The organism is Burkholderia sp. WP9, assembly GCF_900104795.1.
GTDB lineage: Bacteria > Pseudomonadota > Gammaproteobacteria > Burkholderiales > Burkholderiaceae > Paraburkholderia.
Genome location: NZ_FNTG01000001.1, coordinates 3,445,335 through 3,906,707, shown reverse-complemented (window position 1 = coordinate 3,906,707; position 461,373 = coordinate 3,445,335). Strand labels below are relative to the sequence as shown.

Sequence of the window (461,373 nt, the reverse complement as noted above, 5' to 3'; positions counted from 1 at the left end):
TGGTTCGGGTAGTCCGAACGACCGGTCGCGATGATGCAGTCCGGACGAACCTTCTTCGCATCTTCCGGGCGGATTTCCGGCTCCGGATTCGCCAGCGCGAGAATCAGCGGCTGCGTGCCCATCTCGGCGACCATCTCCGGCTTCAGCACGCCCGCGCTCGAGCAGCCGAGGAACACGTCGGCGCCGCGAATCGCGTCGGCGAGCGTGCGTGCTTCGGTGTTCGCCGCGTAACGTTCCTTCGACGGATCCAGGTTGCCGCGACCCTCGTAGATCACGCCCTTGGAGTCGGTCACGAGAACGTTCTTCTTCGACAGACCCAGGTTCACCAGCAGATCCAGACACGCGATCGCTGCCGCGCCCGCGCCGGAACACACCAGCTTCACTTCGTCGAGCTTCTTGCCGACCACTTTCAATCCGTTCAGGATCGCCGCCGACGCGATGATCGCCGTGCCGTGCTGATCGTCGTGGAAGACCGGAATCTTCATGCGCTCACGCAGCTTCTTCTCGATGTAGAAGCACTCGGGCGCCTTGATGTCTTCGAGGTTGATGCCGCCGAGCGTGGGCTCGAGCATGGCGATCGCTTCAACGAGCTTGTCCGGATCCGACTCCGAGAGTTCGATGTCGAACACGTCGATGCCGGCGAACTTCTTGAAAAGGCAACCCTTGCCTTCCATGACCGGCTTCGCGGCGAGCGGACCGATGTTGCCGAGGCCGAGCACGGCCGTGCCATTCGTGATCACGCCGACCAGGTTGCCGCGCGAGGTGTACTTCTGCGCGTCGAGCGGCTCCTCGAAGATCGCCATACAGGCGGCGGCAACGCCCGGCGAGTAGGCGAGCGACAGGTCGAGCTGGTTCGACAGCGGCTTGGTGGGCGTGACCGAAATCTTGCCGGGTTTCGGGTTCTGGTGATATGCGAGAGCGCTTTGCTTGAGTTGTTCGTCCATTTTTTGACCTGCGAGACGTAAATAATCGGGCCCGGCACACCGCACAGTTGGCGTCGCTTACATCTATCGAATCGATAATCGACCGACGCGGCTTTCGCATGCGCCGGTTGGGCGCGGCGTCGAACCTCACCGGAGGACGGGACGGTGCGGAGTGCTTAGCGGGTCGGTTAGTGTACACCCCGAAAGCGTCGATGGACTGAGTGGTTAACGCTGCTCGCCATCCGCGAAACAACGGCCTGCCATGCTGCAGCGCCGCATTCGGCGGACTTCTGGCCGCTTGTCATTCGCAGGTCATACGCGAGCTGTTCGCGCTCATTCGAGCTCGGCGCCGCGTCGCTCGGGAATCAGGAAAAGCGTCGCGAAGATGTCGAGCAAATAGATCGACGCGAGCAGAGCGAGCGCCGCAGCAAACGAGTAGCGCGCGGCCAAAGCGCCCACGGCCACCGGCCCGAAACCGCCTACCGCACGGCCGAGATTGAACAGCACATTCTGGGCAGTGGCTCGCGCATCGGTCGGGTAGAGTTCGGAAATCAACGCGCCGTAACCGCCGATCATGCCGTTGACGAACACGCCCATCGCCGCGCCGCCGATCAGAAGCGCCACCGGCGTGCTCAGGTGCGCGTAGACGAAGACCATTACCACCGCACCCGCCTGGTAGAACAGAAAGGTCGGCTTGCGGCCAAAGCGGTCGGCGGCGATGCCGAACAGCCAGATGCCGCACGCCATGCCCAGAACCGTCACGGCGGTCCACAGCCCGGATTTGGTCAGCGAGTAGCCGAAGGTTTTCGACAGATAGCTCGGCAGCCAGATCATCAGACCGTAATAGCCGAAGTTCTGCACCGAACAGAGAATCGCCACGCCGAGGCTGGCGCGCGTGGTGCGGCCATCGGTCACCAGCAGTTTCAGCGGCAGCTTGCGCCTGCCGCGCGCCGCGCGCTCCGTGAAAAGCGCCGGCTCTTCGACGCGGCGCCGCACAAAGAACGACACCACGGCCGGCAGCAGCCCGAGCGCGAACATGCCGCGCCAGCCGATCAGCGGCAACAGCAGCGGCGTCAGCAAGGCTGCCGCCAGCACACCGAGTTGCCATCCCAGCCCGACATAGGACGACACGCGTGCTCGCTGCGACGCCGGCCAGGCTTCGGCCACCAGCGTCATGCCGATGCCGAACTCGCCGCCGAGCCCGATCCCGGCGATAGTCCGATAGATCAGCAGGTCGGTGTAGCCCTGCGCCAACGCGCACAAGCCGGTGAAGACGGCGAAGATCAGGATGGTCCATGTCAGCATGCGCACGCGGCCGAAATAGTCGCTCAACACGCCGAAGATCACACCACCCGCCACCGCGCCGATCAGCGTCCACGTGACGAGCGAGCCGCCTTGCGCGGTGTTCAGATGCAGATCGGCGGCGATCACCGGCAGCATAAAGCCGAGGATCAGCAGATCGAAGCCGTCCATCGCGTAACCGAGCACCGAGGCGATCAGCGCACGGCCGGCATAGCCCTCTTTCGCGGATGCGCGGGTCTCGGTGGAGGAAGGGGCGGCATTCATTGAAAGCATTCCGTAGGTCAAATGGGCAACGGTGGCGGCGACGGCGGCACGCGCCCGATAAATTCGCGTGAGTGTAAAGGCGCCCCTGGCGGCTCACAAGCGAACCAAAAAGCGCGAGCGGATCGGGCCTGCCGGCGCGTCCCTTCAGTGCCCGCCAAGCCGGCGCAGCGCGGCCGTTATCGCCGTCATCCGCAGCAGGCAGGCGAGACGGCCTCCTCGGAAGGACTCATTTCGGGTAAAATGTCGGCCTGCGCGCGTAGCAAAATCCGGCCCGCACTCCGCTGACCGGCTGCGTATTTGCCTATCAAGGCGCCGCCCAACATGGTGCGGCATACCCCGCTTGCTGCGCCACCGGGCTCCGCGCCCGCTTCTCCCCGCTCACACCCAAGGATCCGCCCATGACAGGCTTCGATCGCCAGACGATCTCCGACACGACCGCCAAGATGCTGCTGGAAGTACAGGCAGTGCACTTCAACGCGGAGAAACCGTACATTTTCACGTCCGGCTGGGCGAGCCCGGTTTATATCGACTGCCGCAAGCTGATCTCGTATCCGCGCGTGCGCCGCGGCCTGATGGAAATGGCCGAGACCACGATTCTGCGCGACGTCGGCTATGAGCAGATCGACGCCGTCGCTGGTGGCGAAACCGCTGGCATCCCGTTCGCGGCATGGCTCTCCGATCGCCTGATGGTGCCGATGCAATACGTGCGCAAGAAGCCGAAGGGTTTCGGCCGTAACGCGCAGATCGAAGGCCTGCTGACCGAAGGTCAACGCGTGCTGCTGGTCGAAGACCTGACCACGGACAGCCGCAGCAAGATCAACTTCATCAACGCGCTGCGCACCGCCGGCGCGACGGTGAACCACTGCTTCGTGCTGTTCCACTACAACATCTTCAAGGAAAGCGTGTCGGTGCTGAAAGACATCGACGTCGATCTGCACGCGCTCGCCACGTGGTGGGACGTGTTGCGCGTCGCGAAGGAAAACAAGTACTTCGACACCAAGACGCTCGACGAAGTGGAGAAATTCCTGCACGCACCGGCTGAATGGTCTGCTGCACACGGTGGCGCGACCTCGACGCCGCAATAAGCCTCGCCGCCTGACGCGGATTGAATAAAAAAGGGCGCCTGTCTTATCGACAGGCGCCCTTTTTCTATTTTTGCCTTAGCAAAAGCAAACGAACTTAAGACGTTCCACCAGGCTCTTCCGCCGAATGCGACGACAGATTCAGCAAGCCATTGCTCTGCGCGTACTGGAACAATTCGGAATCCCGCTCAATGCCGAGTTTGCGCATGGCGGTGTTCTTCTGTGTACTGATCGTCTTGATGCTGCGGTTGAGTTGCTCGGAGATTTCCTTGATCGTCATGCCGGACACGAACAGACGCACCACCTCCAGCTCACGTTTGGACAGCATGACTTCGTCGTTCTTGCCGCCGGCATTCATGCGCAACGCATCTAACGAAGCCTTGACCGACGGGCTCATGTACTCGAGGTTGCGGCTCACGTGCTGCACCGCGAGCCCAATGTGGCTTAGATCGTCCGACTTGTTGACGACTGAGGTGACGCCGAGTTCGCTCAGCCGCTTTAGCAACGCGGCATTCTCCAGCATCGTCAGGACGACGATAGGAAGGTTAGGGAAATTGCGGCGCAGATAGCCAATCAGCGGCAAGCCGTCGCCATACTGGCCACCAGGCATGGCCAGATCCGTGACGAGCACGTCGCAAGCCATGGTTTGCAGCACCTTGATCAATTCGGTTGACTGCCGCGCACGCGCGACCACTTGCAGACCAGGAAACTTGAGCAAAGCCTGCTCGGCCCCGAACAGAATAACCGGGTGGTCGTCAGCGACCACGACCCTGACAGGATCTTGCATTGCCCTCCCCTCGACAGATAAAACACTCTCCAGAACTTCTGACATGCCTTTGTTTTCTATTTCGTAAACGGATGAGGACGCGGCCTGCGTTCGCGCGGACAATTCCTCCGACTATAGCCGATTCTGGCCCGTATATTCCACCGGACTGCGCAACAATGGTGCGTAGCAGAGCTAATGTTAGACTTGGACCGACCTTGGGGAACAAAATAGGGACAATAACTTTCGCGAGCGCTACCGCCTCGCGCCCTCACTGGAGAACCGGCACATGCGCTCGCGTTGCCTGGTCGTTTCGAATGCTTCACCGTTGCGCCGTTTGCCGCTTCTTTCCTGCGCTATGCTCGGGCTCGCGTTATGGGTGGCGCACGGGCCATACGCCTTCGCAGAGGGTGCGTTTGCGTTGACCAGCGCCAACTTCCGGGCGGGCGGCACCGTGGAAGCCGCTCAGGTTTTCAATCAGGACGACTGCAAAGGCGGCAACCGCTCGCCACAACTTTCCTGGCACGACGCTCCGCCCGGCACGCGCAGCTTCGCGGTCACCATGTTCGATCAGGATGCGCCAGGCCGCGGATGGTGGCATTGGTCCGTTGCGGGCATTCCGGCTACGGTCGGCAGCTTGCCGGAGAATGCGAGTTCTTCCGGGTTCCTCAGCAAACTGGGCGCGGTCGAAGCGCGCAACGATTTCGATACCGACGGCTACGGCGGTCCATGTCCGCCGCCCGGCAAACCGCATCGCTACATCATCACCGTTTATGCGCTCAGCAGCGCCGACCTGCGCCTCGCGCAAGGCCGCCCCGCGCTGATGTTCGACCACGAGATCAGCACCGCCACACTTGGCAGTGCTCGGCTCGTGGTCAATTACGGTCGCTAGACTCGCGCCTTGCAGCGCGCGCAAGCCAGGCGCACGAGCGCCGGCCGGAGCCTCGCTTGGCGCACGGCTTGCGTCGTATTGCCGCCCGCGCCGAAATTCTGTCATTCGCGCACGCTAATGTGCAGCACGACGGTACGCGTCATGCTTGCCGGGGCAGCGCCGACACCACTGCGCACCATTGCCGTGCCTCACCCATCCTCGTTCATTTTGCTGGAGAGTGTTACATGTCGAAGATCGTCATCGTTTATCACAGCGGCTACGGCCACACGAAGAAAGTCGCCGAGGCCGTGCTGGCGGGCGCCCTCGAAGCCGGCGCGGACGGGAAATTGCTGCCGGTCGGCGAGATCGACGAGGCGGCCTGGGCCGAACTCGCCGCGGCCGACGCCATCATCTTCGGCGCGCCGACCTACATGGGCGGCCCTTCCGCCGACTTCAAGAAGTTCGCCGACGCGAGCTCGAAGCCATGGTTCGGACAGACGTGGAAGGACAAGATCGCGGCCGGCTTCACCAACTCCGCGACCATGAACGGCGACAAGTTCTCGACGATCCAGTACTTCGTCACGTTGGCCATGCAGCACGGCATGATCTGGGCGGGCACCGGCATGATGCCGTCCAACACCAAGGCGGCGACCCGCAACGACCTGAACTATGTGGGCGGCTCGACCGGCCTGCTCACGCAGTCACCGGCCGATGCATCGCCGGAAGAAGCACCGCCCGCCGGCGACCTGGAAACCGCGCGGATGTTCGGCGCACGGGTGGCCGGCGTCACGGCACGCTGGATCGCCGCCGCCCGCTGACGCACGGATTGCCGCGATCCGGCCGACATCGGCTGGCATCTGCCGCACAACGGGTCACGCCGATGTCATGTTCGGCGTGCATCGTCGTTTTTTCACCCCTTTTGCACGTCGGCCGCCATCAGGTCTTAAAATAACGTTCCGGCGCGGTGTCGCGCCCTGTTTCCAGCAAGCCAGTGAGATCGAGATGAGCACGAAAGTTTTTGTCGACGGACAGGAAGGTACGACCGGCCTGAAGATTTTCGAATACCTGTCGCAACGCGCCGACGTTGAGATCCTGCGTATCGAAGAAGCGAAGCGCAAAGACCTCGACGAGCGCCGTCGTCTAATCAATGCGTCCGACGTCACGTTTCTGTGCCTGCCCGACGTCGCATCGCGCGAATCCGCTTCGCTGGTCGAGAACGATCGCACCGTGCTGATCGATGCCAGCACCGCGTTCCGTACTTCCGCCGACTGGGCTTACGGCCTGCCCGAGCTGGCACGCTCGCAGCGCGAGCGTCTGCGCACGGCGAAACGCATTGCGGTGCCGGGATGCCATGCGTCGGCGTTCGTGCTCGCCATGCGTCCGCTGGTCGAAGCAGGCGTGGTGGCTCCCGAGTTCGCCGCGCACGCTTACTCGATCACCGGCTACAGCGGCGGCGGCAAGAAAATGATTGCCGACTACGAAGCCGGCGGCAACGACAAGCTCAAGAGCCCGCGTCCATACGCGCTTGGTCTGACTCACAAGCATCTGCCGGAAATGGCCGCGCATACGGGCCTGAAGTCGGCGCCGGTCTTTACGCCGATCGTCGGCGACTTCTACAAGGGTCTCGCGGTCACCACCTTCTTCTCGCCGAACCAGCTGGCGAAGAAGGCCACACCGCAAGACGTGCAGGCGCTGTTCGCCGAGTACTACGCGGGCGAGGCCTTCGTGCACGTTGCGCCGTTCGACGCGGAAGCAAACCTCGACAGCGGCTTCTTCGACGTGCAGGCGAACAACGACACCAACCGCGTCGACCTGTTCGTGTTCGGCAACGAAGAACGCTTCGTGACCGTCGCGCGTCTGGACAACCTGGGCAAGGGCGCGTCGGGCGCGGCGATCCAGTGCATGAACCTCGCGATCGGCGCCAGCGAAGACAGCGGCTTGAAACGCTGATCAACCCTGCGCTACCGGCGGCAATGCGCCGTCGAGTCACAAAAAAGGCCGGTCCACCAGGATCGGCCTTTCTGTTTTAAATCCCGCCAATTTCAATTCCATTTCCCGCAGTTAATCGGTAGTAGCCCGCATTACTTAAAAAATAAAAATCCGACTGCTTGAGAAACTGCCGGTAATTCATTCCTGAGAACCACGCCCACAGCATAGTTTTCCGCATAGGGAAACTCCGGATTTTTTCGCGAACGGTCGTTCGAAGATCATAGAGCCATTTTGCTGTAACGCTTGCCTGGCAAGGCAGTGCGGCGAAGCAACGATGTCCTCTCCAGGTCGAAAAATCATTTTTTGTTTAAAAGGGCCGCCAGTGTCCACGCGGTGCGCGTCCGGGAAAAGGAACGCTGTTTGAATCAGTCTTTTTAGACGGCTCATTCAATTGACAGCCATTATCCGCACAGCGAAATTAGCTCGCACAATTACATGAAGGGAGACAGCAGCATGTCGCACGCCATTACTCGAGGCCTGGCGATGGCCATTGCCACGGCCCCATTCCTGATTGCCTGCGGTGGCGGCAAGGCCGACAATCCAGGCCCGGTCAACCCCGCGCAATGCTCAGGCGCGAGCTGCGGCGTGCAAGGTCCGCCGACCTCGAGCGCCGGTGCGACTGCGTTGTGTCCCGCCACGGCCGACATCGTCAAGAGCACGTTCCTCGGCGGAGCGGGTAGCGGCGAAGTCGTGCAACTCAACATCGACGCGACAGCGATGACCTACTCGCTGAAGTGGCTCAAGTCGCCGATCCCGCTGACCAGCGCCGACGTCACGATCACGCGCGAAGGCACACAGATTACCGGTGCAGTGATCCATCCTCCGACCGGCATGCTGCCGACCGCGGAGCAAACCCGCTGCGCTTTCATTCTCGGCAAAGGCACCGGCACCGCGCCCGCGAACGGCACGACCTACACGACGCCCGACTTCGTCAACAACCCGAACCCGCCGATGATTCTGGTCGGCCAGGGCGTGGCCGGCGGCGGCATTCCGGGCGCAACTGTCGAGTACGACGGCCTGACCATCATTCCCGGCATCATCGATCACGTCGGCGCGGTACCGAACCGGCACTTCGACTTCTACCCGTTCCTCGGATTTGCCAGCACGACCGCCGATATCACCAAGCTGGCCGGCACTTACAACGGTCTCCTGTATCACCTCGTGCCGTCCGGCTCGTACGCGGCGACCGCCACCAACACGGTCGAAACCTTCGACGCGGCCGGCAACTGCACGGGCTCGAATCCGGCCAACGCGGCATTTACGCCGAGCGCGAGCGGCTGCCTGACGACGGGCACGGCGTGGACCGCCAATGCCAGCGGCTACTTCGACAGCCAGAATGCGCCGCAGATCGGCACTCAGCTCAAGCTGCCGCCACTGAACCAGCCGAGCGGCGTGTCGGCTCAGGCGCACATGATCCTCGGCCAGATCAACGGCGCAACGGTGCCGCTCGTCATTCGCACGGGCTCTGTAAACCTCGGCACCGCGGTATTGCTGCACTCCGACGCCAAGGTCGACGACGAATCCGGCATCGCGATGCTGGCCGCGGCTACACCGCTTGCGTCCGGCGGGTTCGACGGCGGCTACGTAGGTGCCGACTCCAACTTCAAGTACACCGCCGCATTGATCCAGGGCGGCGTCGGCACCTTCATCAACCCGTCGACTTCGGCGGCGGAAGACGGCTTCGGTCTGGGCTACGGCCTGCCGAGTCCCGGACTGGTCGGTGTCCAGCAGGCCAACGGTCAAAAAGGCCTCGCGATCGCTTCGGGCGGCCTCTATGCGATCGAGATTCAAGGGACCGTCAATGGCGGCGTAGCGCCGACGTCGCAACTCAACAGCACGGCTTCGAGCGCACCTTACTTCGGTATCGGCGCGCAAATCAGCAAGTAAGTCACAACGGACCGGCAGTTCGCAGTACGAGACATAAATAAATCAGGTGGCTGGACTGGGAGCCGGCCACACACAACGAGAAAATTCTGGAGGCGGTATGAAATGGAGAATCCTTTCGGTGCTCGCTCTTGCTGCACCGTTGCTGGGGGCGTGTGGTGGCGGCGGCGGCGGTGACGGGCCCGTGACGGAAGTCCGGCTGTGCCCTGCGTCGCTGGACTACGGCACGGTATTCACGGGCGGCGGCGGTGACGGCGAACTGGTCAAGCTGCAACTCGACACGACCAAGATGACCTGGCAGATCAATTACATCGAGTCGCCGATCCCGGCAACCACCGGCACTGTCGTCCCGACGCGCGCCGGGCAGTCAGCCAGCGGCACGCTCACCCAGGAAACCCTGCTGCCGACCAACAAGCTCAACCAGTGCGCATTCCGCCTGAACGGCGCGAGTCTCGACCCGAATCGTCCGGCGCGGATTTTCGTCGGCGAAGGCGTGGCGGGTGGCACGATCCCGGGCGCGGAAATTTCGTTCGGCGGGATTCTCGGCGTAGGCGCCGTGCCGGATACCAAGTTCCCGTACTACCCGTTCATCGGCTTCTCGTCCATTGAAACGAATCTGGCAAACGTGGCCGGCACGTACAACCAGCTCGGCTATCACCAGGTACCATCGCAAAACTTCGCGCCGGTCGCGGTCGATTCGAAGATCACGATCAACGCAGACGGCACGTGGACCGAGTGTGACAATTCCGGCATCAACGCCGGCAAGTGTCAGCAACCCGGCGGCAACTTCGCGCAGTCGGCGGACGGCAGCGGCGCGTTCCAGACCAACAACTTCCTCGGCCAGGCGAAGCCCACCCTCGCGACGACCCCGGAAGCGCGCGGCTACATGATCGTCGGCAAGCTGCGTAACCAGTTGGTGCCGATTCTGGTGCGAACGGGCGCGGCGAACTCGTCGGTGACCGTGCCGCAAAACGGCGCGCTCGGGCCTTACGCCGACGACGAGTCGGGCATCTCGATTCTGGCGCCGCGAAGCGCGATCACGGTGAACTCGCAAAACGGCGAGTACATCGGCGTGGATAGCCAGTTCGACTACCGCACCACCGCGCTCGAAGGCACCGAGGCTACGCTGCTCGATCCGTTCAACGCGTCGCAGGCATCGCTCGCGACGGCGCTGAATCTGGACTTCACGCAAGCCGTGCCGGGCGTAGTGACGACGACGCGAGTGGGCGCCTCGACCGGCAGCACGCCGACCGGAAAGATGATCTTCACGGGCGGGGTGTTCGGCTACCTCGATCTGACCAACGCGGCTTCGCCGTATTTCACGATCGGCGCCTTCGTCCAGTAATGGGCGCCGCACGCGCCGCCACGTTGCAACGTGGCGTTCGCGTCCCGGCTGCCGCATGGCGTCACAGCGGCGTCACAGCGGCGTCACAGCGCGGCAGCCGGCGCCCACCGAATAAGCAGCGCACCGGCGCGGTCGCGGACCTGCCGTCGCTTGCCGCGCGCGATCAGCTTCACGCGCGCCTCAGGAGGAACAACATGAAAAGAATCTGTTTCGCGTTAATGGTCGCCTGCCTGTCAGCCGGCGCGCACGCCCAACATGCGGGCGACAACGTCGCGGTACTCGGCTGGTTTCACGTGATGCCGCAGGATTCGAGCACGCCGCTCACCACCAACGTCGCGCCGACGCCGATCAACACGCCGCTGCGCCTGCCAAGCTCGTTCACTTCGGCCGGTACGAGTTTGTCGACCGGTAACGCCGATACCGTCGGCCTGGTGTTCAGCCATTACCTCACCGATCACATTGCCGTGACGACCGTGGCCGGTGTGCCGCCGGTGTTCAAGATCTATGGGCACGGCGTCATCAAACCGCCGGGACCGGCAGGCGCGCTCGGTCAACAGGATCTGGGCGATCCGCAGGCCAATCCGATCGTGAAGAGCGTGCGCCAGTGGAGCCCGGCGCTGCTGTTCCAGTACTACTTCAACGAGCCGACGGCGAAGTTCCGCCCGTTTGTCGGCGTGGGTGTGTCGTACAACTGGTTCTCGGACATTCAGTTGAGCCAGAACTTCGTCCAGTCGACGCAGAACAACCTCGGCGCGGTACTGGCGGCCGGTGCGGGCAAGCCGGGGCAGACGCAGGTGTCGGCGAAGGCGTCGTCGTCGTGGGCGCCGGTGTTCAACGCGGGGCTCGCGTACAACATCACGGATCACTGGGGGCTCGTGGCGTCGGTCACCTACATCCCGCTGAAGACGACCTCGTCGGTCATCATCAAGGCGGCGGATGGCACGGAGCTGGGGGTCTCGAAGGCGGACCTGAGCGCCGATCCGATCATTTCTTTCCTCGCCGTCTCGTACAAGTTCTGAGTTCCGTGCCGACGCAACAAAGCCGGCGGCCCTGCGCAAGGGCCAGCCGGCTTGTGTTTTTCGGGGATGCCTCGAACCGAGGGCAAAAAATTCAGGGCAAAAAAAAGCCCGCCTAATTGGGCGGGCTGAATCCATATCAGAGGAGACATGGAGGAGACAAGACAGAATATAGCAAATGCTTTGGTGCGGCGCAACATGCAAATTAGGGTAGACCCTCAACGTTGCAAAAATGCAACAGCCTGCCAGGTGTCTTGTGCTCCCCCGTTGTCGAAGGCGCTGTCCTTGCCGCTCAGTGGCGAACCAGCGCCATCATCGCGCCGAATCCCACGAACACGCCGCCGGTCAGCCGATTGAACATTCTGGCGACGCTGCGGCTCTTCAATCTCGCGCCAATGCGCGTGCCAAACCCCGCGTACACCAGATACCAGCTCACCTCGATCACGGCAAAAGTCGCCACGAGCACACCAAATTGCGGCAGCTTGGGCTGAGCGGCGTCGATGAATTGCGGCAACAGCGCCGCGGCAAACAGAATCGCCTTCGGATTGCTGCCCGCGACGAGGAACCCGTTGCGGAACAGCGCGAGGCGCGAACGCGCGGGCCTGGCGGCCAGTTCGTCGGCGTTGCCGGCGGCGGCTTCGTCGGCCGGCGCGCGCCATGCCTTGATGCCGAGATACACGAGGTAGGCCGCGCCGATCATCCGCAGCGCGTTGAACATGGCCGGCCAGGCTTCGAGAAACACGCCAAGCCCCGCCGCCGATACCGCCAGCATCAGCACCAGCGCCGACAGGCAGCCCGCCATGGTGGCGCTGGAGCGGCGCAAGCCGTGCTGGGCGCCGTGCGTCATCACGAGCAGCATGTTCGGACCGGGAATCGCGGAAACGACAAAGACAGTGGCGACGAACAACCACCAGGTATGCAGGCTCATGGGAATCACGGCGAAATAGGATCGGGCGGCTATTATGCCCGCCCGGGTCCGTCACCACTGCATGTCAGTGCCTCTTAGCGCCCTGCTCGCCGTGCGGCGACCTGGCCCAGCACGGCGAAATCCTTCTCGCCGTCGCCGTGAGCCACCGCTTCGATCAGACTGTCACGCACTACGCTGGCGATCGGCAGCGGCGTCGTCACGGCCTCAGCCGCGGCCAGCGCCAGACGCATGTCCTTCAGGCCAAGACGCGCCTTGAACAGCGCCGGCTCGTAGCGCTGCTCCGCGATCAGCTTGCCGTAGCCCGAATAGACCGGGCCCGGAAACAGGCCGCTCGTAATCACGTCGAGGAAATCCTGCATCGCCAGACCGTGCCCGGTTACCAGAGTGGCCGCTTCGCCGAGCGTCTCGACTGCCGCGCCCAACATGAAGTTAGCCGCGAGCTTCATGACATTCGCCTGCTGCGGCAGCGAACCGATGCGCCAGGTTTTCTGGCCGATTACGTCGAAAATCGGCTGAACACGGTCGATCGACTCGGCCGGTCCGCCCGCCACGATGGTCAGCTTGCCCGCCGCAGCGACATCGGGCCGGCCCAACACCGGCGCGGCCACGTAGTGAACGCCGCGCGATGCGTGCGCCGTCGCCAGTTCCTCGGCCAGCGCGACCGAGATCGTCGCCATGTTCACGTGAATCAGTCCACGCGGAGCATGTTCCAGCAGGGCGGCGGTGATGACCTCGCGCAACGCGCTATCGTCGGCGAGCATCGAGAACACGGCGTCGCCCGCAAACGCTTCGGCCGGCGTCGCGACGATCCGCGCGCCTGCTTCGACGAGCGGCTGCGCACGTTCCGGCGAGCGATTCCACACGCGCACCTGATGCCCGGCTTTCAAAATGTTTGCAACCATCGCGGCGCCCATCTCGCCGAGACCGATAAAACCGATGTCCATCTGTCGCTCCGTCTTCTAAAGAACTGGAAGTAAAGCACACCCATGCGACACGTGCAGGACAGCACGCAATGAAACACGGTGCGATACTGCGGTGATGGTGACCGCGACATTCCGCTTCTACGAGGAGCTGAACGATTTTCTCGCGCGCCCGCTACGCCGGCGCGCGTTCAGTTATGCCTGCGCGCCGGGCGCCACCGCCAAGCACATGATCGAGGTGCTCGGCGTGCCGCACACCGAGGTCGAGCTGATTCTGGTCAACGGCGAGTCGGTCGGTTTCAATCATCCGCTCTCGGACGGCGATCGCATAGCCGTGTATCCGAAGTTTGAAGCGCTCGACATCCAGCCGCTTCTGCGCGTGCGCGAACGGCCGCTGCGCGTGGTGCGCTTCATCGCCGACGCGCATCTCGGCGGCCTCGCGCCGCTCCTGCGGCTTGCCGGCTTCGATACGCTGTACGACAACCACTTTCCCGACGCCGACATCGAAGCGCTGGCCGCCGCGCAACAGCGCATCGTCCTGACACGTGACCGCGAGTTATTGAAACGCCGCAGCATCACGCATGGCTGCTATGTCCGCACGCTCAGACCACGCGAACAATTGCGCGAAGTGTTTGAACGGCTCGATCTGGCCGGCAGCGCGCAACCGTTTCGCTTGTGTCTGATGTGCAATGTGCCGCTACGGCGCATCCCCAAGGAGGAAGTCGGCACGCGCGCTCCCGACGGCGTGCTGGAAAGGCATGCACAGTTCGTTACCTGCGACGTGTGCCGTCGCGTGTTTTGGGAAGGCACCCATTGGCAGAGAATGCGCGCGCTGATGGACAGCGTGGCGGCCGCGCCTGGCCGGTCTGCCTGAGCTCCGATTGAGGTGCTTACTCTGGATCCCACTTTGCGCGGCGATCGATGCAGGTGAAGCCCCTGGCGCCGCGCGCTCGCCCGACGTCCGGCGCGGTGCGTACAATGCGGGATTACTTATCTGGCAGAGGCCTTCCGTATGGCGATGAAAAAGACCGACCTTGAAAAGAACAAGGCACTCAAGCTGAACAATGCAATGAAGCTGTCGACGGCCGACCGTTTCGGCAAAGCCGCGGCCGCCGAGCCGAAGCTCGATCGCCGCGAACAGCGCAAGCTCGATCAGGCGCAGGGCCTGGTCGCATTCGCGTGCAAGCTGAACGGCGATTTGGTGACCGAGCTGAAAGAGCGGGCCGCGACCCATCCCGAAGGAATGAGCGGATTGCTGAACGAAGTCATCAAGCGTGGACTCGCAGGCTAATCGCCGCGACAACCGCGCCCGGAATGCAAAAGGCCAGAGCACGAGCTCTGGCCTTTTTGCTTGCGACGCCTTTATCCGGTTCACATTGCACCTGCCGACAAGCAGCACGGAACGGTCAACCGGCGAGGCTGGCCCGAAAAATCGGGCCGCAGCTTAGTTTTGCGTGCCCTTGTCGTTCGTGCCAGCTGCCGAAGCGGCTGCCGAAACCGGAGCGCGCTTGCCGTGCGTCTTCAGCTTCTTGACGTGATGCTTCTTCGGCGCGCTTGCTGCAGCAGCCGGTGCTGCTGCGTCCGACGCTTGTGCGAAAGCTTGAACGGAAACCAGCGCGATCGAAGCGGCTGCGAGCGAGACGATAACTTTTTTCATGTGTTGTTCCCCAAACCTGGACGACTGAGTCAATGTGAATGAATAAGCTGCACGGTGAAGCAGACAGGGCTTGAGGCGCCTTCCCGCTCCCCGCGGGAGAGTATTACGCAGTGTAGGCGGTTTGTCATGCCCAAAACTCGATATGTATTTTCCGGGAGACAGCTTGCTTTCGACACGCTTTCACTCGTCAAGCGCCGCCTACCAGGGGATTCACCTAGACCGCATCAAACCAGGTTGCGCAACAGGCTGGCGTTCTCCAGAAGGGTCGGCAACACGCGATGCAACGCGGCGTTCGCCGACTCCTGTCCGATCGGCATGCTGACGCTGATCGCCGCCACGACCGAACCATGCCGATCGCGCAACGGCACCGCGACGCCGCGTACGCCCAACTCCAGTTGCTGGTCGGTGACCACGTAGCCATTGCGGCGAATTTCGCCGAGCACATCACGCAACTGTTCGATCGTCGAGTAGGTGTGAGGCGTGAACACCTTGATCGGGTAAGACGCGAGCCACTGCTCGATGCTCTCCGGCGCCTGAAACGCCAGCAAAACCAGTCCCGCCGACGACAACGGCGCGGGCGCGCGCGAGCCGAGCACGAAGCCGACCGCCATCGCCCGGTTCACGCCGTTGCGCGCCACATACACCACGTCGTGTTCATCGAGAATCGCCACCAGCGCGGTTTCCTGCACCGTTGCGGTAATACGTTGGAGAAACGGCTGCACGGTGCGCGGCAAGCGCGCTGAATCCAGATACGACTGGCCGAGCCGCAAGACACGCGGCGCGAGCCAGAATAGTTTGCCGTCGGTGTCCACGTAGCCGAGTTCGCGCAACGTCAGCAGATAGCGACGCGCCGCCGTGCGCGACAGGCCCGCGCGCCCAGCCACCATGGTCGGTGTCATGCGGGCGTGCTCTTCATCGAATGCTTCGATGATCGCCAGCGCTTTGGCCGCGCCGGCGATCCAGTCTTTCTCATCCATTGCGTTTGCCTGAAAATCAGCCGGCTCGCTGGGTCAGTCGTGTACTGAACTGTTGGCCGTCGCGCGATTATCGCCCGAGTCGGGCGCGCTGCGAACGACTATGGATCGATCGGATCATTCAAGGTCGCGTGCGTCTGCTCGAAGATGCCGATACTGCGGGATGTCCGGACATCAGCCCTCGCGGTGCACACGTATCATGTCTGCGGCCGAACGGCGACGCGCTCATCGAGTCGACGCCGCCAGTCAGCCGCGAACGCGTTGTCATCCCATCGAACCTGAAAGACCACCTTTGAAAGCCGAAACCCGCCAACACCTGCACGCCAATATGCTGATGCTGATCGCCGCGATGATCTGGGGCTCAGCGTTCGTCGCGCAACGCCTGAGTCTCGACGCGATCGGACCGTTTCTCTTCACGGGACTGCGCTTCCTGCTCGGCGCACTCGTCGTGCTGACGCTGATTGTTTGTGTCCGGCGCTCCGCGCTGGCCGAACTGTCGAAGCGCGAACCCGGTGTCGCTCGCGAGCTCTTAGGTGCCGGCGTGCTGCTCGGCGTGGTGTTGGCCGCCTCGATTTCGTTGCAACAGATCGGCCTGCAATACACGAAGGTCGCCAATGCGGGCTTCATCAGTTCGTTGTACGTGGTAATCGTGCCGCTGCTGGGCGTGCTGTTCAAACATCGCACGGGAATCGGGACGTGGCTCGGTGCGGCGCTCGCGGCGGTAGGCATGTATTTTCTGAGCGTGAACGAGCGGTTTTCGATGCTGTACGGCGACTGGTATCAACTGGCCGGCGCGCTCGTCATCTCCATTCAGATGATGCTGGTCGGGCGCTTCGCGCTACGTCATGACACGCTCATGCTCGCGCTCGTGCAGTTCGTGACGTGTGGGCTAGCGTGCCTTGTTGTCGGTCTCGCCGTCGAGCCGGTCAGTCTGGCGGTAATTACACGTGCCGCGCCGACCATTTTGTACGGCGGAGCGCTGTCAGTCGGCATCGCCTACACGATTCAGGTGGTCGCGCAAAAGCATGCGGCGCCGTCGCATGCGGCGGTGATCTTCAGCATGGAGGGCGTGTTCGCAGCGCTAGCGGCCTGGCTCGTGCTTGGCGAGACACTGTCGGCGCGCGCGCTGTTCGGGTGCGCGCTGATGCTGGCGGGATTGATCGTGTGTCAGGTGATGCCGGCATGGCGACGCGGGCGTGAACGCTTGCCTCGTACATCGTCCTGAATTCATCGGCTTGAGGATGTAGCCGGTCGACCTATCGCGTGTCGAAGAGTGCGAGCTATTTGCGTAGGCGGTCGGCGTTGCTGTATTGCTGGCCGTCTTTACGCAGCTCGCGACTGCGCATACAAAGCCGGCGTGTCCGCGGTGGGCGGAAATACACACCAGCAGCCGTCGTCGTGACGAAAGAAGAACAACCCGCGTGAGCCCGCCTCGAGCGACGTCTCGACGCGTACATAGCGGCGGCCACCCAGGCGGGTACGGCTGAATTCGGTGACATGAACCGGCACGGAAGGCTCCGGCGCAAGCCATTTTTCCACTAGAAACCGCAGCGACTGTTCGCTTGCCATTCTCATGATCCGCTCCGGGCTGGCTTGTCTCGATGCGCGTCGCGCGTGGGATCGGTATTGTCGTCGCTATCTGCAACGTCCGCGTCGTGTTCAGCGGATGCGAGCGTAATGGCCCGGTTGGTGGCTGCCGCCCGTAGCGTGCTGCAATGGGTGGCATGTCGAATATCCGAGAGAAGACGGACAAGCTGTCGTGCTGTTCTACGTTTCATTCCACACCCCCGCACCGCACCATTAACTTCAGAAAACACTTTAACTCTATGCCTGGATCGGCCGTTACCGAAATGGTTTTGACTAAATAGCAACAGTCGCGCTTGCAAAAAGAGAGACGCAATCTTTGTACCGTCCGTCTTCAATGTGCGCGTCTGGGCGGCTGCGGTCTGTACGGTGGCGAGCGCATGGCGAAGTTGAAAAACCTGCCCGGCAGCAGTTGAAGAAAGGGGCTCGAAGGCGAGTTATCCACAGTTCCCTATGAATAACTTCGGGATAGCGCGTGGAACAGCCTGTGTGCGGAATCTTGATAAGACGGCCCATCAGCCAGGCGCCATCGAACTTATCCCAGGTTTGTAGTTTTTCTACAGACGTGTTCCGCAGGGTTATGGAGTTTGCATGACATTGATGTGACGGAACATTTGGGAGTTATCCACAGAAGGGGTTAACCCTTGTTAACTATTACTACATATATATACGTATGAAGTAAAAAACATAGGATAAGTGATGCTTCGCGGTGAGATTGAAGGCTGATCAGCGCTTGTTCAACCTCCACCCGGCGAACTCCCGTAGATCACTCAAGGCGCCACGCCGACTCCGCTCGCCGGTGGCACGGACGCCGCCGTGCCGATCGCGTCGGGCATCTCGGGAACAGGCGCTGGAGCCGCGGCTTGAACAGGCACCGGCAGGAGGCGCGTCTCGATGCGGCTGCTCGCGACCGGCTGCGTGCGCACCACCGTTTGCAGATAGTGATCGACAAGGCCGAAGAACCGGTCGTAGAACTTGCCCGAGGGAATCGTTTCGCTCGAGATTTTGACCATCGCATCGCTGTTCGAGCGGATCGGCAGCGACAGCGAACCCAGCACACTCAGCCCGACACTCGCCGAGGTGTCGCTTTTCTTCAGCGCAAAGCCGTTCTGAACGGCATTGACGTAGACGATGCTGGTGTCGCTCGCCTCTTCCCCGGGCGTGCAGACCACGTGAAATTCGACGACCACGTGGCTATCGCCGGTCGGCTGGAAATTCTTGGTGCCATCGACGGTGTCGTTACGCGTCATCGTCGTCAGATAGCCTTGGCTCAATAGCGCACGACGCGCGGCCTCGCAGGTATCCGTCGCACTCGAATTGAAATTGCGTGCATACGGGCTCGCGCCAGTTTCGAACAGTTCCTGTTGGAATTTCTGCTGTGGCGCGCTGCTACAGGCGGCAAGGGTCAGCAGGCCGGCAAGCGCGGCGGCAGGGGCTTTAAAAAACGAGGTCGGCATGGTCGATCGGAAGAGACGCCGCGTGAGCGCGAATGGGAATGCATTGTAGAGCGGTTGCCAAATATGCGTAAAAAGCACGCACTCCGGCATATCGCGGGACGTGACAACGCATTACCACGGCCGCGACGCCGTGAGAGAAGAAACAGCAAAAACGGGATGTCGCTCAGTGCGACGTAGCGGGAAGTCCCATTGACGACGCGGTCGCGCCATTTTTCCCGGCGGCGCTGACGGCCGGAATCGTGAACGCATCGGCCCAGCTATCCAGCGCAGCGCAATGGTCGGGCGCGGGTTGCGCCGCGCACGCGACGGCCTGCGCATCCGCCTGTCGATCAGAGTCTTGAGGCGTGGCGACCGCCGCGAAATCTTCAACCTTCAAGCTCACTTTCTGCGCGTAGGCCTGCGAGCCGCCGTAGCTCTTGAGCGCGGCGTTCATGTCGCCGTTGGCCGAGCGCATGTAGCCGTACAGGATCGCCGAACCCACTTCGATGTTCGCGGTCGGCTCGGTGAGATCCTTGACGTTCCTCAGCAGCCCGCGATGCGCGCCAGGCACCACCTGCATCAGCCCGGTCGCGCCGTTGGCGCCCTTGGCCTTTTCCTTGAAGCGGGATTCGATCGAGATGATCGCCAGCAGGAGCGCCGGCGGGAGGGAATATTTCGAGGCGGCGGATTGCACCGCGTCGGAAATCTTTTCAGCCTTTTCCTTTGCCAAGCCGAATTTATGCGTGAGATACGCGGACATTCGCTCGGTGTTTTCGTCCGCCGCCGCGGTCTGCATCAGGCCGAGCGACAGCACGATCAGGCAAAGTAACCGGCTCATAACGGAGGACGGGAAAGAAAAAGGGATCCGGCCATTATAGCTCTGCCCCCAAATTAGACCCAGAACGAGCAGAAATTCGTCTTAGGAATTACGGCCGCTCGTGCTTCTTTCGCGTTCAATGCGTTGGTTTCGGCTTTGGAACGTAATCGTCGTTCAGCGTGGCGAGGAAAGCGGCGACGTCGTCGATATCGCGCTCCGACCAGACCGGACGCTCGCCGGCTTTGCGTGTGAGCGGCTCGTCTGTCGTGTCGACGTTGACGCGTAGCGCGACGGGCAAGTCGTTGAATTTGTCGATCTTGCCGTGCGCATCTTCTGGATACCACTTCGCCGGATTGGTGTCGCGTTGCACGTAGAAGCGCAGCGCGTCCTTCAGCGTATGGAACCGGCCGTTGTGGAAAAACACCTGACGCGTCGCCGTATTGCGCAGCGAGACCGATTTGAAGAGCCCGCAATTACTTTTGTCGCTCGACTGATCGGTGCGCAGCGGTCCGCACAGCCCCATATCGAAGTACTTCGGATCGGAGTTGGCCCGCAATTCCGGATTGCGCGGCACGCCGAGCGCCTGGAAGTTGAAGTCGGTGAAAAGCGGATGGGAGCCGTCGGCGCCGACCTGGTCGATATGGCAGGAGGCGCAATTGCCACCCTCGGGATTGTCGAACAGCTTTTTGCCTCTCAATTCTTGTGCCGTTAGTTGCAATTTACCGTCCAGATAGTAATCGAACTTGCTCGTGTACGGACGGAAACTCGGGTCTTCCAGCTCGAAACGCTCGATCGCGTACATGGCCTGCGTGAACGCCTTGGCGCGATCAACGAAGATGTTCTGACCGAACACTTCCTTGAAACGCGCCGCATAGGGCGCGTGCTCCAGTTTTGCGAGCACGGCCGCCGGATCCGTGTTGGCCATCTCGTTGGGATTGAACAGCGGGAAACTCGCCTGATCGCGCAAACGGTTGAAGCGCCCGTCCCAGCCGAAACCGCCCACCGGCGCGTTGTCCGTTTCGCTCAGACGCTCGGACAGACTGGCAGCCTGCGCGTGGCTCCACATCGGCGTGCGGTTCAGCACGTAGCGCAGGCTCGGCACGGCGCGCGTGCCCTGCGAGTGCATGTCCGCCCCACCCAGCTGTGCCGCGAGGCCGTTGGGCGGCCCATACGCATGCGACGGGCTATGACAGCTCGCGCACGACATCCTGCCCGAGGCCGACAGCGAGGCGTCGAAGAACATCAGCTTGCCGAGCGCGGCGGCGTCGCTATAGGCGGGGTTCGTAGCGGCCGGCGCTGCCGCGGCCGCACCGGACATCAGCGCGGCGCCGAGCAGCGCGGCACGCGCCGCCCAATTCACGCCGGCGCGCGCGGTCAATCGCATTGCAGAAGACAGCATCGAATCGCTTACAGGTTCGTGAAGATGTCGCTGCCGAACCCGACGAGGCCGGCCTGGCCCGCGTAGCCGAGGTGGTCCAGCTGGAAGATGTCTTCAATGCTCTTGAGCATCGAATAGTGGTTGTACTGCACCGTCGATACCGTACCCGGCTTGATGAATTTCGAGATCATGACCGCGCCGGTCTGGTCGCCGCCGAAGCTCTGCTTGGTCAGGTTGATCGTCAAACCCTTGTACGTCAGCGAAGACGTCTGCGGGAACGACGGCAGATTCGGCCCCGGCTGCTGGCTGCAGCAGGTCGCGCCGGTGAAAATCAGATCCTCGCTCGTGCCCGACTGCGTCACCGTCGCGTAACTGCTTTCGTCGAAGTTGATGATCAGCAAACCGTCCTGCTGAAACGCCGGCGACGCCGTGATAATCGGCACCCACTTCTGGAGGAACGTGTTCGCGCTCGTCAGGCCACCCGGCTGGCCGTTCACGCACGGCGCGTCGTGGCCGTCGTCGCACAGGTTCGGCGTGATGAGGTTGAAGTTGGCGGTGGTCGAGACCGACTGCAGGTCGGTCGTGAGCTTGTTCAGATTGACGACGTTCTGCCCGCAGTCCGCCGAGTCGATGATCGAGTGGAAGTACATGAACGGGTTGTGACGCGTCGCGTACTGGTCGCCCAGCGGCACGGCGGCGCTCGGCGCTTCGGCAGACTGCGTCAGGTCGGTCGTGTTGAGCGTCGGGTGGCCGCAAGTGGCGGCTTCACGCGTCGGGTCGTTGCCCATGTCGCCTTCATAGCCCTTCCACGTGTAGCCCGCAGCCTTCAACTGGTCCGGCAACGTCTTGACGCTCGCCGGGTAGACGCAGCCCGAGCCGATCGCCTGGCCGTCCGATGTCATGCCCGTGAGCTTGTAGTCCTGATAGGTGATGCAGTCGTTATCCGTTTCCGGCGTCGCCGCCTGGCCGCTGATCATCGAGATGTAATTGTCGAGGCTCACATGCCCCGTGCCGTAGTACTGCTGCACCATCGCGCCCTGCGAAGCGAGCGTCTGCGAAAGATACGGCGCCTTGCTGTTCGCACCGAAGGTGGTCGCATAGTTTTCGTTCTCGAGCGTGATGACGAAAACGTGGCGGATCTGCTGCTGGCCGCTCAATTTGAGCGACGAGGACGACGATCCGCACGCGGCGACGATCAGGCCGATCAGGACCGCGCAAGCGACCATGAAGAATGCACGCAAGCCGCTGCGTTGTGACATGGAGTGCCCCTTTGTATTGGCGTTTTTAGTGGGGACAAACTTTATGCAGCGCGTATGACGCAGCCGTGAATCACGCTACATTCTTGCCATATAACGGTCATCTCGCGCGGCACATAAACGCGCCTGACGATGCCGGCGACCGGCTTGATCGACGGCCGCTCGCCGGTTCGCTTGTGGACGCACCGGCCGAATCCGCCGGGATTTGAGACAATGAAACCCGCCGGCGAATGTTTTCCCGGTACAACCGGGTGTAGGCTTGGCGTTCTTGCCGCTGTCGGCCCATTGAACAAGCGATGTTTTCAGGTATGGCCAAGACCGCATTTATTCCCAGCGTCCCCGCGACGTCCGAGGACGATTTTGAAATTTCAGCAACGTCGAAGCTCGCCGGATACAAGCGTTTTTTCGGCGTGTTGAAAGTGGTTCGAACCACCGACGCACGCGTGCTCTTTCCGTTCGACGGCGCGCCAGAGCTCGGGCCGTATGCGACCAAGCTGGAAGCGATCGCGGCGGCGCAGGTGTATGGCGAACACATTGTCGCCAGCGACCTGGCGCGCCCGGAGTTGTAGGCGCGAGAGGTCGCCGTTTTTGCGTTGATCGCTGGGGTTTATCGATTGCGTTGCGCGCTTGCGTTAATCGATCGTGATGATCACTTCGGGAGCAGCGAATGACCTGTCCGCGCAGATTCGCTTCATCGGCCGCTGTCATGTGGCGGGCGGCCGCGCTGGTGAGCATTCTCACCGTTGCGCCCTGTCAATCCAGCTTCGCTCAGGACGCCGATGCCCACGCCGGGCAGCAGGCGCTCGCACGCGCCGAGCTCATTCACGCTCAAGTCCGTGTGGTCGCCATCGACACCACCACGAATAGCGTCACGCTGCGCGGCCCGCGCGGCAACCTGGCGGACGTGGACGTCAATCCCGCTCTCGCGGATGTCAGTCGGCTCAGAGTCGGCGACAAGCTCAACGTTGCGTACCAGCAGGCGCTGCTGCTTAGCATCGACAGATTGTCCACCAGGGGTGTGCGCGAACGCGTGGAGACGACGGCTGCGATACCGGCTTCGGCAGGCTATGCGTCGTCGGCGCATAGCGTGAAGGTGGTCGCGACCGTGATGAAGATCGATCGGAAGAACCGCATGGTGACGCTGCGTGGCCCGAAACATCAACAGGAACTCAGGGCCGCAAAGGGGATTCCGCTTGGACAGTTGAGAGTCGGCGATAGCGTGCGCGCCGAGTTTGTTTCGGCGGCAGCGGTGGAATTGGTACGGGAGTAAGGTTGTTTGCAGGCAACCATAGGCACGAAGAAAGACCTGGCGGGTGTTTTTTCCAGCATGCGATCCCAAACAGGATAGGGCATTGTGCGTTCAGCGGTCGTTTCTCCGGGATTTAAACGATGAGAAGATCCAATCTACGCAGCCAGTCTCTTTGCGCGATATTGTTCGGCATGCTCGCAAGCAGTGCCATCGCACAAAGCTCAGCGGACGACGCGAACAAGAGCAATAACCCGCTCAATGCGGCGCCCTCGTTCAACATACAGAATTACTTCACGCCAAGCCTGTTCGGGATCAGCGGTCACACCAACGATTTACTTTTGCGGCCGACAGTTCCGGTCGGCCCGATTGGGCCCATTGGCGTCCCACAGATTTTCCGGGCGACGGTGCCGGTCAGCACTCGCCCGGACGCCTCGGGCGGCTACAACACGGGCCTTGGCGACATCAATCTGTTCGACATTTTTTTATTATCGCAGTCGGATATCCAGATAGGTGTCGGGCCGCTGATTACGGCGCCGACCGCCACGGACCCAAGCTTGGGAACAGGGAAATGGCAGGCGGGACTTGCCGCGGTCGCCGTCAGTGCCACGAAGGCGCGTCTGCTCGGCGCGCTTGTACAGTGGCAGCATTCCTTCGCTGGCCAGAGCGGGCGACCCACAACACAATCGCTCACGGCCCAGCCATTCGGTATCTTTAATCTGCCTGACGGATGGTATATCCGGTCAACCGGCATATGGACCTTCGACCTCCAGCGTGGTACGTATTACATTCCAGTCGGCCTCGGTGCGGGCAAAGCATGGAAGAGCGGCTCGACCATCTATAACGCATTTATCGAACCTCAGTATTCGGTGGCCCACTCTGGCGCCGGGGTACCTCAGTTCACCCTATTCGCCGGGCTGAACCTGACATTCGGAAAATAACGAAGCGACTCTGAGAGGTTAAATAGTGAAACTTTCCAAGCTCTTTATTTCCACCTCGACATGCTTATTGATTTCCATGGGAATGTGCTGTCTCACCTCCGCTCCAGCCAGTGCAACAACGGCAGCGACCTCGGTAACGGCAACTCCTGAGGAAGCCAGGACGATTGCAAAGGATGCGTTCATCTATGCATATCCGATGCTTTACAACTACAAGACGATGTACGAGCAGGCGATTGACCCTACTGCCAAGGCCTACGTGGGAGGATTTGGAAAATTCAGAAACTATTCGCAGCCCTATGGCCCTGAGAACAAGGAAATCGTCACTCCAAATAACGACACGCCTTATTCATGGGCATGGCTCGACCTCAGGCGAGAGCCTTGGGTGCTGACTGTTCCTCCGGTACCCGAGAATCGATACTTTGTCTTTCAATGGATTGACCTGTTCACCTATAACTTCGCCTACGTCGGCTCGCGAACGACGGGCAACCAAGGCGGCCACTACCTGTTTGCGGGACCGAACTGGCACGGCGAGACGCCCAAAGGTATCGACAAGGTCTTCCGTTCGGAGACCGACTTCATTCTGACGCTGGGACGCACAGCATTAAATGGCCCCGGCGACGTGAGCGCCATGCAGGCTATCCAGAAGCAGTACCGGCTCACGCCGCTTTCTTCGTTTGAGCATGCCAAGGCACCGCCCTCTGTTCCAAAGGTGGCCTTTCCGAAGTGGGACGAGCCGAAGGCGACATCCATCGACTTCATCTCATACGTGAATTTCCTGCTGCAATACACGCAGCCACCTGCGCCGTCGGAAGTCGAACTGATGGAGCGGTTTTCAAAGATTGGTATCGCGCCCGGCAGACCCTTTGATGCTTCCGCGCTGCCAGTTGATATACGGCAAGCTATCGAAGCAGGTGTGGCGGATGGCAAAGCTGCGCTAGCCGATGCGGAAAAGCATACGACGAGTTCCTACGACATCTTTGGCTCCCGGCAGGAGATGAACGGCGACTATATGAAGAGGGCTGTCGCCGCGGCCATGGGCATCTACGGCAACACCAAGGAAGAAGCCGTCTACGTAGGCACGCGCGTCAATGCAGACCGCGAACAGTTGCTAGGTTCCCAGCCGTATGTCATTCACTTTGACAAGAAGGACTTGCCGCCCGCGAAGTTCTTTTGGTCGATGACAATGTACGACCTGCCCGGACGTCATCTCGTGGCGAATTCCATTAATCGTTATTCGATTGGTGACCGCACGAAGGGCCTGAAATACGGTGCCGACGGTTCTCTCGATATCTACGTTCAGCACGACTCGCCCGGCAAGGAGAAGGAATCGAACTGGCTGCCCGCACCCACGGGCGCATACAACGTCATCGCCCGGATTTACGGTCCGGGGCAGTCAGTATTTGACGGCACTTGGAAATTCCCCGTCCCACAGAAGCAGTAAGCCTGCGTGGAGGGATCGGAGTGGGGCATGAATAGAAAGGCGGCGACGTGGGTCACAGCGGCTTTGCTTGCGTCGCTCGCAAGTCGTCGTGGCAACACGGATTAGAAGTCGTTACACAACGCACCCGCAGACGACCCGACCGGAAATTTTCTGAATAATCAAAGTTCTACTCCGACGCGTAATCGCTTCTTGTGTCGAGACAGCAGCCGAAAGTAGACAGTGAATGAATTTTCCGAGCCTTTGGATTAGAATCGGTTACGCCCGCCTGGTAAGCCTTTCCGGGCATAACTCCGATTTCGCGCCGTGCCCTCTTCACATTGGCGACCACAGACAAAGAACGACTATCTCGCTCGCCCAAGGTCCGACCTTGCCATCGCGGTCGCCGCACAGCTTGATGCCTTTACCACTCCTCTGGCTCCCGCTACTGGTTTTCTCGAGCGGCCTTTCTAGCTTGCAACCATGCCGCATACTCGGCGTTCGGGGGCTTGGTCCCGATAGACCGCTCCGGAGGAGAAGGAGATACGTTACGCTGTCCTAGCCCGAACGCGGCCGCCTCCCGCTCTTCCCAACGGCGATTGTTCTGGATGATTGCGGTCGCTTTAGCGTTGACCGCGGAGGTGCCTGCGAGGTCGTGTATGTCCCCGTTTGCAGTGCGATGACGCACCGCGTCGGCAACACCGCTGTGCTGCTCGACGGTTAGCAGATTTTTGGCTTTGCGCCTTGTCTGGTCGCCTTCGAGCTCCAGCATAGCGTCCGCCTGTTTGGTCAGCGATAGCTCCTGCCAAGTGAGTTTTTGCACCCGGTCCAAGTCCTCACGAATAACCGTTAACGATTCCACCACATCGCCGCCCTCGCGCTTCCAAAGAAGGTAAAGAGGGTCTGCGGCGAAGCGCTTCACGAAGACTTCCAATGACCGGCCGTACTTAGTCTGCTCTTCAGCAAAGGCCTTCAGGTTGTCCGATGAGTAGCGGACGCCTTCAAAATGTACTTTACCGTTGCGAATCGTGTACGGCTCCCAAGCGATAAATCTGGCGAGAAGTTCTCTTTCTGACCACTGCTTTCGCGCATCTCCTCTGCGCTCACGCTGTTGGGATTCAAAAAGCCTCTTCGGCGTGCTCGTCTCGCCGTCAATGAAGTCTTCGTGGCTCCGCAGTTGCGGTCGGTAAGCGGTGAGGTTGTGTACCGCCACCGCTTCGTAGACAGAATAAATGAAGCGCCCCAGAGACGTTCCCCGAGTCAACAGCCTTTTCCGACGCTCCTCTCTGCTAAGCGGGTCATGTTTACGCGTATGTGCGGCCTCCAAGTCCAACAACGCGTTCTGCATGCACCCGTTGAGGCTCTCGACGCACGCTTTCGTTTGTCCGCTTGCAGGAGGAGAAATTGCAAGCCGGAGTCTCATCTGCTTACACACGACAACTGCGTTTTGCCCGGACGGGCCAGCGCCGTTGTCGAAGAAGACCCCATCGATATTCCCATGCAGCAACCCTTCGGGTGACCTAAGTCCGAGACGCTGAGCAAGCTTAGACTTGTCCGTAAAACAGGACGCGATGCACCTGCGATATGCAATCGAATCTTCACCCGTGAGGATTACCTCGATTCCCAAAACCGCGCGCGAGTTACGCGCGACGGCGAACAGGACTCGTACGTAGACTTTCTTCCACTTGCCCTTGACCTTCGCTCGTATGCCGACTTTTGGTGTCCAGCCGTCGACGTCGACCGTTTCAATCTTTCCTTGCGTGTAGTCGGTCGCTGTACCAGACAGAACGGCGAAATTGGCGTTATGAACGGCAGGGCCGTTCCGCTCCGCGAACAAATCGTATTTGGGAATTAGTTCCTGATTTGAGATTCTGCAGAATGTGTCGTAGGTCGGACGGAGCTCATCTCTGACATCCGCGTAGTGCTCTTCGCACAACCGCAGATATGTCTTAGTTAGCGGCCACTTCTCCTTGACCCAATAACGTCGAAGCGCTTTAAGAAATTTTGTTTCTTTTTCATCTTCGCTCACGGGAAGGCGCTTAATTCGTCTTGGAGTGCCGGTTGCCTCGCTCCTTAGCCTGTCCTGCTTTTCGGCATGAGTCAGTGCTCCAGGTTTATTGACAAGACGTGTCCTCTTACCTGTCACGCCCTTCCCGGCGTGTTGGGCGAGCATAGAATTCTCATGACCGTTGAAATGGCAATGTTGATGGAACAACTTTCTTATCTGAGTGGCATAGCCCCGATGCTGCCCGATGGCGGAAATGACAAACCGCATTGCTTCCTTGAGTGCGCTACCATCAGTAACAATCTGGTCGTTAAAAACATAGTCCTCTCGATTGCCATGACCACCAGCATCAATCATGCAGAACGCTTCAAGAATCTGACGGCGTCGCGCAAATCCATTACGCGCCTTCTGTAAATCTGGGGGAAGCAGGTTCAGCGGCAGCTTCATGTACTCTGGAACGCCATCCACGGCCAAACGCTTAATGTCTTTGAGTGGAGAATCGGGCGCGTCTGCTGTCCACACTTTCCAATCTCCAGGGCCCTGAGGCGAGCCTTTGGAAACGAGCTTCAGGACGTAGAGTTGTCTGTCGACTGGATTCCAGCACATGGCTCGGTATCGCGCATCGCCGTCGCGCAAGCGTGCGAACATATCAAAGCGGCAAAGGCCTTTGGGCCACTCTTCCTGTGGCATCAGTAGCCGCTGGAGCGCCGCCGCATCTGCTATCCGAGGTTTCAGCTGGGATAGCGGTAAGACCTCATCGCTTTGGTCAGTTCGTGTAGACATGATTGATTACGAGTTCACTGTCGCGTGGCGACCGGTTCGAATAAGTTCGAGACGGTTGGCAGGTCGGAAGTCGTAACGATGGTCGAGCGTGAGAAAACCGTATGCGACCGCGGCGCTGAATCTGACGTATGCATCATCGAGACTAATGCCGATGGTGCGTGCGACGCGTAGTAACACGGCATCGAGGCTACCACGATTGCTGCACCGGATAACGACCTTCGCGAAGCTCTCGGCAACGCTATAAAGTGAGGGGAGGTGGTGATGGACGGCAAAACCCATGAGGAGCTGGAGGTTGCCGAACTCGACCATAGAAACCTCATCACCAATAATCAGCTCCCACGTCCAGCCTCGCTCCTCCATAGCCTTACGCTCACGTTCCTCGCGTCTCAGTTCCTTCTCATCAGGGATGTACCCCCGAGCCTTGATAGAGATTGCGTGATATTTCAGCTTCAGGTCGCGCGGGCAAAAGTACGTCACGATTACGTCGATAGTCATCAGATTCAAGCGCCGCATCCGCTTGCCATTCAGCTCAGCTCGCCAGAACGCCTTCTCGTCTACGATGCCGTACTGCTCACGGAAGTCGAGTACACCCGGATGGAATGCGAGCTTCGTCAAAACGCGCAGCTCGGCCGTCGACAGCGCCTGATGCAGCCGCTCCAACTTGAACCCAGGCATCACCGCCCGTGTACTCATCGAGGGGGTCCGAGCCTTGAGCAGCGGCGTGTACTCGTCGCCATGAGGCCAGCCGAATACGTCGCGCTTCGGAAGCTTAATTAAAGACGGCGCGGGATACGGAGGCTTCAAATCGAAGATGCGAAACCCAGTCTTCTTTTCTGGGACGACGACGGGCTCAACATCCTCGTCGTACTCGAAGTTTGGGTCGTGCCATTCCGATGCAGCCGTGCCGAGTGATGATTTCAGCCTGGAGTTTCTGTTCCCATAGCTGGTGTAGACGGTTCGAAGATTCATGTCAGGCCCCTTGCTCATTTGCGCTTTCGGTAGTGTTGACCTTCGTGCGTGACTCTTGGCCTTTTCGGCGCTGCGCCTTCGTGATGGATTTTTCCCTCTTCATGCGTTCGCGCCACGCAGCGTCGGTTTCACGTAACTCTGTCAATGTTTCATAGGCTCGTGGGAGCCTCGCCTTCATCCCTTTCTGCTCGAATACTTTGGGTCGTCGAAAGGTTTCCATCAGCACGCGCCCGGTGATGCGTTCCGGATACCTGGTTGCCAAAAGATGCAACGAGCGGTTCTTGATATGGGCAATCAGTTCGTCAACCAAGTCCGAATCACTTTTCTTTTGCTTCGGACGGGGTAGAACCTCGACACCCGCGTTTCGCACCCGTTCGACGGTAAGGTATCGTCTCGACTTAGTGGAGAAGCGTCCTCTCAGTTGGGTATGGTTCAGTCCGGGGTGAATAGCATGCAGCTCTTTGTACCGCTGAAAATCTCTAGCGATACGGTCCGGTGACAGCTCTGGAAGTCCTTCCTCTAGCCTTACTTTACGCGCGAGATTGACGCGCGTGGAGGCTTCCTCGTCAATGTTCGAGGCGGTCACTCTCAGCTCTACCGTTTGCCACCTGCCGACGAGCGAGGTAAGCAACGTAAGTGCAGAAAGTGGATGTCGCATGCAAGAATCGCCGTTGAAGATTCGAGTGAGTTTGGTCCTGGACGCAGCAAAGATTCCGGTTCGTCGCAGCAAGGCGTTGAACGGCGAGTCCGACAAGAATTCGCGTATCCTCGCATAACGACTTTCTCCGTCGCGGACTAGGCCGAGCTCGACGGCTGCTCGACTCGTTTCCTTTGCAACGCGTCGAAAGTCAAGCGTTGGCAAATAGTCTGAGTCGAGGAGTTGCGAGGCAATTCGCGCAAGTCCGATTTCACTTTCTGACTGCGCGTCCGTCATTTGAGTGGCTTCAAGCAACGGCGTGAGCCCGCAGCCGCAATGGTGTCCTGCATGCAACGTCCGTTCAGAAAAGCTGGCATAGTTAGCGCATACTTCGCATGGAACTTGAAGCGGCACCCTGTGCTTCCCACAAAAAAGCAGGCCGGGTAACAGATGGTCCCGCCGCCAGAAAGGCTTGCCACAACTGCCAATGTCTTCTTTCAGGCATTCGACGCAACGGAGAAGGCGATGTTTTGACCAACCTGAGGCTTCGCCCGCCATTCCAACCTTTGATGCGAGTCCACCCCTAGGCCCTTCGATGAAATGAGACACGATGCTCTCCGTGTCCTCTGGACGAATGAATCGAGATGCGAGGGGAATCAACGTGTTGTGCTTGATTACCTCTTCAATTGTTCCGACGCTTTGTCCAAGCAGGTTTATCACTCGTCGCATCCGGCTCGGTAGCATCCACACTTTGCTGCGATTCAGATTGTGATTGGACACGACCCTGAGTCGTCGAAGATACAGTGGAAACAACTCGCTCCTTGCGATGGACAGGCCGAAAGCCGGCCGATGTAGTTCTCGGTTTTGCATGAAATCTGGAATCGGTATTGCAAATGACGGCTTGTACCGTCGTGATGCGCAATCGCGCCGTACGTGCCACGGAGGCGATGTCGAGCGGCTTGGCGAGTCGCGCGAGCTCTTCCATTGCCCGCGTCACCCGACGGTGCACGAACACCTCTTTGCGACCAGGTAGTTGGGCAGTGTTCCCGACGGCTGTCGAGTCCGCAGTGGCGCGCTCAAAGAGAAAGTCACCCATGCCGTATGCAAGCCGGAATTGGTACGCTGACGGAAGCGGTTCCCGACCGCCGGTATGAGCGCGCCGGTCGACAGCGCTCTCTGAGATGGCGCGAACTACGAAGGCTGGCAGTTCCTGACGCACTCGCCTCCCCAAGGGTCGACGGGCTGGAACCTGGTTGGCGCGGAGCCAGTGTCCGTCGTGACGACGTAGCCAAGCCCATACCGCGACCATGGACTGACGCAGTTGGGTTCGCGTCATTGTTGATGTCCATGTAGAACTGACCCACTGAGGGCCGTAATTTTCATCGAATTTTGACCCACGTGATTGAATATCCTGCTCAATTTTTGAGCAGGGGATACAGAGGTGATCACGGTGGGCATATTGGCCAAGATCAGGCGGATGTATTTCCGCGAGAAGGTCCCGCTGCGCGAGATTGCGAGGCGAACGGGCCTGTCCCGAAACACGGTGCGCAGCTGGCTGCGGCAGACCGATGCTGTCGAGCCAAAGTATCCAAAGCGCGTCAGCCCGAGCGTCGTCGACGAATGGGCCGCACAACTGACGGGCTGGCTGCGGGCGGACAGTCATCGCCCGAAGCGCGACCGGCGCACCGCGCGGTTCATGTTCGAGGCGATCCGCGGCGAGGGTTACGCGGGCAGCTACGGCCGCGTCAGCGCGTTCGTAAGGCGCTGGCACGAGGAGCAGGCCGAAGCCCCGCGCAGGAAGGCCTACGTGCCACTCGCCTTCGAACCCGGCGAAGCCTTCCAGTTCGACTGGAGCTGCGAATATGCCTTCATTGGCGGGCTGCGGCGGCGCCTGGAGGTCGCCCACGTCAAACTCAATGCCAGCCGTGCGTTCTGGCTCGTCGCCTATCCAACCCAGAGTCACGAGATGCTGTTCGACGCGCACGCGCGTGCATTCGCCGCATTCGGCGGTGTGCCCCGGCGCGGCATCTATGACAACATGAAGACTGCCGTGGACAAGGTCGGCCGCGGCAAGGAGCGTGCAGTCAACGCGCGCTTCGAAGCGATGTGCAGTCACTACCTGTTCGAGCCGGATTTCTGTAACCGGGCGGCAGGCTGGGAAAGGGCATCGTCGAGAAGAACGTTCAGGACCGCCGACGGCAGATCTGGCACGAAGCGGCGCTACGGCGCTGGGAGACGCTGGAGATCCTGAACGAATGGGTTGCCGGCCAGTGTCGCGAAGCCTGGCACATGCGGCACCCGCAATGGCCCGAGCTGACAGTCGAGGACGTGTTGCAGGACGAGCGCACCCGGCTGATGCCCAATCCACGGCCATTCGACGGCTATGTCGAGCAGACCCTGCGGGTCTCGTCGACCAGCCTGATCCACTTCCAGCGCAACCGCTACAGCGTGCCCACCGAGTACACGAACCAGCTGGTGAGCGTGCGCTGCTATCCAGCGTATCTCAGCGTCGTTGCCGGCGCCCAGGAGATCGCTCGCCACGAACGCAGCTTCGAACGGCACATGACCTTCTACGACTGGCGACACTACATCACGCTGGTCGAGCGCAAACCCGGCGCGCTACGCAACGGGGCGCCGTTCATCACGATGCCGCAGCCGCTGCAGCTGTTGCAGCGGCACTTGCTGAAACACCCGGGCGGCGATCGCGTCATGACGCAGGTGCTCGCAGCGGTGCGCGAACACGGACTCGATGCCGTGCTGCTCGCTGTGCAAGCTGCGCTGGATTCAGGGCGTCCAAGTGGCGAGCACGTCCTGAACGTGCTGAGCCGGCTGAAGGCGCCCGTCACGAGTGCCAGCCTCGCCGATACGAAACTCCAGCTCAAGGAAGAGCCGGCGGCTGACGTGAGCCGCTACGAGACACTACGCGCCAACCCACCGGAGGATCGTCATGTCTAACGACATCATTGCCCAGCTCAAGGGCCTCAAACTGCACGGCATGGCGAGCACCTGGCCGGAGCTGCTGGCACAGGCGCGTCACACTGACTTCGAGCCGGAGCGCTTCATGAAGCAGCTGTTGATGGCGGAGACCGCCGAACGGCAGGTGCGCTCGATCGCCTACCAGATGACCGCCGCACGCTTCCCGGCTCATCGCGACCTGAAAGGCTTCGACTTCGCACAGGCGCAAGTTGATGAAGCGCTGGTTCGTGAACTCAGCGAACTGTCGTTCCTTGCGAGCGCACACAACGTTGTGTTCATCGGCGGCCCCGGCACCGGCAAGACGCACCTCGCTTCGGCAATCGGAATCGAGGCCGTACAGCGCCACGGCAAGCGTGTGCGTTACTTCTCGACCGTCGAGCTGACCAACGCTCTGGAGCAGGAGAAATCCACCGGCAAACAAGGCCAGATCGCTCACAAGCTGATGTACGTCGACCTGGTGATTCTCGATGAACTGGGCTATTTGCCATTCAGCCAGACCGGTGGCGCCTTGCTGTTCCACCTGCTCTCAAAGCTGTACGAACATACGAGCGTCGCGATCACCACCAATCTCAGCTTCGGCGAGTGGGCGACCGTGTTCGGGGATGCAAAGCTGACGACAGCGCTGCTGGACCGGGTTACGCATCACTGCCACATCGTCGAGACCGGCAATGAATCGTGGCGCTTCAGGACCAGTTCTGCCAAGGCAAAGGCAACGAGAAAAAGAGCAGCAAAACCGGCTGGAAACGAAGAGTTATCCACACCGGAATAGATGTACTACGCTGTCCCTGGGTGGGTCAGATTTAGATGAAAACGGTGGGTTAAGACTGCGTGAAAATCAACAGACTTGTTGCAGGTGTCGTCCGTGCTCCAGTTTCCCGTGTTTAAAAACGGCGAAAACTTCAGGGCCGGGTGGCATCCCGAAACAGACCCGATGCTGCGCCTGCAAATGCGAAACTACTTCGGGAAAATGGCCAAAGCCATGCCAGAAGCAATCTTCATCACGGTGGGAGCCGCCGCGTCGAGAGGCGTCGAATGGCTAACCAAGGAAGGCTTCATGAACAAAGAACGCGTGCTTCATGGCATCCCGCATCCACGCAAAGAGGAATCGAACCGCGTGGCGTATTTCCTGGGCGAGAAGGACCGTGCTGACCTGAACGAGAAAACGCACCCCGACAAGATTGACGCGGCGCGTGACCACCTACGGAAGGCGGTGGCGGCGCTGAAATGATTGCGCGCCGTGGCGCCGCGGAGTAGGTGCAGTCGGCGCGGTGATGCTAAGTGCGAATGCGCTGCGGGTGAAGTGGGAGGAACCGAGGCCGGAGCCGCGGGAGCCAGCTCATTACGTACCTACACCGTCGGCCCGAGAATCGCGCCTGTCGACAAAAAGCGACAGGCGCAACGCGTAGGCGCTTTGAGCGCTATGTAGTCTGAAGAAGCCATGGACGGATTGCCGCTTCCACGACGTGCTGTAAGTCGGAAAACGCCGTCTGGAAAAACTCACGAGTGGCCGAATGCCGCACCGCGCTCAGTGCTGCATGCGCTGCGCGTTCGGCTGCCAGACCCTCTGTCACCGGCCAAGCCCGAACCACTTCGAACGGAGACGGCGTCGCAGTTGTAGACGAAAGTTCGCGCGCACGAATTTCCGGGTCACGGTCCGTGAAACCTACCTTGTACAGGTGCTCGAGATGCGCCTGACAGCGCATGATGTACACGTAGGCGCCATGCTTTCCAGACCGTGACTCGCCGGAAACCGAAGCCGCTGTTGGAATCGGATACACGATGTCGAGCGGCTCGGGAACGACTGCACCCGGCTGCTTCGCCATGCGCCGGCGGTACTCTTCAATGCGACGGCGTGCATCGGAGAGGGATGCCTTTACGTAGATAGTCTTGATTTCGGACGGGGCTGGCCGGTCCCTGTGCCGAACGTGTGCACGCACCCAAGTGCGACCTGTGACCGGCAGGCCTTCAGCATCCTTGCCAGCTTGGTCAGGGTCCTTAAATGCACGCCAAAACCCATCGACAGCAATCTGAAACTGTGGCGGGCTGAACGTGCGACCCGATAACGTTTCCGATTCAGGACGAATCACCCGAATAGCCGAGATGTTGCGAAACTGCTTGCGGTGCGACATCGGCGCGCGCTCGATTTCCCGCCGCCTAGATAACGGCAATTTCGCGATTCGGGTCTCGCGTTTCTCCGTTTTTATAAGCGTAACTTTCGCGTCGAGATAAGCGGGCAGCAGTGTAAGCGCCTTGGCCATCTCCCAAACGGTGCTGTATCGGTCCAAATCACTGACCATGTTTTGGAAGCCAGGATGGTCTTCTTCTAGTTCACCGGCAAAGGCATCCAGCACGTCGGTCTTCGTGCTCCAGCGGTCGCCCATGTCGCGAAGGAAACACCGTCCTGCAAAAACTCGATTTTTTAGGTCGAAGCGCACCGCCGCGAGGGACGGTAGCAAGTCGGTACCCTCAATGGCGACTATCCGATTGTCCCCGTACTTCTCTTTGCGCAACTCGTCATGCTCGAGAAGTGCTTGCCTCTCGGGCCGTACGTTCAGCTCCTCACCGAGTCCGTTCTCAAGGTCGGCCATGACATCAAGCTCGGGCTGTTCTGCCAGCGAGAGCAGCATCGTTAGTTCATTGCCGCGTCTTATCATGCTCGCAGCACGGAAACCGAACGACGGTGCATCCCGAGTCGATAGCAGCAACGCTCCAGGAAAATCGCTCGAATTGATGTTGTAAATAAAGCCTTCGGTGAGTGTGTATGCGAGCGCCAAGCTCGAAGCCGGTGAGCTCGCATCCGTGATGAAATCGAGGAAGTCCTCAAAGCTGACGATGAAGTCCTTTTCGGGGAACAGCCGATAAGGCTGCCCGGGGCGCGCACGAACGAAGAAATCGCGACACAACTGGAAGTTGGTCGGCAATCCCTGCGGGCCCATTTGCATTTCGCGATTCTGGTAGTCGCGCTGAAACTCACGCAGAGCCTCGTCGGCGACCAGCCCAGCGCCGGCTTCCAGTTGTGCCTTGAAGATGGCAAGCTCGCCTTCGTACATCTTGCGGATTTCGGGCGGCATGACGAACTGCCTCGACGCCTTGGAGCCGCTTCGCGACTGCCGGCCTGCCAGGGGCGGCATTTGAACCGAAAATGGAAACCCGGTTTTCTTCCGTTCTACCATGCTCTGTCTCGTCGTGAATTCAAGCGCAGTAACTAAGCCAAGCAAAGACCTGGAACAGAAAGTACACCGTCAACTAAGGCGTGCCCGTCGAGGTGGAAAGATGCTGAAACGGGGTGAAGCGAGAGACTCGGCGCCGAAGCGCCGGTCCGCCCGCTCGAAGAATTCATTCCTCAACACTTTTTCGGAATTTTTCCATCGAAAGCGGGCGATTTGGTGTCGCCGGATTAGAAGTGTTTACGTTGCAAAATCAAGCGCTTGCAGCCGTGTAACGACTTCTCCGGCGGAAATTTTGGCATTGTGTAACGACTTCTAATCCGGATTGCCACGTCGCGACGCAAGCACCTGCTCCCTCACTCCACCGTGACCGACTTCGCGAGATTCCGTGGCTTATCCACGTCCGTACCCCGCGCACATGCCGTGTGATACGCCAGCAACTGCAGCGGCACCACATGCAGGATCGGCGACAGCAGACCATAGTGTTCCGGCATCCGGATCACATGCAGGCCTTCGTCGTTGACGATCTTCGTATCCGCGTCGGCGAACACATACAACTGACCGCCGCGCGCTCGCACTTCCTGAATATTCGACTTCAGCTTTTCCAGCAGCGCGTCGTTCGGCGCCACCGTGACCACCGGCATGGCTTCGGTCACGAGTGCAAGCGGCCCATGCTTCAGTTCGCCGGCCGGATAAGCCTCGGCGTGAATATACGAGATCTCCTTGAGCTTCAGCGCGCCTTCCAGTGCGATCGGGTAGTGCAGACCGCGCCCAAGGAACAGCGCATGTTCCTTGCGCGAAAACTCTTCCGACCACGCGATGATCTGCGGCTCCAGCGCCAGCACACTATTCAACGCAGCCGGCAAGTGGCGCAGTTGCTTCAGATATTCAGCTTCCTGCTCTTCGCTCACACGACCGCGCAGTTTGCCCAGCGTCGCCGCCAGCACGAACAGCGCGACCAGTTGCGTTGTAAACGCCTTGGTCGATGCAACGCCGATCTCGCGACCCGCATGCGTGAGGAATGACAACTCGGTCTGTCGCACCATGGCGCTCGTACCGACGTTGCAGATCGCCAGTGTGTGTTGATGACCGAGTTCCTGCGCATGCTTGAGCGCCGCCAGCGTGTCCGCCGTCTCGCCCGATTGGGAGATCACCACGACCAGCGACTTCGGATTCGGCACCGACTCGCGGTAGCGATATTCGCTGGCAATTTCCACCTGAGTGGGAATCTTTGCGATCGATTCGAGCCAGTACTTCGCCGTCAGCCCCGAGTAGTAGCTCGTGCCGCACGCCAGAATCAGCAGGCTGTCGATTTCCGCGAATACCTTGCCCGCGCCCTCGCCGAATAGCGACGGATCGAACGAATCCGATTGCGGGATCGTGTCGGTGATCGCGCGCGGCTGCTCGAAAATTTCCTTCTGCATGAAGTGGCGATACGGGCCGAGTTCGACCGCGCCGCCATATGCCGCAACTTGACGCACTTCGCGCTGCGCTTCATAGCCGTCGCGATCGGCGATACGCACGCCCTCGAGCGACAGTTCGCAAACGTCGCCTTCTTCGAGGAAGATGAACCGTTCGGTGCTGCCCGCGAGCGCCAGCGCGTCCGAAGCGAGGAAGTTCTCGCCCTGGCCGAGCCCGACCACCAGCGGCGAGCCCTGCCGCGCGCCGACCACCGTATGCGGCTGGTCTTTATGCAACACAGCGATCGCATACGCGCCGTGCAATTGCCCGACGGTTTCACGCACAGCCGCGAACAGATCGCCGCGATACAGGCTGTGAATCAGATGCGCGATAACCTCTGTGTCGGTCTGCGAGACAAACGTGTAACCCTTGCCGCGCAGCATTTCGCGCAGCGTTTCGTAATTCTCGATGATGCCGTTGTGTACCAACGCGAGTGCATCTTTCGAGAAGATCGGGTGCGCGTTGTCCGTGACCGGCGCGCCGTGCGTCGCCCAGCGCGTATGCGCGATACCCGTGATGCCTTCGAGATGGCTCTCGCGCACCTGCTCGTCGAGATCGGCTACGCGCGCCACGCTGCGCGCACGGCGCGGACCGTCGGCGCCGAGCACGGCCACGCCGCACGAATCGTAGCCGCGATATTCGAGACGACGCAGTCCTTCGATCAGGACCGGAACGATATTACGTTGCGCTACCGCGCCGACAATGCCACACATGGCTCATTCCTTTTCAGTGCTAGTGCCGGGTTTCAAGGAGCGCGCCTTGTGCGCGCGTCACGCCCATCAACTCTTTTTCTTGGTCGGGCGCACGTAGCCCGTTTTGCTCGTTTGCGTCTTGTCGTTCAGGACCAGCGCGTCAGCTTCGACGTCCTTCCAGACCGTGGTGCCCGCCGCGATCGTCACGCCGCGCTTCACACGCACCGGGGCGACCAGTTGTGTATCCGACCCGACGAAAACGTCGTCTTCGATAATCGTGCGGAATTTGTTCGCGCCGTCGTAATTGCAGGTGATGGTGCCCGCGCCGATGTTCACACGCGCACCGATATCCGCGTCGCCGATATACGTGAGGTGGTTCGCTTTCGAGCCGTGACCGAGCACCGCGTTCTTCACTTCGACGAAGTTGCCGACATGCGACTCGTCGTGCAGCGACGCGCCGGGGCGCAGGCGCGCGTACGGTCCGAGCACGACATTCGCGCCGACTTCGGCGCCTTCGATATGCGTGAATGCGTCGACGCGCGTGCCGGCGCCAATGTTCGCATTGCGGATCACGCAGTTCGGCCCGACGGTGACGTTGTCGGCCAGCGTGACGCGGCCTTCGAACACGCAGTTCACGTCGATCGAGACATCGCGGCCACATTCGAGCGTGCCGCGCACGTCCAGACGCGCCGGATCGGCAAGGGTCACACCCGCGACCAGCAACGCATCCGCCACGTTGTGCTGATGAATCCGCTCGAGTTCGGCAAGCTGCTGCTTGCTGTTCACGCCGAGCGTTTCCCATTCGTCGTCCGGTTGCGTGGTGACGACTTCAAGGCCGGCTTCGATCGCCATCTCGACCGCGTCGGTCAGGTAGAACTCGCCTTGCGCATTGTCGTTCTTCAACGCGGCAAGCCAGCCGCCCAGACGCTCGGTCGGCGCGACGATGATGCCAGTGTTGATCTCGGCGATCTTAAGCTGCTCGGGCGTAGCGTCTTTCTGTTCGACGATGCGCGCCACCTTGCCTTCTGCATCACGCACGATGCGGCCGTAGCCGCTCGGGTCCGCGAGCGTGACAGTGAGCACGCCGTAGCCGCCCTGCCCCGCGCGCTCGGTCAATGCCTGCAGCGTGCTGGCGCGCGTGAGCGGCACGTCGCCATACAGCACCAGCGTGGGCGCGGACGGATCGAGCAGCGGCAACGCCTGCTGCACCGCGTGGCCCGTGCCGAGCTGCTGTTCCTGCACGGCGAACTGCACGTCCGGCGCGGCGACGGCTTTGCGCACCGCTTCGGCACCGTGGCCGATCACCACCACGAGATGCGTGGGCTTGAGCGTGCGAGCCGTTTCGATGACGTGAGCGAGGAGCGGCCGACCGGCCAGGGGATGCAGCACCTTGGGAAGCGCGGACCGCATGCGCTTGCCGGTGCCTGCCGCCAAAATCACAATGTTCATGGCACGGCAAATAGACGAGTTTGGAGCCGACGATTCTAACACGCACCCTCTAACGAAAAAGGCCGCTGTCGCGGCCTCGTTGCAAGCTGAAATGGGCGGAGACGCCCATTCCACGGGCGTTTTGGTCAAAGATCGTCAAACTGGACGATCGCAATCGATTGCGCTCCACCGAGCGTCGCGCTATTACCGGCATCGGTCGAACACGGCTCTTCGTCGAACGCGATATCGCCTTGCGGATCGGCCTCGCCGGTTGCCCGCAGGCCAGCGAACGGGAACAGCTTGTGGTCCATCAAATGCGAAGGCACCACGTTCGACAACGCATTGAACATATTTTCAATGCGGCCCGGGAAGCGCTTCTCCCAGTCGCGGACCAGCGCCTTCATTTCCGCGCGCTTGAGATTCGGCTGGCTGCCGCAGAGATTGCACGGAATGATCGGGAATTCGCGCAACTCGGCGTACTTCTCCAGATCGGTTTCTTTCACGTAGGCGAGCGGGCGGATCACGATATTCTTGCCGTCGTCCGATTGCAGCTTGGGCGGCATGCCCTTCAGCTTGCCGCCGTAGAACATGTTCAGCAGCAGCGTTTGCAGAATGTCGTCGCGATGATGGCCGAGCGCGATCTTGGTCGCGCCGAGTTCGCCCGCCACGCGGTACAGAATGCCGCGCCGCAGCCGCGAGCACAGCGAGCAGGTGGTCTTACCTTCGGGCACCAGCCGCTTGACGATGCTGTACGTGTCCTGGTTCTCGATGTGAAACGGAATGTCGAGTTGCTTCAGGTACTCGGGCAGCACGTGCTCGGGGAAGCCCGGCTGCTTCTGGTCGAGATTCACCGCGACGATGCCGAAGTTGATCGGCGCGCGCTCGCGCAGCCGCATCAGGATTTCGAGCATCGCGTAACTGTCCTTGCCGCCGGACAGACACACCATGACCTTGTCGCCGTCCTCGATCATGTTGAAATCAACGATCGCCTCGCCAACCTGGCGCGCAAGCCGCTTGAACAGCTTGTTGTTCTCGTACGCCTCTTTCTGTTCGCGGCGCGTGAGCGGCGACTTCGCACGCGCGGCGGCCGGCGTGGCGCCGGTTGCGTCAGCGGCTGCGGCGGCCGTGGCGCCGTTCAGGATTTGCGGAGCATTCATGGCTCAATCCTCTTTGATACGGAAGACTTCGACGCCTACCGCGTCGCAGTCGGGATACACATCCGGCTTTTCCGTCGACACGCGCGCGGCCCGCACTTGCGGATGTTCGAGCATGGTCTTCACGAGATCGTCGCAAAGCGTTTCCTGCAAGTGGATATGGCCTTGCTCGACGCGGCGCGAGATGGTGGAGCGCATGAAGTCGTAATCGACCACTTCGTCCAGCTTGTCCTGAACCGGTGTGGACAGCGCGAGCGGCACGTACAGTTCGACGTTGATCACGACGCGCTGTTCGCCGCGCTTTTCGAAGTCGTGCACGCCGATGTTGATGTGCACTTCGTAATTGCGCAGAAAGAGCCGGCGGCAATCGGCGAGCCGGGGATGCGAAAGAGCGGCAAACATGTTCGTTCCAGTCGAAAAAAGCGTGCGGAGCACGCAAAGGGGCGCTTCACAGCGCGGCGGCCGCCCATCTGGCGAATGGCCGCGCGCGCTTCAGGCGCCCGTCAAAAACATTACGTCGCGCGGCAGCGGCACGAGGTGCTGCCCGCCGTCGACCACCAGCGTCGTTCCGGTCACGCCCGCTGCATCCGCGAGATACAGTGCGGCGGCGACAATATCCTCGGCCCGCGACGCGCGGCCCAAAGGCGTAGTACGGTGAGCGGCTTCAAAACCGTCCGGCGTCTGATCGCCGGATTGCATCGTCAGGCCGGGCGCGAGCCCGACCACGCGCACTTTCGGCGCCAACGCCTGAGCCAGCGCGACCGTGGCTGTCTGCAACGCCGCCTTGGTCAGCGTGTAGGACAGGTAGTCCGGATTCATGTTGTACAGCTTCTGATCCAGCACGTTGATGACGACGCTGCGCAGGCTTTCGTCCGTGCGCGCCGCCTCCGGCGTCAATTCGTACAACCCGCGCGCCAGCACCAGCGGCGCGCCGACGTTCATTGCGGTCAGCTTCAGCAGCAGCTCGTAACCGACGGTTTGCGCCGTGTCTTCCTCGAAGCGCGACGCATTGTTGACGATACACGAGGGCCGGCCCAAGGCGTCGATACAAGCCGGCAAAAGCCGTTCGACTTGCGCCTCGTCGCCCAATTCGGCGTGCAACGCGACCGCCCGGCGGCCCAACGCGGCGATTTCAGCGACCAGTTCTTCGGCTTGCGCCCGCGAGGCGCCGTAATGGACGGCCACGTCCCAGCCGCGCGCGGCGAAGCCGAGCGCGAGCGAGCGCCCGATACGGCGGGCGGCGCCGGTAATCAGCACGACGCGCGGCGTGTCAGGCGCGCGGGCGGAGACGGTGTCCAGAGAGGCGGTCATTTACAATGCGGGGATGAATCCGAAAGCTCACCAACCCGATAGTTTACCTGCTCCCGGCCCTAGCGCGCTTGCGCAGTCCGAAGCGCTGGTCGCGCAGATCCGTGCGGAGCTCGAAGCCGCCGGCGGCTGGCTGCCGTTCGACCGCTACATGGAACGCGCGCTGTACGCGCCGGGACTGGGCTATTACAGCGGCGGCGCCCGCAAATTCGGTCTGCGCGGCGACGACGGCAGCGACTTCGTCACCGCACCGGAACTGTCGCCGCTGTTCGCCGCGACGCTGGCGCGCCCGGTCGCGGAAGCCTTGCAGGCGAGCGGCACGCGTGACGTGATGGAATTCGGCGCCGGCACGGGCAAGCTCGCCGCCGGCCTGCTCGAAGCGCTCGACGCTTTGGGTGCGCAATTCGACAGCTACTCGATCGTGGATCTTTCGGGTGAGCTTCGCGAGCGCCAACGCGAGACGATCGAAGCCGCCGCGCCCGCGCTCGCCGCCAAAGTGCGTTGGCTGGACGCTTTACCAGAGCGGTTCGACGGTGTGGTGATCGGCAACGAGGTGCTGGACGCGATGCCTGTGCGGCTATTCGCCTTTACCGGCGGCGCCTGGCACGAGCGCGGCGTGGCATGGCGCGGCGAAGCGTTCACCTTCGACGACCGGCCTGTGTCCGCCGCGGCGGACCTCGCGCTGCTGTCTGAGATCGACGCAGCCGGCGAAGACTACGTGACGGAAACGCACGAAGCCGCCAGCGCATTCACGCGCACCATCTGCACGATGCTCACGCGCGGCGCGGCCTTCTTCATCGACTACGGTTTTCCGCGTCACGAGTACTACCATGCGCAGCGCGCGCAAGGCACGTTGATGTGCCACTACCGGCACCGGGCGCACGGCGATCCTTTCCTCTATCCGGGGCTGCAGGACATCACGGCGCACGTGGAATTCACCGGTATCGCCGAAGCCGGCGTCGAAACCGGCGCGGACTTGCTGGGGTTTACGTCGCAAGCGCGGTTTCTGCTCAATGCGGGGATTACCGAGGCGTTATCGGAGATCGATCCCACGGACACCAAACAATATTTGCCCGCGGCGAACGCAGTGCAGAAGCTGTTGTCCGAGGCGGAGATGGGCGAACTGTTCAAGGTGATCGCATTCTCGCGTGGGCTGGACGACACGCTGCAAGCGTTCTCCAGCGGCGACCGGTCGCACACGCTGTGAACTCCGCCTTCAGGAGCTGACCATGATCCGCTGGCTATTGACTACGTTTATCGCCGTGGCGGTGTTGTCGTCCTGCTGGCCGTGGCTCAGGAAAATTGGCATTGGACGCATGCCAGGCGACGTGACCTTGCGGCTCTTTGGGCGGGAGTACCCGTTTCCGTTTATGTCGACGTTGGTGCTTTCTATGGTCTTGTCGATTGTTGCCAGGCTTTTGTAGGTTAGGTTTTTTGCGTTTTGGCCAGGGTGTGGGTTCTTTGGCTGGTCGCCTAGGGTGTTGGCCTTTCCTTGCTAGCTTCGTGGTCTATTGGCGTTGCCCCTGTGCGGGGCGGCACCTACTTTCTTTGCCGCGGCAAAGAAAGTAGGCAAAGAAAGCCGCTTTGAACCGCTAATTTTTAAGCGGGTCCCTCGCACAGTCCCGGTAGTGGTTCATCTGGAATCTGTGTTCTCGCACATTCCGCGTCGGTGACAAGGCGCTCATTCTTCCGGCGGCGCTGCGCGCGCCGTGGCGGTCTGGCTTCAACCGATCGCTTCGTTCTTTCCTGACGTTTCTGCTTCCTCGTAGTATTTCGTGCGTGGGCGTGCTTGGGAAATTTCGGAAATCGTGCTGGTGCGCAGCTTTTAGCTCGCATGGGTGATCACTCGCGAAGCAAGACGTTTAAACTCAATTCGCCGTCAAGACAGCGACGGCCAGGCTTGGCGGCCTGCTACCAAACACGCGCCCGCTTTGGCGGGGGCGTGTGTCTATCTCAGCGCGTCTTATGGGCGGGCCTTGATGGGGAGGCCTTCGGGCCTGCCGGTTTGGTAACGGCCGCCAACCTTGTCACTGTGCCCGCTCACCACCTTGCAAGCGCGTGTCGGGCGATCCAAGTAAGTTTCAGGGAGATCGCGCCATGATTAAATCCGTCAAGAATTCACGCACTACGCCGCGCCCACCCGTTGATGCGCTTCAATACGAAAAACTGGCCTTATCTGCTTTCGGAATGATTGACCGGCAGCTAAGTCAACTGGACAAGCTGGCCACGTTTGCGGCTTCGATAGTTAGGAGTCCGGCGGTGACGCGAGAAGAAAGACATCGGCAGCGGAGGTTACTGGAACTGCTGCTGGACACCGTGGAGGACTACCGACGCGAAGTCGAGAATGATTGTGAGTTGTATCAGGTCATCGCACTTGACGCGAAGGGAATTCCGCGGAGCCGCATCACGGCGCGCCACGCAGCGGACCTCCTGGCAAAGGCTACGCGGACGGCGGCGAATAGCCGTGCACGAATCGGAGCAACGAGGGGGACGCATAACAGGCCAATGCAATTCAAAACGGTTTCACGTCGCACAACGACTGCACACTGACGAAAAGCCGCGGCACCGCACCGCGGCCATGAAGAAAGGCGCATGTGTCGTTCGCATTCCGAGGGTACTGCGGCGCGACGCGAAGCGCGCGCCGCGGCGACCGCGAATGTACTGGTCACCGCTAACGTTTCCCTGACGCAACCACGCTAAAAAACCGGAATTCTTCAACAGTACATCGCCGAGGCGGAGCCGACGGCTCCCCGTGCGCACAGAGAAACCAACGCATTTCAAGCAGCCCCTTCCGGCGAGCGCATTGCGCGAGGCGGGAAGAATGAGTGCTTTGTCACTGAGGCGTAATGTGCGAGAACACTGATTCCAGATGCACCACAACCGCGACTGCGCGAGGGACCCGCTTAAGAGTTAGCGGTGTGAGCCGCTTTCTTTTGCCTACTTTTCTTTGCGGCCGGCAAAGAAAAGTAGGTGCCGCCCCGCACAGGGGCAACGCTAATAAACCACAAGCAAAACAAGGAAAGGCCAAAGCCCGAAGAACACCCAAAAACCCGCCCGGCAGGCCAAAAACCCCTCACCCAACAACTCCTTCCACAGCCCGAACTCGTTCCAGATGCACGGCGTCCTTGATTCCGGCCGGCGCATCGGCGAGCCGCTTAGCCACAGCACCGGCGTCCACGGCACGCGCGGCGACGAGCGCCACTCTCAACCTCTCGGCCTGCGGATAATCCCGCATCTCAAACCCAAGCCGCCCACGCGCATCGGCTTCACAAGCCTGCAAGGCTTCGGCAAATCGCGCGGGCTTGCGAATCGCATCGCACCGCTCGATCAACCTCACCAGCGCAGCCGCGCCCATCTCCATCACGCGATGAATATTGCCATGCTCGCGCGCAACCAGAATCGCCAGGTCGCGGCAATCATTGGGCACGCGCAGCCGCTCGCATAAAGGCTTCAGCAGATCCACGCTGCGCCCCTCATGGCCGATATGCCGCGGCAGCACGTCTTCGGGCGTGGTCGCCTTGCCAAGGTCGTGCGCGAGAGCGGCGAATCGCACCGGCAGCGTATAGCCTTGCTGCGCCGCATGGTCAACCACCATCATCACATGCACGCCCGTATCCACTTCGGGGTGATAGTCGGCGCGCTGCGGCACGCCGAACAGCGCGTCGATTTCCGGCAGAATCCGCGCCAACGCCCCGCATTCGCGCAGCACCTGGAACATGCGCGACGGCTTCTTTTCCATCAAACCGCGCGACACTTCCTGCCACACGCGTTCGGCCACCAACGCGTCCACTTCGCCGTCGGCCACCATCTTGCGCATGAGCGCCAGTGTCTCCGGTGCGACCGTGAAATCGACAAAGCGCGCCGCAAACCGCGCGATCCGCAAAATTCGCACGGGGTCTTCGAGAAACGCGTCGCTGACGTGGCGAAACAGGCGCGCCTGCAAGTCACCCTGGCCGTTGAACGGGTCGATCACCGCGCCGGTCAACTCGCCGTCCGGGCGCACCTCGCGCGCCATCGCGTTGATGGTCAGGTCGCGGCGCGCCAGGTCCTCCTCGAGCGTGACGTCCGGCGCATAGAAGAACTGGAAGCCGTGATAGCCGGCCGCCGTCTTGCGCTCGGTGCGGGCGAGCGCGTACTCCTCATGTGTCTCGGGATGCAGGAACACAGGAAAATCCTTGCCCACCGGACGGTAGCCTTGCGCCACCATCTGCTCCGGCGTCGCGCCGACCACCACATAATCACGGTCCTGCACCGGTACGCCCAGCAACTCGTCGCGGATCGCGCCGCCTACTGCATAGATGTTCATGGGCATACGTCTTGATAAGCGATCGCATGCGTTTCGCTCAGCGCGGCGTCGATCCACACTTTCACCGCCGGCAATTCGCTCACGCGCTGCACGTAAGCTTTGGACACTTCCGACAACGCCGGCTGCCAGGTCCTGAAGCGCATCACGACCGGCGCATACATCGCATCGGCAATGCCGAACTCGCCAAATAGAAACGGGCCGCCATAGGTGTCGAGGCAGTCGCGCCAGATCGCCTCGATCCGCGCAATATCGGCCAGCGCGCCCGGCGTGGCGTTCTTGCCGGGGAAGGACGCGCGAATGTTCATCCACATGTTCGAGCGCAATTCGCCGAAACCCGAGTGCATCTCCGCGCTCACGCTGCGCGCATGGCTGCGCGCGACCGCGTCGCGCGGCCATAGCGCATGCTGAGGAAAGCGTTCGGCCAGCGTTTCGGCGATCGCCAGCGAATCCCACGTGGCGGACCCGTCGTCGTTTAGCAGGCACGGGATCTTGCCCGGCCCCGACGGCGCAAGCGCAAGCACTTTCGCATTAGTGTCGGGCTGATTCAGATGAATCAGCACTTCCTCGAACGGAATGCCGAAGTGTTTGAACAGCAGCCACGGACGCATCGACCATGACGAATAATTCTTGTCACCAATAATCAGCTTCATGCTTTGTATCTGGAATGAGTGAAGGTAATTCAGCGTCCCGCGCTGGCGCGAAACGTGTCGAAGCGCGAGCGCGTCGACGCGCCGGTCAGATAGATCGGCGCGATCGTTTCGATACTGGCCGGCTCGATGCCGAGTTCAGGCGCGAGCGGTCCGCTCAACACGTTGTCGACCTTCATCGAATCGAGATTGTCGCGCGAGATCACCGGCTCGCCGGGCGCCATTTCGAAAGTCAGCGCCTGCAGGCGCGCGAACGCTTCCGGCAAACGGATGATGCGTGCATGCTTGCCGAGCACGTCGCCGCAATATCTGACGAGATCTTCGAGCGTATAGACGGTCGGGCCGCCGAGTTCGTAGGTGCGGCCGCTGGCGGCATCCAGATCGAGCACGTTGACGATTGCCTTTGCCACATCGCCGACATACACCGGCTGGAATTTGGCGTCCGGCATCGCGAGTGGAATCACTGGAAACATGCGCTGCAGGAACGCGAATTTGTTGAGGAATTGATCTTCGGGGCCGAATACCACCGACGGCCGGAAAATCGTCCACGCCAGATTGGCCGCATGCACGGCCTTCTCACCGTCGCCCTTCGAGCGCGCGTACATGCTCGGGCCATTCGAGTCGGCGCCGAGCGCGCTGATATGAATCAGGCGGTGCACGCCCTTGCCTTCGCATGCCGCCACGATTTTGGTCGGCAAGTCCACGTGCATGCGTGCGAATTCCGGGCCGTACGGCGTGCCGCGTTTGCCGTGCAGCGTGGCTACGAGGTTGATCACGCAATCGGCGCCCTCGACAAAGCGCGCGAGTTGAACCGGATCGAACACGTCCGCTTCGATCACGTCGATAGGCAACAGGGTGAGATGGCGGGCGTTGTAGCGCCGCCGGGTGGCGATCCGCACGTCTTTGCCCGCTTCGACGAGGGCGTTGACGAGATGGCTGCCGATAAAACCGGAACCGCCGATGATCGCAATGGCTTTGTGTCGCATTTTCGACTCCCTGGTGGAAGCCGCGGCAACGGCTGGCGTGGCGCGCCGCCGCTCGAAACGAGGCGGCGGCGGCACGGCGCTTACGGTGCGATATAACCCAGACGCGCCTTCAGCGATTGCGGACGGCCTTCGAACAATGCCGCGTAATAGACCGTGTTGGACAACACATTCTTAACGTAGTCGCGCGTTTCCTGGAACGGAATCGCCTCGGCGAAGATCGCGCCTTCCACCGGATGCTGCAAGGATTGCCGCCAGCTGCGCGGACGGCCCGGGCCTGCGTTATAGCCCGCGGTGGCCAGCACGGCGGACCCGTCGAACTGATTGTAGATCATCGACAGATAGTTCGTGCCGAGCAGGATGTTGGTGTTGATGTCGTTCATCTGCTCACGCGAGATCGGACCCAGGCCGATCTTCTTCGCGACCAGTTGCGCGGTGCCCGGCATCAACTGCATCAACCCGCTCGCGCCGACTTCCGAGCGCGCGTTCATGATGAAGCGCGACTCCTGGCGAATCAGCCCGTAGGCCCATTCCACGTCCAGCCCATTCGACTGCGAATCACGCTCGACGATATCCTTGAACGGCGACAGATAGCGCAGCGAGAAATCGTGCTCGCTCTTCGTGCGGTCCGCCGTGTTGACGGTGCGGTCATACAGCTGGATACGGCGTGCGTATTCGGCGGTGGCGAGCAGTTGCCGGTCGCTCATGTTGCGCAGCGGCCAGTTCCATTCGCGATTGCCTTCGAGCCGCAGATTCAGCGCATAGAACCGTTGCGCCAGGTCGAAGCCGGGCGTGTTGCCGGCTTGCTGGACCTCGGCGTCGCTCACCGCGGTTTTTGGCGGGACCGTGATCTTCTGGCCCAGTTCTTCCGCCGCCAGTTGGCCGTAGAAGTTGTAGCCCTGCGAAATCGACTCGAACTCCTGATTGGCCGTGGTCGTGTCGCCCGCCTGCTTGAGCGCTCGCGCATGCCAATACACCCACGACGGCTGGTTGCGCAGCGCCGCCGGCATTTGTTCGATCGACCAGCGCACCATCGTCCAGTCGCCTGCGAGCAAGGCGGTGCGGGTGCGCCATTCATACGCGGGGTTCGAGAGCGGCGCATTCACCGACAGGCGATACCAGTCCACCGCGCCCGGCATCTGCTTGGCGGCAGCCTGATAAGCAATCGTGCCCCAGCCGATCGCGCGTTCGGGCGAACTCAGCGACGGCGCCACCGAGGCGAACGTGGCCGCGGCCATGGCCGGATCATTGCGCGCCATGCGTGTGATAGCCAGCAACGCCAGTTGATGCGACTGCGTATCCGGCCCGACGCCGCGCGCCAGCAGCAACGGCGGCGTGTTGGCGGCCTGATTGAACAGCACCGGGTCGGGCGGCTGGTTGCTGAGCGCGTCGACGAGCTTCGCGCCGGTGTTGGTGTAGTTCTGTTCGTAGGCGAGGCGGATCTGTTGCCACACGTCGGCGGAACTGAACTGCTGGTTGATGGCCAGCGCGTTGATCAGATCCACGCAGCCGTCGCCGTACCATTTCGGATCGACCAGCAGCGCGCGGGCCGCGTCGGCGACATTTTCGCCGCGCGAGGCGCGCGATTCGAGCGCGTAGCACTTCACCTGCGTGTCGTCGTTCAGGACGAAGCGGGCGTATTGCTGATCGAAGTTGCGCCAGTCGTGACGCGCGCCGAGCACCGTGAGGTAGTCGTTGCGCAGGCGGTCTGCGATCGCCTGGCCGTCGTACTTCTGCAGGAAGCTCAGCACCGGCGCGTCAGGCGCGTCGATGCGCGCGTGCCCACTCGAATCGAACAACTGCGGCTTGATCTGGAAGTACTCCAGATACGCAGGCGCCGGATAGTCCGGAATCATGCTGGCAAGCTGCGCTGCACGCGCCGCGTCGTTACTACGGGCGGCCTCGCGTAGCTGAACGAAGATCTGGTCGTCGTTCGTGAGTTGCGAAAGGGGAAGGGGCTTGACGGCGGAGGCCGTGCTGCACGCGACGAGTGCCGCAGCGGCAAGCGCCAGACCGGCCGCGCGATATACTCGGTAAAGGCGTTTTGACATCGTTGTTTCTGGAGCGCGAATTGAACTCAAGCATAGCATGCAACCCTGCCGCCGAATCGAAAAAGGCGCTGCGTAAAATGCTATTGGAAGCAAGGCTGCAAGCGGCTTCCGAGCCGGCGCGCAATACCGCGCTCGCACGGCGCCTGCTCGATGCGTTGAAGCAGTACGGCGTGAATAGCGTGGGATTCTACTGGCCGCTCGCCGGCGAGTTCGACGCGCGCGCGGCGATCTCGATCTGGCTTGCGGCAGGCGCGCAACGCGAGGCCAGTTTGCCGGTGATCAAGGCCCGCGGCGAGCCGCTGGAATTTCACGCATGGACGCCCGACATGCCGATGAAGATCGGCCATCACAAGATCGCCGAGCCGTCTTCGGGGCGTATCGTGACACCCGAACTGCTGTTCGTGCCGTGCGTGGGTTTCGACGCCCACGGCTACCGGCTCGGTTATGGCGGCGGCTATTACGATCGCACGCTGGCGGCGTGGCCGGGCGCGAAGAAGCCGATCACCGTGGGCATCGCCTACGAAGCATGCCGCACGCCCGCATTGCAGCGCGAAACCCACGACATTCCGCTCGATCTGATCGTCACCGAGGCAGCGCTCTACCCGCACCCGGCGGGTTAGGCGCTCGGCGGGTGCCGCGCCGGGCGGCTGCGCCACCCGGACGCACACGGGGCCGCGTTATAAAGACGCGGCCGCCCGCGCCGCCGTGTCGTAGAGACCGGACGCGTTGCGCATCAGTTGCGCCGCCTCGCCGATCTGCTCGTTGGTCAGGCCACTTTCCTTCAGCGTGGAGATCAGGCAACTCTCACGCACCTCGCGATATTTCAGACAGAGCTCACGGCCGGCTTCGGTTGCCGAGAAGAACACTTCCTTGCCGGTCTTTTCGCTTTTTACATACCCTCTAGCTACGAGCTTCTTCAATGCGTAAGTGGCGACGTGCGTGTCTTCGATGTTCAGCACGAAGCAGATGTCCGCCAGCTTCTTGCGGCGCTCGCGATGGCTGACGTGATGCAGCAGCGAGACCTCGATAGCGGTCATGTCCTTGTCTCCCGCCGCCGACATGCAGCGCACCATCCATCGATTGAAGGCGTTGCCTGCCATGATGAGCGCGTACTCGAGTTCCGACAGCTCCGCGCTGGTCTCAGACACGAGATGTTCCGAGGAAACGATCTTGGTGGGATGGCGCGACATGGCAAAGATTCTCGAGAGGCAGATTGGGAAGGTGTCGGGAGTGTACGACGAGCGCTCGATCCCAGGGAGCCTGGCAAAAACGCTTATTGAGAAATTGTTGATATTTTATTGATAATGTACGCTTCAATCGTCGCCTGCCCGATGCCGATAACCGGTCAAAGGGTGTGCTGTGCCCGAATCCTCCGACTCGACCTGGGCCGTTAACTCATGAGCCAACCAAGAATCTTTCCGCTCGGCGATACCGCGCTAGTCTGCGAGGCGCCGCCGCCTGCCACGCTGGAATGCCAGCGTCGCGTGTGGGCGGCGGCCGCTGCCGCACGCGAATGGCCGCATGTGCTGGAGGTGGTGCCCGGCATGAATAACCTCACGCTGGTTTTCGATCCACTCGAGGCCGACCGCGACGCGCTGGTAAGCCACCTGCAGACGGCCTGGAATGCGGTGAGCGACGCGCCCGCGGCGGGCCGTGAAGTCGAGATTCCGGTGCAGTACGGCGGCGAGTTCGGTCCTGATCTGAAAACGGTCGCCGATCACACGGGTTTGAGCGTGCGCGAGGTCGTCGAACGTCATTCGAATGGCGACTACGTGGTGTTCTTCCTCGGCTTCCAGCCGGGCTTCGCCTATATGGGTGGGCTCGAAGCCGCGCTGCACACGCCGCGCCGCGCGTCGCCGCGGCTCGAAGTACCGGCTGGGTCGGTTGGTATCGGCGGCGAACAGACCGGCATCTATCCGGCCACGTCGCCCGGCGGCTGGCAGTTGATCGGCCGCACCGAGCTGCCGCTGTTCGACCCGGCGCGCCGGCCGCCCACGCTGCTGCAACCGGGCGACCGGGTGCGCTTCACCATCGCGGGGATACAGGCATGATCGATGTGATTCGCGCGGGTCTGTTGACCACGATTCAGGATCTCGGCCGTCATGGCTACCGGCATCTGGGCGTCGCGATGGGCGGAGCGCTCGACCGTCTGTCGCTCGAAGTCGGCAACCGGCTGGTCGGCAACCGGCCCGATGCGGCCGGTCTGGAAATCACCTTCGGGCCGACCGTGCTGCGCTTTCTGCGCGCCACGCGGGTGGCGATCACCGGCACCGAGTTCGGCGCGACGCTCGACGGCAAACCGGTCTACTCGTGGTGGAGCCTGCCGGTGCAGGCCGGCCAGGAACTGGTGTTGAACGCGGCGAAGCGCGGCATGCGCGGCTATGTGTGCGTGGCGGGCGGCGTCGACGTGTTGCCCATGCTCGGCTCGCGCAGCACCGATCTCGCGGGCCATTTCGGCGGACTCGGCGGCCGGGCGTTACGCGACGGCGATCGCCTGCCGGTGGGTGCGCCGCCTCAGCGCGGCCATCTCGGCTTTACGCCCGAGGCGCCGGAGTTCGGCGTGAAGGCGCCCGCGTGGTGCAAGTTCGTGCTGGTTCACGAACCCCTGCGGCGTGGGCGTCACCCGTCCGGCGTGCCGTGGGCCGTGCCGATCCGCGTGCTGCGCGGACCGGAGTACGAGCACTTCACCGAGGAAGCCCACGAATCCTTCTGGTCCGATGAATGGCTCGTCACGCCGAACAGCAACCGCATGGGCTACCGCCTTGCCGGCGCCGAGCTCAAACGCACGCAGAAAACCGATCTGCTTTCGCACGCCGTGCTGCCGGGCACGATTCAGGTGCCACCGAACGGCCAGCCGATCGTGCTGTTGAGCGATGCACAAACCACGGGCGGCTATCCGAAGATCGGCGCGGTGATTCAGGCCGACCTCTGGAAGCTCGCGCAGGTTCGCCTGAACGCATCCGTACGCTTCATTCCGACGACGCCTTACGAGGCGCGTCAGGCTTTGCTGGAAGAGCGCACGTACTTGCGGCAGATCGACGCGGCGATCGCCATGCATGAAGAACGCTGCGCGCGCCGGTCGGCCGTCGCGGCGCTGTAATACTGAGTAGGGGAACTCCATGGAAATCGATTTGAACGCCGACCTCGGCGAAGGCAGCGGGTCCGACGAGGCGCTGCTGGACCTCGTCAGCTCGGCGAATATCGCGTGCGGCTGGCACGCGGGCGGCGCCAATGCGATGCACGACTGCGTGCGCTGGGCGGTGCAGAAAGGCGTGTCGATCGGCGCGCATCCAAGCTTCAACGATCCGGAAAATTTCGGCCGCAAGGAAATGGATTTGCCGGCCAACGAGATTTACGCGGGCGTGTTGTACCAGCTCGGCGCACTCTCGGCGATCGCCCAGGCGGAGGGCGGGCGCATTGCGCACGTCAAGCCGCACGGCGCGCTGTACAACCAGGCCGCGCGCGATGACAGGATCGCCGACGCGATCGTCTCGGCGGTGCACGATTTCGATCCGTCGGTGGCGGTGTTCGCGCTGGCCAACAGCGGACTCGTAACGGCCGCGCGCAACGCGGGCCTCACCGCGATCGAGGAAGTCTTCGCCGATCGCGGCTATCGCGCTGACGGTTCGCTGGTGCCGCGCAAAGAACCCGGCGCGCTGCTCGACGACGAAGACGAAGTGCTGGCGCGCACGCTCACCATGATTCGCGAGCAACGCGTGCAGGCCGTGGACGGCCAATGGGTGCCGCTGAACGCGCAGACCATTTGCCTGCACGGGGACGGTCCGCATGCGCTGGCGTTCGCGCGGCGCATTCGTGGCGCGCTGCGGGACGCCGGCATCGAAGTCCATGCGGCAGTCGCCGCCCGCGCCTGAGCGTCGGCCGAAACGCGAGCCGGATTAGCGCGATTCAAACCTTCTGCACCTTTCCCACGCCCCGCTTCATGCGGGGCGTTTGCCAGGTACAGGGCGCATAGCAGTACCCGCAGTCGATCAGCAGGTGCAGGTGTAGTTCGAAGCAGAGGCGGCCATCAAGAGCCGTCGCAACAAGACGGCGCCCGGACCACCGGACGCCGGCCCACGTTAGCCGTCACAAGCGGCAAGGTTGAAACCCTGTTTGGAGATCCAGATGCAGACAACAGTCAGTCTATGGCCGCTCATTGGCGTGGCCGTCATCATCGTCGGCTTTTTATTGCGGTTCAATCCGATGCTGATCGTGGCGGTCGCCGCGATTATCACGGGCCTCGCCGCGCACTTCCCGCCTGAAAAGATTCTTGCCGAGATCGGCACCGGTTTTATCAAGACCCGCAATATCCCGTTGATCATTCTGCTGCCGCTGGCCGTGATCGGTCTGCTCGAACGGCACGGACTGCGTGAACGCGCGCAAGCGTGGATCGGCGGCATCAAGGCCGCGACCGCCGGGCGTCTTCTGATCGTCTATCTGCTGGTGCGCGAACTGACCGCGGCGGTCGGCCTGACCGGACTCGGCGGCCATCCGCAAATGGTGCGTCCGCTGATCGCGCCGATGGCCGAAGGCGCGACCGAAACCCGCTTCGGCAAGATCAGCGACGCCGTGCGCTTCAAATTGCGCGCGTTCTCCGCCGCGACCGACAACGTGGGGCTCTTCTTCGGCGAGGACATTTTCGTGGCGTTCGGCGCGATCGTGCTGATGACCACCTTCCTGAAGGAAGCGGGAATCATCGTCGAGCCGATTCACGTCGCCGTGTGGGGCATTCCGACCGCCATCTGCGCGTTCATCATTCACGGCTTCCGCCTGTATCTGCTCGACCGCAAACTCGAACGCGAACTGCGCGGCAACGCCGCGGCGAGCCAGGCTGCCGTTTCGCCGAAACAATCCGCCGCAGGAGACCAGGCATGACGCTCTCGATCACCTATCTGTTCTGGCTGTTGGGCGTGGTGCTGCTCGTTGTCGGCGGCATGATCGTCACGGACAAGGATCACCCACGCCGTTTCACGGCCGGCGGTTTCTGGATTCTCTACGCGCTGATCTTCCTGATCGGCGACAAGCTGCCGCCGGCCGTGGTCGGTGTGCTCGTCATCGTGATGGCGCTGATTGCCGGCTTCGGCGGCGTGACCGCGGCCAAGCCGAAAGTGCTGTCGCTCGAAGCGCGCATGGCCAGCGCCGCGCGTCTTCGCAACAAGCTGTTCGTGCCCGCGCTGACGATTCCGGTCGTCACCGTGATCATCACGCTCTCGGCGAGCCATCTGGTGTTCGGCGGCGTACCGCTGATCGAGAAGGCCAACGTCACGCTGATCGGTTTCGGGATCGGCTGCGTGATCGCGCTCGCGATTGCCTGCGTAATGACGCGCGACACCGTCGGCCAGTCGATGAAGGAAACGCGCCGGCTGGTCGATGCGTTGTCGTGGGCAGCAGTGCTGCCGCAGATGCTCGGCATGCTCGGCCTCGTGTTCTCGGACGCCGGGGTCGGCAAGGCCGTCGCACACGTGACCACGGCCTACATCAGCCTCGACTATCGTTTCATTGCGGTGGCCGTGTACTGCATCGGCATGGCGCTCTTCACCATGGTGATGGGCAACGGCTTCGCCGCGTTCCCGGTGATGACGGGCGGCGTCGGCGTGCCGATTCTGGTGGGCGTGTTCCACGGCAATCCGGCGGTGATGGTCGCGATCGGCATGTTCTCGGGCTACTGCGGCACGCTGATGACGCCGATGGCCGCGAACTTCAACATGGTGCCGGCCGCGCTGCTGGAATTGCCCGATAAGAACGCCGTGATCAAAGTGCAGATCCCGACCGCGCTGACCTTGCTGGTCGTGAATATCTTCCTGCTGAATTTCCTGATGTTCTTGTAGGACTTTTTCTTCAGCAATCAATAAACACTGACGCATCGCAGGATTTTTCTGCGATGCGTCAGTGAAATGGTCACACTGCACGACATGGATGCAACCGAATTAGGAAGCGTCCGATCGTCGGGAAACGAGCGGCAACTCTACGATGCTGGATGGTCTCCCATCCACATGCGCCGGCTCACGCAGCACGCACTGCCGTCGCTCTCCCGCAGGTCTCCATGGAACATCAATCGCAGCCTGAGCGCACGCACGCCGCTCCGCCACCCACCGCCTATCTCACCGCATTGATCGACGCCGCGCTCGAAGCGCACCAGGCCGGTCGGCTCGACACGGCCGAATCGTTTTATCGCGAGGCGCTCACGCTCGATGGCGCCCATACGGGAGCCTTGCACTACTTCGGCGTGCTGCACTATCAACGCGGCAACCACGACACCGCCGCCGGCCTGATGAGCCGCGCGCTCAAACTCGACCGGCACGATGCCGCCTGCTGGAGCAACCGCGGACTCGTGGCCGCCGCGCTCGGCCATCTCGACGAAGCGATGATCTGCTACGACCAGGCACTGCAACTCCAGCCAGATTTCGCCGACGCGCACAACAACTTCGGCGTCGCGCTGCAAGCGCAAGGCGCCTTCCTCGAAGCGATCGAGCACTACCGGTTGGCGCTGGCATCGAACCCCGCGCTGATCGACGCGCATCTGAACCTCGGCACGGCGCTGAACAAGCTCGCCCGTTTCGACGAAGCGCTCGCGTGCTATCGCCACGTCCTGTCGCTCGATCCGACCTCCGCGGAAGCACACTTCAGCGCGGGAAACACGTACCAGGCGCAAGGCGACCACGGCGCGGCGATCGCCAGCTTCAAGCAAGCCTTGGCGCTGCGTGCGAATTACGCGGAGGCGCACGTGAATCTGGGCAGCCTGATCGGCAAGCTCGGCGACTATGCCGGCGCCGAATCGCATTACCGGCGCGCGGTCGCACTCAAACCGATTCCGACTCACCTGGTGTGTCTGGGCGGCTCGATCGGCGCTCAAGGGCGCCTCGACGAAGAGGAAGGTTTCTATCGGCGGGCGCTCGCGCACGATCCGCATTACGCCGACGCGCATCAGAATCTCGCGTGGCTGTTGCTCAAGCGTGGCGACTACAAGGAAGGCTGGGCTGAATTCGCGCTGCGCTGGCGCAAGAACGACTACGACGCGATCGCGGTGCCGGGCGTGACCGAATGGCGGGGCGAGCCGCTCGAAGGGCGTCGCCTGCTGCTGGTCGGCGAGCAGGGTTTCGGCGACCACTTCCAGTTCCTGCGCTTTGCAAGCGTGCTCGCGCAGCGCGGCGCAATCGTCGACCTCTGCGTGCGCGAGGCTCTGCTGCCTTTGGTCGGGCGTATGGCGGGCATACACCGCGCGTACAGCGGCAAGCCCGACGGTGAGTACGATTTCTGGGTGCCGATGATGAGCGTGCCGTCCTGTCTTGACCTGGATCTCTCAACCCTTCCCGCGGACGTGCCCTACCTGTTCGCCGACAAGGCGAAGACGAAAGCGTGGCGCAAACGGCTCGGTACGGCTAATGAATCGAAGCGAAAGGTGGGCCTTGTCTGGGCCGGCAGTCCCACATTCGGCAACGACCGCTATCGGTCGACGACGCTCGCCGACCTGAGCCCGCTCAGCGAGGCGGAGAACGTCGCCTGGTACGCGCTGCAAAAGGGCCCGGCGCATGCGCAGTTGGCCGACGCGTCGCCGGCTTTCCGTGCCAACGATTTCACCGCCGCGCTGAACAGCTTCGAAGACACGGCCGCGCTGATCATGAATCTCGATCTGGTGATTGCCGTGGACACCGGCGTCGCGCATCTGGCCGGCGCGTTGGGCAAACCGGTGTGGTTACTGCTGCCCGCCAATCCCGATTGGCGCTGGTTGGAAGCGCGCAGCGACTCGCCCTGGTATCCGGGGATGAGGTTGTTCCGGCAAGCGGTATTGGGGGATTGGATGCCGGTGGTTGAAGAAGTGACGCAAGCTCTAAAGAAGGAGGCTCAATGAGCAAATTTCAAAGTTGGACAGATTTTGGCGCGGTGACACACGGTCCGGTAAGCCACGAAAATATGCCACATTTGTTGCACATCGACAGCTCATCGCCGACAGGAAACGAGATCATGGCTGTCATATCGAAAATTCGCCGCCAGGGGGCGCCCTGGTGATGACGATTCCACCAGCGCTTCTCAAGCTTCTTCACGTCGATGCGGGCGACCAGATGACTCTCGACGTCGCAGACGGACAATTAATTGCGCGGCCGCTTGCTTCAGCGCGTAGGCGCTACTCGCTAGCCGAAATACTCGAGGGCTCTGAAAGCATTGCCGAATTGAATGCAGACACAGCGTGGGCGCGCGATGGCGGGTCGGTCGGACGCGAGCTTGGCTAATGGCAAAACGCAATGCACCACGACGCGGCGACGTATACTGGATCGATCCCAATCCGGTAGCAGGCCGCGAAAGGAAAGACAGGCACCGTTTCGTCGTCATCACACCTGGCGAGATCAATGTGTTGGGCGTTTGCATGACCGTGCCCATCACCAGCGCGGGGAGTTTCACCCGCAACGTCGGACTTGCGGTTCCGATCTCTGGGCACGACACGAGCGGCGTCGCAGTCTGCAATCAGGTTCGCACTTTCGACATCGACGCACGTGTGAGCGCAGGCTCAGCCCGCTACATCGAGACGCTCGACAAGGTCACCGCTGACGAAATCGTCGCGCGGGTCATTAGCGCCATCGACCCCGCGCCATAACAACGTCCGGCGACGCCTCACCCCGCCTCCACCACGAACCCGCGCTGCCGCAAAAGCTCCAGCACGCCTTTGCGGCCACCCAGATGCAGCGCGCCGATCGCCACGAACACCGGCTTGTTCGGCGCGGCGATCAGCAGCATTCGCGACACGAAGCGCCGGTTGCGGTCATAGACGATCTTGTTGTCGATCGAATCGGAGATGCGCTTGTCGCGCGCCAGCTTTTCGGACTTCGCTGCCTGCCAGGCGGCGATTGCATCCGCATCGCCCACACGCCATAGGCGATGCAAGGTCCGCACGTCCTCGACGTTTTCCGCCGGTGTCTGCACCAGATCCTGCGCCAGCATCTCGCGCTGCTGCGCGAGCGTCAGCCCCGTGAATGCGCGCATCTGCTGCGGCAATGTCTCGAGACCGACGATCTTGCCGCGCGTGCGGATATACACGTTCTGTAACTGCGCTTCCGAACCGTACTCGGTCTGCAGACCGGCGCTCAAAGAATCGTAGGTTTCGACCAGCAACGAAGCGAGCCAGGGCCGCATTTTCTTGATGGCATCCAGTGCCGCCGGGTTAGCGCGCAGCCGAAGCGCCAGCTTGTGCCACAAAGGCTCGGGCAGCAGACCGGGCAGACAGTCGCGCCGGCAGACGCCGTACTTCGCAACGTCATCTTGCGAAACAAGCAGTTCGTCGGGTGAGAGTTCGAGCGCCAGCGTCGGCGAGGCAGCCAGTGCGCCGAGGATCGGTGCGCGGAAGGGCTGATTGGCGGGGTAGTCAGCCGGGTCGCCGACGTGCAGCGTGCCCAGCACGTAGAGGGTGATCGTGCCGCGAGTCGCGACATAGAACGGCATGCGCGCCGGCTGCGCGCGCACCGGGCCGCTCGCCGTAGTGCCCGGCGAGGCGGGCGGCGGATTGAAACCCGGCAAGCTGGCGCGTGGCGGCGCCGGCATATTGGGCACCGGCAGTGCCGGGCGCCCCGCCTGCGCGGGCGTATTGGCGGCGGCGCCGGCGGCATGCGCGACGCCGATTGCTGTCGTGCCTGGATGAAAGACAGAACAAACGCCGATGAGCGCGGCACTGGTCAGTGCACGCGCCCTCCAGCGCCGCGCGAAAGCAGCACCAAGGTCGCCATCACGCAAGCGGCGCGCAAGACGACGCGCCGCCAACCCATCAGGCATCCATGTCCCCCACCTCCTCGGCGCGGTGACACGACACCTGGCGGCCATCCACTTCACGCAGCTTCGGTTCTTCACTGCGGCAGCGGTCGATCGCGTACGGGCAGCGTTGATGGAACGTGCAGCCCGACGGCGGATTCAGCGGCGACGGCATTTCACCTTGCAGCTTGATCTTGATCGAGCGATCCGCTTCGAAGATCGAAGGCGTGGCCGACATCAACGCGCGCGTGTACGGATGACGCGGCTTCGAGAAAATGCGCTTCTTGTCGCCGAGCTCCGCCACGCCGCCGAAGTACATCACCATCACATCGTCGGCGATATGCTCCACCACCGAGAGGTTGTGCGAGATGAACACGTAGCTGGTCTTGAACTGCTGCTGCAGGTCCATGAACAGATTCAGAATCTGCGCCTGGATCGAGACGTCGAGCGCCGACACGGGTTCGTCGGCAACGACGATCTGCGGGTCGAGAATCATCGCGCGCGCAATCGCCACACGCTGCCGCTGGCCGCCGGAGAACATATGCGGATAGCGCTTCGCATGTTCCGGACGCAGGCCGACGGTGCGCATCATCTGCGCGATGCGCTCGGCGCGCTCGGTCGGGCTCAGTTGCGTATTGATCGCGAGCGGCTCGCCCAACGTCTGCTCGACGGTCTTGCGCGGATTCAACGAGGCAAACGGGTTCTGGAACACCATCTGCACGCGCCGCCGCAGCGCGGCGATCTTCGCGTGATCGGCGCCGGCCACGTCTTCACCGTCGATCAGCAAGCGGCCCGCGCTGGGCGCTTCGATCATGGTGAGTTGACGCGCGAGCGTCGATTTGCCGCAGCCGGATTCACCGACCACGGCCAGGGTCTTGCCGCGCTCCAGCGCAAACGAGACGCCGTTGAGCGCCTTCACCGTGCCGGTGGCGAACAGACCGCGCTTAACCGTGTAGTAACGCGCCAATTGCTCCGCGACCAGTACGTGGTCGCCCGCATGGTCCGACTGGCGCCGCGTTTCGAGTACTGCGTTCATCGTGCGCCTCCATGGGTGTGAACGTTGGCGTCGCCGCTCAGGTTCAGGGGTTTGATGCAGCGCACGCGCGCCACCTCAGCGTGACCTTCCATCGGCGCGAGCGCGGGCCGCGCCTTGGTGCAGTCGTCGACCACGTACTTGCAGCGTGGTGCGAACAGACAGCCCTTCGGACGGTCGTCGCGACCCGGCACCATGCCCGGCAGGGCCGCCAGCCGCACGGCGCCGACATTGTGCTCGGGAATCGCCGCCAGCAACGCTTCCGTATAGGGATGATGCGGCGCGGCGAAGATGTCCGGCACCCGGTTGGTCTCGATCACTTCGCCAGCGTACATGACCGCGACGCGTTGCGCGACCTCGGACACCACCGCCAGATCGTGCGAAATCAGCACGAGCGCCATGCCGCGTTCCTTCTGCAGCTTGATCAGCAGTTCCATGATCTGCGCCTGGATCGTCACGTCGAGCGCGGTGGTCGGCTCGTCGGCGATCAGCAGCTTCGGGTTGCAGGCAATCGCCATCGCGATCATCACGCGCTGGTTCATGCCGCCCGACATCTGATGCGGGAACGAACTGATACGGCTTTTCGCATCCGGAATGCCGACCTGGTCGAGCAGTTCCAAAGCGCGCTTGTCCAGCGCGCTGCCGCGCAAGCCTTCGTGCAGCTTCAGCACTTCCTTGATCTGATAGCCGACCGTGTAGCTCGGATTCAGGCTGGTCAGCGCGTCCTGGAACACCATCGCGATATCTTTGCCGATGATCTTGCGGCGTTCCTTCGCCGAGGCCTTCAGCAGGTTCTTGCCGTTGAAGGTGATTTCGTCGGCCGTCACTTTGCCGGGCGCGTCGATCAGGCCCATCAGCGCCATCATCGTCACGCTCTTGCCCGAGCCCGATTCGCCGACCACGCCGACCACTTCGCCCGGCGCGACATCGAGGTTGATCCGGTCGACGGCGGGCAGTCCGTTGAAGTCCACCGCGAGATTGCGGATGGTCAATAGGCTAGACATGTCAGCGCGCGCACGGCCGCCCGAAGCGTGCTGACTTGCCCCCTCGGGGGGCAGCGAATGAAGTGAGTGTGGGGGCTGTTTCATTACGCCATCCTTTTCAGTTTGGGATCGAGTGCGTCGCGCAGCCCGTCGCCGAGCAGATTGATCGCGAGCACCGAGATCAGGATGGACAGACCCGGCATCGTGACGATCCACCATGCGCTGTCGATGTAGTCACGCGCCGAGGCCAGCATCGCGCCCCACTCCGCCGAAGGCGGTTGCACACCGAGGCCGAGAAAGCCGAGCGCCGCGGCGTCGAGAATCGCCGACGAAAAGCCCAACGTAGCCTGCACGATCAGCGGTGCGGTGCAGTTGGGCAGCACTTGCGAGAACATCAGACGCAAGGTGCTGGCGCCCGCCACGCGCGAAGCCGTCACGTATTCCTTCTGCAACTCGCCTTGCGCCGACGCGCGCGTCAAACGCACGTAGCCTGGCAACGCGACGATCGCGATGGCGAGCATCGTATTGACGAGGCCCGGGCCGATGATTGCGACCACCGCAACAGCGAGCAGCAGTGACGGCAGCGCGAGCAGCACGTCCATGATGCGCATGATCGGCGTGTCGGCCCACTTTTCGAAGAATGCCGCGATCAAACCGAGCACGACGCCCGGAATCAGCGCGAGCACGACCGAAACGAAGCCGATCCAGAACGAGAGCCGCGCGCCGTACATCAGACGCGAAAGGATGTCGCGGCCCGCTTCGTCGGTGCCGAGAATGAACTTCCAGTTGCCGCCGTCGAGCCATGCGGGCGGAATCTTCACGAAGTCGCGGTATTGCTCGATCGGGCTGTGCGGCGCGATCAACGGCGCGAAGATCGCGATAAAGATCAGCACGAGCACGATGACACCGGCGCCGACCGCGCCACGGTTACGCGAGAAATTCGCCCAGAATTCACGGGCGGCGATAGCGCGGCCACTCCGGGGAGTGACCGCTTGGGGGACTGTGTTTTGAATGTCTGCCATGATCAGTATGCCTCCCGCCGAGCCGCCTCAAGGGAGGCATGCGCCCCCTCGGGGGGCAGCGAACAAATGTGAGCGTGGGGGTTCATATTTACCTCGTATGGCGGATGCGCGGATTCAACACGCCGTACAACAGATCGACGACGAGGTTCACGACAATGACCAGCGTGGCGATCATCAGAATACCGCCCTGCACCACCGGATAGTCGCGCCGGCCGATCGCGTCGATCAGCCACTTGCCGATACCCGGCCACGAAAACAGCGTCTCGGTGAGCACGGCGCCCGCGAGCAGCGTGCCGACCTGCAGACCGATCACGGTCACGACCGGAATCAGCGCGTTGCGCAACGCATGCACGACGATCACGCGCCCCGGCGACAAGCCCTTCGCGCGCGCGGTGCGGATGTAGTCCTCGCGCAGCACTTCGAGCATCGACGAACGCGTCATACGCGCGACCACTGCCAGCGGAATCGTACCGAGCACGATGGCCGGCAGGATCAGATGGCTCAGTGCGGATTTGAACGCGCCTTCGTCGGTGGACATCATCGCGTCGATCAGCATGAAGCCGGTCACGTGCGGAATGTCGTATTCGACCGCGATGCGGCCGGACACCGGCGTCCAGCCGAGCTTCACGGAGAACACCATGATGAGGATCAAGCCCCACCAGAAGATCGGCATCGAGTAGCCGGTGAGCGCCGTGCCCATCACGCCGTGATCGACCACGGTGCCGCGCCGCAAGGCCGCGAACACACCCGCCGGCAAGCCGACGATCAAGGCGAACAGCATCGCGCAGATCGACAGTTCGACGGTAGCGGGAAAGCGTGCGAGGAATTCGCCCATCACGCTGGTGTTGGTGATGATCGAGGTGCCGAGGTCGCCGTGCAGCGCGCGTCCGATGTAGTGGACGTACTGCATGGGCAAGGATTCGTCGAGCCCGAGCCGGTGCATCGCCGCGGCGTGCATGGCGGGATCGACGCCGCGCTCGCCCATCATCACTTCGATGGGGTCGCCCGGTATCAGGTGAATCAGCGCGAACGCGAGGATCGTGATGCCGATGAAAGTCGGAATCACCATGCCGATGCGGCGCAAAACAAAGCGGAACATGGTTTTGTCCCTATGGTCTTGATGAAGAAAAAACGCAACCGGCGACGAGGGCTTGTGACCCCGGTCGCCGGACCATTTCGACCAGTTTTCTAACCGTGCGAAAAGCGTACTGCGTGAGCTTTACGAATGACTTGCCGACTTACTTGACGCTGACGCCATCGAAACGCGCGTAACCGAGCGGTTCGATGCGCATGTCCACGACCTTCTTGCTGACAGGCTGGTACACCGTGGAGTGAGCGATCGGCGAGAACGGCAGTTGCTGCGCGAAGATCTGCTGCGCCTGCATATAAGCCGTGGTGCGCGCGCCCTGATCGGACGTGACGCGGCCCTTCTGGATCAGGTCGTCAAACGGCTTGTAGCACCACTTCGAGAAGTTGTTGCCGTTCACCGCTTCGCAGCCGAGCAGCGTGCCGAGCCAGTTGTCCGGATCGCCGTTGTCGCCGGTCCAGCCGATCAGCATCGTGTCGTCCTCACCTGCGTGAGCGCGCTTGATGTACTCGCCCCACTCATACGTGACGATCTTCGCCTTCACGCCGATCTTGGCCCAGTCCGCCTGGATCATTTCCGCCATCAGACGGGCGTTCGGGTTGTACGCGCGCTGCACCGGCATCGCCCACAGGGTGATGTCGAAGCCGTTCGGGTAGCCGGCCTTCGCCAGCAACGCCTTGGCCTTGTCCGCATCGTAGGCTGCGCCCTTCAGGTTCTTGTCGTACGACCATTGGGTCGGCGGCATCGGGTTCGTGGCCGCCTGGCCCGCGCCCTGGTACACCGACTCGATGATCGCCTTCTTGTTGATCGCCATGTCGAGCGCCTGACGCACTTCGACCTTGTCGACCGGCTTGTGCGACACGTTGTACGCGAGGTAGCCGAGGTTGAAGCCCGGTTGCGACGGCATCGCGATGTTCGCTTCAGCCTTTAGCGGCGCGATGTCGGCCGGACGCGGATAGCTCATCACCTGGCATTCGTCGCGCTTGATCTTCTGCACGCGCACGCCGGCGTCCGGCGTGATCGAGAAGATCAGCTTCGAGATTTTCACCGTGTTCGGCTTCCAGTAATCCGGATTGCCGTCGAAGCGGATCGTCGCGTCTTTCGTGTAGCTGCGGAAAATGAACGGGCCCGTGCCGACCGGGAACTGGTTGATGTCGGCAGCCTTGCCGGCCTTCAACAACTGGTCGCCGTATTCGCTAGACAGGATCGACGCGTATTCCATCGCCAGATTCTGGATGAACGGTGCGTTGACTTCCTTCAGCGTGAACTTGACCGTGTACGGATCGACCTTTTCGACGCCGGTGATCAGCTTGTCGAGGCCCATGTCCGTGAAGTACGGGAACTGAACCGGGTAAGCCTTATGAAAGGCCGAGTTCGGGTCCAGCATGCGCTGGAACGTGAACACGACGTCGTCCGCATTGAATTCGCGCGTCGGCTTGAAGAACGACGTGGTCTGGAACTTCACGCCATGACGCAGGTGGAACGTGTACGTCTTGCCGTCCGCCGACACGTCCCACTTTTCGGCGAGGCCCGGTTCGACCTTGGTGCCGCCGCGTTCGAATTCGACGAGACGGTTGTAAACGGTGAACGTGTTAGCCGTGAAATCGGTGCCCGTGGTGTATTGGGCCGGATCGAAACCCGCAGGACTGCCTTCTGAGCAGTAAACCAGGGTTTTATTCGGAATCTCGGCGCGCGCGACACTTGCGCCCACCATCGATGCCGCTGCAGCTGCGACGAGCGTCGTAACACGCGCGGCGCGCAACAGATTGTTTTGCTTCATGTTTCCTCCAGGTTCGTGGCCGGCTCCCGCCGGCGTAGCGCGATATTACTTGAGCTTGGCTCACAGCAACAAGCGGAGGAAATTCCCTCTGTTGACGATCGGAAACCAATCGGGCATAAGCATGGCCGCACGCCGGCATTACCGGGAACGTGCGGCCGCAGAGGGGTGCCGAAGCAAAAAAACGGCCCGCCGGCGTTATTTCAGGCCGACATTCATGAATTGCGTCGGGCCGAACGGGTCGATCTTGAAGCCGGTGACGTTCTTGCTGATCGGCTGATAGACCGTGGAGTGGGCGATCGGCGTAAATGGGACCTGATCTTTGAATATCTCCTGCGCTTCCGTATAAGCCTTGGTGCGCTCGGGCAGGTCGGTGGTGCCGCGGCCTTTCTTGATCAGATCGTCGTAAGGCTTGTAGCACCATTTGGAAAAGTTACTGCCGTTCACCGCGTCGCAACCCAGCAATACGCCGAGCCAGTTATCCGGGTCGCCATAATCGCCGGTCCAGCCGATCAGCATCGCTTCATGTTCGCCGGCATGGCCGCGGCGAATATATTCGCCCCATTCATAAGTGGCGATCTTCACCTTGACGCCGATCTTCGCCCAATCGGATTGCAGCATTTCCGCCATGAGCCGCGCGTTCGGGTTATACGGCCGTTGAACCGGCATGGCCCATAACGTCAGGTCGAAGCCGTCTGGATAACCCGCCTGTTTCAACAGCGCTTTGGCTTTTTCCGTGTCGAACGGGGCGTCCTTCAGATTCTTGTCGTAGCCCCACTGGGTCGGCGGCATGGGGTTCGTCGCCGCCTGGCCCGCGCCCTGATAGACCGATTCGATAATCGCTTTCTTATTGATCGACATATCGAGCGCACGGCGCACCAGCACATTGTCGAGCGGTTTCTTGGTGGTGTTGTAGGCGATATAACCGAGGTTGAAACCCACCTGGTTCGGCATGGCCAGCGACGCATCGGCTTTTACCGCCGGAATATCAGCGGGACGCGGATACGCCATCACCTGACATTCCCCGCGCTTGAGTTTTTGCAGACGCACGGCCGGATCGACGGTAATCGCGAATATCAGTTTGCTGACTTTGACGATACCCGGCTTCCAGTAATCGGGATTACCGTCGAAGCGAATCGTATCGTCTTTCGTATAGCTGCGGAAAATGAATGGGCCGGTGCCGACCGGATATTGATTGATATCCGACGCTTTACCCGCTTTCAATAACTGATCGCCGTATTCCGCCGAGAGGATCGAAGCGAACGGCATCGCAATCTGTTGTAAAAACGGCGCATCGACTTCTTTCAGCGTGAACTTGACCGTGTACGGATCGACCTTTTCGATCTTCGCAATGTTCTTGGCGAGGCCGAGATCGGTGAAATACGGGAACGGCACCGAATACGCCTTGCGGAACGGCTGCTCCGGATCGAGCATCCGTTGATAAGTGAAGACGACGTCGTCCGCGTTGAATTCGCGCGTCGGCTTGAAAAACGAGGTGGTCTGGAATTTCACACCGTGGCGCAAATGAAACGTATACGTCAGTCCGTCGGGCGACACATCCCACTTTTCGGCCAGACTCGGTTCGATATCCGTGCTGCCGTGCGCGAACTCGATCAGCCGGTTGTAGACCGTGTACGAGCCCGCGCTGAATTCGACGCTGGTGGTGTACTGCGCACTGTCGAAGCCCGCCGGACTGCCTTCGGAGCAGAACACGAGGGTCTTGTCGGGCAGCGTGGCCGCATTGGCAGCGGCGGGCGACAGGCCCGCAGTCAGCACCGCGCAGGCGCTCAGCGCTGGAAGACAGGTTTGGCGAACTGCAAACAGCAACTTGGATACCGTCATTACGTTCTCCGCACAGCAGCCACGTCAGCTGCGCTTTGATCATAGACAGCACAAAATTCGGGTTCAATGCGGGCTTACGCGTCGCAAGGTTGGCGCGGGTGCCTACGTTTGTTGCACGGCAGCAACCGTCGCAACCGGTGTACGAGCATCGGTTTCGTCATGACGACTGCGGTCGCACGGCGGAGCCCCGCATTCGCATGAACGCCCGGGCCGCCATTCGCAGCGCGAAAAAAAACCGCGCGGCAAAAAACAGCCGCACGGTTTCGTCTCAACGACGTGATGCGAATCTTACGTGTTCAACCGTTCGCAGATCGCTTTGGTCGCAGCGGCGCCATTCAACGTGTAGAAGTGCAGGCCCGGCACCTTGCCATCGATCAGACGCCCGCACAGGTCCGTCACCACATCCAGCCCGAATGCGCGAATCGACTCGCGGTCGTCGCCGAAGCTTTCCAGCCGCCGCGCGATCCAGCGCGGCACTTCTGCGCCGCACATCTCCGAGAAACGCATCAGCTGCGAGAAGTTCGTGATCGGCATGATGCCCGGCACGATCGGCACGTCCACGCCGAGCTTGCGCGCGTCGTCGACGAAACGGAAGTAGGCGTCCGCGTTGAAGAAATACTGCGTGATCGCCGAATTGGCGCCGGCCTTCACCTTGCGGGCGAAATTGTCCAGATCCTGACGCGGCGAGCGCGACTGCGGGTGGTATTCCGGGTAGCCGGCCACTTCGATCCAGAACCAGTCGCCAAACTCGGCGCGGATAAAGCTCACCAGTTCCGACGCGTAACGCAACTCGCCGACTTCGCCCATGCCGGACGGCAGATCGCCGCGCAGCGCGACGATATGGCGGATGCCATGCGCGCGGTACTCGTTGAGAATAGCGCGCAGGCTCTCTTTCGACGAGCCGATGCACGACACGTGCGGCGCCGCTTCGAGCCCTTCCTTCGCCATATCGACGACGGTATCGAGCGTGCCCTGTTGGGTCGAGCCGCCGGCGCCGAACGTGACGGACACGAACTTGGGCTTGAGCGTGGCGAGCTGGGCGCGCGTGGCGCGCAGCTTGTCGACGCCTTCCTGCGTTTTCGGCGGGAAGAATTCGAATGAAAGTTCGATCGGGTTCATGATTCAGTGGGTCAACCGAGACTGCGGTTGCCGAAAATGAGCGCGGACAGCAGCCACGAAACGATGCTGTACAGAATCGAGCCGAAGAACGCCGACCAGAATCCCGACACTTCAAAGCCCTTCAGCAGCGAAGCGCACAGCCAGAAGCACAGCGCGTTGACCACCAGAATGAAGAGTCCGAGCGTGAGAATCGTCACGGGCAGCGTCAGCAGGATCAGCACCGGCCGCAGGATCGTATTGATCAACCCGAGCACCACCGCGACGATCAGCGCGGTGCCGAAACTGCGGATATGAATCGACGGAACGAGGTAGGTGATGATCAGGAGCGCAAGCGCGTTGATCAGCCAGGTCAGCAGCAAGGTCATGTAGAGCTCCTTTGGCAGGATGTCCGATAACGGGGAAAACGCGCGAAAAAAGGCGGCGTGGCGAACAAAGCGGCGCATGATGCGCCGCCCTGTCTTCCAACTGTCATGCTGTCAAACCGCCTGCGGCGTGCTTAATAGCGATAGTGGTTCGGCTTGAACGGACCGTTCTTGTCGACGCCGATGTAGCCGGCCTGCTCGTCCGACAGCACGGTCAGGTTCGCGCCGATGCGCGCCAGATGCAGGCGTGCGACCTTCTCGTCCAGATGCTTCGGCAACACGTACACCTTGTTTTCGTACTTCTTGCCTTGCGTGAACAGTTCGATCTGCGCGAGCGTCTGGTTCGTGAACGAGTTCGACATCACGAACGACGGGTGGCCCGTCGCGCAACCCAGGTTCACGAGGCGCCCTTCAGCCAGCAGAATGACGCGCTTGCCGTCCGGGAAAATGATGTGGTCGACTTGCGGCTTGATGTTGTCCCACTGGTACTGACGGGTCGACGCAACGTCGATTTCCGAGTCGAAGTGACCAATGTTGCAGACGATCGCGTTGTGGCGCATCGCCTTCATGTGGTCGTGGCCGATCACGTGGTAGTTGCCGGTCGCCGTCACGAAGATGTCGGCCTTGTCCGCCGCGTATTCCATCGTCACGACGCGGTAGCCTTCCATCGCGGCCTGCAGCGCGCAGATCGGATCGATTTCAGTGACCCACACGGTCGCGCCCAGACCACGCAGCGATTGCGCGCAGCCCTTGCCCACGTCGCCGTAACCGGCCACCACGGCGATCTTGCCCGCGATCATCACGTCGGTCGCGCGCTTGATGCCGTCGACCAGCGACTCACGGCAACCGTACAGGTTGTCGAACTTCGACTTGGTGACCGAGTCGTTGACGTTGATCGCCGGGAACGGCAGGCGGCCTTCTTTTTCCATCTGATACAGACGGTGCACGCCGGTCGTGGTTTCTTCGGTCACGCCCTGAATGTGCGCGAGGCGCGTGGAGTACCACGTCGGGTCGGCGTCCAGATGACGTTCGATCGACTTGTACAGCGCGACTTCTTCCTCGTTGGTCGGCTTCGAGATCACCGAGCGGTCTTTCTCGGCCTTCGAGCCGAGGATCAGCAGCAACGTGGCGTCGCCGCCGTCGTCGAGGATCATGTTGGCGAATTCGCCGTTCGGCCATTCGAAAATACGGTGCGAGAATTCCCAGTATTCGTCGAGCGATTCGCCCTTGAATGCGAACACCGGCGTGCCGGCCTTGGCGATTGCCGCGGCGGCGTGGTCCTGCGTCGAGAAGATGTTGCACGAGGCCCAGCGCACGTCCGCGCCGAGCGCCGTCAGCGTCTCGATCAGCACGCCGGTCTGGATCGTCATGTGCAGCGAACCTGCGACGCGCGCGCCCTTCAGCGGCTGCTGCGCCTTGTACTCTTCACGCGTCTGCACGAGGCCGGGCATTTCCGTCTCGGCAATGTTCAGTTCCTTGCGGCCCCAGTCGGCAAGCGACATGTCGGCAACAACGAAATCCTGGGAAGTTTGGGAATCGATAACTGCGGCGTTCATCACGCCCTCCTTTCTAAGAAATTGACTAGAAATTTGACGTGAGCGCGGTTCGATGCGGTGGACGGGAAAGCGCTCTGCGCAACCGACCTCCGATTGAAGCCTTCGAGCCTGGCGGGCGGCCGGCGAATATGCTGATTCGCGGTACCCGTCGCAACGCTCCTCGAAGACGCTTGGCGATTGTAGCAAATCGAGATGGCTTCGGGGCGCGGATCGGGTTTCGACTTTGCCGCTGCGCGCGCGGGGAGAACGGGCGCGGCGCGCTCGGGTCCGGCCGCCACCACGGCTTATGAAGCGCTCCCCGGCGCGATCGGTTCCGCCTGTGCGGGAGCGTGAAGCATCACTTTTGCTGCGCGCAATTGCGCGATGCCGGCACGCGCCGTCTCGAGAAACTGCCGGGAGAGATGAAAGGCATCGGCGGTATCGTCGGGATTGGCGGTTTGCAGACCCAGCGCAATGCTAAAGTAGCGCTCCGCGTGAATGCCGGCGTGGTAATGCATGCGCACGCGCTTGGCATCATCCAGACGGGGGTTGCCGAAAATATCGCGCAGCGCCCAGGAAAACGCGCCATCTTCGCCACCAATGCGGCGAAACCCTTCGTCCATTGGAAAGCCGCCGAGCGCGAGGTACGCCGAGCGGCGAATGAACAGGCTACTCGGCACCGTATTGCTGAGCGTCGCCGCATGAGCGGCGAAGTCGGGATGAGCGGTAAGCACACGCGGAAAATCCGTGTACTCCACGTCAAGACGCACGGACATTTCGTTGGGGTGTTGCGCGAGGAACGTGCTCGCGGCGCCGACAGCGCCGGGCAGGTATTCGTCGTCGGCGTCGAGGAAAGCGAGCAGATCGTGCGACGCATGCATCGCGCCCCAGTTGCGCGCTCGCGCCGCGCCGCCGTTGTAGGGCATCTGCAGCAGGCACACCCGCGCGTCGAGGCTGCCGCATTGGGCGACGAGGTCGGCGGAGGCATCGGTCGAGCCGTCGTCCACCACGATGATCTGTGCGGCCTCGGGCTGAATCCGGCAACTGTGCAAAGCGCGAACGAGCGTCGCCGCGCCGTTGTAGCAGGGAATGATGATCGAAACGGGAGTCATGAATGAACGGGCGCGATGAGCGTGTCTACGGTGAAGAACCGTCGATGTTATTCCGCTTGCCGCCGAGCGCATCTTGAAATGGCTGAGGGGCCTTTCGCCCAGTCAGAAGCGCAACTCCAGCACCGGGTATGTCATGAGCGCGCGGCCAGGAAAGTCGGTGAAGACTGCGCTAAGGCTTGCCGCGACATAAATACGATGACTTACAATCACTCCGATCATTCCAATTTGGAATTCTGGAGTTTGAGATCGTGGAACTACGAGCGCTGCGGTATTTCGTCGAAGTGGTTCGCCAGCAGAGTTTCACCGTCGCCGCCGAGCAGATGTTCGTCACGCAGCCGACCATCAGCAAAATGGTCAAGTCGCTGGAGGACGAAATCGGCTCCCCGCTGTTGTTGCGCGACGGGCGGCAGATGGTGCTGACCGATGCCGGCCGGATCGTCTACCAGCGCGGTCAGGACGTGCTGGCGGCGCACGCGCAGTTGCAGGCTGAACTGAACGACCTCGACACGCTCGGCCGCGGCCAACTCACCATCGGCATTCCGCCGATGGGCGGCTCCCTCTTCACGCCGGCCATCGCCGCATTCCGCCAGCGTTATCCGAAAATCGAGCTCAAGCTGTTCGAGCAAGGTTCGCGCGCCATCGAAGCGGCGCTGATCAACGGCGAACTGGAGTTGGGCGGCGTGCTGCAACCCGTCGACCCGGAAAATATCGACGTGCTGCCGGTGACGCGCCAGCTCCTGTGGCTCGTCACGCGCGCGGGTTCACGCTGGGACGACCTGCACGAGGTGCCGCTCGCCCAACTCGCCGACGAGCCGTTCGTGTTCTACGGCGAAAGTCTCGCGCTCAATGACGTGGTGTTGAACGCGTGCCGTTCGGCTGGCTTTGCGCCGACCATTGTCGGGCGCAGCGGACATTGGGATTTCATGGCGGCGCTCGTGCTGGCCGGTGTCGGCATCGCCCTGTTGCCGGCGCCGTATTGCCGGCGGCTCGACCCTGCGAAGTTCACCTGCCGGCCGGTGGTCGAGCCGGAGATTCCGTGGGAAATGGCGATCGGCTGGCGACGCAATGGCTACCTGTCGCATGCCGCGCGCGCATGGCTCGAAGTCGCCCGCGAGGCGTTGCCTGGCCAGGCAGGCGACGATTTCATGCTGGCACCGGGCATTGGCGTGGCCGGCATCACGACACCGTTTCCCGTACCGCCCGCCGAATGAGGACATGCCGCCGCGGCACGGAGCCGGCGGCATGTCTTGCATCACTCGCCGCAATCGCGACTACTGCTGCGCGACAAACTCGATGCGGCGGTTGGCAAAGCGACCGCTCGCCGTGTCGTTGCTCGCGACCGGATGCGCCTCGCCGTAGCCTTGCGCGATCAGCGAATCAACCGGCCATGACCGTTGGTTTGCCGCCAGCGTCGACGGTGAAGCTGAGCTGGCTCTCTTTGGTCGGCGCGGGCGACTAAACTCACGCGGCATTCGTCGCCATGCGAATTCCGTCCGCGGACGCCACCTTCAGCTCCGCCTGGAACTCGCGCCGAGCCGCCGCGATCAGCTCGGCCGCGCGCTCGCCGATCATCACCGTCGGCGAATTGGTGTTGCCGCCGATCAGCGTCGGCATCACCGAAGCATCGACGATCCGCAGCCCCGTCACGCCCCGCACCCGCAATTGCGGATCGACCACCGACCGGGCGTCGCCGCCCATCCGGCACGTCGCCACCGGATGATAGATCGTGTCGGCATGCTCGGCGATGACGCGGCGCAATTCCGCTTCCGACTGGCCAGGACGCGTATACAACTCAGTGCCGCCGTGCAGCGCGAGCGAGGGCGCATCGAGGATGCGCCGCGCCATCTGCGCGCCTTCCACCAGCAGGTCCAGGTCGCGCGAATCGCTGAAAAAGCGCGGATCGATCACGGGCGCAGTGCGCGCATCGGCACTCGCCAGCGTCACGGTGCCGCGGCTATGCGGCCGCAAGACGCAAACGTGCAGCGAATAACCATGGCCCCAGTGCATATGGCGGTTGTGGTCATCGACAATCGCCGCGCAGAAATGCAACTGCAGATCAGGCCGGTCGAGCGTCGGGCTGCTCTTCAGAAAACCACCCGCCTCGGCGACATTGCTCGACAGCATGCCGCGCCCGTGGCGCATGAAGGTCACGAACTGCGGCAGCATCCGCGCAATGCCGCGAATCGAAAAACCGGTCGGCTCGATCGACGCAACCCGTTTGTTGATCGTGAAATCGACGTGGTCGATCAGGTTCTGCCCAACCTCCGGCGCGTCGTGCAGCACGGCAATGCCGAGCGACTGCAAGTGCGCCGCCGGCCCGATGCCCGAGCACATCAGCAGTTGCGGCGAATTGAACGCGCCCGCCGCGAGCACCACCTCCGCGCGCGCCGCAAGCGTTTCGGTGCGGCCACCGCGCACGATCTCGACACCGCTCGCGCGCTTGCCGTCGAAGACCACGCGCAGCACCGTCGCGTCGGCGATCGTGTGCAGATTGGGGCGCGCGCGATCGTAGATATAGGCTCGCGCCACGCTGCAGCGGCGCCCGTCGCGCTGCGTCACCTGGTAGAAGCCAATGCCTTCCTGCTCGGCGCCGTTGAAGTCGCTATTCGGCTTGTAACCGGCTTCCATCGCCGCCTGCACGAAGCGCCGCGAAAACGGATTCTGGTAGCGCAGATCGGAGACGGTGAGCGGGCCGCCATCGCCGTGCCACGCATCGGCGCCGCGCTCATTGCCTTCGGCGCGGCGGAAATACGGCAGCACCTCTGCCCACGACCAGCCCTCGCAACCCAGCTTCGCCCATTCGTCGTAATCGAGCGGATGGCCGCGCGTGTAGATCATCGCGTTGATCGCACTCGATCCGCCGAAGCCGCGCCCACGCGGCTGATACCCTTGCCGTCCGCCGAGCCCCGGCTGCGGCGTGGTCAGATAGCCGTAGTTGGTTTTGAGCTTGTGCGGCACCACGGCCGCAACGCCGACCGGCATATTGACGAACAGATTGCGGTCCGTGTGCGGGCCGGCTTCGATCAGGGCGATCGTCGCGTCCGGGCAGCTATCCGCGAGACGGCTCGCCAGCGAGCAACCGCCCGAGCCTGCACCGACGATGATGTAGTCGTATTGCATCCGCTCCTCCATGTGGGCCGCGTTGCTCGCGAACCCTGTCTCCGTCGATCGGAGTGAGCGCTGAACTGTCGACCCGATTTCACGCTTTTAGCGCGCTACACTGGTCCCAATCAAAGCGCTTTCTCCGATCCCCTGCAGGCAACTGCAGAACACTTGTCTACCTGTGTTTTACCGGCATTGTAGGGAGCGTTAGGATGCCGCGGCGGGTTCACGCCAGAGCGATTCCTCTAAACGGAAGGGCCGCCGCGACCCTATGATGAAAGACGCGTAGGCGCCCGCCAGGCGGCCGCGCAGGGCATTCAAACACGGCGCTGCACGCGCCGTCCTCGCAGTGCGCGGCACGACACGCAACGATTAAACAGCGCACCGTCGATCGACGCCGGCGAGCATGCGTTGAACGGAGACAGCAGATGCAACCGCACAGCTTCGGCCAGACCCACGAGGTGACCAATCAGGCTCCGCCGCTGGCGGACTACAACCTCTTTTCCAGCGACGCCGCGTTATCCGCCGCCCTCGAACGCGACGGCGCCGCGTGGCATCGCGGCGCGTTGCTGCGGCACGGCGCGGCGCTCACCACGCCCGAGACGCTGGCGCTCGCCGACCTCGCCAACCGCCATACGCCCGAATTGCTCACGCATAGCCCGCGCGGCGAGCGCATCGACGCGCTGGAGTTTCATCCGTCGTGGCATGCGCTTCTTGGGCTTCTGCGCCGCGAGGGTTTGCATGCCCTGCCCTTTTCCGATCCGCAACGCGGCGCGATGGTGGCGCGCTGCGCCGGCTACTTCCTGCACGCGCAAATCGAATCCGGCTCGCTCTGCCCGCTGACCATGACCTTCGCGAGCATCCCCGTGTTGCAACGCGAACCCGCGCTATTCGCCACGCTGCGCGACAAGCTCTATGCGCGCGAGCACGATCCGCGCGACGTGCCGCTCAAACACAAGAGTTCCGCGATGATCGGCATGGGCATGACCGAGAAGCAAGGCGGCTCGGACGTGCGCAGCAATCAGACGCGCGCCTATGCCACGGCCGGCAGCGGCCGCGGCGCCGCCTACCGGCTGGTCGGCCACAAGTGGTTTTTTTCCGCGCCGCAGTGCGACGCTCATCTCGTGCTCGCCCGCACCGACGATCACGAAGGCATCTCGTGCTTCTTCGTGCCGCGCTTCGCGCCGGACGGCAGAAAAAACGGCGTGCAGATCCAGCGTCTGAAAGACAAGCTCGGCAATCGCTCGAACGCGAGCAGCGAAGTCGAATTTCTCGACGCGTTCGGCGTCATGATCGGCGACGAAGGGCGCGGCGTGCCGACCATCATCGAAATGGCAAATTACACGCGGCTCGACTGCGTGATCGGCAGCGCGGCCCTGATGCGCGCGGCGCTCGTGCAGGCCATCCACCATGCGCGTCATCGCAGCGCGTTCGGCCGGCATCTCGCGGACCAGCCGTTGATGCGCAACGTGCTGGCCGATCTGGCCTTGGAATCGGAAGCGGCGACGGTGTTGTTCATGCGTCTCGCGCGCGCTTTCGAAGACTCCACCGACGCCGCCTCCACCTCGCTCGCCGAGCGCGCGTGGCGGCGCATCGTCACGCCCGCCGCGAAGTACTGGGTCTGCAAGCGCGCGCTGGAATTCACCGGCGAAGCGATGGAAGTCTGGGGCGGCAACGGCTACGTCGAAACCGGTCCGATGGCGCGTTTCTATCGTGAAGCGCCGGTGAACTCGATCTGGGAAGGCTCCGGCAACGTGATGTGCCTCGACGTGCTGCGCGCCATGGAGCGCGAACCGGAAGCGGCGCAGGCCTTGTTCGCCGCCTGGCAGGCACAAGCTCAGGCGCACCCGGCCTTGAGCGCCGCGCTCGGCAAGCTCGCCGCCGCGCTCAACGGACCGGCCGAACATCGCGAGGCGTCGGCGCGGCGGATCGCACAACAGGTCGTGCTGATCGCGCAGGCTACGTTGCTGCTCGAGCATGCGCCCGGCGAAGTCGCCGAGGCGTTCATTGCCACACGTCTTGCCGACGGCTGCGGCGAGAGCGGCCGCGTGTACGGCACGCTGCCGGCCACGTTCGATCACGCGGCGATCGTCGAACGCGCTTTTCCTGTCTGACATTCAGCACGCTTGAGTGACACCGCGCAGCAGCGCAAACGCATCCAATAAAAGCGCGATTCCACGCGCAACGCAATCCATCAGGGAGTGGACACACATGAAGAACGATCTGCCGGAAGTCGCCGCGCTCGAAGCGCTGCTTCGCGATCAGCGCCATGCTTATTTGCGCGCGCCGTACCCGTCGTGGGAAACCCGTGCGGCGCATCTGAAAGCGCTGCGCAAAGTCATGCTCGACCATCGCGATGCGCTCGCCGACGCCATGAACCTCGACTTCGGCAATCGCGCGAAGCAGGAAGTGCTGCTCGCCGAATTCCTGCTGGTCAAAGAGGAAATCGACGCCGCCCTTCGGCATGGCAAGCGCTGGATGAAATCGCAGCGCCGCAGCACCAACAAATGGCTGCTGCCGGCGCGCGCGAAAGTGGTGCCGCAGCCGCTCGGCGTGGTCGGCATCATCGTGCCGTGGAATTATCCCGTGCTGCTCGCCGTCGGGCCGCTGATCAGCGCGTTGACCGCGGGCAATCGCGCGATCATCAAAATGTCCGAACTGACGCCGCGCACCTCGGCGCTGTTCGAGCAGTTGATCGGCCAGACCTTCGCGCGCGATCACGTCGCGGTTGTGAACGGCGACGCCGCGCTCGCCGCCGCGTTCAGCGCGCAGCCTTTCGACCATCTGTTGTTCACCGGCTCGACCAAGGTCGGCCACGAGGTGATGCGCGCCGCCGCCGAGCATCTGACGCCGGTCACGCTCGAACTGGGCGGCAAGTCGCCGGCCATCATCGGTGCGCATGCGCGCTTCGACAACGCGGTGGACAACCTGATCGCCGGCAAGACGCTCAACGCGGGGCAAACCTGCGTCGCGCCGGACTACGTGCTGGTGCCGCGCGGCAAGGAGCAGGCCTTCGTCGAACGGGCGCGCGCGCGGATGGCTCGCATGTACCCGAACTTCGCCAACAACCCGGATTACACGACGATCATTTCGGCGCGTCACTTCGCGCGCCTCGAGCGTCTCGCCGACGAAGCCCAAGCTGCCGGCGCGCAACTGCATGCGCTCACCGACAGCTCGCCCGATGCGGCGAGCCGCCGCTATCCGCTGATCGCCGTCACGAATGCGCCGGACGCGTGCGCGCTGATGCAGGAGGAAATCTTCGGGCCGCTGTTGCCGATCGTCCCTTATGACACGCTCGACGACGCGATCGCATGGATCAACGCGCGTCCCCGTCCGCTCGCGCTGTATCTCTACGCCGACGACGCCGCCACCATCGACCGCGTGACGCACGAAACGATCGCCGGGGGCATGGCGATCAACGAGACGCTGATGCATCTGGCGTGCGAAAGCCTGCCGTTCGGCGGCGTCGGAGCGAGCGGGATGGGTGCGTATCACGGCTACGAGGGCTTCGTGACGTTCTCGAAGATGAAGCCGGTGCTGACGCAGGCGCGCCTGAACGCGCGCGGGTGGATTTCGCCGCCGTACGGCAAACGGGTGAACGCGCTGCTGAAACTGATGATGCGCTTCTGACGCTCGACGGCTCAACGCGCCGCGGTGCCGCCGTCCACTTCGGTGGCCACCACGTCGATGACATCGCGTGCATCGGCATTCGCGGCGTGCGCCGGTTCGTTCTCCGCACCGCTTTCCAGCCGATGCAGCCACGCGAGCAACTCCGCCACGGCCTGATAGAGCTGCGGCGGAATCCGCGCGTCGAGGTCCACCTGCATCAGGAGGGACACCATTTCAGGCGCCTCGTGCACATACAGGCCGGCTTCCTTGGCCCGCTGCACGATCATCTCGGCCAGCATCCCGTAGCCTTTGGCGATCACCCGCGGCGCGGGATCGCCCCCTTGCGAGTCGTAGACGAGTGCGGCCGCACTGCGGCGGTGCTTGCGGCTCATGACATGTCCCAATCGAAATCGTCGGGCGACGCGGCTTCGGTACGGGCGGAGCGTGCCGCGCGGCGTACAGTCGTGGCCCGGTCGGCGCTCGCCGCAGCCGGACTCGCCGCCGAAGCCGACTTCACGTAGGCCGACGCCGCCGCCTGAGCGGCCGCTGCCGCACCGGCCGCGTTGGCGCCGGTGACCGGCGCACCGCCGCCGATCTCGCGAATCGTCAAGCCATTCAATTCGATGCCCGCCGCCGCGAGCCGCTGGCGGAAGCTCTCGCCCTGCGTGGCGAGACGCGCCGCCCCGCCGGGGCTGGCCTGCACCCGCGCGATGAGCCGCGTGCCGGTCAGCGTCAGTTCCGCATCGACGGTGCCGAGTGTCGGCAGCGACAGCGTGAGGCGCGTGCGCCACGGCTGGTCGTCCTCGCTCGCCGCGCCACCGCCGCTACGATCCCATTCGTCGCCGTCCTGTTCGATGGTCCAGTCGAGCCGCGCGCCCGGCCATGCTTCGCCGGTCCAGCGAAACTGGCCCGTCGCGAGCAGATCGAGCTGCTGACGCACCAGCGGCACGGTCGCGGGATGAACCGCGGCCGCCATCGACTGCGAATTCTGCGACGAGCTGCCGTCGGCCGGTTGCGCCGCCGCGCTATGCAGGCCGGCGTGCGCGGGCTGGCCGTTCAGGTCGGCCAGGGAACTGGCCAGCACCTCGCCGGCCATGAATCGTGCGGCCTGCGCAGTCTGGATCGACGGCATCGCGCGGCCGGCGGCGCCGGCGTCCGGTGCGCCGTTCGGTGCGCCGTTCGGTGGGCCGTTCGGTGAGGCATTCGGCGCCGCGCCCATGCCCTGCCGCGCGGAAGGATTGGCGGCGGACGCCTCGCCGGCGTCGTTCGCCCAGTCGAGCGGCAATTGCGCGGCGGCGGCCACCAGCTTGTTTTGTGCCTCGCCGGCCAGCGAAGCCGGCGGACGCTGGCCAGCCAGCCATTGCGCGAGATGAGCTTCGTAGAAGAGACCGCTATCGCCGACCGTCTGTTCGAGCGCGGCTGCGAGCGCCGTGACCGGCACCTGGGTTGCCGCCACACTCGCGGTGGCCGCGTTTGCAGCGCTTGCAGCGCCATTCGGATTGGCGGTGGTCCCGGCGGAAGCCGTTGCCGCAGCGGGCGAGTTGAACAGCGGTAACGCGCCGACTTCGACATCGAGCGCCGGCGCAGCCGGCCAGATCGGCGCTTGCCCGAGCACGGCGGGCGTGGCCTCGCCGCCCGAGCGCAGGATCGCGTTGAGCGTCAGCGCGACGGCGGACAGCGCAGTTTGCGCGGAAGCCTGCGGGGCCGGCGTGGCAATAGGCGTCGAGGTGGTGGGCGCGGTATCGACGCCCGCCGCGCCGGTCTGCGACGCGGCCGCGCTGCCCGGAGCAATGTTGAGCAGGCTGTCGACGCGGTTCGCGAGCAGCGAAGCGACGGCCGTGTCGATTCCGTTCATGCCGATTCCTTGGTCACATTGGCGGCGGCGCGCTCAAATAGAGTCAGTCAGCCAGATGAATAGAGACGGAGGCGGTGCGCGCGGCGAAACTCAGCGCGCCCCGTACAACTCCTTGAGCACGTGAGTCGGCCGTCCGGCGAACAGCGCCGACAGACTGGCCATGCGCGGATTCGCCAGATCGCGGATTGCAGCGTCGTCGGCGAGAATCTGGCGGATCAGCGCGTATTTACGCAGGCGCTCCCCCTCGTCGAGCTTCACGCCGGTTTCGGCGTCCCGCAACGACTCCACCAGATGGCGGTATTCCTCCTGCAAGTGGACCAGATCGTTCCACAGTGCGCGCCGGGCAGCCATCAACATGCGGCAGGAAATCGCTGCAATCGCCTCGTATCGGGCGAAGTATTCTGCGTTCGATGTCATCTCATGCTTTCCGCGGCCGGCTGAGCTGCCATCCGCGCGATCTCCGGGGCAATCCCGATCCATGCCTCTTCGAGTGTCGCCAGAAGGCCATCCACCTCGACCAGCATCGCCTCGCTTTGTTTTATGTTGGCTTCGAGCAGCCGGCGCGACATATAGCTATATAGCGCATTCAACCGCTCCGCAATCTCGCCGCCCGCCTCAAGGTTGAGCGACTGCTGCAGCCCGCTTTCGACGATCTGGATCGCCTTGCCGATCGCCTCTCCACGACCCGGCACATTGCCTTGCTGCAGATGCATGCGCGCCTGCGCGATGGCCTGCCGCGCGCCCTGATACAACATCACGATCAGACGATGCGGACTCGCGCCCATCACCCCTGTCTCGACGCCGACGCGTGCGTACGCATTGGCTCCAGAGTGTCCTGGGGAAAACATCGGCGCTCCTCCTGTCTTGCACTGCGGTTGGGTCGTGGCTCCCTATCCGGGCACGTTGCCGCACCCCGATCGCTGCCTGTATCTGGTTATCGGATAGGCAGCCGGAAAGCTTTAGGCCGGTGTAAGGAGGATTAAGGGGCCGAATGGCGCGGCCCGCGAGGGCCACACGGCGTGCACGCGTTCGGGCGGGCGGACGAACCTTGCCGCCCGAGGCGCGCTCATACCGACATCTGCATGATGTCGTTATAGGCGGACACCAGCTTGTTGCGCACCTGCAGGCCGAACTGGAAGCCCACGTTGGCCTTTTGCATATCGACCATCACGTCGTTGAGCGACACGTTGGACGCGCCGAGTTCGAACGCCTTCGATTCGCCGATCGCCTTGGTCTGATCGCCGCTGATCTTGTCCAGCGAAGCTTTCAGCGCCGAGGCAAAACCGGTGGGCGTTGCCGCGCCGGAGGTGTCGGCGACGGCATTGCTGCCGCCGGCCGCTTGCGCCGCCATCGACTGCATCTGTTGCAGCGCCGACGAGAGCGCGTTCACGGGGAAAGTCATGTTTTCTCCAGGGAATGACGACCGGCATGCCAGAACCGTACCGATCTGGACGAAAGCATAGCGCCGCAGCCATACGGGAAAGCCCCGAAACTAGGGGGGAAACCCGGCTCTATTCAAGCAATCGGGTTGAGCCGCGCCACGGATAATTTCAATGGTGAAAGTCTCTGTCCGCACGCCCGCCGACCCTCGGCGCGGTAAGCGGCAGAACGCAAAAGGCATCCCGGAGAAACCCGACGCATGGATTCGTCAGCCAACTCTTTGATCAACCCCGACGCCCGCATGGGCCTCGCCGGCGCGCAGCCTGGCGCCGGTGCGGCCGGCGCCGGCCAGGCCGGCGGCGGCGCGGACCTGGGCGGCCTTTCGGGCAACCTCGGCGGCAACTTTGGTCAACGTCTGTCAGGCCTCGCGCAAATGCGCGGCAACCCGCGCGCGCCGTTGATTTTCGCCGTCGCGCTGCTGGTCGCCGTGGTGGCGGGCCTGTTCCTGTGGTCGCGGGCGCCGGACTACAAGGTGCTCTACAGCAATCTGTCGGACCGCGACGGCGGCGCGATCATCACGGCGCTGCAAGCGGCCAACATTCCCTATAAGTTCTCCGATGCGGGCGGGGCGATCCTCGTGCCGGCCGAACAGGTGCATGAGATGCGTCTGCGGCTCGCGTCGCAAGGTCTGCCCAAGAGCGGTTCGGTCGGCTTCGAGCTGATGGACAACCAGAAATTCGGCATCAGCCAGTTTGCCGAGCAGATCAACTATCAGCGCGCCCTGGAAGGCGAGCTGGAGCGCACGATCGAATCGATTTCGTCGGTGAAGTCGGCCCGCGTGCATCTGGCGATCCCGAAACCCTCCGTCTTCGTGCGCGACAAGGAAGCGCCGTCCGCCTCCGTGCTGGTCAACCTCTACCCGGGCCGCGCGCTCGACGACGGCCAGGTGCTGGCGATCACCCATATGGTGTCCTCGGCGGTGCCGGATATGCCGGTCAAGGGCGTGACGATTCTCGACCAGGACGGCAACCTGCTGACGCAGCCTTCCACCGGCAGCGGACTCGACGCCTCGCAACTAAAGTACCGCCAGCAGATCGAGCGCAGCACCCAGCAACGTATCGACGCGATCCTCTCGCCGTTGTTCGGCTCGGGCAACGCGCATTCGCAGGTCAGCGCCGACATCGACTTCTCGCATAGCGAGCAGACCTCGGAAAACTACGGCCCGAACGGCAACCCGCAGCAGGCGGCGATCCGCAGCCAGCAGTCGAGCAGCGCCACCGAAATGTCGCAAGGCGCCGCCTCGGGCGTACCGGGCGCGCTGTCGAACCAGCCGCCGCAGCCGGCGTCCGCGCCGATCAACGCACCGAACGGCGCGAGCGGCGTGACGACCACGCCGGTCAGCGACCGCAAGGACTCGACCACCAACTACGAACTCGACAAGACAGTGCGGCACCTCGAGCGGCCGATGGGCGGCATCAAGCGTCTCTCGGTGGCGGTCGTGGTGAACTACATGCGAGTGGTCGACGCCAAGGGTCACGCCACGATGCAGCCGGTCACCGCCGACAAGCTCGCGCAGGTCAACCAGCTGGTCAAGGACGCAATGGGCTTCGACTCGGCGCGCGGTGACTCGGTGAACGTGGTCAACAGCCCGTTCAGCACCGACCTCGACCCGAACGCCGACCTGCCGTGGTGGCGCACGCCGGACATGATCGCGCTCGCCAAGCAGATCGCCACCTACCTCGGCATCGGCGCGGTCGCCCTGTTCCTTTACTTCGTGATGGTCAAGCCGGCGCTGCGCCGCGCTTTCCCGCCGCCGGAGCCGGTCGTCGCCGGGGCGCTGCCGTCGCCGGACGAGCCGGTCCTGCTGGATGGCATCCCCGCCGCCGAGCGCGCGGGCGCAAACGGAAGCTCGGTCGCCGAACTGGAAACCGACAGCGAACTGCTCGCGCTCGAAAGCTCCAAGCACAAATATGAGCGGAACCTGGAATTCGCGCGCAGCATCGCCCGCCAGGATCCGAAGATCGTTGCAACCGTCGTGAAAAATTGGGTGTCCGATGAGCGCTGAAGGCGTAATGAAGAGCGCGCTCCTGCTGATGTCGATCGGCGAGGAAGAAGCCGCGCAGGTGTTCAAGTTCCTCGGGCCGCGCGAAGTCCAGAAGATCGGCGTCGCGATGGCCGCACTGAAGAGCGTGACCCGCGAGCAGGTCGACGAAGTGCTGCAGGAGTTCGTACGCGAGGCCGAGCAGCACACCGGCATGTCGCTGGATTCGAACGAGTACATCCGTTCGGTGCTGACCAAGGCGCTCGGCGACGACAAGGCCGGCGCGATCATCGACCGGATTTTGCAGGGCAGCGATACCAGCGGTATCGAAGGCCTGAAGTGGATGGATTCCGCGGCGGTCGCCGAACTCATCAAGAACGAGCATCCGCAGATCATCGCGACCATCCTCGTTCACCTGGATCGCGATCAGGCGTCGGAAATCGTCGCCTGCTTCACGGAGCGGCTGCGCAACGACGTGCTGCTGCGGATCGCGACGCTCGACGGCATCCAGCCGGCCGCGCTGCGCGAACTCGACGACGTGCTGACGGGCCTCCTGTCCGGCAGCGACAACCTCAAGCGCAGCCCGATGGGCGGGATCCGCACGGCGGCCGAGATTCTCAACTTCATGTCGAGCAATCATGAAGAAGGCGTCATCGAGAACGTTCGCCAGTACGACGCGGAACTTGCGCAGAAGATCATTGATCAGATGTTTGTGTTCGAGAACCTGCTCGATCTGGAAGACCGCGCAATTCAGCTGCTGCTGAAGGAAGTCGAGTCCGAGGCGTTGATCATCTCGCTGAAGGGCGCGCCGCCCGCGCTGCGCCAGAAGTTCCTGTCGAACATGTCGCAGCGTGCTGCCGAACTGCTCGCCGAAGACCTCGACGCGCGCGGTCCGGTGCGCGTCTCCGAAGTCGAGACGCAGCAGCGCCGCATCCTGCAGATCGTGCGCAACCTGGCTGAAGGCGGCCAGATCGTTCTAGGCGGCAAGGCCGAAGATGCATATGTCTGATCAGAACTCCTCGGCGAAGGAAAGCCTCTCGGCCTACCAGCGCTGGGAGATGGCTTCGTTCGATCCAGTACCGCCGGCACCGCCCGAACCCGAAGTCGACGACGGCGCGTTCGAGGCCGAACTCGAACGTCTGCGCGACGCCGCGCATGCACAGGGCATCGCCTCCGGCCACGTGGCCGGTCAGGCGCTCGGCTACCAGGCCGGCTACGAGCAAGGTCATGCGCAGGGCTTCGAGCAAGGCCAGAGTGAAGCGCGCGAAGAAGCGGCGCGGCTCGCCGCCCTCGCTGAAACTTTCAAGTCGGCGCTCGACGGCGCCCAGGGCGCGATCTCCGAAACGCTGGTCGCACTGGCGCTCGACATCGCGCAGCAGGTGGTGCGTCAGCACGTGCAGCACGACCCGACCGCGCTGATCGCCGCCGCGCGTGAGGTGCTGGCGAGCGAGCCCACGCTGGTCGGTGCGCCGGCCCTGATCGTGAGTCCCGCCGATCTGCCGGTGGTCGAAGCCTATCTGATGGAAGAACTGCAAACGCGCGGCTGGACCGTGCGCACCGATCCGGCCGTGGAGCGCGGCGGCTGCCGCGCGCAGGCCGGAACCGGCGAAGTGGACGCCGGCATCGATACGCGCTGGGAGCGCGTGGCCGCCGCACTCGGCAAGGTGAGCACATGGTAAAGCCGACGCTCGAAGAGATTCGCGCCAGCGATCTGACGCCGCTCGAACGCGAACTGGCGCTGGCGTCGTTCGGCGCCGAGGCGCTGGCAGACGTCCCGGCCGCGGTCACACCCGCCGCGGCGGCGGTCGCCGCCATTGAAGCCGCCCTGCGCGATCCGGCGCATGCCCATCCGGCGGCGGGCGCCGCCGCGAGCCACGACGCCGCCCCATCGAGCCCCGCTCCCGCCGCTGTTCCCTTCCCCCCGTACGACCCCGCGCTCGACAGCAATCCGCACATGCAGGCCTGGCGCGGCCGCCTCGACGCGCTGCGCGCACGCAATGCGATCGCCAAGCCGATGCGCGCCTGCGGTCGTCTCACGCGCGCCGCCGGCCTCGTGCTGGAAGCCGTCGGCCTGCGCCTCTCGGTGGGCGCGGAAGTGATGATCGAACTGCCGCAAGGCAGTTCACTGCCGATGGCCGAAGCCGAAGTGGTCGGCTTCTCCGGCGACAAACTGTTTCTGATGCCGACCACCGAAGTGATCGGCCTGCTGCCCGGCGCGCGCGTCTATCCGCTCGAAAGCGCGCCGATCGCCGATCCGATGGCCGGCGCGAAACGTCTGCCGGTCGGCTGGGAATTGCTCGGCCGCGTGCTGGATGCGTCCGGCCGTCCGCTCGACGGACTCGGCCCGCTTGGCGCGCATGCCGACGCGCCGTTGTCCGCACCGGTCATCAATCCGCTCAATCGCGAACCGATCCACAAGGTGCTCGACGTCGGCGTGCGCGCGATCAACGCGCTGCTGACGGTCGGACGTGGTCAGCGCATGGGCCTGTTCGCCGGTTCGGGCGTCGGTAAATCGGTGCTGCTCGGCACGATGGCGCGCTACACCAGCGCCGAGGTGATCGTGATCGGCCTGATCGGCGAACGCGGCCGCGAAGTGAAGGAATTCATCGAGCAGATTCTCGGCGAGGAAGGTTTGGCGCGCTCCGTGGTGATCGCTGCGCCCGCCGACGTCTCGCCGCTTCTGCGGATGCAGGCCGCGTCGTATTCGACCTCGCTCGCCGAATATTTCCGTGACCAGGGCAAGCATGTGCTGCTGCTGATGGATTCGCTGACCCGCTACGCAATGGCGCAGCGCGAGATCGCGCTGGCCGTGGGCGAGCCGCCCGCCACCAAGGGCTATCCGCCTTCGGTGTTCGCCAAGCTGCCGGCGCTCGTCGAACGCACTGGCAACGGCCCGGCGGGCGGCGGTTCGATCACCGCGTTCTACACCGTGCTGACCGAGGGCGACGACCAGCAGGACCCGATCGCCGACTCCGCGCGAGCGATTCTGGACGGCCACATCGTGCTGTCGCGCTCGCTGGCTGAAGCCGGCCACTATCCGGCCATCGACATCGAAGCGTCGATTAGCCGGGCAATGACCGCGCTGATCGACGATAACCATCTGGACAAGACGCGTATGTTCAAGCAGATGCTGTCGCGCTATCAGCGCAACCGCGATCTGATCAACGTCGGCGCGTATTCGAGCGGGCGCGACGCGCTGCTCGACCGCGCCATCGCGCTGTATCCGCGGATGGAAGCATTTTTGCAGCAAGGTTTTCGCGAGTGCGCGAACTTTGAACCGAGTCTCGAGATGCTGGACGCGCTGTTTGCCCAAGGAGGCTGACGATGGCGAAACACTTTCCGATCAAGACCCTCATCGGCCTGGCCCAGGACGATGTCGACGCCGCCGCGCAACGTCTGGGCCGCGCGCAGCGCGAGCGCAACGATGTGCAGGCGCAACTCGACGCCCTCGTGCAGTATCGCGACGAATATCACGCACGCTTCACGGCGACCGCCCAGACAGGCATGCCCGCGGGCAACATGCGCAACTTCCAGGCGTTCATCGACACGCTCGACGCCGCCATCGAACAGCAGCGCAATCTGCTGGCGACGGCCACCGCGCGCGTCGAGGCCGCGAAGCCCGACTGGCAGCGCCAGAAGCAGAAGCTCGGCTCATATGAAGTGCTGCAGGCGCGCGGCGAAGCAGCCGAAGCCAGGACCACGGCGCGGCGCGACCAGCGCGACGCCGACGAACACGCCGCCCGGATTCTGCGGATGCGCGCCGAAGGTGCATGAGCGCCGCCTTGACTGACCGAACACCCCGTTTGACGGATTGACAGGATTCCCTATGTCGCTTCTTTCACAGATCGGCTCGCTGCTCGGCTCCGCCAGCAGCACGTCCACCAGCGCGGCCATTGCCGCTGCGGCAAACGCCAAACCGTTCTCGCAAACCCTGCAGCAGAGCATCGACCAGCAAAACAGTGCTGCCGCGCAGAGCGCGAGCCAGCAGCAACAGCAGCAGGCTGCGGCTGCGGCGTCTTCTGGATCGTCGTCTTCGTCGAGCGTGCACGATGCTCCGCCGCCGGCTGATTCAAGCGCGCAGAGCACGGACGACACGAGCAGCAGCAAGGACGCCGGCAAGCCGGTGAACTCCGCGTCGTCGTCGGCATCGGCGGGCAACACGCAACAGGCTTCGACCGACAAGCCCGCCGCCACGCCGCCGAAGGCCGGCAACACGGCGACCCAGACCGACGCGGGCACCGCCGCGGCAGCCGCCGCAGCACAGGCCCAGGCGCAAGCACAAGCGCAAGCTAACGCGGACAACGCGGCTACGCCGGCCACCGCCGACCCCGCCACGGCCTTGGCCGACGCCGCGACCGCGTTGCCCGGCACGACCACGGACGCCACGACGGGCGGCACCTCAGGCAAGAAAACTACCGCTACGGATCCAAAGTCGTTGCAAGACGCATTGCAAGCGGCGCTGGCGGCTTTGGCGAATGGCCAGGGCGTCCCCCCCCAAGCAATGGCGAGCGGCGCCGCCGCCAATGCCGCGACGTCGGCGAACGGCCTCGCGGCTGGCACGAACGCGGGACTTAACGGAACCTCGAACGGAACCTCGGACGGCAAGACCTTGGCCAGTGGCCTGTTCGGCGACGGCAAGGGATCGAGCGCGTCGAAGGCCGCTTTGACGACGGCGGCGACGACCGTGGCGGACCCGTCCGCAGCGGCAAAGGCGGCGAACGACGCATTGACGGCAACGGCCGGCGGCACGCAGGGTGACGATCTCGCATCCTTCAAGAGCGCGGCGGACGCAGCGACAGCGGCGCTGGCCGCCACGCAGGCGGCGGCCAGCGCGGCGAGCGCGACCGCTGCCGTCCAGACCACCGGCAATGCCGGCGCGGCGCAAGCGGCAAACGCACTATCACCTCAGGTCGGCACGACCGACTGGGAGGACGCATTGAGTCAGAAGGTGGTGTTCCTGTCGAACGCGCATTCACAGAGCGCCGAACTGACGCTGAACCCGAAGGACCTTGGTCCCTTGCAGGTTGTCTTGCAAGTTGCCGACAACCACGCCCATGCATTGTTTGTTTCGCAGCATCAATCCGTGCGCGAAGCGGTCGAAGCGGCGTTGCCGAAACTACGCGAGGCGATGGAATCAAACGGGATCGGCTTGGGCAGCGCGAGCGTCAGCGACGGCTTTGCGCGCCAGGGCGGCCAACAACAGAGCGCCGACTCTGGCCGCTCTGGCGGCCGCTCGGGCAGTGCGAGCGGATCATATGGCGGCGGCAGCGGCTCAGACACGGTCGACATGGCGGTCAACGTACCGGCGCGACGCACAGTGGGCTTGGTGGACACATTCGCGTGATGCTGACGCCTTGAGCCCCGGCGCCGCTGTGGGCCGAAGGCATGGGAGTCTCAAGGCAACGGGTTATCGGCGCCCTTCAAAGGGCGCCGATTCGCGTCAGGCACTGGATGAAAAACCGCCACGGCGCGCGCAGCGCCGCCGGAAGAATGACTGCCTTGTCACGAACGTTGAATGTGCGAGGAGACTGATTCCAGATGCACCACTACCGCGACTGCGTGAGGGCCCCGCTTAGGGATTAGCGGTGTGAAGCCGCTTTCTTTGCTTACTTTCTTTGCGGCGGCAAAGAAAGTAAGTGCCGCCCCGCACAGGGGCAACGCCAATAGACCAAAGCGAATTCAAGGAAAGGCCAACCCCACCGGCCGCGACAGCAAAAACCCCAAAAACCAGAGATAGCCCGCAATAACCCTTCTTTTCGACCCATCGCGCCGCAGGCAAATAAACAACAATCACCATCACCAGCACTAAAGGCAAGCAAAGCAAACCTCATGGCAACCACGACCGCACCCCAGCAAGCCGCGCCCGCCTCCCCGGGCCCCTTGAAGCGCATCATCCTGATCGTGCTCATCGCGATCATCGCCGCGGGCGCAGCCGGCGCGGGCGTATGGTTCTTCATGTCCAAGCGCGCACCCGCCACAGCCTCGGCGGAAGCCGCGCCGGCCCCGGCACCCGCGCCGCTGTTTTTCCCGCTCGAATCGATGACCGTCAATCTGCAATCGGACGACGGCCAGCAGCACTTCCTGCGCATCGGCCTGACGCTGAAACTCACCGACGCGAAGACCCAGCAGGAACTGACCGAGCACATGCCCGAAGTGCGCAGCCGTATCCTGCTCGCGCTGTCGAACAAACACCCTGACGAACTGGCGCCGCTCGAAGGCAAGCGCGCGCTCGCCACGGAACTCCGGACACTGATCGAACAGCCGACCGACAAGGGCGCCGTGCCGATCCATGTCCAGGACGTGCTGTTCACCGAATTCGTCGTGCAGTGACGTCGGTCGTGACGTTAATCAGCGCTGCCATCATCAACCGCCACGGGACGCACGAGGAATAAGGAATGGGCCACGAAGAGTTCATGTCCCAGGAGGAGGTCGATGCTCTCCTCAAGGGCGTAACCGGCGAGTCCGATTCGGAAGCCGAGCAAAGCGAGCGTGTGGGCGTACGGCCCTACAACATCGCGACGCAGGAACGCATCGTCCGCGGCCGGATGCCTGGCCTCGAAATCATCAACGACCGGTTTGCGCGTCTGTTGCGCGTCGGTATCTTCAACTTCATGCGGCGCTCGGCGGAAATCTCCGTCGGTCCGGTGAAGGTGCAGAAGTACAGCGAGTTCACCCGCAATCTGCCGATCCCGACCAACCTGAATCTGGTCCACGTGAAGCCGTTGCGCGGCACGTCGCTATTCGTGTTCGACCCGAACCTGGTGTTCTTCGTGGTCGACAACCTGTTCGGCGGCGACGGGCGTTTCCATACCCGCGTAGAAGGCCGCGATTTCACGCAGACCGAGCAGCGCATCATCATGAAGCTGCTCAACCTCACGTTCGAGCACTACACGGCGTCGTGGAAAAGCGTGCGCCCGCTGCAATTCGAATACGTGCGCTCGGAAATGCACACGCAGTTCGCCAACGTGGCGACGCCGAACGAAATCGTCATCGTCACGCAGTTCTCGATTGAGTTCGGCACGACGGGCGGCACGCTGCACATCTGCATGCCGTACTCGATGATCGAACCGATCCGCGACATTCTTTCGTCGCCGATTCAGGGCGAGGCGCTCGAAGTCGACCGCCGCTGGGTCCGCGTGCTGTCGCAGCAGGTGCAGGCCGCGGAAGTGGAACTGACCGCCGACCTCGCGCAGGTGCCGGTCACGTTCGAACAGATCCTGAACATGCGCAAAGGCGATGTTCTGCCGATCAACATCCCCGAACACATCACGGCGAAAGTCGATGGCGTGCCGGTGATGGAATGCGGCTACGGAATTTTCAATGGTCAGTACGCGTTGCGGGTCCAGAAAATGATCAGCGCAGCCGACACGATGAAGGAAGGTGGATATGAGTGACCTGAACGCAAAAACCGAGGCCGAGCTGGCCGCTGGCGAGCCGCAACTGGCCGCCGACGCAGCCGCGGCCGAAGACGAAGCGGCCATGGCGGACTGGGCCAGCGCGCTGGCCGAGCAGAACGACAATTCGGAAGTCAGTGCGACGACGGCCGGCGTGTTCCAGCCGTTGTCGAAAGTCGAGCCGACCTCGACGCGCAACGACATCGACATGATCCTGGACATTCCTGTTCAGATGACCGTCGAACTCGGCCGCACCAAGATCGCGATCCGCAACCTACTGCAACTCGCACAGGGGTCGGTGGTGGAACTGGACGGCATGGCGGGCGAGCCGATGGACGTGCTGGTCAACGGCTGTCTGATCGCACAGGGTGAAGTGGTGGTGGTGAACGACAAGTTCGGTATCCGTCTGACCGACATCATCACGCCGTCCGAACGCATCCGGAAGTTGAATCGATGAAACGCGTAGCCGGTCGCGCCGCGTCGCGCACTGTTCCGATTCGCGCCGCACTGGCTGCCAACGTCGCGGTGGCGCTATCCGCCCCGGCGTCGATCTTCATGTTGCTCACACCGTCGGCCGCTGGCGCGGCGGACATGAATGCGGTCAACAATGCCGCGAAAATCGCCTCGGGTGTCGGTGCGGGTAGCGCGGTTCCGGCGCTCGGCGTCGGCGCGGTGTTGCAAACCATCGTCGGCCTGCTGGTCGTGATCGGTCTGGTGTTCGCTTGCGCATGGCTCGCACGCCGCTTCGGCTTGCAGCCGGCGAACCGCGGCGGCCTCGTGAAAACGATCGGCGGCGCCTCGCTCGGCGGCAAGGAGCGCGTCGCGGTGGTCGAGATCGGCGATACGTGGCTCGTGCTCGGCACTGCGCCCGGCAACGTGCGCCTGCTTCACACGATGCCGGCCGGTTCGGCCGCCGTCGATGCGCTCGGCGCGTCGCAAGCCGGTCCGGCAGGCACGCAGGCTACCGGTACGGCACTGCCGGGCACTTTCGGCCAACGCTTTCGCGATGCATTGAAAGGCGAAGTGGGCAAACGTTTCAACGGGCAAGGCGGCGAGGTTCGGTAATGCAGTTCAGTCTTTCTTCGGCGCGTCACGCGCAATCCGCTCGCATGTCCAGCACCGCTTCGAAAGTGATTCCCGTGGTTGTGCACGCTCTACGCCGCGTCACCCCCGTTGCGCCCGTCGTACTGGCGGCGCTGATGCTCGCGCTGCCGACCCTGTCGTTCGCGCAAACGGCCGGCTTGCCGGCCTTCAATACGAGCCCCGGCCCGAACGGCGGCACGACGTACTCGCTGAGTGTGCAGACCATGCTGCTGCTCACGATGCTGTCGTTCCTGCCGGCCATGGTGCTGATGATGACGAGCTTCACGCGCATCATCATCGTGCTCTCGCTGCTGCGCCAGGCGCTCGGCACGACCACGACGCCGCCTAACCAGGTTCTCGTCGGGCTCGCGCTGTTCCTTACGTTGTTCGTCATGTCGCCGGTGCTCGACAAGGCTTACACCGACGGCTACAAGCCGTTCTCCGACGGCACGATGCCGATGGAGACAGCGGTGAACCGTGGCCTCGCGCCGTTCAAGACGTTCATGCTGCGCCAGACCCGCGAAAGCGACCTCGCGCTGTTCGCCCGCATTTCACACGCCGCGCCGATGCAGGGTCCGGAAGATGTACCGTTGTCGCTGCTGGTGCCTTCGTTCGTGACGAGCGAATTGAAAACCGGCTTCCAGATCGGCTTCACGATTTTCATCCCGTTCCTGATCATCGACATGGTGGTGGCGAGCGTGCTGATGTCGATGGGCATGATGATGGTGTCGCCCGCGACCATTTCGCTGCCGTTCAAGCTGATGCTGTTCGTGCTGGTCGACGGCTGGCAGTTGCTGCTCGGCTCGCTGGCACAGAGCTTCGTTTAACCGCGTTTTTTTACCGCGTTTTTTCACCGCCCCTCGCGCCCTTCACGCTTCCGGTCCTATCGCCATGAATCAAGAATCCGTCATGACGCTCGCGCACCAGGCCATGTATGTCGGCCTGCTGCTTGCCGCGCCGTTGCTGCTGGTCGCGCTGGTGGTCGGTCTGGTGGTGAGCCTGTTTCAGGCCGCCACGCAGATCAACGAAAGCACGCTGTCGTTCATTCCCAAGCTGCTCGCGATTGCCGTCACGATGGTGATCGCCGGGCCATGGATGCTGACGACCATGCTCGACTATCTGCGCCAGACGCTCACCAACATTCCGACGCTCGTCAACTGAGCGCGGCGCCGGTCTCGACCTTCCCTTCCCCACCGCGATGTTTTCCGTCACCTACGCGCAACTGAACGCCTGGCTCACCGCGTTCCTGTGGCCGTTCGTGCGCATTCTCGCGCTGGTCGCCACCGCACCGGTGCTCGGCAACCGTTCGCTGCCAATGCGTGTGAAGATCGGCCTTGCGGCGTTCGTCACGATCATCGTCGCGCCGACACTCGGCGCGCTGCCGCAGGTCACGGTGTTTTCCGCCGAAGGCGTGTGGATCATCGTCAACCAGTTCCTGATCGGCATCGCACTCGGCGTCACCATGCAGATCGTGTTTCAGGCGATCAGCGCGACCGGCGACTTCGTCGGTCTCGGCATGGGCCTCGGCTTCGCGACGTTCTTCGACGCGCAAGCCGCCAGTTCGAGCCAGGTGCTGTCGAGCTACATGAACACCATCGCGATGCTGGTGTTTCTGGTGATCGACGGCCATTTGCAGATGATCAGCGCGCTGCTCACCACCTTCCAGTCGGTGCCGGTATCGGCGAACATTCTCGGCGCGCCCGGCTGGCGCACACTGGCGAACTTCGGCAGCACGGTGTTTTCAGCAGGGCTGTTGCTGTCGCTGCCGGTGGTCGTCGCGCTCCTCATCACCAACCTCTCGCTCGGTATTCTGAATCGCGCCGCGCCGCAGATCGGCGTCTTTCAGATCGGCTTCCCGCTCACCATGCTGATCGGCATGCTGCTTCTGCAACTGATGACCCCGAACATGATCCCGTTCTTCATACGGCTCTTCGACGTCGGCCTCGATCAGATGGGGCGCGTGGCGGCGGGGTTCAGGTAGTGAAGTTTTGACTAAGGGTGCTACGTGGCCTTTGCGTCGACACGTTGTAGCGAGTCGCTAATCTTCATGCCCGCCCAGAGCGGGCGTTTTTTCGCGTGCAATCCGAACTGAAGCGATTCGCTTCGCGTGCGGTATTGCAACGGCGTCCGCGGTAGCAGGACAGGTTGCCGTCTTAGGTCGCGACTTCAACGCTTCCGAGAAGATCACGCTGTCTGCGTTGCCCGGTTGGCCCACATCAGGCATGCCCAAATCGTTGCATAAATATCCATTTTTTCAGACTTGTCGGATACCTAATCCGTCTGTGATTCGCCGAAATGGATTGCGGGATAGGTGCGCTCAACGACCGCACGCGAATCCCATCCACGTTGGCTCATTTCATACGGGAGACATTGAGAATGCCGGGAAGCGAAAGGAACGAAACGACGTGTCGGATTACGACACTCGGTGGGACGGGGTACAGGCTCGCGTGCTTCGAGGGAGACGAGATCCATGCGTAAGGCGCTCGTGGTGCAAGGCAGCCCGACAACGACAGGCGGCGTCGTCATTGGCGGTTCGGCCACTCACATGATGGACCAAGGCAAGCCGTTCGCACTGGATGGCGACGAAGCAACATGCGGCAATTGCAAGGGCGTGTTCAGGATAGTCGGCACGGCTACGCGCCGGTGCTACAGGGGACAGCCCGGCGTTGTCGAAGGCGATCTGGTGTTGTGTCCATGCGGACTCAACTATGTGATGGCCAGCCTCAATCCTGGCTGTTTCTACTGGACTGACGACATCGCTGTGGCCGCGAGCCGTGTCGTATCCACTATCGACAATTCGGCGCTGGCAAAGGGCATCTATGACGAACAGGTGCGCGTCGCGACGACGGTGGCGAGCCTCGAAGGCTATCCGTACTTCATCGAATCGGCCAACGGCAGCACTATATCCGGGCGGCTTGACGAATACGGTTATCTGCCACGTGTCCACGCCGAAGCAGTCACCCATTACAAAGTGTATTGGGGCGATGCAGCGCTTGCGAGACAGGAAGGGTCCTGACCAATGCCGAATAAAACGACCGAGGTAGAAACCAATTCGACGCCGAATTCGATCAAGGAAGTGCAACTGAAGGCACTGACTTTTCAGGAGTTGTGGGATCACTATCCATCGGGCGATCCCTACGATAATCCAGCTTATCGCGACCAATGCGCTATTCGGATGAGTGTGACATTCCACCGGGTCGGCGTCGAAATGAAGTCATTTTCACAGAGATGGGTTAAACCGCTCTCGGGTCAATCGTCCATTGGGCGGATCATGCTTGATGGCAAAGCTACCGCGACGCGAGCCGACGAATTGGGCAAGTGGTTGCAGCTGCGTCCGTTTGCAGGGCTCCCGAAGGCGGAAGATATGACGGGCGCAGATTGGGAATCAAAGGTCAAGGGCCGCACCGGCATCATTCAGTTTTCGCGCTATTGGACGCGCGAAGGCGAAAGCGTAGGCACTGCAAGCGGTGGGCACATTGATCTTTGGAACGGTTCACGACTGACGATCAGCGGCTTCTTTGACGGCGTAGCGACTATTGGGCGTTACGTGGGTATCCAGTCATTTCGGCAGGGTGCAACCGTAGCTTCCGAGGTGAGTTACTCCGACCTGCGTGGCTCAAAATCGATCCTGTTCTGGGAGATCAAGTGAAGCGCATTGGTGTCTCGTTGGCCGGCTGTTTTTGCGGTCTATTCCTGACATGGGCATGTTTATATGCCTTCAGTCACAACCAATGGCCACATCATGCCGATAAATCCATGGCCAGGTGCCATGAGCTCGGCAAATGCGCTGTCTCGTCGTGGGATACGGCGCTTCTTCTCGCATACCTGTTGGGGCCGGCCGTGCTCCTGGGCCTCGTCAATTCGGTTGCATGGAAGCGCTGGTCCGCCTCGAAATGGGCTGGTTGGTTGTTTGGCCTATCAATCTTGACGGTCGCGTTCTACTCGACTGACTACATCTCAGCAGGTTTTTAGGTTTTCCATCGCTTGGGCCGGTGCAAGCACCGACTGCGCAATGCAGCGCACTCCAAAAAGACGAAGGGCGGAACCGATTCACACTGGTTTGCGCCCTTCTCCGTCTCAGACCGCTCGTGTTATCAGCTCAGGTACTGGAACAGCGAGATGTTCTGAATCTTCGCGAACGCCTGTTGCGCCGCTTGCAGCGCAGCCTGCGTCATCGTGTATTTGCCGATCGTCTTGACCATGTCGGTCTGCGTCAGATCCGCCAGGTTGCTGGAGGTCTGCAGCGTGTTGGTCTGCGTGACCGTCTGCAACGCCTGCACTTCCTGCTCGCGACCACCCACCGCCGCTTGCGCCGTCACGACGTTGTTCATCGTGTTCTCGAGCTGGGCCATGCTGGTAGTCAACGCGCTCTGGAAGCTGGCCGTCGAGGCGCCGCCCGACACCGGCGTTTGCAACGTGGTGATCAACTGGCTCAGATTGGCGAACACGTCCATGCTGCCTTGCGTGGCCGGCGTCACCGTGAAACTGTCGCCCGCGTTCGGCGCACCGGTAATCGACACCGACTGGCCGCCGAGCGTGATGGCCGAACCGGCGGTAAACGCCTGCGGCGCACTCGTGGTCACCGCGCCGGTAGCCGGATCGGTCTGGCTCACGGTGTAGGTGGTCGCCGACGAAAAATTGATCGAGTACTTGTCCGCATTGGTCGGATCGGTCGGGTTGTTCAGGCTCACGGAGCTGATCACGCCCGTACCGGTGTTACCCGTCGTCGCGGCCGGCACGGAATTGGTGCCGATCGGCGCCACGCTGCCGAAGATCGAAATGCCGTTGTCGCCGGTCTGCACGACGTGCGAGTCGGTAATCTGCACGCCGGGCGTGCCCGTGTCGCCGGAATAGGTCACGACGCCGGCCGAGTTCGTGGTGTACGGCTGCGCGCTGCTTTGATAACCGGCGAACAGGTAGTTGCCTTGCGGATCGGTCGAATTGGCGAGCGTCATCAGCTGGCTGCGCAAGCTTTGCAGCTGCGTCGCGATCGAGCCGCGGTCGCCGTCGTTCAGCGAACCGTCGCCGGCGCGCAGCACCAGCGTATGAATGGTTTGCAGCACGGTGTTGACGCTGCCGAGCGTGGTGTCTTCCTGCTGGAGCGACGCCAGCGCGGTGCCCTGGTTGGTCGTGTATTGCGACAGGGTCGTCGCCGTCGAGCTCAACTGCACCGCCTGTGCCGCGCCGAGCGGATTGTCCGACGGAGTGGAGAGGCTCACACCGCTCGAGATCTCGGCGTACAACTGCGACAGTTGAGCTTGCTGATCGCTCATCGTCGCGACGTTCATGTTGAAGTACTGCGTGCTGGAGATGCGCATTGTCAACGCCTCACTGGAAGATGCCGAGTATCGTCTGGAACAGGGTCTGCGCGGTCTGAATGACCTTGCTGTTCGCCTGATACAGCTGCTGATACTGAAGCAGGTTGGCTGCTTCTTCGTTGATGTTCACGCCTGAAACCGACTGCTGCGCGGTGGTGATCTGAGTCACCAGCGAGCTCTGCGCCGTGCTCGAGGTCTGGATCTGGTTGGTCTGATTGCCGATCTGGTTGACGTAGTTCGCATACGCGCCCGTCAGCGTGACCGTGCCGCCCGACATCGCTTTCGCGGTGGACAGGTTCGACAACGCCAGCGCATTGCGGCCGTCGTTGGTGGCGCCGGTGTTCGGGCCGATGGTGAACTTGTCGCCGGCAGCGGGTGCGCCGCTGATCGTCACCGACACGTTGTTCATCTGGCCGAGGGTCGCGTTGTTGATCGTGAGCGTGGCGCCGGTGGCCGACGAATACGGCACCACGGTCGCCGCGCTGGCGATCGTATACGTGGTGGCGGGCGAACCGGCCACCGTCACCGTCGAGCCGGCCGGGAAGCCGGACAGTCCCGTGCCGTCGTACGACAGCGTGGTGGTCGAATTCGGCATGGTGTAGCCGGCCGTCACCGTGCCCTGCGTAATCGTGCCGGTGCCGGTGTTGCTCGACGCGGCGTTGGCGAGCACCGGCGCCGCGGCGGCGATCGCCGATGCGTCGGTAGTGGCGGTCGCGAAACTGTTCAGCGCACCGCGGGTCGGCTCGACCGTGAACGAATCGCCGGCGTTCATCGTGCCGGTGGTCGAGAAATTCAGGCCGTTGATCGGTTGGCTCAGGTTGGTCGCCGAACCCACCACGCTGCCCGTCGAATTGTCGGTCAGCGTGTAAGTGGTGCCGTTGTAGGCCAGCGTGTAATCGCCGGTGGTCGGCTGAGCGGGGTTCGCGAACGACACGTTCAGCGACGCGTTGCCGGTGTTCTGCGTGTTCGCATAGACCGTCGGGCCGCTCACCGAGAACAACGCGCTACCCTTCGCGCCCGCGAGCGTAATACCCAGGCCGTTCTGCGCGTTGACCTGCGCGGAGAAGCTCACGGCAATCGCGCCGAGTTGCGCCTCGCCCGGGTCGAGCGTCTGGCTGCGGAACGCGAGCAGGCCGCCGAGCGTACCGCCGTCGATTTTGCTGTCGGGCAGGTTCTGCGGCGTCGCCGCCGGGTTTGCGCCGGCCTGGCCGAGATACTGCACGGACAGTTCACTGGTGTCGCCGGTCGAAGGCGCGGTGCCCAGGTTGTAGCTGTTGTTGGACGACACGAGCGGCTGGCCGTTGCTCATGAATACGCTGTAGCTACCGTTGCTGTTGACGACGTTCACGCCGATCAGTTGCGACAGGTTGGACACGGCGAGATCGCGCTGGTCCAGCAACTGGTTGGGCGGCTGCCCCTGCGTGCTGGCCTGGGATATCTGCCCGTTCAACTGCGCGATCTGCTGCGTATAGCTGTTGATCTGCGACACGGTATTGGTGAGCTGCGTGTTGACGCTCTGGCGCAGCGCGTCGTATTGCTGACCCGCGGCGTTGATCTGGTTCACCAGCGTCTGCGCGCCGCTCATCGCGGTCTGACGGGTAGCCAGACTCGACGCATTGTTCGAGACGTTCTGCAAGCCGGTGAAATAGCTGGTGATCGCACTCGCAATCCCCGCAGTCGGACTGCCGATCAGATTATTCAGCTGCGAAATCAGCGTGTTGTACGTCGACAGCGAGCTGCCCGAGCTCTGCGCGTTGTTCAGCTCGGTAGTCAGATACTGGCTGTACTGGCGCGTAACGGTCGTGGTCGAAACGCCTTGCGGCAAATAGCCCGAGCCCGTGTACTGGCCACCGCTTTCCGCGTACACCGGCGTTTCGATGGTATAGCCTGGCGTCGACGCGTTGCTGATGTTCTGGCCGGTCGTCGTGAGTCCCCACTGGGCTGCGTTCAGTCCACTGAGGCCGAGATTGATGAGATTGGACATGCGTCATCCTGAAGGGCGACACCGTACACATGCCGCCGCGTTACTTGAACATTCTGTTTAACGGCCTCAACAGGGAAAAATTGAGGTCATTCCGATGTGTGTTCGACGTTTGTTTCAACGTTTGCGAGGCTAGCCTGCCGGGTTCGTCACTCGTCGCGCATGAGCATGCGGACGGCGCGAAAAACAGGGTGATGAAGCAAGGGTGATGAACGGCAAGCGAATGGTGCGCGAGCAGTCCCGCTCACGCACCGGTGATCCAGCATTTCAGTTAGCGCACCAGCGAACGGCGCTTCATTTCGAGTTGCGTAATCAGGCGTTGCAGCGTGTTTTCCGCACTGCCCGGCAGCGCCAGAAAACGGAAGCCGAGTTGATAACGCTGCGTGCCGTTCGGCAGCGCGGTGGAGCGATGCGACACGAGTTGCAGATCGAGCGAGAGCCGGCCGAGCGCGCCGAGCAACAATTCGCAATCCATGAGGCGCGTGCCCATCGGCAATTCGGCCACGCGTTCGTCGGCGGTGCGCATGCCGACGCCGCCGAGCGAGAGGTCGTGCACTTCGAAGCGGAACGTATCGCCTTCGGGCAAACGGCCGGTGCACATGTACGGATCGAGAATCGGCGCATCGACACGGAAATACTCGCGGCGCTGCACGTAGAACAGCACCTCGGGGAAGTCGGCCTCGAATGCGGGCAGTCCTTCGAAACGGGTTTCGCGCGGTGTGGTGGTGGCGAACTCTACGCGCACGCCATCCGGCTGCGCATGGAACTGGCAGCCGGGTGCGCCGAGCAGGCCGCGGTTCTGATCGGATAGTGCGCCCCAATCGAACGTGAAAGTGCGTCCGCGCACGTCGACTTCGAGCAGACGCGTGACGAGCTGTCCGCCTGCGTATTGAACGGTGAGGAAATCGCCGCGATTGACGAGATTGCGCAACTGAACGCCAATCTCCAGCGGATTGCGCCGGCCAAAATCGTTGACGCCTTCGTCGGTCGCTGCGTGCAGCTGGCCGGGTGTGTCGGTCTGGCCGTTCAACTGGGTAGTATCCATGGGCTTGCCGGTATGCTTGTTCTTGCGGGCGCGTGCCAAGGCTCCTGGCAGGGCTTTCACGCGGTCTTCCTCGAAGCCGCAGCACGCGCATCAAACCGGACATTACAACGTTTTCCGGTATTGGGTCTAACTCATTAGCGGCAGCGTCCGGCCAAAATTTAGGGGCGTGCCATGAATTATTTGCGCAAACGTTAAACACACCTCACGCCTTTCGCGGGTGGACCGGCCGCCCATGGGCAGCCGGCCGTCTCCGTCTTGTTATGCACCTGGCCCCGTCGCGTGCATGGCGTTTATTTCGATTCAATGCCCGGCTGATTCAAACCGCATGGGCGTGGATCAGCCCATTTTCTGCATGATGGACATCAGTTTTTTCGCGTAATGCGGATCGGTGGCGTAACCGGCGCGTTGCATGCCATTGGCAAAACCGTTCACGTCGTGCGCCGAATTGATCACCTGCGCATAACGTGGATTGCCTTTGAGCAGGCTCGCGTAGTCGGTCATGGCTTCCTGATACGAGTCGTATGCACGGAATTTTTCGACAACACGCTGCGGCTTGCCGTTCACATATTCGGTCGTGACCGTCGACACGGTTTTGCCAGTCCAGTCCTTGGTCGCCTTGATGCCGAACACGTTATGGCTGGTCGAACCGTCCGACTTTTTGATCTCGCTCTTGCCCCAGCCCGATTCGAGCGCGGCCTGACCGATGATGAAGCGCGCCGGAATGCCGGTCGCCGCGCTGGCCGCCTGCGCCGGCTCGGCGAGCTTGTCGACGAATGCGTCGACCTTCGGCGAAGTGCCGTCGCCCTTGAGCGGCGGTGTGAGCGCGCTGTTGGCCGAGTAGCCTTTGCCCATCGCCAACTGGCCATTGGCCTGAGCGTTGCCGTAGGCCTTGGCGAGCGCATTGAGCGCCGCGGTCTGGCCTTCGTCGCCGCCGCTGCCGCCGCCCAATGCGTTGGCCATGCCGGCGAGGCCGCCCGCGCCATTTGCGCCGCCGCCCACCTGCATGCCCTGATTGCGCATCATCTGCTTGAGCATGGCGTCGGCCACGCCGATGCCCTTTTGCGAAAGCTGCTGCGACAACTGTTGATCCATCATCGACGTGAAGGTGGCGCTGTCGTGCGAATCGAACGGACCGTCTTGCGGGGTCGCGTCGCGCATGCTCTTCAACATCATTTGCGTGAACACCGCGTCGAACTGCTGCGCGGCCATCTTCATGCCGGCTTGCGGCGAAGCCTTGGCCTGAGCGCTCAACTTCGCAAAGCCCTGCACGTCCAGCGCGAAGCGCTGGGTCAGGTCGTTCGCCGAAGCGGCGGAATTGGTCGTATCCGAATTCATCCTGTGTCTTCCTTAGATGATTTCCAGGTCGGCGCGCAGAGCGCCCGCCGCTTTCATCGCCTGCAGGATCGACATCAGATCCGCGGGCGTCGCACCCAATGCGTTGAGCGCCTTCACCACTTCGGCGAGATTGGCGCCGGCGGTCACGAGCTTCAGTGCGCCGTTGTCCTGCTTCATCTGGATCTGCGACTGCTTGGCGACCACCGTCTGGCCGTTCGAAAACGCGCCCGGCTGGCTCACCACCGGCTGCGTATTGATCACGACCGAGAGATTGCCGTGCGCCACCGCGCAGTTCTGCAGCGTGACCATCTGGTTCATCACGATCGAGCCGGTGCGCGCGTTCAGGATCACCTTCGCGGCCGCTTGCGCCGGCTTGACGTCGAGGTTCTGCAATTGCGCCATGAAGGCGACCTGCTGCTCCGGATCGCTCGGCGCGTGCAGTTGAATCGTGCGGCCGTCGAGCGCGGTCGCCGTGCCGCCGCCGAACGCGTTGTTCACCGCTGCCACCACGCGCTGCGTGGTGTCGTAGTCCATTTCGTTCAGGTCGAGCTGCATGGTGCCCGCTTGCGACACCGAAGTCGGCACCGCGCGTTCGACGATCGCGCCGCCGGCAATGCGGCCCGCGGCCAGCGTATTCACCTGCACCTTGCTGCCGTTCGCGCTGGCGCCCGCGCCGCCGACCGCGAGATTGCCCTGGCCGAGCGCATACACCTGGCCGTCGGCGCCCTTCAGCGGCGTGAGCAGCAACGTGCCGCCGCGCAGGCTCTTCGCATTGCCGAGCGAAGACACGGTGACGTCGATCGCTTCGCCCGGACGCGCGAACGGCGGCAGCACCGCCGTCACCATCACCGCGGCGACGTTCTTCAACTGGATGTTCGACAGCGACGACTGCGAATTGCTGGAGCCGGCCGCCTGATTGTTGATCGAGATGCCGAGGTTCGCCAGCATGTTGGCGAGTGTCTGCGTGGTGAACGGCGTCTGGGTGGTCTGGTCGCCCGTCCCGTCGAGGCCGACGACGAGGCCATAGCCGATCAACGGATTGTCGCGCACGCCCTGGATCTGCACGAGGTCCTTCAGACGTTCGGCGTGGGCAGGCGTCACCGCCGGCAGCGCCGCGCAGGCGAGCGCGACGAAGGCGAGCACGCGGCCGAAGCCGGCGAATCGCGCGAGGCGGGTGCGGGAAAAGACGGTACGCATGATCACCACGGCGACACGTTGAGGAAGAAGCGCTGCAGGAAGCCCATGTTCTGGGATTCGTCGATATAGCCCTTCGCGGAATATTCGATCTTCGCGTCGGCGACCTGGGTCGAGTACACGGCGTTCAGGTTGGAGATCGTGTTCGGGTTCACCACACCGGAAAAGCGCACGAATTCGTTACCCTGGTTGATCAGCATCTGCTTCTCGCCGCTCACCATCAGGTTGCCGTTCGGCAGCACGCCCGTCACGGTGACGGTGATCACGCCGCTGAACGTGTTCGACGCATTCGCACCGCCTGTCGCGGCGAACTTGTTGGCGCCGTTCGCACTCAGGTTGACCTTGCCGAACAGGCCGCTGAGGAAGCCGGCAGTCGGTACGTCGAAGTTGGTGTTGCCGCTGCGGTTGACGCCCGCACCCGACGACTTCGTTGCGTTGACGTTTTCCTGGATCACGATCGTCAGGATGTCGCCGACATTGCGCGGCCGCTGGTCTTCGAACAGCGGCCGGCCCGCATAACCCGGGTTGTAGATCGAGCCCGGCGACTGCGCCGAAGGCGGCATCGGCGGCAGCGCTGTCATCGGTTGCTGCGTGATCGGCTGCTTCGGCACGAGGCCGCAGCCACCCAGGGCGGCGAGCAGCGTGAGCTGCACGAGCGCCTGAGCGGTGCGCGAATGAACCGGATTGCGAGTGAAGTGCGACATCATGATTACCGCCTGTTAATTCCAGTCCCTCGAGCCTTAAACCTGCATCTGGCTCAGGGTCTGCAGCATCTGGTCGGAGGTCGTCACGGCCTTGCTGTTGATTTCGTAAGCGCGTTGCGTCTGGATCATGTTCACCAGTTCCTGCACCACGTTCACGTTCGATGCTTCCACGTAGCCCTGATTCAGCGTGCCGGCGCCGTTCAGGCCCGGCTGCGCGACATTCGGCGCGCCCGACGAAGCAGTTTCCGCGAACAGGTTTTCACCCTTCGCATCGAGGCCGGCCGGGTTGATGAAAGTCGCGATCTGCATCGAGCCGAGCTGCTGGCTGTTGGTCGAGCCGGCAACCGTGATCGACACCACACCGTCGCTGCCGATGGTGAGCGACGTCGCGTTGTTCGGGATCGTGATCGCCGGAATGACCTGGTAGCCGCTCGAAGTCACGAGCTGGCCTTGCGCGTTGGTCTGGAACGAGCCGTCGCGGGTATAGGCGGTCGTGCCGTCGGGCATCTGCACCTGGAAAAAGCCTTGTCCGTTAATGGCGACGTCTTTCGAGTTGCCGGTCTGCTGCAGGTTGCCCTGCGTGTACAGACGCTCGGTGGCGACCTGCTGCACGCCCGTGCCGAGCTGGATGCCGGACGGCAGTTCGGTGTTCTGCGTCGAATTCGCGCCCGGCTGGCGGATGGTCTGATACAGCAGATCCTCGAACACCGCGCGCGAGCCCTTGAAGCCGTTGGTGCTGACGTTCGCAAGGTTGTTCGAGATCACGTCCATCTGCGCCTGTTGCGCATTCATGCCGGTGGCGGCGATGTAGAGTGAGCGATTCATGGTTCTTCTCCAAGGCGCCTAAGCGCCCATTAGCTAAAGCTGAGCAGCTGGTTGGCGGACTGGTCGTTCTTGTCGGCGCTTTCCAGCAGCTTGGTCTGCATCTGGAACTGACGCGCATTGGTGATCATCGAGACCATCGCGCTGACCGGATTCACGTTGCTGCCTTCGAGCGAAGCCGGCGCCAGCGTGACGGTCGGGTCGGCGTCGGCGGCGTTGCCGTCGCCGGTGCGAAAGAGACCATCGTCGCCGCGCGTCATGGTTTGCGGATCCGGATTCACCAGCTTCAGCTGATCGACCGTCACCACCGCGGTGGGCGGATCACCCGGGGTCAGCGCGGACACCGTGCCGTCCTTGCCGATAGTGATTTGCGCGCCCGGCGGCACCGACACCGGGCCGCCGTTGCCGAGCACCACCTGATTGGTGGCGTTCACCAGTTGACCGTTTTCGTCGATATGCAGATTGCCGGCGCGCGTGTAAGCCTCGCCGCCGTCGGTGGTTTGCACCGCCAGCCAGCCCGGCCCTTGAATCGCCACGTCGAGCGGGTTGCCCGTCTGCTGGATCGGCCCCGGCGTGTAGTCCGCGCCCGGCGTCGACGACAGCACGAAGGTGCGGGTGGTGTTGTCGTTGATCGAACTGCCGTCGCCGAACGACATCGGCACGGCACGGAAAGTCGCCAGTTGCGCGCGAAAACCGGTGGTCGATGCATTGGCCAGGTTGTTCGCGACGATAGCCTGCTGTTCGAGCGCTTGCGTGCTGCCCGACATCGCGGTGTAGATCAGCCGATCCATGATGGGTGGGTCCCGGTCGCTTACAGGTTGATCAGGGTCTGGTCGACGGTCTGCTGGGTCTTGATCGTCTGCGCGTTCGCTTGATAGTTGCGCTGCGCGGTGATCAGGTTCACCAGTTCGCTCGTCAGATCGACGTTCGAGTTTTCCACCGCGCCGCCTTGCAGCACGCCGTGGTTGGTCGAGCCCGGCGCCGAAATCTGCGCGACGCCCGATTGCGAGGTCTGCTGGAACTCGTTATTGCCGAGGTTCACGAGACCGTTCTGGTTCGAGAAGTTCGCCAGCACGATCTGGCCGAGGGCCGCAGTTTGCTGGTTCGAATAGTTGCCGGTCAGCGTGCCGTCGGCGCCGATCGTGAAGCTCGTCAGCGTGCCCGCTGCGTAGCCGTCGGGCTGCAGCGAGTTCACGCCGTCCTTGCCGCCGTACTGCGTCGTGCCGGCGATGTTCAGCGTCAGGTTCTGCGGCGTCGACGAACCGTCGGTGGTCGGGATCGAGAAGTTGTAGGCGAACGGCGTGGTGGTCGCGACGCCGGCCGCGGTCGTCGTGCCGAGCAACGTGCCCGACGAGTTGAAGTTCGCGTGGCCGATCAGGCTCGCCGTGCCGGTCGAGGTGCCCGCGTACACGTTCCACGTACCGGCCGAGGTCTTGGCGAAGTACATGTTGACCGTTTGCGAGCCGCCGAGCGAGTCATAGACCGTCGTGCTGGTCGAGTAGTTGTACGTCGACGAGCTGTTCTGGTTGAACGCCACGGGTGTCGGCGCAATCGCGACGCTGTCGCCGGTCGCCGGCGTGCCGTTGAACGTGATGGTCTGGCCGTTGCCCAGCGAGATCGCGGAGCCCGCCGTGTACGTCGCGGCGGCGGACGTCGTGCCGAGCGTCGTGTCGGTCACTGTGTAGGTCGTCGGGCTCGTGAAGTTGACGGTGTAGTTGTCGTTGTTCGTACCCGACGCAGTGTTCGTGATGGTCGCGCCGGGCGTGGTGAGCGTGCTGCCGCCGGCGAGCGTCGGCGTGACGGTCGGCGTGCCGAGCATCAGCGGATCCTGCGCGTTCAGGTTCAGGCCGGCGACGATCTTGGTGGTCGCCTGCGGTGCGATGTTCGCGGTCGGCACGGTGAGCGGCACGGTCTGCGCGGTGTTGATGATGCCCGAGCTGTTCGCCGCGTAGCCCATCAGTTGCAGGCCCTGTGCGTTGGTGATGTAGCCGTTCTTGTCGAGCTGGAACACGCCGTTGCGCGAGTACACCAGCGAGCCGTTGTTCGACAGCTGGAAGAAGCCGTTGCCGTTGATCGCGACGTCGAGCGCCTGGTTGGTGCTCGTGATCGTCCCTTGCGAGAACTGCTGCTGAACTTCGGCGAGCTTCGTGCCGATGCCGACCTGGTTGCCCACCGCCGTCGCCACGGAATTGGCGTACATATCGGCGAATTGCGCGGCGCCGCTCTTGAAGCCAACCGTATTCGCGTTGGCAATGTTGTTGCCGATCACATCGAGATCGCTCGACGATGCCGACAAACCACTCAAACCTTGTTGGTAACCCATGACGGTCTCCGTATCTGGAAAGTCGTGACTGACTGAATCTGAATCAGAGGATGGCGGCGACGCTGGTCAGGCCGACCGTCGAGCCGTTCGAGAGCACGAGGCCCGGCGCACCGTTCTGCATGACGACGCTTTGCACCGTCGCACCCGTGAGCGTGGTGGCCGTGGCCTGCTGACCGTTGATCGTGCCGACCGCGCTGATCGTGTAAGTGCCGTCCGGCAGCGTATTGCCGGCCGTATCGGTCGGCGTCCAGCCCACCGGAATCGTGCCGGCCGACTGCTTGCCCAGGTCGATCGTGTTGACGATCGTGCCCGCCGAGTTCTTCACGACGACCTGCAGATCGCCCACCGAGTTGGCGAGCTGCACGCCGAACGCGCCGGCCTTGCCGCTCGCGACCGACACGGAGCTGCCCGGAGCGAGCACGGTCGAGCCGATCAGCAGCGCCGCTTGCGACTGCTGGCCTGCCGACATCTGCGTGGCGAGCGAGCTGAGCGTCGTGTTCAACTGGCTGATGCCTGAGACCGTGTTGATCTGCGCCAGCTGCGAGGTCATTTGCGAGCTGTCCATCGGATTGGTCGGGTCCTGGTTCTTCAACTGCGCGACGAGCAATTGCAGGAAGGTGTTCTGCAGATCCGTCGCCGACGTGCCCGAGGTGCTGCCCGTCGAGCTCGTGGAACTCGAGGCACTGTTCGTGCCGTTCATCGTATCGAGCAGCGTTTGCGACACGTTCGTGCCGCTGCTGCCGATGGTGGTGTTGGTGGTCAAGGAGCTCTCCTCAGGTTCCGATCGTGAGCGTTTTCAGCATCAGTGTCTTGGCGGTGTTCAGGGTCTCGACGTTGGCCTGGTACGAGCGCGAGGCCGAAATCATGTTGACCATTTCCTGCACCGGATCGACGTTCGGCAACGTGACGTAGCCGTCCGAATTCGCGGCCGGATTGCCGGGGTCGTAGGCGGTCTTCATCGGCGTCGGGTCGTCGACCACGCCGGTCACCTGCACGCCGCCGACCTGCTGGCCGGAAGCCGTGCGCGCGCCGCCGAGCGGGCTGACCGCGAACACGACCTGCTTGGCCTTATAGGGCTGGCCGTCCGGGCCGGTCGTGCTGTCCGCGTTGGCGAGATTCGACGCCGTCACGTTGAGCCGCTGCGACTGCGCGGACATCGCGGAGCCTGCAACACCAAAAATGTTCATCAGGGATGGCATGGTTTCCTGACCTCTCTCCCACCGGGTTGAGCCGGTTTCAAGTTAATTCCCGTAGCGATTGTTCTTGCGTACCGCTGAGTCTGTCGCCGTGGCTTCTTACGAGCCCGACTGGATCGCCGACAGCATCGTTTTGATCTGGCTGGACAACACCGTCATGCCCGATTCGAAGTGCAGCGTGTTATCCGCGAACTGCACCCGCTCCGTGTCGATGTCGACCGTGTTGCCGTCGAGCGCGGGTTGTGTCGGCACGCGGTATTGCAGATTGCCGTAGTCGTCGGACGTGCCGCCGGTTGGCGTCAGCGTCGACTTGCCGGCCATATGGCCCGGCGCGGTCGACGCCATCGACATACCGCTCGTCACGCCCGCGGGCTGCGTCATGGCCAGCGTCGAGTTGTTCGACGCGGCGGTGCCGGCGCTGCCGCCGGCCTTCTTCAGCGCGCCGGCGAGCGACGAGGCGAAGTCGACGTCGCGCGCCTTGTACCCGGGGGTATCGGCGTTGGCGATATTCGACGACAACAGCTCCTGCCGGTAGGCGCGCACATCGAGCGCTTCACGGCCAAAGGCGAATTCGGCATCGAGTTTGTCCAGCATAAGAATCTCCGGAGAACGTTCCCGAGGCTTCCCATGCGTGCCTCGCGAGAGGACTGCGCCAGGCGGGAAGACCTTTTTGCATGAGGTGCATCTTATGGGCCGAACGCAAGCGGCAATCGGACGAATAACCGGGAAAGGGGGCTTCTATTCAACGTTTGCGCAAAGGGGGCGCTCACTAGAATGCAAGGCGTACCGATGCATTCGATGGAGAAACACGATGGACCAGCCCACCTTCGATCCGACGCACCGCGCAAACCGCACGGCGGCGCATCGCGTCGGTGCGGGCGCTCACGCCGCACGGCGTGCCGCGCGGGCCGTCTCGCGTCTCCTGACTCGCCTCGCGGTGAGTCTGACGGTGTGGGTCGCCGGCGGCATCGTGCTGCTGCCGGCCAGCGGCCAGGCTCAGGAAGCGGGCGGCCCGATCGTGATTCCCGGCCCCGGAGAAAAGAATCCGGCCGCGCTCGCCGATCTGGCTGAGCACATGCAGGCCACGCCTGCGAAGCGCGCCGGCTCCGCTGCCACGCTGGCCGCCGCCACCGCGCAGTCGCTCACGCCGGGTCCGACGGCTCGCGACGCCGATTCATTCACGCGTGCCGCCAATGCGAGCGGCTCGATCGTCATTCCAGGCGCGGGCGAACCGCCGGCCGCGCCGCAAATGGTCCGCACCAACTTCAAACCCGACGCCAACGGTGTCGTGACGATTCCCGCGCCGGGCAGCGCCAATAGGGCGGACGCTGTCGCAAGAGTCAACGTGGTGTCGGGGTCGCGTCAGGTGGTGCCCGTCGTGGTGACGCCCGCACCGCAGTTAAACAGCGCGCGGCAAACCGCGGGCGTCCAGCCGGTGGCCGCCAACGCTCCGCTCGCCGCGGCCGCCGGCGCGTCGGCGTCGGCGTCGGCGTCAGCGGGCTTCGACAGCCTGGCTTCACGCGGTGAGCCGCCGCAGTTAGGCGCGAACGGCAAGCCGGTCGTGACCAGGGCGGTCGCCGCTCCGGCAGCGGTTCCGGCTGCTGTCCCGGCTGCGCCGGCGATTGCTCGTGCGTCGGCGACGCGGCCTGTCGCACCTGCCGTCGCCCAACAGAATCTGCGTCCCGCGACGATTGCACAGGCTCTGCCGCTGCCCGGCCAGCAGGATCCGGAAGCGATCCGCAGCGCCGCACTCGGTTTCCTGCAACAGCAATCCGCCGGCTTGCCCGGCAAGGTCGACATCACCGTGGCGCCGGCGTTTCCGCGCGGTCTCGCGCAATGTTCGACGCTCGAGCCGTTCATGCCGAGCGGCGCGCGTCTGTGGGGCCGCATGACCGTTGGCGTGCGCTGCGCGGGCGAGCGCCCGTGGACCATTTATCTGCAGGCGCGCATCTCGCTGCACGCCACCTACTATCTGGCCGCCCGTGCCATGGCGCCAGGCGAAGTGCTCACTGCCGCCGATCTCGTCGCGCGCGACGGCGACCTGACGGGCTTGCCGCAAGCCATCGTCACGGACCCTTCGCAGGCGGTCGGCTCGGTCACGCTCACGCGGGTCGCCGGCGGCATGCCGCTGCGCCGTGACATGCTGAAAAGCGCGTCGGCGGTGTCGATCGGACAGACGGTGCGGGTTGTCGCGGCGGGCGAAGGTTTCGCGATTTCGGCGGAAGGTAGCGCGATGAACAACGCGTCTCCGGGCCAGCAGGTGCGGGTCAAGACGGCCAACGGCCAGATCATTTCCGGCATCGTGAAAGACGGCTCGACCGTGGAGATTCAGCTGTGAAACACCGGGACGCGCACGCCGTGCCGGTTCATCGCGCAATGCCCGTTGCGGCTCGCGCGGGCGGCACGACGGACGGGACAGAAATCGGACCCACGAGAGGGTTGTTTCGAGATGTAAGGAAAGGTAACGCCTGGATCGACTGCGCTAAAGTTTTGATCAGCGGTAGCCGTTATAAGGATCAAATCGTTCAGGAAGCCAATCGTGAAAGTCGATTCCACAACCAATTCGAATCTGCCGACGTTGAAAGACGCCCTGTCCCGCTCGCAACAAAGCGATGCGACGACCGCGAACAGCAACGCGCAGAGTGCGGGCACGAGCTCGCCGGCCACCACCAGCGGTTCGGGCGACGCCAGCGTCAGCCTGTCGGGTCTGTCGCAGCATCTGCGCAGTCTCGCGGCGTCCGGCTCGGCCGACATCGACACGGCGCACGTCGAGTCGATCAAGCAGGCCATCAAGGACGGCTCGCTGAAGATCGATTCCGGCAAGATCGCCGACGGCGTGCTGAACACCGCGCGCGAATTGTTGCAAAGCAAAACCTCGTCGACCGGCAACTGATCGACGCATCGAAGTACGGTGAAGTGCCGGGCGGCGTTCGACAAACCCGGCTCGCGAAGCATGCGCGAGCCGCCGTGTTCAGCGAGTTGTTGAGATGAAAGACGCCCTGCTTGCCACCCTCGTCGAAGAATATTCGGCCGTCGAGGCGTTCGCCTCGATTCTGACGCTCGAGACCAAGGCGCTCACCGCCTTGTCGCCGCTGGAACTGCTGCCGCCGATCGTCGAGCAGAAAACCGAACTGATCGGCGTACTCGCGAGGCTCGAAACCACGCGTGACGGATTGCTCGCCGAGATGGGCTTTCCCGCCGGCTGGCCCGGCATGGAACTCGCGGCCAGCGCCGACGCGCGCGTCGCCGAACAATGGTCGCTGCTGCAAAAGGCCGCCGAACGCGCGCGACGGAACAACACCAGCAACGGTGAACTGATCCGCGTGCGGATGGACTACAACCAGCGGGCGCTGACGGCGCTGCAAGTGGCCGTGCCGCAGAAAGTCGGTTTTTATGGCCCGGATGGCCGCATTCCGGCGCGTCCCGCCGTGTAAAGATTGTCGCTCGACCCGCATGGCCTGACCCGCGGGTCCGGTCGAAACAGGTGGTTTGCAATCAGCAGTTCGAGGGCTCGTCTTTGACGAGCCCTTTTTGCTTTTCAGGCCTCTCCTCTGCGCGTGCCCGACTTCTTCAGCCACGCGTTAGCCATCCGGCCAGGTGGCGCGAATCTCCTGGCCGCGTTGAAATCACTACTTCCCCTTACTGATTCTCCCCGCCGTCCCAAGCTTTTTTAAGGCTGCCCGGACGCGTATCGGCGGAGAGCTACCCCCTAGCGAGGTTGTGTAATCGTGTGTATGATTCAAGGAGCGCAGTATGAAAAGTGCCGAGGTCGTCAAATTGATTCAAGCGGCTGGTCGGCGGCTGATCCGCATATCGGGCGGCCACTATCATTTCCGTCACGCGGCAAGATCCGGTCTCGTGACCATCCCGCACCCAAAGCAAGATCTTCCGCCCGGCACATTGAACAGCATCCTGAAACAGGCGGGCACGAAATGAAAAACCTGATTTTCCCGATCGCGATTGAATCGGGCGACGAGGATCACGCGTTCGGCGTTGTCGTGCCCGACATTCCCGGCTGCTACGCCGCGGGCGATACGCTGGAAGAAGCCTACGCGAATGCGAAAGAAGCTATCGAGGCACATCTGGACGTACTGCTCGACGAGGGCTTGCCGATTCCCGCGCGACTCACGCTCCCTGAGCATCAGCGCAATCCCGAGTACACGGGTTTCGCGTGGGGATTCGTCGCCACCCGGAATATTCCCGCCTTGAAGAAGGCGGTGCGTATCAATATCTCACTGCCTGAGGTGCTCGTTCAGGAGATCGACACTTACGCCCAGACACGTGGCATGTCGCGCTCGGCCTTTCTGGCGCTCGCCGCGGAACATGAAATGGCTTAGGTGTGAAGCGGCCGGGGTTCAGTCCCGCCGCTCACCTGGCGAATTGCTCGCGCGTTGAAACACTGAACCCGCGCTTCAGGTTGCCTCGGCGTTCGCCCAAGCCATCTCGCGCAAGCGCGTGCGCAAACGGGCCACGGCCTGGCTGTGCAACTGGCACACTCGCGATTCGCTCACTTCCATCACCGCGCCAATTTCACGCAGGTTCATGCCGCGTTCGTAGTACAGCGACATCAGCAGCTTCTCGCGCTCCGGCAGGCGATCGATCGCCTCCACCAGCGCCGAGCGCAGGCTGTCGTCGAGCAGCGCCGACAGCGGGTCCGAATGATCGACGCAGTAGCGGTCGAGGAACGGCTCGTCGTCCGCCGAACGGTCGAAGTCTTCGTAATAGATCAGCTGGCTGCCATGCAGATCCTGCAGCATCGACTGATACTCATCGAGCGGCATTTGCAGGTGTTCGGCAATCTCCGTTTCGCTCGCTGAGCGGCCCAGGTTCTGCTCCACCTTGTGCACCGCCGTTTCCACTTCGCGCGAGGTGCGCCGCAAGCTGCGCGGCAACCAGTCGTTGCTGCGCAATTCGTCGAGCATCGCGCCGCGAATCCGCTGGCTGGCATACGTCTCGAACTGCGCGCCCTGGTCTTCCTTGTAGCGGCTCGCCGCGTCCAGAAGTCCAATCATGCCGGCCTGGATCAGGTCGTCGAGATCGACGCTCGCCGGCATCTTCGCGACGAGCTGCAAGCCGAGGCGACGCACGAGCGGTGCGTACTTGGTCAGAACTTCGGCTTGGGAAATCTTTCCCTGAGCGTTATACATCGTGCTCCCCTTGTCCTTGTGCCGCCTCTCAGGCGTGCTGCGCAGACGGTTGGTCGGCGTGTTGCGCCGCTGTAACTGTCGCAGGCGCCATCCAGGGCGTTTGCGACGACATCGCTGACCGCATCGGCCAGTACTGCAATTCGGCGGCGAGATGCCGGTAGTCGCGCGCAGCCGGTGTCGACGGGAACGCATCGACGACACAACGCGACAACTCCAGGGCTCGCGCCATCCGCGCATCGGCGGCAATACAACCGGCGTCTTCCAGCGCGACCGTCAGGTAGCGCCCGGCCACGCCGGCCAGGTTTGCAAAGGCGGTATGCGCGTCGTTCACGCTCTGCACGTAGTTCACCAGCACCCGGAACTGCGCGATCGCATGGCCGTAGTGCAGGCGCTTCATGCATGCGTACGCGTCGGTGATGGCCTGCGCGGCCATGCGCGTGACGATCATCACGTCGTGCGCCTGTTTCGCGAGCGCCGACAGGTGGCCTTGCGGATCGAGTTGCGCATCGATCAGCACGACGTCGGCGGAGCCGCGCAGCACCACACCTAATTCCGCGGCGGTGTGACCCTCACGATTCAGCCGCGAGGCGGCCAGTACCGAGAAGCCGAGCGCGTTGCGCGCGGCAGCGTCGTCGAGCGTCATCTCGCCGCGCATCACGGCGGCGAAATTGCCTGCGCCGCGTACGCCGCCGAGCATCGCGCTCACCGACTTCTCGCCGAGGCATTCGTCGATCACCAGCACGTCCTTGCCCTGCTGCGCCAGCGCGGCGGCAAGGTTCACCACCGTCGTCGTAGAGCCGGCGCCGGCCGAACCGGCCGTCACCGCAATCACGCGCGAGCCGCTGCGCGCCAGCATCCGCCGCAGTCCTTCAGCCTGATCGGAGATGAGCTTATCCAAAGCGGACCTCGTGCAATTCGGCCGTCGAGCGCGCGGACAACGCGGACAGCAATCCCGGAATGTCGTCGTCGTGCGGCACGAACGGCGAGTTGTCGCGCGGTATGCAGAAGGTGCTCTTGATCAGGAATTTGCGGGTCGCGACGTACAGGTTCTCCGGCACCTTCTGACCGGTCGACACGTAGTGCACCGGCAGCTTGTAGCGGATCACCGTATCGAGCACGCCGCCCAGGTTGGTGGCTTCGTCGAGCTTGGTCAGAATGCAGCCGGCGAGCGGCTGTTGGTCGGGCGCGCGCTGATAGGCCTGCACGACCTCGTTGAGCGTGTCGCCGTGGCTCGTCGCGTTGAGCAGCAACAGGCGCTGCACCGGCTGACCGGCGTGGCACAGCATGGCGATCTGATCGGAGACGAGGCGGTCGCGCTGGCTCATGCCGATCGTGTCGATCAGCACGATGTGCTTGTTGCGCAATTCGGAGAGCGCGAGTTGCAGGTCGGCGCCGTCTTTCACCGCGTGCACCGACACGCCGAGAATCTTGCCGAAGATGCGCAGTTGTTCGTGGCCGCCGATCCGGTAGCTGTCGGTGGTGAGCAATGCGACCTTGCTGGCGCCGAAGCGCATCACGCAGCGCGCGGCGAGCTTGGCGGTCGTCGTCGTCTTGCCGACGCCCGTCGGGCCCATCAGCGCGAATACGCCGCCGCGCTCCATCAGCGCGTCCTCGTCTTCCATCACCGGCAGGTTCGATTCGAGTACCGAGCGCACCCAATCCATGCCGCCTTCCATGCTCTCGATGTCGTCCGGCAGGTTGTCGACCATCATCTGCACGAGCTGCGCGGAAAAACCCGCGGCGAACAGATGCTTGGTGAGCGCGGCGCGCGCCGGGTTGCGGCGCTGGCGCTCGCCCCACAGCAGGCCGGCAAAGTGTTCTTCCATCATTCCGCGCATCGACGACAGTTCGCTCATCACGGTGTCGTTGACGACCTGCTCCATGCGCGCCTTGATCGCTTCGGCAACCGAAGCGGGCGTGCGGGCGTCGTCGTGCGAGGACGGCGGCGGTGCGTTTTTCTGCGCGGCGCGGCGCGCGGCGGCTTGCGCGCCTTCGCGGGCCCAGTCGGGCGTATCGACGGCTTGCGGCGCGGCGGCGTTGCCCGGTTCGACGGCGGCGCCGAGGCCCTTGGCCATCGCGGCGGCCGGCGTCATCGCGGCGGGACGCGCGCTGTATTCGCCCTGCTGCTGTTGTTCGGCGGCAATGCGGCGAGCGTGGTCGATCAGCCAGGGATTCGATTCGGCCATCGTGCGCGGCGTCTGTGCGTCGGCAGTCGGCGCCACGGGTGCGGCCGGCACGCCGGCAGCTTTGAGCAGATCGGCGCGGATGTCTTCGGTGAGACGCGAAGCCGCGGCACGAGCGCTCGGCCGCTCGGGGCTGACCGGTTGCGACGGCGAGCTCGCCGCTGCCTTGACCGGGGCGGCAGGCGACGCTTTGGGCGTGCCCGGCAGCGCGGCCTTCGGCGCGCTCACAGCCGGCTTCATGGTGGTGGGCGGAGCGTCGTTCGCGTCATCGTCGGCGAAGCTGGAATGGGCGGTGGAAGCGCTGTTGCCCTGATTCTCCGCACCGGCTTCCGGGCTCGCGCCGAACACCGAGGAGAACACGTCAGGCATGCCGCTCGCATACGGATTCGTCTGCATCGTCGATGCGGCCGGCATGGCGCGCGGTGCGGCCAGCGCGGGTTGTCCAGCCATGGCATTCATCGGCCCAGCCTGCGGTGCGCCGGCGCTCACGCGCGGGACTTTCGGCGTGATGGCGGCGAGGTCGCTGTCGGCCAGCGCGACGATCTCGACGCTGCCGTCGTCCATCGTGCGATTGGACAGCACGACGGCATCCGCGCCCAACGCTTCGCGCACGAGACGCAGCGCATCACGACTGGTAGCACCGACAAATTTACGAATGTTCAAGCTGGACCCCCGATGAGGTAAACGGACTAACGGACCGGCAACATACCGCTTCCCATTGAGATCATTATTGCGAAACCCGTCGAGTCACGATCGATGGATAAAGACCGTTAAACGTGGGCAATTCGGGCGATGGAAACGTGCAGCAACTCACGCGCACGACGGTCGCAAGCGTGCCTTTGCCGCGCGCCCGGCGGTGCGTTCGCGGGCAGAGCATGGGCGCGGCCGTCCGCTTGCCGGATAGAGAATCGGGCGCCGAAATGAAAACCGGCGCTCATCGAGCGCCGGCAAAGAACATCGGCCAGAAGCGGCCTTCGGTGAACGATCCGTCTTACCCGTGCGCGCCGATCAGATTCACCACCTTGATATTGCGCGTGTCAGGCACTTCCGCATACGACAGCACCTTCAGCTGCGGCAGGCTGCGGCGCAGGAAGCGCGCGAGCATCGGCCGCAATGCGTGCTGCACCAGCAGCACCGGCGCGAGCCCAAGGTTCTGCTGACGCGTCATCGCCTTCTGGGTTTCGTTCAGCAGCGTGTGTGCGAGCCCCGGTTCGAGACCGGGATTGGAACCGGTCGAGAGCGCCTGCGACAACACCCGTTCGAGATTCGAATCGAGGCCCATCACTTGCATGTCGCCGGTGCCCGGGAACCACTGCTGCGTGATCGCGCGGCCCAACGCGAGACGCACGGCGGCGGTGAGATCGTGCGCGTCGGTAATCTTCGGCGTGTGCTCGGAGAGCGCTTCGAGGATCGTGCGCATGTCGCGGATCGGCACACCCTCTTCCAGCAGGTTTTGCAGCACCTTTTGCAGCGTGGTGAGCGGCAGCGACTTCGGCACCAGATCGTCGACCAGCGACGGCGTGTCCTTCTGCATACGCTCGAGCAGTGCCTGCACTTCCCGACGGCCGAGCAGTTCGGACGCATGCGTGACCACGAGGTGATTCAGGTGCGTCGCCACCACCGTGCTCGAATCGACCACCGTGTAGCCGTACACCTGCGCCTGTTCGCGCAGGTTCGTGTCGATCCAGATGGCCGGCAAGCCGAACGCGGGGTCTTGCGTCGGTGTGCCCGGCAGCGCGGCGGACACTTGCCCCGGATTGATCGCCAACCACTGGCCCGGATACGCTTCGCCAACGCCCACTTCGACGCCCTTCAGCGCGATGCGATAGCCGTTCGGCCGCAATTCCAGGTTGTCGCGAATATGAATGACCGGCGGCAGAAAGCCGATTTCCTGCGCGAACTTCTTGCGGATGCTCTTGATCCGCTTGAGCAGTTCGCCGTCCGAGTTCTTGTCGACGAGCGGAATCAGCCGGTAGCCGACTTCGAGGCCGAGCGTGTCGATCATCGTCACGTCGTCCCAGCTCGCTTCGGTGTTTTCGACCGGCGCCATCGCGGCCGGTGCGACATCCACGAGCGCCGTGGTGTTCTTGCGTTCCTCCGCGCGCTTTTTCATGGTGCGGCCAAGCTGGATCAGACCGCCGCCGAGAATCAGAAACGCGAAGTGCGGCATGCCCGGAATCAGGCCCATCAGCACGAGAATGCAGCCGGTAATCACCAGCACGCGCGGATTCGTGAACAACTGGCCAGTGAGCTGCGTGCCGATGTCCTCGTTGGTCGCGACGCGCGACACGATCACACCGGCCGCCGTCGAAATCACCAGCGAAGGGATCTGCGCGACAAGGCCGTCACCAATGGTCAGCAGCGTGTAGTTCTTGCCCGCGGACGCGAAGTCCATGCCGTGCTGAACCATCCCGACGATCAGGCCGCCGACGATGTTGATCACCATGATCAGCAAACCGGCGATCGCATCGCCGCGCACGAACTTGCTCGCGCCGTCCATCGAGCCGTAGAACTCGGCTTCCTGCGAGACCTCGGAGCGGCGCTTGCGGGCCTGTTCTTCGTTGATGAGGCCGGCGTTCAGGTCGGCGTCGATCGCCATCTGCTTGCCGGGCATCGCGTCGAGCGTGAAGCGCGCGGACACTTCCGCGATCCGCCCCGCGCCCTTGGTGATCACCATGAAGTTGATCACCATCAGGATGATGAAGACGACGATACCGACCGCGAAGTTGCCGCCCACGAGGAAGTGGCCGAACGATTCGATCACCTGACCCGCCGCATCGGGGCCGGTATGGCCTTCGAGCAGCACGACCCGCGTGGACGCCACGTTCAGCGACAGGCGCAGCAAGGTCGAGAACAGCAGCACGCTCGGGAACGCGGCGAAGTCGAGCGGCTTCATCGTGTACATGCTGACGAGCAGCACCATCACGGAAAGCGCGATGTTGAAGGTGAACAGCAGATCCAGCAGGAACGGCGGCAACGGCAGAATCATCATGCCGAGGATCATGCAGATCAGCACCGGCCCGGCGAGGGCGCGCAAATTGGTGCCGCTCAAGGCATCGGGCCGTCGAGCGAGGAAACCGGCGCGAGCGTTCATGCGGAGGCTCCTGAAGCGTCGTCGTTATCTGGGTTGGCAGGGTTGAGCGTGTCGGCGGCTTCCTGATCGGCTTCGTCGTCCGATACGCCGCCTTTGTCGAGTTCCGCGGGCACGTCGAGTTCGGTCGGCGCCATCGGCACGGCGCCGCCTTCGGTTTTGAAGCGGCGCAACTGATACACCCACGCGAGTACCTCGGCGACCGCGCCATACAGCGGGCCCGGAATCTCGCGGTTCAGTTCCACGTTGTGATAGAGCGCCCGCGCGAGCGGCGGCGCTTCCAGCAACGGCACGTTGTTTTCGGCGGCGATCTCGCGAATCCGCGCGGCCACCAGGTTCACGCCCTTGGCGACCACCTTCGGCGCACGCATCTCGCCATCGGTGTATTGCAGCGCCACGGCAAAGTGCGTCGGGTTGGTCACCACCACGTCGGCCTTCGGCACGTTGGTCATCATGCGGCGGCGAGCAATCGCGCGCTGCTGCTGGCGAATCCGGCCTTTGACGTGCGGATCGCCTTCGCTTTCGCGGTGTTCGCGCTTCACTTCTTCCTTCGTCATGCGCAGCTTTTTGTGGAACTGCCACAGTTGATACGGCACATCGAGCGCGGCGACGACGAACATGCCCGCTACCGTCATGCCACAGCACACGGCGATCAGATGCGTGCCGTTGGCCAGTGCGAGCTGCAATGGCTGGGTCGCGAGCGCGAGAATCTCTTCACGGCGATTCCAGATCGCGGTCCCGCCAATCACCCCGACTACCAGCGTTTTGACGAGAGACAAGCCGAGCTGGATCGGCCCGTTGATCGAAAACATCTTGCCGAGGCCGGCGATCGGATTGAGGCGGTCGAACTTCGGCTCGAGGCCTTTGGCCGACAACTGCCAGCCGCCGAGCGCCATCGGCGCAAGCAACGCGGCCGCGCCGGTGAAGCCGAGAATCGGCAGCAGCGCGTAGAGCCCTTCGCGACTCGCCACGCCCGCGCCGATCATCATGCGGCGGGTTTCGAAAGCGCCGGCATGATCGAACGTGAAGGCCGCGCGCAGCATGCTCTGCAAATGGTCGCCAATGCTGCCCGACATCCCCCACACGCCGAAGAACCCCGCCGCGAGCAGCGCAAACGTGGACAGTTCCCGCGAGCGCACGATCTGCCCTTCCTCGCGCGCCTTCTGCAGGCGCCGGGGAGTGGCTGATTCGGTTTTCTCGAGGTCGCTATCCTCTGCCACAAAAGCTCTCCAGTCGGCTGAGGCACGGCGCCTCTTTCCAGTGAGAGCGATTATTCCCGCTCGACGCAAGCACCGATCGGCGGATAAGGGCGGAGAAAGGGGGGTATTTCGAGGGATGAAAGCGCAGGCGCGCCAGTCGGTCCGCCTTGCTGGCAGCGCCTGGGCGGCGCAACGGTACGGCTTCGGGAGGCTCTGGGCGAGCAATCAGGATGGGGCCGCCCGCAGCGCCCGCTCGCGTTCGGCCCCGACGCCCACGCGAACTCGCGCGGGCGTCGGATGAACCTTCAACCGTGCAGTGCGGAGCCTTGATCAGAAGGCCACGTAAGGCGTCTGGCCGCCATTCGCGGTCTGATCGAGGCCGTAATAGACGTGGCGGCCATAGAAGAACGGCAGACCGAGATCGAAGCTGCTGTTGCCGCCGATCTGTCCGGCGAGGTCGTTGAACGCATAGTTGTTGCCTTTGCCGAACAGCGTGGCCGCACTCAGAATGCCGATGCTGGCGCTGGCCCGGCTATTGTTCAGTCCGACCAGCGTCACCGAGCGGGTTTGCGCGGACGACGGGCAATAGAAGCCCGCATAGTTGCTGCCGCACAGCGTGAGGGAGCTATCGGCAAAGAAGTAGCCGTTCGAGCCCGAATCGAGGAACGCCTGCACCGTCGTGCCATTGAACACGCTGTTGTTCAGATTGCCGTAGGTGTCGGTGGTGAAGACCTGGGCGCCGGTGAGCGCATTGTTCGACTGCGTACCGATGCCGAACACTAATGTGCCGGTAGCCGAGGGCGCGCCGGTGTCCGGCACCGGCGGCATCTGCACGATCACACCGTTGTTGTCGGTCGGGAAATAGGCGACCGGATTAGCCACCTGTTGGGCGAGCGCCACCGGCGTGCGGGTACAGGAGGCGCCGCCCGGACACGCGAAGTAGTTGCTGTAATTCGCCGCCGTCGACGCGTTCGCGCAGGTCGCGCCGCAATCCGTGGTCGAGTTGCCGATGCCGAGAATGCCGTTGGCGCCGAGATCGCCGACGGTGTTTTGCGGCGAGCCACTGCCACAGCCGGCAGTAGGCACGGTGCTGGAGTCCTTGTCCCCGATGATCTGCAGCGGGATCGCCGCCGTGGTTCTCTCACTGCCGATCGCAATGGTCGCGGTGCGCACGGTGCCCCACGTGAAGCCGTCCGCGAAAGTCGCGCATTCGGCGAGCTGCGCGCCGCTGACGGTGCCGACGGGCAACGCATTGAGCACGGAAGCGTTCAGGGCCGAGCTGACCACGCGCAACCCGAACGAGCCGGTATCGACCTGGATATTGTTGATCGTCTGGCAATTCGAGCTCGAGCCGGGCGCGCAGATGGTCACGCTGACCGTCGGAATATTGACGACCCCACTTACGCCCGGGCCAACTGTGATCGGCACGGTGTTCGCCGCAGTCGCGGCGATCGGTTGCTGGATCGGACTGGCCGGCAGCGAGCCGCCGTTCAGTGTGGTCGACGAATCGCCGGAACTGCCGCCACCGCCGCCGCACGCGACGAGCGCCGATACCAGCGCCAGGGCCGCGACAGCCTGCATCCAACCCTTGAACTTCACAGCAATATGCTTGGTTCGCATGTCTCGTCCTCGCTATTACTGGATGTCGGAACCGCTGACGCCGGCGGGCAACGCCGGAGGCAACCACGCTTGACCGCTGAACGCGCCCATATGGCCGCCGGAGCGCACCACGAGGCTGCTCTGGTCGACCGCGACAGGGCCACGGCCGCCGCCGCGCGACGCGCGTGCGGCCTTCACGCCGGCCACGTATTGCGGGAAATAGTTGCCTAACAGGTCGTTCAGATCCGGCATTTGCGGGCCGTGCCATGCAATGCCGAAGACGGAGCCGTCCGCGGCAAGATACTCGCGAATCACGGTGCCGCTGCCGAGCGTGGTTTCACGCACGGTATAGGACGCGGAGGACGTGGAAGCCGAAGCGGAGGATGCCGCGCTGGACGCGGAGCGCATCACGCTTTGCGCCGCATTGGCGGCGCCGCTACCAGGCTGAATGGTGCGGGACGAGACCGACGCGTCCGAAGGAGGCGTCATGGGGGTGCCGCCCAGTCCCGCATGAGCGGACTGCACGGCGATAAGCGAACAAGGCAAGGCAAGCGCCGTAACGATCCCGGCGCGGCGTACACGACTCCACATGACGAAGCTCCTCCCGATCTGCTGCTCGGCTCGCATCCGCGCGAACCGGCTGCATTTATGCAAATCATACGACACGGCTGCGGTCGCACCGCGAGGAGGTTCCCCACCGTGCCACCGGCCGGAGGCAGCCCCCTCCGGCACGCCGTGGCGCTGCTTGAGGTCGTAGTATGCCTGTGGTTTGTGTCCGCGGGCAGCAAGCACGCGCGAAGGCGTGGCTTGCTATGCGTCATCGTCCTGTCGCGCGACCCGGTGCGGCGGTCCGCGAAGTGCCGTTGCGGTGCGGCGGCTTCGGCAGGTCAGAAGCCGAGGCTGGCCAGCAGATCGTCGACTTGCGACTGGTCCTGCACCACATCCGTTTTGCCTTCCGGATTGATCTGCGGACCGTTCAGCAGATGTTCGGGGCTGCCGGTCGGCGAGACTTCGGCCGCCAGCGCCGCCGCGTTCGCCGCGAACTGCTCGCGCCGTTCGAGCGCGATGTTCTCGACCAGCACGCCGAGCAGTTGCTGCTCGATCAGGTACACGACATCCGTGATCTTCTTGATGACCTGGCCGGTCAGATCCTGGAAGTCCTGCGCCAGCATGATCTCCATCAACTGCGCGTTGGTCGCGCTCGCCGCCTCGGGCACGCCGCGCAGGAAGGTTCGCGTGTCGTCCATCAGCGCGCGCACTTCCTCGCGCTCGATCGGCGCCGCGTACCACTGCTCCCAACGCGCGTCGAGTTTGCCCGCGTCTTCCTTCAACTGCTCCTGGAGCGGCTTGGCGATGTCGATTGCGGACAGCACGCGCTCGGCGGCCTGCTCCGTCATATCCGCGATGTACTTCAGACGGTCGCGAGCATCGGGCACGGCTTCCGCCGCACGTTCGACATGCTTGTCGAGCCCAAGCTCACGCATCGAGTCGCGCAGCGTGCGCGTCAGTTGTCCGATACGGGCGAGGATACGGTCGGACGCGAAGTCGCCGCTCTCGTTGACCGCTTCGGCGCCTTGCGCGTTGGTCGGCAGATTCACATCAGCTCCCGGCTTTGGCCATCTTCTCGAGAATCTTGTTGAGCTTCTCGTCGAGCGTCGCAGCCGTGAACGGCTTGACGACATAACCGCTCGCGCCGGCCTGAGCCGCCGCGATGATGTTTTCCTTCTTCGACTCGGCCGTCACCATCAGCACAGGCAGGTGCGTCAGGTTGGCGTCGGCGCGGATTTCCTTGAGCATGGCCAGACCGTCCAGGTTCGGCATGTTCCAGTCGGAGATCACGAAGTCGTACGTACCTCCGCGCAGACGCGCGAGGCCGGCCTGGCCATCTTCGGCTTCGTCGACGTTCGAGTAGCCGAGCTCTTTGAGCAGGTTGCGGACGATCCGGCGCATCGTCGGAAAGTCGTCAACCACCAGAATCTTCATTCCCTTATCCATTTCATTCCCTTTGCTTTTTCCATGGTGCGGCGCCTGACTGCCTCAAACCGCGTCTCAAATCCTACTGGCGCGCATCATACCCGCTGAACGCGATCGCCCATCGACGACAGACGCGCCATCACACGCCGGCTCATTTCCGGCAACGACGCGATCTCGTCGGCCGCGCCGAGCGCAATTGCTTCACGCGGCATGCCGAACACGATACAGCTCGCTTCGTCCTGCGCAAGGGTATACGCCCCTGCTTTTTTCATGTCCAGCAGTCCGGCGGCGCCGTCGCGCCCCATCCCGGTCAGAATCACCCCGACCGCGTTCTTGCCCGCGTGCTGCGCGGCCGAACGGAACAGCACATCCACTGACGGACGATGCCGGTTCACCGGCGGTTCGTCCGAAAGGTGAGCAATATAGTTCGCGCCACTGCGAGCAAGCAACAGGTGAGCGTGGCCTGGCGCGATATACGCATGTCCCGGCAGTACGCGTTCGCCGTGCTCTGCCTCTTTAACGGTAATCCGGCACAAACCATTGAGGCGTTGCGCAAAAGATTTTGTGAAGCCCGGCGGCATATGCTGCGCGATCAGCACGGCGGGCGCGTCCGGCGGTAGCGGCACCAGCACTTCGCGGATCGCTTCGGTGCCGCCCGTCGATGCGCCGACGATAATCAGCTTCTCGGTACTGAGCAGCGGATTGTTGAAGAGCGGCGCGGCGCCGACCGGCGCATGCGCGGCATGCGCCGCCGCGTGCTGCACCGGCGCGGCCTGTCGCACGCGCGCGCGGGCCGCCGCGCGAATCTTGTCGGCGAGCTTTTCCGAGTAGTCGAGCATGCCGTCGCGAATGCCGACCTTCGGCTTGGTTACGAAGTCGACCGCGCCGAGTTCCAGCGCGCGCAGTGTGATTTCGTTGCCGCGCTCGGTCAGCGACGACACCATCACGACCGGCATCGGCCGCAGGCGCATCAGCTTCTCGAGGAAATCGAGGCCATCCATGCGCGGCATTTCGACGTCGAGCGTCAGTACGTCCGGGTTGTGCTGCTTGATGAGCTCGCGCGCGACCAGCGGGTCGGGTGCGGTCGCCACCACCGTCATGTCCGGCTGGCCGTTGATGATTTCCGTCATCAGGCTGCGGATCAGTGCCGAATCGTCGACGCACAGTACTTTGATCTTTTGCACAGCGCTCACGCCTCCTCTGTAGTTCTGGCGTTGTTTGAGTTAATCGGGCGCGGCGTGGTCCCGAACAGCTCGACCTTCGGGCGGCCTGCTGCGGGCGTCGAAAACAGCTCGACCTTGGGTTTCGACGCGGCCGGCGTCGAGAACAATTCCACCCGCTTGCGCGCCGCGGCGAGCCGCTCGGCGCGCGCTTGCGCGCTTTGCCGCATCAGCGCCTGTTCGCGCTCGGCCACGCCCGCTTCCTGCTGCAGGCGCAACTTCTTCACCATCACCTGGCCGGTGCGCGGCATGAACGCCACCTTGCGCGGGTGCGAGCCCTGCAAGTCCTCGGCGACGATGCGGATCTTTTCGAGCGCCAGATAGCGGCGCACGAACTCCGAATTGCGATCGCCGATGTTCATCGTCGTCATGCCCGCGAGCACCGCGCCGCCGCCGAACACCTTGGCTTCGAAGCGCTCGCGCCGGCCGCCGGCCTTGATGAGTTCGTTGATCAGCACTTCCATCGCGTACGCACCGTAGCGCATCGAATCCGATGCGGGCTGGCCGACGTCCGCGCCGTCGTCGGGCAGCATGAAATGATTCATGCCGCCGATGCCCGCCGTGCGATCCTGAATGCAGGCCGCCACGCATGAGCCCAGCACGGTGACCAGCACCATGTCTTCGTGGGTGGTGTAGAACTCGTTGGGCAACAGCTTCACGCCGGGGCGCTGGAAGTGGTTGTCGTAATACAGATTGGTCGCGATCGGCAGGGCGCTGCTCATACCGTCACCCCGCTCGTCGTGTGGCGCGCCGCGGTTGCGCTCGTGCGTGCCGCCGTCCGCTCGCCGGCGGCGTCGCGCGTCAGTTCGTAGACGGTCTGGCCGCGCAGCTTGAACGCTTGCGTGACGTACGTGAAGTTCTCCGAATGGCCGGCGAACAACAGCCCGCCCGGCTTCACCAGCGGCTCGAAGCGTGCGAGCACTTGCGCTTGAGTCGGCTTGTCGAAATAGATCATCACGTTGCGGCAGAAGATCGCGTCGAATTGCGAGCGCAACTGGTAATCGCGGTCGGTCAGGTTCAGTTGCTGGAAGCGCACCAGCGCGCGCACTTCCGGGCGCACCTTGACCATGCCGGCATGCGCGCCGGTGCCCTTCAGGAAGAAGCGTTTGAGCCGCTCGGGCGACAGGTGCTTCACCTGGTCGAACTGATACATGCCGGCTTCGGCCTTGGCCAACACCTGCGTGTCGATGTCGGTGGCGAGCACGGAGGCCTGGCGCGCGCCGCTCTCGCCGAGCGCTTCGATTAGCGTCATCGCGATCGAGTACGGCTCCTCGCCGGTCGAAGCCGCCGAGCACCATACCGAAACCGGCTGCGCGCGGCGCGGCACGAACTCGGCGAGGATCGGAAAGTGGTGCGCTTCGCGAAAGAAGGCCGTCAGATTGGTGGTCAACGCATTGGTGAACGCTTCCCACTCGGCCGGATCATTCTCCGCTTCCAGCAGATCGAGATACTGCTTGAACGTGTCGAGGCCGCGGGTGCGCAGACGGCGCGCCAGCCGGCTATACGCCATATCGCGCTTGTGATCCGACAGCGAGATGCCCGCGCTGCTGTGAATCAGTTCGCGAATACGGGCGAAATCCGCCGACGTGAACTCGAAGTCCCTTCCCTGTTCGCCGGACCTAACCGGCTCCGCCCGTTCGGGACGGTGCTGTGCGCGCGTTGCCATCATGAAGATTCCTGCCTGCGATACGAGCCATCCCGCTTTCCGCCCAGGCCGTTTGCCTGAGAAGAAGGGATTGTGTTCGCGGGGTCGCGCCCGCCCGCGAGTTCTGGCAACACGCAGTCGGCCCGCGACACGCTGCTAAAGCGTGCTTCGATGATTCGCCCCTCATGGAGCGAGATGTCGAATGACTGCATGTCTTTGTGCCACTTCCTAGAATGTTTCCCAGTCCGCGTCCGAGCTTGCCGTGGCCGCGCTGACGGCGGCCGGACGTGCTGCGGATTCGGATGGCGCACGAGCCGGCTTCGGCTTGAGCGCCGGTTCGACGCGTGCCGAGCCTGCATCGTGATTGACCGACGCCTGCGCGGTGTTCGTTGCCGCCGTAGCCGCAACCGGATGCGCTGCGCCATGCGCGGACGTCTGCGGCGCGGCTTTGGCGGCCGGCTTGCTCTTGCTGCCGGTGACGCGAGGCTGCGCCGTGTGCGGACGTACCGCTGCGCTGCTGCGCACCGCCGGGCCACCGGCCACTTTCCAGCCGTTCACCACCGCCTGCAATTGGCGCGTCTGATCTTCGAGCGAAGCAGCCGCGGCCGCCGCCTGTTCGACCAGCGCCGCGTTCTGCTGCGTGACTTCGTCCATCTGCACGACGGCGCGATTCACCTGTTCGATGCCGCCCGATTGCTCCTCGGACGCCGCGCTGATTTCGCCCATGATGTCGGTCACACGGCGCACGGCCTGCACGATCTCATCCATCGTGGTGCCCGCGCGGCCGACCAGCGCCGAGCCGCTTTGCACCTTGTCGACCGAGTCGCCGATCAGTTCCTTGATTTCCTTCGCGGCACTGGCGCTGCGCTGCGCGAGGCTGCGCACTTCGCCGGCCACCACGGCAAAGCCGCGGCCCTGTTCGCCGGCGCGCGCCGCTTCGACTGCCGCGTTCAACGCGAGAATATTGGTCTGGAAGGCAATGCCTTCGATCACGCCGATGATGTCGACGACCTTGTTCGAACTGCTCGCGATATCCTGCATGGTCGTGACGACCTGGCTCACCACGTCGCCGCCGCGCGTGGCGATATCGGACGCGTTGACCGCCAGCTGGCTCGCCTGACGCGCGTTCTCGGCGTTCTGCCGCACGGTGCCGGTCAGTTGCTCCATGCTCGACGCGGTTTCCTGCAACGAGGCAGCCTGCTGTTCGGTGCGCTGTGAGAGATCGGTGTTGCCCATCGCGATTTCGCGGGCGCCGGTGTCGATCGATTCCGTGCTGCTGTGAACCGCTTTCACCATCGTCGACATGCTGTCCTGCATGCGCTTGATACCCGCGAACAACCGCCCGATTTCATTGCTGCTGAATACGTTGATGGTCTCCGACAGATCGCCCGAAGCAATGCGCTCGAAGCATGCCGTCGCGTCGGCGAGCGGCTGCACGATCAGGCCGCGCAGCGCGAAACGGATACCCACCACCATCAGCAGCGCGAGCGCGGTGATGGCGATGATCAGCGTGGTCATCAGCGAAATGTTCGATTGCGCGCTCGCCTGCTGATCCACGGCGCTTTGCTGCAAGCCCTTGATGACCGCCGCCGCCGCCGCGTCATAAGCGATGAACATCGGGCTGATTTTCGTATCGGCAATCGCGTGGTAGGCGGCCATGTCGTTCGCATTCAACGCCGCGAACTCCGGGTCGACGCCTTCGCGCATCACGCTCATGCGCTTGGCGATAACGTCGTCGAGCAGCGCCTGATCGACGCCGGGCTTCGGTGCGTCGAGATAGCTCTGCCAGCTTTGGTTGCCCTTGGTCAGCAACTCCTGCGCGCGTTCGATCGCTTTCTTCGCTTCGTCCGCGTTGCCCGCGGCGGACAACGTGTTGAAGCGGTCCACCGCGAGGCGCGAGCGCAGCAGGTACGCCGAGGCATCGTCGAGCGCGTGAATGGCGACCAGATCGCCGCGCGCAATGCGGTCGAGCGATTGACTCGCGCGATTCAACGCGCTCAGCCCAAGTACGCCGACCGTTACGGTCAGCGCGACCAGAATGATCCCCACCATCGTCAACGACGTGCGAATCGACCACCTGCTCAACATTTCGATGCTCCCTATCCCAATCGTTCGTGAAGGCTGCCGCCGTTAGACGCCGAGCGTTTCGATCAGCGCCATTTCGCGGCTGGTCATGAGCTTCTCGATGTCCATCAGGATCAGCATGCGGCCGTCGACGGTGCCCAGCCCCGTGAGGTACTCGGTCGTCAGCGTGGCGCCGAATTCCGGCGCGGGCATGATCTGGTCGGTGGCGAGCGTCAGCACGTCCGACACGCCGTCCACCACCATCCCGACCACGCGGTGCGCGACGTTCAGGATGATCACCACCGTCTGGTGGTCGTACTCGACACGGCCCAGATGGAACTTGATGCGCATGTCGACGATCGGCACGATGATGCCGCGCAGATTGATCACGCCCTTGATGAACTCGGGCGCATTGGCGATACGCGTCACGTTGTCGTAGCCGCGGATTTCCTGCACCTTGAGAATGTCGATGCCGTACTCTTCGGCGCCGAGCGTGAAGACGAGGAACTCCTGACCGCCGGCGTCTGCCTGCTGCACGTCGCGCCGGCCAGTCGTACCGTTCGCGTTAGCGACGCTCGAATTGATGGATTGGACTTCTGCCACGTTAGCCCCCAAACGGTTGGGATGAAATGAGTTGATTAAGAGTCGAGACGAGTTTGACCGGCATCATGCGAGGCTCATTGCGCCATGCGCGTTGCGCGTTTCGCGGTTCAACGCGGCCACGTCGACGATCAGCGCGACGCTGCCGTCGCCGAGAATGGTCGCGGCGGAAATGCCGTGCACCTTGCGGTAGTTCGTTTCCAGATTCTTCACGACCACCTGCTGCTGGCCCACCAGTTCGTCGATCAGCATCGCAAAGCGGCGCCCCTCGGTTTGCATGATGGTGACGATGCCTTGCGTGGGCTCCTGCTTCGCGTCTTCGACGTTGAACACTTCGTGCAACGCCACGAGTGGCAGATATTCACCGCGCACCCGCACCACACGCTCGCCGTTGGCCACCGTGTAAATATCTTCGGCTTGGGGTTGCAGCGACTCCATCACGAAGTTCAGCGGCAGAATGAAGATCTCGTTGCCGACCTTGACCGACATGCCGTCGAGAATCGCCAGCGTGAGCGGCAACACGATGCGCGTGGTGCTGCCCTTGCCGGCGTGCGAGGTGATTTCCACGTGACCACCCATCGACTGGATGTTCCGCTTCACCACGTCCATGCCGACGCCGCGGCCCGACACATCCGTGACCTGTTCCGCCGTCGAGAAGCCCGGCAGGAAGATCAGGTTCCAGACTTCTTCGTCGGACATGGTCTCGCTGACCTGCATGCCCTGCTTGGCCGCCTTCGCGAGAATCTTATCGCGGCGCAGGCCCGCGCCGTCGTCGCTCACTTCGATGACGATGTTGCCGCCGTGATGCGCCGCCGACAGCACCAGCTGGCCGGTCGAATCCTTGCCCGCCGCGCGCCGCGCTTCCACGGTTTCGATGCCGTGGTCGAGACTGTTGCGCACGAGGTGAGTCAACGGATCGATGATCCGTTCAATGAGGCTCTTGTCGAGTTCGGTCGCCTGACCGAAGGTGACGAGCTCCACTTCCTTGCCGAGTTTCGCCGCCAGATCGCGCACCAGACGCGGGAAGCGGCTGAACACGTAATCCATCGGCATCATGCGGATCGACATCACTGCTTCCTGCAGATCGCGCGCATTGCGTTCGAGCTGCGCCATGCCGTTGAAGAGCCGGTCGTGCAACGCCGGGTCGAACGTGCTGGTGGTTTCCGCGAGCATGGCTTGCGTGATCACCAGTTCGCCGACCAGGTTGATCAGCTGATCGACCTTTTCCACGCCGACGCGAATCGAGCTGCCTTCCGCGCCGCCTGCCGCCGCAGCCGGACGTGCCGCCTTGCGATCGTGCTCCGCGGGTGCGGCCGCGCTTGCTGCTTGTGTCGTTGCGGCTTGAGTTGCTGCTGCCTGAGCCGGCGCCGCTGCGCCAGTCGCCGCTGCGGATTGAGCCGCGGCAGACGCCGGCGCGGCCGGTGCGTCGAACAGGCCGTGCGTGGCCGCCGAAGCGGGTGCAGCGGTGCCGGCAGCCGGTGCCGGCGATGCTGCGTGTCCCGCCTGATGGGCCGGTACTGCTTGCGCCGGGGACGAATCGGCAGCGTCGGGCGTTCCAGGTTCGCCTTGCTGCGTCTCATCCGCCGGTGCGGTGCCGCGGCCGATCACGATCTGACTTTCGTCGATCACGAAACAGCACACGGCGATGATGTCGTCGGAGGTCACATCGGTCGCGAGCCACAGCGTCAAATCGCCGCCGCTCTTGACCTGCCCGACAATGTTGCCCAGGTTGCCGAGCTCTTCGGCCAGCAGTTCCTGGTCCTTCTCACCAACGCCCCGTAGCGTAATTTTCAGATGGGGACCGGCGCTGTCATCCGCACCGCCGGCACCCGCGGCTTGCCCGGTCTGTGCCGGTTCGCCGTCAGTCCATCCACCCGCTGCCTGCACCGCCTGTTCGACGACGTGCTCCGGCGCGGACCCTCCCTGATTTGCCTCTACTGCAACTGGTGCCACGGCTGCGGCTGCGGCGGGCGCGCCGCCTTCGGCGCTTTCCTTGTGCAGCCGTTCGAGCTTCGCGCAGATCGCACGAGCGGTCGCCGCATCCGGCTCGGCGCTCGCGCGGTAATCGGCCAACTGGCCCGACAGCACGTCCTTGGTTTCGAGGAACGTGTCGATCATGTCCTTGCGCAGCACGAGTTCGTTATTGCGCGCGCGATCGAGCAGCGATTCGAGAATGTGGGTCGTTTCCGTCAGCGCGGTAAAGCCGAACGTCGCCGCGCCGCCCTTGATCGAATGCGCCGCGCGGAAAATGGCCGCGAGGTCTTCGGGGTCCGGATGCGCGATATCCAGATTGAGCAGCAACTGCTCCATCTGCGCGAGCAGTTCGTCCGCTTCGTCGAAAAACGTCTGATAGAACTGAGTGATGTCGAGTGTCATGCCTGGGTCACCGCGAGAGTTCCTGTCTAGGCGTGGGCTACCGTGCCGCCGCGTCGAGAGCTTCTATAACTGGGTCTATGAGTGGTGCTTATGCGTGATCTGGCTCGGCTAACGCCGCCACCAGTTCGGTCAGCATGTCCGGGTCGAGCGGCTTTTCGATCCAGCCGGTCGCGCCCGCGGCCCGCGCCGCTTCCTTGAACGGCTCGCCCGATTCCGTCGTGAGGACGAGGATGGGCGTGGCCTGGTAAGCCGGGTTGTTGCGTAGCGCGGCGATCAGATCGAGACCGGTCCTGCCCGGCATGTGCTGATCGGTGAGCACGAGATCGAACGACATGGCGAGCGCGTTTTCGAGCCCTTCGTTGCCGTCCGCCGCGAGCGTCACCTCATAGCCGGCCGTCGTCAACGTGGCGGCAAGAATCTGCCGCATCGATGCCGAATCGTCGATTGCCAGGATGTGCCTGATCATGAAAACCTCGCTGCACCTACGCTATGGATCGCCCCGCGCTCCGCGCCGGCAGGGCGCGTGAGCCAGCGGAACGATCGCTGTCTGTTACTGGGCCGCCGGCGCTACCGCCGGCAACTTCGGGGCAACCGTTACCGGTTGCGCAAGCTTTTGCAGCAGCGGCTTGGAGCCGGCTGCGTCGTCCGACAAGGTCGTCGTGGTGGAATCGTCGTGATTCAGCGCATCCTCCGACTTCCTGTTCAACACGATGATGCTGATGCGGCGATTCTCCGGATCCATCGGGTCCGCCTTGTTCAGGTTTTGCGTCGACGCGAGGCCGAGCACGCGCATCACCTTCGCTTCATCCATGCCGCCGGCGATCAGTTCGCGGCGCGACGCATTGGCGCGGTCCGCGGACAATTCCCAGTTGCTGTAGCCCTTCTCGCCGCCCGCGTATTGCGCGGCGTCGGTGTGTCCCTGCACGATGATGCGGTTCGGCACGTCGTTCAGCGTGTGGCCGATTTCGCGCAGGATGTCGCGCATATACGGCTCGACCTGGTCTTTCGCGGTCGCGAACATGGGCCGCTTCTGCGAGTCGACGATTTCGATACGCAAGCCGGTCAGCGTCGAATCAATGCGGATCTGCTGCTTGAACTGGCGCAGCACCGGATTCGCTTCGATCGCGGCCATCAGCTTGACCTGCAGATCGTGCAGGCGAACCTGCTCGCGACGCTCCAACTCGCCCTGCAACTGCTTCATCGACTCTTCGCTGCCGTGCACTGCGGTGTGTTCGGAACGGTTGTTCGCTCCGTCGCTGGAGCGCGTCACGCCTTGCGCGTCGGTCGAAATGTCGCGGCCGCCGCCCTTCAGAATGCTCGAATCCTCCGCGCTGCGGTCACCGCCCCACAGCGTGATCTTCAGCGGCTGATTGAAGTAATCGGCAATGCCCTTCAACTGCACGGTGGACGCCGAACTCAGCAGCCACATCAGCAGGAAGAACGCCATCATCGCGGTCATGAAGTCCGCATACGCGAGCTTCCAGGCGCCGCCATGGTGGCCGGCTTTCTTCGGCGCGGCGCGCTTGACGACAATGGCGCGGTCTTTGTCCTTGCTCATGGGTTCGGTTTCCGGTGGCCTTTACTTGGCCTTGACGCGGCGCACGTGCTCTTCCAGCTCGGCGAACGACGGGCGTTCGGTCGAGAAGAGCACCTTGCGGCCGAACTCGACGGCGATCGCCGGCGCGTAACCGTTCAGGCTGGCCAGAATCGTCACCTTGATGCACTGGAACATCTTGGTCGACTCGGTCACGCGCTGTTCGGCGACGCTCGCGAGCGGCCCGATCAGCCCGTACGAAAGCAGAATCCCGAGGAAAGTGCCGACCAGCGCCTGGGCGATCATCTCGCCGAGCACCGCTGGCGGCTTGTCGGCGGAGGCCATGGTGTGCACCACGCCCATCACCGCGGCCACGATACCGAACGCCGGCATCGCGTCGCCGACCTTGTTCAGCGCATGCGCGGGCGCCTCGCCTTCCTGGTGGTGCGTCTCGATCTCCTCGTCCATCAGGCTTTCGATCTCGAACGCATTCATGTTGCCGCCCACCATCAGACGCAGGTAGTCGGTCAGGAATTCGATGATGTGGTGGTCGGCAAGAATCTTCGGGTATTGGGTGAAGATCGGACTCTTCGACGGATCGTCGATGTCCGCTTCCAGCGTCAGCGTGCCTTCCTTGCGCGCCTTGGCCAGCAGGACGTAGAGGAGCGCCATCAGCTCCATATAGACGTCCTTGTTGTACTTCGCGCCCTTGAACAGGGTCGGAATGACGCGCAGCGTCGCCTTGATCGTCTTCATTCCGTTACCGAGAATGAACGCGCCGACGCCAGCGCCCACGATCATCAGCACTTCAACGGGCTGCAGCAGCGCGCCGAGATGGCCGCCTTCCAGCGCGTAACCGCCGAAAACGGACAAAAGCGTCACGAGTGTTCCCACGAAAATCAGCACTGCCGAGCCCTCACAAAGAAGCGACGGTGACCGTCGTTATTCAGGTTTACGGCAAAGGAACAGAAAACTTTGGTGGAAATGTGGCTCGGCGATCCGGTGTAAACCAGAGGTCGAGGTCGGCGGCCCGGTTCAATCGGGCCTTGGGCGAGCGGGCTGGAAGGCCCGCCCGATGGGACGCGGGCGGCGGACCGCACTTGCGTGGCCGCCTTGCGGGTCAAGCTTCGAGGGCGGCGAGGCTCTCGCGGGCCCGGGCGTCGGCAGATTTCTTTGTCTTACCGGCGCGCGAGGGCGGCTGGCACAGTCCGCAGACGAACGCGTGCTGCGGATCGTGCGCGTGCGCGACAAAACGTCCCCCGCAGCGGCAGCAGGCGGTCATTTGCAGCATCCCGGAGTCGAAAAAGCGCACCAGCGTCCACGCGCGCGTGAGACTGAGCACGGGCTCGTCGTCGTGCAACCGGACGTGCTCCAGGTAGAGCCGGTAGCTCTTCACGATCGACTGGATCGTCAGGCAACCGCCGTGTCCGGCCATGAAACGGTAGATGTTGTAGAACAGCGATGAGTGAAAGTTCGGCTGCCAGGTCATGAACCAGTCGGTCGAAAACGGCAGCATGCCTTTGGGCGGCGAGACCCCTTTCAATTCCTTGTACAGCTTGATCAGGCGGTCGCGCGACAGACTGGTTTCGGCTTCCAGCAATTGCAAACGCGCGCCAAGCTCGATCAGTTCAATGGCCAGGGTGATCTCCCTGACTTCGAGCACAACACTTTTATAGGCCATCCGTTGGCGTTTCCCCGGTCCTGATTATTCGGCTTTGAATACAACGTGCCATCAGCCGAGCTGCTCGACCGGCTGGCTTGCCATCAGGATCGCGGAATGCGCCTGTGCCACGGCGCTGGATTTGCCTTTGTCCGCCAGAGCGGACAGCACGGCATGGTCGTCGAAACGGAAACGGCACAACACCTGATTGGACGCCGCCAGCTTGACGGTCTGCGCCAACGACAGATTGGCGAGCACATCGGCTAACTGGTCCGAAATCCCCATGCGAAACATGCCCATCGGCTTGTCTTCGCGCAGCAGTCGCTGTGCGAGCAGGAGATAAGACAGGTTGACTTCTCTGATCTCATTGAGCATTTCGCTTGTCGCGCTCATGATTCCCCCGGGGTGTATCTGGCTGGTCAGGCCGTTACGAAAACGTTTGCTCGGACGCGCGCGCTTAAACCGCACGAATCGGCTCGTTTCTGGTCTTGCGAGCATTGTGTCGAAAGGGGGAGCGGACGAAAATCGGATAGACACCCAGCCTTGTTGACGGATAAATCCGTCATTCATGTAGGAATTTTTCCTACAAAGTCGTGTAAGGAAGGGGCTAAGGAGGACTTATTGACGCGCAGTCTGGACGGCTATGCGCGTTGAATGACTGCCTGAGGTGATGCGGAATGAGGCCGAAGGGTGAGTCTGGCTAACTCACGCTCCGCACCGTTGCTGCGGTGAGGCCGAATTATAAGACGTTTTCACTTCCGCGTAATCCGCCCAGTGTAGGCGCCGCGCTCGGACGGGCGGGCCCGCGGATTGCTCATAGAAAGCGCTGCGTTCGAATAAAACGGCCGGGTTTCGCTCTCAATTATCGGGACTGCCTTCCAGACGACCTGTAACGCCGCATGTTTCGCGCTGTAACAACGTTAAGCGTTTGAAAAATAACTCGAATTCGCGCGGTCGATCCCGATAATGAAGCTAAGGGATTACCCGATGCAGGTTCGGAACACCGCCGGGCGGCGGCTTACCGCGCCCAACCGTCCGTCAGGCATTCACTCCTCGCTCTACTCGAGCGCCGCTGTGCGATGCCGATCTGATTAGGAGAAAAACGCATGCGAATCGCACAAATTGCGCCGTTGTATGAAGCCGTCCCGCCGAAACTCTACGGTGGTACCGAACGCGTCGTATCGTATCTGACCGAAGCACTGGTCGGCCTCGGCCACGACGTCACGCTGTTTGCGAGCGGCGACTCGGTCACCTCCGCGAACCTCGACGCCTGCTGGCCTCGTGCACTGCGCCTCGATCCGACGATCCGCGACGCGCTGGCTCCGCACATCCTCATGATGGAAAAGGTGCGAAAGGTCGCGCACGAGTTCGACGTGCTGCACTTCCACCTCGACTACATGCCCTTCCCGCTTTTTACCACGATGGACACGCCGTTCGTGACGACGCTGCACGGCCGCCTGGACTTGCCGGAACTGCAACCGGTATTCGACGCGTTCTCGGACGTGCCGGTGGTGTCCATTTCCGATTCGCAGCGTGCGCCGCTGCCGCAAGCGAACTGGCTCAATACGATTTATCACGGCTTGCCGGAACAGCTGTTGACGCCGCAAACGCACAAGAAGCCGGAATACCTGGCGTTCCTCGGCCGTATTTGCCCTGAGAAGCGCGTCGATACAGCCATCAAGATCGCTGCACAAAGCGGTTTGCCGCTGAAGATCGCCGCCAAGGTGGACAAAGCCGACCAGGAATATTTCAAACGGGAGATCGAGCCGCTGCTGTCGCAGGCGCACGTGGAATTCGTCGGCGAGATCAATGAGGCGCAGAAGCCCGAGTTTCTCTCCGGCGCGAAGGCGCTGCTGTTCCCGATCGACTGGTCGGAGCCGTTTGGCCTCGTGATGATCGAATCGATGGCGTGCGGCACGCCGGTGATCGCCTTCAACCGCGGCTCCGTGCCGGAAGTGATCGACCACGGCGTGACGGGTTACATCGTTGAGGACGTACAAGGAGCGGTCGCAGCGCTGCAACGCCTGGACGAACTGTCGCGCACCGAAATTCGCGCCCAGTTCGAACGACGCTTCAGCTCGAAGACCATGGCTCAGAACTATGTGGATGGCTATTCGGCGCTGATCGAAGCCACGCGCCGCCCGGTACTGCGTCAAGTCGCGGTGGGCTAACGTGGCATTCGAGCGGCCGTGGCAATTTATGCGCTCGGCCGCTCGAGGGTCCGAATCCGCCTCATGTGCCGATTTCGATTTGCAGATGAATAGCGGGGCATTTCGTCGTGTGAATCGTTTGCGCGAACGGTAAATCCCACTTATCCCGCTTCTTGTCCAAAAAAGCCGCCCCTCAAGGGCGGCTTTTTTAATACGGGTATGGATGCGCTTCCATCGCGGATTAGCGCTCAACCAATAAAGCCGGAGTGCCAATAACCTTCAGTTGGCTTTCGTCTCTAGCGGCAATCGACTCAAGCCGCGCCAATCAGAAAGCGCTCGCGATTCTTGCCGACGATCCACTTGGGCGGTTTGCCACGCCCGCTCCACGTATTTCCAGATTTCGGGTCCTGGTATTTCGCCGGCAGCGGCGCCTTCTTGGGCGGGCGGCCGCGCTTGGCAGCGACGGCAAAGCCTAAATCTTGAGCCGTGAGACCGTATTCAGCGATCTTTTGGCGGATGTCGGCGACCACGTTGTCGATTTCGGTACGCCGCGCTTCTTCTGCCTGTGCCTGCAATTTGGCGATCTGCGCCTTGAGGTCTGCATATTGAGACATTCCGGTTCTCCCCTTTTTAGAACTCATTGGCTCGCAGACTAACTGCAATTATAAAAATTCGCAATGGACAAGAATACCGATTTAGCGAGATATCCTCTGATAATTATTAACACGGATGAATTGTTAAACCCCCTCTTTATCTCGCAATAATAGGTAAGCACGATGCCACATTGACAATTCTTGACACCCGAATTGGCAACCTTTCCCTAGAATTGCGCGCTCAAGGCATGGCATCCGGACTTAGCCGTGCGTGCTAGCGGAAACGTCATTTTTTTAGGATTACCAATCATGCAGTTGTCAAAACGCCTCGCTGCCGAATTGTTCGGCACCTTCTGGCTCGTGCTGGGGGGCTGTGGCAGCGCTGTCCTCGCCGCCAATTTCGCCGGCCCGGTTCACGGGCTGGGCATCGGGTTCGTGGGCGTGTCGCTCGCCTTCGGCCTGACCGTACTGACAATGGCTTACGCAATCGGCCACATTTCCGGCTGTCACCTGAATCCCGCGGTGAGCGTCGGCCTGACCGTCGCCGGCCGCTTTCCGGCTCGCGATCTGCTGCCGTACATCGTCGCGCAGGTGATCGGCGCGGTGTTGGGTGCGCTGGTGCTGTCGTTGATTGCATCGGGCAAGCCTGGTTTCGACCTCGTTGCCAGCGGTTTTGCCAGCAATGGCTACGGCGAGCGCTCCCCGGGTCACTACTCGCTCGCCGCGGCATTCATTTGCGAAGTGGTGATGACCGGCTTCTTTCTCTTCGTCATTCTCGGCGCGACCGACAAGCGTGCGCCTGCCGGCTTCGCGCCGATCGCCATCGGTCTGTGCCTCACGCTGATTCACCTGATCTCGATCCCGGTGACCAATACGTCGGTCAACCCGGCGCGCTCCACCGGCCCGGCGCTGTTCGTCGGCGGTGCGGCGGTGGATCAGTTGTGGCTGTTCTGGCTTGCGCCGGTTCTCGGCGCGGTGGTCGCCGGCGTGTTGTATCCGGCCCTCGCCGAAAGCCGCGGCGGCAATTCTCAAAAGCTCGCGCTCGACTGACAACGCGCGGTAATTCAGGCATTCAAAGCGGGCGCTGCGGCGCCCGTTCTGTTTGGCTATCGCAGGCACCGTGACAGCGCGCCAATGGCGCACGCGAGCGCCGCTGCTAGAATCGTGCGACCTTCCAAGCTCGCACAGGTGTTACCTATGAAGCGTTTCCGCGGATTTCTGCATGGCGTCGCACTCTCCGTCGGCGGCCTGTGCGCGGGTCTGTCGGCGCTACCCGTCGCGCATGCGGCCGACAGCGACGTTGAAACGCTCGTGTTCGTACGGCACGGTGAGAAACCGGCTCAAGGCTACGGCCAGCTCAACTGCCAGGGACTCAACCGGGCGCTGGCCCTGCCGGCGGTGATCGCTGCCAAGTTCGGCAAGCCGGACGCAATCTACGCCCCCGATCCCGGGCAGCAAAAAGACGACAGCGGCAAGCCCTACTACTACATCCGGCCACTGGCGACGATCGAGCCAACCGCCATCCAGTTCCAGATGCCGGTGCAAACGCCATATGGTTTCGCGCAGATCGACCAGCTTGGCACCGCACTGGTCAATCCTGCCAATCGAAACAAGCTGATCGTCGTGGCGTGGGAACACAAACTGATCGTGAAGCTATTGCGCCAGATGCTAAGCGCGCACGGCGGTAACGCCGCTGATGTCCCGAACTGGAAGAGCGACGACTTCGACAGCATTTACATTGTTCGCCTCAGCTGGCAAAACGGCAGCGCGCGGGCAAGCTTCAAACATGATCGGCAAGGATTGGACGGACGCACGACCGACTGCCCTTGCGCGTCGCTGCCGGGGGCGTCGTCGGCGGCTGCATCGGCGCCTTCCGCTAGTGCGGCAGATTAATCGGGTAATACAGATGTAAGCCGCAATTACCACTGCGGCCGCTTGATTTGGGCCGAACGTGGCGCCGACCGTCCGCTGAATCGGCTCAATGGAGCGCACGCCCTTATAAGGCGGGGCTTTGACCAGGCAACGCGTGACACGTCCCGCACCCGAATCCCGCCGTGCGCACGTTTCAATCCCCGCGACGATGCTTGCAGTCCGTAACATCTCGTCGCAGTTCCTACCGGCCGGAATGCGTAGATTGGTCCTGTGCGACAAACATACGTCGCCTCACAGGAGAACAAACATGAAACGCATCGTCACTCACTTGCTGGTTGCCGCAGGACTCGCAGCGGGCGCATGCGGTGTCGCGCAAGCGCATACGGATCTGAACATCGGCCTGTCGCTCGGCGCACCGGTTTATGGCAGCCCGGCTCCCGTCTATGCCGCACCGCAACCGGTGTATTACGGCAACGGCGGCTGGGACCACCGTTACGACCGCGGCGACTACTATCGGGGCGACCATCGATATGATCGCAACTGGAATCACAATGGTCGCGGCTGGGGCCACGACGACCGGGGCGACCATGGTGACCGTCGCGGCGGATGGCACGGCTGATCGCCTTGGGTCGGCGAGCGGCAGCTAACAAAGTAGTTGACCGGCGCTGATCAACGGGAAGCACGCAGCGCTTCCCCGTTGCCCGCCGCGCCGCTAATCGCGGCCGCAAGCGCACAAAGGCTCGCGTGAAGAAACGGCCCGCATCCATCAAGACGGATGTGGGCCGTTTCCATTTCGGATCAGGACGTCAATTCGTCGTCGAGCGAGAAGAGCTTGCGCAGATGATGCGCGACGCCGGCTTCGAAGTTGTTGCCGATGCGCGGCACGTTCGGCAGGCGCGTCATGAGATCGGGATTGGCGTTGTTCATCATGAACGGATGGCCGGCCGTTTCCAGCAGATCGATATCGTTCATGTTGTCGCCAAACGCCACGCAGTGCGAGGCATCCACGCCCACGCGTTCGAGCACGATCTGCAACGCGCGTCCCTTCGACACGTTCGCCGTCATCACTTCCAGGCAGTCCGGCAGCGAATAGGTCACGTAAAGGGCGTCGCCGAATTCACGAGCGAGGTTCGCCGCGACCTGTGCAAGATCGGCGGGCTCGCCAATGTAGAGGGCCTTCGCGATGTCGGCGCCGTCGTGTTTCGGCAGATCGGTCACCTCATAGGTGAAGCCCGAGTCCTGATGAAACTTCAGCAGATGCGGTGCGTCGCGGTCGATCAGCCAGGCCTGATCGGCGAACAGATTGACGATCACGCGGCCATGAGCGCCGGCGATTTCCGGCTGCACCAACCGTTGTACGATAGCGGAAGGCAGGTCGTCGGCATGGATCACCGTGTTGTCCGGCGAGTGGACGCGCGCGCCATTCGACGTGATCAGATACGGATTGATGCCGAGCACGTCGCGGATGCCGGCGACGTCGCAATAATGGCGGCCCGTTGCAATCACGAACCGCAGGCCGTCGCTCTCGAGCTTACGCACGGTGGCGACCGTGAACGGGTCCACCTGGTGATCAGCGTTGAGCAGCGTGCCGTCGAGATCCGTGGCGATAACTTTGTACATGGTGTGAGCAGTCGGGCAGCGTCGAAGTGCGTATTTTACCGTTGCCAGCCGCGCTCACCGGAAACGCGCCAGCCATGCCCGACGGGTCTCGCCCGCGAGCGCGCCGCGTGCCGCTGTTTCTAGCTGCCGTTTTTTAGCCGCCGACGCGACCCGCTTCGCGCTGCGCCAGTTGCATTCCGCCGTGCGCCGAATCGGCCAGCGGCTCGCGCAAACGCGCCTGATGGATCTGCGGCACGTACTCACGCAACGGCGCGCCGAGGCCGCCGCACAACGCGACCGGCAGGCTCGCCGAGGGATCCAGCGCGGCGATCATCTTGCCCACTTCCGCGCCGGCCTCGCCGAGCAACCGCGCCGCGAACGGATGCGCGCGATTGGCGACGACGATCCGCGCGAGCCTCGCATAAGCTGTCTGATTGGCTTCGCAAAGCCACACGACGAGACTGTCGCGGTCATGCGCGCCGGTATGGCTGATCAGCGCCTGCGCGAAATCGTCGTTGGGGCCGCGACCGTCGAGCGCATGTTGTGCATGCACGATGCCCCGCAGTCCGAGCCATGCACCGCTTGCTTCGTCGCCCGAGGGAAAACCGTAGCCGCTGACCGAACGGCATTCGCCATTGCTATCCAGCACGGCCGCCACGCTGCCGGTGCCAAGCGCGACGATCACACCAGGCGCGCCGGCGTGCGCGCCCAGCAGGGTGGTATAGGCGTCGCTTTCCACGGCGAGTCCGGCGACCGCGGGAGCCTGAGCGCGAAACGCGCTCAGCCAGTCGCGATTATTGACGCCCGCCAGTCCGCAGCCGAGCACGCAGCGCGACCAGTCCAGCGCCATGCCGACGCTTGCAAATGCTTCGCCGCAGCCGGCCGCAATGGCCTGCCAAGCACGTTCGACGCCGAGCCCCAAGCCAGACGGCCCGCTTGCCGCCTGCGCCAGCTCGCGGCCTTGTGCGTCGCCGAGCACGACGCGCGTGCCGCTGCCGCCGCCGTCGATGCCGATCAGAAAGAAGTCTTTGCTCATGAAGTCGAGTGAGTTCAGTGGGTGAATAACGCGTAGCGTGGCAGGTCAGTTTCAATCCCGCAATCGGCCGAACGGCCGACTTGCAGTGCGCACGGCTTCGGCTATGCTGGCGAGCGACATCACAATACAGGAGCGCGACAGTGACACAGCGATGCAACTGGGTATCGAGCGAGGCGCTCGCGCACTATCACGACACCGAATGGGGCGTGCCCTCGCGCGATGACCGGCATCTGTTCGAGATGCTGGTGCTGGAGGGCGCTCAGGCAGGGTTGTCGTGGTCGACGATTCTCAACAAGCGGGCCGGCTACCGCCGCGCTTTTGCCGACTTCGACATCGACAAGGTTGCGCGCTTTACGCCGAAGCACGTCGATGCCCTGGTGAAAGACGAAAGCATCGTGCGTCATCGCGGCAAGATCGAAGCTGCCATTAACAACGCTCGGGCGGTCCAACAGATACAGGCCGAGCACGGCTCGCTCGCCAATTTCGTTTGGTCCTTCGTCGATCAGACGCCGATCCAGAACGATTGGGCTTCGTACAAGCAGGCTCCCGCGTCGACCGACATTTCCGACGCGCTGAGCAAGGGGCTGAAGCGCTATGGCTGCAAGTTCGTCGGCTCGACGATCTGTTACGCGTTCATGCAGGCGGTCGGCATGGTCAACGACCACGAGGCGAGTTGCATGTGCCGGGCGCGATGCGCGGCACTCGGCAAGAAAGGACGGAATCGCAAAGCGGGGTAAGGCAGGGCAGGCGCTTCTGCGCTTCTGCGTTTGCGCGCCTGGCGCACACCGTCCGCCATTCACGACCGTGCCCCGTAACGGCGTTGCCCCGCCCGTGACTGAGTGCCCCAGCAACGAACGGGCATCAAAGGCCCAAGAAGAGACCACAAAAATGCTAGAAAAAGGCCCCAAAAAGCAAAACGGCGATGTGGCTTCTTTCGAAGCTCACACCGCCGTTCGGCCGTGCGGAAAAAGCGTGCTTAGTGCAGCTTTTTCGGCAGCATCTGGCTGCGCAGGCGCTTGTGCAGGCGCTTCACAGCAGCAGCCTTCTTGCGCTTACGTGCCGTGGTCGGCTTTTCGTACGATTGGCGCTCACGCAGTTCAGCGATCAGGCCATTCTTTTCGATTGCGCGACGAAAGCGGCGAATCGCCACTTCGAACGGCTCGTTTTCTTTCAGAAGAATCGTCGTCATGTAATTCCTAACTCAATCACTTGATAGGGGTAAATTGCGTGGCGGCATACCGCTCACGCGCCGGCCCTCCGGTCGTTCCAATTCATGGCCAGTAACAGGCAAACGCGGGCAGAACCCGGCCAAACCACGATTGAAACGAGAGGCAAAGCGGCCACGGAGGCCGGAAAAGAGAGGTGGGGAGTTCACCGCGGAACGCGGACAGACAACATGCAAAAGCCGCGTCTGCTGCCGTTTCGCCAACCTTTCATCAACAGAAAAGCATTGACGAAACAGGCAAAGATCTCAATTCACTCCCGATGATATCAGGAAACTCTCCATCCTACCAGGGGTTTAGCGATTGCGCCAGGTCACTTGTGCCTCAGGCGCTCGCTTCGTCCAGTTCGCGGATATCTGCGCCTGTCAGCATCAGGTGGACGGCTGCCGCGAGACTTTTGAGCTGGTCGACCGACGTTGCGCTGGCAATAGGGGCCGTAACACTGGGCCGCGCGATCAGCCATGCCAACGCGACAGTGGCCGGCGTGCTGCCGTGCGCCTCGGCGATCCGGTCCAGTGCGGCGAGAATGCGCAAACCGCGCTCGTTCAAGTATTTTTCGACCCGGCTGCCGCGCGCCTTGTTGGCCAGATCCGCCCGCGACCGGTATTTGCCCGACAGAAATCCGCTCGCAAGACTGTAGTACACCACCACGCCAAGCTGATTGGCGAGCGCCACCGGCTCGATGTCGCGCTCATAGTCCGCGCGGTCATAAAGGTTGTATTCCGGCTGCAGCAGCTGATATTCGGGCAACCCGTGCTGGCGGGACACCGCGAGCGCCTCCTCGATACGCGCGCCAGTGTAGTTCGACGCGCCGATCACCCTCACCTTCCCCGCCTCGATCAGCTTCTGATACGCGCCCAGTGTTTCGGCGAGCGGCGTTTCGGTGTCGTCGTCGTGAGAAAAGTAGACGTCGATGTAATCGGTTTGCAAGCGCCGCAGCGAATCCTCGACCGCCGCCTGGATGTTGGCCGCCGACAACCCCTTGCGCTGCGGATGCTTCGAGACCTTGGTGGCGAGCACAATTTTGTCGCGCTTGCCGCTCTGACGGAACCACTTGCCGATGATGGTTTCCGACTCCCCGCCCTGATTGCCAGGCACCCATGCTGAATAGACATCGGCGGTATCGATAAAGTCGAGACCGGCATCGACAAATGCATCAAGAATCGAAAACGAGGTGGCTTCATCGGCGGTCCAGCCGAAAACATTGCCGCCGAACATCAGCGGCGCGACCTGTAATTCCGAACGTCCGATTCTGCGCTTTTGCATGATTTTTCCAGGGTTTGTCACAAGAGAGAAAAGAGAATACGCCGACTTTTCAATACCTGCAGTCGGTCCGCAGAGCAAGGCTGCAAGCGGCTTTCAGCGACATTGCAATAAACCGGCATGGAAAACGTTTGGCGCGCCATTGCACAAAGTTCCTCAAGTTTTTTTTAGGGGCGCCGTCAACCTTCATTGAGGCGGCCAGCAATGAACGAGTGCTTCCGCCGATGCCAACGTGGCGTATTGGGCTCAAGGCTTATTTAGGAGATTTTCCATGCTCGGAATCAATAGCAACATCAACTCGCTGGTTGCACAGCAAAACCTTAATGGCTCGCAAAGCGCCCTTTCGCAAGCCATCACCCGCCTGTCGTCGGGCAAGCGCATCAACAGCGCGGCTGACGACGCAGCAGGTCTGGCAATCTCGACGCGTATGCAAACGCAGATCAACGGCCTGAACCAGGGCGTGTCGAATGCGAACGACGGCGTGTCGATGATTCAAACCGCATCGAGCGCACTGTCGTCGCTGACCTCGAGCCTGCAACGTATCCGCCAACTGGCCGTGCAAGCATCGACCGGTTCGCTGTCGTCGAGCGACCAGGCAGCTCTGCAGAAGGAAGTCTCGGCGCAGATCGCTGAAGTGAACCGTATCGCTTCGCAAACGACGTACAACGGCACGAACATTCTGGACGGCTCGGCAGGCAGCGTGACGTTCCAGGTCGGCGCGAACGTCGGTCAGACGATCAGCCTGGACCTGAGCCAATCGATGTCGGCAGCGAAGATCGGTGGCGGTCTGGTGCAAACGGGTCAAACGGTTGGCACGATCGCCGTCAACACGGACGCGACCGGCACGTACACCAGCACGGGCGCGACGATCACGTCGGTCAACGTGCTGTCGGACGGCAAGGGTGGCTACACCTTCACCGACCAGAACAACCAGGCAATCTCGTCGGGCGCAGTGTCCAACATCTTCTCGGCCGGTACGGCATCGGGTACGGGCACGGCAATCACGAACCTGACGCTGAACGCCACGCTCGCCACGGCGATGGGCGCAACGGCTTCCGGCGTCGCGACCGCATCGATCGCACAGATCAATGCGATCAACAACCCGCCGACGGTTTCGGGCCTCGACATCAGCACGGTCACCGGCGCGAACGAAGCAATGGTCTCGATCGACAACGCACTGCAGACCGTGAACACGCTGCAAGCTGCACTGGGCGCCGCGCAAAACCGCTTCACGGCAATCTCGACGTCGCAGCAAGCTGAATCGACCGACCTGTCGTCGGCACAGTCGCAAATCACGGACGCCAACTTCGCACAAGAAACGGCGAACCTGAGCAAGGCGCAAGTGCTGCAGCAAGCTGGTATCTCGGTGTTGGCGCAAGCTAACTCGAACCCGCAGCAAGTTCTGAAGCTCCTGCAGTAAGAGCTGACGCAGTAACGGCGATGCGTCGCGCGCAAGCGGGGCGCATCGCCGGTTTCAAACGACGGGAGGCATGCCTCCCGCTGTGCATTTCCATCACGCAGTGATGTAGCATCGCGCACCACCCAATACAGATTTCCAGACGCCCGGAGCCTCTGCATGTCCTCGATCTCAACCTCGTCTTCTACAGCAAGCGCCAACGCCGCGCTGCAGTCGGCTGCTCAATCGATCATCAGCGGCTCGACGGGCAATTCGTCGATGGACGTGTCGACGCTCGTCACGGCGCTTGTGAACGCGAAGACCGCAGGACAAACCGCGGCTCTGGCGGCACGACAAACCACCGACAACACCACGCTGTCCGCCTACGGCGCACTAAGCTCGGCGCTGAGCGCACTGCAGTCGGGCATCACGAATCTCGCCAACGGCACCACGCTGTCGACGTTCGCGGCCACCGCGAGCGGCACCGGCTTGACCGCGACCGCCGGCGTCGGCGCCGTGGCCGGTAGCTACTCGGTCGCCGTGACGCAGATTGCCAGCTCGCAAGCCTTGTCGTCGGCGGCCTTCGGCTCCACGACACAACTGGGCACCGGCACGCTCTCCATCTCGCTGGGCGGCAAGTCGATGGATATCAACGTCGACAGCACCAACAACACGCTCTCGGGCATCGCTTCGGCAATCAACGCGAGCAGCAGCAACCCCGGCGTCACGGCGACCATCGTGACCGGCACGGACGGCGCCCACCTCGTGCTGCGCGCGGCGAACACCGGGGCAGCGAACGTCATCAACGTCACGACCAGCAACATCACGACCGACAACGGCCTGTCGAGCCTCGGCGTGACCTCGACCGCCAGCACCACCGGCGGCCAGTCGACGATCACCTCGGCCAACGCGGGGAGCGCCTGGACGCAGAGCGGTTTTGCCCAGGACGCGGAATTCACCGTGGGCGGAATCGCGGCCAGCAGTTCGACCAATGCGGTGACGAGCGCCATTGCGGGCGTCACGATGAACCTGACGTCCGCATCCGCCGGCACCACGCAGACGCTGACCATTGCGGCCGACACCACCTCGCAGAACACCGCGATCAATAATTTCGTGAGCCTCTACAACACCGTCGTCACGACGATGTCCACGCTCACCTCGTTCAGCTCCGGCTCGTCCTCGCAAGGTCCGCTGCTCGGCGACTCCACGCTGCAGACGATCAAGAACACGCTGGCCACCATCATCGGCGGCTCGGTCGGCTCGGGTAGCACCGGCACCACGCTGGCGGCGATCGGCATCTCGCTGAAGGACAATCCGGCGGACGGCACGCTGGTGGTCGACAATACCGCGCTGAATACCGCGCTGACGAGCAGTCCGGCCACGGTCGCATCGCTCTTCAACTCGACCAACGGCATTGCCGAGCAGTTGAACTCCAGCATCACCACGTTCACGCAGACCGGCGGCATCATCGACACGCGTAATACCGCGCTCAATGCCGATCTGAAGAGCATCACCACGCAGCAAACCGCCCTCGCCGACTACACGACACAGTTGACGAACCAGTATCAGGCGCAGTTCACCGCCCTGAATACGTTGATGGCGACCATGAACAACAATTCGCAGTACCTGACCGCGCTGTTCGGCGGCACCAACAGCGCGGGCGCGCTGGCCACGAACAAGGGCTAAGCAATGAACGCGCACACCATGAATCAGACGGAACTGGTCGAACGCGTGCTGTCGATCACGCGCGAAATCGAGCAGGCGGCCTCGCTTGCCGACTGGCCGGAAGCCGCCCGCCTGACCGAAGCACGCTCGCCGCTGCTGATGTCGCTCACCGCGGAGCAGGAGCCGGCCGCGCTGGAAATGATCCGCCAGATCCAGGCGATCGACGCGGCCCTGGTCGCCGACGCGGCAGTCACCCAGAACGAACTGCATACCGAGTTTGAAGCGGCGATCGGGCGCACCAAGGCCGCCGGCGAATATCAGCGCATGGCCCGCCTTTAAAAATCACCCGAAGCGGCATGCCCCGAAGCGGCATCCGCTCCGTAAGAGCCGGTTCGACCGGCCGACCGAATAATAAGAACTACGCGCCAAAGTGAGGCGCGCTCGTTCCCTCAGCCCGCCTCGTGCGGGCTTTTTTCTTTTTCCCCGCTGGTCTTCCGGCTTTCCGCCCCCCTCTCCATACGCTAAACAGGCGGCCTTTTTACCGTCATCTCCGAGCATCGGAAACGCCCTCTCCGTCGCACAATTTCCGTCATAGACCATTCTGCGCTGAGACCATGACTCTCCTGTACGAGCAGCCGACAGCTGACCCCTTGACGCCCGAACAACAGCTCGAGCACGACATCGCACTCGTTTTGCAAACGGCGCTGGAGCACCACCACAAGGGCGAATTCGACGACGCCGAAGCGCTCTATCTGGCGATCCTCGACGCCAAACCGCAGCACTCGGACGCGCTTTACGACCTTGGCGTGCTGCTCGTTCAAACGGACCGTCCCAAAGACGCATTGCCCCGCTTCGAACTGGCGCTAGGTCAGCAACCGCAAAACGGCCAGTATTGGACGGCTTATATCAGCGCGTTGATCGACGCCGGTGAAACCGCCGCCGCGTGGCTCGCGCTGGAAATGGCGCAGAAGCAAGGACTGAAGGGCCCGGCGGTGGACGGCCTGATCGTGCGGATGGCGAATCCCGGCAAGATCGTCCTGACGCAGCCCGTGGCAGCCCAGAACCCGCAGTCAGCCGGCAGCGCGGCCGCTCCAACAAATAGCGAAGGCGCAGAAGCAACCGCAGATGCCGGCAAGTCCACGATCGCAGCCGGACGGCGCGTAAGCCAGCAGGAAACCTCGCGATTCACGTCGCTCTACAACAAAGGCCAGATCGCCGACGCCGTCAAACTGGCTCGCACGCTAACCCAGCGCTTCCCCGCCGACGGCAACGCGTGGCGCTGGTTCGGGATTGCGTTGCATCGTCTGGGCCGTTACGACGACGCGCTCATCCCGCTGCGCAAGGCTGCCGAACTCCTGCCCGAAGAGCTGGAGAGTCGCGCCGTCCTCGCGGATACGCTGCGACTGAAAGGCTTGCACAAGGACGCCGAAGAAGTCTGCCGCGCGATCATCGCGATCAACCCGGCCTACGCCGAAGCGCAACGGATCTACGGCATGTCGCTGGTTCACCAGGGACGAGTGGCCGAAGGTCTGGCTGCGGCCCGGCGCGCGATCGAACTGGCGCCGGACACGTCCGGCATGTACAACACACTGGGCGTGTTGCAGCTCGATCTGGGCATGGTGAGCGAAGCGGAGAAAAGCTTTCACGTCGCGCTGGAGAAAGACCCGAAAGACCCGATCGCGGCGGACAACTATCTGTTTTCGCTCGCCCACAATCCTGAAGTCAAGCAGGACACGCTGTTCGCCGAACACATTAAATTCGCGCAACAGCACGAAGCGCCGGTGCGTTCGCAGTGGCCGCGTCATGTGAACAAGCGCACGCCGAATCGCAAGCTGAAGATCGGCCTCGTTTCCGGTGACCTGTTCCGTCACGCCGTCGCCTCGTATCTGTTGCCGATCATGGAGCGTCTCGCGACCGACGCCAGCGTCTCGCTTCATGTGTACAACAACCACATCCTGGAAGACGACTACACCCATTTGCTGCGCAAGTGCGCCCATGAATGGCACCAGGTCACCGGCATGCCGGACGCGCACCTGGCCAACCGGATCCGCGACGACAGAATCGACATTCTGTTCGACCTGTCCGGCCACACGGGCCGCAATCGTCTTCTCACGTTCGCGCGCAAGCCCGCGCCGATCCAGGTCAGCTGGCTCGGCTACCCGGCCACGACCGGCCTGAGCGCGATGGACTATTACCTCGTGGACCGGTTCGGTGTGCCGTTCGGCGAACCGGAGCGCATGTTCTCCGAGAAGATCGTCCATTTGCCCGCGAACGCGCCCTTCCTGCCGGAAAAAAGCGCGCCGCCGGTCAACATCCTGCCGGCCATGCACAACGGCTACGTGACGTTCGGCAGCTTCAACCGCCTCAACAAACTGCGCCCCGACGTGATCGCCCTCTGGGCGGAATTGCTGAACGCGCAACCGTCGTCGCGAATGTTGCTGGGCGCGATTGCAACCGACGAGGACGAACAATTGCTCCTCGACTGGTTCGACAAAGCAGGCATCTCGCGCGAGCGTCTGATGTTCCGCCGCCGCTCGAGCATTCCGGTCTATCTGCAGCAGCATTTTCACGTCGATATCTGCCTCGACACGTTCCCGTACACGGGTTCGACCACCGTGCTGAATTCCCTGTGGATGGGCGTGCCGACCTTGACGATTGCAGGCGAGACGTTGCCGAGCCGCGCCGGCGCCACCTGGATGTCGCACGTCGGCCTGCAACAGTATCTCGCCGCCGATAAGGCGGACTTCGTCGCCAAGGGCGTCGCGCTGTCGTCGGATATCGAGGCGCTCGCCGCACTGCGCACCGGTTTGCGCGAGCGCTGCATGGCCTCGGCGGCATTCCGGCCTGAAGTCGTCGCCGCGGGCTTGTCGCGCGCATTGCGAATCATGTGGCAACGCTGGTGCGACGACCAACCGCCCGTCGCGTTCGAAGTAACGGCAGAAGAAGCCACCGCCGCCACCGACGACGCCGCCGCGCCGTCCAAGACAGGGGACAACAAGTGAACGCAGCCTTACCGCTTGGGGCCATCGACCCGCAGATCGACGAGCGCATTTACGTTACCCAGCCGCACCTTGCGCCGCTTGAAGAATTCATCCCCTATCTTCAACAGATCTGGGACAGCAAGATCCTCACCAATGCCGGCCCATTTCACCAGCAGTTCGAAGAGGCGCTGTGCAAGTACCTCGGCGTGCGTCATCTTGCGCTGTTCACCAACGGCACGCTGGCGCTGCTCACCGCGCTGCAGGCGCTGCGCGTGACCGGCGAGGTGATCACGACGCCCTATTCGTTCGTGGCAACCGCCCACTCGCTGGTCTGGAACGGCATCAAACCGGTATTCGCCGACGTCGATCCGCATACGCTCAATCTCGATCCCGCCAAAATCGAGGCCGCGATCACGCCGCAGACCACCGCGATCATGCCGGTGCATTGCTACGGCAAGCCGTGCGACGTCGAGGCGATCCAGAAGATCGCCGACAACTACAATCTGAAGGTGATTTACGACGCGGCCCATGCTTTCGGCGTGCAGACCGAAACCGGCAGTGTGCTCGAACACGGCGACCTTGCCGTGCTGAGCTTCCACGCGACGAAGGTCTTCAATACCTTCGAAGGTGGCGCGATCATTTGCCAGGACGCCAAGACCAAACAGCGCATCGACCATCTGAAGAACTTTGGATTCGTCGATGAGGTGACTGTAGTTGCGTCCGGCATCAACGGCAAGATGAGCGAAATCAACGCCGCGTTTGGGTTGCTGCAATTGCAGCACATCGACGAAGCGCTGGCGCGGCGCGCGCGGATCGACGCAATCTATCGCGAACGGCTGCGCGACGTGCGCGGTATCCGCTGCCTGCCCAAAGAAGGCCAGAAAGTCGCGAACCATTCGTACTTTCCGATTCTCGTCGGCCCGGAGTATCCGATCAGCCGGGATGCGCTGTATCAGAAGTTCCGCGACCAGAATATCTACGCGCGCCGCTATTTCTATCCGCTGATCTCGGACTTTCCGATTTATCGCGGCCTGCCTTCGGCGCGTCAGGACAATCTGCCGGTCGCGCATACCGCTGCACAACAGGTACTGTGTCTGCCGATTTTCCCGGCGCTGACCGACGACATGCTCGATCGCATCATCGGGATCATCGCGGATACCTGAACGCCATGAAGCTCGCGATCATGCAGCCCTACCTGCTGCCGTATATCGGCTATTTTCAGCTGGCAGCGGCTGTCGACAAGTTCGTCTTTTACGACGACGTGAACTTCATCAAGAACGGCTGGATCAACCGCAACCGCATGCTGCAGGGCGACCAGGTGCGTTATCTCACCGTGCCGCTCAGTGGCGCGAGCCCTATGCTGAAGATCAACGAGGTGCTGGTCGAGCCGCGCGAGCGCTGGCTACGCAAGCTGCTCGAATCGATTCGGCATGCTTATGCCAAAGCGCCTCACTACCCGCAGGTGAGCGCGTTGGTCGGACGGATTCTGGCGGAGCCGCTCGCGCCGGTTTCGCTGCTCGCCTCGCACACCGTGATGGAAATCTGCAAATACCTCGAGATCGATACCGAGTTCGTCCCGTCGTCGACGAAATACGGCAATGCGCAACTCAAAGGTACTGAGCGGGTCCTGGACATCTGCGCGCGAGAGCAGGCGGCTACCTATGTGAACCTGCCGGGCGGTCGAGCGCTTTACGATAGCAACGCATTCTCGGCACGCGGCGTGGAGCTTGCCTTTATCGAGCCGAACCTGAGCCCGTACGCACAGTTCGATGACGCGTTTCACCCGGCCTTATCCATTCTCGACGTCCTGATGTTCAATAGCAAAAACAGCGTGAGAGATATGCTGTGCGTCGAGGTGAACGCATGACGGCTCGCGAATCGCGCGCAATCGGCGGCTATTTCGAACTCGAACTGCCGCGAGTCGACGCGTCGCTTCACGGCAACGCACTGCGCTTTCAGTCGTCGCGCGCCGCGTTTCTTGCACTGCTTCGCGCGGGGCGACCGACTGCCGTCTGGATGCCCTGGTACGTCTGCGATGCGATGATCGAACCGCTGCGCATGACCGGCACGCCGGTCAAACGCTATCGGCTCGATGCCGACTTGCGCGTGCAGTCTGCCGACCTCGCGCACGGCGAGTGGCTCGTCTACGTCAACTACTTCGGACTGTGCGCTCGCCAGGTCGACGACGTGCTCAGCCGGTTTCCGCGCGAACGCGTGCTGATCGACAATGCGCAGGCGTTGTTCGCGCGGCCCGCCGATTGTCTCGCCACACTGTATTCGCCGCGAAAATTTCTCGGCGTGCCGGACGGCGGCTATCTCGTCACGCAGCAGCCAGTCGACATGCCGGCAGCGTTTGACGAAGGCTCATTGCTGCGCTGCGGGCATCTGCTGACCCGGCTCGCGAAAGATGCGGAAGCAGGCTACGCCGACTACGCGGCGGCCGAAGAAAGTCTGAAGCAACAAGAGCCGTTGCGGATGTCGACATTGACCGAGCGGTTACTCGCCAGCATCGACTACGATAGTGTGAAGGCACGGCGAGTCGAAAATTTCGCCTTCCTGCACGAGAAGCTGCAGCGCTACAACCGCTTCACGTTTCGCTACGACGAACAGACGGTGCCGCTCTGCTATCCGTTGTTCAACGCGCCCACCGGCGCGCGCGAAGCGCTTCGTGCGCAGCGCATCTATACACCCACCTACTGGCCGGACGTGGCGGACGCTGAAGGCGCGCCGGACTTCGAACGCGATCTCCCGGGTTCGACGCTTTGCGTGCCGTGCGATCAGCGCCTCACACGCGACGATCTCGAGCCGATCGTGCAACACTTACTGGACCGGCTCGCATGAGCGACAACACGATATTCCTGCGCGAAATCGAGCGCGGCGATCTGCCGACAATCAATGCATGGCGCGCCGACAAGGCATTGGTCAGCCTGCTGGGCGGCGCCTTCCGCTATGTGGGCGCCGAGATCGACAACAAATGGTTCGATAGTTACCTCGGTTCCCGCGCGGGCAACGTGCGTCTCGCCGTGTGTCTCGCCTCGACCCAGGCCGTGGTGGGCGTGACATACCTGCTGGGCATCGACTGGGTGAACCGCAGCGCGGAGTTCTCGATTCAGATCGGCGCGGAAACGGCACGCGGCCGGGGCATCGGCGAGGCCGCGACGCGTCAGACGCTCGACCACGCGTTCGGCGACCTCAATCTCAACCGCATTTCGTTGACCGTGCTCGCATCCAATGCGCGCGCCATCGCGCTTTACGAGAAAGTGGGCTTTCGTGCCGAAGGTCTGCTGCGCCAGGCCGCCTTCAAAGGCGGCCGCTATCTCGACATCATTCCGATGGCCATCCTGGCTGACGATCGGCGCTGAGCCCTTCCCTTTTGCCGTTGTCTTGCTCCACCCATGAACACGATTGACGCTCACCACCACACCGCACTTGCAACGGCAGGCTGGACCGTGCTTCCCCGCCTGATACGCAGCGAATTGCTCGATTCGCTGGTCCAGGCGCTGGGCCCTTCGCTCGCGCTGCGCGACGCAATCCGACGACGCAACGGCGTGCTGGAAAACAGCGCCGGCACCTTGCATCATCTGCTGATGGATGACCCGTGCTACGTCGAATTGCTCGCGGAACTCTCGGCGCTGGAGCCGGTTTTCAAAGGATACTTTGAAGGCAACTTCATCCTGAATTCGTACGGCGGCGTGATCAACGAACGCGCCTCGCGCTCGTATGTGCAGAACGTGCATCGCGACATTCGCTTCGGCTCGGACACGCGGCGCTTCATGGTGAACGCGTTGGTGATGCTCGACGATTTCACGCTCGAGAACGGCGCGACGCATGTTCTCTCGCACTCGCAAAACATCCAGCAGCAGCCTACCGACGAGCATTTCTACGCTCAGGCCGCACGTGCGACCGGCGAGCGCGGCTCGGTTCTGCTGTTCGATTCGCGCATGTGGCATGCCACCGGACGCAATACCACCGACGCGCCGCGACGTGCGCTGACACTGACTTTCACCAGCCCATTCTTCAAGCCACAGCTCGATTACGCGCGGCTGTTCGGCTACCGCAATCTCGACCGCTGCAATGCATGGATGCGCCAGGTGCTCGGCTTCAATGCCCGGGTGCCGGAGTCGCTCGATGAATTTTACGTGCCGGTGGAGCAGCGGTTCTATCAACGCGGACAGGATTGACGACATGAGCAGAGACTACAACGCGGAAGCGAAAGATCATCCGGAACATCGCTACGCTTACGACTTCGACTACCTGATGCATGAGTACATGCTTCGGACCTTCGAGCCGTTCCTCGCCGGCGATAACGCGCTTGAACTGGGATGCTTCGAAGGCAACTTCACGCGCCTTCTGACGAAGCGCTTCGATTCAGTGGAAGTGGTCGAAGCATCCGCGGACTGTATCGCCGTTGCGTCGGATAAGACCCAAGGCGCCGCCAGCTTCCATCACTCGACGTTCGAGACTTTCGAACCGTCGCGACGCTATGACAATATTTTCCTCATCCATACGCTCGAACACCTCGATGATCCGGTTGAAGTGCTGAGGCGGATTGGTGGCTGGTTATCCGAGGGTGGCCGGCTGTTCGTGGCCGCGCCGAATGCGCGCGCCGGCTCCCGGCAGATCGCGGTCAACATGGGACTGATCGACCATCACGCCGCCGTGACGCCGGCGGAAGCCGCACATGGACACCGGGTAACCTATTCGATCGATACGCTGCGGGCCGATCTGCGTGCGGCGAACCTGCGCCCGGTGACTGAAGGCGGCGTGTTTTTCAAGGGTCTCGCCAACTTCCAGATCGATGCGGCATTGCAGGCCGGCATTATCTCCCGAGCGTATCTGGACGGCTGTTTCGAGTTAGGCCGCGTCTATCCTGATTTGTGCTCGAGCGTGTACGCGATATGCCAGCGCGAGATGGAGCGCTGATCGGGACGCTCGAGTCCAGTTTGCGTCTGCCTGAGCGGGCTGCCCGATCTTCGGCGGTGCGCTGCCGCGCGGCCGCCGGCCGCCACAGCCGCGCTCTTGCCGATAGATGTTACGGCGGAGGCGGACGCATCGCGGCCCCCAAGCGACCACACAGTCTTTCCTTGCCATTCAAGCAAGCGACGGGCGCAACGCTTCCGGCAACTCACGTCTCACGCTCGACTCACCGCGCGCGCTACTGAAAAGTCGCATTGACCGACAGTTGCACCGCATTGCCCTTCGGCCGGTTGCTCGTGTTGAACTCATTGACCCACCGCAGGGCCGCCGACACGGGGGTTTTCTGGATCTTGCCCGACCACGTGACCATCGGCCCGAGGCCGACGGAATGCCCCTGACTGCCGCCGACGAGGTCTGCGATACCGCCGCTGTCATTGCCGATCTGCTGAATGTAGCCGCCCACCACGCCGACGCCCCAGCCATTGCTGAAGCGCTTGAGCGCAAGTAGATCGAGCACGCTGACCGGCGCGTTGTGATAGTGGGTGTCGTTATTGGGTGTGTAGAACTCGAGACCATAGTTCAACGACAATTCGATGTTCTCTTTCGGAAGCAGCTTCGTATAGGCGATCGTCGGCGTGAAGGTCCACGTGTTCTGCCCGGCATTGGCCAGCCGGTTAGGGTTGTATGCGCCAGTCGGCGCATAGATCTGCACGCTCAGCGCGACATGGTCTGTCTTGGTCAGGTGATAACCGGCGATGACCGGCGTGAAGAAGAAATCGGCGAATTGCGTGCCGTGGTCGTTCGGCAAGCGGCCATGGAACGACGAGATGTCGGTGTACTGGACCGGCACGCCGAACGAGGACGCGAAGTTCCAGCCACCCGCGGTGATACCCCACGTCTTGACCGCAGCGAGGATGGTGTACTCGGCCGTCGCGTTGACGCCGGCCGTGACCTGCCCGGCGATCGGAATCGATTTGCTCGCGCCTAGCGACCCTTCGTAATAGATCGTGGCGGCGGACACGATCCAGTCGTTGGTGGGCGGCACGACACCGCCGTACGGCGTCACCTGCATGCCGGTAATGGGCCGGCCTATACCGCCTTCAGTCGCCCACGCCGTTTGGCAGAGACTCACACCGGCAGTGGTCAGAAGCGCGCCTTTGCACAGCTGGGTGACGAGCTGCCTCGTCGCGAAGAAACGGTTAGGTTGACTCATGATCGTCCTCATCAAATAGAAGTTCGGCATTCTCACTCCAGCCGAACCGCATCCGCACCGTCTGCGTCGCCAAGCCGCACGCGCGCGGGTGCGCCCGTGTGTCGGCCTTGTGTCGACCTTCGCACGCGATTGACGGCGGCGTCCAGTTTTCATCGAGCATGGCTTGCCGCGACCCGTAGGCGCGCAAGTACAGGGAGAACTTTGCAACAGCCGGCACCGGCGACGCATTGGCGAAACTGTCTTCGCGGGCCTCTCGTCTCGCACGTGGAGCGAGAGCAAGCCGTTTGCGTTGAAATTCGAGTTTTTGATCGGCTTGCCGGGGCGCGTAGCGGTTATGTGCGTTGAGTGAAGAAAAGTAATGCCAGTTGTATAACGTCAGCGACCGGGCGCCTTTCTCAGACGGCTGCCGATCTCCATGGAAGCTCGCAGTGTAGCGCCCGCCGCCGTCGCGAAATGGGCCCGATGCGTCGGTGTCCGAATAAAAACAGTTTGTCTTGCTCACGCTGTTGACAAAGCTGTTCGACTTCTCTATCAGCGTTTGGGTACGCTGGTCGGTGTCAAAGACAGCGCCGCTCCTGATCGTACGGCGGTTCCCCGGCAAGACATCGCTTGTGGCGTCAAGGTTCGTATTGTCGCGTTGGCTCAAATCGGCCCGCATACCGACCGGCGAGAACACAGACACGAACGCGACCGCGCATACCGTTTCCTCCCCAAACACGCAGCTATAACCCATTATTGGGCCTCGTCTATGGGCGCTCTCATTGCCGAGCGCCCGCCTTTGCCTACGCGAAATCGTTTCAAAGGAGCGGTGGCTTTCGCGTGTCCGATTTAAATCGAATTCATTATTTCGCGCGTGTTCATGCGGCCGAGAAATCGGCAAGCAGATATCAATCCACGCGGATAAAGCATGCTATGTCACTCGAACAATTGGGAATGGCAGTGCGACGGAATACAGGGCTTGCATGAGCGCTCCTTGAAAACGAGAAACGCCGCATCAAACGAAGCATGCGGAAAGTGGACGAATCACCACGCTGGCATCGTTGGCAATACTAGCAACGTTTCCGGCAATTTCAGAGATAAATTTGTAACGCTGCCGAAGGGCTAGGCGAAGCGGGGAGTCGTCCGGCTTGCTGATTTATTCAATGGATATTCGTGCCGAAGGAGCGGGCTCCGCTGTCACCGAAAAAATCTCGCAAGGGCTGCAATAAGCGCCTTAGCCCATTAGACTGGCGCTCGCTCCAGATTCGACCCACCGTTTTCGATGAGGCTTTCATGATTCGCTCGCTGCACCGGTACTGCATCGCCTTCACCGTCGTACTTCTCTCCGCTTGCTCCGTCACGCCGCGCCAGGATGGCGGCGAATCGCAGGCCGGCGCAGCGACGGCCGCGACGTTGGCATCATGGAACGGCACCAGGGCCAAGCGCTCGATCGTCGATTTCGTCACGCTCGTGACGACACCGGAGTCCAAGGACTTCATCCCGCGCGCCGACCGTATTGCCGTGTTCGATAACGACGGCACACTGTGGCCCGAGCAGCCGGCCTCCGTGCAGCTGGTGTTCGCGCTGCAACGTGTGAAGACGGTGGCCGGACGGCATCCGGAGTGGAAGCGTCAGGAACCGTTCCGCTCGATCCTCAAAGGCAACCTCAGGAATGTGGCGGCAAGCGGCGACGCCGGCTCGATGCGGCTACTGGCCACGGCGCACGCAGGCATGACGAGCGAGCAGTTCGCCGCGCTCGTGCACGAATGGTTCGATTCATCGAGCGACCCGCGCTTCAACCGTCCTTATGCCGATCTCGCGTATCAGCCCATGCTCGAATTGCTTGCCTATCTGCGCGCGAACGGCTTCAAAACTTATCTGGTGACGGGCGGCGATGTCGAGTTCGTCCGCGAGGTGGCTCAGCGCATGTATGGCATTCCGCCGGAGCAGGTGATCGGCAGCACCGTCAAATACCGGTACAGCCAGACCAACGGCGCAATTTCGCTGACGCGCCTCGCGCAAGTCGACACGCTGGTCGACGGCGCGGCCAAACCGCTTGCCATCGATCGCGTGATCGGCCGACGTCCGGTGATCGCGTTCGGTAACGCGGATGGCGACGCGCCGATGCTCGAATGGACTTCGGCAGGTGACGGCCCGCGCCTTGCCGCGCTCGTGCATCACACGGATGCGGAACGCGAATACCAGTATGACCGCACGTCGAAGAGTGGCAAGCTCGACAAGGGTCTCGACGAAGCCGGCGCAAAGGGCTGGCTCGTCGTCGACATGAAAGACGACTGGAACACCGTGTTCAGGCCAGCCAGCGCAACGACATCAGCAGCAGCGGGCGCGCCGGCCCATTGAGCCTGAAGCGAGAAAAGCCGCCGGTGCGCGGCCTTTCCCGATTGCTTCACCTGCCGCTCGTTGACGCATTGAGCCGCGCGGCTAGCGCGTCAGCGTAATGGCCAGATACGTGACGTACAGCACGCCGCAAACCAGCAACGCCCACACCGGCACGCCGCGCTCGCGCACATTGATGCGCAGCCAGGCCGCCGCGGCGAGCGTGATCACGATGCCGGTCACCACTTCGATGCGCGGCGTCCACGGGGTCAGCAGAATGCCTATCGCGGGCAGCAAGGTGCCCTGGAACACCATTGCACCGGTGATATTGCCGAACGCCAGCGTGTCTTTGCCGCGGCGAATCCACAAAATGCTGTTGACCTTCTCAGGCAGTTCGGTAGCGATCGGAATGATCAGCAGCGAGAGCAGCAGCGGCGACACGCCGAGCGCCTGCGAGACGCCGCGCACCCCGTGGATGAAGCCCTCCGCGCCCCACACCAGCAACGCGACGGCCAGCGCCAGCTGCACCACGATCGTGGCCATGTTGGTCGGCACGCCGAGGCGCGAGATCAGCATCTTGCCCGGCGCTTCGGTGCCGTGACCGGCATCGACCAGATCATTCGACGCGCGGAAAGTCATCACCACATAGGTGACATACACCCCGACCAGCGCCACGCTGAAGAGCGCACGCACGAGCATCCGCTCGTGCGGCACGTACATCGCCGCGGCGGCCAGCACGAACGCGCACAGGAAATAGTTGAGGTCGCGCGTGAAGCCCGAGCGCTCCGGCGCGACCCAGCCGCTAGCGCCGCGCGAGCCGAGGATCGCGAGCGTCATCAGAAAGGTGGAGAGGGTGGAAAGCATTAGCGGCGCGCCGAGAATTGCGCCGACGCCGATCTCCTGATTGACCGCACTATCGGTCGTGCCGCCGGCGATCGCCAGCAACGGCACGAGAGTCTCGGGCAGAGCCGTGCCGACGGCGGCGAACAGCGAACCTGTCACGCCTTCGGAAATCTTGAGACGTTCGCCCAGGTGCTCGAGCGCGTTGGTGAAGAGTTCGGCCGCCAGCAGAATGACGACCAGCATGACTGCGAGTTCGAGCAGGAGACTGGTCATGCGCGTTTCCCTTCAAGCATGGAGAGGCAGCGGCGCGGCGGACGGCCAAGCGGGAAGACTGGCAGGGCAAAACGAGGTATCACGGGACAACTCCGCGGTCGGACGTAGATGACAAACCAATGACGCACCGCCACCCGTCCGACCAGAACGAGGCAGTACGTCAATGGTCTCGCCAAACCGACCCGGTCGAACGCGCCATGACCGAAAGGCCAAGTATGTTGACGCGCTCTCCTTCAATGGATGAAGGAAGGCTACTCCCCAGTGACCGGGGGATTCTAACGGCAGGGGACGCTTTCAACAACCTTGTTGCAGCGAGAGGCAGCCGGGGTGGCGCGGCACCTCGGAGCTTTGCCCGGTTCGGTGCGGCTTTGCGGCAAGAGCGCAGGAAATGCGATGTTCGATGAATTTGCCGCCCGGCCGCGAGCCGAACGGGTCAATTGAAGTGATACTGCAGTCCGATTGTGAAACTGTTATTCGTTCTTTTGGTGCCGTCGCAATTGCCGGTGTCGGTTGTCCATTCACCTACCGCGCTTACGTGCTTGGCAAATTTATATTCGACGCCCAAACCCCAATGGAAGCGTGTGTCCGGATCGTCGCCAGTAAACCCAATGCGGACATAAGGCAGAATCTGGTTGAACGGCATGCCGAATTTCGCATCGATTCCGGCGTCTTTATAGGTTGTCGAGCCGTGATGTAAATCAGCAAAAGCCTCGGCGCCCACTATGAACCGTTCGACGTCGAAGTTATATCCAGCCGTGAAACCCGGAAAAACCGTAGTGTGCGATGGCTTGTTGATGACGCCGGAAGCATCGGAATTATTCACACCCACCTTGAAGCCCAGATAGGGACCGGCAAATTGGCTTGCCACCGTGACAGGCGGAACCGATTGCGCGTGCACGAGATTGGATAGCATCGTGATCGATGCGATTAAAATCAACCGGGCTATTTTGTACATGACCTGCAAAATAAAACAATGGGCGCGCGGATGGCTTCGCAATGCCTTTATTAATTAGGGAAGCGATTGTTGAATTACCGCTTATGGAACATCCACGCGTTATACGATTTGGATGGTCAACGCATGCTAATTAAACGGATAGGCTGGGGCAATTGGAAATTTCAGAAGACGGACGTTTATATGTCTGAATCTGAATTGACGAACAGTAAGCTACAGAGATCTTGGGATAATTCTGTCGACGCGGATGAGATCGTGGACGGCCGGCAGTGAGCGTATCTGTGGCTTATGTGCGGCTTATCGGCGGGATTGCGGCGCCCGGAAGACATCGCAAGACGGTGGAAAAACAAAAAGGGCTTGGCGCACACAGCGCAAGCCCTTGATCGAGATCGACTCTTTATGGTGCGCCCGGCTGGGATCGAACCAGCAACCCCTGCCTTCGGAGGGCAGTACTCTATCCATTGAGCTACGGGCGCTTCAACACGAAAGCGCGGCAACCAGAATGGATGCGACGCCAAAGCGAGACCGAAAGGATACCCGGTTTCAGCCATACCGTCCACCGGACGGCCTGAATGGCGGCACACGGCGCCTTCCGGCCGACCCTCGCGATGCGGGTAAACGCCTGCTGAACAGCTCGCCGCGCCCCTCGCCGCCGTCGAAATCTTGCGTCTATAATCGTCCGTGGCTGATTTGAGAACAAGAAGTTGCCGTCACGCTGTACCGCTCACATACCCACGGAGACGAGACAAGCATGAGCGAAGCACCACACGGAGCCCCGATCAAAACCCCCGGGCAGCTCGTCGCTGCGATCATTGCCAGTTTTGCGGTACCGATCGTCATCATCGTTCTGCTGGCCGTCTACGTCGATAACTCGACGCGCACCGGCGCCGGCACCGACTCTCTCTCCGAAGCCGAGGTCACCGCCCGCATCAAGCCATTCGCCCAGGTCGACATTCGCGACGCCAATGCGCCGCGCGTCTACAAGACCGGCGAAGAAGTCTACAAAGCCGTTTGCTCCGCTTGTCACGCATCGGGTGCGGCGGGCGCGCCGAAATTCACCAATACCGCCGACTGGGCGCCGCGCATCGCGCAGGGCTTCGACACGCTGCTGCACACGGCGCTCGCCGGCAAAGGCGCAATGCCGCCGCGCGGCGGCACCAGCCCGGACGACTACAGCGACTTCGAAATCGCCCGCGCAGTCACCTATATGGCGAACAATTCCGGCGCGAGCTTCCCTGAACCGGCCCAACCGGCGGCGGGCGCCGCGGCGGCATCCGGTGCAGCAGCAGCCGCGGCTCCGGCCGGCGCTTCTGACGCAGGCGCGGCCCAAGCCGCCGCGGCCATGGCCGCGATGGCCAGCGTGCCGCAAGCGGCCGCACCGGCGGCCGGCGGCACGCAAAGCGCGGATGCCTCGCAAGCCGGCAAGGCGCTGTATCAGCAAGTCTGTCAGGCCTGTCACGCGGCAGGCGTACTGAACGCACCGAAGTACGGCGACAAGGACGCCTGGGCGCCACGTCTGAAAGAACCCATGGACACGGTCTATAACTACGCGCTGCACGGCAAGGGCGCGATGCCCGCGAAAGGCGGCTCGAATGCCTCGGACGCGGACGTGAAGGCCGCCGTCGACTACATGGTCAGCGCGGTGAAGTAAGACGAACGACGGCGTCTGCCAGGTCGTAAAAAATCCCTGCCCGCGGTGACGCGGTGCAGGGATTTTTTTATCGGCCATCGCTGAAGCGCGCTACCCAGGTGCCCGATTTCGACACTCACTCACGCGCGCTGAACGCGCGTCTCTTGCCTCGGTATTCGCGACACTCGCTCAAGGCTTCTGCAACAGCGCCTTCAAACTGGCAAGCCGGTCTTTCGGCGACATCGGCGCTTCTTCGGGCGTCGGCGGGGGAGCGTCGTCGAGCAGCATTTCGGGAATGAAGCGCGACGGCTCGCACACCACCGTTTCTCGCGCGCGCTTGCGCTTCTTGCACCAGTTCAGATGCAAACTGCGCTGCGCACGCGTGATCGCGACGTACATCAGCCGGCGCTCTTCTTCGATGCGCGCGTCGTCGATCGGCTCGTCGTCGGGACCGCCGCGATGCGGCATGATGCCTTCTTCGACACCAACCAGAAACACGTGCGGATACTCCAGGCCCTTCGACGCATGCACCGTTGAGAGCCGCACCGCGTCGGGATCTTCCTCGCGGCCTTCGAGCATCGACATGAGCGCGACGGTCTGGATCAGACCGAGCAGATTCTTGCCAGTGTCGCCGAGACCGTCGGCGGTGTCGTAGCCGGTGGCTTCGTCGGCCGCGGCGCCCGTCGGCTCAGCCTTGGTGCCTTTGCGCTTCAGCCACTCCATGAACTCAAGCACGTTCTGCCACTTGGACTGCGCCTGACGTTCGTCGAACGCGTCGTACAGATAGGCTTCGTAGTGGATGGCGTCCATCAGTTCGTCGAGCAGCGTGCCGGCGGCGTCTTTCTCGGCGCGGTCGGTGAGGCGCTGCATGAAGTCGCAGAACACGCGCATCGGTTCGATCTGCCGCGGCGACAGACGCGCCTCGATGCCGCCCATGTACACCGCTTCGAACAGCGACACCTTGGCCTGTCCTGCGAACGAGCCGAGCGCCTCGAGCGTGGTATTGCCGACGCCGCGGCGCGGCGTGGTGATCGCGCGGATGAACGCGGGGTCGTCGTTCGCGTTGGCGATCAGACGCAGATAGGCGCAGATGTCCTTGATCTCGGCCTTGTCGAAGAACGATTGGCCGCCGGACAGCACATACGGAATCCGCTCACGCCGCAACACCTGTTCGAAGATGCGCGCCTGGAAATTGCCGCGATACAGGATCGCGTAGTCGCGGAAATTCGCGCGGCGCTCGAACTTGTGCGCCGACAGGCGAAACACCACGGACTCGGCCTCGTGTTCTTCGTCGTTGCACGGCGTGACGGTGATCGTGTCGCCCATGCCGTGTTCGGACCACAGCTTCTTTTCGAACAGCTTTGGATTGTTCGCGATCACGTTGTTCGCGGCCGTCAGAATGCGCACCGTCGAGCGGTAGTTCTGCTCCAGCTTGATCAGATGCAGCTTCGGAAAATCTTTGCTGAGCTGCCCGAGATTTTCGAGCGTCGCGCCGCGCCAGCCGTAAATGGCCTGATCGTCGTCGCCGACCGCCGTGAACGCCGCGCGCTTGCCGGCCAGCAGTTTCACCAGTTCGTACTGACAGGCGTTGGTGTCCTGATATTCGTCGATCAGCAGATAGCGCAGCTTGTTCTGCCAGCGGTCGCGCACCTGTTCGTTCTTCTCGAACAGTTCGGCGGGCAGGCGGATCAGATCGTCGAAATCCACTGCCTGATAGGCATGCAGCGTCGCCACGTAATTGCGGTAGACAATCGCGGCCTGATGCTCGTCCTCGTTCGCGGCAATGGCAATCGCCTGCTCGGGCATGATCATGCCGTTCTTCCACAGCGAGATGATCGACTGGATCTTGCGGATGAAACCCTTGTCCGTCGAGCCGACCTGTTCCTGGATCATGCCGAAGCAGTCGTCCGAATCCATGATCGAGAACTGCGGCTTCAGGCCGACGTGTTCCGCTTCCTGCCGCAGAATCTGCACGCCGAGCGAGTGGAAGGTGCAGACCGTCAACTGATTGACGGGCACTTTGCGGCCTTCCTTGCCGGGCGTGGTGAGCGTCTTGCCTTCGAGCAGCTTGCCCACGCGCTCGCGCATTTCCAGCGCGGCCTTGTTCGTGAATGTGACGGCGGCGATGTGGCGCGGCTCGAAGCCTTTGGCCTCGATCAGATGCGCGATTTTCTGCGTGATCACGCGCGTCTTGCCGCTGCCTGCGCCGGCGAGCACGAGACACGGACCGTCGAGATAACGGACCGCTTCATTTTGAGCGGGGTTCAGGCCTGCGGACATCGTCTGTGGATGGGTGATGCGGTTAAAGCGGCGGTTGAGGGCGCGGTGGCGAAACGCCGGCCGAAGGCCCGGGGGCATGCTGCGCGGCGCCGTGCCGGAACAGGCGCCCCGCACGGTGCGGAGGGTGTTCTGGCCCGCTTCGCAAACGCGCGAGAGGAGCGATGTTAACACGGATGCACGCAACCAATGCCCGCGCCCCATGACAGCCGTCGGCATCACGACGACGCTGCCGATCCACCTTCAGGACATGCCACAATTGCGGTGTTGCGCGCCGCCGCCACGGTGGCAAAGCGGCGCGCCGTTTTTGCAGGAAGACACGCATGTCCGCATCGCTGAAGATTGGATTGATGGGTTACGGTTTCGCCGGCGCGACCTTTCACGCGCCGGTAATCGCGCACTGCGGCCGCGCGAGCGTCGCGGCCATCGCCACGAGCCAGCCGGAGCGCGCGCTCGCCGATTATCCGCACACGAAGGTGGTGGCCGACCTCGACGCGCTGCTCGCGCTCGACGACATCGACTGCGTCGTGATCGCCACGCCGAACGACACGCACTTCGAGCTGGCGCGCCGCACGCTGGAAGCGGGCAAGCACGTGGTGGTCGACAAGCCGGTCACGCTGAACGCCGCCGACGCCCGCACGCTGGCCAACATCGCACTCGCCCGCTGCAAGCTCTTCATGCCGTTTCACAACCGTCGCTGGGACGGTGATTTTCTGACCGTGCGCGATCTGCTCGCGAGCGGCGAATTGGGACGGATCACGCAATATGAATCACATTTCGACCGTTTCCGGCCGGAGGTGCGGCAGCGTTGGCGTGAAGAAGCGTCGCGAGGCGGCGGTCTGCTGCTGGACCTGGGGCCGCATCTGGTCGACCAGGCGTTGGCCCTGTTCGGCACGCCGCAGAGCGTGTCGGCCACCGTGCGCACGCATCGCGACAATGCCAGCGCGCCTGACTACGTGCATATCCAGCTCGGCTACGGTGAGTTCGAAGTGGTGTTGCACGCCAGCGCGTTGACCGCGCTGGTCGCGCCGCGCTTCTCGATTCACGGCACGCGCGGCAGCTATGTGAAAACCGGGCTCGACACGCAGGAAGATCAATTGAAAGCCGGCCTGCGGCCCGGCGACGAAGGCTTCGGCGCGGGCAATGCGGCCGGGTTGCTGCGCGTGCTGGAAGGCGATCAGGAAGTCGAGCGCGAGCTGCCGACGCGTAATGGAGATTACGTTGGCTTCTATATCGCCGTGGCCGACGCCATCCAGAACGGCGTGAAGTTCCCGGTCAGCGCTCAGGACGCTGTGGACGTAATGACAATTATCGAACTCGCCGCCCGGAGTTCTGAAGAAGGCGTCCGGCTGCCGTTCGAGCGCGTTCGCTGACCCGTTTGCCCGCGCGTCGAAACGCCTTGTGTACCTAAAACGGCACTTGTCGCCTCCGCGCGGGCCACGCTCCTGACAGGCCCGAAAGGAACATAACGTTACAAATAAGGCCGTGCCGCCAGTCAGCGCGCTCCGGCAGTCAGCCGTTGCTACCCAAGTAGCAAGACAAAACGACTATGACTTCCGGAGAGTTCATGCCCCGTACTATCCGCGCGCTCGCCGCGTGCGCCCTGCTCAGTTCGCTCGCCGCCTGTGTGGTGACGCCTCAACCCGCGCCAGCACCGCGCCCCAACCCGCAGCAGATCGCGGATCAGCGCCTGCGCCAGGTCGACGGCCGCATCGAGAATCTCAGCCGCCGTATCGACAATCGCGTGAATCAGGGCTATTACCCGCCCCCGCAAGGCGGCGCGCTGCACCATCGTCTCGATGTGATCCGTCAGGAAGCGCATGACATGGCCGCGCAACACGGCGGTGGCCTGTCCAGCGACGAACAGCGCGTGCTGAATCAGGAACTGGACAACGCGGCACACGCCATCGGCGAATAATCGCGCGCTCAGGCGCCGAAGCAGTGCAAGCGCGGGCATCGCGTCCCGCGCTTTTTTGGCGAGGGCAAGACGCCGCGTCAACCGCCGTGCCGCTCGCGGGCCCAGATTTGACAAGCCCCCGGCCCTCGCGTACATTCGCCGCACGCGTCGGGAGAGCGCGCTGGCCGCGGGAAACCGCAGGCCGCGCCGCCGAAGGGGCACACCCGCAAACTCTCAGGCAAAAGGACCGACCGCGTCGAAGAACCCGCGTTGAACCAAGCTCAGCGCACAGGTTTTTCGCACTCTGGAGAGCGGCAGTAGCCGTCTGCGTCGTTATAAATCGAGCGGATCTGGCAGGCTGCCCACCGAAGGGGCGCGCGTTTCACCGTGACGAATTCACATTCTCACGGCAACGCAATCTCTCAGGTATCGAGGACAGAGGGGCCATGCAACGCATCGCTCGCAGCTAAAAGGCCGCGAGGCGTAGCGCCGCATGGCCTTTTTTGTTTCGCGAGATGCCCGAGGCCCCATGACCGAACTCAAACACACCCCGCTCAACGCCACCCATCGTGCGCTCAATGCCCGCATGGTCGATTTTGGCGGCTGGGACATGCCCGTCAACTACGGCTCGCAGATCGACGAACACCGCGCCGTGCGCACCGACGCCGGCATGTTCGACGTCTCGCACATGTGCGTCGTCGATTTCACCGGCGAGCGCGTGCGCGCCTTCTTCGAATATGCGCTGGCCAATAACGTCGCCAAGCTGCAAACGCCCGGCCGCGCGCTGTACTCCTGTCTGCTGAACCCGAACGGCGGCGTGATCGACGACCTGATCGTCTATTACTTCGGCGAAGATCACTTCCGCGTGGTCGTTAACGCCGGCACCGCCGACAAAGACATCGCCTGGTTCGGCCAGCTCAACGCCGAAGGCAGCTTCGGCCTGACCATCACGCCGCGCCGCGACTACGCGATCGTCGCCGTGCAAGGCCCGAATGCTCGCGAAAAAGTCTGGCAAACCGTGCCGGCCGCGCGCGCCGCCACCGAAGCGCTGAAGCCGTTCAACGCCGCCCGCATCGAAGACACGCCGTTCGGCGAATTGACCGTAGCCCGCACGGGCTACACCGGCGAAGACGGCTTCGAAATCATCGTCCCCGCAGATCACGTCGAAGCGCTGTGGAACGCGCTGCAAGCGCAAGGCGTGCGCCCGGCCGGACTCGGCGCGCGCGACACGCTGCGCCTCGAAGCCGGCATGAATCTGTACGGCCAGGACATGGACGACAACGTCTCGCCGCTCGACGCCGGCCTCGCCTGGACGGTCGACCTCACCTCGCCGCGCGACTTCGTCGGCAAGGGCAAGCTGGAAGCGGACGGATCGCAGGCCGCGTTCGTCGGCCTGATCCTGCTGAAGGACAACGGCAAGGCAGCAGGCGTGCTGCGTGCTCATCAGAAAGTCGTCACGCCGCAAGGCGAAGGCGAAATCACCAGCGGCACGTTTTCCCCGACCATGCAGGAATCGATCGCCTTTGCGCGCGTGCCGAAAGGCGTGCAGCCGGGCGACACCGTTCACGTTCAAATTCGTGACAAGAACGTTCCCGCAAGCGTGGTAAAACTGCCGTTCGTGCGCAACGGCAAAGTGCTCGCGGTTTAAGCAAGCCGGCGCGTGCGCAAACCTTCACAAGAAAACGCCGGGCCGCCCCAAGTTTTCTTGTTCCCCTCGGGGGAACCTGGCGCGAAGCGACAGGTTTGGGGGCCCTTTAAGTCATTACCGAATCACACCGCATAGGAGCATCCGATGAGCATCCCGGCCGATCTGAAATACACCGAATCGCACGAGTGGGTCCGCACCGAAGCGGACGGCACGCTGACGGTCGGCATCACCGACCACGCGCAGGAAGCGCTCGGCGATATCGTCTTCTTCGAAGTCCAGGAACTGGGCAAAACCGTGACCGCTGGCGACACCGTCGCCGTGATCGAATCGGTGAAAGCCGCTTCCGATATCTACGCGCCGGTCTCGGGCGAAATCATCGAAGCGAACACGGCCGTGGCCGACACCCCGGATTCGGTCAACACGACGCCGTACGAAAGCTGGCTCTTCAAGATCAAGCCGGCCGCGGACGCCACGCAAGACCGTCTGATCGACGCCGACGCGTACACCAAGTCGATCGGCGCCTGATTCACCTTTACGTTTAACCCGATTGGTGCGGCGCGTCCCTCGCGCAGAGATAGCCGCACCGCCAGGAACACCCATGAAGCTCGAACACCCGGATCGTCTGATGAACCGCACTCCTCTCTCGCTCGCCGCGCTCGAAGTGCATGACGCCTTCGCCGAACGGCACATCGGCCCGGATGCGGCCGACCAGCACGCGATGCTCGAAGCCCTCGGCTTCGCGTCGCGCGCCGCGCTGATCGACGCCGTCATTCCGAAGACGATCCGCCGCACCGAAACGCTGCCGCTCGGCCCCTTCGCGCAACCGAAAAGCGAAGCCGAAGCGCTCGCCGCGCTGCGTGAACTCGCGGACAAGAACCAGGTGTTCCGCTCGTATATCGGGCAGGGCTATTACAACGCGCACACGCCGACGGTGATCCTGCGTAACGTGCTGGAAAATCCGGCGTGGTACACCGCGTACACGCCGTATCAGCCGGAAATCTCGCAAGGCCGTCTGGAAGCGCTGCTGAACTTCCAGCAGATGATCGTCGACTTGACGGGTCTGGCGATCTCGAATGCGTCGTTGCTCGACGAAGCAACCGCCGCCGCTGAAGCGATGACGCTGCTGCAGCGCATCGGCAAGCCGAAGTCGAACGTGTTCTTCGTGGCCGACGACGTGCTGCCGCAAACCATCGAAGTGGTGAAGACGCGCGCCACGCCGGTCGGTATCGAAGTCAAAGTGGGCCCGGCTGAGGAAGCGGCGAACGCGAATGCGTTCGGCGTGCTGCTGCAATACCCGGGCGTGAACGGCGACGTGCGCGACTATCGCGCGCTCGCCGAAGCGATCCATGCAGCGGGCGGCCACGTGGTGGTCGCCGCCGACCTGCTCGCGCTGACCGTGCTCACGCCGCCGGGCGAATGGGGCGCGGACGTGGCCGTGGGCAATACGCAGCGCTTTGGCGTGCCGGTCGGCTTCGGCGGCCCGCATGCGGCTTACCTCGCTGTGCGCGACGAATTCAAGCGTCAGATGCCGGGCCGCCTCGTCGGCGTGACCGTCGACGCACAAGGCAACCCCGCGCTGCGTCTCGCGCTGCAAACGCGCGAACAACATATCCGCCGCGAGAAGGCCACCTCGAACGTGTGTACCGCGCAAGCGCTGCTCGCGATCATGGCCAGCATGTACGCCGTCTATCACGGCCCGCACGGCCTGAAGACGATCGCGCTGCGCGTGAACCGGATCGCCGCGTTGCTGGCCGAAGGTGCTAAGCAACTCGGCTATACGCTCGTCAACGAAACGTTCTTCGACACGCTCACCTTCGAAACCGGCGCACGCACGCAAGCGCTGCACGACGCAGCGATTGCGAAGCGCATCAACCTGCGCCGCGTGAGCGACACGCAAGTCGGCCTGTCGATCGACGAAACCACGTCGCGCCGCGATCTGGCCGATCTGCTCGAAGTGTTCGCGCAAGCCGCGGGCGCGAAAGACATTCCGCAAGTCGACACGCTCGACGCAAAACTGGCCGCATCGAACACCGCATCCGTGCCGGCCGCGCTCGAACGCACCAGCGCGTACCTCACGCACCACGTGTTCAACCGTCATCATTCGGAAACGGAAATGCTGCGCTATCTGCGCAGTCTGTCGGACAAGGATCTCGCGCTCGATCGCTCGATGATCCCGCTCGGTTCGTGCACGATGAAGCTGAACGCGACCTCGGAAATGCTGCCGGTCACGTGGCCGGAATTCGGCCAGATCCATCCGTTCGCACCGGCTGAGCAAACCGTCGGCTACCGCGAAATGATCGATCAGCTCGAAGAAATGCTGGTCGCGGCCACCGGCTACGCGGCCGTATCGCTGCAACCGAACGCCGGCTCGCAAGGTGAGTACGCGGGCCTCCTGATCATCCACGCCTACCACGCGTCGCGCGGCGAAGCCCATCGCAATGTCTGCCTGATTCCCGCTTCGGCGCACGGCACCAACCCGGCGTCGGCACAGATGGCCGGCATGCAGGTAGTCGTGGTTGCCTGCGACGCGCAAGGCAACGTCGATATCGAAGACCTGAAGAAGAAGGCCGATCAGCACGCCGACAAACTCGCGGCGATCATGATCACGTACCCGTCCACGCACGGCGTGTTCGAGCAGAACGTGCGTGAAATCTGCGAGATCGTGCACGCGCACGGCGGCCAGGTCTATGTGGACGGCGCGAACATGAACGCCATGGTCGGTCTGACCGCGCCGGGCCAGTTCGGCGGCGACGTCTCGCACCTGAACCTGCACAAGACGTTCTGCATTCCGCACGGCGGCGGCGGACCGGGCGTCGGTCCGGTTGCGGTCGGCGCGCATCTCGCACAATTCCTGCCGAACCAGATCTCGTCGGGCTATGAACGCGCGCCGAACGGCATTGGCGCAGTGTCCGGCGCACCGTACGGCTCGGCGTCGATCCTGCCGATCTCGTGGATGTATATCGCGATGATGGGCGCGAAGAACCTCACCGCCGCGACCGAAACCGCGATCCTCAACGCGAACTACGTCGCGAAGAAACTCGCGCCGCACTATCCGGTGCTGTATTCGGGCCCGGGCGGACTGGTCGCGCACGAGTGCATTCTCGATCTGCGTCCGATCAAGGAAACCAGCGGCATCACCGTCGACGACGTCGCCAAGCGTCTCGCCGACTACGGCTTCCACGCGCCGACCATGAGCTTCCCGGTGCCGGGCACGCTGATGGTCGAGCCGACCGAATCGGAATCGAAGGAAGAACTCGACCGTTTCATCGAAGCGATGATCGCGATCCGCGAGGAAATCCGCGCAGTCGAAGAGGGCCGCTCGGACCGCGAGGACAATCCGCTGAAGCACGCGCCGCACACGGCGGCGGTGGTCATCGCGAACGATTGGAAGCACGCGTATGCGCGCGAAACCGCAGCGTATCCGCTGCCCACGCTGATCGCGAAGAAGTATTGGCCGCCGGTCGGGCGCGCGGACAACGTGTACGGCGACCGCAATCTGTTCTGCTCCTGCGTGCCGATCGCCGACTACGAGTAAGCGGACCGCTGCCGCGCAGCGCCCGCTGTCTCGAAAAGAGGCGGCAGGGCGCTGCGCGGTTCTCCCCTGAGTTCTCTGTCGCTCCTGGCCGCAAACGGCTAACATCACACACCGAATCAGCCTAACGAGGAGTTTCGCATGGCGCGAAAGGTGCGATCGATGCAAAGCCGGACCGAACCAGGGCGAGCCCCCACGTGGCGGCAAACCTGCACACTGTTGCTGGCAGGCGCGGCCGTGCTGCTGCCGCTGGCGCAAGCGCAGGCCGCGATGAATTTCTGTGCGGCGCCCGCGTTGCAAACCAGTGAACGCACGAACGCCGATCCGGGCGTGAAAGCGCTGGTGAGCAACGTGCAGGCTCATCTGAACGACCAGCCGCATGCGCTGGCGAAACTGCATACCGAAGGCACGCTGCCGCACGAAGGCATTTACGACCAGAGCGTCGAAGCGGAGCAGGATCTCGATCTGATGCGCGACGCCGCGCTCGCCTGGCGCGCCACCAGCGACGACCGGTATCTGAAGCTCGTCGACCGCTTGCTGTTCGCGTGGGTCACGACGTATCAACCGAGCTTCAATCCCATCGACGAAACCCGCTTCGAAGGGCTGATTCTCGCGTACGACATGACAGCGAGCGCGTTGCCGGTTAAGACGCGCAATGCGTCGATGGCGTTTCTCACGAAACTCGCGACCGGCTATATCGGGCAAATCGACGCGCAGCCGCGGCCGCTCAAAGGCACGTTCAAAAACAACTGGCAGAGCCATCGGGTCAAACTGATCGCCATGGCCGCGTTCACGCTCGATAACCGCAAGATGATCAACGCGGCCCAGCGTTTGTTCGTCGAGCATATCGGCGACAACATCGAACCGGATGGTTCGACGGTCGATTTCAGCGAGCGCGACGCGCTGCATTACGTCACCTACGATCTGCAGCCGCTCGTGACCGCCGCACTCGCCGCGCGCCGCCATAACCGCAACTGGCTGCCGGAGAAGGGCACGGACGGCGCTTCGCTGGAAGCCGCGCTGAACTGGCTCGCGCCATACGCGGCCGGCAACAAGACCCACGAAGAATTCGTGCATTCGAGCGTTCCGTTCGATGCAAAACGTCGCGAAGCCGGCTTGCCCGGCTATTCGGGTCAGTGGGACCCGAAGAACGCGACCGAACTGTTTCACCTGGCGGCACGCCTCGACGGGCGCTATACGCCGATCGCGCTACAGCTCGCACCCACGCCGCCTGCCTGGCTCGCCGTGTGTTTGCCGCTGCCGGCGCGATGAACCAACCATCTATCAGCAGGGAGCAGTAAATGGCAGTCAGCGTGTTCGATCTCTTCAAAATCGGCATTGGTCCGTCCAGTTCGCATACGGTCGGGCCGATGCGCGCGGCGCTGATGTTCGCTCAAGGGCTTGAACGCGATGGGCTGCTTGCTGCGACCGCATCGGTGAAGGCGGAGTTGTATGGCTCGCTCGGCGCGACAGGCAAGGGGCACGGCACCGATCGCGGCGTAATGCTCGGCCTGATGGGCGATGCGCCCGACACCGTGAACCCGGACACGATCGCCGAGCGGCTCGACAACGTGCGCGTGTCCCGCAAACTGGCGCTGCTCGGCACGCACGAGGTGCCGTTCGTGCAGAAAGATCAGATTGCGTTTTATCGCCAGGCGCTGCCCGAGCATCCGAACGGTCTCAAGCTGCGCGCTTACGATGCACTGGGTGAGACGTTGCGCGAGTCGACCTATCTGTCGGTGGGCGGCGGTTTCGTGGTGACGGCGGGTGCGCCGAACACGAAAGTGCTGAGCGCCGTCGATCAATTGCCGCACTCGTTTCGCAGCGGCAACGAGTTGCTTGCGCTGTGCGAATCGACTGGCAAAAGCATCGCTCAGTTAATGTGGGAAAACGAGCGCGTCTGGCATACGGAAGAAGAAACGCGCACCGGCCTGCTGAAGATCTGGGACGTGATGCAAGCGTGTGTCGCACGCGGTTGTGGCATCAACAACCCGGACGCCGACGGTAACTTGCCCGGCCCGTTCCAGGTGAAGCGCCGTGCGCCGCAGTTGTATCGCGCGCTGTCGGGCAATCCTGAACTGGCGCTGCGCGATCCGCTTTCCATGGTCGACTGGATCAATCTCTATGCGATCGCCGTCAACGAAGAAAACGCCGCCGGCGGACGTGTGGTCACAGCGCCGACCAACGGCGCGGCCGGCATCATCCCGGCAGTGCTGCATTACTACACGCGCTTCATGCCCGGCTCGAATCAGCAAGGCGTGATCGACTTCCTGATGACCGCGGCGGCGATCGGCATTCTGTACAAGCTGAACGCGTCGATTTCCGGCGCCGAAGTGGGTTGCCAGGGTGAAGTGGGCGTGGCCTGTTCGATGGCGGCGGGCGCACTCGCCGCGGTCATGGGCGGCACGCCCCGGCAGGTCGAGAACGCCGCGGAAATCGGCATGGAACACAACCTCGGCCTGACGTGCGATCCGGTCGGCGGCATGGTGCAGATTCCATGTATCGAGCGCAACGCGATGGCATCGGTGAAAGCGGTCAATGCGGCGCGCATGGCGTTGCGCGGCGACGGCAGCCACTATGTGTCGCTCGATTCGGTGATCAAAACCATGCGTGAAACCGGCGCGGATATGAAGACCAAGTACAAGGAAACGTCGCGCGGCGGCCTGGCGGTGAATATCGTCGAGTGCTAAAGGGCGGTTTCGTCGCCTCAATGCAGATGACGACGCGGGCTACGGCCCGCGTTTTCATTGGGGCGTCGCTTCTTCGCATCCATGCATCACGTGCGGATGGTTGTGCTGCGGATCGGAGCCAAAGAGGGCGTAGGCACGTGCGCTTCTTGCCCACGCACGGCGGCCGGCAGGGAGTGATCCAGTCGCGCCGCACCGTGACAGCGGCGCCGCGCTCGGCGTAAGCTGTCGGAGCGCCGATCGACTTAGGCTCAGGTCGATCGGGCATTCTCACATCGCACTCATGCACTGCCTGGAGGCTTCATCGCAATGTCGCAGCCGAATGCTCCCGTTTCAGTTTCCGGTTCCTCCGCCGCTCAAACCACCGGCGCGCGTCTTGTCGTCGATGCTTTGCTGACGCACGGTGTCGAACGTGTTTTCTGCGTGCCCGGCGAAAGTTTTCTCGCCGTGCTGGATTCGCTGCACGACGAAACCGAACAGATCCAGACCATCGTGTGCCGTCACGAAGCGGCCGCGGCGAATATGGCCGAAGCCGTCGGCAAATTGACCGGCCGGCCCGGCGTCGCGCTGGTCACGCGCGGGCCGGGCGCCACGCACGCATCGATCGGCGTGCACACGGCGTTTCAGGATTCCACGCCGATGATCCTGTTGATCGGCCAATGCGCACGCGAGCATCTCGACCGCGAGGCGTTTCAGGAGATCGACTATCGGCGCATGTTCGGTCAGATGGCGAAATGGGTTGCGCAAATCGACGATCCCAAACGCATTCCCGAGTATCTGAGCCATGCGTTTCACACAGCGACGTCCGGACGGCCTGGTCCCGTCGTATTGTCGCTGCCGGAAGACGTGTTGAGCGACGCATGCGACGCCGTAGCAGGGGCGCCGGCGTATCAACGCGTCGCGGCGTCACCTTCGGCGGCGCAGATCGAGAAATTGCGCGCGTTGCTCGAAGGCGCACAACGGCCGATGGTGATCGCGGGCGGCAGCGGCTGGACGCCTGCTGCGTGCGCGGACTTTCAACGCTTCGTCGAGAATTGGCAACTGCCGGTCGGCCTCGCGTTCCGCTATCAGGACACGCTCGACAACGAGCATCCCAACTATGCCGGCGATGTCGGCCTCGGCATCAATCCTGCGCTCGCGCAACGTATCCGCGACGCCGACGTATTGCTCGCGATCGGACCTCGTTTAGGCGAAGCGACGACGAACGGCTACACGCTGCTCGACATTCCAAAAACGAAGCAGACGCTCGTGCATGTGCATCAAGGCGCGGAGGAGTTGGGACGCGTGTATGCGGCGGATCTGCCGATCGTCTCCGGCATGCCGGAGCTGGCGGCAATGCTTGCGGAGTTGGAGCCTTCGTCCGAGCAACTTGCCTGGTCCGGCGCCGCGAGCGAGGCGCATCAGGCGTATCTCGACTGGCGCAAACCGCGCCAGATTCCCGGCGACGTGCAGATGGGCGAAGTGATCCAGCAGTTGCGCGCGCATCTACCGGACGACGCGATTCTCACCAACGGCGCGGGCAATTACGCGACGTGGCTGCATCGGCACTTCTCGTATCGCCATTTCCGTTCGCAACTCGCGCCGACGAGCGGCGCGATGGGTTATGGCGTGCCGGCGGCGATCGCGGCGAAGTCGATGTATCCGCAACGCGCTGTCGTCGCGCTGGCTGGCGACGGCTGCTTCATGATGTCCGCGCAAGAACTCGCAACGGCGATGCAGTACGACCTGCACGTGCTTTTCATCGTGGTGAATAACAGCCAGTTCGGCACGATCCGGATGCATCAGGAGCGGCATTATCCGAATCGCGTGCACGGCACCGGACTCACCAATCCGGATTTCGCGGCGTTCGCTCGCTCGTTCGGCGCGCATGGCGAGACGGTGGAGCGGACTGAAGATTTTCTGCCTGCGCTGAAGCGTGCGATGGAGGCGAAGCGCGCGGCGGTGATCGAAATTCGTATGCCGCAGGAAGCGAGCACGCCGGGGGCGACGCTGGAGCAGATTCGCGAGCAGGGGAGGAAGTTGCGGGGGGAATAACTGCGTTATCGTGCGATCCGTATGCGTAACGAAGCGGCAAACAAAAAGCCCTGCGGTTAAGAAACCACAGGGCTTTTTTTTGCGCTGGCTGCGGCGTCATAGCATGACGCAGCAGCCAGATGCTCAAGCAAAAAAACGGCTTACTTCCCACCCACGCTTTGCAGCGTCGTCCACTTGCCGTCGACAACCTTGTACAGCGTGATGCCGCCGTTCTTCAGGTCGCCCTTGCTGTCGTAAGCGAGGTTCGACGACGTCACTGCCGGCATCGAGGTCTTCGCGAGCATCGGCAGATACTTGGCCGGATCGGTCGAGTTCGCCTTCTTCATTGCGTCGAACATGGCCATTGCGCCGTCGTAAGCGTACGGCGAGTACGTTTGCACGTCTTCGTTGAAACGCTTCTTGTACTTTGCGACATAGTCCTTGCCGCCCGGCATTTCTTCCAGCGGCAGGCCGGCGAGCGAAGCCACCGTGCCGTTCGCCGCGTCACCCGCGATCTGGATGAACGTCGGCGTGTGGACCATTTCGCCGCCCATCAGCGGCGCCTTGATGCCCAGCGCCTTCATCTGCTTGACCATCGGTGCCGCTTGCGAATCCGCGCCGCCGTAATAGATCAGGTCCGGTTGAACAGCCTTCAGCTTGGTCAGGATCGACTTGAAGTCGACTGCCTTGTCGTTCGTGTACTCACGATCGACGATCTGGCCGCCCGCTGCCTTCGCTGCCTTTTCGAACTGATCGGCCAGACCCTGGCCGTAAGCCGTGCGGTCGTCGACGATCACGATCTTCTTCATGCCCAAGGTCTTCACCGCGAACGTGCCGGCGACCGAACCTTGCTGCGTGTCGGACGTCATCATACGGAACGTGGTCTTGAAACCTTGTTGCGTATATTCAGGCGCCGTCGCCATTGCGATTTCGGGGATGCCCGCGTTCGCGTAAATGCGCGAAGCCGGGATCGTGGTACCCGAGTTGAAGTGGCCGAGCATGCCCTTGATGCCGTCATCCACCAGCTTTTGCGCAACGGTCGTACCCGTACGCGGGTCGGCCTGGTCGTCGGCCGAGTCCAGCACGAAGCGAACTTGCTTGCCGCCGATCACCGGCTTGGTCGCGTTCATGTCTTCCACTGCCAGCGTGATGCCGTTCTGGAAGTCCTTGCCGTAGTGCGCCTGCGCGCCAGTCATCGGGCCGGCAAAGCCGACCTTCACGTCTTCCGTCGATTGAGCGTTGGCCGTCCCCGCCAGCGACATCGCCGCAACCAGTGCAGCGCCTGCCAGCTGTTTCATCTTGTGTTGCATAGCTTCTCCTTGGTACCAGGTGTGGATGGAGCGGTTTCGGGGTCGCCGTACCGCTTCCGTTTTATTGAGTGATCAGAGAGGTTCGCTCAACCGATCGTCATCAAATTCGCATTACCGCCGGCGGCTGCCGTATTCACGCTGACCGAGCGTTCCGTCAACAGACGTTCGAGCGCGTAGTCCTCATCGCCGCTTTCCAGCGCGCGAGACGCGACGCCCTGCACCGACACGATCGGGCCCGCGCGCTTCGCGACTTCCTTCACCAGCGCCAGCAGTTCGTCGCTATCGCCTTCGAACAGCACGGCGTCGAACGGCGTATCCGCGCTCTTCTTCACGCTTGCATGCGACTTCAGCGAGGCGGGCAACTGCGACACCAATTGTTCCCCGGCCGCGCCTTCGAACAACGCGCGATTTCCCGTAGCCAGCGCCGCGGCGAACTGCACGCGCGCACCGCTTGCCGTCGACGCGACACAAAGCACCGTGCCGCGCGCGCCCAGCGTGTACGTATTGCGCTCGCCGGTCGGTCCCGACAATACCGCCGTGGCGCCCGCCGGCACATGCGACAGATAGCCGTCGCAGCGCGCGGCCAGTTGCGGCTCGCGTTCGGTAATTAGCCAGTCACGGTAAGCCGTCAACGCAGCGGACGGATTGTCGCCGTTTTCGGCAGCGCGCGGTACATCCACGACCAACGCCTGCGCGAGCGACTTCGGCAACCCGGCCGGACGCGTGGCGAGGAGACGCTGCAGATACAGCGCGCCGCCCGCTTTCGGCCCCGTGCCCGACAGACCTTCGCCGCCGAACGGCTGCACGCCGACCACAGCGCCGATCACGTTACGGTTCACGTAGATGTTGCCCACGTGCGCGCGGCTGATCACATGCGCGATCGTTTCGTCGATCCGCGTATGAATGCCGAGCGTCAGGCCGTAACCGGTCGCGCGGATCTGCTCAAGCAGTTTGTCCAGCTGGCTGCGGCGGTAACGCACCACGTGCAGCACCGGACCGAACACCTCACGCTTCAATTCGTCGATGCTGTCGAGCTCGATCAGCGTCGGCGGCACGAAGGTGCCTTGCGCGCAACCGTCCGGCATCGGCAGTTGCTCGACCTTGCGGCCTTTCTCGCGCATCGCCGCGACGTGCGCGTCGATACCGCGCTTCGCGTCGAGGTCGATCACCGGGCCGACGTCGATCGACAGGCGGTCCGGATTGCCCACGGCCAGTTCGCGCATCGCGCCCGTCAGCATCTCCAGCGTGCGGTCCGCAACATCGTCCTGCAGACAAAGAACGCGCAACGCGGAACACCGTTGACCTGCGGAGTCGAACGACGATTGCAGCACGTCCGCCACCACCTGTTCGGCGAGCGCCGACGAGTCGACGATCATCGCGTTCTGGCCGCCCGTTTCGGCGATCAGCGGAATCGGCTTGCCGTCCGGATCGAGGCGGCTCGACAGCGTCTTGTTGATCAGACGCGCGACTTCGGTCGAGCCGGTGAACATCACGGCGCGGGTTCGCGGATCGGCCACCAACGCGGCACCGACCGTTTCGCCGTTACCCGGCAGCAGTTGCACCGCGCCGGCCGGCACGCCGGCTTCGCGCAGAATGCGCACGGCTTGCGCGGCGATCAGCGGCGTCTGTTCAGCGGGCTTGGCGAGCACGGTGTTGCCGGCTGCAAGCGCAGCGGCCACCTGACCCATGAAAATCGCCAGCGGGAAATTCCACGGGCTGATACACACCACCGGGCCGAGCGGACGATGCGTGTCGTTGGAGAACTCGTCGCGAATCTGCGTGGAGTAGTAACGCAGGAAGTCGATCGCTTCGCGGATTTCCGCGACGGCGTTCGCCAGCGACTTGCCGGCTTCACGCACCACGAGGCCCATCAGCGTATGCATCTGCGCTTCGAGCAGATCGGCGGCACGTGCGAGGCAATCGGCGCGCGCATCGACCGGCGTGGCTTGCCAGATCGGCGCGGCGGCGACTGCGTGAGCCAAAGCAGCGCTCACGTGCTCCGCCGTTGCTTCGACGACCGTGCCGACGAGGTCGCGATGATCGGCCGGATTGCGCACGTCGCGCGCGAGACCCACGGCGATCTCGTTGTCTTCGAGCATCGGCGCGGCGCGCCACGGATGATGCGCGCTCGCCAGCAACGCCGACGACAGCGACGCCAGACGATGCTCGTTCGACAGGTCGAGGCCCATCGAGTTGAGGCGCTCCGAACCGTACAGATGGCGCGGCAGCGGAATCTTCGCGTGCGGCGCGCCGAGCGGGACGATCTTCGAGGCTTCGTCGACCGGGTCGGCGATCAGGTCCTTGATCGCGACGGTTTCGTCGGCAATACGATTCACAAACGACGTGTTCGCGCCGTTTTCCAGCAGACGGCGCACGAGATAAGCGAGCAGCGTTTCGTGCGTGCCGACCGGCGCGTACACACGGCACGGACGGTTCAGCTTGTCACGGCCGGTGACTTCTTCGTACAGCGGTTCGCCCATGCCGTGCAGGCACTGGAACTCGTACTGGCCGGGATAGTAGTTGTTGCCCGCGAGGTGATAGATCGCCGACAGCGTGTGCGCGTTGTGCGTGGCGAACTGCGGATAGACCGCGTCGGGCGCGCTGAGCAGCTTCTTCGCGCAGGCGAGGTACGACACGTCCGTGTAGATCTTGCGCGTGTAGACCGGATAGCCTTCGAGGCCGTCCACTTGCGCGCGCTTGATTTCGGTGTCCCAGTACGCGCCCTTCACGAGGCGCACCATGATGCGGTGACGGCTGCGGCGCGCCAGATCGATCAGGTATTCGATCACGAACGGGCAGCGCTTCTGATACGCCTGCACCACGAAGCCGATGCCGTTCCAGCCGGCCAGCTCCGGATCGAAGCACAGCGCTTCGAGCAGATCGAGCGAGATTTCGAGGCGATCGGCTTCTTCCGCGTCGATGTTCAGGCCGATGTCGTAGCGGCGCGCGAGGATCGCGAGCGAGCGCACGCGCGGCAGCAGTTCGCTCATCGTGCGTTCCTGCTGCGAACGCGAGTAGCGTGCGTGCAGCGCGGAGAGCTTGATCGAGATACCCGGGCCTTCGTAGATGCCACGGCCGCCGGCGGCCTTGCCGATCGCGTGGATCGCCTGTTCGTACGACGCGTAGTAGCGCTGCGCGTCGGCTTCGGTGGTGGCCGCTTCGCCGAGCATGTCGTACGAGTAGCGGAAGCCGCGTGCTTCGTATTTGCGGCTGTTGGCGAGCGCCTCGGAGATGTTCTCGCCCGTGACGAACTGCTCGCCCATCAGGCGCATCGCCATGTCCACGCCCTTGCGGATCAGCGGTTCGCCGCCCTTGCCGATCAGACGCGTGAGCGCCGACGAGAGGCTCGTTTCGCTATTGGTCGTCACCAGCTTGCCGGTGATCATCAAGCCCCAGGTCGCGGCGTTGACGAACATCGACGGCGCCTGGCCCATGTGCGATTTCCAGTCGCCCTTGCTGATCTTGTCGCGGATCAGCGCGTCGCGCGTGGCGCGATCGGGAATGCGCAGCAGCGCTTCGGCGAGACACATCAGCGCCACGCCTTCCTGGCTCGACAGCGAGAACTCGTGGATCAGACCTTCGACGCCACCGCCCTTGCTCTTGCTGCGCAGCGTTTCCACGAGCTTGCCGGCCATGGCCTGCACGTCGCCCGCGAGGTTGGCCGGCAAACGCGCCTGACCGAGCAGGAACGGCAGGCATTCCGGTTCCGGACGACGGTACGCCGCCGTGATCGCGGCGCGCAGCACCGACTGCGGTTGCACGTTCTGCGCGAAATCGAGGAACGGGTGCGATGCACCGTCTTCCTCGTGCTCGACCGCAGAGCCGTCGGTCAGATCGGCCGAGCCCGCCACGCCCGACAGTTCGGGCGGCAGTTGACCGTGCTCGATCTTTTCGAGGTACGCGAAGATGGCCTGCTTGATGAGCCAGTGCGGAGTGCGTTCGAGACGGGTGGCGGCATCTTTCAGCCGGGAACGCAGGAGGTCGTCGACCTTAACGCCAAGGGTGGTGCTAGCCATGTTTCCTTCTTCGGAGACCAGACGAATGCGCTGGCAAAAAGACTAAAAGTTGGGCGAATCGTACGCCTCCCAATAAAAAGGTGCAACCACCTCAGGCGCGCGGTTGCACCCTGCCGTGAGCCTTATGTGACGGGGGTTTGCGCGCAATGGCGCTGCGCGGGGCGAAGGCGGTTGCGATCAGTACTTTCCCTGGCGTGATTCTTTTTGCATTTACCCTTATCAGAACGGGTCGGCGCGCCGTTATACGGAACATAGCGGCGCGCGGCCTCCCTGGGGGCACGCACAAAAAAAACGGTACGGGGTTTTAGAGGACAGGCGAAATGGAAAAATGGCTGGTGGTACTGGGCATCTGGGCAATGTGCGCGACTTGCGCGGTGTTGTTCATCCGCGGTGCGACAAGTGGCCCGGGCAGGCGGGAACCCGCGCAGGAACGAACACCCGCGGCTTCGCGCGCATCGGCGGGCGATCCGCGGGCCGCGCTGAACGATTGAATAGGGATGTCTGGCGTGGCATGCCGGAGTGAGCGACGCTGGCTTCCGGCCTGCACGGCGGGAAGCCGCGGGTAACGTCCGGCTTGGTGCCGCGGCGAAGCGCAGGCGGTGTCAGTACCGCAAAATCGGCTCGAACCGCGGACAGGCGTCGGCGGGCGAAACGAGTTGGTCGTGCAGCCGGCAAAGCCGGCTGTCCGCCACGCTCGCGCCAAATGCCGAACCCAACACCGCGAGACCCGGCATGCTCTGCTCCAGCGAGTCCCGACTCTCAGCACGATACCGACAGCTGGCGCAGCACGGCGCGCACGCATCGTCGCGCGAGTCCGCTGTGCTGGAGATGCGAAGCGCGCCGCTCGTCACGAGCCCTGCCCCAAGCTATTCCAGTACGGTGCGAACACGTGCGCGGACAGCGCGTAGCCGATGGCGATATTGACCACCACGCCTACCGTAAAGGCCAGGAACGGCTTCAGGCCAGTGGCGCTCAGCGAACGCAGGCGCGTGGTCAACCCAATGCTCAGGAAACAGAAGGTGAACGCCCATGTGCGCAACGCGGTGATCGGGGCGACGAATTCGGGCGTCACGACCTTGCGGTAATCGGCCAGCGAATAGTGGCTGGCGACCCACGTCACCAGTGCCGACGCAATCACGAAGCCGATCACGAACTTCGGAAAGCGCGCCCAGATCTCGCCGGCGTTGGGTTTGGCTTTGACGCCGCTATCTTGCGACTCCCAGCGCGTGCTCGCGACGATTGCGAGCACGAACGCCCAGATACCGATCCAGATATCGCGGCCGACCACTTTCATCAGCGTGAACGCCTGTAGCGACGCCTCCGGCGCACCCGCGATCGCTCCACCCGCGTGTTTGGCGAGGTCGCCATAAGCTTGCGCGGCCGCGATCCCGGCGGCATCGGCGAATTCGGACGTGCCGATCCATGCGCCGGCGACCGCGGTTGACAATCCGAGCGAGCGGGACGCAAACGGCAACACGAAGATCATCACGATCGCCCACAGCACCACCAGCGTGATCGCCACCGAAGCCTGTTCGCGCTTGGCCCGCACCGCGCCGGCAATCGCGATCGCCGCGGAGACGCCGCACACCGCGCCGCCGACACCGAGCACGGCCGCAAAACGCCGGTCGAGGCCAAACGCCTTCGCAGCAAAAAAGATCACGAAGAACGTGACGAGCGAGACGATGCTCGCCTGCCCGACCGCCACCGGCCCCGCCCACACCAGCAGCGTGAACGGCAATGTCGCGCCGAGCAGCACGATACCGACCTTGATGTAAAACTCGACGCGCAAGCCCGCCGAAAACCACTCGGGCAGCGTGAACACGTTCGAGATCAAAAGGCCAAGCGCCAGCGCGACGAGCGGTGGTTCGAGGTTGTACTTCGACGCGTTGACCCACGCGCCCAGCGTAAAAATCAGCGCCGATGCGATGAACAGAATCAGGAATGAGCCGAGGAAAGCGCCGACCCGCTGCTTGAGCGCTGCGAGGCTCACGCCGAACAGGAGCGCGAACACGACGAAGAGCGCGGCATAGTTCGGCACATGCTTGCCGGCGTCCTGCACGGCCTGCGCGACGCTCGACCATTTAGCCGGCGCGACCGCGAGCCACTTGATGCTGCTGCCGGACGCGAACAGCGCCCACGCAATCACGACCACCAGCAGCCCGACCCAGACCGCCCACCAGTCTTCGGTCGAAAAAAGTCCACCGCCGTGCGTGCTTTGCCGGTTCGCCGGAGCGGCGCCGGATGGTAGCGTTTGATTGGTATCGCTCATCGCCATGCCCCGAGAGAGTTGAGGTGCGTCGGCGCCGGAATGTTGGAGTTTTGCCTGAATGTGCGCCGATTCGGCGAAATATAGGCGAGCGGCGTCGCAAAACGAAACGACCATTCGCTCTATGAATATGACCGAAAGGAGTAACGGCGCCGCCGTGCTGGCGAAGCGCCTCAAATGTCGAGCGGATCGACTTCGAGATTCCAGCGCAGCACGCCCTTCATGCCGCGCAGCAGCGGCTGCCAGGCGCGCAACGTGGCGTGCAACGCGCCACGCGACGCACTCTCGATCAGCAACTGTGCGCGATGCACGTGCATCACCTTGACGATAGTGAGCGGCACCGCGTCATAGACGGTCACGCGTTCTGCAGCGGGAATGTCGCCCAGTGCGGCCGCCGCCTGCTGCAGAAAGGCCAGCGCGGCCTCGAGCGTGCGGCCTTCGGCCCGCAGCAACGCCTGATAGACGAACGGCGGCAAGTGCGCGTCGCGCCGCTCGGCCAGCGTGGAGTTGGCAAAGCCGACATAGTCGTGGCGGCCCAGCGCGTGGTAGAGCGCGTGGCGCGGATAGCGCGTTTGCACGAGCACTTCGCCGGGCAAACCCGCGCGGCCCGCCCGGCCGCTTACTTGCATCAGTTGTGCGAAAAGCCGCTCGCTCGCGCGGAAGTCGTGGGAAAAGAGCGCGGTGTCGGCGTTCAGCACGCCGACCAGCGACACGCGCTGGAAGTCATGCCCTTTGGCGATCATCTGCGTGCCGACGAGGATGTCGACTTCGCCCGCGTGCACGTCGGAGAACAGCGCCTGTGCGCTGCCTTTGCGGCGCGTGCTGTCGGCATCGATCCGCAACACCCGGGCGCCGGGCACCGCGCTCGCCAGTGTTTCTTCGACGCGCTGCGTGCCGCGGCCCATCGGTGCGATGTCGACGTTGCCGCACTCGGGGCACGAACGCGGAATGCGCGCTTCCCAGCCGCAGTGGTGGCAGCGTAGCGCGCGCTCGGGCTTATGCAACACGACATACGCGCTGCAACGTGGGCAGCCGGCGACCCAGCCGCAGGCATCGCAGGCCAGTTGCGGCGCATAACCGCGGCGGTTCAGGAACACGAGGCTTTGCTCACCGCGTTCGAGCCGCGCTTTCAGCGCGGCAATCAATGGCCCCGACAACCCTTCCACAAAAGCCCGCCCGCGCCGCCGCTCTTCTTCCAGATCGATCAGCTTCACGGTAGGCAGCACGGCCTCGGCGACCGCGCGGCGCGATAACGTGAGCCGCTTGTAGCGCCCCTGATCGGCCTGCCACCAGCTTTCCAGCGACGGCGTGGCCGAGCCGAGCACGACCGGCAAGCCGAGTTGCTTGGCGCGATAGACCGCCAGATCACGGGCCGAATAGCGCAAGCCTTCCTGCTGCTTGTATGCCGGGTCGTGCTCTTCATCGACGACGATGATCGCGAGCTTCGGCAGCGAGGCGAGCACCGCCAACCGGGTGCCGAGTACGATGCGGGCGCGGCCCGTGTGAGCGGCGAACCAGTTGCGAGCACGCTCGCCTTCCGCGAGACCGCTGTGCAGCGTGACGATCGACGTGCCCTCGAGCGCGGCGAAGCGGGCGCGGAAGGCCGCCTCGAATTGTGGGGTCAGATTGATTTCGGGCACGAGAACCAGCGCCTGAGCGTCGGGCTTTGCCGCGAGGATCTCGGCCAACGCGCGCAAATAGACCTCGGTCTTGCCGCTCCCCGTCACGCCGTGCAGCAGGAACGGCGCGAAGCCGTTGGCGTCGCGAATCGCTTCGACCGCGGCGGCCTGCTCGTCGGTGAGCGTCGGCAGCGTGGGCGCGGGCGCGTCGGACGACGCTGGAATAGCAAGCGCTGCGGCGGCTTCGATGATGTCGAGCGCCACCCAGCCTTGCGCCTGCCAGGCATCGAGCGCGGCGATCGCTTTGGGATGCAGCGCGCGAGCGTCGGCAGCCAGCAGGAAGTCGGTCCCGGCCAATGTCTGCGCGAGCTTGCGCAACGCGCTCGCCCGCGCAGGCAGCGCGTCAGGTAGCGACGCGTGGCCAGCGGGCGTGAGGCTGTAGCGCTCCTGCGGCGCAAACAGGCGCGACCACCGGGAGGCATCGCGCAACGCCTGCGGCAAAGCCGGCAACGCCACTTCGCCAAGACCGCGCTGGTAGTAGTCCGCGGCAAACGCGGCCAACCTCAACCATTCCGACGAGACGGGCGGGCACGCCGTGCACACGCCATTGACTGCGCGCAGGCGGTCGGGCGGGACCTCACTGTGAGTGGTCACTTCGCAGACGAGTCCCACGACATCGCGCTTGCCAAACGGCACGCTCACCAGCATGCCCGGCGCGACCGGCTCGGGCGTGTCGCACCGGTAGTCGAACAGGGTCGGCAGCGGATGATCCAGCGCGACGCGAACGAACACGTCACTCACGCGTAGGCGGAAATCAGAAGCACGGGCGCGACACGACGCCGCATCGTGGTGCCCGTCGAGCATACGGCGCTCCCCCCGAAGTTAAAGTAAAACTTCAATTTCGGCGCTAAGTTTTGGATTCCGCTGAACAATTGCAATCGGCCCGCGTGCCTGTGGATAACTTTGTTGAGAACTTTGCCCGGAACGCCCCGAAAGCACGGCGCAGCGGCCTTCTGTGGGCTTCCGCACATTCTGTATCGCCCCCGTCAAACCCTTGCCAGACAAGGCTTAGATCAAATGCGCCTGCAATGTGCAAGGGTTGCGATGCGACTAAAGCTTCTACCGCGCCGCAGCGTGATGAATGTGCATAAGTCAAGTCTTGACTTTCGCAGGACCGCCATCTGACGGCCCGCCAACCGCAAATTTTCCCTTAGACCGAGAGCCCAGTTCGCTGCGCCGCAGCAAAATTGGTAACGATTACGGCCTCATACCGGTGCATGAGCGCCGCTGCGAATAGCCCGGCTATGGCGATGCACCTCGTCCACCAGTTCAGCGACATTCTCCGGCGGCGTGAACTGCGAAATGCCGTGGCCGAGATTGAACACGTGGCCCGGATGGTTGCCGAAGCTGTCGAGCACGGCGCGCGCTTCCATGCGGATCGTAGCCGGCGGGGCAAACAACACCGAGGGATCGATATTGCCTTGCAGCGCCACCTTCCCGCCCACGCGTTCGCGGGCCTTGCTCAGATTCACGGTCCAGTCCAGGCCGACCGCATCCACGCCGATCTCAGCGATCTCGTCGAGCCATAGGCCGCCGCCCTTCGTGAAGGTGATTACCGGCACCTTTTCGCCGTCGTGGTCGCGCTTCAACTGGCTGACCACCTGCTGGATGTAGTGCAATGAAAAGCGCTGATACACGCCGTCCGCCAGCGCCCCACCCCACGTGTCGAAAATCATCACGGCTTGCGCGCCAGCTTCGATCTGCGCGTTCAGGTAAGCCGCGACCGAGCGCGCGTTGACGTCGAGAATGCGATGCATCAGGTCCGGACGCGCATACAGCATCGACTTGACCGTGCGGAAATCGGCCGAACCGCCGCCTTCGACCATGTAGCACGCGAGCGTCCACGGACTGCCCGAAAAACCGATTAGCGGCACGCGCTGACGTCCCTGCGCGTCTGTGAGCGCGGTGCGGATTTCGCGCACCGCGTCGGTCACGTAGCGCAGCGTGGCGTCGATGTCCGGCACCGCGAGGCGCGCGACATCGTCTTCTGTTCGCACCGGGCGCGCAAACTGAGGGCCCTCGCCCGTCACGAACTCAAGGCCGAGCCCCATGGCGTCGGGCACGGTCAGGATGTCGGAGAACAGGATCGCGGCGTCGAGCGGATAGCGCTCGAGCGGTTGCAGTGTGACTTCCGTCGCGAATGCCGGGTTCTTCGCCAGACCGAGGAAACTGCCCGCGCGACCTCGCGTGGCGTTGTATTCCGGCAGATAGCGGCCGGCTTGCCGCATCAGCCAGATCGGCGTGTAGTCGGTCGGCTGGCGCAGCAGCGCGCGCAGGAAAGTGTCGTTCAGGAGTTTATGGGCCACGTTGCGTACGACTCAGGGCAAAAAGGCATTTTACCGGAGCGGGCTCGCCGCATCTCGTTTGATGCGGGCAATAACTGTTGCGCGCCCCGCCCGCGACGGGTTTTGCAGGGGGCGGCGGCAGCGCCGCACCTGGCTGAACGGCCAATGTTCAAGCCCGAATTGCCGCGCTATGATCGAACGGACTTACCACGCAATTACATACAAGCAAGGAGACTCGATGAACAAGGCGACACTCGCGCTGCTCGGCGCGCTAACCGGGGTTTTGATGCACGCGGGCGCGGCTCAGGCTCAGAGCACCGCCGCTGCCGCGGCCCCTTCGCGGCTCGACGAAATCATCGCCCGTGGCACACTGCGCGCCTGTACGACTGGCGACTACAAACCCTACTCGTTCTACAAGGCAGACAGCCAGTTCGAAGGCATCGATATCGACATGACGGAGTCGCTCGCCAAATCACTCGGCGTCAAGGCGGAATACATCAAGACGTCGTGGTCGAACCTGATGAACGACTTCGTCGCCAAATGCGACGTAGGCGTAGGCGGGGTATCGCCAACACTTGAGCGCCAGAAGCGCGCGTTTTTTACGCAGGCGTACATGATCGACGGCAAAACGCCGATCGTTCGGTGCGATGACGTCGCCAAATATCAGACGGTCGCGCAGATCGACCAGCCTGCCACTCGCGTGATCGTCAACCCGGGCGGCACCAACGAGCGCTTCGCGAAGCAGTATTTCCCGCACGCCAACCTGACCGTCTATCCGGACAACGTGACGATCTTCAAGCAGATCCTCGCAGGCAAAGCCGATGTCATGGTGACCGACGCGTCTGAAACGCTGCTGCAGCAAAAGCTGAATCCGGGCCTTTGCTCAGTGCATCCGGATAAGCCCTTCCAATACGGAGAAAAGGCCTGGTTGCTGCCGCGTGGTGATGTGGCATTCCAGGAGTATGTCGACCAATGGCTACACCTCGCGCGGGCAACCGGCGAATATCAGGCCATTTCGGACAAGTGGCTGAAGTAGCAAGGCGCTTTGCCTCGGCCGCCCGCGTTTCGCTCCCACAGTGAACCGGGGGCGGTCGGAAAATGCTGACCGATTTCGCTCACGCGTCGAATCATGTAACGGTGAAGGGCTGACGTTAAGTAAAAGCGGAACAATTACCCCGGTTCGCCAGCAGACGAACCAGCCCTTTACGCGCCAATCGCATATCCGACGATATGCTGCGACACAACAAAGCGACGTCGTTCGCGCTGCTGAGATTTTTCCGGTGGTGGCAGACCCTGTAACACAGGCGATTTTTCGCCCCAAAAGATGACCATGCAACCATTTCATGCGGAATCGACTGAACGGAATACGCCGCAATATGCCTCGCGAATAGCATTAATCATGCGTATGAAATTGCGAGCGAGTCATCGGTAAATATTACGTTTCAAACAATTCTCTTTGGCAATATGTCCCGCAGCGCCTTATCTGGCGGGCGTTACAACCTGAAACACTTTGTTACCGCGCTCATAGGGTAATTCGCCCACAATGGCCTCAACGGTTTCAACACGGATGTGGCTGGGTGCGTGGTGTGAGCGGATACGATGCACTTGCCGGTCGGCGCATGCCGAAGCCCTGTGAAGGGGCATCCCTGCTGGGGCCGTAGTCGACGCAGGGTCGTCGTCTCAGTCGGTTCCTTCTTTGGTCTCCTCGCGCTAACCCCGTAGCGTGTGGTTTTTAGCGGGCTCCAGGCCCGCTTTTTTTTCGCCTAGCCAAACGTTTGCGCAGTGCAGTAAGGCGCTTTTTAGAGTGCGTTAGCGGTTGTTTTGCAACTCTTGCGCCGGGCAAACGGTTGGTTTTCTGTTCTTCAATGACTGGTCCGTCGCGCCATTACGTCGCGCGCGGACCGGCCATTGACCGTCACGCCGTCTTGTCTTCCCGCAGCTTCAATTCGCTAATCATCCGTTCGCGCATGATGAACTTCTGCACCTTGCCGGTCACCGTCATGGGCAGTTCGTCGACGAAACGGATGTACTTCGGCACCTTGTAGTGCGCAATCTGACCTTGGCAGAACTGCTGGATCTCTTCCGCGGTAGCCTGCTCACCGGAGCGCAAGACAACCCACGCGCAAACCTCTTCGCCATACTTCGAGTCGGGCACACCGAACACCTGCACGCTCTGGACCTTCGGGTGACGGAACAGAAACTCCTCGATCTCGCGGTGATAGATGTTCTCGCCACCGCGAATCAGCATGTCCTTCAGGCGCCCGACGATATTGCAGTAGCCTTCAGCATCGAGCGTCGCCAGATCGCCGGTGTGCATCCAGCCGTCGACAATGCTTTCGCGTGTCTTGGGCTCGTCGTCCCAGTAGCCTTGCATCACCGAATAGCCGCGAGTGCACAGCTCGCCGGTTTCGCCCACCGGCACGATGTTCCCAAGGGGATCGACGATTTTCACCTCCAGATGCGGCTGGATGCGGCCCACCGTGGTCGTGCGCTTGTCCAGCGGGTCGGTGGTCGAACTCTGGAACGAGACCGGGCTGGTTTCCGTCATGCCGTAGGCGATGGTAATCTCCGCCAGATGCATCCTGGAGACCACCTTCTTCATGGTCTCGATCGGGCACGGCGAGCCCGCCATGATGCCGGTGCGCAGGCGCGACAGGTCGTAGGTGGCGAAGTCAGGGTGATCGAGTTCTGCGATGAACATGGTCGGCACGCCGTGCAGCGCGGTGCACTGCTCTTCCGCGACCGCGGCCAGCGTTGCCGCCGGGTCGAATCCCTCGCCGGGAAACACCATATTGGCGCCGACCGATACGCACGCCAGCACCGACAGCACCATGCCAAAGCAGTGATACAACGGCACCGGGATGCACAAGCCATCTTGTTCGGTCAGCCGCATCGCCATCGCGATGTAGCGCGCGTTGTTGACCACGTTGCGATGGGTCAGCGTCGCGCCCTTCGGATTGCCTGTCGTGCCGCTGGTGAACTGAATGTTGATCGGCTCGTGGCACGTAAGCGTGTCGCCGATGGCGTCCAGTTTTGGAACATCCAGCGCCGCTCGACCTTGTTCGATCACGTCGGAAAAGCTCAACATACCCGGCGTTTCGGTATCGCACATGCGAATCACGTAGCGCAGTTCGGGCAATCTCGACGCATGCAATTCTCCCGGCGCCTGCGTGGCCAGTTCGGGCGCGAGTTCCTGCAACATCTCCAGATACATGGAGGTCTTGAAACGCTCGGCCGCAATGATCGCCTTGCAACCGACCTTGTTCAGCGCGTATTCGAGCTCCGCGAGCCGGTATGCCGGATTGATATTGACCAGCACGGCGCCGATGCGCGCGGTCGCAAACTGGGTAAGCAACCATTCCACCCGATTCGGCGACCAGATGCCCACCCGGTCGCCTTTCACGATGCCGAGCGCGAGCAAACCGGCCGCCAACACGTCGACTTCTTCTGCGAACTCCTTCCATGTCCAGCGAATACGCTGCTCGCGAAACACCACGGCTGGACGATCCGGAAAGCGCTCCGCCGTATCGCGCAGAAACTGTCCAACTGTCGCGTCGCTCAACGGGATGTCGGTCGGACCGCGGACGTAAGACAACCCGTCTTTGGGTTCGATGAGTGCACCTTCGCCTGACACGTGCGTTGCCATGGTGTTGTCTCCGTGAACTGAGCGGAAGCTCGCTTATTGAAATGAATTTGAAATCGATTGTGCCATCGGCATGTGTCCGTCAGGCATCAAGTCTTACCCGCAGCGCATCACCATCTATTAAAGCGTGGCATCCATCAATGCTCGACCACAATTTTGCTGACCTTTCCGTAAACGTCAATTAAAGGTCAAAAAAAAGCAGCCAAGAAGGCTGCTTTCTCTCTGATACGTGTTGCTTAGTGCTGACCGCGCAGCTTGCGCAGACGCTGAATCGCAGCGAGCTGAGCCGTCGCATACGCCAGTTCCGCTTGCGCGGTCGCGTATTCGAGGTTCGAACCCGTGTTCTGCAGCGCTTCTTCCGCACGCTTGCGTGCATCTTCAGCCTTGGCTTCGTCGAGATCCTTGCCGCGGATCGCCGTGTCGGCGAGAACCGTCACAGCGCCCGGCTGGATTTCGAGAATGCCGCCGGCGACGAAAACAAACTCTTCCTCGCCATTTTCAGCTTCGATTCGCACCGCACCCGGACGAATCCGCGTGATGAGCGGCGTGTGTCCCGGCAGAATGCCGAGTTCACCCGCTTCGCCCGGCAGCGCGACGAACTTCGCCTGACCCGAGAAGATCTGCTCTTCCGCGCTGACGACGTCTACCTTGATTGTTGCCATAAGTGTCGACTCCTGTGACGACCAGAGTTGGCGCTTTAGCGCTTACTCGGGTCCCCTGCAAAGCTCGACGAGAGCGAGCGCTTTAACGCTTACTGTCGTCCCATGCAAGGCTGGGTTGAGCGTATTAAGAGGCGCCGGCTTTGCGATCCCGATACCTTTAATAGTATCCGTTCCGCGCGAGAACCGACGCCCGCTTCGTTACACCCGACCTTTACTGGATCTTCTTGGCCTTTTCGAAGGCTTCATCGATCGTGCCGACCATGTAGAACGCCTGTTCCGGCAGGTGGTCGCATTCGCCTTCAACGATCATCTTGAAGCCACGGATCGTTTCCTTCAGCGGCACGTACTTGCCCGGCGAGCCCGTGAACACTTCAGCGACGTGGAACGGCTGCGACAGGAAACGCTGGATCTTACGAGCGCGCGCCACGGCGAGCTTGTCTTCCGGCGCCAGTTCGTCCATGCCCAGAATCGCGATAATGTCGCGCAGTTCCTTGTAGCGCTGCAGCGTTTGCTGCACGCCGCGCGTGATCGAGTAGTGCTCTTCACCGATCACGTTCGGGTCGATCTGACGCGAGGTCGAATCGAGCGGGTCGACTGCCGGGTAGATACCCAGCGAAGCGATGTCACGCGACAACACGACCGTTGCGTCCAAGTGGCCGAAAGTCGTAGCCGGCGACGGGTCGGTCAAGTCATCCGCAGGGACGTACACGGCCTGAACCGACGTGATCGAGCCGGTCTTGGTCGACGTAATGCGCTCTTGCAGCTTACCCATTTCTTCAGCCAGCGTCGGCTGATAGCCCACTGCCGACGGCATACGGCCGAGCAGTGCCGACACTTCCGTGCCTGCCAGCGTGAAACGGTAGATGTTGTCCACGAAGAACAGCACGTCGAGACCTTCGTCACGGAAGTGCTCAGCCATCGTCAGACCGGTCAGCGCGACACGCAGACGGTTGCCCGGCGGCTCGTTCATCTGGCCGTACACGAGCGCGACCTTGTCGAGAACGTTCGAGTCCTTCATTTCGTGATAGAAGTCGTTCCCTTCGCGGGTACGTTCGCCAACACCCGCGAACACGGAGTAACCACCGTGTTCCTTCGCGATGTTGTTGATCAGTTCCATCATGTTCACGGTCTTGCCCACGCCGGCGCCACCGAACAGACCAACCTTACCGCCCTTAGCGAACGGGCAGATCAGGTCGATAACCTTGATGCCGGTTTCGAGCAGTTCCGTCGACGGCGACAGTTCGTCGAACGCCGGAGCCTTCTGGTGAATGCCGCGAACCACGTCCGAGTTGATCGGGCCGGCTTCGTCGATCGGGCGACCCAGCACGTCCATGATCCGGCCGAGGGTCGGCTTGCCGACCGGCACGCTGATCGGCTTGCCGGTATTCTTCACGACCGTGCCGCGGCGCAGACCGTCCGATGCACCCAGACAGATGGTACGGACGACGCCGTCGCCCAGCTGTTGCTGGACTTCGAGGGTCAGTTCCGAACCTTCGAGAATGAGCGCGTCGTAAATCTTCGGCATGTGGTCACGCGGGAATTCCACGTCGATCACCGCGCCGATGCACTGTACGATCTTGCCTTCTACCAAAGCAGTAGTACTCATCGCTTTTCCTTTAGATACTCAATTCTTCACTCGCGCAAAGGCGCAATTTCGATGGGGCCGCCCAGGTGGGTGCGCCACGAAGGCGCACACGAAGCGGCGTGTTTGACCGTTAAGGTCAGACTGCCGCCGCGCCACCGACGATTTCCGACAGTTCTTTCGTGATCGCGGCCTGACGGCTCTTGTTGTACACGAGCTGCAGTTCGTTGATGACCGTCTTCGCGTTGTCCGAAGCGGCCTTCATCGCAACCATCCGTGCCGACTGTTCCGATGCCATGTTTTCCGCGACGGCCTGATAGACCAGCGCTTCGACATAACGCACCAGCAGTTCGTCCACCACTGCCTGCGCGTCCGGCTCGTAGATGTAGTCCCACTGCGTGCTCGGCGTCGTGCCGTCTTCTTCCTTGCGCTCGAACTGATCTGCCGACAGCGGCAGCAGTTGCTCGATCACCGGCTCCTGCTTCATCGTATTGACGAAGCGCGTGTACGCCAGGTACACCGCCGAAACCTTGCCTTCCGAGTACAGGTCGAGTTGCACCTTCACCGCGCCGATCAGCTTTTCCAGATGCGGCGTGTCGCCCAGATGCACGACATTCGACACCACCTTGGCGCGCAGACGGTTCAGGAAACCCAGACCCTTGGTGCCGATCGCAGTTGCTTCGATCGTCTTGCCCTGGCCTTCCAGTTCCTTGAACTTCTGCAGCGACGCGCGCAGCACGTTGGTGTTCATGCCGCCGCACAAACCTTTATCGGTCGTGACGAGGATGATGCCGGCCGTCTTCGCGCCTTCGTTCGACACCATGAACGGGTGACGATACTCCGGGTTCGCACGGCTCATGTGTGCAGCGATATCGCGGACCTTGTCAGCATACGGGCGAGCAGCGCGCATACGCTCTTGAGCGCGGCGCATCTTCGATGCGGCCACCATCTCCATCGCTTTCGTGATCTTGCGCGTGTTTTGCACGCTCTTGATCTTGCCGCGAATTTCCTTCATTCCAGCCATTGCTTGCTCCTTGTCGGCCCGAGTTGCCGCTTTAGCGGTTACTCGGGTCCCATGCAAAGCGATCGAAGCAGCACGGGTTCAGTTTCCTGCGGCCCGCGCCGCTTCAAGGTCCGTTTATGCCTTGCGGGTCACTCGCGGATCAATAAGCGCCGGACTTCTTGAAGTCTTTGAGGGCCGTGTGCAGCAGGCCTTCGTCGTCCTTCGAGAGTTCCTTGGTGTCTTCGACGCGCTTGATCAGGTCAGCGTGCTTCGACTTCAGGTAGTCGCGCAGGCCCTTTTCGAACGGCAGCACTTGCGAAACTTCCAGATCGTCGAGGTAACCGTTGTTCGCTGCGAACAGCGCGACAGCCAGCTCCCACACTTGCAGCGGCTGATATTGCGGCTGCTTCAGCAGCTCCGTCACGCGGCGGCCGCGTTCCAGTTGCTTGCGGGTTGCTTCGTCGAGATCCGACGCGAACTGCGCGAACGCGGCCAGTTCACGGTACTGCGCGAGGTCGGTACGGATACCGCCCGACAGCTTCTTCACGACCTTCGTTTGAGCCGCGCCACCGACGCGCGACACCGACACGCCGGCGTTAATTGCCGGGCGGATACCTGCGTTGAAGAGGTCGGTTTCCAGGAAGATCTGGCCGTCGGTAATCGAGATCACGTTCGTCGGAACGAATGCGGTCACGTCGCCTGCTTGCGTTTCAATGACCGGCAGTGCCGTCAGCGAACCGCTCTTGCCCTTCACTTCACCGTTCGTGAACTTCTCGACGTAGTCTTCCGACACGCGAGCCGCACGTTCCAGGAGACGCGAGTGCAGATAGAACACGTCACCCGGGTAAGCTTCACGGCCCGGCGGACGGCGCAGCAGCAGCGAGATCTGACGGTATGCCCAAGCTTGCTTGGTCAAGTCGTCATAAACGATCAGTGCGTCTTGACCGCGGTCGCGGAAGTATTCGCCCATCGTGCAGCCGGCGTACGGTGCCAGGTACTGCATGGCAGCCGATTCCGAAGCCGAAGCGGCCACGACGATCGTGTATTCGAGCGCGCCGGTTTCTTCCAGCTTGCGCACCACGTTCATGATCGACGAAGCCTTCTGGCCGATCGCGACGTAGATACAGAAGAGGTTCTTGCCCTTCTGGTTGATGATCGTGTCGACTGCGACTGCGGTCTTGCCGCACTGGCGGTCGCCGATGATCAGCTCACGCTGGCCACGGCCAACCGGCACCATCGCGTCGATCGACTTCAGACCGGTTTGGACCGGTTCCGAAACCGACTTACGCCAGATCACGCCCGGAGCAATCTTTTCGATTGCGTCGGTCTTCTTCGCGTTGATCGGGCCCTTGCCGTCGATCGGGTTGCCGAGCGCGTCGACCACGCGGCCGAGCAGTTCCGGACCCACCGGCACTTCCAGAATACGGCCCGTCGTCTTGACGACGTCGCCTTCCGAAATGTGTTCGTACTCACCCAGAATCACGGCGCCGACCGAGTCGCGCTCGAGGTTCAGTGCGAGACCGAAGGTGTTGCCCGGGAATTCGAGCATTTCGCCCTGCATCACTTCCGACAGGCCGTGGATGCGCACGATACCGTCGGTCACGGAGATCACAGTGCCCTGGTTGCGAACGTCTGCGCTCGCTTCAAGGCCCTGGATCCGGCTCTTGATCAGCTCGCTGATCTCAGAGGGATTGAGTTGCATTATTCGCTCCTGATAGTCAATTCTGTTGCGTGCCAGCCGCTTCAGCGCCTTGGGCGCTTCAGGCCGTCAGAGCCGTCTGCATGCTGGCAAGCCGCGCGCGGACCGAGGTATCGAGCACTTCGTCGCCGACCGTCACGCGCACGCCGCCGATCAACGACGAGTCGACTTCGATCGTCGGCTTCAGCTTGCGTTTGAACTTGCGTTCGAGACTTGCGACGAGGTCATTCAACTGCGCGCCTTCGAGCGGGAATGCGCTGACGATCAGCACATCGGCCGCCCCTTCGCGGGCGTTCTTCAACTCTTCGAACTGCACGGCGATTTCCGGCAGCAATTGCAGGCGATGGTTGTCCACCAGCATTTGCACCAGATTCTTCGCTTGTGCGTTGTCCTTGAGCGGCGACTTGACCGCGGTGAGCAGCAGTTCGCTGACCTGGGCGCGGCTTACTTTCGGGCTCGAGGCGATCGACAGCACTTCGGGCAGACGCGCAACCTGTGCCAGCTCCTGCACGAGCGTGGACCAGGCGGCGATGTCACCAGCTTCGGCCACGCCAAACAGCGCTTCTGCGTACGGACGGGCGATGGTTGCAAGTTCGGCCATGATCAGAGCTCGGCTTTCAGTTGATTCAGCAGGTCAGCGTGAGCTGCCTGGTCGACTTCGCGCTTCAGGATCTGTTCAGCGCCCTTCACGGCGAGTGCAGCAACTTCGCCGCGCAGCGTTTCGCGCGCTTTCACGACTTGCTGTTCCGCGTCGGCCTTCGCTTGCGCGATGATGCGAGCGGCTTCAGCTTGTGCTTGAGCCTTGATTTCGTCAGCGACTGCCACAGCGCGCTTTTCCGCGTCAGCAATACGTTGCTGACCGTCGTTGCGTGCCTGAGCGAGTTCCTGGTCGACGCGCTTGTGAGCGGCTTCGAGTTCTGCCTTGCCCTTTTCAGCAGCCGACAAACCGTCAGCAATCTTCTTCGAGCGCTCGTCGAGGGCGTTGATCAGCGGCGGCCACACGAACTTCATCGTGAACCACGCGAGGATCAGGAACACGACCATTTGCGCAAACAGGGTTGCGTTGAGATTCACGGTGTTTCCTTAAACGTTGCTAGTTCGGAAAGTGAAACGGCAAGGCGCTCATCGATTCTGTGTTCGATCAGCGCCCGAGTGCCCGTTCCGCCCTGCGCCCTCACTAGTTATAGCTCAGGCGCAAACTTCCGAGGAACCTCAGCCTGCCAGCTTCGACAGCAGCGGGTTCGCGAACGCAAACAGCATTGCCACACCAACGCCAATCAGGAACGCCGCATCGATCAGACCAGCCAGCAGGAACATCTTGGTTTGCAGCGGGTTCATCAGTTCAGGCTGACGTGCACATGCTTCGATGTACTTGCCGCCCATCAGGCCGATACCGATACAGGCGCCGATTGCACCCAGGCCGATGATGATGCCGATACCGATGGCGGTCAGACCCTGGATGTTGGCGATGAAAGCTTGCATGATCACTCCTTTGTGAAAAGTCTTTTAGAACTGGTTGGAACTGGGATTTAAAAAACGATGAATCTTTTGTCGACGGCGCAGGTTAGTGCGTGTCGTGTGCCTGGCCGATGTACACCAGCGTCAGCATCATGAAAATGAACGCCTGCAGCAGAACGATCAGGATGTGGAAAATTGCCCACACGCTGCCGGCGATCACGTGGCCGATGAAGCCAAGCACCGTCGTGTCCGCGCCGAAGCTCCAGATGCTGCCGAGCAGGGCAATCAGCAGGAACAACAGTTCGCCCGCGTACATGTTGCCGAACAGCCGCATGCCGAGCGAGACCGTCTTCGCGACGAACTCGATGATGTTCAGTGCAAGGTTCGGGATCCACAGCAACGGATGTGCGCCGAACGGAGCGGACAGCAGTTCATGCACGAAACCGCCGGCGCCCTTGATCTTGAAGTTGTAGTAAATCATCAGCGCGAACACACCGAGTGCGATGCCGAGCGTGCCGTTCAGGTCGGCGGTCGGCACGATGCGGTGGTGCGGGATGACTTCGGAAAGACCCAGCCAGCCAATCACGTGGCCCGGCAGGTCGACAGGGATAAAGTCGAGCGAGTTCATCAGCGCGACCCAGACGAACACGGTCAGGGCCAACGGTGCGATGAAGGTGCGCGTGCCGTGGATCATCGACTTCGATTGATCCTCGACCATCTCCACCAGCATTTCGATCGCGCACTGGAAACGGCCCGGCACGCCGGACGTTGCCTTGCGGGCAGCGAGATGCAGGATGAAGATCGTGGCCAGACCGCAAACGATCGACCAGAAAAGGGTGTCCAGATTCCACACGTGAATGTCGAAAATCGACGTCTGGTGCGCGGTGGAAAAGTTCTGCAAGTGGTGCGCGATGTACTCGGACGGATCCATTGCGCGCGTGCCTTCGCTAGCTGCCATATCGTTAAAGCCACCCAAATTGTCGAAAATCGTCTTAGGCCGTTCCCGCTGCAATTCTGTATTGCGGGAACACGCCGGGTGCGGACCGTGTCATATCCGCACACCTGTTGCCGGCGCTGCGCGCCGGCCTGAATTTTTTGCTGCTACTTTTTTGCTGCCACTTTTGTTGCTGCTACCTTAGCGCCAGGCCAAGGCAATCCAGTACGTCTTGAGCGCGATGAGGTAGGTCACGAGCAGCGGAACCCAGCGTACGTCGTGATACCAGAAGGCGATGGCTACGAACATCGCGATCGTTGTCCCCATTTTGAGCGCTTCGCCGATCATCCAGCTCATGACTGTTTCGGCGCCGCTCAGCGTTCTAAGCCGTGCCGCGAACAACGCGCCCGGCACCCAGCAGATCGCTCCTCCCAGGAACGCGGACAGCGCAGCAGCGCCCGGCGGCTTGTAGAACAGCCACCACACCAGCGTAGCACCCAGGGACAAAGCCATTTGCGCTGCCACGACCTTGAAAGGCGTAACGCGCGATGGACGGCTCACGTTGGGACCAAACAGCTTTTCAGCTTCAGCCCGCGTGAGCGGAACGATATTGTTATCTTGCTGCTCGACATCCCACGCTTCATCAGGTGTCGCTTGCTGACCGGTGGACGCAACGGAATCTTTGCGTTCAGCGCGGTGTTCGTCGTGCCCATTCTTCGGCGCTTGATTCGACGTTTTGACCGCCATCGCAGTGTTCCGAAAGTCTTGTTCCAGCCCGCGAGCTTACGCTGCCATTACGGGGTTGCCGTGCAATTAAATCCGGGCGATTGTAAGCGATAGTTGCAGGCAATTCAAGACTTTAGGCCGTTCAATAACCGGCGTGAAAAGCCTCCTCACGATGCGGGAACAGCTGCCTGGCGGTACGAAACACGTCAAATGTAAGGCTGTCGGGGGGCGTCAAATCATGCGGTTTGGATCAAGCGACTTTGCACTCGCCGACAGGTCGTTTAAACGCAGTAGCAGACGTCTCGAAAATGCAACAAACGCCGATTTTTGCCTCCGCAGGTGGACATACGGGTTGGCACCAGTTAGGCGGCGACTCGGCGCGAGCGTATTCGGAAACTCGTGTGTGTCGATGACAAGAGGGATCGCCGTAATCACACCGCCGCGCCGAATGAATGGGCGACCGAGAACGGCATGCGCTTTCGCCTTTCGTTTCGGGCACGCCCTACTTCGTGAATTCATCAGCGCGGAGTTGGTGACGCGACCGCTCTCGGGATGCTTGACGCGAATCAGGCGGCATTGCAAACGCATCGGCGCTCGGCATCGCCCCAACGGCGCGATCAGACCAATATATCAGCGATCCTGATTATTTATCGCCGCATTTATTTAGGAATCCATTAAATATAGGCCGTTTGACATGCATCAAGTCGGGCCCAATCTCTATGTGTTTGCGACTCGCCAGGAAAGCTGCGGCGCCAAAGGCGCGCAGCGCACCAAATAGCTTGCGATCTGTATTGAGCCTGATCGCAAGCCTTCGTTGCCACTCACGTTCAACGCGCCGATCAGGCGGTGGCGTTGCCGCGCAACCTCACCAAGATGCCTTCCAGCGCGTCCAGATCGCCGAAGTCCACGAGTACCTGCCCTCGCCCGCGTCGGCCGAGTTTGATCTTGACCGTCGCCGCCAGCAAATCCGACAACTCTTCTTCGAGTCGTCGCGTATCGCGACCACCGTCCGGATTCGCACGCGCCTTCACTGCTGGCGCGGCTTTGGTCGTCGTCGTTACCAGCTTTTCGGTTTCGCGCACCGACATGCGCTTGTTGATAACCTGGTTGGCCAGCGTAATCTGCGTTGCAGCGTCGACGGCCAACAGCGCGCGGGCATGCCCCATGTCGAGATCGCCGGCCAGCAGCATCGTCTGTACGGGCGACGCCAGATTGAGCAAGCGCAGCAGATTCGACACGGCACTACGCGATCGGCCGACCGACTCCGCCGCCTGTTCGTGCGTGAAATTGAACTCGTCGAGCAAGCGCTGGATGCCCTGCGCTTCTTCCAACGGATTCAGATCTTCGCGCTGAATATTCTCGATCAGCGCCATCGCGGCGGCGGCCTGGTCCGGCACGTTCTTCACCAGCACCGGTACTTCGTCGAGACCTGCGAGACGCGCCGCGCGGAAACGCCGCTCGCCGGCAATGATCTCGTACTTGTCCGCGGAGACGGGCCGCACGAGAATCGGCTGCATCAAGCCCTGCGCCCGGATGCTGGCCGCCAGCTCCTGCAATGCGCCTTCATCCATACGCGTACGCGGCTGGTATTTGCCCGCCTGCAACTTGCTGAGTGGCAGCACGTTCGGAGCACCCTCTATCGTCACCGCCTCCGTGATGTCCGCAGTGCCGCCAAGCAATGCTTCCAGGCCTCGTCCCAACCCCTTCTTTCTCGCTACTGCGTTCATCGTGCTTTCCCGATCCACTTAGGATGCCTGGGGCGCGTCATTCAATGCGCGCACCCGCTCAATCATTTCCGCGCCGAACTGCACGTACGCTTGCGCGCCGCGCGATGCCCTGTCGAACACCACGCCCGGCAAACCATAGCTGGGCGCCTCGGCAAGACGCACGTTGCGCGGGATCACGGCGTCGAACACCTTGTCACCAAAATGCTCTTTCAACTGATCTGAGACTTGCTGTTGCAACGTGATACGCGGATCGAACATGACGCGCAGCAGGCCGATCACCTTCAGGTCACGGTTGAGGTTCGCGTGCACCTGCTTGATCGTGTTGACCAGGTCTGACAAGCCTTCGAGAGCGAAGTACTCGCACTGCATCGGAATCACCACGCCGTGTGCGGCGCACAGGCCGTTGAGCGTGAGCAGCGACAAAGCCGGCGGACAGTCGATCAGCACAAAATCGTATTCGTTTTCGACTGCCGCGAGCGCGACCTTCAATTGACGTTCGCGATTCTGCACGCTGACCAACTCGACCTCGGCACCGGCGAGTTCACGGTTCGCCGGGAGCACGTCGTAACCAACGGCTTCGGGCCGCACTCGCGCATCGGCCACCGCGACGCCATCCACCAGCACTTCGTAGACCGTGTTCGCGCACGCGGCTTTGTCGATGCCGCTACCCATCGTGGCGTTGCCTTGCGGGTCCAGGTCGATGAGAAGGACTCGCTGTCCCTGCGCTGCCAAGCTCGCGGCCAGATTGACTGTGGTCGTCGTTTTACCGACGCCGCCCTTCTGGTTCGCAACGCAGAAGATTTTTGCCATCGTTGGTGTGTCCCTTTTGCTGCTTGGATAAAGTGAAAATCGTCGGTGATACAGGGTGCGGATGCATGACAAGCCTGAGCGCGCCGCTAGCTGCCGGCATCCACCAAAACCTTGATCAGGTGTCGCTCGGCGACGAGCGACGGCACGTTCAGCCGAATAACCTGTTCCACGTGGGCGCCAGCCGGCAAACGTTCGATCTCGCCGTCCGGGCGTACGCCCTTCATAGCCCAGATCGCACCCTGCTCCGCAACGAGATGACGGGCCAGTGTAACGAAATCCGCGAGTTCTGCGAATGCGCGCGAGACAATTACGTCGAACTTTGCCGGTACTTCGGCGCCCGGCTGCAAAGTCTCGACTCGGCCGGTCACCACCGAGAAATTCGCAAGGCCGAGCTCCGCCTTGGCCTGAGCCTGGAACGCCGTTTTCTTATGAACGATGTCGTTCACCGTCACCGTCCAGTCTGGCAAAACAATCGCCAGCACAATGCCCGGCAAACCGCCGCCGGAGCCGACATCGAGTACCGAGGACGGCCCGAGCGGAACCAGATGCGGCACGATCGAAAGCGAGTCCAGAATGTGCTGAATCAGCATCTGCCGCGGATCGCGGATCGCCGTGAGGTTATAGACGGCGTTCCACTTCGACAGCAACGCGACGTAGTCGAGCAGCTTGCCGAGTTGCGTGTCGCTCAGATCGAGGCCGAGCTCGCGCACGCCCTCTGTGAGCAGCGGCGCCAACGCCTCCCTACCGCTTCCCTTCTGGCCTACCGTCATTGCGTCACCGGCGTGCTGTCGGTGCCCGGCTCAGTGGGTTTCGCCGGACGACGACCCAAACCACGCTTCAAATGGACCATAAGCAGCGAGATGGCCGCCGGCGTAATGCCGGAGATGCGCGAGGCCTGACCAATGGTTTCAGGGCGGAACTGCGTAAGCTTCTGGCGCGCCTCGAAGGAAAGGCCCCGGACTTCCGCGTAATCCAATCCTTCAGGTAGACGCGTGCTTTCGTGCGCCTCGTTCCGCTCAATCTCTCCCGCCTGACGGTCAATGTAGCCCTGATATTTGATCCCGATCTCGATCTGCTCCTTGATCTGGGCAAGCAGAACGTCGTCTTCCGCCAACGTTTCAGGCGCAGCGCAAGCACCGGCACGCAACCCGCAAACACCGTCGTAAGACACACCCGGGCGGCGCAGCAGATCCGCCAGGCTGTACTCGTGATCGATTGGCTTGCCGAGCAAGGCCGTCGCCTCGTCAGCCGATAACGTCTTAGGATTGACCCACGTGGTGCGAAGGCGCTCTGTTTCACGTGAAACAGCGTCGCGTTTGCGGCTGAAGGCATCCCACCGAACGTCATCCACCACGCCCAGCTCGCGGCCGATCTCAGTCAGACGCATATCCGCATTGTCTTCACGGAGGCTCAGGCGATATTCGGCACGGCTCGTAAACATGCGATACGGCTCCGACACGCCACGCGTAACCAGATCGTCGACCAACACGCCAAGGTAAGCCTGATCGCGCCGAGGGCGCCATGCTTCCTTACCTTGCACGTACAGACCCGCGTTGATCCCAGCCAGCAAACCCTGCGCGGCGGCTTCTTCATAGCCAGTCGTGCCGTTGATCTGACCGGCGAAGAACAACCCGTTAATGACTTTCGTTTCCAGCGAAGCCTTCAGTCCACGCGGATCGAAGTAGTCGTACTCGATCGCATAGCCCGGCCGGAGGATATGCGCATGCTCCAAGCCGCGCATCGAACGCACCAACTCCAGCTGCACGTCGAACGGCAGGCTCGTGGAGATCCCATTCGGGTAAAACTCGTTGGTGGTCAGCCCTTCCGGCTCAAGAAAGATCTGATGCGATTCCTTCGATGCGAATCGGTGAATCTTGTCTTCGATCGATGGGCAATACCGCGGCCCCACCCCTTCGATCACGCCGGTGTACATGGGCGAACGATCGAGGCCGCCGCGAATGATGTCGTGCGTCCGCTCGTTGGTGTGCGTAACCCAACACGGCACCTGCCGCGGATGCTGCTCAACACGCCCCAGAAACGAGAACACTGGCACCGGATCCAGATCGCCCGGCTGCTCTTCGAGCTGGGAAAAGTCGATGGTGCGGCCGTCGATACGCGGCGGCGTCCCGGTCTTCAACCGACCTTGCGGCAGCTTCAATTCCTTGAGACGCGCCGACAACGACACAGACGCCGGATCACCGGCACGGCCGCCGGTATAGTTGTTCAAACCGACGTGAATCTTGCCGTCGAGGAAGGTCCCAGCCGTCAGCACCACCGCGCGCGAACGGAAACGGATCCCCACCTGCGTGACGGCGCCGACCACGCGGTCACCTTCCACCATCAGATCGTCGACCGCCTGCTGGAACAACCAAAGGTTCGGCTGATTTTCCAGCCGATGGCGGATAGCCTGCTTGTACAGCAAACGGTCTGCCTGAGCGCGCGTCGCACGAACGGCCGGGCCCTTCGATGAATTCAGGATGCGGAATTGAATGCCGCCCTCGTCCGTCGCGGCCGCCATTGCACCGCCGAGCGCGTCGACTTCCTTGACCAGATGGCCCTTGCCAATACCGCCAATCGACGGGTTGCAGCTCATCTGGCCGAGCGTTTCGATGTTGTGGGTCAGCAGGAGCGTCGTATTGCCCATGCGTGCCGAAGCCAACGCGGCTTCCGTGCCGGCATGACCGCCGCCGACGACGATTACGTCAAATTCTGTGGGAAAGAGCATCGCGGATCTCACGCCAGATCATCGCGTGAGCCTTTCAAAGGAAATGTATGGGCGAATTATAACGGGTTCGGTTTAGGCCCGAATTTCGTCCGAACGGCCAACCCATAAAAAAGCGGTGTGTTTCACGTGAAACACACCGCTTTAATCGTCGGCGATCAGCGTAGAGCGGGAGCGCTACGCCACTTTTTTGGCCAGCCCAAGGTACGTTTCGATCACGCGCGGATTCTGCGCCAGGTCTGCCGCCGGCCCTTCCAGCGCCAGTTCGCCCGTCTCCAACACATAACCGTAGTCGGAGATTTGCAACGCGGCTCGGGCGTTCTGCTCGATCAGCAGCGTGGCTACGCCGGTCTGCCGCAGCGCGCTGATGATGTGGAAGATTTCTTTTACGATCAGCGGCGCAAGGCCAAGACTCGGCTCGTCCAGCATGAGCAGATCGGGCTTGCCCATCAATGCTCGGCCCACCGCAAGCATTTGCCGTTCACCACCCGATAAGGTGCCGGCCGCCTGCTTGCGGCGCTCCTTCAGTCGTGGAAACAGCGTGAAGACCGGCTCAAGTTGGTCGAGAAAGTTGCGCTCCCCTGCCCGCTTGCGACGGTAAGCGCCGAGCACGAGGTTGTCCTCGACCGTCATCGAAGCAAACAGCTCGCGCTTTTCCGGCACAAGGCACATGCCGCGCGCAACACGTTTCTCGACCGGCACGGCGCTGACATCTTCGCCTCGATACACCACGGCGCCCTTCGCATGACCCGTGGTCGGCAGCGCACCCATGATCGCGTTCAGCAGCGTGGACTTGCCCGCGCCATTCGGGCCGATCACCGAGACGATCTGCCCAGCCCGCACCTTGATCGCCGCGCCGTGCAGCGCCTCGACCTTGCCATAGCGGACCGACAATCCGTCTACGTCGAGAATGGGATCAGCAGCATTCATCGTGTTCTCCATCACTCCACCCCACCGAGATACGCTTCCAGCACAGCCGGATCCTGTTGTACGTCTTGCGGCAAACCTTCCGCGATCCGGGTCCCGAACTCCATGACCACCAGCCGGTCGGTGAGATTCATCACGAAATCCATGTCGTGCTCAACCAGCAGCACGCTCATGCCTTCCGCCTTGAGGCGACGCAGCAGATCGGCCAGCTGGAGTTTTTCCTGATAACGAAGACCGGCGGCCGGCTCATCCAGCAACAACAGCGTCGGGTCGCAGCACAATGCGCGTGCGATTTCGAGAATCCGCTGCTGTCCCAAGGCAAGACTGCCCGCCTCATCGTACATGTGCTGCTCCAGACCGACCCGGCGAATCTGACGCGCGGCTTCGGCCATCAAGCGCGCTTCTTCCGCACTGTTCAGGCGCACGACGCTACGCCATACGCCCGCCTGCCCCCGCAGATGTGCGCCGATCGCGACGTTCTCGAGCACCGTCATTCCCGGTAGCAGCTTGACGTGCTGGAAGGTGCGGCCAATCCCGCGCCTGACGATTTCACGTGAACTCAACGAATCGATTCGCTCGCCACGGAACTTGATCTCGCCGCTGGTCGTTTGCAGCACGCCGGTGACAAGATTAAAGGTCGTCGACTTGCCGGCGCCGTTCGGCCCGATCAAGCCGATGATCTGCCCTGCTTTCACCTCAAAGCTGACATCGTTCACCGCGACCAGACCGCCGAATTGCTTGCGCGCCTTGTTCACGGTCAGCAGATCTTCACCAGCCGCCGGCTTGCTGCGCTGCGGCAATGGTTCGGCATGGTCGGCCAAATGGGCACGCGGACCCTTCGGGAAAAACCGCGCGACAAACGGCCATACGCCTTGGCGCGCGTACTGCAGCAGCAGCACCATCAAGATGCCGAATACGATCACTTCGAAGTTGCCGTTCTCACCCAGCAGCTTGGGCAGCAGCGTCTGCAGATAATCCTGCAACACCGTCAGGATCGCCGCACCGAGCACCGCGCCCCAGACGTGCGACACCCCGCCCACCACCGCCATGAACAGGAACTCGATACCGTGATTCAGTCCAAACGGCGTCGGGTTCACCGCGCGTTGCAGGTGGGCGTAGAGAAAGCCCGACACCGAAGCCAGCACCGCCGCGTAGACAAAGATCACCACGCGCATCCACCCGGTGTTCACGCCCATTGCTTCGGCCATCATGCCGCCGCCGCGCAGCGCGCGGATTGCTCGTCCCGGCCGGCTATTAAGCAGATTCTGAACGGAAATCACCGCACCCAGCACGACCACCCAGATCAGGTAATAGATATGGCGCCCGGACTCCAGGTTGATGCCGAAAACATTCAGCACAGGAATTCCGTTGATGCCGTCGTACTTGCCCAGCATTTCGAGATTGCCGAACAGGTAGAACAGCGCGAGCCCCCACGCGATCGTGCCGAGCGGCAAAAAGTGCCCGGACAGACGCATCGTCACCAACCCGAGCATCAACGCGATCAGGGCCGTCACCACCACGCCCGCGATCAGCGCGAGCCACGGCGAGACGCCGTATCGCGTCGTCAGATACGCGGTCGCGTAGGCGCCGATGCCGACAAACGCGGCCTGGCCAAAGCTCGTCATTCCGCCGATACCGGTCAGCAGCACCAGGCCGATCGCCACGATCGAATACAGGCCGATGTAGTTGAGCAGCGTCACCCAATATTCCGGCACGTGAATCGGTTTCGGCAATACGGGTAGCGCGAACAGCACCACGAGGAACAACCAGAAGAACTTGTTTTGCATGATCCGTTTCATCGCGTCACTCCTCGTCCTCTTCGGTGTGCGGGCTGGCAAGACTTCGCCAGAGCAGCACCGGAATGATCAGCGTGAACACGATCACTTCTTTATAAGCACTCGCCCAGAACGACGAATACGACTCCAGCAGACCGACCAGGATCGAGCCCGCAGCCGCCAGCGGATAACTGACGAGGCCGCCGATAATCGCCCCCACGAAGCCCTTCAAGCCGATCAGGAAGCCCGAGTCGTAGTAGATGGTGGTGAGGGGTGCGACGAGGATGCCGCACAGCGCACCGAGGCCCGCCGCCAGCGTGAAGGCGAGACGCCCCGCTTGCGTCGTGCCGATGCCGACGAGCCGTGCGCCGAGCCGGTTCACCGACGTTGCGCGCAACGCCTTGCCGGAGATCGAGCGGTCGAAGTACAGATACAGCGCACCGATCAACACGACCGCCGTGCCGACGACCCACAAGCTCTGCCCGGAGATCGACAGGCTGCCCACGTTGAAGGTCGCGTCGGAAAACGCCGTGGTGCGCGAACCCTCCGCACCGAACATCACGAGACCCAGGCCGACCATCGCGAAGTGCACCGCCACCGCCACGATCAGCAGCAGCAGCGTGGACGCCTCCGCGATCGGCTCATACGCAAGCCGGTAAACATACGGTCCCATCGGAATCACGATCAGCAGCGTCAACGCGATCTGCGCGATCATCGGCAGCGTATGCATGAAAACGCCCTGCGTGAGCGCGTAGACCGCGATCGGAAACAGCAGGTATTTGCCGACCAGCATGACCAGCGTGCGCGCCGCATGCCGGCGCCGCTCGGGATGGCGTACCAGCCCCGCTACCTCGACGACGAAGCAGGCCGCGCCCATCGCCATCAGCAGCCAGCAGGTGGCCGGAAATTTCTGTGTCTGTAGCGCGGCGAGCGTCAGCGCGCCGTACGAAACAAACTCCCCCTGCGGGATGAAGATCACCCGCGTCACGGAGAACACCAACACCAGCGCGAGCGCGAGCAGCGCGTAGATCGCGCCGGTGGTGATACCGTCCTGCGCGAGGATCGCCGCAATTGATAGATCCATACTTCCTCGTCCTGAAGCGTCGTAATCGAAACTGGGAAACCGTCGTGGCGGCAGAACTCGCGGCCGTCCGCGGACCCGCAATGCCTGAAAAGGCGACCGCCGCGCCGGAACACGGCGCGGCGGTCGATGCCATTGTCATCGAACAGAATGGCAATGCGGCGTCACATGCCGCACGTTGCGCGAGAGGCGCGTACCGCTTTTATGCTTAGTCGTTCTGCAGCTTCCACTTGCCGTCGACGATCTGCACGATCACGCGTGCGCGCTTGTCGAGGCCGTTGTGGTCGGTCGTGGTGGTGTTCATGATGCCGTGCGAAACCGGCAGCTCCTTGATGTTCTCAAGTGCACCGCGCAGTGCCACGCGGAACGCTTCCGTGCCCGGCTGCGCCGTCTTCAGCGCGACGGGAATCGCTGCTTGCAACATCTGGCCGGCGTCCCATGCGTGACCGCCAAACGTCGCCACCGAGCCCGCGCCATACGCTTTCTCGTACGCCGCTTTGTAGGCCAGCGACGACTTCTTCACCGGGTTCGAGTCAGGCAGTTGATCCGCCACGAGAATCGGGCCAGCCGGCAGGAATTCGCCTTCGCAATCCTTGCCGCACACGCGCAGGAAGTCGTTATTGGCAACGCCGTGCGTCTGGTAGACCTTGCCCTTGTAGCCGCGCTCCTTGAGCGTCTTGGCCGGCAATGCCGACGGCGTGCCCGCACCCGCGATCAGGACCGCGTCGGGGTTCGCGCCAATCGTCTTCAGCACCTGGCCCGTGACCGATGCGTCGGTTCGGTTGAAGCGCTCGTTGGAAACGATCTTCAGATTGTGCGCGGCGGCCGCAGCGGTAAAGACGTTATTCCAGCCGTCGCCGTACGCATCCGCGAAGCCGATGAAGCCCACGGTTTTCACGCCGTGATGCTCCATATAGTCGGCGATGGCGTCAGCCATCAGGCTGTCGTTTTGCGGCGGTTTGAAGGCCCATGCGCGCTTCGCGTCCATCGGCGAAATGATTGCCGCCGATGCCGCCAGCGAGATCACCGGCGTCTTGCCTTCGGAAGCGGCGTCGAGCATGGCCAGCGAATTCGGCGTAACGGTCGAGCCGATGATCGCGTCGACGTGGTCTTCGTCGATCAGCTTACGCGTGTTCTGCACGGCCTTGCCGGTGTCCGATGCGTCGTCGAGAACGATGTACTGCACGGTCTTGCCGCCGATCTCTTTCGGCAGCAGCGCAATCGTGTTCTTTTCAGGAATCCCGAGCGATGCGGCCGGCCCCGTCGTGGAAAGTGTCACGCCGATCTTCACTTGGGCAAACGCCGCGCCCGCGCCACACATCAACGCCATGGCGATGCCGGTGCGTACCCATTGCTTTGTCTTTTTCATTGCAAGTCTCCAAACGCTTTGAAGCGCGTATCTGTAATCCGACTCACGGGCCGGGTGTCTGAATCTAGTTATCGGGTGGAGGCGTGCCAAGCATGGTTTTCCCTGCTCAGCGCGGATGCCTTCGCCGCTTTGGTGCCACTCCTTTGCTACGTACGACGGCTGCAAACTGCTGCGAAATCCTGCGAACAAAACACTAACATGTTAGTAGTATTGCGTTCTGCATGAACGACGGTCAATAGACCGCAACCCAAATACGGGTTTGTCCTGAAGCCGCGCAACCACACTTTTTCACGTGAAGCGGACAATAAAAAAGACGCGTCAACTGCACGCGTCTTTTTCGATGAGGTTCCGTATCGCTTCGCCCTCGCTCAGTCGCCGGACAACTTCCACTTGCCGCCGACAATCTCCACCATCACGCGCGCCCGCTGGTCGAGGCCAGAGTGGTCATTCGCGCTCATGTTGAAGATGCCGTGCGACGCGGGCATGTCTTTGGTGCTTTCCAGCGCTGCGCGCAACGCCTCGCGGAACGCAGGCGTGCCCGGCTGCCCCTTCTTCAGCGCCAGCGGAATCGCGCGTTGCAGCAGCAAGCCGGCGTCCCATGCGTGGCCGCCGAAAGTCGACACCGAGCCGGCGCCGTAAGCGGTTTCGTACGCGCGCTTATAGGCGAGCGCGCTCTTCTTCACCGGATTTGAATCGGGCAATTGATCCGCGACCAGCAACGGGCCGGCGGGCAGATACGTACCTTCGCAATCCTTGCCGCACACGCGCAGGAAGTCGTTGTTGGCGACGCCGTGCGTCTGATAGTACTTGCCCTTGTAGCCACGCTCCTTGAGCGTTTTCTGCGGCAGCGCAGCCGGTGTGCCCGCGCCTGCGATCAGCACCGCATCGGGATTCTGCGACATGACCTTCAGCACCTGGCCGGTCACCGAAGCATCATTGCGCGCGAAGCGTTCGTTCGCGACGATCTTGATCTTCGCGAGATCCGCTGCCTTGCCGAATTCCTTGAACCAGCTCTCGCCGTAAGCGTCCGAGAAGCCGATAAACGCGACCGTCTTCACGCCGTGATTCGACATGTGCTGCGCGATCGCGGTTGCCATCAGAATGTCGTTTTGCGGCGTTTTGAAGACCCACGCGCGCTTCGCATCCATCGGCTCGACAATGCTTGCCGCGGCGGCCATGGAGATCATGGGCGTAGTGGTTTCGGCAGCGACGTCGATCATGGCCAGCGAGTTCGGCACGACGGTCGAGCCGATCAGCGCATCCACGTGATCTTCGCTGGTGAGCTTGCGGGTGTTCTTGACGGCCTGAGTCGAATCAGTGGCGTCGTCGAGCACGATGTATTCGATCTTCTGGCCCGCCACTTCTTTAGGCAGGAGCGCAATCGTGTTCTTTTCCGGGATACCGAGCGACGCGGCAGGACCCGTTGCCGACACGGTCACGCCGATTTTCACGTCTGCGAACGCATGGCCGCTCCATGCCGCAGTGATTCCAGTGGCGACTAATGCCGCGCTGATCCAACGCAATGCCGACTTCATCCCGCTCCTCTGTCTACCCCGTTATTCATTCGAATCTAAATCCGTGGATTTAAATCCCGACCCAGCGGTCGGTGAATAGCGAGTTTAGCGGACGGAAGCCATGCGCGGCAAGCGTTTTGCAGGGTTGTGCGCTGCGAAACAGAGACAGGTTCGGTGAATAAAAAGGGTCACCGAATTAGCGGGAAATTCGAATAGCGAATAGCCGAAAACACAAATAAAAAGCGCTGTTGGATATCAATCCAACAGCGCTTTCGTCTGGGCACTGAGTGCCTCATTGTCTCCTCGTTCTCCACCTGCAAATTTCGTGGTGCATCAGAACTGCATGAAGATTAAAGGAGCACCCGCCCTACTACAACTAGCAATTACCCTAGTGGTGCACTGCGGCACTGAATTGGGGCACGCTTGCCGGAACCTGTTCAACCCCGCCGGGAGCCTTGGCAACCCGCGCTCCCGCTTCATTACATCAAGAGCGGCAAACTATATCGGATACCGAAACAATGGCGAATTTCGCTGCGTTCAGGCCCGCAGCGGCCGCACCCGCGCGATGATCTCACCGACAATGCCACGCCGGAACGCCAGCACGCACGCGATGAAAATCACGCCGGTCACAATGGTTACCGATTCGCCCAGCGAACGGAACCACTCAACGCCGGTGGATGACGCCAGCGCCCCGCCGAAATCGCCGAGCCGGTCTTCGAGCGCGACAATCAATGCGGCGCCGAGCAACGGTCCAAACAAGGTGCCCATGCCGCCGACCAGCGTCATCAGGATCACGAGGCCCGACATGGTCCAATACGCGTCGCTCAATGTCTCGAAGCCTTGCACGAGCACTTTGAGCGAACCCGCGAGACCGGCAATTCCCGCCGACAGAATAAACGCCAGCAGTTTGAAGCGATCCGTATCGTAACCGAGCGACACCGCGCGCGGCTCGTTTTCCTTGATCGCCACCAGCACCTGTCCAAACGGCGAATGCACGATCCGCACAATCAGCAGGAAAGCGAGCACCATCACGGCGAGCACGACGAAATACAACGCCGTATCGGACGAGAGATCCAGCACGCCGAACAGCTTGCCGCGCGGCACGCCTTGCAGACCGTCCTCACCATGCGTGAACGGCGCCTGCAGGAACACGAAGTAGACCATCTGCGCGAGCGCCAGCGTGACCATCGCGAAGTAGATGCCCTGGCGGCGAATCGCGAAGATGCCCACGATCAACCCGAGCAAGGTCGCCGCCGCGGTGCCGGCGAGCACGCCCAGCTCCGGCGAGAAGCCGAGCGTCTGCATCGCATAGCCGGTAATGTAGCCGGCCGACGCGAGAAACATGGCGTGGCCGAACGACAGCAATCCGGTGTAGCCGATCAGCAGATTGAACGCCGCCGCGAACAGCGCGAAGCACAGCACTTTCATCACGAAGAGCGGATAGATGCCAAGCACGGGCACCGCGAGAAGCACGATCAGCAGCAGACCGTAGAGTACTTTTCTCTGCATCATTTTTCCTTGCCGAAGAGACCCGCCGGGCGCACCAGCAACACGAGCGCCATGATCACGAAGACGACGGTCGCCGACGCTTCCGGGTAGAACACGCGTGTGAGCCCTTCGATCACGCCCAGCAGCAAGCCGGTGAGAATCGAGCCCATGATCGAACCCATGCCGCCGATCACCACCACCGCGAACACGGTGATGATCATCGGCTGGCCCATCAGCGGCGAGACCTGAATCACCGGTGCGGCGAGCACGCCGGCAAATGCGGCCAGCGCGACGCCGAAGCCATAGGTCAACGTGATCATCAACGGCACGTTGATGCCGAACGCTTCGACCAGTTTCGGATTTTCAGTGCCCGCGCGCAGATAGGCGCCGAGGCGCGTCTTCTCGATCACGAACCACGTCGCGAAGCAAACCACCAGCGAGGCCACCACGACCCACGCGCGATAGTTCGGCAGGAACATGAAGCCGAGATTGGTCGCACCGGAAAGCGCCGACGGCACGTCGTACGGCTGACCGGACGAACCGTAGATGGAACGGAACACGCCTTCCACAACCAGCGTGAGTCCGAAGGTCAGCAAGAGGCCGTACAGATGGTCGAGCTTGTAGAGCCAGCGCAGCATCGAGCGTTCGATCGCCATGCCAAACAGCCCGACGAGCAGCGGCGCCAGTACGAGCATCACCCAGTAAGGCAAGCCGAAATACGACAGGCCCATCCACGCGAGCATCGCGCCGAGCATGAATAACGCGCCGTGCGCAAAGTTGATCACATTGAGCAGGCCGAAGATCACCGCCAGCCCAAGACTCAGAATTGCGTAGAACGAGCCGTTCACGAGCCCCAGCAGCAGCTGGCTCAGCATCGCCGGTAGCGGAACGCCAAAGATTTCCATTGAAGCCTTAACCCCTTAAGCCATCGCCAAGGTGAGATCGGTCACGCACGATCCAGCCGGCGCACGGTGAGCGTCAGCGACGCCGATCGTGCGCGGCATGTGAAACGGTTCGCCGTCAGCCTGTGTACCAACGCAGCACTGTGCATTGCCCGCCAGTACAAGCAGACAGACGGCTATCTGGTTACCAATCGACGCTTATTTCCACAACGCGCAGCGCGTTTCCGTCTTGGTCGTGAACGCCTGCTCGCCGGGGATCGTCGCCGTGATCTTGTAGTAGTCCCACGGCTCCTTGGACTCGGCCGGCGTCTTCACCTGCATCAGGTACATGTCGTGGATCATGCTGCCGTCCTGACGGATGTAACCCTTCGCGTAGAAGTCGTTGATCTTGGTCTTCTTCAGTTGCGCCATCACCTTGTCGGAGTCGGTCGAGCCCACCGCCTTCACCGCGTTCAGATAGGTCATGGTCGCCGAGTAGTCGGCGGCCTGCAGGCTCGACGGCATCTTCTTCATTTTGTCGAAGTAGCGCTCCGCCCACTTGCGAGTGGTGGCGTCCTTGTTCCAGTACCAGCTGTCCGTCAGAACGAGACCTTGGGTGGTTTCGAGGCCCAGGCTGTGGATATCGTCGATGAACACCAGCAGCGCGGCGAGCTTCATCGTTTTGGTGATGCCGAACTCCTTGGCCGCCTTGATCGAGTTGATCGTGTCGCCGCCCGCGTTGGCGAGGCCCAGAATCTGTGCCTTCGACGCCTGCGCCTGCAACAGGAACGACGAGAAGTCCGATGCCGACAGCGGATGACGCACCGCGCCCAGCACCTGGCCGCCATTAGCCTTCACCACGTCGGAGGTGTTTTTCTCGAGCGCCTTGCCGAACGCGTAGTCAGCCGTGAGGAAGTACCAGGTCTTGCCGCCCTGCTTCGTCACCGCCGAGCCCGTGCCCTTGGCCAGCGCCGTGGTGTCGTACGCATAGTGGATCGTGTACGGCGTGCATTGCTCGTTGGTCAGCGTGTCGGCGCCCGCTCCGATGCTGATATACACCTTCTTCTTTTCACCGGCCACGGTGTTCATCGACAAACCCGTTGCCGAGTTCGTGCCGCCGATCAGGAGGTCGACGCCGTCGCGGTCGAACCATTCGCGTGCGCGTGAGGCCGCAATGTCCGCCTTGTTCTGGTGGTCCGCATACACCACCGTGATCGGCTTGCCGTTGACCTTGCCGCCGAAGTCCGCCACCGCCATGCGGATCGCTTCGAGGCCGCCCTGACCGTCGATATCCGCATACAGACCCGACATGTCGGTGATGAAGCCGATCTTCACCGCGTCGTCAGCCGCTTGCGCGCTGCCCATCGTCAGAGCGGCGCCGGCGGCGACCGCGAAACAAAGGGAGGCTAGCCGCGCGAGTGGGTTCTTTTTCATTCCTGTCTCCTGGTTTCTTCGCTTGTGGTTATCAGAGGCAAATCGGGCGGTTTTTTAAACGCCCAAAAGATCGTGCAGGATCGGCATCTTGGTTTCGAGTTCACTTGCCCCGAAGTGCTCGACAATCGCGCCGTGCTCCATCACGTAGAAGCGATCGGCAAGCGGCGCGGCAAAGCGGAAATTCTGCTCGACCATCACCACGGTGTAGCCGCGCGCCTTGAGCGTCATGATCATGCGTGCCAGCGCCTGAACGATGACAGGCGCAAGCCCTTCCGAGATTTCGTCGAGCAGCAGCAAGCTCGCGCCGGTGCGCAGAATGCGCGCTACCGCGAGCATCTGCTGTTCGCCGCCTGAGAGCCGCGTGCCCTGGCTCATGCGGCGTTCGTGCAGATTCGGAAACATCGAATAGATTTCTTCGAGCGACATCATGTGCGCCTTGTCCCCGACAGGCGGCGGCAGCAGCAGATTCTCCTCGCAGGAGAGGCTCGAAAAAATACCGCGCTCTTCCGGGCAATAACCAATGCCGCAATGCGCGATGCGATGCGTGGGCAGATTGATCGTCTCACGTCCGGCAATGCGGATCGAACCGGTGCGCCGACCGGTCAGGCCCATGATGGCGCGCAGCGTCGTGGTCCGTCCCGCGCCATTGCGGCCCAGAAGCGTGACGACTTCGCCGCGGTTCACCGTCAGATCGACGCCATGCAGAATGTGGGATTCCCCGTACCACGCCTGCAAACCCTTGATGTCCAGCGCGGGCACGGCGTTATCCGTCCCGCTAACGTCGAGACTTTCGCGCTCGGCAATCGTATTCATGCGTGGGCTCCGGCAAGCGCCGCGTCGGCGCTGCCCATATAGGCTTGCATCACGAGCGGATTCTTCGACACTTCGGCGTAGCTGCCTTCGGCGAGCACTTCGCCACGTTGCAGCACAGTAATCGTGTCGGAAATGCCGGCGATCACATTCATGTTGTGCTCGACCATCAGGATGGTGCGGCCGCTCGATACCTTCTTGATTAGCGCCGTCACGCGATCGACGTCTTCGTGGCCCATGCCTTGCGTGGGCTCGTCGAGCAGCATGAGCTCCGGCTCCATGGCGAGCGTGGTGGCAATTTCCAGCGCGCGTTTGCGGCCGTAGGAAAGTTCGACCGTCAACACGTCGGCGAAATCGGTCAATCCGACCTGCGTGAGTAAATCCATTGCGCGATCATCGAGTTGGCGAAGCGTGCGTTCGCTCTTCCAGAAATGAAATGCCGTGCCGAGCTGACGCTGCAAGCCAATGCGCACATTCTGCAATGCTGTCAGATGCGGAAATACAGCAGAAATCTGGAATGACCGGATAATGCCGCGCCGTGCGATTTGCGCCGGGCGTTCGCTCGTAATGTCGATACCGTTGAAAACGATTTGACCCGCAGTCGGTTCGAGAAATTTGGTGAGCAGATTGAAGCAGGTGGTCTTGCCTGCCCCATTCGGGCCGATCAGCGCATGGATCGAGCCACGGCGCACGCGCAGGTTCACACCGTTCACGGCGATAAAGCCTTTGAACTCACGGGTGAGGCCGCGCGTTTCGAGAATCGTATCGCCGAGAATCATGTTCCCTTCCATACGGAGTAAGGCGAAGCATTACGATCTTCCGCGCGAACCGCTGCGCGACTTTTTATGACGGCGGCACCCCGTGCCGCTCGTTGGCGTGCTGCACCAATCCGGACGGTAATCCATGGTGCCACACGCAGCATGGCTGCCATTGTCGCGCCAATGATGCAGCGCATTCATTGGGATTTGCACTTAGTGGATGATGCCGGTCTGCAACATGACCCTAAGCATGACACGCCCGCCGTGCACGTCGGACGGGCATCTCATGCGAGCCATATGACACTTGTCACACGGTGAACACGGAAGGCGTCGAGCTTGTATGCACCACGGAACTGCCGGCAACGCGCGCACGGCGATCCTCGCGGATCATCTCGCTGGCGCGCTCCGCGATCATCAGCGTGGGCGAATTGGTGTTGCCCGAGGTGATGGTCGGCATGACAGATGCATCGACCACCCGCAATCCGTCAACACCGATAACTCGTAACCGGTTGTCGACCACCGCGCCGGGGTCGTCGGTCGTGCCCATGCGGCAGGTGCCGACCGGATGGAAGATGGTCGTGCCGACGGCGCCGGCAGCCTGCTGCAACTCTTCCTCGGTCTGGTACTGGACGCCCGGCAAAATCTCTTGCGGCCGGTAGCGCGAGAGCGCGGGCGCCGCGGCAATGCGTCGCGTGAGACGCAGCGCATTGGCGGCAACGTGCCGGTCGTAATCGGTAGAGAGATAGTTGGGGGCGATCAACGGCGGCGCTGACGCATCGGCTGATTCAATGTGAATGCTGCCGCGCGAAGTGGGCCGCAACTGGCACACGGACGCAGTGAACGCGTTGAATCGGTGCAGCGGTTCGCCGAAGCGATCGAGCGAAAGCGGCTGGACGTGATACTCGAGGTCGGGCCGCGTCAGCGAGCGATCATTCGGGTCTGATTTGGCAAACGCGCCGAGTTGCGACGGCGACATCGACATCGGCCCGCTTTGAAACAGCGCGTACTGCATGCCGATCATCAGCTTGCCCCACCAATGCGCGGACGCTGTGTTGAGTGTGCGCACGCCATCGACTTTATAGGCCATTCGCAATTGCAGATGGTCCTGCAAATTTTCTCCCACGCCGCGCAGATCGTTGACGACTTCAATACCCAGGTTCTGCAGACGTGCACCGTTGCCGATACCGGAGAGTTCGAGCAATTGCGGCGAATTGACAGCACCAGAGCTGAGGATCACTTCGCAGCGTGCTTTGGCCAGATAGTCCGTGTTGTCGCCGCGATATTCGACGCCTGTGCAACGGCGACCTTCGAATACGACGCGTTGCGTGTGCGCGCCGGTAATGACCATGAGATTCGGCCGCTTGAGTGCGGGACGCAGAAATGCCTTCGACGCATTCCAGCGAATGCCGCGCTTCTGATTGACGTCGAAGTAGCCGACACCGGTGTTATCGCCGCGATTGAAGTCGTCCGTGGCGGGGATGCCGGTCTCCTGCGCAGCGCGTGAAAACTCTTCGAGTATTTTCCATTTCAACCGCTGTTTCTCCACGCGCCAAGGACCGCCCGCGCCATGCGACTCGGTCGCGCCGGCATAGTGATCTTCGCTGCGCCTGAAGACGGGCAACACCGAGTTCCACGACCAGGACGAGTCGTTCGTGACGCGAGCCCATTCGTCGTAGTCTTCGCGCTGCCCACGCATGTAGATCATGCCGTTGATTGAGGAGCTTCCGCCCAGGACGCGTCCGCGCGGGTACGAAAGCGCGCGGCCATTCAGCCGCGGCTCAGATTGTGTTTTGTAGAGCCAGTCCGTGCGCGGGTTGCCGATGCAATAGAGGTAGCCGACCGGCACATGAATCCAGTGGTAGTCGTCTTTGCCGCCGGCTTCGAGCAGCAGTACCCGCACGTCTGGATCTTCGCTCAGGCGATTGGCCAGCACACAGCCCGCCGTCCCCGCGCCCACGATGATGTAATCGAACTCGCCTTCGAGCCGCCGCGGGGTCTCGGGCCTGGTGTCGGAATCGCTCATTGTTCAGTCTCCTAAGCTTTTTTGCAGACCGGTCGTATGATTGGCATGCGACCGCGGCGTTGGGCTCTAATTGTGTTTCCAGCTTTTCTTCTGCATGTGCGGCGGCCGTTTCGCTACTGCCTTCGGCCGCCACGAGCAGCGCTGCCGAAGGCCAATGCCTCAATCTACTTGGCCACCGGCATCGTAAACTCAGCGCCTTTGGCGATGCTGTCGGGCCAGCGCTGCATGATGCTCTTGTAGCGGGTGTAAAACCGCACGCCTTCTTCACCATACGCGTGATGGTCGCCGAAGAGCGACTTCTTCCAGCCACCAAACGAGTGCCACGCCATCGGCACCGGAATCGGCACGTTGATGCCAACCATGCCGATCTGGATCTGGCGCGAGAACGCGCGAGCGACACCGCCATCGGACGTAAACAGCGACACGCCGTTGGCAAACTCATTGGCGTTGATGAGTTCCACCGCGGACGCAAAATCCGGCACGCGCACCACACAAAGCACGGGTCCGAAAATCTCTTCCCGGTAAATCTTCATGTCGGTCGAAACATCGTCGAACAAGGTGCCGCCAAGAAAGAATCCCTTCTCGTGTCCACTGACCTGATGGCCTCGCCCATCGACAACCAGTTTCGCGCCCGCCGCGACGCCAGAGTCGATATAGCCCACCACTTTCTCGCGATGCACCGCCGTGACCAACGGTCCCATCTCGGCATCCGACTCCATGCCGTTGAGAATCTTCAGGCTCTTCACGCGCGGCGTGAGCCGTTCGACCAGTTCATCGGCGATATGCCCGACGGCGACGGCCACCGAAATGGCCATGCATCGCTCGCCCGCCGAGCCGTACGCCGCGCCGATCAAGGCGTCGACTGCCTGGTCGAGATCCGCGTCCGGCATCACTACCAGATGATTCTTCGCTCCGCCCAAAGCCTGCACACGCTTGCCGTGCTTCGTGCCCTCCGTGTAGATGTATTCGGCGATCGGCGTCGAACCGACGAACGACAACGCGCTGACTTCCGGATGCACGAGCAATGCGTCGACCGCCACCTTGTCGCCGTGCACGACGTTGAAAACGCCATCCGGCAAGCCGGCCTCCCTCAACAATTCGGCAAGCCGGTTCGAACAGGAAGGATCCCGCTCGGACGGCTTCAACACGAACGTGTTGCCGCACGCAATCGCGACGGGAAACATCCAGCACGGCACCATCATTGGGAAATTGAACGGCGTAATGCCGGCGACCACGCCGAGCGGTTGACGCAGGTTCCAGTTGTCGATGCCGCCGCCGATCTGATCGGTAAAGTCGGACTTCAGCAGATTCGGAATGCCGCAGGCGAACTCGACGATTTCAATGCCGCGCATCACTTCACCCTTCGCGTCCGAAAACACCTTGCCGTGCTCACGCGTGATCAGTTCCGCCAGTTCGTCGTGATGACGGTCGAGCAGCTCCTTGAACTTGAACAGAACACGCGCCCGCTTGATCGGCGCGGTTTCGCTCCATGCCGGGAACGCGTCTTTGGCGGCGGCGACGGCCGCGTCCACTTCGGCGACGCTCGCGAGCGGCACGCGTGCGCTGACGCTGCCTTGAGCAGGATTGAAGACGTCGCCGAAGCGGCCGCTCGTGCCTTCGACGGTTTTGCCATTGATGAAATGCGTCAGCGCGTTCGCGCTCTTCGCGCTGCGCACGGCTTCGTCCTGATATGTCTCGCTCATGGTGTCCTCTTTCCTGTGAAGTCTTCCGCCCCGGCGCCTGCGGCTCGATCAAGGCGTGCTGAAGCTGAAGCGTACGGCGCTTCGGGCCGGCAAATCCAATGAGTAATGCTCAACTGCGTTATAAGGCGGGTTAATATCAGGATATGGATCTGACTCTGCTCCGGGCCTTCGTCACCGTGGCACGCGAGGGCAACCTTACGCGCGCCGCGGTACAGCTTCACCTGACCCAACCCGCCGTCAGCCTGCAAATCAAGCATTTGCAGGAGACGCTCGGCGTGACGCTGTTCACGCGGACTTCGCACGGGCTTTCGCTGACGCGCGACGGCCAGGCGCTGCTGCCGCACGCCGAACGCGCGCTTGGCGCGGCGAACGACGTGCAGCGGGCGGCGCAATCGCTGCGCCACGAAGTACGCGGACGCTTGCGGATCGGCACGATCCTCGACCCGGCGTTTCTGCGCCTCGGCGGCTTCCTGAAGCAACTCGTGGAAACCTGGCCGCGCATCGAGACAGCCTTGCGCCACGGCATGTCGGGATGGGTGCTGGAGCAGGTTCGCGCAGGTGAGCTCGATGTCGGCTACTACATCGGCCTGCCGTCCGAAGAGGAACCGCGCGACGGCCCCGCTTTTCACGCCGTCACGCTGACTCACTTCCAGTACCGTGTGCTGGCGCCGGCCGGCTGGAAAGACCGCGTCAAAGGCGCGCGCGACTGGCGCTCGCTTGCGGCGCTGCCGTGGATCTGGACGCCGCCCGCGTCGGCGCATAACCGCTTGTTGTCGCGCTGCTTCGACGAGGCAGGCGTGAAGCCCATCAAGGTGGCGGAAGTGGATCAGGAGCCGTCCATGCTCGACCTGGTCAAATCAGGCGTGGGCCTCACGCTCGCACGCGACGCCACCGCGATCGCCGAAGCGCATGCGCACGCGCTGACCATTGTCGAAGGTGCGACCGTGCCGACTCAGCTCAGCTTCATCACGCTCGCGCAGCGCAAGGAGGAGCCGGCCATTGCGGCAGCGCTGAAGTTGATCGAGCAGCAATGGGCGACGTGATGAGCACGCGAACGACGATTGCGTGAAGCATGATCGGCCGTCAGCCAGAGTGCGAGAGGCAAGCGATATGAGCCGCTCTCATGATGTCCGTGTACCGCGCAGTCGTCACGGCGATCCTCACGGCGACCCTCTCGCGCGGCGCTTCCCGCGGACCACCGCGATGATCGCCCGGTGAGTTCCATCACCCGCCGCGTCCATCCGCCCCACATCTGAAACCACACCGTCACGCAGTTTTTGTTAGATTGAGGCTTCGCGCTCACGCGCTGTCCCCGCATTGTTTCCCGTTCCGCCTGACTTTGTCCTTCCCGGCAGCTTCGCCCCGGCAACACCGGAAGTCGCCGACCACTCCATCCTTCGACAGGAGCCTGACATGGCACGCAACATTGAAATCAAAGCCCGCGCCCAGCATTTCGAGCAACTCCGCGAACGCGCGGCGCAGCTCGCGCCGGACGCGCCGCTGATCTTCCGCCAGCAGGACTTTTTCTACGACGTGCCGCGCGGCCGCCTGAAGCTGCGCCAGTTCGACGACGGCACGCCGGCCGAACTGATCTTCTACCAGCGCGACGACCGCGACGGCCCGAAAGCGTCTTATTACACGCGCAGCCCGGTGACCAACCCGGAAGCCATGCACGCGCTGCTCGCCACCGCGCTGACCACACGCGGCATCGTCACCAAGGAACGGCATGTGTATCTGACCGGGCGCACACGTATCCATCTGGACCGGGTGGACGGTCTGGGCGACTTCGTCGAACTCGAAGTCCTGCTTGCCCAGGACGACGACGAAGAAGGCGGCCATGCAGAAGCGCACGCGATGTTCGCCACGCTCGGCGTGCCGGAATCGGATCTGGTGGCGGTGGCCTACGTCGATTTGCTGAGCCCGGACAGCGCCCCAAAGCAAGCCGCGTAAGACCAGGGCGCTACAGGCCGCGGCCTGAATCCGCGCGACCGGCGCCGCATGCGTAACGCCGCCGCTTCAAGCGGCGGCTGCGCCCGGCGACAGGTGGCCGAGCGGCAACGGCCCGTTGCGTTTGAAGGTGGTGAGCACGATATTCGAACGTACGCTATCGACGCCCGGCACACGCATCAGCTTTTTCATCACGAACGTCGACAGGTAGTTCAGATCATCTCGTTATACAGAAGTGTCATAGCCGTCGCGCAAGATCTGTATGGTGATCACAGCATCCATAACTCGCTGCATGCCAATCCATAGCGTCTTCGCGCCTGGTTCGCCGTCGTTCTTGCGCCCGAGAAATCCGCCCAGTGAGCCGACCATCCGTATCATCTGGTTGAGCGTCGGCGGTTTTTTGGGACGCGCTTTCTTACAGAGCACATGGGCGCCGTGTATCTCGTCAGCCGCAAAGAACAGCGACGCGTCCAACTCCGGACAGGTCCTGCCCACACGCATGAGCCGCGCGATACGCCACGATACGACCATGTACAGCACGAGCGCCTTTTCTACCCGCTCCATCTGTGAGAGTTGCAGTGCCTCGACCCCGCAGGCGTTCTTCAGGACGTTGAAGAACATTTCTATTTCCCACCTCGCGCGGTACCAGTCAACGAGTTCGATGAGGGCATGCGCATCACCTGCTTCGCGGTTGGTCACAAGACGCCAGATAACGGGCTTCACACCCGCTGGCGCATCCACTTCATACGCCTCGACGCAGGTGAGCTTGACACCGGCACGCCCGGGCAGCGTGACGCGCTGGCTACGCAGTTCCTGCCTCACTTCACGCGCCTTCTGGCCGCTGCGCCCGGGCAGCACGAAGCTGATGTGGCCGAGTACCCTGCTGGCGTGCACCGTCTCCCACAAACTTGCTTCGCCCTTGAGCGCGCGATTGTGTTGCGAGCGCATCAGCCAGTCCGCCGGTTCACCCAGTTCCTGCGCACGCTGCATGAGCGCGGCGATGTCGCCTTCACGATCGGCCACATACACCAGCCGCGTGTCAGGCAGGGCCCGTGCCTGTTCGGCCACGATCTCATAGCTTTCGATCCACCGCGCACTTTCCTTAACGCCCCCACGCTTGCCGTTTGCATCGCGTGGTTCGCGCGCCCACATCCATGCGTTCATCACACCCAGCGGCTCCCGATCCGGTGTCACCGCATAGGTCGCGTGAAGATACATGCCCACCTGTGCTTCATAACAGAGCGGGCCAGCCCCTTCGATATCCTGACCGTTAAAGTTCAGCTCTGTCGTATCGGCAATGCACAGCACCACCGGCAACTGCCCCATGCGTGCCGTGGTACGGTCCCAATGCGGCTGCATCATGTCGCGCCAGTCGATGTGCTCATTGCCCAAAAAGCGATATGCAGCGATCGTCTCTGACCAGCCTTCGCACGCGCCCGGAATGCTAGCCGTGGGTCGGCTGGCGAACCGTTTGACCAGCTCCTTCGCGCGCCGGTCTCGCCGTGGATCACCCAGATCCAGCGTCTCAAATTCCTCGTCCACCCATGCTCCTGCGTCGTCTCGGATCTTCATGCTGAAAATCCGAGAGTAAACGCGAAATCCGCACAGTTAACAACCCCCTTGCGGCTAATTTTTTACTCCACCATCCTTGCCGCAAGTGTCGAGTTGTGTATAAAGAGATGAGTTCAGATCGGGCGCGACAATGCGCAACAGATAGTCGGCGTCGCCCACCACGGCATGGCACTCCAGCACTTCAGGCAGCACGTCGATCTGTTGCTGGAATTGCTCGATGATCGAATCGCCGTGGTGCTTCAATTTCAAGCTCGTAAAAGCGGTGACGCCGAGCCCGAGTTTTTCCGGCCGCAGCACGACGCGATAGCCGTCCACTACACCCGCCTGCTCCAGACGCTGCAAGCGCCGGCCAATCTGTGACGGTGACAGCGGCACCTGCTCAGCCAGTTGCTGATGCGTTGCCCGGCCGAAGCGCTGAAGCACCTCCAGCAGCGCGAGATCGAAGTGATCCAGTTCTAACATGGCGACTTCCTGCATTAAATGGTGATTTCATGCATGATTATTGCATATCATATCTATAAAACGCCAACATTGCGCCCTTTCCGCATACTTGCCGCTCTACACTTGCATCACCGATTTTTACTGCCGTTACCGCAGAGCGTTGCACCATGTCCACCGCCAATACCGCCAAACTGAAAGAGCAATTCGACGCCGGGCTCGAAACCCGTGCCGATTTCACCATCGATCAACCAACCGAAAGCTACGGCGCGGTCGACCACGCAGTATGGCAACAACTTTACGCCCGCCAGACAGCGCTGCTCAAAGGGCGCGTATGTGACGAGTTTCTGGCGGGCGTCGAACGCATCGGCATGCCGGCCGACCGCGTGCCCTCCTTCGACGAGATCAACGCGAAGCTCATGCCCGCCACCGGTTGGCAGATTGTCGCCGTGCCGGGCCTCGTGCCGGACCAGGTGTTCTTCGAGCATCTGGCGAACCGCCGTTTTCCCGTGACCTGGTGGATGCGCCGGCCCGACCAGCTCGATTACCTGCAGGAACCGGATTGTTTTCATGATCTTTTCGGCCACGTGCCGCTGTTGATCAACCCGGTATTCGCCGACTACATGCACGCATACGGCCGCGCCGCGCTTGCCGCCCATGACGCCGGCGCCCTGCCGCTGCTCGCGCGCCTCTACTGGTACACCGTGGAGTTCGGCCTGATCCGCGACGCGGTAAGTCCGAACGGCGTGAAGATTTATGGCGCGGGAATTGTGTCGAGCAAGGGCGAGACGCTCTACAGCCAGCAAAGTGCCGCGCCGAACCGGCTCAGCTTCGACCTCGAACGCGTGATGCGCACCCGCTACCGCATCGACACGTTCCAGAAGACCTACTTCGTAATCGATGATTTCGCGCAGTTGTTCAACGTGACGCAAACCGACTTCGCGCCGCTGCTGGCAAAGCTTGCCGCCCAACCGGCGTTCGCGGCCGGCGACGTGCTCGAACACGATCGCGTCATCACGCGCGGCTCACGGGAGGGCTGGCTGGCAGACGGCGATATCTGACAGGTAACGCCGGGCAGGCCGGCAGCGGGCAGGCTTTATCCATGAAAAAATAGCGGATGCGCACGCCCACCGGCGTGTCTGTCCAGACTCAATGAGGTAGCACCATGGTTCACAAACTCACTTCAGAAGAACGCGCCACCCAGATCGCCGCGCTGAATGGCTGGCAAGCCGCGACGGGCCGCGACGCAATCCAGCGCCAGTTCACATTCGCCGACTTCAACGAAGCATTCGGTTTCATGACCCGCGTCGCAATCAAGGCGCAGGAAATGGATCACCATCCGGAATGGTTCAACGTGTACAACAAGGTGGAAATTACGCTTTCGACGCACGAGGCCAACGGCTTGACCGAACGCGACATCGAATTGGCCGCGTTTATCGACAGTATTACGGCGTAATACAAACAAACAGGTCGGCTTCAGGCGTGATTACGCGCCGCATACGGAACTATTCGGCGGCAATGAAAGGGCATTGCAGGTAATCCCTTGTCCAAACCTTCAGTTCTACAGGCTATTCTTAAGGTGCACGTAAGAATCCCACGCAAGCCTCGCAGTCGCGTCCAAACGATCCGGCGATAGCGTGTTCTGACGCTGTACAATCATCAACGCATACGGCTTGGAGAGCGCGCTTGCCTCCTTGCACAGAACGAGTTCGTCGCCGCTCGAAGGTGAGCGGGCGCGCCAGAAGTTGATCGCGGCTTCCAGTTCGTGAATGCTTATCTCGGACATGACTTCGTGATCGCTCTCAAGAAAACGCCGGCCCGTCCCAAGTTTTCTTGCCCCTCGGGGGACTCGCGCGAAGCGACAGGTCCGGGGCGCCGAACAGGTGCTTCGAGGCTGCTCGATGCCTGCTTCGTGGCCGCTTCTTCGTGTCAGTCCGGTATAGCCACGCCGCACGCTGCCTGTGCAGCAGGCGCCCCCGGCGAACCGCTTGCCCAAACGCCTAACCCATTGTACTTGAGCGAAATCCATGCGACTCCTTCTGATCGAAGATGACCGCCCCATCGCACGCGGCATCCAAAGCAGTCTCGAACAAGCCGGCTTCACCGTCGACATGGTTCACGACGGCATTTTCGCCGAACAGGCCCTAACGCAAAATCGCCACGAACTGGTGATCCTCGATCTGGGCTTGCCCGGCATCGACGGCATGTCGCTGCTCTCGCGCTTCCGTCAGAGCAATCGTCACACGCCCGTGATCATCCTCACCGCGCGCGACGAATTGAACGACCGCGTGCAAGGTCTGAATTCCGGCGCCGACGACTACATGCTGAAGCCGTTCGAACCCACCGAACTCGAAGCGCGCATTCGCGCGGTGATGCGCCGCAGCGGTCCGCACGGCGACATGCCGCGTCCGGAAGTGTCGCTGGGTGGTGTACGCCTGTCGGGCGTCGACCGCCGCATTTTCAACGACGACAAGCCGCTAGAGCTCTCGCCGCGTGAATTCGCCGTGCTCGAAATGCTGCTGTTGCGTCATGGCCGCGTGGTCAGCAAGGCGCAACTGCAAGACCATCTGACGCATTTCGGCGGCGATCTCGGCGACACCGCGATCGAAGTCTACGTGCACCGGGTCCGTAAAAAGCTCGAAAGCTGCCGTGTCGAGATCGTCACGGTGCGTGGCTTCGGTTACCTGTTGCAGGAAATCCGCCAGGCCGCATAATCGTCATGAAGGCCGCAATGCCCATTGCGGCCTGACGGCGCCGGGCCGGCGCCGCGCACTGGTTGCGCAACACGCCGGCCGTCGGCGAAATTTCGCGGTGCTTGCGCCGTTGCCTCTTTCCCGCGCGTTCGATCATGCCCCAGCCGGCCGCCAATAGTCTGCGCCGCACGCTGCTTCGGCGCCTCGCTGCTCCCCTTTCGCTGCTCGCGCTCATGAGCGGCCTGATCGCATACTGGCTGGCGTGGCAGTACACGCAGCACGTGGTCGACCGTTCGCTCGCCGATCTCGCCACCGCGATCTCCAAACAGATCCAGATTGCCGGCCCGGACGCCAAAGTCACCGTGCCGCCTCTTGCCCAAGCCATGTTCTCGGACCCGGTGGAACACCTCGTCTACCGGATCAGCACTGGCGAAACCGAAATCGCCGGCGACCATAATCTTCCGCTGCAAGGCACGAGCGTGCGGCGCATGCATTACGCGTACGTATTCGAAACGCAGCATCAGGGCGTGACGGTGCGCGTGGCACAGGTGCGGGTCGATCAACCAACGGGCAATCCGATCGTCGTCGAGGTCGGCCAACCGGTGCACCACCGGTTTCGAATCGCCGCCGAGTTTCTCGTCGCGATCATGATGCCGCTGCTATTGCTGCTGCTGGCCGGCTGGGTGATCGTATGGCGCGTGGTCAATCAACAGCTCAATCCGCTGACCGATCTTGCGGATTCACTGAACCGGCAAACCCACACGTCGCTCGAACCGGTCGACGAGACCTATGTGCCGGTCGAAATCCGGCCGCTGACCGGTGCGCTGAACGCGTTGCTCGGTCGCCTGAAAACCGCGCTCGACGGCCAGCGCAAGTTTATCGCCGACGCCGCGCATCAACTGCGCACGCCTCTGACCGCGGTCAAGCTGCATGCGGAGCAGGCGGCCGTTGCGCGCGACCCGCAGCAAACGCTAGCCGCGGTGCGTGAGCTGCGCGCCGCAGCCGACCGAGCGGTGCGGCTGTCGAATCAGCTGCTTTCGCTCGCGCGCGCCGAGCCGGGCGAACAGGCGGCTCGCTTCGTCAACGTCGACATGGCCGCGCTCGCGTTCGATACCGGCGCGGAATGGGTGCCGCGTGCGTTGACGTTCCACGTCGACCTCGGTTTCCAGCGTCTGGACGACCCGAGCAACGGCCATCCGTTGATGGCGCGCGGCAATCCCGTACTGCTGCACGAAGTGATCGCCAATCTGCTGGATAACGCGCTGAAGTACATGCCACCGTCGCGCTTCGATGGCGGCCGCATTACGGTAACGGTGTCGCAAACGGTGATCGACGACCTGCGCATGGCGGAGATTGCCGTTGAAGACAACGGGCCGGGCGTGCCGCGCAATCAGCAGGCCGATCTCTTCAAACGGTTTTTCCGCGGCGACGGCCAGAGCGATGCCGGCGTGGACAGCGGCGCCGGTCTCGGCCTCGCCATCGTTCACGACATCATGGTGCTGCATCACGGCAGCGTGCATTACGAAGACGCGCCGGAAGGCGGCGCACGTTTCATTGTGCGCATACCGCTCGTGCCGATCAGCGTACACATTGAAGCCGCGCCCGATACAAGGCGGCCGGCAAAAAAATCGGCGCACTCGGCGCCGGTGGATAGCTAACGGATCAGCTGTGCGACGGACTGCCTGGCGCGTTCACCAATGTGAACGACTCAGGCAGCGCGCATGTCATTTCTTCTTCGCTTTCTTTGCAGTCGTCTTGGCCTTTTTGGCCGACTTCTCGGCCTTGCCCGCGCCCTTCTCCTTCTCCGGCGGCGCCAGCATCGTGCCGCGGCACTTGCGCGCGCCGCAACGGCATTCGTATTCCTTCTTGAGCTTCTTGGTCTGCCGCGCGTCGATCACGAGGCCATAGTCGTAAAAGACTTCCTCGCCTTCGGCGATATCGCGCAACGCGTGCACATACACGTGACCGTCGATTTCTTCGGCTTCGCAGTTCGGCGCGCAGGAATGGTTGATCCAGCGCGCGCTATTGCCATTCACTTTGCCGTCGATCACCTTGCCGCTGTCGAGTGCGAAATAGAACGTGTGATTCGGCTCCGCCGGATTGTGCGGATGACGGCGCAGCGCTTCTTTCCAGGAGATCCGTTCGCCCTTGTATTCGATCAGCCGCTCGCCGGCCGCAATCGGTTCGACGGCAAACACGCCTTTGCCGTGCACACCCGAACGGCGCACGGCGATCCTGCGTGAACTCATTGAATGAATCCTTGTGAAGAACTTGGGGTGAAGATCGGCAGCCGTCAGGATTGCCCGCGTCTAATGCGCTGCTTTTTTCCGACGCGCATAGCAAACGCGGCGCCTTGCGAGCGCCGCGTCGATCTGCGACGCTCATGCGCCACAACCGGCATCGTACACGCTCACGATGGCTTCGTTCAACCGTCAAAAAGACGCGCGCGCAAGACGTGCCGCCAATTTCACCGTTGTCCGAACGAAATGTCGCCGAACAGCGCCTTTTGCTCGCGCGGTTGCGAGCGCCAGTACTGCGGCGGCGCTTCGACCGTGGCGCCGAGTTGCGCCGCGGCGTGCCATGGCCAACGCGGGTTGTACAGCAATGCGCGAGCCAGCGCGATCAGATCGGCGTCGCCGGCTTCGATCAGTTGCTCGGCGTGCAATGGGTCGGTGATCAAACCCACCCCGATGGTGGTGAGGCCCGTGGCCTCCTTGACGGCCTTGGCAAAGGGAATCTGATAACCCGGTTCAAGCGGAATCTTCTGTAGCGGCGAGACGCCGCCGGACGACACGTCGATCCAGTCGCAGCCGCGCTTTTTCAGCTCCTGCGCGAACGCAATCGTATCCTCGAGCGTCCAGCCGCCTTCGACCCAGTCGGTTGCCGAGACGCGTACGCCAACGGGTTTGTCGGCGGGAAATGCAGCGCGCACGATATCGAAGATTTCAAGCGGAAAGCGCATACGGTTCTCAAGCGAGCCACCGTATTCGTCGTCGCGTTGATTGGCGATCGGCGAGAGGAATTGATGCAGCAGATAGCCGTGTGCCGCATGCACTTCCAGTCCGTCGATGCCGAGCCGCGCGGCGCGCCGCGCCGAGGCCGCGAATGCCTCGCGGATCCGGTTCAACGCAGGTATGTCGAGCGCCAGTGGCGGCTCTTCACCTGCCTTGTGTGGCAACGCGGACGGCGCGTGCGGCAACCATCCGCCTTGCGACACCGGAATCAGCTGGCCACCTTCCCAAGGCGCGTGGCTCGACGCCTTGCGCCCGGCGTGCGACAACTGCATCGTGACCTTGATGTGCGAATGCTTGCGGATCGCGGCGAGCACAGGAACGAGCGCGGCTTCGGTGACGTCGTCCCACAAGCCGAGATCGCCCGGTGTGATGCGTCCGTCCGGCTCGACTGAAGTCGCCTCGATGCACAGCATGCCGGCACCCGACAATGCCATGCTGCCGAGATGGATCATGTGCCACGCCGTTGCCTCGCCACGCTCGGCGGAATACTGGCACATCGGGGACACGACGATACGATTGGGAAGCGTCACGCTGCGCAGCGTGAGCGGAGAAAAAAGCGCGCTCATGGATTACGCCCAGTAAAAACCCAATAGCGAACGAGCATAGCACCGCGATGGATTTACTGCTGGCACGGACCTATCAGGGTTTCGCCTCGACCTGATCGAGCCATTCGCTGAACATCCGGCGCGCGGCGACTTCGAGCGCGGGACCGAACTGCGCGGTCTCGGCCCGCAACTGGCGCGCGTCGATACCGTGGCCCGCAAGCTCACCGGCGTTACCAATCAGCCAGGGCTCGAAGCGATCGGTCCGAATCTCCGGATGACACTGCAGACCCAGCACATGGCTGCCCCAGGCGAACGCCTGGTTCTCGCACGCAGGAGTCGACGCGAGACGTGTCGCGTTGTCAGGCAAATCGAAGGTGTCGCCGTGCCAATGCAGCATGGAAGTCTGCACGCCATCCAGATGACGCACCGGCGAAGCGCGGCCGGCATCGGTCAACGTAAGCGGTGTCCAACCGAGTTCGGTGCGGCCCGCGGGATAGACGCGAGCACCGAGCGCGCGGGCAATCAGTTGCGCGCCAAGGCAGATGCCGAGTGTCGGCAAACCCGCCGCTATGCGTTTCTCGATCTTGGACAGCAGCGGCACGAGCGTCGGGTAATGCGCGTCGTCGGTTGCGCTGATCGGGCCGCCAAGCACCACCATCAATGACGCGGAGACGGGATTCGGCGCCTCGATGCGAGCCACCCCGACATCGAGATAGCGAACCGGACGCCCGCGCTCGCCGAGCACCAGCTCAAGACTGCCCAGATCCTCGAAGTGCACGTGGCGAATGGCCAGAACTTCGTGATTCATCGGCCTGCCCCACCTTCAGGTTGACTAAAGACTTGCCGCCACGCGGCACCGGACGGCTGACAGGCGGCATGCGCCGCCCGCCAAAGCCGGCTGGCAGTGTAGCGGATTGTCCCGGAAGAAGCCGCCTTATTGGGCGAAGATCTTCCAGGTCTTCTTCTGGGTGGCGACGTCGGCAATCTCATACACCGAGCAATCGAGGCGCAGATCCGTATCCGACATGTTCAGATCGAGCAACGCGCAATGATGCGGCGTCTTCTTCGGATTCTTGCTCGGCTCGAAGTGCGTGCAGGTCAGGCACATGCGGTGCGGCGGAATCGTGCCTTGCGCTTCCAGCTGATGCACGGTCTTGAGCAGCGTGCGATAGAACACAGCCTGCTCGTCGTCGCGCAGCGTGCCGACCGCCTTGGCCAGAAAGTCCGGCCATTGCGCGGCGCGCTTCGCAGCCGTGCGGCCACGCGCCGTCAGGCGAACTGCGAGGGCGCGGCCGTCGTCGAGGGCACGGCGCTTTTCGACCAGGCCTTTGGTCTCGAGCGTGCTGACTGCATCGCTGGTTGTCGCGGCGGTGAGGGCCGTTTCACGGGCAATTTCGCCGAGACGCATCGGGCCTTTGCGCTGCATCAGCAAAACCAGAATTTCGCCTTGAGTCGGCGTCAGGCCAGCACCTTCCGCCCATTCCCAAGCCTGGCTCCGCATTGCCGTGCTCAATCGCAATAGGCTGTGGGTCACCCGCCCGGTCGCCTGTTCTCCGTATACGCCTTCGCTCATAATCTTCGATTGGTTTATTTACAGCTTTCGCGCGCCGCTGGCGAACCATTCGCCGACCGCACCCGTAGCCTGTGTGGGGTAGCCTCGCCCAACTGCGGACAAGACGGTTTTCTACTATCTCAAAAATTTACCGCCCTGCAAGGCAAGGCAGCGAAAACGACATTCTATGCGAGAGCGGCGAATCGTACAGCTAACTTATCCAACGCAAGCTGTGGATAACCACGGGAAAACGCAAGGACAGCTTGTGCGCCAATTCTTGATAAGCCGCGAGGCCTGCCTGGCCGCACCGAAGTTGTCCTCGTATACCGGCCTCCATGCAGCCTCGATCAGCTCACTTATGGTTTACGCAGCGCATTGACTTTGCAGGGAATTATTCAGTTGTCCACAGGCCGGCGCAATGCTTGTTAACTACTACTACGTCTGTATACGTTAACTCTATAAAACCTAAGATACGCCGAGCTGGAAATTTAATTTATTGAAAAAAACCCGCTCGAGGCGGGTTTCCTTACGATTTACCGCGAGCCGTTCAGTCTCCGGCTACGCGCGCCACTGCAAACACTGTTGCCTGACGGCTTCGTGCAGGGACTTCTCCCGTTCGACGACGCCACGCAGCCAGGTCGCATCATTGACCTGACTGCGAGCGATCGAGCCGATTTCAGCCAGCGCATTACCCGAACCCAACGCTTCGGCGTGCGGAGCGATCCGATCCAGCGTTTCGAGAATGTCTTCGGAAATCGTCTTGCGTTCGCCCGTTTGCGGATTGATACAGGTGCCGGCCAGACCAAACCGGCATGCTTCGAAACGATTGAAGGTGTAGACGAGGTAGTCGTCTTCCTTCGGCGTGATCGGTTTGTCGAGCAGCAGATGCCGCGCGAGCGTCTGGATGTAGCAGGCAATCGCCGCCGCGCGATCCACCGACAACGGCGTGTCCATCACGCGCACTTCGATCGTGCCGAAACCGGGCTTCGGCCGGATGTCCCAGTAAAAATCTTTCATGCTGTTGACGACGCCCGTGTGGACCATCTTCGAGAAATATTCCTCGAAGCTGTCCCACGTCAACACGAACGGCGCCCGGCCCGAGAGCGGGAACGCGAACACGGAATTCAGTCGTGCCGAATGAAAGCCGGTATCGACACCCTGCACGAACGGCGACGATGCGGACAAGGCAATGAAGTGCGGAATGAAGCGCGACATGGAATGCAGCAGGTAGAGCGCGCTGTTCGGATCCGGGCAGCCGATATGCACATGCTGGCCGAACACCGTGAACTGCTTGGCGAGATAGCCGTACAACTCGGACAGGTACTGGAAGCGCGGCGTATCGACGATCTGCCGTTCACTCCATTGCTGGAACGCGTGCGTGCCGCCGCCGCACAAGCCGACGTTCAGATGATCGGCCGCCGAAACGAGCGTGTCGCGAATCTTGCGCAAGTCGGCGACGGCTTGCTCATGCGACGTGCAAATGCCGGTGGACAGCTCGATCATGCTTTCGGTGATTTCCGGCGTGATGTTGCCGGGGATCTTTTCGTCCTTGATTAGGCGCAGCAGATCCGAGCCGGCTTTGGTCAGATCATAGTCATGCGTGTTGACGATCTGCATCTCGAGTTCGACACCGAAGGTGAACGGTTTCGAGTCGATGAAGGGTTCGAGTGACATGGCGTCCCCTGAGTCAGGTCGGCCGGGTGTGGGTCACGTGCCCGGCCGTTTTTGAATCGAATATAAGCTGGATGGAGCGTAGCAGGCACCGAGCTTCGAGCAACGAAGTGCGCCCACTGGCGCACTTACTCTTCGCGCCGTTCGCTCACCAGCGCGAGGCTGCGATAGACGAGCCACGGCCCGAGAATCTGCAGCACGAAAATGGAACACATGACGATCGCCCGCAGTTGCGGATCGAAATTCGGATACAGGTTGTACGTATCGTCGACCAGCAGATAGGCGAGCGCCGACATTGGCGATAACGACAGACCAAGCGCCATGCCCTGCTTCCAGTTCAAACCGCTCGGCTTGGCAAACGCCAGCACGCCGACCAGTTTCGCCACGAGGCGCGCAACAATCAGACCCAGCGCCGCGACGCCGCCGAGCGCAATGTCTTTCCATTCGAACGAAGTCAGCGTCAGCACGAACAGAATCACGGTCAACAACCAGCCGGCCGTGCCGAAGTGCTCCGGCCACAACTGCGGACGCGCTTCATGATTCTTTACGATGATGCCGGCGGCCAGCAACGCAAGAATGGTCGACAGCTTGAACAGATGCGCGACCGCAATGGCCAGCAGCACGAGGCCGAACAGCGCGACGAACGAATGTTCGTCCTGCATGTTCAAACGTCGATAAAAGAATGTGCAGGTGCGCGCGAGCAGATACGCGAGCACGAGCGAGCCGACCAGCAGATAAAGCGGTTGCAGGATGGTCGCGAATACGTTGCCGTACATTTCCTGATGCAGCCAGCTGGACACGAGCTTCTCGATCACCACCGCATACATGCTGTTCAGCGCGGTCAAGGTCAGCAGACGCTGGGTGACCTGGCCTTCCGCGCGCAATTCCGTTTTCAGCTGGATCACCATGGCCGGCGAAGTTGCCATGGCAATCGCAGCGAGCACGGTGGCCACCATGAGCGGCACGTTCAGAAACAGCAAGACCGGGAGCACGAGCGCGAAAGTCAGCGTGGCTTCGGCGACGCTCGACAGAATCAGCCACGGATTGCGACGGATCCAGCGCAAATCGAGGCGGCTGCCGAGTTCGAACAACAACAAGCCTAGCGCGACATCGAGCAACGGCCGCGCGGCGCTCGCTGAATCCGCGTCGATCACGCCCGAACCGGCGGCGCCGGCAATCAGACCAATCACCGCATACCCGGAAATGCGCGGCAAACGCCACGCGCGATAGCACAGCTCACCGCACAGACCGGCGGCAAGCAATGCGAGACCAGCCCAAAAAATGGCGTCGGGTGAAAGCGGCCAGGCTGGAAAAAATGAAAACGCCGAATTCATCGTGATGGGTTCTCCTTTGCAGCAACGGCAGACGACACGAACCGGCGCAGACGCCGGCGAGCGGGTGGGCGCATGGAGCGCTCACTGTCGCGATCGCTTCGCATGGCCAGCGTTGCGAGTGTTCAACGATCGGATGATCTGAATGCGCCGCAGCCGCGGGGAGCCTGACGCATTCGGGGTGCGGCCGTAGCAACCGGCACGGTGAAAGAACGCCGTCGACTTTGAATCAGATTCTGATTGAGCGGCACCGTTCCGTTTGCTGCGTGTGCCGCTGTAGAAGCAAGGCACGACGCGGAAAAGAACGGCGATTGTGCCATAGCTTTTTCAGCCTCGACCGAAAAGACACGAACATGCTGGCAAAACGGTAAAAACGTACGTTATCTCGCCGACATGAGGAAAAAGCGACCGTTTTTACGTCCAAACTCAGCCGCGGATGCGGCCAGTTTGAATTCGGCAGATGTGTTTTTCGGGACACTGCCGAGGCAGTTTGTCTTGGGTCATGGGACGGAGCTACGTCGATAGGCTTCATTCCAGCCACGGCCTTGCTGTTTACTGGTTTACCGTATGTATACGTAGTAACAGTTAACAAGGTGCCTCGTTTTCTGTGGATAACTTCTGTTTACCGAAATGAATCATTGGTTTGCCGACCGCATAACCGGATGCACAGCATGTGCGGCAGCGGCGGGTATACAAGAGCAACTTTTTGCGATTTTCGGCGGCGGCAAAGTTACCCCGTTTACGTCCACAACGGCTCCACATGAGTTGCGCGGGTAAACGGCGCAGTTATCCACAAGTTTCAGTGGATAACTCATCGGGTAAGCATGCGGGGACGCCAGCGGTTAACTCACCGTTAACGGACCGTTCCCTGACGCAATGCGCGCAACAGAAAGCGCGCGGGATCGAGGTCTTCGGCCAGGTCCCGTTCAAGTGGCCACGGTTCGCCTTCCAGTTGCGAGGCGATCAGCTCTGCGCCGAGCGCTGCCCACACGAGCCCACGCGAACCATAGGCGAATGCGCCGTACAGTCCGTCCGTACGTGGCAGATCGAGTGGCCATGCGCCGCGCAGACGCTGGGCGTCGCGCGCTGCGAGCGCTTCGTCGGCGAGCTGGCCGATCATCGGCATGCGATCGCTGGTGACGCAACGGAACGCGACACGCCCCGCCAACGCCGCTGACTTAGCGCGATCGGCGATGCCCGCGAAGGCCGGCAGCATCTGCGCGACGCGCTGCAGGTTTTCCAGATGGCCAGCCGCGCGCAGCGTGGTGTCGGGGTCGTCGAGTTCGTAGGTGGCGCCGGTTAGCGTCATGCCGTCGGCGAGCGGTACAGCGTAGCCTTCGCCGATCACCGGCATGCCGAGCGGCGGCAGCACCGTGCCGGCCGGCAGCAATGTGAGCTGGCCGCGAATGCTGCGAGTCGGCGCGTGCTGCAAACCGGCGATGCGCGCGGCGTCGTGAGCGCTCGCGACGATTACCACCGGCGCTTGCGCGAGCGCCTCGCCCGCGGAGTTGAACACGATCCACTCATCGCCCGACCGCTCGATTCGCGCGACATCCACACCGAAGCGTCGTTCGAGCAACTGACCCGCCGCGGCGCACTGTGCTGCGCAGAGCGACGCCGGGTCGATCCAGCCGCCGTGCGCAAAGAACCAGCCGCCGCGGGCGAGCGGCATGCCGGCGAGCCGCTGAGCTTCATCCGGCGAGACGGGCCTCACGTAGTCGGATGGATAGCCTGACGCGGCAATCGCGTTGCTGATCGAGCGGGCTTCTTCGTCGTCCGCTGCGATCTGCAACAGGCCTTGGCCGCCGCGCGTTGGTCCGTAACCAAGCCGTTCGAGGGCGGCCCAGCGCTTGAGCGAATACAGAAAGCCCGCGCGCGTGACGCGTGAGGCGACGCTGTCGTCACGCGAAATCATGGGATGAAAGACGCCGGCCGGATTGCCCGACGCGTCCTGCGCCACCGAAGCATGCCGTTCGAGCGATGTGACGCGCCAGCCGCGCGCCGCGAGCCGTTCGATCACCGCGCAGCCGGCCAGCCCGGCGCCGATCACCACGGCATGGCGCTCGCCGAGCGCGAGCGGCGCGGGCGGCTCGTAACGCCGCACGCGCCAGCGGGGGGCGAAGTGGCCGACCAGCATCGCGCGTTTCCAGCCGAAGCCGTCCACCTTGCGGTATTCGAAGCCGCATTGCGTCAACGCACGTTTGATCTCGCCGGCGCTGCTGTAAGTGGCGAAGGTGGCGCCCTCGCCCGCCAGGCGCGCGAGCGCCTTGAAGATCGCGGGATTCCAGAGTTCGGGGTTTTTGGCCGGCGCGAATCCGTCGAGGTAAAAAGCATCGGCACGCAGTCTCAAGGCCGGCAGGCTGTCCTGCGCGTCGGCGAAAACGAGCGTGAGCACGACGCGCCCTTCTTCGAACTCGAGCCGATGCGTGCCAGGAACGAGCATCGGCCAGGCGTTCGCGAGGGCTTGTGCGAGGCCCGCAATCTCCGGATCGGAAATGGTCGCGGCTACTACTTTGCGTAAATCGTCGACGGTAAACGGATGTTTCTCAGTCGACACGAAATGCAGCCGCTCACAGCGCGACGAGTCGGCACGCCAGGCGGCCCAGGTCACCAGAAAGTTGATGCCCATGCCGAAGCCGGTTTCGACCACGGTGAAGACGCGGCGGCCCTGCCACCGCTCGGGTAGCGCGTTCCCGCGCAGGAAAACATATTGGGCCTGTTCGAGACCGCCCACGGCGCTGTGATAGATATCGTCGTAAAGCGGCGAGAAAGGCGTGCCGTTGTCGCGAAAAGCGAGGACGGCGGGGATCAGCGGATCAGTCATGCGCGACGGAAAATGACGCTCGGAAAAAGGCCCCCAGAACCTGTCGCTTCGCGCCAAGGCCCCCGTGGGGGATAAGAAAACTTGAGCCGGCGAGCGTTTTTTCACACGCGGGTTGAACGTTACCGCCCGAGCACAGCTCGCCGAACGGCGAAAAAGACGCGCTGAACGTTGGCAAATACCAACGCCAAGCCCCGTCCGGATTGGGTTTCAGCCCTCGGTTGAAGGTCGCCGGGAGCAAAAATGGCAGTTTCGTTGCTTTATCCGCTCCGCAACCGTGCAATTCTTCGAAACCCTTATCCTGATTGGGTTTGCGCTGCGCTATCATAGCAAGCGCCGCGAAGGGAGCGGCAGCACGGCCGACGGACAGTCATCTGTCCGGCGCTATTGGTCCGGAGGGGATCCGGAGCCGGAGCTGCTCGACGGCGCGGCCCGCGCACGTATAATCGGCGCGTTCGCGCTGTTCGTGTCAACCTAAACTCAGAAAGGAACCTTAATGAACAAACAGGAACTGATCGACGCCGTCGCAGGACAGACGGGCGCCAGCAAGGCTCAAACCGGTGAAACGCTGGACACGTTGCTTGAAGTGATCAAGAAGTCTGTGTCGAAGGGCGATGCGGTCCAGTTGATCGGCTTCGGCAGCTTCGGTTCGGGCAAGCGCGCAGCACGTACGGGTCGTAACCCCAAGACCGGCGAAACTATCAAGATCCCGGCCGCCAAGACCGTCAAGTTCACGGCTGGTAAGGCGTTCAAGGACGCAGTCAACAAGCGCTAAGCAGATTACTGCCAGGCAGTTGACACCCGCCAATGGCGGGTTTTTTTTCGCCTGCGCGTTTTCGTCCGCACACTGCGCAAGGGATAGCGGCGACGAGCGTCGCGGCTATCCCGCCGGGACGCGAAGGGCGCTCAGTCGTGGCGATGCACGATTTCGCCGTGACCATGATCGTGGTCATGGTCATGATGGTCGTGACCATGTTCGTGATCGTGATCGTCTTCGTCGAAGTCCCAGGCCGGGAACGGATCGGCGAGCTTCTCCCATGCTTGCGGTCCCTGCGCGTATTCCTCGTCGGTCAGCAAACACGCGTCGAACTTCGCTTTCCAGACAGCCGGATCGATGCCGACGCCGATCATGACCAGCTCCTGGCGACGGTCACCAATGCTCAGATCGTCCGGTTCGCCATACCAGTCCGCGGCGATTTCGGCAGCCAGCTCGTCGTCGCCGTCAGGCCATTCGCTGCGATCCTGAGCGGCCCACCACATGCCCGCCGGACCGTGCCGGCAAGCGCCGCCCGCCTGCGAAAGCGAGCCGGCGATATCGTTACGCGTAGCCAGCCAGAAGAAGCCTTTACTGCGCAAAACGCCCTTCCACTCCTGATGCAGCAGCGCCCACAGTCGTTCCGGGTGAAACGGCCGACGCGCGCGGTAAATGAAATTGCCGATGCCGAATTCGTCTGCCTCACCGTGATGCGCATGGCCGTGCTCATGCTCATGATTCAGCGACGTCAGCCAGCCCGGCGCGCTCGACGCCTCGTCGAAATCGAAGCGGCCGGTGTTCAGCACTTGCGCGAGGGGCACGTCGCCGAAACGGGCAACGACCTGTACCGCGCGCGGGTTGATCCGGCCGAGAATGCGCTGCAGGCGCGTGAGTTCGTCCGCGCTGACCAGATCCGCCTTGTTTACCACCAACACGTCGCAGAATTCGATCTGCTCGATCAACAGCTCGACGAGTGTGCGGTCGTCCTCTTCGCTCGCAGCGATGCCACGCTCGGCGAGCGCGTCGGCCGAACCGTAGTCGCGCAGGAAGTTGAATGCATCGACCACGGTTACCATCGTGTCGAGCCGCGCGACGTCGGAGAGCGACGCGCCTTCGTCATCGACGAAGGTGAACGTTTCGGCGATCGGCATGGGTTCGGCCACGCCGGTCGATTCGATCAGGATCGCGTCGAAACGCTGTTCGGCCGCGAGGCGCTTGATCTCGACCCGCAGATCGTCGCGCAGCGTGCAGCAGATGCAGCCGTTCGACAACTCGACCAGTTGTTCCTCGACGTGAGACAGCGCGGCGGCATCGCGCACGAGCGTCGCATCGATATTGACGGCGGCCAGATCGTTGACGATCACGGCCACGCGCAAACCGGCGCGATTCGCGAGAATGTGATTCAGGAGCGTGGTCTTGCCGGCGCCCAGAAAACCGGAGAGCACGGTGACGGGCAATAGCGGCTGGTTCATCGCAGTACGGAAAAGCTAGAGGATTGGAAGGCGTGCCGGGCTCGGGGTCGCATGACGGCTCGACCTGAACGATGTTCGAGCCTCGACGGCAGCACGAAGCCGCATTGTGCATCAAAACGGGCGACGGCCGGGTAATAGGCCGGATTAGGCCGGATGGAGTCAGATCAGCGGGCCGGCTCAGGAGACCGACTCAGCGCGTAGCCGGCATCAGATTCCACTTGCGCAGGATCGCGACGATCTGCTGCGAGTACTTGTCCCGCAATGCCGGCGTTTCCGAGTGGTATGCGCCGACAGCCTGCCATGTGTTGCCGTACTTGTTCATCTGGCGGCGCAGATGCCATGCCGCGATATAGACGTTCTTGCAAGGCTCCATCAACGTGCCTTGCGAGATACCGTACTGGGCGAGTGTGGGCAGATGAATCGAATTGATCTGCATGACGCCGTAATCGGTCGAGCCATTGGCGTTTTTATGCTGTGCGTCGGGCCTATTATGTGACTCTTGCCACGCGATTGCGCGCAGAATCAGAGGATTGACCTTTTGATACCTGGCCGCTTCGTCAAAGCAATCGGCGCGCGCCGACCCTGCTGCTATCAGCACGGCAAGTCCTGCAGCGACAGTGACGAGGGAGCGTTTCATCGGTCAAGACCACTAAATAAAGTGCAAGCGTAAGGGTGGGTTAGGGATCGCGTCGGCCATACTTCAGCCGCTGACAGCAGCCGAGCCGCGCCAGCCGGGCATTCACGGGACATCGGGGAAAACCCGCGCCAGCAACACGCAACAAGGGACTCGAACGGCTCGTATCATACCGGCAGGCGGACCTCCGTCAAGTTGGCTAACCGACATAAGCACGCAGAAAACGAAGCATTTTCGCGCTCATCACAGACCATCCTGTTAGCTTTCAATTGTTTGACAAAATAGGGCAATCTTTAGAGGAATCGCACAGCGCGGTCTGTTTTGTGACAAATCCGACATGAAAAACTGGTACTGTTCATTTTTTTCGGACATCGGGCGGCGGGTTGAGAGGGCGATGAACGCCCGCGAGGCCGGCCGGCAGATCGATAGGGCGGCGGCCTGCTCCCATGTCCGCACTGCATGACCGTCAACGGCTACGGCCGTCGGCATCAATACCCTATTCCATGAGAAGAAATCGTATGGCTTTGCGTCGCGTCGCAACGGCGCTGCTGGTGGCTGGTTTGATCACCGCGCAGACAGCACAGGCACAGGTGACACTCAACTTCGTCAACGCCGACATCGACCAGGTGGCCAAGGCGATCGGCGCGGCAACCGGCAAAACGATCATCGTCGACCCGCGTGTGAAGGGTCAGTTGAATCTTGTGTCGGAAAATGCGGTGCCTGAGGATCAGGCACTGAAGACCTTGCAGTCCGCGTTGCGGATGCAGGGCTTCGCGCTGGTGCAAGACCACGGCGTGCTGAAAGTGGTGCCCGAGGCGGACGCCAAGCTGCAAGGCGTGCCGACCTATGTGGGCAACGCGCCTGTTGCCCGCGGCGATCAAGTGGTCACGCAGGTGTTCGTGCTGAAGAACGAATCGGCCAACAATCTGCTGCCGGTGCTGCGCCCGCTGATCTCGCCGAACAATACCGTGGCGGCCTACCCCGCCAACAACACGATTGTAGTGACCGACTACGCCGACAACGTGCGGCGCATCGCCCAGATCATTGCGGGCGTGGATACGGCGGCGGGCCAGTCGGTTTCGGTGGTGCAACTGAAGAACGCCAATGCGATCGACATTGCCACGCAGCTCTCCAAGATGCTCGACCCGGGCGCGATCGGCAGCACTGACGCGACGCTGAAGGTCTCGATCACCGCCGACCCGCGCACCAACTCGCTGCTGATCCGCGCGTCGAACGGTGCGCGCCTCGCGGCAGCGAAGCAACTGGCGAAGGAACTCGACACGCCGACCACGATGCCCGGCAACATTCACGTCGTGCCGCTGCGCAACGCGGACGCGACGAGGCTCGCCAAGACCTTGCGCGGCATGTTCGGCAAAGGCGGCGACACGGGCTCGTCGGCGAACTCGAACGATGCGAACTCGTTCAACCAGAACGGCGGCGGTGGGCTTGGCGGCAACAATTCGACGGGCACGTCGGGTACGCCGCCACTGCCCTCGGGCGGTCTCGGCAGCAGCTCGATGGCCTCGCCGATGGGCGGCAGCGGAGGCGGCGGCTATGGCGCGGGCGGTGGTTCCAATTCCGGCGGCCTGCTGGGTAACGAGAAGGAAAAGGGCGACGACAATCAGCCCGGCGGCATGATCCAGGCGGACGCCGCGACCAACTCGCTGATCATCACAGCAGCCGAGCCGGTGTACCGCAACTTGCGGGCGGTGATCGACCAGCTCGACGCACGGCGCGCTCAGGTTTATCTTGAAGCGTTGATCGTCGAGTTGAACTCGAACACGAGCGGCAATCTCGGCATTCAGTGGCAGGTCGCGAACAATTCGATCTTTGCCGGCACCAATCTGCAGACCGGCAGCAGCAATAGCATCATCAATCTGACGGCGGCGGCCGCGGCGACCGGCGCCACAGGTGGTCTAGCCGGGGCGCTCGCCGGCCAAAGTCTCCAGCAAGGCCTGAACGTCGGCTGGATACACAACATTTTCGGTGTGCAGGGACTCGGTGCGTTGCTGCAGGCGCTCTCGCAGACCGCCGATGCGAACGTGCTGTCCACGCCTAACCTCATCACGCTCGACAACGAGGAAGCCAAGATCGTGGTCGGCACCAACGTGCCGATCCAGACGGGTTCGTATTCGAACCTCACGAGTTCGACGGCGACTTCGGCGTTCAATACCTACGATCGCGTGGACGTTGGTCTTACGCTGCACGTCAAGCCGCAGATCACCGACGGCGGCATTCTCAGGCTGCAGCTCTACACGGAAGACTCGGCGATCGTGACCGGCACGAACAACGCCGCGACCAACCCGGCCGGCCCGGAATTCACCAAGCGCTCGATCCAGTCGACGGTGCTCGCGGATAACGGCGAGATCATCGTGCTGGGCGGCTTGATGCAGGACAACTACCAGGTCAGCAACAGCAAGGTGCCGCTGCTCGGCGATATTCCGTGGATCGGCCAGCTGTTCCGTTCGGAGCAGAAAACCCGCAACAAGACCAACCTGATGGTGTTCCTGCGTCCCGTGATCATCAACGATCGCGGGACGGCTCAGGCCGTGACGTCGAATCGCTACGACTACATTCAGGGCGTTCAGGGCGCGTACAAGCAGGACAACAACCTGATGAAGGACAATGACGATCCTGTGGTGCCGCCCATGCCGATCGGTCCGAGTCAGGGCGGTTCGCCCGAGATGAACCTGTTCGATATCGACAAGATGCGCCGGCAGAAGCTCACGCCGCCGCCGGCCAACGGAGGCGCTGTTACGAATGGCGCCGCTGTCACCAACGGCGCGGCGGCCACGAATGGCGCCGCCGCGCAGAACAGTCCGGCCACCGTTGGGCCCGCCGTGCAGAGCAGTCCCGTCACCGTGACGCCCTCTACCGAGTCGCCGGGAGTGCGGCCGTGAGCACGCCGTCCACGCCGCCGTCAGCGGCCGCTACGCCGGCAGCAACGCGGGCCGGCGCAGCGGCGCTTCCGCCTGCGGGCGCGACGGAGCATGCCGGGCGCGAGGCGCCGTCCGCGATCGCCGCTCGGCTCGTGCCCTACGGGTTTGCGCGTGCCGGTCAGATTCTGGTTGCGCATCAGCATGCGGACAGTCTCGAAGTCTGGATCAGCGAACGCACGAGCGACGCCGCGCTTTCCGAAGTCGCGCGTAACTTCGGCGCAGTGTCGATCGTGCGCGTTCCCGCCGACGAACTCGCGCAGGCGATCAACCAGGCGTATGCGCGTCAGGACGGCAGCGCTGCGCAGGTGGTCGGCGAAGTGGAAGGCGAAGTCGATCTCTCGCGCCTCATGCAGGACATTCCCGAGGTGGAAGATCTGCTGGAGTCGGAAGACGACGCGCCGATCATCCGCATGATCAACGCGCTGCTCACGCAAGCGGCGCGCGAGCAGGCTTCGGATATTCATATCGAGCCGTTCGAGACTTCTTCCGTGGTGCGCTTTCGTGTCGACGGCACGTTGCGCGATGTGGTGCGCCCGAAGAAAGCGCTGCACGGCGCGCTGATCTCGCGGATCAAGATCATGGCGCAGCTCGACATTGCCGAAAAGCGCTTGCCGCAGGATGGCCGGATCACGCTGCGCGTAGGCGGCCGCCCGGTCGACGTGCGCGTCTCGACGCTGCCGACCGGCCACGGCGAACGCGCGGTGCTGCGTCTGTTGGAAAAAGACGCGTCGCGTCTGAATCTCGAAGCACTCGGCATGGCGCCCGACACGCTCGTCAAGTTCGACAAGCTGATCGGCAGACCGCACGGCATCGTGCTGGTTACGGGTCCGACGGGCTCGGGTAAAACGACCACGCTCTATGCGGCGATGTCGCGGCTCGAAACGGCGACCACCAACATCATGACGGTCGAAGACCCGATCGAATACGACCTCTCCGGCATCGGCCAGACGCAGGTCAACGAGCGGATCGGAATGACTTTCGCGCGGGCGCTGCGCTCGATTCTGCGGCAGGATCCGGACGTCATCATGATCGGTGAAATCCGTGACCTGGAGACCGCGCAGATCGCGGTGCAGGCGTCGCTGACGGGCCACCTCGTGCTCGCCACGCTGCACACCAACGACGCGGCCTCCGCCGTGACACGTTTGACCGACATGGGCGTCGAGCCGTATCTGCTGGCGTCGTCGCTGCTCGGCGTGCTGGCGCAGCGGCTCGTGCGGCGCTTGTGCCCGGTGTGCCGCGAAGAGCGCGTGGAAGAAGACGGCAGCGTGCGCTGGCATCCGGTGGGTTGCGACCGGTGCGGCCACTCCGGTTATGCGGGACGTCGCGGCGTCTACGAACTGCTGCTGATCGACGACAACATTCGTACGCTGGTTCACCGCAACGCGGCGGATGCCGAGATTCTCGCGGCCGGCCGCGAGCAAGGCATGCGTACGCTGCGCGAGGATGCGGACCGCTGGCTCGCCTCCGGGCTGACATCGCTCGAAGAAGTGATCCGCGTCACGGGCGGAGCATAAGCGCATGCCGGCATTTCGTTTCGAAGCGATCGATGCGGCGGGCAAGGCGCAAAAAGGCGTGCTCGACGCGGACAGCGCGCGCGGCGCGCGGACCAATCTGCGCTCGCAGGGACTGACGCCGCTCGTCGTCGAACCGGCCGCCACACGCACGCGTGGCGAGCGCAGTCAGCGGCTGTCGCTGGGGCGGCGTTTGTCGCAACGCGAGCAGGCAATCTTGACGCGCCAGCTCGCCAGTCTGCTGATTGCCGGCCTGCCGCTCGACGAAGCGCTCGCCGTGCTCACCGAGCAATCGGAACGCGACTACATTCGCGAACTGATGGCGTCGATCCGCGCGGAAGTGCTCGGCGGCCATTCGCTCGCCAATGCGCTGACGCAGCATCCGAAAGACTTTCCCGAGATTTACCGCGCGCTGGTCGCGGCCGGCGAACATACCGGCAAACTGGGTCTCGTGCTGTCGCGCCTCGCGGACTACATCGAGCAGCGCAACGCGCTGAAGCAGAAGATCGTGCTCGCGTTCACGTACCCGACCATCGTCACGATCATCGCTTTCGGCATCGTCACGTTTCTGTTGAGTTACGTGGTGCCGCAGGTGGTGAATGTGTTCGCCAGCACCAAGCAGCAACTGCCCTTCCTCACCATCATGATGATGGCGCTGTCCGGGTTCGTGCGGAACTGGTGGTGGGCGATGCTGATCGGCGTGGCCGTGCTGTCGTATCTGGTGCGCTCCATTCTCAAGCAGCCCGGCCCGCGCCTCGCTTTCGACCGCTGGCTGCTGACCGCCCCGCTGCTCGGCAAACTCGTGCGCGGCTACAACACTGTGCGCTTTGCCAGCACGCTCGGCATTCTCACGGCGGCCGGCGTGCCGATTCTGCGGGCGCTGCAAGCAGCAGCCGAAACGCTCAGCAACAACGCCATGCGCGAGAACATCGACGATGCGATCGTGCGCGTTCGCGAGGGCACGTCGTTATCGCGCGCGCTCGGCAATACGAAGACCTTTCCGCCCGTGCTGGTTCACCTGATCCGCTCGGGCGAAGCGACCGGCGACGTGACCACGATGCTCGACCGCGCGGCTGATGGCGAAGCGCGCGAACTCGAGCGCCGCACGATGTTCCTGACGAGTCTGCTGGAGCCGTTGCTGATTCTGGCGATGGGTGGCGTGGTGCTGGTGATCGTGCTGGCGGTGATGCTGCCGATCATCGAGTTGAACAACCTGGTGCAGTAAGGCCGGGAGAGCGGCTGGATTGCGCGATGAGCGTGCCGGTTATCGGCGCGGTGACCGCGCAATCGGTGCAGCGACGGTTTGTTCGGTGCGTGACTTTAGCGCACGTAGATCGTCGGACCTGCGGGGTTGGCCGGCAGGAACACTTCGGAGTGCGCGCCATTGCGGTCGATGATGATCGAGCGGGCACGGACTTCGGAGAGTTTGGCGCCTTGCATCAGCGCGCTGCCGAGCGACACCGCATGGGGCGGTTCGCCGCCGACGCTGACGATAGCCGCGGCGCCTTCCCGCAACGCGAGGATGCCGAACAGTCGCACGTCCTGGTTGGCGCTGCGCGTGAGCTGGCCGCCGAACAGCGTGGCGGCCTGGTCGGTCGAGACCTGCGCATGCGCAGCCGCTGCGGGCAACGGCGCACCGGACATCGTGCTGAGCGTGATGACCCAATAGGTCAGCGTCGCGCAGAACACGGCGAACAGCGCGAGCGACAGAAGGCGGATTTGGATGGCGTTCATGCGCATCATTGTACGGACTATTGTGAAAATTGCGTTGGGTTGAAAGCGCCCTCTAACCAGGCGCTTTGCACGAGGCTCCGCGAGCGCGTGAGCAAACTTGTGGCGGCCCGGCGGTTTCTTACGACCCTTCAACTCCATGACATTAAAATGACCGGCCGGACGTGTTCAATGGCACCCTGTTCGCTGAACGATAAATTCCGCCCAGTCGAAAATTTCACCTGAAAAGAGGTAGCAAGCTATGCAACTGTCGACCACTCGCCGTCATGAAATCGCGGGTCCGCGCAGCCGACGTCAGCGCGGTTTTACGCTGATCGAAATCATGGTCGTGATCGCGATTCTGGGCATTCTGGCCGCGTTGATCGTGCCAAAAATCATGAGCCGTCCCGACGAGGCGCGGCGTGTGGCCGCCAAGCAGGACATCGGAACGGTCATGCAGGCGCTCAAGCTCTATCGTCTCGACAACGGCCGTTATCCGACGCAGGAGCAAGGTCTGCGCGCGCTGATCGAAAAGCCGAGCACGGACCCCGTGCCGAACAACTGGAAGGACGGCGGCTATCTCGAACGTCTGCCGAACGATCCGTGGGGCAATGCCTATCAATATCTGAATCCGGGTGTGCACGGCGAGATCGACGTGTTCAGCTATGGCGCGGACGGCAAGGCGGGCGGCGAAGGCAACGATGCCGACGTCGGCTCGTGGCAGTAGGCAGTTAAGGAGATGATTCTTACGCGCTCTTCGATGTGTTGTCGTTTGATTGTGAGCTGATCGTTCGTGGCCGGCACTATACGATTGTCCGCTTGCAAGTCCTGCGTGGACACTCCGTGTACGGCTTCGTTGCCGCGCGCGGCGTGTGCCCGCGCGCGCCTTCATCGCGTGTCGTGCTCACGTGACGCGAGCGCGCGCGCCGGCCGGCAACGCGCGGCGGGTTTCACGCTGCTGGAAATGCTGGTGGTGCTGGTGATTGCGGGCCTGCTGGTGTCCTTGACCGCGTTGACGGTCACGCGCAATCCACGCACCGATCTGAACGAGGAAGCGCAGCGTCTCGCGCTGCTGTTCGAATCGGCCGGCGACGAAGCGCAGGTGCGCGCGCGGCCGATTGCCTGGCAACCGGTTGAAGGCGGCTTCCGTTTCGACCTGCGCACCGAAGACGGCTGGCGTCCGTTGCGTGACGATCTGCTTGGGCCGCGTCGCTGGGAAGGCGGCGTAACGGGCGTGAGCATCGACTATCCGGGTTCGGATACGCAGCCGAGCCGAATTGTGTTCGGTACCGAGGCGATCGACGTGCCCGTGCGGATCACGCTGTTTTCGGCGGCCGGGAGCGCGACGATCGTCGGCACCGGCAATGGCCGCTACGAGGTGCACTGAGATGCGTCGTTGCAGGAGCAGGGTGGCGCGCGAAAAGATCCATGTCGCGCAGCGCGGTTTTACGATGATCGAAGTGCTGGTCGCGCTGGCGATCATCGCGGTGGCGTTGGCGGCGTCGTTGCGCGCGGTGGGGAGTCTCGCGAGCGGCGAGGCCGATCTGCACCGCCGCTTGCTGGCGGGCTGGAGTGCTGACAATACGCTGGCGCAATTGCATCTGGCGCATGCGTGGCCGAACGTAGGCTCGACGAGCTTCGATTGTTCGCAAGGCAACTTGCAGTTGATCTGTACCGAGCATGTGACGGCAACGCCGAATCCGGTGTTTCGTCGTGTGGAAGTGATGGTGACGATGCCGGGCGGCTCCGGCAATCTGGCTCAGATGGTGACGGTGGTCGCGAATGAAAACAACCGTTCGCTCTGAGCGCCGCCGCCTGTCACGCGCGAGGGGCGCGCGCGGCTTCACGCTGATCGAATTGCTGGTGGCGATTGCGATCCTGGCGGTGATTGCCGTGCTGTCGTGGCGCGGGCTCGACCAGATCATTCGCGGCCGGCAGACCATTACGAACGCGATGGAAGACGAGCGCGTCTTCGCGCAGCTGTTCGACCAGATGCGGATCGACGCGCGCCAAGCCGCATCGGATGACGAGGCTGGGCAGCCGGCCGTGTCGGTGTCGGGCAGCGTGTTGCAGATCGTACGGCAGATGAATTTGCCCGGGGCGGCGCCGCGCTTGCAGGTGGTGCGGTATCGGGTGTCTGGTGGGCGTGTGATTCGGTATGCCTCGCCGCCCTTGGGCAATATGGGCGAGTTGCGGCGGGCGCTGCGCGGTAGCGAAGGTGACGGATGGAGTGGTGTGCCCTTGATGGGCGGTGTCGGTTCGATTTCCGCGCAGGTTTATGTGCCGAAAGTGGGTTGGACTACGCAGATGGGCGATGTGCAGAGTGCCATTACGGAGGCGGACAATAATCTGAAAGTGCCCCAGCTGGGGAGTGCGCCGCTGCCGCGGTCGGTGACGGGGTTGCAGGTTAGTGTCGGAGCGACGTCTTTGGCTCGGCCGGTGACTCGGGTTTTTCTCGTCGGAGAGTGAGATGAAGGGTTTTGTTTTTTCTCCGCGGGAAGTGTGGGTCTCGGTGTGGTCTTCGGGTGTTGGCCTTTCCTTGATTTCACGGTGGTCTATTGGCGTTGCCCCTGTGCGGGGCGGCACTCACTTTCTTTGCCGCCGCAAAGAAAGTAAGCAAAGAAAGCGGCTTCACACCGCTAACGTACAAGCGGAGCCCTCGCGCAGCCACGGTAGTGGCGCGATTGACGAACGATCCCTCGCACAGCAAACGACAGTGACCAAGCCGTCATCCGTTCCGGCGGCGCTGCGCGCGCCGAGCGGTTCATCACAAAACCAACGGCCCTTTGCAACTCGTCGCCGTATCTCAAACCATCTTCGGTCCGCTTCCGCTCCCAGCCGAGGCGAAGCCGACGGCACCCGCGAGGGCGAGCTTAACCGATGGTGTTCCCTGCCTGCCGTTCCGGCGAGCACGCAGTGTGAGGCGGGAGGTATGACTGCCTTGTCACGGGCGGGGAGTGTGCGGGATGACGGATTCCAGATGGGCCACTACCGTGACTGTGCGGGGGACCCGCTTAGCATTGGCGGTGTGAAGCGGCTTTCTTTGCCTACTTTCTTTGCCGCGGCAAAGAAAGTAGGTGCCGCCCCGCACAGGGGCAACGCCAATAGACCACTAAGAAAGCAAGGAAAGGCCAACAACAAAAACCAAACCCAACCAACCCAGAAAGGCGTAGCAATCATCAGCGCCCTACTGGTAGTAGCCCTATCCGCCATATTGGTCTCCGGCATGCTCTGGCGCCAACAAGTCCAAATCCGCCGAATAGAAAACCAGCGCCTCCTATCCCAGGCCCAATGGGTAGCCCGCGGCGCGCTAGACTGGACGCGCCTGATCCTCCGCTCGGAGGGCGACACCTCAGCCGGCATCACGTACCTGGGCGGCCTATGGGGCGTCCCCATCGCCAAAACCCGGCTATCCGATTTCCTCGGCCAGATCGGCGAAGTGCGCGCGCAACAAGGCGCAGATACCTATTTATCGGGCTCAATCGAAGACGCCCAGGCGAAATTCAACCTCCGGAATCTGGTCGAGAGCCCCGCCCCCGGCGTCATGCAACTGGACATGAACCAGATCGGCGCCTATCAGCGCCTGCTCGTGTCGCTCGGCCTGAACAGCCAGTTGGCCAAAACCACGGCAATCCAGGTCCGCGCAAGCCTTGCGCAATCGGCCACCCGCTTTCAAACGGTCACGTCCGTGAACGGCACGACAGCGACCCCGCAGGTTCAAGGCGGCGCCACCGGCGGCAGCTTCACCGACAAACCCGGTATCGAAGAAAGCAACGACAGCTCGGCCAACGCGCCGCTGCAAATGACCAGCGTCGACTCGCTACTCGACATTCCAGGCTATACGCCCGAGATGGTCGCGCGCTTGCGCCCGTTCGTCACCGTGTTGCCGACCGTTTCGGCCGTCAACGTGAACACGGCCTCCGCCGAAGTGATCGCGGCGGTCATCCCCGGAATGAGCGTGTCGACGGCGCAAGCCTTCGTCGCGCGCCGGCAGACGGTGTTTTTCCGTAACGCCGGCGACGTACAGCTCGCGTTGCGCGGCGCCGGCGTGCAATCGGTTTCGATCGATCCGAACGAACTCGACGTCAACTCGAATTACTTCCTGATCCACGGCCGCGTGCAGCACGAACGCGCCGAGGTGGACCGCACGACACTCGTCTATCGCGACGCATTGACTCACACTACGCGTATCGTGCGAGTAGAAGACCAACTATGAATAACGCCTTTCCCAGAGAGAGTGGCCTTTGAGCACGCTGATCGTTCTATTGCCGCCGCGTGATCCGGCGGTGCCGTCGCAGGAATGGCAACTGCCGGAGTTGCCGTTCGTGCTGCTCGACAAGTCGGGGCGCACCCAGCGTGCCGGCCGTTCGGCGCTCGCGCTGCTGCCGCGCGCCACCACGACAGTGCTGATGGTCGCCGCGCGCGACCTGCTGATGATGCCCGCCACGCTGCCGCCGCTGCGCGGCCCGCGGCTGCGTCAGGCGTTGCCGAATATCGTCGAGGATCAACTGATCCAGGACCCGCAGACCTGTCACATCGCCGTCGATCCGAAACCGCTCGCGGGCGGCCGGCAGTTGCTGGCGATCATCGACCGCGGCTGGTTCCGGTTTGTCTGCGAATCGTTCGCCAACGCCGGTCACCGCAGCTTGCGCGCGGTGCCGGTCACACGCTGCCTGCCGCAGGCCGCCGCGCTCGATCTCAACGCGCCCGCCGAAGTCGCGGAAATGGTGAATGCCGGTGAGCCCGCCATGGCGGGTTCCGCCAGCGTGGCGACTTCGCTGCCGGGCGTCGCGCCGGTGGTGGCGCCCGGCGTGGCGTCCGTGGTGCCGATGGTGGCTGCCGTGCTCGGCGCCGTGGTGCAGACCGCGCCCGCCCTGCTGCTCGAAGGCGCGGTGGAAAGCGCCGCGAGCAACAGTGTGCCGCGTGTCGAACTGGCGATCGCGCGGGGCGTGCAAGGTGAAGGGCTGGCCGTGCCGGCCAACGCCGTGAACGCGACACTCGGCGCGCTCGCCGGCGCGGCACCGGTCTCGTTGTACATGCTCACCGAATTGCCGGGCAATGAGCCGAGCCTCGCCACGAACAGCCCGGCGCGGCTGGCTGCGTATATCCACGGGGCGAGCCCGTTGCCGTTCGAGCAACTCGCACGGCGAGCGCTGGAGTGCCGCTTCGACCTGTGCCAGTTCGAGTTCGCTTCGCAGCCGTGGCGGCTCGACCGCGCAACGCTGCGGCGTTTGCGCCTGCCGGTGTTGCTCGCGGTCGGCGCGCTGGTGATCGCGATTGTCGGCGCGAACGTGCAGTGGCTGATGCTGGCGCGTCAACGCGACGCGATCAACACGCAAATGACCGAACTGCTGCTCACTACCTTCCCCAAAACGACTGTCGTGCTCGATGCGCCCGACCAGATGGCGCGTCAGTTGCAGCAGTTGCGTATCGCCGCGGGTGAGCTGTCGCCGGACGACTTCCTGGTGCTGGCCGACGGCCTCGCGCGTTCGCTGGCGCCGGTGCCGGTCAACGGCATTGCCGCGCTCGACTATCACGACCGCCGGCTCGACGTGACCTTCAAGCCGGAGGTCAAGCTCGATCCCGACTTTGCGAAGCGCCTCGGCCGTAACGGCCTGAGCGGCGCGATCGACAGCAATACCGGCAAGTGGACCATCAGGAACGGACAATGAAAGCTGAACTCGCACAAACCTGGGCCGGATTCTGGGAGCAGCGCACCGAGCGCGAAAAAAACCTGCTGGTGTGGGGCGGTGGCTTGCTCGCCGTTGTGATCGCGTGGTCGGTGCTGTGGGCGCCCGCGCAGGAAGGGCGCACGCATCTGCGTGAATCGTTGCCGACCTTGCAGCGGCAATTGGCGCAGATGACCGCGCAAGCGAACGAAGCACGGCAGTTGTCGGCGGCGGCTCAGGGCGTCGCGCCCACCGGCGCCGCGCTGAAGGACGCCCTCACCGCTTCGCTCAACGATCATGGCCTCGCGGCGACACAGATTCAGGTGATCGGCAACGCGGTCCAGATCCAGTTGAAGAACGCATCGTTCCCGGCGTGGACGAACTGGGTCGACGACGTGCGCAAGCAGTTCAAGGTGCAGGTTTCGGAGGCGCACGCCACGGCGCTCAAGGAAGACGGTCAGGTGGATCTGACGGCGTCGCTGCAGCCGTCCACCGCGAAATGAATATGCCCGTACCCGTGCCGTCACAGGATCTCGCATGACCTACTGGATGCGGCGCCTGCGCGTCGCGCTTCCCTGGCTGGTGATCGCGGTGCTGTCCGCCGCCGTCGTGATGCTGGCGATGCTGCCGGCCGCCTGGATCACGCCGCAGTTCGCCAAACAGACGCGCGGCCACGTGAATCTCGTCAATCCGGCCGGTTCGCTGTGGCACGGCTCGGCCACGCTGATGCTGGCCGCGGGCTCCGACATGAGCGCGGCGACCCTGTTGTCTGGGCGGATCGAATGGCACACGGCGTTCTGGCCGCTCTTTACCGGCCGGGTGCGCATGACCATGCGGCATAGCGAAGCGATGCCGGAACCGATCACGGTCGACGCCACACCGCGCACCGCGACCGTCACGCCGGGCACGATCGCCGTGCCGGCTTCACTGCTGAGCGGCCTCGGCGCGCCCTTCAATACACTCGATCTGCAGGGCAATGTGCAACTGTCGTGGTCCGATTGGCGCAGCTTCAACCGCGAAGCGTTCGGGCAGCTGACCGTCACGCTGACCGACGTCAGTTCGCGTGTTTCGCTGGTCAAGCCGCTTGGCTCGTACCGGGTGCTGTTTCAGGCACAAGGCGAATCGTCCACGCTCGATCTGACGACCACCAAGGGCCCGTTGATGCTGACCGGCAACGGCACGGTCTCGGCTGCGGCCACGTCGTTTCATGGGACGGCCAGCGCCGCGCCGGAGGCACGCGACACGCTCGCCGGATTGCTGAATCTGCTGGGGCGGCCGAGCGGCCCAGACACGGTGACGTTGACGTTCATGCACTGAGGCGCGCTGCGCGGCGCTGCTACTCGTTGTGCATCTGCGCCGGCGCTGCCGACCCGCTTTGCGCTACCGGCGTGGCCGATGATGCGGGCGCCGGCGCTGCCACATCGCCCGTTTCGCGATTCATTTGCGACACGTCCCAGCCGCCGCCCAGCGCCTTCACCAGACCCACGGACGACACCATCCGCTGCCCGGCGATGCTCTCCAGTTTCTGCTCGGCCGTGAAGGCGGTGGTTTGCGCCGTCAGCACATTGACGTAGCCGACCGTACCCGCCTTGTACTCGTTCGTGACGATGGCGAGCGCCTGACGCGCCGAGTCCACCGCTTGCTGCTGCACGACGATTTCCTGTTCGAGGATGCGCTGCGACGCGAGATTGTCCTCGACGTCCTGAAACGCGGCCAGCACCGTTTGACGGTAGCTCGCGACATCGCCGTCGTACGCGGCGCGAGCGGCTTCGGTCTTGGCCTGGCGCAGACCGGCGTCGAACAGCGTTGCGGCGAGTTGCGGGCCAAGCGTCCAGAAGCGCGACGGCGCGGTCAGCAATTGCGAGAACACCGAGTTTTCAAAGCCGCCGGAGGCCGACAACGTCAGCGAGGGGAAGAACGCGGCGATGGCGACGCCGATCTGTTCGTTTGCCGCCGCAGCCTTGCGTTCCGCTGAGGCGATGTCCGGCCGCCGTTCGAGCAGCGCGGACGGCATCTGCGCCGGCACGGCAGGGGGCGTGGCGGTGAGCGGCATCGGCGGAATCGAGAAGGTGGACGCCGGTTCGCCGACCAGCACGGCGATCGCGTGTTCGTCCTGGGCGCGCTGGACGCCGTTGTCGATCGCGGCCGCCTGCGCCGACTGCAGTTGCGTTTGCGCCTGAATCACGTCGGAGCGTGCGGCGACCCCGGCCGCGTACTGGTTTTGCGTGAGTTGCAGCGAGCGCTGGTAGGCCGCGACGGTGTCGTCGAGCAATTTTTGAGTCGAGTCGAGCGAGCGCAGCGAGAAATAGGTTTGCGCGAGCGTGGCCTGGGCAGACAGCCGCGCGTTGGCCAGGTCCGCCGCAGCGCCTTGCTGGCCGGCTTTCTGCGAGTTGACCGAGCGCGTGACCGAACCCCACAGATCCGGCTCCCAGCTTGCGTCGAGCTGCACGTTGAAACTATTGCCGATGCCGGAGCGGCTTGTCGCGGTTGTCGAGTTGCCGCCGGACGACGACCCATTGCCCGAACGCGTAGCGCCCGCCGACGCGCTGATGGTCGGGAAATACGCTGCACGCGCCTCGCCAACCAGCGCGCGCGCCTGCCGGTAGGCGGCGGCGTATTGAGCCACGGTCTGGTTCGCGGTGTTCAGCCGGTCTTCGAGTGCGTTGAGTTGCGGGTCCTGGTAAATGGTCCACCAGTCGCCGCGATCGTGCTGATCGGCCGGTTCGGCGACTTTCCAGCCTGGAGCCGCTTCCTTGTACGACGCTGGAATGTCGGCGGCGGGCCGGCGGTAATCGGGGCCGACCACACAAGCGGACAGCAGGCCGGCGAGCGCCGCAGCCACGGCAATAGTCAGGGCGCGAGGCGCAAGCGTCCGCGCGCGCGAGATTCGATCAGACTGCATGCAATGAATTCCTTCTGGACGCCGCGGTGCGGCCTATCGCGGCACCGCCCGCCGGGCGAGATCTTGGTCTGCCGGAATGTTAGCGTATGAGCCCGCTGGGTCGCGGGAAACTGAAAGGGTAATGCGAGGAGGGAGGCAGGTGTGTTACTGAGGGTGTCGCGATGGTTACGCGCCGTTACCGGCCTGGCCGTTAAACCCGCGAGTCCGTCGATTTGGCTTGCCGGAGCAGCTTGCCGGCCGCGGCCCGGCACGGCGCGTCGCCGCGCGCCTGGCAGGCGCCGCCCGGACCGGCGTGCTTTTCCGCAGCGGTGACCGCCGCGGCGTTGTTCGACGTGAGACGCGACGCCGCCGCCGGTTCGACCTTCGCCCCTGTGACGCCCTTCTGTCCCCGCCGATGTTCGACCCATGCGAGCACCGCCACGCCTACCGATCCCCCGGGCAGCACGAACAGCAGAGCGAACAACGCGAGTTTCCACCAGCGGTGCGGCCCTTGAAAGGTGTTCAGTGCGGAATCGGTCAGGGAGCGGCTCAGGCCGCCAAGCGTGTTTTTGAGGTACAGCATTGGGAAAATCCTTTTCGCACGTCGCTCGCGGCGTGCCGTCAATCGGTCAGAACATGGTCTCGGGTGGCGCGGGTCGCGCGTAACTCGTTGCCTGTAATAATATTGACTATGCAATTAAATTTCAAGATACTTTGATGCGCAAGCATCGGTCGTGTTGTTTTTCCGCCGTTCGCGCTACGCGAAATCCAGTTTGACTTGTCTGCTTAGGCAGCTAAAATCCGTTTTGCTCGATGATGTTCCCGGATACACGATGACTGACGGTCCCTACAAGGCAGACGAGATTCACCTCGAATCGAGTCTTGGTTACTACCTGACGAAAGCTCGAAACGTGCTGGTCGAGCGGACCGACCGTGCGGTCAAACCGTTGGGGCTGACCACCCAGCAGATCGGCGTCATCCTGATGCTGTCGTCGCGGCGAGCGAGCACGCCGTTCGAGCTGTCGCGCGCCATGTCTTACGACAGCGGATCGATGACGCGTCTACTCGATCGCCTTGAAAAGAAAGGTTTTATTGTGCGCACGCGCAGTGAAACCGACCGCCGGATGGTGGAGCTGGAGTTGACGCCGCAAGGCCATGAAGCCGCGCGGCAACTGCCAGGCTTGGGCGCGGCGGTGCTGAACGAGCAATTGCGAGGATTTTCCGCCGCCGACCATGCCACCCTGATCGACCTGCTCGGCCGTTTCATTGCGAACGGCATCGACGCGGGGAGCAGTGTGGGATGCGGCTTGGGGCCCCACCAGGAATCGCAGGACGAATTACCCGAAGAGTCGCCGCCGGAACACGGCGAACGCTAACCAAGACACGCTTTTCACGAGCGTCACCGTATGAAGATGTCTGTCTGGGCAGAGAATGATCCGGCATGTAAGCGCACTGTATGCATCGCGCAATAAAGATGCCGTGACAAGCTTTCCCAGTTGAGGAGAAGATTTTATGGACGCCACGGCTTCCGCCGCTGCCCTACCCGCCGCCGAACCCGCCCCGCTCAAAGGCGGCGCTTTGGCCCTGCTTACAGTCGGCCTCGCGCTCGGCACGTTCATGGAGGTGCTCGACACGTCGATTGCGAACGTGGCGGTGCCGACTATTTCCGGCAGCCTCGGCGTGGCGACCAGTCAGGGCACCTGGGTGATCTCGTCGTATTCCGTCGCCTCGGCGATCGCAGTGCCGCTCACAGGCTGGCTGGCGCGCCGGGTCGGCGAAGTGAAGCTTTTCACGCTGTCCGTGCTGCTTTTCACGATTGCCTCGGCGCTGTGCGGCTTCGCGCAAAATTTCGAATCGCTGATCGCATTCCGGCTGGTGCAGGGGCTCGTCTCCGGACCGATGGTTCCGCTTTCGCAGACCATTCTGATGCGCTCGTATCCGCCGGAAAAGCGCGGACTCGCGCTGGGTCTCTGGGCGATGACGGTGATTTGCGCGCCGATCTTCGGGCCCGTGATGGGCGGCTATATCACCGACAACTACACGTGGCCGTGGATCTTCTACATCAACGTGCCGATCGGGTTGTTCTCGGCGGTGTGCGCGTTTCTGTTGTTGCGCGGCCGTGAGACTAAGACCACGAAACAGCGCATCGACGCGGTCGGCCTCGCGCTGCTCGTGATCGGCGTGTCGTGCCTGCAGATGATGCTCGACCTCGGCAAAGATCGCGACTGGTTCAATTCGACATTTATCGTCGCTCTGGCGGTGGTCGCAGTGGTATCGCTTGCCTTCATGCTGGTCTGGGAGATGACGGAGAAAGAACCCGTCGTGGATCTTTCGCTGTTCAGGGATCGCAACTTCGCGCTCGGCGTGCTGATCATCTCGTTCGGGTTCATGGCCTTCTTCGGCTCGGTGGTGATCTTCCCGCTCTGGCTGCAGACCGTGATGGGTTATACCGCCGGGCTAGCGGGGCTGGCGACCGCGCCGGTGGGTCTGCTCGCGCTGTTTTTGTCGCCGATGATCGGCAAGAACATGCACCGGTTGAACCTGCGCGTGGTGGCGAGTTTTGCGTTCATCGTGTTCGCGTTCGTCTCGTTCTGGAATTCCACGTTCACGCTCGACGTGCCGTTCAATCACGTGATCTGGCCACGGCTCGTGCAAGGGATCGGCGTTGCCTGCTTCTTTGTGCCGATGACCACCATCACGCTTTCCAGCGTGCCGGATGAGCGGCTCGCGAGTGCGTCCGGCCTGTCCAATTTTTTCCGGACCTTGTCGGGCGCGATTGGCACGGCGATCAGTACGACGTACTGGGAGAACGACACGATCTACCATCACGCCATGTTGACCGATTCCGTCAACGTGTATGCCGCGAACACCAATGCTTATACCAATGCATTGGCCGGCATTGGCCTGTCTGGTGACAGCATCACCGCGCAGTTGAATCAGGTGGTGACCGCCCAGGCTTATATGATGGCCACCAATGATTTTTTCCGTATTTCGTGCGCGGCTTTTCTCGTGCTCGCGGTGCTGGTCTGGATCACCAAGCCGCGCAAGGGCGTTGGGCCTTCAATGGGACATTGAGGCTTGGGACATTGAGGCTCGACGATGATCCGTTGAGCGGACGCGCGCCGAAGCGACACTTTTCTTGGGCCACTCTGCGCGCGCTTTTAGCACTTTCTATTGCGTGACGGCTTCGCCGTTCGTTGCCGGGTTCGATTGACCCTGCAAAGCATCCGGATGCAGCGTTGAAGGCTCCTGGGGTTTGGCGCCATCTGCGACGCCTCGCACGTATTGCTTGAAGTCGGCGCCGGCTTCCCACGGGTTCGGCTTGCAACCCATCGAGCCATCGCAGTGCGCGGCAAAGCCGATCGTCGCAGTGCCGTCTGGGTTCGCCGCGCGCGTGATCTGATACGCCAACGCGCGCTTGCCGCCATCGGGTCCGGCGGTCTGAATCAACGTGTCGGTGGAGGACTCGATCTTGTACTTCGAATGGCTCGCCACCCACGCTTGCGCGCGCTGCCACCAGACATCGCATTGCGCTTTGTTCGAACACGTCAACGGCGTTGTCGCGATCTGCATGACGTCCGGATCGACCTGCCCCTGCGTCGAACATCCCGCCGCCGCTACGCACAGCATGGCCAACAGACTTTTTTTCATCGCGTTGCATCCTCCCTCTGTGGTGCGCGTCATGTCAGTTTGGACCACCGGGTCGGTACGGTGTTTCATCTGGATCAGAGAATCGTCACAACGCGCGGAGAAATTGCCGATGGCTTTCTACGCGGCATGGCGCATCGCGTAGACGTTACCTGCGCAGAAAAAAAGCGGTCATTGCTGACCGCTTTTTTGTCACCTCACCAGCACGCGTTGTTCAGACGCTGAACCGGTTCAACGTGTACGCCCGATAAGCCGCGACGAACGCGTCGAACGAGCCGACTTCTTCCTGTTCGAGTTTGGCCTGTTCAGCCAGCGACTTCGCAGCGAGATCGGTGAATGCCCTGGTTTGCTCCGCATCCAGCGGACGCGCGCGGAAATACGCGGCGTGTGCTTCGCTTTGCGCGAGGCCGAAGGCGAGGAAGCTCTGCTGCTTCTCGCGCATGGTTTGCAGCACGCGCGCCGACGGCGTTAGCGAGACATCCGCCAGCTTCGCGCGTTGAACCGCGACGGCGCGCGCATGCGCGTCGCCGCCATGCAACGCGTCGAGCGTGGCGGCCGCGGCGTCGATCTTGATGAGGAGTTCGTTCGCCCAATCCGTCATCGCGATCGGGCGGCCGTCGCGAGTCAACTCGAGGCCGGGCTTGCGACCTTCCATCGTCACGCGGCCGAAATTCTGGTTGGCTTCGGCATAGGCGTCAGGCGGCAACAGCGCGCTGTCGTCGAGTGCGCAGACCAGCAGGTACGCATCGAGAAAGCGCGACGTCTCCAGCGAAATGCCGGTCGGCTCGAACGGATCGATGTCCATGCAACGAACTTCCACGTACTGCACGCCGCGTGCGGCCAGCGCGTGCAGCGGACGTTCGCCCGGATACGTGATGCGCTTTGGACGGATTGTCGAGTAAAACTCGTTTTCGATCTGCAGCACGTTCGTGTTGATCTGCACCCACTCGCCATCGCGCTGTGTACCGATCGCTTCGTACGCCGGATACGGCTGGCTCACAGCCTTCGCAAGCGCGTCGAGGTAGCCCGGCAGCGTGTCGTAATCCGCGTGCAGCGCGGCTTGCGCCGTGGTGTTCGAATAGCCGAGGTCGCTCATGCGCAGGCTGGTCGCGTACGGACGATAGAGCGTGTCGGCGTCGAGCGTGTCGAGCGTATGTTGGCGATCGCGCAGGAAACGGCGATCCAGTGCCGGCGAAGCGCCGAACAGATACATCAGCAGCCAGTTGGTGCGGCGGAAATTGCGGATCAGCGCGAGATAGCGGTCGGACTGGAAGTCCACGGCGTTCGCGGTGGATTGCTGATCGGCATGCAGCAGCCGCCACACTTCTTCGTTCAGCGAATAGTTGTAGTGGATGCCCGCAATGCACTGCATCGTGCGGCCGTAACGCAGCGCGAGACCGATCCGGTACACGTACTTCAGTTTGCCGATATTCGAACTGCCGTAGTGCGCGATCGGAATGCCTTCGTCGGTGTCGGGCAGCAGACCCGGCATGGAGTTGTTCCACAAGATCTCGTCGCCGAGTTCCGCGTAGACAAAACGATGCAGCGTGTCGAGCTTCTCCAGCGTGATCGCGACGTCGCGCTCAGCCGGCGTGATCAGTTCGAGCAGCGCTTCGGAATAGTCTGTAGTGAGCGAAGGATGCGTGAGCGCCGAACCGAGCGCCGGTGGATGCGGCGTCAAGGCGAGCTTGCCCTCGTGCGTCACGCGCAGGCTTTCCTTTTCGATGCCGCGCAGGCCGCTTGTCAGCGCGTCGCGCTGCGGGCCTGAGGTCAGCACGGACAGGCGGTGCGAGAGCGCGTCGGTCGTGCGGGAAGGTGTCGTGTTTGGCATTGATGCGAGTCGGGCGTTGTCGGCCGCCATGTGCCGCAGCACTGCGCGGTGGACAACGTTCGGCGGAATTTTCAGTAGCGGGCACTTTAACATCTCGCCACAACGGCTGCTTGAGGCCGCTCCGGCAGGGCATCCGGGCGCGCCGGGCAACCTCTTTTCCGGGCCAATCCGCCTGCCTTTTCGGCCAGTTCGTCGGCTGTGCGCCACACTACTCTACCCGCCACGCGCGTTGCGCGCGATCCGCTTTTCTCCGCGCTTTTCTTCCCGCCTGACGCCAGGCTTCAGCCACCACGCGCAGCGCCGGCGCGGTCCGCCACTTCATTCCATAAATGCATCGCCGCGTACGCGCGCCACGGCCGCCACATGTCGGTGCGCGAGCGTTGCTGCGTGGGCCGCACGAGCGACGGATCGCGCGCGCAGATCGCCTGCATCAGCACGAGGTCCCATGCGGGCCACGCGTCGGCGTCACGCCATGCGCGCATCGCGACGTACTCGACGGTCCACGGGCCGATGCCGGGCAGCGCAAGCAGCGCGGCGCGCAGGGCGTCGGCGTCGGCTGTCTTGCTGTCGAGCGGCACGTCGCCGGTCGCGACCGCGTGCGCGAAACCCTGCAACGCCGCCACGCGTTTCCCCGGCATGCCGATCTGCGCGAGGTCCACGGCGGCCAGCGCGGCGGGCGTCGGAAAGCGCCAGGCGGTGTTCTCGTGCGGATGACCCTCGATGCGCTCGCCGGCGCGCTGCACCAGTCTTCCGATGATGGTGGTCGCCGCCTTCACGCTGACCTGCTGTCCGACGATCGCACGCACCACCAGTTCGAAGCCCGACCATGCGCCCGGCACACGCAGGCCGGGCACGGCTTCGACGAGCGGCGCGAGCCAAGGGTCGGCGGCGAGCTCGGCTCCGATCTTTTTCGGGTCGGCGTGCAGATCGAACATCTTCGCAATCGGCGCGGCGAGTGCGTCGGCGTGACGGCTCACGGGCCCTTCGATGCTGGCGACGAGGCAACGCTTGCGCGGATGCAGACGCACACTGAGCGTGCCGCTGTCGCCGGCCCAATCGATCGCGCGACGGTACGCGCCGTCTTCCACCGCTTCGACGCCCGGCGTCGCGCGTCCGCCGAAGAAGCGCAGCAGGCGTGGCCAGTCGAAGGGTGGTTTGAACGGCAATTCGAGGGTAGCGACTTCGTCAAGCGTGCTCACGCGGCGTGATCCAGTTTGGTGGTGGTTTCGGTGTCGATTTCGGCGTCTGCAAGGGCGCGCTCGTCATGCCTTGTCTGGCCGCGCGAAAAATCACCGGCATGCTGGGCCTCGTTGTCGAGCAGCGCAGCCTTGCGCGGCAAACCCCAGCGATATCCCGCCAGCGCCCCGCCCTTTGCCACCACGCGATGACAAGGAATCGCCAGTGCCACTGGGTTCGTCGCGCAGGCGCTGGCGACGGCGCGCACGGCACGCGGCGCGCCGACCGTTTCGGCGATCTGCGAATAGCTGCGCGTCTCGCCGTATGGAATGCGCCGCAACGCATCCCAGACACGCTGCCGGAATGCCGTCGCGGCGATGTCGAGCGGCAGATCGAAGTCCTGGCGGGTGCCCCGCAAATAGGCGTCGATCTGCGCGATGAACGGCGCAAGGTGCTCGCTATCTTCCAACAGATCGGCGTTGGCAAGTTCGCTGCGCAGGTCGTCGGCGAGCATGGCGGCGTCGTCGCCGAAACCGATCTTGCAGATGCCCTTCTCCGTGGCCGCCACGAGCACGAAGCCGAGCGCCGTGGAAGCGCTGGCATAGCGCACGGTGAGTCCGGCGCCCTTGCGGCGATACGCGGACGGCGCCATGCCGAGTTCGGCCGAGGCGCTGTCGTACATCCGCGAGGGCGAGCCGAAGCCCGCGTCGAGCGTGGCGCGAGTGACGTCCGAGCCGCTCCGGAGCGCGTCGCGCAACGCGGCGCCCCGTTGGGCGGCCTGATATTGCCGCGGCGACACGCCGACCACGCGCTTGAACAGGCGCTGAAGGTGAAACGGGCTGACGTGCACGGCGGCGCTCAACTGCGCGAGCGTGAGGCGTTGCTGCGGATCGGCGTTCAGCGCGGCACAGGCGCGGTTCACGATTTCCAGCTCGCGCGGCAGACCGCCGGGCTGGCAGCGTTTGCAATCGCGAAATCCTGCGTTGCGCGCGGCGGCGGCATCGACGAAGAACGCGACGTTCTCGCGGCGCGGCTGGCGCGACGCGCACGACGGGCGGCAGAACACGCCGGTGGTTTTGACGGCGTAAAAGAACGCGCCGTCGGCCAGCGGCTCACGGCGTGTGACGGCTTCCCAGCGCTCGTCGTCGGAAGTCCAGCTGGCGGCGCTGGATGGGGTGTCGGTAGGCGTGCGGTTCATGTTGGTCCCGGATCAGCGGTGTCGATGTTCACCAATGTAGGCCGCATGCCGACACAGTACGCCCCGGTTCTTGCTCTGTCATTGCGCTTCTTCGTAGCGCCCAAAGGCACGCCAGGCGCTCGTTTTGCCGCAAACTGCGACAAATTCGCACGATATCGGGTTTTCCCTTAAAAAGTTATTGCGTCGCACCAACTCCATGTGTATATTAGTACTTGTCTCCTCCATGTCTCCTCCTGATATGGATTCAGCCCGCTCCACATAGAGCGGGCTTTTTTTCGCCCATACCTGTCTGATCCGGCCCTCACTCGCGGCGCCGTCCTTTCTCCTACACTGGCTATTCACCCGTTCTTCGAACCGGCCAAAGGGGCGTTCGACATGAAAATCCATATTCGCGAGATCGATCACGTCGTCATTCGGGCGACGAACGTCGAGGCCATGGCGCGATTTTATTGCGACGTGCTGGGTTGCACCGTGGAGAAGGAGCAGCGCGATCTGGGCCTGACACAGTTGCGTGCGGGGCGCTCGCTGATCGACCTGTTGCAGGTCGGCGCCAAGCTCGACCATGCCGAAAACGGCGTGCCAGGAGCCGGGCGGAATATGGACCACCTGTGTTTGCGCATCGAGCCGTTCGACGCCGAAGCGCTCAAGGCGCATCTGACCGGACACGGCGCGCGGCTGGGCGAACTGGGGCAGCGCTACGGCGCGGACGGCTTTGGACAGTCGCTGTATCTGTTCGACCCGGAGGGCAACATGGTCGAACTCAAGGGGCCGCCGGACGCGGCTCGCGTGACGTCGCTTTAAGCGCTTCGAGCGTCGGCCGCGTTTAGTGTCAGGCGTTGGCGGGCGCCTTCAATACCGTCCATTCGATTTTCACCGCATCGGCTTCGGCGCTGCCGAGCCATGCTTCGCCGTCCTGCACCGTGCATTGCAGCCGCATGGTCCGTTCGGCTAGCGAGCCGAGCGCGCTGGCGACGTCTTCGCCGAGCGTCCACACCGTCACGTTGCGCATACGTTCGACCTTGTTGCGCACGCCCTGCCACCAGATGTCCGACGCCCGGCCGCCATAGGCGATCACGATCACCTGATTCGAGCGGCCGCTTGCCTTGGCGATACGCCGTTCGTCCGGCTGACCCACTTCGATCCAGGTCTCGATCGCGCCCGTGAGATCTTTTTCCCACAGATCTGGTTCGTCCACGTCCGACAGACCTTTGCAGAATTCGAGGCGTTCCTGCGCGAACAGCGCGAACGCGGCGACGCGGACCATCATCCGTTCGTCGGTTTCCGAGGGATGGCGGGCGATCGTCAGCGAATGATCGGCGTAATAATGCCGGTCCATGTTGGCGATCTGCAGTTCCGCCTTGTAAATCGTCGATTTGAGAGCCATGCCGTTGCTAAACCAGGCGCTCGCTCCACCGGAGCGAACTGAAAAAGAATCGTCGACGGCGCGTTGCCGTTTTCCGTGTTTGTGGTACATCTTTCGGTCCCTCCCGCGCCGTCAGCCGGCTGCTATTACCACGGGAGAAGCATTTATCGCGCCACTGCCGGCTCGAAAGCGGTGCCGTACACCTCGCCCGCGGCTTCCCGCAGGGCCTCCAGCACGACCGAGGCTGCCGGTGAAAGCAGGTGCGACTGGCGCGTGATGATACCGAATGTATCCATCCTGCACGGTAAATCGATCGGCACTCGTTTCAAAACGCCGTACTGTTGGTATTGACGCGCCACTTCGTCGGGTAGAACCGCCAACATGTCGCTTTGGAGCAGCAAGCTCGAAATCGCCAGAAAATTGTTCGTATTGACCACGTTTTGCGGCGGATTCAGCCCGATTTGAGAAAACATCAGATCGAAACGATGGCGCAGGACGCTGCCTGGCGGATGCAAAACCCAGCTCGCGTTGACGATTCCACGTAGCGTCAAACCTGTCTCATTTTCGAGATGATGGCCGGGCCGCGCGACCACGCAAAGCGGTTCATCGGCGAGCGGTTCATAGCGGACTTCGGCGTTGAACTGGTTTTGCCGCTCCAGAACGCGGCCGATCATGATGTCCAGTTCGCCTTCCGCCAGCCGCGGCAGCATCACGTCCGAGGTTTCCACCTCTACCCAGATCTGCAATTGCGGATAGCGTTCTTTCACCCCGGCAATCGCGCGCGGCACCATGGTTGCCGCGGCCGCCGCGATCACGCCGATCCGCACCTGGCCCGCCAGGCCCGCGCGCAACGCCGATATTTCGTCGTGTGCATGGCTCAGATTGGACAGCACCATGCGCGCATGGCGAATCATGACTTCGCCGTACAGTGTGGCGTGCATGCCGTGCGGCGTGCGGTCGAACAGGCTCACCTCCAGCATGTCCTCCAGCTCTTTGAGCAGACGCGAGGCGGCGGGCTGGGTCATGCCGAGCACGTCGGCGGCCCGGCGGACGTTGCCCTCCTCGTCCATCGCCGCGAGCAGCAGTAACTGCCGCGTCTTGAGCCGCGCCCGCACGAACCAGTTCGAGTAGCTACGCGTCATGGTCTCTCTCCAACCTGTTTTCTGATAAGCGGCTCGAAGCCGACCGCTGCGCGGTTTGTCCGGGGCGGTGCTCCATCATGCCATATCGAAATTGATATCGGGACGGCTTGAAAAGGGATTGGAAAGTTATTGGGACGGCTCATACCATTCGTGGACTTTCCGAGCTTCCTCACGTGGTGCCTTTCCCTCGATGAACCGCGATCCCGTTCCACTCGCTGCAAGTCCGTTGCGCCACTACATCAATGGCGGATGGGAGACCGGCGCGACCACGGGCGTCTCGCTCAACCCGTCGGACCTGGACGAACCGGTCGGCGAATATGTGCGGGCCGATGTGCGGCAAACGGATACGGCCATCGAAGCGGCGCACCTGGCTTTCCGCGAATGGTCGCTGGCGTCGGCTCAACGCCGCGCGGACGTGCTCGATGCGATCGGCAGCGAGGTGCTCGCGCGCCGCGACGAACTTGCCCAACTGCTGGCACGCGAAGTCGGCAAGACGCTGCCCGAGGCCATGATCGAGACGACGCGGGCCGGCCAGATCTTCAAGCTGTTGGCGGCCGAAGCCTTGCGCGCCGTCACCGAGTCCGGCGCGAGCATGAGCACAAGCGCGCGCGCCGGCGTCGAAGTGGACGTGACGCACGAACCGCTCGGCGTGATCGGCATCATCGCGCCGTGGAGCGCACCGCTCGCGATCGCCGCGGCGAAGATCGGCGCCGCGCTCGCCCACGGCAATTGCGTCGTTTTCAAGCCGGCCGAATCGACGCCGGCCTGCGCGGCGGCGCTGGCGTCGATCATCAGCCGCGCCGGTCTGCCGGCGGGCGTGTTCAATCTCGTGATGGGCAGCGGCCGGCAGGTCGGCGCGCGGATCGCCGCGCATCCGCTGACGTCGGCGATCAGCTTCACCGGTTCGGCGGAAACCGGCACGCGCGTGCTGCAAGCCGCCGCCGCCCGCCAGGCGCGTGTGCAACTCGAGATGGGCGGCAAGAATCCGTTCGTGGTGCTGGCCGATGCCGATCTCGACGGCGCCGTCGATGCCGCCTTGCACGGCGCCTATGGCTCGACCGGTCAACGTAGCACCGCAGCGGCGCGGCTGATCGTCGAGCGCGCGGTGTTCGACCCGTTCGTGGACGCCTTGCGGGCAAAACTCGCGAGCCTCACGATCGATCACGCCCTGAAGCACGGCACCGACATGGGGCCCGTGGCGAACGCCGCGCAGTTGCAGCGCAATCTCGACTATGTGCGCATCGGTCTGCAGGAAGGCGCGCACCTGCTGCACGGCGGCCGCCAACTGGAACGCGCGACGCGCGGCTATTTTTTCGAACCCGCCCTATTCATCGGCGAATCTGAACACCGTATCGCGCAGGAGGAAATCTTCGGCCCGCTCGCCGTCGTGTTGCGCGCGGATGACTACGACCACGCGCTGCATCTCGCGAACGACACCACATATGGTCTATGCGCCGGCATCTGCACGCGCTCGCTCAGCCGCGCGCGGCATTTCCGCCGTCATGTGCATAGCGGTCTCGTCACGATCAATCTGCCGACCACGGCCGTCGAGCATCACGCGCCCGGCGGCGGCCGCAAGGCGTCGGCCTATGGCGCTACCGGCGCGGGTTTCTGGACGGCCGTGAAAACGGCCTACGTAGCGGACTGATGCTCATGAGATCCCTTTACGCCGTGGCGTCCCATCACGTTCATCCACGTCCCGGCTAACGCCGCCGTGCATCACCCGCTGCAAATAAACGAAACCAATGCAGCTTTTCAACCTCAGGAGACAGACATGACCAGCAAGCTTCGCCGTTTGACGCTATCCGCTGTAGCGGCCGCCGCCCTCGCCGCGCCCTTTGCCGCGCAGCTTTCCGCGCACGCGGATCAGCCGCTCAAGGTCGGCTTCCTCGTGAAGATGCCGGAGCAGGCGTGGTTCATCAACGAACAGAAGGCCGCGAGCGCGCTCGGCCAGAAGGACGGCTTTTCGGTAGTCAACATCGGTACGCCGGACGGTGAAAAAGTGCTGGCCGCGATCGACAACCTCGGCGCGCAAGGCGCCAAAGGCTTCGTGATCTGCGCGCCCGACGTGCGCCTCGGACCGGCGATCCAGGCTCGGGCGAAGCGCTACAACATGAAGTTCGTCACCGTCGACGATCAACTGGTCGACTCCACCGGCAAGCCGCTGCCGAACGTGCCGCATCTGGGCATGTCCGCGTTCAAGATCGGCAATCAGGTCGGCACCGCGATCTCCGAAGAAATGAAGCGCCGCGGCTGGAAGCCGGAAGAAGTCGGCGCGCTGCGCATCACGAACTACGAATTGCCGACCGCGAAACTGCGTACCGATGGCGCGACACAATCGCTCCTCGCCGGCGGCTTCAAGAAGGAGAACATTTTCGACGCTCCGCAAAAAACCACCGACGACGAAGGCGGCTTCAACGCATCGTCGCCGGTCCTCGCGCAGCATCCGAACATCAAGAAGTGGGTGATCTTCGCGCTCAACGAGGAAAGCGTGCTGGGCGGCGTACGCGCGACCGAGCAGTTGCATATTCCGGCGGCGGACGTGATCGGCGTCGGCATCAACGGCGCGGGTGAAGCATTCGCCGAATTCCAGAAGAAGGAGCCGACGGGCTTCTACGGCACGATTGCCGTGAGTTCGACGATGCATGGCAAGGAAAGCACGGAGAACCTCGTCGAGTGGATCAAGGACGGCAAGCAGCCGCCCGCCGATACACAGACCACCGGCAAGCTGATGGTGCGCGGCAACTGGCAGGACGTGCGTAAAGAACTCGGCATTTAAGCGGTATTCGAGTCTGCACGCCGCGGGCCGTCCCTCGCTCAAGCGAGAGCGGTCCGCTCTGGTTGTTCTTCCGCTTGAGGTTTTTCGATGACGTCTTTACACACCGAGTCCCACGCCGGCGAACCGGCGCCCTCACCTGCGCCCTTGCCTGCGCGCCTATCGGCCGAGCCGTATCTGCGACTCGACGGCATCACCGTGCGCTTTCCGGGCGTGCTCGCGCTCGACCAGGTGTCGCTCGAAGTGCGGCGCGGCGAAGTGCATGGCTTGATGGGGGAAAACGGCGCGGGCAAATCGACGTTGCTGAAGGTGTTGTCCGGCGTGAATCAACCCGCGGCGGGCACCTTGTCGCTCGATGGCGTTGAACAGCAGTTCGTCACGACGAAGGCGGCGATTGCCGCGGGCGTGGCGATCATCTATCAGGAACTGCATCTGGTCCCCGAACTGACGGTTGCGGAAAACCTGATGCTCGGCGCCCTGCCCAATCGTTTCGGTGTGCTGGACGAAAAAGCGCTGGTGGCGCGCGCCATGCGCGAACTGGAACGGCTCGGCGAAAAGATCGACCCGTCCCAGCAGGTGAAGAATCTTTCAATCGGCCAGCGGCAAATGATCGAAATCGGCAAGGCGCTAATGCGCGACGCGCGCGTGATCGCGTTCGACGAACCGACCAGTTCTCTGTCGTCGCGCGAAACGACGCAACTGTTCCGGATCATTCGTGCGCTGAAGGCCGAAGGCCGCGCGATCATCTACGTCACGCACCGGATGGATGAAGTGTACGAACTGTGCGACCGCGTGACGGTGTTTCGCGACGGCCGCCGCATCGATACCTTCGACGCGGGTGAAGGACTCGATCGTGATCGCCTGATCAGCTGCATGGTGGGCCGCTCGATCGCCGACGTGTACGGTTATCGCTCGCGCGAACTCGGCGACGTGCAACTCGATGTCAAGAACCTGATGGGACGCGGTCTGCGCGAACCAGCTTCTTTCACGGCGCGCAAAGGTGAAATCGTCGGCTTCTTCGGGCTCGTCGGCGCGGGGCGTTCCGAGTTGATGAAGCTCATCTATGGCGCGGTCAAACCGGCGGGCGGCGAGATCACGCTCAAAGGCAAGCGCGTGCGCTTTGCCACACCGCGCGACGCGGTGCGCGCGGGCGTGGCGCTGTGTCCCGAAGATCGCAAGCAGGAAGGCATCGTTTCGATCGCCTCGGTATCGGACAACCTCAACATCAGTTGCCGCCGCCATTTCAGCCGCTTCAGCGTGCTCAACGGCCGCAAGGAAGCGCAGACCGCGAGGGAGTTCATCGGCAAGCTCGCTATCAAGACGCGCAATGGCGACACGCCGATCGGCACGCTCTCGGGCGGCAATCAACAGAAGGTGATTCTGTCGCGCTGGCTTGCCGAAGACATCGACGTGTTTCTGATGGACGAACCCACGCGCGGCATCGACGTCGGCGCGCGCAGCGAGATTTACGGGCTGCTGTATGGGCTCGCCGAAGCGGGCCGCACGGTGATCGTCGTGTCGAGCGACCTCGCCGAAGTGATCGGCGTGGCGGATCGTGTGATCGTGATGAAGGAAGGCCGCATTGTCGGCGATCTGCCCAAGGCGCAGGCCACGCCGGATGCGCTGATCAAGCTCGCCCTGCCCCGCTGACGCTGTCTTGCATCCTCGACACAACGAAGGCAACTGAATCGAATTGCGCTATTGAAACGGAATACACGCCATGCACACACCTTCAACCGATTCATCGACCCCAGCCGTCGCCTCAGCGGGATTGAGCGCGCGCGCCGCGCGTACCTGGGACATGATCAACAAGTCCGGCATCGTCATGGTGTTCGTGATTCTGTTCGCGGTCCTGTCGTTCACCGTGCCGGACTTTCTGAGCTCGCGGAATATTCAGGGCTTGCTGCTTTCCGTCACGCTGATCGGTTCGATCTCCGTCACGATGATGTTCGTGCTCGCGCTCGGCGAAGTGGATCTGTCGGTCGCGTCGATCGTCGCGTTCGCGGGCGTGGTGGCGTCCACGCTGATCACCGCGACGCATAGCGTGATGCTCGGCGTCGCGGCCGGCGTGCTCGCGGGTGGCGCGGTCGGACTCGTGAACGGCGTGCTGGTCGCGCGCTACAAGATCAACTCGCTGATCGTCACACTCGCCATGATGGAGGTCGTGCGCGGCCTCGCGTATATCACCTCGAACGGCGACGCCGTGATGATCTCCGAAGAACGTTTCTTCGACCTCGGCGGCGGCTCGTTCCTCGGTATTTCGTTTCCGATCTGGAGCAACATTGTCGGCTTCGTGCTGTTCGGTTTTCTGCTGAAGAAAACCGTGTTCGGCAAGAACGTGCTGGCCGTCGGCGGCAATAGCGAGGCGGCCTTGCTGGCGGGCTTGCCGGTCACGCGCATCAAGATCACAGTGTTCGTATTGCAAGGCCTCGTGACCGGCTTCGCGGGCGTGATGCTGGCGTCGCGCATGAGTCTGGGCGACCCGAAAACTTCGGTCGGCCTCGAGCTCGGCGTGATTTCGGCATGCGTGCTTGGCGGCGTCTCTCTCACTGGCGGCGTCGCGACGATTTCCGGTGTACTGGTCGGCGTGCTCATCATGGGTTCCGTGCAGGACGCCATGAGCCTCCTGAATGTGCCGACCTTTTATCAATACCTGATTCGCGGCGGGATTCTGCTGCTCGCGGTGCTGTTCGACCAGTTCCGGCGCAGCAAGCGCGTGCACTAATGCGCGCCCCGCTCTACATGTTTGCCAACAGGAGATTTCATGGCTGATTCGAACCAGACAAAAAAGCCGCTGCGCAGCCAGGCGTGGTTCGGCCTTAAGGACCGCGACGGCTTTCTGCATCGCTCGTGGATGAAGAACCAGGGCATTCCGCACGATGAATTCGACGGACGCCCGGTAATCGGCATCTGTAATACGTGGTCCGAACTGACGCCTTGCAATGCGCACTTTCGCGAGCTGGCGGAGTACGTGAAAAAGGGCGTGCATGAAGCGGGCGGCCTGCCGCTCGAGTTTCCGGTGATGTCGCTCGGTGAGACCAACTTGCGGCCTACCGCGATGCTGTTTCGCAACCTCGCTTCCATGGATGTCGAGGAGTCGATTCGCGGCAATCCGATGGACGGTGTGATCCTGCTGGTCGGCTGCGACAAGACCACGCCGGCCCTGCTGATGGGCGCGGCTTCGTGCAATCTACCCGCATTGGCGGTTTCCGGCGGACCGATGTTGAACGGCCGCTTTCGCGGCAAGAACATCGGCTCCGGCACGGGCGTGTGGCAGATGTCCGAGGAAGTGCGCGCCGGCACGATGACGCAGGAAGAATTCACCGAGGCCGAGTCGTGCATGAACCGCTCGCGCGGCCACTGCATGACGATGGGCACGGCGTCGACCATGGCCTCGATGGTCGAATCGCTCGGCATGGGCCTGCCGCACAACGCGGCGATTCCAGCCGTCGATGCGCGCCGTCAGGTGCTCGCGCATCTCGCGGGCCGGCGCATTGTCGACATGGTTCGCGAGGATCTGACGATGGACAAGATCCTCACGCGCCAGGCCTTTGAAAACGCGATCCGCACGAACGCCGCGATCGGCGGCTCGACCAATGCCGTGGTCCACCTGATCGCGCTCGCGAAGCGCATTGGTGTGGAGTTGTCGCTGGAGGATTGGGAGCTCGGTTCGAATGTGCCGTGTCTCGTGAATCTGCAACCGTCCGGCGAGTATCTGATGGAGGACTTTTGCTACGCGGGCGGCTTGCCGGCCGTGCTGAAGCAACTCGGCGAACAGGGATTGCTGCATAAAGAAGCGCTGACCGTGAACGGCAAGACGCTCTGGGACAACGTGCGCAACGCGCCGAATCACGACGAGAAGGTCATCACGACCTTCGCCGAGCCGTTCAAGCCGAAGGCCGGCATCGCGGTGCTCAAGGGCAACCTGGCGCCGAATGGCGCGGTGATCAAACCGTCGGCGGCGACCGCAGCGTTGCTCAAGCATCGCGGCCGCGCGGTCGTGTTCGAGAACATCGAGGAGTTGCACGCGAAGATCGACGACGATTCGCTCGACATCGACGAGCATTGCATCATGGTGCTCAAGGGCGCGGGGCCGAAGGGTTATCCAGGCTTTGCGGAAGTCGGCAACATGCCGCTGCCGAAAAAGGTGCTGCAAAAAGGCATTACGGACATGGTGCGCATTTCGGATGGCCGCATGAGCGGCACGGCTTACGGCGCGGTGGTGCTGCACGTGTCGCCCGAAGCGGCCGCGGGCGGCCCGCTCGCGTTCGTGCAGACCGGCGACATGATCGAGCTGGATGTCGAGGCAAGGCGCCTGCATCTGGACGTCACCGACGAGGAACTCGCGCGCCGGCGCGCCGCATGGCAGGCGCCGGAAGCGCCCAAACGCGGCTACTACAAACTCTACGTCGAACACGTGCTGCAAGCCGACCAGGGCGCGGATCTCGACTTCCTGGTGGGATCGAGCGGTGCGCCGGTGCCGCGCGACTCGCACTGATATCGACACGGCTCCTCGCACGACGAGCCAACGGTTGTTCCTGCGCTTTGCGAGAAGGCGTACTGCCGATGCGGATCGACATAATCCGCATCGGCTTTTTTCTGTCCGTTTCCCAAGCGAAGTGAACACGCACAAATAAAAACGGCCAGGCATTTGATGCCCAGCCGATTTTTAACTCACAGGTTCACCGCCTCCGGCTTTTTAAAAGTCAGAGAATCGACGCACGCAAAATCACATTCCGGCATTCCGCCGGAATGACGGCGCTTAGCTTATTGCTTGATGAATCGATCGTTTGCCCAAAGTCCTTGCGTGTCGCTATTGCCGGAATTCACGAATTCGACGTCGTGACCAACCACGCGCACGACGCGGAAACTCGAATTTTCCGGTGTGGAGACACACTGGTATCCAGAGAAAAATTCCTGCATTTTTTGCTGTTCACCGGCTTGCGCATGCTGGTCGGCGGCGTCGAGTTTATCCTTCGACAGGCAGCCATATGCGTTGGCCTTGAACTGGATGGTTTGCTGCGGCTTGATCATGACGTCTTGCGCCTGAACAGTGGCGGCAGCCAATCCCGCAATGGCGAAAACAAGGGCGATTCGCATTTTCATATTTTCCTCCGGTGCGGGTGGATACTCAGGTTAGCTATGTATTTAACTTTAACGTTGAACCCGCACCTTGCACTTTAGGAGAACGCGAGAGAACGACAAGCACATCTTGTGTGCGGTCGCAACAGTGGCGAATTGTCGCACCATGCTTTGCGGCTGCTTAATCGCTGGGCAACGGTTTAAGTGGGTGTGATTGCCGTGGATAACCAGGAGACGGGCAGGGTGCGCCGCTTTAACTAGTAACGCTTTGCGCCGCGTATTCGCGTAAACGAGCAGCCTCAATTAAGCGATTTACTACATTAAATTTCGCGAGTTGGTGCGTTGCACACAAAGTCATTCAACTGACCAAATTAAAATCACGAAATAACGGTGTATTTGCAGAATATAAAGAGTGCCAGGTACGACAAGCTGTGTCGGCAGAGTTCGCTGGGATTGCAGCGCTGTGCCGGTCGCACTTCATCGAACCTGCTGGTTCATCTTGAAGAACTCGTCCTGAAACATGCACATGCGCAGGGCGTTGTGATAGCTGCCGTTGCCGAAAAATTCCTCGATCAACTCGGCCTCGTGCCTGAACCCGCACTTCTCGTAAACGTGGATGGCCGACGTATTCGACTTGTCGACGATCAGATAAACCTTGCGCAAGTTCAGCACTGAAAACGCATAGTCGGTAGCGAGTTGGGTTGCCAGAGTCGCATAGCCGCGGCCTTGCGCATGGGGCGCGATGATGATCTGAAACTCGCCACGCCGGTGGATATAGTCGAGCTCGATCAACTCGACGACTCCGACCGTTTGCCCTTCGTTGTCGATCGCCACGAAGCGGCGCTCGCGCAGGTCGTGCACGTGCTGGTCGTAAAGCTGCGTCAGTTCCGAGAAGGTTTCGTACGGCTCCTCGAACCAGTAACGCATGATTTTCGCGTTGTTGTTCACTTCGTGGACGAAGCGAAGATCGGTACGTTCGAGCGGGCGCAACGTGAGTTCGCTGCTACGTTCGGTAGTCATTGGATTCCCCTTGAGAACTTGTTGGTCTGAGTGCGCGCGTGCCATATCGGATCGAGCGCCTTTCAGTTAGTCAGGTCTTGATGCGGGGAGTTCTTGCAACCTCTGGCACTCCTGTGCCACCTTTTTGCAACGCGCGAGGCGGCATGCGGGTTTGGCGAGGTGAGGGCGTCGCATTGCCGCAGGCTCGCAAATGGGCGCGCTCGCGCAATTGTGAGAGGCGCGGCACGGTATGGGTACGCGCGGTGCTCTACAATGAAATCATGCTCCCGCGATCGGAGGCCACCGTGATCGAGCACTTGATATTGGGCGTCTTTCTGGTCATTCCGCTGCTCATCGTCGCGTTTCTTTTCTCCGACGAATTGTGGCAGGAACACCGGCATCTGCACGAGATGCGACCCGCGCACCTGAAACCGCGCCGCATCGACTGGCGGCATCCGCTGCGCCGTTCGCGGCATCGGCTTTAACGCGCCGCGTTGGCTCGCCAATTGACCCGTCTGAGATTGAATACCGCGAATTTTCGCAGCCGTTTCGGCGCGCGGGAGCGCGCGCGTCACTCACTCACCCGTTAGTCGGCACGCCAATGCGCGCGAATGCGCTTAGCAAGCGCTTCGAGCGTTTCCGCATCGGCGACGTCGCGCGCGTGCATGCGCAGCGGCTGGCCTTCCCAGCGCGGAATCACGTGAAAATGCACATGCGCCACCGTTTGTCCCGCGGCGGCTCCGTTGAACTGCCCAATGAACACACCATCCGGCCGCAAGGCCACGCGCACGGCGATCGCGAGCTTCTGCGTCATGCGTATGCATGCCACCGTCGAAGCATCCGACAACTCGAAAATCTCCGCCACGGCTTCCTTGGGCACCACCAGCAGATGGCCGTCGGCTTGCGGCATCAGGTCCATGAAGGCGAGGGCGGCATCGGTTTCGGCCACTTTGATGCAGGGTAGTTCGCCGCGCAGAATCCTCGCGAAGGGATTGCTGTTGTCGTAGGTCATCGCGTTCCTCTCATGGTGGAAGGTCATATCGGGTGTTGCTGCGGTTGGCGATATTGTCCATCACCTGTGTTACATGACGCGCGCTGCACGCTTGATGGCCTGCGGCGGCTGGCCGTACGCCCGTAGAAACGCACGCCGCATCCGTTCGGTATCGACAAAGCCGGTTTCCGCGGCCACTGCCTCCATGGAATGGCGGCCTGCTTCCAGCATGGCGCGCGCGGCTTCGACGCGCAATGACTCGATCGCTTTGGCTGGCGATTGGCGGGTTTCGTCGCGAAACGCGCGGCTGAACTGACGAGGGCTCAGGTGCGCGACGTCGGCGAGTTGTTCGACCGTCAATGGCTCGCGCAGATGACTTTTGGCGTACGAGAGCGCGTTCTGGATGCGATCGGATTTCGGCTCGAGGTCCAGCATGGCCGAGAACTGTGACTGGCCGCCGGTGCGGCGGTGATAAACCACGAGTTTCTTGGCGATGGCGCGGGAAACCTCGACGCCGAGATCGTTTTCAACGAGCGCCAAACATAAATCGATGCATGCGGTCATGCCGGCCGACGTCCACACCGAGCCGTCGACGATAAAGATGCGGTCCTCATCCACGCGCGCTTGTGGAAAGCGCTGTTGCAGATTGCGGGCGTGAATCCAGTGGGTCGTGGCGTGGCGGCCGTCCAGAATCCCGGCCTCGGCCAGTACGAACGCGCCGGTGCAAATGCTGGCGGTACGCCGGGAGGCGACCAGCGCGTCGTTCAGGAACGCCAGCAATCCCGGCGACGACGGCGCGATCTGCATCGCGCCGGTGACCACCACGGTGTCGTAAGCCGGATCGCCGAACGGCCGGGTGGCGATCTCGACGCCAGCCGAGCTGCGCACCATGCCGCCATGCTCGGAAATGATCTCCACGTCGTACTCAGGCTGGCCGGCCTCCAGGTTCGCCAGTTCGAACACCGCGACCGCCACCATGTCGAGGATCTGAAAGCCGGGAAAAACCACCACGCCGACGTGTCTCATTACGATGTCCTAAAACGAGGTAAATACGACATTTGAGACAAAAGAGTACGCGCCTACACTTGCCTCGTCAACACCGCAATGCAACGCGAAACAGCACAGCGGCGGAGGTTTCCAGGTTTTTCCCATTCATCGGACAGGGCAGAGGCGCAACGCGCCGCGCCCGCAAGGAGAGATACACATGGCAACGCAAACAGGCAAAGGCACGGCATTGGTGACGGGCGCATCGTCGGGTATCGGCGCGGTGTATGCGGACCGCCTCGCGCGGCGCGGCTACGACCTGATTCTCGTGGCGCGCGACGCAGCGCGGCTGAACGCTCTGGCCGAGCGTCTGACGACACAGACCGGCCGCCGTATCGACACGATCACGGCGGACCTCACCGTCAAAGCCGACGTGCGCCGCATTGAAGAACGGCTGCGCGCGGACGCAGGGATCACGATGCTGGTCAACAACGCGGGTGTCGGCGCAACCGCCTCGCTGATCGACTCGGACGTGGATGCGCTCGAAACGATGATCGACCTGAACGTCACGGCGCTCACGCGTCTGACGGCGGCCGTCGTGCCTGGTTTCGTGGCGCGGGGTAACGGCATCGTGATCAATATTTCGTCGATCGTCGCGCTCTCGCCGGAACTGTTGAACGGCACCTATAGCGGCACCAAGGCCTATGTGCTCAACCTGACGCAGTCGCTGCACCACGAAGTGGGCGACAAGGGCGTGCAGTTGCAAGCGGTGCTGCCGGGTGCGACCAGCACGGCATTCTGGGACCGTGCGGGTCTGCCGGTCGAGCATCTGCCGTCGCAGATCGTGATGAGCGCCGAGGACATGGTGGACGCCGCGCTCGCCGGCCTCGACCAAGGCGAACTGGTGACGATCCCGTCATTGCCCGACGCCGCCGACTGGGAGCGCTTCAACAACGCGCGCCAGCACTTGCAGCCGAACCTGTCGCACAAACTGCCGGCCGCTCGCTATAAGCGTGTTGCGGCAACGGCATAAAGCGCCGATAAGCGCCGATAAGCGCACTAGCGGCAAGTCAGTAAAAGGGCAGACAAAAGCACGCCCGTGGCGCGCCCTTAACGCCAGTCAGTCGACACGTCGTCGGGATCGACCAGCGTCAATCCCGACGATGGCAGCGGCAGCGCCGTTTTGTAGCGCACCTGCTTGAGCGCGAAGCTCGAGCGGATATTGGAGATGCCCGGAATCTTCGTCAGATGATCGACGATAAAACGCTCCAGCGTCTGCATATCCGGCATGACAACGCGCAGCAGATAGTCGGCGTCGCCCGTCATCAGATAGCACTCCATTACTTCCGGCCGCTCCGAAATCGCCTGTTCGAAGCGCTGCAACGCGTCTTCCACCTGCTTTTCCAGACTCACCTGAATGAACACGTTGATGCGCAGCCCGAGCGGCTCCGGGTTCAGCAGCGTGACTTGCTGCTTGAACAGGCCCAGCTTCTCGAGCGCCCGCACGCGGTTGAAGCACGGCGTGGCCGACAGGTTCACCGAACGCGCCAGATCCGAATTAGTGATGCGCGCGTTTTGCTGCAACTGGCTCAGGATGCCGATGTCGATGCGGTCGAGTCGTCTGGGTGGCGTGGCCATAGATGAAATATTCCGTGTCGTGGGGAAATTCCGGAACAAATAGCCTATCGCAGCGCGCAACCACAAGCAAATGAGACGCTCATTTTGCAGGCACGTGGTTACCATTGACTCATTCGAACCTGATCTGAACGCGGCGATGCGGGAGTGGTGCCATGACGGATTTGTCCAGCGGTAGCAAGCAAGTGCGGTTTTTGAACACAGAGCATGCGCACACCAGGGAGCAGGCCGATCCTGATCCGCAGGAAACCGCCGAATGGCTGGCGGCGCTCGACGGCGTGGTCGCGCATGTCGGCCGCGAGCGCGCGCAGTTTCTGTTCGACAAGCTCGCGAGCCATGCGCTGACGCTTGGCGTGGAATCGGCGCGCACGAACGTGACGCCGTATCAGAACACCATCCCGTTCGAGCAACAACCGCGCTATCCCGGCAATCTCGAACTCGAAGAGCGGCTCGCCGCCGCGCTGCGCTGGAATGCGCTCGCGATGGTGGTGCGCGCGAACAAGGCTTACGGCGAACTCGGCGGGCATATTGCGAGTTATGCGTCGGCGGCGGATCTGTTCGAGGTCGGATTCAACCATTTCTTCCGCGCCGCCGCGCCGGGCGGCGAGGCGGGCACGGGCGACCTGATCTACTTCCAGCCGCATTCGTCGCCGGGTGTCTACGCGCGGGCTTTTCTCGAAGGTTTCCTCTCCGAGGAGAACCTGCAGCACTACCGGCGCGAGATCGGCGGCCCGGGCTTGTGCTCGTATCCGCACCCGTGGCTGATGCCGGACTTCTGGCAGTTCCCCACCGGCTCCATGGGCATCGGGCCGATCAATGCGATTTATCAAGCGCGTTTCATGCGGTATCTCGCCAATCGCGGCCTCGTGCAAACGGAAGGCCGCAAGGTGTGGGGCTTTTTCGGCGACGGCGAGATGGACGAGCCGGAGTCGACCGCCGCGCTGTCGCTGGCCGCGCGCGAGGGGCTCGACAACCTCGTGTTCGTGATCAACTGCAATCTGCAGCGTCTCGACGGTCCGGTGCGCAGCAACGGCCGCATCATCGACGAACTGGAAGCGCAATTCATCGGCGCCGGCTGGAATGTGATCAAGGTGATCTGGGGCTCGGATTGGGACGCGCTGTTCTCGCGCGACCGCACCGGCGCATTGCTGCGCGCCTTCGCGCATACCGTCGACGGCCAGTTCCAGACCTTCTCCGCGAACGACGGCGCGTACAACCGCGAACGCTTCTTCGGTCAGAACCCGGAGCTTGCCGCGCTCGCCGCGCAACTGAGCGACGACGACATCGACCGCCTGCGCCGCGGCGGCCACGACGTGCGCAAACTGCACGCGGCCTACGCGAAGGCGCTGGCGCATCAGGGCCAGCCGACGGTCATCCTCGCGAAGACGATGAAGGGCTTCGGCATGGGCACCTCGGGCCAGGGCCGCATGACCACGCATCAGCAGAAGAAACTCGACTTCGACGACCTCAAGGCGTTTCGGGATCGCTTTCGCCTGCCGCTCACGGACGAGGACGTCGAACAGGTGAGGTTTTACAAACCAGCGGAAGACAGCCCGGAAATGCAATACCTGCATGCGCGCCGGGCTGCCTTGGGAGGCTATCTGCCCAGAAGGCGGCGAGTCGCATCGAAGGGACTGATCGTCCCGCCGGTGTCCTCCTGGGGGCAATTCGCGCTGGACTCCAATGGTCGCGACATGTCCACCACCATGGCGCTGGTTCGCATGTTGACAGCGCTGCTCAAGGACGTGGAAGTCGGCCCGCGCGTGGTGCCGATCGTCGCCGACGAGGCACGCACCTTCGGCATGGCGAACATGTTCCGCCAGGTCGGCATCTATTCGCCGCTCGGGCAGTTGTACGAGCCGGAAGACCTCGGCTCGATGCTGTACTACCGCGAGGACACGAAAGGCCAGATTCTCGAAGAGGGCATTTCGGAAGCGGGCGCGGTGTCGTCATGGATCGCGGCGGCGACCTCGTACAGCGTGCACGATGTACCGATGCTGCCGTTCTACATCTACTACTCCATGTTCGGTTTCCAGCGGATCGGCGACCTGATCTGGGCGGCGGCGGACCAGCGTGCGCGCGGTTTTCTGATCGGCGCGACATCCGGCAAGACGACGCTCGGCGGCGAAGGCTTGCAGCATCAGGACGGCACGAGCCATCTGGCGGCATCGACGATTCCGAATTGCCGCGCGTACGACCCCGCGTTCGCCTACGAGGTTGCCGCGATCGTGGACGAGGGCATGCATGAGATGCTCGACGTGCAACGTGACGTGTTTTATTACGTCACGGTGATGAACGAGAACTACGCTCAGCCTTCGGTGCCGGGCGGCAATTTGCAGGCGCTGCGCGAAGGGATTCTCAAAGGTATTTATCCGCTTGCCGCGCCAGCGCAGGAGGGCACGCAAGCCACGGTGCAATTGCTCGGCGCCGGTGCGATTCTCGGTGAAGTGATCGCGGCTCAGCAGATGTTGAAGGACGATTGGCAGATCGACGCCGCCGTGTGGAGCGTGACGAGTTTCACCGAGTTGCAGCGCGACGGCATGGCGGCGGAACGGCTCGCACGTCTTGGTGAAGCGACCGGCGCGCCCTATGTCACGCAAGCGCTTGAAGCGTCGCAAGGCCCGATCATTGCCGCGACCGACTACGTTCGCGCCGTGCCGGAGCTGATCCGCGCGTATGTGCCGCGCCGCTACGTGACGCTCGGCACCGACGGCTTCGGCCGCAGCGACACGCGCCAGGCGTTGCGCGAGTTCTTCGAAGTGGACCGCAAGTCGATCGTGATCGCCGCACTGAAAGCCCTGGCGGACGAGGGCACGATCGACGCGAGCCGGCTTGCCGAAGCGCGTCGCAAGTATCTCGGCGACGCAGCGGCCGGCGCGGCGTCCTGGCAATGCTAGGAACGCGCCTCGCGGACGATCAGTCGCTCACCGCGACCTGGTTCTTGCCGTCCCGTTTCGCGCGATAGAGGCCGATGTCGGCGGCTTCGATCAGCTTCGTCACCGGCTCGGCGAGCGACGGCACGAGCGTCGCCGCGCCGATGCTGATCGTCACCACGCCGGCTGCGGAGCCCGAATGCGGAATCGCCAGATCTTCGATTGCGATGCGGATTTTTTCCGCAAGCAGACGCAAACCACCGGCCGACGTGCCCGGCACCACCACGGCGAACTCTTCACCACCGAAGCGCGCCGCGAGATCGGGCGAGCGGCCGAGGCATGATTCGACGGTGTGCGCGACGCGTTTGAGCACTTCGTCGCCGGCGACGTGGCCGTAGGTGTCGTTGTACGCCTTGAAGTTATCCACATCGATCATCAGGAAGCCGAGGCCGGTCTTGTCGCGTGTGCCGCGACGCCATTCGGCCGCCAGATATTGATCGAGGTAGCGCCGATTCGACAGGCCCGTCAGGCCGTCCGAATGCGTGAGGCGCTGCAATTCCAGATTGGTCGCGAGCAATTGTTGCTGCGATTGACGCAGCGCCTGATAGGCCTCGTCGCGTTGCAGCAGATTCAGATACGAGCGCGAGTGATAGCGGATGCGCGCAATCAGCTCGATGCGATCCGGCAGTTTCACCAGATAGTCGTTGGCCCCTGCCGCAAAGGCGGCGCTCTTGACGAGCGGCTCTTCCTTGGTCGACAACACGATGATCGGAATGTCGCGGGTCGCCGGATTCTGCCGGTATTGGCGCACGAGCGTGAGTCGGTCCGTGCCCGGCATCACCAGGTCCTGAAGGATCACCGTCGCGCGCGTTTCGGCGGCGCAGCGCAGCGCGTCGTCAGGCGAGGCGCAGTAGTGGAAGTCCACGCTCGCTTCGTCCGCCAGCGCCTGACGCACCGCTTCGGCGATGATCGCCTGGTCGTCGACCAGCAACACCATGATCGGACACTCGGCCGCGGGCGGATTGCCGAGAATGCGCGCGAGCGCATCGTCGACGGCGAGATTGGCCGCGTCCACCGCGTCCAGCGTCTGCGCGTTCGCGTCGACTTGCGCGAGATCCCGCGCGGCGGCGTTCTGATGCGGTTCAGGAGTGTCCATGTCGTTCAGCCAGAAAAGATGTCAGTGAATCAAAGCGGGTCATAGGCGGCGAGTACGCGGCTAGCGGGAGCTGACCGCCGTCGCGAGGGCGGCGGCGATGCGCGGCAAGGGCAGGATCGCGGCGGCGGCGTCGAGCGCCGCGGCCGCTTTCGGCATGCCGTACACGGCGCTGGTCGCCTCGTCCTGCGCGATCGTGTGATAGCCCTTGGTGCGCATCGCCTTGAGTCCGATCGCGCCGTCGCGGCCCATGCCGGTCAGCAGCACGCCGATGGCGCGCGCCGGCCAGCGGGCCACCACGCTGTGAAAAAACACGTCGACGGAAGGGCGATACGGCGTCTCTTCCGGGACGCGCGTGTAGCCGAGCACGTTGGGCAGTTTCAGATGCAGATGATCGTCGGTGGCGGCGAGCAGCACGACGCCCGCTTGCGGCCGGTCGCCTTCACTGGCGATTCGCACCGGCAGCGCCGATTGCTGATTCAGCCAGTCCGCCATGCCGGCGGCGAAGGCCGCGTCGACGTGCTGCACGATCACGACGGCCGCCGCAAAATCCTTGGGCAGGCCGGCGAGCAGCGTGGCCAGCGCAGCGGGTCCGCCCGCCGACGCGCCGATCGCCACCAGCGGCGTGTCACGGTTCGTCGCGCAGGCGGGCGTTGTCGCGGCGGCCGCGCCGGGTGCGTTGCGTTCCTTGACGAGCGCCGCGATACGGTCGATTTTCGCGATCAGCGTGGCGATGCTCTTGTGCGCGTCGGGACCGCTCAGCGACGGCGTATCGACCGCGTCGAGCGCGCCCGCGCCCATCGCTTCATAGACGCGCCATGCGTTCGCGCCCACGTCGACGGTGACGATCAGGATCGCGCAGGGCGCGCGCGCCATGATGCGGCGCGTGGCCTCGATGCCGTCGACGTTCGGCATCACCAGATCCATCAGCACGATGTCGGGCCGCTGCGCCGTGCAGAAATCGACCGCCTGCTGGCCGTCCTGCGCGATCCACAGCACCTCGTAGTCGTGGCGTGCCGCGAGTGCGCGACGCAGCGCCTCGACGGCGAGCGGCATGTCGTTGACGATTCCGATTTTCATCCGTTTTGCCCGTAGGTTTAACCGTAAGCTTCGCCGATCAGATCACGCACCGCATCGAGCAGTGCTTCGTCATGAAAACTGCCTTTCGCCAGATAGTAGTCCGCGCCCGCATCCAGCCCGGCGCGGCGGTCCTCTTCGCGATCCTTGTACGAGACGATCATCACCGGCAGTGACTGCAACTGCGGATCGCGCTTGATCAGCGTGACCAGTTCGATGCCGTCCATACGCGGCATGTCGATGTCGGTGATCACGAGGTCGAAGCGCTCGCCGCGTACCGCGTTCCAGCCGTCCATGCCGTCCACGGCGATCGTCACGTCGTAACCGCGCATGGCGAGCAGCTTGCGTTCGAGCTCGCGCACGGTGAGCGAATCGTCGACCACCAGCACGCGACGGCTGGTACGCTGAGCCGCGTGCGCGACGCCGTGTTGCGTGTGCCGGAGATCGCCGCCCGCCACGAGCCGTTCGACGGAGCGCAGCCAGTCGTCGACATCGGCGATCAGGACCGGATCGCCGTTCTCCATCAACGCGCCGGCGGTGATGTTGCGAATCTTGCCGAGGCGCGGATCGAGCGGCTGCACCACCAGCATCCGCTCGCCAAGAAAGCGGTCGACCACCACGCCGTAGGTTTGCGGGCCGTCGCCGATCACGATCATGCTGACGGCGTCGCTTTCATCCGCGGGCGGCGCGGTGTCGAGAATCTGATGCGCGGTGACGACGCCGATACGCCGGCCGGAAAAAGCGATGTGCTGATGCCCTTCGAGCAATTCGATCTCGGCGCGGCTCACGTGCAGCGTGCGGTTCACATGCGCGAGCGGCACCGCGTACGGCTCGCCCGCGACTTCGATCAGCAGACTGCGGATCACCGAAAGCGTCAACGGCAACTGCAATTGCACGCGCGTGCCGAGACCGGCCTCATGCGTGATCCGCACCGTGCCGCGCACGCGTTTGACAATGTCGTGCACCGCGTCGAGTCCGACGCCGCGGCCCGACACGTCGGTCACCTGATCGCGCAGCGAGAACCCCGGCAGGAACAGGAATTCGAGCAACTCGGCTTCGGACAGACGCGTGGCCGTTTCCTCGCTCGCGAGCTTCTTGCGCACGATCGACGCACGCAGCGCGTCGAGATCGATGCCCGCGCCGTCGTCGGAAACGGTGATGAGCAGCGCGCCGGCCGTGTGACGCGCGTCGAGCGTGAGCGTGCCTTCCTCCGGCTTGCCGCGCGCGAGGCGCACGGCGGGCGCTTCGATGCCGTGGTCGAGCGCGTTGCGCAGCATATGGCCGAGCGGCGCTTCGAGCAGATCGAGAATGTCGCGGTCCACCTGGGTGGATACGCCGACCAACTGCCAGCGCACCTTCTTGCCGAGCGAACGCGCGACGTCGCGCACCATCCGCGCGAGGCCGCTCGTGCCGTCGCCGAATGGACGCATGCGGCATTGCAAAGCGGCGTCGTAGAGCTGTTGCGACAGATGCGTCGAGCGACGGTCGAAGCTCTCCAGGTCGGCGAGACGCTCGGCCAGCAGATGCTGCGATTCGGCGGTGAGGCGGCGCACTTCTTCGAGCGCGGCTTGGGCGCGCGGATCGAGCTTCAGATCGGCGAGCGTTTCGTGCAGTTGATCCAGCGCGCGGGTGCTGTCGCGTTGGACGCGTTTGACGCGCAGCATGGATTGCGCGAAGGGTTTCAGCCAGCGCGATTCGACTAGCGATTCGCCGGACAACGACAGCAGGCGGTCGAGGTTGTCGGCGCGCACGCGCAGCATGCGGCCGGATTCGGCCGTGATGTTGCTGGCGCTGTTCGCGCTGTTCGAGGCGGACGGTTTTGCGGATGCGGCGTCTGGTGCATTCTGCTGGGTGGCCTCGGCGCGCAACGCGTCGGCTATCAGGTTGAACGCGGCGTCGGGGTCCGGGCGTGGGTCCGCGCTTGAGCTGACAGCAGGCGTGGCCGATGCCGCGGCTGCGCTTGGCGCGGGTTCGGATACCATTGCGGCCGGCGGAGTCACATCGCGCCGTATTACGGCCCCGTGCGGCAACACGTCAACCATACGCGCCTGCAACGAGGCCACGCACGCACCCACCGCATCGCGTGCCGATTCGTCCTCATCATTGCCGATACGCGCGACGATATCCACGCCGCGCAGCAACTCGTCGATCCAGGCCGGGTCGAGCAACGCGCGCCCTTCCTGCGCGGCGACGAAGCAATCCTCCATGGCGTGCGCGAGTTCGACGCCGACCTGCACGCCGACAATGCGCGCCGCACCCTTCAACGAATGCGCGGCGCGCATGCAGGCCTCGAGCGCGGCGGCATCGCGCGGCGCGCGATCGAGCGTGAGCAGTCCGTCGTTCAGTACGCGCGCCTGTGTCCGCGCTTCTTCGCGGAACAGATCGATTAGCGACGGGCGGCGCGGCTCGTCGGTCATCCGAGACTCCGGTTCAAGGTGTCGAAGAGCGCGTCGGCGTCGAGCAGGCCAACGCTCATGCCGCGCCACGGTGCGACGGCGCGCGTATGCGCGGCGGCCGCTTGCGAGAGCGTGGCGGGCGGCGGGCAAAAACTGGCCGCCGCGATGCGGTGCACGCCGTCGACCTGGTCGACGGGGAACACCGCGTGTTCTTCCGCGCGCGAAACCACCAGCAAACGCGGCAGATCGTGGCGAGCACGGTCGTCGCGCGCGGCGGTATCCGTTTCGAAACCGAGCAGGTGCGCGAGCGACAGGCACACCAGCAACTCGCCTCGCACATTCACCACGCCGAGCACCGCGCGATGCTGCCGATGCGGCAACGTGTGAATCGGCCGCGTCTGCACGATGCGCTTGAAGATCGGCGTGGGCAGCGCCAGCCATTCGTCGCCGATGCGAAACACGAGGAACGATTCGCTTGCGCCTTGCACATCATGCTGCGCTTGCGCCGGCGCGCGAGCGTCATGCAGCGACAGATCCACCTCGGGAATCGGCCGTTCCAGCAGTTTGGCTGCAGCGGCTTCGAACACCGGGCAATTCAGGCAGCGCACATGCTCGACGAGACGCTCGCACGACGAATCGCCGCGCACGCCGATGCGATTCCAGCAGTCGTCGAAGCTCACCGTCTGCGCGTCAGCCACGTTGCGCTCCCTGTGCGCGCGCCGCGCGCTGCATCAACAGGCGCGCGCCGTCGCGGTCGCCCTCGAGTTCGAGCGACGTCGCGAGATGCGCGAGCGCTTCCGCGTGCTGCGGATCGAGATACAGCGCCTTGCGATAGTGTCCGCGTGCGAGGTTCGCGTCGCCGTTGGCATCGGCGAGAACGCCGAGCAGATAAAACGCGTCGGCGTGCGGAGCGTGGTGCTCCAGATAGGCGTTGATTGCCGAAGCGGCTTGCGCGAGGCGGCCGGCGTCGGCGAGTGCACGCGCAGCCTGCAACGTGTCGCTTGCCGCGTGGGTCGTTGCGGGGCTTGGCGCGGACAGCGGGTTGGGTACCGACGATGCGGCTATCGACATCTTGCGCATGGGTGGCGCAATGCTGTCACGCGGCGCGAACTGCGTGGCGCCATGGAACGGCGTGCGCGCGACCTGACCGGGCCACGCGAAAGGCTGCGCGGACAACGCTTGCGCTTGCGCAATAGCGGGCATTCGTGAAGGCGTCATCGCGAGCGCGGCGGCGGTGGGGAGCGGCGCGGCGCGCCAGCCGTTCGACTGCGCTTCGTCGGGCGCGCCGCGATGAAATGCGAAGGCCAGCGGGATCCTGGCGGACTGCATACCGTAGCGCATCAGCAGCCCGGTTTCCGCAGGGCCTACGAACAGCGTGCCGTTTTCGGCCAGCACGCTATTGAGCGCCTGCAACGCTTTCTGCTGCGCGTCGCGGTCGAAGTAAATCAGGACATTGCGGCAGAACACGAAGTCGTAGACGCCAAGCGCCGACGCGTCGAGCTGCATCAGATTGGCGCGCGAGAAACGCACCGCTTCCACGATGCGCGGCGCAAGACGCCAGCCGTCCTCGGTACGCGTGAAGTGCGCGTCGCGGAACGCAAACGCATTACCGCGAAACGAATTGCGCCCGTACACGGCGCGCTGCGCGACGGCGAGCGAACGGTCGCTGATATCCATTGCGTCGATACGCAACTGTGTGGCGTCGATGCCCGCATCGAGCAGCGTCATCGCGATCGTGTACGGCTCCTCGCCGGTCGAGCAAGGCAAGCTCAGGATACGCAGCGGCAGTGCGCCGCCGCGTTCGGCAAGGCGCTCATGCGCGAGCCGCGCAAGCGCCTTGAACGCGTCGGCGTCGCGGTAGAACCAGGTCTCCGGCACGACGACCGTTTCGATCAGCGACTGCAGCATGGCCGGCGAAGTTTGCGCGGCTTCCCAATAGTCGGTGAGCGTGGCTTCGGCGTGACCCTCCGCGTACCAGGCGGCGGCGCGCTGATCGACGGCACGTTCGATCGCACTATGACCGAGCGACGCCGCGTCGAGCCCCATGGTTCGATGCAGCAGTTCGGCGAAGCGTCGATAAAGCGGCGCGTTGTCGTGATGCGCGTTCATGCGTGCGCCTCGGGAAACAGGAGCGCCTTGACGTCGTCGGGCAGCAGATGCTCGACGCGGATCCACTGCACGAGGCCGCCCGCATCGCTCGCGACCGGGCCGAGATAGCGCGCGTGCGGCATGTCGAGGCCGGCATGCTGAAATGCCGCCACGTCGAGGCGAATGGTGCGCGTCGCGCCTTCCAGCAGCAGCGCGAGCAGACGCGTCGCGCCCGCATGCGGATAGCGCACCAGCACCACGCGCGTGGACATGAGTTGTGCTGCGGGGCGGCCGAGCGCGAGCGCCGGCAGATCGATCAGCGGCAGCGGTGAGCCTTCGTAATCGAGTACGCCTGCCACCCATGAGGGCGCGCCGGGGATCGTCTTCGGCGGCGACTGCGGCGTGAGCGGCATCAGACGCTCCACCTGCGTTGCGTCGATCACGTACCGTTCGCTATCGAGCGTGAAGAGGACGAAGAGCATCGGCATGTGCGTGGGCGATGGATAGGCGTGCGGGGCCGGTTTCGAGCTGCGCGCCGTAGCGCGTCAGGCCGTCACCTTGAAGCGCGACACACCCGTGCGCAGACTATTGGCGACGTGCGTCAGATCGTCGATCGCCTGGGTCGACTGGCGCAGCGATTCCGCGGTCTGTTGCGCGGCCTCCGAGAGTTGCGTCAGTGCCTGGGTGATCTGCTCGGCGCCGGTGGCCTGCGTTTGCATGCCTTCGTTCACCATCGAGAAACGCGGCGCAAGTTGCTGCACCTGCTGGATGATCTCCGTGAGATGGCCGCCGACGTTCTGCACGTCGAGCATGCCGCGCCGTACCTCTTCGGAGAACTTGTCCATGCCCATCACGCCGGCGGCGACCGCCGACTGGATCTCCTTGACCATCTGTTCGATGTCGTAGGTCGCCACGGCGGTCTGATCGGCGAGGCGGCGGATCTCCGTAGCGACGACCGCGAAACCGCGACCGTACTCGCCGGCCTTTTCCGCTTCGATCGCCGCGTTCAGCGAGAGCAGGTTGGTCTGGTCGGCGACCTTGGTAATGGTGGCGACGACCTGGTTGATGTTGCTGGCCTTCTCGTTGAGGATGGCGAGCTTCGCGTTGACGGAGCCCGCCGCTTCCATCACGAGGCGCATGGTTTCTTCCATGCGCGCGAGGCCGGCATGGCCGGTGCCCGCGAGCACCGCCGACTGGCCGGCCACTTCCGACACTTCGTTCATGGTGCGCAGCAGATCGCGCGAGGTCGCGAAGATTTCACGCGACGTGGCGCCGATTTCGGTCGTGGTGGCGGCGGTTTCGTTCGCGGTGGCTTGTTGTTCGCGCGAGGTCGCGGCGATTTCAGTGACCGACGTGGTGACCTGCACCGCCGACTTCTGCGCCTGGCCGACCAGCGCGGTGAGTTCGTCGGTCATGCGGTTAAAGCCGGCTTCGAGCGCGCCGATTTCGTCCGCGCGATTCAGTTGCAGGCGTTGGGTCAGGTCGCCCGTGCGCATGACGTCGACGACTTGCAGCACCTTGGCCATCGGCATGGTGACGGCGCGCAGCAGCCAGTAGCCCGCCAGCGCGGCGACGACGGCGGCGGTGAGCAGCATGACGAGCAGCACGATGCGGGTTGTCTCGACCGAACTGCGGATGCTGTCTGCGGCCTGGTCCGCGTAGCCTTTGTTGTTCTCGACGAGCTTGCGCACGGAGAGCCGGCCGGTTTCCCAGAGCGGCGTGAGTTGCGTATTGAAAATGCGCGCGGCGTTGTCTTTCGAAGACGGCAACGCGTCCAGCACCGACGCCTGGATCGGCAGGTACTGCGCCTGTTGCTGACGGAAGTCGTTGAAGAGGTCGCGATCGACGTCGCGGAAGATCGTCGCGCCGTAATCGCTGATGAGCTTCTGGAGCGTTTGCTGGGTCTCCTGCAAACGGGCTGTGTCGCGCTTCACGGTGTCCGGGTCCGCGTCGACATAGATGAGGCGCTGCGTGACGCTGTAGTTCTCGAACCACGCCGCACGCATTGCGGTCGCGTAGTAAAGGCCGGGCATCGAGTCCTGCTGCTGGCTCTTCGCATCGCGGTCAATGCCGCCGAGCTGTTGGAAGGTGACGATTGCCATTGCCAGCATCACGATCAGCACGATCCCGAAGCTGCACAGAATCCGTTGCCGGATGGTCCATTGTTTCACGCGAACGCCCCTTACTTTTGGCTTTGTCTCGACCGGTGTTGTCGACGTGGTCTGTCCTGAATCGACGGGTCGGAAAGCTTTACGGGTCGTCAGATTTACCCGACGGCTTATGTGGCGAATTTTACATTGATCGGGCGAATGACAGGCGAACAAAGGAACTGGAGGCCGGTTCGCGACGAGCGCCGGTTAGTGCGTTACATGAGTAATGTGCCGTTACCACTTGCAGCATCTATTTCCGCGTGCGACAGCCACAATCGGTTCCATGCCTGAACGGCGAGGAGTCAAACATGAAAAAGATCGCAGTGGCGTTGTTGATGGTGGGAAGTCTGAGCGTAGCCGGGCAAGCATCGGCGCACGGCAATGGTGGCGACGTGGTGGGTGCGTTGATTGGTGGCGCCGTGCTGGGGGCCGTAGTGACCTCCGCGCTGAATCCGGCGCCCGTGGTGGCTTACCAGCAGCCCGTATACGCGCAGCCGGCGTATCAGCCCGCGCCCGTGTACGCCCAGGCGCCGCCGGGATACTGCTATGACCAGTACCAGCGTGCCTACGTGGCGTGCGGTGCGCCGCCGCCGCCCGCGCAGTATGGATATCCGCAACCGCAACCGGGTTGGTGATTGCGCAGCGCGCGCATGCTGTGCGCGTCACAGTAAAAAAGGCCGTCGCTCGATGCGACGGCCTTTCATTTCATTGCGCCGATTAGTGCTTGTGATGCAGCCACTCCGCGTAGTGCGTGTCCAGCCAGCGCTCGAGTTTTTGCGGCTTTGTCTTCTGGTGGTAGCGCGACGCGGCCCAGATTGCCACGCCGACCAGCAGCATCACGGTAGGCCCCAGCAAATAAGCTATCAGTGATTCAGACATGGGAGCCTCCGTATCGGGTTGCGTGCAACCTTCAGTGTAGGCGATCAAACGCGGGAAAAAAGGACCGCGTGATTCAATCGTGGCGCACGCTTGTTGGTGTGGGATTTCTCCCTTTCGAAACCTGGCGTGAAATTGAATTTCTCAATTAAGGCAATGAGTTACCGATGACGTGAGTGGTGCTGTGTACCAAATGACGACTTGTTGTGACAGCCGGCGGAACGGCACCAGGATTGTTGCAGGGCCTTTCAGGGCGAGGCGGTCATGGCGTCGCGGACGCCCTTGATCTGCTCGTCGACGAAGTCTGCCCAACGCTGCATGATTCGGCGCTGATCCGCGGCGTTTTCCGCATTCGTGCCTGGCTTCATGCGCTCGGGCACTTCGCCCGTAGTCTGGTCGAGCGCGTCCGCGTGCTCCGTCATCTCGCGCACGTGCGCCGTTGCAGTGCGCCGGAAGTCATGCAGGACGAAATGCTCCACGTCGAGACCAAGCGCCTTAACGGCCTGGTTCAACGTACTCTTGGCGATGGGCCGGTCGTCGCCCCTGACGCTCGGGAATACGAAGTTTCGGCTGGCTTTGGCGTGCTGCAGCTCGCGCAGCATGGAAACCGCCTGATGCGAAAGAGGCACACGCTGATCGCGGTCTTTTTTCAGGCGCGCGGCGGGGATCGTCCATAACGCTTTGTCCAGATTGAATTCGGGCCACGTCGATTCGACCAGGTCCGATTTGCGCGCCATGGTCAGCACCAGCAGATGCAGCGCCAGCTTCAGGGGCCGGCGGATGCTCGACGCGTCGATCGAGCGAAACATGGCGCCGATTTCGTCGCCCGAGAGCACGCGGTTGCGGGTGTCGAAGGTGGCGATGGAGCGCGCCGGAACGACCTCGGCCGGGTTGCTGACCGCGAGTTGCCGCGCAATCAGATACTCATAGAGACGTTTGATCACATTGCGCGTATGCAGTGCCATTTTCGGCGAACCGCGGCTTTTGATTCTGTCGCATATCGCGACGATATCGGCGGCGGTGACCGCTTTGATCGGCATGTGGCCGATGGCGGGCAGGACGTCCTTGTCGAGCGCGCGCCGCGTGGTGCGGCGATATTCCTCCGACTTGCCCGCCATTTCTGTCGCGAGATAAAGCTCGGCGGCCTCGCGCAGGACGTCCGCCTTGCTTTCCGCGCCGCGATCGCGCCGCGCTGTGGCGACCGGCGAAATGCCTTGAGCAACCATCTCCGCATACTTTTGAGCTTTCGCTCGCGCGACGCGCAGGGAGATCATCCGGTAATCGCCGATCGTGGCGAGCGGCTGGCGCTTGCCGTTTAGCGAATAGCGGAAGCGCCAGACCTTGGTGCCGGTCGTCATGACTTCGATGACGAGACCGTTGCCGTCCGCGACGCAATAACGGGTGGCGCGCGGTTCGAGCGCGCGGATCTGGGCTTCGGTGAGGGGAACGGCTAGACGGGGCATGCTCGGATCGTTCAAACACGGACAGCGGCGATTTTAAACCTATGCCGGCTGTGTACCAAAGAATTTGCTGTTTTTGGGTCAACGAAGGGAGTTTTTGCATCCGCGATGGCACGCTCTCGGTGCTCCGGGAAGTCTTCCAGGTTGGCTTTCTTAGGCGAAGAGGCGATTCCCGTTCACTTGCCGATACAGAATCTGCTAAAAATCACTCCGAGAAGATCGTCCGAACTGAATTCGCCGGTGATCGAATTCAACTGGTCTTGGGCGAGGCGTAGTTCTTCAGCGAACAGATCAAGCGCCTGCGAGTTTTGATCCGCATGCGCGGCGGCGGTCGCGAGATGCTCTTCGGCGGCGCGCAGTGCAATCAGATGCCGCTCGCGCGCCAGGTACACGCTTTCCGCGCCCGCTTGCCAGCCGGCGATTCGCAGTAACTCGTCGCGCAACAGCGCCACGCCGTCGCCTTGTTTGGCCGAGAGCCGCACTTCGCTCAGTTCGAGTTCGGCGTCGAGTGTTTGCGCTGCTGGCGCGAGGCCCGTCAGGTCAGTTTTGTTCAATACGCGTACCACTGGCACGCCGACCGGAAAGCGTCCGGCGATCACCTCGTCTTCGGCTGTCATGCCGGTGCGTGCATCGAGCAGATGCAGCACGACATCCGCACGCTCGATCTCACTCCAGGTGCGCGCAATGCCGATTTTTTCGACTTCGTCCTCGGTATCGCGCAGGCCGGCCGTATCGATCACGTGCAGCGGAATACCTTCGATCTGAATGGTCTGCGCGACCTTGTCCCGCGTCGTGCCGGCGATCGGCGTGACGATGGCCAGCTCCGCGCCCGCCAGCGCATTCAGCAACGACGATTTGCCGACGTTCGGCTGCCCGGCCAGCACCACCGAGAGGCCTTCGCGCAACAACGCGCCTTGCCGCGCTTCGCTCAGCACGTGGGCGAGCCGCTCGCGAATCCGCGCGAGCTTGCCGCGGGCGTCGGCGGCTTCGAGGAAGTCGATCTCTTCCTCGGGGAAGTCGAGCGTCGCTTCGACGAGCATGCGCAGCGTGATCACGTCTTCCACCAGCGCGTGAATGTCGCGCGAAAACGCGCCGTCGAGCGAGCGGCCCGCTGAGCGCGCGGCGGCCTCGGTGCTGGCCTCGATCAGGTCGGCGACCGCTTCGGCTTGCGCCAGATCCAGTTTGTCATTGAGGAACGCGCGGCGCGTGAATTCGCCCGGTTCGGCGAGACGCAGACCGAACGCGCGGCCGGCATCGATGCAACGTTGCAGCACGAGTTGCAATACCACCGGACCGCCGTGTCCCTGCAGTTCGAGCACATGCTCGCCGGTGTAGGAATGCGGCGCCGGGAAGTACAGCGCGATACCACGGTCGAGCGCGTTGCCGCTGGCGTCGAGGAACGGGACGTAGCTGGCGTGGCGGGCCGCGAGCGTCTGACCGGTGAGCGCTTGCATGAGCGGCTGGGCCGCCGCCTCGCCCGCTCGTCCGAACGAGATCCGCACCACGCCGATACCTCCCCGGCCGGGCGCGGTGGCAATGGCGACGATCGGATCGGAATCGGTGGTGAGCATAGAGGTGTGGCAGAAAAACAGAGAGGAGGGCGGGGTGCCGGCGGTCAACGCGGCGCGAGGCATTGTAACGCGGCGGTGTGTGAAGGCTGGCCGACGGCGCGGCGGAGCCGTCGCTTTGACGACTCGGAGCTGATTTCGGATTTATCTCACAAAAGCTAAATTGTGCTGTGATTTTTTGAGAATCACTAAGATTGAACGAGATGGCTATGTGCCCATCAGACTGTAAAAAAGGGCAAAGACGCACAATTTTTTAAAATCGCGCCAGCGTCACGGCTGGCGCTGGCAAAAGCTAAAAAATATATTAATTTCGATAATTGCTAGCCTGATTGGTGGAGAACCCATGGCTCGAGCGCTTGCACAATCCGATCCATGACGACCAAACCATTGAAAGCCGCGTTTGCCGAACGACTCAGCCGCTCGATGAAGCGGCGCAATATTTCCAACGGGGCCGAGCTCTGCAGAAAATTCAATCTCATCCACACCGGCGCAGATGTGACGGATCAGGCCATCTACAAATGGCTCGACGGAAAAACGATGCCGCGTCCAGCCAACCTGCGCACGCTAGCCAAATTGCTGGACGTGGATAAGCATTGGCTGGCCTACGGACTGTCGAAGGGTACGAAGGCCAAGCCGCTCGCGCCCGGCGAGAATTATCCGCTTTCGGCCGAGACGATCGAATGGGAGCCGCAAAAGGGTGCGCTGGTTTTGACGATAAACCTCGAAGACCGTGCCGGATTCCAGGAGGTGACTGTCCGCCTTACTAGCCAGAATGGCGAGGAAAGTTAGTGAGGGTGGGGCCTGCGGGCCTTTCCTTTGATCGCTGATGCATTCGGCGCTCAACGGCTTCGTACCGACCGGCCTCGGTAGTACCAGATCGTGTCGACCTAACACCCGGACGATCCGGACGACTGCGCCGCCTGACGGACTGCCGGCCGGTTAACGCCACAAGCAAGTCGGATTTATCTCAATTAGGCTAGGATTGCTACCGCGTTTCTTGCGGAAAAATAGGACGCCGCCGAACCTTAAGGCCACGAGCGGCCCACCGCACAACGAAAAACAACAAAAAATGACAACTTCGGCAGACGCGTTGTTCGGCGGCGCCTGCAAGCTAAATGTATCTCAAATAAGCTATAACGAAGCCTGGCTGGTTGTCAACTGGTTGAACGTTGAATTGCACAATCCGGCCCATGCCGACCAACAAAGAAAAAGCCGCCTTCGCCAAACGGTTGAAGGACCTGCTAGAGCCGCTGAAAATTCGCGGCGGGACCAAACTCGCCGAGCAATTCAATCTCCGCTACCGGGGTGAACGTGAGGTTACGCCGCAGACCGCTCACAAGTGGTTATCCGGTACGACGATCCCGAAGCCGGACAAGTTGCGCACGTTGGCCGAATGGCTGAACGTCAAGGAGCATTGGCTTCACTACGGACCGCCACCGGGCACGAATGCGAGGCCGTTGGCGCGCGGTGAAAAATATCCGCCGACGCCGGAGACGATCGAACTTGCTTCGAAGATTCAGTCGCTGACGCCGAAAGACCGCTTTCTGGTCGAAGAGATGATCGTGCGCTTTTACGGTGAGGATGCGGAAGGCGAGTGACGACCGCATCGTCGTTTGAGCGCGTTTAACCTGACCATAAAAAATGCCGCCCGGTTTGCACCGGGCGGCATTTTCTTTCGCTGCTTCGTTGTCAGTCAGACGCGGCTTGCATCAGCCTGCGCTAGCGGGCGTTGCCGCCCGCCTCAGCCGCGAAATTAGGCAGCTTTGGTTTTCGCCTGGCCCATCATTCGCGTGATGTAGTACTGCTGCGCGATCGAGAGCACGTTGTTCACCACGTAGTACAGCACCAGACCGGCCGGGAAGAAGAAGAACATGACCGAGAACGCGATCGGCATGAACATCATCATCTTGGCTTGAACCGGGTCCGGCGGCGTCGGGTTCAGCTTGGTTTGCAGGAACATCGAGACGGCCATCAGCACCGGCAGAATGAAGAACGGATCCTGTTGCGACAGATCGTGAATCCAGAGAATCCACGGCGCGCCGCGCATTTCCACCGACGATAGCAGCACCCAGTACAGCGAGATGAACACCGGAATCTGAATGACGACCGGCAGACAGCCGCCGAACGGATTGACCTTCTCGGTCTTGTACAGCTCCATCAGCGCGGCGTTCATCTTCTGCGGATCGCCTTTGAAGCGTTCACGCAGTGCTTGCATGCGCGGCGTGATCGCCTTCATGCGCGCCATCGACTTGTAGCTCGCGGCCGACAGCGGGAAGAACACAGCCTTGATCAGCAGCGTGAGCAGCACGATCGACCAGCCCCAGTTGCCGACATAGCTGTGGATCTTCTCGAGCAGCCAGAACAGCGGCTTCGCGATGATCGTCACCCAGCCGTAGTCCTTCACCAGTTCCAGACCCGGCGCGATGCCCTCGAGCATGCGCTCTTCTTCCGGACCGGCGAACAGGCGCGCGGAGACGTCGACGGTTTGGCCCGGGGCGATGGTCGCGACCGGTTCCTTCACGCCGACGCGGTACAGCGCCGGATCGATCTTCTCAACGTAGATGTCGCGTTTCGCACCTTGCTGCGGAATCCAGGCCGACGCGAAGTAATGCTGAACCATCGCGATCCAGCCGTTGTCAGCCGAAGTCGCGTAATCCTGCTTGTTCTTGTCGATGTCGCCGAACGTCATCTTCTGGAAGTGATGCTGGTCGGTGTAGACAGCCGGCCCGATGAACGTGTGCGAGAAGCGCGGCGTTTCCACCGGCTGGTCGTCACGCACCAGTTCCATATAGACCGACGGGCTCACCGGCGTGGTGCCGACGTTCTGGATCTTCGTGTCGACGCCGATCACATAGCTGCCACGCGTGAACGTGTAGGTCTTGATGACCTTCACGCCGCCCTTCACCGGCGACTCGAAGCTGAGCTGGAACGACTTGGCGTCGCCCGTCAGGTCGTGCGGCTGGTTCGGCAACGGCGTGTAAATGTCGTTGTGATTCGGGAAATCGCCGCCGAGCAGGCCCGTGCGCGCCAGATATGTATGGTTCGCGGTGCGGTCGAACAGCGTGATGACGAGATCCGGTTGCTTGCCGTCGCCTTGCTTGACCAGCGACAGCTTCGACAGCGTGCCGCCGCGAGTGTCGATTTCGCCGCTATAGACGTCGGTGTTGAACTTGATCAGTTGCGATTGCGTGGCCGCCGGCGCGTTGCCCGGAGCGGCTGCGTTCGTGGCCGGCAGATCGGCGGGCTGGGTTCCCGGCGTCGTGGTTCCCGGTGCGGCGCTACCGACGGTCTTGGTCGGCGTGGCGCTCGGGAAGAACATCGACGGGCGTCCGTGGTCGCGTTGCCAGTTGTCGAACAGCATGACCGCTGACATGAAAAAGATGACCCATAGGACGGTGCGTTTGATATCCATGCGTTGTCTCAGTGTCGATGGAACGGCGCGTCAGCGCTTTTCAGAAGTGGGAGGCGGGACGAGATCGATGCCGCCCGCGGAAAACGGGTGGCAGCGGCAAATACGCCTGGCGGCGAGATAAGTCCCGCGCGCGGCGCCATGATACTGGATTGCTTCGCGCGCGTAATCAGAGCAGGAAGGGTAAAAACGGCACCGGTTGCCGAGCATTGGGCTCACGGCAACCTTGTAGAAACGCAGTAAAGCGAAAAGTACCGTTTGCATGGCTGGTGCGGCCGGACGGCGCCGCGCAACGTGGAGTACCGGGCGACGCCCGCGCAGCACGGCCGCCGGAGCGGCCTGAACTGCAAAGCGGGCAGTCACTTGAGCGTCATTCCGTCTTGGGCGCTTCCGCGGGCGGCGCCTCGCGACGGGTCACTTCGCGCGCTGCCTTGTCGAGCAGCGCCTCGATTTCGCTGCGGCACAGCGCCCTCAACGGCGGCGACGAAGCGCTCGGCAAAGCCTTCTTGTCGAAGCGCGTGTGCAAACGCAGCAGCACATCCCAACCGCCGAATTCCGCGCGACGCAGCCGGAAGGCTTCACGCGCGATTCGACGTACCAGATTACGCGTGGCCGCGCGCGGCGCATACTTCTTGCCGATCACGAGGCCTAAGCGAGCTTCGTTGCCGGTGGGCCGGCCGTACACCACGAAGTGCGCAGTGCGGCGCCACGGGCGCAAACGAAAAACGGATGAAAATTCATCCGTTTTCAGCAGCCTTGCGGCTTTGGGGAAGGCGGCTTGCGCTCGCAACGGAACCGAGCCCAGTTGCTGCGCTTCAGCCGTTCCCGCGTCACCGCGGGCTTCACTACCCGGCATAAGCGTCGCGTGCAACGCCTGCCTTAGATGGCGAGGCGCTTGCGGCCCTTCGCGCGACGTGCGTTGATGACCTTGCGGCCACCTGCGGTCTTCATGCGAACGCGGAAGCCGTGGGTGCGCTTGCGACGGGTAACGGAAGGTTGGTAAGTACGTTTCATGTTGCTCTCACTTGATCGAAAAATAACCGCGCGATCATCGCTGAAAGCGCAATGGCCGGAGGTTTACTGAATTGGTTTTCGCGGAACCCGCTATTTAAACCGGTTTTTCGTTGACCGTCAATAGTTTAGCCTGGTTCGGCCGTTCCCCGCGAGCAGTTCGCCAGGTGATCCGTCCCTGTGGATAACTCCCTTGTGGGTCCGATTTGGCGTTAGAATCTCGCCTTACTTCCCAAAAATCCTGCACGCCGCTCCGGCTCGCTTGCCCCGCAAACCCTTGTGGCACAAGCGCCTGGAGCCATTGCGCCTGGTTAGTCTGGCTGCTCAGGGCCTTGTTGCGTGCGCGCGACGGGGGCAGCGGCAACCGCCGTGCACACCATAACGACAGCAACTCGATGAACGATTTCTGGCAACACTGTTCCGCATTGCTGGAGCGTGAGCTTACGCCCCAGCAGTACGTGACGTGGATCAAACCGTTGGCCCCGGTCGCCTTCGACGCCGCTGCGAACACGCTTAGCATCGCCGCGCCGAACCGTTTCAAGCTCGACTGGGTCAAGAGCCAGTTCTCCGGCCGCATCGCCGATATGGCCCGCGATTTCTGGCAGGCTCCCGTCGACGTCCAATTCGTACTCGACCCGAAAGCCGGCATGCGCGCCCCTGTGGCAGCCGCGCCGGCACCGGTGCCGGTGCGTCCGGCTTCCGCGCCTAGTTCGATGGGCGGTAGCGCCGGCAACGGCGCTGCGGTGGACGCCGCCGTCGGCGCCGTGCAAGCGGCGCAGGCCGCGCGCACCGGTGGGGCGAACGGCGCGAACAACGCGATGGCCAATCTCAACGCGAACGCCCGCGCGGCAGCTGAACAAAACGCGAACGCGCGCGCCGCAGCGGCAGAAGATTCCGCCGACCTCGATCTGCCCAGCCTCGACGCGAACGAAGCCGCGGCCGCCCGTCGCACGTGGCGTCCGGGTCAAAGCGCCGGCTCGAACGGCAACGGCGAGACCGACTCGATGTACGAGCGCTCCAAGCTGAATCCGGTGCTGACCTTCGACAATTTCGTGACCGGTAAGGCCAACCAGTTGGCGCGCGCCGCGGCGATTCAGGTCGCGGACAATCCCGGCATCTCCTACAACCCGCTGTTCCTGTATGGCGGCGTGGGTCTGGGCAAGACTCACTTGATCCACGCAATCGGCAACCAGCTTCTAATGGACAAAGCCGGCGCGCGGATCCGCTACATCCACGCGGAACAGTATGTGTCCGACGTGGTGAAGGCCTACCAGCGCAAGGCGTTCGACGATTTCAAGCGCTACTACCACTCGCTCGACCTGCTGCTGATCGACGATATTCAATTCTTCTCCGGGAAATCGCGTACGCAAGAGGAATTCTTCTACGCGTTCGAGGCGCTGGTCGCCAACAAGGCGCAGGTGATCATCACCAGCGACACCTATCCGAAGGAAATTTCGGGTATCGACGACCGCCTGATCTCGCGCTTCGACTCCGGCCTGACCGTGGCGATCGAGCCGCCCGAGCTGGAAATGCGCGTCGCGATTCTGATGCGTAAGGCGCAATCCGAGTTCGTGAGCCTGAATGAAGACGTCGCGTTCTTCGTCGCGAAACACCTGCGCTCGAACGTGCGTGAACTCGAAGGCGCGTTGCGCAAGATCCTCGCGTATTCGAAATTCCACGGACGCGAAATCACGATCGAAGTGACCAAAGAAGCACTGAAAGACCTGCTGACCGTGCAGAACCGGCAGATTTCGGTGGAAAACATCCAGAAGACCACGGCTGACTTCTACAGCATCAAGGTCGCGGACATGTATTCGAAGAAGCGTCCCGCGAACATCGCGCGGCCGCGGCAGATCGCCATGTACCTGGCGAAAGAGCTGACCCAGAAGAGCTTGCCGGAAATCGGCGAGCTGTTCGGCGGACGCGACCACACCACGGTGCTGCACGCGGTGCGCAAAATTGCCGATGAGCGCAGCAAGGACGCGCAACTGAACCACGAACTGCACGTGCTGGAGCAGACGCTGAAGGGCTGAGCGGGCTGTCTGGAAAAAACGACCTGTTTATTTCTGAAGTCGCCCCCATTTTAGTGAGGCGGTTCCGTTTTCAGGCACAATACAGGTTTAACCGCCCGGCGGCCGCGGGCGGATTTCACGCCGTGACAGGCGCTGCGTGGCGCCGGCGGGGAGCCACGGCTGCGCGCGGGAACGCTGTCCTGGCAAGGCGCGCAGGCCGTTATATCAACGAAGGAACTCTATGCAACTGGTCAAGACCGAACGCGATAACCTCCTCAGGCCGCTGCAAACTGTGAGCGGCATCGTCGAACGCCGCCATACGTTGCCGATCCTCGCCAATTTGCTGATTACCAAGAACGGCCCGGACGTGTCGTTCCTGTCGACCGACCTCGAGTTGCAGATCACCACGCGTGCCGATTTCGGCGTGGGCGGCGATTCGGTGGCGACCACGGTGGCAGCGAGAAAGCTCCTCGACATTCTGCGTGCCATGCCCGACGGGCAGGTCACGCTCACGCTGAACGACAAGCGTCTGACCGTGCAATCCGGCAAGAGCCGTTTTGCGCTGCAAACGCTTGCCGCGGACGAATTCCCGACGGTCGCGCAAGCTAAAGACTACGGCGCGAACCTCGTGGTTCCGCAAAAGACGTTCCGCCAGTTGCTCGGCATGGTCCATTTTTCGATGGCCCAGCAGGACATCCGCTACTACCTGAACGGCATGCTGCTGGTGGTGGACGGCGACCAGCTGATGGCGGTCGCAACGGACGGCCACCGTCTGGCGTTCTCGTCCATGAAGATCGCAGGCTCGTTCCAGCGTCAGGAAGTGATCATTCCGCGCAAGACGATTCTGGAACTCCAGCGTTTGCTGGAAGACATCGACGACACGCTGAAGATCGACATCGCGCAGACGCAGGTCAAGTTCACGTTCGGCCAGGTCGAACTGGTGTCGAAGCTGGTGGAAGGCAAATTCCCCGACTTCCAGCGCGTGATTCCGAAGTCGCACAAGAATCAGTTCGTGATCGGCCGTGAAGAACTGCAGCGCTCGCTGCAACGCGCCGCGATTCTGACCTCGGACAAATTCAAGGGCGTGCGCTGCATCATCGAGCCGGGCCAGTTGAAGATAATGTCGACCAACGCCGATCAGGAAGAGGCGCAGGAAGAACTGGAAATCGCATACGACGGCGACAGCGTCGATATCGGGTTCAACGTCACGTATCTGCTCGACGTGCTCGCGAACCTGAAGGTCGACACGTTGCAAGTGAGCCTGGGCGACGCCAGCTCCAGCGCGTTGATCACGATTCCCGAGAACGACGAATTCAAATACGTCGTCATGCCGATGCGCATCTAACGCGTCCAACACCAAAGAACACACCAAGGGGCGCAGCGCCCCTTTGGCGTTTTTATGGTGATTTGAAAAGTCCCGAGCAGCAACCTTGCAGCAACGCAGAACCGGAAAAAATCCATGACTGAAACGAACAATTCGCAACCCGACAACAGCTACGGCGCATCCTCGATTCAGATCCTCGAAGGTCTGGAGGCGGTGCGCAAGCGGCCCGGGATGTACATCGGGGATACATCGGACGGGACCGGTCTGCATCACCTCGTATTCGAAGTGCTGGACAACTCCATCGACGAAGCGTTGGCGGGGCATTGCAACGACATCCAGGTGATCATTCACGCGGACAACTCCATTTCCATCACCGACAACGGCCGCGGCGTGCCGACCGGTCTGAAGATGGACGACAAGCACGATCCGAAGCGCAGCGCCGCTGAAATCGTGATGACCGAGTTGCACGCCGGCGGCAAGTTCGACCAGAACAGCTACAAGGTGTCCGGCGGCCTGCACGGCGTGGGCGTGTCGTGCGTGAACGCATTGTCCGCGTGGCTGCGTTTGACCATTCGCCGCGACGGCAAGAAGCACTTCATGGAATTCCATCGTGGCGTGCCGCAGAACCGCATTATCGAAGAGATCGACGGCGTGGCTGTTTCGCCGATTCAAGTGACCGGCGAGACCGAGAACCGCGGCACCGAAGTGCACTTCCTCGCCGACGAGACGATTTTCGGCAACATCGAATATCACTACGACATTCTGGCCAAGCGGATTCGCGAACTGTCGTTCCTGAACAACGGCGTGCGAATCAAGCTGACCGACCAGCGCACCGGCAAGGAAGAAGATTTCGCGTTCGTGGGCGGCGTGAAGGGTTTTGTTGAGTACATTAACAAGAACAAGTCCGTGCTGCACCCGAACATTTTCCACATCAGCGGCGAGAAAGACGGCGTGGGCGTGGAAGTGGCGATGCAGTGGAACGACAGCTACAACGAAAACGTGCTGTGCTTCACGAACAACATTCCGCAGCGTGATGGCGGGACGCACTTGACCGGGTTGCGTGCGGCGATGACGCGCGTGTTGAACAAGTACATCAACGATCACGAAGTCGCGAAGAAGGCGAAGGTCGAGACTTCGGGCGACGATATGCGTGAAGGGTTGTCGTGCGTGTTGTCGGTGAAGGTGCCGGAGCCGAAGTTCAGCGCGCAGACGAAGGACAAGCTGGTGTCGTCGGAAGTTCGCGCGCCGGTGGAGGACGTGGTCGCGAAGGCGCTCGAAGAGTTTCTGCTCGAGACGCCGAATGACGCGAAGATCATTTGCAGCAAGATTGTCGACGCGGCGCGGGCGCGGGATGCGGCTCGGAAGGCGCGTGAGATGACGCGGCGGAAGGGTGTGCTCGATGGTGTTGGTCTGCCTGGGAAGTTGGCGGATTGTCAGGAGAAGGATCCGGCGAAGTCCGAGATTTATATCGTCGAGGGTGACTCGGCAGGCGGGTCGGCGAAGCAGGGTCGGGATCGTAAGTTTCAGGCGATTTTGCCGCTGCGCGGCAAGGTGCTGAATGTGGAGAAGGCAAGGTATGACAAGCTGCTTTCTTCGGAGCAGATTGTTACTTTGATTACTGCGCTTGGTTGCGGGATTGGTAAGGAAGACTACAACCTCGATAAGCTGCGTTATCACCGCATCATCATCATGACCGATGCTGACGTTGACGGTGCGCACATTCGGACGCTGTTGTTGACGTTCTTCTATCGGCAAATGCCGGAGATGATCGAGCGTGGGTATATCTATATCGCGCAGCCGCCGTTGTTCAAGATTAAGGCGGGTAAGGATGAGCGGTATTTGAAGGATGAGGCTGAGGTTAATGCTCACATTTTGAAGCTGGCGCTGCAGGGGTCGGAGTTGTTGGCTTCTGAAGGGGCTACGCCGATTACTGGCGATGCGTTGGGGGAGTTGGCTCGGGCTTATTTGCTGGCGCAGGCTGTTGTTAACCGGTTGAGCCGGTTGTATGACGCTGGAGCGCTTGAGGCTGTGATGGATGGGATTGCGATCGATCTGTCCAGCGAGGAAGCGGCTGATGCGTCGGCTAAGGCTCTTGAGGCGAAGCTAAGGGATGATCCGTTGAAGCCTGAAGTTAAGGTTACGACGATGTATGACCCTGTGCGTGAATTGCGCTCGCTGCGGGTTGCGCGGACTCATCACGGTAATCAGAAGATTTCTGTGTTGGATCAGGATTTCCAACTCACTGCTGATTACCAGCAGCTGATCAATACCGCTAATACGTTTAAGGGGTTGATTGGTACTGGTGCTGTCATTAAACGTGGCGAACGGAGTATGGCTGTTACCGACTTCAAGAGCGCTATGAAGTGGTTGCTGGCTGATGCTGAACGCAATATTTCCAAGCAGCGATACAAAGGCCTCGGCGAGATGAACCCTGGGCAGCTTTGGGAGACGACGATGGATCCGACGGTGCGTCGCTTGCTTCGTGTGCAGATTGAGGATGCTATTGCGGCTGATGGCATCTTTACGACGCTCATGGGGGATGATGTGGAGCCGCGGCGGGCTTTCATTGAGTCGAATGCGTTGCGGGCGGGGAATATTGACGTGTAAAGGTGTAGGTTTTCAGAGTTCGTGAAAAAATTCTCACTGAGATGAAAATTATTTCTCAGTGTTTATGAAAACTTAGAGCATTGCCATGGCCCGGTTGACAATATACGTCTTCCGGGCCATTTTATTTTTTAGGCCAAAAATCTTATCCAGAGACAAACGAAATCTGTAATTCAATAAATGTTGTACATTGTACTGGTGAAAATGATCGCGCAATAAAAAATGAAATTTTCCTGGAACTGCAAAGCGTTGCGAATTAAACTCAAGGCGACCGGTTCGCAGCACAAAATACTGCAATAGTTATTAATCGCGGGCCGGCAATCAATAAAATGACGTGTCTATTGCAAAAAGATGCTAATTTTAAGCAGCACTGTGCTCGTCCATCGATTTTGACGGGTGCGAATAAAAGGAGGTCTGAATGTAAAAACGGAGCAAACCCCCTATTGGAAGCTTGCCCCGCCGGTGGGCGCTGACGCTACCCGATCTAGTCAATCAAAGTATCGTCAATCCCCCGCCTGCGGTCAAGTTTTTGCGCTCAATTTTTTCTGATCTCGCAAGTCGAGAGGGTTTAATGCGCCCTTTTAATTGCAAGCGGAGCAAATCATGCAGAACAAACCGCATGCTGCCGTCGATATGACAGTCAAGCAGGGAATTCATCACACTCCCGCGCGACAGGTAGTTCGGCCGACCGGAGGCATATTCCGTGGCCGTTTTCCTTCCCGCAAGTCAGGCAGATCAGTGGCATTCGAGTCACTAATCGAGCGTGATGCATTACTGCTGTTTGAGTTCTCTCGCGGTGTCGCCAGCTATCGAGAGCAACCCTACTCAATCCGTTACACATTCGAAGGCAGATCTCGGAAATACACACCGGACTTTGAGCTATCGCTCGCCAGTGGTGCAGTGTTACTTATTGAAGTCAAACCAGAAGACAAAGCGCTCGCGCCAGACGAAGGGAGACGTCTGCGACGGATCGGGGAGCACTTTGCCGAGTTAAGCGCGCCGTTTCAGGTTCTGACGGACACTCAGATTCGTCGCGGCGCGCTTCTGCGCAACCTGAACACGTTGTTCCCCTATCTAGACAAGCCGCTGACGGCGCTGCAACGAAGACTGGCTTTGGCACCGCTTCTCGACGAGCCGCTCCTGACTGTCTCAAATGCACGCGCTCGCCTTGGTTCGACCGCAGAAGTTTGGCGGCTCCTTGCCCAAGACCTCCTCGCCTGTGATCTACATGAGCCGTTGAATGAAGCGACGATCCTGACCATACAAAACAGTGAGCCGAGCGATGCCGAGCTATATTTTTAAAGTCGGAGTGTCCGTCGTTCTCGACACTCAAACTCACAGGATCGCGCATCTCGCGGCGGATGGACTGGTGCACCTGACGGCGGTGTCCAGCGGTGCACTAACGGTGACGTCAACCACAGAGCTGCAGCGACAGTATCAGTCTGGCCGACTACGATTTTTGGATGAGGCCACGAAGATCGGCGATCGAGCCGACTCACGCTTGGGACGCCCGCTGTCGACGTTCCCTAACCGTGTGCGGGAAAGGGCTATCCGAAAAAAAGAATACCTCGACATGCTGCTGACGCGCGGCCCGATAGTCTCGACGCCGGCAGTGCTTGCGCCGCTTATCCAGGAATGCGCGCGAGAATTGAACGACCCTAATCCGCCGAGCGTTATCAGTGTCTACAGATGGGCTCGTGGAGTTTCACGAGCAGGAGGTGATTACCGAGCACTGATTGATCGGTTCGACCGCCAGGGAGGCAGTGGCAGCAGGCTACCCGTTACGAGCCTGAATATACTGCAGCAATCTATTGAGTCGATATACATGGCGCCTGAACGTGGCTCCGTAAGTGATGTGTACGCTGACGTTCGTTACAGGGTAGACCGAGAAAATGAGTTTCGCGGCGAAAGTGAGAAAGTTCCGATGCCAAGTCTTGCCACTGTGTATCGGGCAATCCATTCTCTTGAGGCGTTTGATGTGACAGTGGCACGCCGCGGAAAACGGATAGCGAACATAGAGTTTCGTACAAGTGGCCGCGGCGTTCATGTTGAACAAATTCTCGAGCGTGTGGAGATCGACCACTCACCTCTGGACCTTTTCGTCATCGACGAGAGGACAATGCTACCTTTGGGCCGTCCGACGGTAACCGTCGCACTCGACCGGTACTCAAGGATGCCAGTTGGTATGCACGTGGGATTTCAGGGGCCTTCAGTCCATGCCGTCTTGCGGTGCCTGAGACATGCGGTAGTCCCGAAGGCCGACCTTCGAGACCGCTATCCTAATCTTCAAAGCGACTGGCCGTGCCACGGAAAAATTCGTGAACTTGTCTGTGACAACGGATTGGAGTTTCACAGTAACGCGCTCAAGAGCGTTGGGCTTCAGCTTGGGATGATGGTGACGTTTTGTCCCAAGCGTCAACCATGGTTCAAGGGTGCGGTTGAACGCTTCCTGAAGACATTAAATTTTCAGTTTGCACACGCCCTGCCTGGAACAAGTTTCGCTCGATGGTTTCATCGGGAGGATTACGATCCGCAGGAGCAGGCGTTGGTTACGTACGATCAGCTGTTGCACGTCCTGACGCGCTGGATGGTCGACGTCTACGCAAACTCCCTCCATCGAGGAATCAAAACTACGCCGCGTGAGAAGTGGCTTGCGGGAGCGACGCGCTTTCCGCCCGTGTTGCCGTCGAGCATCGAAGACGTCGATATCATGATCGGCGAGACGCACACCCGAACGCTGTCTCATCAGGGTATTGAACTCGACAACTTACGCTACAACGATCCCGCGCTGCTGCAAATTCGCAGAAAGCACGGGCCGCGAATCAAGGTCGACGTCATCTCGTATTTCGATGATGTCTCGCGCATTGCTGTTATCGACCCCGACAGCAAGATCCCCGTCATTGTGCCCGCGCTTGACCAGGAATACGCAAACTGTCTAACGCGGGAGCAGCACCGATTGCTTTGTGCACGTGCGCGCGAAACTGGTAAAGGGCTGGTCGACCAAAGTGCCCTTGCGCGGGCGAAGGGCGAAATCCGAACGTTGATTTCTGAATTTGCGTTGAGCAAATCGCAACGGAAGCGTCAAAAGAGCGCGACCTGGCGTGGTGTCGGGACTGAGGCTGTGGACATATTTGCGACATCACCGACCAAGACAGCATCCACAAAGACCAAATCTCGCTCGGAGACGAAGCCTGCCGTGCCAGCATCAGAACTGCCAAAGCTGACCGGGTTGTTGCTGGATCGTCCTCCTCATGGAAAGGCGACGCCATGATTGATCGACACTCCAACGACGACTACTACGCTCGGGTGCGTGACGTAGAACGGATTCTCATCCCTCATCGACAATTTAAGGTCGTGGTTGATCGCCTAGAACACGTCCTTGATTTGGCGCGACACGATGCGGATCCGCGTCATACCCTCCTTGTAGGTGAGTCTGGAACTGGTAAGACGTGGATCGCGCGCTACCTCCGGTCGATACTGCCGGAGTCCGAAAGCGACGGCATCCGAATCAAGCCAGTCCTTGTCGTGGAAACGCCCACCGCACCGACCTTGAAGAGCCTTGCGCAGGCCATACTGGTTGCACTCGGCGACCCGCTTGCAAGCCTTGGCAATGCTGAAGTCAAACGGCTAAGGGCGTTGGCGCTCATTCGCCAGTGCCAGGTGCAGATGCTCATCGTTGATGAGCTTCAGCATTTCCTCGACCATGGCTCCCACAATTCACCTCAATCGGTAGCTGACTGGCTGAAGAATTTCGTCGAAGACGCGCAAATACCATGTTTGCTGATGGGCCTACCAAGATCGACGGCCATTCTTACGCTTAACGAGCAACTGAGGCGCCGATTCTCTGCTCGCATAGAACTTCTTCCGTTCTCAATCGAGCGTGACGAGGAAGAAGTGGAGTTCCGGTCAATATTGAATGCCTTGGACGAAATGCTTCCCTGTCGACGTCGTTCAGGCCTTGCTGAGCCTGAAACCGCTCGTCGGATATACATGGCGACCAACGGCCTTATTGGGTACGTCAGACGGTTGACAACTGGTGCCTATGAATTGATGGAGGCTGCGAACCAATGCAGCATTGACCGAGCCTTGCTACAGGAGGCTTTCGTTCAAGAAATCTGGAGGGGTGGGCAGGAAGAACTAAATCCATTCCATTCAAGATTTTCATTTCGTCGCCTGGATCAACCAGGCGAGCCCTTTGCGCCCACAAGTCGTCGAGGTGAAACCCGGGGTGCACGACGCCGTTATTGAAGGAGTACTCACATGCGAGTGCCATTGATCAACCTGCCGTCACCTTACCTTTTCGAGAGCGTGCAGGGGTTTCTTTTGCGATTAGCGGAAGCAAACGCATACCCGGGTATCGAGTGGTTACGGCGCGTTGATGGTCTCCAAGCGCAACTTCGGGAGTGCGTGGGTACTACCATTTTCGGCTTCGTACCCAAATGGCTCGGTGAGCCTGAAACACCCGCCGTAGCTCCGCCTCCCTTCGATAAAAATTTTTGTCTCGGTCTGCGAGCAAAATGCTGCGTGGCCTGCTTGCTGGCGACGCCGTACTGGCGAGCGATATGGGAACATCGACTGTACGTTGCTTGCCACGAACACGGTTTAGAGCTGATCGATACGTGCGCAACATGCGGAACCAAACTCTGTTGGAGGCGAGCGTCAACAATGAGATGCCGCTGCGGGAGTGAGATTGCATCATGGAAACAAATCGAAGCGAGCCGCGCTAGCGTCGACGCCGGTCAGCATATTTGGCGCGCGTTTGTGACAGCGACGGGTGTCCAGCAAGACGCCAACAGGCCACAAGTGAGTGCGATCGATGACCTCTGCTTACCTTCTGTTGCGTCGTTGATTTCCCATCTCGGCGCGACGACGGATACGACCGAGTACATGCTGTCGCCCAAAGCGTGGCGGAACCTTACGTTGTCGGAAACTTCTCGGCTGGTATCTGCCGCTTATTCACGCTTGACCGACTGGCCGCTGAAGTTTCACGACTTCCTGCGCGAAGAAGAGCGATCAACTGAGGGTACCGCTGTCATGTCGCCTCGCCTGCGCCGACTGAAGAAATTTTTATTTGACGAGCTCCCTCCGGATCTGAACTTTCTCCTCGACGGATTCCGTGGATACATGCGTGACGAGTCCGTGGACACTCTAGACCGAAGACGAGGTTGGGCAACCGAGGGCGACATTCAATCTCAGGCATATGTCGCGGCAGCTGTCGCCGCACGCCAACTTGGAATTCGGGCTGCGACACTACACGCCTTGACCGCACGTGTCGGTGTCACGGAGATCAAAAAGCCTGGAGGAACCCGACGTCACTTCACTCTAATCGAGCGGACAGCTCTTTCGTCACTTAAGCAAGAACTCTCCGATAAAATCAGCCTTCGGAAGATGAGCTTACTTCTTGGAATTTCGACGTCGCGAGTAGAACAACTCGCCGATGTAGGCCTCCTGAAACGAAAACCCGTGACGCATGGACTGGTCTCGACATCGCTTTTCAGGCGAAGCGAGGCGTTGGAGTTGATCGATAGCCTCAAAGGTGGCAGCCGCGTTGCAGCACATCCAGATCGCGAGATCTCGTTTGCCGAAGTCAGCAAATACTTTTTGTCGCAACGGGCGGAATTCATAGCTCTTATTCGGGCAGTACAAGAGCAGCGTATCAACGTGAGGCGGTGGGATGAGAGTGTTCGAGGAATCGCCGGTGCGATTTTTGGGCATGAGGTGTTCCTCGACTGGCATCGGCAACAATGTTGCGTCGGCGGCATGACGGTTCCTGAAGCTGCAGTCCACCTTCGTGTCAAGCAGGAAGTCGCATACCACTTGGTAAAATCGGGCTTACTGAAAGGGCGGGTCGCCGCTCATGGTCGTCGATCTGTCACTTTGATCACGCCAGACGCCATATCGGACTTCGAGCAGCGCTATGTTTTCTCAGTCGAGCTTGCCGCGGCCCTGTCCTTATCAGTTGGGAAGGTTGTAGCAGTTCTTTCCGATCACGGGGTATCACCCATTTGCGGGCCGCAAACGGACGGTAGCCGGCAGAACATCTTTCGCCGTAGAGACGTCGAGCTTGCTTCAGAAGCGCTTAATGCTTTGAATGTCGGGGCGAAATATTAGTAATCGGAAGTGTCTGCTCAAGCCGATCCTCGCTAACGGCGACGCGTCTTGGGGCATATCCACATTGTAGATTCGTTCTGCCACACGGCGAGCTTTAGACCCCAAAGGCAAGAACCTGTCGAGAAGCTTCCGCGGTGTCTGTCGACTCGACGAACAGATATATGTCTACACGATTACTAATTCCTCGAATTTTTCTCGGTGCGCAGCAGAACCAGCAATCGAGCTATAGCGGGACACGACCGTCTGCGTGAACCCTGATTTATATAAAGCCCGAACAGATTCGTGATTGGCGTTAGTGGATAATACGTCGACACCTCTGGCTTTTGCTTTCACCAAACATTCGTGCAATCGCAATTGGTCGTGCCACGAGAAGAGAACTTCGTTGTATTTAATAAATCCGTTGTTGTTGTGTCGCACGGTGTAAGGAGGGTCGGCAAATACGAAGTCGCCCGCAACGGCCTCATCAATCACCTCTGCAAAGTCTGCTAGCCGCAATTCAGCCGCTTTCAACGCGGCAGACCAGAGGCGGAATGTATCTTCCTCCCGGAACACTGACACCCTAGATCCCATTGGCACGTTAAACTTGCCCCGTTTGTTTACCCTGTAGATGCCGTTGAAGCAGGTACGATTGAGGTAAATAAATCTCGCTGCGCGTTCCGCGACGCGGACTGGCTCCTGTTCGCGCACATAATAGTAATAGTTTGCGTCATGTGACGCCGCATGGTGACGCAATATGCTCAGGACTTCGGTAAGCTGATTGCGTATGCCTCTGTAGGCATAGACCAAATCAGGACATGCGTCCGCAAGAAGCGATGTTTTGGGACGTAGCGCGAAAAAGACTGATCCACCGCCCAAGAACGGCTCGATATATCGTCCTGGGATGGCGATTGGCAAAAAATCACTGTGCTTCTCGACGAACCACCGTTTTCCCCCGGGCCATTTGAGGAAAGACTTTAGCGAAGTAGGTTGATCCGAGGCATTTCGCGGCGGACCTATATGCCCCCCCGACGGGCACTCCGCAAGCAATGATTGATAGGGCCGTTCGGCCACCCCACACGGTATTTTGTGGTGCGGCGCGACCACGGATGCTTCGCTTTCCTTCTCCAACTGGACTTCCCCCGACGGATTAAAAGTCTCCCATTGCCCTTGTAACATAGTCCTGACCGTGAAGCGTCTCGGAAATTATGTTCCCTAGCCCTGTGAGGCGAGCTTTATCCTGTCCAGAAGGTGTTCAGAGTCCAAATAGCCAGCAACGGCCGGATGGACGCGATCCTTCCACTGCGCATCTGAAGAGCGGATGCGTTGCCTTATGTCGGTTCCTGAGATACCGCTCTCGCTGCTCTTGTCCCAAAGCACGTGCACCTTATACCCGATCGCAGTGAGAATTTCGATTTTCTTTTTGTTCCATTCATCCCGAATTGTAGTAAAGCACAGAACCGACGTCGGGACGTGCGACGGCAACTCATCCGGTCTGTCAATAGGAAACGGCGAAAATGAATACCGGTCACGAGATACGCCAACACCGGTCAGCATCTTCTCCATGGCCATGCATCGCTCGACGTAGGTTAGTGGATTGTCTGCTTGCAACGCCCGATGGGGATCCGCTGCACAGTCATCCAAGAACGGAGCGTTCGGCTGGGCGATCCCGATGATCAAGTGTTCAGCTTTCTCAAGCGCCGCCAAGATGTATTCCATATGATCAAGATGCGGTGGTTGAAATCGGCCGTGAACGCAGCCCTTGTCGACGCTACCGTCTTTTTTCAATTTTTGTCTCCTGTTCCTTCCAGTGGGCGTCAAAGTAACGCTTAAGCGGACGATATAAGGTTGGGTCGCCAGCTTTTGGAAAACCTTTCGCTGTAATCCTTAGCTGCGGCAGGCCACGCCCCTGATCAGTAACGCCATTTTTCGGTGAAAACGGACTGACTAGGCAGTCGTCGTTGGTGAAAAACAGCCGCAACGGTTTGACCTCGTCAACCGATGCCGGCCGATAGAGCCGGATCGAACAGGTATTCGCATTTTGTTTGGCCAATTCCTGTAGGAATTTGATCGATCCTTGCGCTTTTGCTAGATAACCGGTCGTGCCATCCATTCTCTCGAGCTCGGTGAAGACGTTTCGAGCATTTGGATCTACAAGTAGCATCTTGATTTCTGAGTCGTTCTTCAGGGCGCTGTCGAGCGCGGTACGCAATTCAGTTTCGCTCTCCTTGAGTTTTGAGGCACCGATGCCAAGAAATTGGAACCCTGCGTGGGCGCTCCGTAGCGCTCCCTTGTAATCTATACCGGTCGCAACGCTGTAGTCCGCGTCGGTTATGCCATTGCGCCTAAGCTTTATTATAAATGCGATTGGGACAAAGGCGACAGCCGCTGTCAGGACCACAATCAATGCAGCTGCCGAAGCGAGCTTGAGACCCACACCAAGCCGCTCAGTAAGCAAAAATATCCATCCACTGACAGCCGCAAGCGCCACCAACAAAACCGCGAACGAACTCGCAAGCCAGTCACGGATGCCAAGGATGCGATGTCTGGACGTTATAAATACGACCAGTTTGACTAACTTTTTAAGCAGAAAATGATTCATGATTGCCTGTTTACTTGTCGAAACTGTCCATCAATATCCACGACCAATTCTCGAATTCGCCCCGTCTCGCGCGAATTTCTTCGATGGTCTCGAACTTGGCATGGAGCAGAAATCCCCTTTCGCCAATCTCAAAATCTGGCCGCTCAATGACGACTTCGTAGACGAGGCCGAGGTGCTGCGTGCTAACGACACGCGAGTCGTCGTAGATAAACCCACAAGACTTGATTGTCGGCTCGCTGTCTACAACGAGCTCCTCGCTCAGTTCCCGCAGAATGTATGTGCAATCTGCCAAATCGTCGTCGTCAGAGAACAAGTCGAGCGTGAGTTGAGCGAAGTCCTCGACCGATAGGTGACCGCCAAGCATCATCGAATATTCGCCCCGCAAACGGCTTTCCGGGAGACGTGCACTACGCATATGAGTCAGATACTTAGAGCGATACCTAACGATGAAGACCGAGACAAGCTGGACGACGTCGAAAGATTCCTCGGCCTGCCGGCGTAGCATTGGGGTTGCTAGCCGTGAGAGTTTGAACCGATCGATTCCAGCCGGGAAATACCCTACGCCGTCAACGATCTGGGCAAGCTTGCTTCGGGGAATTACGGCGATGTCCTCATCGAGCTTACTCTTCATGAAGCGAGTAGCGACGTACTCGTCGGCGTCGTATTCTCTTAGTGCGAATGACCCTTGGAATACGCGTTTAAACCGAGAGCTTTCTCCGTGCGTGAGAATATCTGTCGAGAGCTTCGATTTCATCGTCTGCCACGGAGTCTTTCCCGCAGAAACAAGCGTTCCGTCGCGCAAGGCCTTGCCCACAATCTCTCGGGCTGACAATGGTTTGTTTTCAATGCGTAGGTAGTGTTCCGCAAGCTCGAGGAAGGTCATCTGACGCTTGCCCGTCAGCTCGAAATCATCTCGAACGCCGCCGCTATCTTTGTCGGATATCTTTCGGTTCATATGATCACGTTTCCTGCAGTTCCCTTCCTGCACCGTCCTATCAAGTGCATCGCAAGGCCTGACGTTTTGAACTCGTCTTGGATCCTTAAAACGTGTTCGACAGGCAGCGCGAACAGTAAGCCGCCCGCAACCTGCGCGTCAAACAAAAGTGCAGCCTTTGCGTGCCCAGACGCTTTGTTGATATCAGCGAACCGCGCAGCATGATTCAAGTTGTGAAAATAAAGGCTGGTCGTGGGAAGATCTTCGCCATAGTATTGCTCGGTCGTCGCGAAGCCGGGAAGTTGATCGATAAAAATCTCCGCGGCACTGTCGAGGCGGACCAGCAGCCGATGAAGGTGGTTGATCAGCCCAAACCCTGTGACGTCTGTGCAGACGGTCACCCCGTGCCGATATAGTAGCCGCGCAGCAGGCAGACTGGTTTCCAACATCGAAGCCCGAACATCCGCGAACTCCTCCTCCAGCTGGGGGGCGTGCTTCCACAGGAGGCTCGCTATGCTGGTTCCCAGCGGTTTGGTGAGAAAAATCGGATCACCTTCCTTAATCCCGCGAAGTGGCTCGGTGGCGTCAGTCATTGCCTGTGCGATCACGCAGAATCCGAGCGAAAGATCGGCTTGTTTCGCGAGCGTGTGGCCGCCGATCAGTGTTGTCCCTGCCCGCGACAGTTCATGGACGGAGCCCACCATCATCTGGATGACTTCCGGACTTGTCGGTTCGAGTCCGTATGGCACCCCAAGCACAGAGAGCGCAAAGCACGGGATGCCGAAAGCAGCATAGACATCGCCGAGCACATGATTGACGGCGATCTTGCCAAAGTCTGCAGCATCTGGAACCATCGGAAACAGGACATCGACGGTGGCCATGCAGTTCATCTGCCCGAGTCGGAACAACCCAACGTCTGGAAAAGTCCCACTTAGCCCCCTCAATGAGGCCGATTCTGACGCGGCCGCAACGGTTCGTAAGAAACTCCCAAGTTCAGTTGCATCTGCCTTCTTGGAACAACCGCCGTCCGTAGCAAGGTCTATGAATCTCATCGTTATCGCCGCCGGCTATGGTGTATTTGGTAATTTTCGTTTGATTCGGCTGAACCGCATTTTACCCCGAGGGTGACTCGGAGCGCTGACGGAAGGTCAATTATCAGGTGGACGTGCAGTTCTGGTATGTATCTTCCGGCAATCGCTGGATTGGGCCGAAAGCATCACCATGCTCGCAGACGACGACTCAACGCGGGAGCAATGCCGGTAGCTTCAAAAATATTCTTCCCGGCCACAGTTCGGGATCTGAGTCACGCCGCGGCTGATCGCGACAGTTATGCCTTCTGCGTGAAGGCCACTGACGGCTTCTGCTTGTTCTGCTATCGAAAGCTATAATGGATTAAGACCTCTGCCGAGTTTTTGTAGAATGTAGTACGTCAAAAGCATTTGAATGTATCGCCGATACTGTACCGGTAGGAACTATTCGCGGTCGAACTTATTGGACTCGCTCATGCTGCGGCTAGCTGGCGTCAGGAGTTAGTGCATCAGGCCTTGACGCTCGAGAAGCTCGCACGACACCGAGGCGATTGATCGACTGTGCTAGAGAACATAGATAGTGGCGGCGTTTAGATTTGGCCAATAGGATGGAGCTGCCGATGCCCATCGCTTATGTACTCGTTGGAGGCGCTGAGAGCGCGGCGCCGTTCGAACAATATCAAAGGGCTACCTATGGCTTCGTTCCTTCAAGAAAACGTCAAGACGCTTGTCCATCTCAGGCGGCGACTTCATCAAGATAACATGCTCGCGCTTTGCCTTGGCGCTGGCGTCAGCGCGGACTTCAAGTTCCCAATGTGGAAGGAACTGGTGGTGAGCATCGCCGCACATAGCGAAGTCAACGCGCCGCATTTGGCCGTGACGCCCGAAGGACTCGCAATCCAAGCCCAATTGTTATATCAGCAGTTTCGGCGCAACAAGGTTGCTGCGGCCGTTGCTGCAGGTTCGACTGCCGCCGAGGCCAGACGCGCGGCAGCATCAAGTTGGCTTCACATAGTTCACGAGTGCTTGTACGAAAGGGCGACCGTCGACGACGAAGGGCTAAGGCAGCATCCGTATCTGTGGGATCTTCTCCCTCTGATAAAGAAGTCGTCGATGACCATCAACTACAATTTCGACGACAGCGTGGAGCGATTGCTTTACCTGTACAACGGAGAAACCCGTGCTGGCGGAGACGACCGGGGCTTCGAGGTTGTATGGAAACCCTCAACGCAGTTTCGCAGGCACAAAGGTGTCATCTATCACCCTAACGGTTTTCTACCCCACCGGCTGTCGGACGGGTTCAGCGAAGATATCGTGTTCATGGAGCAGGACTTCGCAGACCAGTTGATCGATGTAGCCGACGGGCATTATGCGTCTCTTCTTAATCACTTTTCTAAACAGACGGTTGTCTTCGTTGGACTTTCGGTGAGTGACACTTCGCTCAAGCATGTGTTGCGAACTTCAGCCCGAAATAACCCGGGACATTTTCACTACGTCGTACATTGGTGCAAAGATGAGAAGCCAACGCCGGAATACCAGCAAGCACTTAGTGAAGCTAATTTTTCGTTGTATAACTTGGTAACGTTGTTTTTCACGACTTCGGAGATGCGGGAATTTTCCAAATTGCTTGTCGCTGACTCGGAGGTATTTAACGCTCGGTGCGACGACGAGCAAGACGGCGTTCGCACACGCTTTCGGTACTATTTGACGGGCCCCGTAGGGGCAGGAAAGTCGACGATGTTGGAATACATCCGTTGCCTTGATAGCTTCGACGAGTGGGTCGACCGTAAGAACCCTTTGCTTGTAATTCCGCAGGAAGAGCTGACGGACGAGCAGCGCGCAGACGTGGACAAATGGATTAACCTGCAGTTTAGAAAAAAGAACCGCCGTATCAGCGAGGTGCGCCAAGGTATATCCTTGATCGATCGCAGCCCGATCGATCCGCTTTATTTTTCCGCAGATGAATCAGCGAAAGGTAAGCGCGCAGAGGAATTGGTAACTGCAATGGTGCCCGTCGGAGGCAACGTAACAAGCATTGCCCCTGGACACTTGATCATGCTCACGTGTGATCCCGCGGTGCTCCAGCCACGGCTAAAGGTCAGAGAAAAGCGTTACTCGTTGGATCAGCTTCGCTCTCACATTGCGAAGGTCAATTCCCTGTGGAGTGAATCCTGTTCTGTAACCGTCATCGACACGACGCATATGACGATCACTGAAGTGGTCAAGCGCATCCTCGAGGTCATTCTTTTTGAAAAATATGAAGAAGTCTCTTTTCAAGCCATTTGCAAGGCCGCTGCCCCACCGGCCGAAGTTCTATCTAGCGTCGCCTCTATTCAGCCCAGCGGAACGCCTTCTTAACACGGAGCTTTGCACTCTGCTTGAAACGGCCGGCGGAGTTTATTTACCTCAGCGCGATGGGGCGCTCGTCGAGTCGCTGCGGCTGGGGAGCGATCGTGACGACGCTGCCATCTGCCAGCAGGTTTTTGTACACGACACAAATGCACTCGAGGAGGCGGACGTCATCGTCGCCGTTCTCGACGGCCGCGCTTTAGACGAGGGTGTTTGCATAGAGTTGGGCTATGGCAAAGCAGTCGGTGCATTCGTCGTTGGCTACAAAACTGACATCCGAACGGTATTGCCATGGGGCCAAAATCCAATGCTTAGCGGTTGTGTTGACGTGTGGGTTCACTCCAAAGAGGAATTGAGTCGTTGGGTCGTCAGCGCTTTTGAGGGGCGCGAAGATATGTGATCTGATGATGCTGATCGAATCCGCACTGCTTGGCGGTGGACCGCCGCCTCACGGTCCGCGCGTCGGGCCATCGTTCCAACTGATGATGTCGCGCTTGCCTAATGCGGAGTTAACCGCTGATTTCGCCCAGCATCAGATCGTGCGAAGCTCTACCCGACTTGGTGCGATTCTTCGCAATGGTTGACGCAGACGGAACTGGGGCGAAAAAATAGCTCGAGCGCCTTGGCGCGCAGCCGGTCAATAAACATATAGAACGATCTCTCACCGGCGACTAAACTGATGATTGCAGGCCGATGGCTTCCCCTCGGTAGTTGTTTATTCAGTTCGGGACAGCTTCAGAAATATTTTAGCGGTATAGCGTGCGTACGCCTTGGCACGACCGGCAAGCTGCGTAAGAAGAATGGCGCCGCGTGACATTTGGGAGACTTTGTTATCGTGGATACAATTCATCCGTGGGAGCGTCGAATCTATATCGACACTGAGTTTTCGGACCTTTTGACGCCACATCTTCTAAGCGTTGCCATGGTGGCAGAAGACGGGCCGGAGTTCTACGGAGAGTTGGCGGAGATCGATCGTGCCGCGTGTAGCCCTTTTGTCCAAGCAAACGTATTGCCGCAACTGGGGGCAAATCCCGAACTCATCATGGACAGGAAAGCCCTATGCGACGCGGCTCGGACTTGGATGTCTAAGTTTTCTCGACTTAAGCAGCGACCAGTCATCTGTTATGACTATCCCGTGGACGTTCAGCTGCTGTGGGAACTGATCGGGGGCAGACTGCCAGGTTGGAAAGAAAAACTCATCGGACCGCGAATCGATCTCGCGAGGAAAGAGGCGTATTTCCGGGAGCACGGTGGTCGACATCACGCGCTTCACGATGCCCGCGCAAATAAGGCTGCATGTGGATAGACCGGACTTTTTCTATTGCGGGAATGTCGAGCCACGCACGCAGTGGCGGCGCCTTGTCAGCCATTGGCTGAAGGCGTTTCGATGCTCCAAGTCGAAGTACTTGGCGTCCTCGGCACTACTACTTTTTATTATAGGGCTGAGGATGCAACTCAGTCACGACCGACAAGTATTGCGGGACGTATTGTCAATGTTCAGTAAGTGCATTGAATCGGAGGCTCCGAGTCGCAACGTGACTCATTCGCCGCGACAAACAATCCCACACCGCCACTAATGGGACCGAACGTCATTTCGGTCGATGGCGTCCGGCGTACGAAATGAGATGGATCGAGACACGAGCTTTTGCCTGATGCGGCAAGAAGCATTTAAATGCTGTTGAGCATCGACACGCTCCGACATTGTCATATGTTGCTCTGAACCTGCGGTGTCCATAGCCGGAACTCGCTACGGCTTTCGTCCGAAAGAGACTGCTGCGATGCCGGTCCCACCCACTTGCGATTTTCGCGACAAGCTAGATTTTTGGGGACAGACCGGGTGACGTCATAATATCGAAAATTCTGTAACCAATACCAAAAAGCCAACGATGATCGAAGACATCAAGAAAACGTTGTGGGCCACCGCAGACAAGCTGCGCGCGAACATGGACGCAGCCGAGTACAAGCACATCGTGCTCGGGCTCATCTTTGTGAAGTACATCTCCGACGCGTTCCAGGCGCGCCGTGACGAGCTGACGAAGCGTTTCCTCGACGAACACGATGAGTATCACCTAGGCGACAGTGATCCGGACGTAGTCGCCGGCGAGCTCGAGGACCGCGACTACTACCGCGCGGTCAACGCGTTCTGGGTGCCCGAAGGCGCGCGCTGGGAAAACCTGCGCGCGCAGGCGAAGCAGGGCGACATCGGCAAGCGGATCGATGATGCGTTGACGCTGATCGAGGCGGACAACGTGAAGCTCAAGGGGATGCTCGACAAGCGCTATGCGCGCGCGCAGCTGCCCGACGGTAAGCTCGGTGAGCTGGTCGACCTCGTCTCGAAAATCGGCTTCGGCACTGATACCGCGACCGCGAAGGACATCCTGGGCCAGGTGTACGAGTATTTCCTCGGCCAGTTCGCAAGCGCCGAGGGCAAGAAAGGCGGCCAGTTCTATACGCCGGCCAGCATTGTCAAAACACTGGTTGCGGTGCTCGCGCCCCATCACGGCCAGGTCTATGACCCGTGCTGCGGGTCGGGTGGCATGTTCGTGCAGTCCGAAAAGTTCATCGAGGCGCACGGGGGCAAGCTGGGCGACGTGTCGATCTACGGGCAGGAATCGAATCCGACCACTTGGCGTCTTGCCGCGATGAACCTCGCAATCCGCGACATCGACTTCAATTTCGGTAAAGAGCCGGCCGACAGCTTCGTGCGCAACCAGCATCCGGATCTGCGCGCGGATTTCGTGCTCGCAAATCCGCCATTTAACGTGTCGGACTGGTGGCATGGCAGCCTCGAGGGCGATCCACGCTGGGTGTACGGTACGCCGCCGCAGGGCAACGCGAATTACGCATGGCTGCAGCACATGCTGCATCACCTGAAGCCCGCGGGCCGCGCGGGCATCGTGCTCGCGAATGGCTCAATGAGTTCAAACCAAAGCGGCGAGGGTGATATCCGTGCCGCAATGGTCGATGCCGATGTGGTCGAATGCATGGTCGCGCTGCCCGGTCAGCTGTTCTTCAACACGCCGATTCCGGCGTGCCTGTGGTTCCTCGCGAAGCAGAAGTCCGTTCGCAAAGGCGAGGTGTTGTTCATCGATGCGCGCAAGCTCGGCCGGTCCGTGAGCCGGGTGCAGATCGAGCTCGCCGATGAAGATATCGACCGGATCGCGGAGACCGTCTATGCGTGGCGCGGTGGTGCCGACGCGAAAGCGGCCTATGCCGATGTACCGGGTTTCTGTCGAAGCGTGTCGCGTGAGGAAATCGCTGAACATGGCCATGTGCTGACACCGGGTCGGTATGTCGGTGCAGAAGATGTCGAAGATGACGACGAAGCCTTTGCCGAAAAGATGCAGAAATTGACCGAGCGGCTCGGCGAGCAAATGGCAAAGGGCTCGGAGCTCGACGCTTCGATCCGGCAGAAACTTGGGGGCCTCGGGTATGAATTCTGAATGGCAGAAATTCACCGTTGAACAAATAGCTACGGTAAAAAGTGGGAAGCGGCTTCCCCTCGGCCATACGCTAATCGATCAACCGACTTTGTTCCCTTACATTAGATTAGTCGACGTGGCCGACGGCTCTATCCAAAGGGAAAACCTTAAATTTCTTACTCCTGACACAAGGGACGCGATAAAACGATACGTAGTCAACACCGGGGATGTTGGGCTGGCCATTGTCGGCAACACGATAGGAATGGTTTTCTATGTGGGTGCTGAGTGGAACGATGTGAATCTTACGGAAAACGCCGCGCGAATCACTTCGGTACATATGAGCGTCAACTCAAAGTTCATTTATTACTATTTGATATCCCCTTTTGGCCAGGCTGCGATCCGGTCAATGACAGTTGGCTCGGCTCAGGGAAAACTTCCCCTGTACAACATAAAAGCCCTTGAGTTTGCTGCGCCCGCCCGTGCCGAGCAAGACCGAATTGTCTCCATTTTAGATTCGCTTTCGTCGAGAATCGATCTGTTACGAGAGTCCAACAGGACTCTTGAGGCAATCGTCCAAGCGCTATTCAAGTCGTGGTTCGTAGATTTTGATCCGGCGCAGTGACCTTGCCCCCGTTTGACGAATCCCATAGCTGGGTGAATTATGCGGCTTCGCCTCTATGAGCCGCGAACCAGTTCTTTTCGAATGTCATGGGGCTGACGTAATCGAGCGTTGAATGTAACCGGCGCGCGTTGTAAAAACCCAGCCAGTCAATCACCTCATCCATTGCTGCCCGCCGGGTGGGGAAGTGTCGTCCGTGCATGCGTGCTACCTTCAGCGAACCCCATAGACTTTCCGTCGGCGAGTTATCCCAACAATTTCCACGTCGGCTCATCGACGAACGCATGCCGTAGGCCTTCAACGCGTCCTGAAACAGGCCGCTGCAATACTGGCTGCCCCTGTCGCTATGCACGATTACGCCGGCGTCAGGGCGACGCCGGAACCACGCCATTCGCAATGCGTCCGTGACCAGTTCAGCCTTCATGTGCGGCTGCATCGACCAGCCCACCACCTGCCTGCTGAACAGGTCGATGATGGCCGCGAGGTAGACCCAGCCTTCGGCTGTCGCCAGGTACGTGATGTCGGTCGTCCAGACCTGGTTCGGTGCGTTAGCGGTGAAGTCGCGCTCCAACAGATTCGGCGCCACCGGCAAATCGTGGTTCGAGTTCGTCGTCGCGATGTACTTGCGCTTGTGGCGGGCTCGAATGCCATGCTGCGCCATCAGTTTGCGAACCCGTTCTTTGCCCACGCGCACGCCTTGCGTGAGCAACTCCTTCCACATGCGAGGCCAGCCGTATTCGCCCTTGACCTGCATGTGAATCGCCTTGACTTGCGCGAGCAGCGCATCGTTGCTTACGCGGCTACGGTGCGGCTTGTCGTGCGCGGTGCGTTGCCGGCGCTGATGATATCCGCTGGGACTGACTTCCAGCACTTCGCATAGGACCGAGACTGGCCAGCGGCGTCGATTGTGCTCGATGAACGCGTACTTCACATCGATTCCTTCGCGAAGTACGCTGCGCACTTTTTTAATATGTCTCGCTCCATCTTCAGGCGCGCTACCTCCGCACGCAGCCGCGCCAGCTCCATCTGTTCCGGGCTCACAGGCTTCGTGCCTGCGCCCGCCAGCTTGCCTTCCCGGTCAGCCTTCACCCAGTTGTACAGCGTCTGTTCAACCACACCCAGTGTCGCCGCCACTGCTGCCATGCTTTGCCCGGCTTTGACCAGTCGTACCGCTTCCAGCTTGAACTCGAGCGTGTACTGTGCCCGCTTTGCCTTGCTTGTCATCGTTCTTCTCCTTGCTTGAGTTTACCTGCTCAGCAAGGGATTCGTTTTTCGGGGGCAAGCTCACAGGCAAAAGCGGAGGGACAGGAGCCGGGACGTTTCAATACGGAGGTTGCGCGGCTTTTCCCTGGTTCCTTTGAAAATTCTGAGTTTGGACCAATTCCGGCGGGTTGGCGTGCTGGAGTACTGGGAGAGCTTGCACAGACTGCCCGTGAACAGCGCCAGCCGTCGGCTCTCGATGATGCGACTCATTACGTCGGACTCGAACACATTCCCCGCCGATCGTTGACACTTACCGATTGGGGAAATGCTGGCGCATTGGAAAGCGCAAAATCCTGTTTCAAGGAAGGCGATGTCCTATTCGGCAAACTGCGTCCTTACTTTCACAAGGTAGTCGTTGCACCGTTCGACGGCGTTTGTTCAACCGATATATTGGTGTGCCGCCCCAAGAAGCAGGCGTTTTACGCGGTCGTCGCAATGCATCTGTTCAGCAAGCCTCTTGTTGGCTATGCGGATCGTCTGTCCAACGGCGCAAAGATGCCACGCGTGAACTGGAAGGATCTTGCTGCCTACCCTATCGTAGTGCCGCCAGAACCTGTAGCCGATTATTTTCGGGTCGTGACGACGCCGTTGATCCAATCGATCGTCGCTAACGTCCATAAGGCTAAAACGTTGGCCAATCTGCGGGACGAGCTATTGCCACGCCTAATCTCGGGTCGTCTGCGTCTGAGTGAAGCTGAAGCACTGCTGCAGGACGCCGCATAGACTGACCAATAACAAGAATCGCTGAGAGACCATGACCGAAGACCAGCTGGAACGGGAAGCCCTCGACTGGCTTATCGAAACCGGATATACGCACCTGTACGGCCCGGACATTGCGCCGGACAGCACAGCCCCTGAACGAGACACGTTCCAGCAGGTGCTGTTGGTTGAACGGCTGCGCACTGCGATTGCACTGCTGAATCCCGAGGTTCCTGCCTCCGCGCGGGACGATGCGTTGCGGCAGGTGCTGAATCTCGATACACCCGCGATGCTGTCGGCGAACCGGCATTTTCACGCCCTGCTGGTAAACGGCGTGCCGGTTGAGTACCAGCTGGATGGCGAAACACGCGGCGATTTCGTGCGGCTGATCGATTTCGCCGATGTGTCGGCCAACGAGTGGCTCGCGATTAACCAGTTCGCGATCAAGGGACCGAAACACGCTCGCCGGCCCGATATTATCCTATTCATCAATGGCCTGCCGCTGCTCCTGCTTGAGCTGAAAAATCCCGCTGATCTGCACTCCGATATATGGAAAGCGTACGACCAGATTCAGACGTACAAGGAACAGATTCCCGATGTGTTCCGGTACAACGAGATCCTTGTGATTTCGGATGGCAGCGAAGCCCGGATGGGCTCGCTGTCGAGTAACGCCGAGCGGTTTCTCGCGTGGCGCACGATCGACGGCGGCACGCTCGACCCACTCGGTGAATTCAATGAGCTCGAAACGCTGATTCGTGGCGTACTTGCGCCGCACTACCTGCTCGACTATCTGCGGTTTTTTATCCTCTTCGAGGAAGACGGCGGCCTTGTCAAGAAGATCGCCGGCTATCACCAGTTTCACGCCGTGCGCGCGGCGATCGCACAGGTCGTCAATGCATCCCGCCCCGGAGGCTGCCATAAGGGGGGCGTCGTTTGGCATACGCAGGGCAGCGGCAAGAGCATCACGATGACCTGCTTTGCCGCGCGTGTGATGCGTGACGCGGCGATGGAAAATCCGACCATCGTCGTGATTACCGACCGCAACGATCTCGACGGACAGCTATTTGGCGTGTTCTCGCTTGCGCAGAATCTGCTGCGCGAGCAGCCGGTTCAGGCCGTCACACGGCAGGACCTGCGTGCGAAGCTCGGTGATCGCCCGTCCGGCGGGATCGTGTTCGCGACGATCCAGAAGTTCATGCCGGGTGAGGACGAGGACACGTTTCCGGTGTTGTCGGAGCGCAGCAACATCGTCGTGATCGCCGATGAAGCGCACCGTACCCAGTACGGTTTTGAAGCCAAATTCAAGGGTGACCAGAAGGGCTACCAGGTCGGCTACGCGCAGCATCTGCGCGATGCACTGCCGAACGCGACGTTCGTCGCGTTCACCGGTACCCCGGTGTCCAGCGAGGACCGCGATACACGGGCGGTGTTCGGAGACTACATCCACGTCTACGATATGCAGCAGGCGCGCGACGATGGCGCAACGGTCGCGATCTACTACGAGTCACGGCTCGCAAAGCTCGGGCTGAAGATCGAAATGTTGCCCGATGTCGATGACGAGGTCGACGAGCTTGCCGAGGATGAGGAAGAAAACGACGCGTCGAAGCTGAAAAGTCGCTGGGCAGCGCTCGAAAAAATCGTCGGCGCCGATCCACGAATCAAGAGTGTCGCAGCGGATCTGGTGGCCCACTTCGAGGCACGTGACGCCGCGCAGCCCGGCAAGGCGATGCTGGTCGCGATGAGCCGTGAGATCTGCGTGCACCTGTACGACGCGATCGTCGCGTTGCGGCCGGACTGGCACGACGACGATCCGGAAAAAGGCGCGATCAAGATCATCATGACCGGCTCCGCATCGGACAAAGCACTGCTCCGCCCGCACATCTATCCGAAACAGGTCAAGAAGCGGCTCGAAAAGCGCTTCAAGGATCCGGCCGATCCGCTGCGGCTGGTGATCGTGCGCGACATGTGGCTGACGGGCTTCGACGCACCATGTGTGCATACGCTGTACATCGACAAGCCGATGAAAGGTCATAACCTGATGCAGGCGATCGCTCGCGTGAACAGGGTCTTCAAGGACAAACAGGGCGGCCTAGTCGTTGACTACATCGGCATCGCGAGCGAGCTGAAGCAGGCGCTGAAAGAATATACCGCGAGCAATGGCCGCGGACGTCCGACCGTCGATGCGCACGAGGCATACGCGCTCCTCGAGGAGAAGCTCGACATACTGCGCGCTATGCTGCACGGCTTTGACTACAGCAGTTTCCTGACCGCTGGCCACAAGCTGTTGGCCGGCGCGGCAAACTTCGTGCTCGGCGAGAAGGATGGCAAGAAGCGTTTCGCCGATCACACGCTCGCGATGAGCAAGGCGTTTTCGCTGTGCTGCACGCTGGATGAGGCGAAGGCGGTGCGCGAGGAGGTGGCGTTCTTCCAGGCGGTCCGCGTGCTACTGACGAAGAAGGATGTGAGCCAGAAAAAGCGCTCCGATGAACAGAAGGATCTGGCAATCCGGCAGATCATCAGCTCTGCGGTCGTGTCGCAGGAGGTCGTCGATATTTTTGAGTCGGTCGGGCTAGACAAGCCGGACATCGGCATCCTCGATGACGATTTCCTCGCGGAGGTGAAAAACCTGCCGGAGCGCAACCTCGCGGTCGAGCTGCTCGAACGGCTGCTCGAGGGGGAAATCAAGAGCCGCTTTGCAAGTAACGTGGTGCAGGAGAAGAAGTTTTCCGAGCTGCTGTCCAACGTGATCACGCGCTACCAGAACCGGTCGATCGAGACCGCCCAAGTGATGGAAGAGCTGATCGCGATGGCGAAGAAATTCCGTGAGGCAGCGAACCGAGGCGAAGATCTGGGGCTGACCGAGGACGAACTGCGGTTCTATGATGCGCTGGCGAACAATGACACGGCGGTCCGGATGCTCAGTGACGAGACGCTGCGCAAGATTGCCCATGAACTGACCGAGAGCCTGCGGCGCAACATCAGCGTAGACTGGGCGGTGCGCGAAAGTGTGCGGGCCAGTCTGCGACTGATGGTCAAGCGGATCCTGCGCAAGTACAAATATCCGCCTGATCAGCAGGAAGAAGCAGTGGCTACAGTGCTGCAGCAAGCGGAAAGACTAAGTGCAGAATGGGCTTAACTTATCATGGGCTCATATGTACCGCGTTTTGACTATGTCATAGCTAGTCGGACTTTGAAAGGTTGCGTGTTCACACATTGAGCAGTAGCAAACCCGATCGTGGCACCCAACTTTCGCTGGGCGCCACGATCGGGTTCGCAGTCTGCAGAACGTCGATCCGGTCGAAAAGTTTTTTTGAGAATCGTAATCATCCAGCCATAAGTTTTGCCGCCGCAGCGTGGGCAACCGCTGCAAGCGCCTCACATGATTGATAGTTCACCGTCTGTCACGAGACAGTGGGGGCTCTAGTTAATCGTACAGCGAGGCCGGCGAAGAATCGATCTCGCTTACTGCGTTCCGCGGTGAGCTGGCCTTCGAAAACCCAGCATGCCAGATTGCGTATATTTCGCCTACTCGAGAGCGTCCTCGCTCATAGGCGTCGAATGAAACATTGAGACGTTTTGGCCTTTTTCGCCACGACGCAACAGACCCAGCCATATCCGCAGCTATCGGTTTGCCGCTCATATATACCGAAGGCGAAACGTATCGGCTCTTAATGTCGCCTTCAATATCTCTGTGGTTTGATAGAAGGTGCATCCCGCCGTCAGAAGGGAAAGCTACCGCAGCCAAGCCGCTAACTTCTGCGATACGAATCGCCACATCAAAAAACGCATCGACAATCGAGGTTGCCGTATGGTGTGCGATACCGTCTTCCATTGGATTGATCGCGCGAATAATCAGTGTAGGAATGCTGCGATGCAGGGTTGGTACCACCTCGAAATAAAGCAACGCCATACCTGCGATACGCTTGTCGCTCTCGTCAAATACCACGAGATGAGCGTGGCGTGCTTCCTGCCACATTTCAATATTTCCGCGAGTGCATAACTTGGCCGCATCCTTGGCAAAGAATGCAGCGGGCGATTTGGATACGATTGCCATAAGGCGCGTACATCGGCCGTCTGCGTCTTCGAGGGCAAATTTCTTTTTTTCCTTCTGGGCCCACTTCGAATAGATCTCAACCACTCTTTGCCGACAAAGCGCAAACGCTTCTTGGATATCCGCACGCGCGGTCAAAGAATCCTCGTGCCAATTCGCACCTAGCCTTGAGGCGAGACTCGCGGCTTCGACGTCCCCAAGTGAACTCAGAAACTTCTTCGACTGCGCGTCGAGCCCGTCACCTAGCGCGGCATCAAAGAAGGTACACAACTCTTCGATTTGCTGGTACGCCTCGGAGCCCTCTTCGTCGATTTTGGCGATGGCCTCGAAACCGCCGTCGACCCAAGGTGCTACAACAGAATCTTTTCGTGCAACCGCCAGAAGAACGCCAAGGTGTCGTGCCAGTGACCAGACGTCCGCAGCGGGGTCTCCCAGCCGTTTGGGGCTGAGATGCATACATGCTGTGGACATGTCCGTAGCCAAACCAGTGTTGAAATCGGTGGCGAACCGAGCAGCTTTGGCCAGTGCGAAGAGGCCGCGGCGATCGAGCGACTTTGTGAGACGTCGTTGCGCGCCTTTCCACACCATCGGATAGCGCGTTGTCGGGTTTAGATGAGCGATATCCGACTGCCGTCCTATTAGCTTTAGCCAATTCGTGTTGATCTCACGAACAGTTGTTCGGTAGACCAGCGCTATGGCTTCGGCCTCCATTGGACTTAAATCCGGCCCACTCGGACCTGCACCGTTTTTAAGTTCATCCAATAAGGGGTTCAGCAAGGCCAGTTGTGTGTCTATGGCCTCTGCTGGTCCCCACGCATAGTCCAGGATGCTACCAACCAAGATGCCTTGCATCTTGCCCAATATGGAAGGAAGCATTGGCGCGAGTGTTTCGCGTTCGCGACGTTGAAGTTCGTCCTTGGTCGAGCGGTACAGTTCCTTTGTTGCCTCATCAGCTTCGAATGGGAACGGGCCCATACTCGGTGAGATCCGTCGACCGATGGCCTCGCCGACACATTGGCGATTGCCTTCAAGGACGTTGAAGTTCTTGCGCTCAAACGCGTCATCAAGCAACGTCTTATCAACCACATCCGGCGATCCCCACATCCGCACGCTATGTATTCCTGCAGCGTCGCGGTAATACCAATCGCGTATGGCCTTCAGGGTACGCAGTCCTCGATCCTCCACGAGATAACGCAAAATTGCCGGTCCAATTGGACTCAACTTTAGAGATTGATTTAGATGGGCAATATTCGGCATTTCCAAGGCGCTGACCAGATACTCATAAGACTCGATGTATCCTCTATCTGCTGCCTGGCGAACCCACTCCGCGACAACCTCGGGCGGGTGACCGTTGCGACGGCTACCCACAATCGCGAGGAGCTTGCAAAGGGCGCGGGGCCTCACCGCTCCATAACATGGCTGAAACGCGAGCACCGCTTGCGGCTCTGTGTATCCATGTCGCTCCAGAACGGCTAGGAATTCTCTCAACTCGCTTGGCTTACGTAGGTAGTGCCTTGCTTCGGCGATCTGTTCGATTCCCAGGCGATAGGGCGCTCCCGCAAGAAGCTTCAGTTCCGAGATCGGCGGGTTTTCACTTTCTTGGTCGTTTACGGCTAGTAGCAATGACTGGCATGCCACCAGCTCTAGCGGGGTCGCACCTAACGCAAGCAAGGCACGGGCGAGTGGCTCTGAAATTGGGCGCTCCGACTCAAGTAATCTGTGGAACTGCGCCAGGCCCTTAGCCGATCGAACATCGAAGGTATCAATCAGAAATCGCCAACGCCCGACAGAAGCGAACAAGACAGGTTCAGGTAGCGCAGCAAAGACGGCTGATAGGTCGTCCACACCACCGTCACGCAGCGCGGCCAGTGTTTCTTTCAAACCATCTGGGGAGCACCGGTTGATAAAAAATCTAAACAGGCCCGCAACCAGACGGCGGTCGACATCGTATTCAAGCAAGATTCGAACTATCCGCCTGGCCTCTCTTAGCTCCTTCGCGTCTGGTGTCCTTCGATCGTTGTACCGATCGCGTTCAGGGACCCAGTCAAACTCTTCCTTTGAGCGAATGACGCGTTCCTCAGCCAGCATATATACAAACGCGCCGGAAAGTCGTGAGGCTTGACCTTCGATAAGCTGAGCAATTTCCACTGGACTTCGTAGTCCGACGTGATGCGCGGCCTTTGTCCAACCGATGTTCAGATAGTTGATTTTCTTGAGTTCTTCGAAAGATCGGGGAAGTCGCAGGTGTCTCAGCGAGAAATCGAGTGATGGAGTGTAGTAGAAGTGGCCGGGCAAGGAGCGTTCGATAAACAACTTGAATATGAATTCTCGACCTTCGTAGGAACGCACTCGTCCCAGCAGCGCACGTGCACGGCGCATTGCGATGATCATAGGGCAGAAGAGCAGGCCATATTGGCGGGCTATTGCCCATTTGCCAGTCGTGATGTCGAGGCGCGGAGGTATGCCAAGGGCGCGGCGAAGATGGGGTTCGAACTGAGGTGCATTCTGCAGCATCTCCGTACCGTAGAAAGCAAGATGACGTCGAAACCGGCTGATCCTTCCACGCAGGACCCGGCTGGGATGAACATCCTCTTGAACCAAGTTATATAGGCTCGTATCGTTGTCGGCTTCAGACCCGCATTGCTCCAACGTTTGGAGCCTGAAGGTGCGGTATGCGTCCTGCAACTGCCTGTTGTTATTCAACTGTCCCCCGAAGGAAATGTACTTCTTTAGGCCACTCCCGAATTTCAAATTCGCGCGTGAACTTGTGCATCAGACGCGAAATCGATCGAGAAATTGTTAGTTATCTTTGGAATCATAGCTCGATGCGAAAAATACTTCACGCGTGCAACGATGATCAGGCAATTAATTGTAGGCGATGATGTACTTACTTCAGCTATGGAGGTCGTCATTCAGAAGCGGTAGACAGTGATTATGTGCATTGGATACTCCAGGCGCAGGATACGACCCTGAGGTCCTCAAGGGGTGCAGATCAGGTCGTGACGTTGAACTGCTGTTGATCGAGAGAAACGGTTTCAACGATTGTTGCGATTTCTGCCAGCAAATCAGGTTGCCGCTGCCGCAAATAAGCACTGACAGGCCCGTTTTCGAGCAGTCGGGCAAGATACCCCTTTGCGAGGACGAGATTAAGCACGTCCTGACCATAGGTTTGCTCCACGAGTTTGTACTGCGTTTGTAAATTGCTCATCTCCCGCTCCATCTTGATCATCTGTTCAGGACTGACACCGCTCAGTTTTGGGGGCTTCTTCCCATCGACCAGGCGGCTGGCGGGCGTGGCAACGAGTAGCGCCTCAGCGTAGGATACGGTCACGTTGTTAGCCGCGGTCATCAGCTCAACGCATTCGACCTGACGTGTCGGTTTCATTTTGCGGATAGCGCGGACCAACTCCGCCGAAAATTGGCGGTCCTTCAGAAGCTCTGCGGCCTCCTGGCATATACCATCGAGCAACGACATTTTTTTGATTATCTGCGACACGTCGACTGCCAGAGCCTTTGCCAGGCGCTCTGGAGACACGCCGCGCTCGACGACCCGCCGGATCATATAGTGCTCCTGGATGGTGGACAGTCGGTTGACTCGATTGTTGTACGTGTAGCTCTCGTCGTCGGTTGCTACAAGGCAGGAAGCTTCCACAAACCCGAGCTCCTGCATGGCAATCAGACGCAGGTGACCATCGAGAAGCACATGCTGACCGAACGTCTGGTCTACTGCTGTCACTGACAGCGGTTCGATCAGACCAACTTCCTCGATCGAGCTCCTGATCTGCTTGAATTTGCGCGAATCGATGATCGCCACCGGGGTCCTGCGCGATGGAAGTATGCAGGCAACCGGCACCGACAGCGGCTCGGGGATGAAACCGAGTGTGACGCCAGTCATATGTGGCTCCCACTCGCCCATACCCTGTCGGCGAGATATTTCGGCAGTGTAGCCAACCCCTCAGCTCGTAGCAGGTTCACGAAATTCTCATCTGCGAGCATCTGGCGTAGTGCGCCCACGACGAACACCAGCCGTTGCTGCGCAAATTCTGCCTTTCTTACCATCGCTTTTTGCCGTTCCACCTCATTCTGATAGGTTCGGACCAGACTGGAAGTTGTGACGTCAGCCGTCTTGCCGGACATGTTACGTCCTGCCGATCGTCCGAGCACTTTCCTGCGCTCGATGATTCGGCGCGCGCTCATCAGCTGCTTCCCGCGCAGTTTGCCCGATTCATAGGCTTCCTGAAGCGCGGCTTGAACAGCCATATCATCGTCGCCGGCGCCGACAATTGCGAGCGCAGCGTTCAAAGGGATGTGACCTTTCTCAACCGCAATGACAAGACGCTCCTCGCCTTGATGTAGCAATGCCAGAATTCCCTGGACGTAATGCGGCGTGAGCCCGGTTTTTTCCGCAATCGCCTTTGATGAATACCCCTGTTCTTTAAGTTGTCGTATGCCGGCGAGGAGTTCGAGTGGGCGGCATTGCCGACGAGCAATATTCTCGGCGAGACTCATGATGAACGCGTCCTCATCGCTTACGTTCACGACAAGCGCGGGGATCGTAGTTTCGCCAAGCGACCTGAATGCTTTCAGCCGGCCCTCACCGCACACCAACAGATACCGTTCGACACCCGCCGCAGTGGCTCGCGGAGTGACCAGGATTGGTTTTTTCAATCCAATCGCCTTGATGTTGCCAACGATTTCGTCGAATAGACGCCCATTGCGTTCGCGCGGGTTGATTACCTCAACCTGATCGACTGGAATCATCCGCACTTCGCCTTTCTGCTGGCGCTGGATCATGCCACCCTCCGCAGACGCGCCCGCTCTGCCATGCCGTACAGATAATCCAGCGTGTCGAATCGATAGCTCTCAAATTCAACGGCGTTCTGATCTGCGAGGCTGATGCGCTGTTGACCAAAATCGAGTCTCGGTAGAAGGTAATAGTCGAGCGCGGCCGAATTTGCGTGATTGAGCCGCACCGCAACCGTGATGTCCGGCAGAAGACTGGTGTCGAAACGGACTTTCCAATGATTCAGGCCGTTCTCCTGTTTTTGGCAGCGAGCTAGAACAAGGCAAGCGGTGAACTCATTGTTGACGGTGAGGAGATCTGTCGCCGGGTCTCGAAGCACGGCACCGCCAAGGTCAGCAATCTTCTTCTCCGTCTGGGCTACGACCTCCGGATGTAGTTGCCGCAGGAAGCGGTTAGTCTCGATGTATCGGTAGTCACGACCGGGCGTGAAGCCGACGCTTTGATAGGCTCGAATCAGGCTGCCGAAGCGGTACACATAGACGGATGTGGATGGCATCCCCTCTGTCTCATCAATGACGACGCCTGACAAAAAGCCTCTACTGCGATATAAGTTGCGCAGCCGCTCAATAAGTTCCTCGTTCGAATAGCGCCGCGCTCGTGCTCGCATGATGCCTTGCGCTGTGTAAAAAACCTCGCTCGGTACAATCGACTGAAACGCCGCTTCCTTACGGATCCACATATCAGGCGCATTTGTCACGCGCATCTTCTTTAGCTTGAACGACACACGGTTATAGACGTTGTTGCCGATATATTTCTCGTTGGTTAGCACCTCCCGCACAGTTGCGCGAGTCCATTCACGATCAAGATCTGTGCGGACCCGCATGCCATTCAATCGTGCCGCAATTTCATATTCGTTGAGCGACTCGTTGATGAACCAGCTATAGATCAGGTTTACGATCCTGATTTCGCTTTCGGGTCCTGGCACCAGGATGACCCTATCCGTTTGAAGACTCTTGTGCTCACCGCGACACAGTTCCGCTTTCATAAGGCCATGCTGATCGACAAGCACGCGTCGTAATCCGTATCCGGCGGGACCGCCTTGGCGAAATCCGAGCTCGATCAATCGACACTGGCCCGCGAACACCTTCGCCGACAATTCCCGGCTGTATTCGCCGGCCATCGCGCGCTTGACACCCTTGACGATGGTGGCGACAGGCGAGCCGTCGTTTTCGAACTGTTCAGCACAGTACGCCACCTGGATACCGCGACGGCGACAGACATACTCGTAGTACGCGCTTTCGTCCGCGTCCTGGAATCGCCCCCAGCGACTCACGTCATAAACGAGGATTTCCTGAAAATCCGCGTGCCCACTTTCGACGTCTTTGATCAGCTGCTGTAGAGCCTGACGCCCGTCGATACGCAGGCCACTTTTCCCCTCGTCGGCGTATGTCCTAACGATCTCCATGCCGCGCCGGGCAGCGTAGTCACGGATCTTGTCGCGCTGGTTTTCGGTCGAGTATTGCTGATGCTCGGTCGACATGCGCACATACTCAGCGGCCCGTATCGTCGGAGCCCGCGCTGCAACTAGATCAACGCCTGTTTGATAGAACGGCACGGTCCTACTCCGGCGAGCATTGAATTCTCGCTCTCTGAACAGCGTTCCGGCGAGTTCCGGCCAACGCAGATCTCTACTTTGAAACGCTGGCGCGTTGCTTCCGCGATGGCGTTCATTGGGAGCGGTTACAAAGCTAAGGTAGCAGGCCAGACGTCGAAGTCGAACACGTCATCTCTTTGCAATCATCCCGCGCCGGCGCGCGGCGCAGATAGCACGGCTATGTGGACGGTGCACGAGTTCATCTTTGCATCGTCGGTTTCAGCCGCCCGACGCAAAATGTAAAAGCCTGATGCTAGTGGTTGGTAAGGCGGCGACGCATCCACCTTTGCAATCGAACCAGAACATCGCATGGCGTTTCGTATTCGTTGCATGGCGCGATTGCGCTCGCAATACGCTGGATGGGACGCGCGATATTGCTGCCAGTAGTCTTGATGCCGAAGGCGCCAGTTCGATTGCGCGTGCTTCTGATTTTCGCGGTAATCGGGGTCGTTACACAGTCGCGCTCGTTGCCATTGCCTTCGGCGCTCGCGCTGGCACGCCGGCATGGAGCAGTACCGCTGATTCCTGTTCTGCGGGCGCGGTTCGAAAGAAACGCCGCAGGCAATGCACCGATGGACCGTTTTCATGGCGAGCTCCATAGATGTTTGAACTATGGAGCTCGAGGTAGCGTTCGGGACGGGTTGATGCTGTTCGTCAGCGACCCAAAAACTCTTTAACTAACAACAACATACGCTGTCGCTCCGGAAATTTTCAGGAACTTTGACAAAACCGTGGGAAATTTTCACGTTCGCTGAAAAACCATGTGGGCGCGTTTGTCACAGGAGATGAAAAAAGCCTTGTTTTTCAAGGGCTGAATTTTTCACTTACTTTGAGAACCTACAAAAGGCAGGTGTGGTGTGAGGGTCAAGAGTTTGATCCTCCTCCACCTCGGAACCGCAAGGAAATACAACTCACCCTTGCCGCATGAACAAAAAAGAGCTCAGCGAACGCGACATCTGCACGAAGTTCACCGCCAAGTCGATTCGGCTTGTTGCTGAAGACGGTAGCTACGTCAAGATCGGCGGCGGTGTCATGCGGATGTAGAAAAACGTCTCAATCAGGGCAAGGATAGGGATGACCAGTGCCAGGTGACGGCGGTACTCAACACCTTCCCTCCTGATCCGGGCAAGGTTTGGTACTACCGCACTGAAAGGCAACGAGGAAATGCCGTGGGACTATTGGCAGAAAAAGCTACCTGAGTTCTGGAGCAAAAACTCAATCCATATTCCGCAAGGATTCAAACCAAACCCTTGGGTTCCTGTCCCGTGGACCGACTGGCAGCTCAAGGAATACGACAACGCACCGGTTCTCGCCCACTTGCATCGGCCCATTGAGATCAATCTGAGTGACACTAACGGCCAGCCGTTGAAAAAAGCCGAGCGCATCGCAAAGATCAGGGAAGGCTGGGCGCAGGCACAGGCCACGCTGACGACGGGCGATGTCCCCTCTCGCATTTTCTACGACACTGGCAGTATGCCTGGCGCATTGCCGTTGCTCGTCCAGTCACTGCATGACAACGCGCAGCATATAGACCTCGATGACCCGAAGGACGCGTTCGATATGGCGCGACGCATCGGCGATACGGGCGTCAGTTCGCAATGGGTTCAGATCGCGATGGCGCTGATGCGTGGTTACGGTGACGGTAAAACCAGCGCGGCGATCGACATGCGCGATCCGTTACGCGCTAGCATCATCATGGTGACGCCGCCGGCTGAGGCATCGCGAAAGGCTGCTCCTCAACTATTCAGCTTTGAAGTGTCCTGATACGCGCTGACGCCGATACATCTTCAAGCGACCTTAGGTATGAGATGAGCAAGAACTTCATCGTCGTTGGGGATTCCCATAGCCACGGCGGACATGTGACGTCGGGCGCGCCGAACTCGAAAACTGGCGGGCGGCCAATCGCTCGTTTGGGTGACGCCGCAGTGTGCGAGATCCACGGCAGTACTTCGATTTCCAAGGTTTCAGGCAAAGTCATGCTCGACGGCAAGGAAGCCGCGTGTGATGGCGACGAACTCGCCTGCGGCGGTCGACTGATTGCCACTCAGGTCAACACAGGTAGCCGCTGACGGTTTGCCGCTGTCGGTGCAGATGTCGCCGACAGCGTCGCCTTGCACCCGATCTGCGCGATGCGTTATCGGTGCTGGAGGGGCGAACCAATACGCGCATCTTCCCCCACGCTGAGTGGGCCCGATTTGATCGAGAAGCTGCTGGACGAATAGCAGAAGAAAAGTCCCGCGCGCGCGTTCGATTTCGACCTGTCGTCGCTGGATCGCGCGAAGTATCCGGTGCGCGAGACGCTGTTGCAGTTTCACAAGTCGGACGCGGATTTCATCCGGCGGCTGTGCCGTCGCGTGTGGCTGCGTGATTCACGGCGGCGGGCAAGCGGGGCGCGGCCCCATCGGCCGACGGCGCCGGTGAGTCGCCGGTGCACACGCCGGTGCTTGGAGCGCCCGATGAAACTGCCGCAGTCGTCGGCCGGCACGGCGCGCTATCACCGCGACGCGGTCACCGAAGCGCGCGATTCGATCACACTGTGGTCGGCCTCGCGTCAGCTCCTGCCGGGCAACGTGCAGCGCGCGAGCTGGGACTACAAGAGCGCGTCGGTGAACGTCGATGCCATCCCAGCAACGTCGAGAATTTAGGCGCACGCAACCATTGATGAACGTCGAGATTTCGCTGTCCCCGCCGGCTCCTCGCATGCGTGCCATTGCTTCAGTCCGATCGCAACGGCCGTCGGTGTTCCATCTTTCATGAAGCCGCATGGCAAGCAGTGGATACGCTTCGAGTTTGTCGGCAGTTGGAATTGAGTATGACGTCCTAGTTGCGCTAACCCGGCGCGCGAAAGTTCTTAGTCTTGGTAATCGGAATACTTTCGCGAATCGCCACGGACTTTTTCGGCGGGATACTTGACCCCATTGATACCCATTTTTTCCAAACAGGCTTGATAGAGCTCGACATCAAGCTTGTCTGCTAGGCGGACGAGGTAGAGCAATACGTCCGCCATTTCGTGACGAATGGCGGTTTGCTTGCCGTCGTCCAGTTCGCTCTTGTGCCCGGTGGTCAGCCACTGAAACGGCTCCAGTAGCTCACTCGCCTCGACGCTTAGAGCTGTCGCTAGATTCTTTGGCGTGTGAAATTTGTCCCAGTCGCGTTCATCCGCGAACTGACGAACGAGGTCGCGCAAGCTAGCAAGGTCACTTTGCATTTCAAAGTCTCTTCGGGGTGGTGGCTTCCCCAGACGGCTGAGCAGCGCCGACGGGACGGTGAACCCAGTCTACCGCGCTTACCTTAGCCCACCCGTAGGCTGAGAAGAAATTAGCGTGCAACCACACTCACATGCATCGCTGTGTTGCGCGACTTCCAAGCCTTTGTCACGAGCTTTCGACGTGGCATGGGCAATGTGGTTATCCCCGTGTTTGGGAAAGGACACAGGGTCTCCGATTCTCACGACGGGCCGCCTCATGACAAAACAGTTCGCCTATCCACCCAGCACTTCGCCATTCGAACTGGTACGGTCACCGACCCTTCTGACGCTCCGCATCAGTTGAGTCGATATCCGATGTCATCGACTACCGTTCTCGCGCGCTGAATCGGCTTCATCAATCAATCGGCAAACATCCCTTCCGTCAGTTTCACCGGCTCGCCATCGACAGAAAACTTGTACTGCATGACGTTCTTGTTCTCCAACGTGGAAAAGGAGATTGCCACGCCGCTAGTCGAAAATTTCCTATCAACCTCTTCGCCTGCGATTTTTCCCGAAACAATAGCGGCAGAATACGGCGACAGAGCAGGGGGCATGCTCAAGTCTTTCACCAATTTGCGCATCTTCGGATTTTGCGCTGACTGATCGACAAGGCTCGCTTCGTAGATATATTTCCAGCCGGTGATCTTCTTGAGGTGATCCGCCATGTCGTCATCCCACTCATATTTTCTCAGCAACTCCGCCAGTGCGATAGACGAATTCCTGCTGACTTTCACGCAGCAGAGCACACTGTTCTTTGTGCCGGCATCCACCAACCCGCTGAATACCGTATCGTCGGCAATTTTTTGATCGACGAAAACAATATTGTGGCGCGCCGCATTGGGTCCGCCGTTTCGCATAATTCTCCCTATTAATGACCCGTGTCAGACCAATGCATGTTTTCGTGGGGATGATAAGTCACCCCATAGCCGTCTCCAACGTGCTTCAGGTCGGCAAATGACCGAACCTCGACGGCATGGCCTGCCGTATCTTTGACCCGCTTGCCCAAGTTCCGCGTGTTATTCAGACGGACCGCCGCGCCATAGTTATGGCGAGGCGCTACACTGGCGGCCGGATACGGAGTTGTACTCGATTCACTAGTCGCCGCGCGACCGGTGCTGGCCGTCGCCGCAACTTGTGGCGGTGACGCTGGAAGGTTATTTCCGGCAGCGTTGTTCACCGCCGTAGTTATGGCATGCACGGCAGAGCCAGTAGCGGATTTAGCGCCGGTGACTGGTGTATGTGATCGATCGACTGGTTGAGATTGGGCATAGAGTTAGCGCCGGCGACATTGCGGATGCGCAGACTGAGCCCCTTATGCGCGATCTCGTGGGCGAGGCCTGTATTGAAGGCTAGAGTTCGCCTCGTCCGCTAAATCTCCGTCCGACCTACAGTTCGGCATACAACGGCAATAAATCCTGATCGACCAACCGCAGTTCAATCGCATTCGCGACCGCCACATGCTCCTCCTTCGCCGCTGAAAACGGTTCATCGACGACACTGACCACAATCGTCCCTTTCTGCAACTCGCCATCCATCACAGGAATGAGGGAAGCGGCTTCCGGCACTTGCCGTGACGTGAGAACACGCGGCAAATAAAGCATCCAACCGGCACCCGGTCGTTTTTCAAAGACCTTGTGTTCCGAGGCGTATATAAAGGACCCCACTTCAATGCTCAGTGCTGGCCAGATACGCGTCGCTTCGCTGACGATATACGCCACGACTTCAAGCCTTGTCATCTCCGTAACGCCTTTGGTTTGCAAGCTCAAGGTGCACAGACCACTCACCGATAAATGGTCCGTGAAAACCGCGCCTCCGTTACCTTCGATTCCATTCCAGGCACCAAACGAGCGCACCCCCGGGCAGCCCTGCTTCTCGGCCTTGGCCATCGCAATTACGGCCGTGGTCGGCCCTGACGCATTGAAGGCACGATTGCGGAGTGAAGCCTTTACGCTTGTCGCCGGCGGATACCAACCGTCGATCGGCAAATTCGCGCGTTGCAACACGCTTGCGAACTCCCACAACCAGGCGCATTCGGTTTCGATGGCGGGCAACACCGGCTCCGGCAGACGAAATGCCAATTCAAGGTTCAGACTGAACTTCATGGTATCGGCCAATTTCATCCGAGCTAAAGTTCGGTGAATAAGGGCAGCAAGTCTTGATCGACCAATCGCTCTTCAATTGAGTTGGCGATCTTCACATGTTCCGGATTTGAAGCGGAGAAAGGCTCATCGACAACACTGACGATGAGGGTGCCTATCCGCTGCTTACCATCCATGACCGGAATCAGGTCGCGAGCCTCAGGCACTTGCTGCGCGGTGAAAACTCTCGGCAAATAAAGCATCCAACCGGCGCCGGGTCGTTTTTCGAAGACCTGCTGCTGCGAAAAATACTTGAATGGCCCGACCTGAACGCTCGACGCGGACCAGATGCGCGCCGCTTCCAAAACAACGTCCGCGACCAGGGTTGCCTGCTGAAATCCGACAATGCCTTTCATCTGGAAGGTCACCGAGCACACACTATCAATGCCTTGCGAGTCGGAAAAAGCAGCTCCACCGTCTCCCTCTAAGCCATTCCATACCCCGAGCGACCTGACTCTAGTGCCATTGGATAAAGCGGAATTCTTGGCCATGGCAATCGCCGCTCTGGTCGGTCCATTGGCATCGAAGGCAGCGTTTAGCAGCGACGCTCTTTCCGTATCCGCCGCTGGATACCATTTCTCCACGGGTAAGCCGGCTCGCGTCAGAACGTTCGCAAACTGCCAAAGTCGGTCGTACTCCGACTCGATGGTCGGCAATTGCAGGGCAGCTACGCGATAGGTGACATCAATGTTCAAATGAAAGGCCATGTTCGTCAACGTTCAGTGCTCGTACTCATTAAAGTGGCTTCAATTCTGTGTTGACCAGCGGCGCGGTGGTGCGAAAACTGCGCGTGAAGTACCGATAGCTCAGCGGCTGCATAAAATACCAATGCAACAGCGCCGGTGTATTGGCCGCCGCAACGACGTTTTGTTCTCTCGCCTGGTTGCGCATTTTTTCAACACCAGAAATCAGGAAGAATCGCTTTGGATTACCCGTCTCCGGATCAAAAAACTGATCATAATTCGCCTTTGCCTCTTCCAGCTGACACAGCGACGCACGAAACCCATCGAAGTCGAGCCCGCTGAAACTCCACTCCGTATTCGGCGCGAAGCCTGTCACCTGCGCCTGATATGTGCGCGAGGTGGCTGACATATTCCAGTTACGCGTCACGAGGTTACCCGCATCCGGTGGACACTTGTTGCACGCTTCGTCTGTCTTCGGCATGGTTCGCGCGACCGGTTGGGTCTTGCTCTTGTCTTGCGCCTGATCGCCGGATAGCGACAGGATTCCCGCCGCAGCGGTCCCGCCTAGCAAAGCGGGGAATGCTTCGGCAAGCAATGCGCCCGCTCCTTCGACGAGCGGAATTGCCAACACAGCCATCACCGCGTCTCCCTATCCCTATCAATCAACTTCCGCCGCGTCACCGCCAGCAGATCCTCGAAACGCTCCTCAACCGGTCGTCCTGGCTTCGCAAGCCAGGCCGCGATCCCCGGCTTGCGATAAAACTCCGGCACATCCGCTTCGATATAAAGAAACTCCACCAGCTCCTTGTCCTGCTGAAACCCCATGCGCTTAGCGTCCCCATACGCCCGCATCAGGCGGTCGAGCAAGGTCGGATCGCTGGCATAGCGGGGGGCGTCGTGCACGATATCGTCACGAATCGTCGCGACAAAATTGCGTTCGTCGCTTGCGCACAAAGCGGCCCATTGGTCTGCGGTCAGTTCAAGCATGGTGAGAGACGTGAAAGCGTTTGCCTTCCGCAAGGCCGTGCCACTCGTCCACATCGCCGAAATAAGCGCGACGTCTTTCGGTGTCGAGCGCATTGAAGAGCGGCACGAAAACACGCGGATCCCAAAACCGGAGCAACGCAATCTTGCCATTCGGCAGTTTGCTATTGAGCTTGCGTTGCAGTGTCCGCACGAGCGACTCGATATCCTGCGTGCTGAATAACCACATCACACCAGGCCGCGCCGTTTCCAGTTCATCGAGTGAAGCAACCACGTCGGCATCGGGTTGCGCGATGTCTACAAGCCAAGGTCCAGCGGACGCCAATGGCTCGTCTTCTGTCCCGGCGAAAAGCGAGTGCACAGTGCCCCAGCGGCGCCGCAAACTCCGGCCGAAATGCTGCTCATACTGCAGGCCATCGACCAGCGCATACGCACGCAGCGCCGGGGCATCCGCGCGCAAACGCTCCAGCCGTTTAGCGAGAGTCGCCGGGATCATGAGCGCACGACTGTGGAAGCGCCCGTTTCTGCGGCATGAGCGAGGCACTCGCGACACAACGTCGGCGCGACTGTGGACTCCGCCGCCGCGGCCGTCGTGCCCTGCATCGACGCAGGTACATTGCCGATGGTCTCGGATTGCGCGGCGATCAACACCGCACCGCACGAGGTCTTGTCGCCATGAAAAGCGAGCGGCACACCTTCCACGGTCATCGCCGGATTCTGTGATGTCACAATCGGAAACGTGCCGTCGCATTTCGGACAATGGACGAGGTCGCCGAGCCGGGCGGCGCGCCGTCCGCTGTCGCCAACGCCGATGGTCGCCGAGGCGGAAACGATCTTGCCGCCGTGCGACGTGCTATCGCCTTCACATGCGATCGAAGTCATAGGTCACCTGCCATCAATCTCGAATCTCGAATCACGTTCAAAGCTAGGTCCGTTTGCTGTGGCGCCCACCGCTGAAGTCGACAGTGCTGACAAAGAACACACCAACGGCGAAGAACGGCAAGCCGATGACAACGAGGATGGCAGGCAGTCCCCAGTGCTCCCAGAAGCTGTCGATCATCGCGCGATCGGGCGAATTCGCATCGTACAGAACACTGACCTCGTCACCGCTGCCGAGATCGTTATGCGATGACGACGACCCCTGCGCAAAGGTGACTTCTTTCCCCGTCGCGGTTTTGAACGCGACAATCGCCGAGTACATGTGCGAGCGCGGCCGATAAGGCCGTTCGGCTTCCTGGACTTCGACGACTTTGCCAGTCGTGCGCGTATAGCTTCCAATGATCTGCCGTTCGTGCATTGCCGAAGCGGCAGCGCCCAGCAGAAATCCCGCGCCGATGACAATCGGAATCAGGCAGATCAGTAGATTCTGTCGGCCGCGTTTGCGCCTCCCCTGCGAGTACGACGAAGGCGCCACATGTTTAACCTTGCCGCGCTCGATTACGAACATCACCGCGCCAATCGCTGAAAACACCACGCTGAGCAACATCACCACACCGACAGGAAACCAGCGCTGCCCAAAGTCGTCGATGATCGCCGAGCGTGCGGGGTTCGCGGGGTCGTAGAACACGCGCAACGTTTGGCCGATATCGTAGGCCGGCTGTGTCGACGACGTCTGGCCCGTGATCTGTTCGCGCTCGCCGAGTGCGGTCGTGAAGACGATCACGGGTTGATACGAACGCCAGCTCCGGCCGCCCTGGTCGTAACTCACCACGGTTCCTTCGGCGACCGTCATGCGATGCGTGGCGATCAGCGAAGACACGAGCCAGCACAGCGAAAAAAGCAGCGCGCCGAGACTGAGCGTCAGGATGACGAGCGTGCTCCAACTGTGCCGCGACGGGGCAGCAGGTGAATTCATCATGAGTGGCCGGTTGGAGCGTGCGTGAGCATCTCACTGACCCGCTGGCGAAGACTGGTTGAGCACGCATCGAAACCCGAGATCGGCCTTCGCGGTATCGGGTGCGAGGCCCGTGCGGTCGATGACGAGTCGCGTGCGGCTATCGGTTGCGTACCGGACGCTGCGCAGGCTGCCTCGCACCGGACCTCGCGGGTCGTGCGACGCCGCGTGGCTATAGTAGTTCTTGTCGAACCAGTCATAAGTCCATTCCTTGCCGCGGCCGAACACGTCCGACACGCCCAGCCGATTGTCGCCATACGTGCCTACCGGCCGGCTAACCAGCGGCTCCGGGCTGGTGCCGTTCTCTTCCATTTTGTCGATGATGTTGTCGAGCTGTTCGAGGTTGTATTTGCCGTCGACAACCGGCACCGCGGCGCTGGGAATCACCCACAACTCGCCGCGCGAACGTGCTGCATATTCCCACTGCGCCTCAGTCGGCAAATCGAACGGCAGACTCACGAGCTTGCCGACCCATGCGCAGAAATCGCGCGACTGTTGCCACGTGATATGCGCTACGGGATAGTCGGGAAAACGGAACTCCAGGTCTTCGTGTTTGCTGATCGCGATCGGCGGCAAGCCATTGGCGCGCGTGTAAAGGTCGTAGTCGGCGTAAGTCACGCGATGCTTCAGAATCGAGTAGCTGTCGAGCGTCACGTTGTGTGCGGGCGCGGCGCCGTCGTTGGCGGAGTAGGGCAGTCTTTCCTGCGACTTTTCCGGACCGAAATCGCCCATCAGGAACTGGCCGCCTTTGACGAAGACCAGTTCGCGATGCACCTTGTCCTTGAATCTGGCGAGTTCGTCGTTAGAAGGCGGCGGCAACGACTTGAAGTAATCCTGCAAGATGCGCATGGTATCGTCGTACGGCTTACCGGTTCCCCAGTTCAGCACTGCGCTGAGATGTTCCCACGTGTCCTTCTTCGGTGACGGTGTCGTAATCTCGCGGATTAATCGATCTTTGTCAGCGGGTGCGTTCACGTCGACTTTCTGCGCAAAAACGCTGCCCGACAACAGCAACGATATTCCAGCAACCAATAGCGCCCGTGATTTCTCTTGAGCCAGGCGAGACCGATAACTCATGCAGCACCACTCCTATATTCTCTATTGAACCGATGTCGCCGCTCAAGCCATCTGGGAGCCGTCGCCCGCAGTCGTTTTTGGATCCATCCAGGCGACCGCGGTTCCTTGCTGCATCTGGTACGCGGCCGAATCGTTGAAGACGAAGCCGAAACCCGGCGCCGGGTCGACACGTATACGGCTTTCCACCATCGCCAGTTGGCTCGTGCCCACTAACTGTCCGATCTCATTGCGCGCAACTTGTGCATTGCCCTTAACCGCAATTTCCGACGAGGTGAACTGGTAGACGTTCTCCAGTTCGTTCCGTATCTGGGCGGAGGCAAGAATACGGCTGATCGCATCGGTCGCTTCCAGCCGCAATTCGTCGAATCGGTCAGCGATGGACTTTAAGGCTGCGCTGATCAAGCCGCGTAAACACGACAGGTTGCGACCAAGGCATGTGTAATCTTTCGAGATCGCGAATGACGGCCGTAAAAGCGGGCATTCCGTGTCACGTTACGCCCCTCGAGGGGCTCTGCGCGGGCTATTTGCCCGTCTTTGGCCCTTTACGGGCGCACCTGTGCCGTCGCGCGACCTCGCCACATGTACAGATTGGCCAGCGCGAGTGCAACGAAGGCGCGATTGGCGTTCTTCGCCAGACCGCGATAGCGAACCTTCGTGAAGCCCCACAACCGCTTCACGACCGCGAACACATGCTCGACCCGGGCACGGATCTTCGACTTGTTGCGATTCTTGCGGCGCGCCACCTCGTCGACGATGCCCTTGCGGCGCGTGCGCTTGTTGGTGAAGTCGCGCGCCTTCGGTGCCTTGCCATGGATCAGCGCTTTCTGACTCGCGTATGCGCTGTCGCCGTACACGCGTTGCTCCTCACCGTGCAGCAACTGTGGCAGCGGATACTTGTCATGCACGTTCGCCGCCGTTACGACTGCGCTATGAGCAAGCCCGCTCTGACTGTCCACGCCGATATGGAGCTTCATGCCGAAATGCCACTGCTTGCCTTTGCGTGTCTGATGCATTTCGGGGTCACGCGCCTTGTCCTTGTTCTTCGTCGACGAGGGTGCACCGATCAGTGTGGCATCGACAATCGTGCCGCTCTTGAGCTTTGCTCCCCGCGCCTGCAGCACCTGACCCACTTCCGCGAAGATCCGCTCGCCCAGCTTGTGCTCTTCCAGCAGATGCCGGAATTTGAGCAGCGTGGTCGCGTCCGGAACCGTTTCGCTGCCAAGGTCGATCCCAACGAAACGGCGCAGGCTGAGACTGTCGTACAGCGCCTCTTCGCACGCAAGGTCCGCAAGGTTGAACCAGTGCTGCACAAAGTGAATCCGCAGCATGCGCTCCAGCACGATCGGCGGGCGGCCATTGCCACGTTTCGGATAGAACGGCTCGACCACTGCGCACAGTTGCGCCCAAGGCACGATCCTGTTCATCTCATCAAGAAACGCTTCACGTCGCGTTGGTTTGCGCTGCGCCCCGAACCCCGCGCATTGATCGACAGCCATCGCCAGTGTCAGTTGATTCATCATTTTTCGCTTTCGCCGTTGCATGCTCACGCTATAACGCGTGACCGTCATGAACGGTGGACTTATTCAGCTTTGCCTTAACGCATAAACGATATAGCCCTTTACCTCCGCAAGACTGTTCAGCAGCGAGTCGTGCGCATTCCTGATTGCGTTGAGGAATGCCCGGGGCTGGGTACGGATAAAGTCGGTCAGCTCGGTTCTCATTTCGTCGAACTGTTTGCCGACGTAGGCGCCGATCTCCTTACCCTTGGCAATCGCCAACGTGTACATCGCCACGAACGTCTTGAAGGCATCCTTGGCGAAGTACTGAAGGTTTTTGTCGCCAGCATAGGCGATCTGGGTTTTGGCCCACCAGGCGAACTCGGCCATGTTGACGACGTCGACCGCAGCTTCCACTTCGCCCTTCAAACCAACACCGACGCATAAGCCCGCCCTCATCAGAATGCGAAACTTGTCGTTATAGGTAATGTGGAACGCGGCCTGCGCGCCGGCGCCGGCCTGGCCGCTCACGCCCGGCTTGACGGACGCGAACGAGGTCCATTTGACCTTTTCCTGGGGGCGTCGCCATTCGAATGCTCCCTCCACGGAGGCCTCCGCCTCGACGCCGGCGAAGGCCTTCAGATCACCGCCCGCGTCAACCTTGACTTCGACCTTTGTGACATCGAGTTTGGGCTGCTGCATTTGCGCCGCGCTGCGAGTAGCACGGGTACCTTTAACCTTCTGCGTCTTACCGTCGCGGCCGAGTTTGAATTCGACCCCGCCTTCCGCGAGGAGGCTGGCGCCGCAAGAAGCTTCCGCCTTTGCCGCGAGCGAGATCCTGAAGAAGCCTAGGGTGGTGTCGGGCGTGCTCTTCCACGAGATCGCGCCGCTCTGGCTCTCGGTCGGTGCCGGTATCCACAGTTCAAGCCCGGATTTCCACGGCAGATAAAGCGTGGCTTTGATGTTTCCGTCAGCCAGCACTCCGCCGACTTCACCCTTCGCTTTCGCCGATGCAGCGACTTCGCCGCGCAGGTGCAGAAGGTCGTCGAACGACTTGATGGTGCTTTCCGCTTTGGCGCTCGCGCCAGCGCCGGCGAACAGCCGCAGGATCTGAGTGCCACCGGAGAACTCGCACATTGCGTTGGGATCGTCCGGCGATTTGAATTTGGCGGCCTTGTTGAACGCCTCTGCAAACTCAGGTGCCCACTCGCGACCCCAAGGCGGTGTCTTCCATTCGTGGAGCTTCGCTTTCTTGAACGCTTCGTCGAGCTTCTCCTGGATCTTCTCGTGATCCAGCTTATAGTTGCCCGTCGTCGCGTCCTTGACGAGAAAGGATTTGAGTTGGGGCTTGTCGGAGTCCAGCTTGTAGCGTCGAAAATGGTTCTTCACCTTCGACGACCGCACGTATGTGAAGCGCTGACCGCTGTACTTGTCTTTGCCGGCCGCTGTCTTGCGCAAGGGCAAAAGCTCCCATACGCCATCCTTGTTAAAGGCAGGCGTCTCCTCGAGTTGCTCGTGAACTTCCGCGGTGGCGGCTTCTTCTTTCTTGATCGCTTCTTTCAGGTTCGCTTCGAGCTGCGGACGCAACGCCACATTTGCCTGTTGCTCCAGCCAGGCAGCGTGCGCGACGCCCAGTGCTTGCCGCGCCTCGATCAGGTTCTCGGATAGCCGACTCATCAGCGCAATCTCTTTCGCCACGGCATCGACGGACTCGACCGGGCATTCGAAAAGCTCGGCTGTATCCGGATAAAAAAAGAAGAGCGGCCGCTGCCTACCTTTTGCGTCGGCGGTGCTGCCTTCCTGCGCGTTCGATTGGCTTGTCCCAGCTGCGTTCTGACTATTCATGATTTGATCTCGACTCACCCGTCATGTTGTTGTCGATCCTAGGCCAGATCGTCCTCATGGAACATCTTCAACTCCTGTTCCTGAGTACCGGTGAAGACCCGCACGGTTTTGCCCTCGGCGTCGGTAATGCCGCGAGCCAGCACCTGACCATCGCCGCTTTCGATGCGGTAAGGCGCGAGCGGCATTACGTTGCCGGTGGTCTCGTCCTTCAGGATGAATTGCTGGTCGTTGACCACACTCTTGGGCAATGCCGCGGGTTGCCCGTCGTAGCGCGTCGGGCCGGTGAACGAATGTTCGGAGCCTTTGATATCCACCTGGCCGGGCGCGTGAACCTGAATGTTTCCGCCGCTGATGCGGATATAGGCGCCGCCCGACGTGAGAAGAATTTCTTTTTCCGCACTCAACTGGATGGCATCGGTGGAGGATGAAATCTTGATGCCTTTGCTCGCCAACACGTCAATGCCGTCTGTCTGCGCCTGAATCTCGAGCTTGCCGCGCGCAGCGATCAGTTTCATGCCGAGCTTGTATGCGAACAGGCTGATCTTATCGACCGCATTCGCGACGAGGCTCTTGCCGATCGCAACGTTGATATCGGTGTTCGCGGATATCGTCGCGTTCTCGCCCGCGTGGATATGGACGCTCTCCGGCGTGGTGATTCCTACGCCTTTGGGTGAAGCGAGCAACAGCACGGAATCGCTGAAGCCGTTGGCTTGCCCAGTGCCGCCCGACGTCTCCTGTCCCTGCGCGGAGGAAGCCGACAAGGCAGGCGAAGCGCTTCCGCCGTAGCTCGACTGGGTGGCATTTGTGAACGTCTTCAGCGAGTCGATCGCTTGCATATCGGCTGCGCCGTGTTGTCGCGCCGTGTCAGCCGTTGCGCTCAGCAACTGCTGGCCTGCGGTCAACTGACCCCGCGCCTCGGTGGCGTCGAGTTGCTCACCGCGCGCACCCGGACGGCCAAACGTGCTGATGTAGAGACCTTTCTGCGAGCGGATCGCGCCGTAGGCGTCGGTGGCAAGTTCGAAGCCCGTGCCGCGGAATGCGCCACGCGTGTTGTCGGTTTGCGAGACCAGATAGCCGAGATTCAACTGTGCTGCGGTTTGCGTACTGTAAAGCTGCGCGCGATTCTGACCGGTGGAATCGTCGAGCACTAGCTGGTTATACCCCGAGCCTTTATGTTCCTTTGACTTATAGCCGGACAGCTGGCCCTGCGTGTGCCACTGCGGCGAGCTTGAGGAGTTATAGACGCGACCTGTAATGAGCGGCCGGTCAGGATCGCCGTCAATGTACGTGATGATGACTTCCTGACCGATGCGCGGCACGAAGACGCCGCCCCAGTTGCTGCCGGCATTCGGGTATGACACGCGCACCCAGCAGGATGCCTTTTCGTCGCCGCTATTGATCCGGTCCCAGTGCATGCGGACTTTCACGCGATTCAACGAGTCCGTAAAGACTTCTTCACCCGAGGGACCGACGACCGTTGCGGTCTGCGTCGGCATGACGGGTTTGTGATGGTCCAACGGACTGCGAAACGGAATGCTGCGCCGCTGAGCCTCAATGGTCGCCATGAAAAAGCCGGTGCTGCCGTCGCCGCTCGGAATCAGCGCGGACGGCTGCACTGGGCCGAAATTGGCGCGCGTCGCGTTGACCTTACTCTGGAGGCTATGCGGAAAATCGGCACCGCCACGTGATACCGGGAGATTGTTCTCGATCACCCACTCTACTGCGAGCACGGCGAATTGCCGCTCTTGCTCGTTGCCGCCTGAATGATCCGGATGATCGACGAGTTCAAACCACTGCCCTGCATCGAGCCGCCGCACTGCGCCTACGCCATAGAAACGCTTTGCGCGGGACTCCCACTCCTCCATGCGGATCTTCGAAAGCGCGTCGCCACGGTCCTGCTCGCGATAAGTGTACGCACCGGAATATTCATAGACTTCCGCTTGCGAAGGCAATGAACCTTGATTGCCGACCGTCGGGATATTGGTGCCTTTCGCATAATGCGGCGATTTATAGTCGAATGTACTCGTGACAAGCGAGGTGCTTTGCAGCGTTCGGGTACCGGACCATTGAACGAGCGCGTCGGTTTCGCTGTTTGTGCCCGCCCGATAGAACGGCACCCTTTGCGGTGAAGCAGGTTTGAACGAATCCAGATTGTCCGTCACCACTAACTGGTGCGACTGTCCGTCTTTGGACTGTTCAAAATAGCTGTACCAGCCTTCGGCTTCCATCAAGCGATTGACGAAATTCCAGTCGTCTTCATATTGAACGCAGAATGACCGCGGCTGCAGCGGCTTATTTAGTGCAAAGCGAAACGCGCCTTGGGCTTGAGGATGCTGATTGAATACGTCACCAATGATTTCATCAACTGTGACGTCCTGCCAGATGCGCGCATCACTTCTGAAGCGCAGAAAATGCAACCAGCATGCAAATGCGATTTGATAGCTGGTCAACCCGCCATCCGAGCCGAGCCGGCGAGCGGTGTGAACGAAGCCGTGCACTGGGCGATACGATTTGTCGGTTTGCTGGATCCATAGCGTAACGGGCTGCGCTATAAGCCGTTTGAGTTCGATGTTTTCGTCTGTAGACGCGACATCGACGGTGAATGCGTAATCGCGGCCTATGCGGCTGTTTCCCACCACTCGCTGGACGAGCAATGCATTCGCGCCGATAGGCGTATCCAGTTTGAGCAAACGCTCATTCTGGAAAATTCCCGAACGAATTTGGTCGATTAGGTCAGCTGCGCCCATTTTTTACACCCCGTCTTGTCACGCATTGGTTCTAGCCCGCAGATTCTAAGTCTGATGATAGCGGATGGTAAACATTCCCTTTGAATGTCGCTATCCGTTCCATTTAAAGGCGACGGCGACCGGAAATAAATTCCTGTCAAATTGTTAAATTCTGAAGGTCGGAAATATTTTCTTGGGTGCTTGGGCGTTAATGTAACCGGCGCCCAGTTAGTAAGATGATTCGTGGCAATGAGCTTGTCCTCGTAGAACAAATCCCTTGCTGGACAGATAAACTCAAGCAGGGAGTTCGCGATGACCCGCAACGCAAAGCGGATAAAGACGCGCTCGAATTCAAGCTAAAATCGGTACGGCGGGTCAAAGAATAGCAAGGCATGGCGGCAGTCGTGAGGCACTCGTTGAAATAGCTTCGACAGGCCTTATCGTTCATTTTGGAAGCGACCACGATGACCAAAAAGTGGCCACGCTTACTCGCTCTCGGCACGTGGCTTCACTGCCTCCAGTTCTCTTAGCGAACGGACAGACAGTTCGGCCGAGGAAAGACGCTACACTTTGTATTCGAATTTTGAACATCCGCATGGCGCTTGTGCCCACGAAGCCGACCGGCGCTTAAGCATCTTGCAACCCGCCGATCGATCGCGCTAACCTGATGAGAAGAGAAATTAATCGCCGCAAAAACACAAGCGATCGGCGGGAGGCGTCGCAGCTGCGCTCGTATCGTGGATTCAGAAACGGGAGTTTAAAACGGCCTTTTCACTCAGACGTGAATGAAGAATATCAAGACACTTTTCTTGTTCGTGTCGACGCATTTCATAGAATGACAGTGCGGCTCGACGCGGACTGGTACGCGCCTCATTCGGGCGGTTATACCGGATCACCAGCAGAAAGCGCCCCCGGTTTACAAAAGCGATGTTCTCGTAAAGAATCGTGGTGCGACCCACCTTGCATCGATCGACATAGAAAACCGCGCGTGTCGTGAAATTCATGCTTACCAAGGCAGCCAGAGGTGCGAGGAAGACCATAAAAACATCGCCCAAACTCATGAATGGGTTCGATTGCGCAAAGACGATGTAAGACCCGACAATAATGAGAAAAATGATACCGAGAGCCGGCATTGCAAAGCGGCTGCCACGCACGATCAGTTCTGGCTCGATAGTCTGGGGTAGGCTGTTCATATAAGGAATAAGAAAGTTGAACTCGTGGAAGACATCAGGCACGGCACTTCCTTGCACTTCCACGACCCGGATAATGTAGCGATTTTTTATTCGGACAAACACGAATAGGCTGAAAGAGTATTCTGCACGACAGACCGGGCTTTGTCCGCAACAAAACGTGATATTGATTCATCGCGCATAAACTCAACAGAATCCTGCTCTGCTGCTGGCGGAATACTATTACGACGAGGGCAGCGGCCCGTCAGCGAGGTCGCTGCCAATATCTCGTTGACAGCGAGCGTCAATCGACAACGCGTGATAGGCCCTTGATACGTGGAAAGGGCGGAAGTCGAATGACGGAGCGGTGTAAAAGTGATTATTGCGGATTGCCGCGATCTTGTTGAAGGTCCGCAACCGACCGATACTGTCGAAAAAGCCGTTGACCATTGTTCTCGCTAGGTTTCGATGTCTGATGGGACGCCACGCGTCGCATTGGCGATGCCTGGAGCAGCTAGATCGGCAATCGATTTTTTAACGAGCGCTTTGACTTCGGGCGGTTGGCCCGTTTGGCCGCATGCAGGAAAAGCAAAAAGCAAGAGCGGCCAACGGCATCGCTCCGAGGATGGAGTATTTCGTGAAAGACAAACGCATGCAATGAATCTTCGAACTGATGGCAAACAGATTTGATGTTCGATCTAGCGGTTTCCAGCATAAGCAATTGCGACGATTCTTATAAGAGACGGGGTAAGGGTAGACATACCGGCGCTATCGCGGCGTCGTCGCCCAGCATGCTGATCCACAAGGGGCTGCGGCGATTGAGCGGCCTGGCAGCGTTTGGAGCAAAGGGGCGCAAAGCGACAGGAAACGGGCGTCCAGATTCCTCCGCGGCCACGCCAGTTCATGCCCGAAGAGCAGCACAGGGATGAGTTGCGCGCATTCCGATCACTATGTGTCTCCAAAGAACGCGGCCAATGCGGTAGCCGATGGGTCGTGCGATGGAATGCCGACGCCCGAAGCGCAGCGATCGTCGTAGTCGATACGAATGCCCCGCGCCTTCGCAATTGCTGTCACGATGCGCGTGTTGAAGCCGCTGAGGCTGAGCTGGCGCCCGTCGATCAGAGAAAAATCGGTGAAAATTGTGCCGCGACCGGCCACCGTGCAGGCGATCCCGGACAGAGCGCTTATCGGATAGGTGTCCGCGTGCACCGCGAAAAACGTCTTCTGCACGATGGCGACGGGGGTGACGATCGTATAAGTATTCATGCCCGGTACGGCAAGCACGAACAGTGCGAGCGTCACGCCTGTTAAACGAAGAGACAGCAAACGCCAACTCCAAGCCGGCCTCGCCCCGGTCACCGTGTGCCGCTTTCGTTTCGTACGCTTGCGGTATTGCTCCACTGAGTTGGCAAGCAGTGACGGAACGACCAGCATATAAAAGAACACCAGTACATTATTCGGCCAGACGTTGATGATGCTGTTTGAATCCAGCCGGATGTAGCGGCCCGCGGGAACGTGGATAAACATCAACCCGCCGAGCCAGCGAAGTACTTCGAGCACCGCCCACATTGACGTCAGGAACGCGCCGACCGCCCCAAAAGCCATCACCGCGAAAATCACGGTCTTCAAACGGCTTTTCCAACTGGAAGCGGTGGCTTGCTGCATGACGGGCGTTCTCTATCGGTGAATTTTTTCGCGGCTGCGTGTGCCTGGTGACTGCCGACGCGCGCAATGCCGGGCCAGATTAATCCCAATCGATCGAGTCGGGCGCCGGGCAGGTCCACGACGCCCTAAGCCGGTCTCGGATTTCGGCGAGAGATTGGCGGACCAGAAGCTCGCCGTTGCGAAAGACTGGAACCAGCTCACCACCTTGGGCCTGTTCGACAGTCTGCTGTTCGTAAAGCACGAAGCGCTCGCCTTCCATCTCGACGCGCAACAGCCCCTTGGCCGACTTCTTGGTGCCATCGTCGGTGGCCGGATCCTTGTAGATGGCCACCGACTCTCCACCGACCTCTGCGTAGATCGCCTTCATCGCATAGCCGAACGTATCGCGCGAGAGCATATTGTACGTATAGGAACCGATGCCCAGCACGAAGTTGCATGACGCAAATCCTTTCGCTGCGAGCCGTCGCATGATGAGGACTGCGCGCTTGAGTGTCAGGCTATCGCCATAAATCAGTCCGACGTGCGAATCGAGAACCTTGTATCCCTTTTCTGTCGTGGTGCCGCCGTAAATATCCCAGAGGCACTCCACCGCGCCCTTGCGTTCGGCTTCGGTGACGTAAAGGCCGACTTCGTCGCGAACCTCGTAACGTCCGTCGGCGAGCATTGCCGGCTTGCCGTCCGGACCGCAACGCAGTTCGTCGTCCGTGTAGCCTGTCAGGATCTTCACGGGGTCGCCCGAGTCCGGACGGAATACCACCTTGCACATCCCGAGGGCATTCGGTTTGCGCGCGAGGATGTCGTCTTTCAACTCCTTCGCTATGACGGTCATCACATTCCAGAAGTCGAACGTGTCCGAGACGATCGACACCATACCTTCCGGATAATCACGCGAAACAAACTCGCGGATCACCTCGCGTTCGGCGAGCCGCCGCAGGGCCTTGGGCTCCATGTCGGCATTTGCCGCTTCACGCGCCAGACGCTGCTGGGTAAGCAGGATGCGCAGAGCCATCACACTGTGCTCCGACGCGGGAATCGAGCCGCCCACGATTTCCTTGTCAGCGTCGGCACCATAAAAGTCTTCGGCATAGTCGATCGCCGGAATCGTGTCGGTGCCGAGGAACGACAGCAGGTGACCGGCGCCGCAACGCATTGCGTCGTGCACGCCGCTCATGCCACGCATTGAGAAGTCGTGCCCCTGCCAGTCGACGAACTCTTCTGGCGCTCCGGTCAGCTTTGCAAAGTATGTGAGGAGCTTGCGGAACTCGAAAGCGACGGTTGCGACAGTCGACGGCTTCCAGACCTCACAACTGAACAGCGTCTCGAAGTACGTCGCCACCCACGGGAAATCCTCGTGGGTGTTGCTGAAGAGCACCGGCGGAACCTTGATGTCGACGCGCGAGCCTTCCGGCAGTGAGCGGATTTCGAGCGGGAGGTAGCCAAGCTCGTGCAGCGCTTCGAGGTGATCCGCCGGCACAACTCCCGGACCCAGCGCCGAATCCATGCGACGCTTGAACTTGCGCACGGCTTGCGCCTTCGAAGTGGCGAACAAATCCCTGGTGAAAAGGTCAATCAGGTATTCAACGATGAAGCCCTGCAGTCCGAACCAGACGACCTTGTTGTCAAACAGTTGCGGGAGCACTGGCGCGTACTTGGCCGAACGGGGCGTGAAATTCGCCACGAGTTTTGTGGTCTCGCGCGGGTACATGAATGGGTGGCCGGTCTTGTAAAAGTCGGCGAGGCAAAATGGAACGAGCTTATTCTTCTCGAGCGTTTTGGTGCGATCAGGTGCGTTCATTTGAATTCTCCAGGAGGCGGTGTCAGACCACTTCGCAGCGGGTATCGCTGGTCCAGTTGTTTCGCGTAAAGATCGTCTGGTAGTGCTCGGCGAGCGGACCGAGCCCCTTGCTGAAAATGCCGTGAGTCACGTAGAGATACAGCGACCGGTCGATGTCTTGTTCCGACTGCCGTGTCCTGAGCGCCATTGCCAGTTCGGTGAAGGTGCGGCCTCCGTCGCAGATGTCGTCAACCACCAGCAGCGCGCAGTCTGGCAGGTCGGACGCGATCTGTGTGCCTGTGATGGCGCCTGTATGGGTACTGCGAATCTTTTCGGCGAACACAGCTTCCACATTGAGTGCGCTCGCGAGCTTGATGACCCGTTTCCGTGCGCCGGCGTCCGGTGCCACGAGTGCGACGTTTCCGAGTCGCTCCGCGACGAGGCGCAAGGCCGGCACTGGATCCTCGATCTCGACCCTATCGAGCAGGGCGGAGACGACATCGCTATGCGGATCCTGGATCACGACACGCTCAAAACCCTGCGCATTGATGAGCTGGCAGAAGACCTTGGCGCTCAGCGCCTCGCCCGCGTTGGCCACGCGGTCCTGACGGGCATAAGGAACATAGGGCATGTAGAGCGAGATGGGCTTGCCGGGGTAACCGCGGCGCAGCGCGTCGGTGACCATCAGTAGCGCCATGACGGTGTTCGAATCCGGCACGTGCGCGTGCACATGCAACTCGTCTGCCTGCACGTCTAATCCGACCGTTACGTGAACTTCGCCGCCCGGAAACTGCAGCGTCTTGAGTTCAAGTGGCAGCCATCGCACGCTTTACTCCCTTGACGATGGTTGAGACCGGCGAACCGTCATTCTCAAACTGCTCCGCGCAGTAGGCGACCTGAATGCCAGCGCGTCGGCAGATGTATTCGTAATAGGCGCTTTCGTCTGCATCCTGGAATCGTCCCCAGCGGCTCACGTCATAGACAAGAATTGCCTGGAAGTCAGCGTTACCACCTTCTACGTCACGAATCAGATGCTGTAGCGCCTGCCGCCCGTCAATCCTGAGACCACTTTTTCCTTCATCAGCATACGTACGTACGATCTCGATCCCATGGCGGGTTGCGTACTCCCGGATTTTGTCGCGCTGGTTTTCGGTCGAATACTGCTGATGCTCGGTCGACATCCGCACGTACTCGGCGGCCCGCACCATCGGAGCCTCTCTGCCAGCTACATCGCCTCTGCTGTCGGGTGCCATGGTCCTGCTCCGGGCAGAATCATTCCCTCTCTCCGAAGCTGCCGGCGCGGTCACGTCGAGCACGGCAGATCTCCACTTTAAAAAACGACATCGCGGATCGCGTCCGACGAGCGGTTGAGAGCGGGTACAGGTAGAAAAGTAGCAGGCGCCGCGCAGTTGTCGATCACATCATCTCTTTGCAATCAGGCGCCGGTGATCCACGAGGCGGCGATAGCACAGTGAGATGGACGATGCACGCGTTCATCTTTGCAATCCTGACGTCGGATATACGGCGCAATACGTAGACGCCCGAGGGCAAAGGTGGGGCGATCTGGGACGCGTCCATATTTGCAACCACGAGTGAGCGTCGCTGAGCGTTTCGCTCACGTTGCAAGGCGGAATTTCTTTCGCGATAGGCAGGATGGGTCGCTCGGTACAGCCGCCAGTAATCCGGATGGCGGGCGCACCAGCTTGCCTGTGCGCGATGCTGGTTTTCGCGATAGTCCGCGTCGGCGCGCATGTGCTGGCGTTGCCAGCGCCGGCGTCGCTCTCGCTGGCAGTTCGGGGCCGATCCGCGTGAATCTGCTTGAGGGTTCTTCGCTGTTTGCGCGGCCGGGTCGCCTCAGTCTTGAGCCAGCCTGCGAGCTTCGCAGCAAACCCGTCGAGCTTGCTGGGGCTGTGACGTTCGGGATAGGCGGGCAGGACGGTGCCGGCCCGTATGTAGCGCCTGACCGTGTTTCTGGACACGCCAAGCCGTTTGGCAATCTCGCGCAACGAGACATGATCGCGAAAGTGCCAGCGTCGGATGATGCTCAATATAGCCACGTCGATCACTCCGTTTCCCCTGCCCGTTGCCGAGCAGGTCAGTGTTCTACGTGGGTCAATATTCGATGCAAATTACTGCGTAGGGTGGGTCAGGATTCCGCGCAAATCAACATCGGGGCGTTGATCCGCAGTGTTTCGATTGCTTGCGATATCTGCTCGCTATCTTCGTCAGCTTCAACGATAACGCGACTTTCGGATTGAACCGCAGGGGCGAAGCGAGCAGTTTTGCCAGCGGCATCATATCGATACCCCACGCGATTCGGGAGCCCTTTGGGTGCACGACCTCGCCATGCCGCACGACATGCTCACGCAGTTCATAGCAATACCGTGAAGGTCGAGTCGATGGCAGGAAGTAACTTCGCTGGTCTTGCTGTTCTTCTCCCCCAACCGAGGTGTTATGACCTTGCCCCCGTTTGACGAATCCCATAGCTGGGTGAATTATGCGGCTTCGCCTCTATGAGCCGCGAACCAGTTCTTTTCGAATGTCATGGGGCTGACGTAATCGAGCGTTGAATGTAACCGGCGCGCGTTGTAAAAACCCAGCCAGTCAATCACCTCATCCATTGCTGCCCGCCGGGTGGGGAAGTGTCGTCCGTGCATGCGTGCTACCTTCAGCGAACCCCATAGACTTTCCGTCGGCGAGTTATCCCAACAATTTCCACGTCGGCTCATCGACGAACGCATGCCGTAGGCCTTCAACGCGTCCTGAAACAGGCCGCTGCAATACTGGGCGGATTCAACTGGTCGTTGCAACATCTCCTAAAGGAGGTGCCAAATGGGACGAGCACAGGGTTGGGGTTCGGAACAGACAGGAAGACCAATAATGCAATCGCCCGGCAGGCCAGGTGTCAATCAGCGAGATACAAAGCGAGCGTTCTGGACTTGTGTCGCGCAAGGCATGGAGAGCGAGGCTGCGGCGCGCGCGTGTGGCGTGTCCCAACCTTTGGGGCCAAGATGGTTTCGTGATGCAGGCGGAATGCCGCCGATCGAGCTGACGCCGGGCACTGCGCCTTATCTGTCTTTTTCTGAACGCGAGGAAATTGCGCTGCTACGGGCGCAGGATTGCGGGATCCGTGAGATCGCGCGAAGACTGCAGCGCTCACCTTCGACCATCTCGCGCGAGTTGCGCCGTAATGCTGCAACCCGTAGCGGCACATTGATATACAGGGCGACAGTTGCTCAGTGGAAAGCTGAGCGGGCCGCGGAACGTCCGAAAGCTTCCAGACTGACCAAGAACGATAGATTAAAGAATTATGTGCAGAGTCGATTGGCGGGAGCGGTCACCGATTCAGAAGGCAGGCCGATTGCCGGACCCAACGTACCATGGAAAGGACGACGGCAAGGCCGCCGCGCGGACCGTCGTTGGGGCACCTGCTGGAGTCCCGAACAAATCAGTCGACGATTGGAGGCCGACTATCCAGAAGACCAATCCATGAGAATCTCTCACGAAGCCATCTATCAGGCGCTTTACATTCAGGGCCGTGGCGCTCTGCGCAAGGAGCTTACTGCCTGTTTGCGTACGGGCCGTGCACTTCGTGTGCCTCGAGCCAGGACGCAACAGCGAGGAAAGCATTTCATTACTCCGGAGGTCATGATCAGTGAACGTCCGGCTGAGGCTGATGATCGTGCCGTTCCGGGTCACTGGGAAGGTGACCTGATCATCGGCCTTAATCGATCCGCAGTGGGTACGCTGGTCGAGCGGACTACCCGCTATACAATGTTGCTCCATCTCCCACCTATGGAGGGACATGGCACTGGCGTGCGGGCCAAGAATGGGCCACCCTTGGCGGGTCATGGAGCGGAGGCCGTCCGCAATGCCATAGCTGCGAAGATCGTATTATTGCCTGAGCACTTGTGGCGATCGCTCACATGGGATCAAGGCGCAGAGATGGCCCAGCACGTGCAACTTCGAATCGATACGGGTCTGGAGATCTATTTCTGCGATCCTCAAAGCCCATGGCAACGCGGGACCAACGAGAATACGAATGGTCTGTTGCGTCAATACTTTCCGAAAGGCACCGACATCAGCCGGTACACGCAGCGCGAACTTGATGCCGTCGCAGACGCACTAAATTGCAGACCGCGTAAAAGCCTTGGATGGAAATCACCAGCAGAAGCACTAAGAGATCTACTACTTGCGTCATAAGCATTAGGTGTTGCAACGACCCCTTGAACCTAAGCTGGCTGCCCCTGTCGCTATGCACGATTACGCCGGCGTCAGGGCGACGCCGGAACCACGCCATTCGCAATGCGTCCGTGACCAGTTCAGCCTTCATGTGCGGCTGCATCGACCAGCCCACCACCTGCCTGCTGAACAGGTCGATGATGGCCGCGAGGTAGACCCAGCCTTCGGCTGTCGCCAGGTACGTGATGTCGGTCGTCCAGACCTGGTTCGGTGCGTTAGCGGTGAAGTCGCGCTCCAACAGATTCGGCGCCACCGGCAAATCGTGGTTCGAGTTCGTCGTCGCGATGTACTTGCGCTTGTGGCGGGCTCGAATGCCATGCTGCGCCATCAGTTTGCGAACCCGTTCTTTGCCCACGCGCACGCCTTGCGTGAGCAACTCCTTCCACATGCGAGGCCAGCCGTATTCGCCCTTGACCTGCATGTGAATCGCCTTGACTTGCGCGAGCAGCGCATCGTTGCTTACGCGGCTACGGTGCGGCTTGTCGTGCGCGGTGCGTTGCCGGCGCTGATGATATCCGCTGGGACTGACTTCCAGCACTTCGCATAGGACCGAGACTGGCCAGCGGCGTCGATTGTGCTCGATGAACGCGTACTTCACATCGATTCCTTCGCGAAGTACGCTGCGCACTTTTTTAATATGTCTCGCTCCATCTTCAGGCGCGCTACCTCCGCACGCAGCCGCGCCAGCTCCATCTGTTCCGGGCTCACAGGCTTCGTGCCTGCGCCCGCCAGCTTGCCTTCCCGGTCAGCCTTCACCCAGTTGTACAGCGTCTGTTCAACCACACCCAGTGTCGCCGCCACTGCTGCCATGCTTTGCCCGGCTTTGACCAGTCGTACCGCTTCCAGCTTGAACTCGAGCGTGTACTGTGCCCGCTTTGCCTTGCTTGTCATCGTTCTTCTCCTTGCTTGAGTTTACCTGCTCAGCAAGGGATTCGTTTTTCGGGGGCAAGCTCATTACGCATGGCATTTATCGCAGCTCAGCTGCAAGCAATCGTCGACGCCCACTGATCTTGACGCGTGGGTTATCCGCTTGTTTTTGCCATTCAGCAAGGAGTGAGCAGAGAGCGGGCAGTCGGAGTTCATGGCGCTTCCACTGTCGACGCCGTTGGCAGTCCGTGCACGGGCGGGTCGAGAAAACTCGGCCGGAAGCTGATGGCGCCGAGGCAAATCTCGGCCAAAACTCCCCCTCTCTGACAGGACATTACCCATGTTCCAGCTCCGCGGGAACTAGCACAAAGTTGTCTCTCGGCGATCGATACTCAGGAAGAGAAATTCGCTACCGGCATACCTTCCATTGATCTGTTGATACAGCGAAGTGAACCAACTGCTTTCCTGCTTGGATACCAAACGTCTCCCTGGCCAGTCGTATCAGCATAGTGAATGAACACAACAGCATAAGACGTTACGCGTTGGTCAAAGATGGTTCGATAGCGAATCCGGAGAAGTGTGCCGATTTCCTGCGTTCCCCGTTTCGAATGAAACTGCGCATCTTTATTATCATAATCAGATGTCGCGCCGGACACGCGGTGCTCTAGAAACGATTGGAATTCCGCAGCGCTCGCTTCCGTCATATCAATCAGCGAAGTACTAGCGTCATATGGACAATAGTTGGCAGAAACATCAGGATGAACCTGCGTCCAGAGGTCTGGCACAGACAAAAGAGGGTATACACCCCGTTGATTGGCGGCAATCGAGATCGCTCGCGCGCCCAAGCGTTTGAACACACCGCTTTCATTTAACTTGAAAGGACGGAGCACGGGATAGCTAGAACCGGTTCGTTCATTGAGAACGTCCACAGACACATCTAGCGCAGGAACATCAGACTTGTTGTCCAATACCACCGTCAAGAACGGAGTTGTTGCGTCTTCGAACCAACTCTTAAATTGAAGATCGGCCACGGTTACTGTAGTTGGGTGCGACGCGACAAAAAAAGCCTCCTGAGCGGAGGAAAATCGATCGCCCGGGCAAATGTTGACAACCGCGTTCCCGCCAATGGTGCCGAAAGTGGGGCTGCAGTTGCCATGCGTTGTTTGTGCAGACGCGGCAGTACAGACCAGAAGCAGAAATGAGGTCAGATATTTCATCTTATTTCCCGATAGTAATCGTACCACCAGACACGTTGCCGAAAATTGGACTATTGGGCCCGTACGTGGTCTGTACGTTACCGCCGTTAGTTTTTCTCCCAAGGAGGGCAGGTGTCAGGATCTGCAAAACCTTTAACTTGCAATTGTTTGCTTGTTCAGCTGCCGTCAGAACTTGACCGGGAAGTACTCCGCTATGAATTTCCCCCTGCGCTTCAGCCCGGACGTCTGCTTTGGCGTTTACTAATCTGCGAAGCAAATTGCTTAACTCCGCGCCGACGGATGCTTGCAAGTTGGCTGAACGGCTCGTTCCACCAGTCGCCGCTTGGACACAGATTCGGTCCGCCATATCCGATATAAGTCGCGCTTGATCAGCCGGAGCAGCCGCGTATGCAATGTGCCAGAAGACTGCGATTGACAGAAGGCCCACCACTGTGGCGTTCTTGATGTTCATTTGGCTCTCTTCTTGCTTGTTGATTGAAACGAGGAGTGAATCGGACGCAGCACACAACGAGTTCCAGAGGCCGTTTGATTCGAATCATCTATGCCGCCGATATGGCCTGGCCCTTTATCTTGTTTACGTCGTTCGCTGGGCAAACTTGAACGTTCGTCGAAAGCTCACAGACAATACGGTTTGGAACAGGAATTACTTGGGAACCTCAGGACCACGCGCTCAAGGCCTTGAGAAAATCGCCAAAGTCGTTGGCGTCGAAGCTAACGCGCAGTTACGTGAACTAGAACGTGAACTAGATCATCGGGAGCATGGATAAATTCCGCGATATTGACGACAATGTGAGTGGTTAGTTAGCCGCTGTTGAGTGTTTAAATTGTCGGCACGAGCGAGCTGGCAGGCCGCCAATGTGTAGTAGCGCTGATTCGGGACGTGCATGAGCGGAGTAAAAAGGGCGCCGCAGGCGGCGCAGATCCGGTCCGGTTTCATCGCAGAGTTCCGCGCTGGTGTCTGAAGAGCTGGGCTCGCCCCGGGGCGAGCCGAATTCGAAGCTTGGCCCGCAGGCCGCATCGACCCGCCCTCGAGGATTTTCCATCGCTCATGGTGCTCGTGCGATTCCTGATTATTTCGGCCGAAGCGCCGGCGCGCAACGAATCCGGTGTAGCATGCAGTTACATGCCGAGCCGGCCTCCTCGACGTCACGGCATTCTGCAATTGCCCTATAACATCGACTCCCGTCGGCTCTTCAAATCGCGTGACCTATATGGATGTGGCTCCCCTGACGCATTGGATAATTGAGATTCAGGGCTCTGCTGATGGGAGCGGAGACGGCATTCTGAAATTCTCCGACGAGCTCCAGAACGAATTGGCCGCTTAGGGGTGGCAAGGCGGAGACGTACTCGAAATTGACCTGGCTGCCGAACCCGGCTCATCAGTGATTCAGAATCAATACGCTTAGTGTCGTCAAATTTCCGCGCCGGACGCCAGGCAGGAGAACGGAGTGATAACCGTGAGCATGTTGGCCAAGATTCAACCGATGCATTAAGACGTTGGGGGCGACGATTTCATCTAATAGACGCGGGTATTCGCCCTCGGTGAGCATGACTCGATTTATCCCCTGAAACTTCGCACGGGAGTTTGCTTCCAGCGTTTTACGGTTGCGAATCTCAGGCTGGCGTCTTCACCTCGGGCAACGTATCGTTTTCCTTATATACGCGAGATTGTTGCTCCATTGAGCGTCAGAACATACTCGGAGCGCGCGCGCGTCAGATTGCGAAAGGTGTTCGCAACAACTATGGCCTCCTCGGGGGATGGTTGGGAACATTTCGCCTGTCGCCTCGCATCGTGCATAAAGCAGGAATCGCTCTCTTGCGCTTACCGGTTTATACGATCCATCTCCATCGTTTCGGTGAATTCCGGTCAAGTCGCAGATGCTTTGCGATTGTCTCGCGATGATGTGTCCAAATTCTTCCGGGAAATCTGCGAGCAGTGGAATTGCTATTTCGCGTCGGATGTTGATTTCTTCGATAATTAGCTCGGCAGCAAAGAAGCCGAACACCAGAATGGTTAGAGCAACACCGACCGCAAGTAACGTCGGCCTGCCCCATATTTTTGATGGCTCTCGAGTTCTCAACCTCTTGATTAAGTATTGCACGTCGCTTTCCCATTTCGTGTGCGACAGCTCTACTGCCTGAAGGACGCCGAGTTCTTTCAAATCACTGGGCAGGGTGGTGTCGGATGGCGGCGCAGCGCCATGCACCAGCACCGGGATCACCGTAACTTTGCCACGCAGCGCTAACGCGATTTCGAAGCGCACGTAGTCGTCGGCGCCATCCAGCCTTCGTCGTCCCTCGTTATCGGTCGCGGTTGCCCAATCACGTCCGATAACGGCTAGGAGAATGTCGCAGCAGGCAATTGTTTGGTCAATTGAACTGCGGAAGTTGGTGCCGTGCTGAACGGTTGCAACGTCCATGAACACATTCCGCCTTCCGAATTCCGTGCTCAGATCCTGGAAGAGGCGTCCCACTTCGCCGTTGCTGTAGCCTCGCCGGTAGCTGATGAAAATGCGAGGCATTGCACTCTCCTAGGATGGCTCTTCTAGACTGATATTAAGCCGACGTTGCCTATAAGGATCGACTAATTTGAATGTCATGGTGCCCCTGCTCGACAAGTGAGCGACGTGATTGAGCACACACTCGATCTGACAAAAGCCTTGAAATTGCCGTCGGGGACACTAAGCATTGAGTAGGTTGAAGCGCACACGCGAAGCTTGCCTTCGCGCTCCGCGCGCCATGCCAACCAGGGCGACTCGTGAGCCGTCAACGACCGTCAGACCGGCCGACGCGACTGCATGGCGAAGTACGGCGCTGCGGCCAGCAGAACACCTGCAACGGAAAGGGAAAATGGCATACCTAGGCGAGCCTTTCACTCACGACGTTTTTATCAGCTACAGCCATGGTTCTGGCAATCAGGATGGCCGGGGGCCGCACGCGCGTTGGTCGGAAGCATTCGCGAAACAGCTCGAAAGCGAGGTGCGCGTCCATCCAAGTCTGCGTCAATACGAGCACTTTCTCGATGTCGATTATCGGCCCGACCGCTCCGTCGATCCGATGGTTCCTCTTTCCGACGGGCTGCGATCACACATTCAAAAATCGGCCGTACTGATGGTGCTGATGACGCCCCATTACCTCGAGTCGCAATGGTGCAAGGACGAGCGCCAATGGTGGTGCGAGCATCACGAGGTACCCGTCAGCGTGGATCACGATCGCATCGCCGTGGTGAGGGTATTTCCGACCGACCGAACATGGCCGCCGGAGCTCGTCGATTCGCGAGGGGAGCAACTGGTGGGCTTCCCATTTCATGTACCGGTGGAGGGCAGAAACCTAGCGGCAATTCGTCCGTTCGGATGGCACGACATGCGCAACCCAGACGGCGAATTCAGCAAGGCGCTTGTTCACATTGCCGGGCACCTGTCGACGAAGCTCTTTGCAATTAGGGAGCGGCTCGAGGCCGAACAGCGGCAGCAGGCGGAAACTGAGAGACTCGGCAAGCCGGACGGCCTGACTATCTATCTACATGGCCACGCAGAAGAAGAGAACGCGTGGCAGGAAGCCGGCGTCCATCTCGGCGACAGTGGCTTCGTTGTGCTTCCCGGAAGTCCTGAACCGACCGAGAAAGACCCCGAGAAACGGCAGGAAATCCGTGAACAGCGCGTCGAAACCATGAGCGAGTGCGATGCGCTACTGTTGCTCGGCACGGGCAACGGCCGGACGCTCGACCACGACCTCGTGCTTGTGGGCAAACACGATCGGCAATCAGCGCGGGCTCGCACGAACCGCCTTCTTCCATGCGGCGTGGTCAACACGGGTGGGATGTCAATCTCGACACCGATCAGGAAAACGAATGCCCGCTTGCTGCAGGCACACTGGCTTGACGCCCCTCGCCTGCCCTGGACTCCGATGCTACGCCAATGGTTGGCAGGATTGAAAACGGATATTGGGGCGGCGCCATGACGTCCATCGACGTCGACGAATTCGACGCGATGTTCCGGGTCGAGTTGCCGCCGCGGCCGTATCCTGGTCTCAGGGCATTCGAAAAGACTGAGTGGCCGATCTTCTTCGGCCGCGAGCGGATGTCGGACGCCGTGGTCAAGCGCTTGTTCAAGGAGCGGCTTCTCGTCATTCACGGTGATTCGGGATGCGGCAAAAGCTCGCTCGTTCGCGCAGGGGTGTTACCGAGGCTCGAACAGGAAAATGCGCGGGGCATGTTTCGCTGGATCACGTGTGTGTCGACACCGGGCGATGAGCCGCTCTGGAACCTCGCGCGATCGCTGGCGGCGCTCCGAGGTCCTGACCCAGGCGACAATCGCGCTCTGGATTTTCTGCGGGCGTTTAACTTCGGCGAGGAAGCGCCGGGGCGAATCTCCGATCTCCTGCAACTGGACCCGCAGGATCGGCTCTGCATTCTCATCGACCAGTTCGAAGAGATCTTCGCACACGCGAAACGGTGTGGGGTCGGAGACGCGCAGATGCTTACACAGGCGCTGGTCGCACTGTACCGGCATCCGCAAGAGCGTCTCTATATGATTTTGACGATGCGTTCGGAGTTCCTCGGCGCATGCGCGCGCTTCAACGGTTTCGCTGAAGTCGTCAACGAAATCCAGTATCTCGTGCCACGTATGGAATGCAGCGACCTGCTGCGAGCGATTCGCGAACCCGCGCCGCTTTACGGTGGAGAAATTAGTCGCGAACTCGCCGCACGGCTGATTGCGAACGTTGGCGGCAGTCAGGACGAGTTGCCGCTCATCCAGCATGGTCTGATGTTGATGCAACGCAGGGAACTTGCGCGCGTCAAGGCTTTGGCCGCTCGTAACGGCAGCGGAGATGAAAATGCGTTGCACTGGCGCCTAGACATCGAACAGTTTCAGAGCGCCGAGGGTCTGTCGTGTCTGTTGTCGGATCACGCCGACGAAGTGATGCAGAAGGCCGAGCAAGCCGCAGGACAGGAGAAGGCCGTCCGCCTAGTTGAAAATTTATTTCGCGAGCTAACCGACATCAGTGCCGACATGCCGGCAATTCGCCGGCCGAGAAGTCTCGAGGATCTAGCCAGGAGCATCGATTGTGAGATCGATGTGCTCCGCAGAATCGTCGATGTTTTTCGCGCAGACGACGTTTCGTTTCTCCGGCCCAGCGGCAGCGAGGCCGTCGGGCCGAAAGATCTCATCGACATCAGTCACGAAGCGCTCATCCGCAGTTGGAAGAAGCTCGCTACCCCCGAGAACGGATGGGCGCTTAGAGAGTTCCGAGACGGTCTTATCTGGCGGGCGTTGCTCGTTCAGGCGGAGGGCTTCGAGGAGGATCGATCGAACGTGCTCGGGCCGATCGCTACCGAGGAGCGAACGCGGTGGATCACCTCACGCAACGCTCATTGGGCCAACCGCTATGGAGGCGGATGGGAACGAGTTCAGGCGCTCCTCCAGGCAAGCCGCACAGAGATTGAGCATCAGAAGGCCGAACAGGAGGCAATCCGTAAAAAGACGGAAGAGGCGCGCGTCGCGAATGTCAAGCTTCAGTCGGCGCGCCGTGTGCAACACTTGCTCGTCGGAGGTTTGGCAACGACCATACTCCTCGTCTCATTATCGACTTATCAGTACTTGGGCCGGGAGAAGGCTCTGCGAGAACTTCAAATTCAACTCGGATTGAATAACCAATTTTATGAGGCCACGCAAAGCGAACTCGGTCAGATCAAGGAAATCACCAGCGCCGAGCACGATCCGGCACTCAGGGATAGGGTCGATGCTGCGGCGATGGCATTGGCCGAGAAGGCCGGCAAAGCTTCTCCGGCGGCGCTCGCTCCCAGAGTCTACATACACATCGCTGACGAAACGCAACGCGTTCAGGCAGAGGGACTTGAAAGCCGGCTCAAAAGCAATCCCGACAAGACACTGTCTCTCGCGGTCCCAGGCATCGAGCTCAAGAGCTACGGATCTCAACGAAGCGAGCTGAGATGCTTTCGCACCGACGAATGCCAAGGCACTGGCCGAAAAATCGTCGACGAGATCAACGCGCTGTTGCTCACGCCTCGGGTCGAACTGGTGGACCTGAGCGAGCGCTATCCAACCTCCCAGAATATTCGCGCTCAACATTACGAGCTCTGGTTCGCCAAGGGTGCTATCACGCTCAAGCCTTAGCCGTCACATCGCAAGCCTCCAACCAGGACCATGCGTGCTTGATATGGTCGCCTCAGGTCTGCAGCGGATGCAGCTGCTCGAACGCTCCCCGCTCACTGCTTCATGCAGCTCAGTCACCAAGCAAACTCCTGCGTCGGAATATTCTTGATGTTGATGTTGATGTTGTGGTCGCTGGCCGCAAGGTGAACGATATGTGCGGTCCCTTCCGCCAACGTTCGCACATCAGCGCTTTCTGCTTCTCGCTGTAGTAAATCCGGCGTCGCTGTTTCATCTGCAACACTCCTACTGCTTGCGCAGTCTTTAGTGTGTTGCGTCCACCAGTTGAATCCGCCAACAGGGAGCGGACATCGGCATCGTGAACATTCGGATTGGCTCGGTGCCGCTCGGGCCCGAGAAAATTATTGTGACCCAGATCGAACGCATTAATGCGCAACCGGCGCCTGAGCGCATCGCTCCGAAAATAGAGCCAACTGCAGCCCACGGAGGCGAGTCATGGTGTCCAGTTCATCGCCAATCCAAAGTTTTTCGATTCGTACAGAAGTTCAAGTTCGCATCGAGTTGGATGGTCGCTACGTCGCGGGCATGAGCAAGGTTTCGGCGCATAAGCGCAAGACGGAATTGGTTGAGCATCGCGAAGACGACGACTCGAGTACAAACCGCAGTTCGCCCGGGCTCACGGGGTTCGAGGCGCTCACGCTCGAGCGCGGCGTCACGCACGATCCGGAGTTCGAGGCCTGTGCGGCGAAGGTATGGCACACGAAATCACGGTCACCGGCTTTCTGGATCACCCAATATCACCTCTCGGGCCTTTCATCCTCAATGCGCCTCACGGCATGGCTACCTATTGCGCTCATTGTCTGGTTGGAAAACATCGTGGGCCACATGTCTTCTCCTGTCGAAACGGCACCCGACGATAGATGCCGAGCGCGCGCGCCGCGGTATATTCCCTAGCCGCATAGCTTGTGGGTTCGTGGTACGCAGGCGACTCGACACCCCACACCGATTGAGAATTTCGTAGCGATTGCATCAGGTAGCGGTCGAGCGCTGCGTTCGATACGAATTCACGTCTTTCGGCAAGCCGTCTCGGAAGACACCACCTATCCCAGAACACAGTCTGTCCTCTCCTTATTAGCCGCGATGCCGTGTAGAACGCCCGTTCCGTTCCATCGCAAAGCCGATAGCTGATGAAACTCAGCGGCCGCGACGCGAGCCGCTCTGTCCATTTGACGAGTGGTTCGCCAGACTCCAGATGACGCATGCTCTGCAGATACCGGCCAACGGCCGCATCGGGTTCATAACTGGCGCCGAGCAGCGCGCGGCCGCGTCCGTCAATCGTGATGGTCCGCAGCCTGCGTAGCACGCCTGTGGCGTTTGCCAGTGGCAGCCACTTCGATGACTTACTCGCGATGAACTTGATGCTTCCATTGCTTCCATGCACGATGTCGCGGACGCGGATCATCGCGTCGACGCCGGGAGGCAGCATGCCCCAAGGCGAGAACAGTTGTCCAACGATCCAGATGACATCGCCTTTGCGCACGCGCATTGCAGCACCTTTTTTCGAGCGTGTGGTGTGAAACTCGGGCGTTCTGAATCCGGCCCCAAGATCCTGCGATGTTGCGAACCAGAGGTCCTCGTTTTTTTGGGGCAGGGAGGCGCCGATGCGCCTCGGTATGTAGTGAATGAAATGCTGAGTCATACTAGGTCTCCCCACAAAACGGCCGGCCTGACCCTCGGCATCGTCCCGGCGGTAACTGACGAATATTGAACGCATACCTGTTTCCCCACGGGCTTGACGACCCGGCCGCCGGGCGGACGCCTTGGCGCCACGAGCGCATCATGGTTCACCGCTTTTGAGACCGGATTGCTCGGCCAACCAGTCTGCCACCACAGCGAGCCGCGCGCGTTGCGCCTTGTCCGTAACCAACCGCGTGCTCAAGCGCAGATCCATCAGCACGCTCTTGATTTTCCAGCGCGGCACGTCTTCCCTGGCGACCTTTTCGGCGAGATCTTCCGCGAGATCGGCGTTAGCATCGTCGAAGGCAAGGGCGAGCCAGGTCGGTCGCAACCATTCGTCGGTGATGCCGCGCCGGAACGCACGGTCGCAGCCGGCACTCGCGAGCGCCGATGCGACATGAGCCCGCTTCTGGTCGTCGCCGCGATTGCGCTTGCGGTACAGACGCGCGAGATTCGACGAGCAGTAGTATTGGTTGAGGTCGAGATCCATGCCGCGTTCGTAGCAGTCGATCGCCTGGTCGAGCAATCTCGACTGCTCTCGTGGGTCGACGGCTTTCTGGTACAGCCGCTTGTACCGCCCGCCCAGCAAGCCGAGTCGTTCCGCCGAAGGCCCGGCTATTTCCAGCAAGGCCGTCAACTGGTTGATCGCACCTTGCACGTCGCCCGTCTCCGAGACGGCGAACGCGCGCTGGGTCTGCACTTCGGGCTTATCGCGGAATTCCTTTGGCAGCGAGTCGATGAAGGCGAGCAGCTTGCTCCAGTCGGCCGGGTCGTCGATCGAATCCCGCAGCAGCAGCAGCAACGCAAACACGACGCTCGCCATCAGGGGCGGCACTCCGTGCCGCTTCACGAGCTCCTGCGCCGCCGCCATGCGCTGTTTCTCGGGCAGCAGACGGACATTTCGCACGGCCGACTGAAATAGGGCGAGGTCCATCATGCGCTGCTTCATCGTCGATGCGAGGGCGGGATCCGGGTCGCTCGGGAAGCCCTTGACTGCCATGAACATCGGCGACTTGCCATCCGTGAGCGCGCTGATGCCGGACGTGATGCGTTCCCGAATGACCTGCGCGGTGGCTTCGTCGATATCGCCGTTCAGAAGCGGATAGCGGACCGTGCGCATCTGCGCCACGTCGAACAGCGGCTGCGACCAGTCCGCCGCGAGCATCACGCAGCCCGTCTCTTTGGACGCATGCCGGATGCCAACCTCGTAGTAGACGTTCCCGTTCGGGATGGTCATGTCGGCGAGCACGAGATCCGCGTAGTAGATGCGCTCGAGCATCTGCGTGATGATCATCGAGCCGGTGTCCTGATCCGCGCGCACGGCCTCGTAGCCCAGCGCCTCGATCACCGGCACGTAAGCACGGTCCCACAATGCGTTGAAGTTGATCTCGCCCGGGCCCCGCGCGCGATCGGCCTGCGTCGGCTTGCGGCCGTACGGCATGATGACGAAGCAAAGTGGTTTCGGCATGACTGCCTCACTGTGTCGATCCGAGTGGATGGATAGGTGCTTGCGCCTCGCCGCCAGCCGCCTTGACCGCTTCGTACATATGGCCCGCGCCGCCGGGGCCGTCGCCCGCCTGGCCGTCCCATACGCAAAGGAAATGCACTTTCAGTGCCCCGCACGCCAGCGCGCGCTGGAGCATCCACAGGTTATCGCGCTCGTAGGGCGACGCCTGACGCTCTTCGTCGGTCCGCGGCCCCGCGAGGACGAAGGTGCCCGCCCGCTCGTGCGCGCGAACGGCATCGAAGCGCTTGCGCCAGTCCGAGCCCGCGAAGTCGACGGACTCCTTCACGAACACCTCCGGCTCGAACGGCAGATAGAGATCGAGATGCGCACCGTAACCAAGCATCAGTTCCGCGAAGATCAGATCGCCGCCGCACGCGCCGCCGCAGATGGCGAGGTCGTCAATGCCCGCTTGCTGACTCGTGAGCCGCGCGGCGATGTCCGCCGTCACCGCGGCTTCACGCTCCGGCGGGAAGCGCGGTTGCAGACGGTCGGGACGATCGATCATGTGTCCGCTGAAGAGAAAGACGCGCTTCGGCACAAAGTTTTCAGGCACGTTTCAAATCCTTGTCGATGAGCGTGGAATGGCGTGCGATACGAGCCAGCCTCAATAGTTCCATTCGGGCTCCTCGCCGACCGGCAACACAGTGAGCATCTGCTTCGCGAGGTCTTCCAGTCCTGGCCATTCTTTGCCCACCATCGGGCCGAACCATTCGAGATAGCGAAGGATCTGGCGTCGCGTGGAATACACGTGAAACGATGATGCGCCCGCCAGTTCGACCAGACTGCGGCAAGCCTGTACCGCCTTGTCTATAGTCGGTGTGCCAGGTTCGTGAGGAGTATCATGCAGCCAGGGTTCGATCAGGCTCAGTTCCGCGATGTTGCCGTGAGCCCACGCGCGATCCTGCACGGAACCGTTCTCCGCGTCGTTCCGCGATTGCGCGTCCGCTGTGATCCACAAGGGCCTGACCTTGGACTCCGCCCAGTCCGGGAGCGGCAGGCGACCCAGAGTCCGCAGAAATAACGTGAGCGATACATATTGCACCAGTTCCCAAGGGTGCGACCGGTTCAGCAGATAGGCTTGCCAGTACCAGGCTCGCGAGCGCTCCAGTTTGTCCAGCACCTCCTTGCCGGCTCTCTTCGTCGTGCGGGAACCGAACTTGAGCGAGTGGTAGAGCATCTGCGCCTCGCGCTTCTCGGTGCTCGCGAGCTGCGCCAGGATTCTCGCCCTGTGAGCCGGGTACGCGTCATTCGCCGCTTCGAGCCGCTCCTTGGCGTAGGCGACTTTTTTCTGCACGTGCCCGAGCATCTCCTTGCGCTTGTCGTCGTCGAGCATCTGGTGGCGATCGCTGGAGCCGGATTCCAAATCGGAAAACGCCACCATGACACGATCGGACACACGCAACGCATTGTTGATGCTGCTCATGGCCTGCTGGATGCTCGCGTCGGCCAGTTGATCATCGAAGTTCGGCGGCAGCGATGCGTACGCGACGATGCTCGCCCAGTCGTGCTGATCCTTGAAGCAGGAGTGCATCCGCCGGCGCAGGCCGACCAGCAGCTTGCGCGGGTCCTCGCCCCACAGCAGGCCTTGATAAAGATCCTGCACGAGCATCACCGAACCGCCGAAGGTCAGCGGATACTGGCTTGCGATCACGAGCGGAATGCCCGCCTCATGCAACGCGTGTCCGATGCTCGCACCGACGCCCGTCACGTCGCCGACCGCGCCGCTGCTGCAACTCGCGAGCGTCACGACGGCCGGCCGCACGAACTTGCCCGGCTTATCGCGGCGCGGCGTGCGCAGAATGCTTGCGAGGCGTGCCCCGGACACGACTTCAAAGCCCTTCGGATCAGTCGTCGACGCAAGCGCGACACCGAAACGCCGGTCGTATCCCGACAGAAGATCGACGCCGTGCGCAAGAATGTGCACGTGGGTGTAATCGTTGGACGCGCAGGTGCGTTCCAGGGTTTCGACAGTCGCGTCCGGAAGCACGGACAACCGTTCCTCGATGATCGCGAGCCGTTCGTCGTCATCGAGATCATCCGACAGCGCGAGCCACGGCGTGAGCGCTTCGCGCAGCGCGAGCAGATGCGCCGCGGCCGGCACTTCCAGGAAGCCGGGCGGCGAAGCATAGGCGAACAGGATGCGCGGCTTGCTCGGCCAGCGCAAATATCCCTCGGGCACGCGCCGTGTCTCGCGCGTGATGCAGATGGGTTGCTGCGTCTGCAGTGAAAGCGGCTGGCCTTCGCCAGGAAAGCCGCTGGGCGCGGTCGCGAGTTCGAACGGCAGGAGCGCGAGTTCGGAAGCGGACAGGATCAACCGCAGATGCGTGACCTGCTCATCGCCCGCAGCGGCGTCGGTGCCGCGGCGGTTGAGATCGGCGGTGAGGCCGGGAATTTCGCCGAGTAGCTTGCCCAACACCGCCGCCGTGTCGCCGAGCTGGAATTCCCGCGCCTCCGGTCCGAGCTGATAGCTGAGCGCGCGCAACCGGTAGAGCATCTGGTTGTGCTCGAACGGAACGTGCAGCGTCACCGCGCTATGGTTCTCGCACAACGCGATGTACGCCGTGAGCGGCGACAGCAGTTGATTGTGCGACGGGCCCTGACGGAGCAGTTCGAGGGTAATTTTGCGCATCGTCACTTTTCCAGCAGGCTGTTGGAAATGGCTTCAAGCTCAAACGCGTCGCCGTTGACGCGCTTCACGCGCCGCAGCTCGCCTTTGGCGCCGTTGCCGTCGTCGTTCTTCCATATGGCCACGACCGTGCAGGGCTTGATGACGAGGTCGCCGAACTCGTCGAGCTTCGTCATGTTGCCCCCGTTGAGCGTTTCGAAAACCCTGGCGAACTTCTGCGGGTTGCCGCGCACGGCGGCGTCCAGACGAATCAGGCGCGCCCACGTGCCGCTGTTGAAATACAGGCCCGCGCCCCTCCTGCGTTTCAGCGCACGCGCCAGATGCGTATGGCCGGCGACGGTGATGTCGATCTCCGGCCCGATCTCCTTGTCGAGTTGCACGGCGGTGTCGTCTCGATCCGTGATGTCAAAACTGCGATCCGCGTCGAGCTTCTCGAGTGCCTCGCGCAGCACTTCGCTCGTGGGCGCATCGCGCGACCATTTGATCAATGCGCCGGCCATGTCGAGGCGTTTGCCCTGCACTTGCGCCACGAACGCGATCGGGTCGACGCCCTGACGCACCAGCGCATCGGCCATCGCAAGCATGGCGCGGCCGTCGCGCGCCTCACGTGCGCCGGGCCGCTCCGGCGAATCGAGCAGACCGCCGGGCATGGGCGCGGGCTGCACGGGCTCTCCTGCCGCAATGTGCTCCCCGCCAAGCATGCCGCCCGGCTTGTACACCCCGGCCCAAGCGCGCGCGAGACCCACGCTCGCGAGTTTCATGGCGCTGCCGAAGTCGCGCATCGTCTCGGGCCCGCACGCGGCGAGCGTCGGCACGACGCCCCCCACTTCCGGTTTGAGCAGGTCGACAAACGGATACTGCCGCTTGATCAGATTCATCACGTCGATGACCATGCGCGAGCCGGCATTGGGAATCCACGGTTCGACAGGGCGATTGAACTGCCTGTCCCGGCCGATCTGACGAATCTTCTCGAAGTCGGCTGGATTCCAGCGGTCTACTTCGTTGCCGTGCACGCACAGCACGCTCTGGCCGCCGACATTGCAATGCACGCCCGTTCCATCGAGCACGAGATGCAGGCGCGCATGCGCTCCGCCGGGAGATGACGCATCGCCCGTCAGGATCTGCACGAGCCGCTTGCGCACCCAGGGCAACGCAAGTTCGAGGTCGTGATTGCCCAGATTCACGATCAGGCGGCGTTTGTCCTGGTTGAGAAACACCGTCAAGGCTTCGAACACCGGCTTGAACGTGGGATCCTGCAGGGCGATACGTTCCAGCTTTCCAACCGCACCGTCCGAATCGAAATACCGGGCCCCGTCTTCCGCCAGAAAATCGATGAAATCGCCATTGATGACGAGCGCGATCTCCTGTCCGGGATCGCGCCTGGTGAGATCATCGATCAACCACACCAGTTCGGTAGTGGAGCCGAAAATCTGGAATCCCGCCGGGCCGCCGAAATGCAGATCGGAGATGACGTAAAGCTGATCGACGCTGTGAACCGGATTCAAATCGACCTCCCGTTGTCGAGGTCCAGCAACGCGAGGCGCGGGATGTGTGCCGCGTTGTAAGCGCGCCGTCGCGCGCCTCTTTCGTAAGAAGAAGATAGACGACGCGGATCAAGCCCTGCAATGCGATGTGCGCTCGAATGTGTGGCGGCGCACATATAAAACCGGCTCCTGTCGAGTACCACACGTGCGCCGATGCTCCGGCGGCACCCTTATCAGCATGAGCATCGGGTCGTCGCACGGCACGCTGTTCAATGGATCAGCGGATGCATAAATCACCGTCCCGGCAACGCGCGCAACGATGTGTCACCACGCAGTCGGGCAAGCGTCGAACTTGATATTCCCACGCGGCGCACTATAACCATTGAGCAATCCGAATAAAAGAATCCGGAGAGCGCCGGATACGAAAGGCGAAAGCAGTCGAAGCGCTCTCCGGTTGCCGCGCGACAAAGCGCTGATTTGCGCAACGACTTAAGCCGTGGTTTCGCGCCACGCATGCTGGTGCATGACAGACACGCCGCCCGCACACTCGTCACTCAACGGAGCAGTACCATGTCAGCAACCGCCGCGAGCGCTAGGGAATATCTTCTCAGCACCGAATTGCCCGAACCGGGCGAGTTGGGTGTCCCGGCGGCAGGTCCGGGATTGCTGGAGGGCGATGAAAATCCGCTCGACCAGTCGCGCACGCAAGCCATCGTCGTCGGGTCGAACGTGCTCGCAACCGAGACCGGCATGCCCGTCGCATCGCGGGAGGTCATCGCCAATTCGCTGTTGCTCGCGCAACTGGTCGTGAAGAAAAAGCAGATCGATGCGAGCGATGCCCAAGCGTATCACAGTGCCTACGGCGAGGTGCTGCGCAGTCTCGGCTGGATTCTGACCGGGGAGGAAAATACCAGGGTCGACCGGCAGGGCATGCAGTTCGAGGTTCATGAAGCGATCCTCGCAGTCGCGCAGGTCGCTCTGGGCGGTGCGCCGGGCGCGCTAAAGATCGTTCAGATAATTCTCTCGCAGCTGGCCGCCACGGAGCCGCATCCGTGGATCACCATCTTCAATCGCGAGACCAAGGCGTCAAAGACGTCGAATTTCCAGCTCTCCTATACGCAGCAGCAAGGCGATCAAATTGCGGCCACGCTGATGTCCTTTTCGCTCGAGGCGAACTCCGCGATCACGCAAGTGCTCGTGTTCCGCGGTGGCGATGAATCGGTGACCTTCTCCAGCTCGCGCTCGGGCGCCCAGATCAACATGGCCGTCGTGGACTTTATCAAGGACGACTTGCGCACCCGCCTGCAGAAATACGTCCAGAACTACATCAGCACGCTGCCCGATCTCGACTAGACGCCGCGCAACGACGACCCGCTGCGCGCCGCCGGCACGACCGGCGGCGCCGTCGCACTGCGCCTCTGCGTAACGCATCCATCACGGTCGAGGTCAGGGCACCGTTGGCGCGACCCGCGTGTCAGCATCGCAATGCACGGCGTATAGCAGGCCGAGCGGATTGTTGTGCTCGTTCAGAAACTCGCTTCGCAGGTCCAGGAACGTCCTCCCGAGCGCGTTGCCCTGGAGGAACCGGGTGAAGAACGCGCCCGCCCACTCCGCCGCAAAAAGCGCCGGCATGCGACATTCCGTGCCAATCACGCCGCGCGCGCCCTTGCTCATAAAATAAGGCGCGAAGCCGTCGTAGAACGCCGGTGACATCTCCGCCGACTCGCAGGCGTTGATGAACACGAGCGGACTGCCCGCAAACTGCACCTCCGTGCCCGCATCGAGCGTGATGTCGGTCAGCGTGCGCGACGCGTCGGTCAGTGCGATGCTCGACGCATAAGGCCCGCCCCGCTCCGCCAGCCCCTTCGACTCGGCGTGGCAATAGAAGTAGATGATGTGCTGCGGTGTTTCGCCGTCGTTCAGCGCCGCCATCAGTTCGGTCCAGTTGGAACGGGCGCTCACCTTCACGCGCGCCGCCGGCAGACCGCTCCAGTATTGGCGCTGCGTCGCCACGAACGGCATGCCCATCTGGGCGTCGATGGTGTCGTTGAAGTTCACGCCCACGTTCAGGCAGGGCTGATCGCTGCAGATGGTGTTGTCGACCGTGATCATCGGCTCCTGAAGCGGAATTTGCTCGACGATGTGCCGCATGCCGAGGAAATTGGACCAGTCTAGCGCGGTGCCCTGCGCGACGCTGCCAAGGTACAGCAGGCCCCACGGCACCGGCATGCTCTCCGCGACGATCTGCAGCTTGAGCGGCCTGTCCCGATCGCCGCCGAGCTTGCGCAACAAAGCGGCGATGGCTTTGGAATCGGGTCCGGCCGCGGGCCCTTCGAAGAGCTTTTTCAGCAAGCTCGCGCCGGCGCGCGCCATGACGCCGAGCGCGATGTCGAGTTGGTCCTTGGGAATGTCGACGCCCGACTGAAAGCTATAGCGCCCGTTCGCATCCTGCTGCAGGACGACCGTCATGAGCGCCTCGCGCGCGACCTTGATCGCATCGTCGATGAACGCTGCGGTGATCGGCAGGCGTGCGCGCATCGCCACCGGCCCGCACACGACGCAGTCGTAGCCGCCCGACGAGGGCGAGATCAGGAACATGAGATCGCGCGGCTGCAGTGCGGCGCTGGTCGTGAGCCGTCGCCCGCGCGAGCTGACCGCCGACGCCGCACGCGTCTGCCCGACGACGATGGTCATGTCGATCTGCTGCACGAAATTGCCGTCCTTCGAGATGATCGCGGTGAGGCGGCATGGGCCGTCGTGAAACGGCGATATATCGAAGCGCGCCTTGGTGCGCGACGGTCCGGTTTTTGGCACACGCATCAAGGCCGTGTTGCCCGACACGTCGAAATCGGTGCTCTCGAGTTGCACCGTCAGCGCGATCTGTTCGACGCCTGCCGGAAACAGCGTTTCAGTGGGCACCGCCAGTTGTGCCGACGCGACCTCGCCAGACTGCTCCACGTCGACGTTGAACGCGAGCGTGTACCAATTGCCTTTGTACAGGGGCTCGGTGGGTCCGAGTTCCTCGAAACTGGCGTTGATATAGCGAGGATCGCTCGCAGGCGCCCCCGCTGCGTCCGACTCGGCGGACGCAGCGGGGGCCGCTCCTCCGGACGAAGCGGCGCCCGCCGATCCTGGAGGCGGGGCGCTTTCCGGCAAGCCGGCACCGCCAAGCAATCCAAAGTCAGGCGTCGCGGGCTGGTATGACTGGAACGGGTCGGTCATCACGCCGCCGAGCCCGGCGGCGCCTATGGGGTCGGCCAGCGTCGCGGTCGTGCCGAGGAAAGCGCCGGAGCCGCCGGCGGGCATGCCCGGCGTCACGGCCTCGGCGCTGGCAAGCACGGCTTCCCAGAAAAGATGCGCGACTTCCGGATGAGCGATGTCGCTATGCGCGCCGGACGCTCCGTCGCCATTGCAGATGATGCGGCTCGCCTCGATGTTGTGAATCGTGCCGCACTGGAACCGATAGGAATCCGAGACCGCCTGGATCATGGAATCGAGCGCACTGTCGTCGCCGCGAATGCCGAACGCGCCGATGCCGCCGTATTCGGGATAGGAATCGCCGAGCACGAACTGTCCTTTCAGCCGCGCGCCGAGCGGATAAAGCCGTCCGACGGCGGTGTCGAACCTGGAGCGCGTCGTGACGATCGGCCCGCGCACGAGACCGCGCTGCGCGATGCGCCGGAAGTACCCCGCCGTGCCCGGCGCATACGGTATGTCGGCTGCATAGGCCCAGAGCGACAAGGCACCCTGCACGAGAAAGAGCGTATCGACCGGGCGCCTGAGGACCGGCGCGGCGGCGTCGCCCGGGCCCGAAACCATCGCGGACACCATGATGCTGCCGAAGCTATGCCCCATCAAATGAAAGCGCGCGCGCGGCGCGGCGTCCTGAAGCGATATCAGCATGCTGTGAGCGCCGGACTCGCCGAACGAGCGCGCGCGGTCCTTCATCTTCCAGAAGGACAATTGACGCAAGGGCGAAAGAACGACGTCGCGCAGCCCGAGCAAGCCAGCAACAGGCCCGTCGCCGCTGCTCAGGATGCCAGCCTGTTGCGCGATCACGCCGGCGTCGAAGTTGTCGTGATCGGCGCCCGGCCGACCGCCAAGGTTGCCCGAATGCAATCCCGAGGCTCCATAGAGCCGCTCATACGCATCGTCGATAGCAGACGGCAGCGCATCCTTCGGGGCGCCCTGCGGCACGCTCCTCGTGTAGTCGAGAATGGTCCGCACCGACTGCGTCACCTGCATCGCTCGCTCCGGCGGAAGCCCCTGCGAGAGCTGCCGCACGATGACTCCCTCGTCCTCGTCCTCGTTCCCGGTCGGTGCGGCTCCCGGGCCGAGCAGCGCCCGCGCGTCTTGAGCCTTCTCGTCTTCCATGCCCCAAGGCAGACTCGGCCAGTGCAGCCCGATGGTGACCGGAGTGAATCCGGCGCGGCGCGCCTTCATCTTCTCGATGTCGCCCTGAACCTCGGCCATCGCGCCGATCCATCGGTCGTACTGCTGGATGGCTGCAGGAATATCGCCCTTCCAGCCGTGACTAATGATGAACACGTCGGTCACGGGCCGCGCGGGATCGGCCACACACTGACGGATGATTTCGCTCATCTGGCTACCGTCCGCTTCGGTGCGCTCTTTGCCGTCTTCGTCAATCAGCACGAGGTAGTACTGCATGTCGTTGATGGAACGCAGAGGCATATCGGTCTCCTTTGATTGCTCACCCGCGCGCACGGGGTGCCGCGCGCCCGACTGTCTCGACGACTAGGTAGAATGGGAAATGGCCGCAAACGGAAGGCAGCACCCGCAGCGCGGGCACTGCGAGCTCAGGGCAGACCGCCTTCGAACAAGACTGCTTCGAGTTCGCGCCGACGCACGAGACCCGCCATGTTGGGCTTATCGGCCCACAGGCGTTTCATGCTGCGCAACTGGGCGGGTACATCCGCGAGATTGTTGTTGGCGATGTCCAGCTTGATCGCGCGCATCTCTTGATAGCGGTCGCCGTCGAGCGAAAACGATGCGCCGCGGTTATAGACCAGCGACACCAGCGCCCCCAGGCAGTCGGGCGAAAGTTCGGATGAACCGGGAAGCGCCGCGGCGGCCTTCGCGGTGGTGCGGGGCAGCGTGATGTCGCGAAATACCCTATGGGCCGCGGCGAAGCTGACGTCGACGTCGCTCACACTGGGCAGCGCCTGCTGGGCCTTCGTGCCGGTCAATCCGCATACGCCCTTCATCTTCGCGATGGCGCCCGCATCGAGCAAGGCTTTCCAGTTCGATTCGAATTCCGCGGCGGTGACGTAGCCCGCGTCGAAACCAATGGCGATAGTCGCGCCCGAATTTCCACCCGGCCACACCGGATGGCGATAGCGCTTCTCGTACACGGTCTCGCTCGTCACTTCGAAAGCGATGATCAGATCGACCGCGCGGTCCGAGATCGGCGGCAACGGTCCGAGCAACATGTTTCCAGCGTCCGGATGTGCTGCGTCGTAGTCCCGTCGTTCGTCGTCGAGCGGTCCGCCTGCGCGCTCGCCGAGTTCCTCAACAGTTTCGCCCAAAAGGCGTTCGAATGAATCCATGCCCATCTCCTCATCGGCGCATTTGATTCGGTTTCCTGCATAAAACGCCAAAGCTGAGAAGCTATCGTTTCGGTATTTTACCGGCTTAGGCGTTCTCTCCTGTCGACTTCGATGGCGCGTCGTACGACACGACCTTGATTCCGCGGTGGCCGCAATGGTGCGTGTCACTAAGCATAGGCCCAAAAACCCCGCTGACAACCTGCCGCGGCCGCGTTGCGCCAGCAGCGCGCAAGTCTGTCTTTCGCTGCATGGAAATTGGCCGATAAGTGCGGTTTTCAAATCACACAAACGGCGCAGACCTCGTAGCCAGTGAAGTCCTTGAGGACTATGAGACATTGCACAACCGCTTCAACGCTGTTGTTCGCTTTCATGGGAGCAAGGCCCTGATCCTCGACCACGGCGTCGAAGCCCACAGGTGGCTGCGGTTGAAAGCAACCGACCCTTGGGAGAGGGCCAATCGAAGGGTCATCCGCCTCGCTCAGTCGTGGGGCCGACCGGGCGACCTTGGTCGCGATGTGGGACGGCAAGGCAACGGACATGGCGACGGGCGGAACCGGGCACATCGTCCGGCTCGCGCAAGAAGCCGGCAATATGGATATCCAGCACACCTAGGCACTGCTGAGCGATTGATCATATGTCCGAACCGGTCAGGCCACTTGATCTGCGTGAACCTATGGCGCATTCTTAGGTAGCGCGAATGTTCGCTTCGCGCATCCGCATCAAGTCATATGCGGTGGGATGGGCTCCGGCGAATCGACGGAATATTTCGGGCAGACTGCGATGAGATGGCGCGTTTTCTACTCCTATTCCCATAGAGATTCCGAGTTGCGCGATGAGCTCGGAAAATATCTTGCGCCCCTAAGATTTCAGGGGAAAATTGAGGAATGGCACGACCGAAAAATCGAACCCGGACACGATTGGGCGGCGGAGATCAGCGACAACCTTAAATCGGCGCACTGTATCCTTTTGCTGGTTAGCTCCGATTTTCTTGCTTCGGAATACTGCTTCGGAGTTGAGGTCGACGAAGCTCTCAAACGTTTGAAGCGCTGTGAAGCGCGAGTGCTGCCAGTTTTGCTTAGACCGTGTCTATGGGAGGAATCGCGCTTTAGCGAACTTCAACATATCCCCCGTGACGGAAAAGCGGTCACGTCCTGGCCATCAAGAGACGAGGCCATGAAAGAGGTCGCCCACGAGATCCGGGCTCTTGTAACACAGCCGATACCGTTCCAAGACGAAACCTCAGAATCTTCGGTTGAGCACGAGCAACGAACGGACACCATTGAACTGGTGCGGAAGCAGGTACTTGCTTATGCACGCCTGTACGAGAGAACACGCCAGCGAATGAGCGCATCAAATGAACGAACGATAAGAATGGAGCAGATTTTTCAAAGGATGAGGTCGATTGCTTTGAGTTCGTATCCGTTACTTTGCGAACTGGTAAATAGTCCCTCGCCGGGCGAGCGCTTAGCCGCAGTTGCTATATTGCAACTATTCTCGGACGAGCAGTCATTTCCATTTTTGATCAACTTGATAAGGTTGGAAAAGCCATTCGTCGGGTATCAGGCGGCCAAGGCACTGAGAGTTGCGGTCGACTGCATTAACCCCCACTCATATCCGAAACTTTTGAAGGCGATATGTGAGGCGCAATCTGCGCTCGAGTCAGCCATGATAGGGTTTGACACAGATCGTCGGACCGTCTTGCGCGAGGCCGAGTCGCTTCTTCAGGCAAACATGGTCGTGATATCAGCCGACAAGCGCTCTGCCGATTAGTTGGGTGTGACACGGTTCGTTTGGCTTTTTGCAGCGGATCGTTGCCATGTCGAACGTTGGATGGTTTTTTTCAGAATGCCGCCCTCAGACTCTTCGCTCCGTCGCCGGCAGTCAGTAGCGGGCGTTTTGCAGGTCTCGAGGTTTCAGGTCCAGCGGTAGGTCGCGCCATGCGTCCTTCGCCGCGCGATAGCCGGGGCCGATCGCAACGCTCTCTCTCGTTCTGTCTGGCTTCGCGCCGCTATTGACCAGCAGGACGAGCCCTCCGAACCGTCACTGCGCAGCCCCATGTGAATGCCGTCGGGCCGCTAGTAGATCCCGCGTGGACTCGATAGAGCGCGACGATTTCAGAGGGCGTGTTCCTCGGCTCGTGGTGCCTTCAGGCGGCTGACCAAATTCGGTGAAAAACCATCGAATTCTTCCCAATAAAACACTGAGACCGTCGCCCATGTTATTCGCCACACTAAAGCTATCGCTCGGCAAAAACCGCTAGAGATTTTGACGATTGGGTCAAATTAGATCAGGACGGCGCCACGCAGCAGTGTCGCGAGTCATGCCGGTCGTGTTCGAGGGGTGACGCCCGCCTAGAGCCTCGTCGGAGAACGCCTGAATCGGTGGCGGCGCGGCAAATAATTAGGGGCACACCAAGGCGCTACCACTTTGGCGCGAGTGCAGGCTAGTCGCACTAACTCTGACGCACCCACAAGACACTTATGGCGCAGCTTTATCTAAGTCTTTGATTTAATGAGATGGTCACTCCCACCCTACTTGCGAGTTACGCTGTAGGGTGCTTTGTTTCTGGAGACCCATCATGCAAAGTGTGACGTTGGTTGGAATCGATCTGGGCAAACACTCGTTTCACCTCCACGGTCAGGATCAGCTCGGTCGAGCGGTGTTTCGCAAGAAGGCAAGCCGCAAGCAGCTCGTCGAGTTTTTTGCCACCTTCCATGCGTGCACCGTCGTCATGGAAGCCTGTGCTGGTGCGCATTTCCTGGCACGCAAACTGACCAGTTTTGGGCACCAGGTCAAACTCGTCTCTCCGCAATTCGTGCGGCCGTTCGTCAAGAGCAACAAGAACGACTTCGTGGACGCCGAGGCGATCTGCGAGGCGGCATCGCGCCCGTCCATGCGGTTCGTTACGCCAAAGACCGAATCACAGCAAACGCTAGCGGCATTACATCGGATGCGCGAATCACTGATCCGCGACCGCACGAAGACGACCAACCAGATACACGGTTTCCTACTTGAATTCGGCATCAGCCTACCGGTTGGCCACGCCGTTATCGCCCGTCTACCCTCAGTGCTTGCCGAGCATTCGTTGCCTGCACGCCTGATCTCGATCCTTGAGAGACTACATGCGCACTTCAATTACCTCAGCGAACAGATCGGTGAGATCGACAGGGAATTGGTCCGGCAGCTCGCTGACGACGACCTCGGTCAGCGCCTGCTGTCAATTCCCGGTGTCGGTCCTGTCACGGCCAGCGTACTCGCGGCAGAGATGGGCGACGGCAAGCAGTACGCCTGCAGCCGGGACTTTGCTGCCTCCATCGGACTGGTGCCTCGCCAGTACAGCACAGGGGGCCGGGCTAACCTGCTAGGCATCAGCAAGCGAGGTGACAAGAACATTCGGCGTCTACTGGTGCAGTGCGCCAGAGCCTACATGATACGGCTTGAGCGGCAATCCGGCCGCCTGGCCGAATGGGTTCGCGCCATGCTTGCACGCCGACATTCCAACGTGGTGGCCTGTGCGTTGGCCAACAAGCTGGCACGAACGGCCTGGGCTCTCGCTACGCGCCACACCACGTTCAATGCGGGAGCGAATTCGATGGCAAGCTGAGCATCGGACTCCGCATATATTTTACCGCAGTGCACCCACCTGGTTTTGCGATCGCTGAAATTTGATGACGTGAATGGCACACCGGCCTGGCGGACAACCTGAACACTAAATTGGCTTCCGAAGCCGAAGATTTTTTCAGGATCACCAGGCGCGATTCTCATCGTGGCGCGGGGAGCTATCTCCACAACGACGCCGGATAGATTTACGCAAGCCAATCCACTACATCAAAAACCAGCCTTGCAAAAATGGGAGTGACCATAGATTTAGTATGTGCAGTCGCATTAACTCTGGCGCCCTACGGTAGGTAGACGCATAACCTGAGAAAAAAAGACCCATAAGTTGAGAAACCTATGGGTCTTTCGCCTTAATAGCGCGGGCTTATTGGCGATTAATTTACGTGCACCTGCATTCCCGAAATACCTCCGAGAGCAAGTGAGCGATTAAGAAATCGATAGCGGCGTGGATAAGCTAGCTTTCCGGAGGGTGCATATTTCCGGGAGGATGCCTTTTAAGTCGACATCGACTAATCGTGGAATCGGGCGAAATCGGTGACGATTAAAAGAAACATGAAATGTGTTCGACAGTTTTTGCTGAGAGCTCGATGACGTATCGCATATCACTAAAGCTTTGAGTGTCGAGCCTCAAGGTCGATTGCCGGTTTTCGCTACGACCGTCAAAGAACGGGGGCTTGTGAAATCGCGGCTTTACGGCCATGCAGATTGACGAAAGCATAGAGGTACGTTTGCTATTCCTACTAGAAGAGAAGTTCACGCTTCGCGCTCCACCGTTGCGGAGGCCCGAAAATGCCGCCTCCTGAGCACATGGGTTGGTTTGTCACCCACCCATCAATCAACACGACCGAAGGCAGAAGCGTCAGCGTTCTCGAGTTTGCGCATCAGCCGGACAATGCAATCCTGGCTGCTTGGGCTCGTCATTTTCGGGAACACTATTGCCTAGAAGCCGACATTGATGTCCTTAGACGTGGCACTGGCCTTTCACGTGCGCAGTTCTTGATTGAGCGGATTTTTCCGAACGCGGAAAATCCAGGACCTGCCGTTCAGGCGGGCGATTTCGCTGAGATACTCGTTTCGGACTTTCTCGAGTACAGTCTGGACCACTGGGTGCCTCGCTGGCGATTCTCCGAAAAAGCCACTCCAAATGAGTCGGTCAAAGGCACTGACATCATCGGACTGCGGATATTCGAAGGGATTTACGCTGGTACGCCATCGACTCGTTCTCCCCCCGGCACCTCCGCCGCCGACGAATGGCAACGCCCAACCGCAGAACGCACCGGCAACGACACCACCCGCTGCGCAGAACACGACGCCGCCCGCCCAAGATGTGCTTACGTTCTTCAGCCTCTACATGCACACGCTGCCGCTCGAAGGCTACGGCCCGGGCGCGCAACCGAATGGTCCTGCAAAGACGCTACCTGGCTACTATGGCGCGACGGAAACGTATGTTGTGGGGACGAACGCGCGTGACCCGCAATTGAAGGCGACGGGCGAGCCTGACGGCACGACTGCGGGTTTGCGCGTGCGCGCCTCACATTCGGGGCACGCCGCCGTGATCGGATGGCTACCGCGAGACACGAAAATCAAGATCGGGCAAAGGCACGGCGCATGGGGCAAGATTTCCAGCTTCGTGGCTGGTGCGTCGCAGCCCCACAAGCAGGGCGAAACGCTGAATGCGAGCGTGGCCCAAGGTTGGGTTTATGTGGGCGAGATGGATAAGGAAAGCAAGCCATCGGCAGTCGACCAGATTTATATCTTGCCGAAGCCCTACAAAATCGCGGCGGGCGAGACCGTTGCCTGGATCGGTGAATATCAGCGGCTTGTGGAGGCGCGCGCGCACCATACCTTGCCTCCCACACTCGGCGAACGCCCCCTGCTCCACGTCGAGGTATTCACAGGAGACGATCTGAATGCGTTCATCTCGCGTAGCCGAACCCGAGCGCAGCAACTCGATGCGAAATCACGCACGTTGCTGCTGATCTCGAAGGGCGCAAAGTTGGTGCAACCCGCTTCTTCCGATATGTCGATTCCCGCTGGCACGAACGTCAAAGTGGCATCGGGCTCGCCTGGCAGCGGTCCATGGTGCAAGGTCGTGAAAGTGGACGCGGCGGGACATCCGCTCAGTGGTCCGGTGCCGCTCTGGATCGCGCGTGCGGATTTGCAGGGCGGCGGCGACCGTCAGGCATGGAGTCAGTTCCCTCTGCGTGTGCAATCAGCTGGTGGCCAACCCGCGGCATGGCCGCGCGTGGTCACCATCGGATCGGCACTGCAGTGCGCTGAAGCAGAAAACAAGACGTGGTACGCGGTCAGCATTGGCGACGAGAATGCCGGACAGATCGATGGCTGGGTGTGCGATCATGGACATCCGCTCGTCGAACTTAAAAGCCCGTGGGACTGGCCCGGTTTCGATGTCGTGAATCTCGACGCTTCGGTTTCTACCATGTTCGAGCGTGCGTTATACATCGCCGATAACGGCACGCCCGACGAGATAGCGCGTTTCGAAGATTCGTTCGACAACGCGCGTTCGGATGAGGCGATCAAGAAGCTGGAAGACGTCATCGACAGCCAGGAGCAGAAAGACGGCAAGATCACCGCGCGCGAACTGCAACTGGCGTTGGGCAAACCATGGCTCGCGGATCGCATCGATCACCTGATCGTGCGATATGAAAGCGAGTGGGGCGGTGAGATGAGCAAGTGGGATGCACTCGATTCGCATATGCGTGCCGGGTTGCCTGTGTGGTAAGCGGAGAAAAAGCGGATTGAAGAACTCAGGTTCTGGTCGGGCACGGCTGGCGTAACGCCAGCAAGCGCGAACGTTTACCATATGCATCCGGTCGGACTGGTGGGCAATTTTTATCGCTACGGTTTCCAGTTCACGCTAGCAATGATGCAACACATCTTCCCGAGTGCAAACGTTGCGACATTACAAGCAGCGATCACGGAATTGAACGCCAATATCAATCTGTTCAAGCTCGACAAACCACTCAGACGCGAGCACTTCTTCGCGCAAATCCGGCGCGAGGCGGGCCCGTCTTTGGCTGTTCATGATGGCGAAAGCCTGAACTATCCGCCTGACCGGTTGCGGCAGAAATTCTCGTATTTCCAGCAACATACCGACGAATCGGAATTGTATGGGCGTACTCCTCAGCATCCCGCCAATGAACAAGCCATCGCTAACCGTGCATATGCGAATAGGAATGGCAATGGAAACATTGCGAGTGAGGATGGATGGAAATACCGTGGGAGAGGCTTGATTCAGATTACGGGCCGTACCCAGTACCGGCACTTTACCGAATGGCACTAACACAATTCAGGTGGCTGGTCCAGCGAGGCGAGTCTGGACTTTCTGGTCGATTACGCGCTTGTCGGCGAGGTCAAATACGCAGTGAGATCTGCAGCTGCATATTGGATCAACAACAGGATGTACGAGACGGCCGATCATGGGGCGACCGAGGACGACGTCGACAACATCACCCGAGCGATCAATCCTGGCCTTTTCGCGCATCATCCTGGTCACCCGATCAGCCAGGAGAACATGAACGACATCGTTGACCGGCGAAATAATTTCGCCTCGATTCACAACTGGGGGGGATTGAAGTGATACGTACGGCAGGAATTTTCATGGTCGTTCTGTTGTCGCTCGTTAAATATGACGTGGTGAGTGCGCAGACTGAGTCGTCGCAGGAGGAACAGACGCTCTGCAACGAAGACGAGGCGGTCTATTTCAGTTGTCCGCTTGAAAACGGGAAGACCGTTTCCGTCTGCGCAAAGGACAACACAAACCCTAATCGTGGCTTCGTGCAATACCGATACGGCAGCAAGAACAATGCTTTCGTATTTCCGCCTGAGAATGTTCCGCCTGCCAGGACGGTCAAGATCACCGACGTCTCCGAAGGAAGTATTCGTGGCCTCCATTTGAAGTTCTCGAAGGAACCGTACACGTATGTCGTGTCCTCGGTCTCGCCGGGTGAACTCTATGTATTGAAAAATGGGAGAATTATTTTCGATAAGGAATGCAAAGCTTCAAGATACAAGAGCTTTTCGAACAAGATTTTCGACGGAGTCAACGAGGCGCCTGTGACGAAGGTCGACATGCACTGAATGATGTTCATAGGCGCAATTGCGGCAATTCATAGGGTGCCGCTCGATGACGATAGCTGCTACGGTGATGTCCGGCAGCAGGCTCGTGTCAAACCGGACCTTCCAGCGATGCCGCCCATTCTAGTGTGTCTGGCAACGCGCGAGAACGAGGCAGGTAGTGAACTCATGGTTGACGGTGAGCATATCTGTGGCTGGATCGCGCTGCACCGTGCCGCCGAGATCGGCGATCTTCTTCTCCGTCTGCGTAATGATTTCCGGGTGAAGCTGACGGAGGAACCGGTTGGTTTCGAGATAGCGGTAGTCGCGACCAGGCGTGAAACCCACGGTCTGGTATGCGCGGATCGCACCGCAGCGATACTCTCATCTGGCTCACATCCTGGGAATGCCATCTTGAAAAACGCGACCTTTAAATTTACAAAGGCAAGTGTTTCGTCGGTTCGGATCGGCTCGCCTCGCACGCAAGCTGTTGGTATCTGCACAGTGATCGCGATGGCATTTTTACTGACCAGCGGTGCTGTTGCCCCGGCACTTGCCGCCGCGCCGTCCTCCACGTTCCGGTTCACTTTGCCGGGGGGGACGGCGATTCTTTATGGCAACGCCGCGAACCCTCAAGCGCCATTGCCCCAGCGTGCATGGAAACAGGCTGTATTCCATTTCCCGACCGGAGCGACGTTCAGCTTACTGCCACGTGCTGGCGAGCGGGAAACGGGCGGAACACAAATGGAACCACCGAGCGACAGCAATATCTCGCCATCCGGTGACTACGTTGTTATCGGGCGAATTGAGTCAGGGTCGGTATCGTCGGGGCCGGGGCAGGCGGAGTCCGACTCGAGCCGGGAGTACTGTTCCGCTATTGAGATTCGCACGGGATGCATCACCGCCGATCAAACCGGTAAGATATGTGGAGCGGGCTGGCAGGTCGGGCAGCGCGCGCGATGGGGGACTGACGATCAGACGAAGTTGATGCTCAAGAGCGACCGTCCGTCGGCAAGCCGGTTGTTGCATTTTATCAGTGCTGGACATCCGCCACGCGCACTCATCGACGGCGATTCCGGTGCCGACAATCTCTTGCGTTGCGATCCGCCGTCGTCAGCCAATCGTGAGATCTATCGGAAGATAGCAGCCAGTTTTCGTGCGGCTGGTGCGCAGAGCGATGCAGGCCTGATCGAGGCCGCGCTGGCAAACGAGGACGGAGGTACCGCCGATACGCCAGCGCCGACGGCTGTGGAAAGCGGGCATCGTGCGATCGTATCGGCGCCAAAGGCGTCGCTTTACACGGCGCCCGATGACGCCCACGCGAGCCAAGCCTATCTGGTGCGGAACGATGCAGTGACGATATTGAAGCAGTCGCCGGCCGGTTGGGCCTATGTGGACTACGTCAATCGTTCGGGCAAACATCTGCTTCGATGGATCAAAACCGATCAACTGGCGATCGAGCCGTGATGTGATCCGCCATAGAAATCGGAACCTGTGGCGTGGCTTATTGATTCTCCGCGAGATTGTCCTGTCCGCTACTGTCTCCTTGCGCGATAGAGCACGCGGACAAACCAATGGACCGTCCTTAGCGAACCGACAAGTATCTTCAGTGTGGCCTCGTTGGCGTAATCGCAGCACCTCGATCATGAACAGCGTACGCGTTGCGGGACCAGGTCAATCGATAGATGATCGCTGGCGGCGATTCACGCAGAACCGAATCTAATTCTTAGGCTAACTGGTGCTTGGTAAGCCGTTTTCGGTGATGCCTGGTCGTATTTTCGCTAGATTCTGCGAATCACACGCATTGCGCCGCCGGTCACACGGCACCTACGCCGACGCCGCCGACCCAGCCTCGATTTTCAAAGGCACTTGCCGACGCTGTCGCCGCGGTGGCTTTGTCCGTTTCGCGCATTCCTGCGCCGAGTAGTGATCAATCTCCTGCAGGCCGGCCGGACTACCCCAAATCCCTTGATACAGCGTCATGTTTCTCGCGATGTACAGTAGCGTCGGATCGTCCTCTTCGTGGCACTCCTCCTCAAAATCGTCGATCAGCGATTCGATGTACCGGTACGCCAGAGTCCCTTTCTCGCGACGCGGATGGGTCGCACCGCGAACGATGTGTGCCCACTTCATCTCGAAGTGGCGTCTCACATCAACTCGTTCTTCGAGCTTGACGATCCGAATATGCGCCTTCGTTAGTTCCTGCGCATCAGTCGCCCGCTGATCTTCGACCAGTCTGACGACTTGGTAACTAAAGGTCGCCGTAAAGATAGCCTTGATGACAAGACCAACTGCCGCGAGTGATGCTTCCTCAAGGTCGAAGCCGTTTACGTTGGCCGTACGGACAGACGGGAGTCTGCAGTTTTACTTCGACACGGCCTATGTAGAAGCAGCGTGTTTTGCGCCGATCCGGTTGGGTGCGCAAGCGGTCAGTGCGTTCAAGGATGAAAAGAAGGCTGTGCAGTATGGATTGCCTTGATCCGGCTCGCGCGCGCTCATCCGGCTAGGTGAGAACGCTGAATTGCTGCTGCTCAAGCGACACCGTCTCGACAATCGTTTCGAACTGAGCCAGTAGGTCTGGTTGGCGTTGCCGCAGGTATTGAGCTACCAGTTGGTTCTCCACAAGCCTGGCGAGATATCCCTTTGCGAGCACCAGGTTCAGCACATCCTGTCCGTAGGTCTGCTCGACAAGTTTGTATTGCCCTTGCAGATTGCTCATCTCCCGCTCCATCTTCGCCATCTGTTCAGGGGTGACGCCGGTCAGCTTTGGCGGCTTCTTTCCATCAACCAGGCGTGCTGCGGGTGTTGCGACAAGCAGCGCTTCGGCATAAGGCACGGTCACGTTGTTCGCCGCTATCATCAGCTCGACGCATTCGACCTGCCGCGTCGGCTTCATTTTTCGAATTGCGCGAGCGAGGTCTACTGAGAACTGGCGATCTCCCAAAAGTTCGGCAGCTTCAGGACATATGCCGTCCAGCAGCGAAAGCTTCTTCAGGATCATGGACACGTCCATGGCGAGGGCCTTTGCCAGCCTCTCCGGCGACACACCCCGTTCGACGACGCGCCGGATCATATAATGCTCCTGGATGGTGGACAGCCGATTGACGCGATTGTTGTACGTGTAGCTTTCGTCATCGGTTGCAACCAGGCACGATACCTCGACAAATTCGAGCTTCTGCATCGCAATGAGGCGCAGGTGACCATCAAGCAGCACATGTTGACCCGTACTCTGATGCGCTGCCGTGACGGACAACGGCTCGATCAGGCCGATCTCCTCGATCGAGGCCTTGATCTGCTTGAACTTGCGGGAATCGATGATTGTCGCCGGCGTTTTGCGCGACGGCAGGATGCACACTAATGGAACGGATAGCGGCTCAGGAATGAAACCGAGCGTCACGCCTGTCATGCGACGCTCCCGCCCGACCAGACACGCTCGGCAAGATATTTCGGCAACGTTGCCAGTCCCTCTGCACGTAGCAGATTGACGAAGTTTTCATCGGCGAACATTTGTCGGAGTGCACCCACGACGAACATGAGCCGCTGCTGCGCAAATTCGGCCTTACGCACCATCGACTTCTGGCGTTCGACTTCATGCTGGTAGGTCCGCACCAGGCTCGATGTCGTTACATCCGTGAGCTTGCCCGACATGTTGTGTGCGGCGGAGCGCCCAAGCGTTTTCCGTCGTTCGATAATCCGTCGGGCGTCTATCAATTGCTTGCCACGTAACTTGCCTGACTCGTAAGCTTCCTGCAGAGCAGCCTGTATTGCCGTGTCGTCGTCACCGGCGCCGACAATAGACAGTGCGGCGTTAAGCGGAATTCGTCCTTTTTCCACTGCTATGACCAGTCGTTCCTCGCCACGATGCAGTAGCATCAGGATACCTTGGATATATGATTGCTTGAGCCCCGTTTTTTCCGCGATCACCTTCGAAGCGTATCCCTGCTCCTGCAATTGCCGGATACCGGCGAGGAGTTCGAGCGGCCTGCACTGACGACGCGCAATGTTCTCCGCGAGACTCATGATGAATGCGTCTTCGTCGCTGACATTCACGACCATCGCCGGAATGGTCGTCTCGCCGAGTGAACGGAAAGCCTTCAGGCGACCTTCGCCGCACACAAGCAGATACTTCTCGACGCCATCTGCTGTTGCACGCGGCGTGACCTTGATCGGTTTTTTCAGGCCGATCGCCCTGATGTTGCCGACGATTTCATTGACGACGCGGTTGTTACGCTCACGAGGATTGATGACCTCGATCTGGTCGATCGGAATCATCCGCACCTCACCCGCCTGTTGCTGCTGGTTCATGCCACCCTCCGGAGACGGGCCCGCTCAGCCATGCCATAGAGATAATCAAGCGTGTCAAAACGGTAGCTCTCGAACTCAATCCTGTTCTGGTCGGCGAGGCTGATACGCGTCTGGCCGAAATCCCGGCGCGGCAGGAGGTAATAATCGAGCGCAACGGAATTCGCGTGGTCGAGCCTAACGGCTACGGTAATGTCCGGCAGCAGGCTCGTGTCAAACCGGACCTTCCAGCGATGTCGCCCATTTTCGTGTGTCTGGCAACGCGCGAGAACGAGGCAGGCAGTGAACTCATGGTTGACTGTGAGCATATCTGTGGCTGGATCGCGCTGCACAGTGCCACCGAGATCGGCGATCTTCTTCTCCGTCTGCGCAATGATTTCCGGGTGAAGCTGACGGAGGAACCGATTAGTTTCGAGATAGCGGTAGTCGCGACCAGGCATGAAACCCACGGTCTGGTATGCGCGGATCAGGCTGCCGAATCTGTACATGTAAACGGAGCTTGATGGCATGCCAACAGTTTCGTCGATAACCAGGCCAGACAGGAAACCACGGTTGCGGTAAAGGTTGCGCAGACGCTCGATGAGCTCCTCATTCGAATAGCGCCGGGCGCGCGCCCGCATGATGCCCTGTGCTGTGTAAAACGTCTCACCTGGTACGATTGACTGGAATGCACTTTCCTGCCGGATCCACATGTCCGGTGTATTGACGACGCGCATCTTCTTGAGTTTGAACGACACGCGGTTGTAGACGTTATTGCCGATGTATTTCTCGTTGGTCAGTACCTCCCGTACAGTCGCTCGTGTCCATTCCCGGTCGAGATTTGTACGAACACGCATACCATTTAACCGGGCCGCAATCTCGTATTCATTTAATGCCCCGTCGATAAACCAGTTGTAGATGAGATTGATAATCCGGATTTCGCTCTCGGGCCCAGGCATAAGGATCACCCGATCGGTCTGCAGGCTCTTGTGCTCGCCTCGCTGAAGTTCTCCTTTCATGATCCCGTGCTGATCGATGAGGACGCGGCGCAAACCGTAGCCAGCCGGTCCGCCCTGCCGGAAGCCGAGCTCGATCAGCCGGCACTGGCCGGCAAACACCTTGGCCGACAATTCCCGGCTGTATTCACCGGCCATTGCCCGCTTCACTCCTTTCACGATGGTGGATACTGGCGAGCCGTCGTTTTCGAACTGTTCGGCGCAGTAGGCAACCTGGATGCCGACGCGCCGGCAGACATACTCGTAGTACGCACTTTCATCCGCGTCCTGGAATCGCCGCCAGCGACTCACGTCATAGACGAGGATTACCTGAAAATCCGCTCGACCACTTTCAACGTCCTTGATCAGTTGCTGAAGCGCCTGCCGCCCGTCGATACGCAGACCGCTTTTACCCTCGTCAGCGTAGGTGCGAACGATCTCGAGACGGCGCCGCACGGCATACTCCCGGATCCTGTCGCGTTGGTTCTCGGTCGAGTACTGCTGGTGCTCGGTCGACATCCGAACGTATTCGGCCGCCCGTACCGAGGGGGCCTGCGCGACGACGGCATCGCCTATGTGATCGAGTGACACGGTCCTGCTCCCGCTGCTTCGAATCCTCGCTCCCCTGCGTTTGCGTGCCCGGCATCGCGCCGGACACGCAGATCGTCACTTTCGAAACGCAACCGCGTCGCAACTGCGGTGGTGTCTGATTCAGAGCGGATACAAGGCAAAGGTAGCAGGCGTGGCGCGGAAGTCGATCACGTCATCTCTTTGCAATCACGTATAAGTGGCCCGTTTGGTGCCGACAGCACGGCGATATGGACGGTGCACGCGTTCATCTTTGCAATGCCCGTTTCGACCGCACGGCGCGGTATGTAGAAGCCTGATGCGAGCGGGTGTAAAGGCGGCGACGCGTCCATGTTTGCAACAGGACTGGAACTTCGTCGCGCATTCCGCTCCCGTTGCATCGCGCAATTGCGCTCCCGATAGGCCGGGTGCGTCGCGCGGTAATGACGCCAGTAGTCCGGCCGACGAGCGCGCCATTTGGCCTGCGCCCGCGCCTGATTGTCGCGGTAGTCGGGATCACTTCGAAGTCGCTGCTGTTGCCAGCGTCGGCGTCGCTCTCGCTGGCAGCCCAGGGCAGAACAGAATCGTTGATTCGGGATGTGAGACAAAGGATGGAAGAGGCTGCCACAGGCAACGCACCGGCGAGCGTTATTCATCACGCGCTCCATACGTAAGGTAGCAATCTGGAGCACGTTGGCAGCCGGGCATCCAACCCGCCTGTGAAACGCTGATGTGCAATCGGCGAAGGCTGCGAGCGCTCAATCAGCGCGTTTCTTGGGTGGGTGACTCAGTCTAACGAATTTGCTACACAAATCCGGGAGGTCCAACTATTTCTGTCCGCAGCGCGTTTTGGGCGCCAGCAGAGCCAGTCTTTACAAGGCTTTGACAGGGGGCGCCGAGATTTTTCAGTTATTGCGGCACAGCTGTCGACTTTTTTCACTTTCAGTGTCACAGATGGTCATGACGCATGTCACTTTTAGTGAAAAAACCCTTTAAATTCAGACAGACGTTTTTCAGGTATTGTGTCACCCGACAGTTTTGTAGCGGGAGCCATAACCTGAGATTTTGGGAAGTATGGCGTCTATGGTGGTCGCGCCATTGGGTCGATCGCAGGGGCCGTACTTGCCTGGAATGATCTGCATAACAACATGCCGGAAGCCTTTCGCAATAAAGAGATGGCATTAGGTTGGCTCTATGGTGCGAGCGGTGCCCTTGGTATTTATGTCGCATTTTTCTCGCTTACCGGGTCAATTCCGTTATTTTGGCCCGTATTTGTGATTTCAATTATCGTGGGAATTGGTATTGCGATGCTAAAGGCATCTGAATTGCACGATTGGATATCGCGCTGCAAATTCAGCACCGAGAAACATTACGATTCGCTAGAGGCTGAGTTGAAGGCATTCAATTCAGCCGCAGGAGGGTAAGGCGTGGACGAGCGCTTGATGAAGAAGTGCGTTGGGAATCCGGTGCCAGAATGGGATATGGTTCACCGTCTGTCCATCGACGGTTCGGTCGGCCCTAATGTTCAAGATTTTGGAACGATTTTCAAAATCAATGGTATTTATATGGACGTGACCGAGCCCTCGCTTCTGGAGAAGCAGTGGTCTGCTGCTGCGATTCCGATTGGTATCGCAGGCATTTGTATTGGACCTTACATGTATTGGCTCACGGAAGTGCGTTATCCATATGCGGCCAGTACGATCGGCGATTTCTTTGCGCTGATGATCTCGCTGATATTCGCATTTATTGTGTGGAAATTTGGGCGAGATCTGTTTTTTGCTCTTCGTCGCCGCCCGATTCGTTTCCACCGAGTCGAGCGCAAACTATACGCCATCCGCAAGCGGCGATTCTTTGCCAAACCCGGGCAAGGTGATGTCGTCTGGGAGATTCCCTGGTCGAAGGAGTCGATCTTTTGCCTGCACCGTGAGAGGTCAACCTTCGGGGAGCTGTTTCACATCCGTCATTACACCGTCGACGATCAGGGCAACGTGACGCGGGTCTTTTCCATCGGCCGCGAATGGATGCCAGAGGCTGAAGTGGAGCTGGCGCTAGCGCAGTGGAACTACTGGTGTCAGTACATGAACGACGGACCGGACGGCCTGCCCAAACCGATGCTGTTCCACACCGAGGACGAAACAGCGCGTGAATCGTTCCTGTTCTCGCTCTATGGCGTGGGGCTGGATGCACCCGCGATCTGGCGCATCATCATGATGCCGTTGATTCTTGTCTTTACGGTGATGCGGATTCTCGTCAATTTGACGTGTCGGGACCCGGTGTGGCCCGAAGCTATCCAGCAGGTCAGTGCGGTAGCGCCGAACGATCCGTATGCGGAACCGCGCGCGGGTACCCCTGTCGGCTGGGGGGAAACCGCGTTGGCGAGACGGCGGGGCGACTACCCGATCAATCCAAAGGAACGGGTCGAAGGCTGGACAGGGGAACAGGACGGCGAGCGCCATGCGGCAGTCTGGCTTGAGAATCCTGGCATCGAAGCGCGCTCAGCAGCGCGAGTCTGAAGATGAAGAGCGAAAGCGGACGAAGCATGATGCAAACAGGCGTTAAGCCGATACGCAGTAGCTTCCCAACTGAGGCAATCGCTGCCCTATTTATTGCGGTTGCTTTGCTCTCCGGCTGCACGCAAAGCAACGCTTCGACAGACGACGCTATGGAGGCGGCAGTCAGATCAGCGTTGCCGAACGACAAGGATATCAAGTTCGACGGATTGTACGAAACCACTCCCAATTTGCGTGGGTCCAGCGACACTCCGAACTACAAACGCAGGTTCACCTGCGGGTATGTGACCTGTAGGAATGAGGCAGGGAAATCCATCAGGGCGCGCTTTATCTATCTTTCTCATCCGGACGATCCATCGCAGGCCGGCAAAAATTTTCTCAATGTGGAGAAGCCCGAAATAAGTTATGGGATTCGCGATGAAGAGAATGGCGGCAAATATGTGACTTCATTCGAACTGACTGGATGGAATCGATCGTGCGCCGATGCCCAGCATCCCAAAACTTTCAGCGGCGTTGCTCCGGAAAGCATTGGATAAAAAAGACCTGAGTCGGCGCTGGTTTCATCCGGCCGGTGACGCGACAGCACGAGCAATGCGAGGCTAGAGATGAAAGACGAAGCTGGACGTGGCGTGATCCGCCTGAACGACAAAACGACACACGGCGGGCATGTGACGACCGCCTGTGATGACTTCAAGGTGATGGATGTGCCCGTCGCACTCGAAGGCGACAAAACATGGTGTCCGCAGTGCCAGGGCACCTATGCTATCTTGCCGAAGGACAGCACACGCCAGCATTTCGGTAAGGCGGTCGCTTATCACGGAGATCCGACGGAGTGCGGTGCGACGCTGATCTCGTCGCTGTGAACGGCTCATGGTATCCGTTCGGCCACGACAACGCCGCCATCCGCGGCGGCGGCAACTATTTCTCTGACGATGCTGGCCAGCACTGGACGCATCTGAAGATCCAGGCCGGCATCCTTGCTCTCGATCCACGCACGGATGAACTATTAGCGTCGCCGTTCGAAAACTGGCAGTCGACAGCGCCGATTCGGGCCTATTAGCTGGGCAAATAGCGGATTTCACGCAGCGTGGCCTGAGACCAGCGCTGCCGACGGGGGATACGAAGCATCCTTAACAAGTTGATTCACACATTCGACTTCGCCTTCGCCTCGCTCTCCTCATCCCACTCGATCCGCTCAAGCAAAGCTCTCAGCTTCGCGCCTCTCGCCGCATTCACCATGGCGACATGCGCTACGCGCCCCGCGAGATGCGCCCGGAAGTCCCGATGACCATCGCGATTCTGCGAACGTAGTCCATGCCGAACGCAATTGCTCAGCACGGCCTTCAAGGCATCGAACTCCGTCCGCCCCACATTCGCGTGCCAATTCACCACCACCCCGGCCAGATGCTGTCGCGCACCACGCCGCATCACGCGCGTCTTCCTCAGATTGACGGAAAACCCTTCTTCAATAGCAATAGCCGCGACGCGAACAGATAAGCGCTCCACCATCCGCGCGACATTCTCATCGCCGGAAAACGCGAGATCATCGGCATAACGCGTATAAGTCGCCCCCACCGAACGTGCGAGACCCGCCAGCCGACGATCGAACCGAAAAGCGCACAGGTTCGCCAGCGCCGGCGAAGTCGGCGCACCCTGTGGCAAATGTCGATTCCGATAGCGCTGCCGCTCCTGCCACGGCAAACGCTCGCGCACATCCGCCGCCAGCAAGCGTCCGCTCGGTACGCGCTTGGTACACAACGCAGTAAATACCTGCGCGACAGCTGGAGAAAACCCGAAACTATGAAAATCGGAGTAAACGCGCCCCGCATGAACTGACGCAAAAAAATCGGTCAGATCGAAGCGCATCACCACCGCTTTACCCACATGCGGCACGGTAAAGGTCACGATATTCCGGCCACGTCGAAAACCGTGCGCCGATTCGTGGGCCGGAATACGATCGAGCAACCCCGACAACACCTTGAGTTGTAAAGCCCGCTGCCGCGGCTTGGGAATCTCGATGATCCGACACCGACCGTCGCGCTTCTCGATCGCCTTATACGAATAGTGATGAAGCGGCGTCGCAGCACTATGCGCCGGCACGCGCCAACGAGCGGCGAACCAGTGCAACTCGTCTGGCTCGATGCCTAGCCGCGCAGCTAGATCACCAAGCGTCGGCAATTGCGGCAACGCCACCTCGCGTAACCAGAGCGGGGGCGGCCGCTGAAAAGGCGGCCGAAAGGAAGGCAGGGCGGCCAGTCAACGCGTCTTGTGCTGCGTGAGCGCTCTTGCGTAACACGCAACTGAGGCTCACGCGACGAACTGCGGAGTAGTGTTGATCCACGGGGTAGCCTCGTGGTGCCCGGAACCGATGTCGCTTGCCTCGAGGGGTGCTTGACCAGCCGTCACCGCGTGGCGACGATAAGCGAGCCGGCCGAAGCTTGTCAACGCACTGGCACTACGAAGTGATTTTTCGCGAAACATGAATGACGTTTATCTGACGGTCGCATCGGCCATACCATGTCGAAACTCAGCACGCCGACCGCGGGCCCCAGCGCCAAAGTTTCGCAACGTCGCGTGTCCGCAACTTATCCACACCCTCCTCTGGACAACTTTTGTACAACCCACCTGACACATTGTGGGCGAAACCTTGATAAAAACGCGATGTCACCAACTCGCACAAAAGTTTTCCCTGGCTCCGTGTTCCTGTTCGCGCACGCTCCGCAGGGTTATCGATTCCGCATCGCCTTGATCCGTAAACGAAGTTTCAGGTTATCCACAGAAGAACGCGAGGCTTGTTAACTATTACTACGTATACATATACAAAGACTATAAAAACCAGAGAGGCACCCGCGCGGCACGCTGCACAAGCGAGCATTGCCGGCAGGTAAACGCTCAAGCCAGCGGTAAACAGATCTCCGTGACGAGATCAGCAGGCGCCGTATCCTTCGGGCTATTCAGATACTCCTCGAACACCGGCGCGTCGGCGGCTTCTCGCCCGGATTGCATGAGCCACGTTCCATACAGCCACTCATACGCCGCACGCATATCGCTATACGGTCCTTGATGTCGCAACACCGCGTACTCACCACCCTTCACATGCGCCACGGAAACCGGCGGACTGACCGTCACGGACGCCTGAACCGGATGCGGCAACAACACTCCAGCCTTAGACCGCAACTCACTCTCCGCAACGACACCCGGATCGTCGTAGTAAACACCGATCATGCGCATCTGCGCCGCGAGCAGATTATGTTTCGCCAGCCAGCCGAACAGCGCATCGAACGCTTTGCCGATCTGCATATAAGGGCCAATGTGATCGACCGACAAAACCTCCATCGGCTCCACGTGACGAATCACCACTTCACGCAATGTCATTTGATCGTCTCCTGATAGCACCGGTCGAAACCGGCTATGTGTGCCTTGCTTGCGATACTGTGCCGGCGGCATGCCGAACACAGCGCGAAAGGTGCGGGAAAAAGATTGCAGACTGCTGTAGCCGGAGCGTTCGGCAATCTCCGGAATCGGCATCGAGCCGTTCGCCAGATAGCCGGCCGCGCGATGCAGCCGTAAACGTCGCACGGTGGTGGCGACCGTCTCGCCATACATCGCCTGATAAATCCGGTGCCAGTGATACGGCGAGAGGCAGGCGATTTCCGCCAGACGATCGATATCGAGCGGTTGGTCCAGATGATCGTAAATATGGTCGAGCACGCGGCCGAGCCGGGATTCATAGCGAGCTCGATTACCTGATTCATTCATGGCTGGATCAACGTGAGAGCTGTCGAACGGATGTGCGCCAAAGTATCACGTCCGCGTTTACCAAATCCTGCGAAGTTCACCTGAACTCAGCGGTAAACATACGCTGCAGTTAAGCGCCCGCTGACACCGCCACGCCGCAAAACTTTGCCGGATTTCGATAACACCTCGAATAATGGCTCACTACCATCGGCTGAAACCTGTCCGCCCATGCACCGCAAAGCCTTGCGGGATCGAGCCGGCGGCACCGTCAGGGAGCACCCGATGAAATCAGAGTCCAACAATCAGCACGTCGGCAAAGTCACGCATCACGAGTTGAAGCAGACGCTCGGCACGTGGCAGCTGTGGGGCATCGCGGTCGGCCTCGTCATTTCCGGCGAGTATTTCGGCTGGAGTTATGGCTGGGCAAGCGCCGGCACACTCGGCTTCGTCATCACGGCGATTTTCATTGCCGCGATGTATACGACGTTCATTTTTAGTTTCACCGAACTCACCACCTCGATTCCGCATGCGGGCGGCCCGTTCGCGTACGCCCGTCACGCTTTTGGTCCGACCGGCGGTTATCTGGCCGGCGCGGCGACGCTCGTCGAATTCGTGTTCGCGCCACCGGCCATCGCGTTGGCAATCGGCGCCTATCTGCACGTGCAGTTTCCGGGTCTCGAACCGAAACATGCGGCGATGGGCGCTTATCTCGTCTTCATGGCGCTGAATATCGTCGGCGTGCAGATTGCCGCGGCGTTCGAGCTGTGCGTGACGCTGCTCGCGATCTTCGAGCTGCTCGTTTTCATGGGTGTCGTGTCACCCGGTTTTCAGTGGTCGAACTTCGCGAAGGGTGGCTGGTCCGGCGCCGACACCTTCAGCATGGGCTCGTTTCACGGCATGTTCGCGGCGATTCCGTTCGCGATCTGGTTCTTTCTCGCGATTGAAGGCGTGGCCATGGCCGCCGAAGAAGCCAAGAACCCGAAGCGCTCGATTCCGATCGCCTACGTCGCCGGCATTCTGACGCTGGTGGTGCTTGCCGTCGGCGTGATGGTTTTTGCCGGCGCGGCTGGCGACTGGACCAAGCTGTCGAACATCAACGATCCGCTGCCGCAGGCGATGAAGTTTATCGTCGGCGAACATAGCGGCTGGATGCATATGCTGGTGTGGCTCGGGCTGTTCGGACTGGTCGCGTCGTTTCACGGCATCATCCTCGGCTATTCGCGGCAGATCTTCGCGCTGGCTCGCGCCGGCTATCTGCCAGAGTGGCTCTCGAAGGTGCATCCGCGCTTCAAGACGCCGCATCGTGCGATTCTTGCGGGCGGCGTGGTGGGCATCGCGGCGATCTACAGCGACGAGCTGATCCAGTTCGGCGGCCAGACGCTGACAGCGAACATCGTGACGATGTCGGTATTTGGCGCTATCGTGATGTATATCATCAGCATGTTGTCGCTGTTCAAGCTGCGTCGCACCGAGCCGAACATGGAGCGCCCGTTCCGCGCGCCGCTGTTTCCGGTTTTTCCGGCGTTCGCGCTGGTGGCCGCGGTGATTTGTCTGGCAACCATGGTCTACTTCAATTTTCTGGTGGCGGTCGTGTTCGCAATCCTCCTCGCGCTGGGCTACGTCTACTTCCTGATGACGCGGCATCAACGCGAAGCCGCGCCGGCGGACGCGTTGCTTGAGGAATGACGGATCGAGCCGCTGCTCGAGCAGCGGCGATGGAGTCGTAAAGATGAGCTACACCGAGACGATCGGCAGCCGCACCTACCGCTTTGCCGATCTGAAGACCCTGATGGCGAAAGCCAGTCCGCAGCGTTCCGGCGACCAGCTCGCGGGCGTGGCGGCGGCGAGCGAGGAAGAACGCGTCGCCGCCAAGATGGCGCTCGCGCAATTGCCGCTGCGCACCTTCCTCAACGAAGCGTTGATCCCCTACGAAAGCGACGAAGTCACGCGCCTCGTGATCGACGATCACTCGCCGCAGGCATTCGCCGAAATCGCGCATCTCACGGTGGGCGATTTTCGCAACTGGCTGCTGAGCAGCACGACCGATGCCGACGCGCTCACGCGTATCGCCGCGGGTCTCACGCCGGAGATGGTCGCAGCGGTGTCCAAACTGATGCGCAATCAGGATCTGATTGCGGTAGCGCGTAAACGTCCGGTGATTACGCGCTTTCGTAACACGGTCGGCTTGCCGGGTCACATGTCGGTGCGCTTGCAACCGAACCATCCGACCGACGACGTCAAAGGCATTGCCGCCTCGATGCTCGACGGCCTGATGTACGGCTGCGGCGACGCGATGATCGGCATCAATCCGGCCAGCGACAATCTCGCCGCGATCACCAAGCTGCTGCTGATGATCGACGACTTCCGCCAGCGCTATCAGGTGCCGACGCAATCTTGCGTGCTGACCCACGTCACCAATACGATTGCCGCGATCGAAAAAGGCGCGCCCGTCGATCTGGTGTTTCAGTCGATTGCCGGCACGGAGAAAGCGAACGCGGGCTTCGGCATTTCTCTCGCGCTGCTGCAGGAAGCGTATGAAGCGGGCCTTTCGCTGAAGCGCGGTACGGTCGGCAACAATCTGATGTACTTCGAAACGGGCCAGGGCAGCGCGTTGTCGGCGGATGCGCATTTCGGCGTGGATCAGCAGACCTGCGAAGTGCGCGCCTACGCAGTCGCGCGCAAGTTCAATCCATTCCTTGTGAACACTGTGGTCGGATTTATCGGACCGGAGTATCTCTACGACGGTAAACAGATCACGCGCGCCGGTCTCGAAGATCATTTCTGCGGCAAACTGCTCGGCGTACCGATGGGATGCGACATCTGCTACACGAACCATGCCGAAGCCGATCAGGACGACATGGACAATCTGCTCACGCTGCTCGGCGTAGCGGGCATCAACTTCATCATGGGCATTCCAGGCGCTGACGACGTCATGCTCAATTATCAAAGCACGTCCTTCCACGACGCACTTTACGTGCGTGAGGTACTCGGCTTGCGCCGTGCGCCGGAGTTCGAAGAATGGCTGGAGTCGATGCAGATCACCGACTCGCGCGGTGCGTTGCTCAGTGCATCGGCACAACAACCGCTGCTGGAAGGCGCGTCCGACTGGATGGGCATCGCATGAGCGACTTCCTCGAAAAGAATCCGTGGAACGCGCTGCGGCAGTTTACCAATGCACGCATCGCGCTGGGCCGCGCGGGCAATAGCCTACCGACTGCGCCGCTATTGGCGTTCAATCTGTCGCACGCGCAGGCGCGTGATGCCGTGCATCATCCGCTCGATACGGACGTGTTGCACGAGCAACTACGCGCGCAAAACTTCAACACGCTCGACGTGCATAGCGCCGCGCCCGATCGCGAGCATTATTTACGGCGTCCCGATCTCGGCCGACGTCTATCGGAAGCAAGTCGCGTAGCGCTGGCGGCTGTCCCCGACGATTCGCCCGAGGTGGTCTTCGTAATCGGCGACGGTCTTTCGGCGTTCGCCGCGTCGAAGCAGGCTCTTCCGCTGCTGCAAGCGGTCGTTCCACGTCTCGCGGATTGGAAGATTGGCCCAGTCGTGGTCGCGCGTCAGGCGCGCGTTGCGCTGGGTGATGAGATCGGCGAATTGCTGAATGCCAAGCTAGTGGTGATGCTGATCGGTGAGCGACCGGGTTTGAGTTCGCCCGATAGCCTCGGCATCTATCTCACGTACGCGCCGAAAGTCGGCTGCAGCGACGCGCAGCGCAACTGTATTTCGAACGTGCGCCCTGAAGGACTCGACTATCCGTTGGCCGCACACAAACTGCACTATCTGCTGACACACGCAAGGCGTTTGGGTCTCACCGGCGTCGGCCTGAAGGACGACAGCGATGCGCTGCTGGCAGAGGCACCAGCAGCACCCTCGATCAGCGACGATTCAAACCCTGGCACCGCATAACAGATCGCACACAGGATCAAGCATCGGCCCGCTGCACCGGATGCGTTTCGAGCCACGCGTTCTCGTCGTCTTCGAAAAGACGGGAACGCGTCAGGAAACGCAAACCGCTCGGCCGCTCCAGCGAAAACATTCCTCCGTTGCCCGGCACCACGTCGATGATCAACTGCGTGTGCTGCCAGTATTCGAATTGTGATTCGCTCATGTAGAACGGCACGTTCGCAATCGTGCCGAGTTTCACGTCGGACGAGCCGACCATAAACTCGCTTTGCGGAAACATCATCGGCGCGCTGCCGTCGCAGCATCCGCCGGATTGATGGAACAGCACGGCCCCGTGCTCGGCGCGCAACTTGTCGATCAACTCGACGGCGGCCGGCGTTGCGATTACGCGGGCGACTTCCTTCTTATCAGCCATCACATGCCCTTGCAAAAAAGAGAGCGAGCCGCACAGTGCGGCTCGCCCGAACAGGAGCGCGGTGCTTAGAAGAAACCGAGCGGCTTGTCGCTATAGCTGACCAGCAGATTCTTGGTCTGTTGATAATGGTCGAGCATCATCTTGTGATTCTCGCGGCCAATACCCGACTGCTTGTAGCCGCCGAACGCCGCATGCGCCGGATAGGCGTGATAGCAGTTCGTCCACACGCGGCCCGCCTGGATCTGACGGCCGAAGCGATAGGCGCGCGTGCCGTCGCGCGTCCACACGCCGGCGCCGAGACCGTAGAGCGTATCGTTGGCAATCTCGAGCGCTTCTTCTTCCGTCTTGAACGTCGTGACCGACACGACCGGCCCGAAGATCTCTTCCTGGAAGATGCGCATCTTGTTGTTGCCGCGGAAGACGGTCGGCTTTACGTAATAGCCTTTGCTCAACTCACCGCCAAGCGTATTGCGTTCACCGCCAATCAGACATTCGGCGCCTTCCTGTTTGCCGAGGTCCACATACGAGAGGATTTTTTCCAGCTGTTCCTGCGAAGCCTGCGCACCGATCATCGTCTTGGTATCGAGCGGATGCCCTTGCGTGATCGCGGCGACACGCTTGAGCGCACGTTCCATGAAGCGGTCGTAGATCTTTTCATCGATCAACACGCGCGACGGACAGGTACACACTTCGCCCTGATTCAGCGCGAACATCGTGAAGCCTTCGAGCGCTTTGTCGAAATAGCTGTCGTCCTCGCTCATCACGTCCGCGAAAAAAATATTCGGGCTTTTGCCGCCGAGTTCGAGTGTGACGGGAATGATGTTCTGGCTCGCGTACTGCATGATCAGCCGCCCGGTCGTGGTCTCACCGGTAAACGCGATCTTGGCGATGCGCTTGCTGGAAGCGAGCGGCTTGCCGGCTTCAAGACCGAAGCCGTTCACCACGTTCAGCACACCCGCGGGCAGCAGGTCCTGAATTATCTCGACCAGCACGAGAATCGAAGCGGGCGTTTGCTCGGCAGGCTTGAGCACCACGCAGTTGCCGGCGGCAAGCGCGGGCGCGAGTTTCCACACCGCCATCAGGATCGGGAAATTCCACGGAATGATCTGCCCGACCACGCCGAGCGGTTCATGGAAGTGATAAGCGACCGTGTCGTGGTCGATCTCGGAGAGCGAGCCTTCCTGCGCACGCACGGCGCCGGCGAAATAGCGGAAGTGATCGATGGCGAGCGGAATGTCGGCGGCCATGGTTTCGCGCAACGGCTTGCCGTTGTCGATCGTCTCGGCTACGGCGAGACGCTGCAAGTTCGCTTCCATCCGGTCGGCAATGCGGATCAGGATATTCGCGCGATCCGCGGCGGAGGTCTTGCCCCACCCCGTTTTCGCACGATGCGCGGCATCGAGTGCGAGTTCGACGTCGGCTTCACGCGAACGCGGAATCGACGTGAACGCCTCGCCGGTGATCGGCGACACATTGTCGAAATACTCGCCGCCCACGGGTTTCACCCACTCGCCGCCGATAAAGTTCGCGTACTGCTTTTTGAACGGGAATTCGGTGGTCAGGAATTGCATCTCTGCATGGTTCATCTGTGTGCTCCTCACATGTTTGAATGGGCTATATTCGGCGCGATATTTCGCTTGGCCGCCTCAGGGTAGAGCCAGAAGCGTGCCAATGCACCGTGCTGGTGACCCATGCACACGCGGCAGGCACTAGCGCACGGCATGGCGCACGAGATTGTTCAGTCGCTATCAAGGGGGCGTCACAATTTTGAGCAATGCACGCAGTGCTGTTCATCCATTGAACAGTGGGCCTGTGGGCTGGCGGTACGATTCGAGTGGCGAGGCGCCTGAGTCGTTCGGCATGGGAATTGCCTTTCCCTGTCACCCTCATGTTCCGTTTGCGCAGATCCGGTATGACGATCGACACTTTCCGCGATAGCCTGGCCGCTTCGGTGCTCACGCCGCAGCCGAGCTTCTGCGTGCAGACCCGCGTCGCCCATGATGCCGACGAGCAGGCGCGCAATCTTCATGGCTGGAGCCAGACCTACGACCAGTTGACGGCGGGGTGTTTTGTCGGCGGCCTGACGGAGTTGTGTCTTGATCACATGCAGGTGTTCGTCGAAACGACCAGCCACACGCTGCGGCAAACCTGCGAAGTGCAAAAGGACGCCTATTGGTTTGGCATTCCGACTTGCCCCGCCGGTTCCGGCCGCATCGACGCGCAAGTGATCGCCGGCGACGCGCTCGCGTTCCGTCCGGGCGGGATCGAATTTGAGCTGCTGACCTCCGCGGGTTACGAGATTTTCGGTGTGGTGGTCAAAGGGGAGGTGCTGCGCCGTTACGCGGAGCAAGTGGAGCGCATCGGTCTGGCCGACCCCGTGCCGAATACGCAGGTCGTGCCGATCGGCATGGCGCGCAAGGAACAGTTGTGCGCCACGCTGCGTCAGTTGCTCGACGATGGCGCCGTGCGCGGCGCGCCGCTGTCTTCGGTTGCTCGCAACAATCTGCAGGCCGCGGTGCTGGCTTCGCTGTTCGACGTCGGTGCGTTGCCCGCTTTGGAGTCAGCTTCGGAGCAGGTTGTGATGCCGACGCGGCCGCGTCGGCAGTCGATCGTGTCGGAAGCGCGCGACTATGTGCTGTTCAATCGCGACCGCGCGGTGAGCGTGCCGGAGTTGTGCGAGCAGTTGCATGTCAGCCGGCGCACGCTGCAATACTGTTTTCAGGACGTGCTCGGCATGGCGCCCGCCACGTATCTGCGCGCGATTCGCCTGAATGGCGCGCGGCGCGATCTGTCGAGCGCAACGCGCTCGGTGCAGGACGTCGCGGCGGCGTGGGGCTTCTGGCACCTGAGCCAGTTCGCGACCGATTACCGGAAGCTCTTCGGCATGCGGCCGTCGGATACGTTGAAGGCGGCGATCGGCGCTCACGGGGAGACGGCCGGCGCGGTGAACGCGGTCGCGCACTGACCTGGCCGGCTGCAAGCGCCGTGCGCTGCACCGCAACTGCAAAACTGGCTATGCCGTCACTTGCGCAACAGCCGCAACCCGTTCGCGACCACCAGCAGGCTCGCGCCGACATCGGCGAAAACGGCCATCCACATTGTGCCGAGGCCGATCACGGTCAACACGAGGAACACGCTCTTGATGCCCAATGCAAGCGTGATGTTCTGCACCAACACCGAATGCGTCGCCTTCGACAGGCGAATGAATGCCGGAATTTTGCGCAGGTCGTCGTCCATCAACGCGACGTCGGCGGTTTCGATTGCCGTGTCGGTGCCCATCGCGCCCATCGCGAAGCCGATGTCGGCGCGTGCCAGGGCGGGCGCGTCGTTGATGCCGTCGCCGACCATGCCGACTGTCGCGTGACCCTTCGACCACTGCGCGACCGCGTTGAGCTTGTCTTCCGGCAACTGATTGCCGCGCGCTTCGTCGATACCGACCTGCTGCGCGATCGCGGCGGCGGTGTGCGGGTTGTCGCCGGTCAGCATCGCCGTGCTCAAGCCGAGGCGCTGCAATTCGGCGATGGCGGCGCGGCTCGTCTCCTTCACCGTATCGGCGACCGCGAACAGGGCCAGCACGCGTTCGGCGTCCGCCAGCATCACCACGGTCTTGCCCTGGCGTTCAAGCACGTCGAGCCGTGATTCGAGCGACGCCGAGCAGCGTCCGAGTTCTTCGATCAACCGATGATTGCCGAGCCAATAGCGCAAGCCGTCGATCTCACCGCGCACGCCGCGTCCCGCGAGCGCCTCGAAGGCGTCGACCGTCAGATGGCTGACGCCGTCGGCCTTCGCGGCCGCCGCAAGCGCCATGGATACCGGATGATCCGAGCGTCCCGCGAGGCTCACCGCGAGCGCGCGGCAACGGACGGCGTCGACCTCGGCAAGTATCTCGAACTCGGTTTGCACGGGCTTGCCGTGGGTGAGCGTGCCGGTTTTGTCGAGCGCGAGCCGGGTCAGCTTGCGGCCCCGTTCGAGAAATGCGCCGCCCTTGATCAGAATGCCTTTGCGGGCGGCCGCGGCGAGACCGCTGACGATCGTCACCGGCGTCGAGATCACGAGCGCGCACGGGCACGCGATCACCAGCATCACCAGCGCCTTGTAGATCCACGCTTGCCACGATCCGCCGAAGAGAAGCGGCGGCACGATGGCTACGGCGAGCGCGACGGCGAACACGATCGGCGTATACACGCGAGCGAACTGATCGACGAAGCGCTGCGTCGGCGCCTTGGTGGCCTGCGCTTCTTCGACTGCATGGATGATGCGGGCGAGCGTCGTATTGCCAGCGGCGGCGCTGACGCGATAGTCGAACGAGCCGGTCTGGTTGATCGTGCCGGCGAACACCGCGTCGCCCGTCTCCTTGTCGACCGGCAGGCTTTCGCCGGTGATCGGCGCCTGATTCACACTCGAGCGGCCCGCCACGATCTCGCCGTCGAGCGCGATCCGCTCGCCCGGCTTTACGCGGACCAGGGCGCCGGGCGCAATCGCCTTGAGGTCGATGGACCGCCAGCTGCCGTCGGGCTGTTGCACGCTGGCCTGGTCGGGCGTGAGTTGCATCAGGCCCTGGATCGCATTGCGGGCGCGGTCGAGCGACTTCGCCTCGATCAGTTCGGCGATGGTGAAGAGCACCATCACCATGGCGGCTTCCGGCCATTGCCGCAGGATCAGCGCGCCGGTCACCGCGATGCTCATCAGCGCGTTGATGTTCAGGTTGCCGTTGCGGATCGCAAGCCAGCCCTTCCTGTACGTCGTGAGGCCGCAGGAGAGGATGGCGACGATCGCCAGAGCCGCAGACACCCAGACCGGCGTGCCGAGCCAGCCTGCGGCCTCTGAGCCGGCCGCGGCCACACCGGCGAGCACCAGCGGCCACCACGGCTTGGGCGGCGTGTGCGGAGCTGCGGTGGGCGGTGCGTGCGGATCGGCGTCCGCCAGTTCCGGCGTGAAATCGAGCGAACGGAGCGCGGCGAGGATCGAGTCGAGCGCCTCGGGCGCGTGGACCACCGTCAAGACCCGCTGCATCAGGTTGAAGTCCATGCTGCGCACGTGCGGCATGCGGTTGAATTTCTTGCGGATCAGCGCTTCTTCGGTTGGGCAATCCATCTGCATGATGCGGATGGCGGTGCGCAGGTCGCTGCCGACGGCTTCCGGTTGCGGCAGCCGGACCGGTGCCGACGCGGCTCCCGCCGTCGCGCAACAAGGTGTGTCGGCGGGACTGTGAGCGTGGCGATGGTGGCCGTGGTCGTTGCAGAGATCGTGGTCACCGTCATGGTCATGAGCGTGGTCTTCGTGGCCATGGTCGCACTTCGCGCCGTGACCATGAGCCGGTTCGTGCGCATGGGCATGGCCGTCGTGGCCGTCGGTGCAGGCTTTCACCCGTTCCAGTCGGTCGGTTTCGGCGTGGTTGGCTTGAGGCATGGTGGCTTCCTGGTTCGATTTGTGGTCTAGTAAACACCTTGAAGCCACTACAAGGTCAAGGCCGCCATCCGGAGGGTCCATGAAAATCGGCGAATTGGCGAAAATCGCCCATTGCACGACCGAAACCATCCGTTTCTACGAGAAAGAGAGCCTGTTGCCGGAAGCGGAGCGCACGGAGGCCAATTACCGCAGTTACACGGCAAAGCACGTCGAACGGCTGCGTTTCATCCGTAATTGCCGCGCGCTCGACATGACGCACGACGAAATCCGTGCGTTGCTGCGTCTGACCGACGCGCCGGCCACCGGCTGCGGCGGCATCAATGCCTTGATCGACGAGCACATTGCGCACGTCGACACCCGCATCGACGAACTGAAGCAGCTCAAAGTGCAATTGACCACCTTGCGCGAGCAATGCCACGGCGAACAGGCCGTGGAAGATTGCGGCATCGTGCACGGGCTCAACGAAATGGATGTGAGCGCGCCGCGTGCGCGGCATACGCACCTGGGTTGATAGCCTTCGGCCGTCGTCACCTCGACGGCCGCGACCCATTCACGGCTGGGCCGCTCGTGCGGCCCGCCGGATCAACAATCGAATCCAGTTGGAGAAGCAACGTGTTTACCTGTAGAAATCAATCCTGCGAAGCCCAGTGGGAGCAATCGGACGTCGTCATCAAGAACGAAGGGCAGGGCCTCCTGTTCCGTTGCCCGATGTGCGGCGCGCGCAATTACGTCGAGCGTTTCGACGGGGACGACGGCTCGGTGTTGTACGAGCAGATCGAAGGCCGTCCCGCCCCCGGCCCCATGGCCGAATAGTTTTTGCCTTCAGCAGCCTCTTGCCGACTCCAGCCGATTGCGAGCCATCACACCTATGAACAGTCCCACCACCGCCGGCGCGCCGTTTAGCCAGCTACCGCTGCCGCCCGCGACGCTCGCCAACCTGACCCAGCTCGGTTATGTCGAGATGACGCCGATTCAGGCCGCGAGCCTGCCCATCGCGCTCGCCGGCCACGACCTGATCGCCCAGGCGAAAACCGGCAGCGGCAAAACCGCGGCGTTTTCGCTCGCGCTGCTGGCGCGCCTCGACGCGCGCAACTTCGCCGTGCAAGCCATGGTGCTGTGCCCGACGCGCGAACTCGCCGATCAGGTCACGCAGGAAATCCGGCGCCTTGCGCGCGCCGAAGAAAACATCAAGGTGCTGACGTTGTGCGGCGGCACGCCCATGCGTCCGCAAACGGCGAGTCTCGAACACGGCGCGCACATCGTGGTCGGCACGCCGGGCCGCATCATGGATCACCTGGAGCGCGGGAGCCTGCCGCTGCAGTCGCTCAACACGCTGGTGCTCGACGAAGCGGACCGCATGCTCGACATGGGTTTCTTCGACGATATCGCGACCGTGGTGAAGCAGTGCCCGAAAGAACGGCAAACGCTGCTGTTCTCGGCGACGTATCCCGAAGGCATTGTCAAACTGAGCCAGCAATTCTTGCGTAATCCGAAGGAAGTCAAACTCGCCGAGCGGCATGACAACACCAAGATCCGTCAGCGCTTCTATGAAGTGACCGAAGACGGGCGTCTGCACGCGGTCGGTCTGCTGCTGAACCACTATCGCCCGGTGAGCACGCTGGCGTTCTGCAATACCAAGCAGCAATGCCGCGATCTGCTCGACGTGCTGCGCGCGCAGGGATTTCATGCGCTCGCGCTGCATGGCGAACTCGACCAGCGTGAACGCGATCAGGTGCTGATCCAGTTCGCCAATCGCAGTTGCTCGGTGCTGGTAGCGACGGATGTCGCCGCGCGCGGTCTCGACATCGCGCAGCTCGAAGCGGTGATCAACGTCGACGTGACGCCGGATCCGGAAGTGCACGTGCACCGCATCGGCCGCACGGGCCGCGCCGATCAGGAAGGCTGGGCGCTGAGTCTCGCGAGCATGAACGAGATGGGCCGCGTCGGCAGTCTCGAACAGGCGCAAAAGCGCGAGGTCGAGTGGCACAAGCTGTCCGAACTGACAGCGGCGAGCAACGAGCGACTGTTGCCGCCCATGGAAACGTTGCAGATTCTCGGCGGGCGCAAGGAAAAGATCCGCCCCGGCGACGTGCTCGGCGCGCTGACCGGCGAGGCGGGTTTCGCCGGCTCGCAGATCGGCAAGATCAACGTGACGGAAATGTCCACCTACGTGGCGGTGGAGCGCAGTATCGCGCGCGATGCGTTGCGCAAGCTCAGCGCCGGCAAGGTGAAGGGCAAAAAAGTCAAAGTCCGCCTGATGGACGACGCCTAAGGCAACGCCGGCCGCGAGCGCTCCACTCGTGGCCGGGCGCATCACATTACGTCATACCTCTGCAGTTTCACGCGTTCTTCACGCGGCCTCGTTTCTTCCCCGAAAGCACCGATCTGTCTGGCTTCGCCCGTGGCGGCGCGGGTTCGCGTCAGCCATGACGTAAACGCATGCGGCGCATGACAAAGTTTCGATTGTGACGGTTCTTTGGCTGATGCCTAATCACCACACCAGAAGGGACCGCCGCGCAGCTGGCCGTCCGTGAATCCGCTGCCGGATGGAGAAAGGGAGAAAGCCTTATGCAGAGCGCCACACAAGCCCGCTCGAAGTTGCCTGATGTGGGCACGACGATTTTTACCGTGATCGGTCAACTGGCCGCGCAACACGATGCGCTGAATTTGTCGCAAGGCGCGCCGAACTTCGCGCCGGACCCCAAACTGATTGACGGCGTTGCTCAGGCCATGCGCGCCGGGCATAACCAGTACGCGCCGATGGCCGGCATTGCCGCCTTGCGCGAAGCGCTCGCCGACAAGGTCGCCACGCTGTACGGCGTGCGCTACGACCCGTCCAGCGAAGTGACCGTGATCGCCAGCGCGAGCGAAGGGCTGTATTCGACGATCAGCGCGTTGGTGCATCCGGGCGATGAGGTGATCTACTTCGAGCCTTCGTTCGACAGCTACGGCCCGATCGTCCGCCTGCAGGGCGCTACGCCCGTGCCGATCAAACTGTCCTTGAGTGATTTCCGCGTGGACTGGGACGAGGTCGCCGCAGCGATCACGCCGAAGACCCGCATGATCATCATCAACACGCCGCACAACCCGACCGCGACCGTGTTCAGCGAAGCCGACGTCGAGCGCCTCAAGGCCATTACGCGCAATACCGATATCGTGATTCTCGCCGACGAAGTCTACGAACACGTGGTGTTCGACGGCGCGAAGCATCAAAGCATGGCTTGCCATTCCGAACTCGCGGAGCGTAGCGTGATCGTTTCATCGTTTGGCAAGTCGTATCACGTGACCGGCTGGCGCGTCGGCTATTGCCTCGCGCCCGCCGCGCTGATGGACGAGATTCGCAAAGTCCATCAATTCATGGTGTTTTCTGCCGATACACCGATGCAGTACGCGTTCGTCGACGCATTGGCCAATCGCGAAAGCTACCTCGGTCTGTCCGCGTTCTATCAGAAGAAGCGCGATCTGCTCACGGACGCCCTGCGCGATTCGCGCTTCGAATTGTTGCCGAGCGAAGGCAGCTTCTTCATGCTCGCGCGTTTTCGCGGCTTCTCCGAAGAAAGCGATAGCGATTTCGTGCTGCGCCTGATTCGCGACGCACGTGTTGCGACGATTCCACTGTCGGCTTTTTATACCGACGGTACGGACTCCGGCTTGATCCGCCTGAGTTTCTCGAAGGATGATGCGACGTTGATCGAAGGCGCGCGCCGTCTGTGCGAGATCTGATTGTGTGAGTCACGGATGCAAGTGGCGGCTGCACGCGACGGCGGCATTTTTGACCGCAGTATGATCGTCGCGCCGTCACGCATCAGCGCGCCGCAGTGCGGCGTGACAATAAATCGAAGGGAAAGGGACCTGCTATGAAATTGCTCAAGCCTCTATTGGCACTGGCCTGTGCTTTTGCTTCGCTCGCCGCGTCGTCCGCCGCGAACGCCGCCGAGACCTCGACGCTGCGTTTCGGCCTCGAAGCGCAGTATCCGCCGTTCGAATCGAAGGGGCCGAACGGTGAGTTGCAGGGTCTGGATATCGACGTCGGCAATGCCGTTTGCACCGCTGCGCATATGACGTGCAAATGGGTCGAGACCTCGTTCGACGGGCTGATTCCCGCGCTGCAGGGTCGCAAGTTCGACGCGATCAACTCGGCGATGAATGCGACCGAACAGCGCCGTCAGGCGATCGATTTCACCACCGTCGTGTACCGCGTGCCCACGCAGTTGATCGCGAAGCGTGACAGCGGTCTGCTGCCGACCACGGCCTCGCTGAAGGGCAAACGCGTGGGCGTGTTGCAGTCGTCGATTCAGGAAACCTTCGCCAAGACGCACTGGGAGTCGGCGGGCGTGACCGTCGTGCCGTATCAGGACCAGAACCAGGTCTATGCGGATCTCGTGGCGGGCCGTCTCGACGCGACGCTCGTGCTGGCGCCGGCCGGACAGACCGGCTTTCTGTCGAAGCCGAACGGCAACGGTTACGCCTTTGTCGGCGAGCCGGTGCGCGACGACAAGATTCTCGGCAGCGGCATTGCATACGGGATTCGCAAGGGCGATACCGCATTGCGTGAGCGCCTGAATGCGGCGATCGCGAAGCTGCAGGCCGACGGTACCGTGAAGACGCTGGCCGCGAAGTATCTCGGCAATATCGACGTGACGGCGAAATAAGCTGTCGCGCGACGTGGTTCATGTTGTTAGTGAGTCGGCTTGTTGATGGTGCGTTTGGCGGCTACGATACGTAGGCCTTGCTGCGGCGAGGCCTACGCAATAATCGGAGAGCGCACAGATGAGCGGAATCACGCAGGCGGCTGTTCACGCGAAAAGCGCTTGCGCGCCGCGGTTCTGGCGCAATGATGCGTTGCCGTTCATCGAGGTGCGCTCCATCGAAGACGGCCGCGAGGTCTGCTACGCCAAACATTCGCACGAAACCTTCTCCATCGGCGCCGTGACCGGCGGACGCAGCGTCTATCTGAATCGCCACACGCGTGAATGGATCGGTGCTGGCGCGGTCGTCATGATGAATCCGGACGACGTGCACGCCTGCAATCCGGTCGCCGGCGAGCGCTGGTCGTATCGCATGATGCATGTCGACGTCGCATGGCTCACGTCACTGCAACACGAATTGGGTTTCAACGAGAACCACGCGTTTCACGCGTTCTCGCAGCCCATGTCTACAGACGCTGCATTGTTCGGCGGTTTGAACCGGCTGCATGCGATTCTCGTCGACAGTAACGCCGACGTGTTGCGCAAGGAAAGCGCGGCTATCGCCTTCTTCTCCGAAGTACAAAACAAGCTGAATCCGGCGGTCTTGCCGGATCGTGACGCGACCCGTCAACTCACGCGCGCGGCGGAATTCATTGCTGAAAACTGCACGCGCTCGCTAAAACTCGAAGACATTTGCGACGCGGTCGGTCTGTCCGCGTCGCATCTGATCCGCGCTTTCAAGCAGCGCTACGGCATGACGCCGCACGCATACCTGATCAACCGGCGTATCCAATACAGCCGTGCCCAACTCAGGCGCGGCCGGGTGATTGCGGAGGTCGCGCTCGACGCCGGTTTTGCCGATCAGGCGCATTTGCAGAGAATCTTCAAGCGGCTGGTCGCGGCGACGCCGGGGCAGTATCGCAGTTGAAGCCGTGGCGGCGGCCGTGCGTCAAGCTGCGAGCAGATACAGCGCGCTCGCCGCGAGCAACGCCGCCAATACGCGATTGAAGAGCCTCACCCGCTGCGGTTGCTGCAGGTATTTGCGCAGGAACGTGCCGGCGTAGGCCCAACTGGCGATCGACAGGTAGCAGATCACGAAGTACATCGCGGTGAATTGCGCGATGAGCCTGCCGTCGCCGTCGGCTGCATAGGCACCCATGCCGGCCAGCGATGCGAGCCAGGCTTTCGGATTGAGCCATTGCATGGCCGCGCCGTAGGCGAAGGACGGTCCGCGCGCCGGCTTGTCCGCGCCGAGCTGGCCGTCGTCGACAGCGAGTTTGTAGGCCATGTAGAGCAGGAATCCCACGCCGGCCCATTTGACTATGGCGATCAGGTCGGGGAAACGGGCGAGCAGTTCATGCAGCCCGAGGCCAATCAGCAGAAGCAGCACAGTGAAGCCGACGGTCGCGCCGGTGACATGCCGCATGCTCGCGGCCAGGCCATGTTGCGCGCCGGCGCTGAGCGCGACGACATTCACCGGGCCCGGTGAAATAGAACAGGCCAGCGCGAATGCGGCCATGGAGAGCAGTGCGGTCATCGGAAGCCTCGATACGGAAGTGCGCAGGATCTGCGGCGCTCAAAGGTATCGGGCGAGGGTGCCGGGTGTATTGAAGGAAATTGCTATGGCCGGCCCGTGATGTTGCGCCCCGGGCCTTGCGGTTTTAGCGATGCGTGATGCCGCACCATTGGTACGGAAAGACGCCTTGGCCGACATAGGCGCGGTAAGTGGCGCAGGAATTGGCGTCGATGGTGAAGCCATGCCGCTCCAGAACAGGACGCGCCTGTTCGATCAGTTGAGCATTCTCCGCGGCCACGTCGCGCACGTCATCGTGGCGGATGTCGAGCCGGCACATGCGATTGTCGGCGGCGTTTGGCGTCCATTGCAGGCTCGCGTGAAGGTGCAGGCGATCGATCGCGGCTTGTATCGTGTTGCAGCCTTTCACGCCCTCCGTTAGTCCGATGGCGTTGGCGATCCGATCCATCTTCGCCACGTTGTCGACGCGCCAGTTATGTCGGCCTTCGATGATCGCATACGCGGGACCGCCGCGAGAACGCACAAGCTCCGCTATGTGCTGATCGAATTGCGGCGAGTAGGGAAAGCTGCCGTCGATCTGCGTGAACGAGACCGACACGGGAAAGAACTGCACGATCCAGCCCCATGGCGGATTCCCGCCGACAATAACCGCCGTCGTGTTCTGAGGGCTAGTCAAAGCGGGCACATCGGCACGGAAGGCCGACCTTGCCCAGCGCTCGTGTCCCCAAGTCTCGACGCCGCCGGCCACGACAACCATCGTCGTCATGCAGAGCAACCATGCGGCGACCCGTCGCGCCGTCAGGTAAGGCAATAGCTGGTCGAGCAGCAGATACGCGACGAGCGGCGTCAGTGTTTCGATCGGAACGACGTAGCGGTAGATGCTGAACAGAATCATCCACAGGAAGTAGCCCAGCGCCACGAAAGTCGTGACGTATGCCGCTCGCGAACTCAGTCGCCGGGTTCGAGGCCTGCGGCGCAATAGCTCCGCGAGCCGGGTGGCGGCCAGCATCCAGAACAGCACGTACACGACAGGCCAGATGATCTGATGCAGGCGTGCTTGTCCGACGCGCTTCGAATCGAATGCAAAGACGAAAGGCCAGAGAATGTATTCGCGCGCGTTTTTCGGCAGCCACGATTGATCCGCGACGCCGCTCGGCGGGCTGAGCGGATTGGGGAAGATCGAGCTGAACTGTGGAAAGAACGGGTTGCCGAACGTGTGCCACATTACTGCCATCCAGTAGCCGCCCGCAGCCAGCAAGCCGGCGAGAGCGCCCACGCCGAACAGGAAAGCGGCGCGCACGCGCGCGAACGGTGTTGCTGGCAACAGCAGCAACCCTGCGCAAAGGGCGAGGGCAAACGGCGCATTGGTCAGCTTGAGGCCCATGCCAAGGCCGGCGACGAGGCCCGCGCTTACGAGTCCCGCAGCGGTGGCCGCCGACCACGTTGCCAACCGGTCCCACAGATGCAAGATGAGCAGCAGCGCGGCGAGCACGAACAGCGTGGTCGTGTCGTCGCCCATGGAATTGCCGAAGCCGGACAGAAAATTCGCTGTCAGGATGCCGGCTGCGGCAAGCAGTAGAGGCGTGCGGTTCGCGTCTTCGGGGGGCAGTTGCGGCAGGGTTCGCCGGATGATCGACAGCAACAGCACGAAATTGAGGCCGTGCAGCGTGCCCATGATGAAGCCCGCCAGCGGCGCGGGAAACGTCCGGTTCAACGCGTAGTAGAAGACGTCGAGCATCGGATTGAAGTAGGTCTGCATGCCGGCCGGCGCGAAATCGGTATGCAGCTTGTCGTTCAGGAACGCGAAGCCGTTGTACTGGTGATAGTTGAACCCGTCCCAATTGCGGTCCTGGCCGAGGAAAAGCGACCACAAGCCGAAGAGGACCGGGACCCACACGCGTGCGGCGGCGCTCAGGCGAGGATCGTTGAGATCCCATGACAAGGCCCGCTGCCAGAAGGAGCGGCGAGCGGGGCGGTCGATCGTGTGCATGTTTTTGTCGGTGCGGGGAAGTGCAAAGCTTTGCGCCGCATGGAGGGCGGCGAGGGCAGCCGACATGGTATCGGAAGGCGGGCGCGCGAAGGTTGGTTGGACCTTGCAGTGCCTTTGGGGAGGCTGAAAAGCAAAAAGCCCGGTCGCAAGGACCGGGCTTTTTGCTTTTTGCTTTTTGCTTTGTGCGCCCAGCATGGGCGCAATCTTGTGGATGCAAGTCCCATCGTGAGCTGATCCACAGCGAAGGGAGGCGAACGGGTGACGCCTAAAGTGCTCCTGTGGCACGCCGGTCTCTGCGGATACGTCCGATTTCTCCGATTTGCGACACGGAGCTTACGGTCTGGATAACGCGGTATAAAACGCAGCATCGTAATACGACAACGTCGCTGGAAAACAGTCGGGGCGAACGAGCAGTATTTTTTGAGCAAGACGTTTGATTTAGCCAGTCCGCATAAATGAGCTGGCAGTTTGATTGTAGTCGCTCTTTCCTGGAGGTCGATTGAAGAAAGGAATTCTTCTATTTTCTTTAAGCGCCGAAATCAAGTGGCCGTTTGGAGGGGCTGATAAATTTTGTGTCGAACATGTTGCGCAATATCGAGTTTGCTAAAATCAGACGAATTGCGTTTCTCCGGTCGATGAATTGACGAACCCGGGCGACGTGGACGATCAATCAAAGGCTGGACGGCGGTTAAGGTCGATCAGCAAAGAACTCCAAGAGATTAACTGTGAATTCTGCGGATCTATTGCGGGCATTCGCTTCCGGTGTCCTCGATCAGAACAATCGTCCCATTCGCCTGCAGTGGGGACATGCTCAGAAAGCGCTCGAACAGGTGCTGGTAATCCAGCGCATCGACATCAGCGAGGGTTTATGCGCCGGTATCGAAGGCCACCTGACATGCGTGTCAACACGCGCTGACCTGCCGCTCAAGGCCTTTATCGGATTACCTGTTTCTGTCCAGCTCGTAACCGATCGCGGAGCGATACACCAGATTTGCGGGCTTGTGACAGACGCGCGCGCGGGACAATCCGACGGATCGCTGGCGACATATCAGCTCACTATTCGCGACGCCCTGTCGGTTCTGGAGCGACGCGTCAATACCCGAATATTCCGCACAAAGAACGTACCGGATGTTATTGAGATATTGCTTCGGGAATGGCAAAAGAAAAGCCCCGCACTTGCGAGCGCATTTGATTTCGATCTGTCTGGCATAAACCGGAGCCAGTATCCGGTGCGTGAACTGATTTTCCAGTTTCACGAATCTGACGCCGACTTTATCCGGCGTCTCTGCCGTCGCGATGGGATAGCGTGGTTCACTGCGGCGGGCAAACGTGGGGCGGCACCGTCCGACAGCGGCAGCAGCGATACGCCGGTGCACACGCTGGTGCTGTTCGACGATTCCATGAAGCTGCCTGAATCGGCCGCAGGCACGATTCGCTACCACCGCGATGCCGCGACCGAGGAGCGCGATTCGGTCACCTTGTGGTCGGCCTCGCAGCAACTGGTGCCAGGCAATGTGCAGCGCGCGAGCTGGGACTACAAGACGGGGACCATGGCGCAGGCGTCCGAGTCCAATATCGTCGATCAAGGCCCGACGGGCAACGATCTGTCGCAACTTCTATCGGATAGCGTGATTGACGTGCCGCACGCCGGCGACTCGTGGAGCGACTACGACAGGCTTGGCAAGGCGCGAATGCTTGCGCACGAATTGCGGGCCGTTAGCGTATATGCGGCAAGCGGCGTGCGGGATCTCGCGGTTGGTCGCTGGTTCGAGCTAACAGGTCATCCAGAAGTCGATGCGCATCCCGAAAGTGAGCGACAGTTTATCGTGACCGGTTTGCACCATCGGGCCGAGAATAATCTCCCCAAGGATCTGAACGAGCGGGCGCAGGCATTGTTCGACGCCAACCGCTGGCACTTTGATCCCTTGTCGACTGTCGCGAAGTCTGCTCAAACGAGTTCATCGGACGCGGTTGGAACCCGCTATGACAACACGTTCACTTGCGTGCGGCGCGGCATAGCACTTACGCCTGTGTACGACCCGCGCGTCGATCTTCCCCGCGTCTACCCGATCACCGCTCTCGTGGTCGGCCCCGAAGGCGAAGAAGTGCATTGCGACGAATTGGGGCGGATCAAGGTGCAGATTCAGGGCCTTGATCCAGACGACCATACTCATGCACAAGGTGCCGGGGCCAGCGGCACGGATCGGGATAGCGCCTATGTGCGAGTCACCACGAGCCTGGCGGGCCAGAGCTTCGGCCACACTTCATTGCCGCGGATCGGTATGGAAGTTTCACTGGACTTTCTTAATGGCGACCCTGACAAGATGTTCGTGACGGGGGTCCTGCATAACGGGCCGAATAAACCTGCCGCATTCAGTCATACCGGCTCTCTGCCGGGTAACCGGTACATCTCAGGGATCAAGACGAAGGAAATTAAGGCGGCGCGTTATAACCAGCTCAGATTCGACGACACCCCCGGGCAGGTCAGCGGCCAACTGGCGAGCGAACATGCCTTCAGTCAGCTCAACCTTGGGTATCTCACTCAGCCGCGCACCGATGGCAACGGAGAACCGCGCGGAGAAGGGGCCGAACTGCGTACCGACGCGGCGGCTGCCTTGCGGGCAGCTCAGGGAATCTTGCTGACGACATATGCGCGTAATCAGGCGAGCGGGAATCAACTTGACCGCGCCGAGCTGATTCAGTTGCTCGGGGAGTGCTCCGAGTTATTCAAGGCATTGGGGGACTATGCGGGTCAACATGGTGGCCTTGCAGCGGATACTCGAGGCCTGAGCGAGATCGCGACCGCCTTGAAGGGATGGCAGCCCGGTAGCAATGCGGCTTCGCCGGGTGAGGGAAATTCGCAAGCGCTGATGGCTTTCGGCGCCGAGGCCGGGTCAGTCAACGTAACGCCGAAGACCCACGTAACTTACGCAGGCGAAAATATCGATCAGGTCGCCCAGCAACATCTCCAATTGATGAGCGGTCAGCGCCTGAACGCAACCGCGGGCCAGGGGATGCAACTGTTTGCTCGCGGAAAGGGCATTCAAGCAATCGCAGGCGAAGGCCCCGTCACCGTCCAGTCCCAGACCGATTCTCTGACTGCGAGTGCGCAAAAGGGAGTCCTGATCAGCAGTAACGAGAATGAAGTTGTCGTCACCGGTCCTACGATCCGATTCGTTGCGGATGATGGTAGCTACATCAAGATCGGCGGCGGCGTGACAGTCGGGACCAACGGGGACATCAGCCTGCTCTCGGCTTCTCACAAGTGGGGCGGTCCGTCAACGGAAAGCGCGCCGAAAACCGCATTTAATAGCAAGCCGACGGATCAGCGCTTCCGCTTGCACTTTACCGGTGATACGCCTGACGCGCCGCTGCCAGCCGTAAACCAGGCGTACCGCATTACAACGGACGATGGACGGGTAATTGAAGGGGTTACCGACGCAAATGGGCTTACGGAAACCCTGAAAGACGACGCTATGAGGTTTCTGAAGGTCGATATTCTGCAACCGGACCTCTAGACGAGAAGCACAATGACCGAAAATACTAAAAGCCATAGCGTGATCGGCTCGGGGGTGGCCACAACGTTGCCCGGTCGGACCAATGATCGTCAAGTTCCACGCCCTAATGACCTGCCGGGTATCGTGATCTTTTCGCACGGGGTCAATGATCCTGGTGCCAATTACGAGACGGTCGAAGAAGGTCTTTGTCAGGGCCTTAACGATCGTCTGAGCCGCGCGGACCTGAACAAAGGTACTTACGGTGCCATGTATAAGCAGGCACAGGCCGATAAAGCAAAAGGCAAGACCGGCTCTCAGATCGACGCGCTCAGCGACCCGGATACTTTCCTGTACTCACGCGACGGTTCAGCCGCCCACTCCGTTTTCATTCCTTTTTACTGGGGCTACCGGGCAACCGATAAAGAAATCCTCAAAGGCAAGTCCAATCAACCGGAAAGGCTGAGGACGCAGTATCAGGACGTGAGAGGCAATCGTCTGGACGCTCACTTCGCCAAAGCTGGAGGCATGTTCAATAACGCGACGGCCAATTTGCCCGATATGTTCGGTGCTGGCTGGAAGTCAAGCTGGGCGAGTCGCCGGATACTTGAGACCGCGATGAGCAACTATCAGTATTCTGGATCGAGTCCTAATCGCCTCTATCAGGTCCTTGCGGCGAAACGGATGGCCATGCTGATTTCAGCGATCCGTTCCGTCGCGCCGGACGAGACCATTACTGTCATGGCGCACAGTCAGGGTACGATGATCACGCTCCTTGCACAGGCAATGTTGCACGATGAAGGAAAGCGCTACGCCGATTGTCTGATTCTCGTCGATAGCCCCTACTCGTTCAACGAGGACCGCCACTGGATGAACAGCATCGCACAGCCAGATGCGCCCATACAGACGGTTCAGGCAAAGCTTCAAACGTTGGTCAACATCGTATCCGAGTGCACCAAAGCGCCCTATAAGCTGCCCGATCTCAGCGAACTGGTCTATACGAATGGGAAGTCTGGCGGCCGTGCTGGACACGATTGGAGCCCGAAAGCGGGGAAGCGTCTGGATTTGAATAAAAAACCGATAACGTTCGACGAACGCGACAATCGGGGGCGCGTATATCTTTACTTCTGTCCGTCCGACGGGACAGTAGGGTTGCCCAACGTGCTCGGGGTAGGAAAGTTTGGTATTCCCGATACGCTAGACGGTGAAGAGTATTTCTGGGACGGAAACCATACTCGCCCCCAGCGCGCGAGCAATACGTATTCGGCCATGAACACGCTCGCGCAGTTTAATTTCCGTCAGCGCGTATGGGCACTCTCCGACAACGTGGCCAAACCTATCCTCGTTGGTTCACCTCCCAAGGTCACGGACATCCCTGACATCGGGAAGCGGAACATTAATGGCGATGAACTTAAACCTGCCTTCGTACCACGGCTGCATGGCGAGGAAGCGAAGGTCGGTTCTGGGATGGAGGCTCCGGATGCCGTCAGCCAGGATCTCGCGCTGGGCAATTCATACGCATCACTACAGTGGAAGCAGATTCCAATAACTTCTGATTCGACGGTTGACAGCCTCAAAGCCCAATTTAATGCTGGGAAGAGCCTCGACGACCAGACCCGTGAAGTCCAGTTTCAGAGTGTTGGATTTGGGACTACCACTGCGTGGCGTGAGGAAACCCCAAACGAGGCAAGGGCACGCATGTCTCAGGATCCCGAGTCATTGACGAAAAAGAATGGTGACCCAACCAAGGTGCTTTCCGAGAACTCGTACCATTCCGCCATACTTCGAGACCCATGGAATCAGCGATGGGGAACGTCTATGGACGTCGCTATCGGACAGGCAAAAACGTTGGATAACAAGGATTGGCAGACTCTGTGGTTGGCGATCGCGGACTGGAAGACTCCGCTAAGTACGATCAAGAACCTTCCGAAATTCAAGGAGATGAAAGAGGGTAGTGAACTCGTGGTTGCGGCATGTAGCTACTACTCGTCTGGAACGCTCCCTGATTCGGTGGCCACAGCGAGTCTGCCAAGTCTCGTGGTAAGTGAGACGACCAATCAACGAAGTAACCCGGAAAAGCCGGTGATGCCTCCAATAAACTGGAATTTCAATGGTTTGCCACGATGATCGCCCTAGAAAACTCGAAGCGGTTTTTACGATCACCGGCTTGGTTGTCGTCGCTGCAGCCCTCCTTTACGCAACAAGTCAACCGATCATACGAATTTTGGGGGATACCTTGGCGATGGCATCGGCAGTAAAAATCTCTGTAGTCATCCTCATCTTAATCGGAGTTGCAATGTGCGCCTGGTTGTGGGGAGGCGCGCGCTCGGCCAAAGCGGCTCCCAGAACGACCGCTCCTGTGCCGCAACTTGTGGATGCATCGGCGGAATATGGCAAACCCGTCACCCGATTGCAGGTGCGTGGTGTTGGAATCACAGTGGACACGCTAACCGGCTCCGAAATTCTTGAGCATCTCGCTGCTAAGGCGGAGACCCATGCATCTATCTTTTCCAGTAAAGCATCTGACTATCCGGCAACCTGGACCAACAAGTCATCCTTGTCTACGATGCGTAGTGGACTTGCTCTCAAGCTAGGTGCGGGACGCGCTGTCGACTACACGCCCTTACCGGTTTTCGCCTACGGCCCAGCAAAAGATCCGGAAAGCGAGAATGGAGCCGCGTTTTCAATCGCCGAGGCTCGCCAGGCTGGAAGTTTGCCGTTCCACCTGTTTATGACCCAGCAGGCCGTTGATGGCGCGGGTCTATCGCTGGCCGACGTTTTCAGATTCTTCGACGAAAACCCGGACGCGCCCGCTGCGATCGTCTTCGCGCGTGACGGTATGGTTACCCGAAAACTGCTCGGAAAGCCTGGCTCTGGTCTACTGCCGGACACGGCGGTGGTTCCCGCTGTATTCGATAGCAATGTCGCGCTTTTCGTGACGTGCCCGGACCGGGTTGATCGTCTGAGGCCATTCGCTGTTAAAGAGCCAGGAAGCATTGATACTCGTGAAGTCCAGTTTGACGCTGTCAAGCTGTGGAACTTTTACTGGGACGATACTCAAGCGTTCGACAAGCACTATGGGGCCGAGGCGGCCGCACATGGAGTGAACGCACCTTCTACGCCAGGCACGATGACCTCTGAGTGGTGGCGCGCGCGGGTGCCCGAGCTTTGGAAACAGACACAGAACAAAGGACCCGGCGAGTACCAGCCCACCCCCTGGACTCCTGTCCGATGGACGGAGTGGCAATTGAAGGAGTATGACGAAGCGCCCGTCGTTGGATACCTTGAAAGGCCAGTGCAGGTGCACTTGGCCGATAAGCATGGCGCCCCCTTGCGGGAGCAAGCGCAGGCGGCCGCGCTTCGGGAGGGTTGGCAGCGGATGGTCGGGACAGGTAACTCCGTGGTGAGACCCGCACGGGTCCTTTTCGATACGACTGGAAACAGGGAATCTGTGATCCCACTTACCCAGGCTCTGGGCACAGAACCCGAAGCTCCATCAACGGGTGACGTGAAGGAGGGCTACGACGTTGGCTACCGACTCGGCAACACTGGGGTCACCTCAGGAGCCGTGCAGCTTGCGCTGTCACTCATTGCCGGCTTCCAGGATGGGAAGGCAAGTGCTGCTGTCATGCGGGATGCGAGGGGAAATGCAGAATTGGTTCTGATTACTCCCCCAGATGACCTCGACAAAAAGCGCAATCTTGCGACTGACGAGAAACCGTTTAATTGACTATGAGTGAAACCTTGGACAATCAGGCCACGAAACAACCGGACTCCCCTTCGGCGAACTCTCTCGCGCCGTTTTGGACCCGATTTGCGGGGCTTGCCGCGCTCGGCGCAGTCCTTATGCTCGTTGCGATAGCCGGCGGCTCGACGATCTACTGTCGCAGCTTCTTTGGAACGATCTTCTGGACTTTGATCTTAGGTCTTGTGGATCCTGTCATGGAACTGACCCACGAGCCTGGAACCGTTCTATTGCCGCTCGCTGCCTATTTGCTTACGGTGTTTGTGGTCGCAAGATTCACGCGTTTCAGACCAACGCTGTTGAGTTTTGCGATCGCCGTCCTTCTCATCTACGCACTTAGCGCTGCCATCGATTGGGCGCTGGGATGGACGGGCGGGGTATGCACTCTCTAGCGCAGATGGAGCCGCAGAGATGCGTTTATGGGTATGCAATGTTTTCGAAGGGGGCAGTCTTGCGAGGGGTGATCCGAGTTGGCGACTCTACGAGCCATGGCGGTAAGGTAGTCACTGGTCGGGACGGTTCGACCGTCATGGGGCGAGCCGTTGCGTGCGTGGGCGACAAGTGCACATGTCCAAAGTCGGGGCACAACAACTGCGTCATTATCGAAGGCGACGAAACAGTCCGGGTCGACGGGCGCGCAGTGGCGTTTGACGGCCACAAGACATCCTGCGGCGCTGCGCTCATCTCAAGTACGGCGATGTCGGGCTTGGCATGATGCTGAATTTGCAGCGTCCCGTGGGGCGAGATTGGCCATCGCATTACGCGATACTCTGTCGCTGATTGCTATCACCGCTCGACGGTACCTGGCAATTGGCCAACTTGGCTTATTGCGCCTATCGCCTGATGGAGATCCGTTCAAGAGTCAGATGAGCAGTGTACTGACGATGGTTTCGTCGCCGATGCAACCGTGCCCGTGTTTGATCGATAGCTGACTGTCGTTCGAAGTTAGATTTCTGTGGAGCCAGACGCGCGGACTTGGGCGCGCTAATCGCATGGATCGATGTTCACCCCTAATGCCCACACCGTGCCCACATGAACCCGAAAAGCAAAAAGCCCGGTCGCAAGGACCGGGCTTTTTGCTTTGAATCTTGGTGGGGCGTGAGTGACTCGAACACTCGACCTACGGATTAAGAGTCCGCTGCTCTACCAACTGAGCTAACGCCCCCAACAGAAGCGAAATTATGCAGAAATTTTTCGGGCTTGCCAAGCCCCTTTAGCAGATTTCTTAAAAAAATTTGCATCGACGGTCCCGAGGCATTCCTCAATGGACTCGCTGTCGTGAAAAAAGCGTTGTCTATATCGTCCCGGTATCATGTCGCGGACACTTTGCCGCACGCAGCATCGCGCGGCTTTCGACCTGGGGCTTGCCATGGATGACAAAGAGATTATCGAATTACTCGACCGCATCCTCGCGCCGTGGGTCCGCGCGCTTACGCTGACGCCGGTCAAGGTCGATGAAGAAAGCGCCACGCTGCGCCTGCCGTTTTCGGGCGGGCTGCGTCACGCGGGTGGCGTGATCTGCGGCCAGGTCTTCATGGCCGCGGCGGACACGGCCATGATCGTCGCCATTTCGGCCGCGCTCGGCGGTTTCAAGCCGATGAGTACGGTCTCGCTCAATATCAATTTCATGCGCGCGGTGCGCAAGGGCGACGTGCTGATCACCGCGCGAGTGCTGCGCATGGGCCGCAACCTCGTGTTTGGTGAGGTCGAATTGTTCGACGAAGCCGGCAATATGGCCGTCCACGCCACCACGACCTACGCACTACTCGACTAAAACGGGCAGAGCGCCGCATAAGAGGAAAAATCAGGATGTTCGATCAGGTCGTATTCGCCGGCGGTGGCAATCGCTGTTGGTGGCAGGCGGGTTTCTGGGACGTGGTGCAGCCGGAATTGCGGATCCGGCCGCGCGTCATCACCGGCATTTCGGCCGGCGCCGCCACCGCGTGCATGCTCTACACGCGCGATTCCGACTGGGTCATGCGCTATTACGAAGACGCGTTGCGTCACAACACCCGCAACGCCTACTGGGGCAACCTGCTGCGTGGCGAGTCGGTGTTTCCGCATTACCGTATCTACCGTCAGGCGCTGCTCGACATCTACGGCGAGAAGTTTTCGACGCTCGCCGATGCGCCGGAAATCCGCATCGGCGTGTCGCATCTGCCGCGCTGGCTCGGTGCGCGCAGCGCGGTGGCCGCCGGTCTGATCGCGTACAACATCGAAAAGTACGTGCGCAAGACGCTGCATCCAACGCTCGGGCAAACGCTCGGCTTTCATCCGGAGTTCGTGCGCGCGCAAGATTGCGCGAGCGTCGAAGATCTGGCGGATCTGATCCTGCAATCGTCGAGTACGCCGCCGTTCACGCCGGTGCTACGGCGCAACGGCCGGCCGGTGCTGGACGGCGGCATGGTCGATAACGTGCCAGTCGGCGCGCTCGACTCCGAGGCACCCGGCAACGTGCTCGTGATGGTCACCCGTCTCTATCCGCGGCCGCAGATGTTCGTCGTGCCGCACGGCGTACAGCAACGGCTCTATGTGCAGCCGTCGCGCAAGGTGCCGATTTCCAGTTGGGATTACACGAGCCCCTCGCAGATGGTGCACGCGTATAACCTTGGCCGCGCCGATGGCGAGACCTTTCTCGAACGCATGCCCGATCTGATGGAAGCCGCCGCGCACGAAACGGCGCGGTGAGAGCACTAGCGGTGGCGAGGGCCGATACTGCGCGAACCCCGCTGGACGAACTCTCCTGCGGCTCAGTGGGCACCGAGCCGCCCATCGCGGAACCTGCCGTTCTTAACGCCGGCGGCCGCCCTGTAACGCTTCCGGATTCGCCACGCTGCTCGTATCGCCAGCGTCGAAAGCCAGAATGTTGTTGAATGCCGCGGTGAAATACTGCTCGTAGCTTTCCCGCTCCACGTAGCCGATGTGCGGCGTGCAGATCACGTTTTCCATGCGCAGCAGGCTGTAGCCCTGCAGAATCGGCTCGCTTTCGTAGACGTCGATAGCGACCATCCCCGGACGATTGTGCGACAACGCGTTCACCAGCGCGTTTTCGTCGAGCAACTCGGCCCGGCTCGTGTTCACGAGCAGCGCGGTCGGTTTCATCCGCATCAGGTCTTCCTGTTTGACGATGCCGCGCGTGTCGTCGTGCAGGCGCAAATGTAGCGACAGCACGTCGCTCTGCTCGAATAGCGCCTCGCGACTCTCCGCCACGTTGTAACCGTCGGCGCGAGCGGCTTCGCGCGAATGCTCGCGGCCCCAGATCAGCACGTTCATGCCGAATGCCTTGCCGTATCCGGCAAGCAGCTGGCCGATCTTGCCGTAACCCCAGATTCCCAGTGTCTGACCGCGCAACACTTGCCCCAAACCAAAGTTCGGCGGCAGCGCCGACGTCTTCAGACCAGACTGCTGCCAGGCTCCTTGCTTAAGGTTTGCTACGTATTGCGGAATCCGCCTCTGGGCCGCCATGATGAGAGCCCACGTCAATTCGGCGGGCGCGTACGGCGAACCGGTGCCTTCGAGCACGGCAATGCCACGTTCGGTACAGGCCGCCAGGTCGATGTGGCTCGAAACCTTGCCCGTCTGGCTGATCATGCGCAAACGCGGCAGTTTATCGAGCAGTTGCGAGTTGATGCGGGTGCGTTCGCGAATCAGGACAAGTGCGTCGACTTCGGAGAGACGGCTTGCCAGCTGGCCGAGACCGCGGACGGTGTTGTTAAAAACCTTGACCTCGTGGTTGGCCAGCAATTGAAAGCAGTCGAGCTTGCGAACGGCGTCCTGGTAATCGTCGAGGATGGCAATCTTCATGGTATGTGTCTTGCGACGCACCTTGGTGGTGCGGAACGGAGTGTTATGCTGACTGTCCCACCATGTGACCTAGGTCACATGCCGGTCTGGCTGAATGCCTTACCGTAGTAGCTACCGCACAGAATGGCAGCGCCACGGCAAAGGCCGATTGACATCGTTTTTAACAGTTTGTTGCGTGTTGAGGCAAGCCGCTTTACAGACGGTTGCAGAAGCCCCGTCGGCTGGCCTCCCCGCTCAACAGGCTGTGTGGCCCGGAATGACCTGCACAATTGCGCGTCGGGTGGCAGCAACCCCGGCGTGAAGAATTGAACGCCTCTCGCATGCAGCGTCACTGGGCTTGTACCGTTTTTCTATTGCTTTCAAAACGGAGACAAGTCGATGAATCATCCCTCATTCGAAGGTCAGCCCACTATCGAGGCGCCCGCGTGGGTTAAGAACCGAAAACTGGTCAACTGGGTGCAGCGCGTCGCTGCGATGACCAAGCCGGAGCGGATCGTCTGGTGCGACGGCTCGCAGGAAGAATACGACCGGCTTTGCGCGCAGATGGTCGAAGCGGGCACTCTCAAAAAACTCAATCCCGCCAAGCGTCCCAATTCTTATCTCGCATGGTCCGACCCGTCCGACGTGGCGCGCGTCGAAGATCGCACCTTCATCTGCTCGCAGCACCGCGAAGACGCGGGCCCCACCAATAACTGGATCGCCCCGGCCGAGATGCGCTCGACGCTCGACGGCCTGTTCGAGGGCGCCATGCGCGGCCGCACCATGTACGTGGTGCCGTTTTCGATGGGGCCGCTCGGTTCGCCGATCGCGCATATCGGCGTGGAACTGAGCGACAGTCCGTACGTGGTCACCAACATGCGCATCATGACGCGCATGGGCCGTGAGGTTTACGACGTGCTGGGCGAAGACGGCGAATTCGTGCCGTGCGTCCACTCGGTCGGCGCGCCGCTCGCGGCGGGCGAGAAAGACGTGCCGTGGCCGTGCAACGCTACCAAATACATCGTTCACTTTCCTGAATCGCGGGAAATCTGGAGTTACGGCTCGGGCTACGGCGGCAATGCGCTGCTTGGCAAAAAGTGTTTCGCGCTGCGCATCGCCTCGACCATGGGCCGCGCCGAAGGCTGGCTGGCCGAGCATATGCTGATTCTCGGCGTGACCTCGCCGGAAGGGCGCAAGCATCATGTCGCGGCGGCGTTTCCGTCGGCGTGCGGCAAGACCAACTTTGCGATGCTGATCCCGCCGGAAGGCCTGAACGGCTGGAAAATCTCCACGATCGGCGACGATATCGCCTGGATCAAACCGGGCAAGGACGGCCGCCTGTACGCGATCAATCCGGAAGCCGGCTACTTCGGCGTGGCGCCGGGCACGAGCGAGAAGACCAACTTCAACGCAATGGCCACGTTGAAAGAAAACGTGATCTTCACCAACGTTGCGCTGACCGACGACGGCGACGTCTGGTGGGAAGGCATGACGGACGAAGCGCCCGCGCACCTGATCGACTGGCAGGGCAAGGACTGGACGCCGGCGAGCGCGAAGGAAAGCGGCCGCAAGGCGGCGCACCCGAACGCGCGCTTCACGGCGCCGGCCTCGCAATGCCCGTCGATCGACGCCGACTGGGAAAATCCGGCGGGCGTCGCGATCGACGCGTTCATCTTCGGCGGACGCCGTTCTACCACCGTGCCGCTCGTCACCGAAGCGCGCAACTGGGTGGAAGGCGTCTACATGGCGGCTACCATGGGTTCCGAAACGACCGCCGCGGCGGCCGGCCAGCAGGGCGTGGTGCGCCGCGATCCGTTCGCGATGCTGCCGTTCTGCGGCTACAACATGAGCGACTACTTCGGTCATTGGCTGAAGACCGGCGAGCGTCTGCAGCAACTGGGCGCGACACTGCCGAAAATCTTCTGCGTCAACTGGTTCCGCAAGGGCGCAGACGGCAAGTTCGTCTGGCCGGGCTTTGGCGAGAACATGCGGGTGCTGAGCTGGATGGTCGGCCGGATCGAAGGCTCGGCTCAGGGTGAGGAACATGCTTTCGGCGTGTCGCCGCACTATGAGGATATCGACTGGAGCGGGCTGAATTTCAGCCGCGAGCAGTTCGAGCAGGTGATTTCCGTGGACGACGCAGCGTGGCGCGACGAACTCGCGCTGCACTCGGAACTGTTTGACACACTGCAGCAGGGCCTGCCGCCCGCGCTGACCCAAGCCAAACGAGCGCTCGAAGGAAAACTTGCCGCCTGATCATGTGAGTATTCACTTCGCATGAAAAACCGCCTTCGGGCGGTTTTTCTTTTGGAGGCGACCGCAGGGCCATTTCTTTCTGATTCCACACCGCGCGCACAAGCTTTACGTCTGTTGGGTTAAAAAAGGCCGTGCAAGCTGCATTGCAGCAGATTGTTTCTTTTCATGGAACAATCGATGATCGCGCCCCATGTTAGGGCGCACAGTCGCACAAATATTGACAATATTTCCGCTTTCGCGGGCAACTTACACACGTTTTCCCGAGTCGTAGGAGAATTCCAAGTTCGCTTCACTGGTTTTCACTAATTGTCAGGAAGCAGTAACACGGCAGGAGTTGTCCTATGGATCATTTGCAGTCGATGCGAGTTTTCGTCAAAGTGGCGGATCTCGGCAGTTTTGCCCGCGCTGCGAGCGCGATGGATATTTCCAACGCAGTTGCCACCCGTCACGTTGCCGACCTCGAAGGCCGTCTCGGTACGCGACTGCTCAATCGCACCACGCGCAGCTTGTCTCTGACCGAATCAGGCCAGGTTTATCTCGAGCGTGCGCGCCAGATTCTCGACGAACTGGAAGACGTCGAGCAGATGGTGGTCGCGCGCAATCACGAACCCGTGGGCACGTTGCGAATCGTCGCGCCGGTGGTGTTCGGGTTGCACAATCTCGCGCCCGTGCTTCAGACGTACGCGGAGCGCTATCCGAAAGTCATCCCCGACGTCACGTTGGTCGACCGCCAGGTCGATCTGGTCGAAGAAGGCTTCGACGTGGGCGTGGTGATCGCGCGGCAAATGCGCAGCGCGAGCATCGTCACGCGGCGTCTCACCACGGGTTGCATGACCGTGTGCGCTACGCCGGCGTATCTGGAGAAGCACGGCATGCCCACGCGTCCGGAGCATCTGCTCGAGCATCCGTGCCTGAGCTTGCCTTCCGAATATTGGGGCGACGAGCGCGTGTTCACCGGCCCGGAGGGCGAGGTCCGCGTGCGTCCGTCGAACGTGATCGTGGCGAACAACACCGAAATGCTGCGTCAGTTTGCGTTGCTCGGCATGGGCATCGCCATCCTGCCGAGCTATCTGATCGGCCGTGACATGACGCGCGGCAGGCTCGTGCGGCTGCTCGGCGACTACCGGCTGCCGCAGGTCGAGATCAACATTGCGTATCCGAGCCGCCGCCATTTGCCGGCCAAGGTGCGCACGTTCATCGACCATCTGGTCGAGCATTTCAGCCAGACGCCGAACAGCCTGCTTGGTGAACAGTGGATCAAAGAGGATGGCCTTGGCCGGACTGCTATGACGACGGCGCCCGATTCCGCGGATCCGATGCCGCCGGAAGCCTTCGACGGCGCTGAGCCGCTCTCGCGCCTGCTGGACAGCGAGTTATCGCCGCTGCCGAAGTCGCTGGCAAAAACAACGCCCCGCACTCGACCCACGGCCTTGTCGCCGCTGTAAGTGGTCAATCAGTGGTGAATCGATAAAGCCGGCGGCGCCCGCACAGGGCGTTTTCCGGAGAAGCAACAAAAAGGCGCGATCACACAAGTGATCGCGCCTTTTCTTATGGTGGCCTCGAATGAAGCCGGCCGGAGATGAATCTCGCTCCGGCCGCCGGTCCACTTACGAGCCGGTTTTGCGTGCCGCCGTTTTCCTCGCGGGCGCTTTTTTGGCTGCTGCGGTCTTGGTTGCGGGTGCCTTCTTAGCCGCCACCTTTTTGGCTGCCGGCGTGGCCTTGACCGCGACCGGTGCGTCACCGTCCTCAGACTCCGAATCCACCGAATCCGCCGCTGCCTTGGCAGCCGACTTGGCCGCCGCGGTCTTCGCTGCAGTTTTCGCCGACGGCTCCTTCTTCTCGAACTCGAAGCCGATCTTGCCGTCGTTCTGCTTGACTAGGAATGCCTTGAAGTTCCGGCCGGTACGTGACGACTTGAAGTTGGTCAGCAGGTCAGTGCGGCCTTCTTCGAGTAGCTTGGACATCTGTTCGCGGGCAATTTCCTGCTGCAGGATCACCTTGCCGGAGCGGAAGTCGCAAGTCTTCGGATTGGCGACCGAGTTTTCGCAGACGTAGCTCATGCCGTGCTCGAACACGCGGCCCTTGCACTTCGGGCACGCGCCGACCGGCTGCTGCTCGGAGAAGTCGGGCGGTTCGCCGTCTTCACCGCCGGCATCCTGGCCGAAGTCGAATTCGAGCTTGAAGTTCTTGATCTCATCGTCGAACGAGAGTTTCAGGATCGCCGAGAACGGCCGGCCCATCTTGCTGCGGAAACCCGACAGCGGTCCGATCGTCTTGTTTTGCAGCAACTCTTCGACTTCCGGAATTTCGAACTGACGTCCGCCCGGGATCTTCGAAATTGAAAACTCGCACTTCGAGCACGCAAAGCGCCGGTAGTTTTCCTTCACCTGGCCGCCGCAATTCGGACACGGCGTTTCCAACGTCGCGTAATCGCCGGGGATCGTGTCGGAATCGTACTCTTTCGCGCGCTTCACGATGGTCTGCGTCATGCGAGCGATTTCCTGCATGAACGCGTCGCGCGGCAAGTTGCCGCGCTCCATTTGCGAGAGCTTGTATTCCCACTCGCCAGTCAGTTCCGGCGCGGTCAGTTCCTTTACGCCGAGGCCGCGCAACAGCGTCATGAGCTGGAAAGCCTTGGCGGTCGGAATCAGATCGCGGCCTTCGCGAATCAGATACTTTTCACCCAGCAAACCTTCAATGATCGCCGCACGCGTGGCCGGCGTGCCGAGACCTTTGGCCGCCATGGCTTCGCGCAGCTCGTCGTCTTCGACGAGCTTGCCCGCGCCTTCCATGGCCGACAGCAGGGTGGCTTCGTTGTAGCGTGCGGGCGGTTTCGTCACCAACTGCTGGGCGGCGATCTTGTCCGTCTTGACCTTCTCGTCCTTCTGCACCGGCACGAGGTTCGCGTCTTCGCCGCTGATTTCGCGGCCATAGACCTGCAACCAGCCCGGTTCGACCAGCACCTTGCCTTCAGTCTTGAAGTGATGGCCGACCACTTCGGTGATCCGCGTCGTCACCCGATATTCGGCGGCCGGGAAGAACACCGACAGGAAGCGCTTCACGACGAGGTCGTAGAGCTTCTGTTCCGGCTCGGACAGATTTTTCGGCGCTTGCAGCGTTGGGATGATTGCAAAGTGGTCGCTGATCTTCGAATTGTCGAAGATGCGCTTGTTCGGCTTTACCCAGCCCTTGTCGAGCACCTGCTTGGCGAACGGCAGATAGTTGTTGCTCTCCTTGAGCATGCCGAGCGTCTCTTTGACCGTATCCATATAGTCTTCCGGCAGCGCGCGCGCGTCGGTACGGGGATAGGTCAGCACCTTGTGCTTTTCGTACAGCGCCTGGGCGAGGCCCAAGGTGTTCTTCGCCGAGAAGCCGAAGCGGCCGTTGGCTTCACGCTGCAAGCTGGTCAGGTCGAAGAGCGCCGGCGACAGTTGCGTGGACGGCTTCGATTCCTCGGTCACCGTGCCGATCTGGCCGCGGCAGGCGGCGACGATCGTCTCGGCCGCGGGCAGCGCCCACAGACGCGAATCGCGTTTTTCCGGATCGAACTCGTCGCGCTTGAATTTCGGATCGAACCAGCGGCCTTCGTAGAAGCCGGCCGCGCAGACGAATTCCGCCTTCACTTCCCAATAGTCGCGCGGGACGAAGCGGCGAATTTTCTCTTCGCGCTCGACCACGATCGACAGCGTCGGCGTTTGCACCCGCCCGACCGTGGTCAGGAAGAAGCCGCCGCCCTTGCTGTTGAACGCGGTCATGGCCCGCGTGCCGTTGATGCCGACCAGCCAGTCCGCCTCCGAGCGGCAGCGCGCCGCATCGGCGAGCGGCTGCATCTCTTCGTCGCTACGCAGACGGGCGAAGCCGTCGCGGATCGAGCCCGCCGTCATGGATTGCAGCCACAGGCGCTGCACCGGCTGCTTGGCCTTCGCGTGTTGCGCGATCAGGCGGAAAATCAGCTCGCCCTCGCGCCCCGCGTCACATGCGTTGATCAGACGGTCGATATCTTTGCGCTTGAGCAGCTTGGTCAGCACCTTCAGGCGCGACTCGCTCTTGGCGATCGGATTGAGATCGAAATGCGGCGGAATGACGGGCAGGTTGGCGAAACTCCACTTGCCGCGCTTGACTTCATAGTCTTCGGGCGCGGCAATTTCCAGCAGGTGGCCGACTGCCGAGGAAAGGACGTATTCGTCGCTTTCGTAGTATTCGTCATGCTTGGTAAAGCCGCCCAAAGCGCGCGCGATGTCGTTCGCGACGGAAGGCTTTTCGGCGATGATCAGTGCTTTGGACATGACTCGATGTGAGGTTGGTAGATCAGGGTTGATGGCCGTGAGTGCGCTTTTGCTAGCGCGACCCTCGTTTGCGACCTTTGCGACCCATTAACGACCGCTTTATAGCACACGGCGCGAAGGCGGCGTGTCAAGTGCCATAAAGCGCGCCATCATAATTGCGCGCTCAGCCATTGGGCAAGTTGCGGCAAATGCCCTGTGCACCACTCGCAACGCCCGAGCTGGTGGGCCCGCAAGCCGGCCGCCCGAGTCAGGCTGCAGCCAGCGCCGGCCGAAGCTTGGGCGCGCCGCTGACGCCGGGCACCGCCGTCAGATCAGACAACATCCGTTCCACAATCGCCGCCTGCGGCAGAACCGTGCCGAAAAACCGCGTCGTAACCGAATCTTCGATCAGTATGGTCGGAAAATTCTCCACATCCAGATCGTCGAAGCGGTCCGCATGGGTTTCGATGTCGATCCATGCGAAGCAGATTTCCGGGTGCCGGTCCGCCAGTTTGTCGAAAGCGTCCCGATACTCGCGGCAGGTCCCGCACCATTCCGCGCACAGGCAGGCAACGAACAGCGTGTCGGGTTCGTTGACGCGCTCGGCGATCCGGTCTTGGTCGGTGTCGAGGTTCAGCGCGGGCATGGTGGTTCCTTACGTACTTTTGTCAGGTGCTTTGGCGCGAATGTAGCATGGCCGATCCCGAATGGTCGTTGAAGCTGATCAATGCGGGGTCAGCCGTGGCTCGCCCGCATGAAGCGGCCGCCGGGCAGTGCAGTCACCTGGCCAGCGAGTTCGAGCTGCAGCAAGTGGCTTTGCAGAGCCGCGTCTTCCATCTCGGTGCGGGTAGCGAGAATTTCAAGCGTGGTGGGTGAGTGGCCGAGTGCGGCGAGGAGGTGTTCGGCTTCGGGATCGAGCGGTGGGCGGGGCGATGCGGCGTGGCTTGCGGTTACCGGGTCGGCCGCGGACACTCCTGCCGTCGGCCGCGGCGCCGAGCTCGGCCGGCTGATTGTCGCGCCGCTGAGCGCTCGCGTATTCGTCGAGCTGGCGTCGCTCGAAAGAACGGCATGCGCCGCGCTGGAAGGCGGCCGCGGGGCGGCCCGCCGCGCGAAGCCCAGTTCCTCCAGCACCTCATCCGGCGTTTCCACAAGCTTCGCGCCCTGCTTGATGATCCGATGACACCCGCGCGACAGCGGCGCGTGAATCGAGCCTGGCAGCGCGAAAATATCGCGGCCCATTTCATTCGCGAGCCGCGCGGTGATCAGCGAACCTGAACGCATTGCCGCTTCGACGATCACCACGCCGCTGACGAGCCCGGCGATCAGCCGATTGCGCTGCGGGAAATTGGCGGCGCGCGCGGGCGTGCCGAGCGGCCATTCGGAGAGGATCGCGCCCTGCACGGCGATCTGCCGCGCCAGTGCGTGGTGCGCCGCCGGGTACACTAGATCCGCGCCGGTGCCGATCACGGCGACGGTGCCGCCGACGCCTGCAAGTCCACCGCGATGCGCGGCGCCGTCGATACCGAGCGCGAGCCCCGAGACGACGGTAACGCCGGCTACTGAAAGCTCCCGTGCGAAACGCTCGGCGTCTTCGACACCTTGCGGTGTGGCGCTGCGGCTGCCCACGAGGGCGACTGCTCGCGTGTGCAGCAGATTCAGCCGACCCTTTATATATAGAAGAGGCGGCGGATCGGGCATGGTCAGCAGCGCCGGCGGGTAAGCGGGGTCGTCGAGAGTCACGATCTGATTGCCGGGTTGCTCACGCCACGCGATCACCGCGTCGAGCCGGGCGTCGAAATCGCAGCCCGTCGGGGCCAGCGCCGCGCGCGCCGCGGCCTCGCCGGCAATCGCGGCGAGCGCCTCGGGCGCTTGATCGAGAATCGCTTCAGGCAGGCCAAAAGCGCTTAGCAGCAGGCGTAGCGCCGCGGGTTTCAGGCCCGGCGCGAGCGAAAGCCGCAGCCACGCGGCGAGTTCAATGTCGGTTGCAGGCAAGGTGTGCATTGCGTGTCGATCCTCTTGCTGGGCCAGCGGGCAGGCGGGCGCCATGCTAAAATTTTCATCATCCGAAATAACCGCAGCGCCGCGCCCACCCGCGCGGGCTCGTCGTTTAGCGCATGTGGCGCGTTGAATCGAACCGGTTCGACACCATCTATCCTCTGCGTAACGCGATAAGCCCACAACCTGGCCGAATGGCCAACGCGAGCCTTCCACCGGTCAGCGGCGCCTGAAAATCACACTCGAAATCATGGCTTTACTGAACATCCTCAATTACCCGGACAAGCGGCTGCACAAGATTGCCAAGCCGGTCGAAGCGGTCAACGACCGCATCCGCCGCCTCGTCAAGGACATGGCCGAGACCATGTACGCGGCGCCCGGCGTCGGCCTCGCTGCAACCCAGGTGGACGTGCATGAACGCGTGATCGTGATCGACGTATCGGACGACCACAACGAACTGCTCGCCTTCATCAATCCGGAAATCATCTGGTCGAGCGACGAAAAGAAGCTCTCGGAAGAGGGTTGTCTCTCGGTGCCGGGCATTTACGACAATGTCGAGCGCGCGGAGAAAGTGCGCGTCCGGGCGCTCAACGAGAAGGGCGAGACTTTCGAAATGGACTGCGAAGGCCTGCTCGCGGTGTGCATCCAGCACGAAATGGATCATCTGATGGGCCGCGTGTTCGTCGAGTATCTGTCGTCGCTGAAGCAGACGCGCATCAAGAGCAAGATGAAGAAGCTCGCCCACGCCATGTAATGCGCGTTCACCTCGCCTACCGCCCCCATTCATGAGTCATTCGTTGCGCGTCATCTTTGCCGGTACGCCGGAGTTCGCCGCGGCCGCGCTGGCCGCGATCCACAGCGCCGGGTTCGTGGTGCCGCTCGTGCTGACTCAGCCGGACCGGCCCGCCGGCCGCGGCATGAAGTTGCAGGCGAGTCCGGTCAAGCGCTATGCGCAGGAGCATGGGCTCGCCGTTGCCCAGCCGCCGTCGCTGCGTCGCGCCGGCAAATATCCTACTGAAGCCGCCGCCGCGATCGAGCAACTGCGCGCCACGCCGCACGATGTCATGGTGGTGGCCGCGTATGGGCTGATCCTGCCGCAGGAAGTGCTCGATATCCCGCCGCTCGGCTGCATCAACATTCACGCCTCGTTGTTGCCGCGCTGGCGCGGCGCGGCGCCGATTCATCGCTCGATCGAAGCGGGCGACGCCGAAACCGGCATCACGCTGATGCAGATGGACGTTGGCCTCGACACCGGCGCGATGATCTCCGAAGCGCGCACGGCAATTTCCGGCGACGACACCACGGCCACATTGCACGACCGGCTCGCGCAAGACGGCGCGAAGCTGATCGTCGAGGCGCTGGTCGAACTGGAGCGGACCGGCAAGCTGGCCTCGACGCCGCAACCGGCGGACGGCGTCACCTACGCGGAAAAGATCGGCAAGCACGAAGCCGCGCTCGACTGGCGCCGCCCGGCGGCCGTGCTCGCGCGCCAGGTGCGGGCGTTCGACCCGTTCCCCGGCGGCGTCGGCACGCTGGAAGACGGCACGTCGATCAAGATCTGGGCCGCGGTTCCCATTGATGCGAAAACCAACGGCGCACCCGGCACGATCGCCGACATCTCTGCCGAAGGCGTGGTTGTGGCGTGTGGCGAAGGCGCGTTGCGCCTCACGCAACTGCAAAAACCCGGCGGCAAACGCCTGCCGGTGCGCGAATTCCTGGCCGGCTCGACGCTGGCTGTGGGACAACGCTTTCAACTTCCCGAAGCAAAGTAACACCGTTGCGCATGACTTGAACATCGTCCGTTCGGCCGATGTTCAAGACCCCGCTAGACGATCCTGCCGCGCGTTAGAATCCTCCATGCAATAGCCTGGATTTCAAGGATTCCCATGTTTGGCATCACCCATTTCGAGTTTTTCGTTGTCGCGGTCTTTCTCCTGAACGTGACGCCCGGTCCCGACACGGCGTATATCGTTGGGCGCAGCGTCGCCCAAGGCCGCGGCGCGGGGCTCATGTCGGCGCTCGGCATCTCGGCGGGTTGCTGCGTTCACTCGCTGGCCTGCGCGTTCGGCTTGACCGCAGTGCTGGCCGCGTCGGCCACCGCATTTACCGTCATCAAGTTTGTCGGCGCTATTTATCTGATTTATCTTGGCGTGCGCCTCATATTCGCCAAACCGGCCGCCGACCAGGCAGCGGGCGAAGCGCGCGCGGTCGGTGCGCCCAAGTCGCTGCGGCAGCTTTTCCTGCAAGGCTTCTGGACCAACGTGCTGAACCCCAAGGTGGTGCTGTTCTTCGTATCGTTCTTCCCGCAATTCGTGACGGCCGGCAGCGACCACAAAGCGCTCGCCTTCCTCACGCTGGGCGCGGTGTTCGTCGTGATGAGCATGGTCTGGAACAGCTTTGTCGCGTGGGTCGCGGGCAGCGTGACGCGGCGTTTCTCCGGGCAGCCGTTGGTGAGGCAGTGGCTGGATCGGGGCGTCGGCAGCGCTTTTGTTGGTTTGGGTATCAAACTCGCCACCGCATCAAGATGATTGAATTTTCCTTGCGCGCCCATATCTAACAGTTCGCTTACAATCGGGCGCCGCGATGTCGCGGTGCAGATATGAACCCCGCGTCAGGGGCAAGGAGTTGCAGACATGTTCAATTGGGTCAAAACCGCGATGTTGATGGCCGCGATCACGGCCCTTTTCATCGTGATCGGCGGGATGATCGGCGGGTCGCGCGGCATGACGATCGCGCTCGTGATCGCCCTTGGGATGAATTTCTTTTCGTACTGGTTCTCGGACAAGATGGTGCTGCGCATGTACAACGCGCAGGAAGTCGACGAAACCAGTGCGCCGCAGTTCTATCGCATGGTGCGCGAGCTTTCGACGCGTGCAGGCCTGCCCATGCCGCGCGTCTACCTGATCAATGAAGACGCGCCGAACGCGTTTGCCACCGGCCGCAATCCGGAGCACGCGGCGGTTGCTGCCACCACGGGCATTCTGCGCGTGTTGTCCGAGCGCGAAATGCGCGGCGTCATGGCGCACGAGCTCGCGCACGTGAAGCATCGCGACATTCTGATTTCGACCATCTCGGCCACCATGGCGGGCGCCATTTCCGCGCTGGCGAACTTCGCGATGTTCTTCGGCAGCCGCGACGAAAACGGCCGGCCCACGAATCCGATCGCGGGCATTGCCGTCGCGCTGCTCGCGCCGATCGCCGGCGCGCTGATTCAGATGGCGATTTCGCGTGCGCGTGAGTTCGAAGCCGACCGTGGCGGCGCGCAGATTTCCGGCGACCCGCAAGCGCTCGCTTCGGCGCTCGACAAGATCCATCGTTACGCGAGCGGGATTCCGTTTCCCACCGCCGAGCAGCATCCGGCCACCGCGCAAATGATGATCATGAATCCGTTGTCGGGCGGCGGTATCGCGAATCTGTTTTCCACGCACCCGGCTACCGAGGAGCGCGTCGCGCGGTTGATGGAAATGGCGCGCACGGGGCGCTTCGAATAACGCCGCGCGGCGCTTGGGCGCAATAAAGAAAGGCGAGTCTGCGGGCTCGCCTTTTTTGTTCCAATGGCAGGTTTGCGGAGCAGCGGTGGCGTGTGGCCACTGGCCGATGAAGCGCCCATCAATCGCCTTCGCGGCCGTAGACGGTTCGCACGCCTCTTCACCGCACCGCACCGCACCTCACCTCACCTCACCTCACCGCACCTCACCTCACCTCACCTCACCTCACCGCACCGCACCGCACCGCACCGCACCTCACCGCACCGCACCTCACCGCACCGCACCGCACCTCACCTCACCTCACCTCACCTCACCTCACCTCACCTCACCTCACCTCACCTCACCTCACCTCACCGCAGACCCCGCGCCGCAGGTCCCTCTATTCCAGCACGCCGTGCATGTGCAAACCCCCACTCCATCCACTATCGGCCGGCCGCGGCGGCCCGCGCTTCGCGCCACGCTACAATGTGTGTTGATTGCGTCGCGCGTTCCGCGCGGCCCGCCTTAGCCTTCTTCATGACCACAAAGCCTTCTTCGCGTACTGCTTCCTCACCGGCGCGTCCGCGCGAATCCCGATTGTCGATGCTGCATCTCGCGCCCGAATCGCTCGGTTTCGCGCTCGACTGCGCGGGCCAGGCCGTCGGCGCCGTGCGTCTCGGCTCAGCGTTGCCGGCCGCGCTGCAGTCGGTCTTCGTGTCCGCGCCTGAGGGCAGCACCGCCGCCGCGCGCGGAGCGGTGCAGGACATCGCGTACCGCACCATGCGGCGTCTCGCGACCGTCGAGTGGCTGATCGCGAAGCTGGTGAAAAAGGCGCCGCCGCCGCACGTCGGCCATGTGCTCGAGTGCGCGCTGGCCTTGCTCGTCGACGACGAAGCGAGCGCTGCCTATACGCCGTTCACGGTGGTCGATCAGGCGGTGAGCGCGATCGGCGCGCGTCGTGAGTTCGCCTTTGCCAAGGGGCTTGTCAACGCCGTACTGCGTAATTTTCTGCGCGAGCGCGAAGCGCTGTTGAGCGCCGCGCAAGCCGATGAAGTGGCGCGCTGGAACTACCCGGCCTGGTGGATCGATGCGGTGAAGCGCGCATGGCCCGACGCATGGCAGTCGGTGCTGGCCGCCGGCAACACGCAAGGCCCGCTGACGCTGCGCGTGAACGCGCGTCGTTCAACGGTCGACGCCTACCTGCAAGTGCTGCAAAACCATCACATTGTCGCGAGCAAGGCTGGAGACTATGCGGTCAAACTCGCCACGGCGATGCCGGTCGACCGCATTCCCGGGTTTAACGACGGTGTGGTCTCGGTGCAGGATGCCGGCGCGCAACTCGCCGCGCAACTGCTCGGCGTGCGTGACGGCATGCGCGTGCTCGACGCCTGCGCGGCTCCCGGCGGCAAGACCGGACATCTGCTCGAACTCGCCAATCTTCAGCTCGTCGCGCTCGAAAGCGACGCGTCGCGCGCGCGCCGCATCGGCGAAAACCTGCAGCGTCTGAAGCTCGAAGCGGAAGTGCGGATCGGCGACGCCGGCGCGCCCGCCAAGTGGCACGACGATATCGACCAGCCGTTCGACCGCATTCTCGCGGACGTGCCGTGCTCGGCGTCGGGTATCGTGCGGCGTCATCCGGACATTCGCTGGCTGCGCCGCGCGTCCGACATTCCTGCGCTCGTCGCCGAGCAACGCCGCATTCTCGATGCCCTTTGGCCGCTCGTGAAACCAGGCGGCGAGTTGCTCTACGTTACGTGTTCGATCTTTCCGGAAGAAGGCGAGTTGCAGGCGCAGTGGTTTGGAAACAAGTATCAGGATGCGGTACGATTGGACGCGCCGGGGCAACTGTTGCCTTCAGTCGCTCGCGCGCCCGCCGACACATCGGCCGGTTCCCATGCCGGACAACCCGCTGAAGACAGCGCCGGCGCGAACTCAGACCACGACGGATTTTTCTACGCGCGCTTCCAGAAACGGTGACCATCAAACGCTTCTTCCCGCTTCGGCTCGCAGCCGTGCTCTGGATCGCGCTGGCCTTATGGCTCGCGGCGCCGGGCGCGGCGCACGCTGACTCGATCGCGGTGCAGCGTGCGTCGCTGCAAGCCGACAACACCGGCTGGAACCTCGACGCCCGTTTCGACTTCGACCTGAACAGCAATCTCGAAGACGCGGTCAATAAAGGCATCCCGCTCTATTTCACGACCGACTTCGAATTGAGCCGGCCGCGCTGGTACTGGTTCGACGAGCAGCCGGTCAGCGTGTCGCAAAGCATTCGCCTGTCGTTCCAGCCGCTCACGCGCGAATATCGCGTGTCGAGCGTCTCCTCCGGCGGTTTGCAGCTCGGCTTCACCACGCTCAAGGATGCGCTCGCGGTCATCAAGCACGTCACCTCGTGGCACGTCATCGAGCGCAATGAAGTGCGCGCCGGCGAGACGTATAACGCATCGGTGCGCATGCAACTCGACATCGCGCTGATGCCCAAGCCGTTCCAGATCGACGCGGTGAACAATCGCGACTGGAACCTCGCGTCCGAATGGAAGCGTTTTACCTTCACGGTGACCGAACGTGCTAAATAAAGTGCGCTCCGCCACCAGTGTCAGCAGCATCGTCGTGCGCGTGCTGGTGTCGACGGTCGCGGTCACGGCCGTGTTGCTGCTCGTGCTGCTGGCGGCCGCCAGCGCGAACACCGAATTCTTCGACCGCTATTACCAGTGGCTCTACGCCGCCAACCTCGCGGTCGCGATGATCTTTTTGCTGGTGGTCGCGACGCTCGTCATCATCATCATCGCGCGGCTGCGAAAGGGTAAGTTCGGCACAAGGCTATTGGCGAAACTGGCGTTCTTCATGGCGCTGGTCGGCGTGGTGCCGGGCGGGATCATCTACGTCGTGTCGTATCAGTTCGTGTCGCGCAGTATCGAGTCGTGGTTCGATGTGAACGTCGAAACCGCGCTCACGTCCGGCCTGAATCTCGGGCGCGGCATGCTCGACGCGTCGCTGTCCGATCTGCAGACCAAGGGCCGGTTGATGTCGGAACAGTTGGCGAGCGCGGACGCCGCCGGCACCACGCTCACGCTGCTGCGTCTGCGCGATCAGTTCGGCGTGCAGGATGCGACGATCGTCGAACCCACGCGCAGCATGTCCGGTGCGACGCCCGATATGCACGTGGTCGCGCAGGCATCCGGCAACTACGCGACGCTCGTGCCGAACGATCTGCCCACGCCGCTGATGATCGATCAGGCGCGCGGCCGCGGCTACGCGGCGATCGAAGGCGAAGTGGACGGCGATCCTCATGCGCATGGCAGCAAAGGCGTGCTACGGCTGCGCGTGGTGCAGCGCATTCCCGACTCGAACGCCTCGTTGCTGCAACCCACCGAACGCTTCCTGCAACTCACGCAGCCGGTGTCGCCCACGCTCGCGCGCAACGCCGACGCGGTGCAGCGCGCCTATCGCGAGTATCAGGAGAAGGCGCTTGGGCGCACGGGTCTGCGCAAGATGTATATCGGCACGCTCACGCTCGCGCTCTTTCTCGCCACCTTCATCGCGATGATGCTCGCGCTCGCACTCGGCAATCAGCTTGCGCGGCCGCTCTTCCTGCTGGCGCAGGGCACCAAGGAAATCACGGAAGGCGATTACACGCCTAAGCGGGAAATCAAATCGCGCGACGAACTGGGCTTTCTCACGCAGTCGTTCAACGCCATGACGCGGCAGTTGTCCGAAGCGCGCGCGGCGGTCGAGAACAACCGCATTGCGCTCGAACATTCGAAGGCGTATCTGGAAAGCATTCTCGCTAACCTGACCGCGGGCGTGTTCGTGTTCGACCGTCAGTTCAGACTGACCACCGCGAATCGCGGCGCCGAGCGGATTTTCCGTCAACCGTTCCAGGCATTGATGGGTTCGGCGCTGGATCAGATCGGCGTGCTGAGCGAATTCGGCGGCATGGTCCGCAAGGCGTTTGCCGATCGCGAAGCGGCGAGCGGCGACGGTCACGACGATCGCGGCCACTGGCAGCAGCAGTTTTCGGTGCAGGTGCCCGGCGAAACCGAGCCGCTTACCTTGCTCGTGCGCGGCGCGCGGCTCGTCTCGGCGACGGACCGCGACGCGGAAGACATGCAGACCTCCGGCTATGTCGTCGTATTCGACGATATCTCGGACGTGATCTCCGCGCAGCGTTCGATCGCATGGGGCGAGGTCGCGCGGCGGCTCGCGCACGAGATCAAGAATCCGCTCACGCCGATCCAGCTTTCCGCCGAGCGTTTGCAGATGAAGCTCGCCGACAAGCTGTCGCCATCCGACGCGGATGTGCTGAAGCGCGGCGCGACCACGATCGTCAACCAGGTCGCCGCCATGAAGCAGATGGTCGACAATTTCCGCGACTACGCGCGCACGCCGCCGGCGGTGCTCGCGCATTTGCAACTGAATGATCTGGTCAGCGAAGTGCTCACGCTGTACGGTATCGAAGAGGGCAAAGGTGCGATCCAGGTCGAGCTTGCCACCCTGCCGGCGATTCGTGGCGACGCGACGCAATTGCGTCAGGTGATTCACAACCTGCTGCAAAACGCGCAGGATGCGGTGGCGGACCTCGAGCATCCGCGTGTATTGCTCGAGACGAGGACAGTAGAATACGGAGACCCCGACGCGGAAGGCAAAGTCCACGTCGCGGTGCGTCTGACCGTGACGGACAACGGACCGGGCTTCCCCGCGCGTATCCTCACACGTGCATTCGAACCTTACGTGACGACCAAGGCCAAAGGTACGGGCCTGGGTCTTGCGATGGTCAAGAAGATCGTCGACGAACACGGCGCGCGCATCGACATCCGCAATCGTATGAAAGCGGGCGACGTGATCGAGGGCGCGCAGATTTCGATCCTCTTCCTTCAACTGGCAGACGATGCCGCGACACCTGGAACAGGGCCGCGTCCGGCGCACGGCAGTGCGTCGCATGGAAAGACAAAAGCAACAGTGCAGACAAGGGCAGCGTAAATGGCAACCATCCTGGTGGTAGATGATGAAATGGGCATCCGGGAATTGCTCTCGGAGATCCTGAGCGACGAAGGGCATGTCGTGGAGGCCGCGGAAAACGCGCAGGAAGCGCGCGAATTCCGTTTGCGCCAGGCACCCGACCTGGTGCTGCTCGACATCTGGATGCCCGACACCGACGGCGTGACCTTGCTCAAGGAATGGGCTGCGCAAGGACAACTGACCATGCCGGTGATCATGATGTCCGGCCACGCCACGATCGATACGGCCGTTGAGGCAACCAAGATCGGTGCACTCAATTTCCTCGAGAAGCCGATTGCTTTGCAAAAGCTGCTGAAGGCTGTCGAGCAGGGCCTCGCGCGTGGTAACGCGGCGAGTGCGCCGGGCGGCGCGGCGGCCAAGCCGGTGTTGCCGGTGAGTGCTTCGGCAGTGGCTTCGGCGGCGTCACTGCCGATGCTTTCCACCGACGGCCTCGGCAGCGGCGCGCTGGCGGCGCAAACGGCCTCGATTTCGTTCGATATTCCGCTGCGCGACGCACGCGACGCCTTCGAGCGCGCGTACTTCGAATATCACCTCGCGCGTGAGAACGGCAGCATGACGCGCGTGGCGGAGAAGACCGGCTTGGAGCGCACGCACCTGTATCGCAAGCTCAAGCAACTCGGTGTCGATCTCGGTAAAAACAAGGGGGAGTGAGCTTGGTGACGAGCGCAAGTGAGCCCGTGCTCTGCGCGCAGATCCCACTTTCACAGATTTTTTCGAGAAGGGGCTTGCCCTGCTGTTGACCCTTTGATATCATTTCGTTCTTCGTTGGCCCGGTAGCTCAGTTGGTAGAGCAGCGGATTGAAAATCCGCGTGTCGATGGTTCGATTCCGTCCCAGGCCACCAGGATTCAGCCCCAGGAAATCGCAAGATTCCTGGGGCTTTTCCTTTTTGCGCCCCTAATGTGTGACGGGCTTGAAGGACATCACGCGTGTCCGCTGCTTCGGCTTGCGCGCGCCGCGTGGCAGCACGCACTCGGCGGTGTTCGGCGCTGCATGATAAAATCGCGCCAGTTCAAGGACTTGCACAGTGAGTGCAGCGCCTGCGTGCTGTGCGGCAACGCCGCCACCTGCACCGAACCCTTCGCCCGACGATTAACGGTATAAGCGCCCAGCGACTCTGCATGCGGAAGGCGCGGCCTATACTGCTTTGGGCCGGCAGCAGTGCCGGCACGCGTCGCGCCGCGTTGCTTGCATGGCGCACCTCGCGCAGCGCGACGTGGCACTCTTCATTCACGGAGTTTCACGGTGATCCGCAACGACGCTAAACGTAGCGCTCTGGTGCTGTTTTCCGGCGGCCAGGATTCCGCCACGTGCCTCGCCTGGGCGCTCGAACGTTATGAAACGGTCGAGACACTGGGCTTCGATTACGGTCAGCGGCACCGCGTCGAACTGGAATGCCGCGAGGGGTTTCGCAACGCTGTCGCGCGTGCATTTCCGCAGTGGGCCGAGCGCCTCGGCGACGATCATATGATCGACCTGTCGGTGCTCGGCGCGATCAGTGACACCGCCATGACGCGCGAGATTGAGATCGAAGCCACGGCGAACGGTTTGCCGAACACGTTCGTGCCGGGCCGCAATCTGATGTTCATGACCATCGCTGCGGCAATTGCGTATCGGCGTGGCCTGCAGGTGCTGGTGGGCGGCATGTGCGAGACGGATTTCTCAGGCTATCCCGATTGCCGCGACGACACGATGAAGGCGTTGCAGGTCGCGCTGAACCTCGGCATGGACACGCGCACGCTGCTCGAAACACCGTTGATGTGGCTCGACAAGGCCGACACGTGGCGCCTCGCGCACGAACTCGGCGGCGACGAACTGGTCGAGCTGGTGCGCGTCGAGACGCATACGTGCTATGTCGGCGAACGCGCCGAATTGCATGCGTGGGGCTTCGGTTGTGGCGAATGCCCGGCGTGCCGCTTGCGCAAGCGTGGCTACGAAGCCTATCTGGCGGGTGAGAAGGTCACCGAGGCGCCGGTCTGATAACGCTCGGCAGGACAGCGCACCTCAGGCAATCATTTTCAGGAACATAGGGCACACAGCAGCATGACTTACGCGGTCAAGGAAATCTTCTACACGTTGCAGGGCGAGGGCGCGAATGCCGGGCGTCCGGCTGTCTTCTGCCGGTTTGCCGGCTGCAACCTGTGGTCGGGCCGCGAAGAAGATCGTGCCGAAGCGGTGTGCCAATTCTGCGATACCGATTTCGTCGGCACGGACGGTGAGAACGGCGGCAAGTACCGCACGGCGGAAGATCTGGTACAGATGATCGCGTCGCAATGGCCGCAAGGCGAGGGCGAGCGTTTCGTCGTGTGCACGGGCGGCGAACCGATGCTGCAGATCGATCAGCCGCTGGTCGACGCGCTGCATGCCGCTGGCTTTGAAATCGCGATCGAAACCAACGGCTCGCTGCCGGTGCTCGAGACGATCGACTGGATCTGCGTGAGCCCGAAGGCCGACGCGCCGCTCGTCGTGACGAAAGGCAACGAACTGAAGGTCGTGATCCCGCAGGACAACCAGCGCTTGTCCGAGTATGCGAAGCTCGACTTCGAGTATTTCCTCGTCCAGCCCATGGACGGTCCGTCGCGCGACATCAACACCAAGCTCGCGATCGACTGGTGCAAACGCCATCCGCAATGGCGCCTGTCGATGCAGACCCACAAGTATCTGAACATTCCCTGATTTGCCGTGCTGACGATTACACGAAAACTCGAATTCGACGCGGGTCACCGCATTCCTGATCACCGCAGCCAGTGCCGTAATCTGCACGGTCATCGCTACGTGCTCGAAATCACGCTGCAAGGCGATCTGGTCGACACCGAAGGCGCGCCCGATCGCGGCATGGTGATGGACTTCGCCGACGTGAAGTCGCTCGCCGTCGAGCATCTGGTCGACAAGTGGGACCACGCGTTTCTCGTCTATGAAGGCGACGCGCAGGTGCGTGGTTTCCTGGAAACGATGGCTGGCCACAAGACGGTCGTGCTCGATCGCATTCCCACGGTCGAAAACCTTGCCGCCGTGGCGTTCGAGATTCTCGCGAACGTCTACGACGCGCACTACGGCGTGAATCTGCGTTTGCACAAGCTGCGTCTGTACGAGACGCCGAATTGCTGGGCCGACGTGGTCCGCGACTAAACCGAACGCCGCCGCGCGGCTCGCGAGACGTCCCCTTGGGGACCGTCCAACCCTCGCGTTATTGTCACGGTATGATCGCTCCGATAACCACACGGAGCGAGACATGCCGGTCACCGCATTGCGTCGCAGCAGGCATCCAGGCCGCCTCGGCCAGAGCCAATCTCTTTGTCTTTTCCCCGCCCATCACGCCGGCATTGCGCACTGCGGTTCAGGCGATGCATTTCATCGCCGCCACGGAGCGCGGCGATGAGCAGCCTGACCAATCCCCTCAAGTCACGCCTGAAGGAAACCGAGCCGCTGTTCGGTCTGTGGCTTTCGCTCGGCAGCGACGCTGCGGCCGAAGCGCTCGCGCATGCCGGCTACGACTGGCTGCTGATCGACATGGAGCACGCGCCGAACGATAGCGGCGACGTCGCCTCGCAATTGCGCGCGATCGCCGCCGCGCATCTGCCGAGCGAGCCGGTGGTGCGCGTGCCCGCCAGCGAGGCGTGGCTCGTCAAGCGCGTGCTGGATGCCGGCGCGCGTACGCTGATGTTCCCGAATATCGAGTCCGCGGAAGAGGCGGCGCGCGCCGTGCGTCTCACGCAATATCCGAGCGCCGGAGCGCTCGACGGTGAGCGCGGTGTCGCCGGCGTGGTGCGGGCCGCGGCCTACGGCATGCGGCGCGACTACGTGCAGACGGCCAACGCGCAGATCGCGACCATCGTGCAGATCGAGTCGGCGCGCGGCTTGCAGGAGGTGGAAAAAATCGCGGCGACGCCGGGTGTCGATTGCCTGTTCGTCGGGCCGGCCGACCTTGCCGCGAGCCTCGGTCATCTGGGCGATTCGAAGCATGCCGACGTGCAGGCCGCGATGGCGCGCATCGTCAGCGCGGCGGACAAGGCGGGCATTGCCGCCGGTATTTTTGCCATGGATGTCGCGAGCGCCAAACAGCATCGCGACGCCGGATTTCGTTTTATCGCTCTGGCCGCGGACGTCATGTGGATGTTGCGCGCGACTCGCCAGGCGTTGCAGGAGGTGAGGTCATGAAAGGGATGGTGCAGTGCGTCGTGGTGCGTCTGGCGGTCACGGCGGCGTTGATGGCGAATGTGGCGGCGTATGCGCAGGACCGCGTGGCGAAGTCGAACGATCCGCAGACGCAAACCGCGGTCGCCGACTACAACGCCGGCAATCTCGGCGCGGCGCTGGCCGAGTTCCGCAAGGCCGCGGAGCGCGGCAGCCGGCTCGCCGAGTTCAACTACGCCATGATGCTGCTCAACGGCGAAGGCGGCCCGGCCAATGTGGATGAAGGCAAGAAATGGCTGCGTAAGGCCGCCGACGCCAACATGTCGCACGCGCAATACGTGTACGGCAAGATGTACGACGATGGCGAGTTCGTCGGGCGCGATCCGGTCGAAGCGCACCGCTGGTTCCTGAAGGCGGCGCAGCAAGGGCACGTGCAAGCGGAGTTGGCGCTCGCCAATCAGTTCCTCGACGGACGCGGCACCGAGCGCGACAACAAGCAGGCGTTCTTCTGGTACAAGAAGGCGGCGGAAGGCGGCGACATGACCGCGCAGTACGTGGCGGGCTCGTTTTACGAGCGCGGCGGCGACGGTGTAGACAGGAATCTCAACGTGGCGCGCGCTTATTACGCTGCCGCAGCGGCGCAGGGCGATCCGGCGGCGCGGCTCAAGTATCAGCAACTCAGCGCGCAGTTGCGGGATCAGAAGGAAGTGAAGCCGCAATAAATAAAGAAGGGGCGCTCCGTGATGATGGTGCGCCCCTTCTTCGATTTGCAGCCTTTGTTCTGCGGCCTTGTTCGCTGACAGCCTCGCCGCGCTAACTCTGCATCAACCGCTTTTGCCGCGCGACGCTCATGATGAGCCCGATGGCCACACCCAGCGTGGTCAGTGCGGTGCCGCCGTAGCTCATGAACGGCAACGGCACGCCGACCACCGGCAAGATGCCGCTCACCATGCCGATATTGACGAATGCGTAGGTGAAGAACGCCATGGTCAGCGAGCCGGCCAGCAAGCGTCCGAACAGCGTCGCACCATTGGCCGCGATATACAGCCCGCGCGCGATCAACAGCATGTATAGCGTGAGCAGCACGACGCCGCCCGCCAGCCCGAACTCTTCGGAGAACACCGCGAAAATGAAGTCAGTGTGCTTCTCGGGGATGAACTCCAGATGCGCCTGCGTGCCCTTCAGCCAGCCTTTGCCAAGCGGACCACCGGAGCCGATCGCGATGACCGCCTGGATCGTGTGGAAGCCCTTGCCGAGCGGATCGGAGGTCGGGTCGAGCAGCGTGCAGATACGGTGTTTCTGATAATCGTGCATCAGCGGCCATTGCACTTCGGGCTGACAGATCTTGTCCTGAAAGGCGGCGATCGAAGCGACCGCTATGACGCCTGCAATCAGCACCGGCACGATCAGCTTGAAACTCAGGCCCGCAAAGTAAATCACGAAGAAGCCGGCCGCAAACACCAGCACGGCCGTACCGAGGTCGGGCTGCTTGGCGATCAGGCCGACCGGCACCGCGAGAATCAGCAGGCCGACCAGATAGTCGTACCAGCGCATCACGCCTTCGCGGCGCTGGTAGTACCACGCGAGCATGAGCGGCGTGGCGATCTTCAGGATTTCCGACGGCTGGATCACCACCCCGACATTGATCCAGCGCTTCGCGCCCTTGCGCGTGAGGCCGAATAGCGCCACCGCGACCAGTAACGCGATCCCGAACGTGTAGAGCGGGACCGCGAAGCGCATCAGCGTGGTGGGTGGAACATTGGCGAGCGCCCACATCAGCACGAACGTGAGCATGATGTTGCGTAACTGGTCTTCCACGCGGCCGGGGACGTCCAGACTCGCGCTGTACAGCGTGACGATGCCGACGCACAGCAGCAGAAACACGATCAGTGCGAGCGGGCGGTCGAAGCCCGCGAACATCCGCTTGATGCGGTCGAGCCAGGCGCGCTTGTCGAATTGCATGCCTTTCTCCTTACTCGTCGATGCCGCCGGAAACCGGCTGGCGTGGCGACGTGCCCTGAGTGCCGTCTTCGCGCGACGGTGCCGCGGCGGTCGGCACCGGCTCGCTAGCCGGGCGGGGTTTATGCGGGACGCCGGATTTACGCGACGCTGAATTCTTTGCGGCAGAAGTCGCGGACGTCGAGGCGGCCAACGGTGCCGATGCAGCCGCCGGCGCGGAAGCCGCGGCCGCAGCAGACGCTGCTTTCGCAGCCGCCGCCGCGGAGGCCGCCGCTGCCGCCGAAGCCGCACCGGGAATCGGCAGGGCAGTGAAGCCCGCCGCGACCTTGACCGGCTGCGCCGCATCCTGTGGCGACGGTGCATCGCCGACTTCGGGCGCGGACGCATCCTGGGTCGCCGACGCCGCCGCTTCGATGGCCGCCGCCTGAGCGCCCGGCTTGTTCTTGCCGACGAGGTAGTAGTCGAGCACCTTCCGCGCGATCGGACCCGCCGATTCCGCACCCCAGCCGCCGTTTTCGACGATCAGCGCGAGCGCGATCTTCGGCTGCTCGACCGGCGCGAACGCGATGAAGAGCGCGTGGTCGCGCAAATGCTCGGCGATTGCGTGGCCCTTATAGTTCGCGCCTTGCAGCGAGTAGACCTGCGCTGTACCGGTTTTGCCGGCCGCCTGATAGGGGGCGCCGATGAACAGTTTCGACGCCGTCCCATTGGTCACGACGCCTTCCATTGCGCGCTTGATGATGTCGATATCCGATTGCTTCACCGCGATCTTGTCGCTCGGATCGCGCACGACCGCGCGAGTGTCTTTCGTGATCGGATTTTCGATGTCGCGCACGAGGTGCGGCTTCATCACGACGCCGTTGTTCGCGAGCGTGGCCGTAGCGTGAGCGAGCTGGAGAATCGTGAACGAGTTGTAGCCCTGGCCGATGCCGAGACTGATCGTTTCGCCCTCATACCAGCGCTGCTGTTCGGGCTTGCGGTATGCCTTGCGCTTCCATTCGGTGGACGGCAGGATGCCGCGCGCCTCGCCCGAGATGTCGATACCGGTGATCTGGCCGAAGCCCCACGGCTTCATGAAGTTGGCGATATTGTTGACGCCGAGATCGTGCGCGAGCATGTAGAAATACGTGTCGTTCGACACCACGATCGCGCGGTTCATGTCGACCCAGCCTTGGCCCGAACGCACGTCGTTGCGGAACGTGTGGCCGCCGAAGGTATACGAGCCCGGATCCTGGAAGCCCCAGCCCGGCGTGCGCTTATGCAGTGTGAGCGCGGCGAGCGCCATGAACGGCTTGTAGGTCGAGCCCGGCGGATAAGTGCCGTGCAGCGGCCGATTGAGCAGCGGGTGGTCGGGCGAATTGTTGAGATCGTCCCACGTCTGCTGATCGATACCGTCGACGAACGAATTCGGATCGAAACTCGGCGCGGACACGAACGCAAGCACGTCGCCCGTGGATGGTTCGATCGCGACCAGCGCACCGCGGCGGCCGGCGAACGCCTGCTCGGCGACCTGCTGCAAGCCGATATCCAAAGACAGCACGAGGTTGTTGCCAGGCGTTGCCTGCGTACGCGACAAGGTGCGCACGGGGCGGCCGCCGGCCGTCACTTCCACTTCCTCGAAACCGGTCTGGCCATGCAGTTCGGTTTCGTAGCTCTGCTCGACGCCGATCTTGCCGATGTAGTCGGTGCCCTTGTAGTTGTTCGCGTCGAGCCGCGGATCGTAGTGGTCCGGATCGCTGTCGTTCTGGTCGCTGGCGTCGTCGATACGGTCCTGATCGCGCTGCGAAATCCGCCCGATGTAGCCGATCACGTGCGCCGCCGTCGGCCCGAGCGGATATTGGCGGAACAGGCGCGCGCGCACTTCCACGCCGGGAAAACGGAAGCGCTGCGCGGTGAAACGCGCGACTTCGTCGTCGGTCAGGCGGGTGCGGATCGGCAGGCTCTCGAAGTTCTTCGAGTCTTCCTGCAGCTTCTTGAAGCGGCGGCGGTCGCGCGCGTCGATCGAAACGACCGTGGCCAGGTTGTCGATCACGTTTTCGAGCGAGTCGTTCAGCTTCGAGGGCGTAATTTCGAGCGTGTAGGCGGAGTAGTTCTTCGCCAGCACGACGCCGTTGCGATCGGTGATGATGCCGCGGTTCGGCACGATCGGCGCGACGGAAATGCGGTTTTCATCGGCCTGCAGCGAATATTTGCTGTAGTGCCAGACCTGCAGAAACAGGAAGCGGAAACCGATCAGCCCGAAGCACACGAACACGAACAGACCCGCCGCCGCGACGCGCAGGCGGAACTTCGAGAGCTGTTGCTGAGTGTCCTTGAATTCGGTCATGCGATTCTGCAAAAGGCCGGTTGACGGCCATCATGAGTGTGCGCCTTTTCCGGCCGGAACCGGAAGGCATGAACAGCGATGCGCGTCGAGCGGGCCGGCAAAGCGGGTTCCATCAGAACGGCCGGCGGGCCCGATGCGTGATCAAATTGGCCGGGTATCGTCCGGGTCGGCCGGGCGGCGCTGCGGCATCAGCAGCAGCACGCTGGTGACCGGCCACAGCGCGGCTTCGACGAAACCGTCGATCAGATAACCCCAACCCGGAAACGCCGCGCCCGTCAGCAGACGGATCACGAACGGCACCAGTTGCGCGACCACCAGCAGCGGCATGACCGCGAAGGTCTGCACGCCGAGCGACATCCACAGCACGCGGCGGTGGATGGTGATCGCGCCGTACGACAACAGCGTGTACGCCAGTGCGTGCTCGCCGAGCAGGCTGGCGTTGTGCACGTCCATCAGCAAACCGAGCGAAAACGCGATACCCATGCCGACTTTGCGCGGCTGGTGCACGTTCCAGAACAGCAGCACGAGCGCGACGAAGTCCGGCACGCCGATAAGGCGCCCCCACGGCATCAGATTCAGCAGGAACGCGGCCGCGAGACTGAACGAGATGAAGTACGGGTTGACCGGCTGCAGAATGTATTGCGGACGGTTCATGGCTGTGCCCCCGGCGTGGCTTGCGGCTTCGCGTTCTTCTCAGCGGCCGGTTTCTTTTCGGTGGCGGACTTCTTGTCCGCGGCTGCCGGTTTGGCGGGCGCCTTTTCGGCGGGCTTGGCCGCTGCGGGCTTCTCGGCCGCGGGTTTTTCACCCGCGGATTTTTCCCCCACCTTTGCCGGCGATTTGTCCGCCGCAGCTTTACCGTCTGCCGGCTTGGCGCCCTTCTTCGCTTTCGCCTCCTTCGCGGCCGTGGCTGCGTCGGGTACTTCGGCGGGACGCGGCGGCACATTGTTCACGTAGTGCAGCACCAGCAACTGACGGGCGCCGCGCACCGGTGCGATCGGCAGGCAGATCACGCGCGCGAACGCCGTATCGGCCTGTTTGTCGACCCGCACCACCTTGGCGACCGGCAACCCCGGCGGATAGACGCCGTCGAGTCCGCTCGTGACGAGTTCGTCGCCGGACTGGATGTCGGCGCTGATCGGCACGAAGCGCAGATCGAGCGTGTCGCCCTTCGGCGTGCCGTAAATCACACTGCGCAAGCCGGTGCGCACGATCTGCACGGGCACCGCCTGGTCCTTGTCCGTGAGCAGCGTCACTTCGGCTTGCAGCGGAAAGACGCGCGTCACCTGACCGATCACGCCGTCTTCGTTGACGACCGGCGAACCATTCTGAATGCCTTGCTGTGCACCGCGGCCGATCACCACCTTCTGCGTGAAAGGATCGCGCGTGTCGTACTGGATCTCGGCGGGCAGCGATTCCGTGGTGGAACGCTGCGACAGTTGCAGCAGCGCGCGCAAATGCGCGTTTTCGGCGGCCAGCCCGGCTGCCGTATTGGCTTGCTGCGAAAGCTGCAGGTCTTTGGTGCGCAGCTTGTCGTTTTCGCTGCGCAGCGTGGCGCTGGTCACGGCCAGGTCGGCGGCGCCCACGAACATGTCGCGAGGCACGAGTGCCGCGCGTTGCAACGGATAAAGACCCGCGCCGAGCACGCCACGCACGATTTCGAGCGTTTTGAAGCGAGCGTCGGAGATCAGCAGGGCGAGCGCCAGCACGACGAAAAACACGAGTCGTGCGAGAGCGGACGGTCCTTGCTTGAACAGGGGCGGCGGACTGTATTCCATGGTCGGCGCCGGGGGCGTGAGCGGTTGGGTGAGACGGCGGCGCGCGAGGAACGCGCGTTCAGCGAGCGGAGGCTGGCAGGTCCAGCCAACGGCAAACCGGCCCGCAAGGGGCCGTTTGCCAGATCCGCGCTACTGACATGGAGACGGGCTCGCTTACTCGTACGAGAAGATGCTGCCCAGCTTGTCCATGCGTTCGAGCGCCATGCCCGAGCCGCGCACAACGCAGGTCAGCGGGTCTTCGGCGACGAGCACCGGCAGGCCGGTTTCTTCGGCGAGCAGGCGGTCCAGATCGCGCAGCAATGCGCCACCGCCCGTGAGCATCATGCCGCGCTCGGCGATGTCGGCGCCCAGTTCCGGCGGCGTTTGTTCGAGCGCGATCTTTACCGACGACACGATCTGGTTCAGCGGATCGGTGAGGGCTTCGAGAATTTCATTGCTGGAGATCGTGAAGCTGCGCGGAATGCCTTCCGACAGATTACGGCCCTTCACTTCCATTTCCTTGACTTCGGAACCCGGGAAGGCCGAGCCGATTTCCTTCTTGATGGCTTCGGCGGTTTGCTCGCCGATCAGCATGCCGTAGTTGCGGCGGATGTAGTTGACGATGGCTTCGTCGAACTTGTCGCCGCCTACGCGCACGGAGCCCTTGTACACGATGCCGCCGAGCGAGATCACGCCGACTTCGGTCGTGCCGCCGCCGATGTCGACGACCATCGAACCGGTGGCTTCCGACACCGGCAGGCCGGCGCCGATTGCAGCAGCCATGGGTTCTTCAATGAGGTAGACCTGCGAAGCGCCCGCACCGTGCGCGGCTTCCTTGATCGCGCGGCGTTCGACCTGGGTCGAACCGCACGGCACGCAGATGATGATGCGCGGCGACGGCGAGAACATGCGCGATTCGTGAGCAGTTTTGATGAACTGCTTGATCATCTGCTCGGTGACGGTGAAGTCGGCGATCACGCCGTCTTTCATGGGGCGGATCGCTTCGATGTTGCCCGGCACCTTGCCGAGCATCTGCTTGGCTTCCTTGCCGACTGCCTGGATGGTTTTCTTACCGTTGGGACCGCCTTCCTGGCGGATCGAGACCACCGACGGTTCATCAAGAACGATACCCTTGCCACGCATGTAGATGAGCGTGTTGGCCGTGCCGAGGTCAATGGCCAGATCGTTGGAGAAGTAGCTGCGCAAAAAACCGAACATTCAAAATCCTGTCTCGCTTGGGGCCGGGCCTCGCAACGTATGCGCAGGGCGGCAGCGGAAAAAATAACAGCTTCAACCGGGCGGAAGCGGCGCCACAGGAACTTGAAGCTGCGAGGGAGTCTACCGGAGGCCGGTGCAAAGCCAGGTCAGAAAAATCCGAACGATCTTGGGGAATAGTTCAGAAAGGCCTTGGTAAGACGGTCCGGGTTTGGGTCGAACGCGTAATGATACCTTATAATTTTGGATGTTTTGAAGGAAACGGACGGCACTTTTTGCCGCCGCTGGCCCCTTTTTCGAGGGCTTCCTCCAGCGTCGTAACCCGCTGTCGCAGCGCTGTTTTTTGGCGTGCTGCGGCGGTCCACCACATTTTCCGGTGACTGCATGGCTCTGACCCTGACCGATGTAAAACGTATCGCGCATCTTGCGCGGCTCGAACTGGCCGACGCCGACGCTGAGCACACGCTCGTTCAGCTCAACGATTTTTTCGGCCTCGTCGAGCAGATGCAGGCGGTCGATACCACCGGCATCGCCCCGCTTGCCCACCCGATCGAGCAGATCGAAGACGTCGCGCTGCGTTTGCGCGACGACGCGGTGACCGAAACGGTCGACCGCGAAGCTTTCCAGCGCCCGGCGCCGGCCGTGCAGGAAGGCCTGTACCTCGTGCCCAAGGTGATCGAGTAACACCCGCTTTGCGAGCTTGGCGCGGCATGCGCGCCAGGCGGCTGCCGATATGCCGGCTTGCGGCATATCGACTCGTGGCCCCGGTGCTCGCACGACCGTCGTCGCCGGCTTTCTCGGCTCGGCTTGCCGGCGGGCAGCCGAATGCCTCCACGGCAGCGTGACTGCGCTGCCGCGCTCTTCAGGATAAAACGCAATGCATGAAAAAAGTTTGACCGAACTGCGCGCCGCATTGACGGCCAAGGAATGCTCCGCAGTCGAACTGGCTCAGCTCTATCTGAAGCGGATCGACGCGGCCAACAGCCTGAACGCATTCATCCAGGTGGACCCCGATCTGACGCTCGCGCAGGCAAAAGCCGCGGACGCGCTGCTTCATACCGGCCACGCCGGTCCGCTGGTCGGCCTGCCGATCGCGCACAAGGACGTGTTCGTCACCAAGGGCTGGCGCTCCACGGCCGGCTCGAAAATGCTGTCGAACTACGAGAGCCCGTTCGACGCGACCGTGGTCGCGCGTCTGCAGAATGCCGGCATGGTGTGCGTGGGCAAGACCAATATGGACGAGTTCGCGATGGGCTCGTCCAACGAGAATTCGTACTTTGGTCCCGTGCAGAATCCGTGGGACGTCAAGGCTGTGCCGGGTGGTTCGTCGGGCGGCTCGGCCGCGGCCGTGGCCGCGCGCCTCGCGCCCGCCGCGACCGGCACGGACACCGGCGGCTCGATCCGTCAGCCGGCGTCGTTCTCCGGCATTACGGGCATCAAGCCGACGTATGGCCGCGTGTCGCGTTACGGCATGATCGCGTTCGCCTCGTCGCTGGATCAGGGCGGTCCGATGGCGCAAAGCGCCGCCGATTGCGCCACGCTGCTCAACGCCATGGCGGGCTTCGACGAGCGCGATTCGACCAGCCTCGTGCGTGACGACGAAGACTACACGCGCTACCTCGGCAAGCCGTGGAAAGAAGACGGTGCGGACAAGCCGCTCGCCGGCCTGCGCATCGGCCTGCCGAAAGAGTATTTCGGCGCCGGTCTCGCCGACGACGTGCGCGCCTCGATCGACGCCGCGCTGAAGCAATACGAAGCGCTCGGCGCCACGCTGGTCGAGGTCTCGCTGCCGAAAACCGAGTTGTCGATCCCGGTGTACTACGTGATCGCGCCGGCGGAAGCTTCGTCGAACCTGTCGCGTTTCGACGGCGTGCGCTTCGGCCATCGCGCCGCGGAGTATCGCGATCTCCTCGACATGTACAAGAAGTCGCGCGCCGAAGGTTTCGGTCCGGAAGTAAAGCGCCGCATTCTGGTCGGCGCTTATGTGCTGTCGCATGGCTATTACGACGCGTACTACCTGCAAGCGCAGAAGATCCGCCGCATCATCGCGCAGGACTTCCAGGAAGCGTTCAAGCAGTGCGACGTGATCATGGGACCGGTCGCGCCTTCAGTGGCGTGGGATCTGGGCGCGAAGGGCGACGATCCGGTGCAGATGTATCTGGCCGACATCTACACGCTGTCGGTGAGCCTCGCCGGTTTGCCGGGCATGAGCGTGCCGTGCGGCTTCGGCGCGGGCGCGAATGCGCAGCGTCCGGTTGGTTTGCAGATCATCGGCAACTATTTCAATGAAGCCCGGATGCTGCAGGTGGCCGACGCGTTCCAGCGCGCGACCGAGTGGCACCGCCAGGCACCGGCAGGAGTGTGAGCACCATGACCAAGCAATGGGAAGTCGTGATCGGTCTGGAGACCCACGCGCAACTGTCGACCCAGTCGAAGATTTTTTCTGGCGCCTCGACGCAATTCGGCGCTGCGCCGAACACGCAAGCGTGCCCCGTCGATCTGGCCTTGCCGGGCACGTTGCCGGTAATGAACCGCGGCGCTGTGGAGCGCGCTATCCAGTTCGGTCTCGCGATCGGCGCGACGGTGGCGCCGCGCAGCATCTTCGCGCGCAAGAATTATTTCTACCCCGATCTGCCGAAGGGCTATCAGATCAGCCAGTACGAAATCCCCGTCGTGCAAGGCGGCCAGGTGACGATTCAGGTGCCGGCCAATGAAAAGGCGGGTAAGGAAGCGTACGAGAAGGTCGTCAACCTCACGCGCGCCCACCTCGAAGAAGACGCGGGCAAGTCGCTGCACGAAGACTTCGCGGGCATGACCGGCATCGACCTGAATAGGGCCGGCACGCCGCTGCTCGAAATCGTCACCGAGCCGGAAATGCGCAGCGCGGCGGAAGCGGTCGCCTACGCCAAGACGCTGCATACGCTCGTCACGTGGCTCGGCATCTGCGACGGCAACATGCAGGAAGGCTCATTCCGTTGCGACGCGAACGTGTCGGTGCGTCCGGTCGGTCAGGCCGAATTCGGCACGCGCGCCGAGATCAAGAACCTGAACTCGTTTCGCTTCCTCGAAGAAGCGATCCAGTACGAAGTGCGCCGTCAGATCGAATTGATCGAAGACGGCGGCACGGTGGTGCAGGAAACGCGTCTATACGATCCGGACAAGCGCGAAACGCGTTCCATGCGCAGTAAGGAAGACGCGCACGATTACCGCTATTTCCCTGATCCCGATCTGATGCCGCTCGTGATCGACGCGGCGTGGGTCGAGCGCGTGAAGAGCGAGATGCCGGAACTGCCGGTCGCGATTCAACAACGCTTCGTCACGCAATACGGTTTGACGCCTTACGACGCCAACGTGCTGACCTCGAGCAAGGCGATGGCGGCGTACTACGAAGCGGTGGTGAGCAAAGTCGGCTCGTCCAATGCGAAGGCTGCGGCTAACTGGCTGATGGGTGAAGTGTCGTCGCAGTTGAATCGCGAAGGCCTCGACTTTGCAGCAAGCCCGGTGTCGTCAGCGCAACTCGCGTTGCTGCTGCAACGTATCGCCGACGGCACGATCTCCAACAAGATCGCCAAGGAAATTTTCCTCGCGATCTGGGAAGAGAAAGCCACCGACGAA

395 protein-coding genes, 3 tRNA genes, 8 pseudogenes and 4 riboswitches (2 of these 410 running past the window's edge) are annotated in these 461,373 nt (G+C 61.5%); of the genes and pseudogenes, 182 read left to right on the top strand and 224 right to left on the bottom strand.

Features of this window, described 5'->3' with window-relative positions; all coding sequences use genetic code 11:
- On the bottom strand, nt 1-944 hold the start of the coding sequence (locus BLW71_RS17390) for an NADP-dependent malic enzyme (RefSeq protein ID WP_091798293.1). It extends 1,339 nt beyond the left edge of the window; only the first 944 of its 2,283 coding nucleotides appear in the window; the start codon lies at nt 942-944; the stop codon falls past the left edge of the window.
- A gap of 312 nt (nt 945-1,256) precedes the next feature.
- A complete protein-coding gene (locus BLW71_RS17385) occupies nt 1,257-2,489 on the bottom strand; it encodes an MFS transporter (protein WP_091798291.1) in 1,233 nt (410 codons plus the stop codon).
- Between the two features lie 398 nt (nt 2,490-2,887).
- Here BLW71_RS17385 and BLW71_RS17375 point away from each other — a divergent pair, with 398 nt between their 5' ends.
- Nucleotides 2,888-3,574, top strand: coding sequence for an orotate phosphoribosyltransferase (locus BLW71_RS17375; RefSeq protein ID WP_007179868.1), 687 nt, complete (start codon nt 2,888-2,890; stop codon nt 3,572-3,574).
- A gap of 94 nt (nt 3,575-3,668) precedes the next feature.
- Here the strand turns inward: BLW71_RS17375 and BLW71_RS17370 are convergent, their stop codons facing one another.
- The gene (locus tag BLW71_RS17370; RefSeq protein WP_091798289.1) at nt 3,669-4,358 is read right to left on the bottom strand and encodes a response regulator; all 690 of its coding nucleotides are present in this window, start codon (nt 4,356-4,358) and stop codon (nt 3,669-3,671) included.
- Nucleotides 4,359-4,623: 265 nt separating this feature from the next.
- Between BLW71_RS17370 and BLW71_RS17365 the strand changes: the two genes are divergently transcribed.
- The 6 genes from BLW71_RS17365 (at nt 4,624) to BLW71_RS17340 (ending at nt 11,442) form a co-directional block, all read left to right on the top strand.
- Entirely contained in the window at nt 4,624-5,226 is a 603-nt protein-coding gene (locus tag BLW71_RS17365) for a YbhB/YbcL family Raf kinase inhibitor-like protein (RefSeq protein WP_091798286.1), read from the top strand.
- Nucleotides 5,227-5,450: 224 nt separating this feature from the next.
- A complete protein-coding gene (locus BLW71_RS17360; protein ID WP_091798284.1) occupies nt 5,451-6,023 on the top strand; it encodes a flavodoxin family protein in 573 nt (190 codons plus the stop codon).
- Nucleotides 6,024-6,207: 184 nt separating this feature from the next.
- Complete coding sequence (gene argC, locus BLW71_RS17355) at nt 6,208-7,155, top strand: N-acetyl-gamma-glutamyl-phosphate reductase (protein WP_091798282.1); 948 nt, start codon at nt 6,208-6,210, stop codon at nt 7,153-7,155.
- Nucleotides 7,156-7,647: 492 nt separating this feature from the next.
- Nucleotides 7,648-9,081 carry a DUF2957 domain-containing protein gene (locus tag BLW71_RS17350; protein ID WP_091798280.1) on the top strand — a complete coding sequence of 478 codons (1,434 nt, stop codon included), beginning with the start codon at nt 7,648-7,650 and terminating at the stop codon, nt 9,079-9,081.
- Between the two features lie 97 nt (nt 9,082-9,178).
- Nucleotides 9,179-10,423 carry a DUF2957 domain-containing protein gene (locus BLW71_RS17345; RefSeq protein WP_091798277.1) on the top strand — a complete coding sequence of 415 codons (1,245 nt, stop codon included), beginning with the start codon at nt 9,179-9,181 and terminating at the stop codon, nt 10,421-10,423.
- Between the two features lie 194 nt (nt 10,424-10,617).
- A complete protein-coding gene (locus BLW71_RS17340) occupies nt 10,618-11,442 on the top strand; it encodes an OmpW/AlkL family protein (RefSeq protein ID WP_091800972.1) in 825 nt (274 codons plus the stop codon).
- 289 nt (nt 11,443-11,731) lie between these two features.
- Here the strand turns inward: BLW71_RS17340 and BLW71_RS17335 are convergent, their stop codons facing one another.
- Both BLW71_RS17335 and BLW71_RS17330 read right to left on the bottom strand, forming a co-directional pair.
- Entirely contained in the window at nt 11,732-12,367 is a 636-nt protein-coding gene (locus BLW71_RS17335; RefSeq protein WP_091798275.1) for a LysE family translocator, read from the bottom strand.
- A 74-nt stretch (nt 12,368-12,441) separates the two neighbouring features.
- A complete protein-coding gene (locus BLW71_RS17330; RefSeq protein ID WP_091798272.1) occupies nt 12,442-13,311 on the bottom strand; it encodes an NAD(P)-dependent oxidoreductase in 870 nt (289 codons plus the stop codon).
- Between the two features lie 94 nt (nt 13,312-13,405).
- Between BLW71_RS17330 and BLW71_RS17325 the strand changes: the two genes are divergently transcribed.
- Together BLW71_RS17325 and BLW71_RS17320 are read left to right on the top strand one after the other, a co-directional pair.
- Complete coding sequence (locus BLW71_RS17325; protein WP_091798270.1) at nt 13,406-14,161, top strand: Mut7-C RNAse domain-containing protein; 756 nt, start codon at nt 13,406-13,408, stop codon at nt 14,159-14,161.
- Nucleotides 14,162-14,299: 138 nt separating this feature from the next.
- Nucleotides 14,300-14,578 (top strand): hypothetical protein, encoded by a 279-nt coding sequence (locus BLW71_RS17320; RefSeq protein WP_091798267.1) that lies wholly within the window; start codon nt 14,300-14,302, stop codon nt 14,576-14,578.
- Between the two features lie 153 nt (nt 14,579-14,731).
- Here the strand turns inward: BLW71_RS17320 and BLW71_RS17315 are convergent, their stop codons facing one another.
- The gene (locus BLW71_RS17315) at nt 14,732-14,944 is read right to left on the bottom strand and encodes a hypothetical protein (protein ID WP_091798264.1); all 213 of its coding nucleotides are present in this window, start codon (nt 14,942-14,944) and stop codon (nt 14,732-14,734) included.
- Nucleotides 14,945-15,168: 224 nt separating this feature from the next.
- On the bottom strand, nt 15,169-15,921 hold the full coding sequence (locus tag BLW71_RS17310; RefSeq protein ID WP_091798262.1) for an IclR family transcriptional regulator domain-containing protein: 753 nt from the start codon (nt 15,919-15,921) through the stop codon (nt 15,169-15,171).
- A gap of 289 nt (nt 15,922-16,210) precedes the next feature.
- On the opposite strand from BLW71_RS17310, the gene BLW71_RS17305 reads away from it, so the two are divergent.
- On the top strand, nt 16,211-17,143 hold the full coding sequence (locus tag BLW71_RS17305; protein WP_091798259.1) for a DMT family transporter: 933 nt from the start codon (nt 16,211-16,213) through the stop codon (nt 17,141-17,143).
- A 98-nt stretch (nt 17,144-17,241) separates the two neighbouring features.
- Here BLW71_RS17305 and BLW71_RS17300 read toward each other — a convergent pair whose 3' ends face one another.
- The 5 genes from BLW71_RS17300 to BLW71_RS17280 form a co-directional block, all read right to left on the bottom strand.
- Entirely contained in the window at nt 17,242-17,493 is a 252-nt protein-coding gene (locus tag BLW71_RS17300) for a hypothetical protein (RefSeq protein WP_091798257.1), read from the bottom strand.
- Nucleotides 17,494-18,272: 779 nt separating this feature from the next.
- Entirely contained in the window at nt 18,273-18,959 is a 687-nt protein-coding gene (locus BLW71_RS17295; RefSeq protein WP_091800969.1) for a DUF2242 domain-containing protein, read from the bottom strand.
- Nucleotides 18,960-19,122: 163 nt separating this feature from the next.
- On the bottom strand, nt 19,123-19,776 hold the full coding sequence (locus tag BLW71_RS17290) for a lytic transglycosylase domain-containing protein (protein ID WP_091798254.1): 654 nt from the start codon (nt 19,774-19,776) through the stop codon (nt 19,123-19,125).
- Nucleotides 19,777-19,891: 115 nt separating this feature from the next.
- Nucleotides 19,892-21,154, bottom strand: coding sequence for a cytochrome-c peroxidase (locus BLW71_RS17285; protein WP_502686821.1), 1,263 nt, complete (start codon nt 21,152-21,154; stop codon nt 19,892-19,894).
- 8 nt (nt 21,155-21,162) lie between these two features.
- Nucleotides 21,163-22,392, bottom strand: a complete 1,230-nt coding sequence (locus tag BLW71_RS17280; RefSeq protein ID WP_286162015.1) for an alkaline phosphatase family protein — start codon at nt 22,390-22,392, stop codon at nt 21,163-21,165.
- A gap of 305 nt (nt 22,393-22,697) precedes the next feature.
- Here BLW71_RS17280 and BLW71_RS17275 point away from each other — a divergent pair, with 305 nt between their 5' ends.
- The 4 genes from BLW71_RS17275 (at nt 22,698) to BLW71_RS17260 (ending at nt 26,017) form a co-directional block, all read left to right on the top strand.
- Complete coding sequence (locus tag BLW71_RS17275; RefSeq protein WP_091798249.1) at nt 22,698-22,958, top strand: DUF6723 family protein; 261 nt, start codon at nt 22,698-22,700, stop codon at nt 22,956-22,958.
- Nucleotides 22,959-23,056: 98 nt separating this feature from the next.
- Complete coding sequence (locus tag BLW71_RS17270) at nt 23,057-23,659, top strand: hypothetical protein (RefSeq protein WP_091798246.1); 603 nt, start codon at nt 23,057-23,059, stop codon at nt 23,657-23,659.
- A gap of 119 nt (nt 23,660-23,778) precedes the next feature.
- Nucleotides 23,779-24,576, top strand: coding sequence for a hypothetical protein (locus BLW71_RS17265; protein WP_286162014.1), 798 nt, complete (start codon nt 23,779-23,781; stop codon nt 24,574-24,576).
- Nucleotides 24,577-24,601: 25 nt separating this feature from the next.
- Nucleotides 24,602-26,017, top strand: a complete 1,416-nt coding sequence (locus BLW71_RS17260) for a DUF1254 domain-containing protein (RefSeq protein WP_286162013.1) — start codon at nt 24,602-24,604, stop codon at nt 26,015-26,017.
- A gap of 421 nt (nt 26,018-26,438) precedes the next feature.
- Here the strand turns inward: BLW71_RS17260 and BLW71_RS17255 are convergent, their stop codons facing one another.
- The 3 genes from BLW71_RS17255 to BLW71_RS17245 are packed head-to-tail and all read right to left on the bottom strand — an operon-like array spanning nt 26,439 to nt 31,167.
- The gene (locus BLW71_RS17255; protein WP_143048365.1) at nt 26,439-28,781 is read right to left on the bottom strand and encodes a TnsB C-terminal domain-containing protein; all 2,343 of its coding nucleotides are present in this window, start codon (nt 28,779-28,781) and stop codon (nt 26,439-26,441) included.
- A gap of 6 nt (nt 28,782-28,787) precedes the next feature.
- The gene (locus BLW71_RS17250; RefSeq protein ID WP_177205055.1) at nt 28,788-29,750 is read right to left on the bottom strand and encodes a TnsA endonuclease N-terminal domain-containing protein; all 963 of its coding nucleotides are present in this window, start codon (nt 29,748-29,750) and stop codon (nt 28,788-28,790) included.
- Nucleotide 29,751: 1 nt separating this feature from the next.
- Nucleotides 29,752-31,167 carry a TniQ family protein gene (locus BLW71_RS17245; protein WP_143048364.1) on the bottom strand — a complete coding sequence of 472 codons (1,416 nt, stop codon included), beginning with the start codon at nt 31,165-31,167 and terminating at the stop codon, nt 29,752-29,754.
- A gap of 670 nt (nt 31,168-31,837) precedes the next feature.
- On the opposite strand from BLW71_RS17245, the pseudogene istA reads away from it, so the two are divergent.
- The 3 genes and pseudogenes from istA to BLW71_RS17230 all read left to right on the top strand — a co-directional run bounded on the left by istA (nt 31,838) and on the right by BLW71_RS17230 (nt 34,591).
- Nucleotides 31,838-33,342 (top strand): annotated as a pseudogene (gene istA, locus BLW71_RS17240) (IS21 family transposase).
- Nucleotides 33,335-34,132: an IS21-like element helper ATPase IstB gene (gene istB / locus BLW71_RS17235; RefSeq protein ID WP_091798231.1), complete on the top strand. Its 798-nt coding sequence runs from the start codon at nt 33,335-33,337 to the stop codon at nt 34,130-34,132. Before istA ends, istB begins: the two are co-directional and overlap by 8 nt.
- Nucleotides 34,133-34,225: 93 nt before the next feature.
- Complete coding sequence (locus BLW71_RS17230; protein ID WP_143048363.1) at nt 34,226-34,591, top strand: hypothetical protein; 366 nt, start codon at nt 34,226-34,228, stop codon at nt 34,589-34,591.
- Between the two features lie 190 nt (nt 34,592-34,781).
- Here BLW71_RS17230 and BLW71_RS17225 read toward each other — a convergent pair whose 3' ends face one another.
- The 6 genes from BLW71_RS17225 to BLW71_RS17200 all read right to left on the bottom strand — a co-directional run bounded on the left by BLW71_RS17225 (nt 34,782) and on the right by BLW71_RS17200 (nt 42,576).
- Nucleotides 34,782-36,536 (bottom strand): GIY-YIG nuclease family protein, encoded by a 1,755-nt coding sequence (locus tag BLW71_RS17225; RefSeq protein WP_091798225.1) that lies wholly within the window; start codon nt 36,534-36,536, stop codon nt 34,782-34,784.
- Nucleotides 36,537-36,886: 350 nt separating this feature from the next.
- The gene (gene glmS, locus BLW71_RS17220) at nt 36,887-38,704 is read right to left on the bottom strand and encodes a glutamine--fructose-6-phosphate transaminase (isomerizing) (RefSeq protein WP_091798222.1); all 1,818 of its coding nucleotides are present in this window, start codon (nt 38,702-38,704) and stop codon (nt 36,887-36,889) included.
- A 66-nt stretch (nt 38,705-38,770) separates the two neighbouring features.
- Entirely contained in the window at nt 38,771-40,132 is a 1,362-nt protein-coding gene (gene glmU / locus BLW71_RS17215; RefSeq protein WP_091798220.1) for a bifunctional UDP-N-acetylglucosamine diphosphorylase/glucosamine-1-phosphate N-acetyltransferase GlmU, read from the bottom strand.
- A 125-nt stretch (nt 40,133-40,257) separates the two neighbouring features.
- Nucleotides 40,258-41,268, bottom strand: coding sequence for a tRNA 2-thiocytidine(32) synthetase TtcA (ttcA, locus tag BLW71_RS17210; RefSeq protein ID WP_091798218.1), 1,011 nt, complete (start codon nt 41,266-41,268; stop codon nt 40,258-40,260).
- A gap of 3 nt (nt 41,269-41,271) precedes the next feature.
- On the bottom strand, nt 41,272-41,667 hold the full coding sequence (locus tag BLW71_RS17205; protein ID WP_091798215.1) for a dihydroneopterin aldolase: 396 nt from the start codon (nt 41,665-41,667) through the stop codon (nt 41,272-41,274).
- 90 nt (nt 41,668-41,757) lie between these two features.
- Nucleotides 41,758-42,576: an SDR family oxidoreductase gene (locus tag BLW71_RS17200; protein WP_091798212.1), complete on the bottom strand. Its 819-nt coding sequence runs from the start codon at nt 42,574-42,576 to the stop codon at nt 41,758-41,760.
- 13 nt (nt 42,577-42,589) lie between these two features.
- Here BLW71_RS17200 and BLW71_RS17195 point away from each other — a divergent pair, with 13 nt between their 5' ends.
- The 3 genes from BLW71_RS17195 (at nt 42,590) to BLW71_RS17185 (ending at nt 45,123) form a co-directional block, all read left to right on the top strand.
- A complete protein-coding gene (locus tag BLW71_RS17195; RefSeq protein WP_091798209.1) occupies nt 42,590-43,780 on the top strand; it encodes a class I SAM-dependent methyltransferase in 1,191 nt (396 codons plus the stop codon).
- 22 nt (nt 43,781-43,802) lie between these two features.
- On the top strand, nt 43,803-43,997 hold the full coding sequence (locus tag BLW71_RS17190) for a DUF2905 domain-containing protein (RefSeq protein ID WP_091798205.1): 195 nt from the start codon (nt 43,803-43,805) through the stop codon (nt 43,995-43,997).
- Nucleotides 43,998-44,670: 673 nt separating this feature from the next.
- The gene (locus BLW71_RS17185; RefSeq protein ID WP_091798203.1) at nt 44,671-45,123 is read left to right on the top strand and encodes a hypothetical protein; all 453 of its coding nucleotides are present in this window, start codon (nt 44,671-44,673) and stop codon (nt 45,121-45,123) included.
- Nucleotides 45,124-45,646: 523 nt separating this feature from the next.
- Here the strand turns inward: BLW71_RS17185 and BLW71_RS17180 are convergent.
- The 4 genes from BLW71_RS17180 to BLW71_RS17165 form a co-directional block, all read right to left on the bottom strand.
- Nucleotides 45,647-46,879, bottom strand: coding sequence for a multifunctional CCA addition/repair protein (locus tag BLW71_RS17180; protein ID WP_091798200.1), 1,233 nt, complete (start codon nt 46,877-46,879; stop codon nt 45,647-45,649).
- Nucleotides 46,876-47,529: a glutathione S-transferase family protein gene (locus BLW71_RS17175; protein ID WP_091798197.1), complete on the bottom strand. Its 654-nt coding sequence runs from the start codon at nt 47,527-47,529 to the stop codon at nt 46,876-46,878. The genes BLW71_RS17180 and BLW71_RS17175 overlap by 4 nt, the downstream gene beginning before the upstream one ends.
- A gap of 29 nt (nt 47,530-47,558) precedes the next feature.
- Entirely contained in the window at nt 47,559-48,512 is a 954-nt protein-coding gene (locus BLW71_RS17170; protein ID WP_091798194.1) for a complex I NDUFA9 subunit family protein, read from the bottom strand.
- Between the two features lie 80 nt (nt 48,513-48,592).
- Nucleotides 48,593-50,560, bottom strand: a complete 1,968-nt coding sequence (locus BLW71_RS17165; RefSeq protein ID WP_091798190.1) for a lytic transglycosylase domain-containing protein — start codon at nt 50,558-50,560, stop codon at nt 48,593-48,595.
- A 77-nt stretch (nt 50,561-50,637) separates the two neighbouring features.
- Here BLW71_RS17165 and BLW71_RS17160 point away from each other — a divergent pair, with 77 nt between their 5' ends.
- On the top strand, nt 50,638-51,180 hold the full coding sequence (locus tag BLW71_RS17160) for a 5-formyltetrahydrofolate cyclo-ligase (RefSeq protein ID WP_286162012.1): 543 nt from the start codon (nt 50,638-50,640) through the stop codon (nt 51,178-51,180).
- 57 nt (nt 51,181-51,237) lie between these two features.
- Here BLW71_RS17160 and BLW71_RS17155 read toward each other — a convergent pair whose 3' ends face one another.
- On the bottom strand, nt 51,238-51,750 hold the full coding sequence (locus BLW71_RS17155) for a winged helix DNA-binding protein (protein WP_007179899.1): 513 nt from the start codon (nt 51,748-51,750) through the stop codon (nt 51,238-51,240).
- Between the two features lie 207 nt (nt 51,751-51,957).
- Between BLW71_RS17155 and pxpB the strand changes: the two genes are divergently transcribed.
- The 8 genes from pxpB (at nt 51,958) to mazF (ending at nt 59,150) form a co-directional block, all read left to right on the top strand.
- A complete protein-coding gene (pxpB, locus tag BLW71_RS17150) occupies nt 51,958-52,611 on the top strand; it encodes a 5-oxoprolinase subunit PxpB (RefSeq protein ID WP_091798187.1) in 654 nt (217 codons plus the stop codon).
- The gene (locus tag BLW71_RS17145; RefSeq protein ID WP_091798184.1) at nt 52,608-53,660 is read left to right on the top strand and encodes a 5-oxoprolinase subunit C family protein; all 1,053 of its coding nucleotides are present in this window, start codon (nt 52,608-52,610) and stop codon (nt 53,658-53,660) included. The genes pxpB and BLW71_RS17145 overlap by 4 nt, the downstream gene beginning before the upstream one ends.
- Before the next feature lie 19 nt (nt 53,661-53,679).
- Nucleotides 53,680-54,432: a 5-oxoprolinase subunit PxpA gene (pxpA, locus tag BLW71_RS17140; protein WP_091798181.1), complete on the top strand. Its 753-nt coding sequence runs from the start codon at nt 53,680-53,682 to the stop codon at nt 54,430-54,432.
- Nucleotides 54,433-54,685: 253 nt separating this feature from the next.
- Nucleotides 54,686-55,435 carry a DUF969 domain-containing protein gene (locus tag BLW71_RS17135; RefSeq protein WP_091798177.1) on the top strand — a complete coding sequence of 250 codons (750 nt, stop codon included), beginning with the start codon at nt 54,686-54,688 and terminating at the stop codon, nt 55,433-55,435.
- Nucleotides 55,432-56,388, top strand: coding sequence for a DUF979 domain-containing protein (locus BLW71_RS17130; protein ID WP_091798174.1), 957 nt, complete (start codon nt 55,432-55,434; stop codon nt 56,386-56,388). Before BLW71_RS17135 ends, BLW71_RS17130 begins: the two co-directional genes overlap by 4 nt.
- 215 nt (nt 56,389-56,603) lie before the next feature.
- Nucleotides 56,604-58,409: a tetratricopeptide repeat protein gene (locus tag BLW71_RS17125; RefSeq protein ID WP_091798172.1), complete on the top strand. Its 1,806-nt coding sequence runs from the start codon at nt 56,604-56,606 to the stop codon at nt 58,407-58,409.
- A complete protein-coding gene (locus tag BLW71_RS42310; RefSeq protein ID WP_177205054.1) occupies nt 58,406-58,567 on the top strand; it encodes a hypothetical protein in 162 nt (53 codons plus the stop codon). Before BLW71_RS17125 ends, BLW71_RS42310 begins: the two co-directional genes overlap by 4 nt.
- A 220-nt stretch (nt 58,568-58,787) precedes the next feature.
- On the top strand, nt 58,788-59,150 hold the full coding sequence (gene mazF / locus BLW71_RS17115) for a type II toxin-antitoxin system toxin MazF (protein ID WP_091798168.1): 363 nt from the start codon (nt 58,788-58,790) through the stop codon (nt 59,148-59,150).
- A 17-nt stretch (nt 59,151-59,167) separates the two neighbouring features.
- On the opposite strand, the gene BLW71_RS17110 is transcribed toward mazF, so the two are convergent.
- From BLW71_RS17110 to BLW71_RS17060, 11 genes are all read right to left on the bottom strand, one after another.
- On the bottom strand, nt 59,168-60,319 hold the full coding sequence (locus BLW71_RS17110; RefSeq protein ID WP_091798165.1) for a TraB/GumN family protein: 1,152 nt from the start codon (nt 60,317-60,319) through the stop codon (nt 59,168-59,170).
- A complete protein-coding gene (locus tag BLW71_RS17105; protein ID WP_091798162.1) occupies nt 60,312-61,331 on the bottom strand; it encodes a peptide ABC transporter ATP-binding protein in 1,020 nt (339 codons plus the stop codon). The genes BLW71_RS17110 and BLW71_RS17105 overlap by 8 nt, the downstream gene beginning before the upstream one ends.
- The gene (locus BLW71_RS17100; protein WP_091798159.1) at nt 61,328-62,332 is read right to left on the bottom strand and encodes an ABC transporter ATP-binding protein; all 1,005 of its coding nucleotides are present in this window, start codon (nt 62,330-62,332) and stop codon (nt 61,328-61,330) included. Before BLW71_RS17100 ends, BLW71_RS17105 begins: the two co-directional genes overlap by 4 nt.
- An 83-nt stretch (nt 62,333-62,415) precedes the next feature.
- Nucleotides 62,416-63,333, bottom strand: a complete 918-nt coding sequence (locus BLW71_RS17095) for an ABC transporter permease subunit (RefSeq protein WP_091798156.1) — start codon at nt 63,331-63,333, stop codon at nt 62,416-62,418.
- An 88-nt stretch (nt 63,334-63,421) separates the two neighbouring features.
- Complete coding sequence (locus tag BLW71_RS17090) at nt 63,422-64,432, bottom strand: ABC transporter permease subunit (protein WP_091798153.1); 1,011 nt, start codon at nt 64,430-64,432, stop codon at nt 63,422-63,424.
- A 139-nt stretch (nt 64,433-64,571) separates the two neighbouring features.
- Nucleotides 64,572-66,200, bottom strand: a complete 1,629-nt coding sequence (locus BLW71_RS17085; protein WP_091798150.1) for an ABC transporter substrate-binding protein — start codon at nt 66,198-66,200, stop codon at nt 64,572-64,574.
- A gap of 195 nt (nt 66,201-66,395) precedes the next feature.
- Entirely contained in the window at nt 66,396-68,039 is a 1,644-nt protein-coding gene (locus tag BLW71_RS17080; protein ID WP_091798147.1) for an ABC transporter substrate-binding protein, read from the bottom strand.
- 288 nt (nt 68,040-68,327) lie between these two features.
- Nucleotides 68,328-69,158, bottom strand: coding sequence for a methylenetetrahydrofolate reductase [NAD(P)H] (gene metF / locus BLW71_RS17075; protein WP_091798144.1), 831 nt, complete (start codon nt 69,156-69,158; stop codon nt 68,328-68,330).
- An 11-nt stretch (nt 69,159-69,169) separates the two neighbouring features.
- Entirely contained in the window at nt 69,170-69,523 is a 354-nt protein-coding gene (locus BLW71_RS17070; RefSeq protein WP_091798141.1) for a phage holin family protein, read from the bottom strand.
- A 131-nt stretch (nt 69,524-69,654) separates the two neighbouring features.
- Entirely contained in the window at nt 69,655-71,076 is a 1,422-nt protein-coding gene (gene ahcY, locus BLW71_RS17065) for an adenosylhomocysteinase (protein WP_091798138.1), read from the bottom strand.
- Between the two features lie 77 nt (nt 71,077-71,153).
- Nucleotides 71,154-71,244: riboswitch (S-adenosyl-L-homocysteine riboswitch) on the bottom strand.
- Between the two features lie 116 nt (nt 71,245-71,360).
- A complete protein-coding gene (locus BLW71_RS17060) occupies nt 71,361-72,167 on the bottom strand; it encodes a glycosyltransferase family 2 protein (protein WP_091798135.1) in 807 nt (268 codons plus the stop codon).
- Between the two features lie 248 nt (nt 72,168-72,415).
- On the opposite strand from BLW71_RS17060, the gene BLW71_RS17055 reads away from it, so the two are divergent.
- Entirely contained in the window at nt 72,416-73,378 is a 963-nt protein-coding gene (locus BLW71_RS17055) for a LysR family transcriptional regulator (RefSeq protein ID WP_091798132.1), read from the top strand.
- Between the two features lie 250 nt (nt 73,379-73,628).
- Here the strand turns inward: BLW71_RS17055 and BLW71_RS17045 are convergent, their stop codons facing one another.
- Complete coding sequence (locus tag BLW71_RS17045; protein ID WP_091798126.1) at nt 73,629-75,287, bottom strand: GMC family oxidoreductase; 1,659 nt, start codon at nt 75,285-75,287, stop codon at nt 73,629-73,631.
- A 410-nt stretch (nt 75,288-75,697) separates the two neighbouring features.
- Here BLW71_RS17045 and BLW71_RS17040 point away from each other — a divergent pair, with 410 nt between their 5' ends.
- The gene (locus tag BLW71_RS17040; RefSeq protein WP_091798123.1) at nt 75,698-77,383 is read left to right on the top strand and encodes an isovaleryl-CoA dehydrogenase; all 1,686 of its coding nucleotides are present in this window, start codon (nt 75,698-75,700) and stop codon (nt 77,381-77,383) included.
- A gap of 97 nt (nt 77,384-77,480) precedes the next feature.
- Nucleotides 77,481-78,899, top strand: a complete 1,419-nt coding sequence (locus BLW71_RS17035) for a coniferyl aldehyde dehydrogenase (RefSeq protein WP_091798120.1) — start codon at nt 77,481-77,483, stop codon at nt 78,897-78,899.
- Nucleotides 78,900-78,910: 11 nt separating this feature from the next.
- Here the strand turns inward: BLW71_RS17035 and BLW71_RS17030 are convergent, their stop codons facing one another.
- From BLW71_RS17030 to fliE, 5 genes are all read right to left on the bottom strand, one after another.
- Complete coding sequence (locus tag BLW71_RS17030; RefSeq protein ID WP_091798117.1) at nt 78,911-79,270, bottom strand: EscU/YscU/HrcU family type III secretion system export apparatus switch protein; 360 nt, start codon at nt 79,268-79,270, stop codon at nt 78,911-78,913.
- On the bottom strand, nt 79,267-80,733 hold the full coding sequence (fliK, locus tag BLW71_RS17025) for a flagellar hook-length control protein FliK (RefSeq protein WP_091798114.1): 1,467 nt from the start codon (nt 80,731-80,733) through the stop codon (nt 79,267-79,269). The genes BLW71_RS17030 and fliK overlap by 4 nt, the downstream gene beginning before the upstream one ends.
- 90 nt (nt 80,734-80,823) lie before the next feature.
- Nucleotides 80,824-81,150: a flagellar protein FliT gene (locus tag BLW71_RS17020; RefSeq protein WP_091798111.1), complete on the bottom strand. Its 327-nt coding sequence runs from the start codon at nt 81,148-81,150 to the stop codon at nt 80,824-80,826.
- Complete coding sequence (gene fliS / locus BLW71_RS17015; protein WP_091798108.1) at nt 81,147-81,581, bottom strand: flagellar export chaperone FliS; 435 nt, start codon at nt 81,579-81,581, stop codon at nt 81,147-81,149. The genes BLW71_RS17020 and fliS overlap by 4 nt, the downstream gene beginning before the upstream one ends.
- 218 nt (nt 81,582-81,799) lie before the next feature.
- The gene (fliE, locus tag BLW71_RS17010) at nt 81,800-82,135 is read right to left on the bottom strand and encodes a flagellar hook-basal body complex protein FliE (RefSeq protein ID WP_091798105.1); all 336 of its coding nucleotides are present in this window, start codon (nt 82,133-82,135) and stop codon (nt 81,800-81,802) included.
- 237 nt (nt 82,136-82,372) lie between these two features.
- Here fliE and fliF point away from each other — a divergent pair, with 237 nt between their 5' ends.
- The 15 genes from fliF to BLW71_RS16935 all read left to right on the top strand — a co-directional run bounded on the left by fliF (nt 82,373) and on the right by BLW71_RS16935 (nt 96,280).
- Nucleotides 82,373-84,178 (top strand): flagellar basal-body MS-ring/collar protein FliF, encoded by a 1,806-nt coding sequence (fliF, locus tag BLW71_RS17005; protein WP_091798102.1) that lies wholly within the window; start codon nt 82,373-82,375, stop codon nt 84,176-84,178.
- Nucleotides 84,168-85,163, top strand: coding sequence for a flagellar motor switch protein FliG (gene fliG / locus BLW71_RS17000; RefSeq protein WP_007179928.1), 996 nt, complete (start codon nt 84,168-84,170; stop codon nt 85,161-85,163). The genes fliF and fliG overlap by 11 nt, the downstream gene beginning before the upstream one ends.
- Nucleotides 85,150-85,833: a flagellar assembly protein FliH gene (fliH, locus tag BLW71_RS16995; protein ID WP_177205053.1), complete on the top strand. Its 684-nt coding sequence runs from the start codon at nt 85,150-85,152 to the stop codon at nt 85,831-85,833. Before fliG ends, fliH begins: the two co-directional genes overlap by 14 nt.
- On the top strand, nt 85,827-87,476 hold the full coding sequence (gene fliI, locus BLW71_RS16990) for a flagellar protein export ATPase FliI (protein WP_091798099.1): 1,650 nt from the start codon (nt 85,827-85,829) through the stop codon (nt 87,474-87,476). Before fliH ends, fliI begins: the two co-directional genes overlap by 7 nt.
- Nucleotides 87,477-87,478: 2 nt before the next feature.
- Complete coding sequence (gene fliJ, locus BLW71_RS16985) at nt 87,479-87,928, top strand: flagellar export protein FliJ (RefSeq protein WP_091798096.1); 450 nt, start codon at nt 87,479-87,481, stop codon at nt 87,926-87,928.
- Between the two features lie 52 nt (nt 87,929-87,980).
- The gene (locus BLW71_RS16980; protein ID WP_091798093.1) at nt 87,981-89,498 is read left to right on the top strand and encodes a flagellar hook-length control protein FliK; all 1,518 of its coding nucleotides are present in this window, start codon (nt 87,981-87,983) and stop codon (nt 89,496-89,498) included.
- Between the two features lie 485 nt (nt 89,499-89,983).
- Nucleotides 89,984-90,484, top strand: coding sequence for a flagellar basal body-associated protein FliL (gene fliL / locus BLW71_RS16975; protein WP_091798091.1), 501 nt, complete (start codon nt 89,984-89,986; stop codon nt 90,482-90,484).
- Nucleotides 90,485-90,549: 65 nt separating this feature from the next.
- Nucleotides 90,550-91,548, top strand: a complete 999-nt coding sequence (gene fliM / locus BLW71_RS16970; RefSeq protein ID WP_091798088.1) for a flagellar motor switch protein FliM — start codon at nt 90,550-90,552, stop codon at nt 91,546-91,548.
- The gene (gene fliN, locus BLW71_RS16965; protein WP_091798085.1) at nt 91,541-92,005 is read left to right on the top strand and encodes a flagellar motor switch protein FliN; all 465 of its coding nucleotides are present in this window, start codon (nt 91,541-91,543) and stop codon (nt 92,003-92,005) included. Before fliM ends, fliN begins: the two co-directional genes overlap by 8 nt.
- The gene (gene fliO, locus BLW71_RS16960) at nt 92,002-92,613 is read left to right on the top strand and encodes a flagellar biosynthetic protein FliO (protein ID WP_091798082.1); all 612 of its coding nucleotides are present in this window, start codon (nt 92,002-92,004) and stop codon (nt 92,611-92,613) included. The genes fliN and fliO overlap by 4 nt, the downstream gene beginning before the upstream one ends.
- Complete coding sequence (fliP, locus tag BLW71_RS16955; RefSeq protein WP_091798078.1) at nt 92,613-93,458, top strand: flagellar type III secretion system pore protein FliP; 846 nt, start codon at nt 92,613-92,615, stop codon at nt 93,456-93,458. The genes fliO and fliP overlap by 1 nt, the downstream gene beginning before the upstream one ends.
- A gap of 64 nt (nt 93,459-93,522) precedes the next feature.
- Nucleotides 93,523-93,792, top strand: coding sequence for a flagellar biosynthesis protein FliQ (gene fliQ, locus BLW71_RS16950; protein ID WP_011490196.1), 270 nt, complete (start codon nt 93,523-93,525; stop codon nt 93,790-93,792).
- Nucleotides 93,793-93,829: 37 nt separating this feature from the next.
- The gene (gene fliR, locus BLW71_RS16945; RefSeq protein WP_091798075.1) at nt 93,830-94,612 is read left to right on the top strand and encodes a flagellar biosynthetic protein FliR; all 783 of its coding nucleotides are present in this window, start codon (nt 93,830-93,832) and stop codon (nt 94,610-94,612) included.
- Nucleotides 94,613-95,101: 489 nt separating this feature from the next.
- A complete protein-coding gene (locus BLW71_RS16940) occupies nt 95,102-95,647 on the top strand; it encodes a PAAR domain-containing protein (RefSeq protein ID WP_091798072.1) in 546 nt (181 codons plus the stop codon).
- Nucleotides 95,648-95,650: 3 nt separating this feature from the next.
- The gene (locus tag BLW71_RS16935; protein ID WP_091798069.1) at nt 95,651-96,280 is read left to right on the top strand and encodes a type VI secretion system amidase effector protein Tae4; all 630 of its coding nucleotides are present in this window, start codon (nt 95,651-95,653) and stop codon (nt 96,278-96,280) included.
- A gap of 445 nt (nt 96,281-96,725) precedes the next feature.
- Here BLW71_RS16935 and flgL read toward each other — a convergent pair whose 3' ends face one another.
- The 12 genes from flgL to flgB form a co-directional block, all read right to left on the bottom strand.
- Nucleotides 96,726-97,949 (bottom strand): flagellar hook-associated protein FlgL, encoded by a 1,224-nt coding sequence (gene flgL, locus BLW71_RS16930; RefSeq protein ID WP_091798066.1) that lies wholly within the window; start codon nt 97,947-97,949, stop codon nt 96,726-96,728.
- 10 nt (nt 97,950-97,959) lie between these two features.
- A complete protein-coding gene (gene flgK / locus BLW71_RS16925) occupies nt 97,960-99,933 on the bottom strand; it encodes a flagellar hook-associated protein FlgK (protein WP_091798063.1) in 1,974 nt (657 codons plus the stop codon).
- A 268-nt stretch (nt 99,934-100,201) separates the two neighbouring features.
- Nucleotides 100,202-100,975 (bottom strand): flagellar brake protein, encoded by a 774-nt coding sequence (locus tag BLW71_RS16920; RefSeq protein ID WP_091800956.1) that lies wholly within the window; start codon nt 100,973-100,975, stop codon nt 100,202-100,204.
- A gap of 336 nt (nt 100,976-101,311) precedes the next feature.
- A complete protein-coding gene (gene flgJ, locus BLW71_RS16915) occupies nt 101,312-102,310 on the bottom strand; it encodes a flagellar assembly peptidoglycan hydrolase FlgJ (RefSeq protein ID WP_091798060.1) in 999 nt (332 codons plus the stop codon).
- A gap of 12 nt (nt 102,311-102,322) precedes the next feature.
- Complete coding sequence (locus BLW71_RS16910) at nt 102,323-103,507, bottom strand: flagellar basal body P-ring protein FlgI (protein WP_091800952.1); 1,185 nt, start codon at nt 103,505-103,507, stop codon at nt 102,323-102,325.
- A gap of 2 nt (nt 103,508-103,509) precedes the next feature.
- The gene (flgH, locus tag BLW71_RS16905; protein WP_091800954.1) at nt 103,510-104,208 is read right to left on the bottom strand and encodes a flagellar basal body L-ring protein FlgH; all 699 of its coding nucleotides are present in this window, start codon (nt 104,206-104,208) and stop codon (nt 103,510-103,512) included.
- Between the two features lie 36 nt (nt 104,209-104,244).
- Complete coding sequence (gene flgG, locus BLW71_RS16900; RefSeq protein WP_011490205.1) at nt 104,245-105,033, bottom strand: flagellar basal-body rod protein FlgG; 789 nt, start codon at nt 105,031-105,033, stop codon at nt 104,245-104,247.
- Between the two features lie 29 nt (nt 105,034-105,062).
- Nucleotides 105,063-105,821, bottom strand: a complete 759-nt coding sequence (flgF, locus tag BLW71_RS16895) for a flagellar basal-body rod protein FlgF (RefSeq protein ID WP_091798057.1) — start codon at nt 105,819-105,821, stop codon at nt 105,063-105,065.
- Between the two features lie 20 nt (nt 105,822-105,841).
- Entirely contained in the window at nt 105,842-107,353 is a 1,512-nt protein-coding gene (locus tag BLW71_RS16890; protein WP_091798054.1) for a flagellar hook protein FlgE, read from the bottom strand.
- A gap of 43 nt (nt 107,354-107,396) precedes the next feature.
- Entirely contained in the window at nt 107,397-108,116 is a 720-nt protein-coding gene (locus BLW71_RS16885) for a flagellar hook assembly protein FlgD (RefSeq protein WP_091798051.1), read from the bottom strand.
- Nucleotides 108,117-108,126: 10 nt separating this feature from the next.
- Nucleotides 108,127-108,552, bottom strand: coding sequence for a flagellar basal body rod protein FlgC (gene flgC, locus BLW71_RS16880; RefSeq protein WP_012434707.1), 426 nt, complete (start codon nt 108,550-108,552; stop codon nt 108,127-108,129).
- 96 nt (nt 108,553-108,648) lie between these two features.
- A complete protein-coding gene (gene flgB / locus BLW71_RS16875; RefSeq protein ID WP_091798048.1) occupies nt 108,649-109,143 on the bottom strand; it encodes a flagellar basal body rod protein FlgB in 495 nt (164 codons plus the stop codon).
- Nucleotides 109,144-109,360: 217 nt separating this feature from the next.
- Between flgB and flgA the strand changes: the two genes are divergently transcribed.
- The 5 genes from flgA (at nt 109,361) to BLW71_RS16850 (ending at nt 112,886) form a co-directional block, all read left to right on the top strand.
- On the top strand, nt 109,361-110,887 hold the full coding sequence (gene flgA / locus BLW71_RS16870) for a flagellar basal body P-ring formation chaperone FlgA (protein WP_091798045.1): 1,527 nt from the start codon (nt 109,361-109,363) through the stop codon (nt 110,885-110,887).
- A 201-nt stretch (nt 110,888-111,088) separates the two neighbouring features.
- Nucleotides 111,089-111,442 carry a flagellar biosynthesis anti-sigma factor FlgM gene (gene flgM, locus BLW71_RS16865; RefSeq protein ID WP_091798042.1) on the top strand — a complete coding sequence of 118 codons (354 nt, stop codon included), beginning with the start codon at nt 111,089-111,091 and terminating at the stop codon, nt 111,440-111,442.
- 94 nt (nt 111,443-111,536) lie between these two features.
- The gene (locus BLW71_RS16860) at nt 111,537-111,983 is read left to right on the top strand and encodes a flagella synthesis protein FlgN (protein ID WP_091798039.1); all 447 of its coding nucleotides are present in this window, start codon (nt 111,537-111,539) and stop codon (nt 111,981-111,983) included.
- 319 nt (nt 111,984-112,302) lie between these two features.
- Nucleotides 112,303-112,485, top strand: a complete 183-nt coding sequence (locus tag BLW71_RS16855) for a type II toxin-antitoxin system HicA family toxin (RefSeq protein ID WP_091798036.1) — start codon at nt 112,303-112,305, stop codon at nt 112,483-112,485.
- Complete coding sequence (locus BLW71_RS16850) at nt 112,482-112,886, top strand: type II toxin-antitoxin system HicB family antitoxin (protein WP_091798033.1); 405 nt, start codon at nt 112,482-112,484, stop codon at nt 112,884-112,886. Before BLW71_RS16855 ends, BLW71_RS16850 begins: the two co-directional genes overlap by 4 nt.
- A gap of 75 nt (nt 112,887-112,961) precedes the next feature.
- On the opposite strand, the gene BLW71_RS16845 is transcribed toward BLW71_RS16850, so the two are convergent.
- The 20 genes from BLW71_RS16845 to flhD all read right to left on the bottom strand — a co-directional run bounded on the left by BLW71_RS16845 (nt 112,962) and on the right by flhD (nt 135,234).
- A complete protein-coding gene (locus BLW71_RS16845; protein ID WP_091798030.1) occupies nt 112,962-113,696 on the bottom strand; it encodes an RNA polymerase sigma factor FliA in 735 nt (244 codons plus the stop codon).
- Nucleotides 113,697-113,724: 28 nt separating this feature from the next.
- Nucleotides 113,725-114,594: a nucleotide-binding protein gene (locus BLW71_RS16840; RefSeq protein WP_091798026.1), complete on the bottom strand. Its 870-nt coding sequence runs from the start codon at nt 114,592-114,594 to the stop codon at nt 113,725-113,727.
- Nucleotides 114,587-116,542, bottom strand: a complete 1,956-nt coding sequence (gene flhF, locus BLW71_RS16835) for a flagellar biosynthesis GTPase FlhF (RefSeq protein ID WP_091798023.1) — start codon at nt 116,540-116,542, stop codon at nt 114,587-114,589. Before flhF ends, BLW71_RS16840 begins: the two co-directional genes overlap by 8 nt.
- 328 nt (nt 116,543-116,870) lie before the next feature.
- A complete protein-coding gene (flhA, locus tag BLW71_RS16830; RefSeq protein ID WP_091798019.1) occupies nt 116,871-118,973 on the bottom strand; it encodes a flagellar biosynthesis protein FlhA in 2,103 nt (700 codons plus the stop codon).
- Entirely contained in the window at nt 118,970-120,190 is a 1,221-nt protein-coding gene (gene flhB / locus BLW71_RS16825; protein WP_091798016.1) for a flagellar biosynthesis protein FlhB, read from the bottom strand. The genes flhA and flhB overlap by 4 nt, the downstream gene beginning before the upstream one ends.
- Nucleotides 120,191-120,499: 309 nt before the next feature.
- A complete protein-coding gene (locus BLW71_RS16820; RefSeq protein WP_091798013.1) occupies nt 120,500-121,789 on the bottom strand; it encodes a DUF3443 domain-containing protein in 1,290 nt (429 codons plus the stop codon).
- 15 nt (nt 121,790-121,804) lie between these two features.
- Nucleotides 121,805-122,359 carry a DUF2844 domain-containing protein gene (locus BLW71_RS16815; protein ID WP_091798010.1) on the bottom strand — a complete coding sequence of 185 codons (555 nt, stop codon included), beginning with the start codon at nt 122,357-122,359 and terminating at the stop codon, nt 121,805-121,807.
- 296 nt (nt 122,360-122,655) lie between these two features.
- Entirely contained in the window at nt 122,656-123,366 is a 711-nt protein-coding gene (gene cheZ, locus BLW71_RS16810) for a protein phosphatase CheZ (RefSeq protein WP_091798007.1), read from the bottom strand.
- Nucleotide 123,367: 1 nt separating this feature from the next.
- Nucleotides 123,368-123,763 carry a chemotaxis response regulator CheY gene (gene cheY, locus BLW71_RS16805; protein WP_007179968.1) on the bottom strand — a complete coding sequence of 132 codons (396 nt, stop codon included), beginning with the start codon at nt 123,761-123,763 and terminating at the stop codon, nt 123,368-123,370.
- A gap of 74 nt (nt 123,764-123,837) precedes the next feature.
- Nucleotides 123,838-124,926: a protein-glutamate methylesterase/protein-glutamine glutaminase gene (locus BLW71_RS16800; protein ID WP_177205052.1), complete on the bottom strand. Its 1,089-nt coding sequence runs from the start codon at nt 124,924-124,926 to the stop codon at nt 123,838-123,840.
- Between the two features lie 5 nt (nt 124,927-124,931).
- Entirely contained in the window at nt 124,932-125,684 is a 753-nt protein-coding gene (cheD, locus tag BLW71_RS16795) for a chemoreceptor glutamine deamidase CheD (protein ID WP_091798001.1), read from the bottom strand.
- Nucleotides 125,681-126,631 (bottom strand): CheR family methyltransferase, encoded by a 951-nt coding sequence (locus BLW71_RS16790; protein ID WP_091797998.1) that lies wholly within the window; start codon nt 126,629-126,631, stop codon nt 125,681-125,683. Before BLW71_RS16790 ends, cheD begins: the two co-directional genes overlap by 4 nt.
- 204 nt (nt 126,632-126,835) lie before the next feature.
- Entirely contained in the window at nt 126,836-128,695 is a 1,860-nt protein-coding gene (locus BLW71_RS16785; RefSeq protein WP_091797995.1) for a methyl-accepting chemotaxis protein, read from the bottom strand.
- Between the two features lie 42 nt (nt 128,696-128,737).
- On the bottom strand, nt 128,738-129,274 hold the full coding sequence (locus BLW71_RS16780) for a chemotaxis protein CheW (RefSeq protein ID WP_091797992.1): 537 nt from the start codon (nt 129,272-129,274) through the stop codon (nt 128,738-128,740).
- Between the two features lie 63 nt (nt 129,275-129,337).
- Nucleotides 129,338-131,647, bottom strand: coding sequence for a chemotaxis protein CheA (gene cheA, locus BLW71_RS16775; protein WP_091797989.1), 2,310 nt, complete (start codon nt 131,645-131,647; stop codon nt 129,338-129,340).
- 88 nt (nt 131,648-131,735) lie between these two features.
- Nucleotides 131,736-132,113: a response regulator gene (locus BLW71_RS16770; RefSeq protein ID WP_091797986.1), complete on the bottom strand. Its 378-nt coding sequence runs from the start codon at nt 132,111-132,113 to the stop codon at nt 131,736-131,738.
- Nucleotides 132,114-132,197: 84 nt separating this feature from the next.
- On the bottom strand, nt 132,198-133,205 hold the full coding sequence (gene motB, locus BLW71_RS16765) for a flagellar motor protein MotB (RefSeq protein WP_091797984.1): 1,008 nt from the start codon (nt 133,203-133,205) through the stop codon (nt 132,198-132,200).
- Nucleotides 133,206-133,226: 21 nt separating this feature from the next.
- Nucleotides 133,227-134,087, bottom strand: coding sequence for a flagellar motor stator protein MotA (motA, locus tag BLW71_RS16760; RefSeq protein ID WP_006050895.1), 861 nt, complete (start codon nt 134,085-134,087; stop codon nt 133,227-133,229).
- A gap of 214 nt (nt 134,088-134,301) precedes the next feature.
- Complete coding sequence (gene flhC, locus BLW71_RS16755; protein WP_091797981.1) at nt 134,302-134,862, bottom strand: flagellar transcriptional regulator FlhC; 561 nt, start codon at nt 134,860-134,862, stop codon at nt 134,302-134,304.
- Nucleotides 134,863-134,913: 51 nt separating this feature from the next.
- Nucleotides 134,914-135,234 (bottom strand): flagellar transcriptional regulator FlhD, encoded by a 321-nt coding sequence (flhD, locus tag BLW71_RS42305; RefSeq protein ID WP_006050893.1) that lies wholly within the window; start codon nt 135,232-135,234, stop codon nt 134,914-134,916.
- A gap of 713 nt (nt 135,235-135,947) precedes the next feature.
- Here flhD and BLW71_RS16745 point away from each other — a divergent pair.
- A complete protein-coding gene (locus tag BLW71_RS16745; protein WP_091797975.1) occupies nt 135,948-137,012 on the top strand; it encodes a glycosyltransferase family 4 protein in 1,065 nt (354 codons plus the stop codon).
- 290 nt (nt 137,013-137,302) lie between these two features.
- Here the strand turns inward: BLW71_RS16745 and BLW71_RS16740 are convergent, their stop codons facing one another.
- Nucleotides 137,303-137,605, bottom strand: coding sequence for an H-NS histone family protein (locus tag BLW71_RS16740; protein WP_007179981.1), 303 nt, complete (start codon nt 137,603-137,605; stop codon nt 137,303-137,305).
- A 288-nt stretch (nt 137,606-137,893) separates the two neighbouring features.
- Between BLW71_RS16740 and aqpZ the strand changes: the two genes are divergently transcribed.
- From aqpZ to BLW71_RS16725, 3 genes are all read left to right on the top strand, one after another.
- Nucleotides 137,894-138,634, top strand: coding sequence for an aquaporin Z (gene aqpZ, locus BLW71_RS16735; protein WP_091797972.1), 741 nt, complete (start codon nt 137,894-137,896; stop codon nt 138,632-138,634).
- Between the two features lie 147 nt (nt 138,635-138,781).
- Nucleotides 138,782-139,477 carry a histidine phosphatase family protein gene (locus tag BLW71_RS16730; protein ID WP_091797969.1) on the top strand — a complete coding sequence of 232 codons (696 nt, stop codon included), beginning with the start codon at nt 138,782-138,784 and terminating at the stop codon, nt 139,475-139,477.
- A 286-nt stretch (nt 139,478-139,763) separates the two neighbouring features.
- Nucleotides 139,764-140,075 carry a PXPV repeat protein gene (locus tag BLW71_RS16725; RefSeq protein WP_091797966.1) on the top strand — a complete coding sequence of 104 codons (312 nt, stop codon included), beginning with the start codon at nt 139,764-139,766 and terminating at the stop codon, nt 140,073-140,075.
- A 179-nt stretch (nt 140,076-140,254) separates the two neighbouring features.
- On the opposite strand, the gene BLW71_RS16720 is transcribed toward BLW71_RS16725, so the two are convergent.
- On the bottom strand, nt 140,255-141,076 hold the full coding sequence (locus BLW71_RS16720) for a Cof-type HAD-IIB family hydrolase (RefSeq protein WP_091797962.1): 822 nt from the start codon (nt 141,074-141,076) through the stop codon (nt 140,255-140,257).
- Nucleotides 141,077-141,209: 133 nt separating this feature from the next.
- Complete coding sequence (locus BLW71_RS16715) at nt 141,210-142,091, bottom strand: glucosamine kinase nucleotide-binding domain-containing protein (RefSeq protein ID WP_091797959.1); 882 nt, start codon at nt 142,089-142,091, stop codon at nt 141,210-141,212.
- 140 nt (nt 142,092-142,231) lie between these two features.
- Between BLW71_RS16715 and BLW71_RS16710 the strand changes: the two genes are divergently transcribed.
- Nucleotides 142,232-142,828 carry a DNA-3-methyladenine glycosylase I gene (locus BLW71_RS16710; protein ID WP_091797956.1) on the top strand — a complete coding sequence of 199 codons (597 nt, stop codon included), beginning with the start codon at nt 142,232-142,234 and terminating at the stop codon, nt 142,826-142,828.
- Nucleotides 142,829-143,067: 239 nt separating this feature from the next.
- Here BLW71_RS16710 and rpsU read toward each other — a convergent pair whose 3' ends face one another.
- Both rpsU and BLW71_RS16700 read right to left on the bottom strand, forming a co-directional pair.
- The gene (gene rpsU, locus BLW71_RS16705) at nt 143,068-143,280 is read right to left on the bottom strand and encodes a 30S ribosomal protein S21 (protein ID WP_006050883.1); all 213 of its coding nucleotides are present in this window, start codon (nt 143,278-143,280) and stop codon (nt 143,068-143,070) included.
- A gap of 358 nt (nt 143,281-143,638) precedes the next feature.
- Nucleotides 143,639-144,580 carry an aldo/keto reductase gene (locus tag BLW71_RS16700; RefSeq protein WP_091797952.1) on the bottom strand — a complete coding sequence of 314 codons (942 nt, stop codon included), beginning with the start codon at nt 144,578-144,580 and terminating at the stop codon, nt 143,639-143,641.
- A 268-nt stretch (nt 144,581-144,848) separates the two neighbouring features.
- On the opposite strand from BLW71_RS16700, the gene BLW71_RS16695 reads away from it, so the two are divergent.
- The 10 genes from BLW71_RS16695 to BLW71_RS16650 all read left to right on the top strand — a co-directional run bounded on the left by BLW71_RS16695 (nt 144,849) and on the right by BLW71_RS16650 (nt 155,542).
- The gene (locus tag BLW71_RS16695) at nt 144,849-145,997 is read left to right on the top strand and encodes a flagellin (RefSeq protein ID WP_091797949.1); all 1,149 of its coding nucleotides are present in this window, start codon (nt 144,849-144,851) and stop codon (nt 145,995-145,997) included.
- A 156-nt stretch (nt 145,998-146,153) separates the two neighbouring features.
- A complete protein-coding gene (gene fliD, locus BLW71_RS16690) occupies nt 146,154-147,659 on the top strand; it encodes a flagellar filament capping protein FliD (protein WP_091797947.1) in 1,506 nt (501 codons plus the stop codon).
- Between the two features lie 3 nt (nt 147,660-147,662).
- A complete protein-coding gene (gene fliT / locus BLW71_RS16685; RefSeq protein ID WP_091797944.1) occupies nt 147,663-147,977 on the top strand; it encodes a flagellar protein FliT in 315 nt (104 codons plus the stop codon).
- Nucleotides 147,978-148,252: 275 nt separating this feature from the next.
- Nucleotides 148,253-150,640 carry an O-linked N-acetylglucosamine transferase family protein gene (locus BLW71_RS16680; protein ID WP_091797941.1) on the top strand — a complete coding sequence of 796 codons (2,388 nt, stop codon included), beginning with the start codon at nt 148,253-148,255 and terminating at the stop codon, nt 150,638-150,640.
- On the top strand, nt 150,637-151,782 hold the full coding sequence (gene vioA / locus BLW71_RS16675; RefSeq protein WP_091797938.1) for a dTDP-4-amino-4,6-dideoxy-D-glucose aminotransferase VioA: 1,146 nt from the start codon (nt 150,637-150,639) through the stop codon (nt 151,780-151,782). The genes BLW71_RS16680 and vioA overlap by 4 nt, the downstream gene beginning before the upstream one ends.
- Before the next feature lie 5 nt (nt 151,783-151,787).
- Nucleotides 151,788-152,486 carry a WbqC family protein gene (locus BLW71_RS16670; protein ID WP_091797935.1) on the top strand — a complete coding sequence of 233 codons (699 nt, stop codon included), beginning with the start codon at nt 151,788-151,790 and terminating at the stop codon, nt 152,484-152,486.
- A complete protein-coding gene (locus tag BLW71_RS16665) occupies nt 152,483-153,460 on the top strand; it encodes a hypothetical protein (RefSeq protein ID WP_091797932.1) in 978 nt (325 codons plus the stop codon). The genes BLW71_RS16670 and BLW71_RS16665 overlap by 4 nt, the downstream gene beginning before the upstream one ends.
- Nucleotides 153,457-153,981: a GNAT family N-acetyltransferase gene (locus BLW71_RS16660; RefSeq protein ID WP_091797929.1), complete on the top strand. Its 525-nt coding sequence runs from the start codon at nt 153,457-153,459 to the stop codon at nt 153,979-153,981. The genes BLW71_RS16665 and BLW71_RS16660 overlap by 4 nt, the downstream gene beginning before the upstream one ends.
- Before the next feature lie 33 nt (nt 153,982-154,014).
- On the top strand, nt 154,015-154,800 hold the full coding sequence (locus BLW71_RS16655; protein ID WP_091797926.1) for a phytanoyl-CoA dioxygenase family protein: 786 nt from the start codon (nt 154,015-154,017) through the stop codon (nt 154,798-154,800).
- A gap of 4 nt (nt 154,801-154,804) precedes the next feature.
- A complete protein-coding gene (locus tag BLW71_RS16650; protein ID WP_091797923.1) occupies nt 154,805-155,542 on the top strand; it encodes a class I SAM-dependent methyltransferase in 738 nt (245 codons plus the stop codon).
- A 232-nt stretch (nt 155,543-155,774) separates the two neighbouring features.
- Here the strand turns inward: BLW71_RS16650 and BLW71_RS16645 are convergent, their stop codons facing one another.
- Nucleotides 155,775-156,749, bottom strand: a complete 975-nt coding sequence (locus BLW71_RS16645; RefSeq protein ID WP_286162011.1) for a SphA family protein — start codon at nt 156,747-156,749, stop codon at nt 155,775-155,777.
- Nucleotides 156,736-157,482 (bottom strand): DUF1214 domain-containing protein, encoded by a 747-nt coding sequence (locus tag BLW71_RS16640; RefSeq protein WP_091797918.1) that lies wholly within the window; start codon nt 157,480-157,482, stop codon nt 156,736-156,738. The genes BLW71_RS16645 and BLW71_RS16640 overlap by 14 nt, the downstream gene beginning before the upstream one ends.
- A gap of 539 nt (nt 157,483-158,021) precedes the next feature.
- On the opposite strand from BLW71_RS16640, the gene BLW71_RS16635 reads away from it, so the two are divergent.
- Nucleotides 158,022-159,089, top strand: a complete 1,068-nt coding sequence (locus tag BLW71_RS16635; protein WP_091797915.1) for an HAD family hydrolase — start codon at nt 158,022-158,024, stop codon at nt 159,087-159,089.
- A gap of 81 nt (nt 159,090-159,170) precedes the next feature.
- On the opposite strand, the gene BLW71_RS16630 is transcribed toward BLW71_RS16635, so the two are convergent.
- The 3 genes from BLW71_RS16630 to BLW71_RS16620 all read right to left on the bottom strand — a co-directional run bounded on the left by BLW71_RS16630 (nt 159,171) and on the right by BLW71_RS16620 (nt 161,609).
- Entirely contained in the window at nt 159,171-160,181 is a 1,011-nt protein-coding gene (locus BLW71_RS16630; RefSeq protein ID WP_091797913.1) for a sodium:calcium antiporter, read from the bottom strand.
- Between the two features lie 96 nt (nt 160,182-160,277).
- Nucleotides 160,278-160,453, bottom strand: a riboswitch (yybP-ykoY riboswitch).
- 161 nt (nt 160,454-160,614) lie between these two features.
- Nucleotides 160,615-161,136: an outer membrane protein gene (locus BLW71_RS16625; RefSeq protein ID WP_091797910.1), complete on the bottom strand. Its 522-nt coding sequence runs from the start codon at nt 161,134-161,136 to the stop codon at nt 160,615-160,617.
- A 397-nt stretch (nt 161,137-161,533) separates the two neighbouring features.
- A tRNA-Arg gene (locus BLW71_RS16620) sits at nt 161,534-161,609 on the bottom strand.
- Between the two features lie 275 nt (nt 161,610-161,884).
- Between BLW71_RS16620 and BLW71_RS16615 the strand changes: the two genes are divergently transcribed.
- On the top strand, nt 161,885-162,784 hold the full coding sequence (locus BLW71_RS16615) for a c-type cytochrome (RefSeq protein ID WP_091797907.1): 900 nt from the start codon (nt 161,885-161,887) through the stop codon (nt 162,782-162,784).
- Nucleotides 162,785-162,952: 168 nt separating this feature from the next.
- On the opposite strand, the gene BLW71_RS16610 is transcribed toward BLW71_RS16615, so the two are convergent.
- On the bottom strand, nt 162,953-165,043 hold the full coding sequence (locus tag BLW71_RS16610) for a UvrD-helicase domain-containing protein (protein ID WP_091800949.1): 2,091 nt from the start codon (nt 165,041-165,043) through the stop codon (nt 162,953-162,955).
- 320 nt (nt 165,044-165,363) lie between these two features.
- Between BLW71_RS16610 and BLW71_RS16605 the strand changes: the two genes are divergently transcribed.
- From BLW71_RS16605 to BLW71_RS16570, 8 genes are all read left to right on the top strand, one after another.
- Nucleotides 165,364-166,413 carry an oxidoreductase gene (locus BLW71_RS16605; RefSeq protein WP_091797904.1) on the top strand — a complete coding sequence of 350 codons (1,050 nt, stop codon included), beginning with the start codon at nt 165,364-165,366 and terminating at the stop codon, nt 166,411-166,413.
- Nucleotides 166,414-166,607: 194 nt separating this feature from the next.
- Nucleotides 166,608-166,958, top strand: coding sequence for a YdgH/BhsA/McbA family protein (locus BLW71_RS16600; protein WP_091797901.1), 351 nt, complete (start codon nt 166,608-166,610; stop codon nt 166,956-166,958).
- 147 nt (nt 166,959-167,105) lie between these two features.
- Nucleotides 167,106-167,188: riboswitch (glycine riboswitch) on the top strand.
- A gap of 43 nt (nt 167,189-167,231) precedes the next feature.
- Nucleotides 167,232-167,386, top strand: a riboswitch (glycine riboswitch).
- A gap of 80 nt (nt 167,387-167,466) precedes the next feature.
- Nucleotides 167,467-168,585, top strand: coding sequence for a glycine cleavage system aminomethyltransferase GcvT (gene gcvT, locus BLW71_RS16595; protein ID WP_091797898.1), 1,119 nt, complete (start codon nt 167,467-167,469; stop codon nt 168,583-168,585).
- Between the two features lie 144 nt (nt 168,586-168,729).
- Nucleotides 168,730-169,110, top strand: coding sequence for a glycine cleavage system protein GcvH (gene gcvH / locus BLW71_RS16590; protein ID WP_091797895.1), 381 nt, complete (start codon nt 168,730-168,732; stop codon nt 169,108-169,110).
- Nucleotides 169,111-169,183: 73 nt separating this feature from the next.
- The gene (gene gcvP, locus BLW71_RS16585) at nt 169,184-172,120 is read left to right on the top strand and encodes an aminomethyl-transferring glycine dehydrogenase (protein ID WP_091797892.1); all 2,937 of its coding nucleotides are present in this window, start codon (nt 169,184-169,186) and stop codon (nt 172,118-172,120) included.
- Between the two features lie 159 nt (nt 172,121-172,279).
- Nucleotides 172,280-173,389, top strand: a complete 1,110-nt coding sequence (locus BLW71_RS16580; RefSeq protein WP_502686828.1) for an alginate lyase family protein — start codon at nt 172,280-172,282, stop codon at nt 173,387-173,389.
- 29 nt (nt 173,390-173,418) lie between these two features.
- Nucleotides 173,419-174,807: an L-serine ammonia-lyase gene (locus BLW71_RS16575; RefSeq protein WP_091797886.1), complete on the top strand. Its 1,389-nt coding sequence runs from the start codon at nt 173,419-173,421 to the stop codon at nt 174,805-174,807.
- A gap of 306 nt (nt 174,808-175,113) precedes the next feature.
- The gene (locus BLW71_RS16570) at nt 175,114-176,838 is read left to right on the top strand and encodes a thiamine pyrophosphate-binding protein (protein WP_091797883.1); all 1,725 of its coding nucleotides are present in this window, start codon (nt 175,114-175,116) and stop codon (nt 176,836-176,838) included.
- 140 nt (nt 176,839-176,978) lie between these two features.
- Here BLW71_RS16570 and BLW71_RS16565 read toward each other — a convergent pair whose 3' ends face one another.
- The gene (locus BLW71_RS16565) at nt 176,979-178,127 is read right to left on the bottom strand and encodes a branched-chain amino acid ABC transporter substrate-binding protein (RefSeq protein WP_091797879.1); all 1,149 of its coding nucleotides are present in this window, start codon (nt 178,125-178,127) and stop codon (nt 176,979-176,981) included.
- Nucleotides 178,128-178,213: 86 nt separating this feature from the next.
- Complete coding sequence (putA, locus tag BLW71_RS16560; RefSeq protein ID WP_091797876.1) at nt 178,214-182,143, bottom strand: trifunctional transcriptional regulator/proline dehydrogenase/L-glutamate gamma-semialdehyde dehydrogenase; 3,930 nt, start codon at nt 182,141-182,143, stop codon at nt 178,214-178,216.
- A 320-nt stretch (nt 182,144-182,463) separates the two neighbouring features.
- Between putA and BLW71_RS41670 the strand changes: the two genes are divergently transcribed.
- On the top strand, nt 182,464-182,634 hold the full coding sequence (locus tag BLW71_RS41670) for a hypothetical protein (RefSeq protein ID WP_177205051.1): 171 nt from the start codon (nt 182,464-182,466) through the stop codon (nt 182,632-182,634).
- Nucleotides 182,635-182,990: 356 nt separating this feature from the next.
- On the opposite strand, the gene BLW71_RS16550 is transcribed toward BLW71_RS41670, so the two are convergent.
- The 3 genes from BLW71_RS16550 to hemE form a co-directional block, all read right to left on the bottom strand.
- Entirely contained in the window at nt 182,991-184,412 is a 1,422-nt protein-coding gene (locus BLW71_RS16550) for a YeiH family protein (protein WP_091800944.1), read from the bottom strand.
- Between the two features lie 170 nt (nt 184,413-184,582).
- Complete coding sequence (locus BLW71_RS16545; protein ID WP_177205093.1) at nt 184,583-186,829, bottom strand: primosomal protein N'; 2,247 nt, start codon at nt 186,827-186,829, stop codon at nt 184,583-184,585.
- 464 nt (nt 186,830-187,293) lie between these two features.
- Complete coding sequence (hemE, locus tag BLW71_RS16540; protein WP_091797873.1) at nt 187,294-188,394, bottom strand: uroporphyrinogen decarboxylase; 1,101 nt, start codon at nt 188,392-188,394, stop codon at nt 187,294-187,296.
- Between the two features lie 217 nt (nt 188,395-188,611).
- On the opposite strand from hemE, the gene BLW71_RS16535 reads away from it, so the two are divergent.
- Nucleotides 188,612-189,409 carry a transporter substrate-binding domain-containing protein gene (locus BLW71_RS16535; RefSeq protein ID WP_091797871.1) on the top strand — a complete coding sequence of 266 codons (798 nt, stop codon included), beginning with the start codon at nt 188,612-188,614 and terminating at the stop codon, nt 189,407-189,409.
- Between the two features lie 879 nt (nt 189,410-190,288).
- Here BLW71_RS16535 and BLW71_RS16525 read toward each other — a convergent pair.
- From BLW71_RS16525 to BLW71_RS16400, 26 genes are all read right to left on the bottom strand, one after another.
- On the bottom strand, nt 190,289-192,019 hold the full coding sequence (locus tag BLW71_RS16525) for an AMP-binding protein (protein WP_091797868.1): 1,731 nt from the start codon (nt 192,017-192,019) through the stop codon (nt 190,289-190,291).
- Nucleotides 192,020-192,252: 233 nt separating this feature from the next.
- The gene (locus BLW71_RS16520; RefSeq protein ID WP_007180027.1) at nt 192,253-192,678 is read right to left on the bottom strand and encodes a F0F1 ATP synthase subunit epsilon; all 426 of its coding nucleotides are present in this window, start codon (nt 192,676-192,678) and stop codon (nt 192,253-192,255) included.
- A gap of 211 nt (nt 192,679-192,889) precedes the next feature.
- The gene (gene atpD / locus BLW71_RS16515) at nt 192,890-194,284 is read right to left on the bottom strand and encodes a F0F1 ATP synthase subunit beta (protein ID WP_091797865.1); all 1,395 of its coding nucleotides are present in this window, start codon (nt 194,282-194,284) and stop codon (nt 192,890-192,892) included.
- Between the two features lie 115 nt (nt 194,285-194,399).
- The gene (gene atpG / locus BLW71_RS16510) at nt 194,400-195,284 is read right to left on the bottom strand and encodes a F0F1 ATP synthase subunit gamma (RefSeq protein WP_011490290.1); all 885 of its coding nucleotides are present in this window, start codon (nt 195,282-195,284) and stop codon (nt 194,400-194,402) included.
- 139 nt (nt 195,285-195,423) lie between these two features.
- Nucleotides 195,424-196,965, bottom strand: a complete 1,542-nt coding sequence (gene atpA, locus BLW71_RS16505; RefSeq protein ID WP_091797860.1) for a F0F1 ATP synthase subunit alpha — start codon at nt 196,963-196,965, stop codon at nt 195,424-195,426.
- A gap of 58 nt (nt 196,966-197,023) precedes the next feature.
- A complete protein-coding gene (locus BLW71_RS16500; protein ID WP_091797857.1) occupies nt 197,024-197,563 on the bottom strand; it encodes a F0F1 ATP synthase subunit delta in 540 nt (179 codons plus the stop codon).
- Nucleotides 197,564-197,565: 2 nt separating this feature from the next.
- Nucleotides 197,566-198,036 carry a F0F1 ATP synthase subunit B gene (locus BLW71_RS16495; protein WP_006050845.1) on the bottom strand — a complete coding sequence of 157 codons (471 nt, stop codon included), beginning with the start codon at nt 198,034-198,036 and terminating at the stop codon, nt 197,566-197,568.
- Between the two features lie 138 nt (nt 198,037-198,174).
- Complete coding sequence (atpE, locus tag BLW71_RS16490) at nt 198,175-198,444, bottom strand: F0F1 ATP synthase subunit C (RefSeq protein ID WP_007180033.1); 270 nt, start codon at nt 198,442-198,444, stop codon at nt 198,175-198,177.
- Between the two features lie 82 nt (nt 198,445-198,526).
- Nucleotides 198,527-199,378 (bottom strand): F0F1 ATP synthase subunit A, encoded by an 852-nt coding sequence (gene atpB, locus BLW71_RS16485; protein ID WP_091797855.1) that lies wholly within the window; start codon nt 199,376-199,378, stop codon nt 198,527-198,529.
- Nucleotides 199,379-199,555: 177 nt separating this feature from the next.
- Nucleotides 199,556-200,101, bottom strand: coding sequence for an ATP synthase subunit I (locus tag BLW71_RS16480; RefSeq protein WP_091797852.1), 546 nt, complete (start codon nt 200,099-200,101; stop codon nt 199,556-199,558).
- Between the two features lie 818 nt (nt 200,102-200,919).
- Nucleotides 200,920-201,807: a ParB/RepB/Spo0J family partition protein gene (locus BLW71_RS16475; protein WP_091800939.1), complete on the bottom strand. Its 888-nt coding sequence runs from the start codon at nt 201,805-201,807 to the stop codon at nt 200,920-200,922.
- 18 nt (nt 201,808-201,825) lie between these two features.
- Nucleotides 201,826-202,617 (bottom strand): ParA family protein, encoded by a 792-nt coding sequence (locus BLW71_RS16470; protein WP_091797847.1) that lies wholly within the window; start codon nt 202,615-202,617, stop codon nt 201,826-201,828.
- 86 nt (nt 202,618-202,703) lie between these two features.
- Nucleotides 202,704-203,387: a 16S rRNA (guanine(527)-N(7))-methyltransferase RsmG gene (rsmG, locus tag BLW71_RS16465; RefSeq protein WP_091797844.1), complete on the bottom strand. Its 684-nt coding sequence runs from the start codon at nt 203,385-203,387 to the stop codon at nt 202,704-202,706.
- On the bottom strand, nt 203,384-205,342 hold the full coding sequence (gene mnmG, locus BLW71_RS16460; RefSeq protein WP_091797841.1) for a tRNA uridine-5-carboxymethylaminomethyl(34) synthesis enzyme MnmG: 1,959 nt from the start codon (nt 205,340-205,342) through the stop codon (nt 203,384-203,386). Before mnmG ends, rsmG begins: the two co-directional genes overlap by 4 nt.
- Before the next feature lie 174 nt (nt 205,343-205,516).
- Entirely contained in the window at nt 205,517-206,269 is a 753-nt protein-coding gene (locus BLW71_RS16455) for an ABC transporter ATP-binding protein (RefSeq protein WP_177205050.1), read from the bottom strand.
- Nucleotides 206,270-206,280: 11 nt separating this feature from the next.
- A complete protein-coding gene (locus BLW71_RS16450) occupies nt 206,281-208,065 on the bottom strand; it encodes a branched-chain amino acid ABC transporter ATP-binding protein/permease (protein ID WP_091797835.1) in 1,785 nt (594 codons plus the stop codon).
- Nucleotides 208,066-208,069: 4 nt separating this feature from the next.
- Nucleotides 208,070-209,125, bottom strand: coding sequence for a branched-chain amino acid ABC transporter permease (locus tag BLW71_RS16445; protein WP_091797831.1), 1,056 nt, complete (start codon nt 209,123-209,125; stop codon nt 208,070-208,072).
- Nucleotides 209,126-209,330: 205 nt separating this feature from the next.
- Complete coding sequence (locus tag BLW71_RS16440; protein WP_091797828.1) at nt 209,331-210,491, bottom strand: ABC transporter substrate-binding protein; 1,161 nt, start codon at nt 210,489-210,491, stop codon at nt 209,331-209,333.
- Nucleotides 210,492-210,859: 368 nt separating this feature from the next.
- Nucleotides 210,860-212,026, bottom strand: coding sequence for an ABC transporter substrate-binding protein (locus BLW71_RS16435; protein ID WP_091797826.1), 1,167 nt, complete (start codon nt 212,024-212,026; stop codon nt 210,860-210,862).
- 516 nt (nt 212,027-212,542) lie between these two features.
- On the bottom strand, nt 212,543-213,514 hold the full coding sequence (locus BLW71_RS16430; protein ID WP_177205092.1) for a branched-chain amino acid ABC transporter permease: 972 nt from the start codon (nt 213,512-213,514) through the stop codon (nt 212,543-212,545).
- Entirely contained in the window at nt 213,514-214,398 is an 885-nt protein-coding gene (locus BLW71_RS16425; protein WP_091797820.1) for a branched-chain amino acid ABC transporter permease, read from the bottom strand. Before BLW71_RS16425 ends, BLW71_RS16430 begins: the two co-directional genes overlap by 1 nt.
- Nucleotides 214,399-214,593: 195 nt before the next feature.
- Complete coding sequence (locus BLW71_RS16420; RefSeq protein WP_091797817.1) at nt 214,594-215,808, bottom strand: ABC transporter substrate-binding protein; 1,215 nt, start codon at nt 215,806-215,808, stop codon at nt 214,594-214,596.
- A 54-nt stretch (nt 215,809-215,862) separates the two neighbouring features.
- Nucleotides 215,863-216,621, bottom strand: a complete 759-nt coding sequence (locus tag BLW71_RS16415; RefSeq protein WP_091797814.1) for an ABC transporter ATP-binding protein — start codon at nt 216,619-216,621, stop codon at nt 215,863-215,865.
- Nucleotides 216,618-217,397, bottom strand: a complete 780-nt coding sequence (locus BLW71_RS16410) for an ABC transporter ATP-binding protein (RefSeq protein ID WP_038457148.1) — start codon at nt 217,395-217,397, stop codon at nt 216,618-216,620. Before BLW71_RS16410 ends, BLW71_RS16415 begins: the two co-directional genes overlap by 4 nt.
- A 286-nt stretch (nt 217,398-217,683) precedes the next feature.
- The gene (locus BLW71_RS16405; protein WP_091797810.1) at nt 217,684-219,399 is read right to left on the bottom strand and encodes a GMC family oxidoreductase; all 1,716 of its coding nucleotides are present in this window, start codon (nt 219,397-219,399) and stop codon (nt 217,684-217,686) included.
- 164 nt (nt 219,400-219,563) lie between these two features.
- A complete protein-coding gene (locus BLW71_RS16400) occupies nt 219,564-221,102 on the bottom strand; it encodes a CoA-acylating methylmalonate-semialdehyde dehydrogenase (protein WP_091797807.1) in 1,539 nt (512 codons plus the stop codon).
- A 143-nt stretch (nt 221,103-221,245) separates the two neighbouring features.
- On the opposite strand from BLW71_RS16400, the gene BLW71_RS16395 reads away from it, so the two are divergent.
- Both BLW71_RS16395 and BLW71_RS16390 read left to right on the top strand, forming a co-directional pair.
- On the top strand, nt 221,246-222,145 hold the full coding sequence (locus BLW71_RS16395) for a LysR family transcriptional regulator (protein ID WP_091797804.1): 900 nt from the start codon (nt 221,246-221,248) through the stop codon (nt 222,143-222,145).
- A gap of 370 nt (nt 222,146-222,515) precedes the next feature.
- Complete coding sequence (locus tag BLW71_RS16390) at nt 222,516-223,052, top strand: class IV adenylate cyclase (protein ID WP_091797800.1); 537 nt, start codon at nt 222,516-222,518, stop codon at nt 223,050-223,052.
- A 66-nt stretch (nt 223,053-223,118) separates the two neighbouring features.
- Here BLW71_RS16390 and BLW71_RS16385 read toward each other — a convergent pair.
- From BLW71_RS16385 to BLW71_RS16375, 3 genes and pseudogenes are all read right to left on the bottom strand, one after another.
- A pseudogene (locus BLW71_RS16385) lies at nt 223,119-223,268 on the bottom strand (Lrp/AsnC ligand binding domain-containing protein); the annotation flags it as partial.
- Nucleotides 223,269-223,274: 6 nt separating this feature from the next.
- Complete coding sequence (locus tag BLW71_RS16380) at nt 223,275-224,621, bottom strand: IS4 family transposase (protein WP_091797797.1); 1,347 nt, start codon at nt 224,619-224,621, stop codon at nt 223,275-223,277.
- 54 nt (nt 224,622-224,675) lie between these two features.
- The gene (locus BLW71_RS16375; protein WP_286162010.1) at nt 224,676-225,083 is read right to left on the bottom strand and encodes an Lrp/AsnC family transcriptional regulator; all 408 of its coding nucleotides are present in this window, start codon (nt 225,081-225,083) and stop codon (nt 224,676-224,678) included.
- 146 nt (nt 225,084-225,229) lie between these two features.
- Here BLW71_RS16375 and phhA point away from each other — a divergent pair, with 146 nt between their 5' ends.
- Both phhA and BLW71_RS16365 read left to right on the top strand, forming a co-directional pair.
- A complete protein-coding gene (phhA, locus tag BLW71_RS16370) occupies nt 225,230-226,120 on the top strand; it encodes a phenylalanine 4-monooxygenase (RefSeq protein WP_218157122.1) in 891 nt (296 codons plus the stop codon).
- 104 nt (nt 226,121-226,224) lie between these two features.
- Nucleotides 226,225-226,515 carry a 4a-hydroxytetrahydrobiopterin dehydratase gene (locus tag BLW71_RS16365; RefSeq protein WP_091797791.1) on the top strand — a complete coding sequence of 97 codons (291 nt, stop codon included), beginning with the start codon at nt 226,225-226,227 and terminating at the stop codon, nt 226,513-226,515.
- Nucleotides 226,516-226,620: 105 nt separating this feature from the next.
- Here the strand turns inward: BLW71_RS16365 and BLW71_RS16360 are convergent, their stop codons facing one another.
- On the bottom strand, nt 226,621-226,845 hold the full coding sequence (locus BLW71_RS16360; RefSeq protein WP_091797788.1) for a DUF3717 domain-containing protein: 225 nt from the start codon (nt 226,843-226,845) through the stop codon (nt 226,621-226,623).
- Nucleotides 226,846-227,086: 241 nt separating this feature from the next.
- Here BLW71_RS16360 and BLW71_RS16355 point away from each other — a divergent pair, with 241 nt between their 5' ends.
- Both BLW71_RS16355 and BLW71_RS16350 read left to right on the top strand, forming a co-directional pair.
- Nucleotides 227,087-227,773: a response regulator transcription factor gene (locus BLW71_RS16355; RefSeq protein ID WP_091797785.1), complete on the top strand. Its 687-nt coding sequence runs from the start codon at nt 227,087-227,089 to the stop codon at nt 227,771-227,773.
- A gap of 134 nt (nt 227,774-227,907) precedes the next feature.
- Nucleotides 227,908-229,410, top strand: a complete 1,503-nt coding sequence (locus BLW71_RS16350) for a sensor histidine kinase (RefSeq protein ID WP_091800936.1) — start codon at nt 227,908-227,910, stop codon at nt 229,408-229,410.
- A gap of 66 nt (nt 229,411-229,476) precedes the next feature.
- Here the strand turns inward: BLW71_RS16350 and BLW71_RS16345 are convergent, their stop codons facing one another.
- The 7 genes from BLW71_RS16345 to mnmC form a co-directional block, all read right to left on the bottom strand.
- On the bottom strand, nt 229,477-230,001 hold the full coding sequence (locus BLW71_RS16345; RefSeq protein WP_091797782.1) for an SET domain-containing protein: 525 nt from the start codon (nt 229,999-230,001) through the stop codon (nt 229,477-229,479).
- A gap of 218 nt (nt 230,002-230,219) precedes the next feature.
- Nucleotides 230,220-231,332 carry an NADH:flavin oxidoreductase/NADH oxidase gene (locus BLW71_RS16340; RefSeq protein WP_091797780.1) on the bottom strand — a complete coding sequence of 371 codons (1,113 nt, stop codon included), beginning with the start codon at nt 231,330-231,332 and terminating at the stop codon, nt 230,220-230,222.
- A 73-nt stretch (nt 231,333-231,405) separates the two neighbouring features.
- Nucleotides 231,406-232,119 (bottom strand): glutamine amidotransferase, encoded by a 714-nt coding sequence (locus BLW71_RS16335; RefSeq protein ID WP_091797777.1) that lies wholly within the window; start codon nt 232,117-232,119, stop codon nt 231,406-231,408.
- Nucleotides 232,120-232,245: 126 nt separating this feature from the next.
- Nucleotides 232,246-232,884: a MarR family winged helix-turn-helix transcriptional regulator gene (locus BLW71_RS16330; RefSeq protein WP_091797774.1), complete on the bottom strand. Its 639-nt coding sequence runs from the start codon at nt 232,882-232,884 to the stop codon at nt 232,246-232,248.
- A gap of 537 nt (nt 232,885-233,421) precedes the next feature.
- Nucleotides 233,422-234,537, bottom strand: coding sequence for a YbdK family carboxylate-amine ligase (locus BLW71_RS16325; RefSeq protein WP_091797771.1), 1,116 nt, complete (start codon nt 234,535-234,537; stop codon nt 233,422-233,424).
- A 125-nt stretch (nt 234,538-234,662) separates the two neighbouring features.
- Nucleotides 234,663-235,868, bottom strand: coding sequence for a cation:proton antiporter (locus BLW71_RS16320; protein WP_091797768.1), 1,206 nt, complete (start codon nt 235,866-235,868; stop codon nt 234,663-234,665).
- An 850-nt stretch (nt 235,869-236,718) separates the two neighbouring features.
- The gene (mnmC, locus tag BLW71_RS16315; protein ID WP_091797766.1) at nt 236,719-238,689 is read right to left on the bottom strand and encodes a bifunctional tRNA (5-methylaminomethyl-2-thiouridine)(34)-methyltransferase MnmC2/FAD-dependent 5-carboxymethylaminomethyl-2-thiouridine(34) oxidoreductase MnmC1; all 1,971 of its coding nucleotides are present in this window, start codon (nt 238,687-238,689) and stop codon (nt 236,719-236,721) included.
- Between the two features lie 274 nt (nt 238,690-238,963).
- Between mnmC and BLW71_RS16310 the strand changes: the two genes are divergently transcribed.
- Complete coding sequence (locus BLW71_RS16310; protein ID WP_091797763.1) at nt 238,964-239,164, top strand: hypothetical protein; 201 nt, start codon at nt 238,964-238,966, stop codon at nt 239,162-239,164.
- Nucleotides 239,165-239,182: 18 nt separating this feature from the next.
- Entirely contained in the window at nt 239,183-239,461 is a 279-nt protein-coding gene (locus tag BLW71_RS16305; RefSeq protein ID WP_006050811.1) for an HU family DNA-binding protein, read from the top strand.
- Nucleotides 239,462-239,592: 131 nt separating this feature from the next.
- Here BLW71_RS16305 and BLW71_RS16300 read toward each other — a convergent pair whose 3' ends face one another.
- The gene (locus BLW71_RS16300) at nt 239,593-240,912 is read right to left on the bottom strand and encodes a GTP-binding protein (protein ID WP_091797760.1); all 1,320 of its coding nucleotides are present in this window, start codon (nt 240,910-240,912) and stop codon (nt 239,593-239,595) included.
- Nucleotides 240,913-241,102: 190 nt separating this feature from the next.
- The gene (locus BLW71_RS16295; protein ID WP_091797757.1) at nt 241,103-241,549 is read right to left on the bottom strand and encodes a lytic transglycosylase domain-containing protein; all 447 of its coding nucleotides are present in this window, start codon (nt 241,547-241,549) and stop codon (nt 241,103-241,105) included.
- Between the two features lie 515 nt (nt 241,550-242,064).
- On the opposite strand from BLW71_RS16295, the gene gspD reads away from it, so the two are divergent.
- From gspD to gspF, 3 genes are read left to right on the top strand one after another with little or no spacing between them, the layout of a single operon-like run.
- Nucleotides 242,065-244,446: a type II secretion system secretin GspD gene (gene gspD, locus BLW71_RS16290; RefSeq protein ID WP_091797753.1), complete on the top strand. Its 2,382-nt coding sequence runs from the start codon at nt 242,065-242,067 to the stop codon at nt 244,444-244,446.
- Complete coding sequence (gene gspE, locus BLW71_RS16285; protein WP_091797750.1) at nt 244,443-245,999, top strand: type II secretion system ATPase GspE; 1,557 nt, start codon at nt 244,443-244,445, stop codon at nt 245,997-245,999. Before gspD ends, gspE begins: the two co-directional genes overlap by 4 nt.
- Nucleotides 246,000-246,003: 4 nt before the next feature.
- Nucleotides 246,004-247,221, top strand: coding sequence for a type II secretion system inner membrane protein GspF (gene gspF, locus BLW71_RS16280; RefSeq protein WP_091797747.1), 1,218 nt, complete (start codon nt 246,004-246,006; stop codon nt 247,219-247,221).
- A gap of 95 nt (nt 247,222-247,316) precedes the next feature.
- On the opposite strand, the gene BLW71_RS16275 is transcribed toward gspF, so the two are convergent.
- Nucleotides 247,317-247,730, bottom strand: a complete 414-nt coding sequence (locus tag BLW71_RS16275; protein ID WP_035518470.1) for a type II secretion system protein N — start codon at nt 247,728-247,730, stop codon at nt 247,317-247,319.
- Nucleotides 247,731-247,968: 238 nt separating this feature from the next.
- Here BLW71_RS16275 and gspG point away from each other — a divergent pair, with 238 nt between their 5' ends.
- From gspG to BLW71_RS16235, 8 genes are all read left to right on the top strand, one after another.
- Complete coding sequence (gspG, locus tag BLW71_RS16270; protein ID WP_091797744.1) at nt 247,969-248,433, top strand: type II secretion system major pseudopilin GspG; 465 nt, start codon at nt 247,969-247,971, stop codon at nt 248,431-248,433.
- 105 nt (nt 248,434-248,538) lie between these two features.
- The gene (locus BLW71_RS16265) at nt 248,539-249,093 is read left to right on the top strand and encodes a GspH/FimT family pseudopilin (RefSeq protein ID WP_408299724.1); all 555 of its coding nucleotides are present in this window, start codon (nt 248,539-248,541) and stop codon (nt 249,091-249,093) included.
- 1 nt (nt 249,094) lies between these two features.
- Entirely contained in the window at nt 249,095-249,511 is a 417-nt protein-coding gene (gspI, locus tag BLW71_RS16260; RefSeq protein ID WP_091797741.1) for a type II secretion system minor pseudopilin GspI, read from the top strand.
- On the top strand, nt 249,489-250,175 hold the full coding sequence (locus BLW71_RS16255; RefSeq protein ID WP_091797738.1) for a PulJ/GspJ family protein: 687 nt from the start codon (nt 249,489-249,491) through the stop codon (nt 250,173-250,175). Before gspI ends, BLW71_RS16255 begins: the two co-directional genes overlap by 23 nt.
- Nucleotides 250,176-250,638: 463 nt before the next feature.
- Nucleotides 250,639-251,922: a type II secretion system minor pseudopilin GspK gene (gspK, locus tag BLW71_RS16250; protein ID WP_177205048.1), complete on the top strand. Its 1,284-nt coding sequence runs from the start codon at nt 250,639-250,641 to the stop codon at nt 251,920-251,922.
- 28 nt (nt 251,923-251,950) lie between these two features.
- Complete coding sequence (gspL, locus tag BLW71_RS16245; protein ID WP_091797734.1) at nt 251,951-253,378, top strand: type II secretion system protein GspL; 1,428 nt, start codon at nt 251,951-251,953, stop codon at nt 253,376-253,378.
- Entirely contained in the window at nt 253,375-253,878 is a 504-nt protein-coding gene (locus BLW71_RS16240) for a type II secretion system protein M (RefSeq protein WP_091797731.1), read from the top strand. The genes gspL and BLW71_RS16240 overlap by 4 nt, the downstream gene beginning before the upstream one ends.
- 34 nt (nt 253,879-253,912) lie before the next feature.
- Nucleotides 253,913-254,692 (top strand): type II secretion system protein N, encoded by a 780-nt coding sequence (locus BLW71_RS16235; protein ID WP_091797728.1) that lies wholly within the window; start codon nt 253,913-253,915, stop codon nt 254,690-254,692.
- A gap of 19 nt (nt 254,693-254,711) precedes the next feature.
- Here BLW71_RS16235 and BLW71_RS16230 read toward each other — a convergent pair whose 3' ends face one another.
- Together BLW71_RS16230 and BLW71_RS16225 are read right to left on the bottom strand one after the other, a co-directional pair.
- Entirely contained in the window at nt 254,712-256,277 is a 1,566-nt protein-coding gene (locus BLW71_RS16230) for an efflux transporter outer membrane subunit (RefSeq protein ID WP_091797725.1), read from the bottom strand.
- Nucleotides 256,278-256,467: 190 nt separating this feature from the next.
- Nucleotides 256,468-256,839 (bottom strand): hypothetical protein, encoded by a 372-nt coding sequence (locus BLW71_RS16225; RefSeq protein WP_091797721.1) that lies wholly within the window; start codon nt 256,837-256,839, stop codon nt 256,468-256,470.
- 250 nt (nt 256,840-257,089) lie between these two features.
- Between BLW71_RS16225 and BLW71_RS16220 the strand changes: the two genes are divergently transcribed.
- Nucleotides 257,090-257,632, top strand: a complete 543-nt coding sequence (locus BLW71_RS16220) for a MarR family winged helix-turn-helix transcriptional regulator (protein ID WP_091797718.1) — start codon at nt 257,090-257,092, stop codon at nt 257,630-257,632.
- Nucleotides 257,633-257,768: 136 nt separating this feature from the next.
- On the top strand, nt 257,769-259,331 hold the full coding sequence (locus BLW71_RS16215) for a DHA2 family efflux MFS transporter permease subunit (protein ID WP_091797715.1): 1,563 nt from the start codon (nt 257,769-257,771) through the stop codon (nt 259,329-259,331).
- Nucleotides 259,332-259,427: 96 nt separating this feature from the next.
- On the opposite strand, the gene BLW71_RS16210 is transcribed toward BLW71_RS16215, so the two are convergent.
- The 4 genes from BLW71_RS16210 to ada form a co-directional block, all read right to left on the bottom strand.
- Nucleotides 259,428-259,907, bottom strand: a complete 480-nt coding sequence (locus tag BLW71_RS16210) for a hypothetical protein (protein WP_091797711.1) — start codon at nt 259,905-259,907, stop codon at nt 259,428-259,430.
- Between the two features lie 211 nt (nt 259,908-260,118).
- Nucleotides 260,119-261,735: a glutamate--cysteine ligase gene (gene gshA, locus BLW71_RS16205; RefSeq protein WP_091800927.1), complete on the bottom strand. Its 1,617-nt coding sequence runs from the start codon at nt 261,733-261,735 to the stop codon at nt 260,119-260,121.
- 281 nt (nt 261,736-262,016) lie between these two features.
- Complete coding sequence (locus BLW71_RS16200) at nt 262,017-262,934, bottom strand: DNA-3-methyladenine glycosylase family protein (RefSeq protein WP_091797708.1); 918 nt, start codon at nt 262,932-262,934, stop codon at nt 262,017-262,019.
- The gene (gene ada, locus BLW71_RS16195; protein ID WP_091797705.1) at nt 262,931-264,109 is read right to left on the bottom strand and encodes a bifunctional DNA-binding transcriptional regulator/O6-methylguanine-DNA methyltransferase Ada; all 1,179 of its coding nucleotides are present in this window, start codon (nt 264,107-264,109) and stop codon (nt 262,931-262,933) included. Before ada ends, BLW71_RS16200 begins: the two co-directional genes overlap by 4 nt.
- A gap of 375 nt (nt 264,110-264,484) precedes the next feature.
- On the opposite strand from ada, the gene BLW71_RS16190 reads away from it, so the two are divergent.
- Nucleotides 264,485-264,910, top strand: a complete 426-nt coding sequence (locus tag BLW71_RS16190; RefSeq protein WP_091797703.1) for a VOC family protein — start codon at nt 264,485-264,487, stop codon at nt 264,908-264,910.
- A gap of 28 nt (nt 264,911-264,938) precedes the next feature.
- On the opposite strand, the gene BLW71_RS16185 is transcribed toward BLW71_RS16190, so the two are convergent.
- On the bottom strand, nt 264,939-265,493 hold the full coding sequence (locus BLW71_RS16185; protein WP_091797700.1) for a YaeQ family protein: 555 nt from the start codon (nt 265,491-265,493) through the stop codon (nt 264,939-264,941).
- A gap of 143 nt (nt 265,494-265,636) precedes the next feature.
- On the bottom strand, nt 265,637-266,614 hold the full coding sequence (locus BLW71_RS16180; protein WP_091797697.1) for a LysR family transcriptional regulator: 978 nt from the start codon (nt 266,612-266,614) through the stop codon (nt 265,637-265,639).
- A 190-nt stretch (nt 266,615-266,804) separates the two neighbouring features.
- Here BLW71_RS16180 and BLW71_RS16175 point away from each other — a divergent pair, with 190 nt between their 5' ends.
- From BLW71_RS16175 to BLW71_RS16155, 5 genes are all read left to right on the top strand, one after another.
- Nucleotides 266,805-268,262 carry an aldehyde dehydrogenase family protein gene (locus tag BLW71_RS16175; protein ID WP_091797694.1) on the top strand — a complete coding sequence of 486 codons (1,458 nt, stop codon included), beginning with the start codon at nt 266,805-266,807 and terminating at the stop codon, nt 268,260-268,262.
- A gap of 126 nt (nt 268,263-268,388) precedes the next feature.
- Nucleotides 268,389-269,393, top strand: coding sequence for an arabinose ABC transporter substrate-binding protein (locus BLW71_RS16170; protein WP_091797691.1), 1,005 nt, complete (start codon nt 268,389-268,391; stop codon nt 269,391-269,393).
- An 87-nt stretch (nt 269,394-269,480) separates the two neighbouring features.
- The gene (araG, locus tag BLW71_RS16165; RefSeq protein WP_091797688.1) at nt 269,481-271,040 is read left to right on the top strand and encodes an L-arabinose ABC transporter ATP-binding protein AraG; all 1,560 of its coding nucleotides are present in this window, start codon (nt 269,481-269,483) and stop codon (nt 271,038-271,040) included.
- Between the two features lie 70 nt (nt 271,041-271,110).
- On the top strand, nt 271,111-272,115 hold the full coding sequence (gene araH / locus BLW71_RS16160) for an L-arabinose ABC transporter permease AraH (protein ID WP_091797684.1): 1,005 nt from the start codon (nt 271,111-271,113) through the stop codon (nt 272,113-272,115).
- Nucleotides 272,116-272,154: 39 nt separating this feature from the next.
- Nucleotides 272,155-273,888, top strand: coding sequence for an IlvD/Edd family dehydratase (locus BLW71_RS16155; protein WP_091797680.1), 1,734 nt, complete (start codon nt 272,155-272,157; stop codon nt 273,886-273,888).
- 269 nt (nt 273,889-274,157) lie between these two features.
- Here the strand turns inward: BLW71_RS16155 and sap1 are convergent, their stop codons facing one another.
- A complete protein-coding gene (sap1, locus tag BLW71_RS16150; RefSeq protein WP_091797677.1) occupies nt 274,158-274,496 on the bottom strand; it encodes a surface attachment protein Sap1 in 339 nt (112 codons plus the stop codon).
- A 453-nt stretch (nt 274,497-274,949) separates the two neighbouring features.
- Nucleotides 274,950-275,492, bottom strand: a complete 543-nt coding sequence (gene speG / locus BLW71_RS16145; protein WP_091800922.1) for a spermidine N1-acetyltransferase — start codon at nt 275,490-275,492, stop codon at nt 274,950-274,952.
- A gap of 284 nt (nt 275,493-275,776) precedes the next feature.
- Between speG and BLW71_RS16140 the strand changes: the two genes are divergently transcribed.
- The gene (locus BLW71_RS16140; RefSeq protein WP_091800919.1) at nt 275,777-275,956 is read left to right on the top strand and encodes a hypothetical protein; all 180 of its coding nucleotides are present in this window, start codon (nt 275,777-275,779) and stop codon (nt 275,954-275,956) included.
- Between the two features lie 101 nt (nt 275,957-276,057).
- Here the strand turns inward: BLW71_RS16140 and BLW71_RS16135 are convergent, their stop codons facing one another.
- Together BLW71_RS16135 and BLW71_RS16130 are read right to left on the bottom strand one after the other, a co-directional pair.
- On the bottom strand, nt 276,058-276,483 hold the full coding sequence (locus BLW71_RS16135) for an HIT family protein (protein ID WP_091797674.1): 426 nt from the start codon (nt 276,481-276,483) through the stop codon (nt 276,058-276,060).
- Nucleotides 276,484-276,552: 69 nt separating this feature from the next.
- Nucleotides 276,553-277,488 carry a GlxA family transcriptional regulator gene (locus tag BLW71_RS16130; protein ID WP_091797671.1) on the bottom strand — a complete coding sequence of 312 codons (936 nt, stop codon included), beginning with the start codon at nt 277,486-277,488 and terminating at the stop codon, nt 276,553-276,555.
- A gap of 178 nt (nt 277,489-277,666) precedes the next feature.
- Between BLW71_RS16130 and BLW71_RS16125 the strand changes: the two genes are divergently transcribed.
- Entirely contained in the window at nt 277,667-278,479 is an 813-nt protein-coding gene (locus BLW71_RS16125; protein WP_091797668.1) for an SDR family NAD(P)-dependent oxidoreductase, read from the top strand.
- Nucleotides 278,480-278,556: 77 nt separating this feature from the next.
- On the opposite strand, the gene BLW71_RS16120 is transcribed toward BLW71_RS16125, so the two are convergent.
- Entirely contained in the window at nt 278,557-279,084 is a 528-nt protein-coding gene (locus BLW71_RS16120; RefSeq protein WP_091797665.1) for an Lrp/AsnC family transcriptional regulator, read from the bottom strand.
- 152 nt (nt 279,085-279,236) lie between these two features.
- Between BLW71_RS16120 and mdeB the strand changes: the two genes are divergently transcribed.
- Nucleotides 279,237-281,978 carry an alpha-ketoglutarate dehydrogenase gene (mdeB, locus tag BLW71_RS16115; RefSeq protein WP_091797662.1) on the top strand — a complete coding sequence of 914 codons (2,742 nt, stop codon included), beginning with the start codon at nt 279,237-279,239 and terminating at the stop codon, nt 281,976-281,978.
- Between the two features lie 19 nt (nt 281,979-281,997).
- On the opposite strand, the gene BLW71_RS16110 is transcribed toward mdeB, so the two are convergent.
- The 7 genes from BLW71_RS16110 to BLW71_RS16080 all read right to left on the bottom strand — a co-directional run bounded on the left by BLW71_RS16110 (nt 281,998) and on the right by BLW71_RS16080 (nt 290,839).
- Nucleotides 281,998-283,110 carry a diguanylate cyclase gene (locus BLW71_RS16110; RefSeq protein WP_091797659.1) on the bottom strand — a complete coding sequence of 371 codons (1,113 nt, stop codon included), beginning with the start codon at nt 283,108-283,110 and terminating at the stop codon, nt 281,998-282,000.
- Nucleotides 283,111-283,170: 60 nt separating this feature from the next.
- A complete protein-coding gene (locus BLW71_RS16105) occupies nt 283,171-284,187 on the bottom strand; it encodes a chemotaxis response regulator protein-glutamate methylesterase (protein ID WP_091797656.1) in 1,017 nt (338 codons plus the stop codon).
- 17 nt (nt 284,188-284,204) lie between these two features.
- Entirely contained in the window at nt 284,205-286,601 is a 2,397-nt protein-coding gene (locus BLW71_RS16100; protein WP_091797653.1) for a hybrid sensor histidine kinase/response regulator, read from the bottom strand.
- Complete coding sequence (locus BLW71_RS16095) at nt 286,598-287,278, bottom strand: chemotaxis protein CheW (RefSeq protein WP_091797650.1); 681 nt, start codon at nt 287,276-287,278, stop codon at nt 286,598-286,600. The genes BLW71_RS16100 and BLW71_RS16095 overlap by 4 nt, the downstream gene beginning before the upstream one ends.
- The gene (locus tag BLW71_RS16090) at nt 287,271-288,689 is read right to left on the bottom strand and encodes a CheR family methyltransferase (RefSeq protein ID WP_091797647.1); all 1,419 of its coding nucleotides are present in this window, start codon (nt 288,687-288,689) and stop codon (nt 287,271-287,273) included. The genes BLW71_RS16095 and BLW71_RS16090 overlap by 8 nt, the downstream gene beginning before the upstream one ends.
- Nucleotides 288,686-289,150 carry a chemotaxis protein CheW gene (locus BLW71_RS16085; protein ID WP_091800916.1) on the bottom strand — a complete coding sequence of 155 codons (465 nt, stop codon included), beginning with the start codon at nt 289,148-289,150 and terminating at the stop codon, nt 288,686-288,688. Before BLW71_RS16085 ends, BLW71_RS16090 begins: the two co-directional genes overlap by 4 nt.
- Nucleotides 289,151-289,213: 63 nt before the next feature.
- Nucleotides 289,214-290,839 carry a methyl-accepting chemotaxis protein gene (locus BLW71_RS16080; RefSeq protein WP_091797644.1) on the bottom strand — a complete coding sequence of 542 codons (1,626 nt, stop codon included), beginning with the start codon at nt 290,837-290,839 and terminating at the stop codon, nt 289,214-289,216.
- A 287-nt stretch (nt 290,840-291,126) separates the two neighbouring features.
- Here BLW71_RS16080 and BLW71_RS16075 point away from each other — a divergent pair, with 287 nt between their 5' ends.
- Complete coding sequence (locus BLW71_RS16075; protein WP_091797641.1) at nt 291,127-291,453, top strand: ecotin precursor; 327 nt, start codon at nt 291,127-291,129, stop codon at nt 291,451-291,453.
- Between the two features lie 82 nt (nt 291,454-291,535).
- On the opposite strand, the gene BLW71_RS41665 is transcribed toward BLW71_RS16075, so the two are convergent.
- The 3 genes from BLW71_RS41665 to mnmE all read right to left on the bottom strand — a co-directional run bounded on the left by BLW71_RS41665 (nt 291,536) and on the right by mnmE (nt 294,725).
- Nucleotides 291,536-291,697, bottom strand: coding sequence for a hypothetical protein (locus BLW71_RS41665; RefSeq protein WP_177205047.1), 162 nt, complete (start codon nt 291,695-291,697; stop codon nt 291,536-291,538).
- A 245-nt stretch (nt 291,698-291,942) separates the two neighbouring features.
- Nucleotides 291,943-293,157, bottom strand: coding sequence for a tyrosine-type recombinase/integrase (locus BLW71_RS16070; protein WP_091797638.1), 1,215 nt, complete (start codon nt 293,155-293,157; stop codon nt 291,943-291,945).
- 173 nt (nt 293,158-293,330) lie between these two features.
- Nucleotides 293,331-294,725, bottom strand: coding sequence for a tRNA uridine-5-carboxymethylaminomethyl(34) synthesis GTPase MnmE (gene mnmE / locus BLW71_RS16065; protein WP_091797635.1), 1,395 nt, complete (start codon nt 294,723-294,725; stop codon nt 293,331-293,333).
- Between the two features lie 369 nt (nt 294,726-295,094).
- On the opposite strand from mnmE, the gene BLW71_RS16060 reads away from it, so the two are divergent.
- Together BLW71_RS16060 and BLW71_RS16055 are read left to right on the top strand one after the other, a co-directional pair.
- Nucleotides 295,095-295,511 (top strand): helix-turn-helix domain-containing protein, encoded by a 417-nt coding sequence (locus BLW71_RS16060; protein WP_091797632.1) that lies wholly within the window; start codon nt 295,095-295,097, stop codon nt 295,509-295,511.
- 401 nt (nt 295,512-295,912) lie between these two features.
- Nucleotides 295,913-296,320, top strand: coding sequence for a transcriptional regulator (locus tag BLW71_RS16055; protein ID WP_091797629.1), 408 nt, complete (start codon nt 295,913-295,915; stop codon nt 296,318-296,320).
- Nucleotides 296,321-296,475: 155 nt separating this feature from the next.
- On the opposite strand, the gene yidC is transcribed toward BLW71_RS16055, so the two are convergent.
- The 4 genes from yidC to rpmH form a co-directional block, all read right to left on the bottom strand.
- Nucleotides 296,476-298,134 carry a membrane protein insertase YidC gene (gene yidC / locus BLW71_RS16050; RefSeq protein ID WP_091797626.1) on the bottom strand — a complete coding sequence of 553 codons (1,659 nt, stop codon included), beginning with the start codon at nt 298,132-298,134 and terminating at the stop codon, nt 296,476-296,478.
- Between the two features lie 30 nt (nt 298,135-298,164).
- On the bottom strand, nt 298,165-298,395 hold the full coding sequence (gene yidD, locus BLW71_RS16045; protein WP_081936011.1) for a membrane protein insertion efficiency factor YidD: 231 nt from the start codon (nt 298,393-298,395) through the stop codon (nt 298,165-298,167).
- 106 nt (nt 298,396-298,501) lie between these two features.
- A complete protein-coding gene (locus tag BLW71_RS16040) occupies nt 298,502-298,987 on the bottom strand; it encodes a ribonuclease P protein component (protein ID WP_091797623.1) in 486 nt (161 codons plus the stop codon).
- A 23-nt stretch (nt 298,988-299,010) separates the two neighbouring features.
- Complete coding sequence (gene rpmH / locus BLW71_RS16035) at nt 299,011-299,145, bottom strand: 50S ribosomal protein L34 (protein ID WP_004198824.1); 135 nt, start codon at nt 299,143-299,145, stop codon at nt 299,011-299,013.
- Nucleotides 299,146-299,537: 392 nt separating this feature from the next.
- Here rpmH and dnaA point away from each other — a divergent pair, with 392 nt between their 5' ends.
- The 7 genes from dnaA (at nt 299,538) to BLW71_RS16000 (ending at nt 311,193) form a co-directional block, all read left to right on the top strand.
- Nucleotides 299,538-301,175, top strand: a complete 1,638-nt coding sequence (dnaA, locus tag BLW71_RS16030) for a chromosomal replication initiator protein DnaA (RefSeq protein ID WP_218157121.1) — start codon at nt 299,538-299,540, stop codon at nt 301,173-301,175.
- A 220-nt stretch (nt 301,176-301,395) separates the two neighbouring features.
- The gene (gene dnaN, locus BLW71_RS16025) at nt 301,396-302,499 is read left to right on the top strand and encodes a DNA polymerase III subunit beta (protein WP_091797617.1); all 1,104 of its coding nucleotides are present in this window, start codon (nt 301,396-301,398) and stop codon (nt 302,497-302,499) included.
- Nucleotides 302,500-302,613: 114 nt separating this feature from the next.
- Nucleotides 302,614-305,085: a DNA topoisomerase (ATP-hydrolyzing) subunit B gene (gene gyrB / locus BLW71_RS16020; RefSeq protein ID WP_091797614.1), complete on the top strand. Its 2,472-nt coding sequence runs from the start codon at nt 302,614-302,616 to the stop codon at nt 305,083-305,085.
- A 600-nt stretch (nt 305,086-305,685) separates the two neighbouring features.
- Nucleotides 305,686-306,384: a TnsA endonuclease N-terminal domain-containing protein gene (locus tag BLW71_RS16015; RefSeq protein ID WP_143048361.1), complete on the top strand. Its 699-nt coding sequence runs from the start codon at nt 305,686-305,688 to the stop codon at nt 306,382-306,384.
- The gene (locus BLW71_RS16010; RefSeq protein ID WP_091797608.1) at nt 306,365-308,353 is read left to right on the top strand and encodes a TnsB C-terminal domain-containing protein; all 1,989 of its coding nucleotides are present in this window, start codon (nt 306,365-306,367) and stop codon (nt 308,351-308,353) included. The genes BLW71_RS16015 and BLW71_RS16010 overlap by 20 nt, the downstream gene beginning before the upstream one ends.
- Nucleotides 308,350-309,330 (top strand): TniB family NTP-binding protein, encoded by a 981-nt coding sequence (locus tag BLW71_RS16005; protein WP_091797604.1) that lies wholly within the window; start codon nt 308,350-308,352, stop codon nt 309,328-309,330. The genes BLW71_RS16010 and BLW71_RS16005 overlap by 4 nt, the downstream gene beginning before the upstream one ends.
- Nucleotides 309,331-309,885: 555 nt before the next feature.
- Nucleotides 309,886-311,193 carry a hypothetical protein gene (locus tag BLW71_RS16000; protein WP_143048360.1) on the top strand — a complete coding sequence of 436 codons (1,308 nt, stop codon included), beginning with the start codon at nt 309,886-309,888 and terminating at the stop codon, nt 311,191-311,193.
- Nucleotides 311,194-311,358: 165 nt separating this feature from the next.
- Here the strand turns inward: BLW71_RS16000 and BLW71_RS15995 are convergent, their stop codons facing one another.
- From BLW71_RS15995 to selD, 5 genes are all read right to left on the bottom strand, one after another.
- Nucleotides 311,359-312,300, bottom strand: coding sequence for a DNA adenine methylase (locus BLW71_RS15995; RefSeq protein WP_218157120.1), 942 nt, complete (start codon nt 312,298-312,300; stop codon nt 311,359-311,361).
- 84 nt (nt 312,301-312,384) lie between these two features.
- The gene (locus BLW71_RS15990) at nt 312,385-312,957 is read right to left on the bottom strand and encodes a hypothetical protein (protein WP_143048359.1); all 573 of its coding nucleotides are present in this window, start codon (nt 312,955-312,957) and stop codon (nt 312,385-312,387) included.
- Nucleotides 312,941-313,771 carry a hypothetical protein gene (locus tag BLW71_RS15985; RefSeq protein WP_091797592.1) on the bottom strand — a complete coding sequence of 277 codons (831 nt, stop codon included), beginning with the start codon at nt 313,769-313,771 and terminating at the stop codon, nt 312,941-312,943. Before BLW71_RS15985 ends, BLW71_RS15990 begins: the two co-directional genes overlap by 17 nt.
- A 10-nt stretch (nt 313,772-313,781) precedes the next feature.
- A complete protein-coding gene (locus BLW71_RS15980; protein WP_091797589.1) occupies nt 313,782-314,726 on the bottom strand; it encodes an HTH domain-containing protein in 945 nt (314 codons plus the stop codon).
- On the bottom strand, nt 314,723-315,757 hold the full coding sequence (selD, locus tag BLW71_RS15975; protein WP_091797586.1) for a selenide, water dikinase SelD: 1,035 nt from the start codon (nt 315,755-315,757) through the stop codon (nt 314,723-314,725). Before selD ends, BLW71_RS15980 begins: the two co-directional genes overlap by 4 nt.
- A 669-nt stretch (nt 315,758-316,426) precedes the next feature.
- On the opposite strand from selD, the gene BLW71_RS15970 reads away from it, so the two are divergent.
- The 5 genes from BLW71_RS15970 (at nt 316,427) to BLW71_RS15950 (ending at nt 322,126) form a co-directional block, all read left to right on the top strand.
- Nucleotides 316,427-318,091, top strand: a complete 1,665-nt coding sequence (locus BLW71_RS15970; protein WP_177205046.1) for an SIR2 family protein — start codon at nt 316,427-316,429, stop codon at nt 318,089-318,091.
- A complete protein-coding gene (locus BLW71_RS15965) occupies nt 317,991-318,482 on the top strand; it encodes a nucleoside 2-deoxyribosyltransferase (RefSeq protein ID WP_091797579.1) in 492 nt (163 codons plus the stop codon). Before BLW71_RS15970 ends, BLW71_RS15965 begins: the two co-directional genes overlap by 101 nt.
- Before the next feature lie 4 nt (nt 318,483-318,486).
- Nucleotides 318,487-318,666 (top strand): hypothetical protein, encoded by a 180-nt coding sequence (locus BLW71_RS40965; protein ID WP_143048358.1) that lies wholly within the window; start codon nt 318,487-318,489, stop codon nt 318,664-318,666.
- A gap of 1,302 nt (nt 318,667-319,968) precedes the next feature.
- Nucleotides 319,969-321,525: a class I SAM-dependent DNA methyltransferase gene (locus BLW71_RS15955; protein WP_091797574.1), complete on the top strand. Its 1,557-nt coding sequence runs from the start codon at nt 319,969-319,971 to the stop codon at nt 321,523-321,525.
- Nucleotides 321,515-322,126: a restriction endonuclease subunit S gene (locus BLW71_RS15950; protein WP_091797572.1), complete on the top strand. Its 612-nt coding sequence runs from the start codon at nt 321,515-321,517 to the stop codon at nt 322,124-322,126. The genes BLW71_RS15955 and BLW71_RS15950 overlap by 11 nt, the downstream gene beginning before the upstream one ends.
- Nucleotides 322,127-322,163: 37 nt before the next feature.
- On the opposite strand, the gene BLW71_RS15945 is transcribed toward BLW71_RS15950, so the two are convergent.
- Nucleotides 322,164-323,347, bottom strand: a protein-coding gene (locus BLW71_RS15945) for an IS3 family transposase (RefSeq protein ID WP_091793237.1) whose coding sequence is annotated in 2 segments (ribosomal slippage) — nt 322,164-323,083 and nt 323,083-323,347 — 1,185 coding nt in all. Because the reading frame shifts where the segments join, the coding sequence is not laid out codon by codon here.
- 15 nt (nt 323,348-323,362) lie between these two features.
- Here BLW71_RS15945 and BLW71_RS40960 point away from each other — a divergent pair.
- Both BLW71_RS40960 and BLW71_RS15935 read left to right on the top strand, forming a co-directional pair.
- Nucleotides 323,363-324,109 (top strand): restriction endonuclease subunit S, encoded by a 747-nt coding sequence (locus BLW71_RS40960; RefSeq protein WP_143048357.1) that lies wholly within the window; start codon nt 323,363-323,365, stop codon nt 324,107-324,109.
- A gap of 31 nt (nt 324,110-324,140) precedes the next feature.
- Nucleotides 324,141-327,221 carry a type I restriction endonuclease subunit R gene (locus tag BLW71_RS15935; RefSeq protein WP_091797568.1) on the top strand — a complete coding sequence of 1,027 codons (3,081 nt, stop codon included), beginning with the start codon at nt 324,141-324,143 and terminating at the stop codon, nt 327,219-327,221.
- A 288-nt stretch (nt 327,222-327,509) separates the two neighbouring features.
- Here the strand turns inward: BLW71_RS15935 and BLW71_RS15930 are convergent, their stop codons facing one another.
- The 4 genes from BLW71_RS15930 to BLW71_RS15915 form a co-directional block, all read right to left on the bottom strand.
- Complete coding sequence (locus BLW71_RS15930) at nt 327,510-330,839, bottom strand: hypothetical protein (protein ID WP_143048356.1); 3,330 nt, start codon at nt 330,837-330,839, stop codon at nt 327,510-327,512.
- A gap of 289 nt (nt 330,840-331,128) precedes the next feature.
- Nucleotides 331,129-332,031 carry a plasmid partitioning protein RepB C-terminal domain-containing protein gene (locus tag BLW71_RS15925; protein ID WP_091797564.1) on the bottom strand — a complete coding sequence of 301 codons (903 nt, stop codon included), beginning with the start codon at nt 332,029-332,031 and terminating at the stop codon, nt 331,129-331,131.
- Nucleotides 332,028-332,930 carry a ParB/RepB/Spo0J family partition protein gene (locus tag BLW71_RS15920; protein ID WP_091797562.1) on the bottom strand — a complete coding sequence of 301 codons (903 nt, stop codon included), beginning with the start codon at nt 332,928-332,930 and terminating at the stop codon, nt 332,028-332,030. Before BLW71_RS15920 ends, BLW71_RS15925 begins: the two co-directional genes overlap by 4 nt.
- On the bottom strand, nt 332,927-334,495 hold the full coding sequence (locus BLW71_RS15915; RefSeq protein ID WP_286162009.1) for a recombinase family protein: 1,569 nt from the start codon (nt 334,493-334,495) through the stop codon (nt 332,927-332,929). The genes BLW71_RS15920 and BLW71_RS15915 overlap by 4 nt, the downstream gene beginning before the upstream one ends.
- Before the next feature lie 1,203 nt (nt 334,496-335,698).
- Between BLW71_RS15915 and BLW71_RS15905 the strand changes: the two genes are divergently transcribed.
- The 3 genes from BLW71_RS15905 to BLW71_RS15895 all read left to right on the top strand — a co-directional run bounded on the left by BLW71_RS15905 (nt 335,699) and on the right by BLW71_RS15895 (nt 337,179).
- Nucleotides 335,699-336,298 (top strand): DUF2875 family protein, encoded by a 600-nt coding sequence (locus BLW71_RS15905; protein ID WP_091797554.1) that lies wholly within the window; start codon nt 335,699-335,701, stop codon nt 336,296-336,298.
- Between the two features lie 44 nt (nt 336,299-336,342).
- A complete protein-coding gene (locus BLW71_RS15900) occupies nt 336,343-336,603 on the top strand; it encodes a PAAR domain-containing protein (RefSeq protein WP_091797551.1) in 261 nt (86 codons plus the stop codon).
- Nucleotides 336,604-336,822: 219 nt separating this feature from the next.
- On the top strand, nt 336,823-337,179 hold the full coding sequence (locus tag BLW71_RS15895) for a contractile injection system protein, VgrG/Pvc8 family (protein WP_286162008.1): 357 nt from the start codon (nt 336,823-336,825) through the stop codon (nt 337,177-337,179).
- 206 nt (nt 337,180-337,385) lie between these two features.
- Here the strand turns inward: BLW71_RS15895 and BLW71_RS15890 are convergent, their stop codons facing one another.
- The 22 genes and pseudogenes from BLW71_RS15890 to BLW71_RS15775 form a co-directional block, all read right to left on the bottom strand.
- A complete protein-coding gene (locus BLW71_RS15890) occupies nt 337,386-337,742 on the bottom strand; it encodes a nucleotide pyrophosphohydrolase (RefSeq protein WP_091797545.1) in 357 nt (118 codons plus the stop codon).
- Between the two features lie 78 nt (nt 337,743-337,820).
- Nucleotides 337,821-338,000, bottom strand: coding sequence for a PAAR domain-containing protein (locus tag BLW71_RS15885; RefSeq protein WP_286162007.1), 180 nt, complete (start codon nt 337,998-338,000; stop codon nt 337,821-337,823).
- A 140-nt stretch (nt 338,001-338,140) separates the two neighbouring features.
- Nucleotides 338,141-338,638, bottom strand: coding sequence for a hypothetical protein (locus tag BLW71_RS15880; protein ID WP_091797542.1), 498 nt, complete (start codon nt 338,636-338,638; stop codon nt 338,141-338,143).
- A 528-nt stretch (nt 338,639-339,166) separates the two neighbouring features.
- Complete coding sequence (locus BLW71_RS15875) at nt 339,167-339,901, bottom strand: Imm52 family immunity protein (RefSeq protein ID WP_091797540.1); 735 nt, start codon at nt 339,899-339,901, stop codon at nt 339,167-339,169.
- A 5-nt stretch (nt 339,902-339,906) separates the two neighbouring features.
- Entirely contained in the window at nt 339,907-340,626 is a 720-nt protein-coding gene (locus BLW71_RS15870; protein ID WP_091797537.1) for an immunity 52 family protein, read from the bottom strand.
- A 28-nt stretch (nt 340,627-340,654) separates the two neighbouring features.
- A complete protein-coding gene (locus BLW71_RS15865; protein ID WP_091797534.1) occupies nt 340,655-341,239 on the bottom strand; it encodes a restriction endonuclease fold toxin 5 domain-containing protein in 585 nt (194 codons plus the stop codon).
- Entirely contained in the window at nt 341,239-341,589 is a 351-nt protein-coding gene (locus BLW71_RS15860; RefSeq protein WP_091797531.1) for a hypothetical protein, read from the bottom strand. Before BLW71_RS15860 ends, BLW71_RS15865 begins: the two co-directional genes overlap by 1 nt.
- Complete coding sequence (locus BLW71_RS15855) at nt 341,582-342,082, bottom strand: DUF4123 domain-containing protein (RefSeq protein ID WP_177205045.1); 501 nt, start codon at nt 342,080-342,082, stop codon at nt 341,582-341,584. The genes BLW71_RS15860 and BLW71_RS15855 overlap by 8 nt, the downstream gene beginning before the upstream one ends.
- Nucleotides 342,079-342,468: a PAAR domain-containing protein gene (locus tag BLW71_RS15850; protein WP_091797528.1), complete on the bottom strand. Its 390-nt coding sequence runs from the start codon at nt 342,466-342,468 to the stop codon at nt 342,079-342,081. Before BLW71_RS15850 ends, BLW71_RS15855 begins: the two co-directional genes overlap by 4 nt.
- A gap of 43 nt (nt 342,469-342,511) precedes the next feature.
- On the bottom strand, nt 342,512-343,444 hold the full coding sequence (locus tag BLW71_RS15845; protein WP_091797525.1) for a DUF3592 domain-containing protein: 933 nt from the start codon (nt 343,442-343,444) through the stop codon (nt 342,512-342,514).
- Nucleotides 343,445-343,474: 30 nt separating this feature from the next.
- Nucleotides 343,475-344,557, bottom strand: coding sequence for a formylglycine-generating enzyme family protein (locus BLW71_RS15840; protein WP_091797522.1), 1,083 nt, complete (start codon nt 344,555-344,557; stop codon nt 343,475-343,477).
- A 42-nt stretch (nt 344,558-344,599) separates the two neighbouring features.
- Nucleotides 344,600-344,959 (bottom strand): hypothetical protein, encoded by a 360-nt coding sequence (locus BLW71_RS15835; protein WP_143048354.1) that lies wholly within the window; start codon nt 344,957-344,959, stop codon nt 344,600-344,602.
- Nucleotides 344,960-345,099: 140 nt separating this feature from the next.
- Entirely contained in the window at nt 345,100-346,074 is a 975-nt protein-coding gene (locus tag BLW71_RS15830; protein ID WP_091800817.1) for an IS5 family transposase, read from the bottom strand.
- Between the two features lie 66 nt (nt 346,075-346,140).
- A complete protein-coding gene (locus BLW71_RS15825; RefSeq protein ID WP_143048353.1) occupies nt 346,141-347,751 on the bottom strand; it encodes a hypothetical protein in 1,611 nt (536 codons plus the stop codon).
- 185 nt (nt 347,752-347,936) lie between these two features.
- A complete protein-coding gene (locus BLW71_RS15820) occupies nt 347,937-350,588 on the bottom strand; it encodes a type VI secretion system Vgr family protein (RefSeq protein WP_286162006.1) in 2,652 nt (883 codons plus the stop codon).
- A 779-nt stretch (nt 350,589-351,367) separates the two neighbouring features.
- Entirely contained in the window at nt 351,368-351,859 is a 492-nt protein-coding gene (locus tag BLW71_RS15815) for a hypothetical protein (RefSeq protein WP_091797509.1), read from the bottom strand.
- An 882-nt stretch (nt 351,860-352,741) separates the two neighbouring features.
- The gene (locus BLW71_RS15805) at nt 352,742-353,458 is read right to left on the bottom strand and encodes a hypothetical protein (protein ID WP_091797503.1); all 717 of its coding nucleotides are present in this window, start codon (nt 353,456-353,458) and stop codon (nt 352,742-352,744) included.
- A 79-nt stretch (nt 353,459-353,537) separates the two neighbouring features.
- A complete protein-coding gene (locus tag BLW71_RS15800; protein WP_091797500.1) occupies nt 353,538-355,253 on the bottom strand; it encodes a nicotinate phosphoribosyltransferase in 1,716 nt (571 codons plus the stop codon).
- A 22-nt stretch (nt 355,254-355,275) separates the two neighbouring features.
- The gene (prs, locus tag BLW71_RS15795) at nt 355,276-356,058 is read right to left on the bottom strand and encodes a ribose-phosphate diphosphokinase (protein WP_091797497.1); all 783 of its coding nucleotides are present in this window, start codon (nt 356,056-356,058) and stop codon (nt 355,276-355,278) included.
- Nucleotides 356,048-356,440 (bottom strand): annotated as a pseudogene (locus BLW71_RS15790) (recombinase family protein); the annotation flags it as partial. The pseudogene BLW71_RS15790 and the gene prs, both read right to left, overlap by 11 nt.
- A gap of 594 nt (nt 356,441-357,034) precedes the next feature.
- Nucleotides 357,035-357,298 (bottom strand): annotated as a pseudogene (locus tag BLW71_RS15780) (helix-turn-helix domain-containing protein); the annotation flags it as partial.
- Nucleotides 357,299-357,727: 429 nt separating this feature from the next.
- Nucleotides 357,728-358,021: pseudogene (locus BLW71_RS15775) on the bottom strand (integrase core domain-containing protein); the annotation flags it as partial.
- Between the two features lie 43 nt (nt 358,022-358,064).
- On the opposite strand from BLW71_RS15775, the gene BLW71_RS15770 reads away from it, so the two are divergent.
- A complete protein-coding gene (locus BLW71_RS15770; RefSeq protein ID WP_091793389.1) occupies nt 358,065-359,435 on the top strand; it encodes an IS30 family transposase in 1,371 nt (456 codons plus the stop codon).
- A 34-nt stretch (nt 359,436-359,469) separates the two neighbouring features.
- Here the strand turns inward: BLW71_RS15770 and BLW71_RS15765 are convergent.
- The 4 genes and pseudogenes from BLW71_RS15765 to BLW71_RS15755 all read right to left on the bottom strand — a co-directional run.
- Nucleotides 359,470-360,365: pseudogene (locus BLW71_RS15765) on the bottom strand (IS3 family transposase); the annotation flags it as partial.
- Between the two features lie 368 nt (nt 360,366-360,733).
- Entirely contained in the window at nt 360,734-361,558 is an 825-nt protein-coding gene (locus BLW71_RS40955) for a hypothetical protein (protein ID WP_143048352.1), read from the bottom strand.
- 1 nt (nt 361,559) lies between these two features.
- Nucleotides 361,560-362,009, bottom strand: a complete 450-nt coding sequence (locus BLW71_RS40950; protein WP_143048351.1) for a hypothetical protein — start codon at nt 362,007-362,009, stop codon at nt 361,560-361,562.
- A 1,177-nt stretch (nt 362,010-363,186) separates the two neighbouring features.
- Entirely contained in the window at nt 363,187-364,080 is an 894-nt protein-coding gene (locus BLW71_RS15755) for a toll/interleukin-1 receptor domain-containing protein (RefSeq protein ID WP_091797491.1), read from the bottom strand.
- 328 nt (nt 364,081-364,408) lie between these two features.
- Here BLW71_RS15755 and BLW71_RS15750 point away from each other — a divergent pair, with 328 nt between their 5' ends.
- The 3 genes from BLW71_RS15750 to BLW71_RS15740 all read left to right on the top strand — a co-directional run bounded on the left by BLW71_RS15750 (nt 364,409) and on the right by BLW71_RS15740 (nt 368,646).
- Nucleotides 364,409-365,518, top strand: coding sequence for a TIR domain-containing protein (locus BLW71_RS15750; protein WP_177205044.1), 1,110 nt, complete (start codon nt 364,409-364,411; stop codon nt 365,516-365,518).
- Nucleotides 365,515-367,695, top strand: a complete 2,181-nt coding sequence (locus BLW71_RS15745; RefSeq protein WP_091797485.1) for an nSTAND1 domain-containing NTPase — start codon at nt 365,515-365,517, stop codon at nt 367,693-367,695. The genes BLW71_RS15750 and BLW71_RS15745 overlap by 4 nt, the downstream gene beginning before the upstream one ends.
- 492 nt (nt 367,696-368,187) lie before the next feature.
- Complete coding sequence (locus tag BLW71_RS15740) at nt 368,188-368,646, top strand: phage tail protein (protein ID WP_091797482.1); 459 nt, start codon at nt 368,188-368,190, stop codon at nt 368,644-368,646.
- On the opposite strand, the gene BLW71_RS15735 is transcribed toward BLW71_RS15740, so the two are convergent.
- The 5 genes from BLW71_RS15735 to BLW71_RS15715 form a co-directional block, all read right to left on the bottom strand.
- Nucleotides 368,546-369,391: a hypothetical protein gene (locus tag BLW71_RS15735; RefSeq protein WP_286162005.1), complete on the bottom strand. Its 846-nt coding sequence runs from the start codon at nt 369,389-369,391 to the stop codon at nt 368,546-368,548. The genes BLW71_RS15740 and BLW71_RS15735 overlap by 101 nt on opposite strands.
- Nucleotides 369,392-369,529: 138 nt before the next feature.
- Nucleotides 369,530-370,897: a TRAFs-binding domain-containing protein gene (locus tag BLW71_RS15730; RefSeq protein WP_091797476.1), complete on the bottom strand. Its 1,368-nt coding sequence runs from the start codon at nt 370,895-370,897 to the stop codon at nt 369,530-369,532.
- A gap of 7 nt (nt 370,898-370,904) precedes the next feature.
- On the bottom strand, nt 370,905-371,489 hold the full coding sequence (locus BLW71_RS15725) for a hypothetical protein (protein ID WP_177205043.1): 585 nt from the start codon (nt 371,487-371,489) through the stop codon (nt 370,905-370,907).
- 51 nt (nt 371,490-371,540) lie between these two features.
- Entirely contained in the window at nt 371,541-373,565 is a 2,025-nt protein-coding gene (locus tag BLW71_RS15720) for a CHAT domain-containing protein (RefSeq protein WP_091797473.1), read from the bottom strand.
- 2 nt (nt 373,566-373,567) lie between these two features.
- Nucleotides 373,568-375,067: a metallophosphoesterase gene (locus BLW71_RS15715; RefSeq protein ID WP_091797470.1), complete on the bottom strand. Its 1,500-nt coding sequence runs from the start codon at nt 375,065-375,067 to the stop codon at nt 373,568-373,570.
- 549 nt (nt 375,068-375,616) lie between these two features.
- Here BLW71_RS15715 and BLW71_RS15710 point away from each other — a divergent pair.
- Nucleotides 375,617-376,399: a hypothetical protein gene (locus BLW71_RS15710; RefSeq protein WP_091797467.1), complete on the top strand. Its 783-nt coding sequence runs from the start codon at nt 375,617-375,619 to the stop codon at nt 376,397-376,399.
- A gap of 93 nt (nt 376,400-376,492) precedes the next feature.
- Here BLW71_RS15710 and BLW71_RS15705 read toward each other — a convergent pair whose 3' ends face one another.
- Together BLW71_RS15705 and BLW71_RS15700 are read right to left on the bottom strand one after the other, a co-directional pair.
- Nucleotides 376,493-379,738, bottom strand: coding sequence for a CHAT domain-containing protein (locus tag BLW71_RS15705; protein WP_091797464.1), 3,246 nt, complete (start codon nt 379,736-379,738; stop codon nt 376,493-376,495).
- Between the two features lie 125 nt (nt 379,739-379,863).
- On the bottom strand, nt 379,864-380,613 hold the full coding sequence (locus BLW71_RS15700) for a hypothetical protein (RefSeq protein ID WP_143048349.1): 750 nt from the start codon (nt 380,611-380,613) through the stop codon (nt 379,864-379,866).
- Nucleotides 380,614-381,351: 738 nt separating this feature from the next.
- Here BLW71_RS15700 and BLW71_RS15690 point away from each other — a divergent pair.
- The 7 genes from BLW71_RS15690 (at nt 381,352) to BLW71_RS40945 (ending at nt 388,332) form a co-directional block, all read left to right on the top strand.
- Entirely contained in the window at nt 381,352-382,383 is a 1,032-nt protein-coding gene (locus BLW71_RS15690) for a toll/interleukin-1 receptor domain-containing protein (protein ID WP_091797455.1), read from the top strand.
- Nucleotides 382,384-383,191: 808 nt separating this feature from the next.
- Nucleotides 383,192-384,217 (top strand): IS110 family RNA-guided transposase, encoded by a 1,026-nt coding sequence (locus BLW71_RS15685; RefSeq protein ID WP_091797451.1) that lies wholly within the window; start codon nt 383,192-383,194, stop codon nt 384,215-384,217.
- Nucleotides 384,218-385,020: 803 nt separating this feature from the next.
- Complete coding sequence (locus tag BLW71_RS42940) at nt 385,021-385,701, top strand: Hachiman antiphage defense system protein HamA (protein ID WP_502686820.1); 681 nt, start codon at nt 385,021-385,023, stop codon at nt 385,699-385,701.
- A complete protein-coding gene (locus BLW71_RS15680) occupies nt 385,583-386,974 on the top strand; it encodes a hypothetical protein (RefSeq protein ID WP_091797448.1) in 1,392 nt (463 codons plus the stop codon). Before BLW71_RS42940 ends, BLW71_RS15680 begins: the two co-directional genes overlap by 119 nt.
- 81 nt (nt 386,975-387,055) lie before the next feature.
- Nucleotides 387,056-387,535, top strand: a complete 480-nt coding sequence (locus BLW71_RS15675) for a glycoside hydrolase family 19 protein (RefSeq protein ID WP_091797445.1) — start codon at nt 387,056-387,058, stop codon at nt 387,533-387,535.
- A 117-nt stretch (nt 387,536-387,652) separates the two neighbouring features.
- The gene (locus tag BLW71_RS15670) at nt 387,653-387,832 is read left to right on the top strand and encodes a hypothetical protein (protein ID WP_091797442.1); all 180 of its coding nucleotides are present in this window, start codon (nt 387,653-387,655) and stop codon (nt 387,830-387,832) included.
- A gap of 20 nt (nt 387,833-387,852) precedes the next feature.
- Nucleotides 387,853-388,332, top strand: coding sequence for a hypothetical protein (locus tag BLW71_RS40945; RefSeq protein ID WP_143048348.1), 480 nt, complete (start codon nt 387,853-387,855; stop codon nt 388,330-388,332).
- Between the two features lie 57 nt (nt 388,333-388,389).
- Here BLW71_RS40945 and BLW71_RS42295 read toward each other — a convergent pair.
- From BLW71_RS42295 to BLW71_RS15635, 6 genes and pseudogenes are all read right to left on the bottom strand, one after another.
- Nucleotides 388,390-388,689, bottom strand: a pseudogene (locus tag BLW71_RS42295) (recombinase family protein); the annotation flags it as partial.
- 1,446 nt (nt 388,690-390,135) lie between these two features.
- Nucleotides 390,136-390,459 (bottom strand): hypothetical protein, encoded by a 324-nt coding sequence (locus tag BLW71_RS15655; RefSeq protein WP_143048347.1) that lies wholly within the window; start codon nt 390,457-390,459, stop codon nt 390,136-390,138.
- 352 nt (nt 390,460-390,811) lie between these two features.
- Complete coding sequence (locus BLW71_RS15650; RefSeq protein WP_091797433.1) at nt 390,812-391,714, bottom strand: plasmid partitioning protein RepB C-terminal domain-containing protein; 903 nt, start codon at nt 391,712-391,714, stop codon at nt 390,812-390,814.
- Nucleotides 391,711-392,613 (bottom strand): ParB/RepB/Spo0J family partition protein, encoded by a 903-nt coding sequence (locus tag BLW71_RS15645; protein ID WP_091797429.1) that lies wholly within the window; start codon nt 392,611-392,613, stop codon nt 391,711-391,713. Before BLW71_RS15645 ends, BLW71_RS15650 begins: the two co-directional genes overlap by 4 nt.
- Entirely contained in the window at nt 392,610-394,175 is a 1,566-nt protein-coding gene (locus tag BLW71_RS15640) for a recombinase family protein (RefSeq protein WP_091797425.1), read from the bottom strand. The genes BLW71_RS15645 and BLW71_RS15640 overlap by 4 nt, the downstream gene beginning before the upstream one ends.
- 167 nt (nt 394,176-394,342) lie before the next feature.
- Nucleotides 394,343-394,807 carry a hypothetical protein gene (locus tag BLW71_RS15635; RefSeq protein WP_091797423.1) on the bottom strand — a complete coding sequence of 155 codons (465 nt, stop codon included), beginning with the start codon at nt 394,805-394,807 and terminating at the stop codon, nt 394,343-394,345.
- Between the two features lie 492 nt (nt 394,808-395,299).
- Between BLW71_RS15635 and BLW71_RS15630 the strand changes: the two genes are divergently transcribed.
- The 5 genes from BLW71_RS15630 to BLW71_RS15610 all read left to right on the top strand — a co-directional run bounded on the left by BLW71_RS15630 (nt 395,300) and on the right by BLW71_RS15610 (nt 397,721).
- Nucleotides 395,300-395,575, top strand: coding sequence for a hypothetical protein (locus BLW71_RS15630; protein WP_091797420.1), 276 nt, complete (start codon nt 395,300-395,302; stop codon nt 395,573-395,575).
- 3 nt (nt 395,576-395,578) lie between these two features.
- A complete protein-coding gene (locus tag BLW71_RS15625) occupies nt 395,579-396,664 on the top strand; it encodes a DUF6708 domain-containing protein (protein ID WP_091797417.1) in 1,086 nt (361 codons plus the stop codon).
- Nucleotides 396,665-396,666: 2 nt separating this feature from the next.
- A complete protein-coding gene (locus BLW71_RS15620; RefSeq protein ID WP_091797414.1) occupies nt 396,667-397,197 on the top strand; it encodes a hypothetical protein in 531 nt (176 codons plus the stop codon).
- 69 nt (nt 397,198-397,266) lie between these two features.
- A complete protein-coding gene (locus tag BLW71_RS15615; RefSeq protein ID WP_091797411.1) occupies nt 397,267-397,524 on the top strand; it encodes a PAAR domain-containing protein in 258 nt (85 codons plus the stop codon).
- Entirely contained in the window at nt 397,521-397,721 is a 201-nt protein-coding gene (locus BLW71_RS15610; RefSeq protein WP_091797408.1) for a hypothetical protein, read from the top strand. Before BLW71_RS15615 ends, BLW71_RS15610 begins: the two co-directional genes overlap by 4 nt.
- A gap of 83 nt (nt 397,722-397,804) precedes the next feature.
- Here BLW71_RS15610 and BLW71_RS15605 read toward each other — a convergent pair.
- Both BLW71_RS15605 and BLW71_RS15600 read right to left on the bottom strand, forming a co-directional pair.
- Nucleotides 397,805-398,896, bottom strand: a pseudogene (locus BLW71_RS15605) (reverse transcriptase family protein); the annotation flags it as partial.
- 657 nt (nt 398,897-399,553) lie between these two features.
- Entirely contained in the window at nt 399,554-400,420 is an 867-nt protein-coding gene (locus BLW71_RS15600) for an AraC family transcriptional regulator (protein WP_091797397.1), read from the bottom strand.
- 261 nt (nt 400,421-400,681) lie between these two features.
- Here BLW71_RS15600 and eat point away from each other — a divergent pair, with 261 nt between their 5' ends.
- From eat to eutC, 3 genes are read left to right on the top strand one after another with little or no spacing between them, the layout of a single operon-like run.
- Nucleotides 400,682-402,085, top strand: a complete 1,404-nt coding sequence (gene eat, locus BLW71_RS15595; protein WP_091797394.1) for an ethanolamine permease — start codon at nt 400,682-400,684, stop codon at nt 402,083-402,085.
- Nucleotides 402,086-402,128: 43 nt separating this feature from the next.
- Entirely contained in the window at nt 402,129-403,523 is a 1,395-nt protein-coding gene (locus tag BLW71_RS15590) for an ethanolamine ammonia-lyase subunit EutB (protein ID WP_091797391.1), read from the top strand.
- Entirely contained in the window at nt 403,520-404,317 is a 798-nt protein-coding gene (eutC, locus tag BLW71_RS15585; RefSeq protein ID WP_091797386.1) for an ethanolamine ammonia-lyase subunit EutC, read from the top strand. Before BLW71_RS15590 ends, eutC begins: the two co-directional genes overlap by 4 nt.
- Nucleotides 404,318-404,333: 16 nt before the next feature.
- Here the strand turns inward: eutC and BLW71_RS15580 are convergent, their stop codons facing one another.
- Nucleotides 404,334-404,729 carry a DUF779 domain-containing protein gene (locus tag BLW71_RS15580; protein ID WP_091797383.1) on the bottom strand — a complete coding sequence of 132 codons (396 nt, stop codon included), beginning with the start codon at nt 404,727-404,729 and terminating at the stop codon, nt 404,334-404,336.
- Between the two features lie 65 nt (nt 404,730-404,794).
- The gene (adh, locus tag BLW71_RS15575) at nt 404,795-406,315 is read right to left on the bottom strand and encodes an aldehyde dehydrogenase (RefSeq protein ID WP_091797378.1); all 1,521 of its coding nucleotides are present in this window, start codon (nt 406,313-406,315) and stop codon (nt 404,795-404,797) included.
- 326 nt (nt 406,316-406,641) lie between these two features.
- Between adh and BLW71_RS15570 the strand changes: the two genes are divergently transcribed.
- Nucleotides 406,642-407,694, top strand: a complete 1,053-nt coding sequence (locus tag BLW71_RS15570) for a helix-turn-helix domain-containing protein (protein WP_091797375.1) — start codon at nt 406,642-406,644, stop codon at nt 407,692-407,694.
- Nucleotides 407,695-407,750: 56 nt separating this feature from the next.
- Here the strand turns inward: BLW71_RS15570 and BLW71_RS15565 are convergent, their stop codons facing one another.
- Complete coding sequence (locus tag BLW71_RS15565; RefSeq protein ID WP_091797371.1) at nt 407,751-410,138, bottom strand: heavy metal translocating P-type ATPase; 2,388 nt, start codon at nt 410,136-410,138, stop codon at nt 407,751-407,753.
- Nucleotides 410,139-410,217: 79 nt separating this feature from the next.
- On the opposite strand from BLW71_RS15565, the gene cadR reads away from it, so the two are divergent.
- The 6 genes from cadR (at nt 410,218) to BLW71_RS15535 (ending at nt 415,754) form a co-directional block, all read left to right on the top strand.
- The gene (gene cadR / locus BLW71_RS15560) at nt 410,218-410,649 is read left to right on the top strand and encodes a Cd(II)/Pb(II)-responsive transcriptional regulator (protein ID WP_091797368.1); all 432 of its coding nucleotides are present in this window, start codon (nt 410,218-410,220) and stop codon (nt 410,647-410,649) included.
- A 101-nt stretch (nt 410,650-410,750) separates the two neighbouring features.
- Nucleotides 410,751-410,951 (top strand): hypothetical protein, encoded by a 201-nt coding sequence (locus tag BLW71_RS15555; RefSeq protein ID WP_091797365.1) that lies wholly within the window; start codon nt 410,751-410,753, stop codon nt 410,949-410,951.
- Between the two features lie 55 nt (nt 410,952-411,006).
- Entirely contained in the window at nt 411,007-412,410 is a 1,404-nt protein-coding gene (dbpA, locus tag BLW71_RS15550; protein ID WP_091797362.1) for an ATP-dependent RNA helicase DbpA, read from the top strand.
- Nucleotides 412,411-412,706: 296 nt separating this feature from the next.
- Nucleotides 412,707-413,861, top strand: a complete 1,155-nt coding sequence (locus BLW71_RS15545) for a pyridoxal phosphate-dependent aminotransferase (protein ID WP_091797359.1) — start codon at nt 412,707-412,709, stop codon at nt 413,859-413,861.
- A 134-nt stretch (nt 413,862-413,995) separates the two neighbouring features.
- Nucleotides 413,996-414,790 carry an ABC transporter substrate-binding protein gene (locus tag BLW71_RS15540; RefSeq protein ID WP_091797356.1) on the top strand — a complete coding sequence of 265 codons (795 nt, stop codon included), beginning with the start codon at nt 413,996-413,998 and terminating at the stop codon, nt 414,788-414,790.
- Nucleotides 414,791-414,908: 118 nt separating this feature from the next.
- Complete coding sequence (locus BLW71_RS15535; protein ID WP_091797353.1) at nt 414,909-415,754, top strand: helix-turn-helix transcriptional regulator; 846 nt, start codon at nt 414,909-414,911, stop codon at nt 415,752-415,754.
- Between the two features lie 21 nt (nt 415,755-415,775).
- Here the strand turns inward: BLW71_RS15535 and BLW71_RS15530 are convergent, their stop codons facing one another.
- Nucleotides 415,776-416,363, bottom strand: coding sequence for a LysE family translocator (locus BLW71_RS15530; RefSeq protein ID WP_091797350.1), 588 nt, complete (start codon nt 416,361-416,363; stop codon nt 415,776-415,778).
- Between the two features lie 124 nt (nt 416,364-416,487).
- Complete coding sequence (locus BLW71_RS15525) at nt 416,488-418,350, bottom strand: glycosyltransferase 87 family protein (protein WP_091800909.1); 1,863 nt, start codon at nt 418,348-418,350, stop codon at nt 416,488-416,490.
- Between the two features lie 725 nt (nt 418,351-419,075).
- On the opposite strand from BLW71_RS15525, the gene BLW71_RS15520 reads away from it, so the two are divergent.
- Genes BLW71_RS15520 through BLW71_RS15500 form a run of 5 tightly spaced genes read left to right on the top strand, consistent with a single transcriptional unit; the run spans nt 419,076 to nt 426,304 of the window.
- On the top strand, nt 419,076-421,868 hold the full coding sequence (locus BLW71_RS15520) for a type VI secretion system Vgr family protein (protein ID WP_091797347.1): 2,793 nt from the start codon (nt 419,076-419,078) through the stop codon (nt 421,866-421,868).
- A 12-nt stretch (nt 421,869-421,880) separates the two neighbouring features.
- Nucleotides 421,881-423,971 (top strand): T6SS effector phospholipase Tle3 domain-containing protein, encoded by a 2,091-nt coding sequence (locus BLW71_RS15515; protein WP_091797344.1) that lies wholly within the window; start codon nt 421,881-421,883, stop codon nt 423,969-423,971.
- Entirely contained in the window at nt 423,955-425,574 is a 1,620-nt protein-coding gene (locus tag BLW71_RS15510) for a type VI lipase adapter Tla3 domain-containing protein (protein WP_091797341.1), read from the top strand. The genes BLW71_RS15515 and BLW71_RS15510 overlap by 17 nt, the downstream gene beginning before the upstream one ends.
- 14 nt (nt 425,575-425,588) lie before the next feature.
- Nucleotides 425,589-425,981: a hypothetical protein gene (locus BLW71_RS15505; protein WP_143048346.1), complete on the top strand. Its 393-nt coding sequence runs from the start codon at nt 425,589-425,591 to the stop codon at nt 425,979-425,981.
- Nucleotides 425,982-426,040: 59 nt separating this feature from the next.
- The gene (locus BLW71_RS15500; protein ID WP_091800903.1) at nt 426,041-426,304 is read left to right on the top strand and encodes a PAAR domain-containing protein; all 264 of its coding nucleotides are present in this window, start codon (nt 426,041-426,043) and stop codon (nt 426,302-426,304) included.
- Between the two features lie 374 nt (nt 426,305-426,678).
- On the opposite strand, the gene BLW71_RS15495 is transcribed toward BLW71_RS15500, so the two are convergent.
- A tRNA-Lys gene (locus BLW71_RS15495) sits at nt 426,679-426,754 on the bottom strand.
- A 204-nt stretch (nt 426,755-426,958) separates the two neighbouring features.
- On the opposite strand from BLW71_RS15495, the gene BLW71_RS15490 reads away from it, so the two are divergent.
- Together BLW71_RS15490 and BLW71_RS15485 are read left to right on the top strand one after the other, a co-directional pair.
- Complete coding sequence (locus tag BLW71_RS15490) at nt 426,959-427,363, top strand: PaaI family thioesterase (RefSeq protein ID WP_091797335.1); 405 nt, start codon at nt 426,959-426,961, stop codon at nt 427,361-427,363.
- A 35-nt stretch (nt 427,364-427,398) separates the two neighbouring features.
- Nucleotides 427,399-428,277, top strand: coding sequence for a patatin-like phospholipase family protein (locus tag BLW71_RS15485; RefSeq protein ID WP_091797332.1), 879 nt, complete (start codon nt 427,399-427,401; stop codon nt 428,275-428,277).
- Between the two features lie 102 nt (nt 428,278-428,379).
- Here the strand turns inward: BLW71_RS15485 and BLW71_RS15480 are convergent, their stop codons facing one another.
- Nucleotides 428,380-429,393: a D-2-hydroxyacid dehydrogenase family protein gene (locus tag BLW71_RS15480; protein ID WP_091797330.1), complete on the bottom strand. Its 1,014-nt coding sequence runs from the start codon at nt 429,391-429,393 to the stop codon at nt 428,380-428,382.
- Between the two features lie 378 nt (nt 429,394-429,771).
- On the opposite strand from BLW71_RS15480, the gene BLW71_RS15475 reads away from it, so the two are divergent.
- Together BLW71_RS15475 and BLW71_RS15470 are read left to right on the top strand one after the other, a co-directional pair.
- On the top strand, nt 429,772-431,628 hold the full coding sequence (locus BLW71_RS15475) for a phosphoenolpyruvate carboxykinase (GTP) (RefSeq protein ID WP_091797327.1): 1,857 nt from the start codon (nt 429,772-429,774) through the stop codon (nt 431,626-431,628).
- A gap of 341 nt (nt 431,629-431,969) precedes the next feature.
- Nucleotides 431,970-433,073 (top strand): transcriptional regulator GvmR, encoded by a 1,104-nt coding sequence (locus BLW71_RS15470; protein WP_091797324.1) that lies wholly within the window; start codon nt 431,970-431,972, stop codon nt 433,071-433,073.
- A gap of 162 nt (nt 433,074-433,235) precedes the next feature.
- Here the strand turns inward: BLW71_RS15470 and BLW71_RS15465 are convergent, their stop codons facing one another.
- The 3 genes from BLW71_RS15465 to dprA form a co-directional block, all read right to left on the bottom strand.
- The gene (locus tag BLW71_RS15465; RefSeq protein WP_091797321.1) at nt 433,236-435,914 is read right to left on the bottom strand and encodes a DNA topoisomerase III; all 2,679 of its coding nucleotides are present in this window, start codon (nt 435,912-435,914) and stop codon (nt 433,236-433,238) included.
- A gap of 247 nt (nt 435,915-436,161) precedes the next feature.
- On the bottom strand, nt 436,162-436,539 hold the full coding sequence (locus BLW71_RS15460) for a thioredoxin family protein (RefSeq protein ID WP_091797318.1): 378 nt from the start codon (nt 436,537-436,539) through the stop codon (nt 436,162-436,164).
- An 89-nt stretch (nt 436,540-436,628) separates the two neighbouring features.
- Nucleotides 436,629-437,894 carry a DNA-processing protein DprA gene (dprA, locus tag BLW71_RS15455; RefSeq protein ID WP_091797315.1) on the bottom strand — a complete coding sequence of 422 codons (1,266 nt, stop codon included), beginning with the start codon at nt 437,892-437,894 and terminating at the stop codon, nt 436,629-436,631.
- A gap of 244 nt (nt 437,895-438,138) precedes the next feature.
- On the opposite strand from dprA, the gene def reads away from it, so the two are divergent.
- The 14 genes from def to BLW71_RS15385 all read left to right on the top strand — a co-directional run bounded on the left by def (nt 438,139) and on the right by BLW71_RS15385 (nt 451,226).
- Nucleotides 438,139-438,642, top strand: a complete 504-nt coding sequence (gene def, locus BLW71_RS15450) for a peptide deformylase (protein ID WP_091797312.1) — start codon at nt 438,139-438,141, stop codon at nt 438,640-438,642.
- A 31-nt stretch (nt 438,643-438,673) separates the two neighbouring features.
- A complete protein-coding gene (fmt, locus tag BLW71_RS15445) occupies nt 438,674-439,660 on the top strand; it encodes a methionyl-tRNA formyltransferase (RefSeq protein ID WP_091797309.1) in 987 nt (328 codons plus the stop codon).
- Between the two features lie 114 nt (nt 439,661-439,774).
- A complete protein-coding gene (locus tag BLW71_RS15440) occupies nt 439,775-440,416 on the top strand; it encodes a LysE family translocator (RefSeq protein ID WP_091797306.1) in 642 nt (213 codons plus the stop codon).
- 105 nt (nt 440,417-440,521) lie between these two features.
- Nucleotides 440,522-441,379 carry a zinc metalloprotease HtpX gene (gene htpX / locus BLW71_RS15435; RefSeq protein WP_091797303.1) on the top strand — a complete coding sequence of 286 codons (858 nt, stop codon included), beginning with the start codon at nt 440,522-440,524 and terminating at the stop codon, nt 441,377-441,379.
- A gap of 513 nt (nt 441,380-441,892) precedes the next feature.
- On the top strand, nt 441,893-443,332 hold the full coding sequence (gene rsmB, locus BLW71_RS15430) for a 16S rRNA (cytosine(967)-C(5))-methyltransferase RsmB (protein WP_091797301.1): 1,440 nt from the start codon (nt 441,893-441,895) through the stop codon (nt 443,330-443,332).
- Nucleotides 443,329-443,928: a DUF4390 domain-containing protein gene (locus tag BLW71_RS15425; RefSeq protein WP_091797298.1), complete on the top strand. Its 600-nt coding sequence runs from the start codon at nt 443,329-443,331 to the stop codon at nt 443,926-443,928. Before rsmB ends, BLW71_RS15425 begins: the two co-directional genes overlap by 4 nt.
- Nucleotides 443,918-446,332 (top strand): sensor histidine kinase, encoded by a 2,415-nt coding sequence (locus BLW71_RS15420; RefSeq protein ID WP_091797295.1) that lies wholly within the window; start codon nt 443,918-443,920, stop codon nt 446,330-446,332. The genes BLW71_RS15425 and BLW71_RS15420 overlap by 11 nt, the downstream gene beginning before the upstream one ends.
- The gene (gene esaR, locus BLW71_RS15415) at nt 446,333-447,022 is read left to right on the top strand and encodes a response regulator transcription factor EsaR (RefSeq protein ID WP_091797292.1); all 690 of its coding nucleotides are present in this window, start codon (nt 446,333-446,335) and stop codon (nt 447,020-447,022) included. It begins immediately after the preceding gene.
- Between the two features lie 116 nt (nt 447,023-447,138).
- Nucleotides 447,139-447,214 (top strand) — tRNA-Phe (locus BLW71_RS15410).
- A 401-nt stretch (nt 447,215-447,615) separates the two neighbouring features.
- A complete protein-coding gene (queC, locus tag BLW71_RS15405; protein WP_091797289.1) occupies nt 447,616-448,350 on the top strand; it encodes a 7-cyano-7-deazaguanine synthase QueC in 735 nt (244 codons plus the stop codon).
- 63 nt (nt 448,351-448,413) lie between these two features.
- Complete coding sequence (gene queE / locus BLW71_RS15400) at nt 448,414-449,046, top strand: 7-carboxy-7-deazaguanine synthase (protein ID WP_091797286.1); 633 nt, start codon at nt 448,414-448,416, stop codon at nt 449,044-449,046.
- 9 nt (nt 449,047-449,055) lie between these two features.
- Nucleotides 449,056-449,499 (top strand): 6-carboxytetrahydropterin synthase QueD, encoded by a 444-nt coding sequence (queD, locus tag BLW71_RS15395; RefSeq protein WP_091800899.1) that lies wholly within the window; start codon nt 449,056-449,058, stop codon nt 449,497-449,499.
- 246 nt (nt 449,500-449,745) lie between these two features.
- Nucleotides 449,746-450,528, top strand: a complete 783-nt coding sequence (locus BLW71_RS15390) for an HpcH/HpaI aldolase family protein (RefSeq protein ID WP_091797282.1) — start codon at nt 449,746-449,748, stop codon at nt 450,526-450,528.
- Entirely contained in the window at nt 450,525-451,226 is a 702-nt protein-coding gene (locus BLW71_RS15385) for a tetratricopeptide repeat protein (RefSeq protein WP_091797279.1), read from the top strand. The genes BLW71_RS15390 and BLW71_RS15385 overlap by 4 nt, the downstream gene beginning before the upstream one ends.
- 91 nt (nt 451,227-451,317) lie before the next feature.
- On the opposite strand, the gene rodA is transcribed toward BLW71_RS15385, so the two are convergent.
- The 5 genes from rodA to BLW71_RS15360 form a co-directional block, all read right to left on the bottom strand.
- Nucleotides 451,318-452,466 (bottom strand): rod shape-determining protein RodA, encoded by a 1,149-nt coding sequence (gene rodA, locus BLW71_RS15380; protein WP_091797276.1) that lies wholly within the window; start codon nt 452,464-452,466, stop codon nt 451,318-451,320.
- Between the two features lie 10 nt (nt 452,467-452,476).
- Entirely contained in the window at nt 452,477-454,789 is a 2,313-nt protein-coding gene (gene mrdA / locus BLW71_RS15375; RefSeq protein ID WP_091797273.1) for a penicillin-binding protein 2, read from the bottom strand.
- A gap of 141 nt (nt 454,790-454,930) precedes the next feature.
- Nucleotides 454,931-455,443 (bottom strand): rod shape-determining protein MreD, encoded by a 513-nt coding sequence (gene mreD / locus BLW71_RS15370; RefSeq protein ID WP_091797269.1) that lies wholly within the window; start codon nt 455,441-455,443, stop codon nt 454,931-454,933.
- Nucleotides 455,440-456,564, bottom strand: a complete 1,125-nt coding sequence (gene mreC, locus BLW71_RS15365) for a rod shape-determining protein MreC (RefSeq protein WP_091797266.1) — start codon at nt 456,562-456,564, stop codon at nt 455,440-455,442. The genes mreD and mreC overlap by 4 nt, the downstream gene beginning before the upstream one ends.
- A 153-nt stretch (nt 456,565-456,717) precedes the next feature.
- Nucleotides 456,718-457,761 (bottom strand): rod shape-determining protein, encoded by a 1,044-nt coding sequence (locus BLW71_RS15360; RefSeq protein WP_004189550.1) that lies wholly within the window; start codon nt 457,759-457,761, stop codon nt 456,718-456,720.
- 381 nt (nt 457,762-458,142) lie between these two features.
- Here BLW71_RS15360 and gatC point away from each other — a divergent pair, with 381 nt between their 5' ends.
- From gatC to gatB, 3 genes are all read left to right on the top strand, one after another.
- On the top strand, nt 458,143-458,442 hold the full coding sequence (gene gatC, locus BLW71_RS15355; protein ID WP_091797263.1) for an Asp-tRNA(Asn)/Glu-tRNA(Gln) amidotransferase subunit GatC: 300 nt from the start codon (nt 458,143-458,145) through the stop codon (nt 458,440-458,442).
- Between the two features lie 193 nt (nt 458,443-458,635).
- Entirely contained in the window at nt 458,636-460,123 is a 1,488-nt protein-coding gene (gene gatA, locus BLW71_RS15350) for an Asp-tRNA(Asn)/Glu-tRNA(Gln) amidotransferase subunit GatA (protein WP_091797260.1), read from the top strand.
- A 5-nt stretch (nt 460,124-460,128) separates the two neighbouring features.
- On the top strand, nt 460,129-461,373 hold the 5' portion of the coding sequence (gene gatB, locus BLW71_RS15345) for an Asp-tRNA(Asn)/Glu-tRNA(Gln) amidotransferase subunit GatB (RefSeq protein ID WP_091797257.1). It continues 231 nt past the right edge of the window; 1,245 of the gene's 1,476 nt are visible here — the first part of the coding sequence; it begins with the start codon at nt 460,129-460,131; its stop codon lies beyond the right edge, outside the window.

Coding starts and splice junctions, on each gene's coding strand:
- BLW71_RS15855 (WP_177205045.1), bottom strand. CDS start 342,082: ATGATCCCGGCGACTCTCGCTAAACGGCTGGAGCGTTTGCGCGCGGAT.
- gshA (WP_091800927.1), bottom strand. CDS start 261,735: ATGCCAAACACGACACCTTCCCGCACGACCGACGCGCTCTCGCACCGC.
- fliN (WP_091798085.1), top strand. CDS start 91,541: ATGAGTGACCTGAACGCAAAAACCGAGGCCGAGCTGGCCGCTGGCGAG.
- BLW71_RS16475 (WP_091800939.1), bottom strand. CDS start 201,807: ATGAACGCAGTAGCGAGAAAGAAGGGGTTGGGACGAGGCCTGGAAGCA.
- yidD (WP_081936011.1), bottom strand. CDS start 298,395: ATGCAAACGGTACTTTTCGCTTTACTGCGTTTCTACAAGGTTGCCGTG.
- BLW71_RS16785 (WP_091797995.1), bottom strand. CDS start 128,695: ATGTTGAGCAGGTGGTCGATTCGCACGTCGTTGACGATGGTGGGGATC.
- putA (WP_091797876.1), bottom strand. CDS start 182,143: ATGGCTAGCACCACCCTTGGCGTTAAGGTCGACGACCTCCTGCGTTCC.
- dbpA (WP_091797362.1), top strand. CDS start 411,007: ATGAACAGTCCCACCACCGCCGGCGCGCCGTTTAGCCAGCTACCGCTG.
- flgH (WP_091800954.1), bottom strand. CDS start 104,208: ATGTCGCACTTCACTCGCAATCCGGTTCATTCGCGCACCGCTCAGGCG.
- ahcY (WP_091798138.1), bottom strand. CDS start 71,076: ATGAACGCCGCAGTTATCGATTCCCAAACTTCCCAGGATTTCGTTGTT.
- BLW71_RS16650 (WP_091797923.1), top strand. CDS start 154,805: ATGAGCAGAGACTACAACGCGGAAGCGAAAGATCATCCGGAACATCGC.
- BLW71_RS16415 (WP_091797814.1), bottom strand. CDS start 216,621: ATGAATACGATTGCCGAGCGCGAAAGTCTCGACGTTAGCGGGACGGAT.
- ada (WP_091797705.1), bottom strand. CDS start 264,109: ATGAACCGCACGCCTACCGACACCCCATCCAGCGCCGCCAGCTGGACT.
- BLW71_RS16410 (WP_038457148.1), bottom strand. CDS start 217,397: ATGATTCTCGGCGATACGATTCTCGAAACGCGCGGCCTCACCCGTGAG.
- BLW71_RS16175 (WP_091797694.1), top strand. CDS start 266,805: ATGAACCGCGATCCCGTTCCACTCGCTGCAAGTCCGTTGCGCCACTAC.
- adh (WP_091797378.1), bottom strand. CDS start 406,315: ATGAACCATGCAGAGATGCAATTCCTGACCACCGAATTCCCGTTCAAA.
- BLW71_RS16520 (WP_007180027.1), bottom strand. CDS start 192,678: ATGGCAACAATCAAGGTAGACGTCGTCAGCGCGGAAGAGCAGATCTTC.
- BLW71_RS17225 (WP_091798225.1), bottom strand. CDS start 36,536: ATGGTAGAACGGAAGAAAACCGGGTTTCCATTTTCGGTTCAAATGCCG.
- flgL (WP_091798066.1), bottom strand. CDS start 97,949: ATGCGCATCTCCAGCACGCAGTACTTCAACATGAACGTCGCGACGATG.
- BLW71_RS15800 (WP_091797500.1), bottom strand. CDS start 355,253: ATGAACGCACCTGATCGCACCAAAACGCTCGAGAAGAATAAGCTCGTT.
- BLW71_RS16355 (WP_091797785.1), top strand. CDS start 227,087: ATGCGACTCCTTCTGATCGAAGATGACCGCCCCATCGCACGCGGCATC.
- BLW71_RS16075 (WP_091797641.1), top strand. CDS start 291,127: ATGAAAAAGATCGCAGTGGCGTTGTTGATGGTGGGAAGTCTGAGCGTA.
- BLW71_RS16005 (WP_091797604.1), top strand. CDS start 308,350: ATGATTGATCGACACTCCAACGACGACTACTACGCTCGGGTGCGTGAC.
- BLW71_RS16845 (WP_091798030.1), bottom strand. CDS start 113,696: ATGTATAACGCTCAGGGAAAGATTTCCCAAGCCGAAGTTCTGACCAAG.
- BLW71_RS42940 (WP_502686820.1), top strand. CDS start 385,021: ATGCCGCCTCCTGAGCACATGGGTTGGTTTGTCACCCACCCATCAATC.
- mnmC (WP_091797766.1), bottom strand. CDS start 238,689: ATGACTGATCCGCTGATCCCCGCCGTCCTCGCTTTTCGCGACAACGGC.
- BLW71_RS15440 (WP_091797306.1), top strand. CDS start 439,775: ATGTTTGGCATCACCCATTTCGAGTTTTTCGTTGTCGCGGTCTTTCTC.
- BLW71_RS17130 (WP_091798174.1), top strand. CDS start 55,432: ATGACGCTCTCGATCACCTATCTGTTCTGGCTGTTGGGCGTGGTGCTG.
- BLW71_RS15690 (WP_091797455.1), top strand. CDS start 381,352: ATGGGCTCCGGCGAATCGACGGAATATTTCGGGCAGACTGCGATGAGA.
- BLW71_RS15925 (WP_091797564.1), bottom strand. CDS start 332,031: ATGACTGGCGTCACACTCGGTTTCATCCCCGAGCCGCTGTCGGTGCCG.
- BLW71_RS16470 (WP_091797847.1), bottom strand. CDS start 202,617: ATGGCAAAAATCTTCTGCGTTGCGAACCAGAAGGGCGGCGTCGGTAAA.
- BLW71_RS16570 (WP_091797883.1), top strand. CDS start 175,114: ATGTCGCAGCCGAATGCTCCCGTTTCAGTTTCCGGTTCCTCCGCCGCT.
- speG (WP_091800922.1), bottom strand. CDS start 275,492: ATGACTACCGAACGTAGCAGCGAACTCACGTTGCGCCCGCTCGAACGT.
- BLW71_RS40965 (WP_143048358.1), top strand. CDS start 318,487: ATGATGCTGATCGAATCCGCACTGCTTGGCGGTGGACCGCCGCCTCAC.
- ttcA (WP_091798218.1), bottom strand. CDS start 41,268: ATGAATGCTCCGCAAATCCTGAACGGCGCCACGGCCGCCGCAGCCGCT.
- BLW71_RS16655 (WP_091797926.1), top strand. CDS start 154,015: ATGAACACGATTGACGCTCACCACCACACCGCACTTGCAACGGCAGGC.
- BLW71_RS17070 (WP_091798141.1), bottom strand. CDS start 69,523: ATGACCTTGCTGCTGACCTGGCTGATCAACGCGCTTGCGCTCCTGATC.
- BLW71_RS16860 (WP_091798039.1), top strand. CDS start 111,537: ATGAAAGACGCCCTGCTTGCCACCCTCGTCGAAGAATATTCGGCCGTC.
- BLW71_RS16665 (WP_091797932.1), top strand. CDS start 152,483: ATGACGGCTCGCGAATCGCGCGCAATCGGCGGCTATTTCGAACTCGAA.
- BLW71_RS15650 (WP_091797433.1), bottom strand. CDS start 391,714: ATGACAGGCGTGACGCTCGGTTTCATTCCTGAGCCGCTATCCGTTCCA.
- BLW71_RS15390 (WP_091797282.1), top strand. CDS start 449,746: ATGAGCAGCCTGACCAATCCCCTCAAGTCACGCCTGAAGGAAACCGAG.
- mreD (WP_091797269.1), bottom strand. CDS start 455,443: ATGAACCGTCCGCAATACATTCTGCAGCCGGTCAACCCGTACTTCATC.
- BLW71_RS16375 (WP_286162010.1), bottom strand. CDS start 225,083: ATGTTAGAACTGGATCACTTCGATCTCGCGCTGCTGGAGGTGCTTCAG.
- BLW71_RS16235 (WP_091797728.1), top strand. CDS start 253,913: ATGACCTACTGGATGCGGCGCCTGCGCGTCGCGCTTCCCTGGCTGGTG.
- BLW71_RS15860 (WP_091797531.1), bottom strand. CDS start 341,589: ATGCTTGAACTGACCGCAGACCAATGGGCCGCTTTGTGCGCAAGCGAC.
- BLW71_RS15680 (WP_091797448.1), top strand. CDS start 385,583: ATGCACACGCTGCCGCTCGAAGGCTACGGCCCGGGCGCGCAACCGAAT.
- BLW71_RS15470 (WP_091797324.1), top strand. CDS start 431,970: ATGGATCATTTGCAGTCGATGCGAGTTTTCGTCAAAGTGGCGGATCTC.
- fliE (WP_091798105.1), bottom strand. CDS start 82,135: ATGACTTTCCCCGTGAACGCGCTCTCGTCGGCGCTGCAACAGATGCAG.
- BLW71_RS15485 (WP_091797332.1), top strand. CDS start 427,399: ATGTTCGATCAGGTCGTATTCGCCGGCGGTGGCAATCGCTGTTGGTGG.
- BLW71_RS17165 (WP_091798190.1), bottom strand. CDS start 50,560: ATGTCAAAACGCCTTTACCGAGTATATCGCGCGGCCGGTCTGGCGCTT.
- BLW71_RS16625 (WP_091797910.1), bottom strand. CDS start 161,136: ATGTACAAAATAGCCCGGTTGATTTTAATCGCATCGATCACGATGCTA.
- BLW71_RS16580 (WP_502686828.1), top strand. CDS start 172,280: ATGCAAAGCCGGACCGAACCAGGGCGAGCCCCCACGTGGCGGCAAACC.
- mazF (WP_091798168.1), top strand. CDS start 58,788: ATGGCAAAACGCAATGCACCACGACGCGGCGACGTATACTGGATCGAT.
- BLW71_RS16295 (WP_091797757.1), bottom strand. CDS start 241,549: ATGAAACGCTCCCTCGTCACTGTCGCTGCAGGACTTGCCGTGCTGATA.
- BLW71_RS16605 (WP_091797904.1), top strand. CDS start 165,364: ATGTCCGCATCGCTGAAGATTGGATTGATGGGTTACGGTTTCGCCGGC.
- yidC (WP_091797626.1), bottom strand. CDS start 298,134: ATGGATATCAAACGCACCGTCCTATGGGTCATCTTTTTCATGTCAGCG.
- BLW71_RS16850 (WP_091798033.1), top strand. CDS start 112,482: ATGAAAAACCTGATTTTCCCGATCGCGATTGAATCGGGCGACGAGGAT.
- gspG (WP_091797744.1), top strand. CDS start 247,969: ATGCAACTGTCGACCACTCGCCGTCATGAAATCGCGGGTCCGCGCAGC.
- BLW71_RS41665 (WP_177205047.1), bottom strand. CDS start 291,697: ATGTCTGAATCACTGATAGCTTATTTGCTGGGGCCTACCGTGATGCTG.
- def (WP_091797312.1), top strand. CDS start 438,139: ATGGCTTTACTGAACATCCTCAATTACCCGGACAAGCGGCTGCACAAG.
- BLW71_RS15740 (WP_091797482.1), top strand. CDS start 368,188: ATGGTGTCCAGTTCATCGCCAATCCAAAGTTTTTCGATTCGTACAGAA.
- BLW71_RS15735 (WP_286162005.1), bottom strand. CDS start 369,391: ATGACTCAGCATTTCATTCACTACATACCGAGGCGCATCGGCGCCTCC.
- BLW71_RS17190 (WP_091798205.1), top strand. CDS start 43,803: ATGATCCGCTGGCTATTGACTACGTTTATCGCCGTGGCGGTGTTGTCG.
- BLW71_RS17285 (WP_502686821.1), bottom strand. CDS start 21,154: ATGCTGTCTTCTGCAATGCGATTGACCGCGCGCGCCGGCGTGAATTGG.
- aqpZ (WP_091797972.1), top strand. CDS start 137,894: ATGCAGTTGTCAAAACGCCTCGCTGCCGAATTGTTCGGCACCTTCTGG.
- BLW71_RS17100 (WP_091798159.1), bottom strand. CDS start 62,332: ATGTCTAGCCTATTGACCATCCGCAATCTCGCGGTGGACTTCAACGGA.
- BLW71_RS17020 (WP_091798111.1), bottom strand. CDS start 81,150: ATGACATCGAACGCAGAATACTTCGCCCGATACGAGGCGATTGCAGCG.
- BLW71_RS16740 (WP_007179981.1), bottom strand. CDS start 137,605: ATGTCTCAATATGCAGACCTCAAGGCGCAGATCGCCAAATTGCAGGCA.
- flgJ (WP_091798060.1), bottom strand. CDS start 102,310: ATGAATTCGGATACGACCAATTCCGCCGCTTCGGCGAACGACCTGACC.
- BLW71_RS17340 (WP_091800972.1), top strand. CDS start 10,618: ATGAAAAGAATCTGTTTCGCGTTAATGGTCGCCTGCCTGTCAGCCGGC.
- fmt (WP_091797309.1), top strand. CDS start 438,674: ATGAGTCATTCGTTGCGCGTCATCTTTGCCGGTACGCCGGAGTTCGCC.
- BLW71_RS16360 (WP_091797788.1), bottom strand. CDS start 226,845: ATGTCCGAGATAAGCATTCACGAACTGGAAGCCGCGATCAACTTCTGG.
- BLW71_RS16215 (WP_091797715.1), top strand. CDS start 257,769: ATGGACGCCACGGCTTCCGCCGCTGCCCTACCCGCCGCCGAACCCGCC.
- pxpB (WP_091798187.1), top strand. CDS start 51,958: ATGAGCCAACCAAGAATCTTTCCGCTCGGCGATACCGCGCTAGTCTGC.
- BLW71_RS16725 (WP_091797966.1), top strand. CDS start 139,764: ATGAAACGCATCGTCACTCACTTGCTGGTTGCCGCAGGACTCGCAGCG.
- BLW71_RS15600 (WP_091797397.1), bottom strand. CDS start 400,420: ATGAATGAATCAGGTAATCGAGCTCGCTATGAATCCCGGCTCGGCCGC.
- mnmE (WP_091797635.1), bottom strand. CDS start 294,725: ATGCTCACCACCGATTCCGATCCGATCGTCGCCATTGCCACCGCGCCC.
- BLW71_RS15475 (WP_091797327.1), top strand. CDS start 429,772: ATGAATCATCCCTCATTCGAAGGTCAGCCCACTATCGAGGCGCCCGCG.
- BLW71_RS16680 (WP_091797941.1), top strand. CDS start 148,253: ATGACTCTCCTGTACGAGCAGCCGACAGCTGACCCCTTGACGCCCGAA.
- mreC (WP_091797266.1), bottom strand. CDS start 456,564: ATGGAATACAGTCCGCCGCCCCTGTTCAAGCAAGGACCGTCCGCTCTC.
- motB (WP_091797984.1), bottom strand. CDS start 133,205: ATGAGCAAGGACAAAGACCGCGCCATTGTCGTCAAGCGCGCCGCGCCG.
- BLW71_RS16525 (WP_091797868.1), bottom strand. CDS start 192,019: ATGGCAACGCACGTGTCAGGCGAAGGTGCACTCATCGAACCCAAAGAC.
- flhC (WP_091797981.1), bottom strand. CDS start 134,862: ATGGCCTATAAAAGTGTTGTGCTCGAAGTCAGGGAGATCACCCTGGCC.
- gatA (WP_091797260.1), top strand. CDS start 458,636: ATGCATGAAAAAAGTTTGACCGAACTGCGCGCCGCATTGACGGCCAAG.
- BLW71_RS16890 (WP_091798054.1), bottom strand. CDS start 107,353: ATGGGTTACCAACAAGGTTTGAGTGGTTTGTCGGCATCGTCGAGCGAT.
- fliL (WP_091798091.1), top strand. CDS start 89,984: ATGGCAACCACGACCGCACCCCAGCAAGCCGCGCCCGCCTCCCCGGGC.
- mnmG (WP_091797841.1), bottom strand. CDS start 205,342: ATGCTCTTTCCCACAGAATTTGACGTAATCGTCGTCGGCGGCGGTCAT.
- BLW71_RS17205 (WP_091798215.1), bottom strand. CDS start 41,667: ATGTTTGCCGCTCTTTCGCATCCCCGGCTCGCCGATTGCCGCCGGCTC.
- BLW71_RS15535 (WP_091797353.1), top strand. CDS start 414,909: ATGAGCGGAATCACGCAGGCGGCTGTTCACGCGAAAAGCGCTTGCGCG.
- selD (WP_091797586.1), bottom strand. CDS start 315,757: ATGAGATTCATAGACCTTGCTACGGACGGCGGTTGTTCCAAGAAGGCA.
- BLW71_RS16320 (WP_091797768.1), bottom strand. CDS start 235,868: ATGAATTCGGCGTTTTCATTTTTTCCAGCCTGGCCGCTTTCACCCGAC.
- BLW71_RS16920 (WP_091800956.1), bottom strand. CDS start 100,975: ATGGATACTACCCAGTTGAACGGCCAGACCGACACACCCGGCCAGCTG.
- BLW71_RS17365 (WP_091798286.1), top strand. CDS start 4,624: ATGCGCTCGCGTTGCCTGGTCGTTTCGAATGCTTCACCGTTGCGCCGT.
- BLW71_RS16330 (WP_091797774.1), bottom strand. CDS start 232,884: ATGAGCGAAGGCGTATACGGAGAACAGGCGACCGGGCGGGTGACCCAC.
- BLW71_RS15920 (WP_091797562.1), bottom strand. CDS start 332,930: ATGATCCAGCGCCAGCAGAAAGGCGAAGTGCGGATGATTCCAGTCGAT.
- BLW71_RS40955 (WP_143048352.1), bottom strand. CDS start 361,558: ATGAAATATCTGACCTCATTTCTGCTTCTGGTCTGTACTGCCGCGTCT.
- BLW71_RS17330 (WP_091798272.1), bottom strand. CDS start 13,311: ATGGACATCGGTTTTATCGGTCTCGGCGAGATGGGCGCCGCGATGGTT.
- BLW71_RS16400 (WP_091797807.1), bottom strand. CDS start 221,102: ATGAGCGAGACATATCAGGACGAAGCCGTGCGCAGCGCGAAGAGCGCG.
- argC (WP_091798282.1), top strand. CDS start 6,208: ATGAGCACGAAAGTTTTTGTCGACGGACAGGAAGGTACGACCGGCCTG.
- BLW71_RS17250 (WP_177205055.1), bottom strand. CDS start 29,750: ATGAATCTTCGAACCGTCTACACCAGCTATGGGAACAGAAACTCCAGG.
- BLW71_RS16635 (WP_091797915.1), top strand. CDS start 158,022: ATGATTCGCTCGCTGCACCGGTACTGCATCGCCTTCACCGTCGTACTT.
- cheA (WP_091797989.1), bottom strand. CDS start 131,647: ATGACACTCGACATCACTCAGTTCTATCAGACGTTTTTCGACGAAGCG.
- BLW71_RS16695 (WP_091797949.1), top strand. CDS start 144,849: ATGCTCGGAATCAATAGCAACATCAACTCGCTGGTTGCACAGCAAAAC.
- fliF (WP_091798102.1), top strand. CDS start 82,373: ATGGATTCGTCAGCCAACTCTTTGATCAACCCCGACGCCCGCATGGGC.
- rsmG (WP_091797844.1), bottom strand. CDS start 203,387: ATGACGGTAGGCCAGAAGGGAAGCGGTAGGGAGGCGTTGGCGCCGCTG.
- BLW71_RS16010 (WP_091797608.1), top strand. CDS start 306,365: ATGCCGAGCTATATTTTTAAAGTCGGAGTGTCCGTCGTTCTCGACACT.
- BLW71_RS16980 (WP_091798093.1), top strand. CDS start 87,981: ATGTCGCTTCTTTCACAGATCGGCTCGCTGCTCGGCTCCGCCAGCAGC.
- gspI (WP_091797741.1), top strand. CDS start 249,095: ATGCGTCGTTGCAGGAGCAGGGTGGCGCGCGAAAAGATCCATGTCGCG.
- BLW71_RS15885 (WP_286162007.1), bottom strand. CDS start 338,000: ATGAGGCGGCCCGTCGTGAGAATCGGAGACCCTGTGTCCTTTCCCAAA.
- eat (WP_091797394.1), top strand. CDS start 400,682: ATGAAATCAGAGTCCAACAATCAGCACGTCGGCAAAGTCACGCATCAC.
- BLW71_RS16230 (WP_091797725.1), bottom strand. CDS start 256,277: ATGCAGTCTGATCGAATCTCGCGCGCGCGGACGCTTGCGCCTCGCGCC.
- BLW71_RS16770 (WP_091797986.1), bottom strand. CDS start 132,113: ATGATCAGGCACATCCTGGCAATCGACGATTCGGCATCGATGCGGCAG.
- BLW71_RS16350 (WP_091800936.1), top strand. CDS start 227,908: ATGCCCCAGCCGGCCGCCAATAGTCTGCGCCGCACGCTGCTTCGGCGC.
- BLW71_RS16300 (WP_091797760.1), bottom strand. CDS start 240,912: ATGAACCAGCCGCTATTGCCCGTCACCGTGCTCTCCGGTTTTCTGGGC.
- gcvT (WP_091797898.1), top strand. CDS start 167,467: ATGACCGAACTCAAACACACCCCGCTCAACGCCACCCATCGTGCGCTC.
- rpsU (WP_006050883.1), bottom strand. CDS start 143,280: ATGACGACGATTCTTCTGAAAGAAAACGAGCCGTTCGAAGTGGCGATT.
- BLW71_RS17155 (WP_007179899.1), bottom strand. CDS start 51,750: ATGTCGCGCCATCCCACCAAGATCGTTTCCTCGGAACATCTCGTGTCT.
- gcvP (WP_091797892.1), top strand. CDS start 169,184: ATGAAGCTCGAACACCCGGATCGTCTGATGAACCGCACTCCTCTCTCG.
- BLW71_RS15670 (WP_091797442.1), top strand. CDS start 387,653: ATGTACGAGACGGCCGATCATGGGGCGACCGAGGACGACGTCGACAAC.
- fliJ (WP_091798096.1), top strand. CDS start 87,479: ATGGCGAAACACTTTCCGATCAAGACCCTCATCGGCCTGGCCCAGGAC.
- BLW71_RS15490 (WP_091797335.1), top strand. CDS start 426,959: ATGGATGACAAAGAGATTATCGAATTACTCGACCGCATCCTCGCGCCG.
- BLW71_RS15880 (WP_091797542.1), bottom strand. CDS start 338,638: ATGCGAAACGGCGGACCCAATGCGGCGCGCCACAATATTGTTTTCGTC.
- BLW71_RS16305 (WP_006050811.1), top strand. CDS start 239,183: ATGAACAAACAGGAACTGATCGACGCCGTCGCAGGACAGACGGGCGCC.
- gatC (WP_091797263.1), top strand. CDS start 458,143: ATGGCTCTGACCCTGACCGATGTAAAACGTATCGCGCATCTTGCGCGG.
- rsmB (WP_091797301.1), top strand. CDS start 441,893: ATGACCACAAAGCCTTCTTCGCGTACTGCTTCCTCACCGGCGCGTCCG.
- BLW71_RS17320 (WP_091798267.1), top strand. CDS start 14,300: ATGGCGATGAAAAAGACCGACCTTGAAAAGAACAAGGCACTCAAGCTG.
- flgK (WP_091798063.1), bottom strand. CDS start 99,933: ATGTCCAATCTCATCAATCTCGGCCTCAGTGGACTGAACGCAGCCCAG.
- BLW71_RS15750 (WP_177205044.1), top strand. CDS start 364,409: ATGGCATACCTAGGCGAGCCTTTCACTCACGACGTTTTTATCAGCTAC.
- BLW71_RS16630 (WP_091797913.1), bottom strand. CDS start 160,181: ATGACCAGTCTCCTGCTCGAACTCGCAGTCATGCTGGTCGTCATTCTG.
- BLW71_RS16055 (WP_091797629.1), top strand. CDS start 295,913: ATGCCGACCAACAAAGAAAAAGCCGCCTTCGCCAAACGGTTGAAGGAC.
- BLW71_RS15955 (WP_091797574.1), top strand. CDS start 319,969: ATGATCGAAGACATCAAGAAAACGTTGTGGGCCACCGCAGACAAGCTG.
- BLW71_RS16105 (WP_091797656.1), bottom strand. CDS start 284,187: ATGAAAATCGGAATCGTCAACGACATGCCGCTCGCCGTCGAGGCGCTG.
- dnaN (WP_091797617.1), top strand. CDS start 301,396: ATGCAACTGGTCAAGACCGAACGCGATAACCTCCTCAGGCCGCTGCAA.
- BLW71_RS16430 (WP_177205092.1), bottom strand. CDS start 213,514: ATGCAGAGAAAAGTACTCTACGGTCTGCTGCTGATCGTGCTTCTCGCG.
- BLW71_RS16615 (WP_091797907.1), top strand. CDS start 161,885: ATGAGCGAAGCACCACACGGAGCCCCGATCAAAACCCCCGGGCAGCTC.
- BLW71_RS17360 (WP_091798284.1), top strand. CDS start 5,451: ATGTCGAAGATCGTCATCGTTTATCACAGCGGCTACGGCCACACGAAG.
- BLW71_RS40950 (WP_143048351.1), bottom strand. CDS start 362,009: ATGAACATCAAGAACGCCACAGTGGTGGGCCTTCTGTCAATCGCAGTC.
- BLW71_RS15685 (WP_091797451.1), top strand. CDS start 383,192: ATGCAAAGTGTGACGTTGGTTGGAATCGATCTGGGCAAACACTCGTTT.
- BLW71_RS15545 (WP_091797359.1), top strand. CDS start 412,707: ATGCAGAGCGCCACACAAGCCCGCTCGAAGTTGCCTGATGTGGGCACG.
- BLW71_RS15875 (WP_091797540.1), bottom strand. CDS start 339,901: ATGAAATTGGCCGATACCATGAAGTTCAGTCTGAACCTTGAATTGGCA.
- sap1 (WP_091797677.1), bottom strand. CDS start 274,496: ATGAAAATGCGAATCGCCCTTGTTTTCGCCATTGCGGGATTGGCTGCC.
- BLW71_RS15850 (WP_091797528.1), bottom strand. CDS start 342,468: ATGACTTCGATCGCATGTGAAGGCGATAGCACGTCGCACGGCGGCAAG.
- BLW71_RS15980 (WP_091797589.1), bottom strand. CDS start 314,726: ATGAACCGAAAGATATCCGACAAAGATAGCGGCGGCGTTCGAGATGAT.
- BLW71_RS16225 (WP_091797721.1), bottom strand. CDS start 256,839: ATGCTGTACCTCAAAAACACGCTTGGCGGCCTGAGCCGCTCCCTGACC.
- fliQ (WP_011490196.1), top strand. CDS start 93,523: ATGAATCAAGAATCCGTCATGACGCTCGCGCACCAGGCCATGTATGTC.
- BLW71_RS16910 (WP_091800952.1), bottom strand. CDS start 103,507: ATGCGTACCGTCTTTTCCCGCACCCGCCTCGCGCGATTCGCCGGCTTC.
- cheY (WP_007179968.1), bottom strand. CDS start 123,763: ATGGATAAGGGAATGAAGATTCTGGTGGTTGACGACTTTCCGACGATG.
- fliD (WP_091797947.1), top strand. CDS start 146,154: ATGTCCTCGATCTCAACCTCGTCTTCTACAGCAAGCGCCAACGCCGCG.
- esaR (WP_091797292.1), top strand. CDS start 446,333: ATGGCAACCATCCTGGTGGTAGATGATGAAATGGGCATCCGGGAATTG.
- BLW71_RS15830 (WP_091800817.1), bottom strand. CDS start 346,074: ATGAATCAACTGACACTGGCGATGGCTGTCGATCAATGCGCGGGGTTC.
- BLW71_RS17080 (WP_091798147.1), bottom strand. CDS start 68,039: ATGACGGTATCCAAGTTGCTGTTTGCAGTTCGCCAAACCTGTCTTCCA.
- fliS (WP_091798108.1), bottom strand. CDS start 81,581: ATGTTTTCCCCAGGACACTCTGGAGCCAATGCGTACGCACGCGTCGGC.
- fliR (WP_091798075.1), top strand. CDS start 93,830: ATGTTTTCCGTCACCTACGCGCAACTGAACGCCTGGCTCACCGCGTTC.
- BLW71_RS17170 (WP_091798194.1), bottom strand. CDS start 48,512: ATGCGACACAAAGCCATTGCGATCATCGGCGGTTCCGGTTTTATCGGC.
- BLW71_RS15510 (WP_091797341.1), top strand. CDS start 423,955: ATGGTTTGCCACGATGATCGCCCTAGAAAACTCGAAGCGGTTTTTACG.
- dnaA (WP_218157121.1), top strand. CDS start 299,538: ATGAACGATTTCTGGCAACACTGTTCCGCATTGCTGGAGCGTGAGCTT.
- BLW71_RS15970 (WP_177205046.1), top strand. CDS start 316,427: ATGGCTTCGTTCCTTCAAGAAAACGTCAAGACGCTTGTCCATCTCAGG.
- rpmH (WP_004198824.1), bottom strand. CDS start 299,145: ATGAAACGTACTTACCAACCTTCCGTTACCCGTCGCAAGCGCACCCAC.
- fliH (WP_177205053.1), top strand. CDS start 85,150: ATGCATATGTCTGATCAGAACTCCTCGGCGAAGGAAAGCCTCTCGGCC.
- BLW71_RS15525 (WP_091800909.1), bottom strand. CDS start 418,350: ATGCACACGATCGACCGCCCCGCTCGCCGCTCCTTCTGGCAGCGGGCC.
- flgG (WP_011490205.1), bottom strand. CDS start 105,033: ATGAATCGCTCACTCTACATCGCCGCCACCGGCATGAATGCGCAACAG.
- BLW71_RS15950 (WP_091797572.1), top strand. CDS start 321,515: ATGAATTCTGAATGGCAGAAATTCACCGTTGAACAAATAGCTACGGTA.
- BLW71_RS17125 (WP_091798172.1), top strand. CDS start 56,604: ATGGAACATCAATCGCAGCCTGAGCGCACGCACGCCGCTCCGCCACCC.
- gspF (WP_091797747.1), top strand. CDS start 246,004: ATGCCGGCATTTCGTTTCGAAGCGATCGATGCGGCGGGCAAGGCGCAA.
- htpX (WP_091797303.1), top strand. CDS start 440,522: ATGTTCAATTGGGTCAAAACCGCGATGTTGATGGCCGCGATCACGGCC.
- BLW71_RS16125 (WP_091797668.1), top strand. CDS start 277,667: ATGGCAACGCAAACAGGCAAAGGCACGGCATTGGTGACGGGCGCATCG.
- BLW71_RS15570 (WP_091797375.1), top strand. CDS start 406,642: ATGACGATCGACACTTTCCGCGATAGCCTGGCCGCTTCGGTGCTCACG.
- BLW71_RS15755 (WP_091797491.1), bottom strand. CDS start 364,080: ATGCCTCGCATTTTCATCAGCTACCGGCGAGGCTACAGCAACGGCGAA.
- BLW71_RS16170 (WP_091797691.1), top strand. CDS start 268,389: ATGACCAGCAAGCTTCGCCGTTTGACGCTATCCGCTGTAGCGGCCGCC.
- BLW71_RS16575 (WP_091797886.1), top strand. CDS start 173,419: ATGGCAGTCAGCGTGTTCGATCTCTTCAAAATCGGCATTGGTCCGTCC.
- BLW71_RS16940 (WP_091798072.1), top strand. CDS start 95,102: ATGCGTAAGGCGCTCGTGGTGCAAGGCAGCCCGACAACGACAGGCGGC.
- fliI (WP_091798099.1), top strand. CDS start 85,827: ATGGTAAAGCCGACGCTCGAAGAGATTCGCGCCAGCGATCTGACGCCG.
- BLW71_RS17105 (WP_091798162.1), bottom strand. CDS start 61,331: ATGAACGCAGTACTCGAAACGCGGCGCCAGTCGGACCATGCGGGCGAC.
- metF (WP_091798144.1), bottom strand. CDS start 69,158: ATGAACCCGATCGAACTTTCATTCGAATTCTTCCCGCCGAAAACGCAG.
- BLW71_RS16455 (WP_177205050.1), bottom strand. CDS start 206,269: ATGAATGCTGCTGATCCCATTCTCGACGTAGACGGATTGTCGGTCCGC.
- BLW71_RS16130 (WP_091797671.1), bottom strand. CDS start 277,488: ATGAGACACGTCGGCGTGGTGGTTTTTCCCGGCTTTCAGATCCTCGAC.
- BLW71_RS15515 (WP_091797344.1), top strand. CDS start 421,881: ATGACCGAAAATACTAAAAGCCATAGCGTGATCGGCTCGGGGGTGGCC.
- mrdA (WP_091797273.1), bottom strand. CDS start 454,789: ATGACCGAATTCAAGGACACTCAGCAACAGCTCTCGAAGTTCCGCCTG.
- BLW71_RS17095 (WP_091798156.1), bottom strand. CDS start 63,333: ATGGCAGACATTCAAAACACAGTCCCCCAAGCGGTCACTCCCCGGAGT.
- BLW71_RS17370 (WP_091798289.1), bottom strand. CDS start 4,358: ATGCAAGATCCTGTCAGGGTCGTGGTCGCTGACGACCACCCGGTTATT.
- BLW71_RS17060 (WP_091798135.1), bottom strand. CDS start 72,167: ATGACTCCCGTTTCGATCATCATTCCCTGCTACAACGGCGCGGCGACG.
- BLW71_RS16820 (WP_091798013.1), bottom strand. CDS start 121,789: ATGCGAACCAAGCATATTGCTGTGAAGTTCAAGGGTTGGATGCAGGCT.
- BLW71_RS16220 (WP_091797718.1), top strand. CDS start 257,090: ATGACTGACGGTCCCTACAAGGCAGACGAGATTCACCTCGAATCGAGT.
- gyrB (WP_091797614.1), top strand. CDS start 302,614: ATGACTGAAACGAACAATTCGCAACCCGACAACAGCTACGGCGCATCC.
- BLW71_RS15635 (WP_091797423.1), bottom strand. CDS start 394,807: ATGAATAACGCTCGCCGGTGCGTTGCCTGTGGCAGCCTCTTCCATCCT.
- BLW71_RS16040 (WP_091797623.1), bottom strand. CDS start 298,987: ATGCCGGGTAGTGAAGCCCGCGGTGACGCGGGAACGGCTGAAGCGCAG.
- gspD (WP_091797753.1), top strand. CDS start 242,065: ATGGCTTTGCGTCGCGTCGCAACGGCGCTGCTGGTGGCTGGTTTGATC.
- BLW71_RS17045 (WP_091798126.1), bottom strand. CDS start 75,287: ATGCAATACGACTACATCATCGTCGGTGCAGGCTCGGGCGGTTGCTCG.
- BLW71_RS16190 (WP_091797703.1), top strand. CDS start 264,485: ATGAAAATCCATATTCGCGAGATCGATCACGTCGTCATTCGGGCGACG.
- fliT (WP_091797944.1), top strand. CDS start 147,663: ATGAACGCGCACACCATGAATCAGACGGAACTGGTCGAACGCGTGCTG.
- BLW71_RS16240 (WP_091797731.1), top strand. CDS start 253,375: ATGAAAGCTGAACTCGCACAAACCTGGGCCGGATTCTGGGAGCAGCGC.
- BLW71_RS16255 (WP_091797738.1), top strand. CDS start 249,489: ATGAAAACAACCGTTCGCTCTGAGCGCCGCCGCCTGTCACGCGCGAGG.
- BLW71_RS15900 (WP_091797551.1), top strand. CDS start 336,343: ATGAGCAAGAACTTCATCGTCGTTGGGGATTCCCATAGCCACGGCGGA.
- BLW71_RS17280 (WP_286162015.1), bottom strand. CDS start 22,392: ATGTCACAACGCAGCGGCTTGCGTGCATTCTTCATGGTCGCTTGCGCG.
- BLW71_RS15705 (WP_091797464.1), bottom strand. CDS start 379,738: ATGCCTCTGCGTTCCATCAACGACATGCAGTACTACCTCGTGCTGATT.
- flgF (WP_091798057.1), bottom strand. CDS start 105,821: ATGGATCGGCTGATCTACACCGCGATGTCGGGCAGCACGCAAGCGCTC.
- BLW71_RS15805 (WP_091797503.1), bottom strand. CDS start 353,458: ATGCAGCAAGCCACCGCTTCCAGTTGGAAAAGCCGTTTGAAGACCGTG.
- atpE (WP_007180033.1), bottom strand. CDS start 198,444: ATGCAAGCTTTCATCGCCAACATCCAGGGTCTGACCGCCATCGGTATC.
- BLW71_RS15360 (WP_004189550.1), bottom strand. CDS start 457,761: ATGTTCGGTTTTTTGCGCAGCTACTTCTCCAACGATCTGGCCATTGAC.
- glmU (WP_091798220.1), bottom strand. CDS start 40,132: ATGAACATTGTGATTTTGGCGGCAGGCACCGGCAAGCGCATGCGGTCC.
- BLW71_RS16565 (WP_091797879.1), bottom strand. CDS start 178,127: ATGCAACACAAGATGAAACAGCTGGCAGGCGCTGCACTGGTTGCGGCG.
- BLW71_RS15720 (WP_091797473.1), bottom strand. CDS start 373,565: ATGCGCAAAATTACCCTCGAACTGCTCCGTCAGGGCCCGTCGCACAAT.
- BLW71_RS16790 (WP_091797998.1), bottom strand. CDS start 126,631: ATGATGGCAACGCGCGCACAGCACCGTCCCGAACGGGCGGAGCCGGTT.
- BLW71_RS15840 (WP_091797522.1), bottom strand. CDS start 344,557: ATGAGTTATCGGTCTCGCCTGGCTCAAGAGAAATCACGGGCGCTATTG.
- BLW71_RS15905 (WP_091797554.1), top strand. CDS start 335,699: ATGCCGTGGGACTATTGGCAGAAAAAGCTACCTGAGTTCTGGAGCAAA.
- BLW71_RS16600 (WP_091797901.1), top strand. CDS start 166,608: ATGCCCCGTACTATCCGCGCGCTCGCCGCGTGCGCCCTGCTCAGTTCG.
- BLW71_RS17290 (WP_091798254.1), bottom strand. CDS start 19,776: ATGAGCCGGTTACTTTGCCTGATCGTGCTGTCGCTCGGCCTGATGCAG.
- atpD (WP_091797865.1), bottom strand. CDS start 194,284: ATGAGTACTACTGCTTTGGTAGAAGGCAAGATCGTACAGTGCATCGGC.
- BLW71_RS15865 (WP_091797534.1), bottom strand. CDS start 341,239: ATGGCTGTGTTGGCAATTCCGCTCGTCGAAGGAGCGGGCGCATTGCTT.
- BLW71_RS15590 (WP_091797391.1), top strand. CDS start 402,129: ATGAGCTACACCGAGACGATCGGCAGCCGCACCTACCGCTTTGCCGAT.
- cadR (WP_091797368.1), top strand. CDS start 410,218: ATGAAAATCGGCGAATTGGCGAAAATCGCCCATTGCACGACCGAAACC.
- araG (WP_091797688.1), top strand. CDS start 269,481: ATGACGTCTTTACACACCGAGTCCCACGCCGGCGAACCGGCGCCCTCA.
- BLW71_RS17185 (WP_091798203.1), top strand. CDS start 44,671: ATGATTAAATCCGTCAAGAATTCACGCACTACGCCGCGCCCACCCGTT.
- BLW71_RS17315 (WP_091798264.1), bottom strand. CDS start 14,944: ATGAAAAAAGTTATCGTCTCGCTCGCAGCCGCTTCGATCGCGCTGGTT.
- BLW71_RS16085 (WP_091800916.1), bottom strand. CDS start 289,150: ATGCTCTTCGTCCTCTTCACGCTCGATAGCGAACGGTACGTGATCGAC.
- BLW71_RS15480 (WP_091797330.1), bottom strand. CDS start 429,393: ATGAAGATTGCCATCCTCGACGATTACCAGGACGCCGTTCGCAAGCTC.
- BLW71_RS16480 (WP_091797852.1), bottom strand. CDS start 200,101: ATGGCGGTCAAAACGTCGAATCAAGCGCCGAAGAATGGGCACGACGAA.
- BLW71_RS17345 (WP_091798277.1), top strand. CDS start 9,179: ATGAAATGGAGAATCCTTTCGGTGCTCGCTCTTGCTGCACCGTTGCTG.
- BLW71_RS15870 (WP_091797537.1), bottom strand. CDS start 340,626: ATGGCCTTTCATTTGAACATTGATGTCACCTATCGCGTAGCTGCCCTG.
- BLW71_RS15985 (WP_091797592.1), bottom strand. CDS start 313,771: ATGAATCATTTTCTGCTTAAAAAGTTAGTCAAACTGGTCGTATTTATA.
- BLW71_RS15385 (WP_091797279.1), top strand. CDS start 450,525: ATGAAAGGGATGGTGCAGTGCGTCGTGGTGCGTCTGGCGGTCACGGCG.
- BLW71_RS16645 (WP_286162011.1), bottom strand. CDS start 156,749: ATGAGTCAACCTAACCGTTTCTTCGCGACGAGGCAGCTCGTCACCCAG.
- BLW71_RS17300 (WP_091798257.1), bottom strand. CDS start 17,493: ATGAGAATGGCAAGCGAACAGTCGCTGCGGTTTCTAGTGGAAAAATGG.
- BLW71_RS17085 (WP_091798150.1), bottom strand. CDS start 66,200: ATGAAGCAAAACAATCTGTTGCGCGCCGCGCGTGTTACGACGCTCGTC.
- BLW71_RS16715 (WP_091797959.1), bottom strand. CDS start 142,091: ATGAGCAAAGACTTCTTTCTGATCGGCATCGACGGCGGCGGCAGCGGC.
- BLW71_RS16445 (WP_091797831.1), bottom strand. CDS start 209,125: ATGGATCTATCAATTGCGGCGATCCTCGCGCAGGACGGTATCACCACC.
- BLW71_RS15530 (WP_091797350.1), bottom strand. CDS start 416,363: ATGACCGCACTGCTCTCCATGGCCGCATTCGCGCTGGCCTGTTCTATT.
- glmS (WP_091798222.1), bottom strand. CDS start 38,704: ATGTGTGGCATTGTCGGCGCGGTAGCGCAACGTAATATCGTTCCGGTC.
- BLW71_RS16155 (WP_091797680.1), top strand. CDS start 272,155: ATGGCTGATTCGAACCAGACAAAAAAGCCGCTGCGCAGCCAGGCGTGG.
- BLW71_RS15730 (WP_091797476.1), bottom strand. CDS start 370,897: ATGCCGAAACCACTTTGCTTCGTCATCATGCCGTACGGCCGCAAGCCG.
- BLW71_RS16730 (WP_091797969.1), top strand. CDS start 138,782: ATGAAGCGTTTCCGCGGATTTCTGCATGGCGTCGCACTCTCCGTCGGC.
- BLW71_RS16335 (WP_091797777.1), bottom strand. CDS start 232,119: ATGAATCACGAAGTTCTGGCCATTCGCCACGTGCACTTCGAGGATCTG.
- BLW71_RS15965 (WP_091797579.1), top strand. CDS start 317,991: ATGAAGAAGTCTCTTTTCAAGCCATTTGCAAGGCCGCTGCCCCACCGG.
- BLW71_RS15620 (WP_091797414.1), top strand. CDS start 396,667: ATGAAGAGCGAAAGCGGACGAAGCATGATGCAAACAGGCGTTAAGCCG.
- BLW71_RS16110 (WP_091797659.1), bottom strand. CDS start 283,110: ATGGACACTCCTGAACCGCATCAGAACGCCGCCGCGCGGGATCTCGCG.
- BLW71_RS16405 (WP_091797810.1), bottom strand. CDS start 219,399: ATGAGCGATTCCGACACCAGGCCCGAGACCCCGCGGCGGCTCGAAGGC.
- BLW71_RS16670 (WP_091797935.1), top strand. CDS start 151,788: ATGAAGCTCGCGATCATGCAGCCCTACCTGCTGCCGTATATCGGCTAT.
- BLW71_RS15700 (WP_143048349.1), bottom strand. CDS start 380,613: ATGGATTCATTCGAACGCCTTTTGGGCGAAACTGTTGAGGAACTCGGC.
- BLW71_RS15935 (WP_091797568.1), top strand. CDS start 324,141: ATGACCGAAGACCAGCTGGAACGGGAAGCCCTCGACTGGCTTATCGAA.
- BLW71_RS17375 (WP_007179868.1), top strand. CDS start 2,888: ATGACAGGCTTCGATCGCCAGACGATCTCCGACACGACCGCCAAGATG.
- BLW71_RS17295 (WP_091800969.1), bottom strand. CDS start 18,959: ATGCCGACCTCGTTTTTTAAAGCCCCTGCCGCCGCGCTTGCCGGCCTG.
- atpB (WP_091797855.1), bottom strand. CDS start 199,378: ATGGCAGCTAGCGAAGGCACGCGCGCAATGGATCCGTCCGAGTACATC.
- fliK (WP_091798114.1), bottom strand. CDS start 80,733: ATGAACGGAATCGACACGGCCGTCGCTTCGCTGCTCGCGAACCGCGTC.
- BLW71_RS16135 (WP_091797674.1), bottom strand. CDS start 276,483: ATGACCTACGACAACAGCAATCCCTTCGCGAGGATTCTGCGCGGCGAA.
- BLW71_RS16210 (WP_091797711.1), bottom strand. CDS start 259,907: ATGAAAAAAAGTCTGTTGGCCATGCTGTGCGTAGCGGCGGCGGGATGT.
- flhD (WP_006050893.1), bottom strand. CDS start 135,234: ATGAGCGCGACAAGCGAAATGCTCAATGAGATCAGAGAAGTCAACCTG.
- BLW71_RS16015 (WP_143048361.1), top strand. CDS start 305,686: ATGCAGAACAAACCGCATGCTGCCGTCGATATGACAGTCAAGCAGGGA.
- BLW71_RS16060 (WP_091797632.1), top strand. CDS start 295,095: ATGACGACCAAACCATTGAAAGCCGCGTTTGCCGAACGACTCAGCCGC.
- BLW71_RS17335 (WP_091798275.1), bottom strand. CDS start 12,367: ATGAGCCTGCATACCTGGTGGTTGTTCGTCGCCACTGTCTTTGTCGTT.
- BLW71_RS41670 (WP_177205051.1), top strand. CDS start 182,464: ATGGAAAAATGGCTGGTGGTACTGGGCATCTGGGCAATGTGCGCGACT.
- BLW71_RS17110 (WP_091798165.1), bottom strand. CDS start 60,319: ATGCCTGATGGGTTGGCGGCGCGTCGTCTTGCGCGCCGCTTGCGTGAT.
- fliM (WP_091798088.1), top strand. CDS start 90,550: ATGGGCCACGAAGAGTTCATGTCCCAGGAGGAGGTCGATGCTCTCCTC.
- BLW71_RS16120 (WP_091797665.1), bottom strand. CDS start 279,084: ATGGCCACGCCACCCAGACGACTCGACCGCATCGACATCGGCATCCTG.
- BLW71_RS15770 (WP_091793389.1), top strand. CDS start 358,065: ATGGGACGAGCACAGGGTTGGGGTTCGGAACAGACAGGAAGACCAATA.
- BLW71_RS16500 (WP_091797857.1), bottom strand. CDS start 197,563: ATGGCCGAACTTGCAACCATCGCCCGTCCGTACGCAGAAGCGCTGTTT.
- BLW71_RS15540 (WP_091797356.1), top strand. CDS start 413,996: ATGAAATTGCTCAAGCCTCTATTGGCACTGGCCTGTGCTTTTGCTTCG.
- flgC (WP_012434707.1), bottom strand. CDS start 108,552: ATGCCATCCCTGATGAACATTTTTGGTGTTGCAGGCTCCGCGATGTCC.
- BLW71_RS15645 (WP_091797429.1), bottom strand. CDS start 392,613: ATGAACCAGCAGCAACAGGCGGGTGAGGTGCGGATGATTCCGATCGAC.
- pxpA (WP_091798181.1), top strand. CDS start 53,680: ATGGAAATCGATTTGAACGCCGACCTCGGCGAAGGCAGCGGGTCCGAC.
- BLW71_RS16185 (WP_091797700.1), bottom strand. CDS start 265,493: ATGGCTCTCAAATCGACGATTTACAAGGCGGAACTGCAGATCGCCAAC.
- BLW71_RS17180 (WP_091798200.1), bottom strand. CDS start 46,879: ATGAACATCTATGCAGTAGGCGGCGCGATCCGCGACGAGTTGCTGGGC.
- BLW71_RS16440 (WP_091797828.1), bottom strand. CDS start 210,491: ATGAAAAAGACAAAGCAATGGGTACGCACCGGCATCGCCATGGCGTTG.
- BLW71_RS17275 (WP_091798249.1), top strand. CDS start 22,698: ATGGCCAAGACCGCATTTATTCCCAGCGTCCCCGCGACGTCCGAGGAC.
- BLW71_RS17350 (WP_091798280.1), top strand. CDS start 7,648: ATGTCGCACGCCATTACTCGAGGCCTGGCGATGGCCATTGCCACGGCC.
- fliP (WP_091798078.1), top strand. CDS start 92,613: ATGCAGTTCAGTCTTTCTTCGGCGCGTCACGCGCAATCCGCTCGCATG.
- BLW71_RS16070 (WP_091797638.1), bottom strand. CDS start 293,157: ATGCCCCGTCTAGCCGTTCCCCTCACCGAAGCCCAGATCCGCGCGCTC.
- fliO (WP_091798082.1), top strand. CDS start 92,002: ATGAAACGCGTAGCCGGTCGCGCCGCGTCGCGCACTGTTCCGATTCGC.
- BLW71_RS16180 (WP_091797697.1), bottom strand. CDS start 266,614: ATGACGCGTAGCTACTCGAACTGGTTCGTGCGGGCGCGGCTCAAGACG.
- BLW71_RS16345 (WP_091797782.1), bottom strand. CDS start 230,001: ATGAGTTCACGCAGGATCGCCGTGCGCCGTTCGGGTGTGCACGGCAAA.
- flgB (WP_091798048.1), bottom strand. CDS start 109,143: ATGCTGGACAAACTCGATGCCGAATTCGCCTTTGGCCGTGAAGCGCTC.
- BLW71_RS17030 (WP_091798117.1), bottom strand. CDS start 79,270: ATGAGCCGCAAGCACCGCCGCAGTGCGGCCGCACTCGTCTACGACTCG.
- rodA (WP_091797276.1), bottom strand. CDS start 452,466: ATGCAATTCGACAAGCGCGCCTGGCTCGACCGCATCAAGCGGATGTTC.
- BLW71_RS16340 (WP_091797780.1), bottom strand. CDS start 231,332: ATGAGCGCGCTTTTTTCTCCGCTCACGCTGCGCAGCGTGACGCTTCCC.
- BLW71_RS17040 (WP_091798123.1), top strand. CDS start 75,698: ATGCAACCGCACAGCTTCGGCCAGACCCACGAGGTGACCAATCAGGCT.
- BLW71_RS15710 (WP_091797467.1), top strand. CDS start 375,617: ATGTCAGCAACCGCCGCGAGCGCTAGGGAATATCTTCTCAGCACCGAA.
- BLW71_RS17035 (WP_091798120.1), top strand. CDS start 77,481: ATGAAGAACGATCTGCCGGAAGTCGCCGCGCTCGAAGCGCTGCTTCGC.
- BLW71_RS16450 (WP_091797835.1), bottom strand. CDS start 208,065: ATGAAACGGATCATGCAAAACAAGTTCTTCTGGTTGTTCCTCGTGGTG.
- atpA (WP_091797860.1), bottom strand. CDS start 196,965: ATGCAACTCAATCCCTCTGAGATCAGCGAGCTGATCAAGAGCCGGATC.
- flgA (WP_091798045.1), top strand. CDS start 109,361: ATGGACCAGCCCACCTTCGATCCGACGCACCGCGCAAACCGCACGGCG.
- BLW71_RS16640 (WP_091797918.1), bottom strand. CDS start 157,482: ATGGGTTATAGCTGCGTGTTTGGGGAGGAAACGGTATGCGCGGTCGCG.
- BLW71_RS15465 (WP_091797321.1), bottom strand. CDS start 435,914: ATGTCCAAAGCACTGATCATCGCCGAAAAGCCTTCCGTCGCGAACGAC.
- BLW71_RS16390 (WP_091797800.1), top strand. CDS start 222,516: ATGGCACGCAACATTGAAATCAAAGCCCGCGCCCAGCATTTCGAGCAA.
- dprA (WP_091797315.1), bottom strand. CDS start 437,894: ATGCACACCTTGCCTGCAACCGACATTGAACTCGCCGCGTGGCTGCGG.
- BLW71_RS17270 (WP_091798246.1), top strand. CDS start 23,057: ATGACCTGTCCGCGCAGATTCGCTTCATCGGCCGCTGTCATGTGGCGG.
- BLW71_RS16395 (WP_091797804.1), top strand. CDS start 221,246: ATGGATCTGACTCTGCTCCGGGCCTTCGTCACCGTGGCACGCGAGGGC.
- queE (WP_091797286.1), top strand. CDS start 448,414: ATGACTTACGCGGTCAAGGAAATCTTCTACACGTTGCAGGGCGAGGGC.
- atpG (WP_011490290.1), bottom strand. CDS start 195,284: ATGGCTGGAATGAAGGAAATTCGCGGCAAGATCAAGAGCGTGCAAAAC.
- BLW71_RS17175 (WP_091798197.1), bottom strand. CDS start 47,529: ATGAAGCTGATTATTGGTGACAAGAATTATTCGTCATGGTCGATGCGT.
- BLW71_RS15615 (WP_091797411.1), top strand. CDS start 397,267: ATGAAAGACGAAGCTGGACGTGGCGTGATCCGCCTGAACGACAAAACG.
- BLW71_RS17145 (WP_091798184.1), top strand. CDS start 52,608: ATGATCGATGTGATTCGCGCGGGTCTGTTGACCACGATTCAGGATCTC.
- eutC (WP_091797386.1), top strand. CDS start 403,520: ATGAGCGACTTCCTCGAAAAGAATCCGTGGAACGCGCTGCGGCAGTTT.
- BLW71_RS16745 (WP_091797975.1), top strand. CDS start 135,948: ATGCGAATCGCACAAATTGCGCCGTTGTATGAAGCCGTCCCGCCGAAA.
- BLW71_RS16100 (WP_091797653.1), bottom strand. CDS start 286,601: ATGACCGACGAGCCGCGCCGCCCGTCGCTAATCGATCTGTTCCGCGAA.
- BLW71_RS15745 (WP_091797485.1), top strand. CDS start 365,515: ATGACGTCCATCGACGTCGACGAATTCGACGCGATGTTCCGGGTCGAG.
- BLW71_RS17265 (WP_286162014.1), top strand. CDS start 23,779: ATGAGAAGATCCAATCTACGCAGCCAGTCTCTTTGCGCGATATTGTTC.
- BLW71_RS15630 (WP_091797420.1), top strand. CDS start 395,300: ATGCCGGAAGCCTTTCGCAATAAAGAGATGGCATTAGGTTGGCTCTAT.
- BLW71_RS16365 (WP_091797791.1), top strand. CDS start 226,225: ATGGTTCACAAACTCACTTCAGAAGAACGCGCCACCCAGATCGCCGCG.
- BLW71_RS17135 (WP_091798177.1), top strand. CDS start 54,686: ATGCAGACAACAGTCAGTCTATGGCCGCTCATTGGCGTGGCCGTCATC.
- BLW71_RS17310 (WP_091798262.1), bottom strand. CDS start 15,921: ATGGATGAGAAAGACTGGATCGCCGGCGCGGCCAAAGCGCTGGCGATC.
- BLW71_RS16660 (WP_091797929.1), top strand. CDS start 153,457: ATGAGCGACAACACGATATTCCTGCGCGAAATCGAGCGCGGCGATCTG.
- phhA (WP_218157122.1), top strand. CDS start 225,230: ATGTCCACCGCCAATACCGCCAAACTGAAAGAGCAATTCGACGCCGGG.
- BLW71_RS42310 (WP_177205054.1), top strand. CDS start 58,406: ATGAGCAAATTTCAAAGTTGGACAGATTTTGGCGCGGTGACACACGGT.
- BLW71_RS16815 (WP_091798010.1), bottom strand. CDS start 122,359: ATGTGGAGTCGTGTACGCCGCGCCGGGATCGTTACGGCGCTTGCCTTG.
- BLW71_RS16435 (WP_091797826.1), bottom strand. CDS start 212,026: ATGAAGTCGGCATTGCGTTGGATCAGCGCGGCATTAGTCGCCACTGGA.
- istB (WP_091798231.1), top strand. CDS start 33,335: ATGTCTAACGACATCATTGCCCAGCTCAAGGGCCTCAAACTGCACGGC.
- BLW71_RS15675 (WP_091797445.1), top strand. CDS start 387,056: ATGCATCCGGTCGGACTGGTGGGCAATTTTTATCGCTACGGTTTCCAG.
- BLW71_RS16420 (WP_091797817.1), bottom strand. CDS start 215,808: ATGAAAAAGAACCCACTCGCGCGGCTAGCCTCCCTTTGTTTCGCGGTC.
- BLW71_RS16610 (WP_091800949.1), bottom strand. CDS start 165,043: ATGTCCGCAGGCCTGAACCCCGCTCAAAATGAAGCGGTCCGTTATCTC.
- mdeB (WP_091797662.1), top strand. CDS start 279,237: ATGACGGATTTGTCCAGCGGTAGCAAGCAAGTGCGGTTTTTGAACACA.
- BLW71_RS16935 (WP_091798069.1), top strand. CDS start 95,651: ATGCCGAATAAAACGACCGAGGTAGAAACCAATTCGACGCCGAATTCG.
- BLW71_RS16535 (WP_091797871.1), top strand. CDS start 188,612: ATGAACAAGGCGACACTCGCGCTGCTCGGCGCGCTAACCGGGGTTTTG.
- BLW71_RS17255 (WP_143048365.1), bottom strand. CDS start 28,781: ATGTCTACACGAACTGACCAAAGCGATGAGGTCTTACCGCTATCCCAG.
- BLW71_RS16425 (WP_091797820.1), bottom strand. CDS start 214,398: ATGGAAATCTTTGGCGTTCCGCTACCGGCGATGCTGAGCCAGCTGCTG.
- BLW71_RS16855 (WP_091798036.1), top strand. CDS start 112,303: ATGAAAAGTGCCGAGGTCGTCAAATTGATTCAAGCGGCTGGTCGGCGG.
- BLW71_RS16550 (WP_091800944.1), bottom strand. CDS start 184,412: ATGAGCGATACCAATCAAACGCTACCATCCGGCGCCGCTCCGGCGAAC.
- BLW71_RS16275 (WP_035518470.1), bottom strand. CDS start 247,730: ATGAACGCCATCCAAATCCGCCTTCTGTCGCTCGCGCTGTTCGCCGTG.
- BLW71_RS16380 (WP_091797797.1), bottom strand. CDS start 224,621: ATGAAGATCCGAGACGACGCAGGAGCATGGGTGGACGAGGAATTTGAG.
- BLW71_RS15580 (WP_091797383.1), bottom strand. CDS start 404,729: ATGGCTGATAAGAAGGAAGTCGCCCGCGTAATCGCAACGCCGGCCGCC.
- BLW71_RS17200 (WP_091798212.1), bottom strand. CDS start 42,576: ATGACCGCCTCTCTGGACACCGTCTCCGCCCGCGCGCCTGACACGCCG.
- BLW71_RS15890 (WP_091797545.1), bottom strand. CDS start 337,742: ATGCAAAGTGACCTTGCTAGCTTGCGCGACCTCGTTCGTCAGTTCGCG.
- gcvH (WP_091797895.1), top strand. CDS start 168,730: ATGAGCATCCCGGCCGATCTGAAATACACCGAATCGCACGAGTGGGTC.
- BLW71_RS15845 (WP_091797525.1), bottom strand. CDS start 343,444: ATGATGAATTCACCTGCTGCCCCGTCGCGGCACAGTTGGAGCACGCTC.
- BLW71_RS16325 (WP_091797771.1), bottom strand. CDS start 234,537: ATGTCACTCGAACCCTTCATCGACTCGAAACCGTTCACCTTCGGTGTC.
- BLW71_RS15565 (WP_091797371.1), bottom strand. CDS start 410,138: ATGCCTCAAGCCAACCACGCCGAAACCGACCGACTGGAACGGGTGAAA.
- BLW71_RS17090 (WP_091798153.1), bottom strand. CDS start 64,432: ATGTTCCGCTTTGTTTTGCGCCGCATCGGCATGGTGATTCCGACTTTC.
- fliG (WP_007179928.1), top strand. CDS start 84,168: ATGAGCGCTGAAGGCGTAATGAAGAGCGCGCTCCTGCTGATGTCGATC.
- BLW71_RS16720 (WP_091797962.1), bottom strand. CDS start 141,076: ATGTACAAAGTTATCGCCACGGATCTCGACGGCACGCTGCTCAACGCT.
- BLW71_RS40945 (WP_143048348.1), top strand. CDS start 387,853: ATGGTCGTTCTGTTGTCGCTCGTTAAATATGACGTGGTGAGTGCGCAG.
- araH (WP_091797684.1), top strand. CDS start 271,111: ATGCACACACCTTCAACCGATTCATCGACCCCAGCCGTCGCCTCAGCG.
- BLW71_RS17325 (WP_091798270.1), top strand. CDS start 13,406: ATGGTGACCGCGACATTCCGCTTCTACGAGGAGCTGAACGATTTTCTC.
- BLW71_RS17195 (WP_091798209.1), top strand. CDS start 42,590: ATGAATCCGAAAGCTCACCAACCCGATAGTTTACCTGCTCCCGGCCCT.
- BLW71_RS17385 (WP_091798291.1), bottom strand. CDS start 2,489: ATGAATGCCGCCCCTTCCTCCACCGAGACCCGCGCATCCGCGAAAGAG.
- BLW71_RS16090 (WP_091797647.1), bottom strand. CDS start 288,689: ATGAACGCGCATCACGACAACGCGCCGCTTTATCGACGCTTCGCCGAA.
- gspK (WP_177205048.1), top strand. CDS start 250,639: ATGACTGCCTTGTCACGGGCGGGGAGTGTGCGGGATGACGGATTCCAG.
- flhA (WP_091798019.1), bottom strand. CDS start 118,973: ATGAACGCTCGCGCCGGTTTCCTCGCTCGACGGCCCGATGCCTTGAGC.
- BLW71_RS16700 (WP_091797952.1), bottom strand. CDS start 144,580: ATGCAAAAGCGCAGAATCGGACGTTCGGAATTACAGGTCGCGCCGCTG.
- BLW71_RS17160 (WP_286162012.1), top strand. CDS start 50,638: ATGCTATTGGAAGCAAGGCTGCAAGCGGCTTCCGAGCCGGCGCGCAAT.
- cheD (WP_091798001.1), bottom strand. CDS start 125,684: ATGAGCAGCGCCCTGCCGATCGCGACCAATCTGTATTACGACAACCAC.
- BLW71_RS15460 (WP_091797318.1), bottom strand. CDS start 436,539: ATGCCCGCGCTGAACCTCGACACCGACCAAGACCGGATCGCCGAGCGC.